General features: G+C 57.5%; 448 protein-coding genes, 6 tRNA genes and 2 pseudogenes (2 of these 456 only partly in view). 216 read left to right on the top strand and 240 right to left on the bottom strand.

Annotated elements, in window-relative coordinates:
- The 5 genes in view from ABLN94_RS02835 to ABLN94_RS02815 are tightly spaced (each overlapping or abutting the next) and all read left to right on the top strand, a layout consistent with a single transcriptional unit that may run on beyond the window.
- Positions 1–889, top strand: the 3' portion of a protein-coding gene (locus tag ABLN94_RS02835) for a DUF58 domain-containing protein (protein ID WP_352988891.1). It extends 59 nt beyond the left edge of the window; 889 of the gene's 948 nt are visible here — the last part of the coding sequence; its start codon lies beyond the left edge, outside the window; its stop codon occupies positions 887–889.
- The gene (locus ABLN94_RS02830) at positions 886–1,359 is read left to right on the top strand and encodes a DUF4381 domain-containing protein (protein ID WP_352988888.1); all 474 of its coding nucleotides are present in this window, start codon (positions 886–888) and stop codon (positions 1,357–1,359) included. The genes ABLN94_RS02835 and ABLN94_RS02830 overlap by 4 nt, the downstream gene beginning before the upstream one ends.
- Positions 1,359–2,342 carry a VWA domain-containing protein gene (locus tag ABLN94_RS02825; RefSeq protein ID WP_352988885.1) on the top strand — a complete coding sequence of 328 codons (984 nt, stop codon included), beginning with the start codon at positions 1,359–1,361 and terminating at the stop codon, positions 2,340–2,342. Before ABLN94_RS02830 ends, ABLN94_RS02825 begins: the two co-directional genes overlap by 1 nt.
- Positions 2,339–3,844 (top strand): VWA domain-containing protein, encoded by a 1,506-nt coding sequence (locus ABLN94_RS02820; RefSeq protein WP_352988883.1) that lies wholly within the window; start codon positions 2,339–2,341, stop codon positions 3,842–3,844. The genes ABLN94_RS02825 and ABLN94_RS02820 overlap by 4 nt, the downstream gene beginning before the upstream one ends.
- A complete protein-coding gene (locus tag ABLN94_RS02815) occupies positions 3,841–5,073 on the top strand; it encodes a hypothetical protein (RefSeq protein ID WP_352988882.1) in 1,233 nt (410 codons plus the stop codon). The genes ABLN94_RS02820 and ABLN94_RS02815 overlap by 4 nt, the downstream gene beginning before the upstream one ends.
- Before the next feature lie 3 nt (positions 5,074–5,076).
- Here the strand turns inward: ABLN94_RS02815 and ABLN94_RS02810 are convergent, their stop codons facing one another.
- Positions 5,077–5,757 carry a Crp/Fnr family transcriptional regulator gene (locus ABLN94_RS02810; RefSeq protein ID WP_352988880.1) on the bottom strand — a complete coding sequence of 227 codons (681 nt, stop codon included), beginning with the start codon at positions 5,755–5,757 and terminating at the stop codon, positions 5,077–5,079.
- 199 nt (positions 5,758–5,956) lie between these two features.
- Between ABLN94_RS02810 and ABLN94_RS02805 the strand changes: the two genes are divergently transcribed.
- From ABLN94_RS02805 to cls, 3 genes are all read left to right on the top strand, one after another.
- Complete coding sequence (locus ABLN94_RS02805; protein ID WP_352988878.1) at positions 5,957–7,567, top strand: arylsulfatase; 1,611 nt, start codon at positions 5,957–5,959, stop codon at positions 7,565–7,567.
- A gap of 69 nt (positions 7,568–7,636) precedes the next feature.
- The gene (locus ABLN94_RS02800) at positions 7,637–8,611 is read left to right on the top strand and encodes an HAD family hydrolase (RefSeq protein WP_352988876.1); all 975 of its coding nucleotides are present in this window, start codon (positions 7,637–7,639) and stop codon (positions 8,609–8,611) included.
- Between the two features lie 23 nt (positions 8,612–8,634).
- A complete protein-coding gene (gene cls, locus ABLN94_RS02795; RefSeq protein WP_352988874.1) occupies positions 8,635–10,047 on the top strand; it encodes a cardiolipin synthase in 1,413 nt (470 codons plus the stop codon).
- On the opposite strand, the gene ABLN94_RS02790 is transcribed toward cls, so the two are convergent.
- Positions 10,044–10,478: a two pore domain potassium channel family protein gene (locus ABLN94_RS02790; RefSeq protein ID WP_170493011.1), complete on the bottom strand. Its 435-nt coding sequence runs from the start codon at positions 10,476–10,478 to the stop codon at positions 10,044–10,046. The genes cls and ABLN94_RS02790 overlap by 4 nt on opposite strands.
- Before the next feature lie 158 nt (positions 10,479–10,636).
- Between ABLN94_RS02790 and ABLN94_RS02785 the strand changes: the two genes are divergently transcribed.
- From ABLN94_RS02785 to ABLN94_RS02775, 3 genes are read left to right on the top strand one after another with little or no spacing between them, the layout of a single operon-like run.
- Complete coding sequence (locus ABLN94_RS02785; RefSeq protein ID WP_352989002.1) at positions 10,637–11,284, top strand: ABC transporter ATP-binding protein; 648 nt, start codon at positions 10,637–10,639, stop codon at positions 11,282–11,284.
- Positions 11,281–13,695, top strand: a complete 2,415-nt coding sequence (locus ABLN94_RS02780) for an FtsX-like permease family protein (RefSeq protein ID WP_352988872.1) — start codon at positions 11,281–11,283, stop codon at positions 13,693–13,695. The genes ABLN94_RS02785 and ABLN94_RS02780 overlap by 4 nt, the downstream gene beginning before the upstream one ends.
- The gene (locus ABLN94_RS02775; protein ID WP_352988871.1) at positions 13,685–14,725 is read left to right on the top strand and encodes a lipocalin-like domain-containing protein; all 1,041 of its coding nucleotides are present in this window, start codon (positions 13,685–13,687) and stop codon (positions 14,723–14,725) included. Before ABLN94_RS02780 ends, ABLN94_RS02775 begins: the two co-directional genes overlap by 11 nt.
- A gap of 2 nt (positions 14,726–14,727) precedes the next feature.
- Here the strand turns inward: ABLN94_RS02775 and ABLN94_RS02770 are convergent, their stop codons facing one another.
- The 3 genes from ABLN94_RS02770 to ABLN94_RS02760 form a co-directional block, all read right to left on the bottom strand.
- Positions 14,728–15,159: a universal stress protein gene (locus ABLN94_RS02770; protein WP_170493023.1), complete on the bottom strand. Its 432-nt coding sequence runs from the start codon at positions 15,157–15,159 to the stop codon at positions 14,728–14,730.
- On the bottom strand, positions 15,156–17,765 hold the full coding sequence (locus ABLN94_RS02765) for a TRAP transporter permease (RefSeq protein WP_352988869.1): 2,610 nt from the start codon (positions 17,763–17,765) through the stop codon (positions 15,156–15,158). The genes ABLN94_RS02770 and ABLN94_RS02765 overlap by 4 nt, the downstream gene beginning before the upstream one ends.
- Positions 17,766–17,863: 98 nt before the next feature.
- Positions 17,864–18,832 carry a TAXI family TRAP transporter solute-binding subunit gene (locus ABLN94_RS02760; RefSeq protein WP_352988867.1) on the bottom strand — a complete coding sequence of 323 codons (969 nt, stop codon included), beginning with the start codon at positions 18,830–18,832 and terminating at the stop codon, positions 17,864–17,866.
- 378 nt (positions 18,833–19,210) lie between these two features.
- On the opposite strand from ABLN94_RS02760, the gene ABLN94_RS02755 reads away from it, so the two are divergent.
- A complete protein-coding gene (locus ABLN94_RS02755; RefSeq protein WP_352988865.1) occupies positions 19,211–20,704 on the top strand; it encodes a BCCT family transporter in 1,494 nt (497 codons plus the stop codon).
- A gap of 123 nt (positions 20,705–20,827) precedes the next feature.
- Here the strand turns inward: ABLN94_RS02755 and ABLN94_RS02750 are convergent.
- Positions 20,828–20,913, bottom strand: a tRNA-Leu gene (locus ABLN94_RS02750).
- Between the two features lie 145 nt (positions 20,914–21,058).
- Here ABLN94_RS02750 and ABLN94_RS02745 point away from each other — a divergent pair.
- Both ABLN94_RS02745 and ABLN94_RS02740 read left to right on the top strand, forming a co-directional pair.
- Positions 21,059–21,637, top strand: coding sequence for a YqaA family protein (locus tag ABLN94_RS02745; RefSeq protein ID WP_352988864.1), 579 nt, complete (start codon positions 21,059–21,061; stop codon positions 21,635–21,637).
- The gene (locus tag ABLN94_RS02740) at positions 21,634–22,101 is read left to right on the top strand and encodes a disulfide bond formation protein B (RefSeq protein WP_352988862.1); all 468 of its coding nucleotides are present in this window, start codon (positions 21,634–21,636) and stop codon (positions 22,099–22,101) included. Before ABLN94_RS02745 ends, ABLN94_RS02740 begins: the two co-directional genes overlap by 4 nt.
- On the opposite strand, the gene ABLN94_RS02735 is transcribed toward ABLN94_RS02740, so the two are convergent.
- Positions 22,098–22,685 (bottom strand): HNH endonuclease, encoded by a 588-nt coding sequence (locus tag ABLN94_RS02735; protein WP_352988860.1) that lies wholly within the window; start codon positions 22,683–22,685, stop codon positions 22,098–22,100. The genes ABLN94_RS02740 and ABLN94_RS02735 overlap by 4 nt on opposite strands.
- Before the next feature lie 213 nt (positions 22,686–22,898).
- Between ABLN94_RS02735 and ABLN94_RS02730 the strand changes: the two genes are divergently transcribed.
- Together ABLN94_RS02730 and ABLN94_RS02725 are read left to right on the top strand one after the other, a co-directional pair.
- Complete coding sequence (locus tag ABLN94_RS02730) at positions 22,899–23,504, top strand: pseudouridine synthase (protein ID WP_352988859.1); 606 nt, start codon at positions 22,899–22,901, stop codon at positions 23,502–23,504.
- A 31-nt stretch (positions 23,505–23,535) separates the two neighbouring features.
- Positions 23,536–23,961, top strand: coding sequence for a VOC family protein (locus ABLN94_RS02725; RefSeq protein WP_352988857.1), 426 nt, complete (start codon positions 23,536–23,538; stop codon positions 23,959–23,961).
- 5 nt (positions 23,962–23,966) lie between these two features.
- Here the strand turns inward: ABLN94_RS02725 and ABLN94_RS02720 are convergent, their stop codons facing one another.
- From ABLN94_RS02720 to ABLN94_RS02705, 4 genes are read right to left on the bottom strand one after another with little or no spacing between them, the layout of a single operon-like run.
- Entirely contained in the window at positions 23,967–24,269 is a 303-nt protein-coding gene (locus ABLN94_RS02720) for a putative quinol monooxygenase (protein WP_352988855.1), read from the bottom strand.
- Positions 24,263–24,748, bottom strand: a complete 486-nt coding sequence (locus tag ABLN94_RS02715; protein ID WP_352988853.1) for a GNAT family N-acetyltransferase — start codon at positions 24,746–24,748, stop codon at positions 24,263–24,265. Before ABLN94_RS02715 ends, ABLN94_RS02720 begins: the two co-directional genes overlap by 7 nt.
- Positions 24,749–24,768: 20 nt before the next feature.
- A complete protein-coding gene (locus ABLN94_RS02710; protein WP_352988851.1) occupies positions 24,769–25,434 on the bottom strand; it encodes an alpha/beta hydrolase in 666 nt (221 codons plus the stop codon).
- On the bottom strand, positions 25,431–26,063 hold the full coding sequence (locus ABLN94_RS02705; RefSeq protein ID WP_352988849.1) for a DNA-3-methyladenine glycosylase family protein: 633 nt from the start codon (positions 26,061–26,063) through the stop codon (positions 25,431–25,433). The genes ABLN94_RS02710 and ABLN94_RS02705 overlap by 4 nt, the downstream gene beginning before the upstream one ends.
- 98 nt (positions 26,064–26,161) lie before the next feature.
- Here ABLN94_RS02705 and ABLN94_RS02700 point away from each other — a divergent pair, with 98 nt between their 5' ends.
- Positions 26,162–27,391, top strand: a complete 1,230-nt coding sequence (locus ABLN94_RS02700; RefSeq protein ID WP_352988847.1) for an MFS transporter — start codon at positions 26,162–26,164, stop codon at positions 27,389–27,391.
- Positions 27,392–27,394: 3 nt separating this feature from the next.
- Here ABLN94_RS02700 and ABLN94_RS02695 read toward each other — a convergent pair whose 3' ends face one another.
- Genes ABLN94_RS02695 through cysS form a run of 3 tightly spaced genes read right to left on the bottom strand, consistent with a single transcriptional unit; the run spans position 27,395 to position 31,205 of the window.
- Positions 27,395–28,177 carry a squalene/phytoene synthase family protein gene (locus tag ABLN94_RS02695; protein WP_352988845.1) on the bottom strand — a complete coding sequence of 261 codons (783 nt, stop codon included), beginning with the start codon at positions 28,175–28,177 and terminating at the stop codon, positions 27,395–27,397.
- On the bottom strand, positions 28,174–29,808 hold the full coding sequence (gene cimA / locus ABLN94_RS02690) for a citramalate synthase (protein ID WP_352988844.1): 1,635 nt from the start codon (positions 29,806–29,808) through the stop codon (positions 28,174–28,176). Before cimA ends, ABLN94_RS02695 begins: the two co-directional genes overlap by 4 nt.
- The gene (cysS, locus tag ABLN94_RS02685) at positions 29,808–31,205 is read right to left on the bottom strand and encodes a cysteine--tRNA ligase (protein ID WP_352988842.1); all 1,398 of its coding nucleotides are present in this window, start codon (positions 31,203–31,205) and stop codon (positions 29,808–29,810) included. The genes cimA and cysS overlap by 1 nt, the downstream gene beginning before the upstream one ends.
- Positions 31,206–31,421: 216 nt before the next feature.
- Here cysS and ABLN94_RS02680 point away from each other — a divergent pair, with 216 nt between their 5' ends.
- Together ABLN94_RS02680 and ABLN94_RS02675 are read left to right on the top strand one after the other, a co-directional pair.
- The gene (locus tag ABLN94_RS02680) at positions 31,422–31,766 is read left to right on the top strand and encodes an MmcQ/YjbR family DNA-binding protein (protein WP_352988840.1); all 345 of its coding nucleotides are present in this window, start codon (positions 31,422–31,424) and stop codon (positions 31,764–31,766) included.
- A 59-nt stretch (positions 31,767–31,825) separates the two neighbouring features.
- Positions 31,826–33,016 carry a pyridoxal phosphate-dependent aminotransferase gene (locus ABLN94_RS02675; protein ID WP_352988838.1) on the top strand — a complete coding sequence of 397 codons (1,191 nt, stop codon included), beginning with the start codon at positions 31,826–31,828 and terminating at the stop codon, positions 33,014–33,016.
- 6 nt (positions 33,017–33,022) lie between these two features.
- Here ABLN94_RS02675 and ABLN94_RS02670 read toward each other — a convergent pair whose 3' ends face one another.
- Positions 33,023–33,541: an outer membrane protein gene (locus ABLN94_RS02670; protein ID WP_352988836.1), complete on the bottom strand. Its 519-nt coding sequence runs from the start codon at positions 33,539–33,541 to the stop codon at positions 33,023–33,025.
- Positions 33,542–33,961: 420 nt separating this feature from the next.
- Between ABLN94_RS02670 and ABLN94_RS02665 the strand changes: the two genes are divergently transcribed.
- Positions 33,962–35,506, top strand: coding sequence for a trimethylamine methyltransferase family protein (locus ABLN94_RS02665; RefSeq protein WP_352988834.1), 1,545 nt, complete (start codon positions 33,962–33,964; stop codon positions 35,504–35,506).
- A 48-nt stretch (positions 35,507–35,554) separates the two neighbouring features.
- Here ABLN94_RS02665 and ABLN94_RS02660 read toward each other — a convergent pair whose 3' ends face one another.
- Complete coding sequence (locus tag ABLN94_RS02660) at positions 35,555–35,800, bottom strand: hypothetical protein (RefSeq protein WP_170493118.1); 246 nt, start codon at positions 35,798–35,800, stop codon at positions 35,555–35,557.
- A 550-nt stretch (positions 35,801–36,350) separates the two neighbouring features.
- The gene (locus ABLN94_RS02655) at positions 36,351–39,971 is read right to left on the bottom strand and encodes a vitamin B12-dependent ribonucleotide reductase (protein WP_352988833.1); all 3,621 of its coding nucleotides are present in this window, start codon (positions 39,969–39,971) and stop codon (positions 36,351–36,353) included.
- A gap of 518 nt (positions 39,972–40,489) precedes the next feature.
- Here ABLN94_RS02655 and ABLN94_RS02650 point away from each other — a divergent pair.
- On the top strand, positions 40,490–40,927 hold the full coding sequence (locus ABLN94_RS02650; RefSeq protein WP_352988831.1) for a hypothetical protein: 438 nt from the start codon (positions 40,490–40,492) through the stop codon (positions 40,925–40,927).
- Positions 40,928–40,937: 10 nt separating this feature from the next.
- Here the strand turns inward: ABLN94_RS02650 and ABLN94_RS02645 are convergent.
- The 4 genes from ABLN94_RS02645 to pdxH form a co-directional block, all read right to left on the bottom strand.
- Positions 40,938–41,014 (bottom strand) — tRNA-Pro (locus tag ABLN94_RS02645).
- Between the two features lie 43 nt (positions 41,015–41,057).
- Positions 41,058–41,525, bottom strand: a complete 468-nt coding sequence (locus ABLN94_RS02640; RefSeq protein ID WP_352988829.1) for a DUF192 domain-containing protein — start codon at positions 41,523–41,525, stop codon at positions 41,058–41,060.
- A gap of 6 nt (positions 41,526–41,531) precedes the next feature.
- Positions 41,532–42,038, bottom strand: coding sequence for a cold-shock protein (locus tag ABLN94_RS02635; protein WP_417750498.1), 507 nt, complete (start codon positions 42,036–42,038; stop codon positions 41,532–41,534).
- Between the two features lie 142 nt (positions 42,039–42,180).
- Positions 42,181–42,786 carry a pyridoxamine 5'-phosphate oxidase gene (gene pdxH, locus ABLN94_RS02630; RefSeq protein WP_352988826.1) on the bottom strand — a complete coding sequence of 202 codons (606 nt, stop codon included), beginning with the start codon at positions 42,784–42,786 and terminating at the stop codon, positions 42,181–42,183.
- A gap of 135 nt (positions 42,787–42,921) precedes the next feature.
- Between pdxH and fabI the strand changes: the two genes are divergently transcribed.
- The 5 genes from fabI to trpE all read left to right on the top strand — a co-directional run bounded on the left by fabI (position 42,922) and on the right by trpE (position 48,890).
- Entirely contained in the window at positions 42,922–43,728 is an 807-nt protein-coding gene (gene fabI / locus ABLN94_RS02625) for an enoyl-ACP reductase FabI (protein ID WP_352988824.1), read from the top strand.
- Positions 43,729–43,733: 5 nt separating this feature from the next.
- Entirely contained in the window at positions 43,734–44,243 is a 510-nt protein-coding gene (gene gpt / locus ABLN94_RS02620) for a xanthine phosphoribosyltransferase (RefSeq protein WP_170493137.1), read from the top strand.
- 27 nt (positions 44,244–44,270) lie between these two features.
- Entirely contained in the window at positions 44,271–45,446 is a 1,176-nt protein-coding gene (locus tag ABLN94_RS02615) for an aminotransferase (protein WP_352988822.1), read from the top strand.
- 78 nt (positions 45,447–45,524) lie between these two features.
- A complete protein-coding gene (locus tag ABLN94_RS02610; RefSeq protein WP_352988820.1) occupies positions 45,525–47,366 on the top strand; it encodes a peptidyl-prolyl cis-trans isomerase in 1,842 nt (613 codons plus the stop codon).
- Positions 47,367–47,378: 12 nt separating this feature from the next.
- On the top strand, positions 47,379–48,890 hold the full coding sequence (trpE, locus tag ABLN94_RS02605; RefSeq protein WP_352988818.1) for an anthranilate synthase component I: 1,512 nt from the start codon (positions 47,379–47,381) through the stop codon (positions 48,888–48,890).
- A 45-nt stretch (positions 48,891–48,935) separates the two neighbouring features.
- Here the strand turns inward: trpE and ABLN94_RS02600 are convergent, their stop codons facing one another.
- Entirely contained in the window at positions 48,936–50,342 is a 1,407-nt protein-coding gene (locus tag ABLN94_RS02600) for a divergent polysaccharide deacetylase family protein (RefSeq protein WP_352988816.1), read from the bottom strand.
- A gap of 196 nt (positions 50,343–50,538) precedes the next feature.
- Here ABLN94_RS02600 and ABLN94_RS02595 point away from each other — a divergent pair, with 196 nt between their 5' ends.
- The 6 genes from ABLN94_RS02595 (at position 50,539) to lexA (ending at position 55,363) form a co-directional block, all read left to right on the top strand.
- The gene (locus ABLN94_RS02595; protein ID WP_352988814.1) at positions 50,539–51,120 is read left to right on the top strand and encodes an anthranilate synthase component II; all 582 of its coding nucleotides are present in this window, start codon (positions 50,539–50,541) and stop codon (positions 51,118–51,120) included.
- Positions 51,117–52,136, top strand: a complete 1,020-nt coding sequence (trpD, locus tag ABLN94_RS02590) for an anthranilate phosphoribosyltransferase (protein WP_352988812.1) — start codon at positions 51,117–51,119, stop codon at positions 52,134–52,136. Before ABLN94_RS02595 ends, trpD begins: the two co-directional genes overlap by 4 nt.
- Positions 52,133–52,945, top strand: coding sequence for an indole-3-glycerol phosphate synthase TrpC (trpC, locus tag ABLN94_RS02585; RefSeq protein WP_352988810.1), 813 nt, complete (start codon positions 52,133–52,135; stop codon positions 52,943–52,945). Before trpD ends, trpC begins: the two co-directional genes overlap by 4 nt.
- Positions 52,945–53,418 carry a cyclic pyranopterin monophosphate synthase MoaC gene (gene moaC, locus ABLN94_RS02580; protein WP_352988808.1) on the top strand — a complete coding sequence of 158 codons (474 nt, stop codon included), beginning with the start codon at positions 52,945–52,947 and terminating at the stop codon, positions 53,416–53,418. Before trpC ends, moaC begins: the two co-directional genes overlap by 1 nt.
- A complete protein-coding gene (glp, locus tag ABLN94_RS02575) occupies positions 53,415–54,587 on the top strand; it encodes a gephyrin-like molybdotransferase Glp (RefSeq protein ID WP_352988806.1) in 1,173 nt (390 codons plus the stop codon). Before moaC ends, glp begins: the two co-directional genes overlap by 4 nt.
- A gap of 77 nt (positions 54,588–54,664) precedes the next feature.
- The gene (gene lexA, locus ABLN94_RS02570; protein ID WP_352988804.1) at positions 54,665–55,363 is read left to right on the top strand and encodes a transcriptional repressor LexA; all 699 of its coding nucleotides are present in this window, start codon (positions 54,665–54,667) and stop codon (positions 55,361–55,363) included.
- A 6-nt stretch (positions 55,364–55,369) separates the two neighbouring features.
- Here lexA and ABLN94_RS02565 read toward each other — a convergent pair whose 3' ends face one another.
- Positions 55,370–57,406, bottom strand: coding sequence for a ComEC/Rec2 family competence protein (locus ABLN94_RS02565; protein ID WP_352988802.1), 2,037 nt, complete (start codon positions 57,404–57,406; stop codon positions 55,370–55,372).
- A 78-nt stretch (positions 57,407–57,484) separates the two neighbouring features.
- On the opposite strand from ABLN94_RS02565, the gene gltX reads away from it, so the two are divergent.
- Entirely contained in the window at positions 57,485–58,885 is a 1,401-nt protein-coding gene (gene gltX / locus ABLN94_RS02560) for a glutamate--tRNA ligase (protein ID WP_352988800.1), read from the top strand.
- 120 nt (positions 58,886–59,005) lie between these two features.
- Complete coding sequence (gene gltA / locus ABLN94_RS02555; RefSeq protein ID WP_352988798.1) at positions 59,006–60,301, top strand: citrate synthase; 1,296 nt, start codon at positions 59,006–59,008, stop codon at positions 60,299–60,301.
- A gap of 48 nt (positions 60,302–60,349) precedes the next feature.
- Here gltA and ABLN94_RS02550 read toward each other — a convergent pair whose 3' ends face one another.
- Positions 60,350–61,414, bottom strand: a complete 1,065-nt coding sequence (locus ABLN94_RS02550) for a PA0069 family radical SAM protein (protein ID WP_352988796.1) — start codon at positions 61,412–61,414, stop codon at positions 60,350–60,352.
- A gap of 297 nt (positions 61,415–61,711) precedes the next feature.
- On the opposite strand from ABLN94_RS02550, the gene ABLN94_RS02545 reads away from it, so the two are divergent.
- Both ABLN94_RS02545 and ABLN94_RS02540 read left to right on the top strand, forming a co-directional pair.
- Complete coding sequence (locus tag ABLN94_RS02545) at positions 61,712–62,410, top strand: corrinoid protein (protein ID WP_170493175.1); 699 nt, start codon at positions 61,712–61,714, stop codon at positions 62,408–62,410.
- A gap of 91 nt (positions 62,411–62,501) precedes the next feature.
- Positions 62,502–63,167, top strand: a complete 666-nt coding sequence (locus ABLN94_RS02540) for a DUF1638 domain-containing protein (protein ID WP_352988794.1) — start codon at positions 62,502–62,504, stop codon at positions 63,165–63,167.
- A 6-nt stretch (positions 63,168–63,173) separates the two neighbouring features.
- On the opposite strand, the gene ABLN94_RS02535 is transcribed toward ABLN94_RS02540, so the two are convergent.
- Entirely contained in the window at positions 63,174–63,584 is a 411-nt protein-coding gene (locus ABLN94_RS02535) for a SufE family protein (protein ID WP_352988792.1), read from the bottom strand.
- 140 nt (positions 63,585–63,724) lie between these two features.
- On the opposite strand from ABLN94_RS02535, the gene ABLN94_RS02530 reads away from it, so the two are divergent.
- Positions 63,725–64,249, top strand: a complete 525-nt coding sequence (locus ABLN94_RS02530; RefSeq protein WP_352988790.1) for a hypothetical protein — start codon at positions 63,725–63,727, stop codon at positions 64,247–64,249.
- A gap of 6 nt (positions 64,250–64,255) precedes the next feature.
- On the opposite strand, the gene rnd is transcribed toward ABLN94_RS02530, so the two are convergent.
- The 3 genes from rnd to purM all read right to left on the bottom strand — a co-directional run bounded on the left by rnd (position 64,256) and on the right by purM (position 67,164).
- The gene (rnd, locus tag ABLN94_RS02525) at positions 64,256–65,413 is read right to left on the bottom strand and encodes a ribonuclease D (protein WP_352988788.1); all 1,158 of its coding nucleotides are present in this window, start codon (positions 65,411–65,413) and stop codon (positions 64,256–64,258) included.
- A 111-nt stretch (positions 65,414–65,524) separates the two neighbouring features.
- The gene (gene purN, locus ABLN94_RS02520) at positions 65,525–66,121 is read right to left on the bottom strand and encodes a phosphoribosylglycinamide formyltransferase (RefSeq protein WP_352988786.1); all 597 of its coding nucleotides are present in this window, start codon (positions 66,119–66,121) and stop codon (positions 65,525–65,527) included.
- Positions 66,118–67,164, bottom strand: a complete 1,047-nt coding sequence (gene purM, locus ABLN94_RS02515; protein WP_352988784.1) for a phosphoribosylformylglycinamidine cyclo-ligase — start codon at positions 67,162–67,164, stop codon at positions 66,118–66,120. The genes purN and purM overlap by 4 nt, the downstream gene beginning before the upstream one ends.
- A 107-nt stretch (positions 67,165–67,271) precedes the next feature.
- Between purM and ABLN94_RS02510 the strand changes: the two genes are divergently transcribed.
- Positions 67,272–67,348: transfer RNA gene (locus tag ABLN94_RS02510), tRNA-Ile, on the top strand.
- Positions 67,349–67,451: 103 nt separating this feature from the next.
- Here ABLN94_RS02510 and ABLN94_RS02505 read toward each other — a convergent pair.
- The 6 genes from ABLN94_RS02505 to ABLN94_RS02480 form a co-directional block, all read right to left on the bottom strand.
- The gene (locus ABLN94_RS02505) at positions 67,452–67,745 is read right to left on the bottom strand and encodes a hypothetical protein (RefSeq protein ID WP_352988783.1); all 294 of its coding nucleotides are present in this window, start codon (positions 67,743–67,745) and stop codon (positions 67,452–67,454) included.
- 121 nt (positions 67,746–67,866) lie between these two features.
- Positions 67,867–68,589, bottom strand: a complete 723-nt coding sequence (locus tag ABLN94_RS02500) for a hypothetical protein (RefSeq protein ID WP_352988781.1) — start codon at positions 68,587–68,589, stop codon at positions 67,867–67,869.
- Positions 68,590–68,924: 335 nt separating this feature from the next.
- Positions 68,925–69,116, bottom strand: a complete 192-nt coding sequence (locus tag ABLN94_RS02495) for a hypothetical protein (protein WP_352988779.1) — start codon at positions 69,114–69,116, stop codon at positions 68,925–68,927.
- 956 nt (positions 69,117–70,072) lie between these two features.
- A complete protein-coding gene (locus ABLN94_RS02490) occupies positions 70,073–71,242 on the bottom strand; it encodes a hypothetical protein (RefSeq protein WP_352988778.1) in 1,170 nt (389 codons plus the stop codon).
- 502 nt (positions 71,243–71,744) lie between these two features.
- Entirely contained in the window at positions 71,745–72,308 is a 564-nt protein-coding gene (locus ABLN94_RS02485; RefSeq protein ID WP_352988776.1) for a hypothetical protein, read from the bottom strand.
- A 109-nt stretch (positions 72,309–72,417) separates the two neighbouring features.
- Entirely contained in the window at positions 72,418–73,665 is a 1,248-nt protein-coding gene (locus tag ABLN94_RS02480; RefSeq protein ID WP_352988774.1) for an MFS transporter, read from the bottom strand.
- 281 nt (positions 73,666–73,946) lie between these two features.
- Between ABLN94_RS02480 and ABLN94_RS02475 the strand changes: the two genes are divergently transcribed.
- The 10 genes from ABLN94_RS02475 (at position 73,947) to ABLN94_RS02430 (ending at position 83,578) form a co-directional block, all read left to right on the top strand.
- Positions 73,947–74,399 carry a hypothetical protein gene (locus ABLN94_RS02475; RefSeq protein ID WP_352988772.1) on the top strand — a complete coding sequence of 151 codons (453 nt, stop codon included), beginning with the start codon at positions 73,947–73,949 and terminating at the stop codon, positions 74,397–74,399.
- 150 nt (positions 74,400–74,549) lie between these two features.
- The gene (locus ABLN94_RS02470) at positions 74,550–75,566 is read left to right on the top strand and encodes a GlxA family transcriptional regulator (RefSeq protein WP_352988771.1); all 1,017 of its coding nucleotides are present in this window, start codon (positions 74,550–74,552) and stop codon (positions 75,564–75,566) included.
- 138 nt (positions 75,567–75,704) lie between these two features.
- Complete coding sequence (locus ABLN94_RS02465) at positions 75,705–76,844, top strand: aromatic ring-hydroxylating oxygenase subunit alpha (protein ID WP_352988769.1); 1,140 nt, start codon at positions 75,705–75,707, stop codon at positions 76,842–76,844.
- On the top strand, positions 76,841–78,376 hold the full coding sequence (gene betC, locus ABLN94_RS02460; protein ID WP_352988767.1) for a choline-sulfatase: 1,536 nt from the start codon (positions 76,841–76,843) through the stop codon (positions 78,374–78,376). Before ABLN94_RS02465 ends, betC begins: the two co-directional genes overlap by 4 nt.
- Positions 78,373–79,164 (top strand): SDR family NAD(P)-dependent oxidoreductase, encoded by a 792-nt coding sequence (locus ABLN94_RS02455; protein WP_352988765.1) that lies wholly within the window; start codon positions 78,373–78,375, stop codon positions 79,162–79,164. Before betC ends, ABLN94_RS02455 begins: the two co-directional genes overlap by 4 nt.
- Positions 79,161–79,553 (top strand): cupin domain-containing protein, encoded by a 393-nt coding sequence (locus ABLN94_RS02450; protein ID WP_352988764.1) that lies wholly within the window; start codon positions 79,161–79,163, stop codon positions 79,551–79,553. Before ABLN94_RS02455 ends, ABLN94_RS02450 begins: the two co-directional genes overlap by 4 nt.
- Positions 79,553–80,482, top strand: a complete 930-nt coding sequence (locus ABLN94_RS02445; protein WP_352988762.1) for a 3-keto-5-aminohexanoate cleavage protein — start codon at positions 79,553–79,555, stop codon at positions 80,480–80,482. The genes ABLN94_RS02450 and ABLN94_RS02445 overlap by 1 nt, the downstream gene beginning before the upstream one ends.
- Positions 80,483–80,493: 11 nt before the next feature.
- Positions 80,494–81,912, top strand: coding sequence for a gamma-aminobutyraldehyde dehydrogenase (locus ABLN94_RS02440; protein ID WP_352988760.1), 1,419 nt, complete (start codon positions 80,494–80,496; stop codon positions 81,910–81,912).
- The gene (locus ABLN94_RS02435) at positions 81,912–82,652 is read left to right on the top strand and encodes an SDR family NAD(P)-dependent oxidoreductase (protein WP_352988758.1); all 741 of its coding nucleotides are present in this window, start codon (positions 81,912–81,914) and stop codon (positions 82,650–82,652) included. Before ABLN94_RS02440 ends, ABLN94_RS02435 begins: the two co-directional genes overlap by 1 nt.
- Positions 82,652–83,578: a 3-hydroxyacyl-CoA dehydrogenase NAD-binding domain-containing protein gene (locus ABLN94_RS02430; protein WP_352988756.1), complete on the top strand. Its 927-nt coding sequence runs from the start codon at positions 82,652–82,654 to the stop codon at positions 83,576–83,578. Before ABLN94_RS02435 ends, ABLN94_RS02430 begins: the two co-directional genes overlap by 1 nt.
- Before the next feature lie 122 nt (positions 83,579–83,700).
- Here ABLN94_RS02430 and ABLN94_RS02425 read toward each other — a convergent pair whose 3' ends face one another.
- The gene (locus tag ABLN94_RS02425; RefSeq protein WP_352988754.1) at positions 83,701–85,020 is read right to left on the bottom strand and encodes an ATP-binding protein; all 1,320 of its coding nucleotides are present in this window, start codon (positions 85,018–85,020) and stop codon (positions 83,701–83,703) included.
- A 43-nt stretch (positions 85,021–85,063) separates the two neighbouring features.
- Between ABLN94_RS02425 and ABLN94_RS02420 the strand changes: the two genes are divergently transcribed.
- Both ABLN94_RS02420 and ABLN94_RS02415 read left to right on the top strand, forming a co-directional pair.
- Positions 85,064–85,978 carry an MBL fold metallo-hydrolase gene (locus ABLN94_RS02420; protein WP_352988752.1) on the top strand — a complete coding sequence of 305 codons (915 nt, stop codon included), beginning with the start codon at positions 85,064–85,066 and terminating at the stop codon, positions 85,976–85,978.
- A 77-nt stretch (positions 85,979–86,055) separates the two neighbouring features.
- Positions 86,056–86,130, top strand: a tRNA-Asn gene (locus ABLN94_RS02415).
- Between the two features lie 145 nt (positions 86,131–86,275).
- Here ABLN94_RS02415 and ABLN94_RS02410 read toward each other — a convergent pair.
- A complete protein-coding gene (locus tag ABLN94_RS02410; protein ID WP_352988750.1) occupies positions 86,276–87,214 on the bottom strand; it encodes a glycosyltransferase family A protein in 939 nt (312 codons plus the stop codon).
- Positions 87,215–87,477: 263 nt separating this feature from the next.
- Between ABLN94_RS02410 and ABLN94_RS02405 the strand changes: the two genes are divergently transcribed.
- A tRNA-Asn gene (locus tag ABLN94_RS02405) sits at positions 87,478–87,552 on the top strand.
- Positions 87,553–87,569: 17 nt separating this feature from the next.
- On the opposite strand, the gene ABLN94_RS02400 is transcribed toward ABLN94_RS02405, so the two are convergent.
- The 4 genes from ABLN94_RS02400 to zwf form a co-directional block, all read right to left on the bottom strand.
- Positions 87,570–89,189, bottom strand: a complete 1,620-nt coding sequence (locus ABLN94_RS02400; protein WP_352988748.1) for a long-chain-fatty-acid--CoA ligase — start codon at positions 89,187–89,189, stop codon at positions 87,570–87,572.
- Between the two features lie 160 nt (positions 89,190–89,349).
- Positions 89,350–90,960 (bottom strand): glucose-6-phosphate isomerase, encoded by a 1,611-nt coding sequence (pgi, locus tag ABLN94_RS02395; RefSeq protein WP_352988746.1) that lies wholly within the window; start codon positions 90,958–90,960, stop codon positions 89,350–89,352.
- A 5-nt stretch (positions 90,961–90,965) separates the two neighbouring features.
- The gene (gene pgl / locus ABLN94_RS02390) at positions 90,966–91,637 is read right to left on the bottom strand and encodes a 6-phosphogluconolactonase (protein ID WP_352988744.1); all 672 of its coding nucleotides are present in this window, start codon (positions 91,635–91,637) and stop codon (positions 90,966–90,968) included.
- Complete coding sequence (gene zwf / locus ABLN94_RS02385; protein ID WP_352988742.1) at positions 91,634–93,088, bottom strand: glucose-6-phosphate dehydrogenase; 1,455 nt, start codon at positions 93,086–93,088, stop codon at positions 91,634–91,636. The genes pgl and zwf overlap by 4 nt, the downstream gene beginning before the upstream one ends.
- Positions 93,089–93,251: 163 nt before the next feature.
- On the opposite strand from zwf, the gene ABLN94_RS02380 reads away from it, so the two are divergent.
- Complete coding sequence (locus ABLN94_RS02380; RefSeq protein WP_352988740.1) at positions 93,252–94,205, top strand: radical SAM protein; 954 nt, start codon at positions 93,252–93,254, stop codon at positions 94,203–94,205.
- On the opposite strand, the gene ABLN94_RS02375 is transcribed toward ABLN94_RS02380, so the two are convergent.
- A complete protein-coding gene (locus ABLN94_RS02375; RefSeq protein ID WP_352988738.1) occupies positions 94,206–94,901 on the bottom strand; it encodes a hypothetical protein in 696 nt (231 codons plus the stop codon).
- A gap of 105 nt (positions 94,902–95,006) precedes the next feature.
- Positions 95,007–95,276 carry an usg protein gene (locus ABLN94_RS02370; protein WP_170325099.1) on the bottom strand — a complete coding sequence of 90 codons (270 nt, stop codon included), beginning with the start codon at positions 95,274–95,276 and terminating at the stop codon, positions 95,007–95,009.
- A 194-nt stretch (positions 95,277–95,470) separates the two neighbouring features.
- On the opposite strand from ABLN94_RS02370, the gene gyrA reads away from it, so the two are divergent.
- Together gyrA and ABLN94_RS02360 are read left to right on the top strand one after the other, a co-directional pair.
- Positions 95,471–98,203: a DNA gyrase subunit A gene (gene gyrA / locus ABLN94_RS02365; RefSeq protein ID WP_352988736.1), complete on the top strand. Its 2,733-nt coding sequence runs from the start codon at positions 95,471–95,473 to the stop codon at positions 98,201–98,203.
- A gap of 54 nt (positions 98,204–98,257) precedes the next feature.
- Positions 98,258–98,614: a hypothetical protein gene (locus ABLN94_RS02360; RefSeq protein ID WP_352988734.1), complete on the top strand. Its 357-nt coding sequence runs from the start codon at positions 98,258–98,260 to the stop codon at positions 98,612–98,614.
- Between the two features lie 67 nt (positions 98,615–98,681).
- Here ABLN94_RS02360 and ABLN94_RS02355 read toward each other — a convergent pair whose 3' ends face one another.
- Genes ABLN94_RS02355 through ABLN94_RS02345 form a run of 3 tightly spaced genes read right to left on the bottom strand, consistent with a single transcriptional unit; the run spans position 98,682 to position 102,109 of the window.
- Complete coding sequence (locus ABLN94_RS02355; protein WP_352988732.1) at positions 98,682–100,154, bottom strand: carboxypeptidase M32; 1,473 nt, start codon at positions 100,152–100,154, stop codon at positions 98,682–98,684.
- A gap of 5 nt (positions 100,155–100,159) precedes the next feature.
- On the bottom strand, positions 100,160–101,305 hold the full coding sequence (gene ctaA / locus ABLN94_RS02350; protein ID WP_352988730.1) for a heme A synthase: 1,146 nt from the start codon (positions 101,303–101,305) through the stop codon (positions 100,160–100,162).
- Between the two features lie 60 nt (positions 101,306–101,365).
- Positions 101,366–102,109 carry an RNA methyltransferase gene (locus ABLN94_RS02345; RefSeq protein ID WP_170489077.1) on the bottom strand — a complete coding sequence of 248 codons (744 nt, stop codon included), beginning with the start codon at positions 102,107–102,109 and terminating at the stop codon, positions 101,366–101,368.
- 154 nt (positions 102,110–102,263) lie between these two features.
- Here ABLN94_RS02345 and ABLN94_RS02340 point away from each other — a divergent pair, with 154 nt between their 5' ends.
- The 4 genes from ABLN94_RS02340 to ABLN94_RS02325 all read left to right on the top strand — a co-directional run bounded on the left by ABLN94_RS02340 (position 102,264) and on the right by ABLN94_RS02325 (position 105,470).
- Positions 102,264–102,881, top strand: a complete 618-nt coding sequence (locus ABLN94_RS02340) for a thiamine phosphate synthase (protein ID WP_352988728.1) — start codon at positions 102,264–102,266, stop codon at positions 102,879–102,881.
- Between the two features lie 45 nt (positions 102,882–102,926).
- Positions 102,927–103,820 carry a PfkB family carbohydrate kinase gene (locus tag ABLN94_RS02335; RefSeq protein ID WP_352988726.1) on the top strand — a complete coding sequence of 298 codons (894 nt, stop codon included), beginning with the start codon at positions 102,927–102,929 and terminating at the stop codon, positions 103,818–103,820.
- Positions 103,817–104,728 carry a pseudouridine-5'-phosphate glycosidase gene (locus tag ABLN94_RS02330; RefSeq protein WP_352988724.1) on the top strand — a complete coding sequence of 304 codons (912 nt, stop codon included), beginning with the start codon at positions 103,817–103,819 and terminating at the stop codon, positions 104,726–104,728. Before ABLN94_RS02335 ends, ABLN94_RS02330 begins: the two co-directional genes overlap by 4 nt.
- Positions 104,729–104,792: 64 nt before the next feature.
- Positions 104,793–105,470: a DUF502 domain-containing protein gene (locus ABLN94_RS02325; protein WP_352988722.1), complete on the top strand. Its 678-nt coding sequence runs from the start codon at positions 104,793–104,795 to the stop codon at positions 105,468–105,470.
- Here ABLN94_RS02325 and ABLN94_RS02320 read toward each other — a convergent pair whose 3' ends face one another.
- Positions 105,471–106,496 (bottom strand): patatin-like phospholipase family protein, encoded by a 1,026-nt coding sequence (locus ABLN94_RS02320; RefSeq protein WP_352988720.1) that lies wholly within the window; start codon positions 106,494–106,496, stop codon positions 105,471–105,473.
- 14 nt (positions 106,497–106,510) lie between these two features.
- The gene (locus ABLN94_RS02315) at positions 106,511–107,284 is read right to left on the bottom strand and encodes a 3-hydroxybutyrate dehydrogenase (RefSeq protein WP_352988719.1); all 774 of its coding nucleotides are present in this window, start codon (positions 107,282–107,284) and stop codon (positions 106,511–106,513) included.
- A 294-nt stretch (positions 107,285–107,578) separates the two neighbouring features.
- Between ABLN94_RS02315 and ABLN94_RS02310 the strand changes: the two genes are divergently transcribed.
- Both ABLN94_RS02310 and ABLN94_RS02305 read left to right on the top strand, forming a co-directional pair.
- Positions 107,579–109,393, top strand: coding sequence for an extracellular solute-binding protein (locus ABLN94_RS02310; RefSeq protein WP_352988717.1), 1,815 nt, complete (start codon positions 107,579–107,581; stop codon positions 109,391–109,393).
- A 537-nt stretch (positions 109,394–109,930) separates the two neighbouring features.
- Positions 109,931–110,167 carry a hypothetical protein gene (locus ABLN94_RS02305; protein WP_170489100.1) on the top strand — a complete coding sequence of 79 codons (237 nt, stop codon included), beginning with the start codon at positions 109,931–109,933 and terminating at the stop codon, positions 110,165–110,167.
- Here the strand turns inward: ABLN94_RS02305 and ABLN94_RS02300 are convergent.
- Positions 110,156–110,779: a helix-turn-helix domain-containing protein gene (locus tag ABLN94_RS02300; RefSeq protein ID WP_170489103.1), complete on the bottom strand. Its 624-nt coding sequence runs from the start codon at positions 110,777–110,779 to the stop codon at positions 110,156–110,158. The two genes, ABLN94_RS02305 and ABLN94_RS02300, sit on opposite strands and share 12 nt — an antisense overlap.
- Before the next feature lie 65 nt (positions 110,780–110,844).
- On the opposite strand from ABLN94_RS02300, the gene ABLN94_RS02295 reads away from it, so the two are divergent.
- The 5 genes from ABLN94_RS02295 to ABLN94_RS02275 all read left to right on the top strand — a co-directional run bounded on the left by ABLN94_RS02295 (position 110,845) and on the right by ABLN94_RS02275 (position 116,696).
- Positions 110,845–112,362 (top strand): class I adenylate-forming enzyme family protein, encoded by a 1,518-nt coding sequence (locus ABLN94_RS02295; RefSeq protein ID WP_352988714.1) that lies wholly within the window; start codon positions 110,845–110,847, stop codon positions 112,360–112,362.
- Positions 112,359–113,018 carry a DsbA family oxidoreductase gene (locus ABLN94_RS02290; RefSeq protein WP_352988712.1) on the top strand — a complete coding sequence of 220 codons (660 nt, stop codon included), beginning with the start codon at positions 112,359–112,361 and terminating at the stop codon, positions 113,016–113,018. The genes ABLN94_RS02295 and ABLN94_RS02290 overlap by 4 nt, the downstream gene beginning before the upstream one ends.
- A gap of 76 nt (positions 113,019–113,094) precedes the next feature.
- Positions 113,095–114,303 carry a multidrug effflux MFS transporter gene (locus ABLN94_RS02285; RefSeq protein WP_352988710.1) on the top strand — a complete coding sequence of 403 codons (1,209 nt, stop codon included), beginning with the start codon at positions 113,095–113,097 and terminating at the stop codon, positions 114,301–114,303.
- 57 nt (positions 114,304–114,360) lie between these two features.
- Complete coding sequence (locus ABLN94_RS02280; RefSeq protein ID WP_352988708.1) at positions 114,361–116,025, top strand: tetratricopeptide repeat protein; 1,665 nt, start codon at positions 114,361–114,363, stop codon at positions 116,023–116,025.
- Entirely contained in the window at positions 116,022–116,696 is a 675-nt protein-coding gene (locus ABLN94_RS02275; RefSeq protein WP_352988706.1) for an SH3 domain-containing protein, read from the top strand. The genes ABLN94_RS02280 and ABLN94_RS02275 overlap by 4 nt, the downstream gene beginning before the upstream one ends.
- Here the strand turns inward: ABLN94_RS02275 and mfd are convergent.
- Together mfd and ABLN94_RS02265 are read right to left on the bottom strand one after the other, a co-directional pair.
- Positions 116,693–120,148 (bottom strand): transcription-repair coupling factor, encoded by a 3,456-nt coding sequence (mfd, locus tag ABLN94_RS02270; RefSeq protein ID WP_352988704.1) that lies wholly within the window; start codon positions 120,146–120,148, stop codon positions 116,693–116,695. The two genes, ABLN94_RS02275 and mfd, sit on opposite strands and share 4 nt — an antisense overlap.
- A 21-nt stretch (positions 120,149–120,169) precedes the next feature.
- Positions 120,170–120,694, bottom strand: a complete 525-nt coding sequence (locus tag ABLN94_RS02265; protein WP_352988702.1) for a component of SufBCD complex — start codon at positions 120,692–120,694, stop codon at positions 120,170–120,172.
- 119 nt (positions 120,695–120,813) lie between these two features.
- On the opposite strand from ABLN94_RS02265, the gene hemB reads away from it, so the two are divergent.
- From hemB to ABLN94_RS02245, 4 genes are all read left to right on the top strand, one after another.
- The gene (hemB, locus tag ABLN94_RS02260; protein WP_352988700.1) at positions 120,814–121,812 is read left to right on the top strand and encodes a porphobilinogen synthase; all 999 of its coding nucleotides are present in this window, start codon (positions 120,814–120,816) and stop codon (positions 121,810–121,812) included.
- Between the two features lie 140 nt (positions 121,813–121,952).
- Positions 121,953–122,528, top strand: coding sequence for a YSC84-related protein (locus tag ABLN94_RS02255; RefSeq protein ID WP_170489131.1), 576 nt, complete (start codon positions 121,953–121,955; stop codon positions 122,526–122,528).
- Between the two features lie 175 nt (positions 122,529–122,703).
- Positions 122,704–125,166 (top strand): penicillin acylase family protein, encoded by a 2,463-nt coding sequence (locus ABLN94_RS02250; protein ID WP_352988697.1) that lies wholly within the window; start codon positions 122,704–122,706, stop codon positions 125,164–125,166.
- Between the two features lie 107 nt (positions 125,167–125,273).
- On the top strand, positions 125,274–125,669 hold the full coding sequence (locus ABLN94_RS02245; RefSeq protein ID WP_352988695.1) for a nuclear transport factor 2 family protein: 396 nt from the start codon (positions 125,274–125,276) through the stop codon (positions 125,667–125,669).
- A 3-nt stretch (positions 125,670–125,672) separates the two neighbouring features.
- Here the strand turns inward: ABLN94_RS02245 and hflX are convergent, their stop codons facing one another.
- The 9 genes from hflX to dusB all read right to left on the bottom strand — a co-directional run bounded on the left by hflX (position 125,673) and on the right by dusB (position 138,061).
- A complete protein-coding gene (gene hflX, locus ABLN94_RS02240) occupies positions 125,673–126,944 on the bottom strand; it encodes a GTPase HflX (protein ID WP_352988693.1) in 1,272 nt (423 codons plus the stop codon).
- Complete coding sequence (hfq, locus tag ABLN94_RS02235; protein WP_010440340.1) at positions 126,944–127,183, bottom strand: RNA chaperone Hfq; 240 nt, start codon at positions 127,181–127,183, stop codon at positions 126,944–126,946. Before hfq ends, hflX begins: the two co-directional genes overlap by 1 nt.
- 125 nt (positions 127,184–127,308) lie before the next feature.
- Positions 127,309–128,847, bottom strand: coding sequence for a TrkH family potassium uptake protein (locus ABLN94_RS02230; RefSeq protein ID WP_352988691.1), 1,539 nt, complete (start codon positions 128,845–128,847; stop codon positions 127,309–127,311).
- Positions 128,847–130,223: a Trk system potassium transporter TrkA gene (gene trkA, locus ABLN94_RS02225; protein ID WP_170489144.1), complete on the bottom strand. Its 1,377-nt coding sequence runs from the start codon at positions 130,221–130,223 to the stop codon at positions 128,847–128,849. Before trkA ends, ABLN94_RS02230 begins: the two co-directional genes overlap by 1 nt.
- A gap of 591 nt (positions 130,224–130,814) precedes the next feature.
- Positions 130,815–132,224, bottom strand: a complete 1,410-nt coding sequence (locus ABLN94_RS02220) for a sigma-54-dependent transcriptional regulator (RefSeq protein WP_170489150.1) — start codon at positions 132,222–132,224, stop codon at positions 130,815–130,817.
- Positions 132,221–134,509 (bottom strand): sensor histidine kinase NtrY-like, encoded by a 2,289-nt coding sequence (locus tag ABLN94_RS02215; protein WP_352988688.1) that lies wholly within the window; start codon positions 134,507–134,509, stop codon positions 132,221–132,223. The genes ABLN94_RS02220 and ABLN94_RS02215 overlap by 4 nt, the downstream gene beginning before the upstream one ends.
- Positions 134,510–134,608: 99 nt before the next feature.
- The gene (locus ABLN94_RS02210) at positions 134,609–135,976 is read right to left on the bottom strand and encodes a response regulator (protein ID WP_352988686.1); all 1,368 of its coding nucleotides are present in this window, start codon (positions 135,974–135,976) and stop codon (positions 134,609–134,611) included.
- A 37-nt stretch (positions 135,977–136,013) separates the two neighbouring features.
- Positions 136,014–137,081, bottom strand: coding sequence for a two-component system sensor histidine kinase NtrB (locus tag ABLN94_RS02205; RefSeq protein WP_352988684.1), 1,068 nt, complete (start codon positions 137,079–137,081; stop codon positions 136,014–136,016).
- On the bottom strand, positions 137,078–138,061 hold the full coding sequence (gene dusB, locus ABLN94_RS02200) for a tRNA dihydrouridine synthase DusB (protein ID WP_352988682.1): 984 nt from the start codon (positions 138,059–138,061) through the stop codon (positions 137,078–137,080). Before dusB ends, ABLN94_RS02205 begins: the two co-directional genes overlap by 4 nt.
- 183 nt (positions 138,062–138,244) lie before the next feature.
- On the opposite strand from dusB, the gene ABLN94_RS02195 reads away from it, so the two are divergent.
- The 6 genes from ABLN94_RS02195 to ABLN94_RS02170 all read left to right on the top strand — a co-directional run bounded on the left by ABLN94_RS02195 (position 138,245) and on the right by ABLN94_RS02170 (position 144,191).
- Positions 138,245–139,375: a bifunctional 2-C-methyl-D-erythritol 4-phosphate cytidylyltransferase/2-C-methyl-D-erythritol 2,4-cyclodiphosphate synthase gene (locus ABLN94_RS02195; RefSeq protein ID WP_352988680.1), complete on the top strand. Its 1,131-nt coding sequence runs from the start codon at positions 138,245–138,247 to the stop codon at positions 139,373–139,375.
- Entirely contained in the window at positions 139,372–139,869 is a 498-nt protein-coding gene (locus tag ABLN94_RS02190) for a phosphatidylglycerophosphatase A family protein (RefSeq protein WP_352988678.1), read from the top strand. The genes ABLN94_RS02195 and ABLN94_RS02190 overlap by 4 nt, the downstream gene beginning before the upstream one ends.
- Positions 139,866–140,348 (top strand): CinA family protein, encoded by a 483-nt coding sequence (locus ABLN94_RS02185; RefSeq protein ID WP_352988676.1) that lies wholly within the window; start codon positions 139,866–139,868, stop codon positions 140,346–140,348. The genes ABLN94_RS02190 and ABLN94_RS02185 overlap by 4 nt, the downstream gene beginning before the upstream one ends.
- Positions 140,349–140,497: 149 nt before the next feature.
- Positions 140,498–141,679: an ammonium transporter gene (locus tag ABLN94_RS02180; RefSeq protein ID WP_352988674.1), complete on the top strand. Its 1,182-nt coding sequence runs from the start codon at positions 140,498–140,500 to the stop codon at positions 141,677–141,679.
- Between the two features lie 143 nt (positions 141,680–141,822).
- Positions 141,823–142,500, top strand: a complete 678-nt coding sequence (locus tag ABLN94_RS02175; protein ID WP_170489178.1) for an orotate phosphoribosyltransferase — start codon at positions 141,823–141,825, stop codon at positions 142,498–142,500.
- Positions 142,501–142,700: 200 nt separating this feature from the next.
- Positions 142,701–144,191, top strand: a complete 1,491-nt coding sequence (locus ABLN94_RS02170; protein ID WP_352988672.1) for a replicative DNA helicase — start codon at positions 142,701–142,703, stop codon at positions 144,189–144,191.
- A 1-nt stretch (position 144,192) separates the two neighbouring features.
- Here the strand turns inward: ABLN94_RS02170 and ABLN94_RS02165 are convergent, their stop codons facing one another.
- A complete protein-coding gene (locus ABLN94_RS02165) occupies positions 144,193–144,732 on the bottom strand; it encodes a GNAT family N-acetyltransferase (protein WP_352988670.1) in 540 nt (179 codons plus the stop codon).
- A 216-nt stretch (positions 144,733–144,948) separates the two neighbouring features.
- Here ABLN94_RS02165 and alr point away from each other — a divergent pair, with 216 nt between their 5' ends.
- The 11 genes from alr to ABLN94_RS02110 all read left to right on the top strand — a co-directional run bounded on the left by alr (position 144,949) and on the right by ABLN94_RS02110 (position 155,037).
- Complete coding sequence (gene alr / locus ABLN94_RS02160) at positions 144,949–145,983, top strand: alanine racemase (protein ID WP_352988668.1); 1,035 nt, start codon at positions 144,949–144,951, stop codon at positions 145,981–145,983.
- Positions 145,980–146,762, top strand: coding sequence for an MlaE family ABC transporter permease (locus ABLN94_RS02155; RefSeq protein WP_170489187.1), 783 nt, complete (start codon positions 145,980–145,982; stop codon positions 146,760–146,762). Before alr ends, ABLN94_RS02155 begins: the two co-directional genes overlap by 4 nt.
- On the top strand, positions 146,759–147,505 hold the full coding sequence (locus ABLN94_RS02150; protein ID WP_352988666.1) for an ABC transporter ATP-binding protein: 747 nt from the start codon (positions 146,759–146,761) through the stop codon (positions 147,503–147,505). Before ABLN94_RS02155 ends, ABLN94_RS02150 begins: the two co-directional genes overlap by 4 nt.
- A gap of 14 nt (positions 147,506–147,519) precedes the next feature.
- Positions 147,520–148,179 carry a hypothetical protein gene (locus ABLN94_RS02145; protein WP_352988664.1) on the top strand — a complete coding sequence of 220 codons (660 nt, stop codon included), beginning with the start codon at positions 147,520–147,522 and terminating at the stop codon, positions 148,177–148,179.
- Complete coding sequence (locus ABLN94_RS02140; RefSeq protein WP_352988662.1) at positions 148,176–148,628, top strand: paraquat-inducible protein A; 453 nt, start codon at positions 148,176–148,178, stop codon at positions 148,626–148,628. Before ABLN94_RS02145 ends, ABLN94_RS02140 begins: the two co-directional genes overlap by 4 nt.
- Positions 148,629–148,776: 148 nt before the next feature.
- The gene (locus tag ABLN94_RS02135; protein ID WP_352988660.1) at positions 148,777–149,562 is read left to right on the top strand and encodes a DNA repair protein; all 786 of its coding nucleotides are present in this window, start codon (positions 148,777–148,779) and stop codon (positions 149,560–149,562) included.
- A gap of 120 nt (positions 149,563–149,682) precedes the next feature.
- Positions 149,683–151,044: a DNA repair protein RadA gene (radA, locus tag ABLN94_RS02130; RefSeq protein WP_170489698.1), complete on the top strand. Its 1,362-nt coding sequence runs from the start codon at positions 149,683–149,685 to the stop codon at positions 151,042–151,044.
- A gap of 41 nt (positions 151,045–151,085) precedes the next feature.
- Positions 151,086–151,694, top strand: a complete 609-nt coding sequence (locus tag ABLN94_RS02125) for a CvpA family protein (RefSeq protein WP_352988658.1) — start codon at positions 151,086–151,088, stop codon at positions 151,692–151,694.
- Between the two features lie 622 nt (positions 151,695–152,316).
- Positions 152,317–153,840 carry an amidophosphoribosyltransferase gene (purF, locus tag ABLN94_RS02120; protein ID WP_352988656.1) on the top strand — a complete coding sequence of 508 codons (1,524 nt, stop codon included), beginning with the start codon at positions 152,317–152,319 and terminating at the stop codon, positions 153,838–153,840.
- A 261-nt stretch (positions 153,841–154,101) separates the two neighbouring features.
- Positions 154,102–154,350, top strand: coding sequence for a hypothetical protein (locus ABLN94_RS02115; protein WP_352988654.1), 249 nt, complete (start codon positions 154,102–154,104; stop codon positions 154,348–154,350).
- A gap of 42 nt (positions 154,351–154,392) precedes the next feature.
- The gene (locus tag ABLN94_RS02110; RefSeq protein ID WP_352988652.1) at positions 154,393–155,037 is read left to right on the top strand and encodes an SDR family NAD(P)-dependent oxidoreductase; all 645 of its coding nucleotides are present in this window, start codon (positions 154,393–154,395) and stop codon (positions 155,035–155,037) included.
- A gap of 60 nt (positions 155,038–155,097) precedes the next feature.
- Here the strand turns inward: ABLN94_RS02110 and ABLN94_RS02105 are convergent, their stop codons facing one another.
- The 4 genes from ABLN94_RS02105 to ABLN94_RS02090 all read right to left on the bottom strand — a co-directional run bounded on the left by ABLN94_RS02105 (position 155,098) and on the right by ABLN94_RS02090 (position 157,612).
- Positions 155,098–155,940, bottom strand: a complete 843-nt coding sequence (locus ABLN94_RS02105; RefSeq protein ID WP_352988650.1) for an ATP-binding protein — start codon at positions 155,938–155,940, stop codon at positions 155,098–155,100.
- Positions 155,941–156,059: 119 nt separating this feature from the next.
- On the bottom strand, positions 156,060–156,935 hold the full coding sequence (gene tatC, locus ABLN94_RS02100; protein WP_170489217.1) for a twin-arginine translocase subunit TatC: 876 nt from the start codon (positions 156,933–156,935) through the stop codon (positions 156,060–156,062).
- A complete protein-coding gene (gene tatB / locus ABLN94_RS02095) occupies positions 156,932–157,390 on the bottom strand; it encodes a Sec-independent protein translocase protein TatB (RefSeq protein WP_170489220.1) in 459 nt (152 codons plus the stop codon). The genes tatC and tatB overlap by 4 nt, the downstream gene beginning before the upstream one ends.
- A 6-nt stretch (positions 157,391–157,396) precedes the next feature.
- Positions 157,397–157,612 carry a twin-arginine translocase TatA/TatE family subunit gene (locus ABLN94_RS02090; RefSeq protein WP_170671759.1) on the bottom strand — a complete coding sequence of 72 codons (216 nt, stop codon included), beginning with the start codon at positions 157,610–157,612 and terminating at the stop codon, positions 157,397–157,399.
- 219 nt (positions 157,613–157,831) lie between these two features.
- Here ABLN94_RS02090 and ABLN94_RS02085 point away from each other — a divergent pair, with 219 nt between their 5' ends.
- Both ABLN94_RS02085 and ABLN94_RS02080 read left to right on the top strand, forming a co-directional pair.
- The gene (locus ABLN94_RS02085; RefSeq protein ID WP_352988647.1) at positions 157,832–158,137 is read left to right on the top strand and encodes a hypothetical protein; all 306 of its coding nucleotides are present in this window, start codon (positions 157,832–157,834) and stop codon (positions 158,135–158,137) included.
- A 21-nt stretch (positions 158,138–158,158) separates the two neighbouring features.
- Positions 158,159–158,830 (top strand): helix-turn-helix transcriptional regulator, encoded by a 672-nt coding sequence (locus ABLN94_RS02080; protein ID WP_352988645.1) that lies wholly within the window; start codon positions 158,159–158,161, stop codon positions 158,828–158,830.
- Between the two features lie 60 nt (positions 158,831–158,890).
- Here ABLN94_RS02080 and ABLN94_RS02075 read toward each other — a convergent pair whose 3' ends face one another.
- The 10 genes from ABLN94_RS02075 to ABLN94_RS02030 all read right to left on the bottom strand — a co-directional run bounded on the left by ABLN94_RS02075 (position 158,891) and on the right by ABLN94_RS02030 (position 167,809).
- Positions 158,891–160,057 carry a peptidoglycan DD-metalloendopeptidase family protein gene (locus ABLN94_RS02075; protein WP_352988643.1) on the bottom strand — a complete coding sequence of 389 codons (1,167 nt, stop codon included), beginning with the start codon at positions 160,055–160,057 and terminating at the stop codon, positions 158,891–158,893.
- Positions 160,058–160,120: 63 nt separating this feature from the next.
- On the bottom strand, positions 160,121–160,771 hold the full coding sequence (locus ABLN94_RS02070) for a protein-L-isoaspartate(D-aspartate) O-methyltransferase (protein ID WP_352988641.1): 651 nt from the start codon (positions 160,769–160,771) through the stop codon (positions 160,121–160,123).
- Positions 160,768–161,550 (bottom strand): 5'/3'-nucleotidase SurE, encoded by a 783-nt coding sequence (gene surE / locus ABLN94_RS02065; protein WP_352988639.1) that lies wholly within the window; start codon positions 161,548–161,550, stop codon positions 160,768–160,770. The genes ABLN94_RS02070 and surE overlap by 4 nt, the downstream gene beginning before the upstream one ends.
- A gap of 121 nt (positions 161,551–161,671) precedes the next feature.
- Complete coding sequence (locus ABLN94_RS02060) at positions 161,672–162,793, bottom strand: ABC transporter ATP-binding protein (protein ID WP_417750495.1); 1,122 nt, start codon at positions 162,791–162,793, stop codon at positions 161,672–161,674.
- Between the two features lie 45 nt (positions 162,794–162,838).
- On the bottom strand, positions 162,839–163,885 hold the full coding sequence (locus ABLN94_RS02055; protein WP_352988635.1) for a methyltransferase domain-containing protein: 1,047 nt from the start codon (positions 163,883–163,885) through the stop codon (positions 162,839–162,841).
- A 96-nt stretch (positions 163,886–163,981) separates the two neighbouring features.
- Positions 163,982–165,094: a hypothetical protein gene (locus tag ABLN94_RS02050; protein WP_352988633.1), complete on the bottom strand. Its 1,113-nt coding sequence runs from the start codon at positions 165,092–165,094 to the stop codon at positions 163,982–163,984.
- Between the two features lie 2 nt (positions 165,095–165,096).
- Positions 165,097–165,876 carry an SDR family oxidoreductase gene (locus tag ABLN94_RS02045; protein ID WP_352989000.1) on the bottom strand — a complete coding sequence of 260 codons (780 nt, stop codon included), beginning with the start codon at positions 165,874–165,876 and terminating at the stop codon, positions 165,097–165,099.
- Between the two features lie 73 nt (positions 165,877–165,949).
- On the bottom strand, positions 165,950–166,312 hold the full coding sequence (locus tag ABLN94_RS02040; protein ID WP_352988631.1) for a nuclear transport factor 2 family protein: 363 nt from the start codon (positions 166,310–166,312) through the stop codon (positions 165,950–165,952).
- A 97-nt stretch (positions 166,313–166,409) separates the two neighbouring features.
- A complete protein-coding gene (locus ABLN94_RS02035; protein ID WP_352988629.1) occupies positions 166,410–167,063 on the bottom strand; it encodes a hypothetical protein in 654 nt (217 codons plus the stop codon).
- Complete coding sequence (locus ABLN94_RS02030; protein WP_352988627.1) at positions 167,051–167,809, bottom strand: hypothetical protein; 759 nt, start codon at positions 167,807–167,809, stop codon at positions 167,051–167,053. The genes ABLN94_RS02035 and ABLN94_RS02030 overlap by 13 nt, the downstream gene beginning before the upstream one ends.
- Positions 167,810–168,227: 418 nt before the next feature.
- On the opposite strand from ABLN94_RS02030, the gene ABLN94_RS02025 reads away from it, so the two are divergent.
- From ABLN94_RS02025 to ABLN94_RS02015, 3 genes are all read left to right on the top strand, one after another.
- Positions 168,228–169,832, top strand: coding sequence for a peptide chain release factor 3 (locus ABLN94_RS02025; protein WP_352988625.1), 1,605 nt, complete (start codon positions 168,228–168,230; stop codon positions 169,830–169,832).
- An 18-nt stretch (positions 169,833–169,850) separates the two neighbouring features.
- Positions 169,851–170,789 (top strand): glycosyltransferase family 2 protein, encoded by a 939-nt coding sequence (locus tag ABLN94_RS02020; RefSeq protein WP_352988623.1) that lies wholly within the window; start codon positions 169,851–169,853, stop codon positions 170,787–170,789.
- Positions 170,790–170,975: 186 nt separating this feature from the next.
- Positions 170,976–172,319: a DEAD/DEAH box helicase gene (locus ABLN94_RS02015; RefSeq protein WP_352988621.1), complete on the top strand. Its 1,344-nt coding sequence runs from the start codon at positions 170,976–170,978 to the stop codon at positions 172,317–172,319.
- Here ABLN94_RS02015 and ABLN94_RS02010 read toward each other — a convergent pair.
- From ABLN94_RS02010 to ABLN94_RS02000, 3 genes are read right to left on the bottom strand one after another with little or no spacing between them, the layout of a single operon-like run.
- Positions 172,316–173,218, bottom strand: coding sequence for a DMT family transporter (locus ABLN94_RS02010; protein ID WP_352988620.1), 903 nt, complete (start codon positions 173,216–173,218; stop codon positions 172,316–172,318). The two genes, ABLN94_RS02015 and ABLN94_RS02010, sit on opposite strands and share 4 nt — an antisense overlap.
- Positions 173,219–173,239: 21 nt before the next feature.
- Positions 173,240–174,124 (bottom strand): fatty acid desaturase, encoded by an 885-nt coding sequence (locus tag ABLN94_RS02005; protein ID WP_352988618.1) that lies wholly within the window; start codon positions 174,122–174,124, stop codon positions 173,240–173,242.
- A complete protein-coding gene (locus ABLN94_RS02000) occupies positions 174,117–174,320 on the bottom strand; it encodes a DUF2061 domain-containing protein (protein WP_352988616.1) in 204 nt (67 codons plus the stop codon). Before ABLN94_RS02000 ends, ABLN94_RS02005 begins: the two co-directional genes overlap by 8 nt.
- Before the next feature lie 107 nt (positions 174,321–174,427).
- Here ABLN94_RS02000 and ABLN94_RS01995 point away from each other — a divergent pair, with 107 nt between their 5' ends.
- Complete coding sequence (locus tag ABLN94_RS01995; RefSeq protein WP_352988615.1) at positions 174,428–175,294, top strand: helix-turn-helix domain-containing protein; 867 nt, start codon at positions 174,428–174,430, stop codon at positions 175,292–175,294.
- 82 nt (positions 175,295–175,376) lie between these two features.
- Positions 175,377–175,559 (top strand): hypothetical protein, encoded by a 183-nt coding sequence (locus tag ABLN94_RS01990; protein WP_170489271.1) that lies wholly within the window; start codon positions 175,377–175,379, stop codon positions 175,557–175,559.
- A 6-nt stretch (positions 175,560–175,565) separates the two neighbouring features.
- Here ABLN94_RS01990 and ABLN94_RS01985 read toward each other — a convergent pair whose 3' ends face one another.
- From ABLN94_RS01985 to ABLN94_RS01975, 3 genes are all read right to left on the bottom strand, one after another.
- Positions 175,566–176,327: an SDR family oxidoreductase gene (locus ABLN94_RS01985; RefSeq protein WP_352988613.1), complete on the bottom strand. Its 762-nt coding sequence runs from the start codon at positions 176,325–176,327 to the stop codon at positions 175,566–175,568.
- Entirely contained in the window at positions 176,324–177,787 is a 1,464-nt protein-coding gene (locus tag ABLN94_RS01980; RefSeq protein ID WP_352988612.1) for a carnitine 3-dehydrogenase, read from the bottom strand. The genes ABLN94_RS01985 and ABLN94_RS01980 overlap by 4 nt, the downstream gene beginning before the upstream one ends.
- Positions 177,788–177,871: 84 nt before the next feature.
- Positions 177,872–178,789: a 3-keto-5-aminohexanoate cleavage protein gene (locus tag ABLN94_RS01975; protein WP_352988610.1), complete on the bottom strand. Its 918-nt coding sequence runs from the start codon at positions 178,787–178,789 to the stop codon at positions 177,872–177,874.
- A gap of 131 nt (positions 178,790–178,920) precedes the next feature.
- Between ABLN94_RS01975 and ABLN94_RS01970 the strand changes: the two genes are divergently transcribed.
- Entirely contained in the window at positions 178,921–179,907 is a 987-nt protein-coding gene (locus tag ABLN94_RS01970; protein ID WP_352988608.1) for a GlxA family transcriptional regulator, read from the top strand.
- Positions 179,908–179,983: 76 nt separating this feature from the next.
- Here the strand turns inward: ABLN94_RS01970 and ABLN94_RS01965 are convergent, their stop codons facing one another.
- The 3 genes from ABLN94_RS01965 to ABLN94_RS01955 are packed head-to-tail and all read right to left on the bottom strand — an operon-like array spanning position 179,984 to position 182,997.
- On the bottom strand, positions 179,984–181,030 hold the full coding sequence (locus tag ABLN94_RS01965; RefSeq protein ID WP_352988606.1) for an aldo/keto reductase: 1,047 nt from the start codon (positions 181,028–181,030) through the stop codon (positions 179,984–179,986).
- Between the two features lie 37 nt (positions 181,031–181,067).
- Positions 181,068–181,526, bottom strand: coding sequence for a DNA polymerase III subunit chi (locus ABLN94_RS01960; protein WP_352988604.1), 459 nt, complete (start codon positions 181,524–181,526; stop codon positions 181,068–181,070).
- A gap of 4 nt (positions 181,527–181,530) precedes the next feature.
- Entirely contained in the window at positions 181,531–182,997 is a 1,467-nt protein-coding gene (locus tag ABLN94_RS01955; RefSeq protein WP_352988602.1) for a leucyl aminopeptidase, read from the bottom strand.
- A 240-nt stretch (positions 182,998–183,237) separates the two neighbouring features.
- On the opposite strand from ABLN94_RS01955, the gene lptG reads away from it, so the two are divergent.
- The 5 genes from lptG to rsmA all read left to right on the top strand — a co-directional run bounded on the left by lptG (position 183,238) and on the right by rsmA (position 189,633).
- On the top strand, positions 183,238–184,338 hold the full coding sequence (lptG, locus tag ABLN94_RS01950) for an LPS export ABC transporter permease LptG (protein WP_352988601.1): 1,101 nt from the start codon (positions 183,238–183,240) through the stop codon (positions 184,336–184,338).
- The gene (locus ABLN94_RS01945; RefSeq protein WP_352988599.1) at positions 184,338–186,500 is read left to right on the top strand and encodes an LPS-assembly protein LptD; all 2,163 of its coding nucleotides are present in this window, start codon (positions 184,338–184,340) and stop codon (positions 186,498–186,500) included. The genes lptG and ABLN94_RS01945 overlap by 1 nt, the downstream gene beginning before the upstream one ends.
- Positions 186,491–187,744, top strand: coding sequence for a peptidylprolyl isomerase (locus ABLN94_RS01940; protein ID WP_352988597.1), 1,254 nt, complete (start codon positions 186,491–186,493; stop codon positions 187,742–187,744). The genes ABLN94_RS01945 and ABLN94_RS01940 overlap by 10 nt, the downstream gene beginning before the upstream one ends.
- Positions 187,741–188,706, top strand: coding sequence for a 4-hydroxythreonine-4-phosphate dehydrogenase PdxA (pdxA, locus tag ABLN94_RS01935; protein WP_352988595.1), 966 nt, complete (start codon positions 187,741–187,743; stop codon positions 188,704–188,706). The genes ABLN94_RS01940 and pdxA overlap by 4 nt, the downstream gene beginning before the upstream one ends.
- An 84-nt stretch (positions 188,707–188,790) precedes the next feature.
- Positions 188,791–189,633 (top strand): 16S rRNA (adenine(1518)-N(6)/adenine(1519)-N(6))-dimethyltransferase RsmA, encoded by an 843-nt coding sequence (gene rsmA, locus ABLN94_RS01930; protein ID WP_352988593.1) that lies wholly within the window; start codon positions 188,791–188,793, stop codon positions 189,631–189,633.
- Between the two features lie 52 nt (positions 189,634–189,685).
- On the opposite strand, the gene ABLN94_RS01925 is transcribed toward rsmA, so the two are convergent.
- The 3 genes from ABLN94_RS01925 to prfA all read right to left on the bottom strand — a co-directional run bounded on the left by ABLN94_RS01925 (position 189,686) and on the right by prfA (position 192,408).
- Positions 189,686–190,270, bottom strand: coding sequence for a DUF4167 domain-containing protein (locus tag ABLN94_RS01925; RefSeq protein ID WP_352988591.1), 585 nt, complete (start codon positions 190,268–190,270; stop codon positions 189,686–189,688).
- A gap of 240 nt (positions 190,271–190,510) precedes the next feature.
- A complete protein-coding gene (gene prmC / locus ABLN94_RS01920; protein ID WP_352988589.1) occupies positions 190,511–191,356 on the bottom strand; it encodes a peptide chain release factor N(5)-glutamine methyltransferase in 846 nt (281 codons plus the stop codon).
- On the bottom strand, positions 191,353–192,408 hold the full coding sequence (gene prfA / locus ABLN94_RS01915; protein ID WP_352988998.1) for a peptide chain release factor 1: 1,056 nt from the start codon (positions 192,406–192,408) through the stop codon (positions 191,353–191,355). The genes prmC and prfA overlap by 4 nt, the downstream gene beginning before the upstream one ends.
- Positions 192,409–192,470: 62 nt before the next feature.
- Between prfA and ABLN94_RS01910 the strand changes: the two genes are divergently transcribed.
- Positions 192,471–192,773 (top strand): hypothetical protein, encoded by a 303-nt coding sequence (locus ABLN94_RS01910; protein ID WP_352988587.1) that lies wholly within the window; start codon positions 192,471–192,473, stop codon positions 192,771–192,773.
- Here ABLN94_RS01910 and ABLN94_RS01905 read toward each other — a convergent pair.
- The 4 genes from ABLN94_RS01905 to ABLN94_RS01890 all read right to left on the bottom strand — a co-directional run bounded on the left by ABLN94_RS01905 (position 192,699) and on the right by ABLN94_RS01890 (position 196,321).
- Entirely contained in the window at positions 192,699–193,106 is a 408-nt protein-coding gene (locus ABLN94_RS01905) for a DUF1499 domain-containing protein (RefSeq protein ID WP_352988585.1), read from the bottom strand. The genes ABLN94_RS01910 and ABLN94_RS01905 overlap by 75 nt on opposite strands.
- Positions 193,107–193,168: 62 nt before the next feature.
- Positions 193,169–194,116 (bottom strand): agmatinase, encoded by a 948-nt coding sequence (gene speB / locus ABLN94_RS01900; protein WP_352988584.1) that lies wholly within the window; start codon positions 194,114–194,116, stop codon positions 193,169–193,171.
- 63 nt (positions 194,117–194,179) lie between these two features.
- The gene (speB, locus tag ABLN94_RS01895) at positions 194,180–195,145 is read right to left on the bottom strand and encodes an agmatinase (RefSeq protein WP_352988582.1); all 966 of its coding nucleotides are present in this window, start codon (positions 195,143–195,145) and stop codon (positions 194,180–194,182) included.
- Positions 195,146–195,157: 12 nt separating this feature from the next.
- Positions 195,158–196,321 carry a M20 aminoacylase family protein gene (locus ABLN94_RS01890; RefSeq protein WP_352988580.1) on the bottom strand — a complete coding sequence of 388 codons (1,164 nt, stop codon included), beginning with the start codon at positions 196,319–196,321 and terminating at the stop codon, positions 195,158–195,160.
- Between the two features lie 66 nt (positions 196,322–196,387).
- Between ABLN94_RS01890 and mazG the strand changes: the two genes are divergently transcribed.
- The 3 genes from mazG to ABLN94_RS01875 all read left to right on the top strand — a co-directional run bounded on the left by mazG (position 196,388) and on the right by ABLN94_RS01875 (position 198,696).
- Positions 196,388–197,245, top strand: a complete 858-nt coding sequence (gene mazG / locus ABLN94_RS01885) for a nucleoside triphosphate pyrophosphohydrolase (protein ID WP_352988995.1) — start codon at positions 196,388–196,390, stop codon at positions 197,243–197,245.
- A 63-nt stretch (positions 197,246–197,308) separates the two neighbouring features.
- Entirely contained in the window at positions 197,309–198,250 is a 942-nt protein-coding gene (locus tag ABLN94_RS01880; protein ID WP_352988579.1) for a nucleoside hydrolase, read from the top strand.
- Complete coding sequence (locus tag ABLN94_RS01875) at positions 198,247–198,696, top strand: GNAT family N-acetyltransferase (protein WP_352988577.1); 450 nt, start codon at positions 198,247–198,249, stop codon at positions 198,694–198,696. Before ABLN94_RS01880 ends, ABLN94_RS01875 begins: the two co-directional genes overlap by 4 nt.
- On the opposite strand, the gene ABLN94_RS01870 is transcribed toward ABLN94_RS01875, so the two are convergent.
- The 6 genes from ABLN94_RS01870 to ABLN94_RS01845 form a co-directional block, all read right to left on the bottom strand.
- Complete coding sequence (locus ABLN94_RS01870) at positions 198,693–198,860, bottom strand: hypothetical protein (RefSeq protein ID WP_352988576.1); 168 nt, start codon at positions 198,858–198,860, stop codon at positions 198,693–198,695. The two genes, ABLN94_RS01875 and ABLN94_RS01870, sit on opposite strands and share 4 nt — an antisense overlap.
- A 274-nt stretch (positions 198,861–199,134) precedes the next feature.
- Positions 199,135–199,788, bottom strand: coding sequence for an immunity protein Imm33 domain-containing protein (locus tag ABLN94_RS01865; RefSeq protein ID WP_352988574.1), 654 nt, complete (start codon positions 199,786–199,788; stop codon positions 199,135–199,137).
- 49 nt (positions 199,789–199,837) lie between these two features.
- Positions 199,838–201,112, bottom strand: a complete 1,275-nt coding sequence (eno, locus tag ABLN94_RS01860; RefSeq protein WP_352988572.1) for a phosphopyruvate hydratase — start codon at positions 201,110–201,112, stop codon at positions 199,838–199,840.
- 124 nt (positions 201,113–201,236) lie between these two features.
- The gene (locus tag ABLN94_RS01855) at positions 201,237–202,118 is read right to left on the bottom strand and encodes a DMT family transporter (protein ID WP_352988570.1); all 882 of its coding nucleotides are present in this window, start codon (positions 202,116–202,118) and stop codon (positions 201,237–201,239) included.
- 137 nt (positions 202,119–202,255) lie between these two features.
- Positions 202,256–202,669 (bottom strand): Fur family transcriptional regulator, encoded by a 414-nt coding sequence (locus ABLN94_RS01850; RefSeq protein WP_170489341.1) that lies wholly within the window; start codon positions 202,667–202,669, stop codon positions 202,256–202,258.
- 73 nt (positions 202,670–202,742) lie between these two features.
- A complete protein-coding gene (locus ABLN94_RS01845) occupies positions 202,743–203,447 on the bottom strand; it encodes an endonuclease/exonuclease/phosphatase family protein (RefSeq protein WP_352988568.1) in 705 nt (234 codons plus the stop codon).
- 218 nt (positions 203,448–203,665) lie between these two features.
- Here ABLN94_RS01845 and ABLN94_RS01840 point away from each other — a divergent pair, with 218 nt between their 5' ends.
- Positions 203,666–204,553, top strand: coding sequence for a DMT family transporter (locus ABLN94_RS01840; protein WP_352988567.1), 888 nt, complete (start codon positions 203,666–203,668; stop codon positions 204,551–204,553).
- Between the two features lie 18 nt (positions 204,554–204,571).
- On the opposite strand, the gene ABLN94_RS01835 is transcribed toward ABLN94_RS01840, so the two are convergent.
- Positions 204,572–205,990 carry a protein adenylyltransferase SelO gene (locus ABLN94_RS01835; protein ID WP_352988993.1) on the bottom strand — a complete coding sequence of 473 codons (1,419 nt, stop codon included), beginning with the start codon at positions 205,988–205,990 and terminating at the stop codon, positions 204,572–204,574.
- Positions 205,991–206,078: 88 nt separating this feature from the next.
- On the opposite strand from ABLN94_RS01835, the gene ABLN94_RS01830 reads away from it, so the two are divergent.
- The gene (locus tag ABLN94_RS01830; RefSeq protein WP_352988565.1) at positions 206,079–206,498 is read left to right on the top strand and encodes a cupin domain-containing protein; all 420 of its coding nucleotides are present in this window, start codon (positions 206,079–206,081) and stop codon (positions 206,496–206,498) included.
- 3 nt (positions 206,499–206,501) lie between these two features.
- Positions 206,502–207,386 (top strand): fatty acid desaturase, encoded by an 885-nt coding sequence (locus ABLN94_RS01825; RefSeq protein ID WP_352988563.1) that lies wholly within the window; start codon positions 206,502–206,504, stop codon positions 207,384–207,386.
- Between the two features lie 73 nt (positions 207,387–207,459).
- Here the strand turns inward: ABLN94_RS01825 and ABLN94_RS01820 are convergent, their stop codons facing one another.
- Positions 207,460–208,053, bottom strand: coding sequence for a dimethylsulfonioproprionate lyase family protein (locus ABLN94_RS01820; RefSeq protein WP_352988561.1), 594 nt, complete (start codon positions 208,051–208,053; stop codon positions 207,460–207,462).
- Positions 208,054–208,164: 111 nt separating this feature from the next.
- Positions 208,165–209,286, bottom strand: coding sequence for an anhydro-N-acetylmuramic acid kinase (locus ABLN94_RS01815; RefSeq protein ID WP_352988559.1), 1,122 nt, complete (start codon positions 209,284–209,286; stop codon positions 208,165–208,167).
- Positions 209,287–209,468: 182 nt separating this feature from the next.
- Between ABLN94_RS01815 and tyrS the strand changes: the two genes are divergently transcribed.
- A complete protein-coding gene (tyrS, locus tag ABLN94_RS01810; RefSeq protein ID WP_352988557.1) occupies positions 209,469–210,722 on the top strand; it encodes a tyrosine--tRNA ligase in 1,254 nt (417 codons plus the stop codon).
- 74 nt (positions 210,723–210,796) lie between these two features.
- Here the strand turns inward: tyrS and ABLN94_RS01805 are convergent, their stop codons facing one another.
- Positions 210,797–211,495: a hypothetical protein gene (locus tag ABLN94_RS01805; protein ID WP_352988555.1), complete on the bottom strand. Its 699-nt coding sequence runs from the start codon at positions 211,493–211,495 to the stop codon at positions 210,797–210,799.
- 209 nt (positions 211,496–211,704) lie between these two features.
- Here ABLN94_RS01805 and ABLN94_RS01800 point away from each other — a divergent pair, with 209 nt between their 5' ends.
- Positions 211,705–212,460: a 3-hydroxyacyl-CoA dehydrogenase gene (locus ABLN94_RS01800; protein WP_352988553.1), complete on the top strand. Its 756-nt coding sequence runs from the start codon at positions 211,705–211,707 to the stop codon at positions 212,458–212,460.
- Positions 212,461–212,469: 9 nt separating this feature from the next.
- On the top strand, positions 212,470–213,021 hold the full coding sequence (locus ABLN94_RS01795; RefSeq protein WP_352988551.1) for a sugar O-acetyltransferase: 552 nt from the start codon (positions 212,470–212,472) through the stop codon (positions 213,019–213,021).
- Here ABLN94_RS01795 and ABLN94_RS01790 read toward each other — a convergent pair.
- The 3 genes from ABLN94_RS01790 to ABLN94_RS01780 form a co-directional block, all read right to left on the bottom strand.
- Positions 213,018–214,826, bottom strand: a complete 1,809-nt coding sequence (locus tag ABLN94_RS01790) for an ABC-F family ATP-binding cassette domain-containing protein (RefSeq protein WP_352988550.1) — start codon at positions 214,824–214,826, stop codon at positions 213,018–213,020. The genes ABLN94_RS01795 and ABLN94_RS01790 overlap by 4 nt on opposite strands.
- Positions 214,827–214,867: 41 nt before the next feature.
- On the bottom strand, positions 214,868–215,602 hold the full coding sequence (locus tag ABLN94_RS01785) for a GNAT family N-acetyltransferase (RefSeq protein ID WP_352988548.1): 735 nt from the start codon (positions 215,600–215,602) through the stop codon (positions 214,868–214,870).
- Positions 215,603–215,712: 110 nt separating this feature from the next.
- Positions 215,713–216,189, bottom strand: coding sequence for an outer membrane protein assembly factor BamE (locus tag ABLN94_RS01780; RefSeq protein WP_352988546.1), 477 nt, complete (start codon positions 216,187–216,189; stop codon positions 215,713–215,715).
- An 84-nt stretch (positions 216,190–216,273) separates the two neighbouring features.
- Here ABLN94_RS01780 and ABLN94_RS01775 point away from each other — a divergent pair, with 84 nt between their 5' ends.
- The 8 genes from ABLN94_RS01775 (at position 216,274) to ABLN94_RS01740 (ending at position 221,654) form a co-directional block, all read left to right on the top strand.
- Complete coding sequence (locus tag ABLN94_RS01775; protein ID WP_352988544.1) at positions 216,274–216,810, top strand: YceD family protein; 537 nt, start codon at positions 216,274–216,276, stop codon at positions 216,808–216,810.
- 205 nt (positions 216,811–217,015) lie between these two features.
- On the top strand, positions 217,016–217,222 hold the full coding sequence (gene rpmF / locus ABLN94_RS01770) for a 50S ribosomal protein L32 (protein ID WP_008756996.1): 207 nt from the start codon (positions 217,016–217,018) through the stop codon (positions 217,220–217,222).
- 23 nt (positions 217,223–217,245) lie between these two features.
- Positions 217,246–218,334: a phosphate acyltransferase PlsX gene (plsX, locus tag ABLN94_RS01765; RefSeq protein ID WP_352988542.1), complete on the top strand. Its 1,089-nt coding sequence runs from the start codon at positions 217,246–217,248 to the stop codon at positions 218,332–218,334.
- 21 nt (positions 218,335–218,355) lie between these two features.
- Positions 218,356–219,327 (top strand): beta-ketoacyl-ACP synthase III, encoded by a 972-nt coding sequence (locus tag ABLN94_RS01760; protein ID WP_352988540.1) that lies wholly within the window; start codon positions 218,356–218,358, stop codon positions 219,325–219,327.
- 96 nt (positions 219,328–219,423) lie between these two features.
- Positions 219,424–219,726, top strand: coding sequence for an integration host factor subunit alpha (gene ihfA, locus ABLN94_RS01755; protein WP_008755922.1), 303 nt, complete (start codon positions 219,424–219,426; stop codon positions 219,724–219,726).
- 18 nt (positions 219,727–219,744) lie between these two features.
- Positions 219,745–220,374 carry a MerR family transcriptional regulator gene (locus tag ABLN94_RS01750; RefSeq protein ID WP_352988538.1) on the top strand — a complete coding sequence of 210 codons (630 nt, stop codon included), beginning with the start codon at positions 219,745–219,747 and terminating at the stop codon, positions 220,372–220,374.
- Between the two features lie 62 nt (positions 220,375–220,436).
- Positions 220,437–220,513 (top strand) — tRNA-Pro (locus ABLN94_RS01745).
- Between the two features lie 61 nt (positions 220,514–220,574).
- On the top strand, positions 220,575–221,654 hold the full coding sequence (locus tag ABLN94_RS01740; RefSeq protein WP_352988537.1) for a 2'-deoxycytidine 5'-triphosphate deaminase: 1,080 nt from the start codon (positions 220,575–220,577) through the stop codon (positions 221,652–221,654).
- On the opposite strand, the gene ABLN94_RS01735 is transcribed toward ABLN94_RS01740, so the two are convergent.
- The 6 genes from ABLN94_RS01735 to argS form a co-directional block, all read right to left on the bottom strand.
- Positions 221,655–221,867 (bottom strand): hypothetical protein, encoded by a 213-nt coding sequence (locus ABLN94_RS01735; protein WP_352988535.1) that lies wholly within the window; start codon positions 221,865–221,867, stop codon positions 221,655–221,657. It abuts the gene before it with no gap.
- A 64-nt stretch (positions 221,868–221,931) separates the two neighbouring features.
- A complete protein-coding gene (gene scpB, locus ABLN94_RS01730) occupies positions 221,932–222,588 on the bottom strand; it encodes an SMC-Scp complex subunit ScpB (RefSeq protein ID WP_352988533.1) in 657 nt (218 codons plus the stop codon).
- Entirely contained in the window at positions 222,581–223,375 is a 795-nt protein-coding gene (locus tag ABLN94_RS01725; RefSeq protein WP_239343554.1) for a segregation and condensation protein A, read from the bottom strand. The genes scpB and ABLN94_RS01725 overlap by 8 nt, the downstream gene beginning before the upstream one ends.
- Positions 223,365–224,372, bottom strand: coding sequence for a beta-N-acetylhexosaminidase (nagZ, locus tag ABLN94_RS01720; protein WP_352988531.1), 1,008 nt, complete (start codon positions 224,370–224,372; stop codon positions 223,365–223,367). The genes ABLN94_RS01725 and nagZ overlap by 11 nt, the downstream gene beginning before the upstream one ends.
- Positions 224,369–225,433: an SPOR domain-containing protein gene (locus tag ABLN94_RS01715; protein WP_352988529.1), complete on the bottom strand. Its 1,065-nt coding sequence runs from the start codon at positions 225,431–225,433 to the stop codon at positions 224,369–224,371. Before ABLN94_RS01715 ends, nagZ begins: the two co-directional genes overlap by 4 nt.
- A gap of 88 nt (positions 225,434–225,521) precedes the next feature.
- On the bottom strand, positions 225,522–227,267 hold the full coding sequence (argS, locus tag ABLN94_RS01710; protein ID WP_352988527.1) for an arginine--tRNA ligase: 1,746 nt from the start codon (positions 227,265–227,267) through the stop codon (positions 225,522–225,524).
- A gap of 133 nt (positions 227,268–227,400) precedes the next feature.
- On the opposite strand from argS, the gene ABLN94_RS01705 reads away from it, so the two are divergent.
- Positions 227,401–227,952: a hypothetical protein gene (locus tag ABLN94_RS01705; protein ID WP_352988525.1), complete on the top strand. Its 552-nt coding sequence runs from the start codon at positions 227,401–227,403 to the stop codon at positions 227,950–227,952.
- Here the strand turns inward: ABLN94_RS01705 and ABLN94_RS01700 are convergent, their stop codons facing one another.
- Positions 227,953–229,095, bottom strand: a complete 1,143-nt coding sequence (locus ABLN94_RS01700) for a deoxyguanosinetriphosphate triphosphohydrolase (protein ID WP_352988524.1) — start codon at positions 229,093–229,095, stop codon at positions 227,953–227,955. It lies immediately after the preceding gene.
- A 76-nt stretch (positions 229,096–229,171) separates the two neighbouring features.
- On the opposite strand from ABLN94_RS01700, the gene ABLN94_RS01695 reads away from it, so the two are divergent.
- Complete coding sequence (locus ABLN94_RS01695; RefSeq protein WP_352988522.1) at positions 229,172–229,495, top strand: HesB/IscA family protein; 324 nt, start codon at positions 229,172–229,174, stop codon at positions 229,493–229,495.
- Between the two features lie 282 nt (positions 229,496–229,777).
- On the top strand, positions 229,778–230,557 hold the full coding sequence (xth, locus tag ABLN94_RS01690; protein ID WP_352988520.1) for an exodeoxyribonuclease III: 780 nt from the start codon (positions 229,778–229,780) through the stop codon (positions 230,555–230,557).
- 4 nt (positions 230,558–230,561) lie between these two features.
- Here xth and ABLN94_RS01685 read toward each other — a convergent pair whose 3' ends face one another.
- Together ABLN94_RS01685 and dksA are read right to left on the bottom strand one after the other, a co-directional pair.
- Complete coding sequence (locus tag ABLN94_RS01685) at positions 230,562–231,713, bottom strand: FAD-dependent monooxygenase (protein WP_352988518.1); 1,152 nt, start codon at positions 231,711–231,713, stop codon at positions 230,562–230,564.
- A gap of 71 nt (positions 231,714–231,784) precedes the next feature.
- Entirely contained in the window at positions 231,785–232,207 is a 423-nt protein-coding gene (gene dksA / locus ABLN94_RS01680; RefSeq protein ID WP_039531267.1) for an RNA polymerase-binding protein DksA, read from the bottom strand.
- Positions 232,208–232,577: 370 nt separating this feature from the next.
- On the opposite strand from dksA, the gene ABLN94_RS01675 reads away from it, so the two are divergent.
- From ABLN94_RS01675 to ABLN94_RS01645, 7 genes are all read left to right on the top strand, one after another.
- Positions 232,578–233,423, top strand: coding sequence for an AAA family ATPase (locus tag ABLN94_RS01675; protein WP_352988516.1), 846 nt, complete (start codon positions 232,578–232,580; stop codon positions 233,421–233,423).
- A gap of 116 nt (positions 233,424–233,539) precedes the next feature.
- Positions 233,540–233,989, top strand: coding sequence for a GNAT family N-acetyltransferase (locus ABLN94_RS01670; protein ID WP_417750494.1), 450 nt, complete (start codon positions 233,540–233,542; stop codon positions 233,987–233,989).
- The gene (locus tag ABLN94_RS01665; RefSeq protein ID WP_352988515.1) at positions 233,986–235,353 is read left to right on the top strand and encodes a DUF2927 domain-containing protein; all 1,368 of its coding nucleotides are present in this window, start codon (positions 233,986–233,988) and stop codon (positions 235,351–235,353) included. Before ABLN94_RS01670 ends, ABLN94_RS01665 begins: the two co-directional genes overlap by 4 nt.
- Positions 235,354–235,356: 3 nt before the next feature.
- Positions 235,357–235,527: a hypothetical protein gene (locus tag ABLN94_RS01660; RefSeq protein ID WP_352988513.1), complete on the top strand. Its 171-nt coding sequence runs from the start codon at positions 235,357–235,359 to the stop codon at positions 235,525–235,527.
- Positions 235,528–235,530: 3 nt separating this feature from the next.
- Complete coding sequence (locus ABLN94_RS01655) at positions 235,531–236,715, top strand: vWA domain-containing protein (protein WP_352988511.1); 1,185 nt, start codon at positions 235,531–235,533, stop codon at positions 236,713–236,715.
- A gap of 166 nt (positions 236,716–236,881) precedes the next feature.
- Positions 236,882–238,273: a hypothetical protein gene (locus tag ABLN94_RS01650; protein ID WP_352988510.1), complete on the top strand. Its 1,392-nt coding sequence runs from the start codon at positions 236,882–236,884 to the stop codon at positions 238,271–238,273.
- Between the two features lie 153 nt (positions 238,274–238,426).
- Positions 238,427–239,116: a M48 family metallopeptidase gene (locus ABLN94_RS01645; RefSeq protein WP_352988508.1), complete on the top strand. Its 690-nt coding sequence runs from the start codon at positions 238,427–238,429 to the stop codon at positions 239,114–239,116.
- A gap of 71 nt (positions 239,117–239,187) precedes the next feature.
- On the opposite strand, the gene ABLN94_RS01640 is transcribed toward ABLN94_RS01645, so the two are convergent.
- The 5 genes from ABLN94_RS01640 to ABLN94_RS01620 are packed head-to-tail and all read right to left on the bottom strand — an operon-like array spanning position 239,188 to position 244,402.
- Positions 239,188–239,730 carry an RSP_2648 family PIN domain-containing protein gene (locus tag ABLN94_RS01640; RefSeq protein WP_352988507.1) on the bottom strand — a complete coding sequence of 181 codons (543 nt, stop codon included), beginning with the start codon at positions 239,728–239,730 and terminating at the stop codon, positions 239,188–239,190.
- Positions 239,727–240,929, bottom strand: coding sequence for an RSP_2647 family RNA methyltransferase (locus ABLN94_RS01635; protein ID WP_352988506.1), 1,203 nt, complete (start codon positions 240,927–240,929; stop codon positions 239,727–239,729). Before ABLN94_RS01635 ends, ABLN94_RS01640 begins: the two co-directional genes overlap by 4 nt.
- A 38-nt stretch (positions 240,930–240,967) precedes the next feature.
- Positions 240,968–241,240 carry a hypothetical protein gene (locus ABLN94_RS01630; RefSeq protein WP_170489435.1) on the bottom strand — a complete coding sequence of 91 codons (273 nt, stop codon included), beginning with the start codon at positions 241,238–241,240 and terminating at the stop codon, positions 240,968–240,970.
- Entirely contained in the window at positions 241,227–244,016 is a 2,790-nt protein-coding gene (locus ABLN94_RS01625) for a glutamine-synthetase adenylyltransferase (RefSeq protein ID WP_352988505.1), read from the bottom strand. The genes ABLN94_RS01630 and ABLN94_RS01625 overlap by 14 nt, the downstream gene beginning before the upstream one ends.
- Complete coding sequence (locus ABLN94_RS01620) at positions 244,013–244,402, bottom strand: nuclear transport factor 2 family protein (RefSeq protein WP_352988503.1); 390 nt, start codon at positions 244,400–244,402, stop codon at positions 244,013–244,015. The genes ABLN94_RS01625 and ABLN94_RS01620 overlap by 4 nt, the downstream gene beginning before the upstream one ends.
- Positions 244,403–244,554: 152 nt before the next feature.
- Between ABLN94_RS01620 and ABLN94_RS01615 the strand changes: the two genes are divergently transcribed.
- The 4 genes from ABLN94_RS01615 to ABLN94_RS01600 all read left to right on the top strand — a co-directional run bounded on the left by ABLN94_RS01615 (position 244,555) and on the right by ABLN94_RS01600 (position 246,775).
- On the top strand, positions 244,555–244,977 hold the full coding sequence (locus tag ABLN94_RS01615) for a DUF2852 domain-containing protein (RefSeq protein WP_170489443.1): 423 nt from the start codon (positions 244,555–244,557) through the stop codon (positions 244,975–244,977).
- Between the two features lie 67 nt (positions 244,978–245,044).
- Positions 245,045–245,476 carry an RDD family protein gene (locus tag ABLN94_RS01610; protein ID WP_352988502.1) on the top strand — a complete coding sequence of 144 codons (432 nt, stop codon included), beginning with the start codon at positions 245,045–245,047 and terminating at the stop codon, positions 245,474–245,476.
- A 78-nt stretch (positions 245,477–245,554) separates the two neighbouring features.
- Entirely contained in the window at positions 245,555–246,379 is an 825-nt protein-coding gene (locus ABLN94_RS01605; RefSeq protein ID WP_352988500.1) for an arginyltransferase, read from the top strand.
- A gap of 6 nt (positions 246,380–246,385) precedes the next feature.
- Positions 246,386–246,775: a VOC family protein gene (locus ABLN94_RS01600; RefSeq protein ID WP_352988499.1), complete on the top strand. Its 390-nt coding sequence runs from the start codon at positions 246,386–246,388 to the stop codon at positions 246,773–246,775.
- A 132-nt stretch (positions 246,776–246,907) separates the two neighbouring features.
- Here the strand turns inward: ABLN94_RS01600 and ABLN94_RS01595 are convergent, their stop codons facing one another.
- The 3 genes from ABLN94_RS01595 to ABLN94_RS01585 form a co-directional block, all read right to left on the bottom strand.
- Positions 246,908–249,262: a TRAP transporter large permease subunit gene (locus ABLN94_RS01595; RefSeq protein WP_352988497.1), complete on the bottom strand. Its 2,355-nt coding sequence runs from the start codon at positions 249,260–249,262 to the stop codon at positions 246,908–246,910.
- Positions 249,263–249,279: 17 nt separating this feature from the next.
- Positions 249,280–250,215, bottom strand: a complete 936-nt coding sequence (locus ABLN94_RS01590; RefSeq protein WP_170489453.1) for a TRAP transporter small permease subunit — start codon at positions 250,213–250,215, stop codon at positions 249,280–249,282.
- A gap of 122 nt (positions 250,216–250,337) precedes the next feature.
- Positions 250,338–251,423 carry a TRAP transporter substrate-binding protein gene (locus ABLN94_RS01585; RefSeq protein ID WP_352988495.1) on the bottom strand — a complete coding sequence of 362 codons (1,086 nt, stop codon included), beginning with the start codon at positions 251,421–251,423 and terminating at the stop codon, positions 250,338–250,340.
- 234 nt (positions 251,424–251,657) lie between these two features.
- On the opposite strand from ABLN94_RS01585, the gene ABLN94_RS01580 reads away from it, so the two are divergent.
- Both ABLN94_RS01580 and ABLN94_RS01575 read left to right on the top strand, forming a co-directional pair.
- The gene (locus tag ABLN94_RS01580; RefSeq protein ID WP_352988494.1) at positions 251,658–253,091 is read left to right on the top strand and encodes a cache domain-containing protein; all 1,434 of its coding nucleotides are present in this window, start codon (positions 251,658–251,660) and stop codon (positions 253,089–253,091) included.
- Positions 253,088–253,726, top strand: coding sequence for a response regulator transcription factor (locus tag ABLN94_RS01575; protein WP_352988492.1), 639 nt, complete (start codon positions 253,088–253,090; stop codon positions 253,724–253,726). Before ABLN94_RS01580 ends, ABLN94_RS01575 begins: the two co-directional genes overlap by 4 nt.
- A gap of 80 nt (positions 253,727–253,806) precedes the next feature.
- Here the strand turns inward: ABLN94_RS01575 and ABLN94_RS01570 are convergent, their stop codons facing one another.
- Positions 253,807–254,190 (bottom strand): bleomycin resistance protein, encoded by a 384-nt coding sequence (locus ABLN94_RS01570; RefSeq protein WP_352988490.1) that lies wholly within the window; start codon positions 254,188–254,190, stop codon positions 253,807–253,809.
- A gap of 46 nt (positions 254,191–254,236) precedes the next feature.
- Positions 254,237–255,082, bottom strand: a complete 846-nt coding sequence (locus tag ABLN94_RS01565; RefSeq protein ID WP_352988488.1) for a HalD/BesD family halogenase — start codon at positions 255,080–255,082, stop codon at positions 254,237–254,239.
- A 423-nt stretch (positions 255,083–255,505) separates the two neighbouring features.
- Between ABLN94_RS01565 and ABLN94_RS01560 the strand changes: the two genes are divergently transcribed.
- From ABLN94_RS01560 to ABLN94_RS01550, 3 genes are all read left to right on the top strand, one after another.
- Positions 255,506–257,257: an acetolactate synthase 3 large subunit gene (locus ABLN94_RS01560; protein ID WP_170489469.1), complete on the top strand. Its 1,752-nt coding sequence runs from the start codon at positions 255,506–255,508 to the stop codon at positions 257,255–257,257.
- A 66-nt stretch (positions 257,258–257,323) separates the two neighbouring features.
- On the top strand, positions 257,324–257,884 hold the full coding sequence (gene ilvN / locus ABLN94_RS01555; RefSeq protein WP_170489485.1) for an acetolactate synthase small subunit: 561 nt from the start codon (positions 257,324–257,326) through the stop codon (positions 257,882–257,884).
- A gap of 298 nt (positions 257,885–258,182) precedes the next feature.
- Positions 258,183–258,935 (top strand): helix-turn-helix domain-containing protein, encoded by a 753-nt coding sequence (locus tag ABLN94_RS01550; protein ID WP_352988485.1) that lies wholly within the window; start codon positions 258,183–258,185, stop codon positions 258,933–258,935.
- 2 nt (positions 258,936–258,937) lie between these two features.
- Here the strand turns inward: ABLN94_RS01550 and ABLN94_RS01545 are convergent, their stop codons facing one another.
- The 4 genes from ABLN94_RS01545 to prfB form a co-directional block, all read right to left on the bottom strand.
- On the bottom strand, positions 258,938–259,720 hold the full coding sequence (locus tag ABLN94_RS01545; RefSeq protein WP_352988483.1) for a DUF2189 domain-containing protein: 783 nt from the start codon (positions 259,718–259,720) through the stop codon (positions 258,938–258,940).
- 28 nt (positions 259,721–259,748) lie between these two features.
- Positions 259,749–261,143, bottom strand: coding sequence for an amidase (locus ABLN94_RS01540; RefSeq protein WP_352988482.1), 1,395 nt, complete (start codon positions 261,141–261,143; stop codon positions 259,749–259,751).
- A gap of 96 nt (positions 261,144–261,239) precedes the next feature.
- Entirely contained in the window at positions 261,240–261,923 is a 684-nt protein-coding gene (locus tag ABLN94_RS01535) for a M50 family metallopeptidase (protein WP_352988480.1), read from the bottom strand.
- 24 nt (positions 261,924–261,947) lie between these two features.
- Positions 261,948–263,075 carry a peptide chain release factor 2 gene (gene prfB, locus ABLN94_RS01530; protein WP_352988478.1) on the bottom strand — a complete coding sequence of 376 codons (1,128 nt, stop codon included), beginning with the start codon at positions 263,073–263,075 and terminating at the stop codon, positions 261,948–261,950.
- Positions 263,076–263,152: 77 nt separating this feature from the next.
- Between prfB and ABLN94_RS01525 the strand changes: the two genes are divergently transcribed.
- Positions 263,153–263,986: an aminoglycoside phosphotransferase family protein gene (locus ABLN94_RS01525; RefSeq protein ID WP_352988476.1), complete on the top strand. Its 834-nt coding sequence runs from the start codon at positions 263,153–263,155 to the stop codon at positions 263,984–263,986.
- On the opposite strand, the gene ABLN94_RS01520 is transcribed toward ABLN94_RS01525, so the two are convergent.
- The 3 genes from ABLN94_RS01520 to ABLN94_RS01510 all read right to left on the bottom strand — a co-directional run bounded on the left by ABLN94_RS01520 (position 263,980) and on the right by ABLN94_RS01510 (position 269,012).
- Complete coding sequence (locus ABLN94_RS01520) at positions 263,980–266,466, bottom strand: penicillin-binding protein 1A (protein ID WP_352988474.1); 2,487 nt, start codon at positions 266,464–266,466, stop codon at positions 263,980–263,982. The genes ABLN94_RS01525 and ABLN94_RS01520 overlap by 7 nt on opposite strands.
- A 95-nt stretch (positions 266,467–266,561) precedes the next feature.
- Positions 266,562–267,782, bottom strand: a complete 1,221-nt coding sequence (locus tag ABLN94_RS01515; RefSeq protein ID WP_352988472.1) for an N-acetylmuramoyl-L-alanine amidase — start codon at positions 267,780–267,782, stop codon at positions 266,562–266,564.
- A gap of 66 nt (positions 267,783–267,848) precedes the next feature.
- The gene (locus ABLN94_RS01510) at positions 267,849–269,012 is read right to left on the bottom strand and encodes a pyridoxal phosphate-dependent aminotransferase (protein ID WP_352988471.1); all 1,164 of its coding nucleotides are present in this window, start codon (positions 269,010–269,012) and stop codon (positions 267,849–267,851) included.
- On the opposite strand from ABLN94_RS01510, the gene ABLN94_RS01505 reads away from it, so the two are divergent.
- The 3 genes from ABLN94_RS01505 (at position 269,011) to ABLN94_RS01495 (ending at position 271,947) form a co-directional block, all read left to right on the top strand.
- Complete coding sequence (locus ABLN94_RS01505) at positions 269,011–270,393, top strand: M48 family metalloprotease (protein WP_352988469.1); 1,383 nt, start codon at positions 269,011–269,013, stop codon at positions 270,391–270,393. The genes ABLN94_RS01510 and ABLN94_RS01505 overlap by 2 nt on opposite strands.
- A complete protein-coding gene (locus ABLN94_RS01500; RefSeq protein ID WP_352988467.1) occupies positions 270,390–271,148 on the top strand; it encodes a DsbA family protein in 759 nt (252 codons plus the stop codon). The genes ABLN94_RS01505 and ABLN94_RS01500 overlap by 4 nt, the downstream gene beginning before the upstream one ends.
- Positions 271,149–271,371: 223 nt before the next feature.
- A complete protein-coding gene (locus ABLN94_RS01495) occupies positions 271,372–271,947 on the top strand; it encodes a ubiquinol cytochrome C oxidoreductase (RefSeq protein WP_352988466.1) in 576 nt (191 codons plus the stop codon).
- Positions 271,948–271,962: 15 nt separating this feature from the next.
- Here the strand turns inward: ABLN94_RS01495 and ispG are convergent, their stop codons facing one another.
- The 3 genes from ispG to hemA form a co-directional block, all read right to left on the bottom strand.
- Complete coding sequence (gene ispG, locus ABLN94_RS01490) at positions 271,963–273,084, bottom strand: flavodoxin-dependent (E)-4-hydroxy-3-methylbut-2-enyl-diphosphate synthase (protein ID WP_352988464.1); 1,122 nt, start codon at positions 273,082–273,084, stop codon at positions 271,963–271,965.
- 71 nt (positions 273,085–273,155) lie between these two features.
- Positions 273,156–274,367 (bottom strand): helix-turn-helix domain-containing protein, encoded by a 1,212-nt coding sequence (locus tag ABLN94_RS01485; RefSeq protein WP_352988462.1) that lies wholly within the window; start codon positions 274,365–274,367, stop codon positions 273,156–273,158.
- Between the two features lie 128 nt (positions 274,368–274,495).
- Entirely contained in the window at positions 274,496–275,719 is a 1,224-nt protein-coding gene (gene hemA / locus ABLN94_RS01480) for a 5-aminolevulinate synthase (protein WP_352988460.1), read from the bottom strand.
- A gap of 321 nt (positions 275,720–276,040) precedes the next feature.
- Between hemA and ABLN94_RS01475 the strand changes: the two genes are divergently transcribed.
- Positions 276,041–277,426: a M20/M25/M40 family metallo-hydrolase gene (locus tag ABLN94_RS01475; protein WP_352988458.1), complete on the top strand. Its 1,386-nt coding sequence runs from the start codon at positions 276,041–276,043 to the stop codon at positions 277,424–277,426.
- Positions 277,427–277,482: 56 nt separating this feature from the next.
- Here ABLN94_RS01475 and lpdA read toward each other — a convergent pair whose 3' ends face one another.
- Entirely contained in the window at positions 277,483–278,877 is a 1,395-nt protein-coding gene (lpdA, locus tag ABLN94_RS01470; protein WP_352988456.1) for a dihydrolipoyl dehydrogenase, read from the bottom strand.
- A gap of 216 nt (positions 278,878–279,093) precedes the next feature.
- Between lpdA and ABLN94_RS01465 the strand changes: the two genes are divergently transcribed.
- Positions 279,094–279,528 carry a hypothetical protein gene (locus tag ABLN94_RS01465; RefSeq protein ID WP_352988454.1) on the top strand — a complete coding sequence of 145 codons (435 nt, stop codon included), beginning with the start codon at positions 279,094–279,096 and terminating at the stop codon, positions 279,526–279,528.
- Here the strand turns inward: ABLN94_RS01465 and ABLN94_RS01460 are convergent.
- The 4 genes from ABLN94_RS01460 to ABLN94_RS01445 all read right to left on the bottom strand — a co-directional run bounded on the left by ABLN94_RS01460 (position 279,525) and on the right by ABLN94_RS01445 (position 286,038).
- Positions 279,525–280,103 (bottom strand): DUF924 family protein, encoded by a 579-nt coding sequence (locus ABLN94_RS01460; protein ID WP_352988453.1) that lies wholly within the window; start codon positions 280,101–280,103, stop codon positions 279,525–279,527. The genes ABLN94_RS01465 and ABLN94_RS01460 overlap by 4 nt on opposite strands.
- 110 nt (positions 280,104–280,213) lie before the next feature.
- Positions 280,214–281,485, bottom strand: a complete 1,272-nt coding sequence (locus ABLN94_RS01455) for an MFS transporter (RefSeq protein WP_352988451.1) — start codon at positions 281,483–281,485, stop codon at positions 280,214–280,216.
- A 112-nt stretch (positions 281,486–281,597) separates the two neighbouring features.
- Entirely contained in the window at positions 281,598–282,644 is a 1,047-nt protein-coding gene (gene queA, locus ABLN94_RS01450) for a tRNA preQ1(34) S-adenosylmethionine ribosyltransferase-isomerase QueA (RefSeq protein ID WP_352988449.1), read from the bottom strand.
- A 31-nt stretch (positions 282,645–282,675) separates the two neighbouring features.
- On the bottom strand, positions 282,676–286,038 hold the full coding sequence (locus tag ABLN94_RS01445) for a DUF3971 domain-containing protein (RefSeq protein ID WP_352988447.1): 3,363 nt from the start codon (positions 286,036–286,038) through the stop codon (positions 282,676–282,678).
- Positions 286,039–286,121: 83 nt separating this feature from the next.
- On the opposite strand from ABLN94_RS01445, the gene ABLN94_RS01440 reads away from it, so the two are divergent.
- The 6 genes from ABLN94_RS01440 (at position 286,122) to aqpZ (ending at position 291,161) form a co-directional block, all read left to right on the top strand.
- Positions 286,122–286,583 carry a peroxiredoxin gene (locus ABLN94_RS01440; RefSeq protein ID WP_352988446.1) on the top strand — a complete coding sequence of 154 codons (462 nt, stop codon included), beginning with the start codon at positions 286,122–286,124 and terminating at the stop codon, positions 286,581–286,583.
- 85 nt (positions 286,584–286,668) lie between these two features.
- Positions 286,669–287,484 (top strand): ferritin-like domain-containing protein, encoded by an 816-nt coding sequence (locus tag ABLN94_RS01435; protein ID WP_352988988.1) that lies wholly within the window; start codon positions 286,669–286,671, stop codon positions 287,482–287,484.
- 179 nt (positions 287,485–287,663) lie between these two features.
- Complete coding sequence (locus ABLN94_RS01430; RefSeq protein ID WP_352988444.1) at positions 287,664–288,989, top strand: M23 family metallopeptidase; 1,326 nt, start codon at positions 287,664–287,666, stop codon at positions 288,987–288,989.
- Entirely contained in the window at positions 288,979–289,479 is a 501-nt protein-coding gene (locus ABLN94_RS01425; protein ID WP_170489553.1) for a bactofilin family protein, read from the top strand. The genes ABLN94_RS01430 and ABLN94_RS01425 overlap by 11 nt, the downstream gene beginning before the upstream one ends.
- Before the next feature lie 95 nt (positions 289,480–289,574).
- A complete protein-coding gene (locus ABLN94_RS01420) occupies positions 289,575–290,384 on the top strand; it encodes a zinc-dependent peptidase (protein ID WP_352988443.1) in 810 nt (269 codons plus the stop codon).
- Positions 290,385–290,474: 90 nt separating this feature from the next.
- Positions 290,475–291,161, top strand: coding sequence for an aquaporin Z (gene aqpZ / locus ABLN94_RS01415; RefSeq protein ID WP_352988441.1), 687 nt, complete (start codon positions 290,475–290,477; stop codon positions 291,159–291,161).
- 44 nt (positions 291,162–291,205) lie between these two features.
- Here the strand turns inward: aqpZ and ABLN94_RS01410 are convergent, their stop codons facing one another.
- Both ABLN94_RS01410 and ABLN94_RS01405 read right to left on the bottom strand, forming a co-directional pair.
- Positions 291,206–291,754: a peptidylprolyl isomerase gene (locus ABLN94_RS01410; protein ID WP_352988439.1), complete on the bottom strand. Its 549-nt coding sequence runs from the start codon at positions 291,752–291,754 to the stop codon at positions 291,206–291,208.
- Positions 291,747–292,253 carry a peptidylprolyl isomerase gene (locus tag ABLN94_RS01405; RefSeq protein WP_352988437.1) on the bottom strand — a complete coding sequence of 169 codons (507 nt, stop codon included), beginning with the start codon at positions 292,251–292,253 and terminating at the stop codon, positions 291,747–291,749. The genes ABLN94_RS01410 and ABLN94_RS01405 overlap by 8 nt, the downstream gene beginning before the upstream one ends.
- Positions 292,254–292,387: 134 nt before the next feature.
- Between ABLN94_RS01405 and ABLN94_RS01400 the strand changes: the two genes are divergently transcribed.
- The 7 genes from ABLN94_RS01400 (at position 292,388) to ABLN94_RS01370 (ending at position 298,621) form a co-directional block, all read left to right on the top strand.
- A complete protein-coding gene (locus ABLN94_RS01400; RefSeq protein WP_352988986.1) occupies positions 292,388–293,578 on the top strand; it encodes a phosphoglycerate kinase in 1,191 nt (396 codons plus the stop codon).
- 69 nt (positions 293,579–293,647) lie between these two features.
- On the top strand, positions 293,648–293,992 hold the full coding sequence (locus tag ABLN94_RS01395; RefSeq protein WP_352988435.1) for a lysozyme inhibitor LprI family protein: 345 nt from the start codon (positions 293,648–293,650) through the stop codon (positions 293,990–293,992).
- Between the two features lie 131 nt (positions 293,993–294,123).
- Positions 294,124–294,423 carry an FtsB family cell division protein gene (locus ABLN94_RS01390; RefSeq protein ID WP_170489570.1) on the top strand — a complete coding sequence of 100 codons (300 nt, stop codon included), beginning with the start codon at positions 294,124–294,126 and terminating at the stop codon, positions 294,421–294,423.
- An 83-nt stretch (positions 294,424–294,506) separates the two neighbouring features.
- Positions 294,507–294,788: a DUF3144 domain-containing protein gene (locus ABLN94_RS01385; RefSeq protein WP_352988434.1), complete on the top strand. Its 282-nt coding sequence runs from the start codon at positions 294,507–294,509 to the stop codon at positions 294,786–294,788.
- Between the two features lie 141 nt (positions 294,789–294,929).
- A complete protein-coding gene (gene pdhA, locus ABLN94_RS01380) occupies positions 294,930–295,919 on the top strand; it encodes a pyruvate dehydrogenase (acetyl-transferring) E1 component subunit alpha (protein ID WP_352988432.1) in 990 nt (329 codons plus the stop codon).
- Between the two features lie 15 nt (positions 295,920–295,934).
- Positions 295,935–297,305 carry a pyruvate dehydrogenase complex E1 component subunit beta gene (locus ABLN94_RS01375; RefSeq protein WP_352988430.1) on the top strand — a complete coding sequence of 457 codons (1,371 nt, stop codon included), beginning with the start codon at positions 295,935–295,937 and terminating at the stop codon, positions 297,303–297,305.
- Between the two features lie 14 nt (positions 297,306–297,319).
- Positions 297,320–298,621, top strand: a complete 1,302-nt coding sequence (locus tag ABLN94_RS01370; RefSeq protein WP_352988428.1) for a pyruvate dehydrogenase complex dihydrolipoamide acetyltransferase — start codon at positions 297,320–297,322, stop codon at positions 298,619–298,621.
- Positions 298,622–299,017: 396 nt separating this feature from the next.
- On the opposite strand, the gene cysE is transcribed toward ABLN94_RS01370, so the two are convergent.
- Entirely contained in the window at positions 299,018–299,827 is an 810-nt protein-coding gene (cysE, locus tag ABLN94_RS01365; RefSeq protein ID WP_352988427.1) for a serine O-acetyltransferase, read from the bottom strand.
- Between the two features lie 84 nt (positions 299,828–299,911).
- Between cysE and ABLN94_RS01360 the strand changes: the two genes are divergently transcribed.
- Positions 299,912–300,250: a TraR/DksA family transcriptional regulator gene (locus ABLN94_RS01360; protein WP_352988425.1), complete on the top strand. Its 339-nt coding sequence runs from the start codon at positions 299,912–299,914 to the stop codon at positions 300,248–300,250.
- A gap of 285 nt (positions 300,251–300,535) precedes the next feature.
- On the opposite strand, the gene ABLN94_RS01355 is transcribed toward ABLN94_RS01360, so the two are convergent.
- The 15 genes from ABLN94_RS01355 to ABLN94_RS01285 form a co-directional block, all read right to left on the bottom strand.
- Positions 300,536–304,498 carry a baseplate multidomain protein megatron gene (locus ABLN94_RS01355; RefSeq protein ID WP_352988423.1) on the bottom strand — a complete coding sequence of 1,321 codons (3,963 nt, stop codon included), beginning with the start codon at positions 304,496–304,498 and terminating at the stop codon, positions 300,536–300,538.
- On the bottom strand, positions 304,499–304,945 hold the full coding sequence (locus ABLN94_RS01350) for an NlpC/P60 family protein (RefSeq protein WP_352988421.1): 447 nt from the start codon (positions 304,943–304,945) through the stop codon (positions 304,499–304,501).
- A complete protein-coding gene (locus tag ABLN94_RS01345; protein WP_352988419.1) occupies positions 304,942–305,829 on the bottom strand; it encodes a DUF2163 domain-containing protein in 888 nt (295 codons plus the stop codon). The genes ABLN94_RS01350 and ABLN94_RS01345 overlap by 4 nt, the downstream gene beginning before the upstream one ends.
- Entirely contained in the window at positions 305,829–306,461 is a 633-nt protein-coding gene (locus ABLN94_RS01340) for a DUF2460 domain-containing protein (protein ID WP_352988418.1), read from the bottom strand. Before ABLN94_RS01340 ends, ABLN94_RS01345 begins: the two co-directional genes overlap by 1 nt.
- Before the next feature lie 16 nt (positions 306,462–306,477).
- A complete protein-coding gene (locus ABLN94_RS01335; protein WP_352988416.1) occupies positions 306,478–307,140 on the bottom strand; it encodes a phage tail tape measure protein in 663 nt (220 codons plus the stop codon).
- On the bottom strand, positions 307,130–307,336 hold the full coding sequence (locus ABLN94_RS01330) for a rcc01693 family protein (RefSeq protein WP_352988414.1): 207 nt from the start codon (positions 307,334–307,336) through the stop codon (positions 307,130–307,132). The genes ABLN94_RS01335 and ABLN94_RS01330 overlap by 11 nt, the downstream gene beginning before the upstream one ends.
- Positions 307,333–307,653, bottom strand: a complete 321-nt coding sequence (locus ABLN94_RS01325; RefSeq protein WP_352988413.1) for a gene transfer agent family protein — start codon at positions 307,651–307,653, stop codon at positions 307,333–307,335. The genes ABLN94_RS01330 and ABLN94_RS01325 overlap by 4 nt, the downstream gene beginning before the upstream one ends.
- Positions 307,654–307,657: 4 nt before the next feature.
- Positions 307,658–308,071: a phage major tail protein, TP901-1 family gene (locus tag ABLN94_RS01320; RefSeq protein WP_352988411.1), complete on the bottom strand. Its 414-nt coding sequence runs from the start codon at positions 308,069–308,071 to the stop codon at positions 307,658–307,660.
- 20 nt (positions 308,072–308,091) lie between these two features.
- Positions 308,092–308,505: a DUF3168 domain-containing protein gene (locus tag ABLN94_RS01315; protein WP_352988409.1), complete on the bottom strand. Its 414-nt coding sequence runs from the start codon at positions 308,503–308,505 to the stop codon at positions 308,092–308,094.
- Entirely contained in the window at positions 308,502–308,840 is a 339-nt protein-coding gene (locus tag ABLN94_RS01310; protein WP_352988408.1) for a head-tail adaptor protein, read from the bottom strand. The genes ABLN94_RS01315 and ABLN94_RS01310 overlap by 4 nt, the downstream gene beginning before the upstream one ends.
- Positions 308,837–309,436, bottom strand: a complete 600-nt coding sequence (locus tag ABLN94_RS01305) for a head-tail connector protein (protein WP_352988406.1) — start codon at positions 309,434–309,436, stop codon at positions 308,837–308,839. Before ABLN94_RS01305 ends, ABLN94_RS01310 begins: the two co-directional genes overlap by 4 nt.
- Before the next feature lie 176 nt (positions 309,437–309,612).
- Entirely contained in the window at positions 309,613–310,791 is a 1,179-nt protein-coding gene (locus ABLN94_RS01300; protein ID WP_352988404.1) for a phage major capsid protein, read from the bottom strand.
- 34 nt (positions 310,792–310,825) lie between these two features.
- Complete coding sequence (locus ABLN94_RS01295) at positions 310,826–311,371, bottom strand: HK97 family phage prohead protease (protein ID WP_352988402.1); 546 nt, start codon at positions 311,369–311,371, stop codon at positions 310,826–310,828.
- 26 nt (positions 311,372–311,397) lie between these two features.
- A complete protein-coding gene (locus tag ABLN94_RS01290) occupies positions 311,398–311,616 on the bottom strand; it encodes a GTA head formation protein, RCAP_rcc01685 family (protein WP_170489631.1) in 219 nt (72 codons plus the stop codon).
- Entirely contained in the window at positions 311,609–312,769 is a 1,161-nt protein-coding gene (locus ABLN94_RS01285; RefSeq protein ID WP_352988400.1) for a phage portal protein, read from the bottom strand. Before ABLN94_RS01285 ends, ABLN94_RS01290 begins: the two co-directional genes overlap by 8 nt.
- Positions 312,770–313,008: 239 nt before the next feature.
- Here ABLN94_RS01285 and ABLN94_RS01280 point away from each other — a divergent pair, with 239 nt between their 5' ends.
- Positions 313,009–313,968 (top strand): cation transporter, encoded by a 960-nt coding sequence (locus tag ABLN94_RS01280; protein ID WP_352988398.1) that lies wholly within the window; start codon positions 313,009–313,011, stop codon positions 313,966–313,968.
- 64 nt (positions 313,969–314,032) lie between these two features.
- Here the strand turns inward: ABLN94_RS01280 and ABLN94_RS01275 are convergent, their stop codons facing one another.
- A complete protein-coding gene (locus ABLN94_RS01275; protein ID WP_352988984.1) occupies positions 314,033–315,259 on the bottom strand; it encodes a DNA-packaging protein in 1,227 nt (408 codons plus the stop codon).
- 630 nt (positions 315,260–315,889) lie between these two features.
- Positions 315,890–316,846 (bottom strand): oxidoreductase, encoded by a 957-nt coding sequence (locus ABLN94_RS01270; RefSeq protein WP_352988397.1) that lies wholly within the window; start codon positions 316,844–316,846, stop codon positions 315,890–315,892.
- Between the two features lie 70 nt (positions 316,847–316,916).
- Here ABLN94_RS01270 and ABLN94_RS01265 point away from each other — a divergent pair, with 70 nt between their 5' ends.
- Positions 316,917–317,471 carry a TetR/AcrR family transcriptional regulator gene (locus ABLN94_RS01265; protein ID WP_352988395.1) on the top strand — a complete coding sequence of 185 codons (555 nt, stop codon included), beginning with the start codon at positions 316,917–316,919 and terminating at the stop codon, positions 317,469–317,471.
- Between the two features lie 287 nt (positions 317,472–317,758).
- Positions 317,759–319,015 carry a DEAD/DEAH box helicase gene (locus ABLN94_RS01260; RefSeq protein ID WP_352988394.1) on the top strand — a complete coding sequence of 419 codons (1,257 nt, stop codon included), beginning with the start codon at positions 317,759–317,761 and terminating at the stop codon, positions 319,013–319,015.
- Between the two features lie 34 nt (positions 319,016–319,049).
- On the opposite strand, the gene mltG is transcribed toward ABLN94_RS01260, so the two are convergent.
- The 7 genes from mltG to fabD all read right to left on the bottom strand — a co-directional run bounded on the left by mltG (position 319,050) and on the right by fabD (position 325,380).
- Positions 319,050–320,210 (bottom strand): endolytic transglycosylase MltG, encoded by a 1,161-nt coding sequence (gene mltG / locus ABLN94_RS01255; RefSeq protein WP_352988392.1) that lies wholly within the window; start codon positions 320,208–320,210, stop codon positions 319,050–319,052.
- Positions 320,211–321,476, bottom strand: coding sequence for a beta-ketoacyl-ACP synthase II (fabF, locus tag ABLN94_RS01250; RefSeq protein ID WP_352988390.1), 1,266 nt, complete (start codon positions 321,474–321,476; stop codon positions 320,211–320,213).
- 204 nt (positions 321,477–321,680) lie between these two features.
- Positions 321,681–322,424: a 1-(5-phosphoribosyl)-5-[(5-phosphoribosylamino)methylideneamino] imidazole-4-carboxamide isomerase gene (locus tag ABLN94_RS01245; protein ID WP_352988389.1), complete on the bottom strand. Its 744-nt coding sequence runs from the start codon at positions 322,422–322,424 to the stop codon at positions 321,681–321,683.
- A gap of 118 nt (positions 322,425–322,542) precedes the next feature.
- Positions 322,543–323,082: a GNAT family N-acetyltransferase gene (locus ABLN94_RS01240; protein WP_352988387.1), complete on the bottom strand. Its 540-nt coding sequence runs from the start codon at positions 323,080–323,082 to the stop codon at positions 322,543–322,545.
- 137 nt (positions 323,083–323,219) lie between these two features.
- Positions 323,220–323,453 (bottom strand): acyl carrier protein, encoded by a 234-nt coding sequence (locus ABLN94_RS01235; protein ID WP_008756330.1) that lies wholly within the window; start codon positions 323,451–323,453, stop codon positions 323,220–323,222.
- 208 nt (positions 323,454–323,661) lie between these two features.
- Positions 323,662–324,399 (bottom strand): 3-oxoacyl-[acyl-carrier-protein] reductase, encoded by a 738-nt coding sequence (gene fabG / locus ABLN94_RS01230; RefSeq protein ID WP_352988385.1) that lies wholly within the window; start codon positions 324,397–324,399, stop codon positions 323,662–323,664.
- Positions 324,400–324,441: 42 nt separating this feature from the next.
- On the bottom strand, positions 324,442–325,380 hold the full coding sequence (fabD, locus tag ABLN94_RS01225; RefSeq protein ID WP_352988384.1) for an ACP S-malonyltransferase: 939 nt from the start codon (positions 325,378–325,380) through the stop codon (positions 324,442–324,444).
- Between the two features lie 170 nt (positions 325,381–325,550).
- Between fabD and ABLN94_RS01220 the strand changes: the two genes are divergently transcribed.
- Positions 325,551–326,777 carry a cytochrome b/b6 domain-containing protein gene (locus ABLN94_RS01220; RefSeq protein WP_352988382.1) on the top strand — a complete coding sequence of 409 codons (1,227 nt, stop codon included), beginning with the start codon at positions 325,551–325,553 and terminating at the stop codon, positions 326,775–326,777.
- Positions 326,778–326,833: 56 nt separating this feature from the next.
- On the opposite strand, the gene ABLN94_RS01215 is transcribed toward ABLN94_RS01220, so the two are convergent.
- Together ABLN94_RS01215 and ABLN94_RS01210 are read right to left on the bottom strand one after the other, a co-directional pair.
- A complete protein-coding gene (locus ABLN94_RS01215; protein WP_170489666.1) occupies positions 326,834–327,406 on the bottom strand; it encodes a YceI family protein in 573 nt (190 codons plus the stop codon).
- A 126-nt stretch (positions 327,407–327,532) separates the two neighbouring features.
- On the bottom strand, positions 327,533–328,051 hold the full coding sequence (locus ABLN94_RS01210; RefSeq protein WP_352988380.1) for a hypothetical protein: 519 nt from the start codon (positions 328,049–328,051) through the stop codon (positions 327,533–327,535).
- 293 nt (positions 328,052–328,344) lie between these two features.
- On the opposite strand from ABLN94_RS01210, the gene rpsF reads away from it, so the two are divergent.
- The 6 genes from rpsF to ABLN94_RS01180 all read left to right on the top strand — a co-directional run bounded on the left by rpsF (position 328,345) and on the right by ABLN94_RS01180 (position 332,096).
- Positions 328,345–328,698, top strand: a complete 354-nt coding sequence (gene rpsF, locus ABLN94_RS01205) for a 30S ribosomal protein S6 (RefSeq protein ID WP_155151103.1) — start codon at positions 328,345–328,347, stop codon at positions 328,696–328,698.
- 27 nt (positions 328,699–328,725) lie between these two features.
- On the top strand, positions 328,726–328,953 hold the full coding sequence (gene rpsR, locus ABLN94_RS01200) for a 30S ribosomal protein S18 (RefSeq protein ID WP_005608650.1): 228 nt from the start codon (positions 328,726–328,728) through the stop codon (positions 328,951–328,953).
- 12 nt (positions 328,954–328,965) lie between these two features.
- Positions 328,966–329,586, top strand: a complete 621-nt coding sequence (gene rplI / locus ABLN94_RS01195; protein WP_170443347.1) for a 50S ribosomal protein L9 — start codon at positions 328,966–328,968, stop codon at positions 329,584–329,586.
- Positions 329,587–329,736: 150 nt separating this feature from the next.
- On the top strand, positions 329,737–330,213 hold the full coding sequence (locus ABLN94_RS01190; protein WP_417750493.1) for a transglycosylase SLT domain-containing protein: 477 nt from the start codon (positions 329,737–329,739) through the stop codon (positions 330,211–330,213).
- 235 nt (positions 330,214–330,448) lie between these two features.
- On the top strand, positions 330,449–331,150 hold the full coding sequence (locus ABLN94_RS01185) for a helix-turn-helix transcriptional regulator (protein WP_170489675.1): 702 nt from the start codon (positions 330,449–330,451) through the stop codon (positions 331,148–331,150).
- A gap of 97 nt (positions 331,151–331,247) precedes the next feature.
- Positions 331,248–332,096 (top strand): acyl-homoserine-lactone synthase, encoded by an 849-nt coding sequence (locus ABLN94_RS01180; protein ID WP_352988376.1) that lies wholly within the window; start codon positions 331,248–331,250, stop codon positions 332,094–332,096.
- A 98-nt stretch (positions 332,097–332,194) separates the two neighbouring features.
- Here the strand turns inward: ABLN94_RS01180 and tig are convergent, their stop codons facing one another.
- From tig to ABLN94_RS01165, 3 genes are all read right to left on the bottom strand, one after another.
- A complete protein-coding gene (gene tig, locus ABLN94_RS01175; protein ID WP_352988374.1) occupies positions 332,195–333,526 on the bottom strand; it encodes a trigger factor in 1,332 nt (443 codons plus the stop codon).
- Between the two features lie 183 nt (positions 333,527–333,709).
- On the bottom strand, positions 333,710–334,834 hold the full coding sequence (locus ABLN94_RS01170; RefSeq protein ID WP_352988372.1) for a porin: 1,125 nt from the start codon (positions 334,832–334,834) through the stop codon (positions 333,710–333,712).
- A 303-nt stretch (positions 334,835–335,137) separates the two neighbouring features.
- A complete protein-coding gene (locus ABLN94_RS01165; RefSeq protein ID WP_352988370.1) occupies positions 335,138–336,826 on the bottom strand; it encodes an NAD(P)H-hydrate dehydratase in 1,689 nt (562 codons plus the stop codon).
- 170 nt (positions 336,827–336,996) lie between these two features.
- Here ABLN94_RS01165 and ABLN94_RS01160 point away from each other — a divergent pair, with 170 nt between their 5' ends.
- The 5 genes from ABLN94_RS01160 to ABLN94_RS01140 all read left to right on the top strand — a co-directional run bounded on the left by ABLN94_RS01160 (position 336,997) and on the right by ABLN94_RS01140 (position 341,489).
- The gene (locus ABLN94_RS01160; protein WP_170489690.1) at positions 336,997–337,335 is read left to right on the top strand and encodes a P-II family nitrogen regulator; all 339 of its coding nucleotides are present in this window, start codon (positions 336,997–336,999) and stop codon (positions 337,333–337,335) included.
- Positions 337,336–337,368: 33 nt separating this feature from the next.
- A complete protein-coding gene (gene glnA, locus ABLN94_RS01155; protein ID WP_352988368.1) occupies positions 337,369–338,775 on the top strand; it encodes a type I glutamate--ammonia ligase in 1,407 nt (468 codons plus the stop codon).
- A 100-nt stretch (positions 338,776–338,875) separates the two neighbouring features.
- Positions 338,876–339,520 (top strand): MSMEG_1061 family FMN-dependent PPOX-type flavoprotein, encoded by a 645-nt coding sequence (locus ABLN94_RS01150; protein WP_352988366.1) that lies wholly within the window; start codon positions 338,876–338,878, stop codon positions 339,518–339,520.
- Positions 339,521–339,586: 66 nt separating this feature from the next.
- Positions 339,587–340,375 carry a lytic murein transglycosylase gene (locus tag ABLN94_RS01145; protein WP_352988364.1) on the top strand — a complete coding sequence of 263 codons (789 nt, stop codon included), beginning with the start codon at positions 339,587–339,589 and terminating at the stop codon, positions 340,373–340,375.
- 199 nt (positions 340,376–340,574) lie between these two features.
- Positions 340,575–341,489, top strand: coding sequence for a hypothetical protein (locus ABLN94_RS01140; RefSeq protein WP_352988362.1), 915 nt, complete (start codon positions 340,575–340,577; stop codon positions 341,487–341,489).
- Positions 341,490–341,525: 36 nt separating this feature from the next.
- On the opposite strand, the gene ABLN94_RS01135 is transcribed toward ABLN94_RS01140, so the two are convergent.
- A complete protein-coding gene (locus ABLN94_RS01135) occupies positions 341,526–342,266 on the bottom strand; it encodes a heme-dependent oxidative N-demethylase family protein (RefSeq protein WP_352988361.1) in 741 nt (246 codons plus the stop codon).
- Between the two features lie 123 nt (positions 342,267–342,389).
- On the opposite strand from ABLN94_RS01135, the gene dddP reads away from it, so the two are divergent.
- Positions 342,390–343,733, top strand: coding sequence for a dimethylsulfonioproprionate lyase DddP (gene dddP / locus ABLN94_RS01130; protein ID WP_352988359.1), 1,344 nt, complete (start codon positions 342,390–342,392; stop codon positions 343,731–343,733).
- 4 nt (positions 343,734–343,737) lie between these two features.
- Here dddP and ABLN94_RS01125 read toward each other — a convergent pair whose 3' ends face one another.
- Positions 343,738–343,929, bottom strand: coding sequence for a hypothetical protein (locus ABLN94_RS01125; RefSeq protein WP_352988357.1), 192 nt, complete (start codon positions 343,927–343,929; stop codon positions 343,738–343,740).
- 233 nt (positions 343,930–344,162) lie between these two features.
- Between ABLN94_RS01125 and ABLN94_RS01120 the strand changes: the two genes are divergently transcribed.
- Positions 344,163–345,377, top strand: coding sequence for a bifunctional alpha/beta hydrolase/OsmC family protein (locus tag ABLN94_RS01120; RefSeq protein ID WP_352988356.1), 1,215 nt, complete (start codon positions 344,163–344,165; stop codon positions 345,375–345,377).
- A gap of 10 nt (positions 345,378–345,387) precedes the next feature.
- On the opposite strand, the gene ABLN94_RS01115 is transcribed toward ABLN94_RS01120, so the two are convergent.
- From ABLN94_RS01115 to ABLN94_RS01095, 5 genes are all read right to left on the bottom strand, one after another.
- Complete coding sequence (locus tag ABLN94_RS01115) at positions 345,388–345,723, bottom strand: hypothetical protein (RefSeq protein WP_352988354.1); 336 nt, start codon at positions 345,721–345,723, stop codon at positions 345,388–345,390.
- A gap of 12 nt (positions 345,724–345,735) precedes the next feature.
- Entirely contained in the window at positions 345,736–346,296 is a 561-nt protein-coding gene (locus ABLN94_RS01110) for a hypothetical protein (protein WP_352988352.1), read from the bottom strand.
- 137 nt (positions 346,297–346,433) lie between these two features.
- Positions 346,434–347,021 carry a biotin transporter BioY gene (locus tag ABLN94_RS01105; RefSeq protein ID WP_352988350.1) on the bottom strand — a complete coding sequence of 196 codons (588 nt, stop codon included), beginning with the start codon at positions 347,019–347,021 and terminating at the stop codon, positions 346,434–346,436.
- A gap of 76 nt (positions 347,022–347,097) precedes the next feature.
- Positions 347,098–347,520, bottom strand: a complete 423-nt coding sequence (locus ABLN94_RS01100; RefSeq protein ID WP_352988349.1) for a DUF6314 family protein — start codon at positions 347,518–347,520, stop codon at positions 347,098–347,100.
- Entirely contained in the window at positions 347,517–347,849 is a 333-nt protein-coding gene (locus tag ABLN94_RS01095) for a hypothetical protein (protein ID WP_352988347.1), read from the bottom strand. The genes ABLN94_RS01100 and ABLN94_RS01095 overlap by 4 nt, the downstream gene beginning before the upstream one ends.
- 88 nt (positions 347,850–347,937) lie before the next feature.
- On the opposite strand from ABLN94_RS01095, the gene purB reads away from it, so the two are divergent.
- From purB to ABLN94_RS01075, 4 genes are all read left to right on the top strand, one after another.
- Positions 347,938–349,242 (top strand): adenylosuccinate lyase, encoded by a 1,305-nt coding sequence (gene purB / locus ABLN94_RS01090; protein ID WP_352988345.1) that lies wholly within the window; start codon positions 347,938–347,940, stop codon positions 349,240–349,242.
- A gap of 379 nt (positions 349,243–349,621) precedes the next feature.
- Positions 349,622–350,164, top strand: coding sequence for a tetratricopeptide repeat protein (locus ABLN94_RS01085; protein WP_352988343.1), 543 nt, complete (start codon positions 349,622–349,624; stop codon positions 350,162–350,164).
- Between the two features lie 68 nt (positions 350,165–350,232).
- The gene (locus ABLN94_RS01080; protein WP_352988342.1) at positions 350,233–351,321 is read left to right on the top strand and encodes a flagellar motor switch protein FliG; all 1,089 of its coding nucleotides are present in this window, start codon (positions 350,233–350,235) and stop codon (positions 351,319–351,321) included.
- Between the two features lie 98 nt (positions 351,322–351,419).
- Positions 351,420–352,343, top strand: coding sequence for a lysophospholipid acyltransferase family protein (locus tag ABLN94_RS01075; RefSeq protein WP_352988341.1), 924 nt, complete (start codon positions 351,420–351,422; stop codon positions 352,341–352,343).
- On the opposite strand, the gene ABLN94_RS01070 is transcribed toward ABLN94_RS01075, so the two are convergent.
- Positions 352,344–353,045 (bottom strand): DUF1223 domain-containing protein, encoded by a 702-nt coding sequence (locus ABLN94_RS01070; protein ID WP_352988339.1) that lies wholly within the window; start codon positions 353,043–353,045, stop codon positions 352,344–352,346.
- Positions 353,046–353,266: 221 nt separating this feature from the next.
- Between ABLN94_RS01070 and acnA the strand changes: the two genes are divergently transcribed.
- Positions 353,267–355,957, top strand: coding sequence for an aconitate hydratase AcnA (acnA, locus tag ABLN94_RS01065; protein WP_352988337.1), 2,691 nt, complete (start codon positions 353,267–353,269; stop codon positions 355,955–355,957).
- A gap of 73 nt (positions 355,958–356,030) precedes the next feature.
- Here acnA and ABLN94_RS01060 read toward each other — a convergent pair whose 3' ends face one another.
- From ABLN94_RS01060 to yajC, 11 genes are all read right to left on the bottom strand, one after another.
- Positions 356,031–356,405 (bottom strand): group I truncated hemoglobin, encoded by a 375-nt coding sequence (locus ABLN94_RS01060; protein WP_352988336.1) that lies wholly within the window; start codon positions 356,403–356,405, stop codon positions 356,031–356,033.
- 185 nt (positions 356,406–356,590) lie between these two features.
- Positions 356,591–357,130, bottom strand: a complete 540-nt coding sequence (locus tag ABLN94_RS01055) for a DsbE family thiol:disulfide interchange protein (RefSeq protein WP_170490891.1) — start codon at positions 357,128–357,130, stop codon at positions 356,591–356,593.
- Positions 357,123–357,281, bottom strand: a complete 159-nt coding sequence (gene ccmD / locus ABLN94_RS01050) for a heme exporter protein CcmD (protein WP_352988334.1) — start codon at positions 357,279–357,281, stop codon at positions 357,123–357,125. Before ccmD ends, ABLN94_RS01055 begins: the two co-directional genes overlap by 8 nt.
- Complete coding sequence (locus ABLN94_RS01045) at positions 357,278–358,051, bottom strand: heme ABC transporter permease (RefSeq protein WP_170490885.1); 774 nt, start codon at positions 358,049–358,051, stop codon at positions 357,278–357,280. The genes ccmD and ABLN94_RS01045 overlap by 4 nt, the downstream gene beginning before the upstream one ends.
- A 61-nt stretch (positions 358,052–358,112) precedes the next feature.
- Positions 358,113–358,769 (bottom strand): heme exporter protein CcmB, encoded by a 657-nt coding sequence (ccmB, locus tag ABLN94_RS01040; protein WP_170382693.1) that lies wholly within the window; start codon positions 358,767–358,769, stop codon positions 358,113–358,115.
- Positions 358,766–359,380 carry a heme ABC exporter ATP-binding protein CcmA gene (gene ccmA / locus ABLN94_RS01035; protein WP_170490883.1) on the bottom strand — a complete coding sequence of 205 codons (615 nt, stop codon included), beginning with the start codon at positions 359,378–359,380 and terminating at the stop codon, positions 358,766–358,768. The genes ccmB and ccmA overlap by 4 nt, the downstream gene beginning before the upstream one ends.
- 67 nt (positions 359,381–359,447) lie before the next feature.
- Entirely contained in the window at positions 359,448–359,801 is a 354-nt protein-coding gene (locus ABLN94_RS01030) for an Mth938-like domain-containing protein (RefSeq protein WP_352988332.1), read from the bottom strand.
- Between the two features lie 8 nt (positions 359,802–359,809).
- The gene (locus ABLN94_RS01025) at positions 359,810–360,568 is read right to left on the bottom strand and encodes a sulfite exporter TauE/SafE family protein (protein WP_352988330.1); all 759 of its coding nucleotides are present in this window, start codon (positions 360,566–360,568) and stop codon (positions 359,810–359,812) included.
- The gene (gene secF / locus ABLN94_RS01020; protein WP_352988328.1) at positions 360,549–361,517 is read right to left on the bottom strand and encodes a protein translocase subunit SecF; all 969 of its coding nucleotides are present in this window, start codon (positions 361,515–361,517) and stop codon (positions 360,549–360,551) included. The genes ABLN94_RS01025 and secF overlap by 20 nt, the downstream gene beginning before the upstream one ends.
- Position 361,518: 1 nt before the next feature.
- Positions 361,519–363,180 carry a protein translocase subunit SecD gene (gene secD, locus ABLN94_RS01015; protein WP_352988326.1) on the bottom strand — a complete coding sequence of 554 codons (1,662 nt, stop codon included), beginning with the start codon at positions 363,178–363,180 and terminating at the stop codon, positions 361,519–361,521.
- Between the two features lie 33 nt (positions 363,181–363,213).
- The gene (gene yajC / locus ABLN94_RS01010) at positions 363,214–363,501 is read right to left on the bottom strand and encodes a preprotein translocase subunit YajC (protein WP_170399935.1); all 288 of its coding nucleotides are present in this window, start codon (positions 363,499–363,501) and stop codon (positions 363,214–363,216) included.
- A gap of 201 nt (positions 363,502–363,702) precedes the next feature.
- Here yajC and ABLN94_RS01005 point away from each other — a divergent pair, with 201 nt between their 5' ends.
- The gene (locus tag ABLN94_RS01005; protein WP_352988325.1) at positions 363,703–365,367 is read left to right on the top strand and encodes a mechanosensitive ion channel family protein; all 1,665 of its coding nucleotides are present in this window, start codon (positions 363,703–363,705) and stop codon (positions 365,365–365,367) included.
- Between the two features lie 71 nt (positions 365,368–365,438).
- A complete protein-coding gene (gene serS / locus ABLN94_RS01000) occupies positions 365,439–366,731 on the top strand; it encodes a serine--tRNA ligase (protein WP_352988323.1) in 1,293 nt (430 codons plus the stop codon).
- Between the two features lie 57 nt (positions 366,732–366,788).
- On the opposite strand, the gene ABLN94_RS00995 is transcribed toward serS, so the two are convergent.
- The 5 genes from ABLN94_RS00995 to ABLN94_RS00975 form a co-directional block, all read right to left on the bottom strand.
- A complete protein-coding gene (locus ABLN94_RS00995; RefSeq protein ID WP_352988322.1) occupies positions 366,789–367,463 on the bottom strand; it encodes a helix-hairpin-helix domain-containing protein in 675 nt (224 codons plus the stop codon).
- 95 nt (positions 367,464–367,558) lie between these two features.
- Positions 367,559–368,545: a fatty acid desaturase gene (locus tag ABLN94_RS00990; protein WP_352988320.1), complete on the bottom strand. Its 987-nt coding sequence runs from the start codon at positions 368,543–368,545 to the stop codon at positions 367,559–367,561.
- A 164-nt stretch (positions 368,546–368,709) separates the two neighbouring features.
- Entirely contained in the window at positions 368,710–370,173 is a 1,464-nt protein-coding gene (gene der / locus ABLN94_RS00985) for a ribosome biogenesis GTPase Der (protein WP_352988318.1), read from the bottom strand.
- 48 nt (positions 370,174–370,221) lie between these two features.
- On the bottom strand, positions 370,222–371,544 hold the full coding sequence (locus ABLN94_RS00980) for a PQQ-binding-like beta-propeller repeat protein (RefSeq protein ID WP_352988316.1): 1,323 nt from the start codon (positions 371,542–371,544) through the stop codon (positions 370,222–370,224).
- A gap of 39 nt (positions 371,545–371,583) precedes the next feature.
- Positions 371,584–372,255: a hypothetical protein gene (locus ABLN94_RS00975; protein ID WP_352988314.1), complete on the bottom strand. Its 672-nt coding sequence runs from the start codon at positions 372,253–372,255 to the stop codon at positions 371,584–371,586.
- A gap of 224 nt (positions 372,256–372,479) precedes the next feature.
- On the opposite strand from ABLN94_RS00975, the gene ABLN94_RS00970 reads away from it, so the two are divergent.
- Complete coding sequence (locus ABLN94_RS00970) at positions 372,480–373,712, top strand: efflux RND transporter periplasmic adaptor subunit (RefSeq protein ID WP_352988312.1); 1,233 nt, start codon at positions 372,480–372,482, stop codon at positions 373,710–373,712.
- Positions 373,709–377,521, top strand: coding sequence for an efflux RND transporter permease subunit (locus ABLN94_RS00965; protein WP_352988311.1), 3,813 nt, complete (start codon positions 373,709–373,711; stop codon positions 377,519–377,521). Before ABLN94_RS00970 ends, ABLN94_RS00965 begins: the two co-directional genes overlap by 4 nt.
- A gap of 45 nt (positions 377,522–377,566) precedes the next feature.
- Here ABLN94_RS00965 and ABLN94_RS00960 read toward each other — a convergent pair whose 3' ends face one another.
- The 4 genes from ABLN94_RS00960 to ABLN94_RS00945 form a co-directional block, all read right to left on the bottom strand.
- On the bottom strand, positions 377,567–377,890 hold the full coding sequence (locus ABLN94_RS00960) for a hypothetical protein (RefSeq protein WP_352988309.1): 324 nt from the start codon (positions 377,888–377,890) through the stop codon (positions 377,567–377,569).
- Positions 377,891–378,043: 153 nt separating this feature from the next.
- Positions 378,044–378,448: a DUF2147 domain-containing protein gene (locus ABLN94_RS00955; protein ID WP_352988308.1), complete on the bottom strand. Its 405-nt coding sequence runs from the start codon at positions 378,446–378,448 to the stop codon at positions 378,044–378,046.
- Positions 378,449–378,510: 62 nt separating this feature from the next.
- Positions 378,511–380,316, bottom strand: a complete 1,806-nt coding sequence (locus ABLN94_RS00950; RefSeq protein ID WP_417750497.1) for an ABCB family ABC transporter ATP-binding protein/permease — start codon at positions 380,314–380,316, stop codon at positions 378,511–378,513.
- Positions 380,317–380,394: 78 nt separating this feature from the next.
- The gene (locus tag ABLN94_RS00945) at positions 380,395–381,672 is read right to left on the bottom strand and encodes a LysM peptidoglycan-binding domain-containing protein (RefSeq protein WP_352988304.1); all 1,278 of its coding nucleotides are present in this window, start codon (positions 381,670–381,672) and stop codon (positions 380,395–380,397) included.
- A 126-nt stretch (positions 381,673–381,798) separates the two neighbouring features.
- Between ABLN94_RS00945 and ABLN94_RS00940 the strand changes: the two genes are divergently transcribed.
- Positions 381,799–382,350: a TIGR00730 family Rossman fold protein gene (locus tag ABLN94_RS00940; protein ID WP_352988302.1), complete on the top strand. Its 552-nt coding sequence runs from the start codon at positions 381,799–381,801 to the stop codon at positions 382,348–382,350.
- A gap of 33 nt (positions 382,351–382,383) precedes the next feature.
- Here the strand turns inward: ABLN94_RS00940 and ABLN94_RS00935 are convergent, their stop codons facing one another.
- The 3 genes from ABLN94_RS00935 to ABLN94_RS00925 form a co-directional block, all read right to left on the bottom strand.
- Positions 382,384–382,842 carry a host attachment family protein gene (locus tag ABLN94_RS00935; protein WP_352988300.1) on the bottom strand — a complete coding sequence of 153 codons (459 nt, stop codon included), beginning with the start codon at positions 382,840–382,842 and terminating at the stop codon, positions 382,384–382,386.
- Between the two features lie 209 nt (positions 382,843–383,051).
- Positions 383,052–383,933, bottom strand: a complete 882-nt coding sequence (locus tag ABLN94_RS00930; RefSeq protein ID WP_352988298.1) for a metallophosphoesterase — start codon at positions 383,931–383,933, stop codon at positions 383,052–383,054.
- Positions 383,934–383,937: 4 nt separating this feature from the next.
- Positions 383,938–384,537: a superoxide dismutase gene (locus ABLN94_RS00925; RefSeq protein ID WP_352988296.1), complete on the bottom strand. Its 600-nt coding sequence runs from the start codon at positions 384,535–384,537 to the stop codon at positions 383,938–383,940.
- Positions 384,538–384,637: 100 nt separating this feature from the next.
- On the opposite strand from ABLN94_RS00925, the gene ABLN94_RS00920 reads away from it, so the two are divergent.
- Both ABLN94_RS00920 and ABLN94_RS00915 read left to right on the top strand, forming a co-directional pair.
- Positions 384,638–385,399 (top strand): FkbM family methyltransferase, encoded by a 762-nt coding sequence (locus ABLN94_RS00920; protein WP_352988295.1) that lies wholly within the window; start codon positions 384,638–384,640, stop codon positions 385,397–385,399.
- Between the two features lie 100 nt (positions 385,400–385,499).
- A complete protein-coding gene (locus ABLN94_RS00915; protein ID WP_352988293.1) occupies positions 385,500–385,892 on the top strand; it encodes a hypothetical protein in 393 nt (130 codons plus the stop codon).
- A gap of 51 nt (positions 385,893–385,943) precedes the next feature.
- Here the strand turns inward: ABLN94_RS00915 and ABLN94_RS00910 are convergent, their stop codons facing one another.
- From ABLN94_RS00910 to ABLN94_RS00895, 4 genes are all read right to left on the bottom strand, one after another.
- A complete protein-coding gene (locus ABLN94_RS00910; RefSeq protein WP_352988291.1) occupies positions 385,944–386,510 on the bottom strand; it encodes a sarcosine oxidase subunit gamma in 567 nt (188 codons plus the stop codon).
- A complete protein-coding gene (locus ABLN94_RS00905) occupies positions 386,503–389,517 on the bottom strand; it encodes a sarcosine oxidase subunit alpha family protein (RefSeq protein WP_352988289.1) in 3,015 nt (1,004 codons plus the stop codon). The genes ABLN94_RS00910 and ABLN94_RS00905 overlap by 8 nt, the downstream gene beginning before the upstream one ends.
- Positions 389,518–389,560: 43 nt before the next feature.
- Positions 389,561–389,890, bottom strand: a complete 330-nt coding sequence (locus tag ABLN94_RS00900; RefSeq protein ID WP_352988287.1) for a sarcosine oxidase subunit delta — start codon at positions 389,888–389,890, stop codon at positions 389,561–389,563.
- Positions 389,891–389,966: 76 nt separating this feature from the next.
- Positions 389,967–391,211: a sarcosine oxidase subunit beta family protein gene (locus ABLN94_RS00895; RefSeq protein ID WP_352988285.1), complete on the bottom strand. Its 1,245-nt coding sequence runs from the start codon at positions 391,209–391,211 to the stop codon at positions 389,967–389,969.
- Between ABLN94_RS00895 and ABLN94_RS00890 the strand changes: the two genes are divergently transcribed.
- From ABLN94_RS00890 to ABLN94_RS00875, 4 genes are all read left to right on the top strand, one after another.
- Positions 391,210–391,332, top strand: coding sequence for a hypothetical protein (locus ABLN94_RS00890; protein ID WP_352988283.1), 123 nt, complete (start codon positions 391,210–391,212; stop codon positions 391,330–391,332). The two genes, ABLN94_RS00895 and ABLN94_RS00890, sit on opposite strands and share 2 nt — an antisense overlap.
- A gap of 74 nt (positions 391,333–391,406) precedes the next feature.
- Positions 391,407–392,627, top strand: a complete 1,221-nt coding sequence (gene ccmI / locus ABLN94_RS00885) for a c-type cytochrome biogenesis protein CcmI (RefSeq protein WP_352988281.1) — start codon at positions 391,407–391,409, stop codon at positions 392,625–392,627.
- Positions 392,624–393,088, top strand: a complete 465-nt coding sequence (gene ruvX / locus ABLN94_RS00880) for a Holliday junction resolvase RuvX (RefSeq protein WP_352988279.1) — start codon at positions 392,624–392,626, stop codon at positions 393,086–393,088. Before ccmI ends, ruvX begins: the two co-directional genes overlap by 4 nt.
- A 16-nt stretch (positions 393,089–393,104) precedes the next feature.
- Positions 393,105–393,338 carry a DUF1289 domain-containing protein gene (locus ABLN94_RS00875; protein ID WP_352988277.1) on the top strand — a complete coding sequence of 78 codons (234 nt, stop codon included), beginning with the start codon at positions 393,105–393,107 and terminating at the stop codon, positions 393,336–393,338.
- A gap of 250 nt (positions 393,339–393,588) precedes the next feature.
- Here the strand turns inward: ABLN94_RS00875 and ABLN94_RS00870 are convergent, their stop codons facing one another.
- Genes ABLN94_RS00870 through dusA form a run of 4 tightly spaced genes read right to left on the bottom strand, consistent with a single transcriptional unit; the run spans position 393,589 to position 396,991 of the window.
- On the bottom strand, positions 393,589–394,317 hold the full coding sequence (locus ABLN94_RS00870) for an STAS/SEC14 domain-containing protein (RefSeq protein WP_352988275.1): 729 nt from the start codon (positions 394,315–394,317) through the stop codon (positions 393,589–393,591).
- 35 nt (positions 394,318–394,352) lie between these two features.
- Positions 394,353–395,135: a hypothetical protein gene (locus ABLN94_RS00865; protein ID WP_352988273.1), complete on the bottom strand. Its 783-nt coding sequence runs from the start codon at positions 395,133–395,135 to the stop codon at positions 394,353–394,355.
- Positions 395,132–395,956, bottom strand: coding sequence for a sulfite exporter TauE/SafE family protein (locus tag ABLN94_RS00860; protein ID WP_352988271.1), 825 nt, complete (start codon positions 395,954–395,956; stop codon positions 395,132–395,134). The genes ABLN94_RS00865 and ABLN94_RS00860 overlap by 4 nt, the downstream gene beginning before the upstream one ends.
- A 39-nt stretch (positions 395,957–395,995) precedes the next feature.
- A complete protein-coding gene (gene dusA / locus ABLN94_RS00855; RefSeq protein WP_417750492.1) occupies positions 395,996–396,991 on the bottom strand; it encodes a tRNA dihydrouridine(20/20a) synthase DusA in 996 nt (331 codons plus the stop codon).
- Between the two features lie 471 nt (positions 396,992–397,462).
- Here dusA and ABLN94_RS00850 point away from each other — a divergent pair, with 471 nt between their 5' ends.
- The 5 genes from ABLN94_RS00850 to ABLN94_RS00830 all read left to right on the top strand — a co-directional run bounded on the left by ABLN94_RS00850 (position 397,463) and on the right by ABLN94_RS00830 (position 401,827).
- On the top strand, positions 397,463–398,566 hold the full coding sequence (locus ABLN94_RS00850) for an ABC transporter ATP-binding protein (RefSeq protein ID WP_352988269.1): 1,104 nt from the start codon (positions 397,463–397,465) through the stop codon (positions 398,564–398,566).
- A complete protein-coding gene (locus ABLN94_RS00845; RefSeq protein ID WP_170490779.1) occupies positions 398,566–399,495 on the top strand; it encodes an ABC transporter permease in 930 nt (309 codons plus the stop codon). The genes ABLN94_RS00850 and ABLN94_RS00845 overlap by 1 nt, the downstream gene beginning before the upstream one ends.
- Before the next feature lie 3 nt (positions 399,496–399,498).
- Positions 399,499–400,308 (top strand): ABC transporter permease, encoded by an 810-nt coding sequence (locus ABLN94_RS00840; RefSeq protein WP_170490775.1) that lies wholly within the window; start codon positions 399,499–399,501, stop codon positions 400,306–400,308.
- 19 nt (positions 400,309–400,327) lie between these two features.
- A complete protein-coding gene (locus ABLN94_RS00835; protein ID WP_352988266.1) occupies positions 400,328–401,365 on the top strand; it encodes an extracellular solute-binding protein in 1,038 nt (345 codons plus the stop codon).
- Positions 401,366–401,464: 99 nt separating this feature from the next.
- Positions 401,465–401,827 carry a cupin domain-containing protein gene (locus ABLN94_RS00830; RefSeq protein WP_170490769.1) on the top strand — a complete coding sequence of 121 codons (363 nt, stop codon included), beginning with the start codon at positions 401,465–401,467 and terminating at the stop codon, positions 401,825–401,827.
- A gap of 17 nt (positions 401,828–401,844) precedes the next feature.
- Here the strand turns inward: ABLN94_RS00830 and ABLN94_RS00825 are convergent, their stop codons facing one another.
- The 8 genes from ABLN94_RS00825 to ABLN94_RS00790 all read right to left on the bottom strand — a co-directional run bounded on the left by ABLN94_RS00825 (position 401,845) and on the right by ABLN94_RS00790 (position 409,315).
- Positions 401,845–402,105 carry a CBU_0592 family membrane protein gene (locus tag ABLN94_RS00825; RefSeq protein WP_352988264.1) on the bottom strand — a complete coding sequence of 87 codons (261 nt, stop codon included), beginning with the start codon at positions 402,103–402,105 and terminating at the stop codon, positions 401,845–401,847.
- Positions 402,106–402,113: 8 nt separating this feature from the next.
- Positions 402,114–403,262, bottom strand: coding sequence for an acetylornithine deacetylase (gene argE, locus ABLN94_RS00820; RefSeq protein ID WP_352988262.1), 1,149 nt, complete (start codon positions 403,260–403,262; stop codon positions 402,114–402,116).
- A gap of 125 nt (positions 403,263–403,387) precedes the next feature.
- On the bottom strand, positions 403,388–404,326 hold the full coding sequence (locus ABLN94_RS00815) for a LysR substrate-binding domain-containing protein (protein WP_352988260.1): 939 nt from the start codon (positions 404,324–404,326) through the stop codon (positions 403,388–403,390).
- A 25-nt stretch (positions 404,327–404,351) separates the two neighbouring features.
- Positions 404,352–405,848 carry an aldehyde dehydrogenase gene (locus ABLN94_RS00810; RefSeq protein ID WP_352988258.1) on the bottom strand — a complete coding sequence of 499 codons (1,497 nt, stop codon included), beginning with the start codon at positions 405,846–405,848 and terminating at the stop codon, positions 404,352–404,354.
- Between the two features lie 15 nt (positions 405,849–405,863).
- Positions 405,864–406,538 (bottom strand): DUF1028 domain-containing protein, encoded by a 675-nt coding sequence (locus ABLN94_RS00805; RefSeq protein WP_352988256.1) that lies wholly within the window; start codon positions 406,536–406,538, stop codon positions 405,864–405,866.
- 84 nt (positions 406,539–406,622) lie between these two features.
- Positions 406,623–407,039: a RidA family protein gene (locus ABLN94_RS00800; protein ID WP_352988254.1), complete on the bottom strand. Its 417-nt coding sequence runs from the start codon at positions 407,037–407,039 to the stop codon at positions 406,623–406,625.
- Between the two features lie 17 nt (positions 407,040–407,056).
- Positions 407,057–408,337, bottom strand: a complete 1,281-nt coding sequence (locus tag ABLN94_RS00795; RefSeq protein ID WP_352988252.1) for a flavin-containing monooxygenase — start codon at positions 408,335–408,337, stop codon at positions 407,057–407,059.
- Positions 408,338–408,511: 174 nt separating this feature from the next.
- The gene (locus ABLN94_RS00790; RefSeq protein ID WP_352988250.1) at positions 408,512–409,315 is read right to left on the bottom strand and encodes a helix-turn-helix transcriptional regulator; all 804 of its coding nucleotides are present in this window, start codon (positions 409,313–409,315) and stop codon (positions 408,512–408,514) included.
- Positions 409,316–409,472: 157 nt separating this feature from the next.
- Here ABLN94_RS00790 and ABLN94_RS00785 point away from each other — a divergent pair, with 157 nt between their 5' ends.
- The gene (locus tag ABLN94_RS00785) at positions 409,473–411,542 is read left to right on the top strand and encodes an FAD-dependent oxidoreductase (RefSeq protein WP_352988248.1); all 2,070 of its coding nucleotides are present in this window, start codon (positions 409,473–409,475) and stop codon (positions 411,540–411,542) included.
- A 150-nt stretch (positions 411,543–411,692) separates the two neighbouring features.
- Here ABLN94_RS00785 and ABLN94_RS00780 read toward each other — a convergent pair whose 3' ends face one another.
- Positions 411,693–412,610, bottom strand: coding sequence for a LysR family transcriptional regulator (locus ABLN94_RS00780; protein WP_352988246.1), 918 nt, complete (start codon positions 412,608–412,610; stop codon positions 411,693–411,695).
- A gap of 132 nt (positions 412,611–412,742) precedes the next feature.
- Here ABLN94_RS00780 and ABLN94_RS00775 point away from each other — a divergent pair, with 132 nt between their 5' ends.
- Together ABLN94_RS00775 and ABLN94_RS00770 are read left to right on the top strand one after the other, a co-directional pair.
- Positions 412,743–413,900 carry an aromatic ring-hydroxylating oxygenase subunit alpha gene (locus tag ABLN94_RS00775; protein ID WP_352988244.1) on the top strand — a complete coding sequence of 386 codons (1,158 nt, stop codon included), beginning with the start codon at positions 412,743–412,745 and terminating at the stop codon, positions 413,898–413,900.
- A complete protein-coding gene (locus ABLN94_RS00770) occupies positions 413,897–415,030 on the top strand; it encodes an aromatic ring-hydroxylating oxygenase subunit alpha (protein WP_352988242.1) in 1,134 nt (377 codons plus the stop codon). The genes ABLN94_RS00775 and ABLN94_RS00770 overlap by 4 nt, the downstream gene beginning before the upstream one ends.
- Before the next feature lie 90 nt (positions 415,031–415,120).
- Here ABLN94_RS00770 and ABLN94_RS00765 read toward each other — a convergent pair whose 3' ends face one another.
- The 5 genes from ABLN94_RS00765 to ABLN94_RS00745 are packed head-to-tail and all read right to left on the bottom strand — an operon-like array spanning position 415,121 to position 418,242.
- A complete protein-coding gene (locus ABLN94_RS00765; RefSeq protein ID WP_352988240.1) occupies positions 415,121–415,723 on the bottom strand; it encodes an NAD(P)H-dependent oxidoreductase in 603 nt (200 codons plus the stop codon).
- The gene (locus ABLN94_RS00760; protein WP_352988238.1) at positions 415,720–416,112 is read right to left on the bottom strand and encodes a nuclear transport factor 2 family protein; all 393 of its coding nucleotides are present in this window, start codon (positions 416,110–416,112) and stop codon (positions 415,720–415,722) included. The genes ABLN94_RS00765 and ABLN94_RS00760 overlap by 4 nt, the downstream gene beginning before the upstream one ends.
- A gap of 5 nt (positions 416,113–416,117) precedes the next feature.
- Positions 416,118–416,774 carry an SDR family NAD(P)-dependent oxidoreductase gene (locus ABLN94_RS00755; protein WP_352988236.1) on the bottom strand — a complete coding sequence of 219 codons (657 nt, stop codon included), beginning with the start codon at positions 416,772–416,774 and terminating at the stop codon, positions 416,118–416,120.
- 59 nt (positions 416,775–416,833) lie between these two features.
- A complete protein-coding gene (locus ABLN94_RS00750) occupies positions 416,834–417,325 on the bottom strand; it encodes a nuclear transport factor 2 family protein (protein ID WP_352988234.1) in 492 nt (163 codons plus the stop codon).
- An 11-nt stretch (positions 417,326–417,336) separates the two neighbouring features.
- A complete protein-coding gene (locus ABLN94_RS00745) occupies positions 417,337–418,242 on the bottom strand; it encodes an alpha/beta hydrolase (RefSeq protein WP_352988232.1) in 906 nt (301 codons plus the stop codon).
- A 131-nt stretch (positions 418,243–418,373) separates the two neighbouring features.
- Here ABLN94_RS00745 and ABLN94_RS00740 point away from each other — a divergent pair, with 131 nt between their 5' ends.
- Complete coding sequence (locus tag ABLN94_RS00740) at positions 418,374–419,267, top strand: LysR substrate-binding domain-containing protein (RefSeq protein ID WP_352988230.1); 894 nt, start codon at positions 418,374–418,376, stop codon at positions 419,265–419,267.
- Between the two features lie 34 nt (positions 419,268–419,301).
- Here the strand turns inward: ABLN94_RS00740 and ABLN94_RS00735 are convergent, their stop codons facing one another.
- From ABLN94_RS00735 to ABLN94_RS00720, 4 genes are all read right to left on the bottom strand, one after another.
- A complete protein-coding gene (locus ABLN94_RS00735; protein ID WP_352988228.1) occupies positions 419,302–419,808 on the bottom strand; it encodes a nuclear transport factor 2 family protein in 507 nt (168 codons plus the stop codon).
- A gap of 79 nt (positions 419,809–419,887) precedes the next feature.
- Positions 419,888–420,847 (bottom strand): alpha/beta hydrolase, encoded by a 960-nt coding sequence (locus ABLN94_RS00730; protein ID WP_352988226.1) that lies wholly within the window; start codon positions 420,845–420,847, stop codon positions 419,888–419,890.
- A gap of 129 nt (positions 420,848–420,976) precedes the next feature.
- Complete coding sequence (locus ABLN94_RS00725; RefSeq protein ID WP_352988224.1) at positions 420,977–421,864, bottom strand: helix-turn-helix transcriptional regulator; 888 nt, start codon at positions 421,862–421,864, stop codon at positions 420,977–420,979.
- 32 nt (positions 421,865–421,896) lie between these two features.
- The gene (locus ABLN94_RS00720) at positions 421,897–422,499 is read right to left on the bottom strand and encodes a TetR/AcrR family transcriptional regulator (protein ID WP_352988222.1); all 603 of its coding nucleotides are present in this window, start codon (positions 422,497–422,499) and stop codon (positions 421,897–421,899) included.
- 139 nt (positions 422,500–422,638) lie between these two features.
- On the opposite strand from ABLN94_RS00720, the gene ABLN94_RS00715 reads away from it, so the two are divergent.
- From ABLN94_RS00715 to ABLN94_RS00690, 6 genes and pseudogenes are all read left to right on the top strand, one after another.
- Positions 422,639–423,103, top strand: a complete 465-nt coding sequence (locus tag ABLN94_RS00715) for a (2Fe-2S)-binding protein (RefSeq protein WP_352988220.1) — start codon at positions 422,639–422,641, stop codon at positions 423,101–423,103.
- Between the two features lie 3 nt (positions 423,104–423,106).
- Positions 423,107–425,293: a xanthine dehydrogenase family protein molybdopterin-binding subunit gene (locus tag ABLN94_RS00710; protein WP_352988218.1), complete on the top strand. Its 2,187-nt coding sequence runs from the start codon at positions 423,107–423,109 to the stop codon at positions 425,291–425,293.
- A gap of 147 nt (positions 425,294–425,440) precedes the next feature.
- A complete protein-coding gene (locus ABLN94_RS00705) occupies positions 425,441–426,760 on the top strand; it encodes a glutamine synthetase family protein (RefSeq protein WP_352988216.1) in 1,320 nt (439 codons plus the stop codon).
- Positions 426,761–426,819: 59 nt separating this feature from the next.
- The gene (locus tag ABLN94_RS00700) at positions 426,820–427,500 is read left to right on the top strand and encodes a type 1 glutamine amidotransferase (RefSeq protein ID WP_352988215.1); all 681 of its coding nucleotides are present in this window, start codon (positions 426,820–426,822) and stop codon (positions 427,498–427,500) included.
- The gene (locus ABLN94_RS00695; RefSeq protein WP_352988213.1) at positions 427,500–428,858 is read left to right on the top strand and encodes a glutamine synthetase family protein; all 1,359 of its coding nucleotides are present in this window, start codon (positions 427,500–427,502) and stop codon (positions 428,856–428,858) included. Before ABLN94_RS00700 ends, ABLN94_RS00695 begins: the two co-directional genes overlap by 1 nt.
- Before the next feature lie 26 nt (positions 428,859–428,884).
- A pseudogene (locus ABLN94_RS00690) lies at positions 428,885–429,909 on the top strand (NAD(P)/FAD-dependent oxidoreductase); the annotation flags it as partial.
- A gap of 21 nt (positions 429,910–429,930) precedes the next feature.
- Here the strand turns inward: ABLN94_RS00690 and ABLN94_RS00685 are convergent.
- Positions 429,931–430,758: pseudogene (locus ABLN94_RS00685) on the bottom strand (formylglycine-generating enzyme family protein).
- A 365-nt stretch (positions 430,759–431,123) separates the two neighbouring features.
- Here ABLN94_RS00685 and ABLN94_RS00680 point away from each other — a divergent pair.
- Positions 431,124–432,338: a DegT/DnrJ/EryC1/StrS family aminotransferase gene (locus ABLN94_RS00680; protein ID WP_352988211.1), complete on the top strand. Its 1,215-nt coding sequence runs from the start codon at positions 431,124–431,126 to the stop codon at positions 432,336–432,338.
- Positions 432,339–432,341: 3 nt separating this feature from the next.
- Here the strand turns inward: ABLN94_RS00680 and ABLN94_RS00675 are convergent, their stop codons facing one another.
- The 4 genes from ABLN94_RS00675 to ABLN94_RS00660 form a co-directional block, all read right to left on the bottom strand.
- On the bottom strand, positions 432,342–433,103 hold the full coding sequence (locus ABLN94_RS00675) for a trypsin-like serine peptidase (protein WP_352988209.1): 762 nt from the start codon (positions 433,101–433,103) through the stop codon (positions 432,342–432,344).
- 11 nt (positions 433,104–433,114) lie between these two features.
- The gene (gene phaR / locus ABLN94_RS00670) at positions 433,115–433,666 is read right to left on the bottom strand and encodes a polyhydroxyalkanoate synthesis repressor PhaR (RefSeq protein WP_352988207.1); all 552 of its coding nucleotides are present in this window, start codon (positions 433,664–433,666) and stop codon (positions 433,115–433,117) included.
- Between the two features lie 133 nt (positions 433,667–433,799).
- Complete coding sequence (locus ABLN94_RS00665) at positions 433,800–434,246, bottom strand: phasin family protein (RefSeq protein WP_170329304.1); 447 nt, start codon at positions 434,244–434,246, stop codon at positions 433,800–433,802.
- 130 nt (positions 434,247–434,376) lie between these two features.
- Positions 434,377–436,179 (bottom strand): PHA/PHB synthase family protein, encoded by a 1,803-nt coding sequence (locus ABLN94_RS00660; protein WP_352988205.1) that lies wholly within the window; start codon positions 436,177–436,179, stop codon positions 434,377–434,379.
- A 113-nt stretch (positions 436,180–436,292) separates the two neighbouring features.
- Here ABLN94_RS00660 and phaZ point away from each other — a divergent pair, with 113 nt between their 5' ends.
- Both phaZ and ABLN94_RS00650 read left to right on the top strand, forming a co-directional pair.
- The gene (gene phaZ / locus ABLN94_RS00655) at positions 436,293–437,564 is read left to right on the top strand and encodes a polyhydroxyalkanoate depolymerase (RefSeq protein WP_352988204.1); all 1,272 of its coding nucleotides are present in this window, start codon (positions 436,293–436,295) and stop codon (positions 437,562–437,564) included.
- Between the two features lie 4 nt (positions 437,565–437,568).
- The gene (locus ABLN94_RS00650; RefSeq protein ID WP_352988202.1) at positions 437,569–438,153 is read left to right on the top strand and encodes a DUF6151 family protein; all 585 of its coding nucleotides are present in this window, start codon (positions 437,569–437,571) and stop codon (positions 438,151–438,153) included.
- Here ABLN94_RS00650 and ABLN94_RS00645 read toward each other — a convergent pair.
- From ABLN94_RS00645 to ABLN94_RS00630, 4 genes are all read right to left on the bottom strand, one after another.
- The gene (locus ABLN94_RS00645; RefSeq protein WP_352988201.1) at positions 438,144–438,860 is read right to left on the bottom strand and encodes an alpha/beta fold hydrolase; all 717 of its coding nucleotides are present in this window, start codon (positions 438,858–438,860) and stop codon (positions 438,144–438,146) included. The two genes, ABLN94_RS00650 and ABLN94_RS00645, sit on opposite strands and share 10 nt — an antisense overlap.
- Positions 438,861–438,945: 85 nt before the next feature.
- Positions 438,946–439,560 carry a hypothetical protein gene (locus tag ABLN94_RS00640; protein WP_352988976.1) on the bottom strand — a complete coding sequence of 205 codons (615 nt, stop codon included), beginning with the start codon at positions 439,558–439,560 and terminating at the stop codon, positions 438,946–438,948.
- A gap of 20 nt (positions 439,561–439,580) precedes the next feature.
- Positions 439,581–440,573 carry an alpha/beta hydrolase gene (locus ABLN94_RS00635; protein WP_352988199.1) on the bottom strand — a complete coding sequence of 331 codons (993 nt, stop codon included), beginning with the start codon at positions 440,571–440,573 and terminating at the stop codon, positions 439,581–439,583.
- Positions 440,573–441,322, bottom strand: coding sequence for an alpha/beta fold hydrolase (locus tag ABLN94_RS00630; protein WP_352988198.1), 750 nt, complete (start codon positions 441,320–441,322; stop codon positions 440,573–440,575). The genes ABLN94_RS00635 and ABLN94_RS00630 overlap by 1 nt, the downstream gene beginning before the upstream one ends.
- A 193-nt stretch (positions 441,323–441,515) precedes the next feature.
- On the opposite strand from ABLN94_RS00630, the gene thrS reads away from it, so the two are divergent.
- The 5 genes from thrS to ABLN94_RS00605 all read left to right on the top strand — a co-directional run bounded on the left by thrS (position 441,516) and on the right by ABLN94_RS00605 (position 446,195).
- A complete protein-coding gene (gene thrS, locus ABLN94_RS00625) occupies positions 441,516–443,474 on the top strand; it encodes a threonine--tRNA ligase (protein ID WP_352988196.1) in 1,959 nt (652 codons plus the stop codon).
- A gap of 222 nt (positions 443,475–443,696) precedes the next feature.
- On the top strand, positions 443,697–443,984 hold the full coding sequence (locus tag ABLN94_RS00620; RefSeq protein WP_170325388.1) for a DUF2282 domain-containing protein: 288 nt from the start codon (positions 443,697–443,699) through the stop codon (positions 443,982–443,984).
- Positions 443,985–444,055: 71 nt separating this feature from the next.
- Positions 444,056–444,913 carry a DUF692 domain-containing protein gene (locus ABLN94_RS00615; RefSeq protein ID WP_352988194.1) on the top strand — a complete coding sequence of 286 codons (858 nt, stop codon included), beginning with the start codon at positions 444,056–444,058 and terminating at the stop codon, positions 444,911–444,913.
- Positions 444,910–445,671, top strand: coding sequence for a DNA-binding domain-containing protein (locus ABLN94_RS00610; RefSeq protein WP_352988193.1), 762 nt, complete (start codon positions 444,910–444,912; stop codon positions 445,669–445,671). Before ABLN94_RS00615 ends, ABLN94_RS00610 begins: the two co-directional genes overlap by 4 nt.
- Positions 445,668–446,195, top strand: coding sequence for a DoxX family protein (locus ABLN94_RS00605; RefSeq protein WP_352988192.1), 528 nt, complete (start codon positions 445,668–445,670; stop codon positions 446,193–446,195). Before ABLN94_RS00610 ends, ABLN94_RS00605 begins: the two co-directional genes overlap by 4 nt.
- 1 nt (position 446,196) lies before the next feature.
- On the opposite strand, the gene ABLN94_RS00600 is transcribed toward ABLN94_RS00605, so the two are convergent.
- From ABLN94_RS00600 to ABLN94_RS00590, 3 genes are read right to left on the bottom strand one after another with little or no spacing between them, the layout of a single operon-like run.
- The gene (locus ABLN94_RS00600; protein ID WP_352988190.1) at positions 446,197–446,565 is read right to left on the bottom strand and encodes a hypothetical protein; all 369 of its coding nucleotides are present in this window, start codon (positions 446,563–446,565) and stop codon (positions 446,197–446,199) included.
- A 41-nt stretch (positions 446,566–446,606) separates the two neighbouring features.
- Positions 446,607–446,924, bottom strand: a complete 318-nt coding sequence (locus ABLN94_RS00595; RefSeq protein ID WP_352988189.1) for an ArsC/Spx/MgsR family protein — start codon at positions 446,922–446,924, stop codon at positions 446,607–446,609.
- Positions 446,925–446,948: 24 nt separating this feature from the next.
- Positions 446,949–447,089, bottom strand: coding sequence for a hypothetical protein (locus ABLN94_RS00590; RefSeq protein ID WP_352988187.1), 141 nt, complete (start codon positions 447,087–447,089; stop codon positions 446,949–446,951).
- Positions 447,090–447,140: 51 nt separating this feature from the next.
- Here ABLN94_RS00590 and ABLN94_RS00585 point away from each other — a divergent pair, with 51 nt between their 5' ends.
- A complete protein-coding gene (locus ABLN94_RS00585; RefSeq protein ID WP_138839651.1) occupies positions 447,141–447,347 on the top strand; it encodes a cold-shock protein in 207 nt (68 codons plus the stop codon).
- A gap of 83 nt (positions 447,348–447,430) precedes the next feature.
- On the opposite strand, the gene ABLN94_RS00580 is transcribed toward ABLN94_RS00585, so the two are convergent.
- Both ABLN94_RS00580 and thyX read right to left on the bottom strand, forming a co-directional pair.
- A complete protein-coding gene (locus tag ABLN94_RS00580; protein WP_352988185.1) occupies positions 447,431–447,631 on the bottom strand; it encodes a hypothetical protein in 201 nt (66 codons plus the stop codon).
- 161 nt (positions 447,632–447,792) lie between these two features.
- Positions 447,793–448,704: an FAD-dependent thymidylate synthase gene (gene thyX, locus ABLN94_RS00575; RefSeq protein WP_352988183.1), complete on the bottom strand. Its 912-nt coding sequence runs from the start codon at positions 448,702–448,704 to the stop codon at positions 447,793–447,795.
- A 176-nt stretch (positions 448,705–448,880) separates the two neighbouring features.
- Here thyX and ABLN94_RS00570 point away from each other — a divergent pair, with 176 nt between their 5' ends.
- The 3 genes in view from ABLN94_RS00570 to ABLN94_RS00560 are tightly spaced (each overlapping or abutting the next) and all read left to right on the top strand, a layout consistent with a single transcriptional unit that may run on beyond the window.
- Entirely contained in the window at positions 448,881–449,309 is a 429-nt protein-coding gene (locus ABLN94_RS00570; RefSeq protein ID WP_352988182.1) for a VOC family protein, read from the top strand.
- Positions 449,276–450,007, top strand: coding sequence for a DUF1194 domain-containing protein (locus tag ABLN94_RS00565; protein ID WP_352988180.1), 732 nt, complete (start codon positions 449,276–449,278; stop codon positions 450,005–450,007). Before ABLN94_RS00570 ends, ABLN94_RS00565 begins: the two co-directional genes overlap by 34 nt.
- Positions 450,004–450,272, top strand: partial view of a DUF1194 domain-containing protein gene (locus ABLN94_RS00560; RefSeq protein WP_352988178.1) — the beginning only. It continues 445 nt past the right edge of the window; 269 of the gene's 714 nt are visible here — the first part of the coding sequence; its start codon is at positions 450,004–450,006; the stop codon falls past the right edge of the window. The genes ABLN94_RS00565 and ABLN94_RS00560 overlap by 4 nt, the downstream gene beginning before the upstream one ends.

The following is a 450,272-nucleotide window of genomic DNA, read 5'->3' as shown; positions in this document are numbered from 1 at the left end:
CCTTCGGCTTGGTGCTAAATCGCGCGCTATCAGCCTTTTGCCCAGACAACCTGCACGCTCGATCCTGAACGGCCGCCATGCCTCGCGATTGCGCGGGCGCGGTCTAAACTTTGAAGAACTACGTAGTTATCTTCCGGGCGATGACACTCGGACTATTGACTGGAAAGTAACCGCACGCACCGGTGAACCCCATGTTAGGGTCTATACCGAGGAACGCGATCGCCCTGCCCTGTTATTGGTCGACCAGCGGGTATCGATGTTCTTCGGAACCGAAGTTTATATGAAGTCCGTCATCGCAGCCGAATCCGCCGCAATTGCGGCACATCGAATTTTAGCTCAAGGCGACCGTGTCGGCGGCATCGTTTTTGGTGACACGGATTTGGCCGAACACCGCCCCCAGCGCCGCCCTGCCGCCTTGACCCGTTTTCTGTCTTCCGTTGCAGCCTTGAACTGCAGTCTAAATGCCTCGCTTCGCGCAGAGCCATCAGTTGCGTTGAACGACATCCTGAAACAGGCAACTCGCATCGCGCACACCAACGCTCTGGTTTGTGTGTTTTCGGATTTCGACGGCGTTGATGAAGATTCCGAACGTATCCTGAGACGTTTGGCCCAATCTAATGATTTAATTTTGTTCAACATATTTGACCCTAGCTCGCGTCAACTTACCCCAGGTTTGAAAATGACTGTCTCAGATGGAAAACATCAAATCGAATTGGACAGCTCTGAACCGAGCTTGTCCGACCGCATCAAGGCATCAATGGACAAGCGGCTGGCGCAGTTGCAACAGTGGTCAAAACGCTATGGCTTTCCAATCGTCCCGATGACAACTGCGGAACCGGCTTTGGATCAATTGCTAAAGCAGTTCGGCCACCTCGGAGGACGACCGTGAGCGTCGAGACCGAGGGCAAATCCCTGGTTGAACTGCTGGACATGCTTGTGCCTGCGCCTGAGCCGCAGCCCATAGCCATGACACCACAGACCTGGGGTTGGCTGGTGCTGGCGGCAGTTCTTGCTGCGGCAATCGCTTGCGGAGTTTATCTGTATCTCAGGCACCGGCGCTCTAACGGGTATCGACGTGCCGCGCTGGCCGAACTTGACGCTGCAGGCAACGATACGGCCAAAGTTTCCGAGATTCTGCGGCGCACTGCACTTGCCGCTTATCCGCGCGCGCAAGTTGCCAGTCTTCACGGGCAAGAGTGGATCAGATTTCTACGACAATCATCTGATAATATGACGATTTCTGTTCACATGTCTCAGCTTCTTTCTGAAGCGCCGTACAAAAACACCCCGCCAAGTCCCGAAATGGCCCAAATGGCTCGGGTTTGGATCAACACCCATAAACCTTGTGGGAGGCTATGATGATCTCATTCGCCTTCCCTTGGGCTTTTCTTCTTCTCCCTTTACCGCTTCTGGTCTACTGGCTCGCACCTCCGCATCGAGAAAAAACAAGTTCCATCCGCATCCCTTTCTTCCGCCATGTTGCAAGAGCGGCGAGAGCTGAACCGAAGTCCGGATCGGTCATTTCTCAAAGGTCGATACTGCAGACCCTTGTCGTCATTCTGATCTGGCTACTGCAGGTAACCGCCCTGGCCCGTCCGGAGAAACTAGCGGACCCAATCATAGTAGAAAAATCCGCCCGGGACGTCGTACTGGCGCTTGATATCTCGGGTTCGATGGATCAACGCGACATTCAGTCGACAGATGGCACGCCCAAGCAACGGTTGGCTGCGGTCAAAGATGTCTTGCGCACCTTCATTGCCGAACGCCAGGGCGATCGCATGGCGTTGATCATTTTTGGCACACGAGCTTTCGTTCAGGCGCCGTTTACCGAAGATCTAAACAGTTTGAACGGGTTCTTGGATCAAACTAAAGTGGGAATGGCAGGCCCCAACACTGCTTTGGGCGATGCGATCGGACTTGGTATTCGCACTTTCGAATCCAGCGAAGTCGATCAACGCCTCATGATCCTGCTTAGCGACGGTGCGGATACGTCTAGCAGAATGACTCCAACCAATGCCGCAGCGATTGCCGCCGACAAAGGCGTTGTCATTTACACCATCGGTGTTGGTGATCCGGATGCTTCCGGCGAAGACCGGGTAGATCTGGAGGCATTGAAGGCCATCGCGGAACGTACCGGTGGCCAATACTTCTTTGCCAATGACGAAGCAGCGCTAACCGAGACCTACCAGCGTATCGATGAGCAAAACCCTAGAATTGTCGAAACTCAGAGTTATAGACCGCGTGAGAGTTTAACCCACTATCCACTTCTGATCGCGTTAGTATTGATTTTGGGCAGCTCACTGGGTTTTCATTTCGCACAGCACCGCAGGAGATCAGCATGATCGAGGCGCTGGCAGAGTTTCATTTTATTAGAACGGCTTATTTGCTGTTCTTAATACCCATCGCGGGTTTGTTGTGGTTGCTCCGCCCCAAACGCTCGGGAAAAACCAACGTACCTTCTGGTATCGCACCACATCTGGCGAAAGCTCTCATGCTCGGCGCGGATGACAAACGACGGTACTACCCCATTGATGTCGCTATGATTGCGGCAGCTTTGATTGCAATAGCCGCTGCCGGGCCTACGTGGTCGCGGAATCCCAACCCTTTGCTCGCCGATACGGCGCCCCTTGTGATCGCACTGAAGGTCACAGACAGCATGGAGGATACTGATCTGGCCCCGTCTCGGTTGGAGCGGGCAAAGTACAAGATCACGGACATTATCAACGCCAGAGCCGGGGCACGAACAGCATTGGTGGCGTATGCGGGTTCGCCCCACCGCGTTGCACCACTCACTGAAGATGCGAATATCCTACGGCCCCTGCTGGAAGGCCTGAACCCCGCCGTAATGCCGTCACCCGGCGATTCCGCAGCGGGCGCACTGACACTGGCACAAAGCATACTGGATGACAGCGAGACACCTGGGGCCGTTTTGTTTCTGCTGGACGACCTCGATCCCTCACAGATTCAGGAATTCGAGAACGCCTCCTCGAAGGTTTTCTTTCTGACAATGCTTCCGAACAAGCAGGAAATCGTTCAGTTGAACTCCCTGAGGAACGCAAGTGTCGTTGCGTTTTCCAATGACGACCAAGATATCACCCGGCTTTTGCGGCAAATCCAGACGAACTATGTAGACGCACTGGACGACGATGACCGGCTCGATTGGCAGGACAGAGGTTGGGTTCTGGCTTGGCCTGCGGCATTTCTGTCCCTGCTTTGGTTCAGACGGGGTTGGGTTATTCGGTGGGCTTTTCTGGGACTGTTCCTCATAAAACCCGCGAGCCCGGCCAAGGCGGAGGGGTGGCAGGATTGGTTTCTGACTCCAGATCAACTGGGTCAGATTGCCATGAACCAAAAACGATTTTCCGATGCTGCTGAACTGTTCGAAGACCCGTACCACGAAGGTTACGCCTGGCTTATGGTCGGCCAATACCCAGAGGCTGCGGCGATCTTTGCTGAACTTAATACTCCTGAAGCGGCATTTGCCGAAGGTATGGCGCGCGTCCGTAACCGAGAGTATCGACCCGCCATCAAGGCGTTTGAAACTGCTTTAGAACGTCACCCTAACTGGCCGGAAGCAAAACACAATCTAGAGGTAGCTATCGCCATCCTGGACTACGTTGAAACCACACGCGAACAGTCAGACACCGGCGAAGAGGCCGGGATCGGGGCGGATGACACGGTTTTCGACAATGAAGCAGGACGAGGTGAAAACACCACTATTCAGGCTCAAACCGAAGGCACCAAACCCCTGCCCGCAGATCAGTGGATCAGCGCCATCGACACCGACATGCAGGATTTTCTGCGCAACCGGTTCTTGCTGGAAAATCAGGAGAAAGAGCAATGAGGTACACTCTGCTTCTCCTGCTCTTATTGCTGCCCAGTGAAGTGTTTTCGCAGACTAGCGATACAATCCAACCACAAGTCACAGTGGAAGCGCCGTCCGAGGACGTGATCGTCGGGCAACCGACTACGGTGCTGATCAAGGTTCTGGTTCCAACTTTCATGCCGTCGCCACCCGGTTTTCCGTCTTTGGAACAGGAAAATCTACTGGTACGCCTTCCCGAACGCGCCTCCGGTCCTGTGAGTGAGAGCGTAAACGGCGAAACTTGGTCAGGGGTTCAGCGTCGCTATCGCATCTACCCGCTGGTCGCCGGGCCACTCGACCTCGGCACCACAGAGATGACGGTTACGTTTGCCGACCCCGACACGAATGCCCCGATAAAAGCATCGGTCCCACTTCCTCCGATCACGATCAACGCGGTAATACCTGACGCTGCAGATGATCTATACCCGCTCATCATCGGCACAGGCTTTGAGATAGAACAGGAAATTGAGGGTTCGACCGACATGCAGGCTGGCGACGCCATCACGCGGCGGATGACGGCACGAATTTCGGGTACCAGCTCAATTCTAATACCGCCACTAATCGCCGAAAATGAAGATCCTCTGTTGCGACCTTATCCCAAGGAACCCCGGTTGTCCGAGACAGAGGACAGAGGTGTCCTCTCCGGGCAGCGTGTGGACGAAACTGTTTATCTTGCGCAGGATGGAGGTCAAACGCAGTTGCCGGCGGTTTCCTTCCGTTGGTACAACCTGTCGACCAACTCGGTAGAAACCGTTGAGGTTGACGCCGTGGACTTGACCCTCGCTGCGCCCAAGTCTGGACCTCCGTCAACGGAAAAGCTGGTTGGTTACGTTCTGTGGGGCGGCCTATTGGTATTGGTCGGTTGGGCTTTTGTGCGAAGGGCCTTGCCACGCTATCAAGCCTGGAACAACGCCCGGCAAAAAGCCTATCAAGCGTCATGTGATTATGCCCTTGCGCAGATACACCGCGCGCTTAAGGCACAAGATCTTTCCGGTGCTTATTCTGCGCTCGAGTTGTGGAAGCAACGGAGCAGTGACCCGCAGGGTTACAGCGAGTTCGAGGCGCGTTTGGCTGAGATTGGCTCCGCACGATACGCGGCTGTTTCAGCTCAGAAATCACCCGACTGGTCCCGAGCGATTTCGGCTCTGGACGAACTGGAAAGTTCACCGGCAAAGCCAGCACACTCGCTTCCTCAATTGAACCCCTGACGGTCAGGTCTGGCAGTTGGCAATCAATGCCTGCCTGTCCATCAACCGCACACGTCCATACCCGAGTTCAATCAGACCTAAGTTCGCGAGACGGTGCAGACTACGATGCAGCGTGGGTTGAGACACAGCAATCATTTCAGACAGTTCCTCTTGGCTTACCACGATCCAGCCGTCGCGTTTTGACGTACCTTCGTCCAGATGTAGCAGCCGCAAAACAAGCCTCTTTTCGCTGCCGGTTACAGCTAGATTTGCCATAATGCGCAGGGCTGTTTGCATGTTCTCTTGGGTCAGGGCGTAAAAATCTCGGACATACAGAGGGTTTGCCTTTACCAATTTGGCAATCCGTGTGTTCGGGAAAAACAACGCTTGCGTCACTTGCGTCGTGACGACACTGACAAGGCGTGGGGCGTCGGCGAAAAGAGCCAAATCCCCGATCCAGAAACCCGCCCCTTCGCGATGTAGCACAAACTCTTGACCATCATCCGACGGAGCAGTGATCTGAACACCACCACTTAGTACAGCAAATATCCCATTCGCGGGATCTCCATGGTGATAAAGGGTTTCCCATGCGTCAAAAGTTTTTGCGACTGCACATTCCAGCAATTCACGCCGAAAAACTTCAGGGCGTTTGCTGAACCACCCGCTCTCTTGCAAGAGCTTAATATTATTCGCTTTGTCGAACATTACTATTTTTCAATATCATCAAATGATGAGTTTTCAATCCCCCTGATACCATAAGCTAAGCGTGTTCGATTCCCGGAATGGTGAAGCTTCGCCGTTCAGAATTCGACAGTTTTTAGGAAGCTTTATGGCTGATTTGCCAGCTACCAAACAAATACACACTTTCGGGTTTTGCGGACCCTTTTCAGATCAGGAGCACATCATGTCACCACCTCGTTCAATCGCAAACGGTTGGCGCACCACGTTGCGCCGCGCTGCTGTGGCAACTGTCGCCGTTGCATTGGCAGTTCCCGCTTGGGCACAAGAACAAAAACCCAATATCCTGGTCATCTGGGGTGATGATGTCGGGCAGTCCAATATCTCGGCCTATACCATGGGGTTGATGGGCTATCAGACGCCCAACATCGACCGCGTCGCAAACGAAGGCATGATTTTCACCGACTACTATGGCGAGCAATCCTGTACCGCTGGCCGATCATCCTACATCATGGGGCAGTCTGTTTTCCGGACTGGCCTGTCGAAGGTGGGTCTTCCCGGAGCCGATCTGGGTATGCAGGTTGAAGATCCGACTATTGCTGGCCTGCTGAAAGACCATGGCTATGTCACCGGTCAATTTGGCAAGAACCATCTGGGTGATAAGGATGAGCATCTTCCGACAAACCACGGATTTGATGAATTTTTCGGCAATTTATACCACCTGAACGCCGAGGAAGAACCGGAAAACGAAGATTATCCCGGAGACGCTGTTCTTGCTGATGGTCGCACCTTCCGCGAAACCTATGGTCCGCGCGGTGTGATCAAATCCAAGGCCGACGGTACAATTGAAGATACCGGCCCCCTGACCCGCAAACGCATGGAAACTGTAGACGAGGAAACGGTCGCCGCAGCGATCGACTTCATCCAACGTGCGCATGAGCAGGGCCAGCCCTTCTACGTGTGGTGGAACGGTACACGTATGCACTTCCGCACTCACGTCAAAGAAGAGATGCGCGCGAAGGCGAATGAAATCGTCGGCGGCGTCGCGGACGAGTACACCGCTGGCATGATCGAACATGACATGCATGTCGGGCAACTGCTAGACCTGCTGGATGAGCTTGGCATCGCCGATAACACCATCGTGCATTACTCGACTGACAACGGCCCACATTACAATACTTGGCCGGATGCAGCGGCAACGCCGTTCTGGGGTGAGAAGAACACCAACTGGGAAGGCGGGTGGCGCGTTCCGTCAATGGTTCGCTGGCCCGGTCAGATCGAAGCGGGCTCGGTCACCAATGAGATCGTCCACCATATGGACTGGCTGCCGACCTTCCTGGCAGCTGCCGGTGACCCCGACATCAAGGACAAGCTGAAGGCCGGTTACAACTCGTCCGGCATGGGCCGCGACTACAAGGTGCATCTGGATGGCTACAACATCCTGCCGATGCTAACCGGCGAAACAACAGAAAGCCCGCGGAGAGAAATCTTCTATTTCTCGGATGACGGTGACCTGACGGCCCTGCGCTATGACGATTGGAAACTGATCTTCCTGGAGCAGAAGGCGTGGGCAACACTGCGTGCGTGGATTGAACCTTGGACCGAACTGCGTGTCCCGCTGATTATCAACCTGCGTCGTGACCCGTACGAGCGCGCATATCGCACGTCCAACACCTACTATGATTGGTTGCTGGATCGGGCCTATTTCCTGGTTCCGGCTCAGCAATTCGTAGGCGAATTCCTGGCGACCTTTCAGGAATTCCCGCCTCGTCAAAAGGCGGCCAGCTTCAACCTGAACCAAGTGATGGAGAAACTGGCGACACCTACGAACAACTGATCGCCAAGAAAACGAAGGACCGCCGGTTAGACGGCGGTCCTTTGCAGATTGAAGAAGAGGGAATGTCTTATGAAGAGAGCTGTTCTGGCTGCCGCCGTGTTCATGGCTCCGCTTGTTGTATCCGCAGATCCATTGCCCAGTTGGGCGACATCGGATTCAAAAGACCAGATTATTGCCTTCGTTGACGCTGTTACCGACCCGCACAGCACTGAATACGTGACGCCGGCAGAACGGATCGCAGTATTCGACAATGACGGTACGCTCTGGGCCGAACAACCTGTCTACTTTCAGCTGACTTTTGCGATGGATCGCCTCGCCGAGATGGCAGAGGCTGACCCCTCGACCCTGTCCACCCCCACACTGAAGGCGGCTGCGCAAGGCGACTTGAATGCCATCGTCGAAGGCGGTCATGACGCCTTGATCGAGGTTCTGAACGCTTCACATTCCGGGCTAAGCGTAGAGGAGTTTCAAGCCTCGGTTTCCAAGTGGCTGGGCACGGCCCGACACCCCGACACCGGTCTGCCTTATGACCAGATGACCTATCAGCCGATGGTGGAATTGCTCCGCTATCTAAGGGATGAAGGTTTCCGAACCTACATCGTCTCGGGCGGCGGGCTTCATTTCATGCGGGTATTTGCCGAAGACGCCTATGGCATCCCACCCGAACAGGTTCTTGGAACCTATACCGGCACGACCTATGAGACATCGGATGGTAAACCCACGATCCTCAAGGCCCCCGGCATAGCCTTTGTGGACGACAAGGAAGGCAAACCCATCAACATTGAGCGTACAATCGGCAGACGTCCCATTCTCGCCGGAGGAAACTCGGACGGGGATTTCGCCATGCTTGAATGGACAACCGCCGGGCACGGACCCAGGCTGGCAATTCTGGTTCACCACACTGACGCCGAACGCGAATGGGCTTATGACCGCGAAAGCCCGATCGGAAAACTGGTTGATGGACTGGACAAAGGTCCCGATTTGGGATGGGTCATAGTTGATATGGCGCAAGACTGGGATCGCATCTACACTGGGGCGAACTGAGGCACACAGAGACCGATAACCCCATGTGGACATTGCTAGTTTCCGCGCTCGTCTTCTCTCTTTATGTGACGGCCGTGGTCTTCGCGATACGCGCAGCACAAACCGCTCGCACCCCTCAAGGAGCGGTTGGATGGGTGGTATTCCTGATCTCGGTCCCGGTGTTCGGCGTGCCAATGTACCTGTTTCTGGGGCACCACCGTTTTCGCGGCTATCGCATTGCGCGTAAGCACAGCGAACGCGTGGTTGAAGGGATCAAGAGCTTTGCAGACTTTTCAATGCCCGAACCCGGTTCGATGCCATTCAACCCTCGGCCCTTCGAAGTTCTGGCTCATTTACCGGTCTCACGCGGCAACGGAGCTAAATTGCTAATAGATGGGCAAGCCACATTTGACGCCATTTTCCGCGCCATTGATTCTGCGCAAAACTATGTCTTGATCCAGTTCTACATCGTGCGCGACGACACGCTGGGAAAGCAATTGAAAGACAAATTGATTGCCGTTGCCAAGCGTGGTGTTTCGGTCCGTTTCATGACGGATGCCGTAGGTAGCTATGGTCTTCCAACATCTTATTTGGACGACTTGCGCGCCGCTGGGATCGAGATTGCAAACCCTCGTGATCGCAGGGGTCCGCAGTATCGCTTTCAGCTTAATTATCGCAACCACCGCAAAACCGTCATCATCGACGGAGAGATCGGTTTCATCGGCGGGCATAACGTAGGCGTCGAGTATCTGGGACAAAATGAATATTTCGGCCATTGGCGGGACACACATATCGAAATGACCGGCCATGTGGTGCGGCAATTGCAGTTGATTTTCGTCGAGGACTGGAACTGGGCGCATGAAGATGACCTGATCGACAAGTTAGACTGGGCCGGATCGGTATCCGACCAGGATATGAACGCCTTACTTGTGGCAACAGGTCCGGGGGACGATACGGAAACTGGCGCAATGATGTTTTTCGCAGCCATCACCGAAGCGAAAGAAAGGGTATGGATCGCATCTCCATATTTTGTGCCGGACATCGACATCATTACGGCCCTGCAACACGCCGCCCTGCGGGGTGTCGACGTCCGCATTCTTGTACCTGAGGTGATCGACCATCGCTTGCCCTGGCTGGCTGGTTTTGCCTATTTCGACGAAATTCGGGACTGTGGTGCGCGGATTTTTCGTTATACTGAGGGCTTCATGCACCAGAAGGTTTTTGTGGTCGATGACACTCTGGCTGCTGTCGGCACGACGAACTTGGACAACCGCTCATTCCGACTGAATTTTGAAGCTATGGCGCTGTTTTTTGACTCACGTGCGGCTGAGGCAGTGGACAAAATGCTGAAAGCCGATTTCGAAAACAGCTATGAGCTGACCCGCAACCTATCCGAGCAACCGGCTTACATACGGTTCGGGTCGCCTCTGGCACGGCTGTTTGCGCCGATCCTTTAGGACATCAACTCTTCTTTGAAGACCTGAGTCATCAAGGCCACCATGAAGGCGGTAGACAGGCCAAAGGCCAGCAGCCCTGTGACCGAAGCGAACGCCCCGAAAATGCGCAACGGCTCGCCCAGCACAATGTCGCCATAACCAAGCGTGGTGAATGTCACCAACGAAAAATACAGCGCCGAGTTCCAGTCAGGCAGCACATCCCCAAGAACCCAGACGATCGCCCAGAGCCAGACCTGAAACGTGTGAATGGCGACGATAAACACAAGGGCGATGCAGATTGGCGCAGCGATCGAGAAGAACTTTTTGCTGTTTTCCAGACGCAACGCCATCACCCGAACAACCTGCGTGCACCACGTGAGCAGAATGATCTCGATAAGAAAGCACATGCCCAGATAGATACTGCCCCAAAGGATTTGCTGCGCTAAAGTCATCAAGCCATGTCTCGTGTATCTGCCCGGAGAAGTCCTGACACAATGGCGGCTTAGCTGGCAAAGGACAAGGCTGCGACGAATGGAAAAGATTGCGCCTCGGCGCTGGACTCTGCGGGATGGCGTTGCACATTGTTCTGGCACTGTCCATGGGGTTTTGCATGCTGCTGAATATCGAAAGGGTCCAGAAATCCTATCCAGGCGGACGGCCGGTTTTACGGGACGTATCGCTGACGCTTGATCAGGGGCAGACGCTGGCGCTGACCGGTGAGAGCGGCAGCGGGAAAAGCACGCTTCTGAACCTTGCCGCCGCGCTGGATGGTTTTGACGGAGGTGAAATAACGCTGGACGGCACAGCCTTGTCTGGTCTGGATGATCGCGGTCGCGCGGCCTTGCGCCGGCAGAGCGTGTCGCTGGTGTTTCAGCAATTCAATCTGATCCCTTCCCTGACCGTCGCGCAGAATCTTTCGTTTCACGCCCGGCTTGCAAATCGTGAAGACACCGATTGGACTACCCAATTGGCCGAAAGACTCGGTCTGCCCGATCTTCTGACACGATACCCCGAGAACCTGTCCGGCGGGCAACAACAGCGTGTTGCCATCGGGCGTGCCATGGCACCACGACCTAAACTCCTGCTCGCGGATGAGCCGACAGGGAATCTTGATGAGACTGCCAGCGCAACGGTTCTGGACCTGATGCTGTCACTGGTGTCGGACACCGGAGCCGCCCTGCTGTTGGTAACTCATTCACAGGATATTGCGGCACGGCTTGATCGGCAGGCGCATTTGTCTGGTGGCCACATCACATGAACAGAGCGATCATACAGGCCCTTATGTCACACTGGCTGCGACATAGGCTGCAGTTGGTCACTCTGTTGATCGGTATCGCCTTGGCAACAGGTTTGTGGTCCGCCGTGCAAGCCATCAACGCCGAGGCCCGTGCCAGCTATCAACGGGCCAATGATCAACTTGCGCTGGGTCTGTTTGACGAACTGCGAGACCCCTCCGGCCCGATCTCGCTTGAACGCTATGTTGTTCTGCGCCGTGCTGGGTGGCAGGTGGCGGCTGTTTTAGATGGGCCAATGCGGGTTGCGGGAAACACGGTACAGGTCATGGGCGTCGACATGGTCGCCTATCCGCCGCTGCCCGCCGTGACCCAGATCGAGCAAAGCGAAACACCCCCTGATCCGGCCGCCATGCTGACCGCGCCCGGTCGCCTTATAGCCGCCCCTGAGTTAGCACGCGTGTTGCAAGAGCAAGACGGCCTGCCCCCAGTTCTTTTATCCAATTCTCTCCCCCCCGATTTGATCCTGACGGATATCGGGGTGGCCGAGAACTTATTGGACAAGCCCGGCCAAATCTCTCGCCTGATGGTGTTGCCCACGCAACCTCGCGGCGTGCCACCGCTGTCCGATATCGCGCCCGAGCTGGAATTGATCCAAGCCTCGGATCAACTGGATACCACGCAGTTGACCGACAGTTTTCACTTGAACCTGACCGCTTTTGGTCTGCTGTCGTTTGCGGTCGGCTTGTTCATCGTTCATGGCACAGTGGGTCTGGCCTTTGCACAAAGGCGGGCCATGATCCGGACATTGCGGGCGTTGGGCGTTTCGATGCGGCGTCTGGTCTGGATTGTCACCATTGAACTGGCTGTTCTGGCCTTGATCGGCGGGGTTCTTGGATTGGTTCTTGGTTTCTTGCTGGCCGGTGTCCTTTTGCCCGACGTCGCCGCCACATTGCGTGGCCTGTACGGAGCACCTGTCGATGGCCAGCTATCGCTACAGCCACAATGGATTCTGGCCGGATTGGCGATGGCATTGGGCGGTACGCTCCTCGCCAGCGGTCACGCTCTGGTTCGACTGTCACGTATGCCCCTGCTGAGCGGGGCGGGATTGCAAGCGTGGCGCGGGTCAGGCAAAGGACAACGCTCATCTGGTCTTGTCGGGATTGCCTTGATCGCAAGCGGCTTAGGCATCGGCTTCGTATTTGAAGGGCTAGTCGCCGGATTTGCCATGGTCGGCGGGATACTGACCGGTGCGGCATTGGTACTGCCCTATCTGTTGTCCCTCGCCTTATCTGCCTTCCAAAAACGAGCTCAAGGACCAGTTGCCCAGTGGATATGGGCCGATATGCGCGCGCAGTTACCAGGGTTGTCCTTGGCCCTAATGGCACTGCTGCTCGCACTGGCTGCAAACATCGGTGTAGGCACAATGGTTTCTAGCTTCCGCCTCACCTTTGTTGGTTGGTTAGATCAACGCCTGACATCCGAACTTTATGTCACTGCAACCGATAACCAGCAGGGCCTAAAGGTCGCCCAATGGCTGAAACCCCAAGTGGACGCTGTTTTACCAATCCGCAGTGTTGAGCTGGCGCACGAGACTGGGCCTTTGTTTCTGTACGGGATTGTGGACCATCAGACCTACCGCGATCATTGGCCACTTATCACTTCCTCGAACGGGGTCTGGGACCGGGTTCTGGCAGGTGAGGCCGTGCTGATCAATGAACAGCTGGCCCGGCGGTCGAGCTTATGGCCGGGTGACAATCTAACTCTGAGTCCAGGACACATACTGCCTGTCGCAGGCGTTTATTCCGACTACGGCAATCCAACCGGTCAGGCCATTGTTTCGATGTCACAGCTGGACCAGATTGCTCCAGGGGCCGACACACGCAGATTTGGTATCCGTATCGCACCAGAGCGTGCGACCGAGATGGCACAAGCTCTGCGCGATCAGTTTGGCCTGCCCCGCCAATCCGTCGTGCAACAGGCTGCAATGAAGGCGCAGTCTCTGGCGATATTCGACAAGACCTTTGTCGTCACCTCGGCGCTGAACGTTTTAACGTTAGGAGTCGCCGGCTTCGCCATCCTGACCAGCTTACTGACCCTCTGGACTCAGCGCCTGCCCCAGATTGCTCCGGTCTGGGCGCTTGGGCTGACGCGGGCACAACTTGCACGGCTGGAACTGTTGCGCAGTGTGCTGTTGGCCGCGTTAACCGCGGCTCTGGCCCTGCCTCTCGGATTAGTTCTGGCCTGGGCGCTTCTAGCAGTGATCAACGTTCAGGCCTTTGGCTGGCGATTGCCGATGTTCCTGTTCCCTGCGGACTGGGCCTATTTATTCCTGCTGACCTTGCTGGCCGCCTTTGTCGCAGCCGCCTTGCCCGCGCTGCGCTTGTTGCGCCTGCCGCCCGCCGACTTGTTAAGAGTGTTTGCCAATGAGCGTTAAAGCCTGTCTCTGTGTTCTGCTCTTTTTGCTACCACCTGCCCTTCGCGCGCAGGGTTACGCAGATCTGGGTGGGCCGGCCGAAGGCTATGCAATCCCGCAATCGGGTTACCAGTTCGAATTTCCCAGAGATCATGGACCTCACCCAGAGTTTCGGATCGAATGGTGGTATCTGACGGCCAACCTGACTGGCGAAGATGGGCGCGATTACGGCATACAATGGACCCTATTCCGGTCCGCCCTGAGACCGACCGAGACCGAGGGGTGGCAAAGTCCTCAACTGTGGTTGGGCCACGCTGCAGTGACCACTCCTGAAGAACACTACTTTAGCGAGCGCCTCTCACGCGGCGGGATTGGTCAGGCGGGGGTCACAGCCGAGCCGTTCGAGGCCTGGATTGACGAGTGGTCTATGCGAGGGCCTGATCCCAGCGCATTGACATTGACAGCCAGCGGACCTGAGTTTGCCTACAATCTGTCGCTCAACGCCCAAGGGCCGATCGTGTTTCACGGCGACGCCGGGTACTCGGTCAAATCCGCAGATGGACAAGCCAGCTACTACTATTCTCAGCCGTTTTATACAGTCGAAGGCGTGATTCAACTGCCCGACGGCGATGTCAAAGTGACCGGTCAGGGTTGGCTGGACCGCGAGTGGTCCTCGCAACCCTTGGCGGAAGATCAGAGCGGGTGGGACTGGTTCTCACTCAGTTTTGACGACGGCGATAAATTGATGGCTTTTCGTCTACGCGGTGGGCTTGGAGATTTTACCGCAGCGACATGGATCACCCCGGACGGAACCGCCAGCCCCCTGCCTGATGGGTCTGCAACCTTCACTCCACTGGATACCGAACGGGTCGCCGGACGAGATCTTCCGGTGCATTGGCGTGTAACACTGCCCGACCGAGATTTGGATGTTGAGGTGTCAGCCATTACACCCAACGCGTGGATGGCCACTCGCTTCGAATACTGGGAAGGTCCGGTCAAGGTAACCGGCAGCCACACAGGCCGCGGATACCTTGAATTGACGGGTTACTAATTCTAGCGCACCACGTAGACCGAGACCGATGAGTGGCGGACGACCCGCGCGGCATTCGGGCCAAGCAGGTAATCTTTGAGATCGGGTTTATGCGCTCCGATCACAATCAGATCACTACTGGCGCTCTCCGCAGTTTTCAGAATTTCCTGATACGCGGTGCCAGTGGCCACGACGTGACGGATTTTCTCGTTCCGCTCCGCCCCTAGCACCGACACGCAGAGTTCAGACAGCTTGGACTGCGCCTCTTCCAACGCCTTGTCGTGAAAATCCGGTTGGAAAAAACCAGAGACCCAGCTTTCCCCGAAATCCGGCAGAACCGTCACCACATCCAGCTGCGCATTGTCTTGATCTGCCAACGCTGCCGCTGTTTTCAACACATTCATGTCCAGATCGCCGTTGCTGATATCGACGGCACAAAGAACTGAGTTTGTCATGCAGGCACCTCTTGTCTTGCGGCACGGCCGCGTTGGAGGAAGGCGATCAGACCCAACAGGATCAGTGCCGGGATATAGATCAGTTGCTTGGGCGGCTGGCTGGACGGCAGACTGACCGAAGTCAAACGAACAGCCTCATCCCCATAGTAGTCAAAATTCCCCAGCTTATCGGCCACAGGTGAGCCGAAGAGCGGTTCCTCCAGTTTGACCAAACCGTCTTCCTTAAACAGCATCAGGCCCATGGCATCGACCCGCGCCTCTCCGCCTTCTTCGTCGCCGACAGCCACAACTACAGTTGTATCGGTCATTGCCAGAGTGTCGAAATCTGGCCCGCTTACAACCAAGCGTACTGCAGTCCCTGGCGGTGTTTGACCCATTGTCTCAACAAAAGCCGAAGGTTCCACGGATGAAAATGGCGGAGCAACCCGGTCCATGAAATAGTCGGGCCTGAACAGCGCAAAGGCTACAAAGATTAGCGCGATGCTTTCATATATACGGCTATGGGTCAGAAAATATCCCATTGTTCCCGCCGTGAAGACAAGGATTGCTATTGTTGCGAATATCGCAACGATTATCCCTTCAACCCATGTCACGTCGATCAACAACAGGTCGGTGTTGAAGATAAACACAAACGGAAGTGCAACCGTCCGCAGGCTGTAGAAGAAGGCGGTGAAGCCTGTCTTGATTGCGTCGCCACCCGATACAGCCGCCGCAGCGAAACTTGCCAGACCCACAGGCGGCGTCACGTCCGCCATGATGCCAAAGTAGAAGACGAACAGGTGCACGGCGATCAGCGGCACGATCAAGCCACTCTGCGCCCCGAGTTCAACAACCACACCCGCCATAAGCGAGCTGACCACGATATAGTTCGCCGTGGTCGGCAGACCCATCCCAAGAATCAGGCTGAGGATACCGACCATAACAAGCATCAGGATCAGGTTGCCGCCGGACAGGAACTCGACCAGATCGGCCATCACCTGCCCAACGCCAGTCAGGGTCACAGTGCCCACGATCACGCCCGCGGTGGCCGTGGCCAGAGCGATCCCGATCATGTTTCGCGCACCGTCAATAAGGCCCTGCCAGAGATCGGCAATACCGTCGATGAAGTTGTCTTTCAGATTGCTCTGCCCGCGGAACAGTGCCTTCAGAGGTTTTTGTGTCAGCAAGATTACGAACAGCAGCGCGGTCGCCCAGAAAGCCGACAGGCCCGGTGACTTCTGCTCGATCATCAGGAAGTAGACCAGAACAATGATCGGAAGAAGATAGTGCAGCCCGGCTTTGTAGATCTCCGCGATAACCGGCAGTTCCACTTCCTTGGCGTTCGGATCATCGGGCTCCAGATCTGGAACCTGCGCAGCCAGGTACAGAAGGACCACATAGACGGCACAAACAATCAGGCTGAGGATCATCCCTGCTGACGAAGGAGCCCAGCTGGTGACCGCTTCCACCGGGAATTGTGAGCCATAGCAAAGGCCCGCAAAAACCAGGAAGAAGGACAACATTCCTACAACGGTGCGCGCCAGATGTACCTCGCGGTTGCCAAGCGTCGGCATGTTCCGCTTCACCGCTTCGAGATGCACGATATAGACCAGCGCGATGTAAGAAATTGCGGCAGGCAGGAAGGCGTGGGTAATGACTTCGACGTAGGAGATGCCGACATATTCAACCATCAAGAAGGCCGCTGCCCCCATCACCGGCGGCATGATCTGACCATTTACGGACGAAGCAACCTCAACAGAACCGGCCTGCTCACTGCTAAATCCTACGCGCTTCATTAGTGGAATGGTGAACGTGCCGGTGGTCACCACGTTGGCGATGGAGGAACCCGAGATCAGGCCAGTCGCCGCCGAACCCACAACAGCTGCCTTGGCGGGACCACCGCGCAGATGGCCCAGAGCGCCAAAGGCCATTTTGATAAAGTAGTTCCCTGCACCGGCTTTATCGAGCAAAGCCCCAAACAAAACGAACAGGAAGACGAATTTCGTGGAAACGCCCAAGGCGATACCGAATACGCCCTCAGACGTGATCCACATATGGCTCATCGCCTTTTTCAGGCTGGCACCCTTCCAGCGAATGACTTCCGGCACCCATTCCGAGGAACCGAAAAACACGTAGGCTAAAAAGATCGTCGCGATTATTGCCATTGCCGGGCCAAGCGCGCGGCGTGCGGCCTCGAACAGCAACAGCAGACCACCCAGCGCAACCCATTTATCAGTGTCGTCCGCCAGGCCGCCCGCGTTTACGATCTTGTCGTAGAAGAAATACCCATAAAGCGCCACAAATGCGCCGAGCGCACCCATGATCCAGTCTTGTACGGGAATGTAATCCCGCGGGCTGGATTTCAGCGCCGGATAGGCCGCAAAGGCCAGAAACATCGCAAATGCCAAGTGAAACTGCCGCGCGTTGTTCACCACGCTGCCGGGCAGCACATAGTTCGCCAGTGGTGAGGCCAGCACGACCTGAAAAATTGACCAGATTGCAGCCACAACAGCCAGAAAAATCCCGACATTACCGACCGGATTACGCCCACCTGCATCAGACGAGGCTACAAGCTCCTGTAGCTCTTCTTCGGATAGCGGACGATTGGATTGTGTGTCGGAACTCATAAAGTGTCTCCCCGTCGCGGCCATTTTGGCCTTCTGAAGCACCCGTTTGATACGGGTTTAGTGCAGGGTGCCCGTAGGCACCCTGCTTTAGGTCTGGCTTACTGGATCCAGCCTTTTTCTTTGTAGTACTTCTCGGCGCCCTGATGCAGCGGAGCCGACAGGCCGTCTGCAATCATTTCTTCGGGCTTGAGGTTGGCAAATGCCGGGTGCAGCTTTTTGAAGTCATCGAAGTTTTCGAAGACCGAGCTGACAACCGCGTAAACCGCATCTTCTGACACGTCAGCCGAAGTCACGAACGTCGCGCCGACACCGAAGGTTGCGGTGTCACCGTCCGAACCGCGATACATGCCACCGGGGATGGTCGCGGTGCGGTAGAACGAGTTGTCGTTGACCAGCTTGTCAACCGCGTCGCCGCTTACGTTCACCAGAACCGAGTCACAGGCGGTGGTGGCTTCCTGGATCGAGCCCGAGGGGTGACCTACGGTGTACACCATCGCATCGATCTGGTTGTCGCAAAGAGCAGCAGACTGTTCAGCCGCTTTCAACTCGGTCGCCAGTTCGAAATCGTCGGTGGACCAGCCCATTTCGCCCAGCAGGACCTCCATGGTACCGCGCTGACCGGAACCGGGGTTACCGATATTGACGCGCTTGCCTTTCAGATCCTCGAAATTGGTAATGCCGGAATCGGCACGAGCCACAACGGTGAACGGCTCCGGGTGTACCGAGAACACGGCGCGCAAGTTTTCAAACGGGCCATTTTCCTCGAATTTCGAGCTGCCGTTGTAGGCATGGTACTGCCAGTCGGATTGCGCAACGCCGAACTCCAGCTCGCCTTCGCGAATGGTGTTGATGTTGTAGACCGAACCACCGGTCGACTCGACCGAACAACGCACACCGTGTTCCTTGCGGCCTTTGTTGACCAGACGGCAGATCGCACCACCGGTCGGGTAGTACACACCGGTCACACCACCGGTGCCGATGGTAATAAATTCTTCTGCATACGCTGCTGGAGCCATAAGGGCTGCGGTTACGACCGCGCCGAGGCTGAGCTTGCTGCTATTTTTCATTTTTGAGAACTCCCACTTCTTTTTCGGATAGGAGACTGTTAGCGGTCCCATCCGGGACCCTGCCGGTACGCGAACTGCACACGTCTTGCAACAGGTACAAGCGCTTGAATTTCCAAAATCTCCCAACATATTCGACGTTTCATTCAGACACTCGACTTGTCAACCCCTGCGGACCGGCGAAGCGGCTACATCCGCAAATCTGAGGGGGTCTTTGGATTTTTCCCCCTGAAACGCGCCCAAATGGCCGAAAACCCGCTTTTCAACAAAGCTTTTGAAACTTAACTGCGCAATCACTAGTGTTATCACAAAACTTGAATATCTTGGGTAAGTGTCGAACACGAAAAGAAATGTTCCGCACTTTGGTAAAGGCCATCTGTGATGAAAAGCACCTCTCCCAGCCCCTTACTTGTGATTGCCCTAGTGTTCAGTGCCGCAATTGCGACCTGGGGTATAGCCGATCCGCAAGGGCTGGGCAGCCTGGCTTCTGCTGCGGTTGCGACCCAGTTCAATAGTCGCGGCTGGTTCATCATGCTTGAGGTCAGCGGCCTGTTGTTTGTGGCGTTGTTTCTGGCCTTTTCACGGTTCGGTAACATCCGCCTTGGGCCCGATGGTGCAAAACCCGAATTCTCTACTCCAGCCTGGATTGCCATGCTGTTCGCAGCCGGAATGGGAGTTGGCCTCCTGTTTTACGGCGCCGCAGAACCGCTGACCCATTTCGAGGTTTTGCGTCAATACAGCCCAGACCCCATGGCTGCCAGCCATGCCCTGTTTGTCACCTATCTGAACTGGGGATTCCACGCTTGGGCAATCTACGCCATCGTTGGGTTGGTGATCGCCTATTTTGCCTATCGTCGCCAACGCACATTGTTACTGAGCGCCCCTTTGACCGATGCACTAGGACAGGCGCGCTGGATCAAGGGGATGGGTTGGGTTTTCGATCTGCTCTCGATCGTTGCGATTGCCGTGGGTCTGGCCGGATCTATGGCGATGGGTGTTTTCCAGATACAAACCGGGCTGGCAGGATTGATTGGCGTCGATTCACCAGGTGTTCTGACCCTGCCGGTTTTTGCACTGCTATGCGTTGCCTACATCATTCCGCTGCGCCGTGATCTTGGCGAGGGGATGTCGCGACTGTCCAACATTGCCATGCTGATCGCGGTTGGGATGATGGTCTATCTGCTGATCCTTGGCCCCACGTCGTTCCTGATGGATGGAATCGTCTCGGGGTTCGGGCGTTATCTGTTCGGTGTCTTGCCTGCTGGGTTTTCAACGGCCGAGTTTTTCGATGACCTTTTGATCGATTGGTTTCACGGTTGGACGCTAAACTACATGATCTGGTGGTTGGCATGGTCACCGTTCGTTGGGATTTTCATTGCGCGAATCTCGCGCGGGAGGACGATCAGGGAATTCCTGTTCGGCGTTATCGTCGCCCCTACTCTATTCTCCATCCTGTGGTTCGGAATATTCGGCGGTCTTGGATTTTTTGACGCGCTGCGCCAGGAGGGCGCCCTGTCCGCCGTCAATGCCGAGAATCTGGACGCAACCACTTTTGCCCTGCTGGCGAAGTTCCCGCTGGGCGGCATCACGCAAACCGCAACGATTCTGGCTGCGTTTCTCTTTGTGGTGACCAGTGTTGTTAGCGCTGGCTTCACGCTTGCAATGATCGGCAGCGGTGGTGACGACAACCCATCGCCGCGCGTTCGAACCATCTGGGGCGTCATTCTTGGAGCCCTGGGTCTGGCGATGATCCTGGTCGGTGATATCTCATTGGTCAGATCGATCATCGCACTTTCGGCCATGGCGTTTGTCTTTATCGTACCTGTCCTCGTGGTATGCCTATTCAAAAGCCTGGCGCGAGAGGACCGGACATGAGCGGCCAATTCATCGACACGATGCTGAACCTCAGCGTTTTTGCCTATATCGGATTTTTGATCTGGCTGAGCCTGCGACGCGAACCATAACCTGCAGGTCGCGATGCGCCGAGGATGTCTGTGGTGGTGCCCAAGGAGAGACTCGAACTCTCACGATGTTACCATCGGGGGATTTTGAATCCCCTGCGTCTACCATTCCGCCACTTGGGCCACGAACACTGGATTAGCGTTCATAGCCAGGAAGGTCCAGAGGCAAAAACCAACCTAATTCCAGTTTGTTTTCGCCGCAGTGGTTGACGGCCTGTCAGACGCGTGGTTTGGCTTGCGCAACGTTAAAACAGGATTTTAGCACCGTATGTTGCGATCGCTTTATGACTGGACCATCCGTCTGGCCGAACATCCGCATGCTCTTTGGGCTCTTGCCATCGTGGCCTTCATTGAAAGCTCGTTCTTTCCGATTCCACCTGATGTGCTGATGATTCCCATGATCCTTGCGCGACCTTCACGGGCATGGCTGATCGCATCGGTTGCTCTGGTCGCCTCGGTTCTTGGCGGTTTGCTTGGTTATGCCATCGGCGCATTCTTTTATGAAAGTATCGGGCAGCCTATCCTGGAATCCATGGGCAAGGCGCATGCAATGGAAGAGTTCAACACCCGCTTCAACGATTTCGGTTTCTGGGCTGTTCTGGGTGCCGGTGTGACCCCCTTCCCCTACAAGGTCATCACCATCATGTCGGGCTGGACCGGTATGCCCTTGGGAACCTTCGTCGCCACGTCCATTCTGGCGCGCGCCCTTCGTTTTTTCCTTGTGGCTGGTCTGCTTTGGAAGTTTGGTGAGCCTATCCGTGACTTTATCGAAAAACGGTTGGGCCTGATGTTCACCTTGTTCATCATCCTGCTGTTTGGCGGTTTTCTTGTGGTGAAATACCTATGACACGAAAAAACACTCTGGTCTTGATTGCTGCGGTCGGTTCTACGGCCATGCTGCTTGGAGCGTGGGGTTTCCAATATCTCGGCGGTATGGCTCCTTGCAAAATGTGCATCTGGCAGCGTTATCCGCACGGCGCCGCCGTTGTAATCGGAGCCTTGGCGCTCGCTCTGCCGCGCGTGAACCTTTTGCCTTTGCTTGGTGCTCTGGCAGCGCTGACAACGGCAGCCATCGGCGTCTTCCACGCCGGGGTTGAGTTGAAATGGTGGGAAGGCCCCTCCAGCTGTACCTCGGGAGATATTGGCGGGCTGTCGACACAAGAATTGATGGATCAGATCATGTCTGCTCCACTTGTGCGCTGCGATGAAATCCCGTGGGAGATGTTTGGCCTGTCCATGGCCGGATGGAACGCAGTGATTTCCGGCGCTTTGGTGCTGATCTGGCTCGCCGCCTGGCGAGCTGGTCGTTAGAACTCGTCCAGTTCCGCATCCCAGTACAGGAAGTCGATCCAACTGTCGTGCAGGTGGTTCGGCGGGAACTTACGCCCAATATTTCGCAACGACTCAGCATCTGGTTGGCGCGGCGGCTTGCGCAATGTCATCCCTGCCTGCCGCAGCGATTTTGACCCTTTTTTCAGGTTACACGGGCTGCATGCCGCCACAACGTTCTGCCAACTGGTCACACCACCGGCAGCACGGGGAACCACATGGTCAAAGGTCAGGTCTCCGCGGCTGCCGCAATATTGGCAGCAGAATTCATCCCTCAAAAATAAATTAAAGCGCGTGAAGGCCACGCGCTTTCTGGGTTTTACATAGTCTTTCAGGACAACGACCGACGGTATTCGTATCTCGGTACTCGGGCTTCGGACGACCTCGTCGTATTCAGCCACAATGTCCACCCTGTCCAGCCAGGCTGCCTTTATCGCTTCTTGCCACGGCCACAGGGACAACGGGTAATAGGACAAGGGGCGATAATCAGCATTCAAAACCAATGCCGGATGGTGCTTGAGGGCACCAGGTTCCCTGACAAATTCGGTTCTGAAGTCTCCATCCATATCAGAATCGCTCCTCGCTCTGCTCTGCCCGTTTTTGACATCAGAGCGGGGAACACCCGCCCCGGCCTTATCTTAACTATATATCGTGTTAAAACTCTGACAAGTCCTGAGTTTCCACAATATCTCGGGGATTGGTTAATCCGAATCCGTAACAAAGAGGTGACAGTTATCCACAGGTTGCGCCAATGTGGTCTGCGAGCTATGGCGTTTGCCATGAGCTGGTTCATCCGATTCAACAAACCCTTCGACGTACTGCCGCAGTTTACTGACCGCGCCAACGCGGATTCGCCGCGTAATACCCTGTCGGACTACATAGACCTGCCCGGTGTCTATCCCGCCGGGCGGTTGGACCGGGATAGTGAGGGGCTGATGTTGCTCACCGATAACGGGCGGTTGCAGGCACAAATCTCGGACCCAAAGCACAAGATTGCCAAAACTTATTGGGTTCAGGTTGAAGGCCTGCCAGATGCAGCTGCCCTAAAAGCCCTGCGTGACGGGGTCGAGTTGAAGGACGGAAAAACACGCCCAGCCAAGGCCCGCCTAATGGACGAGCCAGAAGGGCTGTGGGCTCGCAATCCCCCGATCCGGGTACGCCAGACATTACCCGATTGTTGGATCGAACTGACGTTGCGCGAAGGGAAGAACCGCCAGGTGCGGCGGATGACGGCTGCCGTGGGACACCCGACCCTGCGCCTGATCCGCGCCCGAATTGGCGACTGGTCGTTAAAGGGGCTGGAACCCGGTCAATGGGACAGCCTGCCTGCACCAGCGTTGAACTCCACTCCTCAAAGAAAACGAGACCGCCGTCCACGCCGGTGACAAAAACCGCGTGTTGTGATAGGTTTAGGACATGAAGGTCACGCCAGATATCCCTGTACCGAACGGTATTCTCGAAGCCGCACTCTATGTTGATGACCTGGACACAGCTGAAAGGTTCTACGGTGAGATACTGGCGTTGAAGAAAATCCAACGCGTAGCTGACCGGCACGTGTTCTACCGGATCGGTGGCTCAGTCCTATTGCTGTTCAACGCAGATGAAACCGAGAAACCTCCGGGCAATCCCGACTTGCCCGTCCCGCCCCACGGTGCGCGCGGGCCAGGCCATGTCTGCTTGATCCTGACCCGCGCAGAAATCGACGTGATGCGCAAACATTTGCTGGACTGGAACATACCGATAGATGCCGAGTTCGACTGGCCCAACGGGGTGCGCTCTCTCTACGTACGAGACCCCACGGGCAACTCAGTCGAATTTGCAGAGGGCCATTTGTGGACCTGAGACTGTCAGCGAAGAGGCTGCTTTTCGCCACCGACGACGCGGTAGATATCGGCTGAAACAACACCAACCTCTGCCAGCATCGCCTGAAACGCCGCCATATGCGTGGCGTTGAAATGCGCCTCGAGTGCAGCCTGGTCCTGCCACTCCTCATAAACGCGAAACCGGTTGGGGTGGCCCAGTATCTGGCTGAACTCATAGACCAGACAACCCGGTTCCTTCACGGTCTCCGCCACCATCCGCTGTGCGGCTTTGGCTGCTTTTTCAACACCCTCCGGCGCGATTTCAACTGTTCCAGTTACGATCAGCATGCAGCGCCCGCTCTCAGATCAAACCGCTTGGAGATTCTGTCGACCGGAGTTCCATCTCGCAACGGCTTGCCATAAGCGACCGAGTAATCACGGAACCCCATCTTGTCATAGTAACTCAACCCCATCCAGTTATCGGCTCGAATTGTTGCGTTGATCTGAGCAAACCCAAGCGCCACCGCGTGTTTTGCGGTTTCCGCGAACACAGCCCGCCCGGCCCCTTTTAACATCGGCTGGCGTCGGGTGAAGGTGGCGATGTCGGCGCAGTCAGTAGGCAAATCTTCATGTGTTCCCAACCATTGGAAACCCGCCACCTCGCCCTGATCATCCAAGGCGACATGGCAGCAAATCTTGTCGATCCCGTCCAAATAACTTTGCGCAAACAACACCTCGGAGAACGGAATCTCCAGCGCGGTCGAGCCCCCAATTTCGATGATTTCGTTGAGGATGCGGCAGGCTGCGGCCACATCCTCTGTCATCATGGGACGGACCGCGATCATACCTACAGGCTCAGCTTGTCACGCATGAAGGCCAGCGCGACGCTTAGGCCGTCCGGGGCGATGCCGTGGCCGGTGCCTTTCATAACATGCGCGTAGACTTCTTTGAAATCAGCGGCTTGCAGCGCTTCCGCGGCTTCGGGCAACGATTGCGGCGGCACCACGTCGTCAACATCCCCATGCACCAGCAAGATTGGCATCCGACTGACCGTCTCATCCGGCAGCAGATCGGGTTCCAGCAACCGGCCCGAGAAGGCGATAATTCCGGCCACCGGGTCTTCGCGACGTGGAGCGACATGCAGGCTCATCATCGTTCCCTGAGAAAACCCGAACAGAACCACCTGCTCGGGCAGAACATCCTCATCCACCATCAATGCATCGAGGAAAGCATTGAAATCCTCAACCGCCATTTCCATTCCGCGTCGCGCTTCTTCCTCAGATGATCCGTCGATCCACGGGATCGGGAACCACTGGAAACCGTTTGGCATTCCGGGAATCTGCTCAGGCGCGTCGGGGGCGACAAACAGCGTATCCGGCAGGTGCTCGCCCAACGGATCGGCGAGCCCCAGAAGATCGGCACCATTGGCCCCATAGCCGTGCACGAACACCACGACCGAGCGTGTATCGCCCGAAACCGGCTCTTTTCGGAGCGCATTCAAAACCCGTGTCATCTGATCCCTTCTCGTTCTTTTGCCACCCGGTAATAGGCCCACAAAACTCGGGCCGCAACCGACCGCCAGGGCGACCACGCCTCGGCCATCTGTCGCAGTTCTTTGTCGGTGGGGCGTTTGGGCAGGTCATAGAGTATGCGCGCGGCCTCTTGCAGTGCCAGGTCGCCCGGTGCGATCACATCGGCGCGACCTAGAGAGAACATGGCGTAGATCTCGGCAGTCCAGACGCCAATGCCCGAAACTTCGGTTAATGTGGCAACAACTTCTGCATCAGGAACATCGCGTAATGCCTTGTAATCAATACGCGCCTCAGCCAAGGCACGGGCATAGCGTATCTTCTGACGACTGAGCCCCGCCGCCCGCAGATCATCATCCGTGGCCCACATAATCTTGCGCGGCCCGGTAAGTTTCGCGTCCTGCATCCGCTTCCAAATCGCGTTGGCCGACGCCACGCTGACCTGTTGGCTGACAATGGCGCTGAGAAGCTGGGCAAACCCGTCCGGACGACGACGCAACGGCAAAGGCCCGGTCTGTTCCATTGCCCAAGCCATGCGCGGACACGCCTCGGCCAACCAGTCGGCCCCTTCGGCCACACAATCAGGTGTCTTGATGATGCGTCCGACAGTCATGGGCTCTCCGGATAGTTTGGAATGCGCTCACGGTAGGTTGCTTTGTCGCAGATGCAACCCGCTTGTGTGACTGGCATTTCAAAGATACGCATGAGCCCATGACACTTGCCGCTGCCACTCCGCCCGACAACAGTCAGGCCAAGCGCAACGTCGCCGTTTTGGTGGCGGCTCAAGCTGTGCTGGGCGCGCAGATGCCGATGATCTTTATTGTCGGCGGGCTTGCGGGGCAATCACTGGCCTCTAACCCCTGTCTGGCCACGCTACCCATTTCGCTGATCGTTCTGGGGTCGATGTTAGCAGCCACACCTGTCTCGGCGATCATGCAGCGCTGGGGGCGTCGCGCAGGGTTTCTGATTGGTGCAACCGCCGGAGCTTGCGGCGGTGTGGTCGGTGCATATGGACTATACCTTGGCTCGTTCCCGATCTTCCTTCTCGGTAGTCTTCTGACTGGAATCTACATGAGCGCCCACGGGTTCTACCGTTTTGCAGCCGCGGATACGGCGTCAGACAACTTTAGGCCCAAGGCCATTTCCTATGTCATGGCAGGCGGGCTGGCAGCAGCTCTCATTGGCTCGCAACTCGTCAAGTTGACGGCAGAAGCCTATGTTATCCCATTCCTCGGCACTTATTTGGCTGTGATCGCGGTGAACATCTTCGGCTCGGCCCTGTTCTTTTTCCTCGACATCCCAACGCCCGAGAAACCGAAGGAAGATGCGCCCAAGGGCCGAACCCGTCTGGAAATGCTTAGGACCCCGCGCATCGCCGTGGCAATCATCTGCGCGATGGTCTCCTACGCGCTGATGAACCTTGTGATGACCTCGACCCCGCTGGCGGTTGTGGGTTGCGGCTTCTCCAACAACGACGCCGCAGATGTAGTAATGGCGCATGTTCTGGCCATGTATATCCCCAGCTTTTTCACCGGCCATTTGATCGCCCGCTTCGGCGTCGAAAAGATCGTGGCCATTGGTCTGGCCATTCTGGGCGCGGCGGGCGTTGTTGCCCTGCAAGGCGTCGAGCTGGGCAATTTCTTCGTCGCTCTGATCCTGCTGGGGCTCGGCTGGAACTTCGGCTTTATCGGGGCCACCACGATGCTTGCGGCCTCCCATGACGTGAGCGAACGCGGGCGGATGCAGGGGCTGAACGACCTGCTGGTGTTCGGAGGTGTGACGGTCGCTTCTCTGGCCTCGGGCGGGTTGATGAACTGCTCGGGCGGCTCTCCGGTCGAGGGCTGGACGGCGGTGAACCTCGCCATGATCCCGCTGCTGACACTGGCAGGCGGTGCACTGTTGTGGCTGGTCCTGAAACCGTCGGAGGCGGAAACGGTCTAGAACCTACCAACGCCCGCTGGCTACAGTCCACATGAGGGATAAGCGACGCCGAATTTCGCCCTGGGCCATATCACCGGTCGCGACACGATCCGGGCGCGCCACAGCCTGCCGAAGAACCCATTCCGCTTGCCACCCGACATAGAGCGCCGGCCGTGCTTCCGCGGAAACTCCCGACGCGTTTGATCGCGCGCTCTTCAGTCGATCAAGAGCCTTTTCCGCCAAAGCCCGGACACCTTCAGGCGTACCATTCAACAACGGAATTCTACCCCGCGCTTCAAGATCAGGAATGGCTCGAAACCAGTTCGCCACGCCGACCGCGTAACCGAAGTCGCGCAGAACGGTGTCGTCCGCAGACCCCAGAACCTGCGCCGCCGCAACCATCAAAGATCCAGCACTGTGGTTGATATAAGCTTCGAAATGCGCCTCATCCTCAAATGGATCCCTGTATATATCCCAACGCCTTACAGAGACATACTCATCTAGCATGGCTGCCAAATGCGGCGACAAGACCCGTGAGAGAGGTGTTACGACCTCGTGCCTCCGAACTGTCTGCCCCTCGGCAATCTCTTGCAATGCATCACGCCACCATTGCAGGCGCATTTCAGCGATCATCGCCTCTTGCGTAACCCACGGCGCGCGGGCGACCTCGACGTTCAACGCATAGAGCGGGAACAACATAGGTCGTACGGCAATTGGTGCCGCCATTACCGCCATGAATCGATCCGGGTCGGCACGATGCACCAAAGCCGCGCAGGCTTTGATGTCGTCATCGAATTCTACGGTCACTCCGCCACCGCGGCATGCGGCCCGCAATCGCGCACCAGTTTCCACTGAATCGCGTCCAAAAGCGCCTCGAACGAGGCATCGACTATGTTGGCACTGACGCCTACGGTCGACCAGCGCCGCCCCTGCCCGTCTTCGCTATCAATGATGACTCGCGTCACGGCTTCGGTGCCACCCTGGGTTATGCGCACCTTGAAGTCGACCAGCTTCATATCGGCCAGCACCTGTGAATACTGTCCGAGATCCTTTGCCAGCGCTTTCGCAAGCGCGTTCACCGGCCCCCGGTCGCTGCCGTTCTCGTCCATGGACTCACTGACCGACAGTTTCTTTTCTCCATCAACCTTCACAACAACAACGGCCTCTGACAGGCTGACCATTTTGTTATACTTGTTCTTGCGCCGCTCGACGGTGACCTTGTAGCGCTTGACCTCGAAGAACTCGGGCAGTTGCCCCAACTCGTCCCGCGCCAGCAGCTCAAAACTGGCCTGAGCGGTGTCATATGAATACCCCTCAGCCTCGCGCTGCTTGATCCGATCCAGAATACGCCCCAGCGCCGGGTCGCCCTTCTCCACGACCAGCCCGGCCTCGGTCAGACGCTTGCGGAGGTTCGATTGCCCCGCCTGGTTCGACATCGGTATGATCCGCGCATTTCCGACTGCGCCCGGGTCCACATGCTCATAAGTCGACGGGTCCTTGAGAATCGCGCTGGCATGAAGCCCCGCCTTATGCGCAAAAGCCGAAGCACCGACATAGGCTGATTGCTTACTGGGCACCCGGTTCAGGATATCGTCCAGCATCCGGCTGACACGTGTCAAACCAGCCAGAGCCTCCGCACTGACGCCGGTATCGAAACCCGACGCATAGGGTTCCTTCAACAGTAAAGTCGGGATTAGAGCGGTCAGGTTCGCATTGCCGCACCGCTCACCCAACCCGTTCAGAGTTCCCTGAATCTGCCGCGCTCCCGCGTCGACGGCAGCCAGCGAGCAGGCCACCGCATTTTCGGTGTCGTTATGCGTGTGAATGCCCAGCCGCTCACCCGGCAAACCGGCAGCGATGATCTCAGAGACAATCCGAGACACTTCCGCAGGAAGCGCCCCGCCATTGGTATCACACAGCACCACCCAGCGCGCACCGGCCTCCAGAGCGGCCCGACACACCTCAACCGCGTACGCGGGATTGTCCTTGTATCCATCAAAGAAATGCTCGGCATCGAACAAAGCCTCACGTCCCTGTGCCATGATATGTGCGACCGAGGCCCGGACGTTCTCGACATTCTCCTCCAGCGAAATTCCCAGCGCATGAGAGACGTGATAATCATGCGATTTGCCGACCAGACAGACAGCCTGCGTGCCTGCATTCATCACGGCCGCCAGAACATCATCATTCTCAGCCGACCGGCCGGCGCGCTTGGTCATCCCAAAGGCGGTCAATCGAGCCGTGGTCTTCGGCGCGACCTCGAAAAACGCGCTGTCCGTTGGGTTCGCACCGGGCCAACCGCCTTCGATATAGTCAACGCCCAGCTCGTCCAGAGCCTGCGCGATCTGCACCTTCTCGGCGGTCGAAAACTGAACTCCCTGTGTCTGCTGCCCATCCCTTAGGGTCGTGTCGTAGATGTATAAGCGTTCCTTTGACATCACACCCCCTCCAGCTTGGCGGCATCGAACCCGGCACCGGGTACAAGTTCAACGCCTTCCTTGCTCATCCGAACCTCCACCCCTGCAGCCAGATAGGCGGCTTTCAGTCGGTCCACTTCCGAAAAATCCTTGTTCTGCATTGCAACGGCCCGGGCATCCGCCAACCGGTCTGCATGTGCAGTCAAGTCCACCGAAGCGGTATCCGCCCAGGCTCCCATCTCGGGAACAAGTAATCCCAACAACTGCGCGCTCGCCAGAAGATCAGCCACGTCCCCATCGGCAGCCAGACGGTAGAGTTCCGCCAAAGCGCCCGCCGTGTTCAGGTCGTCACTCAGCGCAGCAATAACCGCGGGCGCCGCGCTGGCGGCGGGCTCGATGCCCGCTGTCAGCGCCCGCCATTTGCGCAGCGTTGTCTCGGCTTCACGCGCCTTCTTCTCAGTCCAGTCCATTGGTTTGCGGTAATGGGTTTGCAGGAACACAAAGCGGATCACCTCCCCCGGGACACCCTGTTCCAGCAGATCATGCACGGTGAAGAAATTGCCCAGCGATTTGGACATTTTCTTGCCTTCCACCTGCAGCATTTCATTGTGCAACCAGACGCGGGCGAAGTCCCCTTCCGGATGCGCGCAGCAGCTCTGGGCGATCTCGTTTTCGTGGTGCGGGAACATCAGGTCGTTGCCGCCGCCATGAATGTCGAAGCTGTCGCCCAGCAGTTCATAGCTCATGGCCGAGCATTCGATGTGCCAGCCCGGACGCCCCCGGCCCCAGGGGCTGTCCCAACCCGGCAACTCATCGGTTGAAGGCTTCCACAGCACGAAATCCATCGGATTTTTCTTGTAGGGCGCAACCTCGACCCGCGCGCCCGCGATCATGTCATCGACGGAGCGCCCGGACAAAGCACCGTATTTCTCTTTCCAGCTATCCACGGCAAACAGAACATGCCCCTCGGCTGCGTAGGCATGGCCCTTCTCGATCAGACCCTCGATCATCGCAATCATCTGGCCGATGTATTGCGTTGCGCGCGGCATCTCGTTTGGTTCTAACGCCCCCAGCGCGCCCATATCATGCAGATACCAGCCGATCGTCTCGTCCGAACGCTCCTGCACCAACTGCTCCAGCGTACCCGCGGCCCCGGCTTTCTGACGGGCCAGAGCGGTCGCGTTTATCTTGTCGTCCACGTCGGTGAAGTTGCGCACATAGGTCACATGATCCGCGCCGTAGGTGTACCGCAGCAGTCTGTAAAGTAAATCGAACACCACCACTGGACGCGCATTACCCAGATGAGCACGGTCGTAGACAGTAGGTCCACAGACATACATCCGCACATTGTCGGCGCTGATCGGCACGAAATCCTCTTTCGTCCGCGTCCGGGTGTTGTGCAGTTTGATCGTCGTCATCGGTCGGCTCCTAAAGACAGCATGTCGTGTCGCGTTGACGCGGGCTTAGCAACTTGTCTCAGGGATGAAAACGAAAGAAACCGGCCCGCTTGATAAATCAGCAGGTAATGCAGCAGATAATGATGCAGGTCATCGGGTTCATGGATTTCCTCTATCATGCAGATTGCCAGACGCCAAGCCTTGAGTTCCGTCGCTTCGCATCGCACGCTATTATGCATGAGGCGCGAGACAGTGAATGCCATTTGCCAAACCCTGCCTGGTGCCGAACTCTCCGACCCGTGGGGTGGAGGACATGACGCTTGGAAAATTGGAGGCAAGATGTTTGCCTGTATCGGAACGGCCAATGATGGCGTTTCCGTCAAAACCCCGGATATCGAAACCGCCCAGATGCTGATCGACGCCTGTGTCGGAGAAAACGCCCGGTATTTCCACCGTAGTTGGATTCGCCTGCCCTTCGACTGCGACAAAGACGAGTTGAACCACAGGTTGACCGCCTCGTATGAACTGGTCCGCGCCTCGCTTACTAAAAAGGCTCAGGCCACACTCCCCCCGCGAAGCTGATTGACAAACGGCTACTGCTCTGGCCCTGTCACCAAAAAACGACAGGACGGGAGCGGGCCATGAAGTTGTCGCAGCGTATCACTCACCTGACCGGAGGCGGCAGCGACGGATGGGATGTGTTCTACCGCGCCCGCCGAATGATCAGTGACGGCTATGCCGTAACCGAGCTTACCATTGGTGAGCACGACATCCGCACAGACCCGTCGATTCTCGAGGCCATGGACCTGTCGGCGCGACAAGGTCACACCGGATACGCCATGGTGCCGGGCACCGATTTGCTGCGTGATACCGTGGCCGCCAGGCTGCAAGCCCGTACAGGCGTACCCACCACCCGCAACAATGTGTTGATTACACCGGGTGGCCAGTCTGCCCTTTTCGCCGCTCATGTTGCGGTCTGTGATCCCGGGGATGTGGGCCTTTTTCTTGACCCCTACTATGCAACTTATCCCGGCACGATACGGGGTGCTGGTGCTGTGGCACGGGCAGTTCAGACCACAGCCGAAGACGCGTTCCAGCCGCGGGCTGAACAGATCGAAGCTGCCGTCGACGGTGCGGTCTCTCTGTTGATCAATACGCCGAACAACCCCACCGGGGTCGTGTATTCGCGCGAGACGCTAGACGATATCGCCACTGTCTGTCGCAACAATGACCTCTGGTTAATTTCGGATGAAGTTTATGACACACAGGTTTGGGATAGCAATCATATTTCGCCCCGGACCCTGCCCAATATGGCCGAGCGCACACTGGTTGTTGGCTCCATGTCAAAATCGCATGCCATGACAGGGTCTCGGTGCGGTTGGGTGGTCGGGCCGGAAGAGGTGATTGGCCATCTCATCAATCTCGCGACGCATACCACATATGGCGTGCCCGGGTTCATTCAGGACGCCGCCAGCTTTGCGCTGAATGCAGGTGCTGAGTTAGAAGAGCAGATTGCCGCCCCCTTCCGCAGGCGCCGTGCACTCGCGGTTGAAATTCTCGAAGCCCAAAACACCGTGGGTCTTATCCCGGCTCAGGGTGCGATGTATCTGATGTTGGATATCCGCGCGACCGGCCTCAGCGGTGAAGGATTCGCCAATGCTTTGCTGGATACTCACGCGATCGCCGTGATGCCCGGCGAAAGCTTCGGCTCTGCTGCTGCCGGTCATATACGTGTGGCGATGACCATTGACGATGATCGCTTCGCGACCGCCCTGAACACGATATGCGAATTTGCAGCCGATCTGGCCGAACAGCACGCGGTCACAGCTTAGCGGAATTTAGAACCGGAATGATGTACGCAGGTTGAATACGTTTGAATCCAACCCTCCATCTGTCCGCGTGACGTCGTCAAACTCCTGCCTCAACGCTTCGCCGCTGATGATAAAGCGGTCGTTGATGGGATAAGCCACTCCAATTCCATAAACGGCTGCAGTGTCATTATCCACGGACGCGTCCAGTCTGGCCGCGCCAACCACCACATATCCAAGGGCCGAACCAAAATCGTATCCGCCCCGCAGTTTCAGGCGGGTTATGCTGTCGAGGCTGCCTTCGCCTTCACTAAGATCAAATGACAGACGGTTGTACTCCAACTCTCCGCCCAACACAAAATTCCCGAAATCGCGATCATAGCCAATAAACGGTCCGAAAGTTGTATCATTACCGCTTGAACCGTTTGGGCCGTCCGCATCGGTGTAGCCAAAGCTGAAACCGGCATAAGGCCCTGTCCAATCCTCGGCCATTGACGGGGCTGCGATGCCAGCTGCCAACGTGAAACTGAGGGCCATAAGGGCTTTCATCAATCTCTCCTAAAAACCAAAAGCCAGAGCTTCGACCGCATAGGTTGTAGTAACTCAAAAACTTGGTCCGAGATCGTTAATATTCAATTGAGATCACGAACCACTCTTAAATAAGTGAAGGAACTATAACAGATTTTTACCCATGCCGGAGAAAAACTTGTGCAGACAAATGAACAGTGTGACATCTGCATATATACTTCGCTTTTAGGCACCCAAGTCGCAAACAGAACAGATTGGGACAGTGCACATCGGGATACTGCGTTTCACAAGGTGAGGACCTGAATGCAAAGCGATGTTTGGAAGATTCGGCTGGTCAGCCGCACCATTGGTGCGGACCGCGGTCGTGCGGCGCGTGGTCGACCATCAGGTGTGTGAACTCGGCCACCCTGATACGACCCCCAAAAAACCGGAATCCAAACCATGAACGATCAAACCCGCACCACATCCCGCAGCGGCGGGCGCGCCGCGCGTCGTGCCGCCCGTGCGACGTCCCTACCCGAACACCTGCGCCCAGTCCGCCCCGGCATGGAAGGCGGTGTCCTCAATGTCCTGACCCAAGCCCAAATCGAACGCATCCACGAAGCGGCGCTGACCGCATTGGAAACGATCGGTTTGGCGGACGCACCACAGAGCGGTATCGACTATCTGGTCGCCGCCGGATGCACTCTGGGCGATGACGGCCGCATTCGTTTTCCCCGCGCGTTGGTGGAAGACACAATCGCCAAGGCCAACCGCTCGGTCACGCTTTATAGTCGTGACGGAAAAACCGATCTAGAGCTATCGGGCACCAAGGTTCACTATGGCACTGCAGGTGCGGCGGTTAGCATGGTCGATGTCCATGGCAACGAATATCGCGACTCGACCGTTCAGGATCTGCACGATGCCGCGCGCATCTGCGAACAACTGGAAAACATTCATTTCGTACAACGCCCCATGGTTTGCCGCGATATCGCGGACAACCTAGAGATGGACCTGAACACGATCTACGCCGCGTGTTCAGGCACGTTCAAACACATCGGTACGTCTTTCACGGAACCCAGCCACGTCGCCCCCGCTATGGAGATGATCTACATGATCGCGGGCGGAGAGGATAAATATCGTGAGCGGCCATTCGTGTCGAACTCGAACTGCTTCGTCGTACCGCCGATGAAATTCGCAACAGAAAGCTGCGAAGTGATGGAGGAGTGCATCAAGGCCGGGATGCCCGTTCTGTTGTTGTCCGCCGGCATGGCTGGGGCCACCGCGCCTTCGACCATTGCGGGGGCGATCGCACAGGCAACGGCAGAATGCCTCGCTGGTTTGGTTTATGTAAACGCCGTAAGCCCCGGCGCTCCAGCGATTTTTGGCACTTGGCCCTTTGGCCTGGACCTGCGCACAGGTGCCATGTCCATAGGTTCGGGTGAGCAAGCCCTACTGACCGCAGGCTGTGCCCAGATGCACCGTTTCTACGACCTGCCGGGTGGTGCCGCCGCCGGCGCGTCGGATTCGAAACTGCCCGACATGCAGGCCGGCTGGGAGCAGATGTGTTCCAACGTCATGGCGGGCCTGTCTGGTCTGAACATGGTGTACGAAGCGGCAGGCATGCATGCCTCACTGCTGGGCTTCTGCCACGAAAGCCTAATCCTCAGCGATGATCTGATTGGTCAGGCCCAACGGTGCGTGCGCGGGATTGAAGTCACGGATGAAACGCTGGCATTGGATCAAATCGCCGAGGTCTGTATGGGTGGACCGGGTCACTATCTGGGCACCGACGCGACACTCAGCCGGATGCAGGCAGACTACGTTTATCCCACCTTCGGAGACCGCACCTCACCCAAGGAATGGGCGGAGCTTGGCAAACCCGACTTGATCCAAAAGGCGATCAAGCGGAAGGAGGAAATCCTTTCCACTCCGTCACCGGCCCGGTTCGATCCGTTGTTGGATGCAGAGCTTCGCGGAAAGTTCAACATTTACCTTCCCTTGTAAGTCTTTAAAAAAGCGGCCGGAAAAGCTCCGGCCGCTTTTCGCTTCCGATTAACCGTCGGTTGCCGGTAACAGGCCAGCTTCCTGCGCAACAGCGATCTCGGCCTCGTCCAAAGCACCGTCACCATTAGCGTCCATAGCCGAGAAAGTATCCGAGTCGACGTCAGGCAATACGGCCTGTACTTCTTCGATCGTTAGCACACCGTCCCCATTTGCATCTGCCGAGGACTGCGCGACGGCCAGCGCGGGCAATCCAAATGCAAGGGCGGCAAGAGCGGCCAAAGATTGCGGTTTCATTGTGATGCCTCCTGATAGAGTTTTTTGAGTGTTTGCGTCCGGACATGCACTAGAAACACCGCAACCCACCTGAGTGTCACCCGCATTGAGAGAAACCGGCACTTTCGCGCCAATCTCCGCGTGTTTGGTAGAGTCGCATTTGCGGCGAGCCGCCGGGCAAAATTCCCCCATAACGTCTCGGCGGGTCTTGCCCGATGAGAAATGCAAAATCCGGCAAATCCCTGCCTAACTTCCCACTTACCTCTGGAAAAAAGAAAGGGGGCCGAAGCCCCCTGTCAGTTTCGCCTTCCAGGCTCATTTCGTTGACCGCCCGGTGTTTTTTTGCCTGCGGCCTGGACTGCGCATGGGACGAGCGCACCCGCCCCTTGAAAGAGTGGGAGGGAGCAAATATTCCGCCCCACCCTGTTCCCGGCCAACACGGGCATGTCGGCCGAGTGAAGCAAGGCGCCTAGTGGTAAGTCTCAGGCTTTGCCTTGCCCCCTATTCGTCGGGACCGGAAGTCCGGGGGGGAATTCCAGGTCCCTACACCCCGCCTGGCGGGGCGTTTGCCTTAGCTACACCCGCTGGTCGCGCCGCAGGTGTTGCACTTCATGCAGGTGCCGTTGCGCACCAGCGTGTAGTTTCCGCATTCGCCGCAAGGGTCACCCTCATACCCCTGCATCTTGGCTTTGGTCCGAGCATCCATTCCGGTTGCGACAGCTGTTTCAGCAGCAGGCGTTTCGAAAGTGGGTGCGGTCTCGGCCATGCCGTTCACTTCAGCCTGACCGCCGTTAAACACCATCAGGTCCTGTGGCAGGCGCTTGCGCAGGTAACCCGTCGAGCTGATTTGCTTCAGCACTTCCAAAGACTTGGTTGCCGCGCTGTCGCTGATTTCCGAGACATTCGACAACCCGTCTTCCTCGCCCCTGCCCAGATCATCGAAGGTTGCGCCTTCGGGTTTCACGTGGGCCAGATCGGTGCGGTCCAGATAGGACACGGCCAATTCGCGGAAGATGTAATCCAGGATCGACGTGGCGTTCTTGATCGAATCGTTGCCCTGCACCATCCCCGCCGGTTCGAACTTGGTAAAGGTAAAGGCGTCGACGAACTCTTCCAGCGGCACGCCATATTGCAGGCCGACCGACACAGCGATGGCAAAGTTGTTCATCATCGCCCGGAAGCCAGCGCCTTCCTTGTGCATGTCGATGAAGATTTCGCCCAGCTTGCCGTCTTCGAACTCACCGGTCCGCAGATAGACCTTGTGGCCGCCCACGATCGCCTTTTGGGTATAGCCCTTGCGGCGATGCGGCAGTTTCTCGCGATGGCTGCGGATCATTTCCTTGACCACAACCTTCTCGATTACCTTCTCGGCCAGAACGACGGCTTTTTCCTGTGTCGATCCGCTTTCCAGCACTTCCGCCGCTTCGTCGTCATCTTCGACCAGCGCCGCTGCCAGAGGTTGCGACAGTTTCGAACCGTCACGGTACAATGCATTCGCCTTCACACCCAGCGACCACGACAGTTCATACGCCTTTTGGCAATCCTCGATGGTCGCATCATTCGGCATGTTGATCGTTTTGCTGATTGCACCCGAGATAAAGCTTTGCGCTGCCGCCATCATGGTGATGTGGCTATCAACCCCAAGAAAACGCTTGCCTTTCTTGCCGCACGGGTTGGCGCAGTCGAAGATCGAATAGTGCTCTTCCTTCAGATGCGGCGCGCCTTCCAGCGTCATGGTTCCGCAAACGTGGTCGTTCGCCGCGTCGATGTCTGCTTTGGTAAAGCCGAGATGGCGCAGCAGGTCGAAGGTCGGGTCATTCAGCTTGGTCGCCGGGATGCCCAACACGCCGGTGCAGAAATCCTCACCCAACGTCCACTGGTTGAAGACGAACCGGATGTCGAACGCGCTTTCCAGTGCCGCATCCACCTTGGCCAGTTCATTCGGGCCAAAGCCATGACCGGTCAGCGAGGTGTGGTTGATTCCCGGCGCGTTGCCGATGGTGCCGTGACCAACCGCATAGCCTACGATCTCTTCAATCTGAGACGAGGAATACCCCAGCTTTTCCAGCGCCGACGGCACAGAACGGTTGATGATCTTGAAATAACCGCCACCGGCCAGCTTCTTGAACTTGACCAGAGCAAAGTCCGGCTCGATCCCGGTGGTGTCGCAATCCATCACCAGACCGATGGTGCCGGTCGGCGCGATCACGGTGGCCTGCGCATTGCGGTAACCGTTCTTTTCGCCGAGGCTCAGCGCTTCGTCCCAAGCCGACATGGCCAGATCAACCAGACGCTTGTCCGGGCAGTTGTCGTGGTCCAGAGGCACCGGCTTAACGGCCAGTTTCTCATAGCCCTCGGTCACGCCCTGCGACGCGCGGCGGTGGTTGCGGATGACGCGCAGCATGTGATCCGCGTTCCGTTCGTACCCCTTGAACGGTCCCAGTTCACCGGCAATCTCAGCCGAGGTCGCATAGGCCACGCCTGTCATGATCGCGGTCAGCGCACCACAGATCGCCCGACCCTCAACCGAGTCGTAGCTGTAGCCCATGTTCATCAGCAGACCGCCGATATTGGCATAACCCAGACCCAAGGTGCGGAAATCATAGGACAACTGCGCGATTTCCTTCGACGGGAACTGCGCCATCGTCACCGAGATTTCCAGCGTCAGGGTCCACAGACGCGAGGCGTGCATGTAATCCGCCGCCTGAAACTCACCATCCTTGAGGAAGGTCAGCAGGTTCATCGACGCCAGGTTACAGGCCGTGTCATCGAGGAACATGTATTCCGAGCAAGGGTTCGAGCCGCGGATCTCACCATCTTCGGGGCAAGTGTGCCATTCATTGACCGTGTCGTGGAACTGGATGCCCGGATCGGCACAGGCCCATGCGGCGTGGCCGACCTTTTCCCACAGATCACGCGCCTTAACCGTGCGAGCGACTTTGCCATCGGTGCGGTTGATCAACTCCCAGTCGGCGTCTTTTTCAACAGCCGTCAGGAACGCGTTGGTCACGCGGATCGAGTTGTTCGAGTTCTGACCCGAAACCGAACTGTACGCTTCCGAATCCCAGTCCGTGTCGTAGGTTGGGAATTCGATGCTGTCGTGGCCCTGCTTGGCGTAGTCCAGAACGCGCTTGATGTAAGTCTCTGGGATCGCGACCTTTTTGGCTTCGCGAACCGCTTTCTTCAGGCTGTCATTCTTGTTGGGGTCATACGCGTCTTCCTGCGCGCCGTCCCAGCTGCGGATGGCCTCGAAAATGCCGTTCAGCATCTTCTCGTGCATCTTCGATCCGGCAACGATCGAGGCCACCTTCTGCTCTTCGATCACCTTCCATTCGATGAATTGCTCGATGTCCGGGTGATCTGCATCGACGATCACCATCTTTGCTGCTCGACGGGTTGTCCCGCCTGATTTGATCGCGCCAGCGGCGCGGTCGCCGATCTTGAGAAAGCCCATGAGGCCCGAGGACTTGCCGCCACCCGACAGCGCTTCGCCTTCTGCACGCAGATGGCTGAAATTGGTCCCGGTACCCGAGCCGTATTTGAACAGGCGCGCCTCGCGCACCCACAGATCCATGATGCCGCCTTCGTTCACCAGATCATCGTCGACAGACTGAATGAAGCACGCGTGCGGCTGCGGATGTTCGTAAGCGGATTTCGACTTGGTCAGCTTGCCAGTTTTGTAGTCGACATAGTGGTGCCCCTGCGCCGGGCCGTCGATTCCATAGGCCCAGTGAAGACCGGTGTTGAACCACTGAGGAGAGTTCGGTGCCGCGCGCTGGGTTGCCAGCATGTAACGCATCTCGTCGAAATAGGCGCGCGCATCTTCCTCGGTCGAGAAATAGCCGCCTTTCCATCCCCAATACGCCCACGCACCTGCCAAGCGGTCGAACACCTGCTTTGATGACGTTTCGCCACTAAACTCAGCGCCTTCAGCGGGAACGGAACGCCACAGGAATTCGGGAACGTCCTTTTCCTTCACCTTTTTGAGAGCGGTCGGAACGCCAGCCTTGCGGAAATACTTCTGCGCGATGACGTCACTAGCGACCTGGCTCCACTTTGCGGGGACTTCGATGTCATCCAGGCGGAAAACGATAGTTCCATCCGGATTTCGGATCTCGGATGTTGCGGACACGAAGTCCAGTTCTGCGTATGCGTCCTGCCCCGATTTGGTGAATTTCCTGTCAATCTTCATGTCCGCAGCCCTAGATTCAAACAACTTGTCCGTTAGCGTCAGGTACGTCTCAGCGACCTATCCGCCGTGCCAGAAAAATGGGCGCAAACGGCCGGGCGCTGCTTTTAACAGCGCGAAACCGACGTTACGGTTGCACGTTAAATTAATGTGCTTTCCAACCCTCGCCCTATGCCTTGCCCCGGTTATTCTACCAGATTTAGTGGCATCCCTTTCGGCTCATACAATTTGGCGTATTCACCCATAGATCGTCAACGCCATTTTTCAGTCATTTTTGAAATCTTTTTTGTTGACCGAATAGTTCCGGCCGGAAGAGTCCGATTCCTCCACAGATTCATCCACGACGCATCACGCGTGGTTTCATAATCGCTCAGAGGAATTAACTGTTTTTCTCAGCATAGTTACCGGCATTTGGTAATCCGAAGGTAAGGTGGCTAGGCTGTTTAAGAATCAAAACCCAGACGCACGGCAAGATAAATAGGTCGCACAATGTGCAAATCGGTTAAGAAAAGGACTCAGGCGTGCTGACAACGTTTCGCTTACTTCCCGTTCTCGGTCTTCTCGTTGCCTGTGCACCACAAGATGTGCCCCCACCTTCGCGCAGTGCGCAGTTCGACAGTTACCCTCAACGGCTGTTCGACACGTTTGAGATCGAATGCAACGGACCGGGCGAAGAGTTCAGGAAAACTGGCAGCCGAGTGTTTGAATGCGCCGAATTGCTGCCCCCCGAAACCACCGCCTATCTGATTCTCAATTACGACGGATATCCGCAGGACCTGCCCAAAAGTATATTGCGGATGGTCTCGACCAAAAACTCAACGGGCTACCGTGTAGACGCCGAGTTGTTTTTCAATGTGCCGCAACAGAAAGGCGCATCAGTTCAGGTTCCAGTGGAAAGTAAAGCACTGGATCAGGCGATTAGCGCTCTGTTCCAGTCTATGGGTGGATCACCAACATGAGTTGAAGAAGTGGTCGGGGCGGCAGGATTCGAACCTACGACCCCCTGTACCCAAAACAGGTGCGCTACCAGACTGCGCCACGCCCCGGACCGTGCGCCTTCCTAACGATGCCGTTCTGATTTGAAAAGCCCTAACAGGGCCAAATTGCAGGACCTTGCGAAAAAATTTCATGCTGCATCTGCGTTCCCGGCGTAATCAGGTAGCGCGACGCCAGCCCCGCGTTGATTTCAAGCACCGCAAAGACCGAATCCCCACCTTCGATCAGCGTCTCATCCTCAGGAATCGCATTTTCATGGACGTGGACAACCGTACCGGTGCGATCCAGAAAAATGATGTCTAAGGGAATCAGCGTGTTTTTCATCCAGAACGCTGTCCGTTGCGGCGGATCAAATACAAATAACATGCCCGAACGTTTCGGCATCGACTCGCGGAACATCAAGCCACGCGCTCTTTCCTGCCGGCTAATTGCGAGTTCTACGTTGAAATTGATCTGTGTCTTGTCGTTGCGCAGATTAACTCGGTCATTCTGGCACGCCGCCAACACCTCTCCGGTCCATAGCGTTGTTAAACCAGCAAGAACCGCGAGAGATTTCAACATGTTCGATCAGTCGTCCAGTGCCGCTTCCCAAGCCAAAACCTGGGCAGCCATACGCCCACGTTTACCATCGATCACGCGCATAGCCAGCGCTTCACCCGGCTGAAGATCAGCAAGCCCAGACCGGCGTAACACCTCGATATGCAGGAAAACGTCCTCGTCCCGACCAAAGACATTGGCAAAACCAAAGCCCTTGCCTTTGTCGAACCACTTCACTCGTGCCGCCTCAAGTGGTGCTTCTGCAATGACCGCAGGATCAAGCTCGGCAAAATCCGCCAACATCATTGAGTCGGTACGTGCAGGAGGATCGACACTGATAATCTCGACCGCCTGAACACCTCGATCAGTTCGGTGCGTCATGATCTCGATCCCGGCACCATCTGCGACCGAGCTTTGACCAAAGTTACGCAAGACGTTCACATGCAACAGAATATCCGGACCGCCCTCATCCGACACAACGAAGCCGTACCCCTTGGCAGGGTCGAACCATTTCACGTGTCCACGGACGCGGTACATATTATTCAGGTCTTCTGGCACGGTTTTCCCATCGCGAAAGTTAATGGTTCGTTAAGGGTCCGATGTGTATGGGATTGGTGCGCAAATTCAAGCTGAAAAAACCCTTTGGTTTCTTGTCGTTGCATTTCAAGATACGCGAACATCACGGATTCAACCTCTGCACTTCCCACGCCGAGCCCACTTGGTCGCGGCACCACTGAAACCTGTCGTGCAGCCTGAATGCACCATCGGCCCAAAACTCGATCTCGGTCGGTACTAACCTGTATCCACCCCAGAATGGCGGCCTTGGAGGATTCGGTCCCAGCTTCGCGGTCACCTTCGCAACCTCTGCCATTAAAGCAGTGCGGCTGCTCAGGGGGCGAGATTGCTTTGATGCCCAAGCCCCCAGACGGCTTTTCAACGAGCGAGACGCATAATATTCATCTGCCTGCGGTCCGCTTTCCCGAGTGATTGTACCACGAACACGGATTTGGCGCCGCAATGATTTCCAATGCATCACAAATGCCGCTTTGCCGGCGGAATCAAGTTCGATTGCCTTGGCGCTTTCATAATTGGTGTAGAACACAAAAGCATCGGATTCGATTTCCTTTAACAGCACCATGCGCACGTTGGGCATGCCTTCCGAATCCACGGTTGCCAACGCAATAGCGTTGGGATCGTTTGGCTCGCTGTCTTTGGCCTCGCCCAGCCACCGCGCCGCAATTTCAAACGGATCGGTGCCGGCGAATATGCCGTCGCGCTCAGTCATTTCCATCCCCCGGAAACTTTTGATCACTACCCTAGGGCGAGAACCCGCCACGGGCAAGAGTTCGCGGCCTTGATGCAGCGCATCCAATGGCATAAACCAACCCAACATGACGCGAAGACAGGCGGAGAACCGAACATGTCAAATCAGTTGATGGCCGGAAAGCGCGGCCTCATCATGGGACTGGCCAATGATAAATCTATCGCATGGGGAATCGCCCGCGCGTTATCCGAAGCCGGGGCCGAGCTGGCCTTTTCCTATCAAGGCGAAGCCTTGAAGAAACGGGTCGACCCGCTGGCGGCTCAACTGGGCAGCGAAATCGTTTTGCCTTGCGATGTCAGCGACGAGGAATCGATTGATGCCCTGTTTTCTTCGCTGGAAGGGAAATGGGGTAAGCTGGACTTTATCGTTCACGCCATCGGCTTTTCCGACAAGAACGAGTTGCGTGGCCGCTACGTCGACACCAGCCGAGCGAATTTCAAGCTGACCATGGACGTGTCGGTCTATTCCTTTACGGCTGTGATGCAGCGCGCCGAGAAGATTATGTCCGAAGGCGGCAGTGCCGTGACCCTAACCTACTATGGTGCGGAACAAGTAATGCCCCACTATAACGTGATGGGCGTCGCCAAAGCCGCGCTGGAGGCATCGGTGAAATATCTGGCCGAAGACTTGGGCAAGGATGGTATCCGCGTGAATTCGATCTCGGCCGGTCCGATTAAAACGCTGGCCGCCAGCGGCATCGGCGATTTCCGCTACATCATGAAGTGGAACGAGTACAACTCGCCCCTGCGCCGCAACGTAACCATCGACGACGTTGGCAAATCGGCTCTCTACCTGTTGTCCGACCTAAGCAGCGGAGTGACCGGAGAAAACCTGCACGTCGATTCGGGTTATCACATTGTCGGTATGAAAGCCGTCGACGCCCCCGACGTTGAAAAAGGTTAAAAAAAATGAGTGCCAAAGACCGCCTGCCCCACGAAAAAGGCTTTCACATTAGCTGGGACCAGATTCATCGCGACTCGCGTGCTTTGGCGTGGCGCCTGGATGGTCAGGGCCCTGATGAGGGCGCCTGGCGCGCCGTCGTTGCCATTACGCGCGGTGGCATGGCCCCGGCGATGATCGTTAGCCGAGAATTGGACATCCGCACTGTCGACACAATTAGCGTGCGCTCCTATCACCATCAGGAACAAGGCGAAGCTGAGGTCCTGAAGGCGCCGGATGCTGAACTGATGGGCGATGGTGAGGGCGTTCTGATCATCGACGACCTTGTCGACAGTGGCAAAACGCTGGAGCTGGTGCGCGCAATGTATCCCAAGGCCCATTTTGCGACCGTATACGCTAAACCCAAAGGCCGCCCGATGGTGGATACATTCATCACCGAGGTTAGCCAGGACACGTGGATCTTCTTCCCGTGGGATATGGCTCTGCAATATGTCGAGCCCTACCGTGGCACCGACTGATCTTTAGCCCAAAATCTAGGACCACGCATGACCCGGACCCGCACCGCCGCCACCTTCGCCCCTCCGGTGATGGAGGCGCGGCGCTGGCTTGAGGGCGTGGAGTTTCTCGAAGACCGCCCTCTAATCAATGTCAGCCAAGCGGCCCCGGTCGACCCGCCACCTCTGGCCCTGCGCCAGGCTATGGCCGAGTTTGCGGTGACGGAAGACCGAGCGCATCTTTATGGACCGGTTCTAGGAAATCCTGACCTGCGCACTGGACTGGCGGCACAGATCAGCCGACACTACGACGCCGACATCATGCCGGATCAAGTCGCGATCACCTCGGGCTGCAATCAGGCCTTTGCTGCCACAATCTCGGCCATCACTGATGAAGGGGATGAGGTCATCCTGCCAACCCCATGGTATTTCAATCACAAAATGTGGCTGGACATGGCTGGGGTGCGCGCCGTTGATCTGAAAACCGACAATAGCCTTCTGCCCGATGTGGACGCCGCCTGCGCGCTGATTACTGATAAGACCCGTGCCATTGCGCTGGTGACACCAAACAATCCCGGGGGCGTGGAATATCCTTCCGATTTGGTCCGTGCGTTTTATGATCTGGCACGCGAAACGGGACTACGTCTGTTGGTCGATGAAACCTATCGTGATTTCGACAGCCGCAGCGGTCCTCCGCATGAGCTTTTTCAACAGCCGGGATGGGACAATACGCTCGTCCATCTCTACTCCTTTTCCAAAGCCTATCGCCTGACGGGTCACCGCGTTGGCGCGATTGCAACCGGGGCCGACCTGCTATCCGAGGTCGAAAAGTTTCTCGATACGGTGGCAATCTGCCCCAGCCAGATCGGCCAGTTCTCGGCCCTTTGGGGTATGCAGAATCTCTCGCAATGGGTGGCCGGAGAACGCGACGAAATCCTCGACCGCCGCGCCGCGATTCAGGAGCAATTGCCTCGCCTGACCGACAAGGGCTGGCGCTTGCTGGGGTTGGGTGCCTATTTCGCCTATTTCGAGCATCCGTTCGACATTCCTTCGGACGAACTGGCGCGCCGTCTGGTGTCCGAGGCCGGTATCCTGCTGTTACCTGGCACGATGTTCATGCCCGACGATGACGTTGCCGGAAAACGTCAGGTTCGCATCGCCTTTGCAAATCTCGACCGCGCAGGAATCGCGCAATTGTTCAAACGGCTGGAAGCACTATCCTTCTGAGCTTGCCCCCCGGCGGTGCGCGTCGTATTCAGGGCCGCAACCGACAGGGCAGTTATTGCCACAGAATAAGAGGGCACCATGGCCGCAGGCATGAAAAACCTTTCGAAGACCTTTGTCTGGATCCTCATGGGCCTATTGATGCTGGGCCTTGCAGGCTTTGGAGCAACCAGCCTGACCGGCACCGTGCGCACCGTCGCGCAGGTTGGCAATGAAGAGGTTTCGATCAACGAGTATGTCCGCGAATTGCAGCGCGAGATCCGTGCAGTGGAGCAACAGACGGGCCAGCCTCTGCAAATCTCGCAAGCGCATGAGTTTGGGTTGGACCAACTGGCTCTGTCGCGCCTGACCGCTCTGGCCGCGTTGGACAATGAGGTCGGTGAACTGGGAATCTCCATCGGGGACGAGAACCTGCAAAAGGAAATCGTCGCCATTCCGGCCTTTCAGGGCGTCAACGGTACCTTTGACCGCGAAGCCTATCAATTCCAACTCGATCAGGTTGGCATGACGGATACCGAGTTCGAATCGGACCTGCGCAAGGAATCCTCCCGTACGATAGTGCAGAATGCCGTTGTCAGCGGAGTTGAAATGCCTTCGACTCTGACACAGGTGTTGACCGACTATGTGGGCGCACGCCGCAGCTTTACCGTCGCTACAATCGGACCAGATGCGCTTTCCTCGCCCATTGCTGAACCGACGGACGAACAGATTCAGGCCTATTATGATGAGAACGCCGATCAGTTCACCCTGCCCCGCACTAAACAGCTGACCTATGCGATTTTGTCACCTGATATGCTGCTCGACAGTGTCGAGGTCGATGAGGACTCGGTGCGCCGTCTCTATGATCAGCGCGCCTCGGAATTCTATCAACCCGAACGTCGTTTGGTTGAACGCCTGACCTACCCGAACCAAGAAGCAGCCGAGACAGCAAAAGCCCAACTAGAAACTGGCGGCGCCTCTTTCGAACAACTGGTGCGTGATCGTCAGCTTGAACTCAGCGATATCGATCTGGGCGACGTAACGCGTGAGGAACTGGGTGAGGCTGCGGACGCTGTTTTCGGCGCCGATCTGGACACCGTGGTTGGCCCGCTGCCTTCAACTTTCGGGCCTGCCTTGTTCCGCATCAACGGCTCGTTGGCGGAAAACAACACCCCGTTCGAAGACGCCGCCCCCGCCCTGCGCGAGGAACTGGCCGCGGACCGCGCCCGTCGTCAGATTGAAGCCCAGGCCGAAGACATCGACGACCTGCTGGCTGGCGGCGCAACGCTGGAAGAACTGACAGACGAGACCGAGATGGAACTGGGTCAAATTGACTGGACTCGTCAGAGCGACGACGGTGTTGCGGCCTATGACGGTTTCCGCACCGCCGCCGAAGCGGTAAACGAAGGCGATTTCCCCGAAGTTGGTTTTCTTGAGGATGGCTCGATCTTTGCTCTGCGCCTGAACGAAGTACTCCCCCAGCGCCCTGAACCTCTGGAAACCGCTCGTGATCGGGTGGCCGCTGCTTGGACGCAAGTGGAAACCAATAAGGCACTAGAGGAGCAAGCCAATTCGATTCTAGACCAGTTGAATTCGGATGGTGACTTCACAGCCACGGGACTGCCGTTCCGCGTCGAAAACGCCCTGACCCGCACTGCGTTCCTGGACGATGTGCCCACAGATTTCATGGTTCAGGTATTTGAAATGGAACCCGGCCAGTTGCGTGTTATCTCCGGTGCTGGTTCCGCTTTCATCGTGCGTTTGGAAGAACTGCTGCCGCCCGCCGAAACAGACGAGCTGCGTCAAGCTCAGACCGCGCTTGAGGCACAGCTTAATCAGGCGCTGGCACAGAACATCTTCGACGCCTATGTGCGCGATGCGCAAACCCGCGCGCGCCCCGTTATTGACCAACGCGCGCTGAACGCCGTGCAGTCGAGCTATTAAAAGAGACCGAATATGGCACTGACCCCTGAGTTCGACAGTTTCGCACGCGCATATGAGACCGGCGAAAACCAGGTCGTATATACCCGTCTGGCGGCGGATCTGGATACGCCTGTCTCGCTGATGCTCAAACTGACGGGCGCGCAGAAAGACGCCTTCATGTTGGAATCCGTGACCGGTGGCGAGGTACGCGGGCGTTACTCGATCATCGGGATGAAACCAGACCTAATCTGGCGTTGCCGAGGTGAGGCGTCCGAATTGAACCGCTCAGCCCGGTTCGATGCTGAGGCGTTTGAACCGCAGAATGGCAACCCGATGGATAACCTGCGCGACTTACTCGCTGAAAGCCGTATTGAGTTGCCGGACGACCTGCCTCAGGCCGCTGCTGGGCTGTTCGGTTATCTGGGATATGACATGGTGCGACTGGTAGAATATCTACCGGATGTGAACCCCGACCCTCTGGGCCTACCTGACGCCATCATGTTGCGCCCGTCGGTCATCGCAGTCTTGGACGGCGTAAAAGGCGAAGTAACAGTTGTTTCCCCCGCTTGGGTGGCCGAAGGGCAATCGGCCAAGGCCGCCTATGCCCAGGCAGCCGAGCGTGTGATGGACGCCGTGCGCGATCTGGAACGCGCCATGCCCGCAGAGACTCGCGATCTGGGTGACGCGTCCGAGGTTGCGCCTCCAGTGTCGAACTTCACCAAGTCCGGCTACATGGAAGCGGTTGAGAAGGCCAAGGAATACATCCGCGCGGGTGACATCTTTCAGGTCGTCCCCGCACAGCGCTGGACACAAGACTTCCCGCAGCCACCTTTTGCGCTCTATCGCTCATTACGTCGCACTAACCCGTCGCCCTTTATGTTCTATTTCAACTTCGGCGGCTTTCAGGTCGTAGGTGCCAGCCCCGAGATTTTGGTGCGCGTCTTTGGCGATGAAGTTACGATCCGGCCAATTGCAGGCACTCGCCCGCGTGGCGCTACCCCCGAAGAGGACAAGGCCAACGAAGTCGACCTGCTGGCTGACAAGAAGGAACTGGCCGAGCACCTGATGTTGCTGGATCTGGGTCGCAACGACACCGGCCGCGTGGCCAAGATCGGTACTGTTCGCCCTACCGAAGAGTTCATCATCGAGCGCTACAGCCACGTGATGCACATAGTGTCAAACGTGGTCGGAGAGCTGGCCGAAGACAAAGACGCGCTGGATGCGTTTTTTGCCGGGATGCCCGCAGGCACCGTCTCGGGAGCACCGAAGGTGCGCGCGATGGAGATCATCGACGAGTTGGAGCCAGAAAAGCGCGGCGTTTATGGCGGCGGTGTTGGGTATTTCAGTGCTGGCGGCGACATGGATATGTGTATCGCTCTGCGGACAGCCATCGTGAAGGACCAAAAGCTGTATATTCAAGCGGGTGGTGGTGTCGTGTACGACAGCGACCCCGAGGCGGAATATATGGAGACTGTCCATAAATCGAACGCCATCAGGCGTGCCGCTGCCGACGCAGCGCGGTTTACAGGTTCTGGTAACAGCTAAGCAATTCGGCTGCCCCATGTGGGCAGCCGTTTGAGTATTAAGGCTCTACTGGACTTCTTTCATCATCACTGCGGAAATCGGAGCCATTGCGACACGGTTGCCGCGATCTTCTAGCCCCCAGAGCAACAGGGCCGAAATTGTATCGGGCCGCAAACGACCCAGCATGACCACGGTGCCCTCCTGACCTGCGCGAAACGCGGCTTGGTCAAGAAAGCGGCGCATAATCTTGGGGTCCTGACGCGCGCCGTCGATGTCGCGGAAAATTACACCCGAGGGAACACCATTCCGTGCAGCCAGCTTTTGCACGGTGTTCAGGCCGTTATCCTGAGTAATCAGACCACGACCAGTGCCGGCGGCAATCGCGGCCACCTGATCGGCCAGTTTACGGTTCCCCTGAATGCCCGAGTCCACTCCCTCCAGAATACCCACCGTTTCGGGCAGAGTATTCAGCCAAACTTCCATAGACACCTCGGCATCCTGTGCGCTGGCAGCTTCGGGCAAATCAGCCAGTGCCAAAACTTCGAATCCAGCCTCACGGTGACGCGCCATCTTTTCGGCGGCCTCGGGGTCCGAAGGGCTGACGGCAAAGCTTAAAGGGTACGGAAAGTCGTGCAGCGCCTCGGCACCATAGGCCCCCTCATCATCGATCAGAATGATCGACATCAACGGCTTGGCGTCGGGGTTGTCGAAGTCGGCGGCGAAGGCTTCGATAGGTTTCCCGGGAATGATCACCTCTGTCGTTGCGTCACTCTCTTGGGCGCCCTCATTGCGCTCAGTCAACGGCACCACACGCTTACCAATGGTTGGAATTGCGGACGTTTCACCGTCGCCTCCGATCTGTGGCACGGAAGCGATCCGAGGCAGGTTGCGCGGAGCTGTATCCTCGTCCCCTTCAACAGCAATCGGACTGTCCTCAAAGGGGTTTGCCTCGGGCTCTTGGGTGCTGAGATCGGCCACTTCCGGTTCCGCCTTTGGGGCAACCTCAGCAATTTCAGGTTTGGGCTGAACAGCTGGCACCTCCAGCGATACATCTGGAAGAGATTCAGTATTGGGTGAGGTTTGCACCAGTGGCGGAGACTGCGGCGCAATCGGCGCCTCTGTCATCACACTAACCGGAGTCGAACTGGGCGCAACGGGCGCTTCAACCTTAACCGAGGCGTCCTTCACCTGAGGCTGCGCCTCGGGCTCGATCTCAACATCCGACAACTCGGCGAGCGTATCCATCTGATTGGCACTGGACTCTGGCGCGGCCGGAGGCAAATCAAGCACATCGCCATCGCCAATCGCCTCAGCAGCATCCGCCGCCACGTTGGGAACCTCGACAACCGCCGGTTCCGGAGCCGAGATCACCACGTCCGGTTTTTTCGTCAGGGGCGTGTTCAACGACATTACTGCCCCCAACACTAGGACAACGATCGTTCCCACGATCATTCCACTGACAAATCCGCCCATACCTTTTTGCCTCTCGTTCTGGCCCTGCTTCGATCACATGTCCGCCGTCTGCTGCGGCATTTGCTTACCAGAGCGCCAAGAACGGGATGTCCCCTTGACGCTGCCGTGCAAGCCTGAGCATGTATGTCCCGACATTATACCGTGGCTCGGGGCTGCATCGCCAGTCCGAAATGCCCAAGCCGAGACAAGTATCCAAATGCTGCTGCTGATCGACAACTACGACTCGTTTACTTACAATCTGGTACATTATTTAGGCGAACTGGGTGCCGAGATGGTCATTCGGCGGAATGATGCCTTGGATGTTCAGGAAGCCATGGCCATGAACCCCGCAGGTATTCTTCTTAGCCCAGGCCCCTGTGATCCAGACCAGGCCGGAATCTGCCTCGCCCTCACTGAGGCGGCCGCCGAGACGAAGACACCGCTGATGGGTGTGTGTTTAGGGCACCAGACGATTGGACAAGCTTTTGGTGGCGACGTGATCCGTTGCCACGAGATTGTTCACGGCAAAATGGGCACAATGCACCACACCGGCAAAGGCGTGTTCGCTGGGCTACCCTCACCGTTTGAGGCGACGCGTTATCACTCGCTGGTGGTCGATCCCAAAACCCTGCCCGACTGCCTTGAAATCACTGCCGAGTTGGAAGACGGCACCATCATGGGTCTTCAGCACAAAGAGTTGCCCATTCATGGTGTCCAGTTCCACCCGGAATCCATCGCCTCCGAGCACGGCCACGCCCTACTCAAGAATTTCCTGTCCGAGATGAAAGTCCCCGCATGAGCGACGCTCTGAAACCGCTGATCGGAGCCGCCGCCGACCGGCCCCTGACCCGCGCCGAGGCTGAACAGGCCTTTGGTATCCTGTTTGACGGCGAAGCCACGCCCAGCCAGATCGGCGGGCTGCTGATGGCGATGCGCACCCGTGGCGAAACGGTCGAAGAATACGCCGCCGCAGCCGCCGTCATGCGCGCAAAGTGCAATGCCGTGAATGCCCCCGCCGGTGCAATGGATATCGTTGGTACCGGCGGCGACGGCAAAGGCACGCTGAACATCTCAACGGCCACGGCCTTTGTTGTCGCCGGTGCCGGAGTCACCGTTGCCAAGCACGGCAACCGCAATCTCAGCTCGAAATCCGGGGCGGCAGACGCTCTGGGCCAGCTTGGGATCAACGTGATGGTCGGCCCAGAGGTCGTTGAAAAAGCTTTGAAAGAGGTCGGTATCGGGTTCATGATGGCCCCGATGCATCACCCGGCTATCGCCCATGTCATGCCATCACGGCAAGAGCTTGGGACGCGAACGATCTTCAACATTCTCGGCCCGCTCACCAACCCTGCCGGTGTCAAACGCCAACTGACTGGTGCCTTTAGCCGCGAGTTGATCCGCCCGATGGCCGAAACTCTGGGTCTGCTTGGGTCGGACCGCGCTTGGATCGTGCACGGCTCGGATGGCACAGATGAGCTGACGATCACCGGCATCAGCTGGGTCGCCGCGCTAGAGGATGGCATAGTCAAAGAGGTCGAGCTTCACCCCGAAGACGCAGGCCTGCCAGTTCATCCGTTCGAACACATCCTGGGCGGCACACCGGAAGAAAACGCTGTCGCCTTCCGCGTGCTGCTGGACGGTAAGCCCTCGGCCTATCGTGATGCCGTTTTGCTGAATTCGGCCGCCGCGCTGGTGGTTGCAGATGCTGCAACGGACCTGAAAGACGGGGTAGCCAAAGCCGTCGAAAGCATCGACAGTGGAAAAGCAAAAGAAAAAATCGCGGCACTGGCCCGAATGACTCAGGAGGCCGCATGACCGAGACGGTACTAGATAAGATCAAAGCCTATAAGCTGAAAGAAATTGCAGCAGATAAAGCTGAGAAATCTTTGGAAACGCTGGAATCTGAGGCCAGATTCGCTCCAGAGGTTCGCGGCTTTGCCCAAGCGCTGCAGAAGGCGTCGCGTCGCGGCTATGGCTTGATCGCCGAGGTCAAAAAGGCCAGCCCGTCCAAGGGCTTGATCCGCCCTGACTTCGATCCGCCCGCTCTCGCCAAAGCCTATGAAGACGGCGGTGCAGCCTGCCTGTCTGTGCTGACCGATACGCCCAGTTTTCAGGGCGCAAAGGAATATCTAACCGCGGCCCGTGCGGCGACCTCGCTGCCAGCCTTGCGCAAGGATTTCATGTACGACCCCTATCAGGTGGTCGAAGCGCGCGCTTTAGGCGCAGATTGCATCCTGATCATCATGGCCTCGGTCGAAGATGGTCAGGCAGCTGAACTGGAACAAACTGCTTTTGACTGGGGTATGGACGTTCTGATTGAGGTCCACGACGAGGCAGAGCTGCAACGCGCAACGCAATTGAAAAGCCCCCTAATCGGCATAAACAACCGCAATCTCAAAACCTTCGAGACTTCGCTAGATACCACACGCCGGCTGTCGAAGCTTGTACCGGGCGATCGGACCATTGTATGTGAAAGCGGTCTCAGCACACCTGAAGATTTGGCTGATATCGCACGCTATGGCGCGCGTTGTTTCCTGATTGGTGAAAGCCTGATGCGTCAGGACGACGTTGCCACCGCGACCCGGCAGTTGCTGTCAAACCCACTGATCCCCGGAGTGATGTGATGCCACTGACCCATTTTGATGCTCAAGGCCAAGCCCATATGGTTGATGTCTCGGATAAGGCTGTGACAGATCGGGTCGCAGTGGCGGCTGCTTACATCAAGATGGCACAGGAAGCCTTTGATTTGATTTCGGAAGGTCGCGCCAAGAAAGGTGATGTTCTAGGCGTTGCACGTCTTGCGGGCATAATGGGAGCAAAAAAAACGCCTGATCTGATCCCGCTGTGTCATCCACTGCCAGTCACAAAAGTTGCAGTCGAATTAACGTTGGATCCGGATCTGCCCGGTGTACGGATAGAAGCAACTGTTAAAACCTCGGGCCAGACTGGCGTAGAGATGGAAGCATTGACCGCTGCCTCGACCGCGGCACTGACCGTTTATGACATGACCAAGGCTGTCGATAAAACCATGGAGATCGGCGGCATCCGTGTTCTGTTAAAAGACGGCGGTAAATCAGGACGTTACGAAGCGAAATGATTACCGTCAAAGAGGCCCGGGCACTACTTTTTGATCTCGTTTCCCCGCTTGAGACCGAAATGGTACCGCTTGCCGAGGCCGCTGGACGCGTTCTGGCGGAAGATGTCAGCGCAACCCTCGACCAACCGCCGTTCGCGGCGTCTTCAATGGATGGCTACGCACTTAAATCGACCGAAGTCGAACTGCACGCGATGTTCAAGGTCATCGGTGAATCCGCAGCTGGTCATCGATTCGACGGCACCGTCGGTGCAGGGCAAGCGGTTCGTATCTTCACCGGCGCTCCGGTTCCTGAAGGCGCGGATTTCGTAGTAATTCAAGAGGATACGGAACAGCGCGGGGATCTCCTTACGATCACGGACGATCCCGGCCCGAAATCAAACATCCGTCCTGCGGGCTTCGATTTCACCTCTGGCGCGAAAATTACTGCACCGCGGATACTTCGGCCAGAAGACATCGCCCTGATGGCGGCAATGAACATCCCGGTTGTGCCCGTAAAGCGCAAACCCGTGGTCGCGTTGATTTCGACCGGGGATGAGTTGGTAATGCCCGGCGAGACCCCCGGTCCAGACCAGATTATCGCGTCAAACACCTTTGGGCTGAAAGCACTTCTGGAAGCCGTAGGCGCTCAGGTGCGTATCCTTCCGATCGCACGTGACACGCTCGCCTCGCTGGAAACAGCGTTTAAACTGGCTGAGGGCGCTGATCTGGTTGTCACCATTGGTGGCGCTTCGGTAGGAGAATATGACCTGGTCGCCGATGTCTCACAGGGGCTGGGAATGGAGCGGTCTTTCTACAAAATCCGCATGCGTCCCGGCAAACCTCTGATGGCCGGTCGTTTGGGCAACGCCGCGATGGTTGGCTTGCCAGGAAACCCTGTCAGCGCAATGGTTTGCGGTTATCTGTTCTTAGTGCCGATGCTGCGTCGTATGTTGGGCATCACACAAACGTTGCCTCCGTTCCAACGAGCCCTGTTAGCTGAGCCTATTGGTAAGAACGGCCCGCGCGAACATTACATGCGCGCGGTTGTCAGCGAGGACGGTATCCGGGCCTGCGGAGATCAGGACAGCTCACTGCTCAGTGTACTGGCGCAAGCCAACGCGCTACTGGTACGTGATCCGCATGATCCGGCGCGTTCTGCCGGGGATGAGGTGCTGTACCTCCCGATTTAGAAAGCTTCAATTTCATTGACACAAAACGTGAACATGCGTAGAACAAAAGAAAACGCATAACCGACGAGGTGTGAGCAATGCTGACCAAGAAACAGTTGGATTTGTTGGAATTCATCCACAAACGCGTTCAGGCGGACGGTGTTCCGCCTAGTTTCGACGAAATGAAGGCCGCGTTGGATTTGCGATCGAAATCCGGCATTCATCGCCTGATCACGGCACTGGAAGAGCGTGGCTTTATCCGTCGCCTTGCTCATCGCGCACGAGCGATTGAGATCGTGAAGCTGCCGGAAAGTCTTGGTGGCGAGCCAACGGCTGCTTTCAAGCCCCGTGTTATCGAGGGCGACAGGCCCGAAGGTCCACGCCCGGCCAATTTTGAACCCGTGACGGTGGATGCTCTGGAACTGCCCGTTATGGGGCGTATTGCAGCTGGTGTTCCAATCGAAGCCATCAGCCACGAATCTCACCGCGTTGCGGTGCCCGGCAGCATGGTTTCGGGCAAAGGCGATCACTACGCTTTGGAAGTACGCGGAGATTCGATGATCGAGGCGGGCATAAATGATGGCGACGTTGTCGTTATCCGAGAATCCAGAGTAGCGGATAATGGCGACATCGTTGTAGCACTGGTCGAAGATCAAGAAGCTACGTTGAAGCGCTTCTTCCGGCGCGGAAATGCCATCGCACTCGAAGCGGCAAACCCCGCCTACGAAACCCGCGTTCTGCCTGAAGACAAAGTCAAGGTTCAGGGACGATTGGTCGGGTTGATCCGAAGCTACTGAGCACTTTTAACGGTTGTTCCTGACCGTCTCCGGCGACCACAAGCGGTGGCCGATCAACTCTCGGCTGGTTGTTATTCGTCCGTTTGAAATAGCGAGGCTTCCGGTCTGCTTCAGTCGTTCTGGGTCAAAAAGGCCACAATCTCCTATGAGATCCAGATCAACTGAAGAGACGATGATCTGGTTCTTCCGACATTCCGTAAATCCTTGAGCGGCTCGTTTTCCGGTAATGTGAACCAGTTCTTTGCCCCGCCACACATAGCGCGGGGCCATGCCCTCAAGACCGGGCCAGCGCCCGGCAGCATTGATCTGATCCACGCCGTCCCCATCATTCTCCAACCAAACAGTAGCAATGAACCCGCTGCCCTTTTCCTTGCTAAGAGCCCTGCCATTTTCGGTCATAATCCCCACCAATCCCCCGGAATCCGCGATCAGAACCTCCGGCCGGTGTCCTTGCCCCCACAATAAAAAGGCCGCCGCGAGTGGTATAAGACCAGCCCATTTTGCCCGCCCGCGCCAAATGGCCAACCATAGGGCTCCGAGTGCAAACATTGGCAAGACATAGTGCGGCGGGCTGGCGACATATCCCTGCGCCCCATCCAGACCCGAAACCTTGTCCGAAACAATGAGAATCCACCGCAACCCCAACCCCATGGCGTGTAACGCAAATGCCTCCAGTCCGAACGGTGCCAGCAACGCGGCAACAAAGGCTGCCGGCACAACGATGGAGCCCATAACTGGCACTGAAAGCATGTTGGCCAGTAGCCCATAGTGAGACATGGTGTTGAAATGCGCTGCTCCGATTGGAGCGGTCGCCAACCCCGCGATGGTAGACGACATCAACAACCCGACCACCTGCTTCAGCCATTTTGGACCAGGCAGCGGGCGAAAGTCCCGCAGCGCTCCAAAGACCGCGACTAGCGCCGTCGTCGCTGCAAAGGACATCTGAAACCCCGGGCTCAGCAAGGATTCGGGACGCAACGTCAATACGATCAGTGCAGCCACAGCTACTGCGCGCAATGAAATGGCGCGGCGGTCAATCAGAATAGCGCCCAGCATAACACTGGCCATAACAAACGCCCGTTCCGTTGCGACGTTGCCGCCAGACAACAACAGGTAGATTACCGCTGCGACAAGCGCACTAGCTGCCGCCAACTTGCGCACTGGCAATCTTAGAGCAACGGTGGGAATGGCCGACAGTCCCAACCGACAGACAAGAAATACGAATCCGGTTAGCAACCCCATGTGAAGACCTGAAATTGCCAGAAGATGTGCCAGATTCGATGCGCGCAGAGATTTCAGCGTCCCCTGCGCCATGCCACTGCGATCTCCGGTGGTGACGGCAGCGGCGAAGCCACCAATCTCTCCGGGAAGGATTGCGCGCACCCGTTCCGAAATCGCCATGCGCCATGCCGTTACACGCACACCTTCAGTCGCGCTATTCGGCGGCGCAACAGTCATCACCGGAACCCGAGAATAGCCAACTGCACCCAAACGCTGAAACCATGCGTGGCGACGGAAATTAAACCCGCCGGGTTCAACCGGACCTTGCGGCGGAGACAGATGCCCGGTGGTCATGATCCTTTGGCCTGGCACCAGAGGTCCCACTCCGCCATGTAAAGAAAGTCGGACGCGCTGCGGTCGGCGGTCTACGGGCACATCCTCTATGCGTACCCGATCCAGCGTAACCCGCAGCGCATCCGACGCAGAGCGATCCATGGCTACGACCCTCCCCTCGATGGGGCCATAATAGCGCCATGACAGGACCGGCTCTGCGACCGAGTGGGCCCGCGCGCCGGCCAGAACAAAGCCAGCCGTGATCAGCGCGCCCCCAATTGCCAACGCAGCCCAGCCAGAACGCATCGTGCGACCGATCCAGGTCAGCACCACGACGACAAGCAAAAGCCACGCATAGACCTGAGATCCCGGTTCAAACCGAAGGCTGAAATACAGGCCAATGCCTACAGCCAGACAAATCGGAGACCACTGGAACAAGTACCCTGTTTGGTTCAGCAATGCGGCCTCGACCCGTGCCAGAACACGCATGGTTGCCCCCGTCCTTCCGGCTCGTTAGACAGACGCCAAACTATGCCCGACACGGTTACCAAAAGGTTAATCCATAAAATGTCCGATCAGGTCGTCACCCGTTTCGCCCCCTCACCTACTGGCTTTCTGCACATCGGCGGCGCTCGTACTGCGTTGTTCAACTGGCTCTATGCCCGGGGTCGTGGCGGCAAGTTCCTGCTGCGAATCGAGGACACGGACCGCGAACGTTCAACGCCTGAAGCAACGGCGGCGATTCTGCAGGGTATGGAGTGGCTTGGGCTGGATCACGATGGCGACGTGATTAGTCAATTCGAAGGCGCCGCGCGCCACGCAGAAATCGCACATCAACTACTCGCTGAAGGCAAGGCGTATAAGTGTTTCTCGACCCAGGACGAAATCGCAGCCTTCCGCGAACAAGCGCGCGCCGAGGGCAAATCGACCCTGTTCCGCAGCCCTTGGCGAGATGCAGATCCCGCCTCCTACCCTGAGGCACCTTATGTGATCCGCATTAAGGCCCCGCAGGACGGTGCGACCGTGATCCGCGATCAGGTGCAAGGTGATGTGACCATCCGCAACGATCAACTGGACGATATGATCCTGCTTCGGTCGGACGGTACTCCGGTCTATATGCTGGCCGTGGTGGTAGACGACCACGACATGGGTGTAACGCATGTGATCCGGGGCGACGACCACCTGAACAACGCCGCACGACAGATGATGATCTATGAGGCAATGGGCTGGGACGTTCCGGTCTGGGCGCATATTCCTCTGATTCATGGGCCTGACGGTAAGAAACTTTCGAAACGACACGGCGCATTGGGCGCACAGGAATATCAGGCGATGGGCTACCCGGCCGCGGGTATGCGCAACTATCTGGCGCGTCTCGGCTGGAGCCACGGAGACGATGAATTCTTTACAGACGATCAGGCCAAAGAGTGGTTCGATCTGGATGGAATCGGCAAAAGCCCGGCTCGGTTCGATTTGAAAAAGCTCGAGAATCTCTGTGGCCAGCATATCGCGATTGCGGATGACGCTGCGTTGCGGCAAGAAATTGAAGCTTATCTGGCTGCGGCAGAGCGTCCCGCTCTCACTCCGACACAATCCAGTGATCTGGAACGTGCGATGTATTGTCTTAAGGATCGCGCCCGCACCTTCCCGGAACTGCTTGAAAAAGCACATTTTTCACTTGTTTCACGCCCGATCGAAGCGGATGAGAAGGCTGCAAAGGCGCTACAATCTGTATCCGACGGTATACTGAAAGAATTGACGCCGCACGTGCAAAATGCTAGCTGGTCGCGGAACGAACTGGAGGAGGCCCTCAACGCCTTTGCAGATGCGAAGGGCATCAAGTTCAGCAAGCTGGCCGGCCCCTTGCGGGCAGCGCTGGCAGGCCGGGCCGTAACGCCTTCGGTGTTTGACATGATGCTTGTGCTGGGGCGCGACGAGACTCTGGCGCGGCTTTCCGACGCAGCAAACTAATCCTGGCTTCATAATCAGGTAACGCTGCTCCGCTACGACCCGGTTGGCACCTTGGTGCGTGACCGCAGCCCGCATGCTGAGTGCTCTCTCGGCATGCGCATGAACGAAGAAGGGACAACGATGACCGACAGCAATAAAACAGCCACTCTGACAGTCCATGGCGAAACTTACGAGTTGCCGGTTCATTCGCCAACTGCGGGACCTGACGTAATCGATATCCGCAAGCTCTATGGCGACGCTGGTGTCTTCACATATGACCCCGGCTTCACTTCAACCGCGAGTTGCGACAGCACCATCACATATATCGACGGTGAAAAGGGCGAGCTGCTGCACCGTGGCTATCCAATTGACCAGTTGGCTGAGAAATCGCATTTCCTCGAAGTCTGCTACCTGCTGCTGTACGGAGAGCTGCCCGTCGCCAAGGACCTCGAGACGTTCGAAACCACTATTACCCGCCACACCATGCTGCACGAGCAGATGCAGTATTTCTATCGTGGTTTCCGCCGGGACGCGCACCCGATGGCCATTATGGTTGGGGTTGTTGGGGCAATGTCGGCCTTCTACCACGACTCAACCGACATCACGGATCCGCACCAGCGTGAGGTCGCCTCGCACCGTTTGATCGCCAAGATGCCAACCATTGCGGCGTGGGCTTACAAGTACCACACCGGTCAGCCCTTCGTGTATCCGCGCAATGATCTGGACTATGCGTCGAATTTCTTGCGCATGTGTTTCAGCGTTCCAGCCGAGGAATACGAGGTTAACCCGATCCTCAGCCGCGCAATGGACCGCATCCTGACGCTGCACGCGGATCACGAGCAGAACGCGTCGACCTCAACTGTACGTCTAGCGTCGTCTTCAGGCGCGAATCCGTTTGCCTGTATCGCCGCTGGTATCGCCTGTCTGTGGGGGCCAGCTCATGGTGGTGCGAACCAGGCGTGCCTGGAGATGCTGGAAGAAATTGGTTCGGTGGATCGCATCCCCGAATACATCGCTCGCGCCAAAGACAAGAACGATCCGTTCCGTCTGATGGGCTTTGGCCACCGCGTTTACAAAAACTTCGACCCGCGCGCGAAAGTGATGAAGCAGTCGGCCGACGAAGTGCTGGACCTGTTGGGCATCGAAAACAACCCGAAACTGCAGGTTGCCAAAGAGCTGGAACGCGAAGCGCTGGAAGATCCGTATTTCGCTGAGAAGAAGCTGTTCCCGAACGTGGACTTCTACTCGGGCATCATCCTCGAGGCGATGGGCTTCCCCACCTCGATGTTTACCCCGATCTTCGCCCTGTCGCGTACCGTCGGCTGGGTCAGCCAGTGGAAAGAAATGATTGCCGATCCTCAGAACAAAATCGGTCGTCCGCGCCAGCTGTATCTGGGCGAGACCATGCGCGACTATGTGGATATCGAAAACCGTTAATCACGACGATTGTAAGCGAAAGCCCCGGACCAAGGTCTGGGGCTTTTTTTACAGAAGGCTCAGTTGATCGCCGACTTGGGCTGGCCTTTCGAACAGATCGCACCGCAAAGCCGATGTACGCGTCGCGAGGCCCAGACGTTTGACCGCCAGCGCAAACCGCTTGGCAATCAGCCCGGCATATTCACCTTCACCCCGCATACGATGCCCCCAGCGCGGATCATAGTCCCGCCCCCCGTGCATCTCGCGCAGCTTAGACATGATTTTCTCGGCCCTTGCCGGTTCATGATCCTGCAGCCACTCCCGCCATAGCGTGGAAACCTCGCGAGGAAGGCGCAGCATGATCCAACTGGCAGCATCCGCGCCAGCGTCACGGCCCGCCTCAAGCAAGTGTTCCAATTCATGATCCGTCAGGCCGGGCACCACGGGAGAGGTCATGACGCGCACGGGAACACCCGCCTGCGTCAAGCGGCGAATAATGGTCAGTCGCCGCTGAGGAGACGGAGCACGCGGCTCCATCCTGCGGGACAAGCCTGCATCCAGCGTGGTCAAAGAAATGCCAACCCGCGCCAACCCTTTCTCAGCCATGGGTGCCAGTATGTCTAAATCCCGCTCGATCAGTGCGCCCTTGGTAACGATCCCTATGGGATGGTTAAACTCTTGCAAAACCAACAGGCAATCGCGAGTGATCCCACGGGTTTTTTCGATCGGCTGATAAGGATCAGTGTTTGTCCCCAATGCGACCGGGGCCACCTTATACCCTTTGGCCGACAACTCTTTGCGCAGTATTTCAGCTGCATTCGGGCGCGCTATCAGGCGGGTTTCAAAGTCTAAACCGGCGGACAGTCCAAGATACGCATGCGTCGGGCGCGCGAAACAGTAAACACATCCATGCTCGCACCCCCGATACGGGTTGATGGAGCGATCAAACGGCAGGTCAGGCGAACGGTTGTAGGTGATCAGACTGCGCGCAATCTCTTCTCTCACCTCGGTCCGCAAAGGAGGCAGTTCTTCTTCGATCTCCCAGCCATCATCGCAAGGGACAGTATCGAAATGCTCGAACCGACCAACGGCGTTCGTGGCAACTCCGCGACCTCGGATATGTGAAACACCCATTTTGTTCCCCTTACGTTCCGCCTCTACGTATAATGGAGGCAGTTCCACCGGGCAAGCGACTACGAATTTTCCGAGGTTTGAGCACAGGTGTAGCGCAATAAGGCGAGACACGGGCTATTGAAAAGAATGCAGGATCATCATGCAGAAATTTCTGTCGAGTGAAGAAAAAATCTAACGTATAGGTCGGTCCCGAAACCACTGAGGTCGCAATCGTCACAGTCAAGCTGCGACGTTTTGGCCAAAACGGGGAAAAATGCCACCACGGGCCCATGGCCCGCACAGCTCAGGGAAATGCCCATGTCTGAAGAAGAAGACATCGTCCTGTCCGAACTTAACGACGACGAACTAGTCGAGCAAATGTTCGACGATCTTTATGACGGCCTGAAAGAAGAGATCGAAGAAGGTGTGAACATCCTGCTGGAACGCGGATGGACCCCTTACGACATTCTGACAAAGGCCCTGGTCGGTGGTATGACCGTTGTTGGCCACGACTTCCGCGACGGCATCCTCTTCGTTCCCGAAGTTTTGCTGGCGGCAAACGCGATGAAGGGCGGCATGTCGATCCTCAAGCCGTTGCTGGCCGAAACCGGTGCGCCGCGCGTTGGTAAAATGGTCATCGGCACCGTCAAAGGCGACATCCACGACATCGGCAAGAACCTTGTGTCGATGATGATGGAAGGTGCTGGCTTCGAGGTTGTCGATATCGGCATCAACAACCCGGTCGAGAACTATCTGGAAGCTCTGGAAACCGAACAGCCAGACATTTTGGGTATGTCCGCCCTGTTGACCACGACCATGCCCTATATGAAGGTTGTGATCGACACGCTGGTCGAACAAGGCCTGCGCGAAGACTATATCGTTCTGGTTGGCGGCGCGCCGCTGAACGAGGAATTCGGCAAAGCCATCGGCGCAGACGCCTATTGCCGTGACGCTGCTGTTGCAGTTGAAACCGCCAAGGACTTCGTCTCGCGCAAGCACAACCAACTGGCCGGCTGATCGGACACACAGGATTGTTCAAGGGCTGTCCGGTAATCGGGCGGCCCTTTTGTGTTTCTGCGGTCGTTGCACTCAATTTCAGAGGTGCTTAATGCAACCGGACAAACTGCCAGATGATGTCAGCCTTACGACAGAAGGCTACGATTCCAATGGGCAGGGCCGGATTCTACTGCTGGCCTGCGGTGCCTTAGCACGTGAGATTCTGGACCTGAAGCGTCGCAATGGCTGGGACCACATGTCCCTGACATGCCTACCCGCAATCTTGCATATCCATCCGGAGAAAATCACTGAGGCTGTTCAGGATGCGGTCGCAAAACACCGGGATCAGTATGATCAGATCTTTGTCGTATATGCGGATTGCGGCACTGGTGGGCTGTTAGAAAAAGCTTGCGCCGAGATGGGCGTCGAGATGGTCAAAGGCCCGCATTGCTATTCTTTCTTCGAAGGAAATCAGGCATTTGAGGCACATGGCGACGACGAGACAACCGCCTTTTACCTGACCGATTTTTTGGCGCGACAGTTCGATGCTTTTGTCTGGAAACCGCTGGGTTTGGACCGTCATCCAGAACTACGCGACATGTATTTCGGGAACTACACAAAATTGGTCTATCAGGCGCAGGTCGACGACCCGAACCTTACGGCCCGCGCCCGCGAATGTGCAGAACGTATGGGGCTGGAGTTCGAGCGCCGCTTTACAGGCTATGGCGATCTGGAAAACACACTTACGGATTGGGCAAACCGCAAGCCTTCGGCCTGACACGTTTCAGGCGTTTTCCTGAGCAACTTCCCTGATACGTTCGATCATCGACCGCAGCCCGTTTGAACGCTGCGCCGAAAGGTGATCGTTCAGACCCAGACGAGCAAGTTCCCCACCTGCATCGACCTTGGGAACTTCGCTAACCGGCAGTCCGTTATAAAGCGACCGCAGTACCGCGATCAGCCCGCGAACGATTAGTGCGTCGCTGTCACCGTCGAAACGGAACGCGCCATTTTCGATGATCGGGTGTAACCAGACCTGGCTGGCGCAGCCATGTACTTTGGTGGCCGGCACCTTGAGCGCATCGTCCAGCGGCTCCATCGCCTTGCCCTGATCGATGACATGGCGGTACCGGTCTTCCCAGTCCTCCAGAAACTCGAAATCCTCGACGATTTCCTCAAAGGCAGGCGTTGCCATGTTGCGGCGGTCCTTTTCATTGCGTTCACAATTGTGACCTATGCCGCCGGTCGGTGCCTGTCCACCCCCCTGCGCGGGTTTTCAATCAACGTATTTTGCGATAACTCATTGCTGGAATTACTGCTCTGGACGTTGGGACCATGCAAAAATCGTACGTTTTTCTTCTGGTCGCTACTCTGACCATACCTGCCTGCAACAGCTGGAGCGACTCGCGAGCGAACCCCTCCAACTGGTTTGGGTCAAGCCAACCTACGGCCCCGGTTGAGCCGGAAAGCTATGATGCCAATGCCTTGGTGCCTGAACAAAGGGAGGGCGGCCTATTTTCCGGTGCCGATCCCGAGGATACCAGCGTTCCGATCGCCAAAATTGATGAACTGCGGGTGGACCCGACACCGAACGGTGCGATCGTCTTCGCCTCTGGCACTGCGGTACGGCAAGGAGCGTACAATGCACGACTAGTACGAGTAGAGAGCGAAGAGAACCAAAAGAACGGCGTTCTGGAATTTACTTTTCGAGTAGAGTATCCCGAAGAACCGACCAATCAGGGAACCGAGCGGTCACGTATGGTCTCTGACGCCATCAATATCAGCAAAGAAGACCTACAGACGACACGCCTTGTGCGGGTTGTAGGACAGCAGAACGCGCTGGAATCGCGGCGCCGGTAACCAATGTTATAGCGACACGACCTTGACGCTCTGGCCCTTGGCAGCCAGGGCAATCTTGCCCTCACACAGTTTTAGGGCATCCTCGCCAAACACCTCAAATCTCCAGCCTGACATTGCGGGCAGTTCCCGCTCACCTGCAGCGATTTGGTCCAGTTCAGAACTGGTGGCGATCAGCTTGGCCGCCACACCCGAGCTTTCGGTTTTCGACTTCAACAGCACGCGCAGCAAATCCGCCAGTGCCGGGTTAACCTTCAACTTGTCCCGGCTATTGTCGACGCTCGGCAATTGATCAGCAGGGCAGTTCACGCCTTTCTTTACTGCTGCCAAAATCCCATCTGCGATCGCACCTTTGCGCGCCTCGCGCAGCAACAGGCGCGAGCCCCCCAGATCGGACGGCGACTTGGGCTTAGTAGAGGCCAGTTCGATCAGCGCGTCATCCTTGAAAACCCGGCTGCGCGGAACGTTGTTTTCCTGCGCATAGGCTTCGCGGAACTGCGCCAACTCGCGCACAACGGCGAGGAACTTGGCCGAATTTGTCCGAGTCTTCACGCGTTTCCATGCGTCTTCAGGACGAATGTCATAAGTTTCTGGTTGGGTCAGAGTTCGCAACTCCTCCGCCACCCAATGGCTGCGCTGCGTCTTCTTCAACTGCGCCGCCAGAAATTCGTAGATCTGGCGCAGGTGGGTGACATCGGCCAGAGCATAGGTCTTTTGTGCCTCTGACAGCGGCCGTCGCGACCAGTCGGTAAAACGTGAGGTCTTGTCGACCCCCTGCTTACAAACCTTGCGAACAAGTGTCTCATAGCCCACCTGCTCACCAAAGCCGCAAACCATCGCCGCGACCTGCGTATCAAACAGTGGCTTGGGGAATACTCCCGCCTCGACCCAGAATATCTCAAGGTCCTGTCGGGCGGCGTGGAAGACCTTGACAACATCCTCATTGCCAAACAGCTCGTAGAGCGGGTCCAGAGACAATCCATCGACCAGTGGGTCAACCAGCACGGCACTATCTTCATCCTCGGACGGGACAGCCAACTGAATTAGACAGAGTTTCGAATAGTAGGTGCGTTCGCGCAGAAACTCGGTATCTACGGTGACATAGTCATATTCCGCCGCGGCCTTGCAGAAATCGGCCAGCTCTTGCGTCGTTGTCAGGGTTTTCATGCGCGGTGCTGTTCTTGCTCTTGTTTTCTTCGGCTGATCATCTTGTCCGTACCCAGCCGTAGTGCAGACCATAGGCCGATTATGACACATGTGTAAATCACCCTGAGACGTTCAGGGCAGCAACACCCGAGTCCGGTCTCCACTGGCGTAACGGCGCAACACTGCGGGGTAGAGCTTGTGCTCCCACACCAGCACCCTGGCAGCCAAGTCTTCGGGCGTGTCGCCCTCTTCGATATTCACGCGCGCCTGCCCCAGGATCGGGCCATCATCCAGCGCGGCCGTGACCTCGTGAACCGAGCATCCATGCTCTGCATCCCCGGCCTCGATCGCGCGGGCATGGGTATTGAGCCCTTTGTATTTCGGCAGCAGCGAGGGGTGGATGTTCAGTATCCGCCCTTGAAAGCGTGAAACGAAATCGCCGGTCAGAACCCGCATGAACCCGGCGAGGCAAACGATATCGGGCTGCGCCTGTTCCAGCGGCTTCAGCAGTTCGGTCTCAAACGCGGCGCGGTCGCCCTTGAACGGACGGTGATCCACCGAGGCCGTTGGGATGCCGCGTTCTGCCGCCTTTTTCAGCCCACCTGCCTCGGCGTCATTCGACAACACCAGACAGGGCCGCGCCGGGTGGTCGCCAGTCATGCTGTCGACCAGCGACACCATGTTGGACCCACCCCCGGAAATCAGAATGGCGACGCGCTTGTGGCTCACAGCAGCTTGCCCGAATAGGCCATGCCGGGCGTGTCGGAGACAGTGCCAAGACGCGAAACCGTCTCACCCGCCTCGGTCAGCAAAGCGGCCAGTTCGTCGGCGCGGTCTTCTGTGCAGACGACGATCATGCCAATGCCGCAGTTGAAGGTCTTCAGCATCTCGGCCTCGGCGATACCTCCAGTTTCCGCCATCCAGCGGAAGACGGGCGGCAGGTCCCAGGCGTTCAGGTCGATCTCGGCGCCCAACCCCTCGGGCAGAACGCGCGGCAGGTTTTCGGTCAGACCACCGCCGGTGATATGCGCCAGCGCATGCACGCCCCCTGCCCGGATCGCCTGCAGTGCCTGTTTTACGTACAGACGCGTGGGCGTCAGCAGCGCCTCACCCAGAGTCCCCTCTCCAAACGGAGATGCCGCGTCCCAGCCCAGACCCGACATTTCAACCAGTTTGCGCACCAGCGAATAGCCGTTGGAATGCACCCCGTTCGAGGCTAGCCCCAGCAGAACGTCGCCTTGTTGAACGCCGGCAGGCAGATGCGCCCCACGCTCCATCGCGCCAACTGAGAACCCGGCCAGATCGAAATCGCCATCAGGATACATGCCCGGCATCTCGGCCGTCTCACCACCGATCAGGGCGCAGCCGGACTGTACGCAGCCCTCGGCGATACCTTCAATGATCCGCGCGGCGGTGTCGGTATCCAGCTTGCCAGTGGCGAAATAGTCCAGGAAGAAAAGCGGCTCGGCCCCCTGACAGATCAGGTCGTTGACGCACATTGCGACCAGATCGATGCCCACACCGTCCACCACACCTGTATCAATGGCGATCCGCAGTTTGGTACCGACACCGTCGGTCGCGCCCACAAGGATCGGATCCTGATACCCAGCGTCCTTCAGATCGAACAAAGCACCGAATCCGCCCAGCCCGCTCATCACGCCCGAACGATTGGTCCGCTTGGCCGCGGGCTTGATCCGGTCGACCAGAGCGTTCCCCGCATCAATATCAACGCCTGCATCGGCATAGGTGATTCCGTTCTTGCCCGTCGTCATGGCCAGCCCCTTATGAATGGTTCCCGCGCGGGTTATTCGATTGTGCGACATGTTGCAACGGTCAGGCTTGACGCGGACGTTCATCGTGGTACTCAAAGCCGCATGGCGGGCCTGTAGCTCAATTGGTTAGAGCAGAGCGCTCATAACGCTTTGGTTGCGGGTTCAAGTCCTGCCGGGCCTACCAAAAACCGCCTTTATTCTTTAAAATCAACGACAGGGTGTCCCACGAACTGGCCGATGTGGCTCATATGTTTTCAATGGGTTACAAAACGAGTGTCCCACGAAATTCAGTAATTTGCGACCGATTCCAGCTCAGGCGATCCCGGTAGTTTTTCGAGCGCTGGTACATCATTGCGCTCCAACCATTCCCTGATCACCGCCCAATGGTCCTGCGACCCAGCCGAGAAGCGATAAGAGTGCAGATCGGCTATCTTACGCTCGAGATCCGCCCACCACAGCAGCTTGAGTTTCAGCCCGTGGCTTTTCACCCAGACACACAACGCCGTCTGCCAGTCATCGACCCGGCGGGTCTCAAATTCTTTATGGAGATGAAACGGGATTCGGTCGGGCCATGTCGTCATGCCCCCGATATGAGGCAGGCAGGAGAAAGCGGCAAGCACTGGAACATGCAAGGTTAATAAAAACAGGAAGTGGGTAGAACGGAAATCGCAGAATCCTACTTTGCTCTAACCTTACAAAGGTCTAATGACACCGAGACTGTCTTTGAGTCTGTACCATGTCAGCTAGCTTTTGGTATAAATCCGCAGTTTGATAGATGAGACCCATTTGATACGCCGTTAAATCTGCTAACTCCACCCATGACTCTGTTGCTGTAGCCTTCATTTGAGCAACAGGTTCTTCCATTTGTTTTGCTGCCTGCGCATTCGTCAAAGCCAATGGACCATACTTTTCCGCGAGCCCATTACTTTCTTCACAAAATTGGCTATCGCCGGTCGCGCAAAGTTTGCAGGAAACGTCATCTAGAAGCACTGGCTGGCGTCCATTCCAATCAGCATTATGTACCCACTCTGAATGCTGGGGTTCGCGCAAGTAATTAAAGCTCTCGTATGCGGGCGTATTGTTATCAATATCCCACTGCGTCGTAATGAACGTTCCGACACGCGCACAGTAAGGCCTTGCAACACTAACTGTAATTATCAGCTCTGACCGTGCCTCCCCTGGAACAAGTTTTACGTCTGCCGAACAAGACCCTTTATCTATGTCGCAATCACATCCGCTGAACGACAGCAAACCACTTAATCTAGAATATAATTCCGAAGTGTCCTTTATTTCGCTCTCGAAACGGGAATTTGCCTTTTTCATCTCACCTACCGCCTGTGATAGGGCCTGTTCCACAGATTGAGATGAAACTTTGGAAACTTGGGAGAACGTAAGTGCGAAGACCAATAGAAACAAAACTCGCATAGTCAGTTCCTTTCTAAAGAAATAAATAAGTGACCTTGTGAAACACAAATATAGTAAGCTAAAAACAAGCAATCGTCACCGTCCCCTGACTGCAGAACTTGACTAAAAGAAAACGAAGACCCTCCCCTGCCTCCTTAAAAAAAGATGGCCGAAAACGGCCACAGCGAACACAGTGATACATTTTTCACGGACGTTTTGTCATCGAGAGGTTCCCGCCTGTGACGACAGATTGACCATCGAGTTGGCGACACTAGCCAGCTCTCTAATGTGAGGTCATTGAATATCACATCGCAACGACGTCATTCAGTAACCCCGACAAATAGTATCAAGCCGAGTTATTTGGCATTCGCTTTTGCTGGCAGTTGCAGAGCGTCGAGGTCGAAAACTTCGTACTGCCAATACTGCCGGGACAACCGCCACCACCTCGCCACTAGCAAGCCGTCCACAAAACCCCGGACATGGCATCTCTGACGGCGCGAGTGTGTCGGGTGAAGAAACGTATCGCCGATTTCAAATTGCTGTTCCATATCGGTCCCCTCTATCGTGATCTACAATAACCGGCCCGGTTTATCCATGAAGTGGCGGATGCGGTTTCCAAATGCCTGCACCGGTCACCAGAGGACCGGGCGTAGTCCAATGCATACCCTTCAGCGATTACCGCCCTAATGTCCTGCCCACCAGCATAGCACACCCCTACCCAGCGGTCATGGTGGCTCACCGTTCAAGTCACACGAAATCGACTTGCCGCGCAATAGTTCACCATCCAGCGCTTAGCGCTTTGCACTGATCACGTGCTGACTTCTGGGGCATCCATGCGGTTCAGGTGCACCGGAGTGCCATCCGCATAGGCCGCAGTGGCAAGGGCTAGGATAGAAGCTGTCTGGAGGTGTTTCATCCAGTTGTTACTCATGAAATAGAGGTGGGTTTGCCGCAATTTTGAAGCACCGGAAGCCCGTGGTATAATTTGAGTTTATTTTTGTTGCTTACGGAATTTGGAGGTTAAAAAATGTTAAAGTTTCGAATTGTCTGCATTTTTGTTGCCCTGTTCATTGGCGGTGGCGCATCCGCTCAGTCAAGCTGTGTGTATTCGTTCTACAATAACAGATCTCTGTACTTCCAAAACATGTGCGACGTTCCAATTATATTCTCTTGGCGTACTTCATACGGAAATTGCGCAAACGGTTGTGGTTCGGGGCGCTTTGCTCCCGGCGCGCGGATGAGCACCTCATCAAAAACCAATGATGGTGGCGTGAGGTACTGGGTCTGCTTCTACCAAGACTGGGTGAATGGCCAGTGTAGGGTGAATTGACAGCACCCGTAGGGGTTATTGGCGGATTTACTGCGTCGAAAGATTCTGAACCAGCGTAGCAAACCTTAATTTTTGCCCCTCGGCAGGGTCATATCGACTTGCCCTGATATGAGGCAGGTCGCAGATAGCGGTAGGCGTACTATTTGTGGTCTATATGTTTGCCGCGCGTGGCTGCTAGGCGCGCGCTTTGACTGGGATCGAGACGCCGGTAGTAAACGTATTTTTACTGTTCCTTGCCCCGAGCCCAGAATGTGCAAGCAGCTTGTCCCCGTCGACAATTGTTACACTACTCGTCCCATAGTTTGTAACGGCGATCTTGCCAGTTGGTGACACTCCTAGTCCGTGAGGAAAATCAAAGCTGTTGCCTTTACAGATAAACTCGACTTTCCCGGTTCTAGCATCAACAGCGAGAAGCCGGTTGCCAACCTGATCCGGAAGCCAGATTCGATCCCGCCACACACCCAAAGAGTCTGAGTGAACGTTTTTATACACGCCTATGCATTTCCAGCGATGACCAGCTTTGGCCTTGACCCAGAGACTTGATTTTACGCCGCCATAAGCCGTAAGTTTTGGATTCGCAGAAACGGCAATCGCAATGTACCTTTGCCGGTCTGGGTCATATATTACGTCCCTCACCCCCCAAGGAGTAGGAAGTTTGTAGGTCGTCTCGCCGATGTTGAACCGAGGGTTTTTCCCAGTTGAAAGGGTATAGCAAAGCTGCCCTTCATCATCGTAAGCTACACCATGAGCAAAATCTTTTGTCTCATGTGGCCGTGTGTCCAAATGGGTTGATTGATAGTTCCAAGGCACGGATCTGGATCTATTGATCCGATATCGGCCATAGATACTGGACCAACAACCGCTAACAGAAGCTTCCCATGTAGTTTCGTCGATCCGTTTTGCGGCGATGTCGTCTGTCGGATAATCAAGTTCGGCTTTCCAGACTGGCTGGGACGGATTGTTGACATGAAATATCGCCATACGCAGCCCGCTTCGGTGATTGGCTAAGAAAGACGTTTCGTCAAGCCACCAAACCCCAGTGATAGTCGAATACCTTTCGCCACTGCGACCAATGTGAAGAGTTGGCGTTTCGGCACGGTTTGGCTCTTCCCATACAATATAGGCGTCAACGTTATCGATAGGCATGTCGAAGGTCACAGCCTTGCCTTCAGATCGATGCTTTATGCCCGATATTAGAATATTGAGTCTGGCGGTCGTCGTCTCTTCACGCCGAACTCGCTTCTTTGCCCGTTTCTTTCGAGCCTTCTTCAGCAGCTTTCGAACTGACACCGCAAAGAAGAGGAAAACCAAGGTGAAGATTACGACGGATTTGAACGGTGGCACTTTATTCTTTGAATCTTTTAGAGAAATGACTGAAAAAGTTCTTCTTCAGCCACGACCGCAGGAAGGTTCCCTACTGTATTGTTCAACAGCTTAAGTCAATAAATCCTGCTTCAAATTGTCGAGATCAATTTTTATGCCGCTTCACTGATGAGTCAGCGGAAAACCCAGCCTTCGATATGTCACGCAATGAAGAGGTTGTTAGCGCCGAGCCTCTCTATGGCAATTCGATCAACAAAGTGGCGCAACCAAAGAAGCATTGCGCAAACATTGCCAATGAGTGCTCGACCACGACCTGAAAACTGGTTTTTCCATACGGAACGTTTTTCCGGTGTCTTGCCTGTACCTCTTAGAAGGGCACAGCATGACGGCATAAGTCAGAGCCACCCAAGCAAGCATATGCCCAATGGATGCTCGCCTGATATTGACAAAATGGCCGGAGCGACACTCACAGAATCCAATTGGCGAAACAGAACTCACAGCTTTCGAAACTAGCGATTGGCCTTCATTTCTTTGCCTCGAATTTGGCCGGAAGCGTATCGACTTTGGTCAAGGTCGTATTGATCGAACCTGCACGACCCTTCTCTAGGTTAAAGCTCGTGAACAATGCTGCGTCATCGCCGACTGTGCGCATGGTACCGTTTGCAGCACCGCCGACCACGTCAGGCGCGCCGGCTGCCTGGAATGATAGCCCGCCAACACCGTCAGGTACAAACAGCACGTACTGAGTTTCGCTTAGCTGCTCCTCCGGACTGATCCATCGAACCCGCGCAACCAGAACGCCGTGCTTTGTTTCCAGAAATTCAATGGCGAAATTTGCCCCTTCAAAAGACTCGATGGTGCCATCGGTTGTAACCGAAACGTAGGAATATCCGCTTTTGGTCACCCAGATTGTATTCACCAAATCCTCTGTCCCGGTCAGATCCTCAGCTTGCAGGCTACCGCTCAGGACACACAAGAAACCCATGGCGCAAACTGTTTTGGAAACAAAGCGAAGAAAAAAGGTCCGGATGTTCGAAACGGTCCAATATTGCCAATGCAATATTAGCGGCAAGGTGCGAATGTTCATCTCAAGGCTCCCAATGAATTGTAAGTAGAATGAACTGCAATCTCTTACGAGCCTACTGCGCGCGCGCTAAACCGCGCAACCCGACCGACTGCAACCATGACGCCAGAGATCACTTACCCTTTTTATCAAGCGCTTGGACACCCGGGTATTTAAACAATTTTGCCATCGCAACCAATGCCAAGATGCAACAAGCGATTGCGATAAGGAAAGGCATCCTCAGGTTGACGGCCATAAGAGAACCGCTCAAAGCCGTAATTGTTCCCGAGCCCAGTGCATAAATTGCCACCGTTACCCCCATCACCCACCCTTGTTCGGTAGGCCCCACACTTCCGGAAAACAGAGACAACATTGTCGGGTACATGATCGCAAATGCAATGGTTATGGGCACGATCAGAACATAAGAAAGATCGGCCACGGGATTCAGCATGAATGCCAATATCCCTACCCCCATCGCCGCGATGGAAACGTATAAAATGGGGAACTTTTTGTAGCGTTCATGCAGTGGCGCCGTCAGATAGGCACTACCAAAAGCCATTGATCCCCCAAACACGGCAAGTGCCATGCTGTTTTGAAGTGTGCCGAAATTGAACCTCGTCAAAAGATAGGTGTCGATGAAAAAGAAAAACGCATTCAGGCACATGAGCGAAAACAACATGACAACCGAAAGCCGCAGAACGACGGGGTGAGACCGGACTTTCCAAAGATTGGCAACCACATCCAAGGGGCCAAAATCGACCTTTTTCTTTTTAAAATCAAGCTCAAAGAAGAAAAAGACGATAAGTGCCATATTGATCAGGATAAGGCCGATCGCGACATAAAAAGGCAGTTCAAGCGATGCCGATGATCCCATCAAATTTTGGTCACTGAGAAGCCCGGAAATCAAAGGCCCCCCAAGTAGACCCAGAGCGGCGGCCGCAACGATCATCCCCAGGTTTTTTGATTTTTCCTGATCGTCATTACTGATGTCGATCAAAGCTGCCTGAGCGATGGGTTGATTTGCGGTCGTGAAGCCAGAAATTGCCCTGCCCAACAGCAATAGCCAATAGTTGGATGACATGATCGCGAGCACTGTAAGAAAATACCCGATCAACGCTCCGGTTAGACAAATCAATATGCCGCTTTTTCGTCCGATGTAGTCCGACAGCTTGGCGATAAAGGCAGCTCCGAAGAAGTAAAAAAGGAAGAAAACAACAATTAAGATCGTGTAGTCGAGCTGGCGAATGTTTGCGGGTGTTCCATGTGGTAGGAAGGGTTGTTGGGGGTTCAACAGAAGCGTGTTGAAAATTGGAACAATCAAGCCAAAACCCATCACATCAATAAACACCACCAGCAAAAGTGATAATCGTGACAGGTTCATAGCAACTACCTCAACAAAACAATCGCAGGATCCAATTTGAAAAAGTTACATACGGACAGCTAAATGCATCGAAAAAACGCAAAGAACGCTAAAAATATCCTATTGGCAAAAACCTACCGAGTCTAATTGGGCCAAGCCTACATTGTATCAGTCAGTCAGACTTTCGGATGCTAATTCCACGTCCAGCCCAACGCCCGCTTCCATCGCGCTAACATAAAGTTCGTTCCAAATTCCGGATCGTGGTATGATTTGAATACCCCGATTTTCTTGGGGGGCTGTCAATGCGTGCATCACACGTTGTATTGCTTGCAGCCATCAGCGCTGCTTCCGCCTCGGCGGGCGAGTTAGCATGGCCAGATGCAAACATTCCCGTCCCATCCAAGAGTGAGACCTTCATTCTATCTGAATGCACCAAGTACAAAGGCTCGACTGAAGAGAACGTTGAGGAATGCATCAATGGCGAGAGATACGGGTATCGAGCCGTTGTGATGATGCTGACTGATGAGGCCGCAGGAGAACGCGCCGCCGAACGATACAGGGCGTGTAGAGCGGGGCTGGGCGATAACGGAGGACGATTTCACCGTCGCCGCGCAGAATGCATCGGCCGTTCACTGGGAATTATTTGGAGGTTCGAGGTTACACAAAAGGCCTCTCTGCGCTCCCATCCGACACTAAGTGCATCCGTTTGGAACTATTTGACACCTTTGGTGCCGCCCGCTCGGCAACACGATTGATTTTTGTCGGGAAAATGCCGGCTCATGCTGCTGACCGCATTCGTTTGCCTGCCTACGCAGTTGGTCACAGACACGCTCTATCTGAACTTGCACGATCGTCACAAATTGCTTTCTGTTACCTTGAGAAGTTGCTAGCGAGTTCATCAGGACATGATTGAGACGATCCAGCCCACAACCCGCCTCATCATTATCGTCGCGCCCAGCTTCAACATGTCGGCCACGATGGGATTTATTGATCCGTTCCGTGCTGCCAATTACCTGGACGGCCGGACTTATTTCAAATGGCAGATCGCATCAGAATCCGGTGGGCTCTGTGTGTCCAGCAACGGGACTAGCGTTGACACACAGGGTTTGAGCGAACTTAGCGCGGAACAGCCGGGCATCGCCATTGTCTCGACCAGTTGGAACCCCGAAAAGCACATGACCGAACGGCTTGGCAGCGCATTGCGTAAATGGGCACGATCCGGTGCCACGCTAGGCGCGCTGGACACAGGGGCTTTCGTTCTGGCACAGGCCGGGCTGCTGAAAGGGCGGCGCGCGACTGTCCACTATGAGCATATCGACGCTTTTCAGGAGCTGTACCCCGACACTGAAGTCGTCGAGAACCTATACGCGCTGGACGGAAACCGGGTGACCTGCTGCGGCGGAGGGGCGGCGGTGGATTTCGCATTGCAGATCGTTCAGGGGATACATGGCAGCGCGCTAGCGAACGCGGCAGCACGCTACATTTTTCACGACCGGTTGCGCGGTCCTGCCGCCATGCAGCAGCCCGAAGGCAGCGAGCCGTTGGGGGCACTTGTCCCGGCCACTCTGAAAGCAGCCATTCAGGTGATGGAGACCCATCTGGAAGACCCCCTGCCGATTCCCGAAATCTGCAATATAGCCGGTATCTCGCACCGCCAGCTCGACCGGCTGTTTGCGACTTATATTAAGAAAACCCCTGCCCTCTATTATCGCGACATCCGGCTGGACAGGGCGCGCGGGCTGGTGACGCAGACCGAATTGCCGATTGCGCAGGTCGCGATGGCGTCAGGATTTGCCAGTCAGGTTCATTTCAGCAAGTCCTACAAAGACCGTTTCGGGTTACCGCCCAGTCAGGACCGGATCGAAGGTCGGGTTCCCTTCGAATACCGCGCCTGGCCCATGCACCGAAAACCCAAAGCGTAACCTTGCCGAGAGGCGATAAAAGCAAATTTGATGGCGCAAGAAGTTAAGCGTCGGGTCATTTTTCCGGGGAACATATACACATACGCAGCAAGTTAATCCTCCGGGCCAGTCCCGGGCGAGTTACGTGGAGCCCCCAGAATGACCGCGCTACCGTCCAAAGAGCAATTCGACCGAATCTCAGATGGGTTCAGCCCCGACCCGTTCAACACGCAATCCTTGAAGGCCGAGGCATATGTGGATCCGGCTTGGCATCAGGTCGACCTGAATGAAATCCTCGCCAAGACATGGCAATGGGTGTGCCACGTCGAAAAACTGCGCACGCCCGGATCTTATGTGACGGTCGAGATCGCCAACCGCCCCATCGCCGTAGTACGCGACCGCGAAGGCACGCTGCGCGCCTTCTATAACGTCTGCAAACACCGCGCCCATCATCTACTGTCTGGTGAAGGCGAAACAACCCGCATCATGTGCCCCTACCACGCCTGGGTCTACAAGCTGGACGGCCAGTTGGTCCGCGCGCCCGAAACCGAGAGCCTGACCGGGTTCGACACCAAAGACATCTGTCTGGATCAGGTGCAGGTCGAGGAGTTTGCGGGTTTCATCTATGTCAATCTCGACCCCGATGCGCTGTCTTTGCGCGAGGTCTCCGGCAATCTGGAAACCGAAATCCGCCATTGGGCACCGGATATCGAAAACCTGACCTTCGGTCACCGGCTGACCTATGACATCAAGTCGAACTGGAAGAATGTCGTCGACAATTTTCTGGAATGCTACCACTGCCCGACAGCGCACAAGGATTTCTGCGATCTGGTGGATATGGACACTTATAAGGTAACCACTTACGGCATCTACTCCAGCCACATGGCCGAGGCAGGCAAGGGAGCGAACACCGCTTATGACGTCTCGAACGCAACTGTGCGAACCCATGCGGTCTGGTGGCTGTGGCCCACGACCTGCCTGATGCGTTATCCGGGGCGGTCGTCGATGATTGTGCTGAATATCATCCCGATGGGGCCAGATCGCACACTGGAAACTTATGATTTCTTCCTTGAAACGCCCGAACCCGACGAGGCGGAGTTGGAAGCAATCCGCTATCTGGACGAGGTACTTCAACGCGAAGATATCGACATCGTCGAAAGCGTGCAGCGCGGAATGAGCACGCCCGCCTTCACCCAAGGGCGCATCGTGCATGACCCGAATGGCTCGGGCAAATCCGAGCATGCTGTTCACCACTTCCACGGGCTGGTTCTGGACGCCTACGCACAGGCCGCACCGTGAGGCGGCCCAATATCGTCGTGGTCATGGCCGACCAACTGGCGCCGCACTTCTGTGGCGCTTACGGCCATCCGACTGTGAAGACGCCTCATATGGATGCTCTGGCCGCGCGAGGCATGCGCTTTGATGCGGCCTATTGCAACTCTCCGCTTTGCGCCCCTTCGCGTTTTGCCTTCATGTCGGGGCAATTGATCAGCCGGATCGCGGCCTATGACAATGCCAGCGAGTTCCGCGCCTCGGTCCCCACCTTTGCGCATTATCTGCGGGCGTTGGGATATCGCACCTGCCTGTCCGGCAAGATGCACTTCGTCGGCCCTGACCAGAAACACGGGTTTCAGGACCGCGTGACCACCGACATCTACCCGTCGGACTTCGCCTGGACCCCGGATTGGGAGGCCCCGGACGAGCGCATCGACAAGTGGTACCACAACATGCAAACGGTCAAGGAAAGCGGCGAGGCCATCGCCACCTTTCAGACCGATTACGATGACGAGGTCGAATTCGCCGCCCGCCGCTGGCTGATCGACCGGGGGCGAGATCGGGCTGCCGGGGACGAGGCTCCGTTCTGTCTGGTGGCCAGTTTCATCCACCCGCACGATCCCTATGTGGCCAAGCCGGAATGGTGGAACCTCTACACGGACGATGACGTCCCCATGCCAGAATTCACCCTGACGCCCGAGGAACAGGACCCGTTCTCGCGCCGGGTAATGGACGGGATCGAGGCTAGTTATATCTCCCTAACCGAGGAAGAAGTCCGCCGTGCCCGCCGCGCCTATCTGGCCAATGTCAGCTATTTCGACAGCAAGCTGGGTGCGATGGTGAAGGCGCTCGACGAGATTGGCGAACTGGACAATACCATAGTTATCGTGACTGCCGATCACGGCGATATGCTGGGCGAGCGCGGCCTGTGGTACAAAATGAACTTCTTCGAATACTCTGCTCGCGTGCCACTAATCATGGCTGGCCCCGGAGTTTCGCGGGGCACGGCGTCGAACGCCTGTTCGCTGCTCGATCTGCTGCCCACCTTCATTGACATTGCCGGAGGCAGCGATGCTATGTTTGGTGAACCGGTAGACGGCCGCTCTCTTATGCCGCTGGCGCGCGGAGAAGCTGACTCGACCGACGAAGCTATCGGCGAATATTGCGCCGAGATGACGCCCTATCCGGTCTTCATGATCCGCAGTGGGCCGTTGAAATATATCCACTGCGACCCGGACCCTCCGCAGCTATACGATCTGGCAATCGACCCGCTGGAAAAGGTGAACCGCGCTGAGGACCCGGATTACGCCGACCAAGCCACGCAATTCGCGGCCCGCGTTTCTCAACGCTGGGACAGTGAAAAACTCCGCGCAGATGTCATTGCCACGCAAAAATCCCGCCGCGCCCTGCATGCCGCGATGGAGGCCAACCCGGTCGAGAGCTGGGACTACAACCCGCCGCGCGATGCTTCGCAAGACTACGTGCGCAACCACATGGATTGGACGGTTGCGGCGACACGCTATCGCTATCCGCCTTTGAAGGAGACTAACGAATGATGCTGGAAGGCAAAACCGCCCTTGTTACCGGCGGACGCGGTGGGATTGGCCGCGCCATCGTAGCGCGGTTCCTGCGCGAAGGCGCGCGAGTCTACGCTGCCGATCTGACGCCGCAGGGTTCTTTGGCCGCGCATGACGATGACGGAAGCATCTTTGTCAAACTGGACGTCACACAAGAAGCCGACGCAATCGAGGCGATGGAAAAAGTCGGCGCGGATGCAGGTCAGTTGGATATTCTGGTCAACGCCGCGGGGATCGAGATCGAGAAAACCATCGAAGAAACCACGCTGGAAGAATGGAATCTGTCCTTTGCTGTCAATGTAACCGGCACCTTCCTGACCTCGAAACACGCCCTGCCCCTGATGCGGAAGGCAGTCAAAGACGGCACCGCCTCGATCATCAATTTCGGCAGCTATGACGGGTTCATCGCTGACCCAGGCCTTGCTGCCTATTGCGCGACCAAGGGCGCTGTCCACGCGCTGACCAAAGCGATGGCCTGCGATCACGGCCCCGAGGGTATCCGCGTCAACGCCATCTGCCCCGGCTATGTGGACACCCCCATGTTGCAGAGCTTTTTCACTGGGGACGGTTCGGGCGGAGGTGGCAAGACCATAGACCAGTTGCAACAAGCCGTGCGCGACGTGCACCCGATGCGCACCTATGGCACGCCCGAGGATATCGCTAATCTGGTTAACTGGTTGGCCTCGGACGAAGCCCGCTATGCCAGCGGGCAACTCTGGGTTCTGGATGGAGGGCTGAGCGCGCAAGTTCAGCAGATGAAGCTATGAAAGTTATCAAATCGAGCCAAACCAACACCAAACCGGCAACCGGTGATTTATTCGTGGGCAACGAGATTACGTTTGCCCCTCTGGTCGGCCTCCCCGAGACCAAGGATGTCGAACTCTACATAGTCAACTTTGGCGCCGGTGAGCGAAACCGGGTGCATATCCACAAAGTTGATCAGGTTCTGATCGCAACTTTGGGGCGCGGCATCATCGCCGACGAAAATGGTGAACAGATCATGGAACCTGGTGACGTGGTGGCCATCCCCGCCGGTCACCCGCATTGGCACGGTGCCACGGCGGACAGCGCGTTTTCTCATATCACTGTCGCCCGCCCCGGCGATGTCATCGAGATCGTCGATCAGGACCCGCGTGGCGCGTGGGGAGCAATCTGATGAGCAAACCCGTCATCATCACTTGCGCCCCCACCGGAGGCATCCACACGCCGACTATGTCGGAATACCTGCCGATCACGCCGAACGAAATCACCGACGCCAGCATCGGTGCGGTCGAGGCCGGAGCGTCGATCATCCACCTGCACGCCCGCAACCCCGAGAACGGCAAGCCCGACCCAGATCCCGAGTTGTTCATGCAATTCCTGCCACGCATCAAACAGGCAACGGGCGCGGTGATGAACGTCTCGACCGGCGGCGGCTTGGGCATGACGCGCGAGGAACGGCTGCGCGCCGCCCTGCGAGCCAGTCCGGAGATGGCCAGCATGAACATGGGCTCGATGAATTTCGGCATCTTCCCGATGATGCAGAAATACGCGGGCTGGAAACATGACTGGGAGCCCGAGTTTCTGGACATGACCCGCGACTTCATCTTCCGCAACACTTTCGCCGATATCGAATATGCGATGAAGGAGTTGGGGGACGGCCACGGCACAAAGTTCGAATTCGAATGCTACGATCTGGGCCATCTTTATAACCTCGCCTGGGTGGTCGATCAGGGCTGGGTCAAACCGCCTTTCTTCATCCAGATGGTGTTCGGCATTCTGGGCGGAGTCGGTGCCGACCCGGACAACCTGATGCACATGCACACCATTGCTGAAAAGCTTTTTGGCGGCAGTTACGAGTGGTCGGTTCTGGCAGCCGGGCGCCACCAGATGGCGTTCACGACACAGGCTGCAATCCTTGGCGGCAATGTGCGGGTTGGGCTGGAGGACAGTCTTTATATCGGGCCGGGTCAGAAGGCGAAGTCCAACGCTGAACAGGTCCGCAAAATCCGCTCGATCATCGAAAATCTTGGTCTGACGGTAGCAACGCCAGACGAGGCCCGCCAACGGCTGGGCCTCAAAGGTGGCGACCAGACCGCTTTCTGATGGGGGAGAACATGCAGACAAAGATGCTGATCAACGGAGAGCTAATCGAAGGCGGCGGCGACGCCTTGCCCGTTCTGGACCCCGCGACCGGAGTACCCGTGGCGCATGTGCCCGAGGCCACGCCGGAACAGATCGAAGCCGCGACCCGAGCAGCGCACGAAGCTTTTGAAAGCTATCGCTTGGTGACACCTGCCGAACGTGCAGGATACCTGCATGCGATAGCGGATGTGATCGAAGCGAACATCGAAGAACTGGCCGAATTGGAAACGCTCGACGTTGGCAAACCCTGGCCCATGGCCCGCGATGAAGAAATGCCGCTGACCATCGACACCTTCCGTTTCATGGCTGGGGCATCGCGTACCATGAACGGGTCGGTGGCCGGAGAGTACGCAGCCGGTCATACCTCAATGATCCGCAAGGACCCAATTGGCCCAGTCGCTTCGATTGCACCGTGGAACTACCCTCTGATGATGGCCGCGTGGAAGATCGCCTCGCCGCTGGCTGCAGGCTGTACCATCGTCATGAAGCCGTCAGATATAACGCCACTGGCCACGCTGAGGCTGGCGGAGTTGCTGGAGGATGTGCTCCCGAAGGGCGTGTTGAACGTGGTGCATGGACGCGGAGCGTCGGTTGGCGACAGCCTGATCAACGATCCTCGGATCGAAGGAATTTCGGTCACCGGATCTCCTGCCACCGGCATGGCAGCGATGCGAGCCGCCTCTAACCAGATCCGCCATGTGCATCTGGAACTCGGCGGCAAGGCTCCGGTCATTGTCTTTGACGACGCCGATATCGATGCGGTGGCCGAGACGATCCGGTACGGTTCGTTCTTCAACGCCGGTCAGGATTGCGCCCAGCCCTGCCGGGTGATGGTGCAGGATACGGTCTACGATAAGGTGGTGGCCGCCGTGGCGGATCAGGTCAGCCAAATCCAGATCGGCGCCCCCAAGGGGGGCGGCACTGAGATGGGCCCTATCGTCTCCGCCGCTCAACGCGACCGTGTTGCAGGATTTGTCGACCGCGCCCGGTGCAGCGCCGAGATCGTAGTGGGCGGCAAGTTTGGGGATGGCTCGGGCTTCTTCTACCAGCCGACCGTCGTGTCCAATGTCGACAATGACGCCGAGATTGCCTGCAGCGAGGTTTTCGGGCCTGTCGTCACCCTCTCACGCTTCGCCGAGGCCGAAGACGCGCTACGCATCGCCAATGCCGGGCGGTATGGTCTAGCCTCTTCGGTTTGGACTAAGGACATCTCAACCGCGATGAAGATGACCGCGCAACTGCGCTACGGCATGACATGGGTAAACACCCACGGGATGCCCGCCGCCGAAATGCCCTGGGCCGCGATGAAGGGATCGGGTACCGGATGCGATATGTCCGTCTATGCCCTAGATGCTTATTCGTCAGTCCGGCACGTAATGGTGGCGCACTGATGCGGCTTGCAGGAAAAAGAGCGCTGGTCACCGGAGGTCGGCAAGGCATCGGTCGCGCAATTGTCGAGGCATTTGCCCGCGAAGGCGCAGCGGTCACCACCTGCGGCCGTGGTCCAAGGCTAGAGGGTTTGGATAAGAACATCAAATGGTATCCGCTGGACGTCACCGATGCGGCGGCTGTCGAAGACTTGGCCTACACAACAGACGGGACGGATATCCTCGTCAACAACGCAGGCGTTCAGGTTGAAAAGACTGTCACTGACAGCTCGGACGCGGATTGGGATGCGGTGATCGGAACCAATTGCAAGGGTGTGTTCAACCTGTGTCGCGCCTATATCCCCCGGATGCCCGAGGGTGGGTCGATCATCAATATCGGGTCGATTTCGGGTACTGTCGCGGACCCTTCGATGGCGCTCTACAATGCGTCAAAGGCGTTTGTGCACGGGTTGACCCGGTCAATCGCCGTCGATCATGGCCCCAAGATACGGTGCAACGCGATCTGCCCGGGCTGGATCGAAACGGGCATGTTGGACGCGGGCTTTGACCTTGCCGCAGACCCTAAGGCTGCGCGGCAGGATGCACTGGCACGCCACGCTATGCGCCGCTTTGGCAGGCCCGAGGATATCGCCAACATGGCCGTTTGGCTGGCTTCGGACGAGGCAGGTTTTGCCACCGGCCAACTGTTCACCGTGGACGGCGGCATGACCGCGGCCTCCCCTCTTAATCCAGGATTATTCTGATGGACTTTCAGCATACGGCCTGCCTGGGCGGCGGCGTAATCGGTGCCAGCTGGGCGGCCTTGTTTCTAGCCTCCGGGCGTTCAGTTTCCGTGTTCGACCCGGACCCCGAAGTGGAACGCAAGGTGCGCGACTACATCGGAACCGCATGGTCAGCGATGACCGATCTGGGGCTGACGCAGAACGGAACCCCAGACGCCATCACCTTCCACCCCAGCGCAGCCAAGGCAGTCGAAGGTGCCGCCTTTGTGCAGGAAAACGTGCCCGAACGGTTGCCTATCAAACACGCGACGTTTGCCGAGATTGAACCTGCTCTTGCACCCAATGCCATCGTCGCCAGTTCCGCCTCTGGCCTGACGCTCAGCCAGATGCAGACCGGATGGAAAGACCCATCGCGTTTCGTTTTGGGGCATCCATTCAATCCTCCGCACCTGATCCCTCTGGTTGAGGTTCTGGGCAACGAGGACACTGCAGACGGCGTTGTTGAAGACGCGCAACGGTTCTACGAAGCCGTTGGCAAGACCACGATCCGCCTACACAAAGAGGTGCCCGGTCACGTCGCCAACCGCCTTCAGGCCGCGATCTGGCGTGAGGCGATCAGCCTTGTGGTGTCAGGCGTTGCTTCGGTCGAGGATGTGGACAAGGCCGTTTGGGCTGGCCCTGGTCTGCGCTGGGCGGCGATGGGGCCGACCATGCTGTTCAACCTCGGGGCGGGTGAAGGTGGTTTAAAAGCCTTCTGCGACCATTTCACGGACACGTTTAACGGTTGGTGGGATGATCTTGGGCAGGTTCACTTGACCGAAGACGTGACCCGGACGCTGACGCAGGGAGTAGAAGCTGAAGCCGCCGGAAAGTCTCCGGCAGAACTATCCCAAAGGCGGGATGCGTTAATCGTAGCGATGCAGAAATCGGTCGTCGGTTTGCGCTAGCGACCCGACCAATCGGCGGTCGCATTTTTGGCGAGATACCACTTAGACATTGGACTGAATTGGAAGCACCTGGAAAACTGCGTCTTTGGGTTAACCATGTAGCACTTATGCAGCGTCGCTACTTAGCGACCGATGATGATATCGGCGCAGAGGCCGCCCAGTTGATCGCTGGTGCTCAGGCGCAGAACACCACCATGAGCGCGCGCAATATCGGACACAATCGCCAGTCCTAACCCCACGCCGCTGCCCTGATTCTGGTTGCGCGCCGGATCGAGACGCGAGAAAGGTTTAACCGCCTCAGATCGCTGCTCCGGTGGAATACCCGGCCCGTCATCTTCGACCCGGATACGAACGGACTTTGGCGTGACCGACAGGCTGACATCGGCGCGATTACCATAGCGAACCGCGTTTCCGATCAGGTTCTCAACCGCACGCCTTATGGCTGTGGGGCGCAGTGTCACCGTACCCTCTCCCTCGACTGAAACGAGATCGGCCTCATACCCAGCCCGCCGGGCATCTTTAACGATTTGCTCCAAGAATGCTTTAGGTTCAACAGTTTCCGGCGTTCCTTCGGATGCCCCGCGCGAGAACTCGAGGAAAGCGTCCAGCAACAACTGCATCTCATCAACATCCTGTTGCAAAGGGGCGGCCTCATCCTCGGGCAACATCGACAGACCAAGTTTTAGACGCGTAAGAGGGGTACGCAGATCATGACTGACACCAGACAACATCATGGTCCGCTGTTCCATCTGGCGTTCGATACGGGCTCGCATATCAAGAAACGCACTTCCCGCCGCGCGCACTTCGATCGCGCCGCCGGGCGAATACGGCACCACCCTGCCACGGCCAAAAGCCTGCGCTGCCTCGGCCAATCGGGTAATCGGGCGCAACTGATTGCGCATGTAAAGAAACGAAATCGACGTCATGATGACGGCAAAGAATACCATCGTCACGATCAATTGATGCGGAGCTGTCGGTGACAAGCGACGGCGATCAAATGTCAGTTGCAACACTCCAAGATGTGTCTGCATGTACACCCGTGCCTCATCCCCACTTGGAAGGGCAACAGCGACAAGATCGGGTAGCAAAGCTTGCAAGTCCGCTGTTACCCGCGGCGCAATGAAATCGTACCAGCGGCGATGACCAATCACCGGCTTTTCGTTCACACCCAGGAAATGAGCATTCATTTCCAGCGCTTGCAAATCGGGTCGGACGGCCGCAAGCGCCTGTTGTTGGGTTTCGGCCTTCTCCATAATCTCGACCACCAGCATCACCTCGCGCGACGCAGCGCGCGTCATTTGCGCCGTGACGTCTTCAAGGTGTTTTTGAAGAAACGCGACGCCAACCACTAACAGAAGAACAACCACCGGCAGAACCAGTATCAACGCAGCACGGACATACAGGCTGCGTGGCATATAGAGTTTGAGCAATTGCGCGGACATGCGCTAAACCTAACGGGCTGAACCGACAAGAGAAAGAGCCCGAATGCAGGCCCCTGATGATTTCAACCCGCCCGCTGGCCCGGCAGAAGATCTGCAAGTAGGATTGCGGCGTATTCTGGCCCCGAATCCATCCCCAATGACCTACCGCGGCACCAACACTTACCTGCTGGGCACAGGTGATCTTGCCGTGATCGACCCAGGCCCTCTCAATGAGGCACATCTGGACGCGATTCTGGACGCGGTGCAGCCCGGCCAGCGCATTAGCCATATCGTTGTCACGCACAGCCATCTGGATCACTCGCCCCTTGCCCGGTCGCTGGCCGAGCGCACCGGCGCTCCTGTTCTGGCTTTTGGCGGCCCCGAAACCGGTCGCAGCGCCGTAATGACCGAGTTGGCCCAGCAAGGGCTTGCAGGTGGTGGCGAAGGAATCGACACGTCTTTTCGTCCTGATTTCGAACTACCTGATTGCGCGACGATCTCTGGTGATGGCTGGCAGCTTGAAGTAATTCACACGCCAGGACATCTGGGCAACCACATCGCCTTGGGTTGGGGAGACGTCTGCTTTACCGGAGACCACGTCATGGGCTGGGCCAGTTCTCTGGTGTCCCCTCCGGACGGTGATCTGACAGATTTCATGGCAGCCTGCCATCGGCTGCGCACGCGCGACTGGTCGGTTTTTTACGCCGGGCATGGCGCCCCGATATCCGATCCCTCTGCGCGGCTGGATTGGTTGATAAATCACCGTCTGAAGCGCGAGACCCAAATTCTGGAGGCTCTAAAAGTACAACCCGGCACGGCCAGAGAGTTGGCGGAACGCATCTACCTGGACACACCGCCTGCTCTGCTGCCTGCTGCTGCAAGAAACGTATTCGCCCACCTTGTTGATCTGGCAGGGAAATCTCAGGTCGTATCAGAGGAAAGGCTGTCGGCCAATGCGCAGTTTCACATTCAGCCATGAGCCCTGAGAATTTTTTTGCGAAAACGTCACATTCCCCTCTGGACGGCGAAAATCCGGGTTGTTATACGCCCCTCAGTTCCGGCGTAGCTCAGCGGTAGAGCAGTTGACTGTTAATCAATTGGTCGTAGGTTCGATCCCTACCGCCGGAGCCAAAATCAATATCGAGATTGGTGAGCTTTCAAAGGCCTGTGCAAATTACGCACACTTAAGTCTGAACACTGCCCTTCCAACCAGATCTCGGCCTTTCCGAGTTTACGGCAGAACTGACCACAAAACGCTTCAGCATTGCTTTGAAAGTCACAACAAACCAAAGGTATGCAGGACTTTCTTTGCCTCGCGTTCTGGCAACCCAAACTCGTCAGCGTATTCCAGTTTTCGCTGCACGCCACCAACGAGTTCCTCAAGGTTTTCTCCATGACCAACAACATAAATCATAGCCTCAAAGCTGATTTTATGGAGGTTGACCAACCCTTCCTCGCTCGCAGGGCGAACGAATGAATGACTAAACTCCGGCACATCGGGGCTGTTCTCGCGATTGCCACCGCAGCGATAGCGCCAAGCCACACATGAACCGCACTTAGAATCAAACGAACGCATACGCGCCAAACGTGCTGGATACTCGATAGCCTCGCGACCAGTCAGTCGACGGCCAATGTTACGAAGCCTGATAAGCTGGCGCGTCCAACGGATCTTTTTTTTCTGTTTCTGCAGAACATCTGGAGTCGGTCGATAGAGAGGCGCAAGCTTACCTGCGACCGTGTCGTAAAGAAAACCTCGATCAACCAGATAGCCTGACGGATCGCGCGTATCCAAGATGTACTCCACCAGAGTTGGGTGGGCCAAATCATCAGCGTCTAAATAGAACAGGTATTTGTCGCCCGAAAAGGAATCTCGGCAAAACTCGAATATCGCTTTTCGTTTAGGGGCCTTATCGGTACGTTCAAGCATCCTTGTGAACGGCAGAAAAGTCACTTTATCGTCAAATTCGATCCCGTCTGGTTTGGACTGGCAACAGATAACCGCCTTCCAATTGGGACTTGTTTGACGGCGGAGGCTTTCAACGGTTTTTGTCAGATTGGAACAAACCTTCGACCAATTATTGGCCTTTTCTTTAGAAATCAAAGGTATCGAGAAGATCACTTCGGGAGCCTCATCAACGGGATCACGAGTCATCACATCGCGCCACGGCTCAATTTTTGATCTGCAGGTTTTTCGTTGCTCTTCAGTCAGAACCATATGCTAATTTCTTCCAAAGTTGAACGCCCTTAGAGCGCAGATGGCAAATCAACCTAACCCCCAGAGCAAAACCAATTTTTCTTAGAAAGCACAGCTATACGGGTCAAGCACAATCACCGAACAATAGAGCGAGGTTTTCGGCTCCAAACCTACCGGGACAACAATTTTCGAATGGTTCCAGTTCCCCATCAATTTCTTGCATGAAAAAACTGCAAACACCCTCTGGACGTCACGAAATCCGATTGCTATACGGCGCGGACCGTTCCGGCGTAGCTCAGCGGTAGAGCAGTTGACTGTTAATCAATTGGTCGTAGGTTCGATCCCTACCGCCGGAGCCATATCCCCTAATAGATGATCAGCCATTCAGGGTATTTTCAAAATCCGCCCTCAGCTTGCGTTTCATAATTTTGCCGGTGGCGTTCAGTGGTAAGGCTTCGACAAATACCACCTTGTCCGGCACCTGCCACTTGGCAATTTTACCATCGTAGAAAGACAGCAACTCTTCTTCGGTCGGGTTTTCGCCTTCCGCTTTGACCGCGACCAGCAACGGGCGTTCGTCCCATTTCGGATGCGGTACGCCGACCACTGCGGCGGTGGCCAGTTTGGGATGGGCGACGGCAATATTTTCCAACTCAACAGAACTGATCCACTCCCCGCCAGACTTGATGATGTCCTTGGAGCGGTCTCGGATCGTCATATATCCATCGGCGTCCAGTGTGGCCACGTCACCCGTGGCAAACCACCCATCCTGCAGCAAGTTTTCATCCTGCATCTGGAAGTAGCTGTCCAGAACCCAATAACCCCGGACCAAAAGATCACCCTGAGTCTCACCGTCGTGCGGCAGGTCATTTCCGTCATCGTCAACGATTTTAAGTTCGACGCCATAGCACGGTCGCCCCTGGCTTTCCCGTAGCTTGTGCTGCTCCTCCAACGGCAGATCCCGATGTTTGGCCAGAGGGTGGTTCGCGGTACCCAGAGGGCTCATCTCGCTCATGCCCCAGGCATGGATTGTGTCGACGCCAAAGGCCTCGCGGAAGATCTCAATCATTGACGGAGGGCATGCGGCACCTCCGATCACGGTCCGCTGTAGACTGGCCAATTTACTGCCAGATTGTTCCGCGTGGGCCAGTAGCCCCTGCCATATCGTAGGCACGCCCATGGCCAAAGTGACACCGTAGGTATCGATCAGATTGACCAGTGCCTCACCATGCAGACCCGGCCCCGGCAGCACCATGCGTGAGCCCGACATCGCGCAGGCATAAGGCGACCCCCAAGCGTTCACATGGAACATCGGAACCACCGGCATCACCACGTCCATCGCAGAAAACCCAATCACATCACGGGTATTCGAACCGAAACTGTGCAGCACCGTCGAGCGGTGCGAGTACAGCACACCCTTGGGATGCCCAGTTGTGCCAGACGTGTAGCATAGGCTTGAGGCGGTATTTTCATCGAAACTTGGCCACAGGAAACCCGCGTCACCGGTCTCGATAAACTCGTCATAGAATTTCACGCCCGGGATTTGGGCGATGACTTCCTCGTTCCGTGGCCCCATCAGCACAAAATGCTGTACGTCGGGTAGATGCTCCTGCAGGGCCGCGACCAAAGGTATGAAAGTCGCATCAAAGAACAGAACACGGTCTTGGGCGTGGTTGATGATATAGGTCAGCTGTTCAGGAAACAGGCGCGGGTTGACCGTATGGCAGACGAACCCCGCGCCTGAGGTCCCATAGTAAATTTCAAGATGCCGCCGGTTGTTCCAAGCCAGCGTGCCGATCCGGGCCTGCGGCTCCAAGCCCAGCTTAGTCAGTGCTGAAGCCAGCTTGCGCGCATTTTTTGCCACCTGCCCCCAACTGGTCTCAGTCACCGTGCCGTCGGTTTCAACCGAAAATATCTCGGTCTGACCATGATAGCGATCGGCGTGATTTATCAGCGACGAGATCAGCAGAGGCTGCGTCATCATCTGTCCCAGCATGGGCGTCCTCCCTTTGACGGCGCCATTTTACTCCTTTTGCAGACGTTAACCCGCAAAAGAAGTCATGGCTTTTCCTCCGGAAGAACCCTGCCAATCATTTAATTGTCTGACAATAAGAGAATGCAGCCTGTCGCTGCGACAGGCCACAAGTTAATCCGGCTTATTCCCGGTAGCGGAGGGCGTAAGCAACTAAAGCTGCGGTCGATCCGTCCTTGCCCTCCGCACTTTCATCGCCCTCCACAATGGGACCAAGCGAGGTCGCCAATTCCTTACCCAGTTCCACGCCCCATTGATCAAACGAGTTGATGCCCAGCAGAACCCCTTCGACAAACACACGGTGTTCATAGAGGGCGATGATCTGGCCCAGTACAAATGGCGTGAGCTTCGGATAAATCAGGGTCGAGGACGGACGATTGCCCGGGAACACTCGGTGGCGGGCCTGACGTTCCAACTCATCTCCGGTCAGCCCTTTGTCAGCCATGCGCTGCCGTGCTTCGTCCAGAGAGCGCCCTCGCATCAACGCCTCAGACTGGGCCAGACAATTGGCCAGCAGCAGACGGTGATGGTGGGTGAGTTCGGGTTCATGCCCTTCCGCGGCGACCATGAACTCGCAAGGTATCACGTCAGTGCCTTGGTGGATCAACTGGTAAAAGGCGTGCTGACCGTTCGTTCCAGGTTCGCCCCAAACCACGGGGCCAGAAGGCCCCTCCAGCGAACTGCCGTCCATTGCGACAGATTTGCCGTTCGACTCCATCTCTAACTGCTGAAAATATGCCGGCAACCGCAGAAGGCGCTGATCATACGGCAAAACCGCGCGGCTGGCGTGGCCCAGCACCTGACGATGCCACACTCCTACTAGAGCCAGCATTACCGGCATGTTCTCAGCCCAATCGGCGGCACGGAAATGCACGTCCATCGCCTGCCCACCACGCAGGAAGGCGTCAAAGGCGTTCGAGCCAACAGCAATCATCACCGGCAAGCCCACAGGCCCCCAGACCGAGTATCGCCCGCCGACCCAATCGGCAAAGCCAAACACACGATCTTCCGGGATGCCGAAAGCCTCGGTCTTGTCCACGGCACTGGACACGGCGGCAAATTGTTTCGTCGGATCGCCTCCGCCATCCACCATCCAGGCCCGCGCGGTACGGGCGTTGGTCATGGTTTCGATGGTGGTAAAAGTTTTCGAGGCAACGATAACGAGCGTCCGCGTCGGATCGAGCTGGCGCAGTGTATCCGCAATATGTGCGCCATCCACGTTGGACACGTAGTGCAGACGCGGCCCATCGTGGTAAGGGGCGAGCGCATGGGTCGCCATTACCGGCCCGAGATCCGATCCGCCAATGCCGATATTCACAACATCGGTAAAGCTGCCCCCTGCCCCGGAGATCGCCCCGCCGCGCACCTCCTCGGCAAAAACGCGCATCCGTTGCAGCGTGTCCAGGACGCCGGGCATCACATCCAGCCCGTCGACCTCAACCGGGCCGCCATCTAGGTTGCGTAGCGCCGTGTGCAGAACTGCGCGGCCCTCGGTTTCATTAATCTTCTCGCCCGAGAACATTGCCGCGCGGCGTTCCGCAAGATCTGCCTCTTTACACAGAGCGATCAGGGCATCCCGGATTTCTTCGTCAATCTGCGTTTTCGAATAGTCGAACAGCAGATCACCGGTAGATGCGGAAAACTTCTGTGCCCGGTTTGCATCCTCCGCGAAAAGGTCAAGGATAGTTCGGTCTTGCTGGTCTGCGGCTAGCGCAGCGAGTGTGTCCAGTTGCATAGCACTTACTCCGCCCAGTGTACGGTCATGCCACCCAACACCGCGGCGATGGGGGCTTCCTCGGGCGGCAAGGACATAGCGCGTTCCAACGCGTCCCGTTTCGCCGCCCCGAAGAAAATAAGATGTTTCGACAAAGCCCCGTCCAGCACAGGCGCAGTCAGAGAGATCCGCGCCTCTGGCTGCGCTTCAGATCGCGCAACGGCCAAAGGCGGAGCGTGGCTGTCCAGCGCGGCTTCCAACCCATCCATGCCCGGGAACAGTGATGCCGTGTGCATATCTTCACCCATCCCCAGAACAAGAACCGACAAAGGTCGGATTGGGGTAATCAGGCTCTCGATCTCGGGAAGTACCTCCTCTGGTTCCTTCCCTGGAACAAACAGAGGGATGTACTGCGCCACCGATGCCCGATTGGTCAACAAGCGCTCGCGGATCAGGCGTTCGTTCGAACGCTCATGATCGCTCGGGACACAGCGCTCATCCGTGGGCAACACCCACACCCTATCCCATTCCAGATCCGCCGCGCACAGCACATCAAAGATCGGCCCTGGCGTGGCGCCACCCGGAACAGCCAGCGAGACCATGTCGTGGTGCAGCAACGCAGATTCCAGATCGCCCGCCAGCACGTTTGCCACATCGATGGTCAGCATATCTCTGTCGGCGTATTCCTGTATTTTCATGGGTTTATCCCTTGCCAACGGCGACCGTCTCGTTTCATCAGCAGCTCGGCGTCGCCCGGGCCAGTGCTGCCAGTCTCATACGGTTTGGGGACATCCCCGCGCGCCTGCCAGCCCGCGATGATCGGATCGGTCCAGGCCCAGGCGGCCTCAACCTCATCCCCGCGCATGAACAGGGTCTGATTGCCGCGGATCACATCCATCACCAGCCGTTCATAAGCGTCCGGCGGGTCCTGGTTTTCCGGTCCCAGCGCCTCGGCAAAGCTCATGTCCAGCGGCACGTCGACCAGACGCATTCCACCCTGTCCAGGTTCCTTGATCGTCACCTTCAGCGTAATGCCTTCGTTGGGCTGCAAGCGAATCGACAACACGTTGGCATGCCGCCCGGCATCGGCCCCAAAGATCGAATGTGGCGCGTCCTTGAACATCACGTTGATCACCGAAGATCGCGCCACCAGCCGCTTGCCCGTGCGCAGATAGAACGGCGTGCCCGCCCACCGCCAATTGCTGACATGCGTCCGCAGGGCCACGTAGCTTTCCGTGGTCGAGCGGGGATTGCCTACGGTTTCCCGATAGCTGGGTCCATTAGGCCCGCCTTCGAACTGGCCTCTCACGATGTGGTGCGGTTCGACCGGGTCCAGCGCGCGGATAACTTTGAGCTTTTCGTCCCGCACCGCGTCCGGGTCGAACTTGGCCGGCGGCTCCATTGCGATCAGGCACAAGAGCTGCATCAGGTGGTTCTGCACCATATCACGCATCGCGCCAGCGCGCTCATAATATTCCTCGCGCCCGTCTATGCCGACGGATTCGGCCACTGTAATCTGGATATGATCGACATATTGGCTATTCCAAAGAGGCTCGAACAACATATTGCCAAAGCGGACAGCCATCAAATTCTGAACCGTTTCCTTACCAAGATAATGGTCGATTCGGTAAATTTGCCCTTCCGAGAAATGCGCGGCCAGAGTGGCATTTAGTACCCGCGCGCTTTCCAAATTATGACCAAATGGCTTTTCAACAACGATCCGCGTCTGCTCGGTCGCAAGATCATGGGCTTTGATCCGCTCGGCCAGCGGCCCGAACAAACGCGGCCCGACCGAGAAATAAAACGCCCGTACCCGATCCTTAGTGAGCTTCCCGGCAAGCCGATCCCACCCTTCCTCGGAAAGAGCGTCCAACGAAACATAGTCGACCCGCTGCAGAAAGGCCTCAAGCGCATTGGCGTCCTGACAGTGCCTTGGCGCATGAATTTGCAACGAATCGGTGACGACCTGGTGGAAAGCGTCCCGGTCGTATCCCGCTCGAGCGGCACCTATAATCTGCACGTCCTGCGGCCATTGCCCCGCGCAAAACCTCCGAAACAACGCGGGCAAAATCTTGCGCTGCGCAAGATCGCCGGTGCTGCCGAATATGACCAGATCGAAAGGGTCGACGGGTATGACACGAGAAACCATGTGTTTCCCCTACCTTACCCCTGTCGACATGTCTAATGTTAGCGCAATCATTTTTAAATTTTTTCCCATCATCAAAACTCTGTCAGGTCAGGCCCGATGCCCTTAACTAACCCGGTCCAAGTGGCTAAGTCAGCATTAAGACATCAAGGAACCGGATACCGGAATGAAAGACAACGCCCCTCAGAGCGCCAATATCGGCAAGTTTCAGGACAAATTGGTGACAGCTGACGGGCAAACGCGGGCTTCTGTGTCTCTCAGCAACCCCGAGACCCTTTGGTTCAACACCGGCACACTGTGCAATATCGAATGCATTAACTGCTATATTGAAAGCAGCCCCACCAACGATGCGCTGGTATACATTACCACCGCTGAGGTGCGGGACTATCTGGATCAGATTGAGGACCGAAACTGGCCGGTGCGCGAGATCGGTTTCACCGGTGGTGAACCCTTCATGAATCCGGAAATGATAGACATGACTCGCGCCGCTCTGGAGCGAGGCTATGAGGTTCTTATCCTAACCAACGCGATGCAACCAATGATGCGCCGCAAGATGCGCGAAGGACTGCTGGAACTCCAGCGCGACTATGGAACGAAGCTAAACCTGCGGATCTCGGTCGACCATTACCGCCCCGAACTGCATGACAAGGAACGCGGCGCTGGCAGTTTCGCCAGAACCCTGACCGGGATGAAATGGCTGCGCGATCACGGATTCAACATGGCCATTGCCGGACGCACCGTCTGGGGTGACAGCGATACAGAAAGCCGCGCTGGCTATGCGGCGTTTTTTGCCGAGTATGGATTTGATATAGACGCCCAGGACCCGGGCAAAACGGTACTATTCCCCGAGATGGACGAAACCGTTGAAGTACCTGAAATTACAACGGCTTGCTGGAGCATCCTGAACAAATCACCGAACGCAGTAATGTGCGCCAATGCCCGTATGGTAGTAAAACGCAAAGGAGCTAGTCGCCCCGCTGTTCTGGCTTGCACTCTGCTACCCTACGCTCCTGAATTTGAAATGGGTCATACTCTCGCTGAGGCCGAGGCAGATGTGCATCTGAATCATCCCCACTGTGCCAAGTTCTGCGTTCTGGGCGGAGCAAGTTGCTCGGGCTGATCAGTTCAATTCGGGGGACTTCCAGAACTTCGTGCCTGAGGCCCCAGCCGAAACGCGCCACCCCTTTTTGCCAAGAACAAAGAACGACCGGCCGTCGGTAAACCGAACGGTCTGCCCCGAGCTGTCGTCCCCATACATGGCTCCGGTTTCCGCCGTTGCGTCGTATCCGTTTTCGATGAACTTCTCCAGATCGGCTGATGTTTCGAACAGGATTACGAATTTGGTCTCGAATCCACCAATTCCCACGGCTGCGCCAACACCACCTGTCCCCATGTTCATATAAGTATGCTCGCCGGTGTCCTTCGAGACCGCTACCCCACGTCCATACCCAGCCGAGACCGGAAAGACCGAGATCTTACGCGAGTCGAACACCGCATACCCTGCACTGACACCGAAGAGTTCATCAGCATCTGGATCTTCCGACAGAAGTTGGGTCAGCACGTCACTAGCCATAAGGTCCAGTTTGGCACGCGTCTCTTCCGGCGTCGCCTCATTCGTCACAAGATCGGTGGTAGAATTAATCGTCTCATCAACAGCATTGGCGCCTTTTTCTACAGAGTTGCCAACCGCTTCGGCACCGCGCCCGATGGCGTCTGCGGTGCTCTCGGCGCCTTTCTTGATTTTATCCAGAACACCCTCGGCAGAGGCTGACCCACCCATGAGCAGCGCGGCCATAAGAAACAAAACTCGAGGCATAAAGCGATTCCGTATGTGACCAATGATTTGGCCGACACCTTAGCCGAAGCACCTTAAAATATAACTGGTCTTAATCGTTACTGGCCGAAAAATTCAGCCCAACACTCAGTTCACTCTGAATTCACCCACAACATTGCGCCATTCTCCGGGCGCGATCATCTTGCGATGCGTGAACCGGACCGAATGCAGCGGACCTTCGATCTCGCGTTGCCAGAACTCGACAAATTTAAAGAGCTTCGGATGATCCGGTGCCAGGTCATAATCCTGCCAAATGAACGTGTTCAGAACGTGGATATAGTCGGGCATGTGGTAGAAGAATTCCGCCGTCGTCAGCCCGTACCCCTTGAGCATCAATTCGGTTTCGCTTTGCTCCATGCAGACCTCCAATTTTGTTGCAAGGTCTCTTCAGGGTAACACGAAAACCCCCTAATCCTTAGTTAACAATTAGTTACTCTGGCGTTACAGGGGTTTTTCGCACGCAAAAACGTTGCTTGCTTGCACCTTATGTGCCGGGTCTGATAAGGTACATCCACAAGATATAGACCCTGCACAAAGAACGGGCAGTTTACGTGAGCGATACGCCAGAAACCCCAGAAAACATGGATGAAACCCCGCCGCAGCGCCCAGCCTATGACGGCCCGACGGTGTCCATCGAATCCGAGATGCGCACGTCCTATTTGGACTATGCCATGTCGGTCATCGTGTCCCGCGCGATCCCCGATCTGCGCGACGGGCTGAAGCCGGTGCACCGGCGTATCCTCTATGCGATGCACGAGACCGGGAACACGCACGACAAGGCCTACCGAAAGTCGGCGCGCCCAGTTGGCGATGTGATGGGTAAATACCACCCGCACGGCGACAGCGCGATCTATGACGCGCTAGTGCGAATGGCGCAGGATTTCTCGATGTCGCTGCCGTTGCTGGATGGTCAGGGAAACTTTGGCTCTATGGACGGCGATAACCCGGCGGCCATGCGGTACACCGAAGTGCGGATGGACAAACCCGCCGCCTCCCTGCTGGCCGATATCGAAAAAGAAACAGTCGATTTTCAGGACAACTACGACGGCAAGGACCGGGAACCGACCGTCCTGCCCGCGCGTTTCCCGAACATGCTGGTCAACGGTGCCGGTGGTATCGCCGTGGGTATGGCGACGAATATCCCGCCGCATAACCTTGGTGAAGTGGTAGACGCGACGCTGGCCCTGATCGACGACCCTGATCTGACGTCCGAGCAACTGATCGAATACGTCCCTGGCCCCGACTTTCCGACCGGCGGCGTGATGCTGGGCCGCTCTGGCGCGCGCAAGGCCTACCTTGAAGGGCGCGGCAGCGTGATTATCCGTTCCAAGACCCGCGTCGAGGAGATCCGCAAAGACCGTTACGCAATTGTGGTCGATGAAATTCCTTATCAAGTGAATAAGGCCGCGATGATCGAAAAGATTGCCGAGGCCGTTCGCGAAAAACGCATCGAAGGTGTCAGCCACGTTCAGGACGAATCCGACCGTAACGGCGTGCGGGTCGTGGTCGAGCTAAAGCGTGATGCGACGCCCGAAGTGGTGTTGAACCAGCTGTATCGTTTCTCACCAATGCAGACGTCGTTCGGCTGTAACATGCTGGCCCTGAACGGTGGTCGGCCTGAGCAGCTAACCCTGCGCCGGTTCCTGACTTCATTTATCGATTTCCGCGAAGATGTCGTTGCCCGCCGCACCGCGTATGACCTGCGCAAGGCGCGCGAGCGCAGCCACATCCTGTGCGGTCTGGCCGTGGCCGTTTCGAACGTGGACGAAGTCGTTGCCACGATCAGATCCTCAGCCGACGCAGCCGAGGCGCGTGAAAAGCTGATGACGCGCCGCTGGCCTGCAGCCGAGATCGAGGGCTATCTGCGCCTGATCGACGATCCTCTGTCCAAGATGAACGACGACGGCACCTATAACCTGACGGAAGTTCAAGCCCGTGCCATCCTCGACCTGCGTCTACAGCGCCTGACCCAACTGGGTGTCAAAGAGGTCACGGACGAGCTGGAAGAACTGGCTGCCAAGATCAAGGAATATCTGGATATTCTGTCATCGCGCGAACGCATCATGTCGATCATCGGCGATGAATTGCGCACCGTGCGCGAACAGTTCGCCGTTCCGCGCCGCACCGAGATCGTCGACTGGTCCGGTGACATGGAAGACGAGGACCTGATCGAGCGGGAAGACATGGTCGTGACCGTCACCTCGGGTGGCTATATCAAGCGTACTCCGCTGGCCGATTTCCGCGCCCAGAAGCGCGGCGGCAAGGGCCTGTCGGGTATGCAGACCAAGGAAGAGGATGTCGTCACCAACCTCTTCGTTGCAAACACGCATACCCAGCTGCTGTTCTTCACGACCGAAGGCATGGTCTACAAGCTCAAGACCTGGCGTCTGCCGCAGTCCAGTCGGACCGGTAAGGGCAAGGCGATCGTCAATATCCTGCCGATCCCGACCGGTGTTTCCATCGCGGCAATCATGCCTGTGGATGTGCCGGACGAAGAGTGGGAGAACTTGCAGATCGTCTTCGCCACCAGCGCCGGTGACGTGCGCCGCAACCGTCTGTCGGATTTCACCAATGTCCGCCGCAACGGCAAGATTGCGATGAAGCTGCCGGAAGACGTGGAACTGGTGAATGCCCGCATTTGTTCGGAAGACGAAGACGTGATGCTGGTTACCAATTCCGGCCGCGCGATCCGTTTCCGGACCACCGATGTACGCGTCTTCAACTCGCGTGAGTCTACCGGTGTGCGTGGCATCAAGCTGACCAATGGAGACCGTGTCGTGTCCATGTCCGTCATCCGCCACTTTGAGGCCGGGCCGGATGAACGCGCCGCGTATCTGAAAATGCGCCGTGCCGTAGCGGGTATCGCCGATGATGGCGAGACTGATGAGACTGATGAGGATGAAGCAACCCCCGGCACCATCACGCAGGAACGCTATGCCGAAATGTCGGCCGCCGAAAACCTGATCCTGACGATCACGACCGGCGGTTCAGGCAAACTCAGCTCCAGCCACGATTACCCCGTTCGCGGACGCGGTGGCATGGGTGTCGCGGCCATGGACAAGGCGATGCGCGGCGGTGAACTTGTGGCCTCATTCCCGGTTGAAATCGATGACCAGATTATGCTGGCCACCTCCAAAGGCCAGTCGATCCGGGTGCCAGTGGACGGCATTTCCTTCCGATCCCGCAGCGCGGGTGGCGTGAAGGTGTTCAACACCGGCAAGGGCGAAGAGGTCGTCAGCGTCGCCTGGATCGCCGATCAGGGGGACGAAGAGGCGGACGCCTAATGTTGACAACGATGAGCGGCGCAAAAGCCGCTCATTTTCTTTTCGGAAAGCAAAATGAAGCACCTCCTTCTTCCCATCACCGCTATTTCTGCCTTGGCCGCGCAACCTGTACACGCCGATGAGTTGCTCGGGTCTGCATTAATTGAAGAAATCAGTGGTCAGCATTTTGACTGCATGATGGGGGAGACGCCTCTGGAATGGATCGTTTCGGACGTGACGCTGGACGCCACGTCCATTCCTTATTCCGCTATCGTGCGGGGTAAGACAGTCGAGGCTGAATATAGCATAAGCATCGAAGGTCGCCTCACCTCGGACGGATATGGCGATGAACGCCGGGTCGAAAAAAATGCCGATGGATCGCTGAGCGTTGCGCGTTCCGACGGACGTGTCATGAAATGCACGGCACGCTAAAGCGCAGGGCGCGTTCAGCCGATACCGACTTGGCGATCACAAAGCGGGATCGGCGACGCCACCCAAGTCATTTCAGACCGTACAGGTCCGAGAATTTTGCTTCGAGGTAACTCAGCAGTGGCTCGGGTCCCGGCTTTTGACCGCTAGCGCGTTCGATGATCTCGCGCGGCGCGTAAAGCCCACCGTGGCGCTGTAGATTTTCCCTCAGCCAGCCAGTCGCGCCAGAGGTATCGCCCTCAGCCAATTGCGTATCCAGATCCGGCACCGCAGCGCGCAGTGCCTGATTAAGACACCCTGCGTAGACGTTGCCCAGAGAATAGGTTGGGAAGTACCCAAAAAGACCGACCGACCAATGCACGTCCTGCAAGCACCCGTTCGAGGGCTTGTCGACGGCATAGCCGAAATCGACCTTGAACCTGTCGTTCCAAGCGGCCTCCAGATCGCTGACCTGCAGATCTCCGGCCATCAGGGCGCGCTCCAGATCGAAACGCAGCATAATGTGGAGGTTGTATTGCACCTCATCCGCCTCCGTGCGGATATAGCCGTTATGGACGCCATTCACCGTGGCGTAGAAGGAATCTGCATCCGCGATCCCGAAGTCCCCAAATACCTCCACCATCTGATCATAGAGCCAGCCGGTGAAAGCGCGCGAGCGGCCCAGTTGGTTTTCGTAAATGCGGCTCTGGCTTTCGTGCACGCCCATCGACACACCCTGCCCCAGCGGGGACAACGCATAAGCTGGGTCGATACCCTGTTCATAGGCAGCATGGCCGACCTCGTGAATGGTCGAGTAGAAGCAGTTGAACGGGTCGGTCTCGCTGGTGCGGGTGGTTATTCGCACGTCCAGCCCGCTGCCAGAACTGAACGGATGCACTGCCTTGTCCACGCGCCCCGTATTCAGATCATAGCCGAAGGTGGTCGCCAGTTTCTGCGACAGGCGTATCTGCGCCAGCTCGTCGAATTTTCCAGTCAGGGCTTGCGGCGCAGGTTTGTCCAGAACAGCAGCGCGCAGAGCCACCAGACGCGGGCGCATCTGGTCAAAAATCTCGGCAATCTGTGCGCCTGTTGTGTAGGGTTCATAATCCTCGACCATAGCGTCGTAAACATCACCGCCTTGGGCCAGCGCTGCGCCCTCTTCGCGTTTCAGCGCGACGACTTCTTGCAGCACAGGCAGGAACGCCGCCACATCTTCGTCAGCGCGAGCCTTCGCCCATGTGCCTTGCGCGGCAGAGGTCACACGCGCGATGGCTTTCGCCAGATCGGCGGGCACTTTGACCGTGCGCTCGTATGATCGGCGGATGTCACGCAGTTGGGCGCGAGCTACATCGTCTTGCGGATCGGCCTGCTCCAGCCACTCGGCCACGCGCGGGTCCGAGCGGCGGGCGTGCAGCACTGCCTCGATCGCGGCCATCTCTTCGGCGCGCTGCGGGGCGGCGCCGCGCGGCATCACTGTTTCCTGATCCCAGCCCAACCGCCCGGCAATCTGCCCGAGGGCCGAGGTTTCGCGCTGAAAGGCCATCAAGTCGTCATAAGCGGTCATCGGGGTCAGGCTCCGCGGATTGAAGTGGCGATGGGGTAAGCGGTCAGGAACCGTGCGCGCAGGATCAGGGTCCAAACTACGACGGCCATGAACTGGTGGAAAATGGCAAGCTGCCACGGGGCAGCGTAGACCACGGTCAGGATGCCGATGACCACCTGCAGCGACAGCGCCGCGAAGGCCGCGTTGAAGGCAAACCGCGTCTGCGGGTGCGCACTGGTGCCGCCGCGTCGCCAGACAATGACGGCAAAGATGAACAGCAGGTAACCCGCGCAGCGGTGAATGAACTGCACCAAGCCGGGGCTTTCAAAGAAGTTGCGCCACATCGGTTCCAGCATCGCCGCATCCGGTGGCAACAACTGCCCGCCGATCAGCGGCCAATCGGTATAAGACCGACCCGCGTCGATCCCGGCGACCAACGCACCAATAAGGATTTGCAGGAACGCAAAGTGCATCAAGCCGGTGGACAGCGAGAACAATTTCGCCTCTTTCGCGCGGCGGGCCTGCATCAGGTCACGCTCTTCGCGGCCCAGTTCAAAGATGTACCAGGCAAGGAAGCCAAGGATCACGAATGCCAGCCCGAGATGCACCGCCAAGCGGTAGCTGGCGACGGCGATCATGCCCTCACCCTGTGTCACGCCCGAGGCGACCATCCACCAGCCGACAGCACCTTGGACGCCGCCCAGAAGGCCGGGGATCAGCAACTTGCCGGTCCATCCGGTTGGAATTTTACGCGCCACGAGGAAACCAAGGAAGCCAAGCGCCCAGACAAGGCCGATCACGCGGCCCAGTTGGCGGTGGCCCCATTCCCACCAGTAGATGAATTGGAAATCACTCAGCTCCATCCACTGGTTCTGAATGCGCCACTGGTCGATCTCTTTGTACTTGTCGAATTCGGCCTGCCAATCGGCCTCGGTCATCGGTGGGATGGCTCCGGTGATCGGGCGCCATTCGGTGATCGACAACCCGCTATCGGTCAGACGCGTGAGGCCACCAACGGCGATCATCACGACGACAAGCGCAAACAGGATCATCAGCCAAATCCGGATCGCACCGCGCGCACCGCCGCGGCCCCGGTCGATCATGCCGGGCTGCACCGCCTGTTGTTTCTCGGTGTCCGAGACCTCTTCGAAGATGCTGCGCTTACCGCTCATGCCGTCCTCATGTCCTGATTTTCGTCGCAAGCTAGGGCCTGAGTGGAGATAGGTCCAGCCTCAGCCCTTTTCCTTCCAGCGGACCATCTGCCGCATGATCCCGTGCAGCATCTGCACATCCGCCCGTGTCATCCGCATCCGCGACCACAGGTTGCGCAGGTTGGTCTTCATGCCGTCGGCTTTTTCCGGCGGATAAAAGAAGCCTGCCTCTTCCAGCCGGTCCTCGTAATGTTCGACCAGCTTTTCGACCTCAATCCCCGTGGCCCAGTCGCCCTTACCCAGATCGGTGGCCTCATGCACCACATCCCCGGTCTGGCGCATCCACTCATAAGCGGTGAGCAACACACATTGACCGAGGTTCAGAGAGGCGTATTCCGGATTCACCGGCACCGAGATAATGGCATTGGCCTTGGCGATATCTTCGTTCTCAAGCCCTGCCCGTTCAGGGCCAAACAATACGGCGACCTTCTCACCCAACGCGACCTTTTCGGCCGCAATCTGCATGGCGCGCTCGGGGCTGTAGACCGGCTTGGTCAGACCGCGCTGCCGTGCCGTGGTGGCAAAAACAAAAGTGCTGTCAGCCAGCGCGCCCGCCAGATCGTCAAACAGCTGCGCCTCATCCAGAAGCCGGCCCGCCCCGCTGGACATCGCCACCGCCTTGGGGTTCGGCCATCCGTCGCGCGGCGCCACGATCCGCATCCGGTCCAGCCCGAAATTCCACATTGCCCGCGCGGCGGCACCAATGTTTTCTCCCATCTGCGGGCGCACGAGCACAAAGGAGGGTTGAGATTTATCGCTGGGCATGGCTGTCTCCGCAAAACTGCGCCTGCTGTAATCGGCGCGCTGGCGCAGGGCAAGGCGTCGAGACAGTCAATTAAGCTATAAATCGGCATAAAAGTTTGCTTCCCCGGCGCAATCCGCTAAACCGCGCCAAAGACTGAAAGCGAAGGACGCGCCAATGGACACCCCCGAGCAGCCGCAGATTTACTTGATCACCCCGCCCACGATCACCTTGAGCACTTTTCCCGATCAGCTGGGTCGCGTGCTTGATAGCGCGGACATCGCCTGCATCCGGCTGGCACTGGCCGGGGCGGATGAGGACGCCATCGCCCGCGCAGCCGATGTCTGCCGCGAGGTCGCCCATACGCGTGATGTAGCGTTGGTGATCTCCAACCATGTCCTGCTGGCGCAGCGTCTAGGTCTGGACGGGGTGCATCTGGACGACGCGGCGCGCTCGGTCCGGGCTGCGCGAAAGGAACTGGGTGCAGATGCTATCGTCGGCAGTTTCTGCGGAGCCTCCAGCCATGACGGCATGACCGCTGGCGAAGCGGGATCGGATTATGTGGCGTTTGGTCCGGTCGGCGCGTCGGCTTTGGGCGACGGTACAACCGCAGAAAAAGACCTGTTCCAGTGGTGGTCCGAAATGATCGAGGTTCCCGTTGTGGCCGAAGGCGGCCTGACCCTTGACCTGATCCGCGATCTGGCCCCTCACACCGACTTCTTTGGCATCGGCGACGAGATCTGGTCGCAGGACAACCCGGTTGCCGCGCTAAAGACGCTCACCGACGCGATGTGAGCGTTAACCCTTGCGCACGCGCCGGGGCTGCGGCATGAGTTCGTCATGACTCAGAACAGCGAAATCCTGTGTATCGGCTCGGTCCTTTGGGACATAATTGGACGCTCTGCCAGCGCAATGCGGCAGGGCTCGGACGTGCCGGGCCGGATCACCCGCCTTCCCGGCGGCGTGGCAATGAATATTGCCATGACACTGGTCCGTTTCGGTATGACGCCGACCTTGCTGACCGCCATTGGCCGGGACCCCGAGGGAGACGAATTGGTCAACGCCTGCGCCCGGCTGGGGATGGTGACAGACCACATTTATCGCTCGCAGGATTTGCCGACCGACCGATATATGGCCGTCGAAGGAGCCAACGGCCTGATCGCTGCAATTGCCGACGCGCATTCGCTGGAGGCAGCCGGAGCTAAAATCCTGCGCCCCCTGATGCACGGACCGTTGGGCTACGAGAATATGCCGTTCGAAGGCCCAATTGCTCTGGATGGTAACCTGACATTGACCCTGCTGGAGGAAATCGCCCAAAGCCCCGCTTTTGCAAAAGCCGACTTGCGCGTGGCCCCAGCCTCGCCCGGAAAGGCCGAGCGGTTACTGCCCTTCCTGAAACACGCCCGCGCGACGCTCTATGTGAACCTGGAAGAGGCAGGCATTCTGTGTCAGCGCGAATTTACAGATTCCGAAAGCGCTGCTAAAGGCTTACTGGATCGTGGCGCGCTGCGGGTGCTGGTCACCGACGGCGGAAACTCAGCCACCATCGGCAGTGCTGACGAAATCCTGACCCAAACACCCCCGTCCGTTCTGGTCACCCGTGTGACCGGTGCAGGCGATACTTTCATGGCGGCTCATATCGCATCCGAGGCTAGTGGCGCTTCGAACGACGAAGCCCTGACTCGTGCACTGCACGCCGCCGCAACTTACGTTTCCGGAGAAACTCCACTGTGATCGACATCCAATATTCCGCCGAGGTTCGCGCAGCAAAAGACGCAAACCAGCCTATCGTCGCGCTGGAAAGCACCATCATCACGCACGGGATGCCCTACCCTCAGAACATCGAGGTGGCGGCACAAGTCGAGCAAGACATCCGCGACGCGGGAGCCGTGCCAGCCACGATCGCAGTGATTGATGGCAAGCTGCACGTAGGGCTTGAGGCAGACGAGCTCAAATCGCTGGGTCAGGCGCAGGGCGTGTCCAAACTGTCCCGCGCGGACATGGCCGCCTGCATGGCAACCGGCGGCACCGGAGCCACCACAGTTGCGGCAACAATGATCGCCGCCCATTACGCGGGTATCGAAGTTTTCGCCACCGGCGGTATCGGTGGCGTTCACCAAGGGGCCGAGACGTCGTTCGACATCTCAGCCGATTTACACGAACTGGCCCAAACTCCGGTTACCGTAGTGGCCGCCGGTGCGAAAGCGATCCTAGACCTGGCCAAAACGCTTGAGGTGCTGGAAACGCTGGGTGTTCCTGTCATCGCGCATGGTCAGGACGAATTCCCGGCCTTCTGGTCGGCCAAGTCGCCCTATGCCGCGCCGTTGCGAATGGACACTGCCGAGGATATCGCAAAGGCCCACGCCACCCGCCGCGCGCTCGGCCTGCCCGGAGGCCAGCTGATCGCCAACCCAATCCCAAGCGCGGATCAAATCCCGGCCGAAGAACTGGCCCCGATCATCGCCTCAGCCCAAGCGGATGCCGATACGCATCGGATCACCGGCAAAGGGGTCACGCCCTATCTTCTGCAACGAATCTATGAACAGACCGACGGTCGTTCGCTGACCGCCAATATTGCGCTGGTGCGCAACAACGCCCGCCTTGCTGCTGGTATAGCAATTGCTCTGACGAAAGCTGCGTAGAACAGCCCTATTGCACCAAGCGCCCGGACTGCTTACCTAAATCCGCAAATCACTCAGGATCGCAATGAACACACCGTTTGACGAAGAACCCCATCGCCGCCCCGGCCTGTTTTCCCGGCTGCGTGCGTCGTTCCTTACGGGCATCGTCGTCATTGCACCGGTCTGGCTGACGATCTGGCTGATCTGGTCCGTGGTGGGCTGGATCGACAGCGCCGTCCTGCCGCTGATCCCGCAACAGTTTCAACCCGAGCAATATGTGGGCATCAACCTGCGCGGCGTTGGTGTGGTCATTTTTTTGGTGTTCACTGTCCTCGTGGGGTGGATTGCCAAGGGCATTCTAGGCCGTTCGTTCATCTCATTCACCGAAAGCCTGGTCGACCGGATGCCAGTCGTCCGTTCGATCTATTCCGGCATTAAGCAAATCTCCGAGACAGTCTTCGCCCAGACCGAACGGTCTTTCGAAAAAGCCTGTCTGGTTCAGTACCCCCGCCGTGGCATCTGGGCCATCGGCTTTGTATCCACCACCGCCAAGGGTGAAGTGTCCGTGCGCGCCGAAACCGCAGGTGACTTGCTGAGCGTGTTCATCCCGACCACGCCCAACCCCACCTCGGGCTTTTTGCTGTTTTTTCCGGCCGAAGACGTGATCCTGCTGGACATGACTATCGAGGACGCGGCCAAGCTGGTGATTTCAGCCGGGCTGGTCTATCCGAACGGCAAAGATCCGACGCAACCGCCCGAGTGATCAGCTGAACATCTCGGGCAGGTTCACGGTGCTGGCTTCCCCCAGGTCCGCCTTGTGATCATTGAGGAAACGATGCGCCGCTGCGCGTCCGGCCTCTTTCAGTTTGTGTAGCACCACCGGGTTGGGCACCGTTTTGGTCGCTACCGACAGATTGTTCATAAGTTCGTCATCGGCGATCATGTGGACCAGAACCCGGCTCTTTTCTCCCGCTTTTAACTTACCCTCAGCCAACAAGCGTTGAACGAAGCTAATCGCACGCAATTCGCGGAACAGGGACGAGTTGAAGCTGATCTCGTTGATCCGATTTTGGATCTGCTGCGGCGTCTTGGGTATTTCATCCCGTTCCAGCGGGTTGATGTTCACAATCACTACATCATCGGGCAGGTCGTTGTTGAACAACGGGTAGAGCGCCGGGTTGCCGGTATAACCGCCATCCCAATAAGCCTCAGTCCGGCCGGACTTGGGGTCAAAAATCTCGACTGCCTGAAACAGGTTTGGCAGGCAAGCCGAGGCCAGAATTGCGTCGGTCGAAACCTCTTCGCCCGTGAACACGCGGATTTTGCCGCTGCGGACACAGGTCGCGCACACAAACAATTGCGGGCCCTCATCGGCACAGATCTCGTGGAAATTGAACCGATCCACAACCGGCTCCAGCGGGTTGCGATAGAACGGGCCGTACGCGTAAGGCGAGACCAGACGGGACCAGGCGTCGCCCACCGAAAACGGCAACGAGTATTCCATCGCTTGGGCAATCTGCGCAGGCTCGATCGCATGCATCCAATTGGCAAGGCGCATGTCACCAACGGCCCCCATACGCTCCCATAGCCCGTCCAGATTGGCCCGAGCGCCGTCTCGCCCGTTACGGACCATGCCTGACTTGAACGCAGCTCCATTCAGTGCGCCGGCCGACGTCCCAGTGATCGCAGCAACCTCGATATCCTCTTCGTCCAGCAGACGATCCAGAACACCCCAGGTAAACGCGCCATGCGCGCCACCACCCTGCAGAGCCAGGTTGATCCGTTTCATTGCGGCTTCCTCGATCAAAGAGCCGTCCAGCCCCCGTCCACCGAAATCGTGGTGCCGGTAATTTGTGCCGCTGCGTCCGAGCACAGGAAGATCGTCGTACCGCCCAGTTGCTCAACCGTTGCAAACTCTTTCGAAGGCTGACGTTCCAGCAGGATGTTTTTAACCACATCCTCGCGGCTCATGTTGTATTCCTTCATCGTGTTCGGAATCTGCGCCTCGACCAGAGGAGTCAGTACGTAGCCCGGACAGATGGCGTTGCAGGTGATCGGTTCCTGCGCGGTTTCCAGCGCCACGGTTTTCGTCATCCCAACCACGCCGTGCTTCGCCGCGATATAGGCCGCCTTGAACGGTGAAGCCGTCAAACCATGCGCCGAAGCGATGTTGACGATCCGACCCCAACCCGCCTTACGCATCATCGGAAGCGCCGCGGCCATAGTGTGATAGGCCGAGTTCATGTTAATCGCGATAATTGCGTCCCATTTGTCGACCGGGAACTGATCAATAGGAGCGACATGCTGAATACCGGCGTTGTTCACCAGGATGTCGCAGGCACCTGCTTTCTCAATCAGCGCACGGCATTCGCCGCCGTTGGACATGTCGGCTTTGATGTAACGTGCGTTGGTTCCGGTCTCTTGCGCGATCTCGGCCGCAAGCGCGTGATCCTCATCCCTATCCGTGAACGAGTTCAAAACCACGTCGGCTCCAGCTTTGGCCAATTCACGCGCGACCCCAAGTCCGATCCCCGAATTCGATCCTGTGATGATCGCTGTTTTTCCCGCCAGGCTCATGGGCTTTCTCCCTCAAAATCCGCTTTGGCGGCACAGTGCCATGCTGCACATGCAAAAGAAACGGGGAAACGTCCGGGTTCTGCATCCGGGCGGGAAATGCTTCAAAAAAAAACGCCCGCGCGAAGCGGGCGTTAAGTTATTGAGGCAGGTTTCATACAGGCAAGAAACCTATCGAGCAGTGCAACCTTTATACGCAATTCCCCGCCTTCGTCCAAGCTAAAAGTTTGATAATAAGAAAAATCATCGGTACGGTGAATCCCAACAAAATAAGGCCTGAGCAGGATTGTTTCCAAAATGCGCCCCAATTTTCTACGCCCCGTTCGTCCTCTGATCGCGGGAATCGCCTCTGTTTTTGCCGTCACAATCGCCCACGCAGAATCGGCCCATGGCATAGCTATGTACGGCGACCCTGCCTTACCACCGGATTTTGTGTCTCTGCCCTATGCCAACCCGGATGCGCCCAAAGGAGGGAAAGTTGTTTTCGGAAATACCGGCGGCTTTAACAGTCTGAACCCGTTTGTGCAGAAAGGGACCTCACCTTGGCAGCTTCGGTTCTGGACCCACGAGAGCCTGATGGGCCGGTCCTGGGACGAACCCTTCACTCTTTACGGGTTGTTAGCCGAATCAGTAGAGACTGCACCAGACCGGTCTTGGGTCGAATTTACTCTTCGCGAAAAAGCCCGATTCTCGGATGGTAGCCCGGTAACTGTCGACGATGTTATCTGGTCATATGAGACTTTGGGAACCGAAGGACATCTTCGGTACCGTGGGCTTTGGGGCAAAATCGACAGCATTGAACAAACCGGCCCGCGCACGGTGCGCATCACGTTTAATGAACCTGACCGGGAATTGGCATTGATCGCCGGATTACGGCCGATCTTGCAAAGAGCACAATGGGAGGGCAAGGATTTCGCCAATGCCTCACTGCATGACATTCCCGTCGGTTCAGGGCCTTATGTGATCGATAGCTATGAAGCCGGGCGGTTCGTTAACCTACGCCGCGATCCAGACTATTGGGGCGCGGATATCCCCTTCCGCCTCGGCACCATGAACCTTGATGAGATGCGGATCGAATTTTATGGCGACGGCACCGTACTGTTCGAGGCATTCAAGGCTGGGGAATTGACCGCGGTCCGTGAGTTCAACGCTGACAAATGGGATACCCAGTACAACTTCCCCGCAGTGGAACGTGGCGACGTAGTCAAGACCGAAATCCCACACGAAAAACCGTCTGGCATGACGGGTTTCGTCATGAACACACGCAATGCACCATTCGACGACTGGCGCGTGCGTGAGGCGTTACTGCTGGCCTTCAATTTCGAATACATCAACGACACGATTACAGGCGGCGCGCAGCCGCGGATCACCTCATATTTTTCCGGCTCTGATCTGGGCATGCAGTCTGGCCCTGCCACCGGAAAAGTTGCTGAGCTGTTGCAAACCTACAAGAGCGACCTGCCCCCTGGTGCGCTTGAGGGGTACGCCCTGCCTGTCGGGGACGGTTCGGCCCGCAACCGAGCCAACATCCGCGAGGCCAACAGACTTCTGTCCGAGGCGGGTTGGACCGTTCAGGATGGTGTTCTACGCAATCAGAACGGCGAAGACTTCACCATAACCGTTCTGCTGCAGCAAGGGGACAGCGAAAGCCAGACCGCCATCGAAATCTATACCCGAGCGCTGGAACGGCTCGGCATTCAGGTCACAGTCGAACAGGTAGACAGCGCTCAGTTCACCGGTCGAAATGCAGAACTGGATTTCGACATGACCTTCTTTCGGCGCGCTCTGTCCCTTTCACCCGGCAACGAACAGCGCCTGTATTGGGGCAGTGAAAACGCCGAAACGCCAGGCACGCGCAATCTAATGGGGGTGGCCTCTCCCGCCGTGGACGAGTTGATCGACACGATGCTGGCCTCGGAAAGTCACGAAGATTTTGTCTCCACGACCCGCGCGCTGGATCGTGTGCTGACTGCTGGTCGTTATGTGATTCCGATCTGGAATTTTGACGTCGGGCGTATCGCTCACGCCAAAGAGCTTAAACACCCCCGGACCCTACCGATCTATGGCGATGGGCCCGAGTATATGCCGCAGGTTTGGTGGTTCGAAGAGTGACCGGCTGAAGCGAATTGCAGGCAACAACGGCTTGGGAACCTGTGCCGCACGAAAATCTCACATCCACATTTTAATATGCGTTTACGGGTCTTGTCCGAGGGTGTCACTTTTCGGCGGATTTCGGCACACCTAACAAGAGCAACCAAATATGGCAGCAGCACGAGTCAGCTCTACCACATCTCGCAATTGGACCAAATTACAGGGAAAAGTCAAAAAACAACCACAAGGGGCTTTACTGATCGCCCTCTGACGATATAGCCTATCAATATTTAGACGCGCCGTATAAACGGATTATTTCTGAGATTTTCGTTAGATAGCTTTTTATTCGACGCGCAACACTTGGATTTCGCGGACCGGCCTCCACTCACTCAAACCTCAGGTCCGTAGGCCCGTTGTGCGTACTGCGCAACGGGTCTTTTTACCTTACGTAAGCTCAGCAAGGGTGCGACATTTTGTCATGCACCCGGTTTCCCGCCCCCTCCGTACCCTGAAATAAGGGCCGAGCAGCCGTGAAACCCGAACTACGGAAACTGACTGATGTTGAACTGGACCGACCTGACGCAAGACTGGGACGCTATGTATTCCCGTGCTAAACGGCGTTTTCCGAACCTGCGCGATCAGGACAAGGTGCGGCTGAGTAAAGATCGAAAAGGGTTTGAAGCGTATCTGGCCGAACGCCACCACCTGACCGTGAATGAAGCGCACGAAGAGCTTGAGGATTTTCTGTTTACCGAAGGCCTGAACCGCGAGTTCAGCAAAGCGTTAAGCAAGTGACGTTACCCATAGGATGGTGGCATCTTCGTCACTTATTGAAATGACATTGTGCCCCATACTCCCGTCGTAATAGGCGCTGTCTCCGCGGCGCATTTCGACGGGTTCATAGAACTCGGTATAAAGTTTCACAACCCCTGTCAGCACATACAGGAATTCTTCGCCGTCGTGGCGCACCCAGCCGTCGAATTCGTTCATTGAGCGCGCGCGCACGCGGGCACGGTAGGGCAGCATTTGCTTTTTCGTCAGGTTCTCGGCCAACAGCTCATGTTCATATGTCACTGTTGGGTGCTCTGCACCTTCCCCCATCCGGGTCACGGCCATGCGCCCGATCACTTGATCACGCTGAGGCGGGGTGAACAGTTGTGGCACCGAAATCTCCAGTCCGGTCGCCAGCTTTTTCAGCGCATCATAAGTGGGCGACATCTGCCCATTTTCGATTTTGCTAAGTGTCGAGCGCGCCAATCCGGCTTGAGTAGCCGCCTGCTCCAACGTCCAGTTCCGCGCCTTGCGCAACTGACGCACGCGCGCGCCCAGATCAAGCGGTTCAGGATCGGTATGATCACCCGAGTCGCGGGCGATGCGGATCAGTGATGGCTGTTCATTGGTACTCATGCGCCATTCTATAGGCCCAGCCCGCCGCGCTTGCAACGCGCCAAGCGGCACGATAGCCAGTTGCCATGCTTTCTATATTCGATCAGGGGCCACCCCCAACTTGCCCGGAACCATTTAACTTGGCTGCACATGTGTTGCGCCATGCAGATAGAAATTCGGACAAGATCGCATTATCGGTGCTGTCTAGCGGCGATACTGAAGACTGGACTTACGAAGCGCTAAAATCGGCAATTCTGGGCACCGGAACCGGTTTGCTGCAGGCTGGACTAAAACCCGGCGATATCGCGTTGATGCGGTTGGGAAATACCGTCGACTTTCCGATTGCCTATCTTGGAGCAATTTCGGTTGGAATAGTGCCTGTCCCGACCTCTTCACAACTGACCGAGCCAGAAACTGAGCGTATGATCGCTGAGCTCAAGCCCGCCGCCATTTTGCGAGACCCGACTGTCGCCTGCGCGACGCACCCCCTTCAGATAACTTTGAGCGATCTGACCCAGATGCGGGCCCTAACCCCGGCCATGTTTGAATTCGGTGACTCGGATCGGATGGCCTACATCGTCTATACGTCTGGCACATCCGGCAAGCCACGCGCCGTAGCGCACGCTCATCGCGCCATCTGGGCACGTCAGTTGATGGTCGATGGCTGGTACGGGCTGCAGAACTCGGACCGCCTGTGCCATGCCGGGGCGTTCAACTGGACATATACGCTGGGCACCGGGCTTATGGATCCTTGGACAATCGGTGCAACCGCGCTGATCCCTGAACCGGGCTCCGATCCTGATGCCCTGCCTGCGCTCTTGCGCAAGCATAGGGCTACGATGTTCGCAGCCGCACCAGGTGTATTTCGCAAACTGCTGAAAACGTCCGAAAACCTTAACCTGCCGGACCTCCGCCACGGCTTGTGCGCTGGCGAAAAGCTATCGCGACACCTGCACGCGCAATGGACAGAAACAACTGGGACCGAGTTGTACGAAGCTTACGGCATGTCGGAGTGCTCGACCTTTATATCTTCAAGCCCTGCCCACCCGGCACGCGGCGAAGCATTGGGTCAACCGCAACCGGGCCGCCGGGTGGCGATCCTTGGGCCGGACGGACCGGTGCCGCAGGGTCAGGAGGGCACCATCGCCATTCACCGCTCGGACCCTGGCTTGATGCTGACATATCTGAACGCACCGGATGAGGCCGAGGCCCGCATGCAGGGCGACTGGTTCCTGACCGGCGATCAGGGCGCGATGGCCGTGGATGGGCAAATCACTTACCTCGGCCGCGATGACGACATGATGAACGCAGGCGGCTATCGCGTCTCGCCGGTTGAGGTCGAGGCGGTGCTGTCCCGATACCCCGGTGTTGCGCAGGTGGGCGCAGCCGCTGTCGAAGTCAAACAGGACACATATGTGATCGCCGCTTTCTATACCGGGCCGGAAAAGCTGGACGAGGCCGACCTGCGCACCTATGTGGAGGCAAACCTTGCACGGTATAAGCAACCCCGCGCATTCATTCACCTGCCCGAGCTGCCAACAGGCGGCAATGGCAAACTTCTGCGCCGGGCGCTGCCGGCCTATTTCAAGGCGAATTCACCATGACCCAGACCGTCAAACTCGACATCATGTCCGACCCGATCTGCCCGTGGTGCTATATCGGCAAGACTCACCTGGACAAGGCTCTGACGGCTATTCCGGATCATCCCTTTGTTATCGAATGGCACCCGTTCCAACTAAACCCCGACATGCCAGATGAAGGCATGGACCGGCGAGAGTACCTGGAAGGTAAATTTGGTGGCAAAGACGGTGCGGTCCGGGCCTATGCACCCGTAGTGGAACACGCCGAGAAAGCCGGGTTGAACATCGACTTCGAAGGCATGAAACGCACCCCCAACACACTGGACGCCCACCGCCTGATCCATTGGGCCGGGATCGAAGGCAAGCAGAACGCCGTCGTGGATGCTTTGTTCGATGCCTATTTCGTGCAAGGTCGGGATATTGGAGACCATGAAGTTCTGGCCGACATCGCCGACAGCGTCGGCATGGACGCCGCCGTGGTGCTGAAACTTCTCAAGTCCGACGCCGACCGAGAAGATATCCGCACGCGTGACACGCATTCGCGTCAGATGGGAGTGAACTCGGTCCCGACATTCATTGTGGCGAACCAGCACGCGGTTCCCGGTGCGCAACCCCCTGAAATGTGGGAAAAAGTCATCGGAGAGATTATGTCTCAGCTTGAGGCTTCCTCTGCAAATTAGCACAGGACTCTGTGCGTTTTGATCCCTAGCGCCGCCTGCCGTGTCGTGATAGCGCGGACCGGTCAGGAGGCGCGCAATGGCAAATCGTATGTCTTTGGGAGAATTTATCGCACTCATCGCAATGATGTTTGCGACGATTGCGTTTTCCATCGACTCGATGCTGCCCGCTCTGCCCGAAATCGGCGCGCAGCTTAGCCCCAATGACATCAACCGGGCGCAACTGATCCTAACCTCTTTTGTGCTGGGCATGGGTATCGGAACATTCTTCGTAGGCCCAATCTCTGACGCGTTCGGGCGCAAACCGGTGATCTATGTTGGCTCGGCGCTCTATATCGTGTCTGCCGCCGTAGCTTGGGCCAGTTCCTCGCTGGAGCTGCTGCTGATCGCACGCGTAGTTCAGGGTGTCGGTTGCGCTGCGCCGCGCGTGGTTGCTATGGCCATTATCCGCGATTTGTACTCGGGGCGCGAAATGGCCCGGATCGTTTCCATCGCTATGATGATCTTTACTCTGGTGCCCGCCGTAGCACCGATGTTGGGTGCGGGCATGATCGCCGTCGCAGGCTGGCGCGGAATTTTTGTGTCATTTATCCTCTTCTCTGTCATCACCGTGATCTGGATGGGCTTGCGCTTACCGGAGTCTTTGAAGCCCGAGAACCGACGGCCGCTGCGTCTCCCCCTGATGGCCTCGGCCGCGCGCGAGATGTTCAACCATCCGACTGTGCGCGTATCCATCTTTGTGCAGACGCTGTGTCTGGGAATGCTGTTCACCACGTTGACCATGGTGCAGCCGGTCTATGATGTAATCCACGACAGCGCCGACAGCTTCCCTTTCTGGTTCGGCTTTGTGGCCCTGATGGCAGGGTCGGCCAGCCTGCTGAATGCAGCCCTGGTCATCCGCGTCGGCATGCGCCGGTTGGTGACATGGGCCTTGGGAGCGCAAATCGTCATCACCGCAGGTGTAATCGCCCTGAACATGGTGCCGTTGTCACCCAACCTGTCGTTCGCGGTTTTCGTTTTCTGGCAGACCTCGATCTTCTTTATGGCGGGTATGACGATGGGCAACCTGAACGCCATCGCGATGGAGCCGATGGGACACATTGCCGGTATGGCAGCGTCGGTCATCGGTGCATTCTCGACCGTACTGGCTGCCGCCATCGCAGCGCCTATCGGGCTATTGTTCGATGGTACTCTGACTCCTCTAACCACCGGCATACTAGTCATGAGCCTGACTGGATTCGGATTGATGCTTCATATGGGCCGGATCGAAAACAGAGTACCCGCCTGATCTGTGCAGCCTGCGAGAATCCCGCTAACCTCCCCTTGATCCTAGGGGAGATTTTCAATGAGCGATTATTACGATCTGGGCACGCATTCCTGTCCGGTCAGCACGTCCCTAGCCGAAGCACAACTTTGGTTCGATCGCGGTCTGGCCTGGACCTATGGCTATAACCATGACGAGGCCGTTGTCTGTTTCCAGCGCGCGGCCGAGCACGACCCGAACTGCGCCATGGCCTACTGGGGCATCGCTTATGCGGCCGGTCCGAATTACAATCTGCCCTGGGATTTGCGCGACGAGAACGGCCAGCAGAAAGCGCTTGCGCAGGCCTATGACGCGACCCAACATGCGCTGGCATTGCTGGACACATGCACTCCGGTCGAAAAGGCTCTGATCCGCGCCCTGCCCGCACGCTATCCTCAGCGCGACCCGATCCCGGAGATGCACAGTTGGGATCACGATTTCGCCGACGCCATGCGTGTCGCCTTTGCCGAGAATCCTGATCAATTGGACCTACGCACCATATATGTTGAGGCGCTGCTGAACCTTACCCCCTGGCAAATGTGGGACCTCAAAACCGGCAAGCCCGCAGAAGGTGCCGCCACGCTTGAGGCGCAGAATGTGCTAGAGGATGCGATGGCCAATGACCTGTCCGCCATGTCCCATCCCGGCCTGCTGCACCTTTACGTTCACCTGATGGAGATGTCGCCGACCCCGGAAAAGGCGCTGAAAGCCGGGGATGTGTTACGCACGTTGGTTCCCGATGCGGGTCATCTGGTGCATATGCCAACCCATATCGACGTTCTATGCGGCCACTTTCACAACGTCTTGTACTGGAACGAAAAAGCCACTGAGGCCGACCTGAAGTATTATGAGCGCGAAGGAGCGTTCAACATTTACACCGGCTATCGTCAGCACAATTACCATTTTGCCATCTACGGAGCGTTATTTTTGGGCCAGATGGAGCCTGCCCTACGCGCCAATCAGGGCCTGTGGGATACAACACCTGAAAAGATGCTGCGCATCGAAAGCCCGCCCATGGCGGATTACTTCGAAAGCTATATGTCCATGGGCCCACATATTCTCATTCGCTTTGGCCGGTGGGAGGAAGCCAAAGCGTTGGAATTGCCAACCGACCCCGACCTCTACCGCACGCTGACTGCAACCATCCACTACGCTCGCGCCATCGCCCATGCCGCGACCGGTCAGGTGGCCGAGGCGGAAGCCGAAGAGAAACTGTTCCTATCTGCCAAGGCCTGTGTCCCAGAAACCCGGCTGCTGCACAATAACCGCGTCGTAGATCTGCTTGAAATCGCTCGTGAAATGCTGCGTGGAGAGATCGAGTATCGCAAAGGCAACTATGACATCGCCTATGCCCACCTACGCCACTCAGTCGAACTGGACGACACTTTGCCCTATGACGAGCCTTGGGGTTGGATGCAACCTACCCGCCACGCGCTGGGGGCGTTGCTGTTCGAACAAGGGCACGCATCAGAAGCCGAAGCGGTCTACCGCGAGGATCTGGGGTTGGGTGGAAACCTCAGCCGCGCCTCGATCCACCCCGACAATGTCTGGAGTCTAAAAGGTCTGTATGACTGCCTGAATGCGCGCGAAGAATCTGTTGAAATCATTCAGATTAAACAACGCCTCGACTTGGCGCTTGCTCGTGCTGACCGGGCAGTTGGCGCCTCCTGTTTCTGCGCTCAAGCCGCGATGAGGGCCGCCGAATGAGATACGCCGTTCTTCTGGTCGCGCTTCTTTGCGGCCCTGCCTTTGCCGACCGCCAAACCTTTCCGCCAGTCGACGAGGCCGCCGATGATACGTCATTGGTGGCCTTTCGCGACACATTGCTGGCCCAAGTGGCCGCAAGGGACATTGAAGCCGTTGTCGCATCGGCCTGCCCCGATATTTACCTAAGTCACGGCGGAGAAGGCGGCCCCGCAGAGCTGCGAGCCAATCTGATCCTCGACCCCGAGACTTTGTCAGAAGAATATCGCGACGACGCGGATGCGACGCGGGAACAATACTGGACCGACCTTGAGAACACTCTGTCTCAGCCAGGTTATTTCGATGAGGAAGGCGAGTTCTGGATGCCGCATCAATGGCAGATCACTCTGCCCGCCTCACTGGATCCGAGCTTGGCTTACTTTGTGACAGGTCAGGATGTGTCTCTGCGCCAGCAACCAATTCGAGGCGCACCGATTCTGGGACTGATTAGCCACGAAGTCGTAATCATCCGTACGTTTCAGGACGCGGCCGAGTACCAGCGCGTGCTGCTGACCGACGGTACCCAGGGATACATGCACCGGGATTTCCTGTGGCCCATGACCGGCCATCGTGCCGCGATTGTGAAATCGGATGCGGGCAACTGGCAGCTATGCACATTTGTTAGCGGGGACTAAGCCTTTGCCTTTTTCTTCTCGGCCATCAGCTTCTCAGCAAGATCCCGGGCAATGGCAAAGGCCCCTTTGATCTTGTCGCTGTCCTTCTTCCAGTCGCGTCGAACGACGATCTTGTTGTCCTTGACCTTTGCCAATCCTCGCTGGTTCTGGATGAATTCAACCAACCCCTGAGGCGAGGCGAACTTGTCGTTGTGGAACTGGATCGTGGCGCCCTTCGGCCCGCCGTCCAGCTTGGCAATCCCCGCCCGTTTGCACATCGCCTTGATGCGCACAACCAGCATCAGCGTGTTCACCTCTTTCGGAAGTTTGCCGAAGCGGTCGATCAACTCGGCGGCAAAGCCTTCCAACTCAACTTTGGTTGAGAGTGAGGACAGTCGGCGGTAAAGGCCCAGACGCACATCCAGATCGGGTACGTAATCCTCGGGTATCAGAACCGGGACTCCCAGATTGATCTGCGGCGCCCATTGATCATCAGCATCCGAGAGACCCTCCATTTCCCCGGCTTTGATCTTGGCAATCGCCTCTTCCAGCATCGACTGATAGAGTTCATAGCCCACGTCGCGCATCTGTCCGGATTGTTCCTCACCCAGCAGATTGCCTGCGCCGCGAATATCCAAATCCTGAGACGCCAGAGTAAACCCGGCGCCGAGCGTATCCAGCGAGCCCAGAACCCGCAGGCGTTTCTCGGCCGTAGCGGTCAGTTTCTGGCGCGGTTTCGTCGTCAGGTAGGCATAGGCGCGGGTTTTCGAGCGTCCCACACGGCCGCGAATTTGATACAGCTGCGCCAATCCGAACATATCCGCCCGGTGCACAACCATCGTGTTTGCTGTCGGTATATCCAGTCCGCTTTCAACAATCGTCGTCGCCAGCAAAACATCGTATTTGCCGTCATAGAAAGCGTTCATCCGGTCGTCGAGTTCGCCCGCCGCCATCTGGCCATGCGCCACGACATAGGTGAGTTCCGGCAGTTGCTCTTTTAGGAACTCTTCGATTTCAGGCAGGTCCGAGATACGCGGCACCACATAGAAACTCTGCCCGCCACGGTAATGTTCGCGTAACAGTGCCTCGCGGATGGTCACCGCGTCGAACTCACTGACATAGGTGCGGATTGCCAAGCGGTCGATAGGGGGAGTGCCGATGATCGACAGATCACGCACACCAGTCAGAGACAATTGCAGCGTCCGCGGGATCGGAGTTGCGGTCAACGTCAAAACGTGGATGTCCGAGCGCAATTGTTTCAGACGTTCCTTGTGGCTAACGCCGAAATGCTGCTCCTCGTCGATGATCAGCAGACCTAGGTTATTAAATCGTATCCCCTTGGCCAGCAACGCATGGGTGCCGATCACGATGTCGACCGTTCCGCGTGCCAGACCGTCGCGAGTCTGTTGCGCCTCTTTCGCGGAGACAAAACGCGAAAGCTGCCGCACCTCCAGAGGGAAACCCCGGAAACGTTCCTTGAACGATGCGGCGTGTTGGCGGGCCAGCAAAGTGGTCGGTGCGACGACCGCCACCTGCACACCCGACATGGCGGCGACGAAGGCTGCGCGCATTGCAACCTCAGTCTTTCCGAAACCAACATCGCCGCAAATCAACCGGTCCATCGGCGCGCCAGAGTGCATGTCTTCCATGACTTCGGAAATGGCGCGCAATTGATCTTCTGTCTCCTGATACGGGAACCGAGCGCTGAATTCCTCCCAAGCGTGCGGCGGTGGATCCATGACCGGAGCCTTGCGCAACGCGCGTTCGGCGGCGATCCGGATCAGCCGGTCGGCCATCTCGCGGATACGCTCTTTCAGCTTGGCCTTCTTGGCCTGCCATGCGCCTCCGCCCAGGCGGTCCAGCAAACCTTCGTCATGACCGTACTTGGACAGGAGCTCGATGTTTTCGACAGGCAGGTACAACTTGGCCTTCTCGGCGTACTCCAACAGCAAGCATTCATGAGCCGCACCGGCGGCGGTGACCACTTCCATCCCCAGATAGCGGCCAATGCCATGATCAACATGCACCACCAGATCTCCGGGGCTGAGCGACTGTGTCTCGGTCAGGAAGTTCTCGGCCTTGCGACGTTTCTTTGGTTGGCGGATAAGCCGGTCGCCCAAAACGTCCTGTTCGGCAATGACAGTCAGATCGGGCGTTTCGAACCCGTGTTCCAGTGCCCACACGGCCAGATGCAAACCGCGCTTCCCAATACGGGTACCATGGGTAACAGTGATCGCCTCGGCCAGACCTTCGTCCTCGATCAACCCCGTCAGACGCTCGCGCGCACCTTCAGAATAAGAGGCGATCAGAACAGGCCCTTTGACCAGCTTGTCGGTGATATGGCTGGCGAGCGCGCCAAATAGGCTGATACTTTCCTGCTGGCGTTCTGGGGCAAAGTTCCGTCCTATCCGCCCGCCAGCGTCGATCACACCGGGGCCGCTCGCTTGCGGCAGAGGGCTGAACTGCATCACCCGTCGGTCGCCCACGGCCTGCTCCCAAGCGGTATCGTCTAGATACAACAGGCCTGGCGGCGTCGGCTTATAAACCGTATCCATTCGAGAACGGTTTTCCAGCGCCAACCGGCGGGTTTCATACTGATCCTCAATCGACTCCCATCGGGCCAGGCGCGCAGGTGTGACCTGATCGTCCAATGAAATCGTGGCCCCCGGCAAATAGTCGAACAGGGTTTCCAGTTCCTCGTGGAAGAACGGCAGCCAATGCTCGACCCCTTGGTGTTTGCGGCCCGCGCTGACCGCCTCGTAAAGGGGATCGTCCGTGCCCGCAGCACCGAATTCGATACGGTAGTTCTGGCGAAACCGGGTGATGGCGGCCTCGTCCAGAATGACCTCGGAGACAGGGGCCAGCTCAACCACCTCCAACTTCTCGGTTGTGCGTTGCGACACGGGATCGAAACGGCGAGCACCGTCCAATACGTCACCGAACAGGTCGAGCCGAACCGGGCCGGATTCACCCGGAGGAAAGATGTCGATGATACCGCCCCGGATGGCATAGTCTCCGGGTTCCATTACAGTGGGGCTTTGTGTGAACCCCATGCGCACAAGAAAATTCCGCAAGGCCGTTTCATCGACACGGTGATCAACGCGCGCCGTGAAGGCCGCCTCGCGCAGCACGTTGCGCGCAGGTACTCTCTGGGTCGCCGCGTTCAGCGTAGTCAGCAACACGAACCGTTCGGGCATCTGGTGTACCAGCGCGGCCAAGGTCGCCACTCGAGCGGCAGCGATATCGGCATTGGGCGACACCCGGTCGTAAGGCAGACAATCCCACCCCGGAAAGACAAACACCGGCATATCCGGCGCAAAGAAGGCAAGCGCAGCGCGCATCGCCTCCATCCGCTTGTCGTCCCGCGCGACGTGGCAGACCGGCCCGCCCGACCGAGCGATCTCGTTCAGGACAAGCTGCGCGTCAAACCCTTCGGGGGCGCCGCCAACTGTTACGTGGTTCGGAGCCGTCATTGTCCTGCCTTTCCGAATTTTCTAACCCAGAACACCGATTGAGAAGTTCTGATACATACCCCAAAGCGATGTGATCAGGATCGAGATCATGCCGATGATCTGTGTATAGATTCTGCACCTTGTCAGCGTCTTGCCAACGACCTCAAGAGTTCCCTCGCTGTTCTTCAACTTCCGCGCTGCTGATATGTTGATCAGCATCACCGGGCACAACGGAAACAGCAGCAGAAACAAAGCCTGCGCAAACTCGACTCCATAGTAGAACCCAAGCATCGCCAGACCGGAGAAGATAAAGCAGCACAGGCCAAGAATGACCAGCCCGGACACATCTACGATGTAGAGCATTCGATTGCCGTTGATCCGGACGATATCCAATAGGTCACGTTCGCTCTGCCCCCCGACCCGGCGCGCGCGCACCAAAAGATCGTAAGGAACACCCATCGCCCAGTGGCTAGCTGATGACCACAGAACGGCCAGCATGATCCAGTACCACAGATTCGAGAAGCTGCGCATGTCGATGATTTCGAATAGCGAAGAGTATAAGTCCAAGCGTCAGCCCTTTGTTCTCAGTCCTGTGGGGCTTTTTCGCACCGGCGCGTCCATCCTTACCCTTGAGACTACGAGGAATTCATGCCACCCAATGCGGAAATATTCAAGGAGAGCGCGACATGAAACCGACCATCGCCCCCTATCCCCTGACCCGTTTCCGTAGGGCGCGCCAATCGCAAGCCGTGCGAGGGCTTGTCCGGGAAAACACGCTCACCACAGACGATCTGATCTGGCCTATTTTTGTGCGTGATGGCGAAGGAATTGAAGAACCCGTGCCTTCGATGCCCGGCGTTGTTCGCCGTTCGGTCGACCTGATCGCCAAAGCGGCAGTTGAGGCGCAGGCCTTGGGAATTCCGGCAATTTGCATCTTTCCCTACACTGATCCCAGCCTGAAAACCGAAGATTGCGCCGAGGCGTGGAACCCTGACAATCTGTCGAACCGTGCCATTCGCGCGATCAAGGCTGCGGCTCCGGACATTGCGGTGATGACCGACGTGGCGTTGGACCCCTACAACATCAATGGTCATGACGGCTATGTCGTGGATGGCGAGATTGTGAACGACCAGACGGTAGAGGCACTGGTGAAAATGACGCTAGCGCAGGCCGATGCCGGAGCAGATATCATCGGACCCTCTGACATGATGGACGGTCGGATCGGAGAAATGCGCCGGGCGCTGGAATCGGCTGGCCATCAGAACGTAATGATCCTCAGCTATGCCGCAAAATACGCCAGCGCTTTTTACGGGCCGTTCCGCGATGCGGTGGGCGCTTCGGGCGCGCTGACAGGCGACAAGAAAACCTATCAGATGGATCCGGCCAATTCGAACGAGGCCTTGCGCCTTATCGAACGCGATCTGACTGAAGGCGCCGACATGGTCATGATCAAGCCAGGCATGCCCTATCTGGACATCTGTCGCCGAGTGAAAGACGCCTTTGGCGCGCCGACCTACGCCTATCAGGTCTCGGGTGAATACGCGATGATCCAGGCGGCGGCGCAAAACGGTTGGATTGACGGCGAGAAAGTGATGTTGGAAAGCCTGCTGGCCTTCAAGCGCGCAGGCTGTGACGGCATCTTGACCTACTTTGCCCCAGAGGTCGCGCGCACCCTTCAAGGCTAAAACCTCAAATTGTCGCGGTTTTTCGCCGATTGTGATGTGTGGCCCCACAGCTTTCCCGTGACACACAGACGCAATCGGCGTATTCTCGCACATAAGATCGGGAACACCCGGCAAATCAGGCAGTTATACAGAGAAAAAACATGAGCAGTTCCAATGCACCCCGACTGAGCCGTCGTGGCTTTGCCTTTGGCATGGCCGGATTGACCGTAACCGCAGCCTGCGGCAATGGTGTTGGCAGTTCCAATGCGGCCAAGATCGACGCCCGCGTTGATGCCACGCTGGCTGAAATGTATGCGAACTACCCCAACACGGTTGAGATCGCGAACAAGGCCAACGGCATGTTGGTCATGCCCCTGATCACCGACGCCGGATTAATCTTCTTTGGCGGCGCCTATGGCCAGGGCGCGCTGCGCATTCAGGGCGCAACGGTTGACTACTATTCCGCAATTTCCGGAACCGCCGGCCTGCAAATCGGTGCCCAGCAATATGCGCATGTGTTGTTCTTCATGACACAGGACGCGCTGAACGATTTTCGCCGATCCAGCGGATGGACCGCCGGTGCTGATATTGGCTATGTGGTTGATGCGACTGGAAATTCCTTGTCTACTGACACCACGACACTGCGCTCGCCAGTGCTGGCGGCAGTATTTGGACAAGCTGGTCTGAAATTCGGCGCCACGATCGAAGGCACTAAATACACGCGGATCATTCCTTAACTTCGGGCTACCACTCCCCCCCTCATTGGTCCCCGCCAGGCGTCCCCGCGCGTGGCGGGGTTTTTCTCATATAGCTCTGTAAACACGAATATTCCCGGGCTGTTCCTCTTTCAGTCCTCTCAGCCATCCAGTAATCTCGCCGCAATTCGAAATGGATCGGGATTGTGGGTCGCTGATGGGGTTTGTATTTCGCTGGCTGGTGCGTATTACGACGGGTCTTATTCTGCTGGCTCTAGCCGCTGTAGCACTGATCTATTTCCTCGCTAGCCAGTCCTTGCCGGACTATAATCAGTCGGTCGAAGTCAAGGGGCTGACCGCCCCGGTTGAGATCATCCGAGACACCGCGAATGTGCCTCACATCCTAGCCGAAAACGATCCAGACGTTTTCTTTGGACTGGGTTACGCCCATGCGCAGGACCGCTTGTGGCAGATGACCGTCATGCGCCGAACCGCACAGGGCCGCTTATCCGAGATCTTCGGCGCCCGCACCGTGCATATCGACAAGCTGTTACGGCGGCTGGACCTGTACGGGCTGGCACATCGTTCGGTTGAGGTACAGGACGACTACACCAAGACGGCGCTACGCTCCTATGCCGCCGGAGTGAACGCACGCTTGGATGAGATCAACGATGAAGCACTGGGTCGTGGCGCGCCCGAGATGTTCTTGTTCAACGCACCGGTTTCCCCATGGCAACCCGGCGACAGCATAGCGGTGATCAAGCTGATGGGCTTGCAATTATCAGGCCATTTACAGGACGAAGTGCTGCGTGCGCGAACCTCGTTGATATTGAACGATCCAGCACGGCTCGCCGACATCCTACCCAATGTTCCGGGCGCTGGTATCGCGGCACTGCCAGAATATGCGGCGCTATTTCCCGGACTGCCCCGCTATGCTCGGGGCACGCCGATGCCCGAGACACCATTGTCACCCTTCCCGAAACGAGGATTCGCCGGTGCGTCCAACGCCTGGACCGCCGCGCCCTCGCGTTCGGCCAGCGGCGGTACATTACTGGCCAACGACCCGCATCTGGGGTTCACAGCTCCAGGCGTCTGGTATCTGGCACGGCTTGAACTGGACAAAGGTGGTGTCATTGGCGCAACCATCCCCGGTGTTCCCGCCGTTATGACCGGGCGCAGCGACCGTCTGGGCTGGGGCCTGACCTCTTCCTATCTGGATGATCAGGACGTGCATATCGAACAACTTAACCCCGACAACCCCGAAGAGTACTTGTCCCCCGATGGGTTCAAAAAGTTCCGCACCCGTCCCTCGATCATCGAGATAAAAGACGAAGCCCCAATTACTCTGACCCTTCGCTGGACGGAAAACGGTCCAGTCCTACCTGGCAGTCACTACGATCTTGAAACAATCACACCGCCGGGTCATGTCGCCTCGCTTTCGTGGACAGCGCTCAGCCCGCGCGACACGTCGATGACGGCCTCAATGAAGTTGATGAACGCAGATTCTGTTCGAGAAGCCATTGATGTAGCTGAACTTTTCATATCACCCTCACAGAACTTGTCGCTGGTCGACAACGAGACGATTGGCATGAAGTTGATCGGAGCCATGCCAAAACGTGACCTGCGCAACCAAAGCCGAGGGCGCATCCCAACGCCCGGTTGGCTGGCTGAAAACCTTTGGCAGGGCCGCCTACCTTATGCCGACAACCCGGAATTTATCGCCCCAGCGGGTGGCATTCTGGGCAACACCAACAACAAGATTATTGACCGTCCTTTCCCAGAACATGTGTCCTATGAATGGGGCGACACCCAGCGCGTGCATCGCTGGGAACGCCTGATGCAATCGCGCGAGGTCCACACCCGCGACAGCTTTATCGAGGCGCAGCTGGATACCGTCAGCTTTACCGCCCGATCACTGCTACCGCTGATCGGCGCAGACCTGTGGTTCACCGGAGCCTCCGCCCCAGAGGGCACGCCTGAGCGCCAGCGCCAAATCGCCCTGTCGCTGCTGGCCGAGTGGAATGGTGAGATGAACGAGCACCTGCCCGAGCCGCTGATCTACGCAGCCTGGTTGCGGGCGCTACAAATCCGCCTGATCTCGGACGAGCTTGGACCGTTGGCCGCAGAGTACAAACATGTCGAGCCGCTGTTCATCGAACGGGTTTTCCGTGACATTGACGGTGCTTCGGTCTGGTGTGACGTTATCCAAAGCGCGCCGACCGAAACCTGCACCGATATGGCGCGTCTGGCGCTGGACGACGCAATCATCTGGATCTCAGAAAACTACGGCAGCGCGCTGGAATCTCTGCGTTGGGGCGATGCGCATCAGGCCACTCATGATCACCCCGTTCTGGGTGAAGTTCCCATTCTGCGTTTCTTTGTCAACATCCGCCAATCCACCAGCGGTGGCGACAACACTCTTCTCCGCGGTCGAACCTCGGGCGAAGGCAAGCACCCATTTCAGAACGTCCACGGCGCGGGGTATCGCGGGGTCTATGATTTCGCTGACCCCGACAGCTCGGTCTTCATCACGGCCACCGGTCAGTCCGGTCATTTCCTGTCACGCTACTACGATGACCAGGCTCAGCTGTGGCGGCGCGGAGAGTATATCCCTATGTCACTGGACCTTGATCTGGCACGTGCGGCAGCCGTTGGCGTGACGAACCTGATCCCGCGCTGATTTCGCCTGTTTCGGCAAGACCTTGCCCCTTTTTTGACCAGTCGTGGACGTCGACCCGCCTTTTCGCCTACGATCAGGCGCGTGACTATTTGGGACCGGGGGCACAAATGGCTAGTATTCGGGATAGGCTGAACAATCTCGCGCGCGACTATGCAATCGCCTGGAGTTCGGGCGATCCGAACGCGGTGGCCGAGTTTTTCACATCCGATGGGCAAATCTCGATAAACCGAGGTGAGCCAATTGTAGGCCGCGCCGCCGTCGCGGACATGGCGCGCGGGTTCCGCGAAGATTTCCCCGACCTTGAAGTCAGGTGCGATATGCTCCGATGGGCCGGATCACATGCGATCTTTGTCTGGACGCTTGAGGGCCATCACGCCCAAACCGGCAACCACGTCGTCACCCGTGGCTGGGAGGAATGGGAGCTGACTGCTGATCACAAAATCCAGTCGTCTCTTGGTTGGTTCGACGCCGAAGACTACCAGCGGCAGATTGACAATGCCTGACGCCTAAAGCACCCGAAATTGCGCCGCCTGCTTATCGGTCCAAAGCACGGTGATTTCAAAACCGTCATCCGTTTGATTTTCCGACCGAACCACGTCCTGCCGGAACAGCCACGCACGCTTGTTGCCTTCAGCGAACCCCAACGTCAGCGTCTCCTCATGCCGGGCGCCTTGCAACTGGGTCGCGATTTCAGCCAACAGGGGTTCAACGCCTTCTCCCGTCACGGCTGAGATTGCAAAAATCGACGAGTCTCGGTCCGCCCGCTTGAAGGCTGCCTCGCGTTCATCTGCGTTCAGCAGGTCGATCTTGTTCCACACCTCCAGACGGGGGCGTTCTTCATCGACACCCAACGAGGTCAGGATCGCCTCAACATCCTGCGCCTGTGCGTCTGTTTCCTCGTGGCTGATGTCGCGCACGTGGACAACGATATCGGCTCCCAGAACTTCTTCTAGCGTCGCCCGGAAGGCCGCAACCAGTTCGGTCGGCAGGTTCGAGATGAACCCCACAGTGTCCGACAGGATCACCTCGGGGCCATCAGGCAATTCGACCCGTCGCATGGTCGGATCCAACGTGGCGAACAACATGTCCTTGGCCATCACCTCGGCCCCGGTCAGGCGGTTGAACAGCGTGGATTTACCGGCGTTGGTATAGCCCACCAATGCCACAATCGGATACGGCACCTTCGCGCGGGCCGCACGGTGCAGCGTGCGGGTTTTGACCACCTTTTGCAGTTGTCGCCGCAGGCGCACCAGTTGTTCATCAATGGCACGGCGGTCGGCCTCGATTTGGGTTTCCCCGGGACCGCCGACAAATCCCAATCCGCCCCGCTGACGCTCAAGGTGGGTCCAGGCTCTCACAAGTCGGGTCCGCTGATAACTCAGCGCAGCCATCTCGACCTGCAGCACACCCTCGCGGGTACGTGCGCGGTCGCTGAAAATTTCTAGGATCAGGCCGGTGCGGTCGAGAATTTTGACCTTCCACGCCTTCTCAAGGTTGCGCTGCTGTACCGGTGTTACCGGTCCATCAATCAGCACCAGCTCGATTTCGTTTTCCTTGAAGCGTGCGCCAAGCTCTTCAATTTTGCCACTGCCGAACAAAAGGCCAGGCTGGGCCCGCTGAAGGCGCACAATCTCGGACCCGATCACATCAAGATCGGGCAAAGCGGCAGCCAGTGCCACCGCCTCTTCCAGCGCCGGTTCGGGGACACGGCGCTGTTCATCTGATTTGATTTCCGGATGCAGCACCCAGGCCCGGGTGCGCGTCCTGTCATGTTCCATCAAGAGGCGTCTTCGCCCTCATACAGGCTGATCGGCTGCGACGGCATGATCGTCGAAATCGCATGTTTGTAGACCAGCTGCGACTGTCCGTCGCGGCGCAACAATACGCAGAAATTGTCGAACCAGGTGATTACACCCTGCAATTTCACGCCGTTGATCAGGAATATTGTGACCGGGACCTTTGCTTTCCGTACATTGTTCAGGAACGCGTCCTGCAGATTCTGTCTGTCCGAAGCCATATTTTGTTATCTCGCCATTGTTCTTGCTACGCGCTGCGGACCAACGCGCTCCCTCTGGCTGAGTATGGAGTGGGATCAAGCGAGTTTCCAGATCAAAAAATCAGTCAATCGCTTTATGTTGAAACTCAGTCGCGCCAGAGGCTTGGCGTAATCAATGCAATGATCGCCAGCGTTTCCAGCCGTCCAATCACCATCGCCGCGCACATGGTCAGCTTGGCCCCACCGGACAAGTCCACGATCCGAATGGGTATATCCGTGGCCAGTTCTATCAACGGGCCCGTTGTGCTCAGAGACGCGACAGTCAAAACCATTGCCTGCTCGAAACCTGCCCCCATCATCGCCAAAAGCAGATTGAACAGCGCCGCAGTCAGCGCGAACATCATCAAAAAGATCCACGCGATAAAGGCCCCATCGCTTTGGATACGCCGATTGCCTCCGCCCACGCCACTTACCGACGAGGGGTAGATCAGACGATCAATCTCTCGCGCGCCGTTCAGATAGAGGGCAAACACCCGCAGCAGCTTTACCCCGCCCGCCGTTGTCGCAACACCGCCGCCGATCAGCGCCAACCCCATCAGTATTAGCCCCGGGGTCCCAAGACCCGACAGTTGCTGCGCATCATTCCAGTTGGCACTTTCAAAGCCAGCAGTGGTCAAGAAAGACATAACTGTGAACAGCATACCCCAGAACACGTTCACAGCCTCCATCGGTTGCACTGTTCCACCGATTTCATTGACCCCAGCTAGTACGCGAAAAAACAGCAGCACAGCCACGGCGAGTACGATCATCAGGCCGATCCGAAATTCCGGATCCTTGTCCAATCGGGAATATCCGGATGTTGCTGTATCGGTTGAAAAGGTAAGCCGGGACAGCGCGAAGAACAGGAACAGAAAGAGAATCGCCTCGCCAGTTATACCGGCCTGCGCGCCTTCTAGCCCTCCGACCGGAGAAATGCCCGAGGTAGCCATGGTGGACATCGCATGGCAGATGGCGGTCAGCCCCTGCTCGCCTGTTATCAGAAGCAGTAGCCAAATCACTGCGGTTAGACCTGCATACACAGGCGCCAGAGTACGTGTGACACGAATCAAACGCCCGCGCGGGTCGACCTTTTCACTTTGCGCTACGCCCGATACCGGACGACCGGGTTGCCCGCGCGCGGTAACTTCAAAACCGCCCAGAGACAACGGCGCCAGAATCGCGGCGGCCGAAATCCACATCAGCAAACCGCCCATCCAGCCCACCAAAGCGCGCCATAGGTGCAAGGGTGCCGACAAGCGGTCAGGATCGGGGAAAATGTCAGCACCCGTCGTCGTCATTGCGCTTACCATGTCGAAATATGCATTCAGAAACGTCGTGTTTCCCAACGCATCATGCAATGGAATAGCAAGGAACAAGGGCAGCACGGTAAAGCAACCCAGCAACACGGCCAGTTGCCCCAACGTGCCCCGCCGCGGAACCCGGTTGGACGAGGCAAGCGCGACGCTTGCCACCACGAACAGCCCCAGCAATCCGGAATAGAAAAAAGATCGAGAGGTTTCGTGATCATCCAGCGCCAACGCGTAGATCGCCGGTATCCACATCGACAGCGAAACAACACCCCAGATCAGCAGAAACAGCGGCAAGCGCCGCGCCAGTCTGATCTGTTGTGTCTGCGCGCGTATCATCAGAAGAAATCGATTGAGACCTGCATCAACCGCTCGACCTCAGGCACGTCTTTGGCCATTGCAAAGATCGCCACCACATCTTTTTCTTCAACCCGCAAACTTCCGGAGGGGCGCAAGACTTCATCCCCTTTGCGCACCGCGCCCACCAGAACACCTTCGGGGAAATCAATGTCGCGCAGTCTTTGTCCGGCCATAGGCGAGGTCGACAGAACCTCGGCCTCAATCACCTCGGCTTCGGCATCGCCGATGGAATAGACCTGCCGCACGCGCCCGTGGCGGATATGGCGCAGGATCGAACTGACCGTGGTGGCGCGCGGGTTGATATAGGCGTCGATGCCTAACGGGCCCATCAGCGCCACCATGCTGGGGTCATTGATCAGCGCAATCGCCAGTGCGCAGCCCTCGGCCTTCGCACGGACGGCGGCAAGCATGTTGGCTCGGTCGTCATCTGTAACCGCCAGCATCGCGTCGGCGCGCTCAATCCCCGCTTCGCGCAAGAGAGCGGCATCCAACCCGTCGCCATTCAGAACGATCGTCCGCTCCAACGCCTCAGCCGCCAGTTCTGCGCAATGTCGGTCACGCTCAATGATCTTGGCGCGCACCCGGCTTTCACGCTCTTCTAGCGTGCGCGCGACCTCAAGCCCAACGTTGCCGCCTCCGACGATAACAACGCGATCCTGCTTCTTCTGTGTCTTACCAAAGACCTCCATCGTTCGGTCTACGTCGTCGACATTGCTAAAGACGTAGCATTCGTCGCCCACGAATAACTGATCTTCAGATTCCGGAGCGAAAAGACTTCCCTCACGCCGAACACCCACAACAATCGAACTGAGTGTTGAAAACAGGTCTGTCAACTGCCGCAGCGGCGTGTTCACGACCGGGCAGTCTTCTTCGATACGAATGCCCAGCAACTGCGCTTTGCCGTCCATGAACATCTCGGTGTCAAACGCGGACGGCGCAGATAGTCGGCGCATGGCGGCCGCAGCGACTTCGCGCTCGGGGCTGATCACCACGTCGATGGGCAAGTGGTCACGTCGGAACAGGTCCGAATGGATCGCCTGCAGATAGGACTTGGAGCGCAAGCGGGCAATCTTGCGCTGAATCGAGAAAATCGAATGCGCCATCTGACAGGTGACCATGTTCACCTCGTCCGAATGGGTCGCGGCGATGATCATGTCGGCGTCCCTAGCCCCTGCCCGCTCCAGCACATCCGGATAGCTGGCGAAACCCGCAATCCCCTGCACGTCCAGCGTCTCGGTCGCACGGCGCACCAGATCGGGGTTGTTGTCCACCACCGTCACGTCATTAAGCTCGCCCGAAAGGTGCCGTGCAATCTGCCAGCCAACCTGACCGGCACCGCATATGATGACCTTCATGTTTTTGGCCCTTCTGCCTGAATTGCTTGAATGACAGATGCCCCCAAAGCGGTCAATTGATTTGTCATCTACGTGAGGCTAGGGCAAGATAAGTGCATGAAAACAGTGCTTCGCTTGCTACTTCCGGTAATGGCCTTGTCCGCGTGCGACAGTCCGCTTTCGTTGTATTATCGCGAGGGCGAGAGCGTGTCCCGCCTACAGACCGAAACAACGCAGTGTCAGCTTCAGGCCGTTCAAGACGTACCGGTGGCCACTCAGGTTCGCCAAAGCCCACCAACTTACTGGCCCGGGCGCACCTATTGTGATGGTCGGGGACATTGCTATCGTTCGGCCGGCTGGTGGCAGCCTGGACAGGTTTACACAGTGGACGTCAACCAAGGCCTACGCAATGAGGTCGAGGCGCAGTGTATGGCCCAAAAAGGGTTCCGTCCAATCAGCCTGCCCCCCTGCAAGCAAAGCGTTAGATCTAGTGCGCCGAACGTTCCGACAACGACCTTGCCGCCGCTGACCACTCAGTCGTGTTATGTGAAACTCGATAACGGGGCGTTCCAGATTCTCAACCCCGGTCAATCAGGGTGACGGTCCGGCGGATTACTCCGCCGGTTCCGGTTCATCCAATTGCGCCACCCGCGCGCCGGATTTGTTCGAGGTCACAACCCCCAGCGATTTTAACTTGCGATGCAGCGCGCTTCGCTCCATCCCGACAAAGCTGGCGGTGCGACTGATGTTTCCGCCAAAGCGGTTAATCTGCGTCAGCAAATACTCCCGCTCGAACGCCTCACGCGCTTCGCGCAATGGCAATGTGGCTAATGCACCAGACAGGACAACGCGGCCTGTATCGTCCGCTTTTTCCTCTTCCGCGGGTAGTTCCTTGGCTTCAATCGGCCCAGAACCATCCCCCAAGATCAGTACACGTTCGATCAGATTTTTGAGCTGACGTACGTTGCCCGGCCAAGTCATCGTCTGCAACAACGCCACTGCCTCTTCCGAGACTTCACGCATAGCAAGACCTTGAGATTCATTACACATTTCAATGAAGTGCTGTGCCAGAACCGGGATATCCTCGCGTCGTTCCTCCAGCGACGGAACCGCAATCGGAACCACGTTCAGGCGGTGGTAGAGCTCTTCGCGGAACCGGTCAGCCGCGATTTCCGCCTCTAGGTCTCGGTTGGTGGACGAGATCACCCGAAGATCGACCCGAACCTTGTCCGATCCACCAACGCGCTGGAATTGCTGATCGACGAGAACGCGCAAAATCTTGGACTGGGTGCCCAGAGGCATATCCGCGACCTCGTCGAAGTACACCACACCGCCATGCGCCTCTTCCAGAAGACCAGATTCAATCCCGCGTTCAGAGGACTCTCGCCCAAACAGAACTTCTTCAACGCGCTCAGGCTCGATCCCGGCACAGTTCACGGTCACAAAGGGCGCGTTGGCGCGATTGGAATGAGCGTGGATATACCGCGCGGCGATCTCCTTACCCGATCCGGCCGGGCCGCTCAGCATCACACGACCGTTGGACTTTGTAACCTTGTCCAACTGGCTCTGCATGGTGCGGAACGCCGCGGACTTGCCGATCATGTCCGAGCTGGTCACTTCCTTGCGTTTCAGCGAGGCGTTCTCGCGGCGCAGGCGAGAGGTCTCCATCGCGCGGCGGATCACAACCATCAGCTGGTCGATGTTGAACGGCTTTTCGATAAAGTCGTAAGCCCCCTGCTTGATCGCCGCTACCGCGATTTCGATGTTGCCGTGGCCGGAAATAATCACCACCGGCACGTCCGGGTTGTCACGCTTTACCGACTTCAGAATATCGATCCCATCCATCCGGCTGTCCTTCAGCCAGATATCGAGAATCAACAGCCCCGGCGGTTCCGAATTGATCTCGGCCATGCACTCATCCGAGTTGCCAGCCAGCCGGGTTGAATAGCCTTCGTCCTCCAGAATGTCGGACACCAGCTCGCGAATATCGCGTTCGTCATCTACGATCAGAATGTCACTCATCTTTGGCCTGCTTTCAGTTTGTTGGTTTTAATTGCCTGCTTTTGTGGCGCTGCGGTCGGGGATAAATTGGCCCCCGGCAAACGGATCACGGCCATTGCACCAAAATGGTCCTGCCCGTCAAAGACGGGCGCGTCTTCAAGCGTCAGCGCTCCGCCGTGTTCTTCGATAATCTTCTTGACAATGGGCAGGCCCAGTCCCGTGCCTTCGTCCCTTGTTGTCACATACGGCTCGAACAGGCGCGCCCGATCCTCGGGCAGTCCAATGCCATTGTCTGCGATGGTGATTTCCGTACCCGCATCATCGCTGGTCAACGCCACTTTGATCTGTGGCTTCAAGTTTTCAGGCGCGCCTTTTTGTTTCAACGTTTGAATGGCTTCACCGGCATTTTTAATGAGGTTTGTTAGCGCCTGATTCAGCATCGTCGCATCCACATCCGCCAGAATGGGTTGATTGGGCAGAGTTGCGTCAATCTGCACGCCCGGCTGCCCGGCCTGCTGCAACAAGACTGCCTCACGCACCAGTCCGACGACGTCCTCTTCGCGCCGGTCCGGCTCTGGCATTCGGGCAAATTTCGAAAACTCGTCCACGATCCGCCGCAAGTCATTGGTCTGGCGCACGATCACGTCGGTCATGGATTCGAGGCTAGCGCAATCCTCTTCATCCAACTTGCGTGAGAATTTACGCTTTATCCGTTCCGCGCTCAGTTGGATCGGCGTCAGCGGGTTCTTGATCTCATGCGCGATGCGCCGCGCAACATCGCCCCATGCGGCCATCCGCTGAGCACTGACCAGGTCGGTCACGTCATCAAAGGCAACCACATAGCCCTCAAGTCCGCCATCTTCGCCTCGGCGGGTGGCCATACGCACCAGCAGGTTTTCCAGCCGTCCCTTGCGGGTAACCTTGATTTCACCCTGCACGGCCTCCTGCCCACCTTCCTTGAGGCTTTCGAACAGAGGCAGAAACTCTGGCACCGCGATACCGATGGCCAGTTGATCTTCGACCTTCGTCCAGTCCAGCAACCGTTCGGCCGAGCGGTTCACGAATGTCACACAGCCATCCGGATCAACGCCAACCACACCAGATGTCACCGAACTGAGCACCGAATCAAACAAACGACGCCGACGTTCAATGTGGCGAGTGTTTTCCAAAAGAGTGTCGCGCTGCCCTTTAAGTTGGCGCGTCATCTGATTGAAATAACGACCTAACATGGCGATTTCATCATCGCTGGCTTCTTCGATGACCTGCACACTGAGGTCACCTGCACCAACCCTCTGCGCCGCCGTCGTCAACCGACCCACCGGACGCGAAAGACGTTCAGCGAACCACATTCCCAACGACATTGCCGCCAGAATAAGGATCACAGCGAAGCCCAGATACAGAAGACCGAATTCAAACAGCACCCGGCCTCGTTCGCTTTCAAGCTGTTGGTAGAACTGAGCCGTTTCCTTGGTGTCGTCCAACAGAGTCAAAAGCTGCCCGTCCACTTCCCGGCTGACATAGAGATACCGGTCCAGATAGGCCTGCAAAGGCACCAGCGCGCGGAACTCATTGTTTTGCCAGTCAGCAATAACCAGTAGCCCGGCATCCGACGCTTCGACGATCTGCTCTGGCGTCGGGGCTTCGTAATTGAAGAGGTAAGACCGGTCCCCACGAGAGCGGATTTCGCCACTACCATCAATGACATAGGCCTCTTTCAGCCCGCGCTGAATCTGCGACTGCCCTTGCGACAGAACCTCACGCAGTTCTGCGTCGGAAATGTAAAAGTCCAAGTTGCGGGCATTGTCCAGAAACCGGGCCAGAACGGCCGCATCCTGTGTCAGGCCCTGCCGGTGCTCAAGCTCGTAGGCTTCGGCGGCCGTCAGGGACGAACCAACCACTTGCCGTACGCGATCCGAAAACCACCCTTCGAGGCCAATATTCACCGTCAGCCCTGCGAAAATCGCAACAGTGACAGTCGGCACCAGAGCCAGAAGCGTAAATGCGCCGATCAATCTCAGGTGCAGTCGGGATCCTGCGGATTTGGCCCGGCGGGCAGCGATCAGACTAAAGACTTGCCCCAGAACCAGCGCTGCGACGACCAGCACATAGACTAGGTCCGCCAAAAGGATCAGACGCAAAGTGGGGGCAGTCGCCCCCAAGTCAAATGGACCAATAACAAGGTAGGTAGCCAGCGCCAAAGCAGGGCCTAGAAGAACCAGCCCCAACGTGCCGATATTGCGCAGTTTTCGAGATTTCCGCCACCGATTAATCGCTGGAATCGGCCCGCTCTGTGCTCGGGTTGCCACCGTCTGCCCTCATTCTGATGTGTCGCGTGCGCGACGTACCGCCATATGTCGTGGTCGTTGCCGGGAGCGAACCCAGATGCCACGATTTGTGTGGCGATATTACATCAGTTTGCGGCGTCGTGTCACCTGAATATCGAGGTCTGTAATTTTTTTGCGCAGCGTATTCCGATTAATCCCCAGCAGGTCCGCACATTTCGCCTGATTTCCGCCAGTTGCATCTAGCGCCAGTTCGATCAGGGGTGCTTCAACCTCGCGCAAGATGCGCTGATACAAGCCCGGAGGCGGTAAAAGATTGCCGTGAAGGTCGAAGTACCGACGCAGATGGCGCGCGACTGAGGCCGAGAGTTTTTCACGCTCTCCATCCCCCAAAACCGGCTCGGCTTCGGGCTGGCTGCCCAGCACCATTTCCACCTCGGCTTTCGAGATTTCATCAGCGCGACTGGTCAGGCTGAGCCGGCGAATGGCGTTTTCCAATTGCCGCACGTTGCCAGGCCAGGAATAGCGACGAACCAGTTCAACCGCATCTTCGCTGAGCCAGCGTTTCGCTCCATGCTCACGCTCCTCACGCGCAAGGAAATGATCAGCCAACAGCGTGATGTCGTCCACCCGTTCCCGCAGCGCTGGGACATGCAGCGTCGCACCGCACAATCGATAATAAAGGTCCTGACGAACCCGCCCGCTCTCCATTGCTTCGGTCAGATCGGACTGGCTAGTCGCCATAAACCGCGGAACGTGGTCGCCGGGGGTATCCATCATCCGCACGATACGGGCCTGCAACTCGTCCTCGATATCGGCGATTTCATCAATTAGCAGCGTTCCACCGCGCACACGCGCCATCACCCGCGCGGGGCCTTCCAGATCCCGCAGGTCCGCTGCAGTCGCCGTCACAAACGGCAAGGTTCGCCGATCTGAGAAATCGTGAATAGCGCGTGCAATCAATGATTTACCTGTGCCACTTTCACCAGAAATCATCACTGACAGATCGGTGTTCATCACCCGCGCCACCAATCGATAGAGCGCCTGCATTACCGGCGTGCGGCCGACCAAAGGGAGTTCCTCGGGGCGGTCCTCCGTAGTTTCGACCATTTCAGAATGCACGCGCTGTTTCTGTTCCAAGGCCCGCGCCGTGCGCTTCATCAAATCGGGTAAATCGAACGGCTTGGGCAGATAATCATAGGCATCCGCTTCGGCGGCCTGAATTGCCGTCATGATCGTGTTCTGTGCGGAAATCACGATAACCGGCAGACCAGGGCGATCCTGTGCGATCTTGGGCAACATCTCCAACCCGTTTCCATCCGGCATGACCACATCAGAGATCACCACGTCGCCCTTGCCCTCACCAACCCAACGCATCAGCGTCGTCAGCGAGGAAGTCGCGTGAACCTTGCACCCCGCCCGCGTCAGGGCCTGAGTCAGAACGGTGCGGATCGTGCGGTCGTCGTCTGCGACCAATACTGTGCCATCCATCGGGTGCTCTCCTTATTCTTTGCTCTTATCGGCTTTTTCAAGTTGCGTCTTTTGGTGCCCGCCTCAGCGAGATGCGGAACACAGTGCGTCCCGGAACCGAGTCAGCTGAAATCCAGCCGTCATGGTCCGAGATAATCTTGCTGACCAGCGCCAACCCAAGGCCGGTACCGTTTTCCTTACCCGACACGAACGGATCGAAAATATCGCTGCGGATTTTCTCGGGCAGGCCCGGCCCGTCATCAATGATCTCGATCTGCAATGGCAGAGAATGACCGGAACCGTCGCTGCGTCGCAGGCGGAAGGAATGCTCGAAATAAGTCCGCAGGCGAATGGTTCCACCTTTTGGGTCGGCTGCTTCCGAAGCGTTTTTGAGCAGATTCAGCACCACCTGCAGGAACTGATCCGGATCACCATAGGCCAACGGCAACGAGGGATCGTAATCCTCGATAATTTTCATATGCGCGCCAAACCCCAACAGCGCCGAGCGGCGCGCACGGTCCAGAACGTCGTGAATGTTGACCGGCTTGAAGTCAGGCTGAGAGAGGTTTCCGAACTGTTCCACCTGCTCCAACAGCTTCACGATACGTCGACTTTCGGCGACAATAAGATCTGTTAATTCAAGGTCCTGCTGTGAAATATTCATGCTCAGCAACTGCGCTGCACCAGTAATCCCGGCCAGAGGATTCTTGATCTCGTGCGCTAGCATCTCGGCCATGCCGATGGCGGATTGCGCAGCCGATTTCACCGTATTGCCCCGCGTCATCCGCCCCGCCAGTTCGCGCGGAGAGATGATCATGATCATCGAACCTGAATGCCCAACCAGCGGCGCGATCTGCAACGCGCATTGCAGCGGGGCACGGTTGCCCGAGCCTGCATCCACATCGTTCACGAACAGTGGAGTGCCCAACTCACGAGCCCGCGCAAACGCTTCCTCCAGAGGCGCGTCTACAGCGATCTGGTCCCAGACAGGATGACCGATCACGGATTTGCGCGAAGCATTCAGAAACCCTTCTCCAGCCGAGTTCACGTCTGCGATCCGTTCATCGGCGTCGATGATGAAGGCGGGCACGGGCAGCGAAGTCCAGATGCTTTGATCTGAGGTCATGCTGCTGCCTCCGCATCTGTGATTATCGCATCACACAGCAAGCGCAGCACCTCTGCTGGATCGCGCGAGGTCAAGACGGCGCGGCGCAGGGCTGCGGGGGTTCCGGCCTCATCCATGTACCAGCCCAAATGTTTGCGCGCGACGCGCAGGCCGAGATCAGTTCCATAGAATGTCAGCATCGCCTGATAATGCGCGCGAACCATCTCGATCAGATCATCACCAACGGGAATTTCCGGCGCCGCTGCGCCGTAGAGATCACGGCAGATCTGCGCCAGTAGCCACGGCTTTCCTTGCGCACCTCGGCCGACCATTACCCCATCCGCACCGGATTGAGACAGCGCGGTTTCCGCGGTCACCGAATCCAGGATATCTCCGTTCGCTATGACCGGTATCGAGACAGCTTCTTTCACGGCTCGGATGGCGTGCCAGTCGGCGCTGCCCTTGTAGAACTGGCACCGCGTCCGACCATGAATTGTCACCATGCAGATACCCGCATCCTGCGCGCGACGCGCCACGTCAGGCGCGTTCAGCAAGGCATCGTCCCAGCCGAGTCGCGTCTTCAGAGTCACAGGCACGTCAACGGCTTCAACCACCGCCTCGATCAAGGTCAGCGCATGATCCGGCGTTTTCAGCAGCGCGGACCCGGAATAGCCATTGGTCACCTTTTTTGCCGGGCAGCCCATATTAATGTCGATCACCCGCGCCCCGCGATCAGCCACTTGCCGCGCGGCCTCGGCCATCCAATGCGCCTCGCGTCCGGCCAGTTGCACGGCGGTGTTCTCCACATCCGCCGACAACTCGGCCCGCTCGCGTACACCGGGCTTGGCCTGCACCATCTCCTGGCTGGCGACCATCTCGCTCACGACCATTCCCGCGCCAAAGCGCGTCACCAGATCACGAAATGGACGGTCCGTAATTCCAGCCATGGGTGCCAGCATGACCGGCGGGTTCAGAGCTTTGTCAGCGAGCTGCAGTGTCAACGTGCTTAATCCTTGGGCAGTTGCGGCTTTGATATCGAATTGAGCGCATATGAACAACAAATCGGCGACCATCAAGCCCGCAAAATCATCACATGCCTAATTTTTAGGCAACATTGCGCGGGTGATTGCCTCTGCATTCACCGCACCCTAAACATTGCCCTCAAACCACCGGAGACCACATCCATGACCACCGCCGCCATCATCGTCGCCGCAGGACGCGGACAACGCGCCGGAGGCGGAGTTCCCAAGCAGTGGCGTCCGTTGGCCGGGCGGCGCGTAGCGGACTGGGCGATCGACAGATTCCGAGGTCAGGTAGATCATATCGTGATGGTGCTTTCCAAAGATGACACAGCCGCATGGGACGAATTCGAAGGCACCGACTTGATTCTCGCCCCGGGCGGCAACGATCGGTCGGGTTCTGTGCGCAATGGGCTAAATGCACTTATCAATCTTCCGGTCGAACGTGTCCTCATTCACGACGTTGCCCGCCCTTGCGTCAGCCTTCAAACGATTCAGCACGTCCTGGCCGCGCTAGAGACACATCAGGCGGCGGCCCCCGGGCTAGCGGTGACCGATGCGCTTTGGACCGGGAACGGAGCAGTCGTCACTGGAACGCAGGACCGCGCCGGGTTATTTGCCGCACAAACCCCGCAAGGTTTTCACTATGGCGCTATCGTCTCGGCTCATGCCGCCCATCCCGGAGGCGCCGCCGACGATGTAGAAGTTGCCCGCGCCGCAGGGCTAGAGGTGGCTATCGTGCCGGGCGATGCCAATAACATCAAAATCACACGGCCCGAGGATTTTGCCCGGGCGGAACGCATATTGGGAATGAACATGGATGTAAGGCTGGGCAACGGGTACGACGTGCATCGGTTTGGCGAAGGGGATCACGTGATCCTGTGTGGCGTGAAGGTGCCGCATGACCGTGGGCTGCAAGGGCACTCGGACGCGGATGTCGGCATGCATGCGGTCACTGACGCGATTTACGGCGCGCTGGCGCAGGGCGATATCGGCCAGCATTTCCCGCCATCGGACCCAAAGTGGAAGGGCGCCGCCAGCGAGATATTCCTGCGTCATGCGGTCGAGTTGGCCGAACAGATGGGTTATCGGATTTCGAATGTCGACTGCACACTGGTCTGCGAATACCCCAAGATCGGCCCCCACGCGCCTGCCATGCGGGATGAGATGGCGCGGATCATGAGCCTGAGCACCGATCAGGTTTCGGTCAAGGCAACCACGTCAGAGCGTCTTGGTTTTACTGGTCGTAGCGAAGGGATTGCCACGCTCGCCACTGCGTGTCTGGTGAAGTCATGAACGCCGCGCGCCTGATCGGAACCGTCTGTGGAGTTGGGTATATACGCCCTGCGCCCGGTACGTGGGGATCTCTGGCGGCCTTACCCTTGGCGTGGATTCTCCACACACTAGGCGGGTTCCCGTTGCTCGCAATTGCGACGGTCGCCGTGTTCTTCGGCGGTCTATGGGCCACCCGCGTTATGACGGCGGGTCAGGATAACCACGACCCATCCGAGATCGTCATTGATGAGGTCGCCGGGCAGTTCATCACGCTGTGGGCGATTTCCTATCCTTCTTGGGCACACGGAATTGAGATTACGGCGCTGTGGCCCGGCTGGATTGCCGGGTTTCTACTGTTCCGTCTGTTTGACATCACAAAGCCAGGCCCCGTCGGTTGGGCCGATCGACGCAATGACGCGATGGGAGTGATGCTGGATGACGTGATCGCCGGCATTCTCGCCGGGGTCGGCGTACTGATCCTTGCAGGTATTGCGCACGGAGTCATGGGCTTATGAATGTTGCCGACCTTCTCGAACGTGCCAAGGCGCAAGGTGTGATGATTGCTACCGCTGAAAGCTGCACCGGCGGCATGGTTGCGGCGGCGCTGACCGATATCCCAGGCAGCTCCGCCGTGGTCGAGCGCGGCTTTGTCACCTACACCAATACCGCCAAACAGCAGATGCTTGGGATTCACGCCGAAACTCTGGCGGCGCACGGGGCGGTCTCGGAACAGGTTGCGCACGAAATGGCCGAAGGCGCTCTCAGGAATTCGGACGCTCAGCTTACGGTCTCCGTGACAGGCATCGCGGGACCCGGAGGGTCGGAGTTCAAACCCGAAGGTCGGGTTTGCTTTGGTTTAGCCGCAGACGGAGTACCGACCCGCACGGAGACGGTCGATTTTGGCGCGCTTGGCCGCGACAAGGTTCGTGTTGCCGCGCGCGATCACGCGCTGGACCTGCTGTCTCAGGGGCTTTTCAGCCTTGCTCAAAAATAAGGCAAGTCTCCCCAACTGACGCCCATTTAGTCACCGATTGGCAAAAAGCCCTTAAAATAGGCGCTGAAATCCACCTCTGCCTCTTTTTTCCCCGCTGGCTCTCCGCTTCAACGCGCAACGCAAGTTGGAGACGAAGAGGAGACCGGCTGATGAATGGAGCCGATACCGCCTGGATCATAGTGGCAACCGCCCTGGTCCTGTTCATGACACTGCCGGGCCTGGCGCTGTTCTATGGCGGCCTTGTGCGCGCCCGCAACGTGCTGAGCGTATTCATGCACTGTTTCAGCATCGCCTGCCTGATGAGCATCCTGTGGCTGGTCGCGGGCTACTCGATTGCTTTCGGCGAGGGCGGCTCGGGCTTGTGGGGTGGTCTGGGCAAAGCCTTCCTGAACGGCGTTGACGCCGACAGCCTGTCAGGCACCCTGCCCGAGGTTCTGTTCTTTGCCTTCCAGATGACATTCGCCATCATCACCCCTGCCCTGATCGTCGGAGCCTATGTGGAACGCGTGGGTTTCGGCTTCGTGCTCACCTTCTCCGCACTGTGGATGCTGCTGTGCTACGCGCCAGTCGTTCACTGGATCTGGGGCGGCGGCATGCTGACCGATGGCGGCATTTTGGGTGAGATCGGCGTTCGTGACTTCGCGGGCGGCATCGTGGTTCACGAAACCGCTGGTCTGGCTGCGCTGATCATCGCCGTTGCTCTCGGCCCGCGCCGCAACCGCACGACGCCTCCGCACAATCCCGGCTTCGTCATGATTGGGGCCGCAATGCTGTGGGTCGGCTGGTTCGGCTTTAATGGTGGTTCGCAACTGGCGGCGGATGGCGGCGCTGCAATGGCGATGACCGTCACGCATATCTCGGCCGCAACCGCCTCGCTGACCTGGGCACTGTATGAACGCATCAAGTATGGCAAGGCCTCGATGGTGGGTCTGGTCACCGGCACGATTGCCGGTCTGGCGTCTATCACCCCGGCCTCGGGCTACGTCGATCCGGTTCAGGCGCTGATCATCGGTGCGGTGGCTGGCGTATTGTGTCAGGAAGCCGTGAACGTCATCCGCAACATGCTGAACATCGACGATACGCTGGACGTCTTCGCCGTGCACGGTGTCGGTGGCATCTTTGGCACCATCATGATCGCCGTATTCGGCTTGGGCGCGTGGACCGCGCAACTGGGCGGGCTGGTGATCGTGGGTGTCTTTACGTCAGTTGTCACATTTGTGTTGATCAAGGTGGTTGCACTCATCACCCCGCTTCGCGTAGACGCCGAAACCGAGACAAACGGGCTCGACCTGTCAGTACACGGCGAGCGGGCCTATGACATGAGCAGCTAAGCCCACCTTTGCTGCTATGCGCCCGCAAGGGCCAAAGCGGACCTCCTGACGGGGTCCGCTTTTCTTTTGCGCGCAAGCCTCTCGACTCTGGGCCGAGGGTCAGGCTATCAGCCCGCAACGTCATTTTGTCCCGAGGTTGCACCATGATCCCCAGCTCTTTCCCCGATAGCACCGAAATCGCCCGCCTGACCGCGCGGATGTTGCTGGAGATCAAGGCCGTCCACTTCAATTCGCGCGAGCCGTTCACGCTGGCCTCGGGCCTGCCCAGCCCGACCTATATCGACTGCCGCAAGCTGATCTCGTACCCGCGTATCCGCTCGACCCTGATGGACTTCCTGACGGTCACCGTAATGCGCGATGCAGGCTTTGAGGCATTCGACAACATCGCGGGAGGTGAGACCGCGGGCATCCCGTTCGCGGCAATGGTCGCCGAGCGCATGGCGCTGCCGATGACCTATGTGCGCAAAAAGCCCAAGGGCTACGGCCGCAACGCCCGGATCGAAGGTGCGATGAGCGAAGGTGAGCGCGTGTTGCTGGTCGAGGACCTGACCACTGACGGAGGTTCAAAACTGTCCTTTGTGGATGCGATCCGCGAAACCGGCGCGACTTGCGGGCATACAGCGGTGATTTTCTACTACGGCATCTTCCCCGAGACCGAAAAAACCCTCGGTGACCACGGCGTGCAGCTGCACCATCTGTGCACATGGTGGGATGTTCTGGCCGAAGCCAAGGCGCAAAAGGCCTTTGACGAAGAAACCCTTAGCGGCGTCGAGGCCTTCTTGAACGACCCGCGCGGCTGGCAGGAAGCTCACAAAAGCTGACGTTACGGCACCTGTTGAGCAAATTGGAATGCCGTCCGACAGGACGGTGAAAATCACACAATATGTTGACGGATCACCCCTTCATGCTCCAACATGATGGGGCCCGGAGATATGCACAGTCTATCCCCAGAAACATACAATTTGCCCCGACTCACGGGGCTCGGTTATGGACTGTGCCTTAAGGGATGGTGAGAGCAGCAATGAACGAGATAAGCAGCATCGAGCAGGCAGCGGCACAGATTCAGAATGCCGAAACCATGCCGCATTCCATTGAGGCAGAGCAGCAGCTTCTGGGCGCGATCCTGACCAATAACGACCTCTATGATCGGGTGGCCTCGATCATCGGGGCCGAGCATTTCTATGACCCGGTCCACGCCCGGATTTACGAGGTGGCAGCCAATCGCATCGCAAAGAATGCGTTGGCTTCGCCCGTGACACTGAAATCCTTCATGGCTGAAGATGAAGGCCTGAAGGAACTGGGCGGCCCCGCCTATCTGGTCAAACTGGCAGGTGCCTCGATCAGTGCCTTTGCCGTCCATGATTACGCCCAGATGATCTATGACCTCGCCATCCGGCGCGAGTTGATCCGGCTGGGTCGCGATATCTCGGACAAAGCAGCGCGGGTCGATGTATCCAGCGAACCCAAAGAACAAATCGTCGAGGCCGAGCAGCAACTCTATCAGCTTTCCGAGCAGGGCCAGACCGAACAGGGATTTCAATCCTTCCTCAAGGCGGTCACAGAAGCCGTCAACGTCACCAACGAAGCATATCAGCGTGGTGGCGGCATGGCAGGTATTTCCACCGGTCTGGCCGACTTGGACAAGCAATTGGGTGGTTTGCACCCATCCGACCTGATCATTCTGGCCGGGCGCCCGTCAATGGGGAAAACCTCATTGGCGACCAACGTGGCGTTCAACGTGGCCAAGGCATATAAGCGTGGTACCAAACCGGACGGTTCCGAGGGTGCGATTGATGGCGGCGTGGTTGGATTCTTCTCATTGGAGATGAGCGCCGAACAGCTGGCTGGCCGGGTTCTGGCCGAAGCCTCCGAGATTTCCTCGCACAAGATCCGTCAGGGTGACATGACCGAAGCCGAGTTCCGCCGCTTCGTCGATGCGGCCAAGGACCTTGAGGCTTGCCCGCTTTTCATTGACGACACCCCGGCCTTGCCCATTTCGCAGCTCGCCGCCCGCGCACGGCGGTTGAAGCGGACCCACGGGTTGGACCTGCTGGTGATCGACTATCTGCAACTGTGCCGCGGTATGGCCGATAATCGGGTGAACGAAATCGCCGAGATTTCGATGGGCATGAAAGCCATCGCCAAGGAATTGAACATCCCCGTCATCGCCCTGTCTCAGCTCAGCCGTCAGGTGGAAAGCCGAGACGACAAACGCCCGCAGCTCTCCGACCTGCGTGAATCGGGCTCGATCGAGCAGGACGCCGACGTGGTTATGTTCGTGTTCCGCGAGGAGTACTACAAGGAACGCGAAAAACCCGGCGACCACGAGCTGGAAAAGATGGAAGAGTGGAAGCAGGCGATGGAGCGCCTGCACGGCAAGGCCGAGGTCATCGTCGGCAAGCAACGTCACGGCCCCATCGGCACTGTCGAACTCTCATTCGAGGCACAGTTCACCCGCTTTGGGAATCTGGTCAAACCCTGGCAACAAGACGGCCAGATCGAGGGTTACTGATCTACCAAAGCGCGGGCTTATTGAATGCGTTGACGCAGTGTGACGGACCCTCAATCGGAGTCTCCGCTCCTGTCAAAGATTGGCCCAGCCATCCATGCGGCATACTCAACGGCATGGGCGGCTGCGCGAAGGTCTCGGTGATCTGCTGGAATCCGGTCTTTTCATAGTAAGCCGGATCACCGTAGGTCACTGCAAAATCTATCCCTTGCAGACGTAGCTCATCCAACCCAAAACCGATCAGTTTTTGACCAATGCCCGATTTCTGCCGGTCCGTACGCACGGCTACCGGAGACATCAGAAACACCTGACGCGGGTCCTGATCATAGCTCAGGCGCGAGAACAGAACACAGCCCGCCAGCGCACTCCCGTCCAGTGCCAAAACGCCCTGCAAATCGTCATCGGGTGTCGTTTTCAATAGATCTTGGACCAAAGTGCCAACCGTACTGCCCTCATCTTCACCCTCAGAGGCAGCGAAGACATCCCGAAACAATCCGGGCAATTCAGTTGATCGCGCTTTGAAATCTGCGGTCAAGTTCAGCAATGTTCGCCTCCTTCAGGTAGATCTACGATCCCACTTCAGAACTTTCAGTTGATCACAGCAAAAACACAATGGCGAGACCTGGGCTCGTTCCCAAAAGGCCTTTTTTTGCCAAGGCTTTGGAAGAAAGGCCAGAACCTGCGCAGGAACGCCACGATATCGGCAAGAATTGGCGCCTACCCCCTTGACCTGCCGCGATCCAATGTCATGAACAGCACCATGAGTACCGCACGTTTGACGATCAACCTTCAGGCGCTTGCCAGCAACTGGCGGGCGCTCAACGCAAAAACGGATGTCGAGACCGGCGCCGTGGTCAAAGCCGACGCCTATGGTCTTGGGGCCGGTCCGGTTTCTGCGACCCTGGCCGAGGAAGGCGTCCGCAAGTTTTTTGTTGCCGTTGCTGAGGAAGGCGTCGCTGTGCGCGAGGCTGTTGGCCCTGGCCCGATGATCGGTGTGTTCTCGGGTCATATGGAGGGCGACACCGATCTTTTACGTGATCATACCCTGACGCCTCTAATTAACTCGCCGGAGCAATTTCTGCGTCATCAACAGGCGCTGCCGGATCACTCCTTCGGCATTCAACTGGACAGCGGCATGAATCGTTTGGGGTTGGAACCCGCTGACTGGGCCGAGTTGCGCCCGAAAGCCGAAGCACTGAACCCGGCCGTCATCATGTCGCATCTGGCCTGCTCGGATGAACCTGATCACCCGATGAACCTGCAGCAGCTGAAAACCTTCCGCGAGATCACAGACGGTACCACCGCCCCACGGTCTCTGGCTGCAACCGGCGGCACGCTGCTGGGACCGGAATTCCACTTTGACTTCTGCCGCCCCGGCGTTGGCCTCTATGGCGGCATGCCCTTTGCCGATGCGAAACCTGTGGTGACAGTTGACCTGCCCGTTATCCAGGTCCGCGAAGTCAAAGTCGGAGAATCCGTCGGCTACGGCAACAGTTGGATCGCGCGACGCCCGTCGCGCATCGCGACGGTTCCCGCCGGGTATGCAGATGGCCTGCATCGGGCCATCGGTGGCGGCATCGACGTGTTTGCAGGTGGGAAACCCTGCCCCGTAGTCGGACGCATCTCAATGGACCTGATTACCGTCGACGTGACCGACCTGCCGCAAGACCCTGAGCGTCTGCGCATCCTGAATGGACACCAAACCATCGATGACCTGGCCGAGGCAGCAGGCACTATCGGGTACGAAATTCTCACATCGCTTGGCGCGCGTTACTCGCGGGGCTACGTGGAATGAATCCTTTGCATCTGCTGGGCGGGCTGGGCCGTGCGGTTCTGGCGCTGTTCGCCACCTTCGGCAAAGTCGCTCTGTTCTCGGTGGATGCGATTTCGCACATTTTCCGCCCACCCTATTACCCGCGTGAATTTGCCGTGGCGCTGATGAATATCGGCTGGCTGTCTTTGCCGGTTGTCGGCCTGACCGCCATCTTCACCGGCGGCGCGCTGGCGCTGCAGATCTACGCCGGCGGCGCGCGTTTCAATGCCGAGGCCGTTGTGCCCCAGATCGTCGCCATCGGCATGGTGCGCGAGCTTGGCCCCGTGCTGGTCGGTCTGATGATCGCCGCGCGTGTGACCTCGTCGATTGCAGCCGAGATCGCCACTATGAAAGTGACTGAGCAGATCGACGCGCTGGTCACCCTGTCCACCCATCCGATGAAATACCTGACCGCTCCGCGCGTGCTGGCTGCCCTGATCACCGTGCCTCTTCTGGTCGGGATCGGAGACATCATCGGCATCGCGGGCGGCTATGTGGTCGCGACCCAGAATCTGGGCTTCAATCCGGCAAACTACCTGTCGAACACGGTTAATTTCCTTGAAGCCCGCGACATCGTCTCGTCGCTTGTCAAAGGGGCCGCTTTCGGTCTGATCGCTGCGATCATGGGCTGCTACTACGGCATGGACTCGGGCCGCGGCGCACAGGGTGTGGGCCGCGCCACCAAATCCTCGGTCGAATCTGCCGCCATCATGATTCTGGCCGCCAACTTCATTCTGACGGGGGTGTTCTTCTCGCTATGATCCGAATGGAGAATGTACAAAAGGCATTTGGTGACAATCAGGTTCTGCAAGGCATGAACCTTGAGATCCCCAAGGGCACTTCGATGGTCATCATCGGCGGGTCGGGCACCGGAAAATCCGTGGCGCTGAAATGTATCCTCGGCCTGATCAAACCCGACAGCGGAATGATCTACGTCGATGGCAAAGATGCTACCAAGGGCGACCGGGATAAGTTTCTGGCCCGCTTCGGCATGCTATTTCAGGGTGCTGCGCTGTTTGACTCGCTACCGGTCTGGCAGAACGTGTCCTTCCGCCTGCTGCGCGGCCCACTGAAACGCCCACCGGAATACGCCCGCGAGATCGCCATCGAGAAACTGCGCCGCGTGGGTCTGAAATCCGACGTGGCCGACCGGTTTCCGTCCGAACTGTCAGGCGGCATGCAAAAACGCGTGGGCCTTGCCCGCGCCATTGCCGCCGAGCCTGAGATCATTTTCTTCGACGAGCCCACCACCGGCCTTGATCCGATCATGTCCGGCGTCATCAACGACCTGATCCGTGAAATCGTGACCGAGATGGGCGCCACCGCGATGACCATCACCCACGACATGAGCTCCGTCCGCGCGATTGCCGACAACGTCGCCATGCTGCACGGAGGCGTCATCCAATGGACCGGCCCGGTCAGCCAGATGGATGCGTCGGGTGATCCGTATGTCGAGCAGTTCATCAGTGGGAGTGCTGAGGGGCCGATTGAGGCGGTGCGGTAGAATTAGGGATTAAAATGACTGATTTGATTGATAGAGTTAAAGACCTGGTTCGAAGTTTCAATTTCGCCCAAGGTTATGACCAAGCTGACTTCGACGAGCTAGTTATGCTAACCAAAGCAAGCGAAGCCCAACTTCCTGCAAGATTTGTAGATCTTGTGAAGAATTCCGACCAGGATTTTCCCGGCGGAGACACACCTCTTGCTTATGAGAAGCGAGTGATTTTGGCCAAGCGTTTGTCAAAAATCTTAACTGTGTCCGATAATTTCGGACTAACTGAAGCCAAAAATCTAGAAGACTTCTCTGACGAGTTAGTGCCAACTTTTTCACTAGGAGCCGAGGATAAAGCGAGAGTCTTGGACCTGTGCAGTCAGATGCGGAAAATTGTCTTGGCAACAACGGATTTTGATCAACCACACAAGCGTCGCCTTCTCAATCGGATAGCGGGAATTGAAGCACAAGTTGAACAACCCAAGGGCATGTTGGATGTGGTCAGGGCGGGCGTATCAGACGTTGGAGAAACGCTGGGCAAATTTGGAAAAGATATTAAACCGCTAACGGACCGAATGAAAGAAGTTGCGCAGATCGCGAGATCCAATTCAAAAGAATACGATCAGATCCCGGCTCCAGAGGAAGTAAAACAGCTTCCAGCCCCTGAAGAAAATTCAGAGGGATGACCCTCCGCCTCGCCACCCTCTCCCTTCTGATCCTCTACCCCATCGCGTGGTTCGCCCCCCTGATGCGCGCGGGTCTCCTGCCGATCTTCGGCCTATCCGAGATCAGCGTCATCACCGGCCTGCAATCCCTGTGGAAGTCCGACGTCTTCCTGGCACTGATCGTCACCATCTTCGCCCTGTTTGCCCCTTACATCAAAACCATCGGCACCGCTCTGGTCCAATGGGATCTGCTGGACGCCCGCGTCCAACCCGCGCTGAACATCCTCGGCAAACTGGCCATGGCCGACATCTTCCTGATCGCGCTCTACATCACGCTGGCCAAGGGAATTTCCTACGCGACCATCGAAACCGCATGGGGCCTGTACCTGTTCACGGCCTGTATTTTGGCCTCGATCGCACTGGGCTATATTACCGAGATGTCACGCAGATCACGAAATAATCAGATGTAATTGATTGAAAACACTCATCTGAGTATCATCTTTATATTTCGAGCAGTGACAATTTGTAGTTTTCGGGTCCTTAGCGGATCAATCTGTGTGTTTTGGATGCTCCCGCTTGGGCCTGGTGTGTACCGGTTCTAGAAGGAGTTCGTCGATCATGACAACCCTCCATACAATGACATTGCAATTTCAGAATGCCTTTTTAAGACTGACCTTTTTCCTGATATGTGCATCGGCGCTGATCGCCGTTTCGACCACGATTTTATCCGCACTAGGTGTATTGCCCTGGCTCTCAATGCAGGCCGGATTCGGCGATGGCACAGTCGTAGACGCCGGCATGTTTATCCAGATCGGCCTGACCGCCTTGATTCTGATGCTGGCGTTCTATCTGCCTGCAAATGCGCGAATGATGGCGCTGGAAAATAACCATCGCAAGTTCACCCTAACTATGCACGATATCGCCGAGGCCTATCATATGGCTCATGCCGCCGACCGCGGAGGGCTGTTCATGATGTCGTCCGAATTTGACGGGGTGAAGGAACGCATGGCCTTCCTGCGCCAGCATCCAAATCTGCAGTCACTGGAGCCGGAGATACTCGAACTGGCCGCACAGATGAGCCAGATCAGCCAGGAACTTGCCGAGACCTATGGCGACGCCCGAGTGAGCCGAGCGCGAACCTTTTTGCAACAGCGTCAGGAAGAGATTGAGCTGTTCCAGAAACGGCTTGAAGAGGCTCAAGTGATCCAGAGTGAACTACGCCAATGGACGCGGGATGTAGAGCTTGAAGAGTCTATCGCCAAATCCCAGCTTAGCCGTCTGCGGGATGAACTGTTTGAATTGCTGCCCGAACTCTCGGCACAGCTGCAATCACCCCCCAAAGACAATGTGGCTAAAACGTCCAGCGTAGTTGCAATGTCGCCGCCGCCCCGCGCGGCGGAATAGGCGCGCCAGTGCCCGCCACGGGCGATGGCCCACCGGGCCTGAGGACGCGGCGCGCCCCCGGCGGTGATGAAAGCCCTGCAAGGGCTTGAAGAACCGCCCATCCTCGGGCACCAAGGCCACATGGCAAAGACGACTTTCTCCTGCTCGGCCTGTGGCGCATCCCATTCGCGCTGGTCCGGGCGCTGTGACGCATGCGGTGAATGGAACACGATCACGCAGGACGTTCCCCTTTCAGCTGGCCCCGCGAAGAAATCCTTGGGTGGTAAGCGCGGTCAGTCCATCGCCCTCACGGACTTATCCACCGAGGAAACACCTCCGCCCCGTACGCTTTGCGGGGTTGAGGAACTGGACCGCGTGTTGGGCGGCGGCCTTGTCCCCGCCTCGGCCCTACTGGTGGGTGGCGACCCCGGCATTGGCAAATCCACTCTTCTACTACAGGCAGCCGCGCGATTTTCCCGCGCGGGCGTCAAGACCATCTATGTCTCAGGCGAGGAGGCCAGCGCGCAGGTTCGCATGCGCGCGCGCCGCTTGGGGCTTGAGGATGCGCCGGTTCAATTGGCAGCCGAGACAAACTTGCGCAACATCCTGACAACGCTGGAAGCCGAAAAGCCCGGTCTGGCGATTATCGACTCAATCCAGACCATGTGGGCCGACAATGTGGACAGCGCACCCGGTTCGGTATCACAAGTCCGGGCCGCAGCGCATGAATTGACCACGTTTGCGAAACGACACGGTGTGTCAATCGTCATGGTCGGACACGTTACCAAGGAAGGCCAAATTGCAGGCCCTCGCGTCGTCGAACATATGGTCGATACCGTGCTCTATTTCGAAGGCGAACGCGGCCACCAGTTCCGCATCCTGCGCGCCGTCAAAAACCGCTTTGGCCCCGCGGATGAGATCGGCGTGTTCGAGATGACTGGTAAAGGTCTGGCGCAGGTCACCAACCCGTCGGCCCTGTTCTTGTCGGAACGTGGGACCCCCAGCCCCGGATCAGCCGTGTTCGCCGGGATCGAGGGAACGCGTCCAGTTTTGGTGGAATTGCAAGCACTTGTGGCCCCTTCGCCCCACTCCCAACCTCGCCGCACCGTCGTCGGATGGGATAGCGGTCGGCTTGCCATGATCCTCGCCGTTCTCGAAGCTCGCTGTGGCATCCCCTTCGCGGGGCTCGATGTCTACCTGAACGTAGCCGGCGGGCTAAAGGTGAGCGAACCCGCAGCCGACCTTGCCGTCGCCGCCGCGTTGCTCAGTGCACGTGAAGACACCGCTCTGCCAGCCGACACCGTGGTTTTCGGAGAAATCTCGTTGTCCGGGGCACTTAGACCGGCCCCGCAGACAGAAAACAGGTTGAAAGAAGCCCAAAAACTTGGTTTCACATCGGCAATCGCTCCGGCGGGCGGCAAAACCGGTACTGTGGCAGGTCTGTCACTCACCCGACCCTCTGATTTAGTGGGGTTTGTTGGCGAAACCTTCGGAGCAGGTTAAGGTAACGCCTTGAGGGGCAGATAAAATTACAGGCGAGGGCCATGGAAGGTTTTACATTAATCGACGGGGTGGTTGCCCTGATCATCGTCGTGTCGGGCCTATTGGCCTATTCGCGAGGCTTTTTGCGCGAGATTCTGGCCATTGCAGGCTGGGTTGCAGCTGCCATTCTGGCCTTCATCTTTGCGCCTCAAGCGGTTCCACTGGTGAAAGAGATTCCGGTGGTCGGAGATTTCCTGCGCGACAGCTGTGAGTTGTCTGTGATCACCGGCTTTGCGGCCGTGTTCGCGATTGCGCTGATCGTGGTCAGCATTTTCACACCGTTGTTCTCGTCGATCGTACAGCGTTCGGCCATTGGGGGGCTGGACCAAGCCCTTGGTTTCTTCTTTGGGATCGCACGCGGTATTCTGTTGGTTGCTATCGCCTTCTTTGTCTACGACACGGTCATGACCGGTCAGTCCTACACCATGGTGGATGAAAGCCGCTCGGCCAAGGTGTTCGAGCAGTTCAGCGATAAGATCGAGGAACAGAACCCCGAACAGGCTTTGGGTTGGGTAACTCAACAATACGAGGAACTAGTCGCCAGTTGCACCGAAGGTTCCGGAAGTTCGGCTCCGACGGAAGAACCGGCAGAAACGACCACCACGGAATAATAAAAGCCCGGTTCAAACCGGGCTTTTTTCTACCTGCTAAATATATTCAGTTAAAAAACCTTCTCCGCCACAAACCGTGCATCTGATGTTTTTCAGGCCAAAGCACCCCTCACAGCGGCCCACAATGGGCTTGCCGAGGATATCGCGGCTTTTGATCACCTCTCCTGCGCCATTACAAATCGGACATGGCGACCTGCCCATCCCACGGCAGCGATGGCACCGGCGCTTTACCGGATCTTCTTTCTTTTTTCCCTGCTTGTGTTCCCACATTGCTCAGTTCCACTCTTCACTCTGAAAAGGTAAAACCCCAATACCCTCACAATGACAGCACAAGCTCACGCACATGTCACCTTTTGAAACTGTGATCAGCAAAATCCACTTGCTTGAATACACAAATGTGATCCTTTGATGACACAGGCGGTATTAGGCATTATGTGGAGGCCGAACTGACATGGAATCGGAGCCGCCGATCTTGCTGTACCTGTTTTCCTTCGCGCTCGCCCTCGGGACGATGGCGCGTCTGCATCACCAACTGGTTTGGCAAATGTGCGCTATGGTTCTGCCATGCAGAAGTTCGGAACATCGCAACTAATCAAAACGTCATAGAAATTGGAGCCCGTACATGTGTGGGATTTTGGGGATCGCAAGCAGGACGCATGATGTCTTTGCGGAAATCTATGACGGGCTGCTGATGTTGCAGCACCGGGGTCAGGACGCCTCGGGCATCGTCACTTATAACGGTGAGTTCTTTCGTGAGAAAAAGGCCAATGGGCTGGTCAAAGATGTGTTTAATGCACAGGACGCCAAGACCCTTTTGGGCAAGATCGGCATGGGACATGTGCGTTATCCTACCGCCGGCTCGCTCAGCGCAGCTGAGGCGCAGCCATTTTTTGTGAACGCGCCTTACGGCATCTATCTTGTCCACAACGGCAACATCACCAACACCGCGGAGCAACGCGAGAAGGTAACAGCCAAATACAGCCGCCATTTGCGCACCACCTCGGACTCCGAAATTCTACTGAACGTGCTGGCCGACAAGGTCGCCGATGCGATCAAAGTGAATGGCAATGCCGAGCCCATCCGCAACCTCTTTGCCGGTGTGAAGATGACGATGGAGCGGGTTCAGGGCGCCTATTCGGTGATCTGTCTGGTTGCCGGTGTCGGAATGCTGGCCTTCCGCGACCCCTATGGCATTCGCCCGCTGTCCGTCGCCAAGCGCGAGGTGGATGGCGAAGGTGACGACTATGCCTTTGCTTCGGAGGATGTGGCCTTTGGCATCAACGGTTTTGACAAACTGCGCGACGTCAAACCCGGCGAAGCGATCCTTATCGATCTGGACGGCAACATGCACACGTTCCAGGCGGTCGAAGGGCAACTGACGCCCTGTATCTTTGAATATGTCTACCTGGCCCGTCCGGATTCGTTGTTGGACGGTGTCTCGGTCTACAAAACCCAGATGCGCATGGGCCAGACGCTGGCCCGCCAGATCGAGGCCGCCGGTCTAGATATTGACCGCATCATACCCGTACCCGACAGCGCCCGCCCCGTGGCGCTTGAAGTCGCCAAGGCGACCGGCATCCCTTACCGCGAGGGTCTGGTCAAAAACCGCTATGTCGGCCGAACCTTCATCATGCCCGGTCAGGAAGAGCGGCAGAAATCCGTTCGTCGCAAGCTGAACGCCGTTCCTCTGGAATTCAAAGACCACAACGTACTGTTGATCGACGACTCGATCGTGCGCGGCAATACGATCAAGAAGATCGTGCAGATGTGTCGCGAGGCCGGGGCTAAGAAAGTATACATTGCCAGCGCCTCACCGCCGGTCAAATTCCCCAATGTCTACGGCATCGACATGCCCACCAAGCATGAACTGATCGCCAACGGCAAAGAGATTGAAGAGATCCGGCAGGAACTGGGGGCGGACGCCCTGTTCTATCAAAACCTCGACGATCTGATCTGGTCCGCCAAGGAAGGTAACCCCGATATCGAGGCCTTTGATTGTTCCTGTTTTGACGGCAACTACATCACCGGCAGCGTCAGCGACGACTACCTGGATAGTCTGGAAAACAGCAGTCGGGTGAGCAAAAAGAAACAGGATATGCAGGTGCCCGGCGGATCGTGGAACGGCGCGAAACTGGCGTCGGGATAGTGCTAATACCGAATCAAACCTGATTGTGGCTCGCGTTGGGATAGCGATGCGGGCCTTTTTTTGCGTGCTTTCCAGCCGCATGAGTGTGTTTCCGCCCACAACCCTTCGATGAAGGAAATGTAATCGCAAGGGCTTCGTCGGATCAGAAGGCGCTGTGTGATCTCTGGTGACGGGTCAGGCTTTTCCTTGGGATGCCGCTTTGATACCTCCCGGCCAGCCACTCACAAAAGGGGTCGGGTCGCTGCGGCCGGATCGGTATTCATGTCGAACGCAACCGTCAAAAGCGCGGCCACTCAAAAGGGCGCGCTGAACAAAAGCACTATTTCCGTTCTTGGGGTTTTCGGTCCGAAATCGGAAATGCGCGCGTTGATGCGCCTATCTTCAGGCCGTGTGAAAGAGGTCGAATTGGGCAGTCGGGTGTCATCTGGAACCGTGGTTGCCATTGATGACGAAGGCGTCATGCTGCGACAAAGCGGCCGGACCAAGCGGATCACTATCCCCGGCAGCTAATCCTGTCTTGACGCCCTGCGCGCAGGGGTTCAAACCGCTGTCATGACCGATCAGACCAAAATTGCCCTTATCACCGGGGCCTCTCGCGGATTGGGCGCTGCCCTGGCCGAAGCGCTGGCACCCGAATACCACATCGTCGCCGTTGCCCGTACTACCGGCGGGCTGGAAGAGCTGGATGACCGCATTCAAGCCAAAGGTGGCGCGGCCACTTTGGCACCTATGGACATTGCCGACCCAAACGCTATGGCGACCCTGTGCCGGGGTATTCATGACCGCTGGGGCAAGGTGGATCTATGGCTGCACACGGCTGTTCACACATCGGCCTTGACGCCCACGCATTTCGTCGACCCAAAAGAATGGACCAAGGCCGTTAACACAAACGCCACGGCCACGTCGGTTCTGATCCCCTATATCGCTCCTCTGCTGGGTGAGACAGGCCATGCCGTTTTCTTTGACGACCCCAAGGCCGGTGAGAAGTTCTATGGGATCTACGGTGCGACCAAGGCTGCTCAGATAGCTCTGGCGCGCAGCTGGAAGCTTGAGACCGAACGTACTGGCCCCCGTGTATCGATTGTCGAGCCTGCGCCGATGCCAACCGCTGTACGTGCCCGGTTCCATCCCGGCGAAGATCGTGACGCGTTGACAAGCCCGGCAGATGAAGCTGCGCGGATCTTGGCGCTGCTTTAGGGAATGGCCCTTTGCGCCGTGCCTCCCGCAGGGATACTTTAGAAGGAAAGAGTGGGTGGATCAGGCGATATGAACGCCGTTGCGCCCGGCCAGATCGACAAAGAATTGCCATGCAACGCGGCCCGAACGTGCGCCGCGTGTAGCCTGCCATTCGACGGCTTCGGCGCGCAGGGTATCGGCGTCGACCGTAACGCCGTAGGCGGCGCAGTAACGGTCGATCATCGCCAGATACTCGTCCTGATCGCAAGGGTGGAAACCCAGCCAAAGGCCGAACCGATCGGACAGTGACACCTTTTCCTCGACCGCCTCAGACGGGTTGATGGCGCTGGAGCGTTCATTTTCGATCATGTCCCGCGGCATCAGGTGACGACGATTTGAGGTGGCGTAGAACACCACATTTTCAGGGCGGCCTTCGATGCCACCGTCCAGAACGGCCTTGAGCGACTTGTAATGCTGGTCGTCATGGCTGAAGGACAGGTCATCGCAGAACAGGATAAAACGATGCGGCGCAGCACGCAGGTGGTTCAGCAGGCGCGCGACCGAGCCCATATCCTCGCGCTGCAACTCCACCAGTTTGAGGTCCGGGTAATCCGTCTGTAGTGTGCCGTGAACGGCTTTGACGAGGCTGGATTTGCCCATCCCCCTCGCCCCCCAGAGCAGCGCATTGTTGGCTTTGTACCCTCCGGCAAAGCGGCGTGTGTTGTCCAACAGTGTATCGCGAGAGCGATTGATACCGACCAGCAGATCCAGATCGACACGGTTGACCTGAGTGACTGGCTCCAGCCGATCGGGTTCCACATGCCAGACGAAGGCAGGAGCAGCACCGAAGTCCGGCGCGGCCAAAGGTGCAGGCGCTATACGTTCCAGCGCGTCGGCAATGCGGTTCAGGGCTTGGTCGTCCATTGGGGCCTCCGGTCTTCTCTTGGCAGTTTTCAAACCATGTTCCGATCGACGCAACAAGGGCCAGAACCGAAAAAGGCGCGCCGGTTTTAGGCGCGCCTGATCCTTAGTTTAAGGCAGGATTACTTGCCGTCTTCTTCGCGAATGATCTCTTCATCCGCCTCTTCTTCATCGTCATAGTAGCCTTCAGCGCGCAGTTTCTCTTCACGCCTTTTCTCGACGCGGCCCACAAGGAAGATCGAAACTTCGTACAGCCCGTAGACCACAACAAAGAGGATGACCTGAGTGATCACGTCCGGAGGCGTCACCAGCGCGGCCAGCACCAGAATGGCGACCACGGCGTATTTGCGCACCGAGCCAAGCCCCTCGGCCGATACCAGCCCCGCCTTGCCCATAAGGGTCAACAGAACCGGCAATTGAAAGCACAGTCCAAACGCAACGATGAACTTGATGGTCAGGTTCAGGTATTCTTGCGCCGACCCCTGGAAAACTACGCTCAGCGGCGCTGCGGTTGCGCCTTCGGTCACGGCCTCACCCTCGGAACCGAACTGCTGGAACCCAAGGAAGAAGTCATAAGCAAGCGGTGTAACCACGTAGAACGCAAAGCTTGCGCCCAACAGGAACATGAAGGGTGAAGCCACCATGAAAGGCAGAAACGCGTTCTTTTCCGAACGGTAAAGCCCCGGCGCCACGAACCGCCACAGCTGCATCCCGATATACGGAAAGGCCAGAATGAAGCCCCCGAGTAGAGCAACCTTGATGGCGACAAAGAATCCTTCTTGCGGAGAGATGAAGATCAGGTCGCAATCCTGACCACGTTCAGCCAGAACATCACACAGTGGGTGCGTGAGGAAGTTGAAGATCGGCGTGGCCACCGAAAAGCAGATCACCATCCCGATCAGAAATGCCACGACGGAGTGGATCAACCGCGTGCGCAGTTCCGCCAGATGCTCGATCAATGGGGCCGAGCTGTCCTCGATCTCGTCGGTGTTGGTCATGTTTTGCTTTCACTCTTCAGCGCAGCCTCTGCCTCTTCAGCCTTGGCTAGCGCCTCTGCAGCTTCTTTCGCTTTCCGGTCGGCTGCCGCACGGGCGGTTGAGGCCTGAATCTTCTTTGCCTGCTCCGCCCGTTCAGCGGCCAACTTGCCGGTTTCGCTTTTGGGGTCGAACTTGGTCGGGTCCATGCTGCGCGCCATTTCCTGCGCGGCTTCCTTCACGCCATCCATGGCGGTGCCCACAGGGTTGGCGGCCGCATCAAGGCCTTTTTTGATCTCGCTCACCCCTGCCTGATCCGCCGCTTCGTTCATGGCGCTGCTGAACTCGCGCGCCATGCCGCGGGCCTTGCCGACAAAACGGCCGATATTGCGGAACAGAACCGGAAGGTCCTTTGGCCCTACAACGATCAGGGCAACGATGCCGATGACCAGAAGCTCGGTCCAACCCAGATCAAACATCTGCGCTTATGCCTTGTCTTTGTCAGTCTCGGGCGTGACGTCCTTGGCCACTTCGGCTGCGTCCTGCTCTAGCTCATCCGCGCCTTCACGAACGCCTTTTTTGAACGAGGTGATGCCCTTACCGACTTCACCCATCAACGAACTGATTTTACCGCGGCCAAACAGCACCAATACCACAACGGCGATAAGCAGCAGGCCGGGAAGACCGATATTGTTGAGCATGTCTCTTCTCCTTGTACGTCGGCGCGATGCGCCGGGAATGTAATCTGAGCTTGTGTCTACGCCTGCTGGTGCGTTTGCAAAAGCACCTCGGATCGATTCCGCGTTCAAAATTGATCGGATCACGCATTTTTTGCTGGCTGGCTTTTTCCAACTGACAGGTTTATGTCAGTTGTTAAGCGCTAGGAACAGGGCATCGAAACCTGATCAACGGAGATTCAAATGACCCATGTTGCTGAAATCGTCACCTTCACCCTCGCCAACGGCACCACGCCGGAAGAGTTCGTGAAACTCAGTCAAGCCTCCGAAGCGTTTGTTCGCTCAGCCTCCGGATTCGCCCACCGTCAACTGAGCCAGGGCGAGGATGGCCGTTGGACCGACTACGTCGTCTGGCAGGATATGAAAGCCGCTCAAGACGCAGCTGCTCAGTTCCCGCAACAGGACTTCGCCCCGGCCCTTATGGAGGCTATTCAGCCCGACAGCGTCCAAATGCGCCATGAGAATGTACTATGGAACATGACCGCCTAAGCGCGGTGCGGACGGCGTGTCATGCGCCGTACTGACCGTCTGTTTGATATCGTACAGATCCTGCGTGACGGAAAATTACACCGCGCGCAAGATATTGCGGACCGGCTCGAGGTGTCGGTCCGCACGATTTATCGCGACATGGACACGCTGGTCGCCTCAGGTATTCCGGTCGAGGGCGAACGCGGCGTGGGCTACATGGTGCGCGAGCAGATCACCCTGCCCCCCATGAACCTAACACCTGCTGAACTTGAGGCGCTGAATCTCGGGATGGCCATCGTGGCCGAGGCCGCCGACCCGGACCTGAAGGCAGCGGCAGAAACACTGGCTGAAAAGATCGATGCGGTGCTGCCCACTCAGGTCGTGGCCGAGGCAGATACGTGGAAATTTGCGGTCTACCCCTTTGCCGATGCGGCGCGCGGACTGGCGCATATGGGTCCAATTAGGGCCGCCATCAAATCACGCCAGAAACTACGCCTGACCTATCGCCGGATTGACGGTGTTCTAACCGAACGCACCATCCGCCCCCTGCACATGGAATACTGGGGGCGTGTCTGGACCCTGACCGCTTGGTGTGAACTGCGCGAAGGGTTCCGCGTTTTCCGCATTGACCTGATCGAGGCAGTCTCACCTCTGCCCGAAATTTTCGCCGACGAGCCTGGCAAAAGCCTGAGCGACTTCGACCCCCACGCCTGATCCGCCTTTTATTCGGCTAGCAACACCCCTGGAGGTATGGCCCGGAACGTGCCATTCCCCTCACTTCAGATAGGGCTCGGGATCTACTGACTCAAATCCCTTACGCACCTCGAAGTGGAGATAAGAGTTATCTCCGTCACGCAGGGACGCAATCTGCTGCCCACGGCGCACCCGGTCGCCTTTCTTGACCGCGGCTTTGTCAACATTCGCATAGACGGTCAGAAGGTCGCTGTTGTGCTTGATCACGATGATCGGCACCTGATCGGCATCCGCGGTAATGGCCGCAACTGTCCCCGCCTCGGCGGCTTTGACAGGCGAGCCGGGCGAGGCTGCAATGTCGATCCCCTCATTCTTGCCCTTGTCATAGGTCCGAATGATCGTTCCCGTAACCGGCAGGCCAAGGGCCGAGTTGCTTTGGGTTGTCGGCGGTTCGGCGGTCACGTCGGGTGCCGGAGTGGCCGGTGCAATCACTTCGTCCGGCAACGGTTGCGTCGCGCTCGGCGGTGTTGGGGTCGGCGAGCCCTGCCCCGGCTGCGTTACATTCGTGGCCGGTACAGCCGCCTGCTGTGGCGCGGGCTGGTTTTTGATCGGGATCAGCAGGAACTGATCCTCGCGCACGGTAAAGTCCGAATCCAGCCCGTTCCACTCGGCCAGCGCATTGATCGGAACATCATAGAGCCGCGAGATGGTAAAGGCTGTCTCACCCCTTTTAACCTTATGACGGATCGGTTCAGGCCCAGAAGCGACGGGCGGCGTTGGCGCAGGGGCCGCAGCAGGCTGTGCGGGTTCCAACGTCGATGTTCGGACTGAGCCATCCGCTGGAGCCTCGTCAATTGCTGTCCCGGCAATGGTGGCAATGTCCACCGTGCTGGCCGCAGCTACCTGGCGCGGCAAGGCGATCACTTCGCCGTCTCGCAGCTGGTCGGTGGGTTGCAACCCGTTAAAACGGGCCAGTTCAGCCACTGGCAAACCGACACGTGCAGCCACGTCAGTTACCGTATCTCCTCGGCGCGCAACGGCCACCTGATAGTTCGGATAGGTAATCACTCCGCGCGCGTCGGGCGTTGGGCGATTGGCGGTCACGCCCCGCGCGGCATCTGCGGTTGAAAATCCGCCGACCTCCCCGCGCAGATCATAATCGAACGGGCCTTCGCACCCGGCCAAGATCACCAAAGCCGCCATCCCGGTCGCACAGCGGTACATCGCTGATTTGGAAACTGCTCTCATTTTACTGTCCTCAACACCTGCCCCTGTTCTCCGGGGTTCCGGCGCTCATTGCACAATATTTCTTTACGCCCTGTCCTTGCCAAGCCCTTCTAGCAAGGGCACGAAACGAACGGGCAACAATTCATCATAGTCCAGACCGGTCTCGGTACGCTTGACCCGGATCAGGGTCTGAACCGCATCCGACTGTCCCACCGGCAACACCATGATACCGCCGATTTTGAGCTGCGCCAAGAGCGGCCCTGGAGGGTCTTCTGCGGCAGCGGTCACAATGATCCGATCAAACGGAGCCTGCTCCGATAATCCGAAAGACCCGTCCGACAGCATTGCCGTGACGTTGGTCAGCCCCAACTCGCGAAACAGCTGCCCGGTTTCACGCACCAAGCGCTTGTGGCGTTCTACCGTGTAGACCCTGCGCGCCAGCTTGGACAGGATCGCAGCCTGATAGCCCGAGCCGGTTCCGACCTCCAAAACCGTATCTCGGGGTCGCACATCCAGCGCCTGTGTCATCAACCCCACGACCGAAGGCTGGCTGATCGTTTGACCGCAGGCAATCGGCAACGGCGTGTCCTCATAGGCGCGCTCGGCGAACAAGCCTTTGACAAAGCGTCCACGGTCGATCTGTTCCATTGCGGCCAGTACGCGCGCATCGGTTACGCCGCGGGATCGCAGGGCAAACAGGAACTGCATCTTTGTTTCGGGATCAGGACCGGTCATTCGATTGTCTTCAGTGCCTCAAGCGTATCATGCGCTGTCAGATCGGCTCGCATCGGCGTAACCGAGATGTAGCCCGCCAGATTAACCGCTGCATCCGTGCCCGGCGCAGTCGGGTTATGCTGATAGCCGCCCTTGATCCACAGGAACCGCCGCCCCGACGGCGAACTGTGCGGCTCGACCGAGAAATGGGTGTCGCGGCGATAGCCCTGCGCGGCCACGCGAGTACCCAGCACCTCATCGGCCGGTACAGGCGGGAAATTCACGTTGTAGAACAGGCGGTAATCGCCCTGTTCTGCCGGGGTCGCGTCCAGAATTTTCCGCACCAAGTCGGCTCCGAACCGGGTTGCAGCCTCGAAAGGATCATCAAGGCCCAGATTGCGTGGACCAAAATACTGCGACAGCGCAATTGCCGGGATGCCCTGCAAAGCGGCCTCCATCGCGCCGCCAACCGTACCGGAGTAAAGCGTATTTTCTGCTGAGTTGTTGCCCCGGTTCACACCGGACAGCACCAGATCAGGCGGCGCATCCTTCATCATGTCATGCAATCCGGCCAAAACGCAATCGGCTGGTGAACCCTCGGCGGCAAAACGGCGATCGCCCAGTTTGGCGACCATCATCGGATGGGTGTAGCTGATGCAATGTCCGACGCCCGATTGCTCGAAGGCCGGCGCGACAACCCAGACCTCACCTTGAGGACCGGCCAGATCGGCGGCAACCGCCTCCAAAGCGATCAGACCCGGTGCATTGATACCGTCATCATTGGTCAGAAGAATACGCATATGCCCCATCCACCGCAGCGTTTTGACCTTGATAGACCCGCCCCCGCGCGGCGGCAAGCAAAGCAGGCACGCAATCTGAGGCTTTCGCGCACCACTTGACGCTAAACTGTGGCTTCAGCACCTAACGCGGAAAAACAAAACAGCGGTTTCGGCGCACTGTCAGCCACATGACCCGGCCCGGATTAGGCACGAAGACATTCGGAACCGTCGCTTTCAGCACTGATCCGTCATGGTCCATCCGAAATTCGACCAAGCTTTCATTGCCGAGAAACCTGGCGCGCTGCACTACACCGCGCGCTGCCACGCCGTCCGTTTGCGTCGGCAGAGGTCCTTTGCCGTTGCGATCGAAATCCAACTTCACATGCTGAGGTCGGAACACGATTTCAACATTCGTCCCGTCCGGGACGCCCGGCGCTAGAAATTGACCGAAGGGCGTATCGGCCAAAGCACCATTCACTTGAGCTTGCAACACATTGACATCACTAAAGAATGCCACAGCCGCCTTATCCGCAGGACGGGTATAGACGTTATACGGAGCACCCTGCTGCACGATCTTGCCACGCCGCATCAGGGCGATCTCATCTGCCATGCGCATGGCCTCTTCTGGCTCATGCGTCACCAATACGACAGCGGCATCTTCTTCCTTGAGGATCGCCAGTGTCTCATCCCGGATACCGTCACGCAGCCGGTTATCCAGACCCGAAAACGGCTCATCCATCAACATGATGCGCGGGCGTGGAGCCAGTGCGCGGGCCAGTGCGACGCGCTGTTGTTCTCCGCCAGACAAATGATGCGGAAACTTGTCCATGAAATGAATCAGGTCGACCTTACGCAGCAACTCATCAACACGTGCGCGTTTTTCCTCTTTGTGGCCTTTCAGGCCGAACGCCACGTTGTCGGCGACGCTCAGATGCGGGAACAGGGCAAAGTCCTGAAACATCAGGCCGATCTCTCGGCGTTCTGGAGGCACCCGAAACACCGTGTCGCAGATCAGCTTGCCGTCCACATAAATCTCACCGGATTCCTGCATCTCGACCCCGGCAATCATGCGCAGCGTGGTCGATTTTCCGCAGCCAGACGGACCCAGCAGACATGTCACCTGCCCCGCCTGCACGGTCAGCGAGACGTTGTCGACAACAACCCGCCCCTCATACCGGGCAATCATATTGCGGATTTCCAAACGAGGAGGAGCTGCGTCTACTGTCACCGATGGACCCCATTGCCTTTTCCCGATCAAATTCATCGGGCTTAGGCGGGGATAGCAACCCCGCCCGTCAGGCGCAAGTGATCAGCAGCACCCGCCCGAGGCAGCCTCACCAACGGCTTCAAACGGGCTTTCACCACCGCAGCCTTCGAAGATGCCGAAATGGGTCGAAAAATCACCTATGAACTCGAAGTGCCGCGCGAAACGAGTGTCCTTCAGCATCATCCAGGTGTTGCCACATACCGGAAAGACCTTACCGGTTTCAATTATGTGATGATCGTCCAGTTCGAACATATGCGGCGCAGTTGGGATGGTGCCTTTGTAGATCACCGCCTGACCGTAATCCTCGCAGGCAGGTTCCAGTTCAGGCAGTTTGAACAGACGATAGGTGGCGGATAGGAATTTCAGCGGCGCAACCCGTTCCTCCAGCGCCGGATTTTCGATGGTCAGAGGGCGATGCGTTACCCGGCGCGGATCCCCGAACCCTGCCTTGCGCGAGATCGACAGAAAATCGTTCCAATAGAGCGCACCCGACAGACACTCGCCATACAAAACCTCGTCCTCTGCCATTGCCTGCGGCACGCGTCGGTCGGCGTAGACGTCCGAGAAATACATCTCGCCGCCTTCCTTCAACAAACGATGCGCCCCGCGCAAAACGGCCTCTTTGTCAGTGGCCAGGTTGATCACACAGTTCGAAACGATGATGTCGAAGGAACCGGGTTCCAGATTCAACTCATCCAGCTTTTCAATATAGCCGTGGTGGAATTCCACATTGCTGGCCGCATAACCAAAAGCCTCTGCGTGGTAGTTCCGATGCGCGCGGGCTACGTCCAACTGTTCAGGCGTCATGTCGACCCCGACCACCCGGCCCTTTTCACCCACCATCGCGGACAAGGCGTAGACGTCACGACCAGCACCACATCCCAGATCAAGGATACTCATTCCTTCCAGATCCAGAGGCGCAATCAAACCGCAGCCATAATAACGCGTCAGCACGTCGTCATGCACCTTGGACAAGATGCGCTTCAGATGATCCGGCATGTCATCGGGTGTGCAACACGCGTTTGTCTGCAGATCCGAACTGCTCTGCAGTACTTCGCCATAGTAATTCTGCACAGATTCATGCTTCATCGCGGCAATCCTTTTCCCCTAGGCTTCAAGAGCAGCTAATACAGCGCCGCAATCTGCGCAATGCTGGCATCAGAAATCTGACAAAAGCGTGAGGGATTACGCCAAAAGGTCGAACTCCACACTTGCGCGGATAAGCCCGTTCACCTGAATTTCCAACCGGTGGGCTCCAGGGAACAGTTTAAACGTCGTCGCGTTGCCCTTAAGCTTGTGTTTCTTGGACAGGCTCAACACACCATCGCGCAAAGCGGTCTGCTTCAACTTGTGCACCTTCGCTGAGGTTTTTCCGCCAGCGCGTTGAAAATGAATGATATAATCGACCAGCACAGGTTGATCACCTTCACCGCTTAGGGTGACATCAAACTCCAGCGCCTCACCGATCCGGGCATCGCCATTCACCTGCACGGTGGTTGTTATCTCTGCCTCTGGATCAAATCCTAGCATTTTCATCGCCCCCGGATGCCCTGCCTTCACCAGCCCCCGCAAGGTATGAGAGGTCATCCAGCGCAGTTCATCCGTGTCCTGCTTCTCCGCCGAGGTCCATGTACGCAACCGACCCAGCACCAATTCTGGGTCTTTCTTGGTGACATCGTTCAAATGGTTTGCCACCGAACGCGTTACATAGCGTGTTGGATCGCTATGAAGTCGGTCCAACAACGGCAACGGATCGGTCAGTTCCAACCCCACCGCCTGCCCCCAGGGCAAACGCGGCCGTGTACCTTCGCTGACAAGGCGGCGCACGTGATAGCTGTCATGCGCGCACCATTGCTCCATTCGCTCCAACACCTGATCCGGATAGCGGTTCAGGAAGGGCCGGATTGCCCATTCCATCGAGAACCGCTGTGTCAGCTCTGCTAACACGTCCAGCGCTAGATCGGGATAGTCGATCCCAACGACCGCCACCCAATCGCCCAGAGGCGCAAAGATGAAATCACCGAAATCGTCATCCGTTTTGTCAGGGTCCAGCGGAGGTGGCAGCGCACGCAGTAGGATCGGAGCAACGTCCGGTAACTCTCCCGGCAAGGCCTGTTGCAGACATTCGGCAATCCAGGCCATGCGCTCCTTCAACTCAAGATCCAACAGGCGCGACATGACCTGCGCCTCAAACGACCCGGCATCAAAGGACGCCTCAGCCCCGGCAAAAAGGCCCGCGAGATAACGGGTCTTTTCAGCGTTGAACAACTGATCCTTCAGCGAAAACCCTTGCGACATGGCTACATCGTCATATTGCCGGCACCGCCATCCAGCAGAATGTTCTGCCCAACGATGAACCCGGCGTGTTGCGAGCAAAGAAACGCACAAGTTGCGCCGAATTCCTGCCGCGTCCCATAGCGGCGGGCGGGAATTGTCGCCGCACGTGCGGCGCGGGCATCATCCAACGAAATACCCTTCTGTTCCGACACACCACTATCCAGCGATAGAGCACGGTCCGTATCGTGAATACCGGGCAGCAAGTTGTTGATGTTCACACCAAATTGCGCCACCTGCCGCGAAGTACCCGCCACATATCCTGTCAGACCGGTCCGCGCGGCGTTCGACAGGCCCAAAGCCGCAATCGGCGCGCGCACAGATTGCGAGGTGATATTCACCACGCGACCCCAACCCTTGTCGATCATTCCAGGCAACAGTGCTTTCATAAAAGCAATCGGCGTCAGCATATTGGCATCCAATGCCTTGATGAAATCCTCACGGTCCCAATCCGACCACAGGCCGGGTGGAGGACCACCCGCATTTGTCACAAGGATATCAATGCCCTGCGCCGCGTCGATCAACTGTGCCTGATTTTGCGGTTCGGTCACGTCGCAGGCCAACGTCTGCACGTCCACACCGTATTCAGACCGCAGTCGGGCGGCCTCGGCCTCTAGCGCCTCGGCCCCGCGCGCGTTCATCAGCAGATCGACGCCCGCCTCGGCCAGCGCCTCGGCACAGCCCAAACCAAGGCCCTTGCTGCTGGCACAGACCAGCGCGCGTTTTCCCCGAATTCCCAGATCCATGCGATCCTCCCCATCTGTCATTTTCCGCATGTCTAGCACCCGCCAGACGAGGAAGACCAGAAATCAAAATGCGTTAGTAGAAGAACTCTTCCCGAACGATTTTGCCATTCGCCACGTAGTAAACGCCCACTTCGCGCATATCGAAGGCCTCACCGGTTTCCTTAACCTTGCCCTGCACTTCAAAGATCAGGGCAAAGCGGTCGTCGCCATGTGGGAACGGATCGCTGACCGACGCCCCCGTCACTTCATGCGCGCCTTCCCACCATTCATGCTTCCCACGGATGGCATCGATGCCGTGGGTTTCCCGGCCCATATCCATAAAGTCCTGCGCCTCGACCGAAACGGCATCCGGTGCGTACAGCTTTTCCAGATTCTCCTTGGCGCGATCCTCGCGACATCCGGCCACCAGTTCGTCTGCTATTTCTTTCAAATTCATTGATCTTCTCCATTATTTGTTCACTATATGTTCTCAATACCCCATCTCAACGATTCGAGCCAGCCCAACAAGAAAACTCACAGCTTGGTTAGTCTGATTACCGATGTTTTCTGCTACGCTTCCAATAGACGAAACGTTCTTTCATCGCAGATAGGCCCCTGCCTTCATGCCAATCTACAAGCTGCATGAGCTCACCGAAGAGGGCTATGTTATGGACCGGAATGGTATCGTTGGGCATCATGGTCATGTCACCCTCGCCACGTGCCTTAAATTTGCGGACCGCATCTTCGACATAGCTCTTGGGAATGACGCCACTTGGTATGCCATCAATCATGTCATCCAGATACTCTAAGAAATAGCTGTGAACATCTTGCAGGCTGGCTCCCGGTCCTTCTGGTTTCCCCGGCATGTCTGCCTGTGATATGTAGAAGCGCCCTCCGGTTGCTGGCGGCAAATCAACTCTGGTAAGATTGGCGCGGACCGCTGATGTTGGAGCTTTGCTTTCTACGTCGAAAGGAAGATCGATCAGATCCGAATGCAGATTGTACATGATGTCAAACTGCAACTGGCCTGCCCGAACTGCCTCTTTGTCCAAGGCCGCAGTACACTGAAAGGCGCTTTCTCCTGTCAGAGGCAGGACGGCAACCACGCTTCTGGGCCGGTTACCACCATGGCATCGTGAGCGATATTGGCGAATGTACCCCAACAGTGGATCTTGATAATATTCGGTACGCGCTTTCAATGCTTCCATCGTAGTTTGAACGGCTTTAGCCCAGCGGTTCCGATCGCCATACATATATGTTCCGTATCGCTTTTTCTGGTGTTTAAGGTATTCTTCGATGGAAGGTTGCTTATAGATTCCACGCAGGACTTCACCCGCTTCACCCCAAAACACAATTTTTGCGGATCGAGTATTCCGTCGGCAAAGCGCATAGTTGCGTATTGTCCAAGATTGCGGTCTCGCCAAGTATTGAACACTTGCTCCGCTGCATTTGAAAACCGACCAGCCGACCTCTTTAGACGGTTAAGCTTAAGACCCAGAGAGTCTGCGACAATTTGAGAAATCTCTTCGTCTTTCTCGAAGTTCAGGCCGCTGGTTGTTTTGTAATCAACCTTCGGGCTTTGCCCACGCAAGCTGTCTTCACCAGCAACTTTCAAGAATCCAACAACAGTTCTGGTATCCAGCCCTCCTGACACATCGGCACCCACCGAACAATTGTTTGACTGCAATATCGTCGCCGTTCGATCACGCCATCGCGTCAAATAAGAATTCAATGCGGTCGAGTATTTTTCCACGAGAGGTAACTGACGTGTGCACAATCCAAAGGAACGATTTGAGATGTTGATTTCCATGTCAGAAGGAAGAAACCGAATTTCTTTGATTACTGTCTCTTCGCACAGCAGCTGTTTAAAATTCCCGTTTCGGGTAAACCACGCCGCCAGATGCTCTTTCTGAATATGAAGGCGAACACCGTGTTCCTTCAGATGATGCGCCAATTGAATGAAGGAACTGGATACTGCCCAGTTTTCCCCATCCGAGAAATAAAAAAGCCGCGTGTGACCACAGAAGTCGCTGCCTATCGTGATCCGGTCACCTTGACGTTTAAACAGCAGGTAACATCCATCCTCACCGCTATTCAGCTGTCCACCATCTGCGATGAATCACTCCGCACCTCCGGGGCCAAACACAAAGTCGGTTCCAACAAAGCAATATCCGTGAAAATAAAGCTCCGGTAAGTCCTGCCAGCTAGAGAAAACACGGCAATCAGCGTTCATTGTATCTTCTCTCTTGAGCCTATCCGTGGGTTATTCCACGGCGTTCTGAATATGCAAATGCAGAATTACAGCCATTCCTCCAAGCAAGCACCCCCAAATTTTCTTGCGTCGTCGTACCAGCTTACCTATACGCGCGCTCATGCTTGATACCTCGAACCAACCCTCCTTGCCGGCCGAGATTGCCCGGCGCCGGACATTCGCCATCATCTCGCACCCGGATGCGGGCAAAACGACGCTGACGGAAAAGTTCCTGTTGTACGGGGGCGCGATCCAGATGGCCGGTCAGGTGCGTGCTAAGGGTGAGGCGCGGCGAACGCGCTCGGATTTTATGCAGATGGAGAAGGATCGGGGAATTTCGGTTTCCGCCTCGGCGATGTCGTTCGACTATGGGAATTTCCGGTTCAATCTGGTGGACACGCCCGGTCACAGCGACTTCTCGGAAGACACTTATCGCACACTGACCGCCGTAGATGCCGCCGTCATGGTGATTGACGGCGCGAAAGGTGTCGAAAGCCAGACGCAGAAACTGTTCGAGGTCTGCCGCCTGCGCGATCTGCCGATCCTGACCTTCTGTAACAAGATGGACCGCGAAAGCCGCGATACGTTCGAGATCATCGATGAAATCCAAGAGATGCTGGCCATCGACGTCACGCCCGCAGCGTGGCCCATCGGTGTAGGTCGGGATTTCATTGGCTGCTATGACATGCTGCGCGACCGGTTGGAACTGATGGATCGCGCCGACCGCAACAAGGTGGCCGAGAGCATCGAAATCAACGGTCTGGACGATCCCAAACTGGCCGAACATGTGCCAGAACATTTGCTGGACAAGCTGCTGGAAGAGGTCGAGATGGCGCGCGAACTGCTGCCCGCGCTGGACCCGCAGGCGGTGCTTGAGGGGCATATGACCCCGATCTGGTTCGGCTCGGCTATCAACTCCTTCGGTGTGAAGGAGTTGATGGAAGGTATCGGCGCTTACGGCCCTCAGCCTCAGGTTCAATCCGCCGAGCCTCGCCAGATCGCCCCCGATGAAAAGAAGGTTGCCGGTTTTGTCTTCAAGGTGCAGGCCAATATGGACCCCAAGCACCGCGACCGGGTAGCGTTTGTCCGCATGGCCTCGGGCCATTTTAAGCGCGGCATGAAGCTGACCCATGTGCGGTCGAAAAAGCCTATGGCGATCTCGAACCCCGTGCTGTTTCTGGCCTCGGACCGGGAACTGGCCGAGGAGGCCTGGGCCGGCGACATCATCGGCATCCCAAACCACGGACAACTTCGCATCGGTGACACGTTGACTGAGGGCGAAGCGCTGCGCGTGACCGGCATCCCTTCTTTTGCGCCGGAACTGCTGCAAGGCGTACGCGCGGGCGACCCGATGAAGGCCAAGCATCTGGAAAAGGCCCTGATGCAGTTCGCCGAAGAAGGCGCCGCGAAGGTGTTCAAGCCCTCAATTGGTTCGGGCTTTATCGTCGGTGTTGTCGGCGCGCTGCAATTCGAGGTGCTCGCCAGCCGGATCGAAATGGAATACGGCCTGCCTGTGCGGTTTGAGGCGTCTCAGTTTACCTCGGCCCGCTGGGTCAGCGGTGACAAGGCCGAGATCGATAAGTTCGTCAACGCGAACAAGCAGCATATCGCCCACGACCATGACGGCGACATTGTCTACTTGACGCGCCTGCAATGGGATATCGACCGCGTCGTGCGCGACTATCCCGAGTTGAGCCTGACGGCCACCAAGGAAATGATGACGTGATCGGCCCGAGGGCCGCATATGGACGGTAGCCCGACCTGGGGCATCGTTTCGACGGTCCGGGGGTCGGCCCCGGACATCCTGCGTTTTGTGGCCTATCACCTCGATCTAGGCGTCGACCGGATGTACATCTATCTGGACGAACCTAACCCCAAGGCGTTCAACGCGCTGAACCGGCACTCAAAAGTCGCAGTTCGCAATTGCAATGATGGGTTCTGGGCAAATCGCAAACGCGAGCGCCCTGAAAAACACCAGACCCGCCAAACCGCGAATGCCACCTTTACCTACCGCAAAGCCAGCGAGGACTGGCTCGCCCATATCGATGTGGATGAGTTTCTGTGGCCGGAACGCTCCATTGCGCAGCTTCTGGCCGAGGTTCCTGACGAAATCCCCGGCATGCGGGTCCGCCCGATTGAAGCGATCGCTGGTAGTAACGACTTGTACAAAGCCTATATCCCCACAGGTTCAAACCGCGACAGCATCGTACAGTCGCTTTACCCAAACTATGGGGCATTCGTGTTGGCTGGCTTCTTCAGCCATGTGCAAGGCAAGCTATTCGCGCGCACAGGCCTGCCCAAAATCAGTTTTCGAATCCACAACTTGTTTCAGAACGGCGATCCCCTGCCCTGCAAGGCCGAACTGCCCTCTGTTGACTTGTGCCATCGCCACGCCCCTGATTGGGAACACTGGCTAGCGCATTATCGGTTCAGACTTAAACACGGTTCGTATCAACCCGGCATGTCCCCTAATGTCGCGCGGGAACACGGCGGGATGAACAAGAATGAGCTTTTCAGCTGGATCGAAGCCGAAGAGGGCATGGACGGCATACGCGCCTTTTTTGACGAGATCAGCGGCGCGGACGCTGATGTACGTACGCGCCTTGAGCAGCAAGGGCTGATCCGGCATCGGCCACTGGATCTGGACCAAAAACTTCAGAAACACTTCCCCGGAAGTGTTTGAATTGTTGCGTGAAATCCGCACACTTTATGTACACTAGGACCTAAAAGGGTCTTCATTTGACCCTGATCAACGATTTTGTTATGTCCCCCTCCAAGCCGAAAATGCGCAATGCTGCGTATGGCCATCCGGGCCCGGCACACCTTTGACGCGCGGGCCAGGTCTAGTGTCCGCATGAACCGGACATACATGACAAAGTTTAACGAACTGAACCTGAACCCGAAGGTCCTCAAAGCCATTGAGGAAGCCGGATACGAAACTCCCACCCCGATCCAGGCTGGGGCGATCCCACCTGCGCTTGAAGGTAAGGACGTTCTGGGTATCGCTCAAACCGGCACTGGCAAAACCGCCAGTTTTACGCTGCCAATGATCACCTTGCTGGCGCGGGGCCGTGCGCGTGCGCGTATGCCGCGTTCGCTGGTGCTGTGTCCGACGCGGGAATTGGCCGCGCAGGTGGCTGAGAATTTTGATACTTACAGCAAGCATCTGAAATTGACCAAGGCGCTGCTGATCGGTGGCGTCAGTTTCAAGGAACAAGAGGCGCTAATCGACCGCGGAGTGGATGTTCTGATCGCCACCCCAGGCCGCTTGTTGGACCATTTCGAGCGCGGCAAGCTGCTGTTGACCGGCGTTCAGATCATGGTGGTGGATGAAGCCGATAGGATGCTGGATATGGGTTTCATTCCCGATATCGAGCGCATCTTCTCGCTTACGCCGTTCACCCGCCAGACGCTGTTCTTCTCGGCCACAATGGCATCCGAGATTGAGCGCATCACCGACACCTTCCTGTCCGCCCCGGCCCGGATTGAGGTCGCCCGTCAGGCCACCGCGTCCGAGACCATCGAACAGGGCGTGGTCATGTTCAAAGGCGGGCGCCGCGACCGCGAAGCCAGCGCCAAACGTAAAGTTCTGCGCGCGCTGATTGATGCCGAGGGTGAAAAGTGCACCAACGCGATCATCTTCTGCAACCGCAAGACGGACGTGGATATCTGCGCAAAATCGCTGAAGAAGTACGGCTATAACGCCGCCGCCATTCACGGTGATCTGGACCAATCTCAGCGGATGAAAACTCTGGACGGATTCCGCGATGGGTCGCTGCGCCTGCTGGTCGCCTCCGACGTGGCCGCGCGTGGTTTGGACATCCCGTCGGTCAGCCACGTGTTCAACTTCGACGTCCCTGGCCATGCCGAGGATTATGTCCACCGCATTGGTCGCACCGGTCGTGCCGGGCGCGAAGGCAAGGCGGTTACGATTTGCTCGGGCCGCGATGAAAAGGCCTTGGATGCGATCGAGAAGCTGATCCAGAAGGAAATCCCTCGGATCGACAACCCGGTTAAAGAAGAACCGAAAGCTGAAGCAGAAAAGCCCGAGAAGAAGAGCAGATCTTCGGACAGCAAGAAGGCTGATCGCAAAAAGGACAAGGAGTCCAAAGGTCGTGGCCGCCGCGACGACAGCGGTCCAGCGATTGTGGGCATGGGCGATCACTTGCCCAGCTTCATCGCCCTCAGCTTTGATGAGCGCCGCGCTGGTTAAATTGCGAGCACTAGCGCCAGAATAGAGGCGCCAAGCAAGGTCATCCCGGCGATTTCACGCCGGGTGATGGTTTCCCGAAAAAACAGAATCGACGCAAACAGGCTGAGCAGCAGTTCGATCTGCCCCAGCGCTTTGACATAGGCTGCGTTCTGCAAGGTGAACGCAAAGAACCAGCAAAACGATCCGCACAGGCTGGTCAAGCCGACAAAAATACCGGTGCGACGGGTGTTCCACACCGCGCGCAGTTCGGCCCGATCCCGCCACAGCAACCAAATCCCCATGCTTAGGAACTGAAACGTCACAACCACTGCCAACGTCACCAGAGCCCGGAACCACGCGTCGATATCGCCAAGCTCCAGCGATGCACCGCGATAGCTAACAGAAGAGAACGCGAACAGCACTCCTGACCCTAGCCCGAGGCGTGAGGCCCGATTGGTCAGATGCTTCCACCAGGGACCGTGGCCTTCGGGGGATTTCGACAGCAACAACACCGCCATCAGACCCAAGAAGATCGCCCCTAGCGCCCCAGAAGAAACCTGATCGCCCAATATCAGAAAGCCGACGATGGCGGTCTGAATAACCTCGGTCTTCTTGAAGGTAATCCCGACCGCAAAATTGCGCTGTTTGAACAAGGCAACCACGCAGATGGTCGCCAGAATCTGCGTGGTGCCGCCAATTACCGCAAACAGCCAGAACTTACCGGTCAACGGAGGCACACCGAGGCCGCTCACCTGCAGCGCCACGATCAGCCCCAACACCGCCAGAGGCATGGAATATGCAAACCGGGCAAAGGTCGCGCCAGCCGCACTCAGCTTTACGGTGCTGAGAGACTTTTGCAGCATGAACCGCACCGTCTGAAACGAAGCGGCGGCGATGGTGACGGGAATCCATAAACTCATGGATTCCCTTGTGTCGTTAAATCAACGCCTTGGCCAGAGAGGATGCGCCACCGGGTCTTTCGCTCGCCAGAAATACTGCCTGAACACATCGGTGTAAGAGCGGTAGACATAGGACTCATTGCTAGCCAGATACCGCTCCTTTTCGGCACGGTACAGGGCGGGCAACCGATACCAGGACGTGCCTGGATTCATGTGATGAACCACATGTAGGTTGTTGTTGAGAAACAGAAAAGCCAGAGGTCCACGATCTTCAATAATCACCGTTCGGGCACGGGCATTTTCATGTGCACGGTGCTCCAGAAAGGTGCGGATTTTGACCAAGCCAAGACTGAAATAGGCAGACAGCACATAGACCCAAATCGGCATCGCCGACTGCCCTACAACCCACATAACCGCCGCCACACCCGGCAAATGCAGCGCCCAAGCGAGAAGGATTTTCCTGTCGCCGCGTACAGCACCGTGCAGTTCGTTGCGCATAAACGTGAACTGACCGATTGCCGGACCTAACACGATCCGCCCGAGCAAAGTGTTGTTCGCGGCCAACAACCGCCTCTGCCACGTGCTAAGCGCGCCCCAGACCTTTGGGTCCAGATAGTTCGACTCCGGGTCGTCATAGGGATCGGTTAGCGTCTCGTCGCGGTGATGCGCCAGATGCAGGTCGCGAAACCTTTGGTACGGAATGAACAGCGTCAGAGGCAGTGCCATCAACAACTCATTCAGCCATTTTGTGCGAAACGGGTGACCGTGTAGCGCCTCATGCGTCAGTGAGGAATGCAGGGCCGCCACGAAGGCCATAGCCGGGATTGCCAACCAGAGAGGCAGCAGAAAAATCACGGCCAACCATGTCGCGTAACACGCTAAGATCAGCGCGAGAGTGCCCCACTCGGGTGCCCCGCGCCTAAACATTGCGACCCCATGAAATTCCTGCCCAGATACGCTCGTAAATAACGTACATCGTCAGTCCGATGGCCGTATTTACAATTGCAAGCGTCCCGCCCACAGCAGCTGACCCGGTGGCAACCAGCCCCACCAGCGTCATCACGAACAGCCCCATGATATTCCACAGCACTGCTTTCACGACAGATCTTCGTCGCGTTTCCATTCCGTCACCCATATTATTGTTATGTCATCAAAAATACAGGCTGCAGTATCCGATGAAAATTCCGAATATGATTAACAAAACTCATCATATGTGATATTTTCAAACATATGCAGGATAAAATCGACAAACGGGATCGTGCGGCCCAGTTCCGCGCTCGCCTCGCCCGCGCCATGGAAGAACGCCAGGTCAGCCAGAGTGCACTGGCCCGACATATCGGCGTCGACCGCTCGACTGTCTCGCAACTTTTAAGTGACGCTGGTGCGCGTCTACCCAACGCCCATGTGGTTGGCAGTTGCGCCTCGGCTCTTGGTGTGTCGGCAGACTGGCTGCTCAGCCTGTCGGACCGGCCGGAAAGCGCCGCGGAATTGCTGGCTAGCTCTCTGACCATGACCGAGGCACCTCGAGCGTTAGTAGATGAGCGTATCTTTGAGTGGCATCAGGAAGCTGCAGGCTACAAAATCCGTTATGTTCCAGCCACTTTGCCCGATATGCTGAAGACACGTGCGGTTTTGGAGTGGGAATACGCCCCGCATCTGGGGCGCACTGCAGATCAAGCCATCGGAGCCTCGGCGGACCGGCTGACTTGGATGCGCAGTGCACAATCTGACTATGAAATTGCCATGCCGCTTTTTGAAATCGACAGCTTTGCGCATGCCACCGGGTACTACGAGGGGCTATGCCCCAAAATCAGGCTGGAACAAATCGACCACCTGTTGGAAATTTGCGAGCAGCTTTACCCCCGTCTCCGCATTTATCTATTTGATGCCAAACGTCTTTATTCCGCACCAGTCACGATTTTCGGCCCTTTGCTCTGTGTATTCTATGCTGGCAGCCACTATATGGCCTTCCGCGACCGCGACCGGATTGAGACGTTCACTCGCCATTTCGACCGCCTTGTGCGCGAAGCAGATGTGACCGCCCGCGACTTTCCCGAGCGCCTGAAAGCGCTGCGCGCAACGATATCTGACAACTAAGTATGCACCAAAGGCTTTCTTGTGTTATCGTCGTTCGGCGCGAAACTTCGGGTATTCCGATCATTGACGGAGGACAACAGGAATGGACGCACTACAAACCGCTCAATACGCACGGGCTCTCTATACTGCTCACGGCGATCAGGCCGAAGCGGAAGCAGCACAGAAAATGCGCGAATGCGAAGCCGCAGGGAATGTGCAGGAAGCGAAGGACTGGCAAGCGGTTCGACAAACCATTCGCCAGATTCGCGGACCAAATCAGGGCTGAAACGGCTTAAATTTTCGGGTCGGGGTTCACCGTATGGCCATCCACGGCAATCACCTGGCCCGACACCAACCTCGCCGCATCCGAGGCGAGGAACACGGCCATATTGGCGATGTCGTGGCCCTCGACAAACCGCCCCATCGAGGTTCCCGAGGCATAGCCTGCATAAACTTGATCTCGGCTCATCCCTTTGGCTGCGGCTTCGCGGGCAAGGACGCCCTCCATCCGTGGGCCTTCAACCGCGCCGGGGCAGATGACGTTGCACCGTACACCGTACGAACCAAGCTCCATCGCCAGCGTCTTGCCCAGCCCGATCACCCCCCATTTCGCCGCCGCATAGGGTGCGCGGTTGGGATACCCGTATTGCCCGGCGGTGGATGACGTAATCACCACCGCTCCGCTACGCTGACGCTTCAGGATCGGTGCCGCGTATTTTGCGCACAAGAATGCGCCCTCAAGGTTAACAGCAAGGCAGAACCGCCAATCATCCAACGCCACGTCCTCGACCGAGGCTGTCGGCCCAGCGACACCTGCATTGGCGCAGAGTGTGTCCAAGCCGCCCCATTCAGACTCAATCTCTGCGAACAACGCGGCCACGGCAGTTTCGTCCGCCACATCTACGTCCGAGCGGTGCCAATACGCTGGACAATCGTCTAGCGCGGCCTTGTCCACATCCGCCACCCACACTTTTGCCCCAGCCGCATCGAAGGCTTGGGCCATGGCTCGGCCGACGCCTGAGGCACCGGCCGTGATCAAAACGCGTCCGCTCATGCCGGTTTCCGGATCGCGGCACCGGCCCCTTCCGGATAAGGCAAACCAGCCTGCGCTTCGGCGATGCGCGCCATTGCGGCCTCGATTGCGGCAGACGGAGCGCTAGGTCGACGGGTTTCAAGGCTGACATGCAGCAGGAAGCTCTCGCCGGTGGCCAGCAGCTTGTCTCCTTCATACATGCTATGGAAGACATGAAGTTTCTTGCCCTGCCCCAGCAACATCTGCGTGCGGATTTCAATCTTGGCACCCGCGTGAACCTCATCGATATAGCGGATGTGATTTTCGGCGGTGAAATAGCTGCCACCCGAGGCGATATAATCCGCGTCACAGCCAATGATCTCCATGAACCGGTCGGTTGCATCGGCAAAGGCCTCAAGATAACGCGCCTCGTTCATGTGGCCGTTATAGTCGGTCCAATCCAGCGGCACCGCACGTGATACCGTCAGGATCGGCCGGCTCAGATCGGCCTGTTCCATCGTTGGCAAAGCACCGGATTTCAGCGCCGCGTCGTGCTGGTTCAACACCGCACCCGCGCCCCAGTTTTGCGCCTTCAAGGCCCGCATCATGCCCACAAGGTTATTGTCGCGAATACGCTCCAATTCGCGGATCGAGTGCATCCCCGACTGCGCATCCGACTGATCGGCGATCATATCGACCAGTTCATCGGTGAACTCTGGTACATCCATCAGCTTGGTCCAGGGCCATTTCAACGCAGGCCCGAACTGCGCCATGAAGTGCCGCATCCCGGCCTCACCACCCGCCACGCGGTAAGTTTCAAACAATCCCATCTGCGCCCAGCGAATGCCAAAGCCCATGCGGATCGCCTCGTCGACCTCCTCGGTCGTGGCGATGCCGTCCTTGACCAGCCACAGCGCCTCACGCCAGACGGCTTCGAGGAACCGGTCGGCAATATGCGCGTCGATTTCCTTCTTGATGTGCAGAGGGAAGAAGCCAACCGATTTCAGCAGTTCCTGTGCCCGTTCCACCATCTCGGACGGGTTTTTGTCTGTTGGCACCAGTTCAATCAGCGGCAAAAGGTAGACCGGGTTGAACGGATGCGTCACTACAATCTGCTCGGGCCGTAACGCACCCTCTTGCAACTCGGAGGGTTTGAACCCGCTTGTCGAAGAGCCAATGATCGCGCTTGGATCACAAGCCTCTTGCAGCCCTTTGTAGACCTTCAACTTCAGGTCCAACCGTTCCGGCACGCTTTCCTGAATCCACGTGGCACCCTGCACAGCTTCGGCCAGATCCTCGTGGAACGTCAAAGCACCTTCGGGCGGCAACGGCACATCGCTCAGCCCTGGCAGCGAGCGCCGTGCGTTGTCCAGAACCTCACCAATCTTGCGTTCAGCCTCGGGGTCGGGGTCGAATACCCTGACGTCCCGACCGTTGAGAAGAAACCTAGCGGCCCAACCGCCGCCGATTACGCCGCCGCCAATGATAGCTGCTGTTTTCATGCCATCCCGCCTGTAAGAGAAACAGTCTTCATCGTTTCAGAAATACTCTGGAGGTTTTGGGGGCTGGCCCCCAAACCACTTCTGTCACTTCGCAACCGGCGCCCGCTTTGTCAGCCCCAGTTTCTCGCGCACGTCCTGCGGACCAATGACCCGAGCGCCCATGTTTTCAATGATGGTTCCGGCGCGTTCCACCAATTGCCAGTTCTCGGCCAGCACGCCTTTGTCCAGCCACAGGTTGTCCTCCAACCCGACACGAACATTACCGCCCGCCAGCACGGATGCCCCGACATAAGCCATCTGGTTCCGACCCAGCGCAAACGCGCTGAACGTCCAGTCATCGGGCACGTTGTTCACCATCGCCATGAAGGTGTTCAAATCGTCCGGTGCGCCCCACGGCACCCCCATGCACAGCTGCACCAGAGCGTTCGGTTCCAGAATCCCCTCTTTCACCAACTGCTTGGCAAACCACAGATGTCCGGTGTCAAAGGCCTCAATCTCGGGCTTCACGCCCAAATCGGTCATCACCTGTCCCATCGCCCGCAACGCGCCGGGCGTGTTGGTCATGACGTAATCGGCCTCGGCAAAGTTCATGGTGCCGCAGTCCAGGGTGCAGATTTCGGGCAAACATTCGGCAATATGCGCAACGCGTTCTGACGCCCCGATCATGTCGGTACCCGCTTCGTTCACCGGAAACGGGCTCTCAACCCCACCAAACACGATGTCGCCGCCCATGCCCGCGGTCAGGTTCAGCACCACGTCCACATCGGCATCGCGGATGCGGTCTGTCACCTCGCGATACAGATCCAGCCGACGACTGGGTGCGCCGGTTTCGGGGTCACGCACATGGCAATGCACCACCGCCGCTCCGGCCTTGGCCGCGGCAATCGCGCTGTCCGCAATTTGCTGCGGCGAACGCGGCACATGAGGGCTGCGATCCTGCGTTCCGCCCGAGCCGGTTACGGCGCAGGTGATGAAGACTTCGCGGTTCATTTCCAGAGGCATGGCGTTTTCCCCAAGTTATACCCGGTTTTGCCGTGAGTTTTCCCCAGGCTTCTCCCCGGATTCCGATTTGCGTTACCATCAACTCTGACGCAGCCTTGTGGAAACACTTGCCAGAATGCGAATCGAACTTGATGAAATCCGCAAAAAACATACTCCAACCCGAACATCGTGCCCTGAAAACGGCGGTGCTGGTGCTGGACGAATGCAACACACTCAGTTTCGCCTCGGCGGTTGATCCGATGCGCGCAGCCAACCGGCTGGCGGACCGTCCGGCGTTCGATTGGGATTATGTGACCGCGACAGCAGAACCAGCGATGCTGACCAGTGCGCTGAACGTGCCTGGCATCCCTCTGACCAGGTTGCAAAGTTGTGATCTGATGATCGTGGTGGCCGGATTCCAACTGGCGCGCCACGCCACCCCCAGCCTGTTGGCGGGGCTACGCCGCATCGCAGGCACCGGCGCAACTATGGCAGGCATCGACGGAGGGCCGTGGTTATTGGCCGAAGCCGGGCTGTTGGACGGTCACGCCGCGACGACGCACTGGGAAGACCTGGACAATTTTTCCTTACGCTTCCCCGAGGTCGATGTGCGCCCCGATCGGTTCACCGTATCCGGAAACCGCCTGACCTCGGGCGGCGCGATCCCGGCGGTCGAGATGATGCTACACATCATCGCCGCGCGCCACGGCGCAGGGTTTGCTGCGCGTGTTTCCGGCCTGTTTCTTTACGACGGCGCGCCTGAACCGACCAAACCGCAAAGCCGCACCGGTGCCCCACATCGCCACACGGCATTGACGGCCAAGGCCAATACGCTGATGGAGTCCTCCCTCGACGAGCCTCTGCCACTGGCAGACATAGCCGAAACACTAGGCACCAGCCCTCGAACCCTGCAGCAACAGTTCCGCCTGCGCCTGAACACGACGCCGCAAGACCATTACCTGCAACTGCGCCTGGCTGAGGCCCGACGACTGGTTACCGACACAGATATGTCCCTGATGGATGTAGCACTGGCTACCGGCTTCGCCTCACAATCCAGCTTCGCCCGCGCCTTCCGTACAGCCCATGGTCTGTCGGCCCGCGATTTGAGACAGGAACGCACCTACCCCACCCATCACTGACCGGATCCCTTTCATCTGGCTCAAACATCCTTGGAGAGATGCGCAAAAGCACAGCGTGGCGGGGGCAGCGCCCCCTCTAGAACGGCATCGGATGCGCGCGGTGCGCCTGACCTATTTCGGCCACGACCTCATCCGATAGCCGCAAATCTTTCCCTACAAGAATATGCTCTAACTGCGCTACCGAGGTCGCGCCGAAAATGGCCGACATCATGAACGGCCGTGTCCGGCACCAAGCCAACGCCATATGTACTGGATCAAGCCCGTGTCGTTCGGCAATTTCCAGATACGCTGCCACCGCCTGGAAGACGCGTGGGCCTTTGCGACCACCCATCTCAGCCACCAAGGACATGCGCGAACCTTCCGGCACCGCTCCGTCCTGATACTTGCCGGTCAGAAACCCGGCTCCCAGAGGCGAAAATGCAAGTAGGCCTACATCCTCATGCACGCTCAACTCAGCCATATCCGTATCGAAATGCCTGCATAGCAGCGAATACTCATTCTGCACCGACGCAACCCGTGGCGCGCCCATTTGCTCTGCGATCCGCAGCCATTGCGCTGTGCCCCAGGCGCTTTCGTTGGACAGACCGAAGGCGCGGATTTTGCCCTTGTCCACCTGCGCCTGCAAAACCTCGAGGCACTCCTGCATATTATCCAGAACTTCGTTGGTATTGTGCCCCGACGGCGCGTAGTTCCAGTTCTGCCGAAACATGTAGCTGCCGCGGTTTGGCCAATGGAACTGGTAAAGATCAATGCACTCAGTCCGCAACCGACGCAGCGAACCCTCAATGGCCTCAGGGATTGTTTGCGCAGAGATCGGAGCGCCGTCACGGGCATGAGCGAACCCCGCCCCGGAATGTTTGGTCGCCAGCACGTAGTCCTCACGCCGCGACGGGTTGGCAGAATTCCAATTGCCGAGAATCTCTTCGGTTCGTCCCACGGTTTCCTTGGAAATCGGGTTCACCGGGTACATCTCGGCCGCATCCACGAAATTGATCCCGGCGTTTAGCGCCATATCCATTTGGGTATGCGCGTCGGTCTCGGATGTCTGCGTGCCAAAGGTCATTGTCCCCAGACACAGGTCCGACACCATGATGCCAGTACGGCCCAAAGGCTTCATATCCATCTTTCAATCTCCCGAGAGTTTCTTTGCAGCCGCAGGATTATGCCTCGGCCTTTTTCTCCCACCGGCCCGATTCTTCGGACCAGTATTGCGCCGCGCAGCCTGCGCCGGTCAGGGCTTTCCATTGTCCCCGCGCGCGCTGAACAGCTTCGTCATCATTGCCGTCGAACAGGATACAGACCCGTTCCAACGCTGCCACTTCGTTCGGTTCTACCAGGGCCCCGTCTACGGCCATGACACAGGCCGGTTCATTGGCAGCCTCCGGCCCGGTTGTCAGCAAAATGGGCTGCGCGGCATCATGCGGGCCGCCTTCTCGGCCATGTGGCAGGAACCCGTCCTCAGGCCCCAACCACAACTTCTCATCCAGCCAGTCCATCCGCGCGGGATCAGTGCCCCGCACGGCAATCTTCCACCCGGCCTGCCTCGCCTTGTCCAGCAACACCGGCAAGGTGTATTCCAGAGGTTGGCGGGTCAAGTGATAGAAATAGACGGCACCCATAGGATTACTCGAAGTGATCCTGCACAAGGCGGCTAAGCGCGCGCACACCCCAGCCAGTCGCACCCTTCGGTGCATAAGGTGTTTCCGAGGACACCGAAGCCACACCCGCAATATCGAGATGAATCCACGGCGTTTCTTCCTTGACGAACCGCTGCAGGAATTGCGCGGCCGTGATCGAACCCGCTGGACGTCCACCAACGTTTTTCATATCCGCAATGCGCGATTTCAGCTGCTTGTCATAGGCCTCGCCCAACGGCATCCGCCATGCGCCCTCATCTTCAGCCTTCGCAGATTTCAGGAAAGCTTCGCAGAAGGTGTCGTTATTCGAGAAGACACCCGCGTTCTCATGCCCCAGACCGATGATGATCGCCCCCGTCAGGGTCGCCAGATCGACCATACCCACGGGTTTGAACCGTTCCTGCGCGTACCACATCACGTCACACAGCACCAAGCGGCCCTCGGCATCGGTGTTGATGATCTCGACCGTGTCGCCCTTCATCGACTTAACCACGTCGCCAGGACGGGTCGCGTTACCCGAAGGCATGTTCTCGACCAGTCCAACCAGACCGACCACATTCGCTTTGGCCTTGCGCTTGGCCAGCGCGCGCATGGTGCCTGCGACGACCCCCGCGCCGCCCATGTCCATGGTCATGTCTTCCATGCCACCTGCAGGCTTTAGCGAGATACCACCGGTATCGAACACGACACCCTTGCCGACCAAAGCCAGCGGAGCATCGTCCTTGTCGCCGCCATTCCAATGCATCACCACAACCTTGGAGGGGCTGACAGAACCTTGCCCGACGCTCAACAGCGTGCGCATGCCCAGTTCAGCCAGCTTGTCTTCTTCCAGCACCTCGACCTCAAGGCCCAGATCTTTCATCTCTGCCAGACGGTCAGCGAATTCGGTGGTGGTCAGAACGTTGGCCGGTTCATTGGTCAGGTCGCGCGTCATACGCACACCGTCGGCCACGGCATATTGCGGGCCGAAAGCTGCTTCGACTTCTTCCGCTTTCTGGTGGCTGATGGTGACGGTGCCGATCTCATCCGAGTCCTTGGTCTTGTGCGCATCAAAGTCATAGCTGCGCAGGGCGATGCCCATCGCGATATCGTCGGTCCGCACCTGATTGCCTGCCATCAGCAGCATATCCTTGCCGCTCGCCAGCTTAGCCAGCGCTGCACCAGCCTTGCGCGCCTCGGCTGCATCGGGACGACGGGGCAGGATCACGATGTCCAGCGCTTCAGCCGCCATGCCACTGGGCCAGGCTAGCGAGATCACGTCGCCTGTCTTGACCTTTTCGAACCGGGGGCTCTCGACCAGCCGCGCCACCGCGCCACGGGTCAGGCGGTTGGCACGGCGCACAGCCGGACTCATCTTGCCATCAGACGGGATGATTACTGCAACCCGCCCCTCGGCCTGCGCCATAGCGTCCACATCAAAAGGCTGAATCCGGATCGGTACAAGACTGCTCATTGCGAACTCCTCAAAATCTGTTCCCCAAGACCTAGCCCGCGCTGCGCGGCTTGACCAGATAGCAGTTTTCCCCGCGCGCCAATTGCATTACAGTCTCCGAAAAATTCCGGCTGGATCGGGGGAGAACGAATTGGCGAGACAGGGCAGGCATAAGCCTTTGCGCACCCGCGCATGCGCAGATGATTCTGGCGCTCTGACTCCGTGTTTCCCCCGCAGCGACGTTACGTCGGAGGCGCAGTCGTGATCCTCGACCGCTATTTTGCCCGCCGGTTCATGCAAAGCTTTCTGGTCATCGGCGGTATTTTTCTGGCTCTGCTGATTCTGATCGACTTGGTCGAGCAAGCCCGCCGGTTCGAGTCGGAAAACCTTTCGTTCAGTCGTCTGCTGCACCTGACACTGCTGAACACACCGGCGGCCATCAGCGAGATGCTGCCCCTGCTGGTCATCTTGTCCACAATTGCGCTGTTCATAGGACTGGCACGCAGTTCCGAATTGGTTGTCATACGCGCCATCGGGCGGTCGGGCATCCGAGCGCTGCTCGCGCCGGTTACGCTGGCTCTGTTGATCGGGGCGCTGGCAGTCGCTTTGCTGAACCCGATCTCGGCCGCAACGTCCGAGGAATACAAGCGATTGTCGGACACTTACAAAAACAACGGCAACTCCGCACTGTCGATTACCCGTGAAGGTTTGTGGCTACGCCAAGGGTCGGCAGAAGGGCAATCGGTTATCCACGCTCGCGGCACCACAAATGCCAACTCACTTGAACTGACTGGTGTTACGATTGTCACTTTCTCGCCGGACGGCAAACCGACGCAACAGATCGTGGCTGACCAGGCAAAACTCTCGAATGGGTCGTGGATTTTGCACAATGCAAAAATTTGGTCTCTGGCCGACGATGTGAACCCGGAAGCCACCTCCGAGTTACATCAGACTATAGAACTTCCGACCTCACTCACTCGGCAGCGCATTCTGGATACGCTCGGGCAGCAGGATTCGGTTTCGGTCTACGATCTGCCCCAGCTGATCCGCGACCTCCGCGAAGCCGGGTTTTCAACCAAGCAGTATGAAGTCTGGCTACAGGTGCAGTTGGCACGGCCTTTCTTTTTGATGGCTATGGTCATGATCGGCGCGGCCTTCACTATGCGCCATGTACGTTTTGGTGGTACGGGCATCGCGGTGTTGTCCGCTGTCCTGCTGGGTTTCGCCATCTACTTCGTTCGTAACTTTGCCCAAATACTCGGGGAAAACGGTCAATTGCCTATCTTCGTCGCGGCTTGGGCGCCGCCCTTTGCAGCCATTCTTCTGTCGCTCGGACTCTTGCTCCACGCGGAGGACGGCTAATGCGGGTCATATCCAGCCTTTTGCTGTCCGGCGCAGTTGCACTGGCGATGCCTACGGGTGCGGCGGCACAAAACCAGCCTGCACCTTCACAAGCACAAGACCCGCAACAAGAGGATCAACCCGCCCTGCTGGTGGCAGACCAAATTTTTATCACTCCAGAACGCGTCCTCGTGGCCGAGGGCAATGTTGAGGCCTTTCAAGGCGACATTAAACTGAGTGCGGACCGCATCACTTTTGACCGTGAATCCGGCGCACTGACGCTGGAGGGTCCGATCCGGATTGATCAGGCTGGCGATACCACAATCCTGGCGGATTCTGCCGAGTTGGACGACGGCATCCAGAACGGATTGCTGATCGGAGCACGGATGGTGTTCGAACAGCAGGTGCAAATCGCCTCGGTTCAAGCCACGCGTGCCGGTGGTAGATACACACAGTTTAGCAAGGTGTCGGCCACCTCATGCCATGTCTGCGCAAACGGCAAACCACCTCTCTGGCAAATCCGTGCCCGCAAGGTCACGCACGATCAACTGGAACGCCAACTGTATTTCGAAGGGGCGCAGTTCCGGGTCTTAGACGTGCCCGTTTTCTACCTGCCCTACCTACGGCTACCTGACCCGACGCTGGAGCGGGCCACTGGGTTTCTGGTTCCGTCCGTACGGACTACATCGCAACTGGGAACCGGCCTTCAGGTGCCGTATTTCATCAAGTTGGGCGATCACAAGGATCTGACGTTGACGCCCTATGTCTCATCCAAGACCAAAACCCTTGGACTGCGTTATCGTCAGGCTTTCAAGAACGGGCGTATCCAGCTGGAAGGCGCACATACAAGGGACGATCTGCAACCCGACGAAGACCGTGGATACCTCTTTGCAAACGGCTGGTTTAATCTCCAGAACGATTTTCGGTTCACATTCAACATCAGGACAACGTCCGACGACTCTTATCTGGCCGACTACGGTCTGCCGGACCTCGACCGGCTGCGCAGCGAAGTCGCCCTTGAACGGATCAAGCGGGATACGGCTTTCCGTACCAGCTTTATCCACTACAAAACCCTGAGGGACAGCGAAGATCAGGACGAAATCCCGTCGCGGGTGTTCGACCTGTTTTATCAAAAGCGCCTGTTCCCGACTTCGATCGGTGGCGAAGTCCGGCTGAGTTTTGATGCTCACGCACATGAACGCACCAGTGACGAGGACATCATTGGTCGCGACATCGCGCGCGCTACCATTGACGCTGTTTGGCTGCGCAACTGGACGTTCACGTCGGGTCTGCGGGCCGAAGTCCGAGCCGGCGCTTCCGTGGATACGTTTGACATTCGTAACGACAGCGAATTCCCCGAAGAGGTTACCCGAACAACACCCCGCGCAGCGTTGACGCTGCGTTATCCAATGAGCAAACGGGATGCATCCGGTGCTACCCAGATATTGGAACCGATCGCCCAGATTGGCTGGACCCACGTATCTGATGATGATGTTCCAAATGACGAAAGCACATTTCAGGAATTCGATCAGGGCAACTTGTTGTCCCTGTCCAGATTCCCCGCACCAGACCGGCGTGAGGACGGCTTGACGGGTGTTGTTGGGCTCAACTGGTCCCGCTACGCGGCCGGAGGATGGCGCGCCCTTGCAACCATTGGTCAGGTCTTTCGCTCGGAAGCGGATCAGGGCTTTAACCTTACCTCGGGCCTGCAAGGCACGGTTTCCGACCTACTGCTGGCCGGGCAGGTTCAGACCAACAATGGCTGGACAGTGGCGGGACGCGGTCTGTTGAATGGAGATTTCAGCTTTGCAAAGGCCGAGCTTCGGGCCAGCTGGCAACAAAAGACGGCTGGCGTTACAGGCAGCTATCTATGGCAAGAGCCCGACCCGGCCGAAAACCTGGATGACGAAATTTCAGAAATCCGGTTGACCGGGCGTTACAGAGTGGATCAGAACTGGAACACCCGGGCCCTTGCACGCTATGACCTAGCCGAGTCCGAGCCAATTCGATATGGCTTGGGTCTCACGTATCAGAATGAATGCGTACAGGTTAACATGAACGTCAGCAGGCGCTTTACCTCGTCATCTAGTATTGAGCCTTCGACAGAATTCGGCTTTACCGTAGCCCTGACGGGATACTCCGTTAAAAGTGACGGCCAACAGTACAAGAGAAGATGCAGTTGATTTCAGGTTTCGCCCGTTTCCTTCGCTCCGGTTGGCTTAAACCGGTCGCCCCCGTGCTGGTCGGGGCGATGTTGGCTGTTACGACGCCTCAGGCCGATGCCCAAAGCCTGTTTTCTCCGGCGATCAAAGTGAATCAGGACATCATTACCTGGTATGAGTTAAACCAACGCCAGCAGTTCCTGAGTGCTTTGGGTGCACCCGGCGCATCCGAAACCGAAGTGCGCAATGCCTTGATCGACGAGCGGCTACGCCGTCAGGCCATGCGTGAAGCCGGAATCGAGGCTGCCCCGGAGGATATTCAGGTCGGCATCGACGAGTTTGCAGCTCGGGGACAGCTGTCGAGTGATCAGTTCCTGCAATTGCTAGCGGATCAAGGGGTTGATCGCGAGACCGTCCGCGACTTCGTGGCCGACCAGGTTTCGTGGCGTGACTATATTAGCGCGCGGTACCTGTCACAGGCGCGCCCGACAGATGACGAAATTAACCGGGCTTTGGGACAATCGGGCGGAGGCGGCCTGCAAGTGCTGTTGTCCGAGATCATCATTCCAGTCAATCAGCAGACCATAGCGCAGGCCGAGCTTCTGGCGGAGGAAATCGCTCGGCTTGAAGGCTATGACGCTTTCGAAGCAGCAGCCATCCAGTATTCAGCGGCTGCCACACGTGAAAACGGCGGACGATTGGACTGGCTGAACCTGTCCAGCCTGCCTCCGGCGCTTCAACCTCTGATCCTTGGCCTGAAGAACGGCGATATCACGCAACCGCTCACCCTGCCCAATGCCATTGCGCTGTTCCAGATGCGCGGTCTTCGCGAAGTTGCAACCGGCGCCACCAACTATTCCGAGATTGACTACGCGATCTACAACATGCCGGGTGGTCGGAGTGCCGATACACTGGCCAATGCAGCCAAACTCAGAGAGCAGATTGACACCTGCGATGATTTGTACGGTATTGCCAAGGATCAACCGGCCGAAGTTCTACAGCGGATTCAGTCCAGCCCGTCTGAAATCCCACGCGATGTGGCGCTGGAATTAGCCAAGCTCGATATCAACGAAGTGTCTACGACCCTGACACGTAACAATGGGCAAACTCTGTTGTTCCTGATGCTGTGCACTCGTACCCGCGACCGCGGTGAGGAAACCTCGCGTACCGACGTGGCCAATGCACTTACCCAACAGCGCCTGACGGCATTTGCGGACAGCCTGCTGGCGCAGTTGCGTGCCGAAGCGACAATTGTAGAACAATGAACGCCCCGATCGCGCTTAGCTGTGGAGACCCGGCTGGAATAGGCCCGGAAATTGCGGCCAAGGCGTGGTCTGACCTGCGAGACAGCTGCCCGTTCTTCTATATCGGTGACGCAGCTCACCTGCCGCCCGAAACACCCGTCGAACACATCTCGCACCCATCCGAGGCCACTGACATCAGCGCTACCGCATTGCCGGTATTACAACTGGAGTTTCCGGCAACCAATATCCCGGGCCGGCCCGACCCGGCCAATGCGCCATCGGTCATTGCTGCGATTGAACAAGGCGTGACACTGGTGCAATCCGGCGCGGCTTCAGCACTCTGCACCGCACCTATCCACAAAAAAGCTCTGATCGACGGCGCCGGTTTCGCCTATCCAGGCCATACCGAGTTTCTGGCCGCCCTCGCAGGCCGAGACCGCGTGGTCATGATGCTGGCCAGCGATCAACTGCGCGTGGTGCCCGCAACCATTCACATCGCGCTGTCTGACGTACCCTCGGCTCTGACCCCGGACCTGCTGCTTGATACAATTGCCATTACTGTCGAAGGCCTGCGCCACCAATTCGGCATTGCCCATCCCCGTATCGCCATAGCCGGTCTCAACCCGCATGCGGGCGAAGGTGGCAAAATGGGTCGCGAAGAACTGGACTGGATCGCTGCGCTGGTCGGTGACCTGCCCGACGAAAGCTACACTGTTACTGGCCCACACCCGGCCGACACAATGTTCCACGCTGCCGCCCGCGCCCGCTATGACGCGGCGATAGCGATGTACCACGACCAAGCTCTGATCCCGATCAAGACGCTGGATTTCGACCGTGGCGTGAACGTGACGCTGGGCCTACCCTTCATTCGCACATCGCCAGACCACGGCACCGCGCTGGATATTGCAGGAAAAGGCATCGCCACCCCAACCAGCTTGATCGAGGCTCTGAAACTCGCCCAACGTATGGCCCAAAGCACTTGATCCTTCATCTGGCTGGAAATATCCCCGCCGGAGGCAAAAATTCACTGGCGCATTCCCCTCGCCCTGCGACACGGTAACCGGATCATGAGCGCAATCGACAATCTTCCCCCTCTGCGCGAAGTCATCGCGACGCACCAACTCTCGGCGCGCAAGTCGTTGGGCCAGAATTTCCTTCTGGACCTGAACCTAACCGCTAAGATCGCACGTCAGGCCGGAGACCTATCCGAATGTGACGTGCTTGAAATCGGCCCCGGCCCCGGAGGTTTGACCCGCGGATTGTTGTCTGAGGGCGCACGCAAAGTCGTAGCTGTCGAGAAAGACACTCGCTGCATTGCCGCCCTAAACGATATCGCTGCCGCCTACCCCAATCGGCTTGAGGTCATCAACGGTGATGCGCTGGAGATTAATCCACTTGAGCATCTGACACCGCCGATTCGCGTGGCTGCAAACCTGCCCTACAATGTCGGTACCGAACTTCTGGTCCGCTGGCTGACGCCGCCCGAATGGCCGCCCTTCTGGCAGAGCCTGACCCTAATGTTTCAGCGTGAGGTCGCCGAACGCATCGTCGCGCAACCTGGTAGCAAAGCCTATGGCCGCCTCGCCATCCTCGCCCAATGGCGGGCCGAGGCGCGCATCGCCATGTCTCTGCCGTCCGGAGCTTTCACCCCCCCCCCTAAAGTCTCCAGCGCCGTGGTCCATCTGACCGCCCTGCCCGGACCACGCTATCCGGCGGACGCCGCGGTCCTGTCTCGTGTGGTTGCTGCAGCCTTCAACCAACGCCGGAAAATGCTACGCGCCTCGCTGAAGGGCGTCGCCCCCAATATCGAAGATCGCCTTCTGGCTGCAGGTATCCAACCCACCGAACGGGCGGAACAGGTCCCGCTTGAGGCCTTCTGCGCCTTAGCTCGCGAGGTTCAAAGGACCTGAACGCAAAAAGCCCCGGCTAGTCCCGGGGCTTTCGCAAATTCAGTGTGAGCTTTTACTCAGCAGCTTCCGGCGCATCACCATCGGTTTTGGGCGCTTCCTCAGCCACCGGCGCGGCTTTGGGCTTCCGTGCCCGTGGTTTGCGCGCGGGCTTTTCTTTCTTCTCAGGCGTCTCAGCCGCCGGTGCAGAATCTTTACTTTCGGGCGTCTCGACCAATCCAGATTCGGGTGTGGAGGCTTCAGCTCCGAAGTCCATGACGTCCGGCTGCGGTGCCTCGGCCGGATCAGCCTGACGCGCCGCTTCACGTTCCTGACGCTCGACGCGTTCACGATCGCGTTCGGCCTGCCGTTCGCGGTTCTGGCGCTCCTGCTCTTCGCGACGTGCTTCGATTTCACGCTGCGCTTCGCTCAGCAGGCGCAGGTAATGCTCGGCGTGCTGCTGAAAGTTTTCGGCTGCCACACGGTCATTCGAAAGCTGGGCGTCACGTGCCAGCTGGTTGTATTTGTCAATGATCTGCTGGGGCGTACCGCGCACCTTGCCTTCGGGGCCCGAGCTGTCAAAAACCCGGTTTACGACGTTGCCGCCGGAAGGACGATTGCGGTTGTTCTTGGCCCGCGAGCGGGATTTGGAAGATCTCATCTTTCTTTACGTCAGCCTTGTCATTCGATGTCGATCACGTCGTGTCCTGCACTGCTCAATGGCTTTAGCCGTCACGCGATGTCGACTTTTTTGGGCTTGGCGTCAGGGGCCCGCTGAAACAGCGTCAACCTCTCCGACTGACTCTGAGTAAGCATGTCCAGAGCCCGCAGACAAGAGGGTTGTCTAAAAATTCGCAGATTTTTTACATTTATCGGCGCTTTTCAGCCTCAGTTCACGCCACTATTGTAGCATTCTGGCGACAACCACACGGTCACGACCGTCCAGATCAGGAATGATCCGTGTTTCGACGAGGCCCGCAGCTTGGAACAATGCTGCGACGCTTTTGCCTTGTGCTGGCCCGATTTCAACCAGGATTCGCCCTCCGGGCATCAGGAAATCGGGGGCCGAGGCCGCAATTCGGCGATAAGCCCCAAGCCCGTCACCTTCATCAGTCAAAGCCATACGCGGCTCATGCTCGCGTACTTCGGGGGAAAGCTCTTCCATCTCTGTCAGAGAGATATACGGAGGATTGGAAACAATCAGATCAAATTCACCATCAATGTCTTCAAACCAGTCCGAGCGTAAAATCTCGGCCCTGCCCTGAACATTGTGCTGCACCGCATTGGCGCTGGCCTGTAGGCACGCGATTTCGCTCAGGTCGACACCGACGCCCGAGGCGCTGCTACGTTCAGCCAACAATGTGATCAAGATGCAACCGGAGCCGACCCCGAGATCCAACACACGGTCAAACGGTTCGCTCAAGGCCGCCTCGATCAACGTCTCCGTCTCGGGGCGCGGGTCCAATACATCGCGGCTGACACGGAAACGACGGCCATAAAACTCGCGTTCACCCAGCAGGTGTGACACCGGCACGCGAATAGCCCGCAGCGAGATTAACTGGTCATAGCGTTCGGCGATCTCAGGCGACAATTCTTCGGGCGCGATCAGAGTGACCCGGCTGGCCTCAATCCGCGCAGCGTGGGCGAGCAGAACGCGGGCGTCGCGTGCCGGATCGGCCACTCCTGCCGCCCGCAAACGCGCGGTGGCGGCGACCATCGCCTGCGCTGCTGTCAACGCCGCAATCATTGCGCCATCTCGGCCAGAAGCCGCGCCTGATCATCGGCGGTCAATGCATCGATCACCTCATCCAGATCACCCTGCATCACCTGGTCCAGCTTATAGAGCGTCAGGTTGATGCGGTGGTCCGTCATGCGCCCCTGCGGGAAGTTATAGGTCCTGATCCGCTCTGACCGGTCGCCGGACCCTACCTGATTGGCGCGATCCGCCGAGCGTTCGCTGTCGATCCGCTGACGCTCCATGTCATACAGGCGCGTTTTCAACACCTGCATTGCGATCTCGCGGTTGCGGTGCTGGGACTTTTCCGAACTCGTCACCACGATACCACTTGGAAGGTGTGTGATCCGCACGGCCGAATCCGTGGTATTTACGTGCTGCCCCCCCGCGCCAGAACTGCGCATGGTGTCGATGCGAATGTCATTTGCGTCGATCTGGATGTCGACATCTTCAGCCTCGGGTAAAACCGCCACGGTCGCCGCCGAAGTGTGAATCCGCCCGCCGCTTTCGGTTTCAGGCACGCGCTGTACACGATGCACGCCGGACTCGTACTTCATACGCGCGAAGACATTGTCACCCTTGATGTGAGCCACCACCTCTTTGATCCCACCTAGGTCCGAGGCTTGTTCCTCGATGATTTCAAACTGCCAGCCTCGGCTTTCTGCATAACGCTGATACATGCGCAGCAGGTCACCCGCGAACAGAGCGGCTTCGTCGCCTCCGGTGCCGGGGCGGATTTCCAGCATCGCAGGACGCGCGTCGGCTTCATCCCTTGGCAGAAGTGCCAGTTGCAATGCGTGTTCAGCCTCGGGGATACGGATCTGAAGACCGGGAATCTCTTCCTCGGCCAATTCCTTCATGTCGGGATCGGCCAGCATCGCCTCGGCCTCGGCCAGATCAGCGACCAGTTGCCGCCACGCCATGATCTGATCGACCACCGGCTTGAGATCGGAATACTCCTTGGCAAGTGCGGCAATATCTCCGCCCGAGGCGCCATCGGCCATGGCGGCTTCGAGGTATTGGAATCTCTGAGTTATCTGTTCAAGGCGTTCTTCGGGGATCATCCGCGCGGTGTCTCTCAATCCGAGGCTTTGGTCAAGGCCCGTCGCTGTGCTAAGCTGACTCCATGACACGTTTAGCAGTTGTTTTTCTACTATGCACTGCGCCTGCCTTGGCCGATGTAGTTGGCCCCGGAGGCAAGGTTCAGGACTGCTATTGCACCGATAAATCCGGCACACGTGTCGAACTGGGTGAGATGATCTGCCTACAAGTCGATGGCCGCATGTTCACAGCGCAATGCCAGATGTCGCTGAACGTACCCATGTGGCGCGAAGTGCAGGAAGGGTGCCTGTCGTCAGGGCTGCAGTTCAGCCAGCCACCCATCGACCCGGGTTCTGTTCACCCCGAAGTCCCGCCGGCCAAATCTTAAACGTCCGTTGATGCGTAGGATGTCCCCATCCTGTTGTACCGTCGTGTAATCTGGAAAACCGACCACTTTGGTTCTGGTGATGTAGGTGACCATCCCATCCTCCACTGATCCGGCCAAAACCGAAGTGCGCGGCGCTGCGCGCGCAATGGCATCCAGACGAGCAAGACCATCCGGGCCGGTGTCAACCACCCTAAGAACACCACCTTGTAAATCGCGATCCGCCTCAGCCGCAGGTATCACGTGCCATCTTGCGGGATCAGAGGGAGCAATCCGAATGTAAACACCCACCGCCACGACCAAACCGATGACGAGCCAGAAAACCACTTTCTTCATCCCGTTCGTTCCTTTTGGCCAACAATATTCGGTTCAAACCACCGGACAAGCAGCCCAACCCCTTACCGTGACGTCACTCCGGGCAGAATGCACAACATCTCAAACAACAGGTTCGCTGCCGTCAGCGCCGTGTTACCCGAGGGATCATAGGGCGGCGACACCTCGACAAGGTCGCACCCCACCACATTCATGCCCGCCAATGCGTGGATCAGTTGCAGCGCCTGCGGTGTGGTGAGGCCGCCAATCTCGGGTGTGCCTGTACCGGGGGCAAAGGACGGATCCAGGCTGTCGATGTCATACGAGATGTAGACAGGATGATCCCCAACCGTTTTACGAATCTGCGAGCCGATCTCGGTCAAGTTCTGCTGCCATAATTCCCAGGCCGGGAACTGGCGGAAGCCCCAGCCTCTGGCTTCGGTAAAATCCGACGCCGCATAGCCCGAACCGCGAATGCCGATCTGGAATGTCTTGTCCGGGACGATCAGCCCTTCTTCATAGGCACGACGGAAGACGGTGCCGTGTGTTTCCTTCTCACCGAACATCTCATCATTCACATCCGCATGTGCATCCACATGGACCAGCGCAACTGGCCCGCGCTTGGCCGCTATCGCCCGCAGAATCGGCAGGGTAATCGAATGATCGCCCCCCATCGCGACCGGAATCACTCCCTGCGCCAAAATGGCGTCATAACTCTCCTTAATGATCTTCAGACTGTCGGCCAGCGAGAAGGTATTGATTGCCAGATCGCCGATATCCGCGATTTGCAGGCTGTCGAACGGGGTCGCAGAGTTTGCCATGTTGTAGGGCCGGATCATCGCACTTTCACTGCGGATTTGCTTTGGCCCGAACCGCGTTCCTGACCGCCATGACGTACCGATATCCATCGGAATGCCCAGCACCGCCACATCCAGCCCGGCCAGTGTGTCCGCCTGTGGGAGGCGCATGAACGTGTTCGGCCCCGAAAACCGCGCCAAATCATTGCCGCTGATGGGTTGGTTGAAGTCTGTCATGCCCGTTACTCTCCCGTCCGGTCTTTTGGTTAACCAAATACCGGAAAGATGGCTAACCAAAGGTTAAGGCTGCAGCTTGTTCCACCCCAGCAAGCAAATGATCTGCGTCGCCACATGCGCCCCGGCTATCGCGGTCGCTCCGGACGTGTCATAGGGCGGAGAGACCTCAACCACGTCGCCGCCCTTTATATTGATCCCGGCGATATCGCGTAGAATGATCTGGGCCTGAATGGAGCTCAGCCCACCCCAAACCGGTGTACCAGTACCGGGGGCGAATGCAGGGTCCAAACCATCGATATCGAAGCTCAGATACACGGGGCTGTCGCCAAGAATGCCTTTGATCTTCTGCGCCACGGCTGCGGGGCCGGATTCGTAGACTTCACGCGCGTCGATGATATTGACACCCAGCGTGTCCTCATTGGTGGTACGGATACCGACCTGAACCGAGCGTTTCGGGTCCACTATCCCCGACTTCACCGCCTTGTAGAACATCGTTCCGTGATCAACGCGCGTCATGTCGTCGTCGGCCCACGTGTCTGTGTGCGCATCAAATTGCAGCAGAGACATCGGCCCGTATTTTTCTGCATAGGCCTTGAGGATCGGGAAACTGATATAGTGATCGCCGCCCAGTGAAACTGAGGCCACGTCGGCGGCCAGAATAGTGCGGATATGGTCGGTCAGCGTGTCGGGAAAAGCCGGAATGTTGGCGTAGTCATACGCCACGTCGCCATAGTCGACAATCGCTAGCTCGCTTAGCGCGTCAAAGGGCCAGCCATAGGGCGCATCGGGCGACTGCAGCGCGCTGGCCTCTCGAATTGCGCGGGGTCCAAGACGGGTACCGGGGCGGTTGGTGACCGCCTGATCGAAGGGCACGCCGGTCACGGCAATATCAACGCCTTTCAACTCCTTGGTGTACAGCCGTCGTAAAAACGAGGTTGCTCCGCCGAACGTGTTCTCAAACGACAACCCCTTGAGATCCGGGTTGGTAAAGGCTTCGTCCACCTGATTTTTTGCGTCTTCCAGTGCCATATCTTCCCCCCATCAGCCCAACTGCTGCGCCTTTTCAACGATGCGCGCAAAGAAGGAGGCCCCCACCGGCGCGATCTCGTCGTTAAAGTTGTATTTCGGATGATGCAGCCCCGCACCCTCGCCCTGCCCAAGGAACAGGTAAGCGCCGGGTCTGGCTTGCAGCATATACGAGAAATCCTCAGCCCCCATTTCGCGCCCGGTATTGGCAGTCACGCGGTCAGCGCCTGAGATTTCGCGGGCTACGCTAGCGGCGAATCCGGCCTTTTCGACGTCGTTGATCGTTGCTGGGTAATTCACCTCGTAGTCCAGCCGAGCCTCAACCCCGTATGAGGCCGCTTGCCCTTGCACGATCTGCTCCATCCGCTCCATCACCATTTTCTGAACAGCCGGATCAAAGGTACGCACGGTACCGTTGATATAGGCTGTATCCGGGATCACGTTATTGACCGTACCTGTGTGGATTTGCGTAACCGAGACGACCAGATCTTCCAGCGCATAGTGGTTGCGGCTGACAATCGTCTGGATCGCCTGCGCAACACCACAGGCAGCCATCACAGGATCGCGGGTTTCATGCGGCATAGCCCCGTGCCCCCCTACACCCTGAATATAGACGTGAAACGTGTCCACTGCCGCCATAATTGGACCCGGCGTTGTGTAGAATGCCCCCTCGGCAAACCCCGGCGCGTTATGCAGCGCGTAGACCTGGGAAATATCGAACCGCTCCATGATCCCCTCTTCGACCATGACACCAGCGCCACCGCCCTCTTCCTCGGCAGGTTGGAAGATCAGCGCCACGCGGCCGCGGAAATTCCGTGTCTCGGCAAGGTAGCGCGCGGCCCCCAGCAACATCGTGGTGTGCCCGTCGTGACCGCATGCGTGCATCTTGCCGGGATTCGTCGAGGCATATTCAACGCCGGTCTCCTCAGGGATCGGCAAAGCATCCATGTCAGCCCGCAAACCAATGGTTGGCCCCTCGCCCTGCCCGTTGATGATCGCCACAAGGCCAGTCTTGGCGATACCCTCGTGCAACTCATCCACGCCAAACTCTCGTAGTCGGTCGATGACAAAGGCCGCAGTTTCATGGCATTCGAACGCAAGTTCAGGGATCGAATGCAGGTGCTGGCGCCATGCGATCATATCGGCAGAGAAATCGGCAATTCGGTTGACGACGGGCATCTGGGGTGGACTCCTGATCCTGACTGCGGAATGGATGCATCTGACACCGGAAAGAAAGGGTTCGCAATGGCCGAAAATCCTCTGATCCACGACAGCGACGCGGGGATTGAGCGTTTGCTGGAAATAATGCGCCGCCTGCGCGACCCGGAAACAGGCTGCCCGTGGGACATTGAACAGGATTTCGGCACCATCGCACCCTATACGATCGAAGAGGCCTATGAGGTCGCCGACGCTATCGAGCGTGAGGCCTATGATGAGTTGAAGGGCGAGCTGGGCGACCTGCTGTTCCAATCCGTTTTCCACGCGCAGATGGCCGAAGAAGCCGGGCATTTCACCTTTCAGGACGTGGTACGCACCATGTCAGACAAGATGGTCGCGCGACATCCGCATGTGTTTGGAGACGAATCTCGGGACAAATCGGCTGATCAACAGACCGTGGATTGGGAAACAATCAAAGCCGCCGAACGCGCCGGTAAGGAACAAAAAGGCGCTTTGGATGGCGTTGCGGCAAACCTTCCCGCCCTGCTGCGCGCGCACAAGCTGCAGAAACGTGCTGCGCGCGTCGGTTTCGACTGGCCCGATGCCAGCCACGTGCTGGCCAAGATCACCGAAGAAGCCGCCGAGTTGGAGGAGGCGCGCAACAGCATGGACGCGGACGCGCTCGAGGATGAATTCGGCGATCTGCTGTTCGTGATGGTCAATCTGGGTCGCCATCTGGGCATCGAACCCGAGGCCGCACTACGCCGCACCAATGCCAAGTTCACCCGTCGTTTTGAACAGGTTGAGGCTCGCTTGGCCTCCCGTGGCAAAACGCCGACGCAAAGCGATCTGGCAGAGATGGATGCGCTTTGGGACGAAGTCAAAACTGAAGAGCATCGCGCCAACGGCAAACTCCCGCCAGTGGATGCAGTTGCCGATACGTAAATCGGCTAGACAAGCGCGGTGACACTTGCGAGTGTCCGCGCTTCAAGACCCCGGAGGCGAAACATGGCACCGCGCAAAATCATCATCGACACCGACCCCGGTCAGGACGACGCCGTCGCCATTCTTCTGGCTTTGGCCAGCCCCGAAGAGATCGAAGTACTTGGTATCACCGCCGTTGCCGGAAACGTGCCGCTGGAACTGACCGCAAAGAACGCCCGCATTGTTTGCGAACTGGCCGGACACACACACATACCGGTTTATGCCGGGTGCGATACCCCAATGAAACGTCCTTTGGTTACGGCCGAACATGTGCACGGCAAAACCGGGCTGGACGGACCCCTCCTGCCCGACCCGGAAATGCCTCTGGCGGATGGGCACGCGGTGGACTTCATCATCGACACCCTGCGCGCGCATGAGCCCGGAACCGTAACGATTTGCCCGCTGGGACCTTTGACCAACATTGCCACGGCCTTTCAGAAAGCACCCGACATCATCGACAAGGTGCAGGAGGTCGTATTGATGGGTGGTGCCTATTTTGAGGTTGGCAACATCACACCCGCTGCCGAATTCAACATTTACGTCGACCCGGAAGCCGCTGAAATTGTGTTCAAATCTGGAGCTCATATCGTCGTCATGCCGTTGGACGTGACCCATGATGCACTGGTCACACCGCATCGAATCGATGCGTTCCGGGCACTGGATAGCAAAGTCGGTCATGCCGTGGCTGAGATGACCGACTTTTTCGAACGCTTCGACAAGGAAAAATACGGCTCGGAAGGGGCACCGCTGCACGATCCCTGCGTAACAGCCTATTTGATCCGGCCAGAGTTGTTCTCGGGCCGCCATATCAATGTTGAGATCGAAACGCAGTCCGAACTGACGCTGGGCATGACCGTGGCCGACTGGTGGCGTGTCACCGACCGCGCCCCGAACGCAATGTTCATGGGCGACGTCGACGCCGCCGGATTCTTCGACCTGCTAACAGAAAGGCTAGCCCGCCTATGAGCGCCGCACTAAAACTCGCCCGCCCTGAAGATCTGGATCGTCTTATGGGGCTGGTCACGGCTTTTCACGCCGAATCCGGGATCACTCAGGATGCCGACCAAACCCGCAACGCATTAGCCCCCTTGCTAGACGGCATCCCCCACGGTTGCGTCTATCTGATCGGTCCCGGTCGCGCGCCGCTGGGCTATATCGTGCTGACATTCGGCTGGTCGGTGGAATTCGGCGGAATGGACGGCTTTGTCGACGAGATATACATCCGCCCAGCAGTACGTGGGCGCGGGATCGCCACCGAAGTTCTCCTAGCTCTGCCGAAAGCTCTAGCAGGAGCGGGCCTGACAGCCTTGCATCTTGAAGTCGACCGCGCCAACGAAACCACACAAAATTTGTACCTGCGAACAGGTTTCAAACCGCGTGAACGGTATATGCTGATGAGCAAGCCGCTTTAGCGCGCCTCTACCCCCATATCCATGCCTGGTATGTCCATGCTCATGACAGGATCATTTGCCGAAACGGTCATACCGGTAACCGGATAGGTACCTGGGCCGGAACAAGCGGACAGTACCCCAATCGAGAGAATGGAAATCGTCAGAAGGAACTTTGAAACAGTCATCGTATTCTCCTCTCTGCAATAGAGAATGAATAGCAAGAACAGTTTACCATACGTTAGGAACTAGTTCACACATAAAGGCCATTAAACAGACTCTTCATGAGCATTGCGTTGTGAATCAACAGCTTGGAGGGCGAAATAAATTCCTCCAAAAGCTGACAATCTGATGATTTCAACCGGGGCTTGTTTTTCGGCAGACTTCGGGACAAGACATTCTACAAATCAACGGAAATTCGCCGAGAAACGAACCGCAACCCATTAATAATGTTAATTTTTTCTAATCATTATCTGCAATAAGCGCGCCTGTTTTTTCGTCGCGAACAAACCGGCTACCAGTCGGCGCCCCCAGAACAGATAAAATACTGTCATCCCTGTTTAATACCGAACCTATGGCAACGTATTCGGGAACAATCTCATCATAGGCTTCATATTCAGCGTCGGATAGCTCCATGACATCCGCCCGAATTCGCCAGCCTGTGTCGGGATATTTATCGCCCTCTTCATGCTCGGGATCTTCCCGATACAAGAACCCCACGCGAGCGCGCCCTTCTAGTACAGCAGGGTCTACGAAACACCGGGCAAACCAGTTGTCAAAATCGGATGAAAACCTGGCTTTTTGATCAGGATCTTCCCAGTAAACCGCGATGATGTGGTGTAGCTCAAACTCGACGGCGTCGCCGCAGGTCAACCCGGGGATGTCAGAGGGATCATTGTCAAGCGTACCTTTAAGCTGGTCGCCCTGCCGCTCGTTTACTTCAACCCACATACGCTCAGCGTCATACTTTTCCGAGGCAGGTATCGCGCTGAACATTAATTTGACAATCACGCCCGGTCTAACCTCGGCCAACTCCTCGGCGCTTGGCAGATAGAACGTATACGGGCTTTCCAGTTTTCTCGGACGCGGGTCCAGCAGTCTAAACGTGGGTTTCACCACAGCCCCCTCCCAAGAAAAACGGGGGCCGAAGCCCCCGACATTCGCGTCATTTCAGGATCGACGCCCCGGCGTATTCGGCGACCTCACCCAGAGATTCCTCGATACGGATCAGCTGGTTGTACTTGGCCAACCGGTCGGACCGCGCCAGCGAGCCGGTTTTGATCTGACCGCAGTTGGTCGCCACCGCCAGATCGGCAATGGTGGCATCCTCAGTCTCGCCCGAGCGGTGCGACATCACGTTGGTATAACGCGCGCGGTGGGCCATATCGACTGCGCGCAGGGTCTCGGTCAGCGAACCAATCTGGTTCACTTTGACCAGCATCGAGTTCGCACAACCGCGCTCGATCCCCTCGGCCAGTCGCGCGGGGTTGGTCACGAACAGGTCGTCACCAACCAGTTGCACCTTGTCGCCAATGGCATCAGTCAGGGATTTCCAGCCGTCCCAGTCATCCTCGGACATACCGTCTTCGATTGAGATGATCGGGTAGTCGTTGACCAGCGCCGCCAGATAGGCTGCATTTTCTTCCGAGGTCAGCGAGATGCCCTCACCTGCCAGCACGTATTTGCCGTCCTTGAAGTACTCAGTGGCGGCGCAATCCAGCGCCAGGTGGATTTCTTCGCCCGGTTTGTAACCCGCCTTTTCGATGGACTTCAGAATGAAATCCAGTGCCTCACGGGTGCTGGCGATGTTCGGGGCAAAGCCACCCTCGTCGCCGACACCAGTGGCCAAACCAGCGGCGGACAGTTCTTTTTTCAGCGTGTGAAACACTTCCGAGCCCATGCGCACCGCTTCGCGGATGTTCGCGGCGGCGGTCGGCATGATCATGAATTCCTGAATGTCGATCGGGTTGTCGGCGTGCTCGCCACCGTTGATGATATTCATCATCGGCACAGGCAACACGCGCGCCGAGGTGCCGCCCACATAGCGGAACAGAGGCTGCGTCGTGAAATCTGCGGCGGCTTTTGCAGTCGCCAGCGAGACACCCAGAATGGCGTTGGCACCCAGGCGACCCTTGTTCTCGGTTCCGTCCAATTCGATCATGGTTTGGTCGATGGCGACCTGCTCGGTCGCGTCAAAACCCACCAGTTCTTCGGCAATTTCACCGTTCACGGCAGCGACAGCTTCCAGTACGCCCTTGCCCATGTAGCGCGATTTGTCACCGTCCCGCTTTTCCACCGCCTCATAAGCACCGGTCGACGCACCCGAGGGCACAGCGGCGCGGCCCATGGTGCCGTCTTCCAGAATCACGTCCACTTCAACCGTCGGATTGCCCCGGCTGTCCAAAATTTCGCGTGCGTGGATGTCGATGATGGTGCTCATGAGGCCCGTCCCTGTGGCTGCAATCAGTTGCACGCCTCTTAGCATCACCGGGCAAAAAGTAAACCATTCACGTTAACGCTAACACGGCTGTAGGCAGATGTTTGCGCCAACCTGCGACGATCCGTCAGGCAGCGACCGCCATCTGCCGGGCCAGCCTACGTTCGCGGATGAATGTGTACATGCCCGACCCCATGATCAGCGTGGCCCCAACCAGCGTAATCGCATCGGGGCGTTCGCCGAACATCAGCATGCCTGCCGCAATCGAGAAGATCAGGCGGGTGTAACGGAATGGCGTCAGGGCCGAGGCCTCACCAATCCTCATCGCCGTGACGATGCCGTAGTACCCTATGACACCAAAACCGACAGCTCCGAGATACGGGCCGATTTGTGCGGCTTCCAGCGGAACAACAGGTTGAGCAAAGAAAACCATCAGAGCCATACCTGACAGGGCCACCGCCACATAGGCCTGCATCGCTACAACGGACGAAGCGACGCGAACGTCCAGTTGTCGAGTAATCAGATCGCGCGCGGCGATAGCGATCACGGTTGCCACAACAAACAGAGACTCGGGCTGGAATCCTGCAAATCCCGGGCGGATAATCATCAAAACGCCCATAAAACCGAAGCCAATCGCACTCCACCGGCGCCAGCCGACTTTTTCGCCCAGAAACAACGCAGCCCCCATTGTGACGGCCAGTGGCAGTGCCTGAAACACGGCAGCCACAGTGGACAGGTCGACCAGAGACAGCGCAGTGACAAAGGTCAGCGCCCCGACCGCCTCGGTGCCGGCCCGCGCCAAAGGTAAGGGTTTCCACGCCACGGGATCAAAGATGCGTTTGCGCGTCGCGAGGGACATCAGCACAAAGACAAGCCCACAGACCACACCAAGAACAACCATGATCTGGCCGGTCGATACGCTGACCGACAGGTGCTTGATGAACATATCCTCAAGCGCGAAAGCCGCCATCGCGACGACGACCAGCACTATGCCGTGTACGTTGTTCATAGTCATGTCCGTAGATACTTGCGCTCGCAAATTGCGCCACTTACCCCACGAAAAGCGCAAGACACCCGTTCAGGCAAGCATTATCCGCCCGGAAAACATGATTTCCCGTGCGCCCACCGTTCGCGTTTTGTGATGAGTCAGTCCTGTTCCAGCGGTACGCCGTACAATTCCAGCCGATGGCCCTTAAGCTTATATCCAAGCTTGGCCGCGATTTTTTCCTGTAGCGCCTCAATCTCGGGGTCGACGAATTCGATCACCTCACCCGATTGCATATCGATCAGGTGATCGTGGTGGTCACGCTCGGCATCTTCATAGCGCGCGCGCCCGTCGCCGAATTCCAGACGTTCAAGAATCCCCGCCTCTTCGAACAATTTCACGGTCCGATAGACGGTGGCGATGGAAATACCCGAATCTTCCTGAGAGGCACGGGAGTAGAGTTCCTCGACATCCGGATGATCTTCGCTTTGCTGCAGCACTCGCGCAATCGTACGGCGCTGTCCCGTCATGCGCAGGCCTTTGGCTTCGCAACGGGCGATGATCGTGTCGGACATGAGTGACCCTCAAAGTAGTTCGGTTCTCTGTCTTAAACCCTAAGCGCGGATCACGCCACAGGGTATTTGCACCCTAGGCTACACGCCGCAGGTCGGCCCAAACCGGCAAATGGTCCGAGGCGATATGCGCCGGACGCGCGCTGTGTACGCCATGCAGCACCGCCTCAAGCCCTTCGCCCAGCGCGATCCGGTCCAGCGCGCCCAGCGGCTGTGCGGCGGGAAAGCTTGGGACTGGTGGCAGGAACTGCATATCGGGGGCCAAATGGTCCAGCACCGGCTGGCGTGACCATTCGTTGAAATCTCCGGCCCAGACGGTGGGCATGTGGTTCAGTTCATTGTCGAAATGACGAATATGGGTGATCTGTTGGCGACGAGACGCCGACAAAAGGCCCAGATGCATTCCCATCACTCTCAGCGGCCCGATATGTGTATCAAACTCGACCCGCACCGCCCCCCGAGGCTCCAGCCCCGGAAGGTCGTGATGCCCGGTCTTCCGCACCCGGATTGCGTCGCCCCGCCAGATCACGGCGTTCCCATGCCAGCCCAGACTGCCGGCACCGCCCAGATCGACGATCTGCCATCCGCCTTCATCCAGCATGAAATGCGGTAGCGCCGCGGGGCGCGGCGGTAAACGTTTATCCGCCTCCTGCAATACCACTATATCGGCCTGCATGCTGTCGATTACCTGTAGGATACGCTGCGGCTGACGTCGGAGATCGAGTCCGACGCATTTCTGAATGTTGTAGCTGGCGATACGCAGGGTCGATTGAGGTTTCATGAGGCTCTGTTCATTCCAATGGAACCAGAGTGCCACGCTGCTCGCTGGGTGCAACCCCTTTAACAGCAGCAATACAGACTTAGCCCCGGCTCTACAGCGCGACAAAGACGTTTGCCTAAGAAACGACCAGCTAAAGCTGTTTTCCTTGATCCGTTACCCGCCAAGGCTCTATCCCGTCATAACGGCGGTGGCGCATTGCCAACCCATCGGAGGGATCAATGGTTTCAAGCAGTATCCAGTCGGGCAACACCACACGCGCCAGCCTCGTCCTGGTGATTGGCGGCATGATGTGGGGCCTCTATTGGATACCCGTTCGGTTCTTCTATGACCTCGGGCTGACTGGCCCATGGCCTGGCATCGCGATGTATAGCTCTGCGCTTCTTGTTCTGGTTCCCTTGGTCTGGCACAAGCGGCACACGCTGGCGGCGCAATGGTGGGATCTCATGATCAGCGGCATGTTCACAGGCGCAGCTTTCAGCTTGTATTCAATCAGCCTTGTTTACACCGAAGTCGTCCGCTCGATCCTGTTGTTTTACCTGACACCTATATGGGGCACGATACTGGGCGTCGTATTTCTTAAAGAACGCATTGGCATTGGGCGCATCATCGGCCTGCTTTGCGGGATCGGGGGGCTATTCGTTGTCCTTGGCGACGCAGGCGGCCTGCCCTGGCCCAAGAATTTAGGTGACTGGCTGGCCCTGGCCTCTGGCATGTGCTGGGCGCTGGGTACGCTCGGCCTGTATCGCACAAACAGTATTTCTTTGTCCGGACAGGTCCTGTCCTTTGTTCTAGGCGCGATGGTCCTGTCGCTGATTGGCCTCGTGTTTTTACCGGGCCCCATACGACCAGACATTGCAGGAACAGATACGCTCCGAATACTGGTCTTCGTTTTGCTCTCGGCCCTCTATGTCCTGCCGATGATTTTCATGACCATCTGGCCCGCGACAAAACTATCCCCGGCACGCGTCGGTATTTTACTGATGAGCGAAGTGGTGGTCGGGCTTGCCTCAGCCGCAGCCCTTTCCGGTGAGCCGTTCGGCCTGCGTGAACTGCTGGGCGCAACCCTGATCGTCAGCGCCGCCGCATTGGAAATTATCCGGGAATGAGGGCGCTTCCCAACCAAACTATGTCCCGCAAAACGTCGCGTGTACCACTTCCTTCTCGGTCGGAGGATGCGTCAGGTCACTCGCTTCAGGTTGGTCCTCGTAGGGATGTGCCAGTACCGCGTTCAGCCGATGGAACGGAGCATAGTCTCCCTGAACGGCTGCTTGTATCATCTGCTCAATCCGGTGGTTGCGCGGAATGAAAGCCGGGTTGACGGCTTTCATCACCGCCTGCGGGTCTTGTTCGCGCTCCTGCCGAGCGCGCCAGCCTTTGGCCCATTCATCATAGGCTTCAGGGTCAAGGAACTGATCGCGGGCATTGTCACCGCCCAGCGCCCGGAAGGTGTTGGTAAAATCCGCACTGTTATGCGCCATTCTGGTCAACAGGTCGGTAATCAGCGCCTCATCGCCCTTTTCTTCAGTGATCAGGCCGATCTTGGCGCGGAAGTGTTTCAGCCATTCCTGCTGGATCAGGCCAGGCATCGCATGCACGATCTCAGTGGCTTCTTGCACGGCACTTTCAGGATCATCCAACTGTTGGATCAGAGCCGTCGCCAGTTGCGCCAAATTCCACACTGCGATGTCCGGCTGGTTGGAGTAGGCATAACGCCCCATTCGGTCGATCGAGCTGTAGACCGTGTTCGGGTGATACCTGTCCATGAAGGCACAGGGGCCATAGTCGATCGTCTCGCCTGCTATCGAGGAATTGTCGGTATTCATCACCCCATGAATAAAGCCAACGCTCATCCATTGCGCAATCAGCCGCGCCTGCGCATCCCGCACTTCGCGCAACAGCCCCATTGGTCCATCGGCCTGCGGATAGTGTCGGTCGATCGCGTAGTCGGTGAGCCGCTTGAGGTTTGCGACCTGCCTACGCCCTGCGAACACCTGAAAAGTACCCACGCGCAAATGGCTTTTAGCGATACGGGTCAGGACCGCGCCGGGCATTGGGCCTTCGCGCAGCACGACCTCGCCAGTTTCGACAGCAGCCAGGGCGCGGGTCGTAGGGATACCAAGCGAATGCATCGCTTCGGAAACTACATATTCACGCAGCACCGGCCCCAGCCAAGCCCGGCCATCACCCCGGCGGCTGAAGGGCGTCTGCCCCGAACCTTTCAACTGAATGTCTCGTCGCACTCCATCAGTACCAACCGTTTCCCCCAACAAAACAGCGCGCCCGTCACCGAGTTGAGGGTTGTAGGTCCCGAATTGATGCCCTGAATAAAGCTGTGCAATTGGCTCGGCCCCTTCGGGCAGCGTGTTACCCGCAAAGGTCTCGGCCATCTCCTGCACATCTCCGGGCGAGATGCGCAGGATTTGCGCCAACCCTTCGTTGAAGGCTACCAAACGGGGAGCACGCACAGGCACAGGAGCCTGACGCGCAAAAAACCCGTCAGGGAGGCGGGCGTAACTGTTGTCGAACGGGATAGTCAGCGTCATGACGCAAACATATTGCTGAAATGCACAAATACCATAGCGGATCGCACGCCCGCGTGCATAATCGCCCCGAACTGAAAAAGAGATCATCATGACCGCGCTACAGATCATCAAGCACCTAGCCCTTCAGCGCCACCCAGAGGGCGGCTGGTTCCGCGAAACATGGCGCGCCGACAACGAAGGCCGCGCTTCTGGCACCTGTATCTATTTTCTACTGCAAGCGGGTGAACGCAGCCACTGGCACCGCGTCGACGCCACCGAGATCTGGCTGTACCACGCCGGCGCCCCATTGACCCTGTCGCTCAGCGCCACCGAAGACGGCCCCGCAACCAATCAACTGCTGACTCCGGACCTTACGAAAGGCGCTCCACAAGTGATCGTGCCGACGAACCATTGGCAATCGGCGCAGACGACCGGAGATTTTACTCTGGTCAGTTGCACAGTCTCACCCGGGTTCGAATTCGACGGGTTCGAGCTGGCCGCGCCTGGGTTCGATATCCCAAGCCGCTGAGACATGGACCATCGCGCCCTCATAGCGTCAATCCCGTCCGAGGCGAAGGAAAGCCTGCAAAAGCGGTCTGATGCGGCAGGGCTTCGGCATTTAGCGCTATATGGCGCACTGCTGGCAGCCACCTCCACCTGTATCGCATTCAGAGTTCCTCTTTGGCCTCTGTTTGTCTTACCTCAGGGTATCTTACTGGTCTTCCTGTTCACCCTCAGCCACGAATGCACGCACAAAACACCGTTTCGTAGCGGCTGGCTAAACGATGTCATCGGGCATCTGGTCTCAATTCCAATTGCCCTACCCTTTACTTGGTTTCGCTATTTCCACCTGGCCCATCACAAATGGACCAACCACCCAGAGAATGATCCGGAACTGAGCGGCAAACCCCGGCCCGGGAATTGGCGAGACCTGCTGATCTATCTCAGCGGTTGGACGTATTGGGCAGCGATGGCACAGGTTCTGATCCGAAACGCCATTAATCGGATTGACGCGCCCTACCTGCCTGCCCGACAGCACGGGGCTATGCGCCTTGAAGCACGGCTATTGCTGGGTCTGTACTTGGCGGCTGTTCTTAGCCTGTTCTATTCTATGACACTCTTCTGGCTATGGTTTCTGCCGGTGCTGATCGCGCAACCGTTCCTGCGCCTCTACCTGCTGGCCGAACACGGCATGTGCCCTCCGGTCGCCAATATGCTCGAGAATTCCCGCACCACATTCACCAATCGCATCGTCCGGTTTCTGGCGTGGAACATGCCCTATCACACCGAGCACCACGCCTTTCCCAACGTGCCTTTTCACCAATTGCCTGCCTTACACGGTTGGACCAAGGCGCACCTGAAGTCGACCTCGGATGGGTATTCTGAATTTGCGGTGGACTACGTGAAATCCCTGTAACTCTGTGCGTTCAACAGGTTGCAGCATCACCCCGACCGATATGTGTAGATCTCAGTCGACACGTAACTGGTGACTAAGTCGGAGTGGTCAACACCGGCGGCGTGTCGAAACCGTTTCGCCAAGCGACCATACATAAAACTGGATCTTCCAGCGTCTCCATCGCGTGAGGCTGATTGCTTTCATGAAACACTGTGCTGCCCTCGCCGAGCGTTTCATCCGGGCAACCCTTGCGCTTGAACACCGCGCTTCCAGATATCACCAGATACGTCTCTTCTGCCGGATGATGATGCCACGGATAGTACAGCCCGGGGGGCATGTAGACGACCCACATCCGAATCTGCCGCGATGAGAAAGGCCCCCCTTCACCAACGATAGAGTAACACCCAAAGTTGTTCAGGAACCGTTCCCCGATATTTGTGTGCTTGTAGGTTTCACGCCAGACGACGTACGGCGCCGCGTCTATAATTGCGTCTTTGAGTTCGGCATAGGTCTCAGAAACCAAACCCGTCTCCTGCCGCAGAACGTCACCGCACGGGCGATGGAAAGGCGTGATCGCCTGCCGCGCAACGTCGTCCGGATAGGGTGTGAAGGACATCAACTCGGAATGCCCGATGTAAGCATCGCGCGAAAGGCGAAGCAGCCTCTGGTAAATGTCGCTTTTGTTCATGTTGGCAGGAGATACCCGGAACTTTCATCCGAGCTAGCCTACACGCGACACTACTCAAAAAGTTTTACTGGGCTTTCTGGTTCTGCAAGCAAGAACCGCGTCGAACACCTTTCAGCCACCCGCGCGCAACGAAACCGCACTTACCACGCCTCCGCCGACCAACGCCTTCACGCCCGTCGTCCCCGGGCATGAGGTTGGTAAGCCCCGCGCAATGCGCACCGCGAGATAAGCAAAGGCTTGCGCTTCGAGCATATCTCCGTCCAGACCAACTGCCTCGACCGGTTCAACCGGGCAGTCCAGTGAGACGCGCAGCATCTCCATCAGCACCGGATTGCGCCGTCCACCGCCTGTCACCAACACGCGGGAGGGTGTCTTGGGACAATGCTCCATTCCCTGCAGCACTCCCGCCGCGCACATGCCGGTCAAGGTCGCCACGGCATCAGCGTCGGACAGCTCTTTCACCAGCCCGATCATCTCGGCAAAGTCGTTACGGTCCAGCGATTTCGGCGGCATGCGGGAAAAGAACGGCTCAGCCAGAAACAGCTCCAGCGCACCCATTTCAACCGTGCCGCCGCGGGCCACCTCGCCATCCCGGTCCATCGGCTGCCCAAGACGTGCCTGCATAAGATCGTCAACCGGTGCATTTGCAGGACCAGTGTCAAAGGCCAGCAAAGCCCCCGGCGTTTCCGGTCCATCAAAGCTGGGGTCGACATAGGTCAGATTCCCCACTCCGCCAAGATTCAGGAAACACAGCGGTTCCGTGGCTCCGATCCACTTGGTGCAGGCGAAGTGGAAGAAGGGTGCCAACGGGGCGCCTTCGCCTCCCATAGTCACGTCATCACTGCGGAAATCCCAGACGACCGGAACGCCCAACGCCTGCGCCAGCCCCTTTCCATCGCCCACCTGCAATGTCCCGCGCCCGCGTGGTTCGTGTGCAAGGGTCTGACCATGGAAACCGATCAGGTCGATCTCTTCGAATTCAGACAACGCCTCGGCATGGGCAATGGTTACCAACTCGGCAGCCGCATCCACGTTTGGCCCGTGCCATTGCCCAAGCGCTGATCGCAGGACTTCCCGCTCCTGATCAGAGTAAGCCCGGTATCCGCTTGGACCAAATCCTAGTATGCGCAGCCCGTCTGTCTCGACCACAGCGGCGTCCACGCCATCAAGTGATGTCCCGGACATTGCGCCCAACGCCCTGATTGCGCCTATTTTGCTGATCGCACGGCTCACGTTCGCCCTCTTATAGCCTGTCGCACCCGTTTCTCGGCGCGTTGCCCACAACCTGCACGGTAACGTAAAGCCAAGGCAAGCCACATCGTGTGGAGCTCGCGTTTTTCTTGGAAATGGTGCCTTTTCCTCGACCAACGCGCCGCCTATACAGTGCCCCGCAACATCAACCCAAAGGGCACGATATGACCTACCACCCCAAATCAGATTTCATCGCCACGATGATCGAGCGCGGCTTTCTCGCCGACTGCACTGATTATCAAGGCCTTGACGAAGCGCTGATCAGTGGGTGTAAACCGGCTTATATCGGCTTTGATGCCACGGCAAAGTCGTTGCATGTGGGCAGCCTGATCCAAATCATGATGCTTCGCTGGTTCCAAAAAACCGGCCACCAGCCGATCACCCTGATGGGCGGCGGCACCACCAAGGTGGGTGACCCGTCATTCCGTGCGGACGAACGCCCCCTTCTGGGCCCCGAACAGATCGACGAAAACATCTCCGGCATCAAAAAGGTGTTCTCGGCTTATATCGACTATGACACCGACGCCGAAAACAAGGCGCTGATGCTGAACAACGCCGAGTGGCTGGACGACCTGAACTACCTCGATTTCCTGCGGGACATCGGGCGGCACTTCTCGGTCAACCGAATGCTGAGCTTTGAATCGGTGAAATCACGGCTGGATCGTGAACAGTCGCTGAGCTTCCTCGAGTTCAACTACATGATCCTGCAGGCCTATGACTTTCTTGAGCTGAACCGTCGTTATGGCTGCGTTCTGCAGATGGGCGGCAGCGACCAGTGGGGCAATATCGTCAACGGGATCGACCTGACCCGCCGTGTGCTGGATCACGAGATTTATGGCCTGACCTCGCCCCTGTTGACCACCAGCGACGGCAAGAAGATGGGTAAATCTCAGGACGGAGCAGTCTGGCTGAACGCCGACATGCGCTCGCCCTACGAGTTCTGGCAGTTCTGGCGCAACACCACCGACGCGGATGTCGGGCGTTTCTTGAAACTCTACACTGAAATGCCGGTGGATGAGTGTGACCGTCTGGGTGCGCTGCAAGGATCCGAGATCAACGAGGCCAAGATCTGCCTCGCCAACGAAGTGACCACCCTTGCACACGGTGCCGAAGCTGCGGCGACCGCCGAGGCTACCGCCCGCGAGGTATTCGAAAGGGGCGGTGTGGGCGGAGACCTTCCCACCCTGACCCTCAGCGCGGCTGAGTTGGGCGACGGCATGTCCATCGTTCAGATCATCGTGAAGTCTGGCCTGGCGAAATCGGGCAAAGAGGCCAAACGCCTGATTGCCGAGAACGGAGCCAAACTGGACGACGCGCCGCTGACTGATGCGGGGCTCATGATTGACGCCGGTGCCTTGTCGTCTCCGATCAAGCTGAGCGCGGGCAAAAAGCGCCACGCCTTGGTCCAGCTGGGCTAATAAAAACCTAAATAAAAAAGCAGAACGGCCACCCGATTGGGTGGCCGTTTTCTTTTCCGAAGGTGTGGGGACGATTACCGTTTGCCGCCATTGCTGCCACCGTTGCCGTGACCGCCGCCGCCATGACCGGAACCATTGCCGTGGCCGTTGTTCCCGCCGCCGTTTCCGGTTCCGGGGCCAGAGCCACCATTATTGCCTCCGCCGTTACCGGAGTTCCCGTTGTTTCCGTTGCCATTGCCAGGGCCGCCATTGTTCCCGCCGTTGCCGCCACCATCACCCGGGTCGCTACCACCGTCACCGGGATCGCTACCACCGTCGCCGGGGTCGCTGCCACCATCACCGGGATCACTGCCGCCATCGCCAGGGTCACTCCCGCCGTCGCCGGGATTGCCGCCACCAGGGTTACCACCCCCTCCGCCTGTATTCGAACCCAGACCGGCAGACTGCTCGCCTCCGCGGTTTTCACCCGCGTTACCGGACGCGCCGATTGACCCTGTCGGCTGATCAGTCAGCAAAGCGGCTAGTCCCGGGCACTGCGCAGACGTATTGCGCAATGTGGTTGCGAAATCGGAACGCGACTGAAGGCGCTCCAAAAAGCTGGGAGTCACCTGCTGGCAGTCGCACATCGCCTGATAATCCCCCCGGTTTGCCGCATCCCGCGCGGTTTTCCAGTTGCAAACCTCGGGTGCCGCAGCCGCATTGCTCGCCGCCATAACGGTTAATAACGGTGCTGCCACAAGCGCAGGAATTCCTAATTTCAAACTCTTACCCATAACCTTTGTCTCCTTGCACGGCGTCTTTTCGACGCGTCATCTAGCTGGATATCGATGTGAGACTTGAGCATTAAGCTTGATTAAAGAGTGTCTGACAAAGGCTTGAGAAAAGGCTTAGACCGCAGGAAATCTGCGCCAAAATTATGGACAGGGCCTAAATCTTTGCATTAAATGAACATGCGTTCATATCTTTGAAGGAAGGAACCACAATGCATTTGGCCACCACATGTGCGATTATCACGGGCGGCGCATCAGGACTGGGCGAAGCAACCGCACGCCACTTCGCAGAACAAGGTGCGCAGGTCACCATTCTGGATCGAGATGCCACGCGTGGCGCGAATATCGCGGCCGAGATTGGCGGGCACTTTGCTGAGACAGACGTGACTGACGAAACCTCAGTCGCGGTCGCTATAGCTTACGCGAAAGGTAAGATGGGACGTATCACGGCCACCATAAACTGCGCCGGAATTGCCTATGGCATCAAGACAGTGGGAAAGGACGGCCCCCACCCTCTGGATGCGTTTCAACGCACTATCGACATCAATCTGGTTGGAACTTTCAACGTCTCGCGACTCGCCGCCACCGAGATGGCAAAGAACGAGCCTGAGCCGGACGGTGCTCGCGGGGTGATCATCAACACCGCATCGATTGCAGCGTTTGACGGGCAAAAAGGTCAGGCAGCTTATGCAGCCTCGAAAGGGGGGGTCGTTGGAATGACCCTACCAATGGCGCGAGACATGGCCTCGACCGGGATACGAGTAATGGCAATAGCCCCCGGCATCTTCATGACCCCGATGCTGGCTGGCCTGCCGGAAGAAGTACAACAGCAACTGGCCGCCGACGTTCCCAACCCGCCTCGCTTGGGCGACCCGCGTGAATACGGACGATTGGCCGGGTTTATTGTCGAGATGGGCTACCTGAACGGAGAAGTCATTCGCATCGACGGCGCCCTGCGTATGCGTTAGGCCTTGAATATGACTGAGCGGGAAAAAATGCAGGCCGGGCAATGGTATTGTTGCCTGGACCCGGCGCTGGAGGTGTTACGTGCTCAGGCCCGGCGCGCGGTTCACGCCCATAACACCTGCACGCCGGATGACCGTGGCGCAATAGCACCCGAACTTCGGGACCTTTTCGCCAGCGCTGGAAACAATTGTTTTATCGAGGCACCCTTCCATTGCGCCTATGGGATGAACGTTAGCTTGGGCAACCGAGTATACTTCAACGCAGGCTGCGTGGTTCTTGATACTGCGCCCGTCCGTGTAGGAGACGACACAATGTTCGGCCCCCATGTTCATATCTATTGCGCCCAGCATGCCAAGGACCCCGCTGAACGCGCTCGGGGCCTTGAAATCGGGCTGCCAGTGACAATTGGCCAGAATGTCTGGATTGGCGGAGGTGCCATCCTGATGCCCGGCATCACAATCGGCGACAACGCGACCGTCGGCGCGGGCGCCGTTGTAACGAAAGACGTCGCCGCGGGAGAAACGGTAATCGGAAACCCTGCCCGACCGCTGGATCGGCCCTAGGCGCCCTCAGCTTTTTCTTCGAGCGTCAGCCACTCATCCTCAGCCGCGGCCAGTTTTTCCTGCCGCTCAACCAGCGCCTCGGTCGCCTTCTGGAATTTGACCGGCTCGCGGGTAAATAGTTCGGGATCGGACATGAGCTCTTCCAGCTTGCCGATTTCGGCTTCAAGCCGGGCGATTTCGGCGGGCAATTTTTCAAGCCGGTGTTTCTCCGAGAAAGACAGACCGGATTTGGGCTGGTTTTCTTGCTTCACCTTTGGCTTGGAGGGTTTTGTTTTCTCGACCTTCTTTTCAAAAACGTCCCCACGCTGGGCGATATAGTCAGACCACCCGCCCGCATAGACTGTGGCACGACCATTACCCTCCATCGCGATGGTCGTAGTGGCCACACGGTCCAGAAAGTCCCGGTCATGGCTGACCAGCAGAACGGTGCCGTCATAGTCATCCAGCAGTTCCTGCAACAGGTCCAGCGTTTCCACATCCAGATCGTTGGTCGGTTCGTCCAGCACCAAAAGGTTCGAGGACTTGGCCATTAGTTTAGCCAGCAACAACCGCGCTTTTTCGCCGCCCGACAGGGACTTAACAGCCGCTCTTGCCTGCCGTTCATCGAACAGGAATTCCTTGAGGTAGCCGACCACATGTTTGGGCTGGCCGCCCACCATTACCTGATCGGCCTTGCCCGACACCCGCATCTCGGGGTCGCCGGTCAGGCTGTCCCACAGGCTCATTTCAGGGTCCAACTGCGCGCGGGTTTGGTCAAACACCGCAACTTCAAGATTAGTACCCAAGGTCACCGAGCCCTCATCCGGCTGCTCTTGGCCCAAGAGCATATTCAGAAGTGTCGTCTTGCCAACACCGTTGGGTCCGACAAAAGCCACCCGGTCGCCACGTTGCACCAACAGGTCAAAGTTCCGAACGATCTGCTTGTCGTCAAAGCCCTTGGCTAACCCTTTAGCTTCAATCACTTTTCGACCCGACTTCGGTCCAGCCTCCAGCGTCATCGCAGCCGACCCTTGCCGCTTGATCTGTGCAGCTTTTTCGGCCCGCAACGCCTGTAAAGCTCGTACTCGACCCTGATTGCGTTTGCGCCGAGCGCTAATGCCTTCAACGGCCCATTTGGCCTCGGACTTGATCAGACGGTTCAGCTTGTGGCGCTGTTGGTCTTCTTCTTCCCAGACCTTGTCACGCCAGGTTTCGAATGCTTCGAACCCCTGTTCCTGCCTCCGCACGGCACCGCGATCAATCCACAGGGTCGCGCGAGTTAGTGCACGCAGAAAGGCGCGGTCGTGTGAGATCAGCACGAACGCTGCGCGGGTCGATCCTAATTCACGCTCCAGCCACGCGATGGCTTCAATATCCAGATGGTTGGTCGGCTCGTCCAGCAGCATCAGGTCAGGCGCTTCAGCCATCAGCTTGGCCAATGCCGCTCGCCGACGCTCACCGCCCGACGCAGTTTCGACCGAACGGGACGGGTCGAATTTCAATCCCTCACCGGCGCGTTCAACCTTGTACAGTTCCCCCGGCTCCAACCCGCTGGAGGCATAGTCGCCAAGCGTGGCAAACCCTTCCATTCCGGGGTCTTGCTCCATGTAACCCACTGATTTCCCAGGAGGGACTACAATCTCACCCTGATCAGGTTCGACCAAACCGGCCATAACTTTCATCAGGGTGGATTTACCTGACCCGTTTCGCCCAACCAAGGCCACACAGTCGCCCGGCTGAACCACCAGATCAAGCTCGGAAAACACCGGATCACCCCCGAAAGTCAGGGAAATGCCGGACATCTGCAACAAAGGAATTCTCGCCATGCCCGCCAGCTAAACCGGCAGGGCCAAGGCGTCAACGGCGATTACCCGGCCACCGTCCGCAGCAGACGTTTTCGCGCCGGTGGAATCGCCCTGATTTCGAGCCCGGTGAAAACATGAAGCGTGTTCATGTGGCGATCGACCACCGCATGATCGCTTACCCAGCCCCCCATCATCAGGTAGGTGCGCAGCAAAGGCGGCATCCGCAGCATCGCTTTTCTTGCATCCGGCCTGCGGCGCAACCGCGTGGCAAATCTGAAAACATCCGGTGCCTTGACTCGCGGCAACCAGCGTTTCGGAGCCAGATGCCTGTGTTTCAACATCGCGAAGGCGTCCAGATACTCCTCGGTCTCCGTCCCTGCAAAAGAGGAACACCCAAACAGCATCTCCACGTTGTTCTGGTCAACATAGGCCGTCATCGCACCCCAAGCGACACGCAGAATGTCCGGGTCTGTCCACTCGGGATGAATGCAGAACCGCCCCATCTCGACCATCCGGCCTTCAAACCCTTCTAGGGCGGACAGATCATAGAATTGCGCAGAATAACTGCGTCCGATCTCGGTCCCGTCATCCATAGTCAGCAAGCGGAAGCAGCAGACCAGTTGTCCACCCTTTGACATGTCTTCAATTAGTATATGTGCGCAAAGCGGATCAAAACCGTCCTGACCGGCTTGCTCTGTTTCGAAGGCAAGCGTTCGAAGCAACTGCGCCGCCACAACATCCTGCGGCGACTGTGCCAAACGGGCGCGATACCGCCCCTTGCCAAGCAATAGTGCCATGGTCGCATACTCCACAGTTGCCGACCTATTTCTTCTTGCCGCGCCCTTAGCACACATTGTGTGACCGTCGTGTGACTACAGCAAGATGTGGCTCTTTATTACTATTACTATTACTGGGTGGCTCCCGGAATATTGGCCGGGTTGAAGTTGCCGATATTGCCCAGCAGCTGACGCAGGAAGCCCGAACTTTCAATCGACGATTCAGTCACGCGACGATCCAGCTGAACAACGATTCCGTCTTCCAGCCCAAATCGTTCGACATTGCGGACGACACCCCGATCATCGAAGCTGATTGCCACCAACTCGCGCGAGACCACTTCCGGTCTTTTCGGACCATAGTGGCGGACGCGCGACCGGACGTAATAAAATCCGGAGTCTCGAACCACACCGGACGAACTGGGCGCACCGACTGTCTCGATCACGCTGTCTCGGGTATCGACGCCCACCTTGATCTCGGCCAAGTCTTCCGGCGTCGGGATATATCCGTGATTCTTGAAGACGGGCGTGCATGCTCCGACAGCTGCCAGACAGGCCGCAAAGACAAGCGTTTTCGACGCCGGTTTCAACCTGTTCACAACCTTCAACATTTACACCCTCTTGCCTTGGCCCCGTGCGGACCCTATCCGATTACAGAAACCGCAGCCCCGGTTCAACACAGGAAAGGGTCACGAATGAGCAAGCAAACATCTCTGCGGGTGGCCGACCTGCCCCAAAACGCACCTACCCCATTTGAGCTACGCCCTGACTCCAAGGCGTTGGAGGCCATTAAGGGCGAGCTTGGCCTGTTGGGCCTGCGCAAGCTTAGCTTTGTGGGTGACGTAAGGGCACAAGGCAAACGCGACTGGGCTTTGAAGGGAAAACTGGGCGCTACGGTGATTCAGCCCTGTGTCGTAACGCTTGAGCCGGTCACCACCCGGATCGATATTCCGGTAACCCGGATTTATGTTGCCGACTGGGTCGACCCCGAAGAGCCGGAATTCGAAATCCCCGAAGGTGATGAGACCGAACAGCTTGGCGCTGAGATCGACCCCACCCTTGTTATGATCGAGGCCCTGTCGCTGGCCCTGCCCCAATATCCGCGCAAGGACGGTGCGGAACTGGGACAGGTCGACTTTACCGAGCCCGGCAAACAGGCGATGACCGATGAGGATGTCAAACCATTTGCCGGTCTGGCCGGTCTGCGCGACGCATTGAAAAAAGACGAGTGACATAGGTCTGTTTTCCTGTCATAGCAGGCGCTCAGAAAAATCGCTTGAACATGTCGAGAATCGCAGTATTTTCGCGCGCTCATCGGAATTTGGGTTGGACAACGTGGGGCTAGTCCCCTAAACGCGCGTCGAACCACGAGAAAACGAAGAATGAAACCCGGCCCACAGCGAATCTGTTGGCCCTTAGTAGACAAAGGTTGAGACCATGGCCGTCCAACAGAACAAAGTTTCCAAGTCGCGTCGCAACAACCGCCGCGCACACGACGCTCTGGTTGCTGCAAACCCGAACGAATGCCCGAACTGCGGCGAGCTGAAGCGCCCGCACCACGTCTGCGCATCCTGCGGCCACTACGATGACCGCGAAGTCGTCGCACAGGCCGACGAAATCGATCTGGACGAAGACGCGGCCTAAGCCTTTAAACGCGCAGGCAAGGCATGACTGAACAGCCCTCGCACACCGGACGGATTACCATCTCGGTTGACGCTATGGGCGGAGACTCGGGGCCCGCGACCGTGGTTGCGGGCATTGCCAAATCGGCAAATAAGAATCCCGATATTGCGTTCGTCCTGCATGGGCCTGAGCAAATGCTGCGCAAACTTGTCGCCAAACGGCGTGTCCTCCAGGGGCGCGTCGTTTTTCGTGATTGCTCCGATGTGGTCACGATGGAGGACAAGCCCAGTCAGGTTGTCCGTAACGGCAAGCAGACCTCGATGTGGTCGACGCTGGAATCGGTACGTCAGGGAGAAGCGCACGGCGCTGTGTCCTGCGGCAATACCGGCGCGCTGATGGCGTTGTCGATGATGCGGCTTCGCAAGTTGCCGGGCGTGAACCGTCCGGCGATTGCGATTCTGTGGCCCTCGCGCAACCCGCAGGGGTTCAACGTGATGCTTGACGTGGGCGCAGATGTGCGGGCCGACGCCAAGGATCTGCTGCAATACGCTTTGATGGGCGCGTCCTACGCTCGCAACGGATTGGCGTTGGAACGACCCCGGATCGGCCTGCTGAATGTCGGCACCGAAGAGCACAAGGGCCGCGCCGAGCTGAAAGAAGCGCACGGGATGATCGCGGATTTCTCAGAGCAGGCGAATTTCGAATTTGTCGGCTTTGTGGAAGGCAGCGACATTCCCGGTGACAAGGCGGATGTCATTGTCACCGATGGATTTACCGGCAACGTCGCGATCAAGACAGGCGAAGGCACGGCCAGCCTGATTGGCGACCTGCTGCGTCAGGCGTTCAAATATTCTCCGCTGTCGCGCTTGGCTTCTGTGCTGGCGATCACCTCACTAAATCGTCTAAAAAAGCGTATCGACCCACGCCGCGTGAATGGCGGGGTTTTCCTTGGCCTCAACGGAACTGTGGTCAAATCACATGGTGGCGCGGATGCCACCGGAGTCTCTGCGGCAGTCAAACTGGCCTTTACTCTGGCCCAGTCTGGTTTCGCCGAAAAATTGGCGGCACGGGTTGCATCGACAGCCGAGCTTGCACAAGATGCCGTCCACACGCCGTCAAAGGCCGGCGAATAACAAAAAAGGCAGTAACCCAATATGGCAGGCCGTTCAGTTGTCGTAGGAGTCGGACACTATTTGCCAGAGCGCATCGTTCCGAACTCCGAGTTTGAAAAGACGCTTGATACGTCGGATGAGTGGATCAGAACCCGCTCAGGGATCGAACGCCGCCACTTCGCCGCTGATGATGAGACCACATCTGATCTTGCCAGCAAAGCGGCCGAGGCCGCGTTGGCCGATGCCGGGCTGACCGCTGACGATATCGACGCGATTATTGTGGCGACCTCGACCGCCGACCTGACGTTCCCTTCTGCAGCGACGATGGTTCAGGCACGGCTGGGTATGACCAACGGGTTCGCCTTTGACGTTCAGGCCGTTTGTGCCGGATTCGTCTTTGCCCTGTGCAACGCCAACGCTCTGATCCTGTCGGGTCAGGCCAAGCGTGTGTTGGTCATCGGGGCCGAAACCTTCTCGCGAATCATGGATTGGTCAGATCGCTCCACTTGCGTTCTGTTCGGTGACGGCGCCGGTGCACTGGTGCTTGAGTTGCAAGAGGGCGAAGGAACTTCGGACGATCGGGGTATTCTGTCCACCGATCTGAACTCGGACGGTCGCTATAAGGACTTGCTCTACGTGGATGGGGGCGTATCAACCCAATCAACCGGTCACTTGCGCATGCAGGGCAACCAAGTCTTCCGCCATGCCGTTGAAAAACTTGCAAAAACAGCCAATACCGCTTTGGAAAGCGTGGGTCTTGCCAGTACGGATGTGGACTGGATCGTGCCGCATCAGGCCAATATCCGCATTATCCAAGGCACCGCCAAGAAAATGGGCCTGCCAATAGAAAACGTGGTGGTTACCGTACAAGATCACGGTAACACATCGGCAGCATCGATTCCCCTCGCCCTGTCTGTCGGCAAACAGCGCGGGCAGATCAAACAAGGTGATCTGATCGTGACTGAGGCCATCGGAGGTGGTCTGGCATGGGGTGCGGTTGTTCTGCGCTGGTAACCGGCGCAATTCGGCTTACACACAGGCCCGCAATTCATTGATATTGACAGTGAATTTCCCCCCGCCATATTCTATGGCATCAACAGGGGAAATGGTATGGGCGATAAAACACTGACCCGAATGGATCTGAGCGAGGCCGTCTTCCGCGAGGTCGGCCTGTCACGCAACGAAAGTGCGCAGCTGGTTGAAAGCGTTCTGAACCACATGTCCGACGCCTTGGTGCGCGGCGAGCAGGTGAAGATCTCGTCTTTTGGCACCTTCAGCGTTCGGGACAAGACCGCCCGCATCGGTCGCAACCCCAAAACCGGCGAAGAAGTTCCGATTCAGCCCCGCCGTGTTCTGACGTTCCGCCCGTCGCACCTTATGAAGGATCGCGTCGCCGCAGGGAACCGCAAGTAAGATCAGGACGGCACGGTCATGAGCAAGTCCCCCGACGCTTTTCGCACGATCAGTGAAGTTGCGGACTGGCTGGGCGTTCAGGCTCATGTACTGCGATTCTGGGAAAGCCGCTTTAATCAGGTCAAGCCGGTGAAACGTGCCGGGGGTCGGCGCTATTACCGACCCAACGACATGCGTCTTCTGGGCGGCATCAAGAAATTGCTGCACGAGGATGGGATCACCATCAAGGGCGTTCAGCGCATCCTGCGAGAACAGGGTGTGAACTACGTCGCGTCGTTGTCACAGGGGCTGGATGAGCCCGCTGAACCGGCAGCTTCGGCGAACGACAATGTTGTTGTTCCCTTTACATCCAAGCCAGCCCCGGCGAACGAACAGATCAAACTGGATCTTGGCGATTCTGCAGCTGCTAAGCCCAAACCAGAGACACCTGCTGCACCGCCGCAGGCGCAACCGTCCGTGCCCGTACCTGAAACAGCCTCAGAAAAGTCCGAACCAGAGTATCTGGATGAATCCCCTCTGTTGGGTGGAATCGCAACGCAGGCGTGGGAACGCACCGATTTTGACGATCAGTTATTGAAACAGATTGCACCGGTGGCAAAGGACTTGCGCGCCGTATTGGATCGCATTGAAAACCGAACGGCGGGATAAGAAAAAAAGGCGATGATTTCCTCTTGCCCCTGCCGGGAAAGTCTTTATGAACACCTCAACGTCGGGCTATGGCGCAGCCTGGTAGCGCGTCCGTCTGGGGGACGGAAGGTCGCAGGTTCGAGTCCTGCTAGCCCGACCAAATCACACCGACGTTTATGGCAAATAGGCCAGATCCCGCTCTGGCATCAGGGGGGATCGGAATGACAGGTGTATGCCCAAACCAACAGATCGAGGCGATGATCGAACGCGGTGAGATCACCGCAAACCCCGAGATCATTGCTGCCCAGGTACAGCCCGCCAGCCTGGATTTGCGCCTCGGAACAGTTGCTTACCGCGTGCGCGCGTCGTTTCTCGCGGGCGAAGGACGCTCGGTGGCGGATCGTTTGGCTGAGTTCGAGATGCATCGCATCGACATCTCGGACGGCGCAGTTCTTGAGAAAGGCTGCGTCTATCTGGTGCCACTAATGGAGTCGTTGGCCCTGCCCGATGGCGTCACTGCGGTGGCCAATGCCAAAAGCTCGACCGGGCGTCTGGATCTGCTAACGCGTACCATCACCGATGGCGGTACAGAATTCGACCGTGTTCACGCTGGTTACACCGGACCTCTCTACGCCGAAATCTGCCCCCGCTCATTCTCGGTGCTGGTGCGACCGGGCATGCGCCTGAACCAGATTCGGTTCCGTCAAGGTCAGGCCGTACTCAGCGATGCGGAACTGACCGCGCTGCATAGTGACTCACCTCTGGTGGATGGTCCTGCGGTGATTCAGGACGGCCTGGGGTTTTCGGTCGATCTACAACTGCCTGACACCGACCTGGTTGGCTATCGCGCCAAACCGCATACCGGAGTGATCGACCTGGACCGGATCGGCGAATACGATCCGCAGGAATATTGGGAAGAGGTGCGCACCACCGACGGCCGTATTATTCTCGACCCAGGCGCGTTTTACATCCTCGTCAGCCGCGAGGCGGTTCATATCCCGCCCCTGTATGCCGCTGAAATGGCGCCCTATTTAGCGATGGTAGGTGAATTCCGCGTTCACTACGCAGGTTTCTTTGACCCAGGTTTCGGCCACGCCGCAGCTGGTGGTGCGGGTTCGCGCGGCGTACTGGAAGTGCGCTGCCACGAGGCCCCATTTGTGCTGGAGCATGGTCAGGTCGTCGGACGGCTTGTCTATGAGAAAATGGCCGAGATGCCCACGCAGCTATACGGTGCAGGCATCGCGTCAAACTATCAGGGACAAGGCCTGAAATTATCCAAACATTTCAAGTCAGTTAGCTGATCAGAACTTTGTGAACCGCCGCATCTGGCGGGTGATCCGCTGCGCTTGTTTCAGGTTCTGCGACGGGCGTGGTCCGTTATTCCTCGCCCGCTTGGGGTCGTCTGGCTGGCCACCCATGCGGCTCGCCATGTCAAATCCCTTATCCACGCCTTTGTTTACTATGCGACGCATAACCGGACGTACGATCATGTCAATGATCCGGTTGGCGTTCACTGCTCAACTCCGTTTCCCGAGTTCCAACATAGGCGATCCAAGTAACAACAAAAGGGCTGTCTGTTCACTCTTCCTCAAACAGTTCAGTCTGATCTTCCTCTTGTTCGTCATCGCGCCCCTCTCCCAGCGGGATGGTGCCCGGGGGCGGCCGATTTTCCAGCAACCCGGCTGCGCGCAATTCTTTGAGCCCCGGCAGGTCGCGGGCGTTTTCCAACCCGAAATGGTCCAGGAATTGCGGCGTCACAACAAAGGTGACCGGACGACCCGGAGTCATACGGCGACGACCCAGCCTGATCCACTCCATTTCAAGCAATTGATCAATCGTCCCACGCGAGACCGAGACACCACGGATTTCTTCAATCTCAGCCCGTGTGCAAGGCTGGTGATAGGCGACAATGGCCAGCGTCTCAATCGCTGCACGGCTGAGCTTGCGGGTTTCGACCGTTTCCTTCTGCATCAGAAAACCCAGATCGGGTGCGGTACGGATTGCCCAGGCCTCACCCACACGGACCACACGGACACCGCGGCCTTCATAGCGTTTCTGAAGCATTTCAACCGCTTGCGCCGCATCGCTGCCATGAGGCATGCGCGCCTCCAAATCGGCAATCGTCACCGGCTCAGCACTCGCGAACAGTACGGCTTCGACCATGCGCTCTTGCTCTGCCATTGGTGGCGCTTCGAACAGGGTGCCGGTGCCTTCGTCTTCGGGGGCGTCAGTCACGTGTTTCAGTCCTCTTGCGCAGATGAATCGGGGCAAAGGTTTCGCTTTGCTTGATTTCCATATGTCCTTCTTTCACCAGCTCCAGCGAGGCCGCAAAAGTCGCAGCCGTGGCCGAGCGGCGGCGCACCGGATCTGCATCCCAACCGTCGGGCAGATAGGTCTCCATATCGGTCCATGTGCCCGCGAAGCCGATCAGCGGCCGCATCCGCTCCAACGCCTGCTCCATCGTGAACACGGCGTCGCGGTCCATGACAAAGGGGCGGAATTCGTCGCGGGTGCGGATACGGGCATAGCCCTGCATCAGGTCCAGCAGCGTGGCCGAATAGGTGACGGTCCGGATGCGGGTGATGTCCTCACCCTGCCCCCGTTTGAAGAAATCACGGCCCAGCTGATCCCGTGCCATCAGGCGGGCGGCAGAGTCACGCATGGCCTGCAAACGTTCCAGTTGGAACGCGAGGTGCGCGGCCAGTTCTTCGCCTGATGGTCCTTCGTCATCCGGGTCGGGCGGCAGCAGCAGGCGGGATTTCAAGAAAGCCAGCCACGCGGCCATAACCAGATAGTCGGCCGCCAGCTCGATCCGCAGTGCACGGGCCTTTTCTACAAAGGCCAGATATTGCTGTGCCAGCGCAAGAACCGAGATTTTTCGCAAATCTACCTTCTGCGTCCGCGACAGAGTCAGCAGCACGTCCAGCGGGCCTTCGAAACCGTCGACGTCGACGATCAGGGCCTCGGCGGCCAGTCGATCGGCAACCGAGACGGGGTCTTCGCTAAAAAGGTTATCGTTCATATACCTGCCCGCCCATTAGGGCAGATAGTTCCGCCTCGGCGGCAGGGATGTCAAGTTCCGCAGGCTTTTGACGCATCGCCAGCGCTTTTTCTGCGCGCTTCTGTGCCGGATCGGTCATCTCTCCGGCGGCTTCAAGTACATTGGTGCGGGCCTCGAACGTTCCGTTGCAATGCAGGATTACATCGCAGCCTGCGGCCAACGCTTGGCGCGTGACGTCCTCTGGCGCGCCGTTTAGGGCTTTCATCGAAATATCGTCGGTCATGATAAGGCCGTCAAAACCGATCTGTTCGCGGATTAGGCCGATCATCGTTGGTGAGATCGTTGCCGGTTTGGGATCAATACGGTCATAGACCAGGTGCGCAGTCATCCCCATCGGCAGGTCGTTGAGCGCACGAAACGGCGCAAAATCAGCCTGCTCCAGCGCGTCTTGCGACAGGTCGACGTGCGGCAGGTCGTGATGGCTGTCCAATGTCGACAAGCCATGGCCCGGCATGTGTTTGACAACAGGCAGCACACCCCCATCCAGATGCCCCTTGGCGACAGCCTTTCCGATTTCGGCAACGGTTTTGGGGTCGGAGCCATAGCAGCGGTTCTTCAGAAACGCGTGAGTGTCCTCACGTGCCAGATCGACCATGGGAGCACAGTTGCTGTCGATGCCAAGCTCAAAGAGCTCATTGGCGATCAGGCGATACCGCAGATACATGGCGCGTTCCGCCTGCTCTCCGGCTCGTTCAGCGTGATCCAGCGGCGGCATCCATTCCCGCGCTAGCGGGGCTCGCAAGCGCTGCACACGGCCGCCTTCCTGATCAATGGTGATCGGGCAATTACGCCCCACGGCCTCACGGAAATCATCGCACAGGGCACGGACCTGATCGGCCGTATCGACGTTGCGTGCAAATAAAATGAACCCAAACGGGTTCATTTCACGAAACAGTCTCTTTTCCTCGGGCGTCAGGCGCAGGCCTTCCGCATCGGTGATCGCTGCGCCGAAACTCACCGAGCAGCCACCGGGATGCAATCTGCACCCTGCGCCTGAAGTGCGGCACAGAACTGTCGCGAGTCGCTCAGATCGTTAAAACCCAGAACACGCAGGCGGTAGAAGGTGCGGCCACCACTTGAGGTTTTCTGTATAACACGCTGTTTTCCATTCATATATTCACCAAACCGCCCATTCAGACGGTTCCATTCCGCAAGAGCCACGTCCGAGCTTTCATACGCTCCCAACTGTGCCATGCGAGTGCCCCTGGATAGGGTGTTCGGGTCCACATCCAGACCAACGGCTGCTTTGACGGCTGCGTTGATTGCAGCCTCGGTGCTGCTGTTCGGGGTGACACCGCTGGGAGTGGCACGGGCCGGACGGGTGTTCGGGCGCAGAGACCGGCGGACACCCGGCTGTGCGGCCAGTTCTGGATCGGGCAGTTGCGCGGCCAGATCGGCGGGGTCGATCGCGGGTTCTTCCTCGGGTGTTACCAGAGAGGCCAGTTGCACACCCTGCTCTTCCGGTTGGTCAATCTTTGCCGCCTCGCCCGCCAGTTCGGCAACCAGAGCATCCACCGTTCCCTGACGCAGCTTTGCGGCTTCCTGATCGGAGATCTCCTCCTCGACCACGTGCACAGCGGGGGTTGCTTTCAGAGGTTCTACGGGTGTGTCTTCATCCGTCAGCGACACCGGGCGCGGGGCAAGGATCAGACGATCTGCCGGAGGTGCCGCGGTTCCAACAGCAGCTACCGCATTCACGGCCAAGCCCTGGTGATCTGCAGGTGTTCCGCCCGGGTTCTCGGGCTGAATGCGCATCGGCCCTTCGATCGCCCGTACAACCGGCACGCCGCTGACATCGCGCATCACCAGCTTATAGCCCCAAACGCCAATCCCGGCGACCAGCGCCAAAGACGCCACGGCCCCCATCGCATTTACGATACGGCTAAGGCCCGCAGCACGCGGTGCCTCCTCATACCCCTGCATGTCGTCGGAATAATCGTACCCATCCTGAGGATGCGGTTGATTCGTGTAATGCATCTGCTCGGGGCGCGCTTGCCCCGAGTAATCGTAACGTGCCATGTCCGCCTCACCGCCCGATTCACGCCTGAAAATAAGGCGCGCGGGTCATTTCTTGCCTACCTCGTACCGGCGCGTCGGGCGGAGTTTGTTACCGCATCTCCTGCGCTGGAGTAACGCCAAGAATACCCAAGCCCGCTGAAATCACAACAGAAACAGCCCGGGCCAATGCGATTTTCGACTGGCTTGTGGCAACATCGCCATCCTGGATGAAACGCAGCTGGGTTTCATCATTGCCCTTGTTCCAAAGCGCGTGGAAATCCCCGGCGAGTTCATACAGGTAGAACGCAACGCGGTGCGGTTCGTTGGTGCGCGCGGCGATTTCCACCAGACGCGGCCATTCGGCCAGCTTCTTGGCCACGGTCAGTTCCGAGGCGTGGTCGTTCTTGCTCAGATCCGCCCCGGCAAGCGTGCCGTCATCGGCGGCAATCCCGGCCTCTTTCGCGCGGCGCAGCACGCTGCACACACGAGCATGGGCGTATTGGACGTAGAACACGGGGTTCTCGCGGCTCTGCTCCAGCACCTTATCGAAGTCGAAATCGAGTGGTGCATCATTCTTGCGGGTCAGCATCACAAAACGGGTCACGTCCGGACCAACCTGATCCACCACATCGCGCAGAGTGACAAAGTTCCCCGCCCGTTTGGACATCTTGAACGGCTCGCCATTCTTCCACAGCTTCACCAACTGAGTCAGCTTAATATCCAGCGGCACCTTGCCGTCGGACAGCGCCGACACAGCCGCCTTCATCCGTTTGACATAACCGCCATGGTCGGCGCCAAACACGTCTATAAGCGCGTCAAAGCCACGGCTGACTTTGTCGTAGTGATAGGCAATATCCGGGGCAAAATAGGTCCACGAGCCGTCCGACTTCTTGACGGGGCGGTCGACGTCATCGCCATGTTCGGTCGATTTGAAAAGCGTCTGTTCGCGCGGCTCCCAATCTTCGGGCTTCTTGCCCTTGGGCGGCTCCAGCACGCCTTCGTAGATCAGGCCCTTCTCGGTCAGCGACTCCAGCGCCGCCTCGATCCGGCCGGTGCCATAGAGCGACTTCTCCGAGAAAAACACGTCCATCTCGACGCCCAGCGCCTTCAGGTCGGCGCGGATCAGGTCCATCATCGCGTCGGTGGCAAAGTTACGCAGATCCTCAAGCCATTCGCTTTCCGGCTTGTCGATCAGGCTGTCGCCGTATTTCTCTTTCAGCGCCTCGCCAATCGGGATCAGGTAGTCGCCCGGATACAGCCCTTCGGCAATCTCGGGGCTCAGGCCATTGGCCTCGCGATAGCGCTCATAGGCCGAGCGCGCCAGCACATCCACCTGCGCACCACCGTCATTGATGTAGTACTCACGGGTCACATCATGGCCGGAATAGGCCAGCAAGCTCGCCAGAGCATCGCCGAACACCGCGCCCCGCGTATGGCCCACATGCAGCGGACCGGTTGGGTTGGCCGAGACATATTCGACGTTGACCTTCTGCCCCTGCCCCATGGTCGAGCGGCCGTAGTCGGTGCCCTTCTCCAGCACCGCCGCCAGAACGCCCTGCCAAACGGAGGGCGCAAGACGCAGGTTCAGGAAACCCGGTCCGGCTACTTCGGCGCTGGTTATCCGCTCATCCGCCGCCAGCTTACCGGCCAGCACATCGGCAATGTCACGCGGCTTCATCTTGGCCGGTTTCGCCAGCACCATCGCCGCGTTGGTCGCCATATCCCCATGCGCCGCATCGCGCGGCGGTTCAACGGCCACGTTGTCAAAGCTCAGCCCTTCGGGCAGCGCGCCTTCGGACTGCATCTGCGCCAGCGCGTCCAGTACCAGGCCGCGGATCTCGGAAAACAGGTTCATTTCGGATGTCCTTTTGCTTGCCCGGCGGTTTACCATGCACTGCGGCAAGGTCAATGGACGCCTAAAGTTTGAGCTTGGTTTAACGCCAAAGCCCGCTAGTGTCGGCGTAAATCTGTTTTTCGGAGACCTGTCGATGCGCCTTGCCCTGCCCCTTAGTCTGCTGCTGACCACCGCCCTGCCGGTTTGGGCAGAGATGCCCGCGCCACAAGGCCACGTACTACTGACACTGGGCGGCGCCGTGACCGAAACCAACCTGCCCGCGCGTGGTGAAAACGACGGTGGACTATTGGGCTATCTCGAGGTCCAGCACGACGGAGCGGCTGGTTTCGATGCGGCAACGCTGGATGGGTTGGAGCAATTTGAAATTACAATCGCCTATGGTCCGGAAGGCAACCAGCGCGACATTGCCTTTTCAGGCCCACGCCTTTCAGAGGTGATGACCCTAGCCGGGGCGGAAGGGAAAACAGCGAAGCCTATGGCGATGGATGGCTATCAGTCCGAAATTCCATGGGACAGAATCGCGGAGAACCAACCTATCGTGGCAACTCACGCCGATGGCAGTCCGATGGGGATCGGAGGGTACGGCCCGACCATGATCGTCTTCCCGCCCACAGATGATGCCGATCTGGCACAGGAACAGGCCGGTCAGCAGGTCTGGGCACTGGCCTATATCGGAGTCGAGTAATCAGCGACCGGTCAGCCGGGCGTGGTCCTGAAGCGCAAACCGGTCGGTCATCCCGGCAATGTAGTCCGATACAATCCGAGCTAAGGCCGTTTCATTTGGAGCCGCCTCGATCTCGGAATGCCAATGCACGGGCATCTGTTTCGGGTCGTTCAGATAGAGGGGGAACAATTCCTCAACCACCGTACCGACCTCGGCCCGCACCTTCATGACACTCGGCGCGCGATACATCCGTGAAAACAGAAAACTCCGAATTTCCTTGAGTTGCGCCCAAAGCCCGCCTGAGAACTGGATCACCGGATAGCCCAGATGCCGAATTTCCTCGACCGCCTGTGCGCCGGAACCGGCGATCAAATCCCGCGAGGTATCGATGACATCCGAAACCATGACCCCGAAAACGCGTCGTAGTGCCTCGTGCCGGCGGCGATACGGGTCGATCCCCGGATACTTGCGATCTACCTCTGCATAGCAAGCACCTACGATGGGCAAGTCCCGAATTTCTTCATCCGTGAACAGGCCTGCGCGCAACCCATCCAGCAAGTCATGGTTGTTATAGGCGATATCATCGGACAAAGCCGCTACCTGAGCCTCTGCGCTGGCATGGGTGTGCAGTTCCAAGTCAAAGCCGTCATTGCATTCCGCCAGTGCCCATGGAAGCTCGCCCACAACCGGCCCGTTGTGTTTCGCAATCCCTTCCAGACATTCCCATGTCAGATTGCAGCCGTCGAATTCGGCGTAATGACGCTCCAACTTGGTCAGAACCCTTATTGCCTGCGCGTTGTGATCAAAGCCGCCATAGGGTGCCATTAGCGCGTGTAAGGCATCTTCACCCGTATGTCCGAAAGGGGTATGTCCCAAATCATGCGCCAATGCGACGGCCTCAGTCAGTTCCGGGTTCAGGCCAAGCGCGCCTGCGATAGTGCGCGCCACCTGAGCAACTTCAATGGAATGGGTCAGACGTGTGCGATAGCTGTCGCCCTCATGCTCCACAAACACTTGCGTCTTGTGCTTTAGTCGCCGAAAGGCGCTGGCGTGAATGATCCTGTCGCGATCACGCTGAAAGCATGACCGGAAACTGCTTTCTTCCTCCGGCACAAGCCGCCCCTTGGCGCGGCTTGGATCCGAGGCAAAACCCGCTCTGTCCAAAGGTCTTGTCCTTGTCGCCTGTCGTTAGGTTTCATATATTGTACCGTGCTGAAGAAATAAACCTTTGGAGACTGGCATGAATCTGCCCCCAACAGTCACAGAACGCGCCTTCGATCGGCTCGCCGAGATTGGCGCAGCAGATCAGGGACAGGCCCTGCGCGTCGCGGTGGAAGGCGGCGGATGCTCCGGTTTTCAATATGAGATCGCGCTGGATAAGCCTAAAGAGGATGACCTGATCCTCGAAGGCAAAGGTCAGAAAGTCATCGTGGACTCGGTTTCTCTGCCATTTCTCGAAAATGCGGTTATCGACTTTACGCAAGAGTTGATCGGTGCGCGTTTTGTAATCGAAAACCCGAACGCCACGTCCTCATGCGGCTGCGGCACCTCTTTTTCGATGTAATCGCCGGTGGGAGCTTAGCCCCCACACCTCAGAATATTTTCGCCAGATGAAGTAGGGTTCGCTCTCTGGCGATTATGCCGGACAGCTTCACTTGGCGCGCGATCATCCGCGTCCTCGCTTGTACCGCAAAGCTCTATTCGACCAGAATGGTTAAGGATCCGTTTCTTCATCTGGCTAAAAATATCCCGGAGCGCGAAACAGAGCCTCGCAATCCAGCCATCCACCTTGCCGTTAGCCAAGTTCTGGGCGATAGGTTGCCTGAAGCCAGCGGAGGGATCGCGTATGAAAATCGCCACGTTCAACATCAACGGCATTAAAGCGCGGGCTGAGGCTTTGCCCCGGTGGTTGGATGATGCGCAACCCGATGTAGTTCTGCTGCAGGAGATTAAGTCGGTCGACGAGAACTTCCCGCGCGAGATATTCGAGGAACGGGGATACAACGTCGAAACACACGGACAAAAAAGCTTTAACGGCGTCGCGATCCTGTCGAAGCTGCCTCTTGAAGATGTCTCCCGCGGACTGCCGGGCGATGATGAGGATGAACAGGCACGCTGGATCGAAGCCACGGTGATCGGCAAAAAGGCATTGCGGATATGCGGGTTGTATCTGCCCAACGGCAATCCGGTGCCTGGTCCGAAGTACGACTATAAGCTGGCGTGGATGGAGCGTTTGTATAACCGCGCCCGCGATCTGATGGCCAGCGAAGAGCCAGCCCTCATGGCAGGTGACTACAATATCATTCCACAGGCCGAAGATGCTGCCCGACCGGATGCCTGGCGCGAGGATGCCTTGTTTCGCCCTGAAAGCCGGGCCGCGTTTCGAAAAATTCTCAATCTGGGCTTCACCGAGGCGTTCCGAGCCCGCACTCAAGGTCCTGGCCACTATTCGTTTTGGGACTATCAGGCCGGCGCTTGGAACAAGAATGACGGCATCCGTATCGACCACTTCCTACTGACACCGCAAGCCGCCGATCTTATGCGCGATTGCCAGATTGATTCCACAGTGCGCGGGCAAGAAAAACCGTCGGATCACGTGCCGGTCTGGGTCGACCTAGACCTATAAAGTGTCAAACAGTCGCGTCGTAAGCATAGATCCACTCGTATTTCCGCGAAAGTCTGGGGCCAATGGCCAATAACGCCATCTGAGCCGCAAGTCGCATAGGGCCCCGCAAATGAAAGTTACGCGCGTTTGCCCCAGCGGCGTCTACAACCCGTTTTGCCCTCGGACGGCGGCGAGTCTCGTAGGCGGCAAGCGCTTGCGTAACACCCGACTGCTCATCGAAGGACCGAGCCAACACCCAGGCGTCTTCAAGCGCAAGGCAGGCCCCTTGCGCCATGAACGGCAGTGTTGGATGGGCCGCATCCCCCAAAAGGGCAACACGCCCGTTCTGCCAGTGCTCAGCCACGGGTCGCAGGAACAAGGCCCAGATGTGGGGTTCCTGAACCTGTCCAAGGATTTCCCCGACAAGCCCGCCGAAATCGAAAAATCGCGCTCGTAAGTCCTCTGGTTCACCGCGCAGACGCCAGCCTTCTTCTTTCCAGTCGGACCGCTCTTCAATCGCAACTATGTTCATCAGAGTGTGATCGCGAAGAGGGTAAGTTACGACATGCCGCCCCGGCCCCATGGTCAGAACAGCGCACGGTTTTTGATCGCGGCGCGCCCAGGGGATTGTGGCCCTCCAGGCCACTTGATGCGTAAATTCGGGCGCTTCGGGACCGTTCAGGCCGACACGGATTTCGCTTCGCCCACCATCAGCGGCAATGGCACAACCGACACGTAATCTGGTGCCGTCTCCCAGAACAACCTCGGCTTCGGACGGATGCTTGTGTACCCGAGAAACTCGTGCGCCCAATCGAAACTCGACCCCTTCCCGAAGCGCTTGTTTGTGCAGCAAACCCAGCAAATCAGCACGATGGTAGTAATAGGTCGGTCCAGCGGCAGGTGCCGGTATTTCACTGATAGACCGCCCTGCCCGATAATCGCGCAGCAGCGTTCCGTAGGAGCGGATGCCGGCCTCATGCGTTTCGCCCACAACGTTCAGGGCGCGCAGAACAACCATTCCGTTTTCGCTAATCTGCAAGCCAGCCCCGACTTCGGTAAGTTCAGCTGCCTGCTCGAAAACCGTAACCTGAGCCCCGCGTTGCCGCAGCGCCAGAGCTGCCGCGACACCACCAATGCCACCCCCGATGACGCCAAATTTCAGACCTTCGATATTCATGGCTACGGCTTAACGCAAAAACGCCGGAGCAACAGGCCCCGGCGTTGGTATTTTCCCGAATTTCACAGCGATCAATCGTCGCGGTGAACTTTCTCGCGGCGCTCGTGACGTTCCTGCGCTTCCAGCGTCATGGTCGCGATCGGACGCGCATCCAGACGTTTCAGCGAGATCGGATCGCCGGTCATCTCGCAATAGCCGTACTCACCCTCGTCGATGCGGCGCAAGGCCGAGTCGATCTTGGCCACCAGCTTGCGCTGACGGTCGCGGGTGCGCAGTTCCAGCGCGCGGTCGGTTTCCTCGCTCGCGCGGTCTGCAACGTCCGGAATGTTACGGGTGTTGTCCTGCAGCCCCTCAATCGTGTCGCGGCTGCCCGCCAAAAGTTCATTCTTCCAATCCAGCAGCTTGCGACGAAAATACTCAAGCTGTCGGTCATTCATGAAAGGCTCATCTTCGGCCGGGCGGTAGTCTTCCGGCAGAAAAACTTCCTGCTTCATTTTTGCTCCCTCGGTATGGCCAGAAACGTCGGTTGCTGTTGTTTCACCTGACATTTGGCACCCCCTTCTGCGGAGCGTGTAACCGACGCGCGTTGGAATGTCACTACACAAACGTCGAGTTGATACGTAACCGCTCCGACTTGTCTAAATATGAGACATATAACAACAAAACCTTGTTTTTCTGTGAAAAATGTCGGGCGAAACTTGGGCAACCCACAACCGACGCGACACCCAAAGTGGCGCGAATCACCCGAAAGAGACTGGAGTCGTTACGAAATTCGTATCGCACGACGCCGCGATCCGCTTGTCAAAATCATCGCCCCTCTGTAACCCGAACAGCACAGTTCGCGCGAAACCACACGAGGGGCCCATGACCGCACGTTTCCAAGGCACCGCAGAATATGTTGCCACCGACGACCTTACTATTGCGGTCAACGCTGCCGTAACTCTGGAACGCCCCTTGTTGGTTAAGGGAGAACCGGGCACCGGCAAGACCGAACTGGCCAAGCAGGTGGCCGGTGCGCTGGGGCTGAAGATGATCGAGTGGAACGTGAAGTCCACCACCCGTGCACAGCAGGGCCTGTATGAATATGACGCGGTCAGCCGTCTGCGCGACAGCCAGTTAGGCGACGAGCGCGTGCATGATGTTTCGAACTATATCCGCAAGGGCAAGTTGTGGCAGGCCTTCGAAGCCGACGAAAAGGTGGTTCTGCTGATCGACGAGATCGACAAGGCCGATATCGAATTCCCCAACGACCTGCTGCAAGAGCTTGATAAGATGGAATTCCATGTCTACGAGACGGGCGAAACCATCCGGGCCAAGCACCGCCCCATCGTCATCATCACTTCGAACAATGAAAAGGAACTCCCTGACGCGTTTCTGCGCCGTTGTTTCTTCCATTACATCCGCTTCCCGGATGAGACGACCATGCGCCGGATCGTCGAGGTCCATCACCCCGGCATCAAGGACGCGCTGCTGACCACAGCGCTGACCCAGTTCTATGAAATTCGCGAAACGCAGGGGTTGAAGAAAAAACCTTCGACCTCTGAGGTACTGGACTGGCTGAAACTGCTTTTGGCCGAGGACCTGACTGCCGAGGACCTAAAACGCGACGGCGCCAATGCCCTGCCCAAGCTACATGGGGCGTTGCTGAAGAACGAACAGGACGTGCATTTGTTCGAACGTTTGGCCTTTATGGCGCGCAGCAAACGCTGAGACGTTGAACATCTGGTGATCGCCGCTTGCCTTGAGTGGGGCCGGATGTCAGCATCAATGGGTGGCAGCCCGGGCCAACCGGGTTAGTTTCGACGTGAACGAACGGGACATTGTAATTGGCTGACACTTTGAAGATCCGAGCGCTGCGACCTGAAGATCGCGCAGAATGGTCCGACATGTGGCGGGACTATCTGGCCTTCTATGAAACCGAGGTGCCAGATGAGATTTACGACATCACTTTTGCACGCCTGCTGGGCAATGATGCTCATGAATTCTCTTGCTTTGTAGCCGAACAGAATGGACAGCTGGTTGGCCTGACCCACTATCTTTTTCACCGCCATGCATGGAAAGTGGAGCCCGTTTGCTACCTACAGGACCTCTTTGCCCGCCCTGAAGCGCGCGGCACTGGTGTCGGACGAGCCCTTATCCAAGCCGTGTATGACGAGGCCGACCGTCAAGGTGCCCCCTCCGTCTATTGGCTGACGCAAGACTTCAACCACACTGCCCGTAAGCTTTATGACCGCATCGGCAAGCAGACGCCGTTCATTAGGTATCAGCGCCCATGATGCGATGGAGCGCTCTCCTTGCAGCCGTGGCGCTTGCAGGCTGCGCGACGGTTGAACCGACCGAAGTGCCAACCCGCGTGAAGGCGATCGAAGAGACATTGCCTCCGGCCAAAGCCTTCACTCATGCCTCACCAACGCCTCCGGCCCGCTCGAATGCGAATATCGCGGCAGACTTTGTGTCACTGCATTTTGCGCTGGAGGGCGGCGCGCAACTCCCTGTGTTCACGCGGTTCGAAACGCCCATCACGGTAAAATTGACCGGCTCACCCACGCCCTCAATGCAGCGCGATCTCACCCAGTTGCTGAACCGTTTGCGCCGTGAGGCCAAAATCGACATTCGCCAGATTTCCGACAGTTCAGCCAATATTACGATCGAGGCTGTCAGTCAGGAGCAAATCCATGAAATCCTGCCGCAAGCGGCCTGCTTCGTGGTGCCCAACTCTTCAAGTTTCGAGGAGTACCGCCGCGACCGGCGCAAACAGAAAAGCAGCTGGAGCAGACTGCGCAGCCGAGAGCGTCTAGGTATATTCATTCCCTACGACGTCAGCCCGCAGGAAAAGCGGGACTGCTTGCATGAAGAAATCGCCCAAGCACTGGGGCCATTGAACGACCTGTACCACCTGCCGGATTCGGTGTTCAACGATGACAACATCCATACAGTACTGACCGGGTTCGACATGCTGATCCTGCGCACGGCCTATTCGCCCGAATTGCGCAGCGGCATGACACGCGAAGAGGTCGAGGCTGCCGTGCCCAGTGTACTCAGCCGCCTGAACCCCCGTGGAAACGGTCTGAAAGCACAAGCGGTCTCCGAGACTCCGCGGGATTGGATCAATGCGGTACAGAAATCTCTGCGCCCGCAACTAAGTTCGCAACGCCGTCAACGGGCTGCGCAAAGGGCTGCCCAGATCGGACAGGAACAAGGCTGGACCGACCATCGCCGCGCCTATCCCTACTACGTTCTGGGACGCATGGAGCAGTTCGACAATCCGCAAGAGGCGTTACGCAATTACCAGACCGCAATGCAGTTTCTGCGTACCACACCCGGCACCGAGGTCCATCAGGCTTATATCACCACCCAAACGGCCTCATATGCTTTGGCGCAGGGCAAAGGCCCGGACGTCTTGCCAGAATTGGACCGGGCCATAGATGTGATGATGAGAGCCGAAAATGCCGCGCAACTGGCAACCCTGCTACTGTTGAAATCAGAGGCGCTTAATCAAGCGGGGCGTACAGCTCAGGCACGTTCCGTCAGGCTGGACAGCCTGGGATGGGCGCGCTACGGGTTCGGCTCGGAAACGGTGGTGCGGTCACTGATGCAGGACGTTGCGGAGGCCCCCCGAAATAACAACAGAGGCGGATAACGCATGGTCGTAGTTGTGGGAATGGCAATCCTGGGCGCAATCCTGGGGGCACTGACGGCACGCAAACGCAACGGCACCGGCGCAGACATGGCGCAATACGCCGCCGGCTACGGCATTGCTTTTGGTTTGATCGGGCTGATTTTGTCCCTCATTCTAGTACGCTTCGTGGTCTGACCGATGTTCCTACCCTTTTTCGAGAACCTCAGAAAAGCCGGTATTCCCGTTTCCTTACGCGAATACTTGACCTTTCTAGAGGGCATGAAAAAGGGTTTGGCGACCTATGATGTCGAGGCGTTCTACTACCTTGCCCGTGTCTCGATGGTGAAGGACGAGCGTAACATCGACAAGTTCGACCGCGCCTTTGCTGCCAGTTTCGAAGGTCTGGACGAAATCAGCTTTGATCAGGTTCTTGAGGCCGTCGATATCCCTGCCGACTGGCTGGCCAAGATGGCCGAGAAACACCTAAGCGATGAAGAAAAGGCTGAGATCGAGGCGCTTGGCGGGTTCGACAAGCTGATGGAAACGCTGCGTGAGCGCCTCAAGGAACAGCAAGGCCGCCACCAAGGCGGTAATAAGTGGATCGGCACAGCCGGCACCTCTCCGTTCGGCGCTTATGGCTATAACCCTGAAGGCGTGCGTATTGGGCAGAAGGAAAGCCGTCACCAGCGCGCGGTCAAGGTCTGGGACAAGCGCGAATTCAAGAACTTGGACGATACAGTTGAACTTGGGACACGCAACATAAAGGTCGCCCTGAAACGCTTGCGCCGTTGGGCGCGCGAGGGGGCCGCCGACGAGTTGGATCTCGACGGCACCATCCGCGCCACCGCCGAGCACGGCTATCTGGACGTCAAAACCCGCCCCGAACGTCACAACGCGGTCAAAGTGCTGCTGTTTTTGGATGTCGGCGGCTCGATGGACCCGCATATCAAGGTGGTCGAGGAATTGTTCTCGGCCGCTCGGACCGAGTTTAAGCATCTAGAGTATTACTACTTCCACAACTGCTTGTATGAGGGCGTCTGGCGCGACAATCACCGCCGCTGGGACCAGCAAACCCCTACGCATGAGGTTCTGCGGACCTATGGTGCGGACTATAAATGCATCTTCGTCGGCGACGCCTCGATGAGCCCCTACGAGATCGCCTATCCCGGTGGTGCAAACGAACACTGGAACAAAGAAGCCGGTCAAGTTTGGTTACAGCGTGCCCGCGAACAATGGCCGTCAAACCTCTGGATCAACCCGGTGCCCGAAAAATACTGGGACTACACCCACTCCATCGGCATGATCCAAGAGATTTTCGAAAATCGAATGGTGCCGATGACCTTGGCGGGGCTGGAACAAGGCATGCGAGAGCTGACGCGCTAGAACTTCGTTGAAAGCTAATTCCTAGGCATTTCGCCAAGCTAGAAAAGGCTTAACTTTTCGGGTTGCCCCCTCATCCGATTGTCCAACCAAAGCAATTTATCGGAAAAAACCCACGCATCCGATTTTTGTGATATATTTGGCACTGGTTTTGGCTGGGGGGCCTAACATGACCAATTTTGATCTGCGTGGTTTTATAATTCCTATCGTAACGTCTGTGTCGCTTGTTACTTCATCCGTGGCAGTTGCCGCATTTGCTCTAACACCCGACACCGCGTTTGCGAAAAGTCACAAGGGCAATGGAAAAAACAAAAAAGGAAGAGTTCAGATGTTTTCGTTGTCCGAGTTCGGGCGCGAATTCAGGCGTGACGTCCAGCAATTATTCGGTACGCGATCACGGGCAAAGCCCAAACGGATTTCGACCAAAACCCCCAGAAAAACCTACACGAAAGCATCAATTGCACCGATCGAGGAAACCCCCTTTCCGATCACGCGAAGCATCAAGCGATACTCTTCTTACGAAAACGAGAAGCATCCAAAGCACTTTTCCCGTGATCCACTTGTGGCTGCGATTACCGATCCATATGGCTCGGACAGACTTCGACACTTGAAGGCCACAAACGCAGCAGCTCTGGCTTTCAGAAATGCGACCCCGATCAGCAACGTAGGCAAGATTTCAGCGTACCAAACGGAAGCAAAAGAATACTATGACCTGCGATCTGACCTGTACGATGCCCGGCGCGACCTGCATGACCTGAACGAACGCTACAACGGGCGTAGCAGCGATGAGATTGTCGAAGATATCGCCAAGCTTGAGCCGAGTGATCCAAATTATGACGACAAGCTCTATACCTTGAAAAAGGAACTTCGGTTGGCGGAAGGTCACGAAGAAGCCCGCGATGAAATACGCGCAAACGTTAAAGATCTACGGCTAGATACCATGGTTGCCCTGAAAGAGGCTGAACATGCCATTTTCGAAGCTTCAAGGGGCGCTGAACTGGCAAAGGATGTATTGCCTGATTTCCACGAAAACTTCGATTTTCCAGAGCCAGATGATCGCAATATGGACGAGGGTTTAACTCTGCTGCCATACGATCAGGATTTTCACCGCTATTCCGGCGCCCGTACCCTTACGGAAAAGGATTCGGCCTTTTTGCTGGATTTAGGAAGTGCCGATGACGAAACCGGTAAGCAGCTACAAAACAGCTATAGTGTTCCGTTCGCGGCGAAGACTTTAAACCCCGACGGTGCGCTTAAATTGGGCGAGCGGAACACCTCGCACGCTTCGACACCTCGCGACGCAGATCCCGAAGTCATACCGTCATTTCCAACCGTCGTGTCAGAGAATGATGAACCACGCGAGGAAGCCGACGTCGCAGTGCGTGAACCGAGTATCGACGTTGCTGTGCAAGAACCGAACTTATTGAATGACCGCAAAGATAGCCGAGTCAGCTCAGAAATTATCAATGACATTGCCGGGCTCGATCCCTCTGATCCTGACTTTTACGACAAACTTGACGCTTTGGGCTCTGAGTTGCGCAAAGCGGAAGAGAACGATTGAGCCTGTAGAGGCCGGCGCGGACAGGCCTCGGAAACAGACCGGACGCGGCCCAAAACGCGTGGAATCCGGGATGTGATCGCCTGCGTCAGAGAAAAGGTGAGCCGACAAAGTTGCGAGCTTGCCTTACCCGCATTCCTTGCCCATATCTGAAGTATGTTACGCCTCACTCCCATTCTATTGGCGATTGCATACGCCGTTGTCATGTACCGGATTTCGGTCTGGCGTACACATCGGGAACTGGACGCCAAGTCTACCGAATTGGCGGACCCGGCGCTCAAGCGTATGACCGATCGGCTGGCAGCCGCTCTCGAGATCGACCGGGTGCCGGTGTATATCTATGAGATTGACCCGGTGAACGGGTTGGCCGCACCAGATGGTCGCATTTTCATTACACGTGGTTTCTATCGCAAGTTCCGCAGCGGGGAGGTTTCCGCCGAGGAGATGGCCAGCGTTATCGCGCATGAGTTGGGGCATGTGGCCTTGGGGCATGCACGTCGTCGGATGATAGATTTTTCTGGCCAGAACGCGATGCGGGCGGCGTTGATGATGCTGCTGAATCGCTTCATTCCATTCATCGGCGCGTGGATTGCCAATATGTTGACCCATCTTCTTGCATCGCGGCTGTCGCGCGGGGATGAGTATGAGGCAGATGAGTATGCCGCAGCCCTGCTGACCAAGGCGGGTATTGGCATCGGTCCGCAGAAATCTCTGTTTCACAAGCTGGAAGACCTCACTCAACAGCGAGCGGGAGTTGTTCCTGCGTGGTTGATGAGCCACCCAAAGACAGATGACCGGATTGCTGCATTGGAGGCGCTTGAGCGGCGTTGGGCGACGGACGGATAGGTTTGGGCACCGAGGGGCCAGCCCCTCGTGCACCTCGGGATATTTTTCGCCAGACTAAGTTAGATCAGGGCTTAAGTGGTGAGCGCTTTGCCGAGGCGTGGCAAGCGGGCTTTTTTCATTAGGGCGCGGAGGGTCCATTGGTCTCCGGACAGACGATTAGCCTCTGCAAGGACGCGGTTGGCTGTATCGTTCATACCCTCGGGATCGGTCTGCCAAAAGCTGTGCAACAGGCTGTCGGGGTCGCGGCGGTCAAGCCCTTCTTCGGCAAGGATATTCTTGGGAAAATCCTTGGCATTGACGGTGACAATAACGTCGGCCGAAGCCGCTACGGCGGTCGCAAGAACGTGAATATCCGCACTGTCGGGCAGCCAGAGGCCCTGTTCGAGGCCCGCAGTGGCCGTGCGTTCGGCCTTGGGCCAATTTGACCGGGTCAGGGCGATTTCTGCGCGGGCTTGAGCCTCACCTTCCGGACCCAGCTTGCGGGCAGCCCGGGCCCATTCCTCGAGGATGCGAGTAGACCAGATGGGGGTGAAATGGCCGAGTTTGGCCGCGCCCAACAGCATCTCTCGCATCACCGTGGGGTAGATGACACAGGTATCCAGAACCGCCTTCACAGCCGGTAGAACACGGCTTTGAGGTATCCGCTTTCGGCCAGTTGCGGCAATTGCGGGTGGTCCGGTCCGGCGAACCCTGTGTGGATCAGTTGAGCTTGCCGCCCTGCCCGGCCGATGCCGCGCGACGACGCATCGCGGAAGCGCCCCAGATCGGCGGCGTGAGAGCAAGAGCACAGGCCCAAATAGCCGCCCGACTTTACTAAAGGAGCCGCCAACCGCGCGACACGTTCATAGGCGCGCAATCCCGCGTCTAACGCTTGTTTCGAAGGCGCAAAGGCTGGTGGGTCACAGACAACGACATCGAACTGAGCGCCTTCGTCACCCAGCTGGGTAAGCACATCGAACGCATCGCCCTGCCGGGTTTGGAACCTGTCGGCAAAGCCCGATGCCCGCGCGCCTTCACTGGCCAATTCCAGTGCAGCTGCCGAGCCATCGACAGACAACGCCTTTGTCGCGCCACCGGCCAGCATCGCCAGACCGAACCCACCTACATGGCTGAACACATCCAACACTTGCGCGTCCGGGTGGACGAGTCGCGCAGCAAAGGCGTGGTTTGGGCGTTGGTCGTAAAATAGGCCGGTTTTCTGGCCGCCGGTCAGGTCGGCCATATAGGTCGCGCCGTTCATCGGCACCGGCAATGGCGCGTCCGGAGCGGTGCCGCGGAGCGTCTGGTTCACGTCATCCAGCCCCTCCAACCCCCGTGTCCGGCCCGAGGCGTTTTTCAATATGTTTGTTACGCCAGTAACGGTGACCAAAGCGTCGGTTAATGTTTCCAGATGCGCCTCAGCCCAGGCGGCATTGGGCTGGATCACACAGGCGTCTCCGAACCGGTCGATGATCACGCCCGGAAAGCCATCAGCCTCGGCATGGATCAGGCGGTAGTAGGGCGCATCGAACAGACGCTCGCGCATCTCAAGCGCAGGGCGCAGGCGGGTTTCAAACCACCCGGCGTTCAGTTCCGCGTCAAGGTTTCGATCCAGCACACGGCACATGATCTTTGACTCGGGGTTTACCGCGACCAGAGCGATGGGCGCGCGTTTGTCGTCCTCAAGCACGGCCAGTGCGCCGGCCGGTATCTTTCGGGTGCGGCGGTCGGCGACGATGTCATTGGCGTAGACCCAAGGGAAGCCATGACGCAGGCCGCGCGCGTTGGCTTTGGGTTTCAGACGAATACGGGGACAGTCGGAGGCTTGGGTCATGACGCCCTCATAGTGGCGAACGCGCCGGGGGGAAAGCCCTAGCGGGGCCGAGAACGCCAGCCGCCGCGTCGTTTCGGCGCTTGGGCTGATTGCAACCCTTCGGCCAGCACTTGTGTCATCGGATGATCGGCATTCTGCACGACATATGAAGCATGCAAGTCCGTCAGGGCCTGCTTTTGATCCTGCTCCGCAGGCAGGCTGAGCGCCCAGTCTAAAAAGATGCTGCGGCATTCGGGCAGCGTAATGCCCTCGATCCGATAGGCCTCGCGGATCAAGCCCTTGTGATCGTTTGGGTCGTCATTGCGCGGCATCTTTCCCCTCCCCGATGACGCGACCGATGATGTCGGCAGCGGCGGTGTACTTTTCCTGCAATGCGGCCTGAAGTTGCTCGACCTGTTCGAACCCAGTCGCGCGGCATAGGAACGCCGCACCGCCTTCGCCGATCTTGTCGGCCTCGATGACCTTGCCGGATAGCAGCCGGGCCGCGCATTGCACGGACCAGCATAGATCGTAGCAGTCTTTCAACGTTTGCGCCTGAGCGACGTCCAGCAATTCGGCAGCGACAGCGCCGTCCAGCCCCGCTGATACATCGCGATGAGTGACACCGGATAGCAACGCCCCGGTTTCGGCCACCAACTCGATATCCATCATGCGACCGGCGCCGTTCTTGGCATCCCAAATCCCCGCCGGAGATTTCGCGGCCGCCAAACGGGCCCGCATTTCAGCCACCTCGCGCAGCACTTTCTGGCGGTCTTCTGGCTGAGACAGGAACTCGGCACGGAAGGTTTCGATATCCTGCGCCAGTTCTCCATTGCCTGCCACGACATGAGCGCGGGTCAGGGCCAGATGCTCCCACACCCAGGCTTCGTTTTGCTGGTAGTTGGTAAAGCTGGCCAAGCTGGTCGCCACCGGCCCCTGATTGCCCGAGGGGCGCAGACGCATGTCGACCTCGTAAAGCCGCCCCTGCGACATCGGCGCAGACAGAGCGGTAATCAGTGCCTGCGTAAACCGGGCGTAGTATGTGCGCGTGGCGAGTGGTCGCGGACCGTCGGACATGTCCTGATCCAGCGGATCATAGATCACGATCATATCCAGATCGGATTGCGAATTGATCTGCCCTGCCCCCAGTGAGCCCATGCCCAAAACCGCTGCGCCGCGACCTGGTGCAGGTCCGTGTTTCTTTGCAAATTGCTCGGTGACACGTGGCAGAATCGCAGCAATGACGGCATTGGCAAGTTCAGCGTATTGCCGCCCGGCCTGAAGTCCGTCGATTAAGCCACGCAAATGATGCACGCCGATCCGGAAATGCCATTCCTTGCACCAGCGGCGCGCAAAATCGAGCTGGGTTTCGTAATCCGCCTCTTGCCCGAGGGCTTGTTCCAGTTCGGTCTGCAAGGCGACCCGACCCGGCCAGTCGGTGAAAAAACTGCCACCGATCACCGCATCAAAGACACTGGCGTTGCGCGACAAATGCGCCGCCAGAGCGTGTGAGGTGCCTACTATATCTACCAGCAGGTCGATCAGATGTGGGTTGGCTTCGAACAGAGAAAACAGCTGCACTCCGGCGGGCAAGCCGGACAGGAACCCATCCAGCGCCAGCAACGCCTCATCCGGTTTCGCGGTTTTCGATAGGCGCGATAGAAGCTCTGGCTTGAGACGTTCGAATATCCGCGCGCCTCGTTGCGAACGCAGGGCCGGATAGGTCGGCCAGCGGGCCAGAACGCTTCGGTCGAAGTCGGCCTCTTTGGCTGGAATGGGGGTTGAAGAACCGGGGGCAAAGAACCCTTCGGTCAGTTCATGCACCTCAGTCAATCGTCGGGTCAGGTCGACGGTCAGTTCGGCGCTGTCGATCCCCACCAGACAGGCGACCCTTTCGATCCCGTCAGGCGATTGTGGCACCTTGTGAGTTTGCGAATCATGAACCATCTGAATGCGGTGTTCGACCTCACGGTGGGCACGGTAGTGGTCGGTCAATTTCTCTGCCACGTCTTGTGGTATCCAACCTTTTTTGGCGAGCGCAGACAGACCAGGCACAGTGCCCCGCACACGCAAATCAGGATCACGCCCACCCGCAATCAATTGGCGGGTTTGGGTGAAGAACTCGATCTCGCGAATACCACCCTGTCCCAACTTCATGTCATGGCCGGGAATGGTCAGCGCACCACCTGTGCCCTTATTTTCGCGGATGCGAAGGCGCATGTCATGGGCGTCCTGAATGGCGGCAAAATCCAGATGCCGACGCCAGACAAAGGGGCGTAGCGTATCCAGAAACCGCTGCCCCGCTTTCAAGTCGCCTGCACAGGGACGGGCCTTAATATAAGCTGCTCGTTCCCATGTACGGCCTAGGCTTTCATAATAGCGCTCGGCCGCCTCCGCGGCCATGCAGACCGGCGTCACCGCCGGGTCGGGTCGTAACCGCAGATCGGTGCGGAAGACATAGCCATCGGCGGTTTTGTCGCTGAGAGTGGCGCATAAATTGCGTGTTGCCCTCACCATGCCCTGGCGCGCGTCAAAAAAATCATCGGGGTCAAAGCGGGTTTCGTCGAACAGAACAATCAAGTCGATGTCCGAACTGTAGTTCAGTTCGTGCGCACCCATCTTGCCCATCGCCAGAATGATCATCCCGGCAGCGGTTTCCACGTCATTCTCAGTCATCCCCGGCAGCTTTCCACGCCGGATCAGCGCTGCAATCTCGGCCTTTGCCGCAACATCCGCAGCCAACGCACCAAAATCTGTCAGCGCGGCGGTCACCTTCTCTAAGGGCCACGCCCCAGCCAGATCAGCCAAAGCCGTCAGTAGCGCCATGCGCCGCTTGGCCTGCCGCAATCCAGGCTTTAGCTGGTCGGGTGACAATGCGCGTGCTTCGGCCATCACGTCGGCCAACGCCTGATCGGTCTGTTGCAGAGCCTGCGGCAACCACGCGCTTTCACGCTCGATCAGACCTTTCAGATAAGGGCTGGACCCCGCCGTACCGGCGATCAACTCCCTCTGATCGGCAGTCAGATCCGATACGCCATTCAACACTTCATCGCCTAGCGATTTATCAAAAGCGCGCGGAACGCGGTGGATGGCAAGCGGGTCGGTCATTGCGCCTCCAACGGGGTGTCCTGGCTGAAACTGTTGATCCAGACGTCGTGGCGTCGCTCCCACAGGGAAGATATCAGCATCGCTTCCCACGTCGCGCTTCCGGGCCGCTGATAGTCGGCACGATAGGACAGCAACACGATATCAGGGGTCAGAACGCGCAACTTCGTTTCGCTTAGCTCGTACCGGTCCATCGTCGGCGCATCCGCAAATTGCCCGACATGGTCATCTCGATTGGCAAAGCCGGTGGTGTAGACACCCAGAAAATCCGCGCTCAACAACGCCCGATCTGCTTGGGGATTACCTTCAACCAGCGCGGCCCAGACCTGCTTTTCCAAGTCCAGAATTTCGGCAAGTGACGGGGCGGTTTTTCGTTCTGTGACAGACATTTTTGCAAATTGCTTGGTTCACCGGGTGACGTCAACCAAAGTTGGGCGACGCCCTCAATGTAAATCTTTTTCACATCCTCCCCTTGCAACCGGTGGTACGCTCCCCATCTATTCAATGTGAAAACGATTTACATCAAACCCGGAGACCCTAAATGACTGCACTATCCGACACCGCTGTCCCTGAAAATCCGGGATGGCTGTACCGTATCGAGGCCTGGCTTGACGACAAAGGCAAAGGTGCCTGGATCGCTGTCATGGTCCTTGGTTTCATCTTCTTCTGGCCCGTGGGCCTGGCTCTTTTGGCCTACATGATCTGGAGCAAACGCATGTTCAGTAAATCCTGCAGCCGTCGCAAAACCTGGCACAGCCACATGAGCGCCATGAAGCCTTCGGGCAACAGCGCGTTCGACGCCTACAAGGCGGACACGCTGGCGCGGTTGGAACGCGAACAGCAGGACTTCGAGGCCTTCCTGCGCCGACTGCGCGAAGCCAAGGACAAGGCCGAATTCGACCAGTTCATGGACGAACGCGCCCGCGAAAACCGGGACGAGGCCGAAAACGGCGAACGCGCCTGATCCTGACTTGCCCTGTTCCGGTTTTCGGAACAGGGTGATTTCGCGAACAATATCCGGATATTACAACATGTCTCACCTGCCTGATCCAGACAGCCAGCCCGAGTTCTACCAGTCGGTGGCGACCAAACGCTTTGTCGCATGGCTCTTTGATGTCGCCTTTATCTCGCTTCTGTGCATCGTGCCGGTTTTCCTGACATTTGGCGCAGGGCTTTTCTTCCTACCGCTGATCTACGGGGTTATTAGTTTCATCTATCGTGTCGTCACAATTGCCAACGGGTCGGCGACCTTGGGCATGCGCTTCATGGGTATCGAACTGCGCGATGCCTTCGGCGCCCGACTAGATATGGGTAAGGCCGTGGCCCATACTGCCGGATATTTCATCAGCATGGCCTTCTTTGTGATCCAGATCATCTCGGCCATCATGATGTTGACCAGTTCTCGGTGCCAGGGTCTGACAGACTCGTTCCTTGGGACGGTGATGATCAACCAACGGGCGTGAAAAAAATCAACGTCGTGAATCACTTGGCGGCTTGGGGAACCGTTGTTATCATCCCGTCTCAGGAAACACGGGACCTTCATGCGACACACGCTGCCAATCGCGCCGCAATTCTATGTGACGGCACCCCAGCCCTGCCCTTACCTTGAGGGCAGGATGGAGCGTAAGTTGTTCACGGCCTTGCAGGGCGAAGGTGCAGATCAGCTGAACAATTCGCTGTCTCAACAAGGGTTTCGTCGGTCTCAAAACGTACTCTACCGCCCCTCATGCACCGATTGCGCTGCCTGTCTGTCGGCCCGCATAAACGTGTCGGCCTTTCGCCCCAGCAAAAGTCAGAAACGCGCCACCAAACGGAACGTATACCTTCAACGCCGGGCGAATTCGCCTTGGGCCACCGATGAGCAATACGAACTGTTCCGCCGTTATTTGGATACCCGCCACGCCGATGGCGGCATGGCCGACATGGACGTGTTCGAATTCGCTGCGATGATCGAGGAAACCCCGATCCGTAGCCGCGTGGTTGAATATATCGATCCCGAAACCGGTGAATTGATTGCCGTCAGCCTGACCGACGTTCTGGATGATGGGCTGAGCATGGTCTACTCGTTCTATGACCCGGAACAGCCGCAAAGTTCTCTGGGGACGTACATGATCCTCGACCACATCGATATAGCGCGTGAGGCTGGCCTGCCTTATGTCTATCTGGGGTACTGGGTGCCAGGCAGCCCCAAGATGGGCTACAAAGCGCGGTTCTCCGGCCTCGAAGCCTATATTCACGGTGCTTGGGAACGCATCAACGACCCGTCAGAGTTGACCGAAGGCAAACATCATCCCCTTTCTACGGCCCCGATTGCCGAACAGGTTGCCAGTATCCAGCTTCCAGATCGCCATCCGACCAAAGGCTAGCCGACAATGCGTCAAACCCTTCATGCGGTCACCCTTGTGGTGCCGGACTATGATGCCGCCATCGAATTTTATACCGAAACCCTCAACTTCACACTTACTCAGAACATAGATCTGGGCGAAGGCAAACGCTGGGTGCTGGTTACTCCTCCGGGATCCGAGAGCGGTTCGCTACTTCTGGCACAGGCTGACGGGCCGGATCAGATCACCGCTGTAGGCAACCAGACCGGAGGTCGCGTCGGTTTCTTCCTGCAAACCGATGACTTTGAACGCGATCACGCCGCTATGCTCTCCAATGGTGTTCACTTCGAAGAAGAGCCCAGACACGAAGACTATGGCTGGGTCGTCGTCTGGCGCGACCCGTTCGGTAATCGCTGGGACCTGATCCAGTTTATCTAATCCGATCTTCATCTGGCCCCAAATATCTCGGGGTTGAATTGGCCAATGCCAAGAAGGGGCTGGCCCCTTTCCCCAAACAAAAAAGCAAAGGGGGCCACGCGGCCCCCTTTTCCTTTGGATCATATCGAACGATCATTTCGGGATAAGGTCTGGAACGATGGTCACAATCGACGGGAAGGACCACAGGATAGCAATCCCCACCACTTGAATGATCACGAAGGGTATGATCCCGCGATAGATATGGCCAGTAGTCACCTCTTTCGGCGCAACGCCCCGCAAGTAGAATAGCGCAAAACCAAAAGGTGGTGTCAGGAACGAGGTCTGCAGATTCACCGCCACCATAATCGTCACCCATTTTGGATCGAACGACCCACCATAGATTACCGGGCCTACAATGGGGATCACGATGTAGATGATCTCGAGGAAATCCAACACGAAACCCAGAATGAACAGCACCAGCATCACGATCAGGAAAACCGTGAACTCGTTGTCGAAACTGCGCAGGAACTGCTGGATGTAATGTTCACCGCCGAACGAAATCACCACGAGGTTCAGCAACTGCGACCCGATCAGGATGGTGAACACCATCGAGGTCACCTTCGCCGTCTCTCGCACCACCGGGGTCAGAACACCGCTGGAGAACAAGACCCAGCAGGCATAGAACAGGCCGAACAGTGCATAGAGGTAAGCCGCATATGCAAAGATGAAGGCAATCCAGCTTTCAACCGAGACATCACCCTGATTGATACGCAGGTCGAAGTTGATCCCCATCAGCATGCAGATGATGATGGCAAAGGTCGACCAGATGATCACCTTGCCCGAGCGTCCCTGATCCTGCAGCTTTCGATAAGCCGCCAGCATGATCGCTCCGCCTGCCCCCAGCGCCGCCGCTGGTGTCGGGTTGGTGATACCGCCGAGAATAGATCCCAGTACCGCGATGATCAGAACCAACGGAGGGAATACCACACGGATCAGGTCGTTGGTGGCGCATCGTTCAGCCGCAAACTTGCAGCCATAGATCGCCAGTGCAAACGGTATCGCCATGATCAGGAAAGCCACCCCAGACGATGTCGTCGGCGCAATCAGCAGCACATCCACCAACACCATCAGCAAAAGGCCGATGGTTCCAACAATCAAGGGCTGCGTCGATTTTGATGGCGCTATGCCGCGACCGAACAGCAAGGTCAGACCCAGCAGAACAACGATGATTGCAACGCCTGTACCGATGGGCGCCGCGGCTGCGATCTTGGCTTCTTTGGCAGCGGCCAGTTCTTCCTCGGTCAAACGTTGCGCCTGCGTGACACCACCGGCTTCGTTCAGCGCCTGCTGCTCGGCTACCGCCTGATCCCAGGCGGATTGACCGTGCAGTTCGATCATCGAGGCCTTGCACTCTTCCGATACGTTTGTGCGCAGCGAGGCGCCTTCCCCGATATCAGAAAACGCCGAGACTGTGATGTTCTGGCTGCCAATCATACCTGCGCTACCCAGTAGAACCGCGCCGACGATCAGCGCAACCGGCGCGCCTAGCAGCCATGTCAGCCCTTCGCTGCGGGTGATCGGCTCACCACCGCCACCGCCCAGTTCCACGGCAGGAGCTTTCTCGGGGTTCATCAAGGCATAGCCAAAGGCGTAAAGCGCATAGAGCAAGGCCAGCATGATCCCCGGCAGCAGCGCCGCTTGGAACAGCGTACCAACCGAGACCACCGCAGGCTCACCCAGATAGGTCAGTGCATCTGTGCACCCTGCCTCAACCGCGCGCGTTTCCTGCGCGGTCGAATACAGGTCGCCGGCCAACGTGCCCAGCAGAACGATCACGATTGACGGCGGGATGATCTGCCCCAGCGTCCCCGAGGCCGCGATCACACCGGTCGCCAGTTCCGGCGAATAGTTGTTCCGCAGCATAGTCGGCAACGCCAGCAGACCCATGGTCACAACAGTCGCTCCCACGATCCCGGTCGAAGCCGCCAGAAACGCACCCACAACTACGATCGATACGGCCAGACCGCCCGGCAGCGGACCAAAAACGCGCGCCATCGTGGTCAGCAGATCGTTTGCGATCCTTGAGCGTTCCAGCGTGATCCCCATCAAGACAAACATCAGAACGGCCAGCAGAGTTTCGATGGATTGCCCGGCCAGAACCCGTTCATTGATACGGTTCACGATAAAGGACACGTTGCGATCCAACGCGGTTTCCCAGCCTGAGGGGAAGACCGGCTCGCCAAACGTTGGCAATTCCGGGTATCGGAACACGGATATCGTTTCCGGTTTGATGCCCGAGTTCACAAGATCCCGATAGGCTTGTGTGCCTGTATCAACCGCCTGATGGATCAGCAGTCCGGCGCTGTCCAATGCCGCGATGATCCCAAAAGAGATGATACCAGCCCCACCGATGGCGAAGGCCACCGGGAAACCGGACAGGATGCCTCCGAAAAGGCAGAAGAATACGATAATGAGGCCTATCTCGACGCCATCAAGTCCGAATAGCATTGTCTTGGTCTCCGTCCTTAATGTACGCCTTCGTAGGCTTCTTCGCCCTCACCAAGGCTGTCCTTGTCGAGGTATTTATCGGCACTTTCCGGCCCTTCCACGTATTCCAGATACGACCGGTACAGGAATGCAATCGCCTGCAAGAACACGAGCCCGGCAAAGGCTACCAGCATGATCTTGAACAGGAAGTACGCGGTGAAGCCGTTAGGGCTGAAGCCGATGGTCTCGACATTCCAGCGCATCGCTTTCGACTTCAGCAGCAGGCGCTCCAGAGTGTCACTGGCCGAGGGTTTCGGCACGATCAGGTGTCGCCACATGAAGTACCAGCCATACATCCAGACCATCACTGCCAGGGGCATCATGAAGAAAACCGAGCCCAGCATGTCGATCACTTTCTTGGTACGGAACCGTGCCGGGGCATAGAATAGGTCAACCCGAACATGTCCGCCCTGCACGAAGGTGTAACCCACGCAAAGAGACACCACCAAAGCATTGTAAAACTTCAACATTTCAGCATACCAGCTGATGTCATATTGAAGTGGGATACCAAAGGCGATCACAATGTCAGGGCGAGTGAAAATCCGCTGCATGATCACGATAATGATCTGCTGCAACACCATCAGTAGGCCCGCCCAGGCAAAGAAACGTCCCAAGGTATTGGTGAATCCTTCGAGACCCCGCACGCAGCCCCACATGAAGTTGGTGCGGACCATTCCGATGATCGTGATGACTAAGAAAATTGCAAAAACCGCAAAGAAGAACTCAACCGATCCGCCATAGTAGACGAAGCGCATGACAGCTTCTTTGTCGGACCAGTCCAGCCAGAGGCTGGGATGGGTCAGCGCGTAACCGATATTGTAGAAGGCTTGCGCCAGACTTTGCAGAACCCAGACAATCCCGCCGCCCACTGCGGCAAGAGCGTCGGTTAAACCAACCGAGCTGCTGTCGTCCATGATGTCCCTCACTCAGCTGAATATCTGTCAGTTCCACCTTAGCAGGGGCTGCAGGATTCAGAGAATATGTATTGAAAAAGAGGCCCCACATACGTGAGGCCTCAGAGGTTTCAGGGGCTTACTTAGCCACCCAGAACGCGGACGCGCTGCTGAACATAGTAGCCGTCCGACTTATTGATCCACGACGCCGATGTGGCCAGCGAGTCTTCGAACGAACCACGGATTTTGGCAAACAGCTCATCACCCATGTTCTCGTCCATGACCTCGGCCGAGGCTTTGCCGAATGCATCCCAGACATCGTCCGAGAATTGCAGCGTTTTAACGCCCTGCGACTGCAGACGCGCCAGCGCCGCACCATTGTTGGCCAGTGTTTCGGCAAGCTGATAATGGGTCGTTGCCATCGACGCATAACGCATGATCGCCTGCTGAGCCGGTGTCAGCTCGTTCCAAACATCCAGGTTGACCGACGCAGACAGACCCGAACCCGGTTCATGGAAGCCCGCGGTATAATAAACCTTGGCAACCTCTTGGAAACCGGCGCGTTCGTCGGCCATTGGGCCAACCCACTCCAGACCGTCTAGTGCGCCCGAAGACAGCGCCTGATACAGTTCGCCGCCCGGAATGTTCTGAACCGAGGCGCCCAGTTTACCCAGCACCTTGCCGCCCAGACCGGGCATACGGAACTTCAGACCGTTGAAGTCTGCGGCCGAGTTGATCTCATTCCGGAACCAGCCGCCAGACTGCGAGCCCGAGTTACCAGCCAGCAGGCCCTTGAGGTTGAAAATCTGGCCCAACTCATCATGCAGTTCTTCACCGCCGCCGTGATAGTACCAGTTGGTCAGTTCCTGCGCGGTGCCGCCAAATGGCACTGCGGTGAAATAGGCGTAGCCTGGGTGCTGACCGATGAAGTAATAGTCGGCCGAGTGATACATGTCGGCCTGACCCGACGACACGGCGTCGAATACTTCCAGCGCGCCCACCAACTCGCCCGGTGCTTTCTTTTCGATGGTCAGCTGACCGTCGGACATTTCGCCGACCATCTGCTCCATATAGCTGGCGGCGTCATCCAGAACGGCAAAGCCGCGCGGCCAGGATGTCACCATTGTCAGGGTCCGCTTACCCTGCGCGTAAGCCGGTGCGGCCAGAGCTGTAGCGGCAGCAGCGCCACTTCCCAGCGCCGTTTTTTTCAAAAATGAACGACGATCCATCAAGTCAGTCCTCCCAAAATCGTGATCTGCCTCTCGGGGCAGTTGATCGTTGTCGATGAGCGGGATCATATCCAAGCATTTGATGATTAAAATACCTACTACTACGTAGAAACGGTCATTCCTGTGGCCAAAACACTGATTTCACCACAAAATTTGTTGACTGCGTATTGCGAAATCCCTTGCGCAGCACGACGTGACTTTGCTTTTTGCTCAAATTTTGCCTATCGCAGAGATATGGGGAGATTCCGCAACGCCTTTCGACCAAACTACGCGCAGAAGTTGTCTCTGCTGGCAACGCTGCCACTGATCGTGGCCGTGGCGGCAATTGCAATCCTGGTCGCGCACCAGTCCCGCAAACTGGCCGAGCGTGAAATCGACCAACTCGAGGCGCAGTTGATCGAAGCTAAAAAGGCTGAGTTGCGCAACTACGTCACTCAGGCACGTAACGGGTTCTACTTCGTCTACGGCTCGGCGCAGCCCGACGATCAGGAAGCCAAGGATCAGGTCGCTCAAATCCTGTCGGCAATGATCTACGGCGATGACGGGTTCTTTTTCGTTTATGACTATGACGGCACTAATCTGGTCAGCCCGCGCCAGACTGAGTTCATCAACAAGAACTGGAGCGGCCTGAGCGACAGCGAAGGCACGCCGATCGTGGATGAGCTGATCCGTATCGCCCGGCAGGGCGCAGGGTATCACACCTATCTGTGGCCCAAACCTTCGACCGGGGAAGAGGCGCAGATGATCACTTATGTTACCAGTTTCCCAAGTTGGCAGTGGGCGGTCGGCACCGGTGTGTTCATCGACGATGTGGTCGCCTCGATCGCCGCTGCTCGGGCCGAAGTCCAGGCCCGCGTACGCCGAACATTTTACTATATCGGTGGCATCACCCTTGCGGCTGTTTTGGTTGTGTTTGCCTCGGGCATGTTTCTGAATTTTCGAGAGCGGCGGTTGGCGGATGCCAAACTGAAGGAACTGACCCAGCGCGTGCTCGACGCGCAGGAAGAAGAGCGTGGCCGCGTGGCCCGCGAGTTGCATGACGGGATCAGTCAGATCCTCGTTGGCGTGCGCTACGCGCTGGACAATGCGCGGCGGCGACTTGCGCGCGGCGATGACGATGGGGCCCGCGACCCTCTGGACAAGGGGATCGATAATCTGGGTACCGCCATTACTGAGGTTCGCCGCATCAGCCGCGATCTGCGACCTGGGGTGTTGGACGATCTGGGCCTCGGACCTGCGGTCAAAGCACTGACCGACGATTTCCGCGAGCGCACCGGGATCGAGACCGAGTTCACGACCGTCGTCTTTCGCAACCGACTGGATCAGGACGCTAAAATCGCACTCTACCGCATCGCGCAAGAAGCCCTGACGAATATTGAGCGCCATGCTGACGCGACCCGTGTTACAATCGACCTGCGCGGCCATAAAAAGGGCGCGACCATGCGTATCACCGACAACGGACGTGGCCTACCCCGCGAGACCGACGGCGTCAGCACAGGAATCGGGCTGCGTAACATGCAGGAACGGATAGAACAGCTTGACGGGAAGCTGCGTATTCTGTCATCACGCGGACCGCACGGCGGAACGGTAATCGAGGTCACCCTACCGCTGAGCCACCTGCTTCCACCGCAGGAGGACGCAACACAGAACCGAAAGGCCGGCACATGACCATCCGAGTTCTCATTGTCGACGACCACCCGATGGTGGCCGAGGGGATACAATCGATCCTTGAAAGCTATGATGAGATCGAAGTGGTGGGCACGCTCGGCACCGGGCAAGAGGCGGTTGATCAGGCCGCCGAACTGTCTCCGGACGTCATCCTGATGGATCTGAACATGCCCGGTCTGGGTGGGCTCAGTGCCACGGAAATCATTCTTGAACGCTTGGCCGACACCCGCATCCTCATCCTGTCGATGCATGACAGCCCCGAGTATATCTCAACCGCACTCAACCACGGCGCCAAGGGATACGTCCTCAAGGATGTCCCGACCGATGAGATCAAACAAGCCATCGACGCAGTGATGCGCGGCGAGCAATACCTCTGCACCGGGGCAAGCGGGTCTTTGCAGCCCAAGCAAGGTGGTGCCCGCGAGGCACTTACCGGGCGCGAGCAAACCATTCTATTGGAATTGGCTCAGGGCAAATCCAACAAAGAGGTCGCGCAGGCGTTGGAAATTTCGGTCCGCACCGTCGAGACCCATCGCAAGAACATCAAGCGCAAATTGGGTATTTCATCAACTGCAGGCCTGACCCGCTACGCGCTGGAACACGGTGTCCTGCAAGGCACTAGCCCCGGTTTCTGACAATTCCCCCGCAGCGCGCAGCGCTGCCTGGCCCAACAGGCGGAGATGCGCCGCAGGCTCATTGACAACGGGCGGGAGCCCTACCCTCTCGGTCGAATGTCCTGGCCAAATAACACCAGTGTCCCGTCTTCGTCGATTACGTGGAATTCACGCTGCAGGTAGGGCTGATCAAAGGGGGGACGAACGCGCCCCTCGGATAAATCTGCCAGACCACTGCGCAAGCTTTCGTACAAATCGTCTATCCCGTCCACGTCCACATAAAAAGACTGATCCTCTCCCAAGGGTCGACCATCATCCCGGGGCGGGCACTCCAGCAATCGGATCGCCACGGACCCAAGCGACAGAAACGCATAGTTGTCTTGTCGGAAGCCACAAGAAAATCCCAAGCGGTCACAGTAGAAATCAATCTGCTTTTGCAAAGAAGAACACAAAACAAATGGCGTAAGCTGCAAAATCTTGGGCACACGACCCTCCGGTTTTCAAAATGATCCGGTGTCACCCTAACACAGCTCAGTCCAGCAACTGATCCTTTCTCAGCCCTTCGCGCTCATGATGATGCGGTAACACGCGCCCATAAAGCTGCCGCGTGCGCTCGACGCCACCACACATTCCCTCAGCTTCGACAAACGAGAAGATCCCGACATACCGGCTGCGCGCGCCAGTCACCGGAGCAACCCGGTGCAGGGCATAGCGACCTTTGAAAATCTGTAAATCACCCGGCTGCAACTCCAGCTCTCGTACCCGCGCCCGGTTTCCATCCAGAACCGAGGCCACGGACCTAAAGTTTTCGTCCTCCGGCGTACGAAGGTTGGGCACATATTCAAATGTACCTCCCGCCTCTCCGTTCTGAATGGCCAAAGTGACGGTGTAATTGTTCGTGTCGAAATGCCAGGGAAAGCCCTGCCCCTCTTCGACCACGTTGATGATCACATCAGCCAACGGATCATCATAGCGAAAGAACCGGTCCTCTGGTTCGTCCAGCGCATCCCTTACAAAAGGCATAAACCACTCATACTCATAGATGCGGCGCAGTGGACCAGATGCAGGAAAGTTATCCGCCGGGACAAAGGCATTTGAACGGTCATAGAAGCGGCGGATCGGGTGACCAATTCCGAACCGCGGATCGTCTTTGGTAAAATAGGCGTTTGTTCTGTTGAAGGACCGGTGTGCATTCGGTGCGACCTCGTCCGCTTCGTTCACAAGCAGTTCCAATCCATCCGCGTGAACAAAGCCCGGCAGCACGGCGCACCCATCCTGATCCAGCTCTCGCCGCAAATCCGAAATCATCTGATCATAGGCCCGAGAATCCGGCCGATCGATCGGATACCGCCCCAGGTCAATCAAGTCCTGTAGCATATTCCGCCTCCCTCACCTGTTCATCTGAGATCAGCGTGACTCAGCGAAATGCACCTCTCATGTCAAAATTAGACATCGCTCTGACGCTTTCAGACCATCCGAAAAATGCTCCCTACGGCTCAATTCGGGCGCAATTTCGCGAAAATTCCCAACCTGCGTCAATCTGCGCAATAAAATGTCGCAAAATTCTCATCCTTGGTTACAAAATTGGTGCAATTGCCTGTTGACGCCCCTTCCCCTCGCTCATAATGTCCCTGCACGCAAAAAAGGAGCCTCTGGCGATGAAAGCGCTAGTCGTAATCGTAGGAACAACGCGCATGGGCCGGTAACGGTAAACCATAATCGAACCCATGCGCCTCCGAAAATCTCGGGGGCTTTTTTTTGGCAAAACGCAAGACACATGTCGCGAACGGAGCAAAGCAGATGACACGTGAGATGACCGGCGCAAAGATGGTGGTTCAGGCCCTCAAGGATCAGGGCGTGGACACGGTATTCGGGTACCCCGGTGGCGCCGTCCTACCGATCTATGATGAGATCTTTCTGCAAAACGATATCCGTCACGTCCTGGTGCGGCATGAACAGGGCGCGATCCACGCCGCTGAAGGGTATGCCCGCTCGACCGGCAAGCCCGGCGTTGCGCTGGTGACGTCCGGCCCCGGTGCCACCAACGCGGTGACTGGCCTGACGGATGCCTTGCTGGACTCTATTCCGATTGTGGTTCTGACCGGTCAGGTTCCGACCTTCATGATTGGCTCGGACGCATTCCAAGAGGCCGACACTGTCGGCATCACTCGCCCCTGCACCAAGCATAACTGGCTGGTGAAAGATACGGACTCGCTGGCCGAGACGATGCACGAGGCGTTCCACGTCGCCACTTCGGGCCGCCCTGGCCCAGTGCTGATCGACGTCCCCAAAGACGTTCAGTTTGCGTCCGGAGAATACAGCGCACCAAAACCGTCGACTTCGCACTACCAGCCCGTCCTGAAAGGTGATCTGGAAGAGATCACCGAATTGGTTGCGGCCATAGAGACTGCAAAGAAGCCCGTTTTCTACACCGGCGGCGGTGTGATCAACTCTGGCCCTGCCGCCAGCCAGTTGCTGCGCGAACTCGTGGACGCCACCGGTTTCCCCATTACTTCGACCTTGATGGGTCTGGGTGCCTATCCGGCCTCGGGTGAGAACTGGCTGGGTATGCTTGGTATGCACGGGCTGTATGAAGCCAATCTGGCGATGCATGACTGCGATCTGATGATCAACATCGGTGCGCGGTTCGACGACCGGATCACTGGACGTATCGACGCATTCTCTCCCAATTCGAAAAAGGCGCATATCGACATTGACCCCTCGTCGATCAACAAGGTGATCCGCGTGGACATCCCGATTGTCGGCGACGTTGCCCATGTGCTTGAAGACATTCTGAAGGTCTGGAAGGCGCGCGGTCGCAAGACAGACGCCGCAGCGGTCAAGCAGTGGCAGGCGCAGATCAACGACTGGCGCAAGGTCAACTGTCTGGCCTACACAAACAGCGAGAAGACCATCAAACCGCAATACGCGCTGCAACGTCTTGAAGAACTGACCAAAAAACACGACCGCTATATCACGACTGAGGTCGGGCAGCATCAGATGTGGGCTGCGCAATACCTTGGCTTTGAGGATCCAAACCGCTGGATGACCTCGGGCGGGCTGGGCACGATGGGTTACGGCTTCCCGGCCTCTGTAGGCGTGCAGATGGCACATCCGGATGCGCTGGTGATCAACGTGGCGGGTGAGGCCTCGTGGCTGATGAACATGCAGGAAATGGGCACCGCCGTTCAGTACCGCCTGCCGGTGAAACAGTTCATCCTGAACAACGAACGCCTCGGAATGGTCCGTCAGTGGCAGGAACTGCTGCATGGCGAGCGCTACTCGCATTCGTGGTCCGAGGCGCTGCCAGATTTCGTGAAGCTCGCGGAGGCATTTGGGGCCAAAGGCATTCTGTGTTCCGACCCCGCCGATCTGGACGATGCGATCATGGAGATGATCAACTATGACGGTCCGGTGATCTTCGACTGCCTGGTCGAAAAGCACGAGAACTGCTTCCCCATGATCCCGTCGGGCAAGGCCCATAACGAGATGCTGCTGGGTGAGGCCGAAACGCAGGGCGTGATCGACTCCAAAGGTTCGGTTCTGGTTTAAAATTCGACGGATTTTGTCGGGCGCGCCGCTGCGCTCGACAGCACATGGATGATGAAAGGGACATAAATGTCTGCCCTACATATCAAAAAAGGCGCCAGCCGCCATTCGGCTTATAACCTACGCCCCACCTTCTCGGACGTACAGGAACAGCACACGATTGCGGTTTTGGTCGAAAACGAACCCGGTGTTCTGGCCCGCGTGATCGGGTTGTTCTCGGGTCGTGGTTACAACATCGAAAGCCTGACCGTAGCCGAGGTCGATCATACCGGTCACCTCAGCCGCATCACCATCGTCACCACCGGCACGCCGCAGGTGATCGAGCAGATCAAGGCGCAACTGGGTCGCATCGTTACCGTTCACGACGTGCATGATTTGACCGTCGAAGGCGACGCAGTCGAACGCGAACTGGCCATCATCAAGGTTGTTGGCGCGGGCGACAAACGTGTCGAAGCATTGCGTCTGGCAGATATCTTTCGCGCCAATGTGGTCGACAGCACCCTGAACTCTTTCATCTTTGAAATCACCGGCGCGCCGGACAAGATCGATGCTTTTGCAGATCTGATGCGCCCATTGGGCCTTGTCGAAGTGGCGCGTACAGGCGTTGCGGCTCTGCTACGCGGAGAGTAGTTTACGCCCCCACTCTGTCCGGGCAACCGTTCAGGGTGGGGGAATCTCGACCGCTCGAATTCGACTTTCACGGCGAGTTTGGTCGATATGATCGACTTCGACGCAAGAATGCCGAAAAAGATCACGCAAAATAAGATAAAGCCTATTGCGTTTGTGTCATTGGACGTTAGCCTCAGGGATGTGACGTGGCGTTGGGATGCGCCCGTTTGTGCCATCTATACGTTTTATACGTTGTGTCGACCGAATGGTCGAATGTGATGTGTGTCAGAAAAACGAGTCGCTAGAACCTGGGACGCCAATGACCAAAGACATCCGTAACCCGGACGAATTGCGCAGGATGTTCGGAGCCAACCTCAGGCGCCTTGCCCAGCAATACACGTCTGTTTCGGAGCTTTGTCGGCAGTTGGGGATCAACCGGACGCAGTTCAACAGATATTTGGGTGGTGAAAGCTTTCCCCGCCCGGACGTGTTGGACCGGATATGCCGATTTTTCGAAGTCGATGCCCGTATTCTGCTGCGACCGCTAGACGAGATAGATCGACCGCCCACACACCCAGCAGCTTCGGCTCTGACTGATTTCCTGGGGTCGGGTCCCTCGACCCTGACCGAGAACCTTTTTCCGGCCGGTTTCTACTATGCCACCGAGACCGAATTGGACGAGACTCAACCGTCGCGGCATCGGTTATTTCATGCGCGCCGCCTGCCGCAATGCACGCTAGTGCGCGGATATGAGCCGCGTCCCGGTATGCCCGGCGCTGCCCCCACCGATCGCGAGGTTCAGGGCATCGCCGCCTGCGCGGGCCGCCAGATTTACATCCTGATGTCCAGCCGGGCGTCTCAAAACAGCCGGATTTATCTGGTGACGCGTGGGTCCGAAGACCATTCCGACCGCTGGCGTGGCGTTGCGATCTGCCTGTCGAAAACCACGGCAAGCGCGACAACGACCCGTCGGATATTGCTGCGACATCTGGGCGAAGACCCCTCAGCTATTCTGGCCGCTGCGCGTACCGCGCGCCGCTCTGAACGAACGGTACCACAACCTGTCGGCTAGCGCTAAACTGCGCTGTCGCTGGGTGCCTGAGTGATCAGGCGATACAGATGCCAACTTGCATGTCCAAGCAGAGGCAGCACAACCAGCAACCCCAGAAACCATGGGATCATGGCCACAAAGGTCAGGATTGCAATGAACGCACCCCATACCAACATGACGCCCAGATGGTCGCGAACATAGCCAAAGCTAGCGATCATGGCGGTTACGAAATCAAGTTCACGATCCAGAAGCATTGGGATCGACAGTACGGTAATCATGTATAGCACCGTCGCAAATACTGCCCCGACAGCAGTGCCTACTGCCAGCATCGCCAAGCCATTGGCGGTCATGTAAACATCCAAGGAAGTGGAAACATTGGTCATGGTAGACAGTCCCATGAACAAGGCAAAGATCATGTGGCCAAGAAAGAACCAGAACAGAAACATCACCACGATAATTGCGCAGATAGACGGCAACTGACGCCGCCCCTGCTGTACGACAACGCCAAAAATCGAGCTGAAGTCCAATGGCTTGCCCTGCTCAAGCCGATGTGACACTTCGTACAAGCCTACGGCAGCAAATGGACCCAACAAAGGGAAACCGATGGCCGCCAGCACCAGCCAGTAGGATGTCCCCGTCTGCACAGTCACCCAAGCAATGGCCCAACCAGCCAGTACATAAAACGCCGCAAACAACAGCCCATAGACAGGCACCCGGCGGTAGTCGGCCCAGGCCCGTCGCAGAGCCTCGCTTAGCATTCCCATGTTGACCGGCCCCATGTCCGGTACTCCAAACGGCTTGTCCATAGTGTCTCTCCTCCCTTGCCGGCCTTGTTTAAGCCGGTCGTTTTTGCGGCCATCTCGTGGCCAAGTGATAGGCCTCGCCAATCGACAGGATGTGAGCATCCGTTCCACGCGGACCAAAAAGCTGCATACCCATCGGCAGTCCGTTCGCTCCAAAGCCTACTGGGACCGACAAACAAGGCAAACCGATCAGGCTGACCGGCACCATCACCTCCATCCAGCGATGATAGGTATCCATCTTTTTTCCAGCAATTTCTTTTGGATACGGCGTTTCGATCTCAAATGGCCACACCTGTGCCGAAGGCAACACCAAAGCATCAAAGTCTCGCATCAATTCCGTCGCGCGACGGAACCACCCCGTCCGAATAACGCTGGCTCGATGCACTTGCATCGCGGTCATTGACAGCCCCCGGTCCAACTCCCATTGCGCGGTATCCTTCAATGTCGCGCGATGTTCGGTCAGCGGCGCCAGCCCCGCCGCGATGCTCCACGACCTTAAGGCGATCCAACTGTCCCACATTTGTTCGGCCTCAAAAGGTGCCGCTACGGGCACAACTTCTGCCCCCAATTGCGTGAACACGGACAATGCCTCGCGGCACAATTCACGGATGCCGCCCTCGAACGGATAGGCTCCACCCCAGTCATCCAGCCATCCGATCCGCACCCCACGCAGATCGGCCGCCTGCACCGGCGACACTGCAGGACCGTCATTGCCATTTGGCTGCCTTGGGTCCGGCCCTGAGATGACATCCAGCAAGAGGCCGAGATCTTCGGGGCTGCGTGCCATCGGCCCGAGCGTAGACAGTTGGTGCAGGTACCCGTCTCCTACAGGTTCCGAAGGCACACGTCCCCAACTTGGTCGGAACCCATAAACATTGTTCCAGGCTGCCGGGTTGCGCAGGCTGCCCATCATGTCGGACCCATCCGCCAAGGCAACCATTCCGGTTGCCAATGCCACTGCCGCACCGCCCGACGATCCCCCGCTTGTCCGCGACGGATCATAGGGATTGCCCGTCGCCCCGTAGACTGGGTTGAAAGTATGTGAGCCCAACCCAAACTCGGGCGTATTGGTCTTGCCAATCAGGATCGCGCCAGCGGCCCGCATTCGCGCAGCAATCAAATCGTCCCGCTTGGGCACATGGTTCTGAAAAATGGGCGACCCCTGTGAAGATACAATCCCCTCAACATTGGCCAGATCCTTGACCGCAATGGGCAACCCATGCAGCGCTCCCCTATTCGAACCAGCATCCAACGCACGTGCCTCGGTCAGCAAATCATCGGCATCACGCAGGGCCACGATCGCATTCGCCGCCCCGTTGACGGCCTCGATCCGATCCAATGTGTGCTGCATCAAAGTCTCGGCCGACAACATCCCAGCCGAGATCGCATTTACCAGATCACGCGCAGAAGTTTGGCTTAAATCCATCCTAGGCTCATCCCTCAATTAAGATCAGCCTAGCGGGGCCATCCCACCATTTAAACCCACTGTTTGAATACATCTTTTTGCGTTGGCCGCCCGGAGTTATCGGGCGTTCAGACCAAACCGTAAATTGCTGTCCTGTCCAAGAAAGTATTTTAGGCACAAAAAGATCGACAAGATGCTCAGCACCAACCAAGCGCTACCCCACAGCATCGTGGTGCCACCGAATTCCTCGGCCAGCATATAGGCGTCCGAACGCATGCCCGAACGTCGGATCGTGTCGTCAAAAATATCATAGGGAACATAGATCATGCTGGTCAGCCCGATGATGCGCAGAAACAAATCGCAAACCGGCCGGCTCAGAAACCATGCCATCGCAAGCATAGCGGTGCCCACGCCCACACAGAAAGCCATCGCAAAGGGATCGCGGACGTAGAGTACTGTCACCAACAGCATGAGGATACCGAAACCACCAAGCACCACTCGGTCCCAGTTCGTGCGCAAGGCGATGATCAACAGCCCAATTCCAATCACCAGAGATCCGAGATAACCAGCAGACAAGCTCAGAAACCGATTTCCACCACGACCCATGACCAGACCGCCCTGCTGCGGTGAGATGGTGAAACTCTCCACTGATCCTCCAGTGAAAATAATGGCCAATGCATGGGAAAGCTCATGCAGGAAAACAACCAGTATTTTTAAGGGAAGCACCACCGGCGTGGCCCAAAACACGAAAACCAGCGCGACTATTGCGATCAGTTGCCAATGGCCTTTGATCAGGGTCATCACGTGCACCGGGCAGAGCTACAATCAGCCCTCGCCCTGCGCCTCGGACCGGCTTTTGCCTGCCACGTTCAATGCCAGCGTCGCCGCCATGAACCCATCCAGATCCCCATCCAGAACACCCTTTGTATCCGAGGTCTCATGGTTGGTCCGCAGGTCCTTCACCATCTGATAGGGCTGCAACACGTAAGAACGAATCTGGTTGCCCCAGCCCGCATCTCCTTTGGCCTCATGCGCCGCGTTGATATCCGCGTTGCGGCGATCCAGCTCTTGCTGGTACAGGCGCGATTTCAGGGCCTTCATCGCGATATCGCGGTTCTGGTGCTGCGACTTCTCGGACGAGGTTACAACGATCCCAGTCGGGATGTGCGTGATCCGCACCGCCGAGTCGGTGGTGTTCACGTGCTGACCACCCGCGCCCGAGGATCGATAGGTGTCGATGCGGATATCCGAGGGGTTCACCTCGATCTCGATATTGTCGTCGACCACCGGATAGACCCAGACCGAGCTGAACGACGTGTGCCGCTTGGCCGCCGAGTCATAGGGTGAAATTCGCACCAACCGATGCACGCCGCTTTCCGATTTTAACCAGCCATAGGCATTGTGACCGGAAATCTTGTAAGCGGCGGATTTGATCCCCGCTTCTTCGCCCGCGGTCTCTGACTGCAGTTCGACCGTATAACCCTTCTTCTCGGCCCAACGGACATACATCCGCGCCAGCATCGACGCCCAGTCGCAGCTTTCCGTGCCGCCCGCACCCGAGTTGATCTCGAGGAAGGTGTCATTGCCATCGGCCTCACCATCCAGCAGCGCCTCAAGCTCTTTCTTGGCGGCCTTGGCTTTCAGTTTCTTGATCGCCTCTTCAGCGTCAGTGACGACCTCTTCATCCGCTTCCATCTCACCCAGTTCGATCAGTTCGATATTGTCGTTCAGATCGGTTTTGATGGATTCATAGGTCTCGATGGCGTCAACCAGCATCTGGCGCTCGCGCATCAGTTTCTGAGCATTCTCGGGGTTGTCCCACAAGTTGGGGTCCTCGACACGCGCGTTGAATTCCTCAAGACGATGGGGCGCGGTTTCATAGTCCATACGCTGCGCCAGCAGCTCCAGCGACTTTTCGATTTCCGCCACGGTATTCTGGGTTTCGGCGCGCATGGTCTTGTCCCAACTTGCTCAATCAGGCCTGCGTGATAGCAAGAGCTTGAGACCACCACAAGGCGGGTGAGCCGCGAATGACGGATGCACTACTCGACTTTCCCCGGAGTTGGGGGCTGACGATTATGGAACCGGTCGCAGACACCGGTTTGGCCAAGCTGTGGAAAGTTCGAACACCCGACGGCGCGTTCGCGGCTCTCAAGCTGTATCATAAATCTGATCGCGGCAACGAGGCCCCAGCGGCACAGCTTTTGTCGCGCTGGCAAGGTCGTGGAGTTGTTGAGGTTTTTGCCGAGGCAGGAAATGCCGTTCTGATGGAATGGCTCGATGGTCCGTCCCTGGGCGATGTCGCACGCGGTGGAGACGCAGACCGTGCGTGTAGCTCATTGGCGGAGGCAGCGCGGCGGCTACACGCAGAACCGAGAATAAACCCAACAGGGTTGAGAGATTTGCATGCGGTCTTTGCACCGATATTCCGGTGCGCCTTTTCATCGAACTGCCCAAAGTCTTTGAAAAATAACATGACGCGCGCGATAGGTTTGGCGCGATCACTTTTAGATTCTCAGGCAGTTCAGACCCCTCTGCATGGCGACCTGCATCACGACAATGTCATACAGACCCTACAGGGGTTAAAGGTCATCGATGCCAAAGGGTATGTGGGCGACCCGGCCTTTGAACTCGCCAATGCTTTACGTCACCCCAAGGGTTTACCGGACTATGTGCGCAAGCCGGAACAGATGGTTCGGTGTAATGCACTCTATGCCAAAGCGATGAAAGTGCCGCCCAAACGCCTGGCGCAATGGGCAGCAGCAAAATGTGCCTTGTCGATCTTCTGGCGTTCCGGCGGGACCATCACGAACGACGACGAGGCAGATTTGCTCGCGCTGTTCCTAAGAGCGGCAGATCAGTAAAGACCACCGCCCTGCAAGTCACCTTGGCTGGCATTCGGTCCCACGGTGATCGTGTTCCCGGTCGACGTAGTGACCTGACGACCCGAGCTGGCTTCCTCAAACAGCGGCAGGTCCGAACCCATCGCAAAGCCACCATCATAGACGCGGTCGATGAAACCGTCGACGCCGTCACGGAAATACTCGGCCACCACATAGTCTCCGGTCGCGTCTGCGGGCAGACGAGCACCACTGAAGCGATCGATCTTGATGAAGTGGCCACCCGGGGGCACTTCGAACGGACCGCCACCATATTTCTCGACCGCTTTCTCCATGAAACTCTGGAAGACCGGGCCACACATGGTGCCGCCGTAAGCTCCCCGTCCCATCGGGCGCGGACGGTCATAACCGATGTAGCAACCGGCCACGATGTTTGAGGTGAAGCCGATAAACCATGCATCTTTAGATTCGTTGGTGGTTCCGGTCTTTCCCGCTGTCGGCACTGGCAGGTTGACGACGCGCGATGCTGTGCCGCGATCCACAACGCCCTTCATCATCGACGTCAACTGATACGCGGTAATCGCGTCCATGACCTGCCAGCGATCGGTCACAATAGTGGGCGACTCGTCTGGCTCGAGCCAACTTGAATTGCAGTCCACGCACTGGCGGTCGTCGTGACGATAGATCGTTTTGCCGAACCGGTCCTGAATACGGTCAACCAATGTGGGCTCAACCCGTTCGCCACCATTTGCAAACATCGCATAGGCAGCAACCATTTTATAAAGCGTTGTTTCCTCTGACCCCAAAGAGTTCGCCAAAAACGAGCCCATCCGATCGTAGACGCCAAAACGTTCGGCGTAACCCGCAACAACCGGCATCGTAACCTCTTGTGCCAGTCGAATGGTCATCAGGTTCCGCGACTGTTCGATCCCGGTACGCAGCGGTGTCGGGCCATAGAACTTGTTCGTCGAGTTCTTGGGCCGCCATAGGCCTTGCGGCGTGTTCACCTCGATCGGCGCGTCTACGACGATGGTCGCCGGGCTATACCCGCTGTCCAACGCGGCGGCATATACGAAGGGCTTAAAACTCGAACCCGGCTGGCGCTGCGCCTGAGTGGCGCGGTTGAAGACCGAGTCCTGATACGAGAACCCGCCCTGCATCGCCAGAACACGCCCCGAGTTCACGTCCATTGCGACAAAGCCGCCCTGCACTTCGGGCACCTGACGGGCGGACCATTGGCCCTCTTCCCCGGCCATCACCAGAATAACATCGCCGCGTTTGAAGTTGTCGAAGAAATTACCCTGCATCCACTCGATGTCCGAGCGTGGGATGACACCATCCGCCGGACCATCCTCGATACCAACCGTCAGAGATTGCTCCGCCACGTTCAGCACGACTGCCGGATACCATTGCGTCGGCAATAGCACGTCGCGAGGGATCTCCATGATCGCCAGCGCTTCACGCCATTGGGTTTCATCACCCAGTTTCTCTTCGGGAATTACCTCGTCCGTACCGCGCCATTTACCACGCGAGCGGTCATATTTCTGCAGCGCAGTCCGCAACGCTTCGGCTGCCTCAACCTGCATTTCCTCATCGACCGAGGCACGAACGGTGAAGCCGCCGGTAAAGAACTCACCCTCGCCAAAATCCTCGCTCAGCTGGCGGCGGATTTCGTCGGTGAAATAATCACGCGGAGGTAGCGCGGTGCGGAAGCTTTCAAAGTCGCCGTTCTGGACCGAGCGCAGAGGCATCTCGACCTCGGCGTCATAGGTCGCCTGATCAATATAGCCGTTCTGCCGCATTTCCCGCAGCACATAGTTGCGGCGGTTCAGCAGGCGGTCCTTTTGTCGGACCGGGTGGTAATCCGAAGGTGCCTTGGGCATCGCGGCCAGCGTGGCAGCCTCATGCGGCGCTAGCTCCTGCAGCGTCTTGTTGAAGTAGGTCTGGGCAGCGGCGGTCACACCATAAGAGTTTTGGCCCAGAAAAATCTCGTTCATGTAAAGCTCGAGAATCTGTTCCTTGTCCAACGTATCCTCAAGCCGCGTGGCGAGGATGATCTCTTTGATCTTGCGTTCAGCGCGACGGTCGCCGGACAGCAGGAAGTTCTTCATCACCTGCTGCGTGATCGTGGACGCACCGCGGACGTTTTCCCCTTTGGACTTCACCGCCTCGACCCCGGCCGCGATGATCCCGCGCGGGTCATAGCCCTGATGGGTGTAGAAGTTCTTGTCCTCGGCAGAGATGAACGCCTGTTTCACCAAGTCGGGGATTTCCTCGGAGGGGGTGAACAGACGGCGTTCCTGTGCGAATTCGTCGATCAACTGGCCTTCGCCCGAGTAAATTCGGCTGATCGTCGGCGGCTTGTACTGCGCCAGTGATTCATGGCTGGGCAGGTCGCGCCCATACATCCAAAAGACCGCGCCAATCACCAACGCAGCCATAAAAATACCTAAGGTTACGAGGCTGAAGATCGCCCCGAAAAACGAAAGAATGAAACGGATCACGTTACTGCCTTTTACTCGCGGTGCCGCCTATATAGTGGTGCTCCGGCGCCGGGTCAAAACACGATGGCTAATAATAGCCGGTTTGTGCCGTGGGGTCACTGGCCAATTAGCGATCGTTTGACCAGATCTTCCTGTCGCCATTGCTCTAATCCGTTCAGGATGCCAAGCGCCATACCCTTACGCCATTCGGGGTTTTGGATGTTTTTTAGATCTCGGGGGCTGGACAGAAATCCAAGCTCAACCAGAACCGACGGGATATCCGCTGCCTTGAGCACCGAGAAAGAAGCCGTGCGGATCGGGCGGTTGTTCATAGGCCCGCCCTGCTGTGCCATCCCCTTGGCCAACGCCCGTGCCAAAGCATCGGTCCGAGGTCGGGTTTCCTGCCTGGCGATATCCAGCAGGACGTCCGCCACTTGATCGTCCGCACCGCTCAGGTCCACGCCCGAGATCAGATCGCCCCGATCATGCCGCTCGGCCAGTTTGTGACTGGCTACGTCAGAGGCATCGTCAGACAACGTATAGACAGCCGCCCCATGCGCCCTACCCTCGGACAGAATGTCTGCATGCAACGAGATGAACACATCCGCACCTGCCTGATGCGCCAGTGCAATGCGGCGCTCAAGGCTTACAAAATGATCGTCCACGCGAGTCAAAAACACCTGATAACCGCCAGCACGCAGCATTGCTTCGCGCAGTTCACGCGCAAAGGTCAGCATAAGGGTTTTCTCGTCCGTCCCTCCGGCCTCGGCCCCTGGGTCGATCCCGCCATGACCGGGATCCAGCATCACCAACAACGTGCGTGTCCCGTCCTGCCCCGGTATCACAGGCGTAACCGCCGGTTCGGGCAAATCCCACCCCGGTTGACGTGGTGCACCGGCGCTGGCTGTAAAGCTGTCGAAATCAGTGCCCATCAGGCTAAGCGACAGTTTTGCCGTTCCTGTGACCTGATCCACCTTCAGCTCGGACGTGTCGACGGCCAGAGGCGCACCAAGCTCAAGCACCATCCGCGACCATCCCGGCACATAAGCCCCGAACTGCACGTCGCTGATCCGATCTGTTTGCAAAAAGGTGTCGGCTTCCAATCCGGTCCAGTCGACCTCCTGAAAATCCAAAACCATGCGGTAAGGATCGCGCAGGGTGAACACGCGATACGGCACACCCTGACTAAGGCCAAGCTCAACACGCACTCCGGCGCGGCCGTCATCCGTGATGCGACTTTGGTCCGGCAGCACGCGCGCAAGCGCACTGAAATCATGCGCGAGTGCAGCACCGGTCAGCGCCCAGATCAGCGCGATGGCGTAGTAAATCCTGCTCATGGCCTCAAGTTTTCCCGAGATCGTTTGGCCAACACCCTAGCCGACTGGGTCGATTTTGTGAACGGGTCAGGCCGGAGTTGTGATCGCACCACGCTCGACCATGAAGCGCTGCAGGCGGAGAAGCCCTTCCTCGATATCCGCCGTCGATCGCGCGTAGGAGAACCGCAGCGTTTGGTGGCCACGTTCGGGGTCAAAATCCAGCCCTGGTGTGACGGCCACACCTGCCTTATCCAGAATTTCACCAGCAAAGGCGCGGCTGTCATCGGTCAGGTCGGATACGTCGGCATAAACGTAAAAGGCACCATCCGGCGGAGCGATATTGGTGAACCCTGCCTTGGGCAAACCCTCCAGCATCAAAGCGCGGTTCCGGCGGTAGACGTCCAGATTGGCCTGCAATTCGTCCTCGCAATCCATTGCGGCCAATGCAGCAACCTGACCGGCATGAGGCGCGCAGATGAACATGTTCTGGGCTATGCGCTCAACGACGCGAACCTGATCCTCAGGCACTACCATCCAACCAACACGCCAGCCGGTCATTGAGAAGTATTTCGAGAAAGAATTGATCACATAACATTCATCCGTCAGCTCCAGCGCAGTGACGGCTTTGGCCTCATATTCCAACCCATGGTAAATCTCGTCACTGATGAACGAGGCCCCCTGCCCGTGCGCCGCCTCGATCAGCGCACGCATTGCCGCATGGTCCAGCATGGTGCCGGTGGGATTGGCCGGAGACGCAACCATCAGACCCTGCAAGTCGAGCCCCGCGAAATCGGCGGGCACCGGTTGCAGGCGGTTTTCAGGCGCTGTCGGCAAATCAACAGGAATCAGGCCCAGGGCCTTCAGAATTTGACGGTAGGATGGGTAGCCAGGTGCGCCGATACCGACGCGATCACCACTATCGAACAGGGCCGTGAATGCCAGCAGAAACCCGCCCGAGGATCCCGGGGTGATCACCACCCGCTCGGGGTTCAGATCAACGTTGTACCACTCGCCGTACAGCCGTGCGATCCGTTGGCGCAACGCAGGTAGACCCAGGGCAACTGTATAGCCCAGCGGCGCTTGCTCCATAGCCGCGGCAAGTGCCTGAACGGCACCCTGGGGGGCCCCAGTACCCGGCTGACCAACCTCCATGTGAATAATATGGCGCCCGGCCTCTTCGGCTTTGCGCGCGGTCTCCATCACGTCCATCACAATAAACGGATCGACCCCGGACCGGGTTGAGTTTCTCATGCCCATCTCCCATGTTGCAGCCATGGCTTTTGAACGCTTATCCAAGGTGACGTCAATCCCAGCCCTGTTGCTGGTGACAGTGACATGGATGGCAAGCGGCGTTCCTGCGACTGCTCAAAGCCTGATCCGAGACCCCGATATCGAGCATGGGCTGCGTGAACTGGCCTTTCCTGTCCTGCGCGCGGCCGGGTTGAACACCAATCGGGTCAAGATAATCGTGGTCAATGACGGGACGTTTAACGCCTTTGTCATCGATTACAGTGCAATTTACCTGAATTATGGATTGATCCTCAGCGTTGAAAGCCCCGAGATGTTGCAGGCCGTCATCGCCCACGAGGCTGCCCACATTGCCAATGGCCACCTGGCTCGCCGAGTAGAAAATCTGCGAACTGCAAACCGCAATGCCGGCTATGGTACCGCGTTGGCACTGATCGCCGCGCTCGCTGGTGGCGGCGAAGCCGCAGCGGGCATCGCGGCGGGCACCCAAAGTGCGGCCCTGCGCAGCTTTCTGGGCCATACCCGTGCCGAGGAATCCTCGGCTGACCGCAGTGCGGCCAGCTATCTCAGATGGGCCGGAATCTCACCTGCCGGGATGGTCGCGCTACATCGCAAATTCGCGGGTCAGGAATTGCTGAGCACTATCAATCAGGATCCGTATATGCGCTCGCATCCGACCAGCCGAGAACGTTTGCGCGCGGCCGAAGCGTTTATGGAGCAATACGGCGACTGGTCGAAATCTGATCTGAATGCCGAATATTGGTTCGCGCGGGTCAAAGGCAAACTGTCTGCGTTCCTACGGTCGCCCACTTGGACTATGCGGCGCGCGAAAGAAGAAAGCGCGCAGGATGTCCGCCTGATGCGCGAAGCGTCAGCCTATCACCAGAACAGAGATCTGGCCAATGCGCGCGCTGCTATAAACGGCGCACTGGCCATTCGACCGGACGATCCGTTCTATTACGAACTCAAAGGTCAAATTCTGCTGGAGAACCGTCAGGTCCGAGAGGCTGTGACGGCCTATGAAAATGCGGTCGAGATGGCACCAAATGACTCATTGATCCTCGCGGGATACGGACGCGCTCTGCTGGCAAATGGCCAGACGAAGAACGCGTTGCAAGCGCTTGAAAAAGCGCGGCAGAGGGATTACCGAAATGCCCGCTTGATGCAGGACCTTGGCGTGGCCTATGCCAAGGTCGGGAATAATGGCATGGCCTCGGTCGTGACCGCAGAACGATATGCCTTGCAAGGCCGGTTGGACGACGCAGGCATTCATGCAAAACGAGCCGTCAGGCAACTGCCGGAAGGCTCACCGGGTTGGCAACGGGCGCAGGATGTGCTGATTGCCTCGGAACGCGCAATGAAAGCGAAAAGGAAACGGAAATGATCCTCAGACACGCAGCACCCGCCCTTCTGGGGCTTTCCCTGATGACAGGCCCTGTGCAAGCGCTGGATTTGAACGCGCTCAGCGCCTCGGAAAAGGAAGAGTTCGGCGCACAGGTGCGCGAATACCTGCTGGAAAACCCCGAGGTAATCATCGAGGCAATCAACGTCCTTGAGCAACGCAACGCGATTGCCGAAGCCGCAGCGGACAAAGAGTTGGTCGCGGCCAATGCCGACGAACTGTTCAACGATGGTTATAGCTGGGTTGGCGGCAATCCCGATGGTGACATCACGCTGGTTGAATTCATGGATTACCGCTGTGGCTATTGTCGCCGTGCAGTACCGGAAGTCGCCAGTCTGCTGGCCGCCGACGGCAATATTCGTCTGGTTGTCAAGGAGTTCCCGATCCTGGGTGAAGCTTCGGTCCTGTCCTCGCGTTTTGCCGTGGCCACCAAGAATGTGGCAGGTGACGATGCTTATAAACAAGTTCACGACGCTCTTCTGGAATTTAGCGGCGAACCGAACGAAGTGACGCTGCGCCGTATTTCTGACGGGCTGGGCCTGGACAGCGACGCGATCATCGCTGCGATGGACAGCGATGAGGTCAACGAAGAAATCGCCCGCACCCGCGCCTTGGCACAGCGGATGAAGATTGCTGGAACACCGTCTTTTGTTCTGGGCACCGAGTTGCTGCGTGGTTTCCTGCCCGCAGATCAGATGCAACAAATTGCCAACGGCGTGCGCGCCGAGCAAGGCTGAGCATTTGGGGCGGCCAAGCCGCCCCCACCGCACACTGGTTCACGATTATATCTACATGCCTTTTTAGGGCTTTCCCAAGGACGGCTAACCTCCAAAACTTGGGTACTTTATCTTGCTTACATAATTTGCTGGACAGGTCGAAACCCGCTTCCTTCCGGTAATGCCCTCCGGTAGACATTCAATCAATACGCGATTGATTGGGCCGATTTAGAGTAGCTACCACATGAAGAATAAGGGTGTTGTCCTCTATTACGTGGCGGCAGGCTGGGCCATTTTGACGGTCGCAACCGGGCTGTATTTTCTGATTTCCAGCGCGAAACCAACAGCGGACGTCGAAGCGTTTTACAAGAACAGACCAAGCACTTTCCAAGTAGGAAGCTGGGACCCCGGTGATGCGAGATTGCTCAGCATCAAAGGGAGGCCGGTCTTAGTATGGCGTCGCGATCTCGCTGAGATGGCGACGGCCATGGAGCAATTTGACCCCAGTATCCCTGCGGAAGATTGGTCTGAGGTTTTGAACAACGGCGCGCTTGAGCAAGAGCTTGGTCCTGAACGCTTTGCGCGCCTTGAGTGGTTCATCGTCAGCCCAATAAGCACTGCGGGACTTGGGTGTATTGTGCATACAAAGGCTGGAGACTTCGACGGATTCTTCGATCCGTGCAGAGGTGCGCATTTCGATTTGTGGGGCCGCCCGCGGAAAGGCCCAACCAACGAAAACCTGAAGGTGCCACCCCACAAGATCAACGAACAGGGGCAATTTGTTGTTATTGACGTATCAAGACTACCATCGCCGAGATAGGTGACCCAGCGCGCCTTACTCGGCGGCCTCAGCCGTTGCATCCAATTCAGCAGCCTTCTTCTCGACCTCTTCCACGATGTGGTCGATCATCTGGTCGTTTGACATCTTGTGGCTCGCCTTACCGGCTAGATAGACCATGCCTGACCCAGCGCCACCGCCGGTAAAACCAACGTCGGTCATCAGCGCCTCACCTGGGCCGTTTACGACGCAGCCGATGATGGAAAGGCTCATCGGGGTCTTGATGTGCTCCAACCGCTGCTCCAACGCCTCGACCGTCTTAATCACATCAAACCCCTGCCGGGCGCAGGATGGGCATGAAATGATGTTCACACCGCGATGGCGCAAGCCCAGAGATTTCAGGATCTCGTAGCCAACTTTGACTTCTTCAACCGGATCGGCAGACAGGCTGACACGGATCGTGTCACCGATACCCATCCATAGAAGGTTGCCCAGACCGATGGCCGATTTGATGGTGCCCGACACCAGACCTCCGGCCTCGGTGATACCCAGATGGATCGGTGCGTCGGTGGCTTCTGCTATGCCCTGATAGGCAGCAGCCGACAGGAACACGTCGCTTGCCTTCACGCTGATCTTGAATTCGTGGAAATCGTTGTCTTGTAGGATACGGATATGCTCTAGCCCGCTTTCGACCATCGCCTCGGGGCATGGCTCACCGTACTTCTCAAGCAAGTGCTTTTCCAGACTGCCCGCGTTCACACCGATGCGGATCGAACAATTGTGGTCACGCGCGGCCTTGATGACCTCTTTGACGCGCTTTTCGTCGCCGATATTACCTGGGTTGATCCGAAGACAAGCGGCACCGGCCTCGGCAGCTTCAATCCCCCGGCGATAGTGGAAATGGATGTCGGCCACGATCGGCACCGGGCTTTCCCGGACGATCTCTTTCAAGGCTTTCGATGACGCCTCATCCGGGACCGAGACCCGTACAATATCCGCACCCGCATCGGCCGCCGCCTGCACTTGCGCCACGGTTGCAGCAACATCTGTTGTCAGGGTGTTGGTCATGGTCTGCACCGCAATCGGTGCATCACCACCGACGGCTACGTCCCCTACCATGATCTGACGGGATTTGCGGCGGTAGATATTGCGCCACGGGCGAACGTGATTGAGCGACATGAGGACGGATCCAAGGCAACCTGAGTTGCGTCTTTAGATAGTCTGGCTAGAGGGCCATCGCAATGGCTAGATCACTCGGCGGGTTCTTCGGAAACCTGCGCCTGAAGTTCGGCCACCAACTGTTTGAGCGCGCTGTTCTGTTCGGCCTCAAGATCGGCAACAGCATACGCCTCAGCAACGGCATCCTTGGACAGAACCACGCCCTTTGCTACGGTCCCTGGCGCACCTACAGGCCCGAAGTGCTCGCCATTCATCGAGAAAAACACTGACCCTGCGGCACCAGCGCGCAGCTGCGGCGGTTCTTCGGTCAGCGGCACCTCAAAGACGCTGCCCTGCTCGACCGTGCCAAGCGTGCCTTCGAAAATCACACTGCCATCCGCGGCGGTAACCCGCATCCAGGCAGGATCAACCGCGACAATCTTGAGTGTCGTATCAATCTGCTCGACCACTTGCGGCAAAGCCGGGCGTTCAACTGTGTGAACCTCGGCCACTTCGATCTTGGGCGGTTCCTGCGGCAGGAAAGTGCCAACCTTGCGCGGGTCAAGCGTGGAAATCGGTGCGTCGCGGGCGACCAGAACCGGAACGTCCAGAGCCTGTGGACGATACAGCCGGTCCAGCGCCTCTGTGCTGGGTGTGTCCACAGTCGCAACCTCGGCCTCAACACTGGTGCGTGCAGCATCCAGCGGATCGAGGTCAGACAGAACGACTGGAGCTTGCTCGACCGGGCTGACTTGCACCTGCTGAATTTTGTTCAGCACCGACCAGCCGCCATAACCAATGCCACAAATCACCGCGACAAGAACCAACGAGGATCCAATGGCGCGCGGTTCAATTTGGCTGACGAGGGATTCCCGCCCCGGAAGGTAGGGCGTGTTAGGCGAAATGAATGGGTCACGCCCCATCGGACCTTTTGCAGCCACAGCCCCGCTCGGTTTGCGCACAACCGACGCCTCAGCCGACATGCCATGTGCGACCTCGAACCCGCTTTCCTTGCAGAATGCCGCAAAGGTGTCATCCGGGTTCATCCCCAAATAACGGGCATAAGAACGAACATACCCGGCGATGAAGCCGGGTGTGTCGAATGCCTCTGGATCGGCGTCTTCGATGGCAGCGATGTAGTTGGCTTTGATCCGCAGCTCGCGCTGAACGTCCAAAAGGGATTTGCCCATAGTTGCACGTTCGCCGCGCATCCTATCGCCAAGCCGAACCTCATAATCGTCAAAACCCTTTGGCCTGACGTCGGCTTCATCCTTGGAATCGCGCTGAGATCTGCGCCCAATCATCCCTGCTGCCCCATTCTGCCTGTGCGTGTTTCACGCTAACGGCGAATCATCCCATTAACGATTCGTCCGCTGATTTTGTTAGCTCAAGCGTAACACATAGCAAACACAATGCACACTTTGGCGTGAGGTTAACCCGCGAGTTCGGCGCGATTTAGCGCACAATGTGACCAAAGTTCGTCCATAGCCTGCACCAAACGGTTCATTTCGTCAGGTCCATGCACTGGTGACGGAGTAAACCGCAGACGCTCGGTTCCGCGCGGAACGGTCGGGAAATTGATTGGCTGAACGTAAATTCCGAAGTCTTCCAGCAGCCGGTCGCTGAGGATTTTCGTGTGCACAGGGTTACCAACGATCACGGGTACGATATGGCTGCCATGGTCGATCAGCGGCAGACCCAACCCTTTCAGACGCAGCTTGAGAATCTTGGCTTGGGTTTGGTGTTGCTCACGCAGTTCAGCCGCGGTTTTGAGGTGGGCAACCGATGCCGCAGCCCCTGCTGCAACAGCAGGCGGCAGCGAAGTCGTAAAGATGAAGCCCGGCGCATAAGAACGCACAGCATCACACATTTTCTCGCTGGCTGCGATGTAACCGCCCATCACGCCATAGGCTTTGGCCAGCGTGCCGTTGATGATGTCAATTCGATGCGCCAAACGATCACGCTCGGTGACACCACCGCCGCGCGGGCCATACATGCCAACCGCGTGGACTTCGTCGATATACGTCAGAGCGCCAAACTCGTCGGCGAGATCACAAATTGCTTCGATCGGTCCGAAATCACCGTCCATGGAATAAACGGACTCAAAAGCAATCAGTTTAGGGGCTTTGGGATCGTCGGCCTCAAGCAACTCACGCAGATGTTCAACGTCGTTGTGGCGGAAGATGCGCTTGGCCCCGCCGTTACGGCGTACGCCCTCGATCATCGAAGCGTGGTTCAGCTCATCCGAATAGATAATCAGGCCAGGGAACAGCTTGGGCAGTGTGCTGAGCGTTGCATCATTGGCGATATAAGCGCTGGTAAACAACAGCGCGGCCTCTTTGCCATGCAAATCGGCCAGTTCAGCCTCCAGCTGCTTATGGTAGACCGTAGTACCCGAGATGTTGCGCGTCCCGCCTGAGCCTGCGCCGGCTGCATCAACGGCATCGTGCATTGCGTTCAGAACAACCGGGTTCTGCCCCATGCCTAGGTAGTCATTGCCACACCAAACGGTGATGTTCTGCTGCGACCCGTCCGGGCGCGTCCACACTGCGTGCGGGAAATGGCCATTGCGGCGTTCGATATCAATGAAAGTGCGGTAGCGTCCTTCATCATGCAGCCTGGCAATCGCTGTATCGAGCTGAGCAGTATAGTCCACCGGTGTCTCCTTACCTGCCCGACTCATGGCTTTCTTGGCCGGACGATATTCCTGACGCCTTCACCGGACGAAGCCGGAGTTGCGCCAATGCGTTCCCTTGTGCCCATTACGTATAAACAACATTGGGACCACATATTTGATTTGCATCAAATATCCCCTCACACCGGTGTCGACAAGTAAAGTTACGGCCATCAGACGCGAGGAAACGACGCAGGCACCCGTGTGGTTTCCGATATTATACCATATTCCCGGAAAAGCGCACTGGACGGCGCCGATGGCGCTGATAGGGTTCCGGCCAAATCTCATTAGCAGGAGAACCCCATGTCGTTAGACGCTGTTCTGAACCGCATCGACGCTGATCTGCAAACCTCGATCGACCGCCTGATGGAACTGTTGCGCATTCCGTCCATCTCAACAGACCCGGCTTATGATGCACAAGTGGATCAGGCCGCCGACTGGCTGGTGGCTGATCTGCAAAGCATTGGCATCGCTGCAGAAAAACGTGAAACGACCGGCCATCCGATGGTCGTTGGCCATGTCGGAGACGACACCAACGCACCGCATGTTCTGTTCTATGGGCATTATGACGTGCAACCGGTCGACCCGTTGGACCTGTGGAAACGCGACCCGTTTGATCCGGCCATCGAAGACACCGACAACGGCCCCGTCATCCGTGGCCGAGGATCGTCGGACGATAAAGGCCAGTTGATGACTTTTGTCGAAGCATGCCGAGCGTGGAAAGCCGTCCACGGCTCCCTGCCCTGCCGCATCACTTTCTTCTTCGAAGGTGAAGAAGAATCAGGCTCTCCATCCCTGGTTCCGTTCCTGCGAGAAAACGCGGCCGAGTTGAAAGCCGATCTGGCTCTTGTCTGTGACACCTCGATGGTATCGCGCGGCGTGCCGTCGATTGCGTCACAACTGCGCGGCATGCTCAAGGATGAGTTCACCATCATCGGCCCCCGGATCGACCTGCACTCGGGCCATTATGGCGGCCCCGGTCTGAACCCGCTGCGGGAACTGTCGAAAATCGTGGCCTCTTTCTATGACGATGAAACTGGCCGGGTGGCAGTCGAAGGATTCTACGAAGGCGTCCACGAAGTGCCCTCTGACCAACTGCGCCAGTGGGAAGGCTGCGGGTTTAATGAAACCGAGTACCTGAACTCTGTCGGGTACACGCAACCCCATGGCGAAAAAGGCTATTCGACGCTGGAACAGCAGTGGGCGCGCCCAACGCTTGAGGTCAACGGCTTATGGGGCGGCTACAATGGTGCGGGTTCGAAAACGGTGATCCCATCGCAAGCCCAGTGCAAAATCACCTGCCGTCTGGTCGGCGACATGGACCCAGACGCACTGCGCACCAAGGTCCGCAAACACGTTGAGGATCGCCTGTCGCCCGACGCAAAAGTCGAATGGGACAATGACCTAGAGGGGGCTCCCGCCTCGGTCATGAATCTGGACCGGCCCGAATTCGAAGCCGCCCGAGGTGCCCTGTCCGATGAATGGGGCCGTGAGGCTGTTTTCACCGGGATGGGCGGATCAATTCCGGTTGTCGGCTATTTCAATAAGGAACTCGGTCTGGATTCGATGCTGGTCGGCTTTGCCAATGATGACGATGCTATCCACTCACCGAACGAAAAGTACGACGTGAAAAGCTTCCACAAGGGCATCCGGTCATGGGCCCGCATTTTGGACGCATTGACCAGATAAAGAAAAAGGCACCGCCAGATCGGCGGTGCCTTTGACATTGGGAGGTAGTCCCAAACTCACATATGGATGACCTTGCCATAAGCGTCCAAGACGCTTTCATGCATCATTTCTGACAGAGTCGGGTGCGGGAAGACCGTGTTCATCAGGTCCTCTTCCGTGGTTTCCAGCTGACGTCCTACGATATAGCCCTGAATCAGTTCGGTCACTTCCGCTCCAATCATGTGGGCGCCCAGAAGCTCTCCGGTCTTCGCGTCGAAAACTGTTTTGATAAGCCCTTCGGGCTCACCCAGCGCAATGGCCTTGCCGTTGCCGATGAAGGGAAAACGGCCCACCTTGATGTCATAGCCCAGTTCTTTGGCTTTGGCTTCGGTGTACCCGACCGACGCAACCTGCGGCTGGCAATAGGTGCAACCAGCGATACTTTCGGGTTTGACCGGGTGCGCATGTTTGCCGGCAATCAACTCGGCGACCATGACGCCTTCATGGCTGGCTTTGTGCGCCAACCACGGCGCGCCCGCGATATCGCCGATAGCATAAAGACCTTCGACACCGGTACGGCAAAACTCATCGGTGATGACGTGGGTGCGGTCGATTTTCACACCCAAAGCCTCAAGCCCCAGATTTTCGACATTTCCAACGATGCCCACGGCTGAGATCACGGTGTCGAAGTCGTGTTTTTCGACCTTGCCCTTGACTTCGATATGCGCGGTAACCTTGCCCTTGGCACGGTCCAACTGCTTGACCATCGCCTTTTCCATGATGGTCATGCCTTGCTTGGTAAAGGCTTTTTTGGCCAGTCCACTGATCTCGGCGTCTTCAACCGGAAGCACCCGATCCAAGACTTCGACCACGGTCGTGTCGGCACCCAACGTGTTATAGAAGCTGGCGAATTCGATGCCGATCGCACCCGAACCGATGACCAGAAGTTTCTTTGGCATCCGTGGCGGCTGCAGCGCGTGCTTATAGGTCCAGACCAGATCGCCATCAGCTTCCAAGCCCGGCAGCTCGCGTGCGCGGGCACCTGTAGCCAGGACAATGTTCTTCGCAGTCAGCTCTTCGGCACCCTTTTCGGTTTTGACCGAAACCTTGCCCTTGGCGGGGATCGTTGCCTCACCCATCACCACGGTCACTTTGTTTTTCTTCAACAGGTGACCGATGCCGCCCGAAAGCTGCGCAGCTACACCGCGCGAACGTTTTACGACAGCGTCCAGATCGTAACCAACCTTGTCAGCCTTGAGGCCAAAGTCCTTGGCGCGCTCCATCAGGTGGAACACTTCGGACGAGCGCAACAGAGCTTTCGTTGGGATACAACCCCAGTTCAGGCAGATGCCACCCAGGTGTTCACGTTCGACCACAGCGGTTTTCAGTCCCAGCTGTGCCGCGCGAATTGCAGCAACATACCCGCCCGGACCGGCGCCGATTACGATCAGATCAAAAGATTGTGCAGCCATGTTTCCCTCTCGGCGCAGGTCGATTGAAAAATTAGTTTACCATTAAACTAAATTGCACAACGCATCAACACACCTTTCCCGCGACAAATGCGACGCTGGGTCAACAGTATCAGTTTATGCGGTTTTCAGCCTATACCGGGCACGCTTCAATGGCTAGAACATAGGCACCGGGTTTACCCACTCTTTGCTAAACACAAGTCATTCGAAAGGCTTATCATGGCCAAGACACTCAAAGATCTGCTGCTTGCTCTTCTGAACGCCACCCTAATTCTGTTGGCGATCTGTTTGTTTCTTGGATGGAAGTTGGCATCGACTGTGGACGACATCACCACTGGCTTTTCGGAAAAAGTTCAGATCGTCGGGCCATTAAAGGACGAAATTCGAGGCGTTCGCGGAGAACTGACCGCACTGCGCAGTGATCTTGCTAGCATTCAGACGAATGATAGTGAGACCGACAGCGCTGTAGGGCAGCGGATATCCGCGGCGCTGACTACGCTCGATCAATTGGAGCAAAAGATGCAGGCATCTCAGGCCCGCATCGCCGAGATCACGGACTCTCCTGACGAGATGATAAACAGCGCCATAGAAAAAACGGCCGACGAGATTGCCGACCGCATTATAGCAATCAGAGGGTGCGAACCAGCGTCCTAACTGGCCGCCTGCAATTCGCGGACTGTGGCACCGTAACCACCCATGTCCACATAGGCCGCTTCATGCTCGGTCATTGGACGTTCAAGTGCTTCGTTCCGATAAGGGAAGCGGCCAAATTTTCGGATCACCTCGCGATGTGCACGCGCGTGCAACAGATTGCCTTGATCGCCGTCGGTCATGTTCTGACACATCAGGCGCACACAACGTTCCTGATCGCACAGGTTTTCCGAATGCATCATCGGCAAGTAGAAGAACTGCCGGGCGGGCTCATCAATTTTCAGATCCCAGCCCTTATCAACCGCACATTTCGCAGCCGACAACGCCGCCCGATCAGACGCAAAAGCCTTGGCGCTGCCCCGGAACATGTTACGTGGAAACTGATCCATCAGGATGATGTAGGCGAGTGCCCCGCTGGGGTAAGTCAGCCAAAGCGAAAACCTGCCTTCATTCGCGGCTTCCCAGGTGGTCAAAAACCGTTCGCGAATTTCAGCATCCAAGGCATCATCTTGTAGATACCAACCCTTGGGGCCAATCTCATCTAACCAAAAACTCAATACTTCTTCAGGACCTGCCATTGCCCTAAACTCCGTCGTGTTGTCCTCCCCAGGGACGTAAGGTTATTAAATGCTGTTTTACAGATTTGTTACAGTAAAAAATTGCAACACTTGCGACATAATCCTGTGTCTTAGGCAACATCTTGCGTCTCTTGCTCGGCTTCGGCGGCTTCGATGGCCACTTCCTGAGCAACTTCAAGCGCAACAGGTGACGCCGTTGGATAGAACGGCGACATCGTTCCGGTTTCATCAACCGGGATCGCTGCACGCTGAGTCGTGCGGTACAGGGCATAAACGGCCATTGTCGCCAGCAGCGCTGCAATGAATAGGAAAAACCCTTGCGGGCCGAAAACAGCGTCGCCCATCAGCCAACCGGTGATCAGCGGTCCTGCAATGGCACCCAAGCCGTTGATGAACAGCAACCCGCCCGAGGCGGCAGCCATATCTTCATGATCCAAGAAGTCGTTCGCGTGCGCTATCAGCAGAGAGTAGAGCGGGTTCGACATGCCGCCAATCACAAAGGCCGCAGCCAGAAGGATGGTGAAAGAGAATCCAAACATCATGCCTACGACGGCGGCGGCGGCCCCTACCCCTGCAACCAGCATGATAAGCGTGCGCCGGTCCATGCGATCCGACATCCAGCCCAACGGGTACTGCAACACCAAAGCGCCAACGTAGAACGCTGCAATAAAGGTCGAAATCTCAACAAGCGTCAGATCTGCCCGGGCGCCGTAAACCGACGCCATACCGAATTGCGCCGAGAACACACCGCCCAGCAGGAACATTCCAACACAGCCCAACGGCGAATACCCGAACAACTCGCGCAGTGTCATCGGCTTGGTCGTGTCGAACGCCGGAGTTGGCGAGATCGAAAGCAGAATTGGCGCAAACGAAATGGAAACCAGGATGGATGCGACAACGAAAGTGTCAAATCCGGCGGGATCACCCAATACCACCAACCCCTGAGCAGTGATGACCCCGGTCATCTGGAAAATCATATAGAGCGATAGAGCCTGACCGCGGTTCTCGTTACTGGCCGCATTGTTCAGCCAGCTTTCCGCTGTCACATACACGCCGGAAAAGCAGAACCCGATCACAACACGCCCCAAAACCCAGACAAACGGATTGGTCATCAACGGGTACAGGATCATGACGGCCGAAATGAATGAGGCCAGCGCCGCAAAAACCCGCACGTGCCCAACGCGTCGGATCATCTCGGGCGCCAGGCGTGATCCCCCTAAGAAACCCAGAAAGTAGGCCGACATCACGAATGACATTTCCAGAGTCGAAAAACCCTCGATTTCCCCCCGAACACCCAGAATCGTACCTTGCAGGCCGTTCCCGACCATCAGCAGGCCGATACCAAGAAGAAGCGCCCATGCGCTGGACAGGACCTGAAGCATTGGGGCCTCCTTAAAATGCCGACCGGGAATAAGGATTCGTTTTGATATGAAAAACTGCTCTGGTCGTGCTTGTCTACGACATTGACAAAGAACGATCCCGACAACGCGCCCTTTATGGGATCAAAAGCGACGCGTCCCCGTAAGAAAAGAACCGATATTTCTGTTCAACTGCATGCGCGTAGACGTCGCGCATTCGATCCTGCCCCATCAGTGCTGAGACCAGCATCAGCAATGTCGATTTCGGCAGGTGGAAATTGGTCATCAGTGCGTCGGTCACATGGAATTCAAATCCGGGGTAGATGAAGATATCCGTCTCCCCCTCCCACGGTTCGATCTGACCAGAGCGCGCCGCGCTTTCGATCAGGCGCAGGGCCGTTGTGCCCACAGGAATGACCCTTCCGCCCGCCGCTTTGGTCGCACGGATTTCCTCAACGGCTGTGGCGCTGACCCGACCCCATTCGGCATGCATCTTGTGCGTGGTCACATCTTCGACCTTAACCGGCAGAAAAGTACCAGCCCCCACATGCAGCGTGACATGGCTGAATGTAACACCGCGCTCGGCAAGCGCCTTCAGAAGCGCTTCGTCAAAATGCAATGAGGCTGTGGGCGCCGCAACCGCACCCGAGTTACGCGCCCAGATCGTCTGGTAATCGGTCTTGTCCTGCTCATCTGCCGGACGCTTGGCTGCGATGTAGGGCGGCAAAGGCATTGCCCCTGCCTGCTCCAGAGCGGCGTCGAAATCCTCACCGGAAAGATTGAACCGCAGATGGGCCTGCCCGCCGTCGACCCGATCCAGCGTTGCGCTGAGGTCGTCTGAGAACCGGATCTCCTCTCCCGGCTTTACCTTTTTCAGAGGCTTGATCAACGACGTCCAGGTGCCATCGGCCTGAGGCTCCAACAAAGTCGCCTCAATCGCGGCAGAGACCGGACCTTGCGCACTGTCACGGTGGCGACGACCGTTCAGGCGTGCGGGGATCACACGGGTGTCGTTCAGTACAAGCCGGTCGCCCGGTTGCAACCATTCGGGCAGATCATAGACATGCTCGTCCGACACCGCATCGCCATTGGCCACCAACAAACGCGCCGAGGACCGCGGGTTGGCGGGCCGCGTGGCAATCAGGTCTTCGGGCAATCGGAAATCAAAGTCTCTGAGTTTCATGGCCGCGCCATACAGCGCGTTGCCTCCCGTTTCAACGGTCTGATGCAGGTGCCCCGAAAGTTCGCTTTGGCTCGTCCGGTTTGACGGGCTGCGAATTTGGCCCGTCGGAAACCGTTGGCGCCGGTGCCCTCAGTAAGTTCCGCAGAAACAGCGGCGCCAAACCGGACAACGGGTTAACAGACACTTTTGGCTGCCGCAGTGGGCCGGTTAGGGTGTAGTTGAACCCAATGACGCCCTCGCCCTTTTTGGTGAATACACTGCCTATGGCATTCACCAAATAGATCGGAGAGATCGCACCGCGCAGGTTCAGCATCCCAGAAACCGTGTCGATTGTACCGTCAAATGACAGACCCATTGATGGTCCGATCGCACTGCCGCTGAGGACTTTGACCTGAGTTGGCGTTAGCCGCATCCGGCTTTCGATGGTAGAGAAAAAGATGCCCTGCCCGGCCATTTCGTCCAGCAGGCCAACCAGACTGATCGCGTTCAACAGCGCAGCCATCGCCGGAGCGTCCTTGATGCGAGTGTTGGTGATTTTCACGTTCACGTCGTAGTTTCCGGGCCCCGCCACCGGTTCCAGTTGCAGGTCCAAGGATCCGCCGCGCGCTTGGGTGATCATTCCCGCCGAACGCAAAACCGCGCCCGCATCACCAGATGTCAGCGTCACCGCGCTGCGCCCCAAACGCGGAGAGACCTGCCCGCGAACAGGAGCCCCCCCATTCACACTGGCGGTGAATGCGCCGTTGACACCTCCGGTGGTTTGAAATGCGCCTCTGAACCCAGTCAAAGCGATGGTCTCGGTAACTTGCAGGCGATCCAGCACCACGTCCAGTCGAGGTCCCACGCCAGAGCCGCCACCGCTGCCACTGCCGAAGGTTGCGCGCCCCAAATTCATGACGCCGCCAAGCACGCGAATATTGGGTACGGCGCCACCAGTGTTGACCAGTTCAGCAGGAACCGCCAACCAGTTCCCCAAATCGAACGAGCTGAACTGAACGCGGTCAAAATCCCCCTGATTGAAAGAAATTGACGCGGTGGTGCGCAACCCTGCCGCGTTCAGCTTGAGCTCGTCCACACGCAGGTTTTCTCCCAACGTCGCCGCGACGGTCATTGTGCCCTTTGTTCCCGCCCCCTTGCGCCAACCCAGTTCCGGGATTGCCAATGCGACCCCTGTCAGGTCAGACGAGGCCGTGAGTTTCGGCGGCTCCCCCGCGCCAATACCCAAAGCGATATCCGCAGTGCCCTGCCCGGTCAGCATCCTCTGCGGCAGGCCAGCCTTTAATTCGGTCATAAGACGGGGAGAAAGTTCGATTTGCCCGGTCACCTCACTGCGCTGTGGTTCGCTGCCGCCGATTGGTTGCCGCCACGTGGCCTCAATGGGGACATCCCCGAAAAGCCCATTGCCTGAGACCTCAACCTCTGTCTCGTCGCCCTCAAGGGCCAACCGGTCTGCAATTACCGAGAAGCCGGGAACCAGCCTGTCACTTTGAACGTTGTCGATTTCTCCGAGAAAGTGGAACTCCGTCTCTTCGAACTTCAACCCTTTCTTCATTGGCAGAGCCAATGTTCCGGCGAGGCTTACCTTTCCCTCAGCAAGATCAACCGGAAGATTGGCTTTGGTCAGCAATTGCAGCGGCGGCCGGTCGAGGAGCGACAAAGCCGCTGTAGTGCTGCCGCTGGCAGTGATCCGGGTAATAGACGGAGACACGCCCTTGATGCTGGTATCGGGAATAATGAACGAGGTGCCGGTTGCGTCAATCGCACCACCCTGATCCGCGAATACAACCCCCGCCTCGGCTGTTGCAGTGAAGCGGTTATTGATCAGACTAGCCTGCCCCTGCGCGTTCTCAAGCGGTGGCAACGTCTTGGCGAACCTGATCTTTGCTTTCTCGAACCCGAAATCCAGGTAAATGTCGGGCTTACTGCCAGGCCGCAGCCGCAAGGCAAAATCAACGTCCGAGAACTGGCCTTCATACAGGTTTTGCGCCACCCAGATCCGGGGTTTGGGTGCCAGCCTTTCCGGCCAGTAGTTTAGCAGTTCATCCGCATTCATGCTGTCCAAATGCGCATCCAGCTCTGCTGCCCAACCCTCGGGTTCACCGATCAGTTTGCCGAACCCCAGCAGGCGATAGTTGGCGTCTTCAACCATGATCTGCCCCAACCGCAGCTCGAATGGGGCAAGTTTCATCTGCATCTCCAGATCGGCCCGAGCCAGTTCCAGCGGTTCAGGGAAAAGACCGGCCGGGTTGATGTTGAGACTGCTGAGGCTCAGCTGCGAGGTCAGGCTGTCAAGCGCGCCGCTCTCAATACCGTTCAGAAACGATTTGCCTTCGGCCTGAAGGGACCCCCAGGCCGAGACGACCGACACTTCGTTGAAATCCAATTCCTGACGACTTGGGGTATAGGTGAAATAGGTGCTGGCCGACTCGAATGGAATCGGACGCGTTTCCTGCGTCGGTTGCACCGCCCCCGCCCCGAGGTTCAGCGTTGCAAAGACTGGGCCCAACGCCGCGTTGCTGTCGACGCTGCCGCGCAACGCACCTGAAATCGGTGCCTTGAGAACTTGCAACCACGATAGGGCAAGGCTCTGGCTGGCGATATCCTCGGCCGGAAGATCGGTGATCGCGATGCCGAACGCGGCTTGTGGAGTGCCCAAAACACTGGTGTAATTTGCCTCGATCGAACTGGCATAGTCGCGGCCGGTAAGTACTGAAAAGCCCGTGGCGAGATGCATCTCATCCCCGGTTCGGGTGGCGGTAATATGCCCACCGTCGAACACCCAGGCCCGACCAAGCCGCAGGTCTTGATAGTCCAAGGTCAAGGATTCCAGCTCGACCGAGCGCAGACCTGACAAAATGGGCGACAAGAACACATCGTCGGATTGTTCGATCAACTGCGCGAGATCCGGCGCCTGTTGAACTGGCGCACTGCCCGAACCAACGGTCAGTGATAGCGCGCCGTCCAACCCGCGGGTCAACGCAAATTGCGCATCGTGCAAGATAATACGGCGTGGGCGAATCTGCCCGCGCAGTAACCCGCGCATCGACAGGCGCGTCCGCAAATCCGACACCTGAGCAATTTGTTGTCCTGCTGCATCGCTTATAGTCACGTCAGTCAGTCGCAGCCGCGGTCGCCACTCTTCGTTTACGATGAAACTGGCATCCCCAAATCGGAATTGAAGCCCACCAAGGCTTTGCTCTAGCCGCTGCTCGACCTGTTTGCGCAGCCATTCAGGCGCGTGCAGGTTCTGACCAAACAGAAAGAGCCATGCCGCAAAAACCAGCAGGCCCAGTGTCAGGATAGTCCAACCGGAAAAATGCGCAGCTTTCCGACGGCGCGAGCGGTGGTGCCGGGGCTTCTCCGGCTGCGTCGCACTTTTTTCTTTGTGCTGCACCAATTTTCTATCCACGCCTTTTAACCCGCTCGTGCCGCCCTATGATGACGGGCAGCCCTTAAAAAACTTTAGCGGAGTTTCCAATGCCCGACGTTTCAGACATGGCCCCTGATTTCACCTTGCCCCGCGACGGGGGTGGCGAGGTTACCCTGTCCGCCCTGCGCGGTGGCATCGTGGTTTTGTTCTTCTACCCCCGTGATGATACGCCGGGTTGCACCAAGGAATCCATCGGTTTCTCGGAACAACTTCAAGACTTTGGTGACGCCGGCGCTCAAGTTTTCGGCATCTCGCGCGATAGCGTCGCCAAGCACGACAAATTCGTGGCCAAGCACAACCTAATAACTCCGCTGCTGTCCGACGAGGGCTCGACCGTTTGTGAGGACTATGGCGTGTGGGTCGAAAAGAACATGTATGGGCGCAAGTCCATGGGCATCGAACGCTCAACTTTCATCATCGACGCCGAGGGCAAGATCGCCAGGGTCTGGCGCAAGGTCAAAGTCCCCGGCCACGTGGATGAGGTACTGGAGGCTGTCCGCGCCCTGTGACCCCTCTCGACCACGGTCGCCATCCGGTCTAAGACCCGCGCAATTGAGCAAGCGGAGAAACCCGGTGTCGAAAACACTGACGCAGATGGCGACCGAAGTTCTGACCACGGCGGACGGGCGAGAGAAAAGCGCCCTATCCAAACGTCATGCGGCGGCATGGTTTGAGTCGCGCAAGGGTGAGGCCCCGGCGATCGAGATCGGCACCGCCGAGCCGCCCATGTCTCCGGCCCGCCCGGACAGGCCCGAACTGCTGTCTCCGCGCGAGGTGCCGAAGCGCAAACCCGGAACCGAAGCAGGCCGCATCGCCCTGCTGCACGCGGTTGCCCATATCGAGCTCAATGCGGTCGACCTGCACTGGGACATCATCGCCCGCTTTGGACACGTCCCCATGCCAATCGGGTTTTATGACGACTGGGTCAAATGCGCCGAAGAGGAATCGCGCCATTTCGAGATGGTCTGTGATTGTTTGGAAAGCATGGGCAGCCACTACGGTGCCCTGCCCGCTCATGCCGGTATGTGGCGCGCGGCCGAGGACACGGCCGAAGACCTGATGGGCCGTCTGGCCGTCGTACCAATGGTGCTTGAGGCGCGCGGGCTGGATGTGACGCCCGGCATGATCGACATTTTCCGCAAGGCCAAGGCCGAACAAGCCATCGCCGCGCTGGAAGTTATCTACGCCGAAGAGGTCGGCCACGTAGCCTATGGATCGAAATGGTTCCACTTCCTGTGCGGGCGTGAAAATGCCGACCCCAAGGACGTGTTTCACCAACTGGTGCGGCGGTACTTCCACGGGGTACTGAAACCTCCTTTCAACGAAGAAAAACGCGCCGAAGCGGGGCTGCCGCCCGATTTCTACTGGCCACTGACCGAAGATCTACCTCCACCGGGTGCCGCGCATTAAACGTGCTCAACTTGACGTTATCGGCAGATTCCCGCCGAGAATTGGCGGGAATAAGTAGGTTTCATGTGTGAACTGGTTAACAAACTTGCCCAAAAGGCACGCGCCCTCTATGCAGTGCGCCCAAGGGACGGCGATCACTCACGACCGATCCCGATCTTGGGGATATGAGGTATAGGCGCGTGCGAACCCGTCTGGCAATCAAACTACACTCACTGCTTGAACGGCATTTCCCGGAGCGCCGGGTCTTTCTGAAATCTGACAACGACACGCGCTTTATCCGGCTTAGCTCGGAAACGCAGGTGGCTGCTGTGGCTGGGGTTGCTGTGATTGTTGGCTGGACCGCGGTCGCGACGGCAATCCTGCTGATGGACAACATCGGATCAGGCAACTTCCGCGAGCAGGCCAAGCGAGATCAGGCGACCTATCAGGAGCGTCTGAACATCCTGTCCGCCGAACGCGATGCCCGCGCACAAGAGGCGCTGGCTGCACAGGACCGCTTTAACGCAGCGCTAGAACAAATTTCTGCGATGCAGTCCGAGCTTCTGACCTCGGAAAACCGCCGCCGCGAGTTGGAGACAGGGATCGAGGTCATCCAAACCACCCTGCGCACCACAATGAAGCAACGGGAAGAGGCTCGGACCGAGCTAGCGGAAATGCAGGTCGAAACCGGTGATGGCGACATGTACGTGACCGCCCTAGCCCACCCCGAGCAGATGAACTTCATGACCGAAGCGCTGGTCCGCACCGCAGCCGAACGGGACCAGATCGCGTCGGACGCTCAGGACGCATTCGATCAGCGCGAAGAACTAGAACTTGAAATCCAACTGATGCAGGAACGCAGCGACGAAATTTTCCGCCAGTTGGAAGAGGCGATGGTGATTTCGGTCGAGCCGCTGGACAAGATGTTCCGCGAGGCCGGAATGCCCACCGACCGTATTATCGAAGAAGTCCGCCGCGGCTATAGCGGTATGGGTGGCCCCCTCACCCCCATCTCTTTCAGCACGCGCGGAGAGGACCTGACCCCCGACGAAATCCGCGCAAACGTGTTGCTGCAACAGATGGATCAGTTGAACCTGTACCGCATAGCCGCCGAAAAAGCCCCCTTTGCAAGCCCGGTGCATGACGTTGTCCGCTATACCAGCGGTTTCGGTTTTCGTCGTGACCCCAAGACAGGCGGCCGTCGCATGCATAACGGGGCTGATTTCGCGGGCGCGCACGGCACCGACATCTTTGCCACCGCCGATGGCGTGGTAACTCATGCGGGCTGGCAATCGGGCTTTGGGCGGCTGGTCAAAATCAAGCACGCCTTCGGAATTGAGACACTTTACGCCCATAACACCAAGATCCGGGTGAAGGTTGGTCAAAGGGTCTCGCGTGGGGATCATATTGCTGATATGGGTAGCACTGGACGGTCTACCGGTACGCATCTGCACTATGAAGTACGCGCAAACGGAAAACCTGTTAACCCAATGACTTACATCAAGGCTGCGAGAAATGTTTTCTAAGAACAAAATCAACGAGCCCGCACCGAGCACCGCTGAGACGGCAAAGCCTGCCGCTCCGGCGACACCTGCGGCCCCTGCCCCTTCGGAAAGCAAGGCGACATCCGCGCCCAAGCCCAAACCTCCGGCATCGGTTCTGTCTTCGGACCTGCACATTACAGGCAACCTGAAGACAACGGGTGACATTCAGGTTGAAGGCACTGTCGAAGGCGACATCCGCGCGCACCTGCTGACCATCGGTGAAACCGCAACCATCAAAGGCGAAGTCACCGCCGATGACGTCGTGATCAACGGCCGCATCGTTGGCCGTGTACGTGGCCTGAAAGTGCGCCTGACCTCGACCGCCCGCGTCGAAGGCGACATCATCCATAAGACCATCGCCATCGAAAGCGGTGCGCATTTCGAAGGCTCTGTGCAGCGTCAGGACGATCCTCTGAACCCCGGCCGCAGCGCCAAATCCGGCGCCAACCCGGCGGCTGAGGTCAAACAGTAACGCTGACCCCATATCCGAATGATCAAACGCCGCAGGACACCCTGCGGCGTTTTCTTTTACCTTGCTGCCCGGCATTGTCAGTATAGGGTTCTGACATGTTGATCTTTTTCTCAATCCTGCTGCTCATCGTTGGCTTTTTCGTTTACCGTTACTGGTCCAAATCGCAGGCGCGTCAGGAACTGCTGGCCACACCTCTGACCAACCATCAGCGCAGTGTGATCGAACATCAGGTGCCGCTGATCCGCCGATTGCCCCCTGACCTGCGCGCTAAGCTGGACGGCAAGGTGAATCTGTTTCTGGATCAGGTGCAGTTCCACGGCTGCGACGGGTTGGAAGTTACTGAAGAGATGGAATTGGCCATCGCCGCCCAAGCCAGCCTGCTGCTGGTCAATAGCGACCTGTGGTACGACCATTTGACAACCATCTTGATCTACCCGAGCGCCTTCAAATCCCGTCAACGCAGGCAGGATGGATATGTTGTCAGCGAAAAGGAAATTGTCCGCACCGGAGAAAGCTGGGATCGCGGACCGGTCATCCTGTCCTGGTCGCACAGCAAACAGGGCGCGGCGAATGACCACGACGGGCAAAACGTCGTTCTGCACGAGTTTGCACACCAGGTTGATGACCTGTCGGGCGGCACCAACGGCGTTCCGATCCTGAGTGATGGGCAGAGCTTTGCGGAATGGGAGCGCGTATTTCTGACCGCCTATGACGCCCATGTCCACGCTGTCGAGCATCACCAGCATACTGTCATCGATCCCTATGGCGCTGTGGGGCATGAAGAGTTTTTCGCCGTCTCGGTCGAAGTGTTTTTTGAACAACCACGACAGCTGAAAGCTGCTGTTCCAGATGTGTACGAGCAACTCTCCAAACTGTTCCGGCTGGACCCCGCCACTTGGGATTAGGACCTGCCGAATATGTTCGGTGTTACGTCAGTTTCACAAAAATCGATTTTTGAATTACACTGAAACCCATTGTTTTCTGGAGGGCTTTTCATGTCATCAAAACTCATGGCCGAATTCTTCGGCACGTTCTGGCTGGTGCTGGGCGGCTGCGGTAGCGCTGTTCTGGCGGCAGGCGTTGCCGATGTGGGCATCGGTTGGCTGGGTGTTTCCTTTGCCTTCGGCCTGACGGTTCTGACCATGGCATACGCGGTCGGACATATCTCGGGTGGGCATTTCAACCCGGCGGTCAGCCTTGGCCTGATGATCGGCGGCAGGTTCCCGGCCCAGGAGTTGATCCCCTATTGGATCGCGCAGGTGATCGGCGCAATTGCCGCCGCAGCCGTCCTTTATCTGATTGTCAGCGGCGCACCAGGCTTTGAGGGAGTTGGCGGATTTGCCTCGAACGGCTATGGAGAGGCCTCGCCCGAGGGCTATTCGATGATGTCCGCTTTGGTGATTGAAATCGTGATGACCGCGTTCTTCATCATCGTCATTCTTGGCGCAACATCTAACTTTGCTCCCGACGGCTTTGCCCCGATCGCAATTGGTTTGTGCCTAACTCTGATTCACCTGATTTCGATCCCAGTGACCAACACATCGGTCAACCCGGCGCGGTCTACCGGTGTGGCGCTGTTTGCAGACGCTCCGGCGCTGGCACAGCTCTGGCTGTTCTGGGTCGCGCCTCTGATCGGCGCTGCCATCGGGGCGCTAATATGGCAGGTAATGGGAGACGATTGAGCCCAAGAAAGCCCCGATGATCATACACATCGGGGCTTTTCTATTTATTCGGTTACGGTGACTTTTTTCATCACGTCCGGCTGGCCGATCACAGTGCCGTTGGGGCCATCACCCCGCTTGATCGCATCCACCACATCCATACCGTCAGTGACCTGACCGACAACCGTATACTGGCCGTTCAGGAACGGTCCCGGTTCGAACATGATGAAAAACTGCGAATTCGCGCTGTTCGGATCCTGCGCCCGCGCCATACCCACGACACCGCGGTCATAGTTGTAGTCCGAGAACTCAGCCGGCAGGTCGGGACGATCCGATCCGCCCGTTCCGGCACGACGCATGTCGCCACCGATACGGCCAAATTCAACGTCTCCGGTCTGCGCCATGAACCCGTCGATCACGCGGTGGAACACCACCCCGTCATACTTGCCCTCAGCCGCCAGAGCGCTGATTTGCTCAACGTGTTGCGGCGCAAGGTCATCGAACAGGTCGACGGTGACGGTACCATTGGCGCCCTCACCTTCGATCTCGATCTGAAGCCCTGTGGCCAGCGCGGGGCTGGCCAACAAGGCGAAAGCGGCGGCCAGCTTATACATCAGCCGCCACCTTGACGCTGATCATGCGGTCGGGGCTCGCTGGCGGCTCACCGCGGGTGATGGCATCAACATGCTCCATGCCTTCAATGACGCGGCCGTAAACGGTGTACTGGCCGTTCAGGAAGTGGTTGTCCTTGAAGTTGATGAAAAACTGCGAGTTGGCCGAGTCCGGGTTCTGCGAACGTGCCGCACCCAGCGTGCCACGGTCGTGCGGCAGCTTGGAGAATTCGGCAGGAACATTCGGCAGCGACGAGCCGCCAGTGCCTGCCATACGCAGGTTGAATCCATCTTCCATGTCGCCATGCTGAACGTCGCCGGTCTGCGCCATGAAGCCGTCAATTACACGGTGGAAGGCCACGTTGTCATACTCGCCACCACGCGCCAGTTCCTTCATGCGGGCGCTGTGCTGAGGGGCCACGTCGGGTAGCAGCTCGATGACGACATTGCCGTCTTTCAGTTCGATGATGATCGTGTTTTCGGGATCCTTGATCTCGGCCATGAGGCCCTCCTGTCGTTTGTCTTGCGCAAATACCTATTCGCCATGCGCATGAATGCCAAGTGACGCATTGACCTGAGGGCAAAATGAAGGAAAAGAACCGCCTAAATCTGTTTCAATTTTCCGAGGATTGCACGATGGGCTGGAAAACTCTCGACGATATGGACCTGAACGGTAAACGCGTGCTGGTGCGCGTCGATATCAACGTGCCGGTGGTGGATGGGGTCGTGACCGACGCAACCCGCATTCAGCGCATTGTGCCGACGGTCAAAGATATTCTAGCCGCTGGCGGCAAGCCGATCCTGCTGGCGCATTTCGGGCGTCCCGGCGGTGAGCGGCGTGAGAACCTGTCCCTGAAACAGCTGATCCCAACACTTGAGACCGCTTTTGGCGCCACAGTCCTGTTCGCCGCAGATTGCGTTGGCACCGCGGCCGAACTGGCCGCCGATGCCCTGCAACCCGGTCAGGTCCTGCTGCTGGAGAATACCCGCTTTCACGCGGCTGAGACCAAGAATGACGCCAATCTGGCCGCAGGCATGGCCAAGCTGGGTGACGTCTATTGCAATGATGCTTTCTCGGCGGCCCACCGCGCGCACAGCTCGACCGAGGCTATCGCCCGCCTGCTACCCGCCTGTGCCGGACGCTTGATGCAGGCGGAACTGGAAGCGCTGGAAGGCGCGCTGGGTGCGCCCAAGCGCCCGGTGACCGCCGTGGTTGGCGGCGCGAAAGTTTCAACCAAGTTGGAATTGCTGGGTAACCTGATCAACAAGGTGGATTATCTGGTTATCGGCGGTGGCATGGCGAACACATTCCTCGTTGCCAAAGGACTGAACGTCGGTAAATCGCTGGCCGAAACCGCAATGAAAGACACCGCGGCCGAGATTCTGGCCAAGGCTGAAAACTCGGGCTGTACGATCGTCCTGCCCTCGGACGTGGTCGTCGCGGAAAAGTTCGAAGCGAACGCTCCTCATCAGGTGCTTCCCGCAGATCAATGCACCGATGACGGCATGATACTGGACGCCGGCCCTGAAAGCGTTGCAGCCATCACTGAAATTTTCGCCAAAAGCCAAACCCTCATCTGGAACGGCCCGCTCGGCGCGTTCGAGATCGAACCCTTCGACGCAGCCACCAATGCAGCCGCACTGAAAGCCGCAGCGCTGACCAGCTCGGGCCAATTGGTTTCAGTTGCAGGTGGTGGTGACACTGTCGCTGCGCTGAACGCATCAGGGGCGGCGAAGGATTTCTCGTATATTTCGACTGCGGGTGGCGCATTCCTTGAGTGGATGGAGGGCAAGACCCTACCCGGCGTAGCGGCGCTGGAAGCGTAACACCCACAGCGCGTTGGTCGCTTTTCGGAATTGATGGTAGAATCTTCCCTTTGAGGGGGAGATTTTGCCATGAGAGTTATTGCTTTCCTGATCGCAATTCTGCTTCCCTTGCCTGCCCTCGCACAATCCAGTTGCGGTGGACAAACGCAGATCGAAGCCAATTTCTGTGCGAAGGAAAAATGGGAAATCGCGGATCGCGAACTGAACCGGATTTGGAAAGAGGTCAAACCGCTGGCAGATGCGCGCGGAGATGGGCAATCCCTGCTGCAAGAGCAACGCGCTTGGCTTAAAGCCCGTGATGCCACCTGCGACCGGGAGTTGATGGGCGACGGCAGCGCCGCACCGATGTTCTATTGGGCCTGCATCGAAGAGCAGACCTTGTCCCGCAACCAAGCGCTGCAAGCCTGGCGTTGACTAGCAGTCATCAACAAATTGAAAAAAGTACAAGCCAAGGGATTCACAACCCGAATCACCTATGACATACTGATTTCAGATGTCCGAAAAGGGCACGTTTTTGAGGCAAACTTCATACGGCGGTAAACAGAGTGTCCCGTTCCCATCGGCCCGGTTTGGGCGCAGTCGTTTTCTTCATGGTGGCATTTATGCTGGGTGTGTATTTCACCTTTGCCGCCGTGCAGGGCGACTTTGGCCTGTTCCGACGGGTCGAGATTGCGGCGGAACGGGACGCCCTGTCACGCGACCTCACCAAGCTTGAAGCCGAGATCGCGGAGATGGAAAACCTGACTCGCCGCTTGTCAGATACCTACCTGGACCTCGATCTGCTGGATCAACAGGCGCGCTCGGTTCTGGGCATGATCCGCTCGGATGAAATTGTTATCCGCTAAATTCTTTACTTCAGTATCCTTTTTGGTTTGAATTTCGCCCTTTTATGGCGACTAGTGAAGCACAAACCGAGGGATCTTTTGTTATGAGCAACAAACTTGACGATCAGTTTTTCGACAGAGCTGATGCCGTAATCAACCTGGCAAACACATATCTGGAACAGGTGACACGCGGAAAGGTCAGCGCATCGCTCTTATACGCAGCGGCACGGTTCAATTCCTGGGTCAGCGCCTGTGGCTTCGAAAACCGAGACGATATGGAGGAGATGAAAGAAGAGACCATCGAGTACTTTGTTCAAGAGTATCGAAAAATGCTCGATGAAAACCTGACTGACTACATCGACAATTTTGACAAATACATGCGCTAAGCGCAGGTGTTTTGCCCATAGAAACACTGCTTTCCGCCGATTAGTTCCCCCGCGTCACATTTACACTCGCCAGAAAGCAGGAAATGCTTTATGAGATAGTTTAACGCTAAACTATCTGTCCGGAAGGGGGAGATCGCCACGATGGCTGCGCGAAAAACCACAAAGAAACCAAACGTTTCCGCGGAAGAGCTTAAAACCTACTACCGCGAAATGCTTCTGATCCGCCGATTCGAGGAAAAGGCGGGCCAGCTTTACGGCATGGGTCTGATCGGTGGGTTCTGCCACCTTTACATCGGACAGGAAGCCGTCGTTGTGGGCCTCGAGGCCGCAGCCAAAGAAGGCGACAAACGCATCACTTCATACCGCGACCACGGCCACATGCTGGCGTGCGGGATGGAGCCGGGCGGCGTGATGGCCGAATTGACCGGACGCATCGGCGGTCTGTCCAAAGGTAAGGGCGGCTCGATGCACATGTTCTCGAAAGAGAAGCATTTCTATGGCGGCCACGGCATCGTCGGCGCGCAGGTCCCGCTGGGCGCCGGTCTGGCCTTTGCAGACAAATACAAGGAAAACGGCGGCGTGACCTTCACCTATTTCGGTGACGGCGCGGCGAACCAGGGTCAAGTCTACGAAACCTTCAACATGGCCGCCCTTTGGGATCTGCCGGTGGTTTTCGTGATCGAGAACAACCAATACGCCATGGGCACCGCTCAGGCGCGCTCGACCTCGACAAAGGACATCTACCACCGCGGTGAGGCCTTCGGCATTCCCGGCGAGATCGTCAATGGCATGGACGTGTTGGCCGTCAAGGAAGCCGGTGAAAAAGCCGTCGCCCACTGCCGCGCGGGCAAAGGCCCTTACATTCTGGAAATCAAGACCTACCGCTATCGCGGCCACTCGATGTCCGACCCAGCAAAGTACCGCACCCGCGAAGAAGTTCAGAAGGTTCGCGAACAAAGCGACCCAATCGAACATGTACGCGAGCTGCTGCTAACCGGCAAACACGCGACCGAAGACGATCTGAAGGCGATCGACAAAGAAATCAAAGAGATCGTGAACCAAGCTGCCGAATTCTCGAAAGAAAGCCCCGAGCCTTCCGTCGAAGAGCTCTGGACCGACATTTACGCCTGAGAGGACGATTAAGACATGGCAACCGAAATTCTCATGCCCGCCCTTTCGCCCACGATGGAAGAGGGAACTCTGGCCAAATGGTTGGTCAAGGAAGGCGACACCGTATCTTCAGGCGACATCATGGCCGAGATCGAAACCGACAAGGCGACGATGGAGTTTGAGGCTGTCGATGAAGGCATCGTCGGTAAAATCCTGATCGACGAGGGCACAGAAGGGGTTAAAGTGAACACCCCCATCGCAATCCTGGTGGAAGAAGGTGAAGACGCCTCCGCCCTACCCGCGGCTGCGCCTGCAGCCGCAGCGGTAGCCGAGGCCGCCCCGGTGGCGGCGGAGGCGCCCGCTCCTGCCGCTGCTCCCGCCGCGCCAGTGGTCGACCTGTCGCCTGACTGGCCCGCAGACGCGCCAATGGCGCAACAAACCGTTCGTGAAGCCTTGCGCGACGCAATGGCTGAAGAAATGCGGGGTGACGAAGATGTTTACCTGATGGGCGAAGAAGTCGCCGAATATCAGGGCGCCTACAAAGTCTCCCAAGGCCTGCTGGATGAGTTCGGCGCCAAACGCGTCATCGACACTCCGATCACCGAACATGGTTTTGCTGGTATCGCAGTTGGGTCGGCCTTTGGCGGTTTGAAACCGATCGTCGAGTTCATGACCTTCAACTTCGCCATGCAGGCGATCGACCACATCATCAACTCGGCAGCCAAGACACTTTACATGTCTGGCGGTCAGATGGGCTGCCCCATCGTCTTCCGCGGCCCCAACGGAGCCGCTGCCCGCGTGGCCGCGCAGCACAGTCAGGACTACGCGGCTTGGTACATGCAGGTTCCCGGTCTGAAAGTCGTGATGCCCTACTCAGCCGCCGACGCCAAGGGCCTGTTGAAATCGGCCATTCGCGACCCCAACCCGGTGATCTTCTTGGAAAACGAAATCCTCTACGGTCGCTCCTCCGATGTGCCCCAGGTGGATGATCTGACCATCCCTCTGGGCAAAGCCCGCATCTGGCGTGAAGGCTCGGACGTGACCATCGTCAGCTTTGGCATCGGCATGCAGTTCGCACTCGAAGCCGCCGACAAACTGGCCGAGGAAGGCATCAACGCCGAGGTGATCGACCTGCGCACCATCCGCCCGATGGACACCGGCGCGATCATCAACTCGGTGATGAAAACCAACCGTCTGGTGACCGTCGAAGAAGGCTGGCCGCAAGGCTCGGTCGGCAGCTACATCTCCTCCGTGGTAATGCAGGAAGCGTTCGACTACCTAGACGCGCCGGTCATCAACTGCACCGGCAAGGACGTTCCGATGCCCTACGCTGCGAACCTCGAAAAGCTGGCCCTGATCACCACCGATGAGGTGATCTCCGCTGTCAAACAAGTGACCTACCGGTAAGGAGCGACAGACAGATGCCCACCGAAATTCTGATGCCCGCCCTTTCACCGACGATGGAGGAAGGAACGCTCGCCAAATGGCTGGTTAAGGAAGGCGACACAGTCTCCTCCGGCGACCTGCTGGCCGAGATCGAAACCGACAAGGCCACGATGGAGTTCGAGGCCGTCGACGAAGGTACCATCGGCAAGATCCTGATCCCCGAAGGCACCGAAGGGGTGAAGGTCAACACAGCCATCGCTGTTTTGCTGGAAGATGGTGAAAGCGCGGATGATATATCGGCTGCTCCTGCCGCAGCTCCCGCGGCTGCGCCAGCAGCCGCCGGGGGCAACGAGGCCGCCGCGCCAGCGGCATCCGAGACGCCCGCCCCTGCCCCAGCCGCACCGGTTAAGGCAGATGGCGGCCGTATCTTCGCCTCGCCACTGGCCCGCCGGATCGCAGCGCAGAAAGGTCTGGATCTGGCCCAGATCACTGGCACCGGTCCGCATGGCCGTATCGTCAAAGCCGATGTTGAAGGCGCGACAGCTACGGCTCCGGCGGGAGCCCCAGCACCTGCCGCCGCAGCCCCGGCCGCCCCAGCTCCGGCTGGACCCTCGGCAGATGCAGTGGCCCGCATGTACGAAGGGCGCGAATACGAAGAAATCAAGCTCGACGGGATGCGCAAGACCATCGCCGCGCGCCTGTCTGAGGCCAAGCAGACCATCCCGCACTTCTATCTGCGCCGCGACATCAAACTGGACGCGCTGCTCAAGTTCCGGAGCCAACTGAACAAACAGCTCGAAGGCCGTGGCGTGAAGCTTAGCGTCAACGACTTCATCATCAAAGCCGTCGCCAATGCGCTGCAACAGGTCCCGGCCTGTAACGCGGTCTGGGCAGGCGACCGGGTTCTGCAACTGAAACCTTCGGATGTTGCAGTTGCGGTTGCCATCGAAGGTGGTTTGTTCACGCCGGTCCTGCAGGACGCCGACACCAAGTCGCTGTCGGCGTTGTCGACCGAGATGAAAGATCTGGCTGCCCGCGCCCGCGAACGCAAGCTGGCACCGCATGAGTATCAGGGCGGCACCTTCGCGGTATCGAACCTCGGCATGTTCGGCATCGATAATTTCGACGCCATCGTGAACCCACCGCACGCTGGTATTCTAGCCGTTGGCTCGGGTGTCAAAAAGCCGGTCGTTGGCGATGACGGAGAACTTGCGGTTGCCACCGTCATGTCCGTTACCATGTCAGTCGATCACCGGGTCATCGACGGCGCGCTTGGAGCGGAGCTGCTGCAAGCCATCGTCGACAATCTGGAAAATCCGATGGTCATGCTGGCCTGATCCTGAACACGAACCGCGCAGGGTCATCCACCTTGCGCGGTCCTTTCATTCACCTTCGTAAAGTGAGCGAACGTGATTGCCCGGGCAATTGCCCAATCCCCGATACCGAAGCACCATGCTTGCACAGATGCCCCCGATGCACAGGTGCGCTATGGCTTTAAAAAATCCGACGAAAACTCTGCTCTTAGTAGCTTTGACGGCGATTGCACTGCCCATGACGGCAATCGCAAAACCCAACAGCTATCCGGGTGAGAACTCAAAGTTCAAGTCCCGCGACCCCGCCGTCATTGCACAGCAGAAAGCAGCGCAGCAACAGCGGATCAAAGAGCGGAAGAAACGGCGCGACCAGAGGCGGCTTGAGCGGTTAAATCGAAAGAAAAACCGCTCAAACTAGAGTTACTGATCTTTACCCAGCATGTGGTCCATCGAAATCGAGGGCTGATCGCACCCGGCCTCACCTACGATCTTGGCAGGTATACCGGCGACAGTCGTACAGGCCGGAACTTTCTGGAGAACCACCGAGCCCGCGGCAATGCGGCTGCAATGGCCGACCTCGATATTGCCCAGCACCTTGGCGCCGGCGCCGATTAGAACACCGTCACCAATCGTGGGATGGCGCTGTTCTTCTTCCTTGCCGGTGCCCCCCAGCGTCACCGAATGCAGCATCGACACATTGTCTCCGACAACAGCTGTCTCACCGATCACAATGGAATGGGCATGGTCGATCATGATCCCCTTGCCGATCTTCGCGGCTGGATGAATGTCGATCCCAAAAATCTCGGACGAGCGCATCTGGAAGAAGTATGCAAGATCGTGACGGCCCTTGTTCCACAGCCAATGAGCCACACGGTAAGCCTGCATCGCCTGATACCCTTTGAAATACAGAACCGGTTGCAACAGGCGGTGGCAGGCCGGATCACGCTCATAGACAGCCATCAAGTCCGCGCGTGCGGCCTCGATCAACGAGGAATCGCCAGCATAGGCTTCATCCACGATTTCTCGCAGCACCATCATCGACATTTCGTTCGAGCACAGCTTGGCCGCCACCCGATAAGACAGCGCCCGCTCCAGGCTGCGGTGGTGCAGAATACAGGCGTGAACCAGGCCACCCATCAACGGCTCACTCTCGACTGCTGCCTGAGCTTCGGTCGTGATACGGTTCCAGACTGGGTCAACCGGAGTTACCTGACTGCGCTTTTCCAACATGGCTTTCGATCCTTTTCTGAGCCTAGAATGCCATTTAGTTGTAAAAACGCCAAACGCAAACCCGTGATATGCAGGGTAACGAAATTGAATGAAACTGAACTAGCGGCATTTGAGGTAAGAATTCAGGAGCGATTAGCTGAACTTGCAGATCATTCGGCGTCGGAAAAAGATGCACAGGCAATTGTCGAACTGGATCAACAGGCCATTGGTCGTCTCAGCAGAATGGACGCTTTGCAGAATCAGGCAATGGCTAAGGCACAGCAGGCCAACCGAGATATTGAGGCGCGACGGTTGCAGGCCGCGCTAGTCCGGATTCAAGAAGGCGAATTTGGGTATTGTGAGGATTGCGGTGAAGAGATTCCCAAGGGGCGGCTAAACCTCGACTTCGCCGCCACAAAATGCGTCAGCTGTGCGTCTGGCTGATGTGAAACCGGATTAGATGGCGCATAACCATCTCAAAACATTGACAATACTGCAAATTGTCAAAGCCAGGCTCGTCCGCTAACCGCCTGTTTCGCGCCACTGCCATCAAAGAACCGTTACCAAACATGGGGTGAAGGCCCCCCGTCTGACCAACGTGCTTGTCGGCCAGATCGGCTTCAAAAATCATCCGAGAGCAGAGGCGCTCGCGATCCAACGCTGGCGCGGCCAACAAAGCCCGCGCCACGGCACTAACATCTCCGTGCAAGATGGGACGCATCGGCCAATCTACCCAATAGCCAGGTTGGCCGCCAACCCCGGCCCATAGCTGGCCGAGATTTGTGCCACCCTCACGTCGTAGGCTTCGTCTACGTTATCCGCCGTTTTCATTGCCTCCGTATAAACCCAACTCGGCTGGGTCACGATTTGCTCTCGCACCAATGAGCCGTTCGCGCGAATTTGAACCAGATAAGATTCGCTTTCTTCTTCCAGCGGCACGTCCAATCCAGCCCAGTCATCTCCATCCAGGCGAGTGCGACGTATCCAAGAGAACTGATCGCCTGCAGCCGAAACAACCGCCCTCAGATGCACTGGAGAGTATGGTCGCAATCCATTCCCGTCGAACGCCTCGACTAGGTGAACAAAAGACGGGTCGTCATAGCCCCGTGTCGCCGGACCGATACGATAGTGTTTGCTCACTCTCCGCTCGGATCGCAACAGGCTGGTTTGATAGACGCGCTGGTCCAAGAGCACAAACATCGACCCCTCGGGCCAAGTGTCTGGGATAAGAACATCTGTTCCCAACTGCCCACGCAGGCGCCCGGACAAGGTGTAGATGCCGCCGTCTTGCAACGCCGCATCGGCGAACTGGAAAAGCTCCCAATTGCCGGGCGTCCCATCGCCGATTGCGGCCAAGTTGGCACCGTTGAGCAGCGCCTCGCGCGGGCGGGATTCGAGCGCACCGTCGATCAGATTGACGCGTAGCGGCGCACCTTCGTCCCAAACACCGGCACTCGCCCGCATCAGCGGGGTCTCGGTGAAACCGATGACTGCCTGCCCCGAGATCACTTCTTGCAGGGCGTAGTCTTCATCATTGGCTGCAGAAAAGACTGCAACGCTGCCCGGCCACGGATTGGCCGACGTGGCAAGATACGGGGCATGCGGCTGCTCTGATCCGGTTATGAGTGGCAGGTCCATGAATACAGGCAAAACCGGAACCGGCGCGACAAAACGTGTGGCTGTCACGACGTCATCTGGCAGGTCGGAGGGCGTATAGACGCTTGGCTCGATCCGAACAGCCTCGACCAGTTGCAGGTCAGCCTGTTCCAGACGGTCGATGCGATACCGAGCCCCATCGCCTTCATTTTTCAAACTGATAACATCACCTGCCCCCAGATGCAGCATCGAAGGCGGCAACGCGAACCTGGCTGTCTCTCGCGAGACTCTCGCTTCGCTCAGCCAGCGTTCCGCGGTTTGTCGACCTTCGGCTCGCGTCATCGACAGAGGCATTTCGTTCACGGACACCGAATGCGTACGTTCATCTGGCAAAACGGCCTCTTCCGAGACAACATCATGGTCGGCATCTGATTGCACGAACCGCAGTCGCACGCGACCGGTCAACTCGGCTTCAGCTTCCCTGCGATACTCAACCTGTCCTTCGATATCAGAGCTGTCGGCAAGAATATCTGTGTCCAGTTCTATGATCTGACGACCATCACGCATCTGAAACAGCAGCACTCCGTCTCTCTCGATGGCGTCGAACCCATACCGCAGCATCAACGGCTGCAATGCAGCGCGCGGACTGCTCACGTCCTCAATCGCATAGCCCCGAACTACGCCATAAAGGCGCGAAACGTCGATATCCGTCACCCCGGCGCCGTGGCAGATTTCGGTAACCACCGAAGCCAGAGTACGCGTGCCAGATCGCCCATTCAGCCAGTGACCTCGGGAATAGTTTGCGCCATCGCTCCACTGACTGCGCAGGTTTGGGAATGTCGGATAAGGACGCGCGTCCCAAGCCCAGACAAAAGCGTTCTCCATATCAACCATCCGACCGGCATATTGATCTGAAACCGGATTGATCGCGGGATCGGACCAATAACCCAACACTGCCTTCAGGTATTGAACCTGCATAAAGTCGTCGCGCAGGCCATTGGAGTATCTCGGCAAGCTGGACTCCGAGGATTTGGGGTCCAGAAATTTGTTCGGCTGATTTGTGCCCTTGTCTACGGCAGCGCACCCCAGTTCCGTGAACCAGATCGGTTTCGAACCAGGAACCCATTCCGTAGGATCAACCTGACGTGTTCCGCCGATGCGCTCGTGATGTGGCTGCGACCACCAATTGCGCAAATCCTTGTATCGCCAGATCCAGGCCTCATCGTGCTCGCTGTCCGTGATTGGCGTCCGGATCTGGGCCTCGGCCTCTTCAGGCGAGGCATAGTACCAGTCATACCCCTCGCCGCCTTCAATATTGCCGCGCAGGTAGTCGAGGTTGTAGATCGAGTGCGCCCCAGATTGCGCGTCCAGATGATCCACGCCATCCCGCCAATCCGAGAGTGGCATGTAGTTGTCGATGCCCACGAAGTCGATATTGTCATCCGCCCATAGGGGGTCGAGGTGGAAGTATCGGTCCCAGGATCCATCATTGGGTTGATAGCCAAAATATTCGCTCCAATCCGCAGCGTAGCCTATCTTGGTGTCCGGCCCCAAAATCTTGCGAACTTCGGCGGCGAGATTGCGCAGTTGCTGGACGGCTGGAAAACCAGACAGCCCCCGGATTTGTGTCAAGCCACGCATCTCGGACCCTATGCAGAACGACTCCACTCCACCTGCGGCTTTACACAATGCCGCATAGTGCAAGATAAACCGGCGCATGCCCCATTCCTGCGGGCCAGCATAAGTCACTTCAACATCGCCTACACTAAAATCACTAGCGCGCGCATCACCGAAGAACGCCGCCACCTCGGCATCCGCCCCAGCCGTCTGATCCGGTGAGCTACCTCGCCCCGGTGCGACACTGAGCGTGATCCGACCGCGCCAGGGTAAATGCGGCTGATCATTTGCGTCCGACCACGGATCAGGCAGGCCATTGCCCTGTGCTTGATCCATCAGGATAAACGGATAGAACATCACGCGTTTACCGATGCTATTCATGTGCCGGATCGCTTGCACCACCGACTGGTCTGCGGGGGTCGCTCCGTAAACCGGACGGCCGTCCTCGTGTCGCACAACCTGGGCAGCGCTGCGGTTCACCCCTGATACGTGCCAAGGCATGTTTCCGCCTTCGTACTTCTTGTGCAGAACTTTGGGTTGAAGCTGGCACTGACCGCAACGCAGATCATCTCCGAACCACGACACGATCAGTGAGGCCGCATCGCAGGCCGGTAGTTCAGCTTGCAGCGCCCGGGTCGATGTCATCAAGTCTGGCTCACCAGAAGCAGAGTTTACATTCGCGGCCCAACTCTGCCCTCGCCCTTTGGTGTAGTTTACCTGCTTGCTGGCCAGCGCGTATTCTCCGGTCCCCGGCATCAACGCCACGCCCCGGATCGTTCTGGACAAAGCCTCGGGCGTATCCGGCAATCCGGACTGATCCTGCCGTACAACCTCGAACGAAAACTGCGGTACCCGGTTTCCGAACGATGCCAGTTGCAGATCTTCGATAACCACATAAGCAGTGCCGCGATAGGCGGGCACCTTACCTGTGCCCTCGATTGCCTCGATCAGGGAGTCTGGCAATTGATCCTCGGTCCCCTGGTAAACGCGCATGTTCAAACCGGCACGTTCCAGTTCTTCTCCATCTGCCCAAATCCGCGGGACATCTGAAATCTGGCCTGCACCAACAGCAATCGCGAGAGATATTGAGTAGCTATAACTGTGTGCGGTCGTTGTGACCTCAGGCGAACTCGGAGATCCCTTGCCGCCCCCGCCTAATTGTGTGGTCGTGCTTGTGCTTTTGGTTTCCAGGAAATCAGACGCCCAAATTACCTGACCACCCACCCGCATTCGTCCGAAAATCGTGGCAATCGGGGCACCTTCACCGGTTTCCGTCAGTCGGAAGCGGTCCAGACGTCCTGTCTCGACGACTTCGCTGCCACTTCCCATAACAGATTGATTCATCAATCGCTGGTCGATAACCCGGCCAAGGGTGGCCCCAACTGCGCGTCCAATAATTGCCGTCGACAACCCCGCAACCGTGCCGCCTATCGCGCCGCCGAGTGCTGCGCCCGCAGCAGACAGTACAATTGTAGCCATTCAAATATCCTCCAGCGGGAACTCAAAACAGGCGACCGCCCGGCGGCGCCAGGGGTCGCTCAGCGCGTTTTCGACAACGCCGTATCCGGAATAGGCATGGATAAAACGCGGTACAGGACCGGTTTGGCTGATGATGCCCAAATGCTTAGCAACCCTGCCATCACGCATGCGAAACAACAAAACATCGCCCGCAGACAAATCGTTTAGGTTTTTTTCAATCAGGTGTCGGCGCGCTGCGTCCCACAAGCGTTCCTCGCCCTGAGGCTCCGACCAGTCCATACTGTAAGTGGGAACAGCTTCGGGTTCGCACCCTGCCAACGCGCGCCACACCCCGCGCAACAAGCCCAGGCAATCAGTGCCAGCCCCCTTGACCGAAGCCTGATGCACATACGGGGTTCCCAACCAACTGCGCACCTCATCCAGAATGTCCTGTCTGCGTACAGTCATCGTCTGCTGCCCCCATTGTTTGAATTTCCTTGTTTGGGAACCGCCATTACCCAATCTTCACCCGGCAGATCAGGGAAGCCCTGAAAATTTATGAAATTATTGAATTTTTTCAGACAATTACTCATGCTCTTGTCGCAACCTGCCGTTAACCGCACCCGATCCCCGACAGCCAGGCCACCACCAATGTCAGACCAGAGCGATATGCAACGCCCGCCTGGGATGATCTCGTCCATTTTGATCGCAGCCCACAATCCTGTGGCGCGCCCCGAGACGACATCCAGCCTGCCTCGCTTAAACCACCCCGATACCGGAGACGTCGCACCTTTCAGTTGCAATATGCTGCCTGCAGTTAACTCGGTGACCTCTGCCTCAACCCAATAGCCCGGCGTACCGAGGCTAAACTTGCAGGAACCGTCTCCTAAAACAGCTGTGCAGGGTTTCTGGTATATCCGGCCCATCGGCTGGTTCAGCAAATCGGTCAAGCCTCGCAATTCTGCGTGAAACGCACCACCGGCACGCCTCATCTCGCCTATCGACCCCCTGAATTGCAGTATGCGCTGATCAGGTGCAGCCCAGTTAACTAGCCACGCGCGTACTTCCGCACCGTCGAAACGACCAGCCTCAATGTCGTTCTCCGTGACTGCAGCATCAGAAAGCGCGCCCATGGCCTCGGAATTGTCAATGGAAAGACCAGTGGCCTGCTCAATCGCGGTGGCCGTCAGGCCTGTACTGGCTTTGAAAGTGATCCCCTCAAAGCTCAATTCCATGTCATGATCGGTAAATCCGAATTCCTGCCCATCCGGGCGCCGGATTGCCCAGCATCGGCAAGTTGTAGTCAATCCGCGTTGCAGATGGTTGTGCAGCCCTTGTTTGTCGCCACTCATCAGACACGCACCTCGATGACCGGAACATTGGGCACATCGCCGGCTTGGAAACTGGCGACACTGGTCTGAATCTTGTCGGTGTCAAACCGAACCGGGACGTCAAATTCAAACCCAGCGGTAATTTCCACCCCTTCCGGTGGTGAGGCTGAAAACGTGACTAGCCCATTGGAGAGGTCTACCTCAAAGTCTACGCCTTCACGCATGAGATCTTGCTCCAAACCGATCATCACCGTCCCAAGAACAGGTTTCACAATCGGCCGGACATAGCTGAATCCGCCAGAGCTGTATGTCTTCGCTAATTGAAACTCGGTTTGAGTACCATTGCCCACCGCAATGACCTGATCACCGTGGCTTACATCAGCAGTGGCCGCACCAGATTTGTAATCCGACCAGTCTTTCCACCGAAAGCCGAACATCTGCCCCCGACGAGCCTCAAAAAATGAGACCAAAGTCTCGATATCGTTCAACGAGCGCATCCCAAACCCAGCATCATATCGGCGTCGGGAATGCGCCCAGGGCGTGTTGCGCTCTTCAAATCCGTTGGCCAGCGTCACAACATCTGTGCGTCGCTCCGGGCCGCCAACCGAGTCAAAACTGAGGCTGGCGGGAAATCTGACTTCGTGGAAATTCATGACCTGCTCCCTCGTGTTATCTGTTGCGATTGCCGCGGCCCAAGGCGCGGCTCATCTGGGCGGCGATCTGGCCCTGGCTGCGCCTGAACCCCTGCACGTCCGGAGTGGTGATATTCATCACCACATTCACAGCGCGGCCGCCGCCTGAGGTTCGCACACCAAGCTTGCCATCCGGACCGCGTGCCAATGGCATGATGGCTTCAGGCCCGGCTTCTCCCATGAGTCCTGTGCCACCGCGCATGGGAAAGGTCGTGGGCCCGCTGATCACACCGCCATTGGCAAAAGGCATAACGCGCCCCTGCGAGAAGCTACCACCGTCGGCAAAGGGCAAAATGCCCTGCACTAGACCGCCGACTGTGTTGGCAAGCATCCCTCCAAAATGATCCGTCACCGGCCGGATCGCGGCCGAATACGCCGTCCGGATCATTGAGTTCTTTAGAACATCCAATGCGTCCGACAGATTCATGCCGTCCAGAACCACGCCATCAAACGCCTTTCGCAAGCCGCCAGATATACCGCGCTCCAACGTCGCAACATCTTTACCCGTCTCCTCAAACGCGGCTCTGATCCGTTTCATCTGACCATCGAAAGCCGCCGCCATCGACGCCGCATCCCCCAGCGAGTCGCCCAGCGCCTCGCCCCTTTCCTGCAGGTCGTCGAACCCGTCACTATCTGTCATCACGCTCTCCTTGTTCTTTGTCCGGGAAAGCCGCCAGTAAGGCATCTAAGCCCGCCCGGTTCATCGCCAGTATCCCGGCACCCTGCCCCAGCATCAGCCGTAGCTCGGCCGGAGTCAGACGCCAGAACTGCTCGGGCGTCAGGCGCAGACCGACCAACCCGGCCCGCATCAGGTCGGACCAGTTGAAGCCGCTCATGATTGCCCTGGCGCCATGAAGGCCCGCGCCAGCAGCTCAGCCGCCACGCGCGCACCCGCCATCGGGCCACCATCAATCTCGGCATGCAGCAAGTCGGCGCGGGTCACATCGGCGCCACCACCGCGCAACCCCGCTACGATCAGCGCCAGCACGTCGGCGCTGGAAAAGGCTCCGCCTTCGAACCGCTGAACCAGTTCAACCAAAGACCCGGTGCCCAGTTCCTGTTCCAACTCCGCCAAAGCGCCCAACGTCAACTTGAGCACCCGCCGTTCACCATCGATGGTCAATTCCACCTCGCCCGTCCACGGATTAGCCATCGGATTACAGCGCCGTAAAAGTCAGCGCACCGGCGCTCGCCAGGCTCATCTCGTAGGTCGCCTCTCCATTATGCGAGCCTGCATATTCAATGCTCGTCACCTGAAACTGGCCTTCAACAATGCCGAAGTCGGGAATGATCACCTGAAAGCCCGGCGTTTCACCGTCGAAGAACAGCTGCCGTGCGCGCTCATCAGTACCTTCGTCCTTGAACACGCCCGAGCCCGAAATCGAGGCAGATTTAACCCCCGCTCCGGACAACAGCTCACGCCATCCGCCCTGACTCTCCAGGCTGGTGACATCCACACTTTCCGCGTTGAAACTGACCCGCGTGGCGCGCAACCCCGCGATAGTCTCGAACAGGCCCGAGCCGTTCATATCCACTTTGACCAACAGGTCTTTTCCGTTCTGGGCAGCCATGTGCTTTCTCCGTTGATTGCTTAGTCGTCTTCCACGCGGGCGCGGAATCTCAGATCGATCTGGCGGATTGCTCCACCGGTTCCCGTACGTCGGGCGGAAGCGCGTTCGAACCACAGGCCCACCAGATGACCACGGTTCAGCGTCAGCGCCGCGCCATCCAGCGCATCGCACACAGCCCCGGCCAACGTCTTGGCGGCACCAAAGCCCGCCGCCTCAGAGACAACCGAGACCACGAACCGGTGCACCGCGCCCCCGCCCGATCGGTCCGAGGCCTCCCGCACTTCTTCCGGGCCCAAAGTCACGTAGGTCTGAGGCAACACGCCCGAAGGCACCGCGTCATAGATCGCGCCGCTTGAAAGCGCGCCCACCTGTACATCCCCCGTTAACCGTTGAAACACCGCCGCCTGCAACGCGGCTGACACGCCATAGCTCATGCCGCCACCTCTTCATCTGCAAAACAGGTCAGGTACTGGGCACGCGGGTCTCGCTCGGCCACCGCGCGAATTACAAACCGGCGCGCGCCCTCGCGAAACCGGTGATCCGGCGCGGGTCGCATCGAAGACCCCTCGGGCGCCCCCCGCACCACGATGCGGTACCCGACACGCGACACCGAAGCGCCACCCACCGCGCGTTCCGCCCCGCTGCGCGCCGTGACCTCAGCCCAAAGCACGCCCAGCGCGGCCCATGTCTCGGTGTAGCCTCCCGCACCATCAGCCACACGCACAGCGGCCTCCAGCACCAGCTTGCGGTTCAATCGCGGCGCGCTCATTGCATCACCCCAGCGCCGAAGCGCACTGTGCGATAGCGCTGGATCAGGCTGGTCACACCAAAGGGCATGCACCCCGCGCCCAGCGCCGTCTCATCGCGATATTCGTAATAATGCGCCGCCAATAGCAGCACCGCTTGGCCCAGATCAGCGGGCAGCCCGCCCCAATCCGCAGCCATCCCGGCCGTGAAGGTGATCTTTACCGCGCCGCCGGTCTGCACCTTTGGCAAACAGGACTCCGCCGGACGCAACCGAGGGCGCTGCGTGTCACGCTCCAACCCGTAAGTCGCCGCGTCCACCTCAGTCTCGGCCCCAGCCGCATCCGTCAGCTTCACCGCAACAACCGCCCCGACCGGAGCCACCGGCAGAACTTCACCGGCAGGATCCCGCCAGCCATACAGACTCCATGAGAACTCTCGTTCTATCAGCACCTTGCCCGTTCGCGCCTCAATGGCTGCAATCGCGGCACGCAGAAAACCCTTCAGCACCTCGTCCTGCACGCTATCCTCGGCGAAACCAGTTCCCAGCCGCAGATGCGCCTTGAACTGATCCACCGGCAGCGCTGCATCCGCGATGGCCGTTTCTTCGATCGACATCATCCATTCACTCCGCAATCTCGGACCCCTCCGGGGCCGCATCCTTGGAAAAAGACGGGCACGCGCCGCCCCACGTTGCTCGGACGGAGGGGAGCAGCTAGACAACGCAGGGGATCTCACCCCGGCCCGTACCCGCCGCCCGAAGGGCCAGTTGCCCGGCCCCCCGGATCCGCCACCGCTTAGGCGGTGCCGAATTTCACCAGCTTGATCGCAGCAAAGTCGCTCACGTCGCCGCCAACGCGCTTGGTCGCGTAGAACAGGACATGCGGCTTGGCGCTGAACGGGTCGCGCAGGACGCGCAGGTCGGGACGTTCAGCGATGGTGTAACCGGCATGGAAATCACCGAAGGCAATCGAGAAGCTGTCGGAGGCCGCATCCGGCATGTCCTCGGCGATCAGCACCGGATAGCCCATCAGACGCGCAGGCTCACCCGCGGCCAGCCCGTCCGACCACAGGAAGCGGCCATCGCTGTCCTTCAGCTTACGGATCAGACCGGCGGTTTTCGAATTCATCACGAAAGTGCCGTTCACGCGGTACTGGGCGCCCAGCGCATAGACCACGTCGACAATCGCATCCGCCTCGACGCCGCCATCGATACCGGTGGGCACGTAGCCGATATTGCCCCAGGCCCAGACATCATTATCGACCTTGGTGTGGTCCAGAATGCCCTTCGGTTTGTCGGCGCCATCGCCCGAGATGAACGCAGCGGCCTCGGCGCGGGCGAACTTGTCGGCGATACGACCGGCCAGCCAGCCTTCGACGTCAAACGCGCTGTCATCCAGCAACCGCTGCGAGGCTTTGGGCAGCGCGCTGAGTTCGTGCAGCGCAATCGAAATGCGGTCGATCGAGGGGGTAGCGGTTTCGGTCGCGGCCGCAGTTTCATCAGCCCAGCCCGCACCTACGTCGGTATGGTCGATCAGCACGTCGAACGAGTTAGCCTCGACGTTCACCACCGACGCAATCGAGCGGATCGACGCGGTGGATTTCAGCACCGATTTGATGATCTCGGCCGTTTGCGGATCGACCAGATAACCGCCATCGCTGTTGACTGCGGTCGACAGCGACTTGGCCTCAATCTCCAGCCCGCGCAGCCCATCATCTTCGCCCGAACGCACATAGGCGTCGAATGCCTTTTGATGCGGGGCACCGTCCTCGATCGAGGCCGCAAGATGCGGGCGCGCCGCGATGGTTGATTTACGATCCAGCATGGTCAGTCGCTCTTCTGTCTGTTGCAGTTTGGTTTTAACTTCAGCCTTCAGGCCCCTGAATTCATTCACGAAGCCAGCCATCGCCTGCTTCACCTCCTGAACCAGGGGCGCACCCTCTCCGGTCAAGGCCGGGGTCTCGGTCTTGCTCATCAGCACTTCCTTTTTGGGTGGGGGTTGAGGCGCGCTAGGTCCGCGCCAGCTCCTGCCGGGCGTGATCAAACACCTCGGCAATACTGCGCCAAGTGTTCTCAGCGTCAGGCTCGGTGCCCTTCGCCGCCACCCGCGCACTGGGCAGCATCGGGAAGGTCACCAAGGACACTTCCCACAGCTCCAGTTCGGTCAGGACCCGCTGGCCCTTGTCATTCTTCACGGCCCGTTTGGTGCGATAGCCAATCGACAGGCCATCCATCGCGCCCGCCCGGATCAACTCCGCCGCCTCACGGCCCTTCTGCGTGCTTTCCAGCAGACGTCCTTTGACCCACAGGCCCTTGTCGTCTTCGCGCACCTCGTCCCAGACACCGATGGGCTGCGCCGGATCATGCTGCCACAGCATCTTGACCCGCTGACCAGCCTTGGCCAGCTCGTCAAGCGAGCTGCGATATGCCCCGCGCTGCACCACATCGCTGCCCTGATCGACCTGCCCAAACAGACTGGCATAGCCCTCAATCACCGCATCCTCGGATACCGAAAGGCCGTCTCCGAACCGAGCGAATTTATGCTCTAAATCCACGAATTTCTCCACGTAACCAATTGAAATTATGGCGTTACAACCAGAATGGACTGAAAGGCCTGCGCCAAGATCACCGCCACCACGCCGTAGACTGTCAGCCACAACCGCTTCTCCAATCGCTCCATCATCTCTTCGATCTGATCCAATCGTCTGCACAGGTGCGCATGCTGAATCTCGGCCACCCGCTCATGTGCGGCCAGACGCAGGCCCGGCGCGCACTCGAACGGAGGATACCCGTCAGACATCGGCACGCTCCGGCAGCCCCAGAAGCGCCCGCTTCTCGGCATCAGTCAGGAAATCGGCCCCATTGACCCGCGCCCACTGCGCATCGCGTTCCGCCGATAGCGCGGGCACCTGATCCAGATCGGGCTTCAGCACCAGATCTTCGTTGATGAAACCCGTCAGCCATTCCGACACCGCCGCCGCCACCCGCGTCACCAGGGGCAGCACGGTCAGGCGGTAAAACGCCCGGTTGGCCTCCTGATAGTTCGAATAGGTCGCGTCGCCTTGTATTCCCAGCAGCATCGGCGGGACCCCAAAGGCCAACGCGATCTCGCGGGCGGCGGCTTCCTTGGTCTTTTGAAACTCCATATCGGACGGAGAGAAACCCATCGGCTTCCAATCCAGCCCCCCTTCCAGAACCATCGGCCGTCCGGCGTTCCGCGCCCCACGATAATTCTGCTCAATCTCATCTGAGAGGCGTCGGAACTGATCTTCGGCCATCACCCCATGGCCGTCGCCCTTCCACACCAGCGCCCCCGACGGCCGCGCCGCATTGTCCAACAGCGATTTCGACCAGCGCGACGCGCTGTTATGCACATCAATCGCCATCGCCGCCGCCTGCATCGGTGAGAACCCATAATGATCATCCTGAGGGTGGAACGATTTAATATGGCAGATATTTTCCGCCGCGAACCGATGCTTCTTGCCGCCCACCGCGTAATCATACGCCTTGGGCCAGCCATCCGCACCCGGCACCACACTCATCCGGTCCGAACGCAGCACATGCAGCTCAACCGGCAACCCCTCTTCGGCCTGAACCGCCTCAACATAGGCATTCCCCGACAGCAGCAACTGCCCGAACAATGCCTCCATCAACTCCGCCCGCCCCTGCGCCGCATTCGGACGGCGCATGAGGCTCAGGATCGGATGCGCATCATAGCGCTGCGCCTGATCCTGCAGTACCAACGGCAGTGCCGCCGCCGCCTCGGCAATCAACTTGACCGAGCGAAACCCTACAGGGTTCCCCGAAAACCCCGTCCGCGTCAGCGACACTGCGTCCCGAGGGCTCCACGCTACGCGCCCACCGGTTTGCCATGCCACCACGGGCCCCGCCGCGCTCGCCTTCGCCTCGGGTGCTTCCTCAGCTGATCCACGACGCAAGAAATCGAAAACCATGTCCAGATGCTCCTTTCTGTCGCCGCTCTGCCCGGCTGGTTGAAAAGAGTTATGGCGGCTAGAAGTTTAATCCTCCGGAATAGGGCGTACTGGGATTTGGCAACACTCAACGCAGGTCGGAAAAACAGCTTCCGCACAACGAAAACCTTCTGGGTCCGTTGGCACAGCCTAAAGGGTGGCCATTTTCCGGCGAATGGCTATTGATGGACTTGTTTGCCATCACACCAGAGCCAAGCAGTATGACACCGCAATATCCCGAAGACAGAAAGCGCTTGGAAAGCCGATCTCTTGTGGTGGCCATGTGGGGCAACCTGTTCATGGCTGCGGCGGGTCTACTGGCAGGAATTCTATCCAATTCTAACGCGATCATGATGGATGGTCTGTTTTCCCTGATCGGTTTTGGTTCTGCCTTACTCGGGCGGCGCATCAGTCTTCGAATTGACGCGGGGCCTGACAAACTACGGCCCTTCGGTTACGCCGCTGACGAGGCCATCTTCGCAACGTTCCGGTCACTTTCCCTGCTTGGCCTGGTCTTGTTCGCCGTCGCGAACGCGCTCAAGAGTATTTACAGCTACCTCAATGGCATGGTGCCCGAACCACTGATCTTTGCGCCAATGATCACTTACTTTTCCGTCATCGGGGTCACTTGTGCAATTCTTTGGGGTTTTCACTATTTCACTTGGCGGCGAACCGGGCGAAACAGTTCGATCCTGCAGGTTGAGGCCAAGGCTGCTATGTTTGACGGGCTTGTCACAGCGGCAGCTGGCGTAGGCCTTGGCGCAATATACATGTTCAGGGACGGGCCCCTTGCATCCATTGCCCCGGTTGGGGACTCAGTGATCGTGATGCTGTTGTGTTTGCTGGCGATCGGTTCGTATGTCCGGGATTTCCGTGGCGGATTGGGCGAGTTGGCTGGCATCAGCGCAAGTCCGGCGAAGCTTGCTGCTGCCCGACGGTCGTTGCGCGCCGCAATCGCCGAAGATGGCGGGACGTTACTGGACATGTCGGTTACGAAGTTGGGAAGAACGTTTCTGGTATCCGTTTATTACGACCCTGATCGCGCGGTTTCAGCGATGGAGGTCGACCGCTTGAACCTGCGTATGATCCGGGATGCGCGTCAGGCTCTACCCGGTGCGGATGTCATGCTAATGATTACAGAGCATCCCCGGCGTTGGCCGGACGAAATGAACCCCAATTGATCTGCTCAAAAAGCTATCACATTGTTTGGGAAGGCTTACCCCCGACCGAGGTCTGACTCTCACCTCACAGAGACCGTACTCTTGGTCGCCGATACCCCGCCGCAGGCCCGACCATCAATTCATGTAGCGCCCAGACCAGCGCGTCGACCCGGTCGGGAGAGCCCTGCCCCTCGAACCCGCGCGCGGTCATCTGGCACATCTGTTCCTCCAGCGCGTCCAGCCCGGCCACGTGGCTAACCCGACCCTGCTCGTACAGTGCCGCCATAGGCTCCGCCCGTGCAACCTTGCCGCGTGACGCCCGCACAGCCCGGAACGGGACTAGAGGATCCACCTGCCGCACGACCTCTTCCACCAATTGACCGCCCTGATTGACCTCAGCCACCAGCCGTTCGGCCCCGAACTCATCCATCGCGTCAATCGCCGCCTGCGCCCAGCCCGCCGGACCAACGCCCTGCACCGTCCGGTCGGCCAGCACGAACGCCCGCCACGCCTCGGGCGGACCCTGTAGCTGAGCCCCCACGACCACGATCCCGCAAGCATCCGCACCTGACCCTGCCGTCACCGCCGGGTCCAGCGCCACCACGATCCGATCCAACGCGGGCACCTGCGAACAGCGCGCCGCCTCCAGCATCGAGCCCGTCCACAATGCCCCCTCGGCATCCGATAGCAGCACCCCGTCCAGTTCCTGTCGCCCCAGCCGCGTACCCGCATAGCGCGCCCGCACTTCGTCCAGAAACGAGTCCGCCAGATTGGCCCGGTTCGCCTCGGTCGGCGCGTGGGTCTGCACGGTTGACGGAGACGTCAGCAAATTCTTCAAAACCTTCACGTTGCGCGGAGTCGTGGTCACACAGACCCGAGGCCGCTCCCCCAACCGCAATGCAAACTGCAGCATGTCCCAAGTCTCGCCAGCCTTCTTCCACTTGGCCAGTTCATCCACCCAGGCTGCATCGAACTGAGGTCCCCTCAACCCCTCGGGATCATGCGCCGAGAACGCCTGCGCCTCGGCCCCATTTGGCCAGATAAGCTTACGCTCCGACGCTTTCCACTGCGGTCGCCGATCCGGCGGTGAACACTGCAATATTCCGCTATCTCCAAAGATCATCACATCCCGTACCTGATCGTAGGTTTCGCCCACCAATGCCACGCGGCTGGCCTCTCCGCGATCCAACGGTTTCGACCCTTCGACCATCGACCGCACCCATTCAGACCCCGCGCGCGTCTTACCCGCACCACGCCCGCCCATGATCACCCAGGACCGCCAGTCGCCCTCAGGCGGCAACTGGTGCGGCAAAGCCCAAAACTCGAACAGGAAAGGGAGGGCGCACAGCCCTCCCTCCCCGATCTCACTCAGAAATCTGTCCCGAACCGCAGCATCGGCGGAGGCGAGCCAACCTGCACCCGATTTCAAATCGAGCGCGCTCAAGGTCGAGCGCATACCCCCCTTGGGCAATTCCGGCTTGTCTGTGATGTTGTTCGACAAAGCTTGTCTCCACTTTCTGACAACTTCGGATCAGCCCCTCTAACTGACCGAGTTGCTTGGCTGTTCCAGCCAGGTCTGCATCCTCCCCGGTTCCGATTTGCCTGCGCAGTTCTTCCGCTGCCTGGCGCAAACCGCGAATGGATGTCTCAAGCGACAGCAATAGTTCCGCCGTCTGGGAAATCCGCTCTTCCGGGGTAATCAAAGTCATGTTTGCCTGTGACCTCATGCGTGAGTTTTTCCGCACGAGAGAAAAGAAAAACGGCCACCGGGTTTCCCCGGGGCCGTTGCCCACTTCTTCTAGCATGACACACTTGGTACGTGAAAAAGTGCGCAAAGTCAATGCTTTGCGCAACGGAGGCGCAACGGGCACCGTTCAGAATCTCCTATGAAATTCTTAACGGCACCACTGTCCTGACGGGCATCGCGCCTTTTAAACTGGGCTCAGGCCGCGTCAGAAATGGTCGGAAGACTCCATCGAAACCCCACCAATTCTTCGCTTCTGGTCCACAGTGCCGCTTGCTTTTTGCGATCCAGCGCATGATCCATGACCTTGGCATCGCTCACCGGACCGCGCGCCTCGCGCATCTTTTGCGGCCCGTAATAGGCGCCACGTTTGGCTTCCGTTCCTGCCGCCGCCAGAACCGTCGGGGTGGCTCCGGCCTCAGGACTTTGCGCCAACATTTTGTTGGTCAATGCCATGAGACCCTTCAGAACTCCCTTGGGTCCAGTGCTTTGCAGGTTTGTCTCGGTGTATCCCGGGTGGCAAGCGATACAGGATGCCTTGCTGCCCGAGGTCTTGAGGCGGCGATCTAACTCGAAAGCAAACATCAGGTTGGCCAGTTTACTCTGGGCATAGGCCTTGGTTGGCGAGTATTTCTGGTCCGACATAAGGTCATCCAGATCCAGCGGCCTGAATTTATGAGCCATGCTCGACAGGACTACAATCCGACCCTCAGCCACCTCAACCAAATCCAGTAAAAGTCCGGTCCACAGGAAATGACCCAAATGGTTGGCCCCCATTTGCAGGTCAAAGCCGTCTACTGTCTTTGTCTGCGGCGTCATCATGATGCCCGCGTTGTTGATCAGCGCGTCAATCTTGCTGTAGCGGCCGCGCAGCTCTTCGGCTGCACTACGAACTGAAGACAGATCAGATAGGTCCATCAAGATCAGATCCAATTTGCCTTTGACGCGGGCGGAAAGCTTGCGTTGCGCAGCTTCACCTTTTTCGCGCGACCGGCATACCATGACGATGTTTCCGCCCTTTTCGCCAAGCATCCGCGCAGCTTCAAATCCGATGCCGGAATTCGCCCCTGTAATCACGAAGGTTCTGCCGGTCAGATCGGGCAGTTGCGCGTGCGTCCAATTCGCAAATCCGGAATCGCTGATTTTCTGTTCCATAGTTCAATCCTGAGGTAAGGCTAGTTGGAGGCAACCCAGTCGTGTATCTTATTTACAATTTGGACCCAAAATGTCAAATACGAAAATGCCCAAAGATAGCAACGCCCTGAATGTTCTGACACTTTTTGCAAATTACGGGTTCCGCAAAGCGTCGATGAATGAAATCGCAACCGCTGCCGGACTGTCTCGACAGTCGATCTACAACCAGTTCGGCTCAAAGGAGGCTGTTCTGGATTGGGCGGTGACCAGTTTCCTGGACACGATTACCGACAGGGCACTCCACTGCCTTGGTACGGCAGACGCCCCAGCAACACAGACACTTGTTTCAGCATATCAGGCTTGGATCGGCGATCACCTTCCCCTGGTGCGCGGAACTCCGCATGGAGCCGAGCTTCTGGACCAGACAAAATCTGCGGCCGAAAGCTCCACGCGCGACTATGAAGGGGAGTTCACCCGAGCTATCGAGACGTTCCTTTTGACCCGGGGCATGGCACCGTCTGAAGAGGCGGCCAAGGACGCAGCCTATGTGCTCAACCTCGCCTCAAAGGGTTTGCTGCTTAAGGTCGGCACACCGGATGACTATGCTCGAAGTCTGGAACGCGTGATCAACGTTCTGTTCCGCTGAATACTTGACATTCCTCGGAACCCCTGCTTGACATTTGACGTCTAAACCTGCATCTGCCCCAAATTACAGCGCCACTGCGTGAGCTTTAGCGGACAAGACCGCCCCAACAGCGCGCTGAACATCTCCCAGTTCCCCTTCACGCAGGGTTCCTGAAGCGACGACCGGATGGTACAGGGTTCGCCTGTGCGTCCCGAGGTCTCGCCTAACCCTGCCGGTCTCGCAATTTGCGGGATCAAACGCTATTGTCCGTGGCTGTCCTTTCGCCATGGATTGCAAAGGAATGATACTTGTTCGACTTCGACATGCTGGGCCTTGCCCCGGCCCTGAATGAAGCGCTGGAACGCGCCAATTTCACCCAACCGACTCCAATCCAGAACCAAGCGATCCCGTTGGCCCTTCAAGGCCACGATATCCTCGGGCTGGCCCAAACTGGCACCGGAAAAACGCTGGCCTTTGGCCTGCCTCTGATCGATCACCTACTGGCACAACCTGGAAAACCTGCGCCGAAAACGGTCAAAGCCCTAATCTTGGCACCTACCCGTGAACTGGTGAACCAGATTGCGGAAAGCCTTCGCAACCTGACCAAGAAAACGAAACTGCGCGTGGCCACCGTGGTCGGCGGGCAATCCATCGGCAAGCAGATCTCTTTCCTGTCACGCGGGACCGATATTCTGGTCGCCACGCCGGGCCGCCTGATCGACCTAATGGAGCGCGGTGCCGTCGACCTCAGCTCGGTCCGCCATCTGGTTCTGGATGAGGCCGACCAGATGCTGGACATGGGCTTTATCCACGCCCTGCGCAAAATCGAGCCCGCACTGGGTACGCCGCGCCAGACCATGCTGTTCTCGGCCACGATGCCGAAACTGATGGAAGAACTCAGCCAATCCTACCTGAACAACCCACAGCGCGTACAAGTCTCGCCCCCGGGCAAGGCTGCGGACAAGATCACGCAATCCGTGCATTTTCTCGACAGGGCCGAAAAACCGCGGAAACTGCGCGAGATTCTGTCTGCAGACATGGACGCCCTGACTTTGGTCTTTGCCCGCACTAAGCACGGGGCAGAGAAATTGATGAAAGGTCTTGTGGCGGATGGCTTCAATGCCGCCTCGATCCACGGAAACAAAAGCCAAGGTCAGCGCGACCGCGCAATCAAGGCGTTCCGCGCCGGAGAGGTCAATGTGCTGGTCGCCACCGATGTCGCCGCGCGGGGGATTGATATTCCCGGCGTCGCTTACGTGATCAACTATGATCTGCCCGAGGTTCCCGACAACTACGTCCACCGGATCGGCCGTACCGCCCGCGCCGGACGTGAGGGTGAAGGCATCGCTTTCTGCGCGCCGGATGAACTGGACCAACTGCGCCAGATTCAGAAACTGATGAAAATCGAAATCCCAGTCGCCAGCGGCACAATGCCTGAGTTCGCCGAACCCAAGAAGCCCCGCAATCGCGGCGGGTTCCGAGGCCGAAAACCGCAGGGGGCCAATTCGGCGTCGAAACCCTCGTCATCCAAACGTCGTCGACCACGCAGACGCCCAGCCGCATAAAAAATGGCCGCGTTTTTAAACGCGGCCCTTTTTCTCAGTTGCTCGAACTGTTTCGTTCGGCCTCAATCTCGCGCCATTTGGCCACGTTGCGGTTGTGCTCGTCCAGAGTTTCCGCAAAGGCGTGCCCGCCTGTTCCATCCGCAACAAAGAAGACATAATCGGTGTCTTCCGGTGCTACGGCGGCTTCAAGACTTGCCAGACCGGGATTGGCAATCGGTGTCGGGGGTAAGCCGTCAATCACGTAGGTATTCCAAGGCGTTGCACGGCGCAGCTCGCTCCTCCGCAGGCCACGACCCAACACGCCCTGACCCTTGGTGACACCATAGATCACTGTCGGGTCTGTCTGCAGCTTCATGCCTTTCTCAAGGCGGTTCACGAAAACGCTGGCCACCTGCCCACGCTCATGCGGAACGCCAGTTTCTTTTTCGATGATCGAGGCCAGGATCAGCATTTCTTCAGGGTTGCTGATCGGCAAACCGTCCTGACGGTTTTCCCATACTGCATTAATCCGCAGCTGCTGCTTTTCCTGCATATCCTGCAGAATGGCCGTTCGGTCATCACCCGGTGACACCTCATAGCTATCCGGAGCCAACATCCCTTCAGCCGGAATTTCGGTCACATCGCCGGTCAGGGCGTCGATCCCCTTCAATGCTTCGGCAATCTGCCACGAGGTCACACCTTCAGCGACCGAAACACGATAGCGCGTATCAGCATCCTGACGCTTTTCGGCGTATTCCGCCGGAGCTTCCTCTTCCGCAGCCTCAAAATTGGCAACCTCAACGAATTCCAGCGTGGACGGATCCAACTCGCGCACACGTGTCTGAACGCGCGTTACGCCTATCCGGTATTCAATCTCAGATCCGCAAGTGCTGGCCCCGCTGCTCGTGATGTCGTCGATGATCTGTTCCATCGACGCACCTTCGCGGACCAGAAAGCTGCCGGCTTTCAGTTGCTGCGCCTTTTCAGTGTAATCCGCAGCCAGCCGGAAGATCAGGGCGTTGCTGATCGCGCCATCGTCCTCAAGCTGCTGGCTGACCGCGGTCATGTTCGAACCGCGCTTCACCTGCAGGCACATGGCGGTTTCCAGCGGGCCTTCGGACTTGTACTGCGACTGGCCCCACACGATCAGACCGCCAACCAAGAACAAGCCGACCACCAGGATGGTCAGCGCGTTCGATGCCAAAGCCCGCCACATTTAGCTGGCCTTTCCGAAGATCACGCTGGCATTGGTGCCACCAAACCCGAACGAGTTCGACAAGGCCACGTTGATCTCACGCTCACGCTTGGCGTTCGGCGCCAAGTCAATCGGTGTCTCAACCGCCGGGTTGTCCAGGTTGATCGTCGGCGGAGCCACCTGATCACGGATCGCGAGGATCGAGAAGATCGCCTCGATCGCGCCAGCAGCGCCCAGCAGGTGGCCAGTGGCCGATTTGGTCGAGGTCATTGTGGCGTTGCTGGCGTGCTCACCCAGCAGCCGCTCTACGGCACCCAGCTCAATCGTATCCGCCATGGTCGAGGTGCCATGCGCGTTGATGTAGTCCAGATCTTTCGGCTCTAGCCCGGCGCTGCGCAGTGCGGCTTTCATTGAACGTTCAGCCCCGTCGCCATCCTCAGACGGTGCTGTGATGTGATAAGCGTCGCCGGACATGCCATAGCCCAGCACCTCAGCATAAATCTTGGCGCCACGTGCCTTAGCGTGTTCGTATTCTTCCAGAATAACGATGCCTGCGCCCTCACCCATGACGAACCCATCACGGTCGATGTCATAGGGACGGCTGGCTTTCTTCGGATCGTCGGCATACTTGGTCGACAGCGCTTTGCACGCGTTGAAGCCGGCGATACCGATTTCGCAGATGCAGCCTTCGCCACCACCTGCAACCATCACGTCAGCGTCGCCTGCACGGATAATGCGGCTGGCATCACCAATCGCATGCGCACCCGTCGAACAGGCAGTCACGACAGAGTGGTTAGGCCCTTTGAACCCGTGACGGATCGACACTTGACCCGAGGCGAGGTTGATCAGAGCACCAGGGATAAAGAACGGTGACACCCGACGCGGACCTTTGTCGCGGATCAGGTTCGCGGTGTTTGCGATGGACCCCAGTCCACCGATGCCCGAGCCGATCAGGACGCCTGTGCGCAGACGCGCGTCTTCGTCTTCGGGCAGCCAATCGGCATCTTTGCAGGCCATTTCCGCAGCTGCGATGGAATAAAGGATGAAGTCCTCGATCTTGCGCTGCTCTTTCGGAGGCATCCAGTCGTCTGGGTTGAATGTTCCGTTGGTGCCGTCTCCGCGCGGCACTTCGCAGGCATAGGTCGTGGTGACCCCGCTTGCCTCAGCATCGAACTGAGTGATCGGACCCGCACCGGATTCTCCGTCCAGCAGCCGCGACCAAGTTTCCTCGACCCCGCTGGCCAACGGAGTGACCAATCCCAGACCGGTTACAACGACTCTGCGCATGAAATGCCTCTTGCCTGCTTCCTGTTTGAGAAACGCTCATACCCCGGCCCGGGGTCCGGGGGCAAGAGCAACGGTTTATTCCCTTCCGGCATCATCCCGCCAAAACCTAGAGAAAACTCATTCAACGTTTCTCAGAAGGTTCCGAAAGGAAAAAACCGCCCCCTGCCCATTCAGGCAGATGGCGGTTTTTCCCATAACTGTTTCTTACTGGAACTGTGCGACCGGCTCATGCGCGGTTTTGGCCACGTCCAGCGCTTCTTCCAGGCTCAACGACTTACGGAACAGCGCCCTCCCGACAATCGCACCCGAGATATTGTGGATATAAGCCAATCGCGAGATATCGTCTGCCGTCCGTACTACACCGCTGGCGATAACCGGCGTCCGGGATTTTTCTGCAATGCCCGAGATCAGACCCAGCTGCGCCTCGACATCTTCCATATCACTGTCGATATCCGTCACCACAATTGCGGCAAACGGAGTATCCGCAAAGGCTTCGATGAACGCTTCCGGCGTAAAGGCGCTCTGACTGCGCCAACCCTCAGTCATTACAAAGCCTTGCCAGACGTCCACCGCCAGAACGATCTGATCTGGATAAAGCTTAGCCAACTCTTTCACCAGAATGGGGTCTCGCGCGGCAAGCGTGCCGATCACGATCCGGCCTGCGCCTTTGTCGATCCAATGCTCGATCTGCTCGCGTGAGCGCATACCACCGGCAAGCTGCACCGGCATCTCGGCCGAGCGGATGATCTCTTCGACCAGTTCGGCGTTGGTATCGCGGCCCTCGATCGCGTCGAAATCCGTCAACTGCATCCATTCGGCCCCGGCGGTCGACCAGCTGCGCGCTGTTTCTACCGGGTCCACATGCCAGATCATGGCGTTGTCCAGACGGCCCTTGTCCAATGTCACACATCGGCCGTTCTGCAGTTCCATAGTGGGATAAATCCTCATGAGCCCGCTCCTCCGCTCACACGCATTGCAATCCAGTGTAGCATACACACCAGATCGCCCCCAGATTTTACTAGTTTCGGCAAACTGAGGACATTTTGCGGCATCGCAGCGGAGGGATTTACATGCGCTTCGGCGGCCCGTTTCGGCGCAGCAACACAACCTTGGTACCGTTGTATTCGGCCTCTCGCATTGGGATGTAACCCAGCTTGTCGGCCAGCTTTTGTGAGGCGGAATTCGCCGAATTTACCAATGCAACCAATGGTCCCGGCATAATGCGGTCAAACCAATCATGCGCCGCTTGGGCAGCCTCTATGCCCAAACCTTGACCCTGCGCCTCTGGAATCAGAATCCATCCGGCTTCGGGAAAACTATCAAAATCTTCCCCCAGCGCTCGGTTTCCATAGAAAAACCCAGCCTGGCCGATCATCTGGCGATTCGATTGCTGCAAAATAGCCCATTGCCCAAACCCGGCCATTTGCCAGTGCCCGGCGTTGCGAAGGAAGGAGTCCCAAGCTTCACCGCGCGAGCGTGGCTTGCCGCCAATGTGACGCACGATGCATGGGTTGCGCCATATCTCGGCGAACCGGTTAAAATCTTCTGGTCGCATGGCGCTTAGCATCAAGCGTGCCGTGTTTATCGTCGGGGTGGATCGTATCATGCCCTGCCCGCTCGGAAATTTGCCTCAGTTTAAACTGTGCTTATCGAAAAAGCGTCAAGCAAGGATGAATTTACGGCAGGCATGAAAAAACGGCGCCTCCGTTGCCCGGAAGCGCCGCTTTTAAGGGTTTGAAGCGATTAGGACGCTTCAGAGATGAATTTGACGGCGTCGCCAAAGGTCTGGATGGTTTCGGCTGCGTCATCCGGGATCTCAATGCCGAACTCTTCTTCGAAGGCCATAACCAGCTCAACGGTGTCCAGGCTGTCTGCGCCCAGATCGTCGATGAAGGAAGCGTTTTCAGCTACTTTGTCTTCTTCAACACCCAGGTGCTCAACAACGATCTTTTTAACGCGATCTGCGACGTCGCTCATGTCTATTCCTCATTCCGTTTCAGGGCGTAGTGCCCGGTTCAGCCCTTGCCCGCTCAGGCTGGCTTTGATTTGCCCGGTCCGGGCGGTTGGGTCCCGGAAGACCGGGAAAGTAGAAGGCCGACCAATCGGTCGACCCCTGCATAGATGCGCCGCCTATAGCACAGACAACGCCCGAGGCAAACGCTTTCGCGCCCGCCCCAGCATGCGATCACAACATGGCCATACCGCCATTCACATGCAAGGTTGTTCCTGTGATATATCCAGCTTCGGGGCTTGCAAGATACAGAACTGCTGCGGCAATTTCCGACGGTTCGCCCATACGGCCGGCCGGAACTTGGTTCAGAATGCCGGATTTTTGATCGTCGGTCAGCTTGTCGGTCATCGCCGTTGTGATGAAGCCCGGGGCAACAGCGTTGGCTGTGATTCCGCGGCTGGCGACCTCGTAGGCCAGCGACTTGGTCATACCGACCATACCCGCCTTGGACGCGGCGTAGTTTACCTGACCCGGATTGCCCGTCGCGCCGACCACGGACGAGATGTTGATGATCCGGCCCCAGCGCGCCTTCATCATGCCGCGCAGAACGCCTTTGCACAGCTTGGCGGTGGCGGTCAGGTTCACATCGATGACGCTCTGCCATTCCTCGTCCGACATGCGCATGAACAGGTTGTCCCGCGTGATGCCCGCGTTGTTGACCAGAATGTCGACCGAACCCATCGCTTCCGCTGCCTGCTTTGGCAGGGCTGCAACAGCCTCGGGATCGCTCAGGTTGCAGGGCAGCACATGGGCGCGTTCCCCCAGTTCATCCGCCAGCGCCTGCAGCGGCTCGACCCGCGTACCGGACAGCCCAACAGTAGCCCCCGCGCCGTGCAGAGCGCGCGCGATATCGCCCCCGATACCACCCGAAGCGCCAGTGATCAGCGCGTTCTTACCTGTCAAATCAAACATTCGATTTCCCTTTTGGTGCGTCCGTTGGGACTCTTATCTAACTTACGATTCGGCCTGCGTGACCTTTTGCACGTCGTCCGGCGTGCTGATGGCTTTGCCAGCGATGTCGCGGTTGATCTTGCGGATCATGCCCGACAGCGCCTTGCCCGCGCCGATCTCCCATGTCTCGGTCACGCCTTGCGCCGCCATGTACTGCACGCTTTCACGCCAGCGAACCGAGCCGGTAACCTGCTCGACCAGCAATTGACGGATCAGGTCAGGATCGGTGACCGCCTCGGCGCGCACATTGGCAACCAACGGCACAGTGGGAGCCTTGATCTCCACGGTGGCCAAAGCTTCGGCCATCACGTCAGCAGCGGGCTGCATCAGAGCACAATGGAACGGAGCGCTCACAGGCAGCATCACTGCCCGCTTGGCACCTTTTTCCTTGGCGATCTCTGCCGCGCGCTCAACAGCGGCTTTAGAGCCCGAGACCACAACCTGCGTGGGATCGTTGTCATTCGCGGCTTGACAGACCTCACCCTGCGCGGCCTCTTCAGCAACGGCACGGACGGCGTCCAGATCTAGGCCCAGAATGGCGGCCATCGCGCCCTCGCCAACCGGGACCGCGCTTTGCATCGCCTGACCACGCGTGCGCAGCAGGCGGGCAGCATCGGCTACTGCCAACGAGCCCGCAGCGGCCAGAGCCGAATATTCGCCCAGCGAATGACCAGCGACAAAAGCCGCATCGGTTACCGAAACACCCTCAGCCTCAAGCGCGCGTATCGCGGCGATCGAGGTCGCCATCAGCGCGGGTTGAGCGTTTTGCGTCAGCGTCAGGTCCGCAATGTCACCTTCCCAAATCAGGCTGCTCAGCTTTTCATCCAGCGCCTCGTCGACCTCGTCGAACACAGCCTGAGCTGCTGGGTATGCCTCGGCCAGAGCCTTGCCCATCCCAATGGTTTGGGCGCCCTGCCCCGGAAATACGAATGCGCGTGTCATTGCGACCTCTTGGATGACGTTAGGTTGCGGCGGGGTGTAAACCGTGTGACCGCGCGGCACAAGCATTGCCTGATCTCTGCACTTGGACACGCTTACTGTGCGCACCTCGCTATTGAGTCCTGATCCCATAGCTTTACGTTGGGCGCAACCACCTCACCCCGGAGCAAATTATGCCGTCGACGAACACCTTCTCTAGCTATGGCAGTGTCACCAAGACCTTTCATTGGCTGACCGCCCTGCTGATCTTCACGGCCTTGCCGTTGGGCTGGATCGCCAATGATCTGGCGCATGCAATTTACGATCCGTCGGTGCCAACCACCGAGGACGATATCGCGCAGGCCGCCCGCCTTTTCTCGCTACATAAAACCGTTGGCGTTACTGTTTTCTTTATCGCTCTTGCCCGCATCCTTTGGGCTGTCATACAGACAAAGCCCGGGCTGCTGAACGCAGACAACAAACCCGAAGCCTTTGCAGCCGAAACCGTTCACTGGATGCTCTATGCTTCTCTGGTTCTGGTGCCGGCGACTGGCTGGTTACACCACGCTGCAGCAGAAGGGTTCGCCCCGATCCTGTGGCCCTTTGGACAGAACCTGCCTTTCGTGCCTAAATCACCCGAACTTGCCGAGGTCACAGCTGGGTTGCACTGGATGTTCATCTGGGTTTTGGCGGGCTCGCTGGCGCTGCACATTGCCGGAGCCATCAAGCACCACGTGATCGACAAGGACAGCACCCTCCGCCGCATGTTGCCCGGCCAGTCCGATGCGCCCGAACCGCCTAAGCAGCACCATTCCTCCGTGCCTGCCGTCGCAGCTTTGGCGGTTTGGTTGGCCGTTCTGACCGGCGGATGGTTCATCGGCGTTTTCTCTGACCACTCGACCGCGACGACTGACACGGCAGAATTAACCGAGGTGCAATCGGACTGGCAGGTACGGGATGGCAACTTGTCCATCACCATCACCCAACTGGGCAGTCCGGTAACCGGCAGTTTCTCTGATTGGACGGCTGCAATTGCCTTTGAGGACCCGGCAGAACCGGGACTGGCCGGAACAGTGGACGTCACGATTGGCATTACGTCGCTGAGCCTTGGTACCGTCACAAGTCAGGCCATGGGTGCCGATTTCTTCAACAGCGAACAATTCCCGACTGCCCAGTTCAAAGCCGATATCTACAAAACGGATACCGGGTACGAGGCGCGTGGCCCACTGACAATTCGTGACAAGTCCATGGACGTTGTGTTGCCCTTTGCATTGGACCTACAGGACAATACCGCCACAGTATCTGGTCAACTGGAGTTGAACCGGATGGATTTCGATGTCGGCACATCCCAGCCGACCGAAGAATCGCTGGGTTTTGGCGTCGTCGTATCTGTCGATCTGACAGCTGAGCGTCAGGAATAAAAAAAACCGCCGGGGCAGCGCCCCCGGCGGTTTCACTTCAGATGATTGGAAGCGGCTTACTCAGCCTTCTGTGCCTCAATCGAAATCTTAACTTCAACCTCGTCACCGACGAACGGCGCGAATTGGCCCAGATCGAAATCGCTGCGCACCAGAGTAGTCGTCGCATCGAAACCAGCCCAAGGCTTGTTTGCCATCGGGTGATCTGCCACCTGGTTCAGCTTGGCGTCCAGAACCACCGATTTGGTGACACCGTTCATGGTCAGATCGCCGGTGATGTTGGCGGTGTTCTCACCAGTCACCTCAATTCCGGTTGAGGTGAAGGTCACAAGATCGCCTTCGGCTGCGCCAAAGAAATCTTCGGTCATAAAGTGATCTTCGCGTGGCTTCCAGCCGGTGAACATCTCAACTACGGGCATCGAAACGGTAACGCTGGACGCGGCAGGATCTTCTTGGTCGAACATGATCTCGCCCTCAAAGCCCGAGAACATGCCGGTTGTGGTAGAAAAGCCCAGATGATTGTAGCTGAAGACGACCTGGCTGTGGCTGGGGTCCAAAACGTATTTCTCGGCGCTGGCAAATGCCGACGTCGCCGAAACGGCCAGTGCAGCAGCAAGAAGGGTGGATTTCATGATAATCTCCGCAATTTTGTGGATGCAAACCGAATGGGTTGCTCGATAACGAAAATGTGCTGCCCAAGGGCAGCACACAAGGTATATTATCTCACATTTTCTGTTCCTAGATGAACAGAATAAAATTCAGGCGAAGATTGTTACACTTCCGCTCAGTTGCCCCTTGAGCGCCCGGCTGACATCCGCCGATTGAAGCGGCAGTTTCATCAGCAGGCTGCCATCCACATCGTAAAGTTCGACTTGATCATCCGCGAAGCGGGCGCCACCCAGCGTGTCGTAGCTACGGCGCAACACGGTTTGCGGGCGTCCGTTTTCGTTCTTTTGTAGTACCCGAACCTCTCGCCGGATCGGATCGAAATAGGCGTCCGGGCGGGCATCCAGCAGTTGGATGGTCAGGAGGCTGACACCGACCAGCAAAAACAACAGCGACGCGGCAAGTTTGATGGGCCATACTTCGGCCGCCATTGCAGAACCAGGCACAAGCCACATGGAAAATGCCATCACTACCAGAAAGGCCCCAACAAGGCGGGCCAGAACCATGCGAACCTTCCAGTTCGGAGCGAATGCAATAAGAACAGGTACTGATTTCTCATAGCGCCCGGCGTCTGCGGACTCTTGGAATGTATTCGTATTTATCGCACTCATATCTGTCACCCTGTTTTCAGGTTGCCGTTCTGGGCTCCGAATGCTCGGATAGTCCCCGGTATGCAAAACAACTTTGAGCCGAAAAGCGTCAGGAATTGGGCAGCGCAATGTTAATTGGGTGTTAATAGCAGGACACCACAAAGGCGAAGTTGCGGGCTTGCCCCCCACGCTGAAACGTGTATATCGGGCCATCCTTCGCAAATCACATGAATCGCGCAGCCTCTCGTGGCAGGGTCGCGAAGGTCCAAATGGCCCCGCCTATGAAATGCGCCTTGATAGAAACAGGAGTGCACATGCCACTGTATGAGCATGTAATGATCGCGCGTCAGGATTTGTCCAACGCGCAGGCAGAAAGCCTTGTCGAACACTTCGGCACCGTTCTGGCTGACAACGGCGGCAACGTCGTCGAAAGCGAGTACTGGGGTGTCAAGACAATGGCCTACAAGATCAACAAGAACCGCAAAGGCCACTATGCCTTCCTGAAGACCGACGCCCCTGCTGGCGCCGTTCAGGAAATGGAACGCCTGATGCGCCTGCATGATGACGTCATGCGCGTTCTGACCATCAAGGTCGACGAGCATGCCGAGGGCCCCTCGGTCCAGATGCAGAAGCGCGATGAGCGCGAAGGCCGCCGCGAGCGCCGCTGATCAACGCCTGACGAAAGGACATAAACCATGGCCGCAAAACCATTTTTCCGCCGCCGCAAGGTCTGCCCGTTCTCGGGTGAGAACGCGCCGAAAATCGACTACAAAGACACTCGTCTGCTGCAGCGCTACATCTCTGAGCGTGGCAAGATCGTACCTTCGCGCATCACCGCCGTTTCGGCGAAAAAGCAGCGTGAACTGGCCCGTGCTATCAAGCGCGCCCGCTTCCTCGCCCTGCTGCCCTACGCCGTGAAGTAAGGAGAGACTGACATGCAAGTTATCCTTCTGGAACGCGTCGCGAAACTGGGTCAGATGGGCGACGTCGTTGACGTCAAGCCCGGCTACGCCCGCAACTTCCTGCTGCCCCAAGGCAAAGCTCTGAGCGCATCGGACGCCAACATCGCGTCATTCGAAGCCCAGAAAGCGCAGCTTGAGGCCCGCAACCTGGAAACCAAGAAAGAAGCTGAAGCACTGGCTGAAAAGCTGGACGGTCAGCAGTTCATCGTGATTCGCTCGGCATCGGATGCCGGCGCTCTGTACGGCTCGGTCACTCCGCGTGACGCTGCAGACGCCGCGACCGAAGCTGGTTTCACCGTCGATAAGAAACAGATCGCCCTGATCGCACCGATCAAGGAACTGGGTCTGCACTCGCTGGCAGTCAAACTGCACCCCGAGGTCGAAGTTGAGATCAAGATGAACGTCGCTCGTTCGGAAGAAGAAGCCGAACTGCAGGCGTCGGGCAAGTCGATCCAGGAACTGGCTGCTGAAGAAGAAGCTGCTGCAGAATTCGAAATCGCCGAGCTGTTCGATGATATCGGTTCAGCCGCTTCGGACGATGAAGAGCTGGTAGCTGAAGAAGCACCTGCTGAAGAAGACGAAGCCAAAGCCTGATCTGGCATTGTAAATTTTGAGAAGGCCGCACAATTGTGCGGCCTTTTTTTGTGCCCGCACCAGGCGGCAAAATTCAGCCAGATTTTAGACCTACGGTTGCAGCTGGCGCGCTGTCTTCTATCATCGCGCATTGAAATTTGGAGTACACAGATGACATCTTATTTGCGCCGTGGCGTGCTGGCCATGTTGCTTACGATCCCCTTCGCCGCCTGCGGCGGACCGGAAACACCGACACAGGTTGCATTTGATCCTCCTCTGTATCCCAATGAAACTCCTGAACTGCGCGCCTCAATCAACAAGTGGGCAGATCACTACGAGTTGCCGCGAGAGCTTGTTCATAAACTGGCAGTCCGCGAAAGCACCCATCGCCCCTGGGCCGTGAACCGCCCCTACTACGGCCTGTTGCAAATCCTGCCAGCGACAGCACGCTCGATGGGGTATACAGGAAATGCTCAGGGCCTCCTGGATGCGGACACCAACCTTGAATTTGCTGGCAAGTACCTGCGCGGCGCTTGGTTGTTGTCGGACGGAGATCAGCAACGGGCAATATTTCTGTACGCAAAGGGATATTGGCCGGAAGCCAAAGCCAGAGGCATGCTGGTCGAAACCGGATTGGCGCCCCAATAAATCCATGCATATTCAGGAAAAACAATGGCAGTTAGACGCGAAACCGCGTCAAGATGAGAGGATTTTCGCCTAAACCAAGAAGATTTGCATGTTTCTGTTGCTTGAAGTACGCATTAAGCTTGTGCGATATGAACAATTCCCTTGCAGATACCCCCTAGGTTGACGCAACGTAGGCTAGAAGAAAGACAGACTAGGCGCTTAGGGGGATGAAAGCGTCGTTGTAAAGGTTGGACAGGTGAAACTCATAGACTTGGCCGCGATCGACCATGAGGAGAGGTCGGCTGCAGACATCATAAATTCCGTCTGTGAGGAATTGGGCTTTGATTATGCCTCCTATGCGACCATGAATCCGGTCAAAGGCGACGTGCAGGGCTATGCCAACTATCCAGACGAATGGAAGATTCACTATGGTAGTCATGGCTTCCATCACTTCGACCCAACCTTGTACAAATCCGCTCTCAGCATCGCACCAGTAGATTGGGCGCGGTTCGATCAAGATGAGAAGTTTAACTCTGTATTCCGGGATGCCCATGATTTTGGGATTACCTCGCGCGGGCTGACGGTGCCTGTTCGCGGCCCTTACGGGGAATGCGGGTTGCTGAATGTTACCCGGGATTGTTCTGATGCCGAATGGGAAAGTCTGAAGAAACGCGTCATGGGTGATCTTCAGATGGCCGCAGTTCAAGCACATGATACTGTCATGCAATCTGGTCTTCTCGCCAAAGCACTATACCTACCGGCCCTTTCGACGCGCGAAAAAGAGATCCTGCAATGGGTGGCCGAAGGTAAATCTCAGCAGGACATCGGTGATATCCTCTCAATTTCCCACCGCACCGTTGAAGTTCACATGCGGTCCGGACGCGAAAAACTGGGAGCATTGACCACGCCTCAAGCTATCGGACGGGCTATTGGTCTGGGCCTAATCGCCCCAGGATAAGCAAAAAAACCGCAAAAATACGGGAAACCCCCAATAGTTTCTGGTCACAACTTGGTTAACTCTGAGTTCACGGTAACCAGACTGTAGGGGGATGGAAATGATCATCGTAATTGATGGTATCAACCAACATTTGTTTAGTGATGTCCTGGACGAGATGTTCAAACTTCGGGCCCGCGTGTTCGGAGATCGGCTAGGCTGGGAAGTTAACATCAAGGACGGACGCGAACGCGATATGTTCGACGATCTAAGTCCGGCACATGTCGTTAGCATCGATGACGAGGGGGAAGTCGTCGGATGCATGCGTCTGTTGCAGACAACCGGTCCACACATGCTTGCCGACGTTTTCAACTCGATCCTGGACGGTGAACCGCCGCTTCGCAGTTCACAAGTGTGGGAAGCAACCCGGTTTTGCGTCGATACTAAAAAGCTCGGCCGCGGGCGAGGAAAGAATTCCGTCTCTTACGTCACCAGCGAAGTTATGATCGGCTCGTTCGAATACGCCAAGACGGCGGGTGTCCTAGACTCGATCGCCGTGATTGACCCTGTGATGAACCGCGTCCTACAGCGCTCAGGAAACGCGCCGTACGACTACCTTGGTACCGCCAAACCGATGGGCAAGGTGGTTGCGATGGCAGCGATGATGGATTGCTCGGATGAGCGGATTTCGGGCATACGCGAATATGCGGGCATCGAGCATGACGTCTTTATGACCGAGGAACAGGCGCTGGCACGTTTCGCCCTCAGCAAAACCGCAAAGCCTGCGAATGTCGATCACAAACCGCTGACCGAACTTGAGAAGTACTTTGTCGAACAAATGCATTCGGCGAGAACGAAAGACGAAGTCAGTGCTGTACTGAAGCTGATCGAAGCGCTTTCGGACCGATTTACGCCAGAGCAGAAAACCGCTCTGCTAAGTACCCCCCGTGCTTTTGCTCATGAGGCCTGACCCCCTCACCTCATAGTACAAAAGCCACCCACCGGAGCCGTCTGATTTACAGACGGCTCCGCTTTTTTTATGCCCATACAGGAATGGGCGGAAGAGGATTACTCCTCTTCCAGTGCCTCAACGGCTTTTTGCAGGTCGTCTTTGCTGACCTCTTTGTCGGCGACCTGAGCCAGTTCGAACACGTAATCGATGACCTTGTCTTCGAAGATCGGCGCGCGCAGCTGCTGCTGCATCTGAGCGTTCTGCTGAACGAACTCAAAGAACTGACGTTCCTGACCAGGATACTGGCGCGCCTGGTTCATGATTGCCTGAGTCATCTCGGCATCGGTCACTTCAACCTCGGCCTTCTGGCCCAGTTCGGCCAGCAACAGGCCCAGACGTACGCGGCGCTCGGCCAGCTTGTTGTGCTCGTCGGTGGGCTCGATCTCACCGTGGTCGTGGCCTTCCACGTCCGGGTTTTCCTCATGGAACAGCTGATGAGCGATCTGCTTGGCTTCGGCTTCAACCAGCGACGGCGGCAAATCGAACGAGACTTTGTCGTCCAGCGCGTCCAACAGGGCGCGCTTCATCACTGCGCGCGATGCACCGTTGTACTCGGCTTCCAGACGCTCGGCAATCTGACCTTTCAGACCCGCTAGATCTTCGGCACCGAATTTGGTGGCCAACTCGTCATTGATCTCGGCAGCGACGGGTTCTTTCACTTCTTTCACGGTACAGGTGAACACAGCGTCTTTACCGGCCAGATGCTCGGCACCGTATTCCTCGGGGAAGGTGACGTTGACGTCTTTTTCTTCATCAGCCTTCACACCAACCAACTGCTCTTCGAAGCCAGGGATGAAGCTGTTGGAACCCAGAACCAGCGGATAGTCTTCGGCCGAACCGCCTTCGAACTCTTCGCCATCTACTTTACCAACGAAGTCGATCACAACCTGATCGCCATCCTTAGCTTTGGAACCCTTGCGGCGCGCTTTGAAGTCCTGCGCGGTTTCCGCTAAGCTGTTCAACGCTTCTTCGATGGCTGCGTCGTCGGCTTTAACGACCAGTTTTTCCAACTCGACCGACTTCAGGTCTACCTCGGGGATTTCCGGCAGCGCCTCATAGGACATCTCGACTTGAACGTCGTCGCCCTCTTTCCAGTCTTCGTTGGTCATTTTGACCTGCGGCTGCAGAGCCGGACGGTCACCGCTGTCTTCGAAGTGCTTGTTCATGGCGCCGTCGATGCTTTCCTGCATCGCTTCGCCTAGCAGGCGCTGGCCAAACTGCTTTTTCAGCAGCGCCATCGGCACCTTGCCTTTGCGGAAGCCCTTCATCTCAATCTCAGGCTGCGCTTCGACCAGTTTCTCGTTTACTTTGTCGTCCAACTCAGCTGCGGATACGACGATGTTGTAACCGCGTTTCAGACCTTCGTTCAGCGTCTCGGTAACCTGCATTATGGTAGTCCCCATAGGATTCGGGGCGCGCAAAACGGCGCGCCGGGCAAATTTGACGCCTTCTATTTGCCCTGTCGCTCGCGTGCAAGAGGCAAACCCCGGATCAGCCTTGTTTTGCCGCAGATTTAAACAAAAAAACGCCCCGGAAAGAACCGGGGCGGTTTTTGGTCTAACGGGGTAAGATCAGAACTTCCACCTTGCGCCCAATACCCAGGCTTCGTTGTTGTCGAACGAGGTGCCGTCATCGAAGTCGTGGTTACGATACTTCAGATAGGCGTCCGTGTTAATCGCCTCTATTTTCTGCACCACGGCTATGCCCCATGCTTCGGTACTGGAACCGTCAGTGTCGAAATCCGAGCCATCGAAATAATCGATACCTACGCCAGTCTTACCCCAAGCGACCCAGTCACCTTCATAGGCAAGCTTTGCATACCAGTAGTTTGGATCACTGGCGTCTGTGGCGGTGTCATCGCGCGTACCCGCGGCGGCGGTAAAGCTGAACCCGCTGGGCAACAGAACCGAGGCTGACCCAATAGTGTCTTTCCGATCGCCCGAAATGTCATCATAATCGCGAACCGCATAGGCCACGCTTGCCGCAAATTCGACACCACCCGCAAAGGTATTTTTGTAGAAAACGCCGATGTCATAGTAAGTGTCGTCATCACTGCTGGACAGGATATTCTCACCATAGGCAAGCCCGGCCGAGAACCCATTGAAATCTGGCGTATCATAGCGAATACGACCACGGCGAGCCCCATCAAAGTTGCTGCTGGAGTCGCCTACAGTGATATCACTCAGGAGTCCATCTGTGCCCCGGTAAAAGAAGGCCGAGTTTTCGTCGTTCGTGAATGAATACAGTGCGGTACCAACATAAGAGAGATCGGTTTCAGCTGCACCATCAGACACCATACTACCCTGACCGGCCGAAAATTTACCATAGCTGCCCTTCAGTGCGAAATCGACATGGCGGATGTCCTCTCGTGTCCAGCCGCTGAAATCAGTGCCGTCCTGGTTCCATTCGGTCGAGTTCGGCAGACCCAACGCAGTTTCAAACCGGAACGTAAACTCGTTGGCCCCATAAGGTTGCATCAAACTCAGTCCGACACGGCTGTTCGACAGATCGTTGTCCAGCACGCGGGTATCCGTTTCCTCGCCGTCATCCACCGAGATCAGGGCGGGGTGCAATTGCCCGTACAACAGCACGTAACCCCCGCTGTTGTTTTCGTATTTCAGCTCTGCTGCGGCAGGAATTGCCGTCGTTGCGGCCAAAACCGCAGCTATTGAGGACAGTTTTAGCTTTTGTGTCATCTCACTCACCTTGAAAATTCCGGCTTCCGATATCTATCAATCGCCCACATACCGCTTGGGTTCCAGTGACCAGAGCCAATACTTTCCGTGTATTGCATGTTTACCACTCAGGCCCTAAAAGCCGAAAATAATCCCATTTTAATCAAAGATTTAACTGCAACACCACCGCGGTTGGAGCCCCAATCCAAGCGGATTCTGACGCTCAGCCATACACCTGGCAAACACTCACTTTGACGTCACAGCAACCCCGTCGGCTATTTGCCGCCGAAGATGCGATTGATCGGCCAATTCCCGCTCAAAAAGTCACATATTCAAATTTTTAAAAACTTTAGGCAATTGCTCGGGCAAATCCTCAGCAATCAGACCCGGCCCGAACGTCCGCGCGCATTCAACATGTAACCACGCCGCCACTTCCGCCGCCTGCATTGGTTCGAACTCGCGCGCCAGTAATCCCGCAATGAATCCTGCCAGAACGTCGCCAGAACCTGCCGTCGCCAACCACGGCGCGGCGCGTTCCTGCGTAGCCGCATTGACCGAACATCGTCCATCCGGCGCCGCGATCACGGTGCCCGGCCCTTTGAACAGAACAACGCAGCCGGCCCGTTTGGCAGCTTCTCGCGTCGCGTCTACCTTGGAAAAGGCGGGGCCTTTGGTAGGTATCGCCGTCAGTTTTTCGGAAATATCAGGGAATAACCGGGCTAACTCACCCCCATGCGGGGTCAGAACACAATTTTCGTGCAACTGCGCAAACAATGAAGCGGGATCATCCGCAAAAGCCGTCAGCGCATCGGCGTCCAAAACCGTCGCGCGCTTTGCGCCTAGAGCAATCGGCACCATTTCCCGTGCACGCTCCACTCCCATTCCGGGGCCAAGGCACAACGCATTCAGCCGTTCATCCGCCAACACATCAGAGAGGCCACTCCCGCCCTCAACCCGCTGCAACATGATGGCAGTTACATGCGCAGCAACCTCCATTTGGGCGGACGGCGGCACTCCCAGCGTCACCAATCCCGCCCCAATCCGCAGGGCCCCTCGCGCCGCAAGTCGCGCGGCTCCGGTTTTTCCTGCACCGCCCGAAAGTACCAAGGCGTGGCCGTAGCCGTACTTGTGCTGCCCTACTCCCGGTTTTTTGGCGAGATCGCACCAAGGCCAAACCTGTCCGGGCAGCCCCTTTGCCCCATCAAACTCCAAACCAACAACCGTATCCTTTGGCCTTTGAGATTTGAGATGACCGGGATGCCTATCCTCAGCCCCCAGCCCGATATCTACCACGTGCACCTTGCCGCATGAATCCGAGAGCGCATGGCCAACCTTCTTTCGATGAAAAACTGCTGTTAGGTCAGGCCGAAGTAGCCTTTCTGAAGCGTCTTTTTCCCACCAGTTCGAACGAGCCTCAATATCCCTTTGCTCGTCCCCTGTGTTTTCCGGAGGATCAGGGAAAAGGAACTTGCCGCTGTCTGTGTCGAACCCCGAAGGACAATCAACTGCAACACGATAAAATGGTGCGAGCCAGGGATGCCTTTCGTCCACATGACGCGCCGCGACCGAATGATAGGCTTGGGCCAATTCCAACGGGATCGACCGAGACAAGCCAGTGCCAAACATGGCGTCAACCAAAACGTCTGGTCGGCGGCCCTGTTCCACAGCTTTAGCGGTCAATTTTTCGGTCGGTCCGCGCGTGCTCCACCTCTCGTAATTCTTACGTGCGTCCGGTGGAAGTTTCTTTGGCTCTCCGAATAGAAAAACCTCGACCTCCCAACCCCAGTCTTTAAGCAGTCGGGCGATCACAAACCCATCGCCGCCATTGTTTCCCGGCCCGCACAAAACTACGGCTGTACCTTGGGTCTTCGCCAACTCCGGCCTTTCTTTGAAAATCGCTTCGACAACGCCCTGCCCGGCCCGCTCCATCAGCTCCAGTCCGGTCACCTCACCGGACTCAATCGCGGCCTGTTCGATGGCCCGCATCTGGGCGGCTGTCAGTAATTCCGTCATCTCAATTTCCCCCAGCGATTCAATTCTGATTACTTTTTGTGCAAGTCGATCAAAATTTCACCTGCCACCTAATTTCTCCGCACGCGAGCGTGGCCATTTTCGCAATCGGATTGCCGCCCGATCTTAGACGTGATCATTGCGGTCCTGACAAGTGTAATAGGGAGCCCGGGATGAGGAAGATCGAAGCGATCATCAAACCGTTCAAACTGGACGAAGTGAAAGAGGCGCTGCAGGACGTGGGTGTTCAAGGCCTCAGCGTGATCGAGGTAAAGGGTTTCGGTCGTCAGAAAGGCCATACCGAGCTCTATCGCGGTGCGGAATACGTTGTCGACTTTCTGCCAAAGGTGAAGGTCGAGGTCGTCTTGGACGATGATCAGGTTGACGCCGCAATCGAGGCCATCGTATCCGCCGCCAAGACCGACAAGATCGGTGACGGCAAGATCTTTGTCTCGCCCGTTGAACAAGCCATTCGCATCCGTACCGGCGAGACCGGCTCGGAAGCGCTGTAACAGACCACTCTTCAACTCAGAGGAATAGTAAGTATGAGCAAGGACGCAGTTCTTCAGCTGATCAAAGACGAAGGCGCAGAGTACGTCGACGTTCGTTTCACCGACCCGCGCGGCAAACTTCAGCACGTGACCCTGATGGCTGATCAGGTCGACGAAGATTTCCTGGAAGAAGGCTTCATGTTCGACGGTTCGTCCATCGCTGGCTGGAAGTCGATCGAAGCATCCGACATGAAGCTGATGGTCGACACCGAAAGCGCCTATGTCGATCCGTTCTACGCGGAAAAAACCATCTGTGTGCACTGCTCGGTTGTCGAACCTGACACCGGCGAAGCGTATGAGCGCGACCCGCGCGGCACCGCTCAGAAAGCAGAAGCGTACCTGAAAGCATCGGGTATCGGTGACGTCGCCTACATGGGCCCCGAAGCTGAATTCTTCCTGTTCGACGACGTTCGTTTCTCGAACAGCATCAACAAGGTATCCTACGAAGTTGATGCAACCGACGCATCGTGGAACACTGACACCGAGTACGAGATGGGCAACATGGGCCATCGTCCGGGCGTCAAAGGTGGCTACTTCCCGGTCAACCCGATCGACGAAGCACAGGATCTGCGTTCGGAAATGCTGTCGACCATGAAGCGTCTGGGCATGAAAGTGGACAAGCACCACCACGAGGTTGCGTCCTGTCAGCACGAACTGGGCCTGATCTTTGACAGCCTGACCAAGCAGGCCGACGAGCTGCAGAAGTACAAATACGTCATCCACAACGTTGCGCACGCCTACGGCAAATCGGCCACCTTCATGCCGAAGCCGATCGCAGGCGACAACGGCACCGGCATGCACGTGAACATGTCGATCTGGAAAGACGGTAAGCCGCTGTTTGCAGGCGACAAGTACGCCGACCTTTCGGACGAAGCGCTGTACTTTATCGGCGGTGTTCTGAAGCACGCCAAGACCCTGAACGCCTTCACCAACCCGTCGACCAACAGCTACAAGCGTCTGATCCCGGGTTTCGAAGCTCCTGTTCTGCGCGCCTACTCGGCCCGTAACCGTTCGGGTTGTGTCCGTATTCCGTGGACCGAAAGCCCGAAGGCCAAGCGTGTCGAGGCCCGCTTCCCCGATCCGGCCGCAAACCCCTACCTGGCGTTTGCTGCTCTGCTGATGGCCGGTCTGGACGGCATCAAGAACAAGATCGATCCGGGCGAAGCCATGGACAAGAACCTGTACGATCTGCCTGCCGAAGAACTGGCCGACATCCCGACCGTTTGCGGCTCGCTGCGTGAAGCTCTGGAAGCTCTGGCTTCGGATCACGACTTCCTGCTGCAGGGCGACGTGTTCACCAAAGACCAGATCGACGGCTACATCGCACTGAAGATGGAAGAGGTCGAAACCTACGAGCACACCCCACACCCGGTTGAATACGGCATGTACTACAGCTGCTGATCCGGTTGCAGACTTAACTTGGCAAGGGCGTCCATTCGGGCGCCCTTGTTTCGTTGGGCATGATCTTTCACACTCGACCCACCCGGTTAGGAGAGATTGCATGTCATCTGACGCCCCCTTCTCGCAATACACGGACTTCGTAACGTCGGCGGAAGAACTGGAACACATCACCGGCGCGCCCCTGCCCCAGATCTTGGCTAAGGAGCTTTCGGCTCTGGACCAGATGTGCCGCGACTTCATCGCCAAATCCACGTTCTGCCTGATCGCTTCGGCCAACCCTGATGGCTATCTGGACATCTCACCTCGCGGCGATCCAGAAGGGTTCGTGCAAGTGCTGTCGGACACTCTGATCGCAATTCCAGATCGCCCCGGCAACAAACGCGTAGACACGTTTCACAACGTTTTGCGGGACCCGCGCGTAAGCCTTATTTTCTTCGTGCCCGGCAAAATGGAAACGCTGCGCATACGTGGTTCGGCCCGCATCTGCAAAGATTCTGACTTGCTTGCAAGCATGGCAGTCAACGACCGCGCCCCAAAACTGACCCTGCTTGTCCATATCGAGACCGTTTTCGCGCATTGCCCCAAATGCGTCATTCGGTCGAACCTGTGGCAGCCAGAGGCTTGGCCGGACTCGTCTGACCTGCCGAACATGAACGCGATGATGGTCAAACATGCCAAGATCAACAAAACGCCGGAAGAGTGGTTCGAAAGCTTAAAGGCGACAGACGAACTGGACCTGTATTAACGCCTTTGCCGATGAGGAAATGCATCGTACCCTTTTCTTAGAATTTCATTTAACCGGGTTTTGCTGATGCTTCGATTTGCAATTATTCTCGCTTTGGTCCTGCCCTCTTTCGCGGCTGCGGCGCCCTGCGGCAACACCAGTAATGGCTTTGACGTCTGGAAACAGGATTTCGCGAAACAGGCCAAACGCGCAGGGGTCAAGAAGAAGGGATTACAGGCCCTGGCCCAAAGCCAATACGCGAACCGTACCATTGCAGCGGACCGCAATCAGAAAAGCTTCAAATACTCCCTGGACAAATTCATGCGAGTCCGCGGTGCCGACACCATCGTGGCCCAAGGACGCAAACGCAAGGCTCGCAACCCGCAGTTCTACGCAGCCCTTGAGCGCCAATATGGCGTGCCAAGTGGTGTGCTGATCGCGATACACGGAATGGAAACAGGGTTTGGGAATTTCATGGGAGACAGTCAGGTTGTTTCAGCAATCACAACGTTGGCCTATGATTGTCGCCGATCCGAGTTCTTTATCCCACATGCCATCGGCGCTCTGAAACTGGTCGATCAAGGCAGCATTACGACAGCTACCAAAGGCGCGAAGCATGGTGAATTGGGGCACACTCAGTTCTTACCGGGGAACGCGCTGACCTACGGTGTCGATGCCACGGGTGACGGTCGCGTCGATTTCTACAATATGACCGACGCACTGGCCTCAACCGCCAATTTTCTTCGGCAGAAAGGGTGGAAACCGGGTCGCGGCTATCAACCGGGGCAACCGAACTTTAGGGTGATCCAGCAATGGAACGCAGCCTCGGTCTATCAGCAGTCCATTGCGATCATGGCTGCCCGAATCGATGGCTGATCTTCGCCACAAAGATACGTGCCCCCTCCCCAATCCAGCCACATTGTTGCCACAGATATTAAGCAGCCCCCAAAATGCCTAGGTTTCCAAAGAGTAATCAATCCCACCGTTTTCTCATTTTTTTCCATTTTCGTCAAAATCTGCCCCATATCCCTTGTTAACCTGTTTCCCAAGACAAGATGCGACAAAGGAATGCGCAGTGGCACCGAAGCACAGCTATCATGGTGGTCTTCAATTCAACGGCGGGACCGATAATGCGATCGAGCGTTTCGGAGCGATCGTCGCGGCGACTTTGGAAGACTATGGCCACCTGGTCGAGCGCAAGAGCATCCTGAGCGAGTCCGAGGCCAGTATCGTATCCAGCCAATATCTGGTGCGTCTTACTCTGGACACGCAATTAGCCGACTCCGAAGACCGGTTCGAGCGGATGGATCGCGCGGCAGGGCTGAAAACCAGCCGTAGACCGATTGTGACTTTGCCGAATAACCGGTTGTCAATCACCATTTCGCCTGTGTCCGCCTTGCTGGATGATACCGAGATATCCGAGCTTATGCTGGTGGTTATGCTTTATCGGATGGTCGATATCTGCGCGACGCAGCGTGTCGAATGGCTGTCGCCGAATACCGTCCTGACCATCGAACAATTCATGAGTGCATTCGACACTTTGACACCTTCCAAACAACGAGACAGAAGACAGATTTTTGAGGCAGTAACAGGCCCGTTCGCGGGGCTGAACATTACTGATGAAGACCAACTGGATGAGCCACAAAAAGAGGCGCTGACGCCAGCAGCCCGGCCGATCCAGCTGTCGGATGAGCAGTTGCTCAGCATCGCTTTTCGGACAGAACCAATCGAGCAGCCCTCTGATGGGAACGAAGACACGGCCCCCCTCGACCACGACAAGCCCAGCGATATCCTGCGACTTTCAACGTGGGGATTGACTGGAGCCGTGGCTAGCGTGTCGGTTCCCATTGCGGCCTCCCTCGCCGCAGTGAACCTGATCAGGGGCGAAGATTTTCGCCTCAACACTCAGGTACTTGCCTACTCCGTCGCAATCTCCGCTCTCAGCACAAGCGGAGCACTCGCCGGTGTCGCCAACGCGCTAGGCATGTAACACCAGACCCGAAGACCCTCCTTGGAGGCCCCGCCATCAGGCGGGGTTTTCCATTTTGCGCAGTCGTTCGGCCTCAATCACGTAGGTATGAATCGAAAAGACTACGGCCCGCGTGTTTGGCAGCCGCAACAGCGTCTGTCGCTCGCTTCGCAAAAAAGGTGCTTTCACCGGATCCGTGATGTCACGCCGTTCGCTGGCGCGGCGAGGTTGGTACAGCTCGGCGTCGTCGTACCACAGCGCGTTGAACCGCCAAAGCGGTCGCCCCGTTTGTATCCCATCAAATAATCGTTGCACCCGCCGCGCGATGTCACCGTCATAGCTGGCCACCGGAACATGAATGTCGACCAAGGGGCGCATAAACTTTTCTGATAGGCTCCAACTGGCAGGAAAGCACAAAATGGCTCCAGTCAGAACATGTTCATCGCCGTGCTTTTGCAGGATACAGAAATCCTCCTGCGCCAACTGGCACAACGTCTCCAAGGGCCGGGTGCGATCGATTTCAACAACTTGGCCGTCAGGGCGTGTGGCGTGGTCTGAACACCCCGGATAAGCGTGTAGCAGGACCAAGTCCAAAAGCTCCTGCGCGGCCGGTTCTGCACCGGCGTCCAGCGCCAGAACATCCTCCCTTCGCTCCGCCAGCAGTGCTGTGCGTCGCTGCATCTGGGCGGCAAAAGCATCATCACGGAGCAACCATCCATCCATGCTGGTGGGCTGAATACCCGGTAAGGGCCGTGGCGTCAGTGGGTCATAGGGGATTGAGGTCTGCAAGATCGTCATATGTCGGACCTATCACCTGCTCGCCCGGTTGTCGGTCAAAAAGCGACCGACGCGCAGTCGCAAACTTTAAAGACGCGGCAGAATTGATTCTCCACGCTGCAAAACTAGGCAGGGAGACCCACCATGAACCAGCATTATCGAGACAACCGCAAGATCGACCCGACCAAAGGCGCGACCCTTGGCGACGGCACCCCCAACGAGAATGATCGGATCGAGATCGGCCCGACGCAGTTGGCCTTTTCCGAGTGGGAAGCGGCTGGTCTTGCTCTGCCCGACCTGGCGCGGATGCGGGAATATCGCTGGAAACGTCTGACCAAAGCCATCGTGGATCGCGGCTATGGTGGGTTGCTAATGTTTGACCCGCTGAACATCCGCTATGCAACCGACAGCACCAACATGCAGTTGTGGAACACCCATAACCCGTTCCGTGCGGTGTTGCTGTGTGCCGATGGCTACATGGTGATCTGGGACTATAAGAACTCGCCATTCCTGTCGAAATTCAACCCTCTGGTGCGGGAACAACGCTCGGGCGCGGACCTGTTCTATTTCGACCGGGGCGACAAGGTGGATGTTCAGGCCGATGTGTTCTCGAACGAAGTTCGGGTACTGATCGACGAGCATGGCGGCGGCAACAAACGCCTGGCAGTCGACAAGATCATGCTACACGGGTTGCGCGCGCTTGAGGCCCAAGGTTTCGAGATCATGGAAGGCGAAGAGGTCACAGAAAAGACCCGCGCTATCAAAGGCCCGGACGAGATCATGGCCATGCGCTGCGCCCACCATTCCTGCGAAACCGCGGTAGCCGAGATGGAGAAATTCGCCCGCGCCAATGTGGGCAACGGAAAGACTTCGGAAGATGACATCTGGGCTGTCCTGCACGTCGAAAACATCCGACGGGGAGGTGAATGGATCGAGACCCGCCTGCTGGCCTCGGGCCAGCGTACCAATCCATGGTTTCAGGAATGTGGGCCGCGGATCACGCAAAAGAACGAGATCATCGCCTTCGATACTGACCTGATCGGGTCTTATGGCATCTGCATCGACATCTCTCGTACATGGTGGATCGGCGATGAAAAGCCGCGCCCAGACATGGTTTACGCCATGCAGCATGCGCATGAGCACATCATGACCAATATGGAGATGCTCAAACCCGGCGTGATGATCCCTGAACTAACCGCCAATGCGCATAAGCTGGACGATAAGTTTCAGGCCCAGAAATATGGCTGCCTGATGCATGGCGTGGGTCTGTGCGATGAATGGCCTCTGGTTGCCTATCCGGACAAGGCGGTGGCGGGCTCTTACGACTATCCGCTTGAGCCCGGCATGGTTCTTTGCGTCGAAGCCGCCTGCGGCGAGGTCGGAGGCGACTTCTCGATCAAGCTGGAGGATCAAGTTCTGATCACCGAGGACGGGTATGAGAACCTCACCACCTACCCATTCGATCCGCAGTTGATGGGTCAGGCATAACGGCTCAGTCCGGCCAGGTAGAGCGCCGGACATTGCCGTGCCAGTCCTCGGACGGAATGGCGGCTTCGACGGAGGTTGGTGCCGCAACCGGCCAGTTCTGGCCCAGTGCGAAACCCAGAACTCCGGTCAGCGCGATGATTATCAAAAGATCGGAGCGAAAGCCAACGCCTCGTGGGGCGGATGCTGTATGTGCCATGTGTGCCTCCTTGGCTGATTGTGTGTGACAGCCGTAAGATGGGCGCAAACTTTAAATTATAAAAACGAATGTTTGACATGAATAACATCACAAAACGTGAACCGCAGAAGTGACTGACATAGGGATGAAGATATACCATTTACTCACCTTCCCGTGACGCTTCTTACAATGGGGTTGAGACACCAGACGGAAGCACACAGTATTGGTCCCATCCCGATATGTAAGGAATAGCCATGCCCACCGAACGCATTACTTTTGCCGGTCACGACGGCAACCAGTTGGCTGCGCGCCTTGATCTGCCGGATGGGCCGGTTCTGGCGACGGCACTGTTTGCGCATTGCTTTACCTGCTCCAAGGATATCCCGGCTGCCCGCCGCATAGCCGCCCGCTTGGCAGCAATGGGTATTGCCGTATTACGCTTTGATTTCACAGGCTTGGGCCATTCGGGGGGAGAGTTTGCCAACACCACTTTTACCTCGAATGTCGAAGACCTGATCGCCGCCGCGCATTACCTTGCCGGGCGCAACATGGCCCCAGCTCTTCTGATCGGGCATTCGCTGGGCGGAGCCGCGGTTCTGCGCGCGCGTGCGGGCATTCCCAGCGTCAAGGCGGTGGTCACGCTGGGTGCGCCCGCCGATCCGGGCCATGTCTCTCATCATTTCGCAGAAGCCCTGCCACAGATCGAACAGGACGGCTCGGCCGAAGTTATGCTGGGCGGGCGTCCGTTCCGCATCGGCAAGGCCTTCGTAGATGACATCTCGGAATCCGCCCTAGCCCCGGCAATTGCTGATCTGAAAGCTGCACTGTTGATCCTGCACGCCCCCCGCGATGAAACCGTCAGCATTGACAATGCCAGCACCATTTTTTTGGCCGCCAAGCACCCCAAAAGCTTTGTCACGTTGGACGATGCCGATCATCTGATCACGCGCGCCGCAGATGCCGAATATGCGGCCGACGTTATCGCGGCCTGGGTCAAGCGATACGTCACGCTTTGCCCACCCGCGCCACCTCCGGGCGCACCCGAAGGCGTGGTGCGTGTGACTGAGGTTGATCCCTCTGGCTTTCTGCAGGACATCCAGTCCGGTCCTCGGCATCACGCAGTGGCGGACGAACCCGAGTCCTACGGCGGTACTGACAAGGGCATGTCGCCCTACGGATTCGTGTCCTCGGGTCTTGGTGCATGCACGTCGATGACGATCCGCATGTACGCACGGCGCAAGCGGTGGCCGCTTACAGGCATCACCGTCGACGTCTGCCACAACAAGGTTCACGGACAAGATGCAGGTCTGGCCGGAGATGGTAAGATCGACCACTTCCGCCGTAAAATCCGCCTTGAGGGGCCGCTGGATCAGGAACAGCGCGCCCGCTTGCTGGAGATTGCCGACAAGTGCCCCGTTCACAGAACACTGGAAGCGTCGGCCCATATTACCACAGAGTTGCTGGCCTAACCCTTTAAGACTATCCGCGTGCTCGCGGAGCCGGGCGATGGATCGGTGGCCTTGCCGCAGGTGGTCGCGCCACCGGGGGCCGAGCAACTGGCGGACGCGCAGGCGGTTTGGCGATCGGCGGTGTCGGCCGCGGTGGAGGCTTGCCTTCGGGCGGTTTCGGGCGCGGTGGGCGGGGAGCACTTACCCCCCGTCGGTAATAGTCGTTCCACAGCATCGAGTCATAGAACGGGTCATAACCGTACCTGTAACCGACGCCGACCGAGACGCCATCACAGGCCGAAAGAGTGAAACTTGCCGCGCCAAGCCCCAGCGCAAGAATTGCACGCTTGATACGTTTGCTGATCATCTGCGCATCTCCTTACTGCAAGGCCCGGAACGACGCGAAAACGGCGTTCAGGTCATCGACATAGGCCGGGTCGGCACCATTGCGCAGGATCGCCACGGCAACCGCCACACGACCGTTCGGCAGGTCGATTACTGTGGCCGTGAAATTGATGCCGCGCCCATCACGGGTGCCGGCGCCCCGGATCACTCGCGCGGGTAATCCGCCAATACGGGTATCGGAGGTGCTGGAGATCGAAGGATCTTCGACGAGAAACTTGTCAATATCCTCAAGATACTGCAGCCCGCCTTCGATCGAGGTGACACCGGCCGGTGAGACAAACCCCATCCAGACATTGTCATCCGTCACAGGTCGTATCGCCATGACGCGCGCAACCGCTCTGAGATCGCCAAGTTCGGTGTCTTCAATTTCACGCGGACCACCGGTGCGCACCGCCCAAAAGTCGGGTACGGAAAAGCTGAACAATGCGCGCCCCGTGTCTGTATATGTAACCGGAGAGTCCGCCGACGCAGGAGCCAAAGCCCCCAGCCACAAGGCGGTGCAGGCGGCGACGGTTGAGCCAGATAAAAAACGCATATCTCAATAACCTGATGATTTCTTTGGCATCAGATTGAACTCTGAGGATCGGCTTTGTCCAGCATCTCTTTCACAAGAGTATAAAAAAACCGCCGCCGGATCGCTCCGGACGCGAGCCTGTAAGAGCTAAGTGGAAATCAGGTGCGGGCGTTGCCAACCAGTTTCCAAAGACCGGGGATCAGCAACGCGGCCAGTGCCAGCTTGATTGCATCACCCAGCAGGAACGGTGTCAGGCCCCACTCCAGGATCGGCTTGTCCCAGCCAAAGAGCTGACCCAGCCACAGCAGGCCAGGCACGTAGATTACAATGTTGGCCAGAACCAGTGCCAGCGCCAGCTTTCCGACCGAGCGATCCCAACCGCGCGCCGCCAGCGCACCCAACAATACGGTGGCCAGCAGATAACCGACCAGATAGCCTCCGGTGCCGCCCATCATGTAGGTCAGGCCAAATTTTTCAGCCGAGGACCCCGCGAAAACGTCAAAGCCCAGCGCGCCGACCAGCAGGTATCCCAGCATGGTGACCAGACCCAGACGCGCACCATAGGCGGTGCCGATGGTCAACACGGCAAAGGTGCCCATAGTGATCGGAACCGGCCACATCGGTACTTTGATCTTCGCGGCGATCGCCAAAGCCAGAATACCCAAAGCCACCAGCACAACCTGTTTCACGCGCAGTGCAGTGCCTTCGCGCGGACCAATTGCCTCAGCCAGAACAGTCATATTCATTCTCGTTTCTCCATGTTCGGATGGAAATTCAGACACATGAATGCCTGTTTCACATCGATACTTCAACATGATTGCGCTATCGATGGCGGTACTCGGTTTTCATTTCATAGGCTTTCCGTGGTCCCTTCACGGTCCAACTCACGGACCATATGGGCCAGCCGGAGAAATCATAAACCGCATCATAGCTGTCTGGCGGACAATCATGATGATCCCTAGACTGTGACTGACCAAGCTTCAATGCGTGAAAATACCGTTCGTCATCGAAATGGATCGCGATCCAATCGTCTGCATCCCGCCACAGATAACGCCGTGTCCCTTTCATCTCTGCCTGCCCCGGTATGTGCAGCGAGACCTCCTCGTCATAGATCAAACCATCATCAGACGGGTGCAAAACCGCATGACCTTCAGCCTGAGCGACATGCCCTGCCCGCGCATCGTGAATGGTACGGCTCAGGCTCCAATTGCCCTCGAAGTCGGAAAGACTGCTCGGCAGGGTCATTCGGCGAAGGTTCCGTCGGTGGTCTCACCGGACTCGTCCACAAACCGGATCACATCGCCGTTTTGCTGAACGTCATAACAAGCCCACAGGTCCGAAGGCGGCCAGAGGGAACAGTACTGATCCTCGCGGACCGCCCAACGGCCTGCGCTGGGACGATCCGCGACATACTGCGTTAGCATCGTCGCGTCGAAAGTCTGCCAGACGCCATCTCCGTAATCGAGTTTTTTGCCCGTCAGGGCCGCCAGAATCTCGTCTCCTGTGAGTGTTCGGAACTCTTCTGCGGCCAAAATGCCGGGCCAAAGGGCCAAAATCAGGGCAAACCGTCTCATACCTGTACTCGTGCCTTGTTCCCTCGGGGTTGCGGGTTTAAACCGCGCGCGAACGCCCTATCCCAACCACAAAAAGGTCTCGCCGCCAATGATTCCACGTTATTCCCGCCCCGATATGGTCGCCATTTGGTCGCCCGAGACCAAGTTCCGCATCTGGTATGAGATCGAAGCCCATGCCTGCGACGCCATGGCTGATCTGGGCGTGATCCCGCGTGAAAACGCCGAGGCCGTTTGGAAGGCCAAGGACGTAGAATTCGATGTGGCCCGCATTGACGAGATCGAGGCCGTCACCAAGCATGACGTCATCGCGTTCCTGACGCACTTAGCTGAACATGTTGGCAGCGAAGAGGCGCGGTTTGTGCATCAGGGCATGACAAGCTCAGACGTGCTGGACACCTGCTTGAACGTGCAACTGACCCGCGCCGCCGACCTGCTGATCGCCGATCTCGAAGATTTGCTGGCCGCCCTCAAGCGCCGCGCGATTGAACACAAGAACACTATCCGTATCGGCCGCAGCCACGGCATTCACGCCGAGCCCACCACAATGGGCCTGACCTTTGCCCGCTTCTACGCTGAGATGGACCGCAACCTGTCCCGGATGCGGGACGCGCGCGCCGAGATCGCAACGGGCGCGATCAGCGGTGCCGTCGGCACCTTCGCCAATATCGACCCGCGTGTGGAAGAGCACGTCTGCGACCAGCTGGGTCTGGTACCCGAGCCGATCAGCACGCAGGTCATCCCCCGCGACCGCCACGCCGCTTTTTTCGCAACGCTGGGCGTCATCGCCAGCAGCATCGAAAACATCGCCATCGAAATCCGCCACATGCAGCGGACTGAGGTTTTGGAAGGGGCCGAGTTCTTCTCGATGGGTCAGAAAGGCTCGTCGGCCATGCCGCACAAGAAAAACCCGGTCCTGACCGAGAACCTAACCGGTCTGGCGCGCATGGTGCGCGCGGCCGTGATCCCAGCGATGGAGAATGTGGCGCTTTGGCACGAGCGTGATATCTCGCATTCCTCGGTAGAACGCATGATCGGGCCGGATGCCACAATCACTTTGGACTTTGCGCTGGCCCGACTGACAGGCGTGATCGACAAGATGCTGATCTTCCCTGAGAACATGATCGAGAACATGAATAAGTTCCCGGGTCTGGTGATGAGCCAGCGGGTTCTGCTGGCGCTGACCCAAGCCGGTGTTAGCCGCGAAGATGCCTATGCCATGGTTCAGCGCAACGCGCTGAAGGTCTGGGAACACCGCACCGACTTCAAAGAGGAACTGCTGGCGGATCCCGATGTGACTGCTGCGCTGAGCCCGGAGGAGATCGAAGAGAAATTCGACCTCGGCTATCACACCAAGCACGTCGACACAATCTTCGCCCGCGTGTTCGGCGAATAAGACCAGACTGTTCAAATGGTTCAATGGGCCCGGTTCGCATTTCGCGATCCGGGCCTTGTTCTTTTGCAAGGCTTGGCGAATTCGGGTATGTTGTGAGTGAATTTCCTAATCGGAGAAACACCATGATCCGCACACTGATTTGCGCCTTTGCCCTCAGCTGTTCAGCATCCGTTGCACTGGCTTGCAGTGCTCACTCCAAGCAAACCCAGTCTTGCGCCGAAGGTACGTACTGGGATTCCGAAACCCAAACCTGCGCAAAAATCACCAACAGCTGAAGATTTTCTTTCCTACTTGTGAATAAAAGCGAGAGCGCGATTGTTAGCTTTTTATCAGATCGCGCTATGCTTGATCTGAGCAGCTTAGAGAATGGAGTAGGAAAATGCGTCTCGTATTGGTTTCAGCTATTGCCCTTCAGGCTTTTGCCTTTGCACCGGTCGTATGTGCAGCCGGTGGTGGCGGCAGCACCGCCCCCAAACCAACGAATACAACCAAAAAATGCCTGTTTGGTCGCGTATACGACAAAGACGCGGGCCGCTGTGTGAAGCCGAACAAGACCAACTTTACTCAGGATGAGCTGTATGACGCCGTGCGCGAACTGGCCTATGATGGGCAGTTTGAAAACGCGCAGAGCATTCTGCGCATCATGGATCAGGACGACGACCGTGTGCTGACCTACTGGGGCTTTACCTATCGGAAAATGGGCGAGCTTGAGTTGGCCAACCTATTCTACAACAACGCCATCGAAACCAATCCAGACAACATTTTGGCCCGCAGCTATATGGGTCAGGGCTTTGTTGCTGAAGGCAGAACCGATCTAGCAATCGAGCAATGGCGCGAGATCAAAGCGCGTGGCGGTGAAGGCACCTGGGCCGAGGCCTCCCTGCGTGAAGCGATCCGCACCGGGCTGACCTATAGCTACTAAGTTTCAGGGTTTCTTTACCCGACTCTTCCTACTCTGCCTGTGGAACGCAACTTTGACACCGCAGGCAGATGCAGGACACAAACACTTTGGTACAGGTGGCCCCGGGCGCGGCTCCGACGGTCGACCGGAATGACGATGCACCTCGCGTCGTCCCTCGTGCGCTCAGTACCCGGCAGAAGGCCGCAGTCGTAGTTCGACTATTGTTGAACGAGGGTGCCGACATACCTCTGGAAGAACTTCCCGACGAGTTGCAGGAAAAACTGACCCATCAGCTGGGGCAGATGGGTTTGGTGGACCGGGTTACGCTGGATGCCGTGGCGCACGAGTTTGCAGAGGCAGTTGAGGGTCTGGGCCTGTCTTTCCCTCATGGGCTGGCAGGTGCCTTGGATGCTGTTAATGGCAAGATCGCCCCGGCGACAGCGGCGCGTCTTCGCAAGGTTGCCGGAGTGCGCCAGATCGGCGATCCGTGGCAACGTCTGCGCGAAATCCCGACCGAGGATCTGGCCACGATGGCGCAGGCGGAGAGTACGGAGATTGCCGCCGTGATGCTATCGAAACTGGAAACGGCAAAGGCAGCACAACTGTTAGGGCACCTGCCCGGCCCGGTTGCGCGACGGATCACTTATGCGATTTCCAAAACCACCAATGTGACACCCGAAGCGGTCGACCGCATCGGCTGGTCGCTGGCGGCGCAGCTGGACCAGCGGCCATCCCAAGCTTTTGCCGATGGCCCCGGGGCGCGGGTGGGTGCGATTTTGAACCAATCGGCTGCCTCCACACGTGACGGTTTATTAACCGCCCTAGAGGAGGAGGATTCGGATTTTGCCAGCGTTGTGCGTCGTTCGATCTTTACCTTTGCGCATATTCCATCTCAGGTTTTGCCACGGGACGTTCCGGCAATTCTGCGCCGTGTAGACCAAGCCAATCTGATCACTGCGCTTGCCGGGTCCGCAGCAGATGATGATCAAGCTACGGCTGAATTCCTTCTCTGCAACATGTCTTCAAGAATGGCTGACAACCTGCGCGAAGAAATCGGTGATCGTGGTAAAGTCAAACGAGCTGAGGCCGAAGAGGCGATGACGCAGGTTGTTGGTGCCATTCGGAACCTCGTTGCTGAGGGAGCGATCACACTCATCGAAGAAGACAGCGAGGAGTAAATAACGCCTTTGCAACCAATAGATAGGAACGCTTGTGGTCAGAGCACGCGCCTTGTATGTCTGGCCCGGCAAATCGCAACAGCCGGTGAGACCAGATTATGCCCGTCGAAAAATCGGAACTCAGCCGCGCGGCTCTTCGGAAATATTATGTCAGCGGTCTGTTTCTGAAAGGCGTGATTTGGGCAATGCGCCTGCTGCCCTACGAGCGGCGCATCGCGACAATGGGAGCCATTGTACGCGGAGTCGCCCCTTTGGTCGGCTTCACGAAGCGCGTACAAAAAAACTTGAAACTGACCTGCCCCGACCTGCCCGACGCCGAGGTGAAACGCATCTGCCGCGCCGTTCCCGACAACGCAGGCCGCGCGATTATGGAGCATTTCTCGCCCGAAGGGTTCACCGCACGTCAGGCTACTGCAAAGGTCTCAGGCCCCGGTGTGGCCGCCTTTGATGCCGCCGTGGCCGAAGGGCGTCCGGTCATGATGATCACTGCGCATTTCGGTCATTACTTGGCGGCACGGATCGCCCTTCAAACCCGCAGCGGCCAGCCTATCGGATGCCTCTATCGCCGTATGGCGAACCCGTACTTCAACGATATGTACGTCGAGGCCTTCTACAAAACCGGTGCGCCCATGTTTGAACAAGGGCGCCGCGGGATGGTCGAGATGGTACGCTCACTCAAGAAAGGCGGCATTATCGCCATTGTCTCAGACCTGCATGCGCATGGCGGTGAGGAACTAACCTTTTTCGGCAAGCCCGCCGTAACATCGGTTCTAAACGCCGAATTGGCGATAAAATACAAAGCTGAACTCATCCCTTGCTACGCCATTCGCCAACCTAACGGGATTGATTTTGAAATCGTTCTGCACGATCCGGTTCCACACACCGATCCCTCAACCATGACTCAGTTCACCAATGATGATCTTGAGGCCGTGGTCCGAAAGCATATGGGCCAATGGTTCTGGATTCACCGGCGCTGGAAGGCATGGAAAGGTTTGGGGGTACAGCCCGAGGACATGCCCTGATCACTCAACTTTGGCGGCAGCTACGATCGGGCCGTGACCGACTCTTTGCACCAGAACCACAGCTGGAAGTTCTGTGGTCAACACCGTCGAAAACTCTTGCGGCGCAACCCCGTCCCACTGCCCGGCCAACTGCCAGGATTCCACAACATTTGCGTAGTCCAGTTCGTGACCCGCAAGTTCTCCGCGGCGTATCGAGGCATGACGCATCGGTGAATACTGCACCAGCCGAACATCATAAGTCTCACCTTCAGGCAGTTCGACGGGTGAAACAAAAACGGAGACTTCATTGCCCGTTCGGTCCGCTTTGACCTCGGCCTCGGGGGCAGCTTTGAGATGTGCATTAATCAACCGGTCCAACTCACGCGATTGCGCGCCAACCACGTCATGCTGCCCGTTTACTACCATCTGCGGCGTGTAGATCATCGACCGCCCACCCTGCCGCGCATAGGCGCGCTGACGATTGGTGTGATCGGGCTTGGCGTATTCGTCCTCCCACCCGATATAGTCCCAATAATCCACATGCAGGGCTAGTCCGATCACATCATCGCGCTGTGCCAGATCATGCATCAGCCGGTCAGCGGGCGGGCAAGACGAGCAACCTTGCGAAGTGAATAGCTCGACCACAACCGGGTCACTATCAGCCACAGCTGAGGTGGCAAAAAACAGGGAAAGGCAGACGGTCGCTGGAGCAATTCGAAACATATGAAAACTCGGGCTTCTGAGGGTGCTCAACCGGTTTAAACGGATCGGCGTTCAACCTCCAATCAATGTTTCTTGAGATTTTTGACCAAACAAACTTGATTTGTATACCTGTGCATACAAATTGTAATCTAGGTATCTATACCTTGAATGCAAAGCAATCATGTTAAAGAAAACAAACAGCGAATCCCAAAATCCAAGTTATTTGAGAGGGAGGCCAACATATGCCCATCAAAGTCGGTCAGGATACAGCCAAGACACGTCGGAAACTGAGCGTGAGTGGTAAATCCATTTCCTATTATTCCATCCCCGCCGCACAAGAAGCTGGCCTAGGCGATTTTTCAAAACTGCCCGCCGCGCTAAAAGTGGTGTTGGAGAACATGTTGCGGTTCGAGGATGACGGGTTTTCTGTCTCGGTCGACGACATCAGGGCCTTCGGGGAGTGGGCGGCCAACGGCGGTAAAAACCCACGCGAAATCGCATACCGCCCTGCTCGCGTTCTGATGCAGGACTTTACCGGTGTACCGGCTGTTGTGGACCTTGCTGCGATGCGGGACGGCATCAAAGGCCTTGGTGGTGACGCTCAAAAGATCAACCCGCTGAACCCTGTGGATTTGGTCATCGACCACTCGGTGATGATCGACGAATTCGGCAACCCACGCGCCTTCCAGATGAATGTGGACCGCGAATACGAACGGAACATGGAACGGTATCAGTTCCTGAAATGGGGCCAGTCGGCGTTCAACAACTTCCGTGTAGTCCCACCCGGCACCGGTATCTGCCACCAGGTGAACCTGGAATATCTGGCGCAGACCGTGTGGACTGACACCGACCAAAACGGTGATGAGGTCGCCTACCCCGACACGCTGGTAGGCACCGACAGCCACACCACGATGGTCAACGGCATGGCTGTTCTAGGATGGGGCGTCGGCGGGATCGAGGCCGAGGCCGCAATGCTGGGTCAGCCGATCTCGATGCTGATCCCCGAAGTTGTGGGATTTGAGTTGACCGGCGCGATGGTCGAAGGCACCACAGGCACTGATTTGGTGCTGAAGGTCGTCGAGATGCTGCGCGAAAAGGGCGTGGTCGGCAAGTTTGTCGAGTTCTATGGCGAAGGTCTGAACCGTCTGCCGCTGGCGGATCGCGCGACGATCGCCAACATGGCCCCCGAATATGGCGCCACCTGTGGTTTCTTCCCCATCGACGGTGAGACCCTGCGCTACATGCGCAACACCGGCCGGGATGAGGACCGTCTGGCGCTGGTCGAAGCCTATGCCAAGGAAAACGGTCTCTGGCGTGATGAGAACTACGCCCCGATCTATACCGACACGCTGACGCTGGACATGGGCACGATCGTTCCCGCGATCTCGGGTCCCAAACGCCCGCAGGACTATGTCGCCCTGACCGACGCCAAGACGGCCTTCACCAAAGAAATGGCCGAAACCTTCAAACGGCCGATGGGCAAACAGGTCGAAGTCAAAGGCGAAAACTACGGCATGGAATCGGGCAAGGTCGTGATTGCCTCGATTACCTCCTGCACCAACACTTCGAACCCTTACGTGATGATCGGCGCCGGTCTGGTGGCAAAAAAGGCGCATGAGCTGGGCCTGAACCGTCAGCCTTGGGTGAAGACTTCGCTGGCGCCGGGATCTCAGGTTGTGTCCGAATATCTTGAGGCCGCCGGTCTGCAAGAGCATCTGGACGCCATCGGGTTCAACCTTGTGGGCTATGGCTGCACCACCTGTATCGGCAACTCGGGTCCGATACAGAGGGAGATCAGCGAGGCTATTGCCGAGGGCGATCTGGTCGCTACATCGGTCCTGTCGGGCAACCGCAACTTCGAAGGGCGCATCTCACCCGATGTGCGCGCCAACTACCTGGCTTCGCCGCCACTAGTCGTCGTCTACGCACTGGCGGGTACCATGGATATCGACCTGACTTCGGAACCGATCGGCCAGGACAAAGATGGCAACGATGTATTCATGAAGGATATTTGGCCAACTCAAAGCGAAATAGCTGACCTGGTGCAGGCCACCGTGACCCGCGACGCATTCCAGTCGAAATACGCCGACGTGTTCAAGGGCGACGAAAAGTGGCAAAAGGTCGAGGTTCCGCAGCAAGAAACCTATGACTGGCCGCCGACCTCGACCTATATCCAGAACCCGCCCTATTTCCAGGGCATGGGGCCTGAGCCGGGCACGATCTCAAACATCGACGGTGCCAAGGTTCTGCTGATCCTGGGCGACATGATCACTACCGACCACATCTCACCCGCCGGTTCCTTCGCAACGACGACACCGGCCGGCAAGTATCTGACTGACCGTCAGGTACAACCGCGTGAGTTCAACTCGTATGGGTCTCGGCGTGGTAACCACGAGGTCATGATGCGCGGCACCTTCGCCAATATCCGTGTCAAGAACGAGATGCTGGACGGCGTCGAAGGCGGCTATACCAAAGGCCCCGACGGACAGCAGACCTCGGTCTATGAGGCTTCGATGGCCTATCAGGCGCAGGGCACCCCTCTGGTGGTGTTCGGTGGCGAGCAATACGGCGCGGGGTCCTCACGCGACTGGGCCGCCAAGGGTACGGCGTTGCTGGGTGTCAAGGCCGTGATCGCTGAGAGTTTTGAGCGCATCCACCGATCGAACCTGGTTGGAATGGGCGTGATCCCGTTCGAGTTCACCGGCGGCGACACCCGCAAAACGTTGGGGCTGAAGGGGGATGAGACCGTTTCGATCAACGGGTTGGAAACGGTTGAACCGCTGCAAGAGGTACCCTGTACCATTACCTACTGCGACGGCACCGAGAAAACCATCACCCTCAAGTGCCGCATCGATACCGCGCCCGAGATCGAATACATCGAGAACGGCGGTGTGCTGCAATACGTGCTAAGAAACTTGGCGAAAGCGAGCTAATAGCCTGTTTCAATACAAAATAAAGGCCACCAGCTATGCTGATGGCCTTTTTCGTTTGGGTTTAAGCAACCGTTCAAGCCTCGACGATGTCGTCTTTCAGGCTGGCGACAAATTCCGCGATCTCTCCCTGCATGTCGGCCGGGATCGACAAGGCGTTCATGCTATCCACGGCATGCCCCAAAAAACGGCCCCAATCATCCTCGCTGATTTTCATTCCCACGTGGGTAATCTTCATATCGCGCCCGGTATAGTGCAGCGCACCGCCGGTTTTGGCGACGAGATAGTCGACCAGTAACTGATGCTCGCGGGCGATCCCGTCTGCACCGCGATGGGCCCAGAACCGGCCCAAGACTTCATCAGCCATCATTTTAGGCATCAGAGTTTCGGCAAATGTCGCGATGGCATCATAGCCACCCAATCGGCCATAAAGGCTCGCTTGTTCAGTCATGGCGTTTCCGTCTGTCGGTTAGTGATTTGGAATGAATACCAAACCGCGTCAGGCGTTGATTGACATTGGTCAAATTAACTGCTCGGCGTTGGACGACCGAATTACCGGCGTAAGAGGTAAAGATCCGGCAGATCGCACACCCTCACCAGGAGGATTTTGGCAGTGATCAAAAAATGGGCTAACCCCTAGTGTCCCGCTGCTTCTTCCAAGGCCGGGCGGATGGTACTTTCGATCACGCGTTGAGTGACCGGCCCGGCAAAGCGCAGGATGATCTTGCCGTTGCCATCAACCACGTACGTTTCCGGTACGCCATATACGCCCCAGTCCAGCGCCATGCGCCCCTGCTCATCTCGTCCGATGCCCTTGTAGGGGTCACCCAGCTCGGCCAGGAACGCCTCGGCATTGCCCAACTGATCCTTGTAATTGATGCCGTAGACTGGAATGCCCTCCTTGGACAACGCCTCAAGGTTCGGGTGTTCGACGCGACAGGGTGCGCACCAGCTGGCCCAATAGTTGACCAGCTTGATCTCACCATCGCGCAGGGTCTCATCGTCGAACGCCGTCTTGCCCGGAAACTCGGTCAAAACCACTGGCGGCGCTGGCTGGCCCTGGCGGGCTGATGGCAACGCATCAGGATCATCGCGAAACATGCCTATGCCCGCCATCACGGCAAACGCGCCAAAGATCAGTGGAGGCGCAAGCATCATGGGCGAAATCTTAGCCATTGCGCGTCATCCTTTGTTCGACCTTCTCCATTTCCGAACGCACTTTGCGCCCGCGAGCTATGCTGAACACAATCAGCAACGCCAGCAGTACAATCGAGGCCGCATAGGACCAAAGAACCGTATCGGCATATTTTCCAAGATCAGGGATCATTCGCTTACCCTTTCCCGCGCCAGCAGCGCCTTGATCCGCCGCGCGCGAATTTCAGTGCCAGTACGATACAAGACAAGTGCGATGAACAGTAGCACGAACCCGATGATGCACAGCAGCAGCGGGTAGAAATAAATATTGCTGACCTTCTCCTCGGTGTCCGCCCCTGTCACGGCAGCGGCCCGCATCACGGATGCGCCCTGATGCAGCCCCTGATTCCAAAAATTCACGGCGTAGCGACTGAGGAGCGCAAAGACCGACCCCACCAGACATAGGACCGAGGTCAGATCGGCCGCCGTATCGGGATCTTCGATAGCCTCCCACAGGGCGACATAGCCCAGATAGAACAGGAAAAGGATCAGGAAGGAGGTCAGGCGCGGGTCCCAGGCCCACCAGGTGCCCCACATCGGTTGGCCCCAGATCGCTCCGGTCGCCAGTGCGATCAGCGTCATCACAATGCCTATAGGCGCCGCCGCACGGGCTGCCAGCGCGCTCACGTGATGACGTCGCACCAACCAGACCAGCGAGGTTGCCAACATCATCAGCCAGCAGTTGATGGCCATCAGCGCTGCCGGGACATGCAGGTAGATGATCTTGACGGTCGATCCCTGCTTGTAGTCGTCCGGCGTGAAGAAGAACCCCCACACCAAACCCACAACGATACAGGCAAGCGACGTTACCCAGAAAAACGGCATTACCCGCTCACTTGTCGCGAGGAACTTCCGCGGGTTGGCGTATTCCCAGAGGGCGTTGGCTTTGGCTGCGATAGACATGGGCCTTATCTAGTCCGAGTCGGGGCCGTTCTCAATTGACATTGGTCAAAGTTTGAACGCGTCACCGAAGGTTGATGCGCAGCACTGCGGCGCTGGCAAATGGTAGCAGGGCAATCGTGGCCGCCGTGATCCCTGCCAGCATCAGCAGCGGGGTTTGCGTTTCCATACCCGTGGCACCGCGGCGGGCCACTTCCGCCCCAAAGATCAGGGTTGGCACGTAGAGCGGCAGAACCAGAAGCGACAACAACAACCCTCCGCGTTTGAGGCCAACAGTCAGGGCGGCACCGAAGGTTCCGATGACACTCATCGCCGGAGTGCCAATCAGCAGCGAGATCACCAGCCAGAAAAACCCCGGCACTGGCAGGTTCAGCAGCACCCCCAGAAAAGGAGCTGCCAGAACCAGCGGCAGGCCGGTGGTCAGCCAATGAGCCAACGCCTTGATCGAAACCACCGACTCAAGAGGCAGAGGCGCGGTGGCCAGCAAGTCAAGCGAGCCGTCCTCCCAATCCAGCGCCAGCAGGCGGTCCAGCGACAACAGGCAAGCCAGTAGCGCGCCCAGCCATAGGACACCCGGTGCGATGGTTGAAAGCAGAGAGGATTGCGGGCCCACTGAAAAGGGTACCAGAACCGTCACGATCAGAAAGAAAGCCAGACCAAGGCCAAATCCTCCGCCAGCGCGGAAGGCCAGTTTCAGGTCTCGCAGCAACAGGGCGATCACAGGAAGCCTCCGTCGAAATCGTCGATGGGTTTGGGCTTGGCCTTGTTGGGACCTACGTCCAGAACTTCCCCGTCCAGGCCAAGGTCAATGTGGGTCGCGATCAGTGCGGACCCGCCCTGCCCTAGATGCGCGCGGACGGCATCGGCAAACATCTGTACTGCATTGCGATCCAACGAAACTGTTGGTTCATCCAGCATCCAGATCGGCCGCCCCGTCACCAGCATCCGTGCCAGACCCAAGCGCCGTTTCTGCCCCGCCGACAGGTTGCCCGCGTGCCGGTCAGCCAGTTCGTTCAGCGCAAATGCGTCAAGTGCGCCCTGAATGTCATGGGTGCCGAAGACCGAAGCCCAGAAGGTCAGGTTTTCGATAACTGTTAGGGTCGGCTTCAACCCGTCCGAATGCGAGGCATAGGCGATCTGATCCTCGGCCCCGTCTACCTGCCCGGCCAGCGGTGGCTGCAGTCCAGCCAGCGTCCGCAGCAATGTGGTCTTCCCGATCCCATTCGGCCCACGCAGAATCAGCGCTTTGCCCGGATGCAGTGCAAAACTCAGCCCCTCAAGCACGGGGACACCGCCACGGGCGATGGCTAGGTCGGTAACAGTCAATGTCATGAGCCCCGCTTATCTCATTGCCGTCAGGGGCAAAAGGCAAGATTTGACGCAGGGCTGTGGCGAATGGTCAGACTGGCATCAAAGCCAACGCTATGCGTCGCCCTTCGGACAACAGCACGTTGTAGGTACGGCAAGCCGCCGGGGAGCTCATGATCTCAACACCCATTCCGGCGCTTTCCAATGTCGCCCGTAAGTCCGAGGGGATATGGACAAGGTCCGCACCCGTGCCGATGAACAATACGTCCACGGTCTCGGAGAGAGCCAGCAGCGGTGCCTCGTCCTCGTACCCGCCCCAAGCGACAGTTCCAGCCGGCCCGGTCAGTACGGCACCTTGATAGACCTGCCCACCAATCCGAAAAAAACCGGGACCGTATCCATCGACCGGGGCGGAATTATTGTAGGTGATCTCATTCAGGCGCATGGCGTCTTCTAGCCCCAAAGCGGCAGGCCCGACAAGGCCGCGAGTGCTATCGCCAGATAAGCGGCAGCGCGATAGAGTTTCTCGCGGTCGGGGCGGAAGAGCCATCCGCCCAGCCAATTCCCGACAAGATTGGGCACCGCAAGCACAAATCCCAAGGCCGTCGCAGACCAGGTAATTCGCCCCATTCCGGTCAGGTAGCCCAAAAGGAGGAAGTCAAAGGCAAACAGAAACAACAGGATCGTAGCGCGGATCACCTCAACCGGCACAGGGCGCGACATGTAGAAAAGGATCACGGCCGGGCCTGGCAAACCAGCAACGCCCCCAAGAAATCCCGCCGCTGCACCGATACCAGCAACCATCCCCCGACCGACGTGGCCGTGATAACGCAAACCAAGGATCAGCACGGCCAGCATGAATAGTGCGAGCAGACTTACGGCATAACGAAAGACCTCGGGCTCGACTTTTGTCAGCACCCACAACCCGACGGGCAAGAGCAGCGCACACCCCGCCACCAACCGCATCAGATCCTTGCGATGCACATCGTGCCACGCGCGGCGCAGGTTCGGCAGCGGTCCGAAAATGTCCATGATAGTCAGACCGATCAGCGCACCGAACGGGCCGAGATAAGGGGTGGAAAGGGGCAGGAAAATCAGCGCGGTCCCGAACCCGGAAAACCCTCGGACGATGCCGCCAAGGAATGCGGCGAATAGAATAACGGCCAGCCCCGTTGGGGACTGGCCGAAAAACTCAGGCGTCGATGTTGGCAAACTGGTTACCAGCGGTGTTCGACGGCTTGGACCAGTCGCGCTTGACGCCAAGCCACAGCAGAATGGTCGAGGCCACGAAAACCGAAGAATAGGTCCCCACGATCACACCCCAGATCATTGCGAAGACAAAGCCGCGGATTACATCCCCGCCCAGAATATAGAGCGAGATTAGCGCCAGCAGCGTGGTGACCGAGGTCATCACTGTCCGGCTGAGGGTTTCGTTGATCGAGATGTTCAGAACCTCTTTCAGGTCTTTCTTCTTGTACTTCCGCAGGTTCTCACGCACCCGGTCAAACACGACCACGGTGTCGTTCAGCGAGTAACCGACGATGGTCAGCAACGCTGCAATGATGGCCAGATCGAAACGGATTTGCAGTTCCGAGAAGATACCGATGGTCAGGATCACATCATGCACCAGCGCGGCCACCGCCCCCAGCGCGAACTGCCATTCAAAGCGCAGCCAGATGTAGACAAGCACCGCACCGATGGCGAGGACCACTGCGATCACAGCGGTCTGGATCAACTCGCCCGAGACCTTAGGGCCAACGGATTCGACGGATACGAACTCGATATCCGGCGCAGCAACTTTCAGCGCCTCCTGCACCGCATTGACCGTGGCAGCCGAGACAGCCTCGGCATCCTCTTGGGCTTGAATACGGATCATTGCGACATTCTCATCCGGCCCAAAGGTGGGATCGAAAATCTCGGTAATCGTGACATCGCCCAACTCAAGCGGCGCGATGGCGTCACGATAAGCGCCGACGTCAATTACTTGCGCGCTTTCGGTCCGGATCGTGGTGCCGCCGCGGAAGTCGATGCCAAAGTTCAGCCCTTGCAGCATGAAAGACGTGAACGCCACGACCATCATCAGGGCCGAGATACCCAGCCATACTTTCCAGCGGCTGAAAAAGTCGAACGAGGTGTTCTGGGGTACGAGTTTCAGTCTCATGTCAAACCTCGATCATTTTTGGGCGGCGGCGTTCGAACCACATCACGATCATCAAGCGCGTCACAAAGATCGCGGTGAAGACCGAGGTCAGAATACCCAGCCCCAGTGTAATCGCGAAGCCGCGCACCGGGCCGCTGCCCATAGCGAACAGAATCGTTGCCGTGATGAATGTGGTGACGTTGGCATCCAGAATGGCCGACAGCGCCTTTTCATAGCCCAGTTCGATGGCACGTGCCGGGCCTTTGGCGGATTTCAGTTCTTCGCGGATACGTTCAAAGATCAGCACATTGGCGTCGACCGCCATACCAACTGTCAGAACGATTCCTGCAATACCCGGCAGGGTCAGGGTTGCCCCGATCAAGGACAGCAGGCCAAAGATCAGACCGACGTTGACGATCAGCGCGATATTGGCAAACACACCAAACAGGCCATAGCTGAGCGCCATGAAGGTCAGCACGGCGACAAAAGCCACGACTGTTGCAACCTTGCCCGCGTCGATGCTGTCCTGCCCCAGTTCAGGGCCGATGGTACGTTCTTCCAAGAACTCCATCCCGGCAGGCAACGCACCGGCGCGCAATAGGACGGCCAGATTGGTGCTTTCCTCGACGGTGAAGTTGCCGGTGATGATCCCAGACCCGCCTGGAATATGGCTTTGGATCACTGGCGCCGAAATCACTTCGTCATCCAGAACGATGGCAAAGGGCGCACCGATGTTTTCCAGTGTATAGTCGCCAAATTTACGTGCGCCAGAAGTGTTGAACCGGAAGCTGACCGCCGGGCGGCCATTCTGGTCGAACGAGGGTTGTGCGTCTACCAGTTCCTCGCCTGTCACAACGGGGGCAGCATCGAGCGTGTAAAACACACCGTCTTCGTCAATTGACGGCACGACCTTTTGACCGACGCCAGGAACCGCATCCGGGTCAGAGCCGCGTCCGGCCACTGGGTTGAAGGTGAGCTGTGCAGTGGTGCCGATGATCTCTTTCAGCTCGCCTGCACTGCCGATACCCGGCACCTGAATCAGGATGCGGTCCGCACCCTGTCGCTGAATCGTGGGTTCCCGCGTGCCGACCTCGTCAATTCGGCGACGAATGATTTCCAGAGCCTGACGCACCGTGCGGTCGTCGGAGGCCAGTTTCTCGGCCTCGGAAAGCTGCACGATGATGGTGTCACCTTCGGCACGAGCTTCGATGTCAGTTGCCCCCACCCCGGTCAGGGTCTGCACCTGACGAGCCAGACCGCGCACAACCTCCAACGCTCGGGACATGCCTTCGGGCTGGCTGATGCGGACGCGAATCTCATCTGGGGCCGACTCCTGTTTTCGGATCGTGCCAACGGTGCCACGCTCATCCCGCAGGGCATCACGGATTTCAGGCCACATCGCCTCCATCCGGGATTCGTAAACATCTTCGACCTTCACTTCGGCCAGCAGATGCGCACCGCCCCGCAGGTCAAGGCCCAAATTGACCAGCGAAGAAGGCAACCAATTAGGCCACTGCGCCGCCTCGGCCTGCATCTCGGGGGTGTCGATGCCAAGTTCGATCGCAGCTTTGGCATCGTTGGATTGCTCGACACGCGTATAGAACGCATTCGGCAGGGCCATGAGCAAGCCGATCACACAGACCGACCAGATCAGAACCCGCTTCCAGGTATCAATTTGCAGCATTACCCTGCCTTTTCAAGGAATTGTCGCGCGAAGTTACTTCGCTGGTTCGGTCTTGTTCAGAACCTGCGCAATAGTCGACTTAACCACGCGAACCTTGACGTTCTCGGCGAGCTCAACCTCGATCTCGTTCTCGCCTTCTTTGACCTTCGACACCTTGCCGATCAGACCACCCTGAGTGACAACCTGATCACCCCGGCGCACGGCCTCGACCATGGCCTGATGTTGCTTCATCTTCTTTTGCTGCGGACGGATCAGCAGGAAATACATGATCGCAAAGATAAGGATCAGCGGGAGAAACTGGGCGATTGCGCCACCTTCCATGGGATATTCCTTTGTATTGATGATGCGGATGGGCTCCGCAAATTTGGCGAGAACCTATGCTTTGAGTTGCACCTTTGCAAGCAAAGGCGGTGCTGCACCCCTACTGAACCTGATCCTATTACCAAAAGAACAGACAAAGCGTTGCAGATATGTCCTATGAACATCCCTCAAACTGGGTATAGTTCGGATATAGGGGGACATATGACACGGCATTTCAAGCCATTCCTTTTATTGCTTTATTTCGCAGTCCCACTGGCGCTGACTCCGTGGTTCACCAGCGTTGTTCTGGCGCAAGAGACACCCGCAGAAGATTCCACGCCCGAAGTCGCAGAATCCGATGCTTTCGTGGCCCCGGTTATCGTCGATGGGGACGTATTGTTTCAGGTTCGGGGCTCCAGCGCCCTGCCCGCGCCAGAGCGTGCTGAAACTGTACAAGACACAATAATTGAAATCGCCGAAGCTTCAGACGCGACCTCGGTTGAGATTACATTTGAAGAGACCCAATTCGGCATCTGGATTCTTGCCGACGGGGAAAGAGCCTCGATCGTCACGGTTGCCGATGCTGAATTAGAGCAGATGGAGCTGGACGTTCTCAGTGTGCTGCAAGGAGAAGCGATCAAGGAGGCCATCGAATCCTACCGCGCCAACCGGACCGAGGAAGCGCGCGTGTCCGGTGCCATCGAAGCCGCGGCATGGACGATTGGGTTTATGGCGTTCGTCGTGGCAATCCTTTGGCTACACCGCAGAATCAGGCGACGGACGTTGAAATTTGTCAAACTACATCTCAGGGATGTAGAAACCGCCACCGCCAAAAGTGTTCAGGCCGAGGCGATTGCTGCTCTGGTGCGGTACGGGCTGAATTTCGTGCTGCTGATCATCTTCTTCTTAGGATTCTACTACTACCTATCCTTCGTCCTGCTGGCCTTTGCCGAAACCCGCTATTTCGCTCAGCTACTGCTCACCTATCTGACCGAGCCGGTCCTTCTGATTTTCAAGGGCATACTCAGCTACATCCCCAACATGATCATGCTGGGCCTGATCACCTGGGTGACGATGTATATCATCAAGGGGATGCGGGTGTTTTTTGACGCGGTCGAGGCAGGATCATTCGATCTGGGCGATTTCGAAAAACACTGGGTCAGCCCAACTTTCAATATCGCCCGTGTTGTCGTCATCCTGATCGCGCTGGTCTTTGCGGTGCCTTACATTCCGGGCTCGGATTCGGCGGCCTTTCAGGGGCTGACGATTCTGGTCGGCGCAATGCTGTCTCTGGGTGCGAACTCGGTTGTTTCGAATATGCTGGCGGGGCTGTTCGTGATCTACCGCCGTTCGACCTCGATCGGAGACCGTATTCAGATCGGGGATCACATTGGTGACGTTGTTCAGATCAAGCTGATGGAGACGCATCTGAAATCTATCAAAAACGAGTTGATATCGATCCCCAACGCCCAGTTGATGAATTCGGATGTGGTGAATTTCTCAAAGAAAACAGATGGCAGCGGGCTGTTGCTGCACACAACGGTCGGTATCGGCTATGAGGAACCGCCCGAAAAGATCGAGGCCATGCTGATTGAAGCTGCAAAGCGCACCAAGGGCATCAAGGCGAAGCCCGAACCCTTTGTTTTGTGGACGGCTTTGGCGGACTACGCGATCAATTATCAGATCAACGGCTATACGACGCGGGGCAGCATCATTCCGAAAATCCGCTCGGACCTGCACCGCAATATCGTGGCCGTGTTCAACGAAAACAACGTCCAGATCATGACGCCCTCTTACATGGCGGATCCGCCCGAGCCGAAGATCCCGGCAGAGGAATGGGATGGTCATCTGGCGCATGAAACACACGAGGACCCGGATAAGTCGTAACCGGTGCTACACCCCGCCTTTCAGATGGTGCATAAGCGATCCTAGTGATTCACGCATTAAGGATCTGAACCATGCACGACATCCGCGCCATTCGCGAAAACCCTACCGCCTTCGACGCCGCCCTTGCGCGCCGTGGGGACGCGCCGGTGTCGTCAGACTTGCTAAGGCTGGACGAAAGCCGCCGGGCCAAGATTCTGGCCGCTGAAACCGCGCAGGCTGAGCAAAACAAAGCCTCCAAAGAGGTTGGTGCAGCCAAAGGGCGCGGCGATGAGGCCGAGTTCGAACGTCTGCGCGCACTTGTCGCTGAAAAAAAAGCCGAAGTCGCCCGAATGCAGGCTGAGGCCAAGGACCTAGACGCTCTGCTGACCGACCAGCTGATCCGCATCGCCAACCTGCCTGCCGAAGATGTCCCGGAAGGCGCGGATGAGGACGACAACGTCGAGATCAACCGCTGGGGCACACCGCGCACCTTGGACTTTGCGCCCAAAGAGCATTTCGAAATCGAAGCCGTCCAGAACGGCATGGACTTCGAAACGGCCGCCAAACTCTCCGGCTCGCGCTTTGTGCTACTGTCCGGCGGCGTCGCACGTATCCACCGCGCTCTGGCTCAGTTCATGCTGGACACGCATATTAACGAGAACGAACTGACCGAGGTGAACGGCCCCGTTTTGGTTCTGTCCGAAATGATGCAGGGGACCGGCCAGCTGCCGAAATTCGGCGAAGACAGCTATCAGACCCGCGAGGGCTGGTGGCTGATCCCGACCTCCGAGGTCTCGCTGACCAACATCGTCAACGACACAATGATCGAGGAAAGCTACCTGCCCTGCCGCTATACCGCGCATTCGCTGTGCTTCCGGTCCGAGGCAGGCAGCGCGGGTAAAGACACGCGCGGGATGCTGCGCCAGCATCAGTTCGAAAAGGTCGAGATGGTCTCGGTCACACACCCGGACAAATCTGACGAGGAACAGAAGCGCATGCTGCGCTGCGCCGAGGGCATTCTGGAAAAACTGGGCGTCCCCTACCGCACCGTGATCCTGTGCACAGGCGACATGGGTTTTGGTGCGCGCCGCACCTATGACATTGAGGCTTGGCTGCCCGGTCAGGACACCTATCGCGAGATCAGCTCGGTCTCGACCTGCGGTGATTTCCAAGCAAGGCGCATGAATGCGCGCTTCCGTCCCGAGGGCGGCGGTAAGCCGGAATATGTCCACACGCTGAACGGTTCGGGCTTGGCCGTTGGGCGCTGCCTGATTGCACTGCTAGAGAATGGCCAAAACGCCGACGGAACGGTGACTCTGCCCGAAGTGTTGGCTCCGTATCTTGGCGGCAAGCTGACCCTGCAACTGGACGGTACACTGACATAAAATAACCGGCAGCCGCGCCAAGCGGTGCCGGTCAGAAGAACAAAAGGCGGAGAACGATTACTTCTTCGCCTTTTTCTTATCCTTCTTTTTATCCTTCTTCTTGTCTTTCTTTTTGTCCTTCTTGGACTCGTCTTTTTTCTTTCCGTCCTTCTTGGACTTTTTGTCTTTCTTGGTCTTCGCCTTCACCTTGTCCTTGGCTTTCGAGAATGCAGCCTCCATTTCTTGCAGCTTCTTAGCGGCCTTCTCAGCCTTGGCCTTGGCTTTGGCCTTCTTGCGGGCCTTTGCTTCAGCAGCTTCGGCGGCGGCCTTTTCCTCGGCGGCTTTGCGAGCGGCCTCTTCAGCCCGTTTTTCGGCAGCAGCCGCCGCTACGGTTTTACGGGCCGCAGGCCTGCGTACCGCCGGCTTGCGCGCGGGTGCGCGGCGGGTGGCCGGTTTAGCCGCAGCTGGTTTTCGAATCGCGGATTTCGCAGCCGGTTTGGCTGCGGCCGGTTTCGCTGCGGCTGGTTTTCGGGCCGTAGATCTCGCAGCCGGTTTGGCCGTCGCAGGTTTGGCAGCAATCGCCTCCTTCGCCGCGGCGATCAGCACCGGTGCGCGGGCCGCGCCAATTCGAGGGACTTTGACCAGGTCCGCGGGGTTGGCTTTGGCGACGGCTTCGGCGGTTTTGAAGCCGTTGGCAATCAGCGCCTGTCCAAGCGCCTCACCTACACCCTTAACTTCGGTCAGTGCGGTCATTGCGAGTCCTTTCGTTTTATCCCTATTTCCTTGTCGTATATACACCGGATATACACACCGGCAAGTCGGTGGACCTTAGGCAAAACCCGCCAATTTCAATTGCTGTGGGCCAGCGTACCAGTCCTGTCATTTTTGGGGAATGGCACAAGGCGCTTGGCATCCTCGTCCCAGAGTTTCAGATTCAACGCCGCTACAGCCTCGGGGAACTTGATCCGACGCGGCGTGTATTCCAGCGGCAGGTTATAGTGGCAGGCCCGCAGCCGATACGATGGAATGCGCGCGTTGAAATGGTGGATGTCGTGCAGAGTGATACAAGCCACCGCATTATCGAACCACCAGCCGAAATCCAACGCGGATGACCCCTGTAGCGCCGCCAGTTGCGGGTCTAGGTCCGGTCGACGGTCCCAATAGGTGTCTTCAAAATTATGCTGCAGGTACACGAGGAAGACGCCCAGCATTCCCCCAAGCAGCGAAAACACCAGCCACACCAGAATGCCCGTGGTGCCTGCGATCAGATAGAGCAAGCCAAGGACAACCACGATCGATAGATTGTGCAGCAACACGCCCTTCACCCCAAACCGCACTGTGTTCTTGGGCCAGCGATAGCGGATGAAATAGGTGAACAGCGCCCCTACCGGAACCAGGATGAACGGGTTGCGATAAAGCCGATAAAACAAACGGGTTTTCCAATCTGCTGCATTCCATTCACGCAGCGTCATGGTGTGAATCTCGCCGGTCTCACGGTGCTCAAGATTACCGATGCCAGCGTGGTGCAGATTGTGGTTCTGCTTCATCACCTCAAACGGTGCAAAGGTGAATGGCGAAAGACCGTGCCCGGCCCATTCATTCTGCTCGCGTGTTTCAAACAGAGAATGGTGGCCGCAATCATGCTGAAGTACATAGAGGCGAACTGCCGAGAAGGCGAAAACAACCCCAGCGGGGATCATGATGTACCAGCGGTCAACATAAACGATCGCCAGCGCCAGCGATGCAAAATAAACAGCGAAGGTTCCAAAATAACTTAGCGCGGCCAGCCGATTATCCTGCACCGCATATTGTCGTGTGTATTCCCGCAAATTCATTCAGCCTGTCCCCACGTTTGGCGCAGTTAATGTTCGAGAGAAACTATTTGCGTTTTACTCATATACAATCAGCGCGCGCAAAAACAAATGCACGCAGGTGAATGCTAACCTGCGGCACCGGGGCTGTCACGCCCTTCAGCCGAAAATGCTGAAAATTGGCGCAGTTACGCGCGACCTTTGAGATGTTTGGCCAATGCGCCCGCGTTTTTCTTACGCCGTCCCTTATAGGGGTTCTTGTCGCCCTGCCCGCGTAAGGTCAGGCGGATAGGCGTGCCCGGCATATCGAAATCCTCGCGCAGACCGTTGACCAGATACCGCGTATAACTGGCGGGCATCTTGTCCGGGTGCGAGCACATCACGACAAACCCTGGCGGTCGTGTCTTGGCCTGTGTCATATAGCGCAACTTGATCCGGCGCCCCTGAGGTGCTGGCGGTGGGTGCTGTTCCAACATCGCAGTCAGCCACCGGTTCAGGGCAGCAGTCGGCACCCGGCGGTTCCAAACATCATGGGCGCGCAGGATGGCAGCACGCAGCCGCTCCAAACCTCGGCCCGTTTTCGCCGAAACGGTGATCAAAGGCGCGCCACGAAGTTGCGGCAGCAGGCGGTCAAAGGACTCCTTGAGCTCGCGCAGCTTTTCTTGCTTATTCTCTTCGACGTCCCATTTGTTGACAGCGACAACGACGGCACGGCCCTCGCGCTCGGCCAGATCGGCGATGCGCAGATCCTGTTGTTCAAACGGAATGGCTGCGTCCAGCAGCACAACAACCACTTCGGCAAATTTCACCGCGCGCAGGCCGTCCGAGACTGAAAGCTTCTCGAGCTTTTCCTGCACTTTGGCCTTTTTGCGCATCCCCGCCGTGTCGAAAATCCGCATCGGGGTGCCGTCTCCATCGGGGTCAGCCCAATCCACCCGCAAGCTGATCGCGTCACGCGTGATCCCGGCCTCGGGGCCGGTCAGCAAGCGATCTTCGCCGATGATCTTGTTGATCAGAGTGGATTTTCCGGCGTTCGGGCGCCCGACAACCGCCACTTGTAGCGGTTTGGCATCGGTGATCAGCGGAGTTTCACCCTCACCATCTTCGTCCAGTTCGATGTCAGTTTCCGGCGCGTCGTCCTCGGCCTTTTCCTCAGCCGCGTCAGCCAGCGGCATCAGCTGCGTGTAGAGGTCCGTCATTCCTTCGCCATGCTCGCCCGACATGCGCACCGGTTCACCCAAGCCCAGGTTATAAGCCTCAAGCACACCTGCATCCGCAGCTGACCCTTCGGCCTTGTTGGCCGCGAGAATGACGTGCTTGGAGCGTTTGCGCAGTATCTCGGCAAACATTTCATCGGTCGGTGTGATACCGACGCGTGCGTCAATCATGAACAAGCAGACATCTGCCATATCCACGGCACGCTCGGTTAAACGGCGCATGCGACCTTGCAGGCTGTCATCGGTTGCGTCCTCAAGACCAGCCGTATCGATCACGGTAAAGCGCAGATCGCCCAGACGCCCTTCGCCCTCGCGCAGGTCACGTGTCACGCCGGGCTGGTCGTCGACCAAAGCCAGACGTTTGCCCACAAGGCGGTTGAACAGGGTGGATTTGCCCACATTCGGGCGCCCCACGATGGCGAGGGTCAGCGACATGATACTCAACTTTCAAGACTCAGACGCGCCCTTTAACGCATCTTGCCGTCAACGGAAAGCGTGTAGATCACCTTTGGTCGACACGACATACAGCGTCTGTCCGGCGACAACGGGGGCTGTGGTCGCACCGCCGGGCACTTCGACGCGATTGACCAGCGTTCCGTCCACCGGACTATAGAACCGCAGGTAGCCGTCATTCGAGGCGATCACAATGCGCCCACCGGCTACGATTGGGCCATAATGGGCAACAATCGGACCGCGGCGCCCCGGTTTGTCTTTGACAAATCCCGGCAGGTCCTGCGCCCAAACAATGGATCCGTCAGCGCTGTTCAGTCGAACCAGCTGGCTGCGATCGCTGATCAGGAACAGGCTATTGCCCGCGGCCCAAACTGTGTCGACGGCCCCCTCATCAGCAGTCCAGATCCGCTCACCAGACCCAGCTTCGAATGCCACGGTGCGCCCCGAGTGATTGCCGATGTAGATCGTATCGCCCACGACCATAGGGCCGCCGGTTACGTCCACAACCTGCGCTGTCGCACGCCCCCGGCGTCCGCCTGCGACTGAAGAATTCCAACGCCGAATTCCTCCTTTACGGAAAGTTGCAGCGATATCACCCGAACCGAAGGCAAAAACAGCAAGGTCGGAAGCGATAACAGGGGCCGGAGCGCCAAGCACATTGCCCACACTCGGTGTTCCCTGAATCTGCCAAGCGATGCGGCCGTCTTTGGTGTTCACAACCCAGCCGGTTTCGTCACCCGCAACCAGATACAGCAGGCCGTCGTTTACCAGAGGCGCACCGTTGCCGGTCGCGTTCAGGCGCTTTTGCCATTTGATGGCACCGGTCTTCCCATCCAGCGCCGTGAGACGCCCAAACCCCGAAGACACGTAGAGAACGCCGTTGGCATACGCCAACCCGCCGCCAGTTGCGTCTCTATCGCCATCGTTTGAGGGGATCAGATTTGTGCTCCAGGCCACCTGCCCCTGTGGTGTAACAGCGGAAACAGTTGCGCCTGCATCCAGCGTATAGATCAGACCACCGGCAACGACCGGCTCGGCTGTGATGCGTCGCTTACGCGAATCCCCATCTCCGATCGACGTGGACCAGACACGTTGCGGCGTCGCCCGCAACGCAGCGTTTGTGGTGCGATAAGCTGGCGTTCCTGCACTCTGCGGCCAACTGGCGTTCGCCTTCTGCGCTGGTAGGCTGATCGGTTTTGAGCCGCGCGTTACCACCGTCACATTGTCCGAGGTTTCACGAATATCCTCACGCTCGCCAGGCAGTATGATCTCGGGCTCCTCACAGGCGGCAAGTACTGTCAGTGATAGTGCCGCAGCCGACACACCAATGCGGGAGATAAAACTTGTCACCATGAAGCTCCGAACTCGCCTGTCATTCTTTCTGCCGCCGGATCAGCCCTGTCGGGCTACAAGCGGTTCCGGTTCGCCGCCAAGAGCGACAATTAATTGTGCGGCGCGTTGCTGAAGATCAACGCCGATCTCCGCATCCTGACGCATTGCCTGCAGCCGTTCGAGCGCTGCATCGACATTCCCTTCGGATACGTCGATCAAGGCCAGCTGTTCTTCGGCCAGCAACCGCAGAGGCGCACCGGGTGCTGCCAACGCTTCGAATTGCTGGCGGCGCTCTGCCACCGGCATTGTATCAGTCTGCAACAACAGAGCCTTGAACGTGGCAATGGCGCGATAGATTTCCGGCAGTTCGCCCTGCACCGCGACAGCATTCAGACTTGCAACCGCCTCTTCTCGTGATCCGGCTTCGATCTGCGAAGACGCCAGCAGCATGTTCAGAACCGCATCCCCACCGGGTGTGACGGCATCAATTTCCGCAAGGCCAGCGACGCGATCAGCCGAGTCATTTTGCGACAACGCACTTAAAATCGAGTCGCCCAGATCCTGCGCCTGACCCGCGGTGCGAGCCTTGCGAATCTCGTTGAACGCAGCGCCCCCGACAATCAGGACAACGGCCAGAACGCCAACCCAGCCCCAACGGCGCAGCAGCAGAAACAGACGATCACGGCGTACCTCTTCGGTCACCTCATCAATAAAACTGTCGACGTCGCTCATCCCTGCTCCTCGGGCTGTGTGCTGTTGTATGGCGCCATGTCATACCCCGCTGTCCCTGCCAAGCCAAGGGCTCGAATTCGCACAATTTCGCGGCGTCACGCCGCCCTTGCGCAAAAAAGTGAACCGAACTATTCAGTTTAGTGTAGAAATAGTGCGTGCCCGCCCCCATTTTCAAACATGCACGCCGAAGGACAATCGGTGAAGAACTCTGGGAGAGTCCCCGTATGCGTTTGATTTCATTCGTGAATGCAATTTTGGTTGTTGCAGCTTTGTTCCTTTTGGTTTTCGAGAGGGACGCTTTGTTTGCTTTTGCCGGACGTGGCGACCCCGAGACAGATGCGACCGCGGAAGCAGAATCTGCGGTCGATACCCGCTTGGCCCAGGACGCTATTGGTGTGGTCGCGTTGCGCTCGGTTGCACGAGAAATTGACAGTGCTGTGTTGTTGCGGGGCCAGACACGGGCCAATCGCCAGGTCGAAGTTCTGGCCGAGACGACCTCGACCGTGATCTCCGAACCAATGCGCAAGGGCGCCTTTGTCGAAGCAGGCGATCTTCTGTGCGAGCTTGACCCAGGTACCCGCCCTGCCAGCCTTGCCGAGGCCACGGCCGCCAAGCTGGAAGCTGAAAGCCGCATCCCCGAGGCTGAAGCCCGCTTGGAAGAAGCTCATGCGCTGGTCGCCGAAGCGCAGATCAACCTGACAGCCGCGCAAAAGCTGTCTGAAACCGGGTTTGGGTCGGAAACCCGCCGGATTTCCAGTGAGGCCGCAATGCGTTCCGCCGAAGCCGGCGTAAAGACCGCCGAGGCTGGTCTGGAAGCCACCCGTGCCGGCATCGAAGCCGCCATCGCCGAGGTCGAAGCGGCCCAACGTGAAATCGATCGCCAGACCATTGAAGCCCCCTTCAAAGGGTTGCTTGAAAGTGACACCGCTGAACTGGGCAGCCTGATGCAGCCCGGATCGTTGTGCGCCACGGTCATTCAGCTGGACCCTATCAAACTGGTAGGCTTCGTGCCCGAGACGGATGTGAATAAGATCATTGTCGGAACCGAAGCTTCTGCCCGGTTGGTCACAGGTCTTGAGGTCGCAGGCCGAGTGACCTTCCTCAGCCGCTCAGCGGATGAAAACACCCGCACCTTCGAAGTTGAGATCACCGTTCCGAACTCTGACCTAACCATCCGCGATGGCCAGACCGCCGATATCCGCATCTCGGCCGCGGGGGCAAAAGCGCATTTGCTGCCGCAATCCTCGCTGACCCTGAACAATGACGGGCAAGTTGGCGTCCGCACTGTGGGCGCCGGAAACATGGTTGAGTTCATGCCAATCCGCCTGCTGCGTGACACAGCCGAAGGCGTATGGGTCGACGGATTACCGGAAACGGCGGACATCATCGTCGTCGGCCAGGAATTCGTGACGCAGGGCGTCATGGTCAAGCCTACCTATCGGGAAGCCGCACAATGACAGGTCTCGTCGCATGGGCCGCCAACCGGGCGCGCATGGTTCTGGCCTTTATCGCGATCTCGCTGATCGTTGGGGGGTTCGCCTATGTTGGCCTGCCCAAGGAAGGTGAGCCGGATATCGAGATTCCGGCCCTGTTCGTCTCGGTTCAATTTCCTGGCATCTCTGCCGAGGATTCGGAAAACCTGCTCATCAAGCCAATGGAAACCGAACTGGCGGATCTGGACGGTCTGAAAGAAATGACCGCCACCGCCGCGGAAGGGTATGCCGGGATCGCGCTGGAATTTGACTTCGGCTGGGATAAGACTGCGATCACCGCTGATGTGCGGGACGCGATGAATAGCGCCCAGGCCGATTTCCCTGAAGGGGCCGAGCAATACACGCTGACCGAGATCAACCTTTCTGAATTTCCTATCGTCATCGTCAACCTGACAGGTGATGTACCTGAACGCACAATGGCGCGTATCGCCAAGGACTTGCAGGACGAGCTTGAGGCGTTGGATTCAGTTCTCGAAGCCGGGATAGCAGGCAATCGGGATGAGTTGCTGGAGGTTATCATCGACCCCTTGCGGCTTGAGGCCTATAACGTCTCGGCAGACGAATTGATCAACGTTGTGCAGAACAACAACCAACTGATCGCCGCCGGTGAGGTCGAAACCGCGCAAGGCACCTTCTCAGTCAAGATCCCGTCTTCATTCAAAACCGCCGAGGATGTCTACAGCCTGCCTGTGAAGGTCAACGGCGACCGCGTGGTGACGATGGGTGAGTTGGCGCAGATCAACTACACGTTCGAAGACCGCGAAGGTACCGCCCGGTTCGACACCGAAGCCACCGTGGCTTTGCAAGTAGTCAAACGCAAAGGCTTCAACCTGATCGATACAGTGGCGCAGGTCAAAGAAACACTGGCCGCCGCACAGGAGAAGTGGCCCGCTGAACTGCGTGCCGCTGTGGACGTGGGCACGTCGAACGACCAGAGCCGCATTGTCGACTCGATGGTGCGTCAGCTTGAAGGCTCAGTCCTGACTGCGATTGCACTGGTTATGATCGTTGTACTGGCCTCGCTGGGTACGCGGGCCGCTTTGCTGGTGGGCTTCGCAATTCCCACCTCTTTCCTGCTGAGCTTCGCCTTTCTGGCGGTCATGGGCGTCAGCATTTCGAACATGGTTATGTTCGGCCTGATCCTTGCTGTGGGTATGCTGGTCGACGGGGCGATTGTGGTGGTGGAGTACGCCGACAAACGCATCAAAGAGGGCATCGGTCCAATGCACGCCTATGTCGAAGCGGCGCAGCGGATGTTCTGGCCCATCGTATCGTCGACCGCGACGACGCTTTGCGCCTTCCTGCCCATGCTGTTCTGGCCCGGCGTGCCGGGTGAGTTCATGAAGATGCTGCCGATCACGCTGATCTTCGTGCTGTCGTCGTCGCTGATCGTCGCGCTGATCTACCTGCCGGTCGTCGGCGGTGTGTCCGGGCGGATGAGCCGGACATTCGACCGCACCTCCAACTGGCTGCGCGGCGTGGCCCCGTGGTGGGTACGCGCGGCTTTGGTGCCGCCATCGCTGTACATGATTTTCCTCGGCGCGATGCAGTTGCTGAACCCCTTGTACCTGACATCAGGAGGTGGCTTCTGGGCTGTTGTCCTGGGGGCTGCGCTGTTTATCTGCGGCGGCTTTGCCGGATCCGTAACTCTGAGCGCAGCCAAGATCGAACGCCATAAGGAAGAGCGCGTTCACTCGGCGCGCGAGCACACTCCATTTGGCTACGTGGTCAAATTTCTGGTTGGCAATCCAATCATGCCCGTCGTCTCTATTGCCGTTGTCGCACTCTGCGTCATGACGGTGATGACATACTTTATGAACAACAACCGGGGCGTTGAATTCTTTGTCGAAACCGAGCCGGAACAGGCCACGGCCTATGTCCGGGCGCGGGGCAACCTGTCGCTGCATGAAAAGGACGCAATCGTGCTGGCCGCCGAAGAGGTCATCATTGCGCATCCGGCCGTGACCAACGTGTTTGCCTTTGCCGGTGAAGGAGGCTTGACCCAGAATGACGGCGGCGCATCCGCCCCCGCCGACACGGTGGGCCGGGTCCAGTTCGAAATCACCCCGTGGGAGGACCGGCCAAAACAGACCGAGCCCGCATTCTTCGGCCTGTTCGAGAGCGAAGTCATCATTCCGGAATATGACGGCGACGTCGTGCTGGAAGAGTTGAACGCAGAGTTGGCGAACCTGCCCGGCGTCATCGTTGAAATCGCTGCGCTGGAACAAGGCCCCGCCTCGGCCAAACCCGTGCATCTGCGCATTAAAGGCGACGGGTGGCCCGAACTGACGGCGGCCGCTGAAGCCGCGCGCGCTGTGTTTGACGAAACGCCCGGCCTGATCAAGATCGAAGACACCATGCCTCTGCCCGGCATCGACTGGCAGATCGATGTTGATGTCGCCAAGGCGGGCCGCTTTGGGGCTGATGTCGCCACTGTCGGCGCAATGGTGCAGCTTGTGACACGCGGCCTCCTGCTGGGTGAAATGCGCCCCGAAACCACCGACGAAGAGGTTGAGATTCGCGTTCGTCTGCCCGAGCAGGACCGCGTGCTGTCGACGCTGGATTCGCTCAAGGTCCGCACCCCAGACGGGCTGGTGCCGCTGTCCAACTTTGTCACCCGCCAGCCGGTGGCAAAACTGGCCGAAATCAACCGAATTGATCAGCAACGCTATTATGATGTGAAGGCGGATGTTGAACCGGGCCTGATCGACGTTGTTCTTCTAAGCGTTGATGATAGAGGTAAAGCAGCGAGCGATGACTTTATTGTAGAAGAAATACGGCTTGCCCTGGTTCGGGAAGTTGAGGAAGGCACAACCTCAAGCTTACCGACGATTTCGGACAAAAACGGAAAGATCTACGAGGTCGTCCAACTTACCGGTGCCGATAATCTTGAGGAGTTGCAGGAAGAAGCCTCATCAGCAAATTTCTGGCCAATCAATCCGAACGAACGCATCGCTCTTATAACTAAATGGCTGGAAACCAGTCCATTTGATCCTTCGATCAGCTGGGAATGGACCGGCGATCAGGAGGATCAGGCCGAATCCGGGGCCTTCCTGATGAACGCCTTCATGGGCGCGCTGGGGCTGATGTTCGTGATCCTGCTCGCGCAGTTCAACTCGTTCTACAACTCGGTACTGGTGCTGTTGGCGGTTGTGCTGTCGACCACCGGGGTGCTGATCGGGATGATCTTCATGCAGCAGCCCTTCTCAATCATCATGACCGGCACAGGCATCGTGGCGTTGGCAGGGATCGTGGTGAACAACAACATTGTTCTGATCGACACCTACCAGGAATACAGCCGCTACATGCCCCGGATCGAGGCGATCGTCCGCACGGCCGAGGCGCGTATCCGCCCTGTTCTACTGACTACTATGACCACGATGGCTGGCCTCACGCCGATGATGTTCGGCCTGTCTCTGGATTTCATCAATGGTGGTTATTCGATCAACAGCCCCACCGCGCTGTGGTGGAAACAACTGGCTACGGCTGTGGTGTTCGGACTGGGCATAGCGACGGTCCTGACATTGATCGTGACGCCTTCTCTGCTAGCACTGCGGGTTTGGATTTCGACCTATCTGGTTTGGTTTGGTCGGGTTCTGGCGCGCGCCTCGGCGGGACGATCCAGTCAGATCGCGCAGGACATGGCTATTGGCAAGGCTGCAAGGCAAGCACAGGCGACCGAGGTTGTATGGGGAGATGAACCAGAACCTGCATCCAAGGACACCCAATCACCAAAACGTCCGCCGGGGACTCCGTTGAAAGCCGCAGAATAATAAATGGCGAGCCCGACGGCTCGCCATTCTTCGTTTTAGACCGTATTAGTCGGTAAAAACGTATTCGCCCAAGTCGCATAGATCCAGGCCGAAATCTTCGGCAGAGGATCCATCGGAAAATCCGCCGCGAATGTCGTAAACGCAGGTATTCAGACCGTCAGCAATCAGCACGTCCGCCTCGTACCCTGGCGCAATGTAGTCGCCCCCGAGCAAGTTCGATTCCCAATTGTCTGCAGAGCTTGGAGAGACGTTAAATTCAACCAGATCGACGCTGCTTTCATTGGCCAGCAGAAATACAAGATCCTCGGCAGATGCGGTCGACGCAAAAAGCGACGCCACAACGATCAGCGCAGCAAGCAATTTCTTCATTAGGTGTTTCCCTGATTTTCTTTCAATACCAAACGGTTGGTGCTCTTGGTCATAAGGGGCGAACGCCGTTGATTAAACGACAATCGTCCACAATCAGGTTGGACGCCGAGAGAATGTACAATCGTGCAACAGCAGTCTTTCGCACAAGCTGACTTACTTGGACAAACGGGTCCAAGTTTGATGACCACAGATCGCATTCTCACAGCCACGCACGGTCAGCGAATTGCCACTCAGCGTCATTTGCGGCTCAACATCCACATTGACCACCGGGATCCAAAAATCTCCGCCGCCATATTTGCCGCCACCCTTGCTGGCCACCCCCCAGAACAACCTCTTACCGATATTGGGGGTATTTACCTCTTTTCCTGATTGGTCATAGGCCGACTGGATCTTGCCGCAGAACTTGTCCCCGCAAGCCGAAATTTTGATGTGCGAGGTCAGGTTCTTCCGGTCAGGTTCAGTTTTCCAGACGCCCACAATGGGATCGGCAACCGCAAAGGCGGGTATCAATAGAGTAAGTGCGGCTGATAAAATACTATTTCTAATGGCATTACGCATGAAATCACCTCCTGCTAACCGTGGCTATTATACCACAGGATCGGGCGCAGGCCGGTAACAGTTCAGGCAGCCTGCGCATCCGCTTGCTGCCGGCTCCACAACTGAGCGTATCTGCCGTCACGTTGCAGAAGTTCTTCATGGGTGCCTTGTTCAAGTATTTCGCCCTGTTCCAGCACCACGATACGATCCGCTTCGGCAATGGTGCTGAGGCGATGCGCGATAGTCAGCACAGTGCGCCCCTCCCCGGCCCGCGCCAAGGCGTCCTTGATGTCTTGCTCGGTATCTGTGTCCAACGCCGAGGTCGCCTCGTCGAGCAACAGGATCGGCGGGTTTTTCAGCAAAGTACGGGCAATACCGACCCGCTGTTTCTCCCCCCCCGACAGCTTCAGTCCACGCTCACCGACCTTGGTGTCATAGCCTTCGGGTAAGGTGACGATGAAATCGTGGATCTGCGCGGCCTTGGCGGCAGCCTCGACCTCTTCCTGCGTGGCGCCGTCGCGACCATAGGCAATGTTGTAGCGAATGGAGTCATTGAACAGCACGGTGTCCTGCGGCACCACGCCAATGGCGGCGTGCAGGCTGTTCAGGGTCACGTCACGCACATCTTGCCCGTCGATTTTTAGCGCTCCGCCCGTCACGTCATAGAACCGGAACAACAGCCGCCCGATGGTGGATTTTCCCGAGCCAGTGGCCCCGACGATCGCCACGGTCTGCCCCGCCGGAACAGTCAGTGAGACGCCCTTTAGGATTTCCCGATCCGCATCGTAACCAAAGTGCACATTGTCCAACGTCACTTCCCCACCGTTGACTACAAGAGCCGGCGCATCTGGCTTGTCGGTCACCTCCGCGGGCTGTTCCAACAGGTCGAACATCTGCCCCATATCCACCAACGACTGACGGATTTCCCGGTAAACCGTGCCCAGAAAGTTAAGCGGCACGGTAATCTGGATCATGTAGGCGTTGACCATGACGAAATCGCCAACGGTCAGAGTGCCGTTCTGCACTCCGATGGCGGCCAGAACCATCACTCCGATCAGGCCGCAGGTAATCAGGAAAGACTGGCCGAAATTCAAAAAGGCCAGCGAATAGGCCGTTTTCAGAGCCGCCCCCGCATAGGCTTTCATTGACACGTCATATCGTTCAGCTTCGCGCTGTTCAGCGTTGAAATATTTGACGGTTTCGAAATTCAACAGGCTGTCGATGGCGCGCTGGTTGGCCTCGGTATCCTGATCGTTCATCTCGCGCCGCAGCTTCACGCGCCACTCGGTCACCGCGAATGTGAACCAGATATAGAACGCAATGGTCACCGCCACGACAACCAGATACCAGACATCGAACAGCCACATCAGGATGATCGCAACCAGAAGCAGCTCGAGGATCAGAGGTCCGATAGAGAACAGCAGGAAACGCAGAAGGAATTCCACCCCCTTCACACCGCGCTCGATGATCCGGCTGAGGCCCCCGGTACGGCGCGTCACGTGATATCGCATCGAGAGCTGGTGAATGTGCTGAAACGTCTCCAAGGCCAGCGCTCGCAGCGCCCGCTGCCCCACCGGAGCAAAGGCTGCGTCGCGCAGCTGTTGGAACCCCACGGTCATCATACGCGCCACGCCATAGGCGACGGTCAGCCCAATGGCACCAAGCGCCAGTGGGGGCACGCCCTCACCCGCTAAGCTATCGACCGCGCCCTTGTAAAGGATCGGTGTGTAAACCGCGATCAGCTTGGCCAGCACCAACATCCCAAGCGCCAGCACAACGCGGCGCTTTACCCAAGGCTCATCCTCTGGCCACAGGTAAGGTGCAACCTTGCGGATCGTACGCCATCCAGAGCGGCGCTCGTCTGTCTTGGGTATGTCGTCCGAGTGCATCGGGGCCAATCGTCTCATCACGTACCTGCTCTGCGGTCAGAGATAACCCCGGCCCCGACAAGGGCCAGAGGCAATTTTTTATTCGGGGATTGTAAATATCTGACCGGGATAGATCAGGTCCGGATCGCGGATCGCATCCCGATTGGCTTCGAACAGTTTCACATACAGAATACCGTCACCGAACCGCTCACGCGAAATGGCCCAGAGCGTGTCGCCCTCCTGCACGGTTACCGACCGGATCGGCACATCATCTGGGTCCGCTCCCAGCTCATCCGGTGCTTCCGCGGCGCGCAGAACCTCAAGCGGTTCACGTTTGAACGGGGTTTCAAGACGGCTCACTACAGTGCCGTCTGATGCCACCTCATCCACGCGCAACGTGTAGACACCGGGCTCGACCCCTTCGATCTCACTGCGCCACTGGCCATCCTCGGCCGGGAAAAGATCATCCACCAGTTGATTGTCCAGATACAGGCGCACAGCCGACCCATCCGGCACACGGCCCGTCAGTTCAACTTCACCGGCGTCTGAATAGCCGATCGTGTCCAGAGCAACCTGTTCCGATTCCTGCGGCTGCGCGCTCGGCTTTTGCACAAGCTCAACCCCATCCTGACCGGATCGCAGGATGGCAACTTGCTGGTCTTGTGTTTCATCCTGTTGGTCTTGGGTATCAACCGGTGTGTCCGGGGTACCCTCGACCGCGTCACGTGCTGCGGTCTGAGCAGGCTCATCTGCCTGATCCCCGGTCTGATCCTGTTCTACCGCGGCCACTTCTGTCTCAGACACCGAGCCTTCGTCGGTATCGGCGGTGGGAAGCGCATCATCCGCGGGTTTCGGTTCAGGCAACGCCGCAATCACGTAGTCATCAGAACGTACCCGCTCATCGCCCTGCGTTTCCAGGGTCAGGCCCTGTGCATCGTCTGAAAACGGGATCGACAGAAATTCGGCAAACTGGCCACTGGGATCAACAGTAAAGCTGTGTACGGGCTCTCCGTCCAGCAGCACGCTTAGCTCTGTCCCCGGTTCGGCCGAGCCAGAGAGAACCGCGTCACCGTCCGGTTCGACAAAAATTTGATCCAAGGACGGTGCCATCGGCGTCGTAGGCGCTGCTGTCGCCGTATCGTCGCCCACAGATGCTTCGGGTTCAGCGGTAATCTCGGCGGGTTGTTCTGCCGGCTCAGGTGAGGTGTCGTCATCCTGAGTTTGAACCGCAACATCCGTCTGCGAAACTGGCTCTTCCTGAGAGGGCCCGATCATGCCAGACAGGTACAATCCACCCAACCCGGCCAAAACCACAATACCGGCGATCCCCCCCCAGAAGAATGTACCAGAGCTGCTGCTTCCCGACTCGGCGTTCATCTTTTTCCTTTCACTCCGCAGCGCAAGTGCTTTGAGTATAACACATTCCGCCTGACGGTTGAGCCAATCTATCAATCCCGCTATCAGGGGTCAAAACCCCTGGCACAACCCCGGAGAGCGCTTCCAATGACTCAGAAATCTGTTTGTGTGTATTGCGGGTCACGCAATGGCGCCAATTCCGGCTATTCTGAAGCCGCACGGACATTTGGAACGTTGTTGGCACAGGAAGGCTGGCGACTGGTCTACGGCGCCGGAGATGTGGGCCTGATGGGCGAAGTTGCGCGTGCCGCGCAATCCGCCGGTGGGGATACATTCGGCGTGATCCCTGTGCATCTGCTGCGGCGCGAGGTCGGCAAGACCGATCTGACACGCTTTGTGATCACCGAGACAATGCACGAGCGCAAGAAGGTCATGATCATGAATGCGGACGCGGTCGTTGTCCTACCAGGCGGCCCGGGGTCTCTGGACGAATTGTTCGAGGCCCTGACCTGGCGGCAGCTGGGCCTGCACGACAAACCAATTCTAGTGATGAATGTCGATGGCTATTGGGACGCGCTGCATGAGTTGTTGCAGCAGGTCATCGGCCAGGGGTTTGCCGATGGGTCACTGGCGGATTTCATTACTTGGGTGAAAGATCCGTCAGATGCAATGTCCACTCTGCGCGAGTTCCTGACTTAAAAAAGACAGGCGGCCTAAGGCCGCCCGCTATGGTTACACCGCCTGAGCAGTTGGGGTCTGACGACTGGTCAGCAGTTTCTCAACCTTGTGAAGCGGATGATTGGTCAGGGTTTTATCAACTTCGGCCACGACCTTGGCCAGAACCTCACTATGAAGTCGACGGCGTAGCAGCCCAAGGACATGGGGGCTGGCGACCAGCACAAGCCGATTGAATGCTCCTTTAAGCCCCTTGCGGTTCAACAGATTGGCAACATCCTGCACGAACAGGGATTTCGCGTGGGTTTTCCAGTTGGGCTCCTCGACAGCTGACTTCTGGTTTGGTCCGGTATCAAAACGCCGTCCGGCCCGGTCGTTTGGGCGGGCAAATGAATCCTGCTCTTCTACAGAAACAACGACCAGGTTGGGATCTTCGGCATCGGTGATGTTCTCAACAAACAACGCCTTTTCCCCGTCGGCAATGACAACCCATGTTCCCTGTTCAAGTGCAACCATCATGCTCTCCTATAATGGCTTCAGTAGCCATTCATTATTTATCAGGCGTAGGAGTACCCTGACGCGACCAGTGGTAACTGGCGCGTTGCCTGAGTGCGTTTCATTTGGTGTGCGGTTCTCTCCCTCCGCGACACCTAAGGTAAGCACTGCGGAACGGCGTACAATCCTATCTCAATATGAAACTTTATTAATCGGCGGGATCTCACCGGTCAGGCCGACAGTTCGATTACAGTGATTTCTGGCGTCACGCCGAACCGCACCGGCAGGATCGAACACCCAATCCCGCCAGAAACCACCAGATCGCGCCCGTCTTCGCGCACATGTCCATAGGCATAGCGGTTTCCGAACCGGGACGGCACCAGCGGAGACCAACCGAACAGCCGCACCTGCCCACCATGGGTGTGACCCGACAGGGTCAACGCCACCCGGTTCGGAACCTTGGGAAAGATGTCAGGCTCATGCGCCATCATCACCACCGGCGCGTCATCTGTGATCTGCGCCAGCGTACCAGGAAGGTCGTCCAGTCCGCGGAACCGCCCTCGACCATTGACTATGGCCAACTGATCCTCCAGCCCTGCCAGCCAGATACCGAGGCTCTCCAACTTAATGGCTTCATTCGACAACACCGAAATACCGTTCTGCCGCAACGCGTCGGCATAGAGGTTCGGACCGCCGCCCCGCCGTTGCGCGGTCAGGTCATCCCACCAATCATGATTGCCCAGCACAGCGTAAATACCATGTTTGCCCTGTAATTCAGCCAAAACCGGGGCCAATTCACTCATCTTCACGGGCTGGGTGGTAAATTTATGCCCTGCAGCAAAATCCCCCAACAACAGCACCAGATCCGGGGCCAGAGCATTCGTACGCCGCACAACCTGACGGATCCGGTCCAGCCCGACATGCGGTTCTCCGACATGCAGATCGGCCAGAACGGCGATCCGCAAAGGGGCAACAGTCCAATCTGCGCGCCTCAATCGCCACCGGCGCACGCGCAGCCGCAACGCAGGTTCGATGAAGAACCCGTATAGAGCAGCAAAAAGGCCTGCTAGCGTCACCGCCAGCAGGCCCTTGATGAACCCTCGTCGGGTCAATGGGTTACATCCGCGAAGCGACGTTTTCCCAGTTCACCAGATTGTCGAGGAAGTTCGACAGGTAAGCTGGACGCTTGTTGCGGAAGTCGATGTAGTAGCTGTGCTCCCACACGTCACAACCCAGCAGTGCGGTCTGACCAAAGCACAGCGGGTTCACGCCGTTCTCAGTCTTGGTGACAGCCAGCGAGCCGTCTGCGTTCTTGACCAGCCACGCCCAACCCGAGCCGAACTGACCAGCACCAGCAGCGCTGAACTGCGATTTGAATTCGTCAACCGAGCCAAAGCTTTCGGTCAAAGCCTTTTCCAGCTCACCGGGCATGGCGTTGCCGCCGGGGCCCATCATCTCCCAGAACTGGTTGTGGTTCCACAGCTGGCTGATGTTGTTGAAGATGCCGTTCTGCGCGACTGCGTTTGCGTCGTAGGTGCCAACGATGATCTCTTCCAGCGACTTGCAGTCCCACTCGGTACCAGCGATCAGCTTGTTGCCGTTGTCGACATAGGCTTTGTGGTGCAGGTCGTGGTGATATTCCAACGTTTCCGCGGACATACCCTTGGCTGCCAGCGCGTCATGTGCATAAGGAAGATCAGGAAGTTCAAAAGCCATGTCGGCCCCCTGTTAAAATGTAAGTTGCGGTTCCCAAGGTTAAATGCTTTGGCAGCCGCCGCAGGTCAAGGGCCGAGATAACAAAACCCGGAGGCAGCCGATGCTGACACAGGCGCGCAAGATGTTCTACCGCGCTCGCGGATACTATGCGGGCAACCTGAACGGCGAGCCTTTTCGGCTGGACCCCTATCATTCGAAATTCTGGCGCAAGGCGTCTGCGGGCGCGTGGGAGCCTGAAACCTTCGCCGTATTGGACAAATACCTATCGCCGGACAGAGATTACCTGGATATCGGTGCCTGGATCGGCCCCACTGTCCTCTATGCCGCGCGCCGCGCCCGCCATGTCTGGTGTTTCGAGCCTGATCCAACTGCTTTTAGGCATCTTGCCTGGAATTTGGACTTGAACAAAATCCGCAATGTCTCGGCCTTTGGAGTGGCGCTGTCGGATCAGTTCGGCGTGGCCCGCATGGCGTCGGTCCGCGGAGAACCGGGTGATTCCACCAGTTCTCTACTGCATGACGGAGCGCACGGCACCGATGCGTTGACTATTGCGTGGGACCAGTTTGAGGCCACTAATGACCTGTCCAAAGTATCGCTGGTCAAGATGGATATTGAAGGGGCGGAGTTTTTCGTTCTGCCAACGCTTTTAACGTGGCTGCGGGCTCACCAACCAACGCTGTTGCTATCACTTCACTCACCTCTGTTTTCAGTTCAGGAAAGGCATCAGCGGCTGAGCGACCTCTTGAACCAACTAGGATTCTATTCAAACATTTGCGACGACAATTTGCAGCCTATCAGGGCTGAGTCACTGCTGCACCCAGAGGCGTTAGCTAGCTTTCAAACAGTTCTTTTGCAAAAATAGAAAATTTTTTTTAAGTTCCCGCAAAACGTGTTTTGCTAATTGAAGTATTTGACGGACTCATTGCATAATCTTCGTTGAACTCAAAAAGAAACAAGATCAAATGAAACATCTTTTTTTGGCTATAGCGACCATATTTATTGCTCAAGATGCAGTTGCCGATTTTATCCAATACGAATGCATAATAGACAGGCGCACAAACTATGGATGGATTACGAAACAGTATTATGTTGCTGTTGATCCCGCGAATGGGCTCGCTGGAGTAAAGAACTACTTGATCGGAGAAGTGCCAGCGGACGTAAAGATCGACAAGAAACAAAGATATCAACTGTCGTGGGAAGCAGATACCGATACGGGCTATTATGGAGAATTGCGAGTGTATTATTCAGCGCGTCTAGATCCGAAAACTCTGAACTTTAAAGTCAGAGGACGGTTCTCGACCGTAAGCTTTTCCGATCGCCCCAAAGGGACGGGTAAATGCCATCTCAGAAACTAGAAAACGACCCCAGCACTCTGGGGTCGCTGCAATTTCACTTGCCTTCTGGCTTCAATACACACCAACCTCACTGCCCGGCTGCGCCGCAACCTTGAGGAGGTTAAAGACGTAATCCGCCGCCGATCGGAAGCAGACCACGCGCAAGGTTTCGGCGTCGTCCATCCAGAACGCGCCCGCAACTTGTGCCAAGCGCGAACGGCGGATTTGACCTGGTTGAAAGGCCTCTGCCGAAAGCTCTACCGGAGCCAGCTTACCCAGAACTTCCCGCGCGCTGGCGCCCGAGATGCGGAACACCGCCCGTGCGTCTGACACATTGACCGCCAGCGCATGAGTGCCACTGAGGGCGTTGGTCATCGCGGCCAGTTTGGCCTCGACCTCGGCGTAAGGAACAAGCACCAGCAGTTCGTCAGTTGACATCCAACAAACACCTGTATTGCCGTTTACCAGTGCCTCACGCTGTCCGGGTATTTTTTGCCCGGTCGCGTCTTTGACGGCCTTGGCCAGCACCTTGTCGGACAGATCACCGCGCAGGGTGATCATACCCTGCAGACCGCATTCCTCGACCTTGGCAATGCCTTCATAGCTGGCATGGTTCAGTGCGCTGATGGGTTCAGACATTCTGCTTCTCCCCGTCTTTGTCATAGAAGATCGGGTCCACGATCTTGGCTTTGTAGGTTTTACCGTTGGTTCCTGGGAACTCGACAATCTCGCCCATGCGATCGGGGCCGTGTTTGATCAGGCCCATGGCGATGCCTTTGCCCAGATTGGCCGAATAGTAGGTCGAGGTCACGCGCCCGATCATGTTGCGCTGGCCGTTGGCGTTGACGCCCTCGCCGACTGCGTAAGCTCCGTCGGGAATGACAGAACCATCCACAGTCTCGAGACCCACCAGTTTCCAGCGTTCAGGATCGGCCATGTGGGTACGCGAATGTGCGCGTTTGCCGAGGTAGTCCTCTTTCTTTTTCGAGAGCGCCCAGTGCAGCCCCAGATCCTGCGGGATCACGGTGCCGTCGGTTTCGTCCCCGATCATGATAAAGCCCTTTTCGGCCCGCAGGATGTGCAGACATTCGGTGCCGTATGGCATCACGCCGAACTCCTTGCCTGCTTCCATCAAAGCATCCCAGAATGCCTGACCCTGGCTGGCAGGAACAGCGATTTCATAAGACAGCTCACCCGAGAACGAGATACGGTATGCACGGCAATCGAACTCGCCGATCTTGCCGTCGCGCCATTCCATGAACGGCAGGGCCTCTTTACTGACATCCATGCCACCCAGCTTTTCCAACACCTTGCGGGCGTTGGGGCCGACCACGGCGACCTGAGCGTATTGCTCGGTCACGTTGGCGACGTAGACTTTCCAGTCCCACCACTCGGTCTGCAGCCACTCTTCCATATGAGCGTGGATACGTTCCGCTCCGCCGGTGGTTGTGTGGCAGAGCCAGGTATCCTCGTCGATCCGGGCGACAACGCCGTCGTCGATCAGGAAGCCGTTTTCTGAACACATCAGGCCATAGCGGCATTTGCCAACCTTCAGCGTGGACATCATGTTGGTGTACAGCATGTCCAGGAACTTACCGGCATCCGGGCCTTTAACGATCAGCTTGCCCAGCGTCGACGCGTCCAGCAGGCCTAGGTTTTCACGGGTGTTTTTCACCTCGCGGTTCACCGCGTCATGGACGGACTCACCGGGACGCACATAGGCATAGGTCCGGCGCCAGTGGCCGACCGGCTCCCAATCGGCGCCGTTCTTGTCATGCCAGTTGTGCATCGGTGTTTGACGGATCGGCTGGAACACCTCGCCACGCGCTTCACCACCAATCGAGGCCAGCGAGATCGGCGTATAAGGCGGACGGAAGGTGGTTGTGCCGACCTTGGGAATTTCAGCATCAAGCGCGTCAGCAAGAATCGCCAAACCGTTGATGTTGCTCAACTTACCCTGATCGGTCGCCATACCCAGCGTGGTGTAACGCTTGGTGTGCTCAACGCTCTCATAGCCTTCGCGCGCGGCCAACTGGACGTCAGAAACTTTGACGTCGTTCTGGAAGTCCAGCCAGGATTTCATGCGCAGCTGGACTTCGGCATTGGCGGGCATCAGCCAGACCGGCTCCATCGCTGCCTCTGCCGTGGTTTCACCCTGCGGCGCCTTGGTGTTCTTAGGTTTGAAACCCGCCGCCTTGGCCGCGGCTTTACCTGAGGCATGCGCGTCAGCTAGAACCTCACCCAAGTCCAGCGGACCATTCGAGCTGCCTGCGGCCAGAACGAACCCTTCTCCGTCAGCGCCCAGAGGTGGACGGGCGGGATCGGGACGGAAATGGGCATTTGCCTCATCCCAGATCAGCTTGCCGCCGCAATGGGACCACATGTGCACCACCGGCGACCAGCCACCCGACATGGCAACCGCGTCGCAATCAACCTCTTCGCGAGCGCCACCGACGCCTTCCTGATTGCAGATCGCAACCTTTTTGACGCGCTTTCCACCTTTGACCTTGGCAATGGCTTTGCCGGGGTCAACACGGATGCCAAGCTGACGTGCCTCTTCGGCCAGTGGGCCAGCAGCGGCACGCGCGTCAACCACGCGCAGAACGTCAACACCAGCCTGCTTCAGGGTAATCGCGGTGCGATAGGCGTCGTCGTTGTTGGTGGCAACGATCACGCGCTCGCCCGGGGTCACGCCCCAGTTCACCACGTAATCGCGCATGGCCGAGGCCAGCATCACGCCCGGCACATCGTTGCCCGCGAAGGACAGAGGACGCTCGATTGCACCAGTGGCTGTCACAACTTGCTTGGCGCGGATACGCCACAGGCGATGGCGTGGGCCTTGAGTGCCCGGTTTGTGGTCGGTCAGACGCTCATAGCCCAGCACATAACCGTGGTCATAGACGCCCGCCCCCATGCAGCGCGTGCGCATCGTGACATTGTCCATTGTCTCCAATTCGGAAACCAAATGTTCCACGAACTTATCCACAGGCTCATCGTTGATGGTGCCGCCATCAACTGGCGCACGGCCACCCCAGTGCGCGGTCTGCTCGATCAGCATGACCTTGGCACCGGATTGCGCTGCCGTTTTAGCAGCTTGCAGGCCTGCGACACCGCCGCCGATCACCAGCACATCGGTGAAGGCATAGAAGTGTTCGTAGGTATCTGCATCCCGGCTGTCCTTGTCGGGCGCTTTGCCCAGACCGGCGGACTGACGGATGAACGGCTCGTAGACGTGTTTCCAGAACGGCTTCGGGTGGATGAACGTCTTGTAGTAGAAACCGGCAGGCAGGAACCGCGCAAAGGCGGTGTTCACCGCACCGATGTCAAACTCCAGGTTCGGCCAGTGGTTCTGCGAGATCGCGGTCAGGCCGTTGAACAACTCGGTGGTGGTGGTGCGCTGGTTGGGCTCGAACCGGTTGCCCTGCCCCAGACCAACCAGAGCGTTCGGCTCTTCGGCGCCGCTGGCGACAACTCCGCGCGGACGGTGGTACTTGAACGAGCGGCCAACCATCATCTGATCATTGGCCAGCAAGGCCGAGGCGAGCGTGTCGCCCTCGTAGCCCTGCATCGAGGTGCCGTTGAAGGTAAAGGTGACCTGTTTCGACCGGTCAATCAGCCGGCCTTGTTTTGCGAGACGGGTGCTCATGTTGCGGACCTTTCGCAGGCGGGATTACAGATGGCGGCGCGGATCATTTGAACTCTCTCCACGTCCAGCCAGGGCGCTTTGCAGTGATCGCGTCCTTGATTTCTTGGGGCGGCTCGGTGGTCTGGGCGGAATAGGTTCCGAATACCTCAAGCGTCTGGGTGCAGCGCGCGGCGTGAAACCACTTGCCGCAGCCATTGCTGTGGCGCCAACGTTCGAAATGAACGCCTTTGGGGTTTTCGCGCATAAACAGATAGTCGTGGAATTCGTCATCCGACGATCCCGGGCCGAAACGCTTCAGATGCGCCTCGCCACCGGCCGACAGTTCAGTTTCCTCGGCATCGACGCCGCAATACGGGCAATTCAGGATCAGCATATGGTCATCCTTTTGGCGGTTGGTCGGCGCTTGGGCCGACCTGAATTCTGTTAGCTGGCCACCTCGGGCAGAGCCCTTAGTGAGCCACCCCGGCGGCGACACTTTCGTCGATAAAGCGGCCCTCTTTGAAGCGGTCCATCGAGAAGGCTTCGGTCAGCGGTGAATGACCTGTGGCCATCAACTGAGCCATGCCCCAACCGGAACCCGGGATCGCCTTGAAGCCACCGGTACCCCAGCCGCCGTTGATAAAGCAGCCCTGCAGCGGTGTTTTCGACAGAATGGGCGAGCGGTCGCCGGTCATATCCACGATCCCGCCCCACTGGCGCAGCATCTTCAGGCGCGAGATCATCGGGAAGGTCTCGACCAGCGCGCGGACGGTTTCCTCGATGTGATGGAAGCTGCCGCGCTGGGTGAAGTTATTGAAACCGTCGGTGCCGCCGCCAATCACCATCTCGCCCTTGTCGGACTGAGACATATATCCGTGTACGGTGTTGGCCATCACGACAACATCCATGCAAGGCTTGATCGGCTCGGATACCAGCGCCTGCAGCGCAATCGCCTCAAGCGGCAAGCGGAAGCCTGCCATCTCGGCCAACTGACCGGAATGGCCAGCAACCACGATGCCCAGCTTGTCGCAGTCGATGGCACCTTTGGTGGTGTCGACGCCAATCACACGGCCATTGTCGGACCGGACGCCGGTGACTTCGCATTGCTGGATGATGTCCATGCCCATCGCAGAACAGGCGCGGGCATAGCCCCAAGCCACCGCATCGTGACGCGCGGTGCCGCCCCGCTCCTGCCACAGCGCACCCAGAACTGGGTAGCGTGGTCCGTCCAGGTTGATGATCGGCACCAGCTCCTTGACACGCTCGGGCGTGATCCATTCGGTCTTCACGCCCTGCAGTGCGTTGGCGTGGGCGGTACGCTGATAGCCGCGAATTTCATGCTGGGTTTGCGCCAGCATCATGACGCCGCGCGGGCTGAACATGACGTTGTAGTTCAGGTCCTGGCTAAGATCTTCGTAGAGGCTTCGCGCTTTTTCGTAGATCGCCGCCGACGGATCCTGCAGATAGTTCGACCGGATGATGGTCGTGTTCCGGCCGGTGTTACCACCGCCCAGCCAGCCTTTTTCGATGACGGCAACATTCTGAATGCCGTAGTTCTTACCAAGATAATACGCAGTGGCCAGACCATGGCCACCGGCACCAACGATGATGACGTCGTATTTCTTCTTGGGTTCGGGTGAGCGCCACGCGCGCTCCCATCCGGTGTGATAGCGCAGGGCCTCCCGCGCGACAGCAAAGGCTGAGTAATGTTTCATGAGCGAATCCATCCGGTTCGGTGATTGGCGCAGGTATGCCGTGCAGGAACAGTTTAGCCCTGCCGGACAACGCCACAATATCGAACTATTGCGACATGGGGTCCATTATTGCGAGATGTGAAGCCCTCGCGGCCATTTGTCCCTTTTTTCGGCTCGCCGACAGGTCTAAGTCAGGGCAGCCATAGCGGAGATTCCATGTCGTTCCTGGTCGTAACACTTCTTAGCGCGCTGCTGATCGCAGCTATATTGGGCTTTTCCTTGCTGCGAGGACGCAAAACACGCGAGCCCGCGGCCGCCTATGACCTACGCGTTTATCGCGAACAATTGGCGGGCGTTGATCGGGATCTGGCCCGGGGTGTCATCGGCGAAGCCGACGCAGACCGGGTGCGTACAGAAATCTCACGTCGTATTCTGGCCGCTGATGCTCAGATGCAGGCCAGCACCAAACAAGCCGGACCTCCTCGCTGGGCCACCGTGGCCGCCTTTGCCGCCATTGCCCTCATCGTGGTAGGCGGCGCCGTTGGGTTGTATCGCCAGATGGGGGCCGCCGGATTGCCGGATCAGCCCCTGACCCAACGGTTGGAGCGCGCCGAGGCCCTGCGCGCGGAACGTCCAACCCAGGCCGAAGCCGAAGCAGCTGCTCCACCCACGCAATTGCCGGAGCTTGATGAGAGTTATGCCAATCTTCTGAATCAGTTGCGCGACACTGTTGCAGCGCGCCCAGACGATCTTCAGGGCCACATTCTTCTGGCGCAACACGAGGCAAACGCGGGCAATTACCCCGCCGCGTATCAAGCGCAACAGCGCGTCATCGAACTGTCTGGCGACGCCGCTCCGGCGGATGCCTATTCGCATCTGGCCGAGATGATGATCCTGTCCGTGGGCGGTTATGTCTCGCCCGAGGCGGAAGAGGCGCTGAGGCAGGCCTTGCGGCGCGATCCGCGCCATGGCCCGGCGCAATACTATCTGGGTCAGATGATGGTTCAGATCGGTCGTCCAGATGTTGGTTACCGAATCTGGGTCGATGCGCTGCGTGACGCTCCGGCTGGTGCGCCGTGGGGCGACGCCATTCGCGCGCAATTGGACGAATTGGCCTTCCGCGCTGGCGTGTTCAACGCGCCGAACATCCCGCCTGCCTCCGGCCCCAGTCAGGATGACGTAGATGCGGCCGCTGCGATGACCCCGGAAGAACGCCAAGAGATGATCAAAGGCATGGTCAACCAGTTGTCAGACCGATTGGCCTCCGAAGGCGGATCGCCCGAGGATTGGGCCCGCCTGATCGCTGCGCTCGGCGTTCTGGGCGAAGGCCAGCGTGCCATCGACGTCAAGAATGAGGCCATGGAAGTCTTTGCCGGAAATCCCGACGCGTTGGAGATGATCGACGCAGCCGCCTTGCAGGCCGGGATCGCACAATGATCCACGACGAGTTCGAAGACTTCGCGGCGGCGCTGCCACCTTTGACCGCTCTGATGGGGCTGGATCTGGGCGAGAAGACCATCGGCGTCGCGGTCTCGGACCTTATGCGCGGCGTGGCGAGTCCTCTGGAAACCGTGCGGCGTAAGAAATTTACCCTGGATTCCGCCCGCCTGCTTGAGATCATTGCCGACCGCGAGATCGGCGGCGTCATTTTGGGCCTGCCGAAAAACATGGACGGAACCGAAGGCCCTCGCTGTCAATCGACCCGTGCATTTGCCCGCAATTTGTCGCGCCTGACCGAAGTTTCCATTGGTTTCTGGGATGAACGCCTCAGCACGGTTGCGGCTGAAAAGGCGCTTCTTGAGGCGGATACGACACGAAAACGTCGCGGACAGGTTATCGATCACGTCGCCGCTGGCTATATTCTGCAGGGAGCGTTGGATAGGATGCGCTTCCTGTAACGGACGGAGTACGTCGATGACAAACATGGTTTGGAAAAGGAACGAGGTCGAAAGCCCGTGCGTCCAGATCTGTGTCGTGCATCCGACCGAACGCATCTGCACCGGCTGCTATCGCACGATCGACGAGATCACGCGGTGGTCCAAAATGGACAGCGGTGAACGGGCCGAGATCATGGAAAACCTGCCCTCGCGCGCACCACAACTGTCTAAACGACGGGGCGGACGCGCTGCACGCATGAACAAGTCCTAAAACTTTTTCTCAACGCTGTTCGGTCTAAACCTGCGCCGCTGCAGGTTGGTATGAACTTCGAGGGGGGAACAAGTTCGAACACTTGTGGTGAGTGAGTGGTAACCCACAGCGGCGCGCTTCAGCATCTTCATCTTCCGCAGTGGTTGGACGGAAGAACAATCAATGTGTAGGGCTTTTTTGACCACTCAATCAATAACAATTACCCTTGCCCTCAAGTAACCTTACGTAAACGGAAAGGTACGCACTCTTCTTAGCCGGCGGCGAGCCAGGACTTTGCGTTTTCGATCTCGTCTGAGGGAAAGAACTGGGTCCTAGTGCCCAGAATGTGACTGGCAGCCTTCCGTGCCATGTGTTGCCAAGCTTTGTTCCCCACGATGGCCGCACGATCCAGCAAACCGACATGTTTTCGGACCAGTTGGAAATGTGATGCCAAGGCCGTCAACCCTTGCCAGCCGTCAAACTCCCGCAGGTCGACCAATAGACGGAACCCGTCCTTGCCCACCAGCAAGTTGTCAAGGTCTACTTCGGCGTGACCGTATTCTTCAGGGTCCAGTTTTCCCAACAAGCTGACCTGAACGCAGGAACCGCCCAGATCAATTACGTGTATGGCGCCCAGCGACTCTCGAATCCAGCGACGGGCTGCTTCCAGTTCTGAAAGTTCAAAAACCTGCACGGGGCATGGCAGAATCGGAGCTGCCAGACGAATGCTGGTCTGCACCCAACCTTGATCCGCCGCGACTGCGATCCGGTCGAACCCGCGCCAATGGCTGAGGCCCAGTTTCGTATCTGCCCAAGCCGCCCCCAAATCGTATCCCTTGAACTCGGGTTGCACGACGGCCAGCAGACGCACCGTGTCATGGTCCGCAAGCGCGGCCTCAATTGCGGGGACAAGAGTTTCGCTGTAGTCACTGCTGGTCACCTCGCCGGATAATTCGACCTCGATCAGCGCACCGTCGGAATTTGTGTGAACCGTAATCATCCGAAATACCTCCAAATCTTAACAATGGCAGGAGGTTAGGCAGATTCGATCCATTCGGCTACTCCCCCTGCGCATTCAGGGCGGAAATAGGCAATCATTCGTCCATCCGGTCCGGCTGATGCTCCTTCGCCCCAAGGCGCAACCCCATGCAAGCAGTGGCGATGCAGCAGATAAGCCTCGCCGGGTTTGGCGGGTAATTCGATGCGTGGGCAGGTGTCGAACACCTCTCGGCGGGCAGCCTGATAGATATCCGTGATGTCGACCTGATGCAGGCTGTCGCGGGGATGGCCAAGAAGTGCGCCTTTGAAAGCGGTGCGCAGGATTTTGTGGCTGCCTTCCCAAAGCACCATCGGGGCGGCGTCTTCGCTGGCATCGTTCAATGGAACACCTAAAATCCATGCGTGGGGCTCATCCACTCGCCGTCGGCGATCCGGTCCTGTCGGTCGCAGCCCGTCTACATGGGCTGCATCTCTTTTTAACCGATACCGCCCAGCACTTTCGCTTTCGCCTTTTCGAGGGCGAGGATAGCCGGGATAGATCACCGAGACCTGCCCCTTGTGCAGTGGCAACTCTCCGTATTGTTCGGTGACGAAACGCATGGCCTGCCCGGACAACGCACCAGACTGCCCCACCCTGCCCTGAGAGTCATTGTCCAGCGCATCGACACCGATGAACCACGTTCCCTCGCAATCCAACCATTGGGCGTGGGCGGGATCAGTGACTGAGGCACGAGCCGCGGGCAGAGCATGTTCCACCCACTCTGCCAACACTGGATCGTAGGGAAATTTGATCCAGCCCTTATCGTGAAAGTCACTCACAGGCCCAGCGCCTTGCGTAGCATGTTCAGAGCCACCAGCGTCAGGAACACCGCAAAGACGCGCTTCAGAGGCTTGGGGTCCATTGCGTGGGCGAGTTTCACCCCCCACGGCGCTGTAATCATTGTCATGGCGACGACGATAGCAAACGCGACCAGATTGACCGCACCGATGGTCAGCGGAGGGCGGTGTTCCGGTGCAATATCCAAAAACAGAAAGCCCAGCACCGACGGCACCGCGATGATCACGCCAAACCCCGCAGCGGTGGCGACGGCGCGGTGAATGGGTGTGTTGAACAGGCTCATCAGCGGCACACCGAAACTGCCGCCTCCGATCCCCATGAGAACCGAGAGAAAGCCCACCGAGGGGGACAGCGCCGCCCGTCGGACGCCCTTTGGCATGGCATCGCCCAGTCGCCACTCGGATTTGCCCAGTCCAAGATAGGCCCCAATGACCATCCCCAGAATGCCAAACAACGCTTGCAAAGCCTCGGTCCGCAATGCCGAGGCCACCGTCACGCCGATAATCGCACCGATGGCGATCCCCGGCCCCCAGCCGCGCAGGATATCCCAATCCACCGCGCCTTTCTTGTTATGCGCCAGAACGGATCGCATCGAGGTCACGATGATCGTCGCCAATGAGGTTGCCAGACAGAGCTGCATCAGCTGTGGCCCCCCATAGCCGAGGGTCTGGAAGGTATAGAAAAACGCAGGCACCAGAACGATGCCCCCGCCAACCCCCAGCAATCCGGCCAAAACTCCGGCCAGCGCCCCGATTACAAGCAAAAGGCCCAGCATCTGGGCCAACAACATCGCCTCGGGCATCTTTCCCCCATACCGGCCCTTGGCCGTATTTTAGTTCCTTCAGACCTCGGCCAGAGGCGCAACTTTTTCCAGCGCCTGCAGCATCACTTCAGGGCCTGCTCCCTCATGCACCGCACCCTCGGACAAAGACCGCCGCCATGCTCTCGCACCAGGGCGTCCGGCGAAAAGGCCCAGCATATGACGGGTGATCTGGTGCAACCGCCCCCCACTAACAAGGTGACGTTCGACATAGGGCACCATTTTTTGAACAACTTCAATTGGGTCCGCGGCCTGCCCGGTTCCAAATATCAACGGATCGGCCCCAGCTAGAATGTCGGTCGGCTGGTGATAGGCTGCGCGCCCGATCATGACACCGTCCAGCCCAGCCTCAAGATGCGTGCGCGCCTGATCCAATGAAGTAATCCCACCGTTAATCGAGATATGCAGATCGCGAAACGCCGCTTTCATCCGGTGCACCAGATCGTAGTCCAAGGGTGGGATTTCCCGGTTCTCCTTGGGGCTGAGCCCTTGCAGCCACGCCTTACGCGCGTGGATCGTCACGCGTTCGCATCCAGCGGCGCGGATGTGTTCCAGAAACGCAGGCAGAACCTCTTCGGGCTCCTGTTCATCCACACCGATACGGCACTTCACAGTCACCTCGACGTCGGTCGCCTCACGCATCGCGGCCACGCATTCGGCGACCCGGGCCGGGTCTTTCATCAGTACCGCTCCGAACGTACCGGATTGCACACGATCTGAGGGGCAACCGCAGTTCAGGTTGATTTCATCATAGCCCGCATCCGCTCCGAACCGCGCCGCCCGCGCCAGTTCATGCGGATCCGACCCGCCGAGTTGCAGCGCAACCGGATGCTCTTCGGGGCTGTGGTCCAACAGATGCATCGCCCCACCACGCACCAACGCAGGGGCCGTCACCATCTCGGTGTAGAGTAACGTCTGACCACTCAGCAGCCGGTGCACGTACCGGCAGTGCCGATCCGTCCAGTCCATCATCGGTGCCACGCTTAAACGCGCTGCCAATTGTGCGTTATAGTTCAAAACGTTCGCTCCATACACCTGCAAGCAACCTGCAGCAAAATCCTGTGGAAAATTGTCTCATTTCCACGGATTTCGATTCGAATGTGCTCCGGTGTATCACATCCAGAGTGCACGAACAGCGGCTTGCATGAAGCGGTTTCCGACCCCCTGAAAACCTGTTTTCTGCCGTTATGCAAATTTCGGGAGTTTTCGACCAAACCCGCGTGGGGCACGCGCGCCCTCCGGCGAGAAACTCCTTTGGGATATGGATAAAGGCTTGGGGACCCCTTCAGGAAAAGACAGAACGACGTTAATTCAACATCTAAGATGTAGTATTTTCCTTCCCCCGTAAAACCAGGCCAATACGCGCCAATGCTTTGATTTTAATGTCTAAAATTAAATGATTAGGCTAATCCTAATGTTTGATGAGGAAGTCAATTCTTAAGAGGACCGCACGGCCCGTATATACCCGACAGTGACTTCGCGGTGAATATGGAGGCGAGTTTGACCGATACACAACAAATCGCGATTGACGTACGGGATGCGGTTAAACGCTATGGTGACTTCACCGCGCTAAAGAAGATCTCTCTGTCAATCATGGACAATGAGTTTTTTACGCTTCTAGGCCCATCCGGTTGCGGCAAGACAACTCTGTTACGCATGATCGCCGGGTTTGAGGATGTAACCGAAGGGGCGATTTTCCTCTTTGGCGATGAGATTGAAAACCTGCCGCCGAACAAGCGGCCGGTGAATACGGTTTTCCAGAACTATGCCCTGTTTCCTCACATGACTATTCTCGAAAATGTGGCGTTCGGGTTGGAAATGCGCGGAACATCGAAAGCCGAGGCGCTTAAAAAAGCGGGGGAGATGCTGGAACTGGTGCAACTCAGCCAGTTTTCTGCGCGCAAACCCAGCCAGCTTTCCGGGGGCCAGCAGCAGCGTGTCGCGTTGGCGCGTGCTTTGGCACCGCGGCCGAAGGTTCTGCTGTTGGACGAACCGTTGTCGGCGCTGGACCTCAAGTTACGGAAAGCGATGCAGTTGGAGTTGAAGCATCTGCAGCGCGAAACCGGGATCACCTTCATCTTCGTCACGCACGATCAGGAAGAAGCGTTGACCATGTCTGACCGCATCGCGGTGATGTCGGCGGGTGAGATGCAACAGCTTGGCACGCCGACCGATATTTATGAGCGCCCGCATAATATGTTCGTTGCCGACTTTATCGGCGAGACCAACCTTTTGGAAGTTTCAGTCGACGGGATCGAGAGTGGCCGCGCGACGTGCCATCTCGGGGGGGGACACGAGCTGACTTGCAACGCTGTCGAGGGGATTGGCGTTGGGTCTAAAGTCCACATGTCGATCCGTCCGGAACGGCTCTACATGTCTGACTCTCCCGTCGAAACCGAAAGCCTAAAAGGGCGGATCAAAGAGAACATTTTTGTCGGCACCGACATAACCACGATCGTAGACCTGCAGGACGGCCCAAACTTCGTCGTGCGCACGTCGAACTCGGATCGTGGTAATAAACGCATCTTCGAGCCAGGCACCGAGATGTTTGTCAACATGGAGCTGGGGGCCGCGCGCCTCCTGGCAGACTGATGGCGGCGGGTGCGGCAAGTGGCGGCAGCGCCACGACAGACACTTATAAAGAGGCCCGTACATGGCTGTTGCTACCGGCTTGGGTAACACTGACCATTCTGGTTCTGGCCCCGGTAATTATGATGCTGATCTACTCTTTCCTGACGAAAGAGTTTCGTGGCGGCGTGATCTGGGAATTCTCTCTGGCAGCCTACGATCAATTCTTCTTTGATCGTGGGTTGTTCGGGGACGATCCTCCAAAAATCGAGTGGACCTATATCACCATCTTCTGGCGGTCGATCTGGCAGGCGGGGGCGGCAACGCTTCTGAGCTTGTTGATCGGGTTCCCGACGGCGTATTTCATTGCAACCAGATCTGAGAATATGCGCCCGATCTGGGTGTTTCTGATCACCATTCCCTACTGGGTGAATCTGCTGATCCGGACCGTTTCGATGAAATTCTTGCTACGCGATCAAGGTCCGCTGAACGATTTTCTGATGAGTATCGGCCTGATCGACAGCCCTCTGCATATCGTGAACACCAACTTTGCCGTACAGCTTGGCCTGTTCTATTCCTACCTGCCCTTCATGGTCTTGCCGATCTATGCGGCTGTCGAACGCTATAACTTTGCCCTGTCTGAGGCAGCGGCCGATCTCTATGCAAGCAAGTGGACAACACTGCGTCGTGTCCTGTTGCCTGCCGTCAAACCGGGTGTGTTCGCAGGATGCATTCTGGTCTTTGTACCCTCGATGGGGTCATTCCTTGCACCTGACCTTCTGGGTGGCGCCAAGAATTTCATGATCGGGTCGCTTATCGAGGAACAATTCAAGGGCAACGCGGGTAACTGGCCATTTGGGGCGGCGGCCTCGATGATCCTGCTGACAATGGTTCTGATCATCCTGATGTTCTCGGCCCGGCAGCAGGCCAAAGCCGACAAGGCAGGAGGCTGACCGATGGCAAGCAAGCAATTCAACATCAAGTCCTACACTGGCTTCAAGGCCATCACCCTGCTCTGTCTGGTTGTGCTGTACGCGCCTCTGGTCGTCGTGACTATCTACAGCTTCAACGCTTCGCAATCCCTGACAAACTGGGAGGGGGTCTCGCTGCGCTGGTACGCAGACGTCTTCACCGGCCCCGAGAGCGGGAAGTTCAAGACGGCCGCCAAGAACAGCTTTTTCATCGCAATTGTTGCCGCAACCGTTGCAACGACGATCGCAACACTGGCGGCGACGGGCATGGTGCGCGGAGGCAGGTTCCGCTTTCGCACTGTTTCTTTCGGGCTAATCAGCCTGCCGCTTATGGTCCCGGAAATTGTCTTGGCTGTCGCAACCCTGATTTTTTTCAACTCGATCGGCTTTGAGCGCGGGCTTCTGACGATCTTGCTGGCCCATATCGCGTTTTGCATCCCCTTTGCTTACCTGCCGATATCGGCGCGGATGCAGGGCATCGAGGACAGTTACGAACAAGCCGCGCTGGATCTCTATGCGACCAAAAGGCAAGCGTTCACCAAGATCCTGCTGCCTTTGATGATGCCCGGTATCATCTCGGGCTTCCTCTTGGCTTTCATCGTCAGTCTGGATGATTTCATTATCACCAACTTCGTGAAAGGCGCAGGCGTCGAAACCCTGCCTACCGCGATCTTTGGCTCGGTCAAGCAGGGGATCAAGCCCAATATCATGGCGATTTCGACCATGTTGCTGAGCGTGTCCATCGTCATGGTCACGATCAGCTATTTTGTCAGCAAGTCTGACAACACCAAATAACCAACAGACGGAGAGACACATGAAACACTTGATGAAAAGCGGCGTTGCCGCCCTAGCACTGACCTTAGGAGCCAACGCAGCTGCAGCCGAGGGCGAATTGGTCATATACCACTGGTTTGAATACATTCCGCAGGAGTTGCTGGAAAAATTCACCGAAGAAACCAGCATCAACGTCACAATGGATACTTACGACTCCAACGAGGCGATGCTGGCGTCGCTAAAGGCAGGCGGCATCGGCACCTATGACGTTTCGGTGCCGGGCGACTACATGGTCGCCATCATGGCCGAGGAAGGCATGTTGGATACGATCACTGACGGCGAGCTGAAAAACAAAGGTAACATCGCGCCAGAATGGGCAGACCCCAATTTTGACCCGGGGCGGCAATCTTCGATCCCGTATCAGTGGGGATCAACCAGCTTTGCCGTGAGCCGTGATGCCTATGACGGTGACATTCAGACCACCGACATTCTGTTTAACCCTCCGGCTGAACTGCAGGGCCGCATCAACATGCTGGACAGCCAGGGTGAGGTGATGGCGATGGCCTCACTCCACATGGGCATCCCGCAATGTTCGACTGATCGTGAGCAGCTGAAGGCGCTGAACGCCATGCTGCAAGAGGCCAAACAGCATTGGGCGTCTTTCAACTCGGATACCGCAAAAGAAGTACTGGTGTCCGGTGATGCCGCCGTCGGTCAAATCTACGACGGGTTTGCAGCCAAGGCACGCGAAGAAGGCGCCAATGTGGAATATGCCTATCCGACGCAAGGTTATATCGCGTGGATGGACAATGTTGTTCTGCTGAAAGATGCACCTAACCGCGAAAATGCGCTGATCTTCATGGATTTCCTGCTGGAACCTGAAAACATCGCGGCCGTCACCAACTTTGCGCAATACAATGCAGGCGTGACCGGTACGGAAAGCTTCTTGGACCCGGCGCTGGCGGCCCAACCTGAAAAGAACCCCCACGCAGATGCGGGCCCGGGTGTCTTTATCGAGGTATGCAAGGAGGAAGTTCAGGCCGTCTACGACCAGATCTGGACCAACTTGAAGAAGTGATCCTGTTCTTCTGAATAGTGGCTCTCCGGTCCAGTTTCGGCTGCCCGGAGGGCTTTTTTCTTTCATGGCCACAGTGACCGCACAGAAGGAAACAGCAAGATGAAAAAACCACTTCACCTACTACCCGACGGGAACCCTGAAACCGGCTTTGTTCCGTCATCCCTGGTGGCGGAAAGTGATTTCACCACGGATGACAAGACCGAGACTATCAGCAGCTTTTTCGAGAGCACAGACGAGAAAATCTCGACCGGGGTCTGGGAATGCGCCCCTTGTCGCGAGGTCATCGAGGCCTATCCCGTCGACGAGATGATGACCGTGATCTCGGGGTCAGTTACCTTGACCGCTTCGGACGGATCGGCACAGACGTTTGGTGCCGGGGACACGTTTTTCATTCCCAAGGGCACACCATGCACCTGGGAAATCACGCAGACACTGCGCAAGTTTTATATGATTGCAGCATAACGGAGGCGCGGTGCGAGTTACTTTGCGCCGCGCAGATTACGGAGTACCGCCAGACAGGCGATGCCAAGGAACATGACCTCCATCACGATGGCGCCCGGATTGGGTCTGTAGATCAGAGAAAGCATAACCAATGATCCCCCCGCGATGTTCCACGCATTGAACGCGATTTTGTCGGCAGGAAGGATATTGCGGGTGGCCAGGTAGTAGACGCAGATGATGATCGCCGACCCCAGAATGCCGAGGCCATCAACGAAAGTGAGGTCTTGAAGCAAGGTCATGATCGGCTTCAGTTGCTGATGTCTTCGAGAATACGGTCCATCATAGCGTCGCAGGCGCTGAGTTCTCCGATCTCCAAGTATTCATCCGGCTTATGGCCCTGCCCCTCCATTGATCCCGGCCCGCAGACAACCGTGGGGATGCCCAATTCGCTAAAGAAACCGGCCTCAGTCCCAAAGGCAACCTTGGTGGTAGCGTTGCTCTGCGCCAGTTTCTGGGCATAGCCAATCACCGCGTCGGATTCAGCGACATCTAACCCGGGGTAAGCGTTATACTGTTCGACCTCGACACGGGCTTCCGTACAGATGTCATTGTACTTTGCGCCTACCCTGCCCGCCGCATCCTGTATCTGACGCAGGATGTCTTTACCGTGATCCGACGCAAGATGGCGGTATTCAAAGGTCAACTCGGCTCGATCCGGTACAATGTTCAACGCTTTGCCGCCCGACAACATTCCCACATGGAAGGTCGTATACGGCACTGAATAAGCCGGGTCGCTGTTTCCGCTGTCCGCATAGGTTTTCTGCAGGTGTCGCAGTTCCCCAACGAAATCAGTAGCCAAATGTAGCGCGTTGACGAATTTTGGAGCCAGAGCGGAGTGCCCGTTTTGCCCATGACACACGGCGCGCAACGCAGCCTTACCTTTGTGCCCGATAGCCACCCGCATTTCGGTAGGCTCGCCCACAAAACAGGCTCGAGGTTGGCCAAGCATCGGGGCCAATCGATCCAGCATGTGCTGAATTCCGACGCAGCCCACCTCTTCATCATAGGACAGTGCAATCTTGAGTGGTTCGCGCAAGCTCGCACCGGCAGCTCGATCAGCCAGCGCCATGACAGAGGCCACATACCCTTTCATATCCGTCGTACCGCGCCCGTAAACGCGGTTGCCTTCACGGGTTAGACGAAACGGGTCTTTAGTCCAGCTTTGCCCTTCAACGGGCACAACATCGGTGTGTGCGGACAGCAGCACCCCTTCGCCGTCAGGCCCCTTTTCCGCAAACAGTCCAGTCTTTTCCCCGCCGGGATCGGTGATGCGATGAACGGCAAAACCACGCGCTTCCAAAAACTCTTCTACATAAGCAGCGAGGTCCAGATTGGAGTTTTTGCTGACGGTATCGAAGCCAACCAGTTTTTCCAGAATATCAAGGGTTTCTGTCATTAGAGTAGAGCCTGCTTAACCGCTAAATCTCGTGCGCATCCATGCTTGGTGATCAGCCTACACCACGCACGAAAAACATAAATCCGAGAATAGCGAAGCACGGGTTAGGAGAAGCCGAAGCCGCTTTAAGCTTTCGTGCCAACATACAGTCCAGGCAGCGTGCCCGATTTCACCGCTTGTTCGCAGTGTTCGACAAAGGCTTTCTTTGTGTTCGTTTCATTTTCGCTCCGCGCGCTGAGCAGACCCAGGTTCATCGGTCTAAGATCGCCCGCCAACGGCACAAAGATCAGTTTCTTACCATCAGGCGAAAGTGCGTTGATGGGCCGTATATTTGCGATCGAAAACCCGAATCCATTGGCGACCAGAGAACGCATGACCGACATATCCGCCGTTCGTTCCGCGATGTTCGGCTTGATATTCGCTTCGCGGAAGAAGGACAGGAAATACTCGCCGCTGAAGGGTAGATCCAGCAGCACCATCGGATCATCCTGAAGGTCAGCGATTGCTAACTCGGACCGGTCGGCCAGTGGATGGTCCTTACCCAGAACTACATAGGGGGGCAGCGCGTGCAGAGCCCGAAATTCGAGGTCCGCAGGAATATCCAGGTCGTAGGTCAAGGCAATATCCAATTCAGCCCGGCGCAGCTGACTAAAGATTTCGGCCTGATTGAGTTCCCTTTGTTCAATACGGACTTCGGGATAGATATTCTCGAACTCCCGCCGCAGCCCCGGCAAGATGATCTGCGCAAAGGTCACCAAACATCCAACTGAAAGCACGCCCTGAACCTTGCCGGTGATTTCCCCTGCAAGCGTAGCCAGCAATTCGGCCTCTCGCAGCACGAACTCTGTGCGTTCCATGAATTTGTGCCCGGCTTTGGTCAGCGACAGACCGCGGGCATGTTCACGTACAAACAGGCTGACACCGAACTCGACCTCAAGCTGGGTAATCGCTGCCGAGATCGACGGCGATGACACGTTCAGCTTGTCGCTGGCGGCAGCGATGCTGCCTGCCTTTCCGACGGCCACAAAATATTCAAGCTGCCGCAGCGTGTATCTGAAAGGCAATGGCGCATCTCCGCTTGGTCGCGGATCAAGCCTTGTACTTGATCCACGTGGTCTTCAAAGCAGTATACTTTTCAAGCGAGTGCAATGACAAATCGCGCCCAAAGCCGGACTGTTTCATGCCGCCAAACGGTGTCTGGGCAGACAGGGCATCTACCGTATTCACAGATACGGTTCCGACCATCAGCTTGTCCGACACCCGGCAGGCGCGGGACAGGTTGTCAGTCCAGACCGACGCAGCGAGCCCGTAGATCGAGTCGTTCGCCATCCGCACCGCGTCCTCTTCGGTGTCGAAGGAGATAACCGAAAGAACGGGGCCAAATATCTCGTCCCGAGCCAGCGGGTTGTCATGTTTTACATCGTCGAAGATTGTCGGCTGAACAAAGCAACCTTTGCCATCAACCGTGACGCGCTCTCCACCAGTCACCAGATTTGCAGTTTTCTTGCCCTCTTCGACAAAGCGCATGATGCCCTGCGTTTGTTTCTCATCAACGATCGCGCCCATTTTTGATTTGGGATTTAGCGGGTCACCCGGTTGGGTCGCTTGCGCACGGGCGATCAGTTTTTCGACAAACGCATCCTTGATCGAACGCTCCACATACAGCCGCGAGTTTGCCGAGCAGACCTCGCCCTGATTGAAGAAGATTCCAAAGGCGGCCATGTCGGCGGCGGTATCCAATTTTTCGCAATCGGCAAAGACCAGATTGGGGCTTTTTCCTCCGGTTTCCGGCCAGACCTGTTTCAGGTTCGACTGCCCCGAATATTGCATGAACATCTTGCCGATGGCGGTCGAACCGGTGAAGGCCAGACAATCCACGTCCATGTGCAGCCCCAACGCCCGACCAGCGGTGACGCCGAAACCCGGCACAACGTTGAAAACCCCATCCGGGATACCAGCCTCAGCCGCCAGTTCCGCCAGTCGCAACGCAGACAAAGGCGACTGTTCGGCCGGCTTCAACACAACCGAGTTGCCAGCCGCCAACGCAGCGGCCGCTTTCCACGTGGCCATGTCCAGCGGGAAATTCCAGGGCGTCACCGCACCGACGACGCCCAAAGGAACGCGACTAACCAGCGCCAGATCACCGGGTCCGGTGGGAGCGACCTCGTCATACACCTTGTCGATCGCCTCGGCATACCATTGGAAGAAATGCGCCGAGCCGGGGGCGTCGATGGTAGCGGCATCCGTCACCAATTTGCCCATGTCGAGGCTGTCCAAAAGCGCCATCTCTTCAAGGTTTTCGCGGATCAGTTCTGCCAGTTTCAGCATCACCGCCTTTCGATCCCCCGGCGCCATACGCGACCAGCGTCCGTCTTCAAATGCGGCGCGGCCTGCGGACACGGCGCGGTTGATATCTTCCTCATCACATTCGGCAACCGGGGTCAAAACCGCTCCGGTGGCCGGGTTGATGCTGTCGAAGGTTTTACCTGACGCGGCATCGACAAACTTGCCGTTGATGAAAGCCTGCCCGCGAAATGACAAACCCGCAGCGCGGCTTTTCCAATCTTCGTGTGAATAGTCCAACATGGTGTCTCTCCCTGCTTATTCGTCGCCGGGTACGCCGTAAGAAGGCGCTTCGCGCGGGTCGAGCGCGCGCTGGATGTAAGCGTCCAACTGTGGCTTATAAATGTCCCAAGCGGTTGCGATGGCTTCAATCGGACAATCCTCGGTCCAGTCGCAACGCAGATCGGCTACCGGCCAACTGACCTTGTCGACAATTTTCATGCCCGCCGAATGCACCGGCCCTGCCTCGCCGCCTGCGGCCAGCCCAGCACGCATGGCCGCGATCAAGCGATCGCCGACATGGCCCGAGGCGGACAGGAAACCGTCAACTATAGCTTGCGGAATACCCTCGTTGGCCAGAAGATTGCCGCCCGAGGCGACATTCTCAGCCTGCGCCTGTGTCCAGATGCCCAAAGAGTTGGGGCCGGAATGGATTGCCGTACGCCCGGCGGTATCCACCGCCAGAACCTGACGGTATTCAATGAACTTCGCTCGAGCCTTCATCTCTTCAATGGCCTCAGGCGCGGCCTTACCCTGCTCCATCAGGTCCAGCGTCAGCGGTCCGAGGCTGGGATCTGTCACGTTCTGTGAAGCGACCGCCCCTACACCGGCGCGAGCAAACGAGCAGCGGGCTGCCACTGCCGGCGACGAAGACGAAATCGCCAGACCGAACATGCCTGTTTCGGCGCAGCGAGCAACCAAAGAAAATGTCATTCGGACCTCCTTAAAGACAAAGACCGGGTCGCGCGGGGTGAGAGCGTTTCAGCGCGACCCGGTTTCCAGAAATGATCGGCAAGATCAGTCGGGAATGACAGCAGTGCCATCGATTTCAACCAGCCATTCCGGTCGTGCCAACGCCTGAACGACCAACCCGGTCGAGACCGGATGCACACCTTTGATATACTCGCCCATGGTGCGGTAGACCGCCTCGCGATGGCGAACGTCGGTGATATAGACGACTACTTTTACCAGATGCTCCATCGAGCCGCCGCATTCTTCGATCAGCTGCTGGATATTCTGCATCACCTTGTGGGTTTGTTCGACCGGATCATGGCTGTTGATATTGACCGCATCGTCCAGGTTTTGAGGGCACTGGCCGCGCAGATAAACAGTCTTCCCCCCCTGAGTGACAACGGCCTGACACAAGTCGTTGTCGAGGTTTTGCTCGGGGTACGTCTCTTTGGTGTTGAACTTGCGGATGCGTGTATGCGCCATTTCGAGTTCCTGTTTGATTATTCTGCTGCGGCGGTGGAGACGATGGCAGCGGTGCCGTCATAATCGGCATAGGCGCGCTGAATCGCGATCTGATCGGCGATGTATTTCGCGTCGTGCCACACGCCCCAAAGGAAGGTCGAACCACGGCGTGACTGCCACGGAAGGCCAAGGAAATACACATCAGGTTCAACGGATACGCCGCGCTGATGGATCGGCGCGCCTTTTTCGTCGAACGCATCCGCCTTGATCCAGCTAAAGTCCTGACGGAAACCGGTCGCCCAGATGATCGTGGAGATACCTTCCTTGGCAAAATCAACCGAGGCCAGTGGGTTGGTCAGGCTCTCGGGGTCGGCAAACGCCTCGCGCGCTTCGGGTTCTTCCGGCAGTTCGATGCCCGTGCGTTGCACATAGGCGTCTGCCAAATCCAGCATCTCATGATAGTTGGCGTCGCCTGCCGCCACATTGCGCTGCAGATCATCAGCAAAACTGAGGACACCGTTGTCAAAGCTTTTGGTCATTCCGACAAGCGTGACACCCTCGTTCCCGATGCGGCGGAAGTCCATAGTGTGACCGCCATAGGCCCCGCTGACCGAGATAGTCACATGCTCGGTCCCCGGTTTCATCGCGGCCACGTCCCACAAGCCCAGAACACCCAGCCACCACACAAAATCACGGCCACGATAGCGGCGCGGTGGGCGGTCGTGCGGGCCAACGGACAGAAACACTTTGCGGCCTGCGCGGTTTAGTTCATCCGCGATTTGCGCACCGGATGACCCGGCGCCGACAACCATCACGGCCCCTTCGGCCAACTGATCGGGGTTCTTGTAGTAGAAGGAATGAATCTGATCGACACCCGCAGTTTCCGGCACGATCGGAGGAATGACCGGGTGCTGAAATGCGCCCGTGGCGGCCACGATGCGTTTGGCCTGGATTTCACCGGCTGTAGTTTGAACGAGGAAGCCGCCTTCGCCCGGCAGACGTTCGGCCTTGAGCGCCTCAACCCCTTCACGGATCGGGGCGTTCACCATCTCGGCGTATTCGACCAGATACTCGGCCACGCGGTCTTTCGATACGAATGCATCCGGGTCATCACCGTTGAACAGCAAGCTTGGGAACCGATCGTGCCAGGCCGGACCATTCGCGACCAAAGCGTCCCAGCGACCAGTTCGCCAAGCTTCGGCAGTCCGGTTCTTCTCAAGAATGATGTGAGGAACATCGTTGTTTCCCAAGTGTTCACTCAGCGCGATGCCGGCCTGTCCACCGCCAACAACAAGCGTGTCGGTTTTTTCAATGGGCATGTATCGGTTTCCTTTGTTGCGTCCTGATCCGACCTGAAAGGTCAAAGAATGCTGCGTCGTGCTGTTCCGCTCCAGCACGCCCCGCGTGTTTCACCAGCAAGTTCCCACAAGTTGAAATCCGACGAAATTATTGTCTGACTTACCCCTAATTAGGCTTTAGCTAATCTGTTTGGCTTAACCCTTTGTCTGCCCTTGCTCGGACAAATACGGCGCGATCAGATAATAGAGCTCACCCTGTGAGGAGATCCGGCATTTCTTGTAGAGCTGCTTGCGAATTACCTTCACGGTCTGAGAGCTGATCCCCAGCGTAAGACCAATGGAAACCGACGAATGGCCCTGCAAAATCAATATTGCGATCTCGGCCTGCCTGGCGCTCAGACCGATGCCCAGTTCCGAGGTCAGGCGTTGCCTTAACTGGTCAACGACGTCTTCCGACGCGTCTTGGCCGCGCGGACTGATCCCCGCCCAGTTCTGCCTTACTAGCGCATTCACGATTGGGACCACGTGTTTTGCCTGCTTCAGGTCACGCGACGAAAACTTTGATCCGGTCGTAGCGTCGCGCCCGATACAAACCGTCATCGAAACATCCTGCGAAGGCCACGAGAAAAATGCCACCTCGTCAGCCAGCGTGGTACGTTGGTAGTACGACTTATAGTATTCATTCCGCTGAAACTGATCCGGCGCGATATCAGTCAAACGGTACATCCCTTCTGCCACTCGGTTGGTGTGGAGGGCGTAAAAAGGATCCAGCAGATAAGCTCCGGTCACATAGTGGCTGTTCATACGTTCGAACACACGCCGCTCAACGGAGTGGGCCAAAAAGACTTCTGGCTGCTGTTTGTCGAAAAACGCGAGAATCGTCACATTGTCAAAGTGCAACGAGGCACTGAGCCATCGATGAAGCCGTTGCGCGAACTCAGAAGTCCCGATGGCCTCAATAGCATCTGCCAATAGGTTGGGTTCGGGAATCTGATTCATGCCCTCATACCTCCTTGGGGGTATATACCCCCCAATCAAGAGTGCCTACTAATTATGGGCAATATAGAGGGGTATATCTGATCTCAAAACCCCTCAGATCATCAGACGAGCGACCAGAAAAGGTCGAAACTGCCAGAGCCCCAAGGGAGATCCAGCAATGCGCGACCCACGCTATGACATTCTGTTCGAACCGATGAAAATCGGCCCTCACACCGCCAAAAACCGGTTTTATCAGGTGCCTCATTGCAATGGTGGCGGATATCGGGATCCTTCGGCAGCGGCCGCGATGCGGGGCATCAAGGCTGAAGGCGGATGGGGAGTTATCTTCACCGAGCAATGCGAGATGCACCACACGTCGGAAATCACACCCTTCATCGAACTGCGCCTGTGGGAAGACAAAGACATCCCGCAACTGCGTAAAATGTCTGAGCGGATGAAGACGCATGGCGCTTTGGCCGGAATTCAGTTGGCTTACTCCGGGATCAACGGTCCGAACCTGTACACAAAGGAAGTGCCGCTTGCCCCCTCGGCGCTGCCGATCCGGACCTTTACCAACGATCCTGTGCAGGCGCGGGCGCTGGACAAGCAGGATATCAAGGACCTGCGCCGTTGGTTCGTGAACGCTGCAAAACGGTCGAAAGAGGCCGGGTTTGATCTGATCTGCCTCTATGGAGCGCATGGGTTCGGCATTTTCCAGCACTTCCTCAGCCGCGCCACCAATCAGCGCAGCGACGAATATGGCGGTTCTCTGGAAAACCGCGCACGATTCAGCCAAGAAGTCATCGCCGACATGCGCGACGCTGTCGGGGATACGATGGCGATCACCCTACGGGTCAGCCTCGACGAAACGATCGGAGAGCTTGGTTTTTCGAACACAGAAGTACGCGACTACATTGAGATGAACAAAGATCTGCCCGATCTTTGGGACCTCGCGCAAGGGACGTGGGAGGATTGTTCAGGCCCCTCGCGTTTCAAGGAAGAGGCCGCGCAGGAACAGCTGGTGCGTGGCATCCACGAGTTGACCGACAAACCTATTGTCGGCGTTGGTCGGTTCACTTCGCCCGACGTTATGGCCAAAATGATCAAGTCGGGCACTTTGGATTTCATCGGTTGTGCCCGTCCGTCCATCGCTGACCCGTTCCTGCCGAAAAAGATCGAGGAAGGTCGAATCGAAGACATTCGCGAGTGCATCGGCTGCAACATCTGCATCACCGGCGACATGACAATGTCGATCAGTCGCTGTACGCAGAACCCGACCTTCATGGAAGAGTGGCGCAAAGGCTGGCATCCCGAGAAGATGAACCAGAAAGGCGGAAGCTCTAACGTGCTGATCGTCGGCTCCGGTCCGGCGGGACTTGAAGCGGCCTGGGCCTTGTGCCGCCGAGGCTATGACGTGGCAGTGGCCGAAGCGCGTGACGTGATCGGCGGGCGTGTTACCCGCGAGCGCCAACTGCCGGGCCTGTCGGCTTGGGGGCGTGTTGTGGACTACCGGGACTATCAGCTCAGCCAGCGTCCGAATGTCGAAATCTATCGCGAAAGCGAACTGGACGCCGATAGCATTCTTGAGTTTGGGTTTGAAAACGTCTGCATCGCCACAGGTGCAACCTGGCGCCGCGATGGTGTGGCCCGTCAGCACGTGGTTCCAATGCCCATCGCCGAGGGGGCCAAGGTCTATACCCCCGACGATCTGATGGATGGAACCATACCGACCGGGCGTGTCGTGGTGTATGATGACGATCACTATTACATGGGCGGCGTTGTGGCCGAGCTGCTAGCAAAAAACGGTGCGCAAGTGACGCTGGTGACGCCCTCGGCTTATGTCAGTGATTGGACGAACAACACGCTTGAACAGATCGCCATTCACCCACGTCTGGTGGACGCAGGGGTCGAGATCGTGCTCAATCAGGGTGTGACCGAGATTCATTCTGATCATGTGGTGTCGAACTGTGTCTATACTGACCGCACCTGGAAGATCGAGGCGGACGCGGTTGTGATGGTGGCATCACGGTTGGAAAACAACGCTGTGTTTAACGCTTTGAAGGCGAAAGAGGCGGAATGGGCCGATGCTGGTATCAAATCCGTTAAATTGATTGGGGACGCCAACGCACCCGGCCCTATAGCCTGGGCAACATACGCCGGTCATCGGTATGCGCGCGAGCTCGACGGCCCGGACATCGGCGACAGCCTGCCCTTCCGTCGGGAAATTACGGAACTGGCAATGGATTGAACCACTTAAATCGGTCAAAGGCGGTTGAGCTTGAACTCCACCGCCTTTGATATTCGGGCTACCTAAAACCTCTGCCGTAGTCGGTAGCCCGTTATTTGAATTTAAGACAGAGTGTGACCCGCACCGGAAGAATAAGGTCAAATTGACCGATCAGCCTGTTCTCTCCGACAACCTTTTAAAATGCGTCTGAGCAAGGCCTTGAAATCCGTTGATAAACTTGCCCTGACGATCTTCATGATAGGCCAGAACAACGTTCAACGGCCGGAGCGTCTCGACCAATTTGAGGGCTTTCACAGTACCGCCGCTATACGTCGCCGCCGCCTCAGGCACCATGATCAGAAAAGAAAAACCGAACCCTTCGGATACGGCGCTGCGCACTGTCTCAAGCGAGTTTGAGGTATAGGCTATCTCTGGATAGAGGGCGGTCTCGGCCAATAAGTCTTCGAAATAAACGCGGCTTCCGGGCCCGTCGAACATGACATAGGGGATATCCTGCAAATCGGACAATCGAACATATTCGCTCTGCGCCAGTGGGTGGTTCGACGAAATTATCACCTTTGGTTGCAGGGCAGTCAGGTCGACGACTTTCAGACCTTCCAATGACCACCCCCGGTCGTATGTCAGCGCCAGGTCGATTTCACCATTCCGCAGCGCGTCGCCGAGAGCGGCGAGCCCGTATTCTGTTTGATATATGCTGACACCCGGAAATGTATGCTGAAAGTCCCGAATGAGCGTCGGCAGAAAAAACGGCGCAAGGGTCTTGAACGCACCAAGACGCAGCTCACCTGCAGTTTCCGACACCAAAGCTTTGGCTTGAATATCGACATGCTCTGCCTGCGCTTCCAATTCCAGAACATGTTCTAAAAACAACCGCCCTTGAAGTGTAAGCGTCAATCCACGAGCATGGTGGCGGTCGAACAGGATCAGACCTGTTACGTCCTCAAGCTTTTGAATCGCCTGCGCCACGGATGGCTGCGAAATATTCAAGACCCGCGCGGCCTGAGCAATTCCACCGCACTCGGCGACGGTTCGAAAATAGGTGCATTGGCGCAAAGTGAAGCGAACCATACTTTACCTCTCTCGATGTAACATTTTTTAAGTTTTTATATTTCTCATTATAGGTGCAACTTAAAAATACCCGAGCGAGACAGGAGGAATCTGCCTGCTGGTCGGTGTCACCGCATGATTGAGGAGCTACCCATGTCGTTAGACCAGGCCGTTACCGAACTGCTAGATGCCGCGCATCGTCCGATAGAAAACGCGGTTGCCATGCCGCCTTCTGTCTACACGAGCGAGGATTTTCTGCGCAGCGAGTTGGACCATGTCTTTGGCAAAGACTGGGTCTGTGTCGGACGGTCCAGTCGTCTGGCGAATGTTGGCGATTACATCTCGCTGGAAATAGCGGGACAACCCATCGTCGTGCTACGGGACAGATCAGGTGAACTGCGAGCATTCTCGAACGTCTGCCTCCACCGCATGTCCACGATCGTGGAGGGTGAAGGAAACGCCCGCGTTCTGGTATGCCCCTATCACGCCTGGACCTACGATCTTGAGGGTAACCTGCGCGGCGCGCCGTTCATGAAAGAGACGACTGGGTTTTGCAAGGAAAGCTACAAGCTCCCGAAGATTCGCTGTGAGGAATGGTTGGGTTGGATCTATGTGACCCTGAACCCGGACTCCGCCCCTGTGACCCAGCAGTTTTCCGAACTGGAGAGCATGATCTCGCAATACGGCATGGAGACCTATGTGGAGTGCTTCCGCGAGACCCATGTCTGGGACACGAACTGGAAGGTTCTGGCAGAGAATTTTATGGAGAGCTACCATCTGCCAGTTTGCCATGCAGAGACGGTAGGCGGTCATTCCAAACTGGAAGAAATGGATTGCCCGCCCGGGCTCAGAAACTTCAACTATCACTGGATCACCAAAGAGGCGTCGCTGCCGATGGGCAACGCGCATCCGGACAACACACGGCTGGAAGGCGATTGGCGCAAAACCACCGCACTGCTGACGCTCTATCCAAGCCATCTGATCACGTTGACGCCCGGTTATTTCTGGTACCTGTCGTTGCACCCGAAAGGTACCGGGCAGGTTTCGATTATTTATGGCGGTGGCCTTTCACCCGAATTCATGGCCGACCCGAAGGCGGAGGAGTATGTCGCCACGCTGAAGAAGCTACTCGACGATGTGAACGTGGAAGATCGCGACTGCACCGAGAAGGTGTTCAAAGGTTTGAATTCGGGGGCCGCACGGCCCGGGCATCTGTCTTACCTTGAAAGACCGATTTATGATTTCACGCAGTATCTGGCCGAGAAAACAGCCGGTTTCAATCGCGTCTTCGAGCAGGAGGCAACGAGATGAAAATGCAACTGATCCAAAAGCAGCGGGTCGCCGAAATGGTCGAAACGCTCCATCAGGTCGCGGCCTTGCCCGAAGCTGAGGCTCAGTGTTTGCCTGGATGGTTTTATACGGACCCCGAGTTCTTCGATCTGGAAGTAAGAACATTTCTGAGCAAGGAATGGCATTGTCTGGGCCGCGCCGACGAGATTCCTCAGCCCGGTGACTATTTTACGGCTCAGCTATTTGATGAACCTTTGCTGGTGGTCCGCGGTGATGACGAACAGATCAGGGTTCTGTCGAACCTCTGCCGTCATAGGGGCATGCCGATTGCCGAAGGATCAGGATCAACGCGCAAGTTTGTTTGCAGTTACCATGCCTGGAGTTATGCCCGGGACGGAGAATTGCTGAACGCCCCACGCATGCGCGACAAGGGTGTAACGAAAGGCAGCTGCGCATTGCCGGAGTTCCGCTGTGAAGAGTGGAACGGGTTTATCTACGCCAATATCGACGATGACGCGGAACCGCTTGCGCCGCGCCTGGAGCAGCTCGAAGTACTGCTTGGCAATTACGAAACAGACAGGATGCGCCACGTCGCGACCTTTGAAGAAGACTGGCACACGAACTGGAAGTGTCTTGTCGAGAATTTCATGGAAGCGTACCACCTGTCGGTTGTACATCCGGAAACGCTGCATCACTATACGCCGACGGGCCTAAGCCGAAAGGCATTGTCTGACGATACATTCACCGCCTATTGCGCGAATTACCCGTCAAGCGCCGAAGCCAGAGGCGTGGGGGCACCCGGCCTGACCGAAGACGAACGACGTCGTTCCACTTTGTTCAACGTGTTCCCTGCTCAGGTGGCCAGCCAGGCCGCGACCCTGCTGGTTTCACTCTCGATCAAACCATTGTCAGTGGACTGCATCCGTGTGCGTTGGACTTTGTCTACGTATGAAAATGAGTTGACGCAGGACGAGTTGGAAGAACGCATCGCGCTATGGCACGAGGTGAACCGCGAAGACCGCGAGAAACTGGAAAAAATGCAATTGGCGCTCAGCTCCCGCCACGCGCCCTCCGGCCATCTCGCGCCGAGCGACTATGAAGGAACCATCTGGGATTTTTACCGCTACTTGTCGCGGCAGTATCCCGTTTGAAATAGTTGAGAAAGATCAGGCTGCAACCGGTTAGCAATGATCCGGTTGCAGTACAAATGGGTGTCAAAACGCCGGCACACCCGCTGCCAATCAGCTAACCGCGGCGGCCTTGGCTGGGTCGTTCTCCAACTCTTTCAGAAGTCGTGCCTGTTTGACCTTTGGGTCCAGCTCGGGGTCGGTCAGATGCGCAAGCATGTCCGGGATCGAAGCCTCGATCTGAGCTTCGGTCGCCACCGCCATGCCGTGGGCCACGTAGGGGCGCAGATAGGTCATGCCCGCAAGAAGCGCAGTCTGCTGATATGGCTTCAGGAATTCGGCCATCGAGAAGTTGTTGTACCCTCCGGCGTGATAGCTGTCAGCCGGGCCACCTGTTGAGACCAACAGCAGAAACTCACGACCCGCCAGTTTGTCGCCGCCCGGACCGTAGGCAAAGCCATAAGTCAGCACCTGGTCCATCCACGCCTTCAGCACCGGCGGCGCCGAGTACCAATAAAACGGGAACTGGAACACGATCCGGTCATGGGCCAGCAGCAACTCGTGCTCGGCCTGCACGTCGAACTGGAACGTTTCTCCGCCGATAGCCGTCAGATCCCGCGTGGTAACGGTCTCGGCATCGGACAGGGCGTCGAACCATGCGCGATTTATACGGGATTTGCCCAGATTTGGGTGGGCGGTCAGAACGAGGGTTTTCATACTTTTGCCTCTTCAAGGATTTCAGCGGAATAAGAAGTGATAAGCGGGTTTCCGTCCGTCCGAACGTCGAACCGCCAATGCTCGCGGACGCGGGCTTCGATTGTGTCGCCCGAAGTAGTCCGGGCGCGGAACAGCACCTCGAATGTCGCGGCAGCATCAGTGATTTGGACATTGCTGACATGGTGCTCAGTCGGTCGCTGGAGCGTCTCCAGAACGCCCGCGTACCAGTTGCGCACGCGGTCGTGACCGTGCAGCGAACGGTCAATATCGGGCATGTCCCAGTCCACCCCGGGGTGGAGGTCGGGTAAGAACATCTCGATCGGATCCAACCGATCAAACCGGGCGAACCAATCAACTATGAAATCATGAATTATACGGTGATCCGTCATGTTGTTTACCATTCGATAGGTTTGCGATCGCGAAAGAATCCACCGGTCGGGCCGTTGGTGTCGAGAGTGGCCAGCCAGATTGCGGTATCCGCACCCTCTTCGGGCGCGCGAGTGGCGCCTGCCCCGCCCATACGGGTGCGCACCCACCCGGGGCACATGGCATTGACCTTGACGCTATTGGGCAGGGTCCGGGCGGTTGCAGCGGTCAGAGCATTCAGCGCCGCTTTGGCCACGCCATACGCGGCAGGTCCCGCGACGCCGTCTGAAAACGCACCCCAACCGGAGGAGACATTGACCACGCGGCCATAGCTTTGCGCCACCATATGAGGCGTCAAATGGTGCATAAGCAGGTACGGTCCGTGCACCATAACGGCCATCGAGTCCGCAAAGTCTTGACGATCATCCAACAGGTTACCCGACCCCAGAATTCCGGCATTGTTGATCAGTACATCCACCGGCCCCGCTTGCTCTGCGGCCTGCGCGATACTGCTCGGGTCGGCAACGTCCAACTGAATTGCGGTTGCTCCGACCTTGTCCGCAGCCTTGCGGCCCGCATCCGGGTCGCGAGAGCCCATCAAGACCTCAAACCCTTGGTCCACAAGACCCTGAGCAATGGCCAGACCGATCCCGCGGTTGGCCCCAGTTACGAGTGCGCGTTTCATTTGCCTCTCCATAGATTGATCAGCTATGAGCCTGAGCGTGAATAGTTCGGGCGATCGTCTTATTCAGCCAGACGGTCAGGCACTGGGGCCAATTGGTATTGCGACCAGAAGAACGTATTCGCGGCGTCTTGATCAGCACTAAGGTTAGTCGCCTCGACGATCTTGCCGTCTTCGATCCGGTAGAGCAGCGCCCACATCGTATCGACATTGGGTTTGCCTTCAGCATTGGACCAGCCGCGGTGAATGTCGACCACATAGGTTTCATCCGCACCAAAATAGATCGGCTCGGCCTTAAACCCCGCCGCGCCGAGCTGAGCGAAGAAGGCCAACACCTCGTCACGGCCATCCTTGGTGCCCGATAGCGGGTGGCGACCCGGGATGTGCCATTGCACATTCTCGTCCATGACGGCAGCAATGCCATTTAGGTCATTCGCGCCATAGGCTGTGAAAAAGTCCTGTACGACCTTGATGTTGTCTTCGGGTGAGGCTGCAGAGGCAGCATGTCCGGTGACCAGCGTGGCAGCAATTGCCGCTTTGATTAGGGGATTCATCGGATATCCTTTCAGGCGTTAAGAAAATCGGCCACGGCGTCTGAGGCAGCCATAACCGCATCCTTGCGGTCGTAGAAATCGAACTGAGTAACGTCATCACCCAGCCAGAGCTTTTCCAGCGGCGCCTTGGTTCGGGCCTCATAGGCCTCGGCACCGGCAGGCAACGCGATCGAAGCCGATCCCACCATCAGTATCAGTTTGGTCAGACGATCCGCCGAGGCTTGCGCATCGTAGGTCAGCCACGGCTTCCACGAGGCGACCGAGAAATTGTTGTCATAGGCCGGGATCAGGCCACGATCTTCCTCGGTATAGTAAGGAGCCTGATACATGACCGCGCTTTCATCCGTGGTTGACGCACCCAGCAGCACGGTGTCGGCAGAGTTCGGCGCTTCGGACGCGGCGATCAGGTTGGCAGCCATCTCAGCGCCACCATAGATGTCCTCGGCCATTTTCGGATCATGCAACCACGGCGCAACCAGTGCGACCTTGTTCAGACGCTCATCATCCGCAACAGCGGTGGCCATGTACCCCGATGAAGCGCACACTCCGAGGCCCGAAATCCGCGCGCTGTCCACCTCAGGCAGCGATGCTAGGAATGCGGCAGCGGCGTGGATATCGGCGGTTTTCGTCAAGGGATCCTCGACATAGCGCGGCTTGCCTTCGCTTTCGCCCCAGCCGGTGAAATCAAACGCCAGCGTGGCAAATCCACGCGCAGCCAGTTCGCGAGCATATGTGCCCGGCATCTGCTCTTTCACGGTAGTCCATGCGCCGGTAACGATTACGGCGGGCAGCGGGCCGTCATACTCCTCCGGAGAATAGAGCCTGCCAACCAAGCTATTGCCGCCGCTATCGAAGCGGACGGTGCGAGACGTCACGCCTTTGCGTTCAGGTGTGTTCTGCAGAGTGATGCGAGTCATGGGATTGGTCCTCTACTGGTCAATCATCTGTCTGTTGGGGTTAATTTAGGGGGATACGTATTTTCGGATAATCCCCATCTTTTTCACTTCCTTCATGTATAGTATCTAATAATGAAATTGAGGTTCGTCTGATGCGCCTGCCCCTAGCCACGCTGGAAATCTTCACTGCCATCGCTCGGCATGGCAGCTTACGCGCTGCCGCCGAAGCGCTCGCGCTGAAACCGTCGACCGTTAGTCACCAGTTAAAATCGCTGGAAAAGCAATTGGGCACTGCTTTGTTCATCCGCACGACCCGCTCGATCAGTCTGACCGAGGCAGGCCGTGCGCTGATGCGTGGCGCCGGCCCCGCCTTCGACCAACTGAGCGAAGCCGTGGAAAGTGCCCGTACCAGCGGCCATGCGGCCCGCGGCACGCTGCGGCTGGCGATGCCTGAATTTGTTTATCACCTGTTCGTGGCACCCGTTCTGAACAGCTTTTGCGCAGCTTATCCCGACGTCGAGGTGGAATTGTCCCTGACCGACGCGCTGTCCGATATTCTTGGCGAGGAACTGCACGCCGGGTTCCGGCTGGGCGATAGGATCGCGCAGGACATGGTCGCCGTACGACTGACGCCTGCTCTCCCGCTGACGGTTGCAGCCAGCCCCGACTACCTGGCTCGCCACGGCACGCCACAAGCCCCTCGCGATCTACTGGAACATACATGTGTTCGCTACCGCTTTCAGTCTTCTGGTCATATCGCCCCCTGGTTGTTCAAGGCCAAGGACGGAGAGTTCACGGTCGAGGTGCAGGGCAATCTGATCACCAACACCCTGCCCGCCTCGGTCGACATGGCGAAACGCGGGTTGGGCCTGGTTTATACGTTCCGCGACTACATCGCTGATGAGGTCACGTCGGGGCTGCTCTCCCCCATCCTACAAAGGTACCTGCCTGACACACCGGGCATCTTCATTTATTTCCCGCGCGAGTACCGGTCGATGATGCCGCTTCGGCTGTTTATGGAACACCAGAAGCAGCAGCAGGCATAGGCGGGTTTGCGAACGCGCCGGATGCACGCAGTGATCAGTTCCCTGCGCTCGCCCGTTCAGCGGCTTGCCCGACCAGATCACGCGAGCCGGTTTCCCACAACGCAGTCATTGTCAGCGCCGACACCTTCCAGGCACCGTCCACATTGGCCAGCTTATAGTCGTATCGGCCGCCCAGCACCCACAACTCATCACCAATCCGGTGAGTTGCTGTAAAATCTGCCTGCGCAGTGGCTTGGTCGCCGTCGATGGACGTGATCGTTTCGTTTGTGACCATGTGGTGGGTTACATCGAAGCCCGGCAAAAACCCTGACCATTGGGCAATGACATCATCCGCCGCTGCTGTGGCCGGCTCGCCGCCCCAAAGGCTGGTGTAATCCAACATAACCTCGTCCGCGAAAGCATCTCGCACGCGGTCCCAGTCGTGTCGGTCGGCGCCCGCAGCGATACCAATGATCGCGGCATTGATCTGGGCGGCGTCATTCGCGAAGGCCGGTGATGTTGCAGCAATAGCCGCGGCTGTTACAGTCGACAAGAGTTTCATCGTTCTACTCCCATAAATCGAAAATGCTTGTTTGTGCGGCGCGTCACCATAAGGCGACGCGTTCAGATCAAACCCGGCCTCAACCGTCCTGCGCGGAACCGGCGGCGAAGTGTGCGGCGACCGTGTCCGCCGCACGGGTAACGTCTTCGGGGTTGTCGTAGAAGTCGAACTGAGTGACATCCTCGAGCATCTTCAGCGTTGCATCACCTGCAAGGCCTTCCAGGAAGGTGCGAACACCCTGCGGAATGGCGGCTGTTTCCGAATGCACAACGGCCAGAGGCTGCGTCAGACGACCGGGATTATCCGCCGGGTAGTAGGTCAGCCAACCCTCCCAGCCCGCATTATTCCACTGGTTGTCATATTCCGGGATCGCACCGCGTTCGGGCTCGTAGTAGTAGCCACCAATCGGCATCAGCACGCCTTCGGCGCCTTCAGGACCGGCTGCAGGGATGATCTGACCACCAGCGTCCTCGGCGGCGCGGCTGACTTCGATCAGCCCTGACACACCTTCCTCGCCGCCGTAAACTGCCTCGACGATCTCGGCATTCTGCAGCCACGGGGCGACAAGGCCAATCCGCTGAACCAGATCGTTGCCCGATACAGCGTCGACCATGTATCCGGCCGAAGCACAGATTCCCAGACCGTTGATATGCGCCACGTCGACCTCGGGCAGAGTGGCGACGAATTCAAACGCAGCGCGAATGTCGGACGTCTTCGCCTCGGGGCTTTCTACAAAACGGACATGCTGCGGCAGGTCGCCGGACTTGCCCCAACCGCGGAAATCAAATGTAAACGCCGCAAATCCACGTTCGACCATTTCCTCGGCATAGACGCGGGGCATCTGTTCCTGAACAGAGGTCCAGGCACCGGTGACCACCACTGCGGGCAGTTTCTCACCATCATATCCTTCGGGCAGATATAGCGTGCCGGACAGCGTGGCACCTTCGTTTTCAAATGTCACGGTACGCGTTTCGACCTGCGCCATTGCGGCAGTCGAGGCCATAAGCAGCGCGGCGGTTCCAAGGGCTGTTTTGTTCATTGCCGTATCTCCTGATCTCATGCGGTGAGAACCTCACCTGATGATCAGAAACTACCCAACTCCCGAAGGTTTTGATTGAACCATGCAACCTGAGTTTTGAAGGATCGCGCTTAGTTTGTTTGAACCGGCTCAAGGCGTATTCCCCGCACGAAACTCTTTTGGTGTCTGCCCGGTGACTTTCTTGAAACTGCGCGAGAAATGCGCCTGATCGGCAAAGCCACATGTGGCGGATATCTCGGCAAAGCTGCGGTTTGGCTCTGAGAGCATTCTGGTCGCCTGCTCGATCCGGTAGGCCATGACATATTGCATGGGTGTTGTACCCAGCGTCTCTTTGAAGACGCGGTTGAAATGAGACTTGCTCATCGCTGTTTCGGCCGCCAAGTCATCAACCGTTATCGTCTGGTCCAGCCTGGCGCGGATATAGGCCAGCACTTTGTTGTAGTGGGCCGAAGTGAACCGCGCACTCAACGCAACATCTTCAGGTCGACGGCGCCCGTATTTTTGTAAGAGCTTGACCAAAAACACGCGGCTCATTGCCTCGAACATCACGGCCGAAGACATATCGTCGTTTTCAAGCGCGTCCCGCAAAATCACGCCAGCGGCACACAAATCGGGATCGGAAAACTGAGGCAGATCCTCAAACTGGTTTGGTTCCAATAGCATTCCCAGTTCAGACTGCGCGAATTTTTCTACCTTTTTCGGGTCAAGCGTTATGACGATGACATTCGACTTTGCAAACCACCGCCAGCCGGACCGCGTGCCTGCGGGGGTGACAATGATGTCATGCAGGTGAAAGGTGAAATCTCTCAGCACACCATTGCGCATGTTCTGCACGCGATGCGGAATTGGCTGCAGATTCAGCAAAATGTGGTGCTCGTCAAAAACATCTTCCGGCATGCTGTCAGGCTCAGCCTGAAAATATCTCACGGACATCAACGCAGCCGCCGAGATGTGCGAGGTGCCTTCGCTGTTCAGCAAAGGAGCGGACGGGTAAATCTCGTTATAGAGCCGCGGCACGTGTTAGCGACCTTTGTTCATTCGGTTGGCCTTTAAACACCATACCGGCTGATCATCATTTCAACACTGCTGTCGATAGTTTCGGTCATCTCCGCCTCGCTCAGCACCGAGCCCGAAAACAATAGAGGCCAGAAAGCACGCGATTTGATCAGGCCGATGAATTCGCTGCCGGCTTGATTGGGGTCGTCAATTCTCAGCTGACCGTCATCTGCTGCATCGCGCAGCATGTCGACAAAGATCGGGGTCTTGTCCAATTTACCTTGCGCCGCGGCGGCAAGTTCGGGATTGCGCAATGTTTCGCTTATGATCATTCGCGCCATCGCCATTACATCGGGCTTCATCAGAATCCGCCCCTCGGCCCAGGCGAGTTCGGTCAGTTGCTCACGAATATCGCGACCTTTTTCATAGCGGCATTCGAACACGTCAGCAAAGCGATTGGACAGTTCGATCACAATAGACCGGAACAGGTTTTCCTTGCTTTCAAAGTACTTATATAGCGTCCGTTTGGACACCTCGGCCTGCGCTGAGATGCGATCCATACTGGCCGCGGCAAAGCCCTTTTCCTGGAACTCGGCCACGGCGGCTTCGATGATCTGAGCGTACTTGGACGCATTTGGAGCGCTGCATTCAGTCATGTCAGAGCTATAGACCTATTGACGTGGGGCGGTCAAATCCTAGGTAAACGCGAGAGTTTACAGAGGTAAAATTTTGTGCCACTAGTAAACGCGCCAGTTTACCGACTCAGGTAACCAGCCCAACACGGAGAGTCCCCTCATGGCACTGACTTTGAAATTGAATGGCGAGACCCACACGGTTGACGCCGAACCCGGCACGCCCCTGCTGTGGGTGATCCGGGATGAGCTGAAGCTCACCGGAACGAAATTCGGCTGCGGCGTTGCCTCCTGCGGCGCCTGCACCGTGCACCTGAACGGCGAGCCCGTGCGCTCGTGCCAGACTTATATCGAAGATGTCGAAGACGCCGAGATCACCACAATCGAAGCCGTTGGCGAGGACAAGATCGGAGCCGCTGTACAGCAGGCCTGGGTCGAACTGGACGTGGTCCAGTGCGGCTATTGCCAGTCGGGTCAGGTCATGTCTGCGGTTGGACTTCTGTCCGAAAACCCCAAGCCCAGCGTCGAAGAGATCGACGACTATATGTCCGGCAACGCCTGCCGTTGCGCCACCTATCAACGCATCCGCGCCGGTATCCAGCGCGCATCTGAAATTCTGGAGGCCTGATCCATGACCATCAACACCTCCCGCCGTGGATTTCTGAAAGGTGCCGCCGCTGCCGGTGCCGTCCTTCTGGTTGGCGCACGTCCTGATGGTGCGTTGGCCGTGGCCACGTCTGAGATCACTCAATTCAACCCGTTCGTGAAGATTGACGCTGACGGCACCGTGACCGCCATCGTCAAGCACTTTGAAAAAGGTCAGGGTCCGGCGACCGGTCTGCCGACACTGATCGCCGAGGAAATCGGCCTGACGATGGATCAGATCGAATACGAATTCGCCCCGTCCAACGCGCAGGTCTACAACAACCTGCTGTTTGGCCCCTTCCAAGGCACCGGCGGCTCGACCGCAATGGCAAACTCGTGGCTGCAATATCGCCAGGCCGGTGCCGCCGCGCGCGAAATGCTGATCAACGCCGCCGCCCAAAGCTGGGGCGTGGATGCGTCCGGCATCACCATCGAAGAGGGTATCGTCAAAGCGGGCGACAAGTCGGCTCCGATCGCGGAATTCGTTGCCGCAGCTTCGCAGCTGGAGGCTCCAGCCGAGCCACGCCTGAAGGACCCATCCGAGTTCCGCCTGATCGGCAATGAAGCCGTTCGCCGCAAGGACTCGGCGATCAAAGGCAAGGGTCAGGCAATGTATGCCATGGATGTACATCTGCCGAACCAAATGGTCGCCATGATCAAGCGCCCGGAATCAAAAGGTGGAATCGCCCTTGGTTTCGACGACAGCGCGTCGAAAGAGGTTAAAGGCTACATAAGCGCCGCCGTTCTACCCAATCAGGCGGGTGTCGCGGTCTATGCCGAAAACACCTGGGCTGCGATTCAGGCGCGGGATGCGCTTGAGGTCGAATGGGACGTGTCGGGCGCCGAAACGCGCGACTCGGACCAGATCAAGGCTGAGATCATGGCCGCACTGGACGCGGAACCCACTTACAACGTGAACAAAGCGGATGTCGCTGCGGTTTCGGCGGCCATCGACGGGGCGGAAAAGGTTGTTGAAAAGACCTTCTACTTCCCACTGCTGGCCCATGCACCGATGGAACCGCTGAACTGCACGATCGAGCAGACTACCGAAGGGGACATCGTTCTGCATGATGGCGCACAGATGCCCACTGGCCCGCATATGGCCTATCAGCAGATCTTCCAACTGCCACCCGAGAAAATCCATATCAAGACAATGCTGGCAGGTGGCTCGTTCGGTCGACGCGCGACCCCGGATGCCGATTATCAGGTCGAGGCCGCGCTGGCCTTTGTAGTCACCGATCGCTCTCGTCCGGTTAAACTGGTCTGGACGCGTGAGGATGATATCCGCAGCGGCTACTATCGCCCCGCATTCGGCCACAAGGTTCGCGTAGGTTTGGATATCGATGGAAACATTGTCGGTTGGCAGCATCAGGTCGCCGGGCAGTCGGTCATCAAGGGTACTCCGTTCGAAGCGGTGCTGGTCCATGACGGCATCGATCACAGCTCGATCGAAGGGATCGCCGATAGCCCCTATAACATCCCCGGCATGGCATTGGGCCTGACCGATACGCCCAAAGCTACGACCGTTCTATGGTGGCGCTCTGTGGGCCATACCCACACCGGCTATGTGATGGAAACCATGATGGACTTGGTCGCTGAAACGGCGGGCCGCGATCCAGTTGAGTTCCGTCTGGCACACCTGTCCGACACCAGCAACGCCGACCAGCAACGCAAAGCTGGCGTTCTGAAGTTGGCTATTGAAAAAGCCGACTGGGGCAACGTTCCCGCAGGTCGTGCACAGGGCATCGCGGTGCATAAGTCCTTTGGGTCCTATGCGGCTCAGGTAGTCGAAGTTTCAGGTGATCCGGAGAACGGCATCAAGATCGAAAAGGTCACCTGCGCCGTGGATTGCGGTATCGCCGTAAACCCAGACGTGGTGCGCGCGCAGATGGAGGGCGGTATCGGCTACGGTATCGGCCATGTCATGCGTGATCAGATCACGCTGACCGGCGGCGCTGTGGATCAATCCAACTTCCCGGATTACGAACCACTGCGCATCGGTGATATCGCAGAGGTCGAGGTTCATATCGTTCCCTCCGCCGAAGCACCAACCGGCGTTGGTGAACCCGGCACGCCTCCATCGGCGCCGGCACTGGCAAACGCCATCCGCGCACTGTCGGGTGTGAAAGTCACCAGCCTGCCGATGACGGATAATGGCATCAGCTTTGTCTGATTGCTCTGCCAAGCTATTTCTTGCCGCGCCGGTCCTTGGGATCGGCGCGTTTTTTGTGGTTAAGGCTAAGAAGAAATTTGATCATATTTCGTGACAAACCGCGAAGGTTCCAGTACATCTCGGGAAACGAGAGGAACGGAGCCCCAAATGGACCTGAGCGCCCTGCACAGTTTTCGCGTCGCTGCCTGTGACCTGAACGGCCAGATGCGCGGCAAACGCGTGCCGCCCTCGTATGCCGACAAGTTGACCAAGGGGACGGTACGGATGCCGTTTTCCGCGCTGAATGTCGACCTCTGGGGCGCGGATATCGACGGCAGCCCGCTGGTTTTCGAATCTGGCGATGCTGATGGAATGCTGTTGCCGACAGATCGCGGACCGGTACCGATGCCTTGGCTGGCAGCGGACACAGCATTGGTTCCAATGTGTTTGTACGACGATTCAGGAACGCCGTTTGCAGGTGACCCACGCCATGCGCTGGCCTCCGTTCTAAAGCGTTACGCCCAGCGCGGATGGTCCGTTGTAGCTGCGACCGAGTTGGAGTTCACATTATTGGACGCGTCGGGCGCACAGCCGCTGCCACCGTTCAATCCGGTAACTGGACGACGTTTGGCGTATGAGGCTGTGTTGTCGATGGCTGAGATGGATGCCTTCGACGCGTTTTTCACCGACCTTTACGACGGTTGCTCTGCGATGGGCATTCCAGCACAAACTGCTATATCCGAAAGCGGCATCGGTCAGTTCGAGATCAATCTGAACCATCAGCACGCCATGCGCTGTGCCGATGACACGTGGCTTTTCAAGACCTTGACGCGCGGCCTTGCACGCAAACACGGGTTTACGGCAACCTTCATGTCCAAACCCTATGCCGATGACGCCGGCAACGGGATGCACGTTCATTTCTCGGTCGTGGACGGCAAGGGCCGGAACGTCTTCGACAATGGAGGGCCTGAGGGTACAGATTTGCTGCGCTGGGCGGTCGCAGGATGCCTGGCTGCCATGCCCGGCTGCACGCTGATCTTTGCGCCACATGGCAACTCGTACACCCGCCTTATTCCCGGCGCGCACGCTCCCACCGGTGCAAGCTGGGCTTATGAGAACCGCACCTCTGCCCTGCGCATCCCGGGCGGCGCCCCGGCAGCGCGTCGGATTGAACACCGCGTGGCTGGCGGTGACATCAACCCCTATCTGATGCTGGCGGCCGTTTTGGGGGCCGCACTGAACGGGATCGAAGATCAGGCTGAACCACCCACCCCGATCTCAGGCAATGCCTACGAAATCGACGGCCTGCCACAACTGGCAAGCGATTGGCCCGCAGCCATTGCCGCGTTCGAAACCGACCCGCTGGTGGCGCGCATCTTCCCCGCCGACCTGATTCGCTTTTTCGCCATGACCAAACGACAAGAGATCCGGCGCTTTGCAGAACACCCCCCCGATGAGCACTGGCTCAGCTATCTCGAGGCGGTATGATCCCTCTTGCCTGCCTGGATTCGGCGGGCTAGAATAAATTTGATCAAATTTGGTGACCCATGAAAATCGGCATCCTACTGACCGGCCACCCCCCTGACGAACTGCAGGGCCAGTTCAGCGAATATGACGCGATGTTTGCAGCGCTGCTGGATGGCAACGGCTTTATCTACGAAACCTTCGCCGTCGTGGACGGCCAGTTCCCCAAAGATGAATATCACGCCGACGGCTGGATCATCACCGGCTCGCGCCACGGGGCGTATGAGGATCACCCATGGATTCCGCCGCTAGAGGACCTGATCCGCGCGATCCAAGCCAGCGGCCGTCCTTTGATCGGCGTCTGCTTTGGCCACCAGATCATCGCGCAGGCGCTGGGTGGCAAGGTCGAGAAATTCAATGGCGGCTGGGCCGTCGGGCGTACTGACTACGACTTTGAGGACCAAATCGTGACCCTGAACGCCTGGCACCAGGATCAGGTCGTCGCCCTGCCCGAAGGCGCAAAGGTGACGGGATCAAACGCCTTCTGCCGCAACGCCATGGTAACCTATGGGGACAACATCTGGACGGTGCAGGCCCATCCGGAATATGGCGATGCGTTTATTAAGGGCCTAATGGAAACACGCGGCAAAGGCGTGGTGCCCGAAGACTTGATGCAGGCAGCCGCCAATCGCCTACCCAGCCGCAATGACAACCCGAAGATCGGGCAGTACATGGCTGAATTTCTGAAGAAAGAGAGGGCCTGATGGCCGATTGGAAAGATCAACTGCCACAGGCAGCCCGGACCTATATCGAAGGCCAGAGACTGGACGAAGTTGAGTGCATCATCTCGGACCTGCCCGGTATCGCGCGGGGCAAGGCGGTGCCTGCATCGAAATTTGCCAAGCAGTCCTATTTCCACCTGCCCGACAGCATCTTTTACCAGACCATCACCGGTGACTGGGGTGAGGCTGCGGGCGAAGACGGGTTCATCGAACGGGACATGATCCTCAAGCCAGATTTCACCACCGCGTCAGCCGCGCCATGGACCGGAGACTGGACGCTGCAGGTGATCCACGACGCCTATGATCGCGACAACAACCCGATTCCGTACAGCCCCCGCAACGTGTTGAAACGTGTGGTGCAGCTGTATCACGATAAGGGCTGGAAGCCGGTTGTCGCGCCCGAAATGGAGTTCTTTCTGGTCGCCCCCAACGTCGACCCGGCACAGGGGATCACACCAATGATGGGCCGTTCGGGTCGTCCGGCAGCCGCGCGTCAGGCCTATTCGATGACGGCAGTGGACGAGTTCGGCCCGGTGATCGACGACATCTACGATTTCGCCGAGCATCAGGGGTTTGAGATCGACGGCATCACGCAAGAAGGCGGCGCGGGCCAGTTGGAGATCAACTTGCGCCACGGCAACCCGGTAAAACTGGCCGACGAAGTATTCTATTTCAAACGCCTGATCCGCGAAGCAGCCCTGCGGCACAACTGTTTTGCCACCTTCATGGCAAAGCCGATCGAGGACGAACCGGGTTCGGCCATGCACATCCACCACTCGATCATTGATATCGAGACGGGGCAGAACATCTTCTCTGGGCCACAAGGCGGTGAAACGGATGCGTTTTATCACTTCATTGCCGGACTGCAGAACCACCTCCCCGCCGGGTTGGCGGTGATGGCACCCTATGTGAATTCCTACCGGCGCTATGTGAAAGACCACGCAGCTCCTATCAATCTGGAATGGGCGCGCGACAACCGCACCACAGGCATCCGCGTACCGCTGTCCGGCCCCGAGGCGCGCCGTGTGGAAAATCGCATTGCTGGGATGGATTGCAACCCCTATCTGGGAATCGCCCTGTCACTGGCCTGCGGATATCTGGGCCTGATCCAACAGGAACGCCCACGCCGCCAGTTCTATGGCGACGCCTATGAAGGTGACGGAGATATCCCACAGGTCATGGGCAACGCGCTGGACCTGTTCGACGAAGCCACCGCCCTGCACGAAGTCCTTGGCCCCGAATTCGCGCGCGTCTATGGCATCGTCAAACGCGCCGAGTATGAAGAGTTCCTGCAGGTGATCTCGCCTTGGGAGCGGGAGCATCTTCTGCTGAACGTCTGAGGGCATAATGAATTCTGCTCTAGCTTAACGACCGCAAGGCCGAGCATCCGGCCAGTTTTTGCGCAGCTACGGCCATTTCGACAGATCGGTTTCCCGTCCTGCCGGGCGATACCAAGGCGATGTTAGCATCGTGGGGGGGGCAGACTATACCGGCCTGCCTGCTGCTCTACACTTAGCTGAAGCTGGCTTCGACGCTGTTCTGCCTGATGCGTATCGCGTGGGCTTCGGTGCCTCTGGCCGCAATGGCGGACAGTTGGGCAGTGCCCAACAGATGGATCAGGAGGACTTGGAGCATCAAGTTGGGGACGATGACGCAGCCAAGCTGCGGGATTTGGCCGAGGACGCAAAGTAACTGGTCAAGTCCCTCATCACGAAACATCAAATCGACTGCGATTTGAAGCTCGGTATCGCAGGGCTGGCTCTATCGGTCTCAGAACAAAAAGAGCTGCACGAGCACGCGGCCCATTTGTCGAACCGTTATGGCTATGATCAAGTCGAGCTATTGGATGAGGCAACCGGGCACGCCTTGTGCCCCTCGCCCGCCTAAAAAGGCGGATACCTGAATATGGACGCGGCCCCTCTGCACCCGCTTAATTTTGCTTGGGGGCTGGCACAGGCAGCAGCAAAAGCCGAAGTGCGCATCCATGAAAGCACCGAAGTCACAAGCTTCGACGAAAGCTATGGCAACCGTTTCCCTGCCGATATCGCCGCTAAAGTGCCAAAACCTATGTCAGAAATCTTCCCGCACCTTCGGGACGTGATGATCGACTATGCTTGGGGCGGTAGGCTCGCCATAGCTGCGCGGCGAATGCCTTATCTGGCACATGTTGCAGCGAAAATCCTGTCAACCTCAGGCTATTCCGGCTACGGCGTTGGGACAGTTACACATGCCGGGCAACTGATGACGTTGGCGATTCAATATCTGGCCGAAGGCTTTGGCACAATGGCCCGCGTCCCTGCTCTGCCCTTCCCCGGAGGCCCCGCCCTGCGCAGCCCCCTTCTGGTGCTGGCGATGACTAGGTTTGCGTTGCGGGATCGGTTGGGCCTCTGATTGCGAGAACTTTGGAGGAGGCTATTTCAACTCTCTCAAAACGCGAAATCCAGCAGTCGGCAAGCGAGCAGTTTCTCTAACGTTCCCCCTATTGGCCACTCGCGAAAAATCCATTGCAGCAGTGTAGGCACCACCACGCACCACTCTTCTTTCGCAAGATGTTCCAATTGCGTTTTCGAGGTAATTTGTAGATGTCTTCCAGCCCGATTATCTATCCGTCCAGCAGGACATTGTAATTTCAAGGACGTTGCCCGACATGTGACGCAAGCCCCAGGCGTTGGCAGCGTCCAGAGCATCCACAGGCACCGGTGTACCGCGTGACATGAGGTCCGGCCGTTTTTCACCCGATACTGTCTCGGTTACGCTCCCGAGGAAATTAACTTGATCAGTATTGACTTCTTCGCCTTGCGCAAAAGGCGTTTGCGTTCCTGCACGTGCAGCGTATTCCCATTCAGCTTCGGTTGGCAGGCGATAGACGTCCTTCCCCACGTTGCTGTTCAGCCAATCAGTATAGGAAACGGCGTCCAGGTAAGAAACCGTGATGACCGGATGGTTGCCAATTACCTTCGTGCGTGGACTGTTAGCATTCCTTACATAGTCCTGCGGCTCGTAACTTTCGCACCCGCCGTCATTCACACAGGCCATCCATTGAGCGTAAGTGATTTCGTTTCGACCCATCGGAACAGGTAGGTCTATGGTGACTTCGTGAACTGTCCCCTCATGAAACGCTATGTACAGATCTCCTGGCGTGACGGGGACCCACTTTCCAGCGTCATTGAACTTACAAGTCCGCTTTGGTTTACCCGGAGGTGCCCCCATCAGGAATTCTCCCAACAGTAAAGCAATCATCTCAGGGCAAACGTCGCATTCCTGAAACATCTCCAACGGCGCAACTTCCGTGCATTCCACAAGAACTTGGTCGGCCTGTACCGCCGAAGCGAATGCCGAAAACATCCAAAAGCACGCGAAACGTTTGACCATCAAAACAGCGACCCAATCCTACAAAAATAGCAACGTGATAATTGGGTAATTGCCACCTTACTTTGCCTAAAATTGCGAATTCAAAACAAACTTCTGAAGTTTGCAGCAAGCCAAACAGCGCCCCCCCTGATTGTGACGGATTGGTGAAATTTCGCCCACACAGCGATTGAGGGGTTGGATTACCTCACGAATAGCTTTACTTTTCCCAAAGTTAGAATTTGGGAAAATCAAATATGACGCTTCCTCCGAATGTTCATGACGCCGAACCTATCCCCGCAGCCGCCAAAGAAGCCATTGACGCCCTGATGCAGTCAGGCGACCTGTTTCGCTATACTGCGCCACAGGATGCTCCGGTGGCCCTGCTTGAGGCGGAATTCGCTGAATTGCTGGGTACGAAATACGCGTTGGCAGCCTCGTCCTGTTCAGCCGCTTTGTTCCTTTCGCTTAAGGCATTGGGCCTGCCTCGAGACGCGCGGGTTTTGATCCCGGGCTTTACCTTCGCCGCCGTGCCTTCTTCGGTCGTGCATGCGGATTGCATCCCGGCTCTGTGCGAAGTGGGTGAGAACTATCGCATTAATATGGAGGACTTCGCCACCAAGCTGGACGATGTGCAGGCGGTTATCATCAGCCATATGCGCGGCCACACATCTGACATGGACGCGATCATGGCCCTGTGCAACGAGCGCAACATCCCGGTGATCGAGGACGCGGCTCATTCGTTGGGCACGACTTGGCACGGTCAGAATATCGGCACTATCGGCAAGGTGGGTTGCTTCTCCTTCCAGTCCTACAAAATGATCAACGCGGGCGAAGGTGGTATTCTGATCACCGACGACGCCGATCTGGTGGCCCGCGCCGTAATTATGTCAGGCGCCTATGAGCACAACTGGAAAAAGCACAAAGGCCCTCACGGCGACAATTCTCCCGAACTGGAAGAGGCTTTTGCCCGCTGGCAGAACCAATTGCCGCTGTATAACTTGCGCATGAGCAACCTGAGTGCCGCCGTGATCCGCCCGCAAATCCCGGAACTGGCGCGTCGAGTGCGGGATGGCCTGTCGAACCATGACTATGTGGCCGAGCGGTTGAACAACTCGCCCAATATCGCAGTCCCGCCACCCTTGGCTCCCGAGCGGCGGGCACCAGACTCGATCCAGTTCAATCTGGTTGGGATGAACGAAGCCGAAATCCGCGCTTTTGCTGCCGCTTCAGAAGCGCGCGGCGTGAAGGTGCAGGTCTTTGGCCTCAGCGAGGACAATGCCCGCGCCTTCTGGAACTGGCAGTTCCTGCCCGAGAAGTTCGAGCTACCTCAAACGCGGGACATGTTGATGAAGGCGTGCGACGTCCGCCTGCCGGTTCGTCTGACGAAAGACGAGTTGGACGTGATCGCCGATATCCTGCTGGCCTCGGTGGGTGAAGTGACCGGCCCGGTTCCCGTCTACGGCACCTGAGTATCAGTCCAAGTTTAGATCAAACAGATCAGTTGAAAGAAACAGCGCTGTAATCCCCTCGGGGGTTGCAGCGACGCGGGACACGATTCCGACAACCTGCAAGCCGTTTGGCGTCTGCTCCAAAAGCGGCGCACCGGAATCCCCCATCATCAAAGGACAAATCGCTAGCAACATCCCGCCCTCCATTCGACGCGGGTCGCAGGTTGCAGTGCGGCTGAGAACATGCGGCCGAAGGCCGGGATACCCTGCAACAAAAGGTTCCGCCGGACCAGTATTCCCGACTGACAGAACGCCGACGTCCTGACCGAGAGGGTTTTCAAGCTCCAGTATCGCCCAATCCAAATCAACTCGGTTGTTGAAAACCCCAATTTTTCCCTGCTCGGGGTGCAACAAATATGCGGCGACGGTCGAGACCGCGGCAGCTTCTCCGCGCTGATATCCTGCGGCAAAACGGATACTGCTCGGGGGTATCCAGCTCTGTCGGGCAGTGTTGTATAAACAATGGGCGGCGGTCAGAACCTGCCGCTCCGACACCAGAACGCCGGTGCAATGGGAACGCTGATCACGACTAGCAAAATTGACCCGGCCAATCGCGCGCCAGGGAAGTTCGTCTGCATTCAGGATTTCCCGTGCGCGAATGTCATCACACCCGGCATCCGACTGACTGCCCAAAGAACAGATCGGTGACCATACTTGGGAAAAGCGCCCTTCGGACAGCGCCGGATGGGTCCACAACATTGTGACAATCAGGACCATCCAGCGCATCGCTGATACCGTCAGTTCAGCTTGGAGAGCTTCTTCTGCAACTCAGCCAGTTGCTTTTTGATGTCATCGAGATCTTCTTTGGATTCCGTCTTCTCTTCGTCTTTGTCCGGTCCGGACCATCCGCTGGACAAACCGCCAGTCATTGCCTTGAGGAACGCCTGCTGTTGCGCCTGCAGCGCCTCGAACCCCGGCATCTGAGACATCGGGTTCATGGCGTTCATGTTCTCCATCATCTTGTTCTGGCTTTCGCGCAGCATCTCGAACGAGCTTTGCAGGAATTGCGGCATCATCCCACCGCCAGGGATCATGTAACTGCGCACCAGATCGTTCAGCACATTTACTGGCAGCACATTCTCGCCCCGGCTTTCATGTTCGGCAATGATCTGAAGCAGATATTGACGTGTCAGATCGTCTCCGGTTTTCAGGTCGATGATCTGTACTTCACGCCCGTCGCGAATAAAGGCCGCGATGTCTTCGAGCGTGACATAGTCGCTTGTCTCGGTGTTATACAGCCGACGGCTGGCGTATCGTTTGATCAACAGCGGTTTTTCTTGTTCTGCCACCTGTTACCCTCCCCAGGATGATGCGTTGCAGCAGAGATTATGCGACTGCAGAACAAAAAGAAAGGGCAGGTCATTCGACCTGCCCAACGCGATTGCACCAGATGGGAGGAACGGGTGCGTGTCGCGGTCTTTCTTACTTGGCAGTTGCAGCTTTCTTGGCAGCAGCTGTCACGTCGTTGGTTGCTTTCTTGACGGCAGCAGTTGCGTCTTCAGCAGCTTCTTTGCCAGCAGCCATCAGCAGCTCGACAGTTTCGGTCTGCAGTTTCTTCGCGATTTCTGCGAAGGCAGCCATGTTTTCAGCAGCAACTTCGGCCGACGCGCTTGCGAAGTCGGTTGCGGCTTTTGCATAATCGGCCGGCTCGGCCTTTGCTTTCGACATCTCGGTCAGTTTGGCCAGGGTGTCCTTGGTCCATTTGTTCGAGATTTCAGCCGATTTTTCAGCTGCTTCCAGAGCAACGCCCGACAGCTTTTCGTTCAGCGAAGCAGTCGATTTGAAGGCACCTTCCAGAGCGGTGGTGTCAACGGGGAATGCGCCCATCATTTCTTTCAGGGTCGCGGTAAAGTCTTGAGTCTTTGCCATTGTCCTAATCCTTTTGCCGAACCGGGCCCACCCCGGCTTTCATCAGCTTGAGGACAATATGATTGCTGCGACGCAGCATTGCAAGTTTTTTCTCGCTGCGTCGCAGAAAAATTTTAGTTTCAAAATGAAATCAACCGTTTGGGTTGGCTACAACATAGGTGCCCGGGGCCGGCGTCAGTCGGGGGTGCTCCGAATCGCCGGTATCGCGGGCGGGAACCTGTTTGCCCGAGCGCTTCTTCAGCCAAGCCTCCCACAGGGGCCACCATGACCCTTCATGGAAATCGGCCTCTTTCAACCAGGTGTCGGCATCGGCTTTCAGATCGGGGTTGGTGTAGTGACCATATTTCTTCTTGCTGGGCGGATTGACGATGCCTGCAATATGGCCGGATTCCGAGACCACAAAAGTCTTGGACTTTGACCCCATCTTCTGCACGCCGCGATAGCAGTCTTTCCAGGCGGCGATATGATCAGTCTCACAGGTAATCGCCATCAGCGGCACATCCACATCGCTGAGCTTGAGCTTGTGGCCAAGCAACTCGAACCCGTCTGCTGCGAACTCATTGCGTTGGCAGAGACCGCGAAGGTACTGCACAGTCATCTTGGCCGGAAGGTTGGCGCCGTCGCCATTCCAGAACAGCAGATCAAAGGCGGGCGGCACCTCTCCCATCATATAGCTGCGAATGGCCGGACCGTAGACCAGATCGCGCGAGCGCAGGAAGGACATGGTACGCGCCATGATCCACGACCGCAGGATGCCCTCTTTGGTCACTTCTTCTTCGACCCCGTCGATGAAGTCGTTCTGTAGGAAGGGTGTGAACTCCCCCTGCTCCGAGAAGTCCGTCAGCGCGGTAAACAAGGTAGCCGACTTTATCGATTTGTCTCCGCGCTGCTTCATCAGAGCTAGTGTCAGGCTCAACGTTGTGCCCGCGATGCAATAGCCGATCGCGTTGACTTGCTTGACCTTGCAAATCTTCTTGGCCTCTTCGATCGCGGTCAGGAAACCGTCTTGGATATAATCCTCCATCCCGGTGTCGGCATAGCTTTCGTCCGGGTTAACCCAGCTAACGACAAACAGGGTATAGCCCTGCTCGGTGATCCATTTGATCAGGCTGTTCTGCGCCTTCAGATCGAGGATGTAGAACTTGTTGATCCAAGGCGGGAACAGGACAATGGGCGTCTCATGAACTGTCTCGGTCGCGGGCTTGTACTGGATCAGTTCCATCATCCGGTTACGGTATATTACATCGCCTGGCGACGTCGCCAGATTGCCGCCGACCTCGAACGCGCTCTCATCGGCCAACTTGACCACCAGTTCACCATCGTTGGCTTCAAGATCTGACACGAGGTTCTCAAGCCCTTGGATCAGCGACTGCCCCTCGGTCTCAACGGCCTTCTGCAGCGCGTCCGGATTGGTCGCCAGAAAGTTCGTCGGCGCCATCATGTCGACAATCTGCTGCGAGAAATACCGCAGACGGCGCTTGTCCTTGGCGTCCAAGTCATCGACCGAAGCAACAGCCTGAGCGATCGCGTCAGAGTTGGTTTGGTATTGCTGGCGGATCAGGCGAAAATAGGGGTTGGTTTCCCACAGGGGGTTGGAAAACCGCTTGTCGCGAGGTTTATGGTCTTCTTCCTCAACCTCGCCCGTCGTCATCGCCTGCTGGGCTTCGGCAAAGTTCAGAACGGATTTGCCCCAATATTCGATCTGCTGTTCAAGCAGCTTAGCGGGATTCTGCCATGCTTCGGACCAATATGCCGTTGCTGCTCGTGCGAAAAGCTCTTGATTCGGGGCGTCCAAAGCAGGGGTGTGCGACTTTTTCCCAGCCATAACCTCGACCAGCCGCTTCGAAAGCGCCTCGACCTTTTCCATATTTTCTTTAAGTCGTTCAATGTTTTCTTCGGTAGCTTCAGGCATCTGATCTTCACTTGTTGTCATTTTAACAATTCCCCCCTAACCTTTCTGCTATGCAGAATAACGTCGTGGGTGTCGGGGGGCAAAGCGGCGAATGGTCCGAACTCTCAGGCTGACACTTAGGAGGCCCCTTTTTCATGCGCTATATGCTCACCTACGACTTAATGGAAACAATGCGCAACACCAACCAATGGATGGGCGCAACGGCTAGCGCGGTCGCATCCTACCCGATCTTCTCGATGATACCGAACCCTGCCTTCAGCGCGATGGCCGCATGGGGCGAGGTGACCGAACGTACGTTTCAGCGCATGGTTGTCAAACCAGATTGGGGTATTCGTACCTTTACCTGCGAAGATGGCAAGGACCATTTGGTAGATATCACAACCGTGCTGGAACGCCCCTTTGGCGATCTGGTGCATTTCCGGGTCAATGGTCGGCAAGAACAACCGCGCAAGGTTTTGCTGGTGGCGCCGATGTCCGGTCACTATGCCACGCTGCTGCGGTCCACGGTCAAAAGCCTGCTGGTCAATTGTGAAGTCTACGTTACCGACTGGCATAATGCGCGCGATATTCCCGTGTCTGAAGGCAAGTTCGATGTCGAGGATTATACCCTCTATCTTGTCGATTTTATGAAAGAGCTTGGCCCCGACACTCATGTCGTGGCGGTTTGCCAGCCCGCACCGCTAACTCTGGCCGCCACCGCCTATCTGGCCGAGCTCGAGCCCAAGGCGCAGCCCAGCACCCTGACCCTGATTGGTGGCCCGGTTGACCCAGACGCCACCCCAACCGACGTGACTGATTTCGGCCGCCGTGTAACGATGGGGCAGCTGGAAGAAACCATGATCCAGCGTGTCGGCTTCAAATATAAAGGTGTGGGCCGCATGGTTTATCCCGGCCTGCTGCAACTGGCGTCGTTCATGTCGATGAACGCGGATCGCCACTCCAAGGCGTTCTCGGATCAGATTCACCGCGTCATGCGGGGTGAGGCCTCGGATCTGGATGCGCACAACCGGTTCTACGACGAATACCTGGCCGTCATGGACATGACCGCCGAGTTCTATCTTTCCACGGTCGAACGTGTGTTCAAGAACCGCGAGATCGCCCGGAATGAATTCGTGGTCGCGGGCCACAAGGTCGATATCGGCAAGATCACCGATGTGGCGGTCAAGACAGTCGAAGGCTCAAATGACGACATTTCAGCCCCCGGCCAGTGTATCGCGGCGCTTGATCTATGTACCGGTCTGCCAGACGCGAAAAAGGCCAGCCATGTTGAGCCGGGTGCCGGTCACTATGGTATCTTCGCCGGGCGCAGCTGGCGCGACAATATCCGGCCGCTGGTGATCGACTTCATGAACGCAAACTCACGAAAATCGCAGCGGCGGGCCGCCAACAACAACAAGGTCGCCTGACGCAATGGGCAGGAGAACGGCTCATGACACGCCCTTCTCCTGCAATTGCGGTACGTTACACGGACACATTACCGCTGCCGGAGTACATTCGGGCACCCATGTCGGTTGTTTCTGCCGCGACTGCCGTGCCGCTCAGCTTTACTTTGGGCAACCAGACCCAGCCCCCGGCCCCGTTGACATTCTGCAAATGAGCCCGGAAGAGATTCGCTTCGACGGTGGCGTAGAACAACTTGCGCTGATGCAGCTAAGCCCAAAAGGGATGCTGCGGTGGTACGCCAAGTGTTGCAATGCACCGCTGGCGACGACACCGCGGACGGCGAAGGTTCCGTTCGCCGGGTTCATCGTCAGACGTGTTGCCGACCCAAGCCAACTAGGCCCAATCACGACCCGAGGGTTCATTCCCCAACCGGACGGCAAGCAATCACACGAAAAAGTACGTTACGCAGCAGTTGGGCTTCTCAAGCGTCTTGTGAAATCGTGGCTGTCAGGCAGTTGGAGAAAAACGCCCTTCTTCGACGCGAGCAGCGGCGATCCCGTAGCGATACCCACGGTCCTCAGCAAGACTGAGCGCGCGACGTTTTACACATAAGCCATACGGGCAGGCGCACTTAGCCAATCTGTCAGGGCGTCAGTCACAAGTTGAGGTGTTTCAAGGGTTGGCAGATGACCGGCCTCTTCAACAACTTGAAGCTCTGCGCCCGGGATCAGGTCAGCCATAAAAGCATGTTTGCGGACCGGCGTCAGCGTGTCGTGCGCACCGCATAGGACCAGCGTTGGCACTTTGATGCGCCGCAACTCTCCTTGCTGATCCGGTCTCCGTTGCAGCGCACGAATCTGGCGCTCGAACACTTCCGGCCCCTGGTCCAATGCCATCTCAACTAGGTCATTCAATATCGGAATGCGCTTCGGCCCCGGTGCCAGCGCTTCCGACCCGACAATCCTGCGCATCACGTCATCCAGCCGCCCAGTTTTCGCGCCCACCAAATGTTCTTCACGCGCCGCCGCCAACTGCGGCGTATCGGCCTGCGCATCAGTTGCCATCAGGCACAGGCGTAACACTCGGTCGGGTGCCCGGCGAATGATCTCAAGCGCGACCACGCCCCCCATGCCCAGCCCGCCCAGCGCGAACCGATGCGGTAACTGATCCAGTAAGGCCGACGCAATCTCTTCAATGCGTTCACCCAACGACAGCGGCGCAACAGTGACCGCGCGTTGACGAGACAGACAACTGATTTGAGGCTCAAAAAGCCGTGCATCGCACATCATTTCAGGTAGTAAAACCAGCGGCTCGATCACGCGGGGCCTCGCAACACTTCAACTTTTAAATCGGTCGTTCTACCAAACAGGATGGGAGGTTTTACGAGCTCGGGCAAGTTAAACTTCAGGGATAATTTATGCCCAGGAAGGTCGGAAAATCAGCATACCTTGCACGGCGGGTATTGAGGTCTTCGGCCGGCTCGTCTCCAGCGCGCAACAAGCAGCCTCGCGGGGCTATGTAGCTATCGATCCGGCGATGGGGTATGGCTCGCCAGACCAGATTGAAGGCGCATAGCTTTGGGAAAAACCAGATTTCAGAATAGTCCAGGTGGTCGTGCATCCACCACGCAAGATCGCGCCAGTCCCGCCCGGACTGGTACTGATCGGCAAACCACGGAATGACAATCGATGCGCCTGCAATCCGCGCATCCCCTTCCGCTCGATCCCAGATGTGGCACTCCAACGGATTGTCATTCCGGGCACAATTCAGGCGGTTTTCATTCCCGAACTGGTTCAACGAAGGCGAGCGATACCCGGACCGAACAGCGACCCGCCCAAAGGTCTCCTCAAGTGGATCAAGCAGGGTCTGGCAAAATGCGCGGCCGGTTTCGATGGCAAGATCGGGATTGTCGGGAAGATTTTGTTTCTCATGGAAATTCCCGATTTCCGAATACAGGAAGTCTCGCATGAAGAAATGCCGGGACAGGCGCACGCGGCCAAGCGTTTCAAGGCTCCACATACTGCCCGGCTTGCGCATCGCTACTCCACTCCGTTCCCTTTGAGCCAGTCTAGAATACCTGTCACGGTTGCGTCGGTCTGCCCCGGAGACATCAAACGCCCCGCAATCACATGCGACATGGGATCATCGCCCGGCCCCATCGTCACCAGTTCTACCGTCGCAGGCCCGCCCCAGGCGTCGGCCACCTTGTGTGTCAGATCGGGCCGCACCACCTGATCGTCATCGGAAAACCAGAACAGTGCCGGTACCTGCGCACCCGAGAAATCCAGCGCATAAATGGTCTCGACCAGCACTGTCATCGACACCACGGCCTCCCACGGATAAACCGCCGACCAGTATTTGTTCAGTTCCGGGTCGGGACCAGAAACGTCGCGCTCCTCTCCCATCACAAGAGGCAGCCAGGTCCGCGCCCAGGGCAGACCGGGAATCCATGCGCCGGGTGTGTTCACTCCAAAGTTTGGAGAAACAAAGACTATCCCCGCAACATCCCAGCTCAGCTCTTCATCCAGCGCGGCAGCTGCGGCCAGCGTTCCGCCGGTCGAGGTTGAAATGACAACGACCTTGTCTCCAACCGCCCGCGCCGCCGCCAAGCCTTCGGCCATGTCCTGCATCCAACCCGATGCCGTCCCTTCGGCCATTGCGCTGCCTTCCCGCCCGTGCCCCTTCAGCCGCGTGTAGACCAGATTTGCCCCCAGCGCGTCGGCCACCATGTCGGGCACCGGACGGATTTCCTCGGACGAGGCCGAGAAGCCGTGGACATAAAGGACGGAAATCGGAGTGCGTTGTTCCTTGAACCCGTCCTGCCAGATCACCCGTTTTTCAACGCCCGATACGATATCGTCATAGGCGGACTCGGTACTTTCAAAATAAACTTGAACCCCCTCGCCGAATTTACGCGGATCAAAGCGCGGATGCAGGTTGACCTCTTCGCGTGGACCGAACCAATAGACCAGCCCGCCAATGACAATCAGCGCCAAAAGCAGGCGCCCCAGTACCCAGCCGAAGCGCCGCATTAGCTGCCCCCCACAACCTCAAGAACCGCGTTCTCGATCAGCCCCAGACAGGGACCGTCCGAGAAACGATGATCAGCGTCCTTGACCAATAACAGGCGCATATCCGGCCCGGTGGCGTGCTCCAGCAGACGCACGGCGGTTTCTGTCGATACGGCTGTGTCTGCTGTGCCTTGCAGGCTGCGAACCGGGAATGGCAGGTCCAGCGGGTCCCGCAGAACCAAACGCTGCCGTCCATCCTCGATCATCCGCTTCGTGATGACGTAAGGCTCCATATAATCCGAGGGCAGTTCTACGTGACCAACACTGTCTAATGCAGCCTTCTGTTCGTCGCTGAACGATGCCCAATAGCCATCCTCGGTAAAGTCCGGCGCGGCGGCGATGGTGACCATGCCCGCGATCCGTTCTGGCATCGCCTTGGCCAGCAGCAGAGCCTGCCACCCGCCCATGGACGAACCGACAACGATCAGAGGCCCCTCGGTCAGAGCTGTCATCGCAGCTACTGTATCCTCATGCCAATCCCCGATGCAGCCGTCGGTAAAGGCTTCGGAACTCTCTCCATGCCCGGAATAATCAAAGCGCAGGAACGCCTGCCCACGCGCCTGTGCCCAAGCCTCAAGGTGCACTGCCTTGGTGCCCTCCATATCCGATTTCAACCCGCCCAGAAAAACGATGGTTGGGCCCCTGCCCTCGCTCTTGTGATAGGCCAACCGTCGCCCCTGCGCCGTTTCAAGAAATTCCGTCGCTGCCATGAAACCCTCTTTCTGTTTGCGTAGCATCATGCACGGCAGAACAGTGGTCGCAATTCCCGAATTCCATCGTCCCGCTGCGTCAATGTCCCGCCGTTCCGCTCTTGACAGGCTATGCTGCACCTGCCAAATCAGCCGAACACCATAACCCGCAACCGGGCGTTCAGTGGGCGCCAAACCGACGAGGAGAGCCGATATGGCCTTGGATGCAAAATCCGTCTCACTCACCTTTCCCGATGGCAATGCACGTTCTTATGACGCAGGCGTAACGCCCGCGCAGGTGGCTGCCGATATCTCAACCTCGCTGGCGAAAAAAGCCATCTCGGCCACGGTAAACGGTCAGCATTGGGACCTTCAGTGGCCCATCGAAGCCGATTCCGACATCGCCATCCACACCATGAAGGATGAAGAGCAAGCCAATGAGCTGATCCGCCACGATCTGGCGCATATCATGGCGCGTGCGGTGCAGGAAATCTGGCCTGACACCAAAGTCACCATCGGACCCGTCATCGAAAACGGCTGGTACTATGACTTTGACCGGGCGGAACCGTTCACGCCCGAAGATCTCGGCCTGATCGAGAAAAAGATGAAGGAAATCATCAACAAGCGCGACACCGTGACCACCGAGGTCTGGGACCGACAGCGCGCGATTGATTTCTACACCCAGAACAACGAGCCCTATAAGGTCGAACTGATCGAAGCCATTCCCGGCGACGAGCCGCTGCGCATGTACTGGCACGGCGACTGGCAGGACCTGTGCCGCGGACCGCACCTGCAGCACACCGGTCAAGTTCCAGGTGACGCGTTCAAACTGATGTCCATCGCCGGCGCTTATTGGCGCGGCGACAGCGACCGCGCGATGCTGCAGCGTATCTACGGCGTGGCCTTTACCGGCAAGGAAAAGCTCAAAGCGCACCTGCACATGCTGGAAGAGGCCGCCAAGCGTGACCACCGCAAACTGGGCCGCGAAATGAACCTGTTCCACATGCAGGAAGAGGCTCCGGGTCAGATCTTCTGGCATCCGAACGGCTGGAAAATCTACACCACCCTGCAGGACTATATGCGCCGGATGCAGGAACGCGACGGCTATGTAGAGGTCAACACTCCGCAGGTCGTTGACCGTAAACTGTGGGAGGCCTCGGGCCACTGGGACAAGTACCAGGAGAATATGTTCATCGTCGAAGTGGACGAGGAACATGCCCGCGAAAAGGCGATCAACGCGCTGAAGCCGATGAACTGTCCCTGCCACGTGCAGGTGTTCAATCAAGGTTTGAAATCCTATCGCGACTTGCCGCTGCGAATGGCCGAGTTCGGATCCTGCGCACGCTACGAACCTTCGGGCGCGCTGCACGGGATCATGCGGGTGCGCGGCTTTACCCAAGACGATGGCCACATCTTCTGCGCCGAAGATCAGATCGAATCTGAAACCGCCAAGTTCATCGCCTTCCTGTCCAAAGTCTATGCCGACCTCGGATTCCACGACTGGACGATCAAGCTGTCCACCCGCCCGGAAAAGCGGATCGGGTCGGATGAAAGCTGGGATCTGGTCGAGAAGGCTCTGGGCGATGCCTGTAAGGCCGCCGGGTACGACTATGAAGTGCTCGAAGGCGAAGGTGCGTTCTACGGCCCCAAATTGGAGTTCACCCTGACCGACGCAATCGGTCGGACATGGCAATGCGGCACTCTGCAGGTTGACCCCAACCTGCCCGAGCGTCTGGACGCCAGCTTTATCGGTGCCGACGGTGCCAAGCACCGCCCGTTCATGCTGCATCGGGCGACGCTCGGTTCGTTCGAACGTTTCATCGGTATCCTGATCGAGGAACACGCTGGCAAACTGCCGTTCTGGCTGGCTCCGCGTCAGGTCGTTGTCGCCTCGATCACCTCTGAAGCTGATGACTACGTGAACGAAGTGGTCGAGACACTCAAGGCTGCTGGTGTCCGTGCCGAGGCCGACATCCGCAATGAGAAGATCAACTACAAAGTGCGCGAGCACTCGGTCGGCAAGGTGCCGGTCATTCTGGCTGTCGGCCACCGCGAGGTCGAGGAGCGCACCGTCAGTGTCCGGCGTCTGGGCGAAAAACAGACGCAGGTACAACCGCTTGACGTTGTAACAAAAGAGCTTTCGCAGGCGGCCACCCCGCCCGATCTGCTGTAACATTCGGCGCCAAATTGCCGGAAATCCGGCCCCAATTTTGGGGCCGGATTGAAACAATTTACCTTTTTCTTTTCAAAAACAATTTGTTACCCTTCAAGAGGGCATATCATGTCCTGACGGGGTTGTGAGACACGGGCTCGTGAATTCAAGTGCAGCCCCGCAAGTACTACCTTTGTCATTGTCACAAGAAGACATACGCAGTCATCAAAAGGGATTACCGAGATGTCGAACACCGCAAAAACACTGGTCATCGCAAGCGCAGTAGCAGCCGCCGTTTCAGGCGCAGCAACCACTGCCACCGCACAAGCCAAAGAGAAATGCTATGGCGTTTCGCTGGCCGGTCAGAACGACTGTGCCGCTGGCCCCGGTACTACCTGCGCGGGTACCTCGACCGTAGACTATCAGGGCAACGCCTGGACTCTGGTCGATGCCGGCACCTGCGCCGATATCGAACTGCCCGACAACCGCAAAGGCTCGCTGGAGCCACTGGACCGCGATCTGCCGGCATAAGCCCGAGCTTTCGAAAACTGAAGGGGCGGGCCATATCGCCCGCCTCTTCGTTGTGACTGGGGAGCACACACATGTTGGATAACACAACCAGACCGAACAAATTGCCAGCCGCACCGGGCGTCGGTTACAAACCCCAGCACTTTGCGCAGATTCTGGACAATGCGCACCCGGTTTCCTGGCTTGAGATCCACGCCGAGAACTACATGGGTGATGGCGGCCGTCCGTTGGCCCAGTTGCGCCATCTTTCAGAACAATTCCCGATCTCGGTCCACGGTGTTGGCCTGTCCATCGGCGGCGAAGGCCCACTGGACCCTGATCATCTTGCCCGGCTAAAACATCTGGTCGGCTGGCTGAACCCCGCCAGCTTTTCCGAGCATCTGGCGTGGTCGACCCATGACAGCCACTTCCTGAACGACCTGCTACCCCTGCCCTATACCGACAGCACACTGGCCCGCATTTGCGAGCATATTGATTTGCTGCAGGAAACCGTCGGGCGCGAAATGCTGCTGGAAAACCCCTCCAGCTATCTGGCGTTCGAAGAAAGCACGTGGTCCGAACCAGATTTCCTGCGTGAGATCGCGCGCCGGACAGGCTGCGGCCTGCTGCTGGATGTGAACAATGTATTTGTCTCGGCCACCAATCTGGATTTCTCACCACAGGGCTATATCGACGCTTATCCGTTGGGCGAGGTAGGCGAGATTCACCTTGGCGGCCATGACGAGGATGAAGATGACCACGGCCACCCGCTGCTGATCGACAGCCACGGACGTGAGGTGGTCGACCCGGTCTGGGCGCTGCTGGATTACGTGCTGGATAAAGCGGGACCGAAGCCGCTGCTAATTGAATGGGACACGGACGTGCCCGACTGGCCCATTTTGCGGGCCGAGGCCGACCGCGCACAAGCGGCTCTGGACCGCGTCCCGGCATGAGCGTTTCGCAAACCACCTTCCACACAGCTCTGCTGGACCCTACGGCAGATATCCCCGAGGGGTTGCTGGACGCAGACGCTCAGCCCGCCGGACGCCGGTTCAGCGTGTACCGCAACAACGTCGCAGTTTCCCTGACCGAAGCGATGCACCAGGCCTTTCCGGTCATCACCAAACTGCTTGGCACCCAAAACATGGATGGGCTGTCAGGGATTTTCTTGCGCAAGCATCCACCTTCATCACCACTGATGATGTTTTACGGCGAGGACTTCCCCGACTTTATCGCTGGGATGGAGCAGCTTTCCCATTTAGGATACCTGCCCGACGTCGCGCGGCTGGAACTGGCGCTGCGCCGCTCTTACCACGCCGCCGACAGTCAGGCCGCCCCGGCCGACGCGCTTGCCATTCCTCCCGAGGATATCATGCAGGCACGGCTGGGATTGGCCCCGTCGATGCAGATGTTGCAATCGGACTGGCCGATCTATTCCATCTGGAGATTCAACACCGAAGACGGCGCGCCCAAACCCACCGCCGGTGCCGAAGATGTTCTGATTACCCGACCAGATTATGATCCCGCACCGCAACTGCTGCCCACCGGCGGTGCACATTGGATCGCTGGCCTTCAGGCCGGGCAAACCATTGGCAGCGCGTTTGAAAAAACCGCAACTGAATTCCCCGAATTTGACCTTGGGGCCACTCTGGCGCTGCTTTTGCAGGGCGGCGCAATAACCTCTGTGACTATCGAAAGGCTGGCGACATGACTGCCCTGATCTCATTGCACAACAACACCCTGGGACGGCTGGAAATGACCTCCGGCTGGTTGACACCGACCCTGGCCCGGCTGGTCTTTGCGGCAACGTTGCTGGTGTATTACTGGAACTCGGCCAAGACCAAACTGGGTAGTGGGTTCTTTGGGTTCCTGTCCCCGTCCGATGGTGCCTATGTGCAAATTTTCCCTAAAGCGATGGAAGCCGTCAGCTATGACAGCTCGCAATTGGGTTTCATGTACTGGCTCATCGCCACGTTAGGCACATGGGCCGAGTTTCTGCTGCCCGCGATGATCGTTGTCGGGTTGCTGTCACGAGTAGCTGCCATGGGCATGGCCGTTTTTGTCTGGGTCCAGACGATCGTAGACGTTAATGGGCACGGCACTGAGCTAGGCAGCTACTTCACCAACGCCGTCAGCTTACTGGATGATCGGACGCTTTGGTGCTTCTTGTTTTTGGTTATCGTAATCAACGGCGCAGGCCCACTTTCGTTGGACCGCATCCTGCGCATCAAGTGAATTAGAAGTGCGCCTTGGGCTCGTCCGGTTTACCCGCGGCCAGCCCAAGGAGGCCTGCCACGGCCGCAAACGCTACCGGGAACATGGTAAATACGTTGAAGCCAAAGGCGTAATACATCCCGGCTGCTGAGACGAGCAGCAGCACTCCCCCGATCAATGCCCGCGCATGTGCCATCGCACCACCGGCAATCGCCAGCAGTGGCGCGATGATCGACGCGATTTGAATGACCTCAGCATTATCTACTTGCTCGGCCAGTCCTTCGATCTCGCCAAACCGGTCAATCAGCTCGACATAACCATAGCCGAAGAAACCCACGATCATGCCGATCAAACCGGCAATAACGCCCAAAATCATAGCTGCGTTGCGCATTCAAAACCCTCTAACTTGCGTCAATTGAGATAGTCACCCACTCACGTAACGCCAAGCCCTGCCTTCGTTTCGGCCGTCCAGCCCAGATACAGCGTGCCATTTTGGTCGATCAGAGGCCGCTTCATCAAAGTGGGGTGCTCTTTCAGCAACTCCAGCGCGGGTTTCGCGCGCTGCGCTTCGTCCAATCCACGCCAGGTTGTCGACCGAGTGTTAAGCAAAGCCCCGCCGAAAACCTCAAAAGCCTGTGACAACACAGAATCCGGCACGCCGTCGGCCCGGACATCGACAAATTCGGCATCCGTCAGTGTTTTCAAGGCCTTGCGACATGTATCACAGGCTTTCAAGCCATATAGACGCATTTACGGGGTACTCCTGTATCTGGTTCAATTTTTGGCAAATTTGCCTGTGTGTTCCGGTATTTCTTGATTTTTTACTTCACCGTGCAATGTTGAAAAAGACGAAACACGCAATTCGGGCTGTATCGTGTGGGCGATACGGTGATGCATTGCGGCGGCGTCAATCACTGCCCCCACCAATTTAGTGGGACAACGTGTAAGTAGAAGGAGACACGGGAAATGCCAACTGGCACCGTGAAATGGTTTAATACCACGAAAGGCTACGGGTTTATTGCCCCCGATGAAGGCGGCAAGGACGTATTTGTTCATATCTCGGCCGTTGAACGGTCCGGTCTGACCGGGCTCGCTGACAATCAGAAAGTCTCGTATGAGCTGCAAGACGGACGTGACGGCCGCCAAATGGCCTCTGATTTGAAGCCGCTGTAATACAGCCCCGCATTTAGCGGGATATCAAAACAGGCCAACGGCCAATTTCAGGCCGTTGACCGATTTCCAAAGGTTAGAAAACCTTACCCTCGCGCCGGGTCGTCCTTGGCATGAGTGAACCAGTCTTGGCCCATCGCAACAATACACGACGTGCCTGTGGCGTAGGTGACCACCATCGTCCAGTCGCCCGATTTGCTAGTCCAGACCTCCATCACCTGCTCTGGCCCGCGGATGCCGGTTGCCACACGCTCCGAGCCGAACTGCAGTTCAAGTTTTTGGTGCATGCGCGACGTCGGCTCGCAAATCACCTCAGCGATCGGAGACTTTGCGACCACTGGTGAAGTCAACGCCAAGCAAAGACAAAAAATTCGGGCAATCAAAGAAAATGTCATGAAGCAACTGTAACAGCTTCATGACACTCCGTATAGACAAGTGATATGCAAAATCAGCCTTCGCTAATGACGGCTTCAAACTCCCGCCATTCCCGCGCGGTCATGCCCGAGTTCTCCTGCGTCACGTTTTCACCCGCCAGCATACGACGCAGGCTATCAACCATTTGTGCCGACAGGTTCACGGCACCCAGACGATAGTCCTCGAACGCTCTATAGGCGAAGGGCACCCAATCGGCGACGATCTTGCACATGGTATCTGCGTAGACGCGGATTTCGTATTGGGCATGCGGATCGGCGCGCAAACGCAGGAAGTGGAACAGGTTGTGCAGGTCCACTTTCCAGTACCATTGTGTGTAGATATTCGCAGGCAGGTTCATCCGCGCCAGCTCCCGGGCCAGCCCCTGCTGACCGTCCTGGCTGATCATTGCTTCATAGTTGTCGTAGCAACGCGCGCTGTCGGCCTTGAGCATCTCCAGAACTCGGGCGGCTTCTTCACCTTGAAGAGCATCGCCCCGTCCCTGATTGTTGACCTCGGACTGAGCAGCCACGTGATCAGGCGCTGGGATATAAAACTCACGATCAAGAATCGAATAACGCGCTGAGTATTCGTTCACGTTCGCGGTGCGATGGCGAATCCATTGCCGAGCCACGAATACGGGCAGTTTGACGTGCAGCTTGATCTCGCACATCTCGAAAGGGGTCGAGTGCCAATGACGCATCAGATAGCGGATCAGACCTTCGTCATTCTGTACCGACTTGGTGCCTTTGCCGTAAGAGACCCGCGCCGCCTGGCAAATCGCAGCGTCATCGCCCATATAGTCGATCACGCGTACAAAACCGTGGTCCAGAACCTGATGAGCAGTGTACAGATGCTCTTCCATCCCCGCAGCCACAACGCGGCGTGTTGGATGCGATTGCGCCCGTTGCGCTTCGATCTCGGCCAGTTGGTCAGAGGACAGCGGCATGAAATTTCCTTTCCAGCAATGAGTCGCCCACCACTATATCTCGGCAATCCCCTGACCGGAACCGCGATATGTGCGCTCATTTCTTCTTATTCCAAAATGTGTCCCTGCTGCCCCCTCGACACGTAATGCCCGCGCGCTAAGGTGCTGAACATCACCTGAACAGAAAGGAAGCCACAATGGGGCTGAGATATCTTCACATCATGATCCGCGTGAAGGATCTGGAGAAGTCGATGGCGTTTTATGAGCTATTGGGCCTGAAGGAAACCCGCCGCTATGACAGTGAGGAAGGGCGTTTTTCGCTGATCTTCATGGCGCCTCCGGGGCAAGAGGATCGGCCGATCGAACTAACCCATAATTGGGACGGCGACGACGCCCTACCCAGCGACAGCCGTCATTTCGGGCATCTGGCCTACGGCGTCGACAATATCTACGAGACCTGCCAGCACCTTCAGGACAACGGGGTGGTGATCAACCGGCCGCCACGTGACGGCCGCATGGCATTTGTGCGCTCGCCGGACAATATCTCGGTCGAACTGCTGCAGAACGGGGACGCGCTGGCGCCTGCCGAACCATGGGCCAGCATGGAAAGCACTGGCCACTGGTGATCCGCTGGCTGACAGCATTGGGGTTGGCTGGGATGGCCAGCCCGCTACGGGCCGAAACCTGCCGCCTGGCTCTGGCACTGGCCATGGACATTTCAACCTCAGTGGACAGAACCGAGGACGCGTTGCAACGGCAAGGCCTGGCCGCTGCTCTGTCCGCACCCGAGGTGGTTCAAGCCTTCTTCTCTTCGCCCATGCCGGTGGCCCTGGCGGTGTATGAATGGAGCGGCCGCACCTCGCAGCGCATCATTCTGAACTGGACCATGATCCGCACTCAGTCCGATCTGATGGCGGCAGCGGCAACCGTACAAACCTCGGTTCGGTCCGACAAAGGATCCGCCACGGCTATGGGTCACGCGCTCGCCTTTGGCTCGACGCTGATGCAGCAGGCCCCACCGTGCCTGTTCCACACCATTGATCTGTCCGGGGATGGAACGAATAACGATGGGTACGGGCCTGAGAGCGCCTATCGGCACTTTCCTTTCCAGAACATCGTGGTCAACGGGCTGGTCATCAATGCCGCCGACTTCGAGGGTGAGCTGTACCTGATCCCCTTCTTCGAAAACAACGTGCTCCACGGTCCCGGCGCTTTTCTCGAGGTTGCGCAAGGGTTTAAGGATTTCGAACGTGCAATGCGACGCAAACTGGAACGAGAGCTGAACAGCTTGCAAATCGGCTCGATTCCGGAGTCCGTTCAGTGATTGTGCGACTTCTGGCGACCGTTCTCTCCTTGTTGGCCGGGTCGGTCGCGGCGGAGTGTCGACAGGCTCTGGCGCTGGGGTTGGATGTGTCCGGGTCCGTGGACAGCGGCGAATATCGCCTGCAACTGGACGGCCTGGCAGAGGCTTTGCAACAGCCCGAAGTCACTCAACTGATATTGTCCGACATCTCCGCGCCGATACGTCTGTCGATCTTTGAATGGAGCGAACCCGGCCATCAGCGCCTTTTGTTGGACTGGACGCCCAT

Source organism: Ruegeria sp. SCP11, assembly GCF_040329455.1.
Classification (GTDB): domain Bacteria; phylum Pseudomonadota; class Alphaproteobacteria; order Rhodobacterales; family Rhodobacteraceae; genus Ruegeria; species Ruegeria atlantica_E.
The sequence above is the reverse complement of the archived record's forward strand: the minus strand, read 5'-3'. Positions and strand labels throughout refer to the sequence as shown.

What these genes read in the sequence shown, in the direction of transcription:
- ABLN94_RS00925 (WP_352988296.1), bottom strand. Translation starts at nt 384,537, where the DNA reads ATGGCTTTTGAACTTCCTGATCTTCCTTATGCACATGACGCGCTGGCA.
- ABLN94_RS00750 (WP_352988234.1), bottom strand. Translation starts at nt 417,325, where the DNA reads ATGAATCCCCTAATCAAAGCGGCAATTGCTGCCACGCTGGTCACCGGA.
- ABLN94_RS00760 (WP_352988238.1), bottom strand. Translation starts at nt 416,112, where the DNA reads ATGACGGATCACCGTATAATTCATGATTTCATAGTTGATTGGTTCGCC.
- phaZ (WP_352988204.1), top strand. Translation starts at nt 436,293, where the DNA reads ATGCGCTATATGCTCACCTACGACTTAATGGAAACAATGCGCAACACC.
- trkA (WP_170489144.1), bottom strand. Translation starts at nt 130,223, where the DNA reads ATGAAGGTCATCATATGCGGTGCCGGTCAGGTTGGCTGGCAGATTGCA.
- tyrS (WP_352988557.1), top strand. Translation starts at nt 209,469, where the DNA reads ATGACCTACCACCCCAAATCAGATTTCATCGCCACGATGATCGAGCGC.
- ABLN94_RS01525 (WP_352988476.1), top strand. Translation starts at nt 263,153, where the DNA reads ATGACGGATGCACTACTCGACTTTCCCCGGAGTTGGGGGCTGACGATT.
- ABLN94_RS00640 (WP_352988976.1), bottom strand. Translation starts at nt 439,560, where the DNA reads ATGTGGAGCCTTGAAACGCTTGGCCGCGTGCGCCTGTCCCGGCATTTC.
- ABLN94_RS02300 (WP_170489103.1), bottom strand. Translation starts at nt 110,779, where the DNA reads ATGAGTACCAATGAACAGCCATCACTGATCCGCATCGCCCGCGACTCG.
- ABLN94_RS02485 (WP_352988776.1), bottom strand. Translation starts at nt 72,308, where the DNA reads ATGAACATTCGCACCTTGCCGCTAATATTGCATTGGCAATATTGGACC.
- ABLN94_RS00595 (WP_352988189.1), bottom strand. Translation starts at nt 446,924, where the DNA reads ATGCGTCTATATGGCTTGAAAGCCTGTGATACATGTCGCAAGGCCTTG.
- dksA (WP_039531267.1), bottom strand. Translation starts at nt 232,207, where the DNA reads ATGAAGCAGGAAGTTTTTCTGCCGGAAGACTACCGCCCGGCCGAAGAT.
- ABLN94_RS02470 (WP_352988771.1), top strand. Translation starts at nt 74,550, where the DNA reads ATGATTGAGACGATCCAGCCCACAACCCGCCTCATCATTATCGTCGCG.
- ABLN94_RS00585 (WP_138839651.1), top strand. Translation starts at nt 447,141, where the DNA reads ATGCCAACTGGCACCGTGAAATGGTTTAATACCACGAAAGGCTACGGG.
- ABLN94_RS01375 (WP_352988430.1), top strand. Translation starts at nt 295,935, where the DNA reads ATGGCAACCGAAATTCTCATGCCCGCCCTTTCGCCCACGATGGAAGAG.
- ABLN94_RS00680 (WP_352988211.1), top strand. Translation starts at nt 431,124, where the DNA reads ATGACGCTTCCTCCGAATGTTCATGACGCCGAACCTATCCCCGCAGCC.
- ABLN94_RS01565 (WP_352988488.1), bottom strand. Translation starts at nt 255,082, where the DNA reads ATGCTACAGGACTTGATTGACCTGGGGCGGTATCCGATCGATCGGCCG.
- ABLN94_RS01890 (WP_352988580.1), bottom strand. Translation starts at nt 196,321, where the DNA reads ATGCCCGTCGTCAACCGAATTGCCGATTTCTCTGCCGATATGATCGCA.
- ABLN94_RS00845 (WP_170490779.1), top strand. Translation starts at nt 398,566, where the DNA reads ATGGCGGCGGGTGCGGCAAGTGGCGGCAGCGCCACGACAGACACTTAT.
- ABLN94_RS01435 (WP_352988988.1), top strand. Translation starts at nt 286,669, where the DNA reads ATGGCGACCGAAGTTCTGACCACGGCGGACGGGCGAGAGAAAAGCGCC.
- ABLN94_RS01875 (WP_352988577.1), top strand. Translation starts at nt 198,247, where the DNA reads ATGAGCGCCGCACTAAAACTCGCCCGCCCTGAAGATCTGGATCGTCTT.
- ABLN94_RS01870 (WP_352988576.1), bottom strand. Translation starts at nt 198,860, where the DNA reads ATGACTGTTTCAAAGTTCCTTCTGACGATTTCCATTCTCTCGATTGGG.
- ABLN94_RS01325 (WP_352988413.1), bottom strand. Translation starts at nt 307,653, where the DNA reads ATGGCTAATCCGTGGACGGGCGAGGTGGAATTGACCATCGATGGTGAA.
- ABLN94_RS02820 (WP_352988883.1), top strand. Translation starts at nt 2,339, where the DNA reads ATGATCGAGGCGCTGGCAGAGTTTCATTTTATTAGAACGGCTTATTTG.
- ABLN94_RS01575 (WP_352988492.1), top strand. Translation starts at nt 253,088, where the DNA reads ATGACCATCCGAGTTCTCATTGTCGACGACCACCCGATGGTGGCCGAG.
- ABLN94_RS01615 (WP_170489443.1), top strand. Translation starts at nt 244,555, where the DNA reads ATGACTGCACTATCCGACACCGCTGTCCCTGAAAATCCGGGATGGCTG.
- argS (WP_352988527.1), bottom strand. Translation starts at nt 227,267, where the DNA reads ATGAACCTGTTTTCCGAGATCCGCGGCCTGGTACTGGACGCGCTGGCG.
- purB (WP_352988345.1), top strand. Translation starts at nt 347,938, where the DNA reads ATGATTCCACGTTATTCCCGCCCCGATATGGTCGCCATTTGGTCGCCC.
- trpD (WP_352988812.1), top strand. Translation starts at nt 51,117, where the DNA reads ATGAGCGACGCTCTGAAACCGCTGATCGGAGCCGCCGCCGACCGGCCC.
- ABLN94_RS00940 (WP_352988302.1), top strand. Translation starts at nt 381,799, where the DNA reads ATGACTCAGAAATCTGTTTGTGTGTATTGCGGGTCACGCAATGGCGCC.
- ABLN94_RS00950 (WP_417750497.1), bottom strand. Translation starts at nt 380,316, where the DNA reads ATGCACTCGGACGACATACCCAAGACAGACGAGCGCCGCTCTGGATGG.
- ABLN94_RS02465 (WP_352988769.1), top strand. Translation starts at nt 75,705, where the DNA reads ATGACCGCGCTACCGTCCAAAGAGCAATTCGACCGAATCTCAGATGGG.
- prfB (WP_352988478.1), bottom strand. Translation starts at nt 263,075, where the DNA reads ATGCGCGCCGAAACCCAGAATACCGTGGCGGAAATCGAAAAGTCGCTG.
- ABLN94_RS02600 (WP_352988816.1), bottom strand. Translation starts at nt 50,342, where the DNA reads ATGGGCGGATTTGTCAGTGGAATGATCGTGGGAACGATCGTTGTCCTA.
- ABLN94_RS01315 (WP_352988409.1), bottom strand. Translation starts at nt 308,505, where the DNA reads ATGAGCTATGGCGTGTCAGCCGCGTTGCAGGCGGCGGTGTTTCAACGG.
- ABLN94_RS01215 (WP_170489666.1), bottom strand. Translation starts at nt 327,406, where the DNA reads ATGAAATCCACCCTTCTTGCTGCTGCACTGGCCGTTTCGGCGACGTCG.
- cysS (WP_352988842.1), bottom strand. Translation starts at nt 31,205, where the DNA reads ATGACGACGATCAAACTGCACAACACCCGGACGCGGACGAAAGAGGAT.
- rpmF (WP_008756996.1), top strand. Translation starts at nt 217,016, where the DNA reads ATGGCCGTCCAACAGAACAAAGTTTCCAAGTCGCGTCGCAACAACCGC.
- ABLN94_RS00735 (WP_352988228.1), bottom strand. Translation starts at nt 419,808, where the DNA reads ATGAAACTCTTGTCGACTGTAACAGCCGCGGCTATTGCTGCAACATCA.
- ABLN94_RS02020 (WP_352988623.1), top strand. Translation starts at nt 169,851, where the DNA reads ATGGACGGTAGCCCGACCTGGGGCATCGTTTCGACGGTCCGGGGGTCG.
- ABLN94_RS02050 (WP_352988633.1), bottom strand. Translation starts at nt 165,094, where the DNA reads ATGTCGCAAGGGTTTTCGCTGAAGGATCAGTTGTTCAACGCTGAAAAG.
- ABLN94_RS02230 (WP_352988691.1), bottom strand. Translation starts at nt 128,847, where the DNA reads ATGATACGCGCGCAGACACAACAGATCAGACTGGCGCGGCGCTTGCCG.
- ABLN94_RS02360 (WP_352988734.1), top strand. Translation starts at nt 98,258, where the DNA reads ATGAAGCACCTCCTTCTTCCCATCACCGCTATTTCTGCCTTGGCCGCG.
- ABLN94_RS02565 (WP_352988802.1), bottom strand. Translation starts at nt 57,406, where the DNA reads ATGCGTGTTCTGGCACGGGTCGAGGCCGCATTGCTGAACCAAACAGGG.
- plsX (WP_352988542.1), top strand. Translation starts at nt 217,246, where the DNA reads ATGACTGAACAGCCCTCGCACACCGGACGGATTACCATCTCGGTTGAC.
- ABLN94_RS02055 (WP_352988635.1), bottom strand. Translation starts at nt 163,885, where the DNA reads ATGAAGCATGAATCTGTGCAGAATTACTATGGCGAAGTACTGCAGAGC.
- ABLN94_RS00825 (WP_352988264.1), bottom strand. Translation starts at nt 402,105, where the DNA reads ATGACCTTGCTTCAAGACCTCACTTTCGTTGATGGCCTCGGCATTCTG.
- ABLN94_RS02800 (WP_352988876.1), top strand. Translation starts at nt 7,637, where the DNA reads ATGAAGAGAGCTGTTCTGGCTGCCGCCGTGTTCATGGCTCCGCTTGTT.
- ABLN94_RS01475 (WP_352988458.1), top strand. Translation starts at nt 276,041, where the DNA reads ATGTCGTTAGACGCTGTTCTGAACCGCATCGACGCTGATCTGCAAACC.
- ABLN94_RS02185 (WP_352988676.1), top strand. Translation starts at nt 139,866, where the DNA reads ATGAATGTTGCCGACCTTCTCGAACGTGCCAAGGCGCAAGGTGTGATG.
- ABLN94_RS02815 (WP_352988882.1), top strand. Translation starts at nt 3,841, where the DNA reads ATGAGGTACACTCTGCTTCTCCTGCTCTTATTGCTGCCCAGTGAAGTG.
- ABLN94_RS02595 (WP_352988814.1), top strand. Translation starts at nt 50,539, where the DNA reads ATGCTGCTGCTGATCGACAACTACGACTCGTTTACTTACAATCTGGTA.
- ABLN94_RS02090 (WP_170671759.1), bottom strand. Translation starts at nt 157,612, where the DNA reads ATGCTCAACAATATCGGTCTTCCCGGCCTGCTGCTTATCGCCGTTGTG.
- ABLN94_RS02325 (WP_352988722.1), top strand. Translation starts at nt 104,793, where the DNA reads ATGAACACACCGTTTGACGAAGAACCCCATCGCCGCCCCGGCCTGTTT.
- ABLN94_RS02505 (WP_352988783.1), bottom strand. Translation starts at nt 67,745, where the DNA reads ATGACGACATGGCCCGACCGAATCCCGTTTCATCTCCATAAAGAATTT.
- ABLN94_RS02070 (WP_352988641.1), bottom strand. Translation starts at nt 160,771, where the DNA reads ATGACCGGTCCTGATCCCGAAACAAAGATGCAGTTCCTGTTTGCCCTG.
- ABLN94_RS01510 (WP_352988471.1), bottom strand. Translation starts at nt 269,012, where the DNA reads ATGAGAAACTCAACCCGGTCCGGGGTCGATCCGTTTATTGTGATGGAC.
- ABLN94_RS01165 (WP_352988370.1), bottom strand. Translation starts at nt 336,826, where the DNA reads ATGACGGAATTACTGACAGCCGCCCAGATGCGGGCCATCGAACAGGCC.
- ABLN94_RS01505 (WP_352988469.1), top strand. Translation starts at nt 269,011, where the DNA reads ATGCCCATCTCCCATGTTGCAGCCATGGCTTTTGAACGCTTATCCAAG.
- ABLN94_RS02155 (WP_170489187.1), top strand. Translation starts at nt 145,980, where the DNA reads ATGAATCCTTTGCATCTGCTGGGCGGGCTGGGCCGTGCGGTTCTGGCG.
- ABLN94_RS01550 (WP_352988485.1), top strand. Translation starts at nt 258,183, where the DNA reads ATGACCAAAGACATCCGTAACCCGGACGAATTGCGCAGGATGTTCGGA.
- ABLN94_RS00635 (WP_352988199.1), bottom strand. Translation starts at nt 440,573, where the DNA reads ATGCGGCGCTTCGGCTGGGTACTGGGGCGCCTGCTTTTGGCGCTGATT.
- ABLN94_RS00765 (WP_352988240.1), bottom strand. Translation starts at nt 415,723, where the DNA reads ATGAAAACCCTCGTTCTGACCGCCCACCCAAATCTGGGCAAATCCCGT.
- ABLN94_RS00785 (WP_352988248.1), top strand. Translation starts at nt 409,473, where the DNA reads ATGCGCGACCCACGCTATGACATTCTGTTCGAACCGATGAAAATCGGC.
- ABLN94_RS02785 (WP_352989002.1), top strand. Translation starts at nt 10,637, where the DNA reads ATGCTGCTGAATATCGAAAGGGTCCAGAAATCCTATCCAGGCGGACGG.
- ispG (WP_352988464.1), bottom strand. Translation starts at nt 273,084, where the DNA reads ATGTCGCTCAATCACGTTCGCCCGTGGCGCAATATCTACCGCCGCAAA.
- ABLN94_RS01400 (WP_352988986.1), top strand. Translation starts at nt 292,388, where the DNA reads ATGGGCTGGAAAACTCTCGACGATATGGACCTGAACGGTAAACGCGTG.
- ABLN94_RS01855 (WP_352988570.1), bottom strand. Translation starts at nt 202,118, where the DNA reads ATGAACAACGTACACGGCATAGTGCTGGTCGTCGTCGCGATGGCGGCT.
- ABLN94_RS01970 (WP_352988608.1), top strand. Translation starts at nt 178,921, where the DNA reads ATGAAATCCGCAAAAAACATACTCCAACCCGAACATCGTGCCCTGAAA.
- ABLN94_RS01080 (WP_352988342.1), top strand. Translation starts at nt 350,233, where the DNA reads ATGCAGGACACAAACACTTTGGTACAGGTGGCCCCGGGCGCGGCTCCG.
- ABLN94_RS01240 (WP_352988387.1), bottom strand. Translation starts at nt 323,082, where the DNA reads ATGATACGATCCACCCCGACGATAAACACGGCACGCTTGATGCTAAGC.
- ABLN94_RS00980 (WP_352988316.1), bottom strand. Translation starts at nt 371,544, where the DNA reads ATGGTGACAAGTTTTATCTCCCGCATTGGTGTGTCGGCTGCGGCACTA.
- glp (WP_352988806.1), top strand. Translation starts at nt 53,415, where the DNA reads ATGATTACCGTCAAAGAGGCCCGGGCACTACTTTTTGATCTCGTTTCC.
- eno (WP_352988572.1), bottom strand. Translation starts at nt 201,112, where the DNA reads ATGAGCACCATCATCGACATCCACGCACGCGAAATTTTGGACAGCCGG.
- ABLN94_RS02775 (WP_352988871.1), top strand. Translation starts at nt 13,685, where the DNA reads ATGAGCGTTAAAGCCTGTCTCTGTGTTCTGCTCTTTTTGCTACCACCT.
- ABLN94_RS02275 (WP_352988706.1), top strand. Translation starts at nt 116,022, where the DNA reads ATGAGATACGCCGTTCTTCTGGTCGCGCTTCTTTGCGGCCCTGCCTTT.
- ABLN94_RS02060 (WP_417750495.1), bottom strand. Translation starts at nt 162,793, where the DNA reads ATGAATTTGATCGGGAAAAGGCAATGGGGTCCATCGGTGACAGTAGAC.
- ABLN94_RS01715 (WP_352988529.1), bottom strand. Translation starts at nt 225,433, where the DNA reads ATGGCACGTTACGATTACTCGGGGCAAGCGCGCCCCGAGCAGATGCAT.
- ctaA (WP_352988730.1), bottom strand. Translation starts at nt 101,305, where the DNA reads ATGAGCGGTAAGCGCAGCATCTTCGAAGAGGTCTCGGACACCGAGAAA.
- ABLN94_RS01760 (WP_352988540.1), top strand. Translation starts at nt 218,356, where the DNA reads ATGGCAGGCCGTTCAGTTGTCGTAGGAGTCGGACACTATTTGCCAGAG.
- ABLN94_RS01830 (WP_352988565.1), top strand. Translation starts at nt 206,079, where the DNA reads ATGACCGCGCTACAGATCATCAAGCACCTAGCCCTTCAGCGCCACCCA.
- ruvX (WP_352988279.1), top strand. Translation starts at nt 392,624, where the DNA reads ATGATCCACGACGAGTTCGAAGACTTCGCGGCGGCGCTGCCACCTTTG.
- cls (WP_352988874.1), top strand. Translation starts at nt 8,635, where the DNA reads ATGTGGACATTGCTAGTTTCCGCGCTCGTCTTCTCTCTTTATGTGACG.
- tatB (WP_170489220.1), bottom strand. Translation starts at nt 157,390, where the DNA reads ATGTTTGATCTGGGTTGGACCGAGCTTCTGGTCATCGGCATCGTTGCC.
- ABLN94_RS00920 (WP_352988295.1), top strand. Translation starts at nt 384,638, where the DNA reads ATGCTGACACAGGCGCGCAAGATGTTCTACCGCGCTCGCGGATACTAT.
- ABLN94_RS01190 (WP_417750493.1), top strand. Translation starts at nt 329,737, where the DNA reads ATGACATCTTATTTGCGCCGTGGCGTGCTGGCCATGTTGCTTACGATC.
- ABLN94_RS00780 (WP_352988246.1), bottom strand. Translation starts at nt 412,610, where the DNA reads ATGGTTCGCTTCACTTTGCGCCAATGCACCTATTTTCGAACCGTCGCC.
- thyX (WP_352988183.1), bottom strand. Translation starts at nt 448,704, where the DNA reads ATGCCGCTGTCCTCTGACCAACTGGCCGAGATCGAAGCGCAACGGGCG.
- ABLN94_RS00960 (WP_352988309.1), bottom strand. Translation starts at nt 377,890, where the DNA reads ATGAAGAAATTGCTTGCTGCGCTGATCGTTGTGGCGTCGCTTTTTGCG.
- ABLN94_RS01170 (WP_352988372.1), bottom strand. Translation starts at nt 334,834, where the DNA reads ATGACACAAAAGCTAAAACTGTCCTCAATAGCTGCGGTTTTGGCCGCA.
- ABLN94_RS00710 (WP_352988218.1), top strand. Translation starts at nt 423,107, where the DNA reads ATGACCATCAACACCTCCCGCCGTGGATTTCTGAAAGGTGCCGCCGCT.
- ABLN94_RS02175 (WP_170489178.1), top strand. Translation starts at nt 141,823, where the DNA reads ATGATCCCCAGCTCTTTCCCCGATAGCACCGAAATCGCCCGCCTGACC.
- ABLN94_RS00850 (WP_352988269.1), top strand. Translation starts at nt 397,463, where the DNA reads ATGGAGGCGAGTTTGACCGATACACAACAAATCGCGATTGACGTACGG.
- ABLN94_RS00790 (WP_352988250.1), bottom strand. Translation starts at nt 409,315, where the DNA reads ATGAATCAGATTCCCGAACCCAACCTATTGGCAGATGCTATTGAGGCC.
- ABLN94_RS02025 (WP_352988625.1), top strand. Translation starts at nt 168,228, where the DNA reads ATGCTTGATACCTCGAACCAACCCTCCTTGCCGGCCGAGATTGCCCGG.
- ABLN94_RS01285 (WP_352988400.1), bottom strand. Translation starts at nt 312,769, where the DNA reads ATGGTTTTCGATTTCTTGCGTCGTGGATCAGCTGAGGAAGCACCCGAG.
- rnd (WP_352988788.1), bottom strand. Translation starts at nt 65,413, where the DNA reads ATGAAAACCCTGACAACGACGCAAGAGCTGGCCGATTTCTGCAAGGCC.
- trpC (WP_352988810.1), top strand. Translation starts at nt 52,133, where the DNA reads ATGACCGAGACGGTACTAGATAAGATCAAAGCCTATAAGCTGAAAGAA.
- ABLN94_RS01310 (WP_352988408.1), bottom strand. Translation starts at nt 308,840, where the DNA reads ATGAGCGCGCCGCGATTGAACCGCAAGCTGGTGCTGGAGGCCGCTGTG.
- ABLN94_RS02545 (WP_170493175.1), top strand. Translation starts at nt 61,712, where the DNA reads ATGTCTGAAGAAGAAGACATCGTCCTGTCCGAACTTAACGACGACGAA.
- ABLN94_RS00860 (WP_352988271.1), bottom strand. Translation starts at nt 395,956, where the DNA reads ATGCCCGAGGCGATGTTGTTGGCCCAGATGCTGGGCCTTTTGCTTGTA.
- ABLN94_RS02400 (WP_352988748.1), bottom strand. Translation starts at nt 89,189, where the DNA reads ATGCTGGGACAGATGATGACGCAGCCTCTGCTGATCTCGTCGCTGATA.
- ABLN94_RS02220 (WP_170489150.1), bottom strand. Translation starts at nt 132,224, where the DNA reads ATGAGTGACATTCTGATCGTAGATGACGAACGCGATATTCGCGAGCTG.
- ABLN94_RS02615 (WP_352988822.1), top strand. Translation starts at nt 44,271, where the DNA reads ATGACCCGGACCCGCACCGCCGCCACCTTCGCCCCTCCGGTGATGGAG.
- ABLN94_RS01940 (WP_352988597.1), top strand. Translation starts at nt 186,491, where the DNA reads ATGCAGTTGATTTCAGGTTTCGCCCGTTTCCTTCGCTCCGGTTGGCTT.
- ABLN94_RS00810 (WP_352988258.1), bottom strand. Translation starts at nt 405,848, where the DNA reads ATGTTGGACTATTCACACGAAGATTGGAAAAGCCGCGCTGCGGGTTTG.
- ABLN94_RS00730 (WP_352988226.1), bottom strand. Translation starts at nt 420,847, where the DNA reads ATGAACAAAACAGCCCTTGGAACCGCCGCGCTGCTTATGGCCTCGACT.
- ABLN94_RS02000 (WP_352988616.1), bottom strand. Translation starts at nt 174,320, where the DNA reads ATGGAAACGCGACGAAGATCTGTCGTGAAAGCAGTGCTGTGGAATATC.
- ABLN94_RS00800 (WP_352988254.1), bottom strand. Translation starts at nt 407,039, where the DNA reads ATGGCGCATACACGCATCCGCAAGTTCAACACCAAAGAGACGTACCCC.
- ABLN94_RS01060 (WP_352988336.1), bottom strand. Translation starts at nt 356,405, where the DNA reads ATGACTGAACAAGCGAGCCTTTATGGCCGATTGGGTGGCTATGATGCC.
- ABLN94_RS01980 (WP_352988612.1), bottom strand. Translation starts at nt 177,787, where the DNA reads ATGAAAACAGCAGCTATCATTGGCGGCGGCGTAATCGGCGGCGGTTGG.
- ABLN94_RS02475 (WP_352988772.1), top strand. Translation starts at nt 73,947, where the DNA reads ATGCGTGCATCACACGTTGTATTGCTTGCAGCCATCAGCGCTGCTTCC.
- ABLN94_RS02670 (WP_352988836.1), bottom strand. Translation starts at nt 33,541, where the DNA reads ATGAAAGCCCTTATGGCCCTCAGTTTCACGTTGGCAGCTGGCATCGCA.
- ABLN94_RS01780 (WP_352988546.1), bottom strand. Translation starts at nt 216,189, where the DNA reads ATGTTGAAGGTTGTGAACAGGTTGAAACCGGCGTCGAAAACGCTTGTC.
- alr (WP_352988668.1), top strand. Translation starts at nt 144,949, where the DNA reads ATGAGTACCGCACGTTTGACGATCAACCTTCAGGCGCTTGCCAGCAAC.
- ABLN94_RS00775 (WP_352988244.1), top strand. Translation starts at nt 412,743, where the DNA reads ATGTCGTTAGACCAGGCCGTTACCGAACTGCTAGATGCCGCGCATCGT.
- fabD (WP_352988384.1), bottom strand. Translation starts at nt 325,380, where the DNA reads ATGACACGCGCATTCGTATTTCCGGGGCAGGGCGCCCAAACCATTGGG.
- ABLN94_RS01075 (WP_352988341.1), top strand. Translation starts at nt 351,420, where the DNA reads ATGCCCGTCGAAAAATCGGAACTCAGCCGCGCGGCTCTTCGGAAATAT.
- ABLN94_RS00900 (WP_352988287.1), bottom strand. Translation starts at nt 389,890, where the DNA reads ATGCTGATCCTGAATTGCCCGTATTGCGGCGTCGATGCCGAGGAAACT.
- ABLN94_RS01180 (WP_352988376.1), top strand. Translation starts at nt 331,248, where the DNA reads ATGATCATCGTAATTGATGGTATCAACCAACATTTGTTTAGTGATGTC.
- ABLN94_RS02700 (WP_352988847.1), top strand. Translation starts at nt 26,162, where the DNA reads ATGACACTTGCCGCTGCCACTCCGCCCGACAACAGTCAGGCCAAGCGC.
- ABLN94_RS01945 (WP_352988599.1), top strand. Translation starts at nt 184,338, where the DNA reads ATGCGGGTCATATCCAGCCTTTTGCTGTCCGGCGCAGTTGCACTGGCG.
- ABLN94_RS01465 (WP_352988454.1), top strand. Translation starts at nt 279,094, where the DNA reads ATGGCCAAGACACTCAAAGATCTGCTGCTTGCTCTTCTGAACGCCACC.
- ABLN94_RS01650 (WP_352988510.1), top strand. Translation starts at nt 236,882, where the DNA reads ATGACCAATTTTGATCTGCGTGGTTTTATAATTCCTATCGTAACGTCT.
- ABLN94_RS02210 (WP_352988686.1), bottom strand. Translation starts at nt 135,976, where the DNA reads ATGGATGGCACAGTATTGGTCGCAGACGACGACCGCACGATCCGCACC.
- ABLN94_RS01960 (WP_352988604.1), bottom strand. Translation starts at nt 181,526, where the DNA reads ATGGGTGCCGTCTATTTCTATCACTTGACCCGCCAACCTCTGGAATAC.
- pgl (WP_352988744.1), bottom strand. Translation starts at nt 91,637, where the DNA reads ATGAAAATACAGGAATACGCCGACAGAGATATGCTGACCATCGATGTG.
- ABLN94_RS01540 (WP_352988482.1), bottom strand. Translation starts at nt 261,143, where the DNA reads ATGGATTTAAGCCAAACTTCTGCGCGTGATCTGGTAAATGCGATCTCG.
- gltX (WP_352988800.1), top strand. Translation starts at nt 57,485, where the DNA reads ATGTCCGATCAGGTCGTCACCCGTTTCGCCCCCTCACCTACTGGCTTT.
- ABLN94_RS01785 (WP_352988548.1), bottom strand. Translation starts at nt 215,602, where the DNA reads ATGGCACTATTGCTTGGCAAGGGGCGGTATCGCGCCCGTTTGGCACAG.
- ABLN94_RS01995 (WP_352988615.1), top strand. Translation starts at nt 174,428, where the DNA reads ATGCAGGATAAAATCGACAAACGGGATCGTGCGGCCCAGTTCCGCGCT.
- ABLN94_RS01055 (WP_170490891.1), bottom strand. Translation starts at nt 357,130, where the DNA reads ATGGCTAAGATTTCGCCCATGATGCTTGCGCCTCCACTGATCTTTGGC.
- der (WP_352988318.1), bottom strand. Translation starts at nt 370,173, where the DNA reads ATGTCGCTGACCCTCGCCATCGTGGGGCGCCCGAATGTGGGCAAATCC.
- ABLN94_RS02430 (WP_352988756.1), top strand. Translation starts at nt 82,652, where the DNA reads ATGGACTTTCAGCATACGGCCTGCCTGGGCGGCGGCGTAATCGGTGCC.
- ABLN94_RS00705 (WP_352988216.1), top strand. Translation starts at nt 425,441, where the DNA reads ATGGACCTGAGCGCCCTGCACAGTTTTCGCGTCGCTGCCTGTGACCTG.
- ABLN94_RS00890 (WP_352988283.1), top strand. Translation starts at nt 391,210, where the DNA reads ATGAGCGAATCCATCCGGTTCGGTGATTGGCGCAGGTATGCCGTGCAG.
- ABLN94_RS01800 (WP_352988553.1), top strand. Translation starts at nt 211,705, where the DNA reads ATGCATTTGGCCACCACATGTGCGATTATCACGGGCGGCGCATCAGGA.
- ABLN94_RS01685 (WP_352988518.1), bottom strand. Translation starts at nt 231,713, where the DNA reads ATGAATATCGAAGGTCTGAAATTTGGCGTCATCGGGGGTGGCATTGGT.
- ABLN94_RS02715 (WP_352988853.1), bottom strand. Translation starts at nt 24,748, where the DNA reads ATGATGACAGAGGATGTGGCCGCAGCCTGCCGCATCCTCAACGAAATC.
- ABLN94_RS01535 (WP_352988480.1), bottom strand. Translation starts at nt 261,923, where the DNA reads ATGACCCTGATCAAAGGCCATTGGCAACTGATCGCAATAGTCGCGCTG.
- ABLN94_RS01345 (WP_352988419.1), bottom strand. Translation starts at nt 305,829, where the DNA reads ATGAGTGGCGACAAACAAGGGCTGCACAACCATCTGCAACGCGGATTG.
- ABLN94_RS02310 (WP_352988717.1), top strand. Translation starts at nt 107,579, where the DNA reads ATGCGCCCCAATTTTCTACGCCCCGTTCGTCCTCTGATCGCGGGAATC.
- ABLN94_RS02205 (WP_352988684.1), bottom strand. Translation starts at nt 137,081, where the DNA reads ATGACCTCAGATCAAAGCATCTGGACTTCGCTGCCCGTGCCCGCCTTC.
- hflX (WP_352988693.1), bottom strand. Translation starts at nt 126,944, where the DNA reads ATGGAACATGACAGGACGCGCACCCGGGCCTGGGTGCTGCATCCGGAA.
- ABLN94_RS01265 (WP_352988395.1), top strand. Translation starts at nt 316,917, where the DNA reads ATGTCAAATACGAAAATGCCCAAAGATAGCAACGCCCTGAATGTTCTG.
- ABLN94_RS02010 (WP_352988620.1), bottom strand. Translation starts at nt 173,218, where the DNA reads ATGAGTTTATGGATTCCCGTCACCATCGCCGCCGCTTCGTTTCAGACG.
- ABLN94_RS02255 (WP_170489131.1), top strand. Translation starts at nt 121,953, where the DNA reads ATGAGCAGTTCCAATGCACCCCGACTGAGCCGTCGTGGCTTTGCCTTT.
- ABLN94_RS00970 (WP_352988312.1), top strand. Translation starts at nt 372,480, where the DNA reads ATGCGTTTGATTTCATTCGTGAATGCAATTTTGGTTGTTGCAGCTTTG.
- prfA (WP_352988998.1), bottom strand. Translation starts at nt 192,408, where the DNA reads ATGATCCCCGAAGAACGCCTTGAACAGATAACTCAGAGATTCCAATAC.
- ABLN94_RS02380 (WP_352988740.1), top strand. Translation starts at nt 93,252, where the DNA reads ATGAAAGACAACGCCCCTCAGAGCGCCAATATCGGCAAGTTTCAGGAC.
- ABLN94_RS01665 (WP_352988515.1), top strand. Translation starts at nt 233,986, where the DNA reads ATGATGCGATGGAGCGCTCTCCTTGCAGCCGTGGCGCTTGCAGGCTGC.
- ABLN94_RS01125 (WP_352988357.1), bottom strand. Translation starts at nt 343,929, where the DNA reads ATGGCACATACAGCATCCGCCCCACGAGGCGTTGGCTTTCGCTCCGAT.
- cimA (WP_352988844.1), bottom strand. Translation starts at nt 29,808, where the DNA reads ATGTCAAAGGAACGCTTATACATCTACGACACGACCCTAAGGGATGGG.
- ABLN94_RS01590 (WP_170489453.1), bottom strand. Translation starts at nt 250,215, where the DNA reads ATGGACGACAGCAGCTCGGTTGGTTTAACCGACGCTCTTGCCGCAGTG.
- ABLN94_RS02075 (WP_352988643.1), bottom strand. Translation starts at nt 160,057, where the DNA reads ATGAGAGCAGTTTCCAAATCAGCGATGTACCGCTGTGCGACCGGGATG.
- lpdA (WP_352988456.1), bottom strand. Translation starts at nt 278,877, where the DNA reads ATGGCTGCACAATCTTTTGATCTGATCGTAATCGGCGCCGGTCCGGGC.
- cysE (WP_352988427.1), bottom strand. Translation starts at nt 299,827, where the DNA reads ATGTTGGAAAAGCGCAGTCAGGTAACTCCGGTTGACCCAGTCTGGAAC.
- ABLN94_RS00580 (WP_352988185.1), bottom strand. Translation starts at nt 447,631, where the DNA reads ATGCACCAAAAACTTGAACTGCAGTTCGGCTCGGAGCGTGTGGCAACC.
- surE (WP_352988639.1), bottom strand. Translation starts at nt 161,550, where the DNA reads ATGCGTATTCTTCTGACCAATGATGACGGTATCAATGCACCGGGTCTG.
- ABLN94_RS01150 (WP_352988366.1), top strand. Translation starts at nt 338,876, where the DNA reads ATGTCATCTGACGCCCCCTTCTCGCAATACACGGACTTCGTAACGTCG.
- ABLN94_RS02425 (WP_352988754.1), bottom strand. Translation starts at nt 85,020, where the DNA reads ATGTCCGCGCAATTGCTCAAACTCTATATGCCACGCAGCCTGTATGTC.
- ABLN94_RS02170 (WP_352988672.1), top strand. Translation starts at nt 142,701, where the DNA reads ATGAACGAGATAAGCAGCATCGAGCAGGCAGCGGCACAGATTCAGAAT.
- ABLN94_RS02810 (WP_352988880.1), bottom strand. Translation starts at nt 5,757, where the DNA reads ATGTTCGACAAAGCGAATAATATTAAGCTCTTGCAAGAGAGCGGGTGG.
- glnA (WP_352988368.1), top strand. Translation starts at nt 337,369, where the DNA reads ATGAGCAAGGACGCAGTTCTTCAGCTGATCAAAGACGAAGGCGCAGAG.
- ABLN94_RS00740 (WP_352988230.1), top strand. Translation starts at nt 418,374, where the DNA reads ATGCGCCTGCCCCTAGCCACGCTGGAAATCTTCACTGCCATCGCTCGG.
- ABLN94_RS02250 (WP_352988697.1), top strand. Translation starts at nt 122,704, where the DNA reads ATGGGGTTTGTATTTCGCTGGCTGGTGCGTATTACGACGGGTCTTATT.
- ABLN94_RS02665 (WP_352988834.1), top strand. Translation starts at nt 33,962, where the DNA reads ATGAACGATCAAACCCGCACCACATCCCGCAGCGGCGGGCGCGCCGCG.
- dddP (WP_352988359.1), top strand. Translation starts at nt 342,390, where the DNA reads ATGAACCAGCATTATCGAGACAACCGCAAGATCGACCCGACCAAAGGC.
- ABLN94_RS01850 (WP_170489341.1), bottom strand. Translation starts at nt 202,669, where the DNA reads ATGTCCGACACGATCATCGCCCGTTGCGAAGCCAAAGGCCTGCGCATG.
- ABLN94_RS01420 (WP_352988443.1), top strand. Translation starts at nt 289,575, where the DNA reads ATGTTGATCTTTTTCTCAATCCTGCTGCTCATCGTTGGCTTTTTCGTT.
- ABLN94_RS02725 (WP_352988857.1), top strand. Translation starts at nt 23,536, where the DNA reads ATGAAGGTCACGCCAGATATCCCTGTACCGAACGGTATTCTCGAAGCC.
- ABLN94_RS02290 (WP_352988712.1), top strand. Translation starts at nt 112,359, where the DNA reads ATGACCCAGACCGTCAAACTCGACATCATGTCCGACCCGATCTGCCCG.
- tatC (WP_170489217.1), bottom strand. Translation starts at nt 156,935, where the DNA reads ATGACCAACACCGACGAGATCGAGGACAGCTCGGCCCCATTGATCGAG.
- rsmA (WP_352988593.1), top strand. Translation starts at nt 188,791, where the DNA reads ATGAGCGCAATCGACAATCTTCCCCCTCTGCGCGAAGTCATCGCGACG.
- argE (WP_352988262.1), bottom strand. Translation starts at nt 403,262, where the DNA reads ATGACAGAAACCCTTGATATTCTGGAAAAACTGGTTGGCTTCGATACC.
- ABLN94_RS02720 (WP_352988855.1), bottom strand. Translation starts at nt 24,269, where the DNA reads ATGCTGATCGTAACTGGAACAGTTGAAATCGCGCCGGAGGGTGTTGAA.
- ABLN94_RS01965 (WP_352988606.1), bottom strand. Translation starts at nt 181,030, where the DNA reads ATGGATATGAAGCCTTTGGGCCGTACTGGCATCATGGTGTCGGACCTG.
- ABLN94_RS00870 (WP_352988275.1), bottom strand. Translation starts at nt 394,317, where the DNA reads ATGATTACGGTTCACACAAATTCCGACGGTGCGCTGATCGAGGTCGAA.
- ABLN94_RS00665 (WP_170329304.1), bottom strand. Translation starts at nt 434,246, where the DNA reads ATGGCAAAGACTCAAGACTTTACCGCGACCCTGAAAGAAATGATGGGC.
- ABLN94_RS00715 (WP_352988220.1), top strand. Translation starts at nt 422,639, where the DNA reads ATGGCACTGACTTTGAAATTGAATGGCGAGACCCACACGGTTGACGCC.
- ABLN94_RS02675 (WP_352988838.1), top strand. Translation starts at nt 31,826, where the DNA reads ATGAAGTTGTCGCAGCGTATCACTCACCTGACCGGAGGCGGCAGCGAC.
- ABLN94_RS01880 (WP_352988579.1), top strand. Translation starts at nt 197,309, where the DNA reads ATGGCACCGCGCAAAATCATCATCGACACCGACCCCGGTCAGGACGAC.
- ABLN94_RS01305 (WP_352988406.1), bottom strand. Translation starts at nt 309,436, where the DNA reads ATGATGTCGATCGAAGAAACGGCCATCGCGGATGCAGCGCTGCCGGTG.
- ABLN94_RS02285 (WP_352988710.1), top strand. Translation starts at nt 113,095, where the DNA reads ATGGCAAATCGTATGTCTTTGGGAGAATTTATCGCACTCATCGCAATG.
- ABLN94_RS01990 (WP_170489271.1), top strand. Translation starts at nt 175,377, where the DNA reads ATGGACGCACTACAAACCGCTCAATACGCACGGGCTCTCTATACTGCT.
- ABLN94_RS01655 (WP_352988511.1), top strand. Translation starts at nt 235,531, where the DNA reads ATGTTCCTACCCTTTTTCGAGAACCTCAGAAAAGCCGGTATTCCCGTT.
- ABLN94_RS01495 (WP_352988466.1), top strand. Translation starts at nt 271,372, where the DNA reads ATGAAGAATAAGGGTGTTGTCCTCTATTACGTGGCGGCAGGCTGGGCC.
- ABLN94_RS00840 (WP_170490775.1), top strand. Translation starts at nt 399,499, where the DNA reads ATGGCAAGCAAGCAATTCAACATCAAGTCCTACACTGGCTTCAAGGCC.
- ABLN94_RS00770 (WP_352988242.1), top strand. Translation starts at nt 413,897, where the DNA reads ATGAAAATGCAACTGATCCAAAAGCAGCGGGTCGCCGAAATGGTCGAA.
- serS (WP_352988323.1), top strand. Translation starts at nt 365,439, where the DNA reads ATGCACGACATCCGCGCCATTCGCGAAAACCCTACCGCCTTCGACGCC.
- ABLN94_RS00700 (WP_352988215.1), top strand. Translation starts at nt 426,820, where the DNA reads ATGAAAATCGGCATCCTACTGACCGGCCACCCCCCTGACGAACTGCAG.
- ABLN94_RS02245 (WP_352988695.1), top strand. Translation starts at nt 125,274, where the DNA reads ATGGCTAGTATTCGGGATAGGCTGAACAATCTCGCGCGCGACTATGCA.
- ABLN94_RS01320 (WP_352988411.1), bottom strand. Translation starts at nt 308,071, where the DNA reads ATGGCTGCCCAGAACGGAAAAGACCTGTTGGTCAAAGTGGATATGAAC.
- pdxA (WP_352988595.1), top strand. Translation starts at nt 187,741, where the DNA reads ATGAACGCCCCGATCGCGCTTAGCTGTGGAGACCCGGCTGGAATAGGC.
- ABLN94_RS01635 (WP_352988506.1), bottom strand. Translation starts at nt 240,929, where the DNA reads ATGACCCAAGCCTCCGACTGTCCCCGTATTCGTCTGAAACCCAAAGCC.
- ABLN94_RS02280 (WP_352988708.1), top strand. Translation starts at nt 114,361, where the DNA reads ATGAGCGATTATTACGATCTGGGCACGCATTCCTGTCCGGTCAGCACG.
- ABLN94_RS00905 (WP_352988289.1), bottom strand. Translation starts at nt 389,517, where the DNA reads ATGAGCACCCGTCTCGCAAAACAAGGCCGGCTGATTGACCGGTCGAAA.
- ABLN94_RS01030 (WP_352988332.1), bottom strand. Translation starts at nt 359,801, where the DNA reads ATGCGCCTGAATGAGATCACCTACAATAATTCCGCCCCGGTCGATGGA.
- ABLN94_RS02295 (WP_352988714.1), top strand. Translation starts at nt 110,845, where the DNA reads ATGCTTTCTATATTCGATCAGGGGCCACCCCCAACTTGCCCGGAACCA.
- ABLN94_RS01110 (WP_352988352.1), bottom strand. Translation starts at nt 346,296, where the DNA reads ATGCGTTTTTTATCTGGCTCAACCGTCGCCGCCTGCACCGCCTTGTGG.
- ABLN94_RS00805 (WP_352988256.1), bottom strand. Translation starts at nt 406,538, where the DNA reads ATGACATTTTCTTTGGTTGCTCGCTGCGCCGAAACAGGCATGTTCGGT.
- ABLN94_RS00830 (WP_170490769.1), top strand. Translation starts at nt 401,465, where the DNA reads ATGAAAAAACCACTTCACCTACTACCCGACGGGAACCCTGAAACCGGC.
- ABLN94_RS01405 (WP_352988437.1), bottom strand. Translation starts at nt 292,253, where the DNA reads ATGGCCGAGATCAAGGATCCCGAAAACACGATCATCATCGAACTGAAA.
- ABLN94_RS02320 (WP_352988720.1), bottom strand. Translation starts at nt 106,496, where the DNA reads ATGAAACGGATCAACCTGGCTCTGCAGGGTGGTGGCGCGCATGGCGCG.
- ABLN94_RS00965 (WP_352988311.1), top strand. Translation starts at nt 373,709, where the DNA reads ATGACAGGTCTCGTCGCATGGGCCGCCAACCGGGCGCGCATGGTTCTG.
- acnA (WP_352988337.1), top strand. Translation starts at nt 353,267, where the DNA reads ATGCCCATCAAAGTCGGTCAGGATACAGCCAAGACACGTCGGAAACTG.
- ABLN94_RS00990 (WP_352988320.1), bottom strand. Translation starts at nt 368,545, where the DNA reads ATGAATTTGCGGGAATACACACGACAATATGCGGTGCAGGATAATCGG.
- ccmD (WP_352988334.1), bottom strand. Translation starts at nt 357,281, where the DNA reads ATGATCCCTGATCTTGGAAAATATGCCGATACGGTTCTTTGGTCCTAT.
- ABLN94_RS02480 (WP_352988774.1), bottom strand. Translation starts at nt 73,665, where the DNA reads ATGAACCTGTCACGATTATCACTTTTGCTGGTGGTGTTTATTGATGTG.
- fabF (WP_352988390.1), bottom strand. Translation starts at nt 321,476, where the DNA reads ATGCGCAGAGTCGTTGTAACCGGTCTGGGATTGGTCACTCCGTTGGCC.
- ABLN94_RS01500 (WP_352988467.1), top strand. Translation starts at nt 270,390, where the DNA reads ATGATCCTCAGACACGCAGCACCCGCCCTTCTGGGGCTTTCCCTGATG.
- ABLN94_RS02345 (WP_170489077.1), bottom strand. Translation starts at nt 102,109, where the DNA reads ATGCCCAGCGATAAATCTCAACCCTCCTTTGTGCTCGTGCGCCCGCAG.
- ABLN94_RS00755 (WP_352988236.1), bottom strand. Translation starts at nt 416,774, where the DNA reads ATGAAACGCGCACTCGTAACTGGGGCCAACCGCGGGATCGGTCTGGCC.
- ABLN94_RS01725 (WP_239343554.1), bottom strand. Translation starts at nt 223,375, where the DNA reads ATGAACGATAACCTTTTTAGCGAAGACCCCGTCTCGGTTGCCGATCGA.
- ABLN94_RS01115 (WP_352988354.1), bottom strand. Translation starts at nt 345,723, where the DNA reads ATGATCAGCAAACGTATCAAGCGTGCAATTCTTGCGCTGGGGCTTGGC.
- ABLN94_RS01330 (WP_352988414.1), bottom strand. Translation starts at nt 307,336, where the DNA reads ATGAGCGGCTTCAACTGGTCCGACCTGATGCGGGCCGGGTTGGTCGGT.
- ABLN94_RS02610 (WP_352988820.1), top strand. Translation starts at nt 45,525, where the DNA reads ATGGCCGCAGGCATGAAAAACCTTTCGAAGACCTTTGTCTGGATCCTC.
- mazG (WP_352988995.1), top strand. Translation starts at nt 196,388, where the DNA reads ATGGCCGAAAATCCTCTGATCCACGACAGCGACGCGGGGATTGAGCGT.
- pdhA (WP_352988432.1), top strand. Translation starts at nt 294,930, where the DNA reads ATGGCTGCGCGAAAAACCACAAAGAAACCAAACGTTTCCGCGGAAGAG.
- ABLN94_RS00745 (WP_352988232.1), bottom strand. Translation starts at nt 418,242, where the DNA reads ATGACTCGCATCACTCTGCAGAACACACCTGAACGCAAAGGCGTGACG.
- ABLN94_RS02530 (WP_352988790.1), top strand. Translation starts at nt 63,725, where the DNA reads ATGCAAAAATCGTACGTTTTTCTTCTGGTCGCTACTCTGACCATACCT.
- ABLN94_RS01845 (WP_352988568.1), bottom strand. Translation starts at nt 203,447, where the DNA reads ATGAAACCTCAATCGACCCTGCGTATCGCCAGCTACAACATTCAGAAA.
- ABLN94_RS01585 (WP_352988495.1), bottom strand. Translation starts at nt 251,423, where the DNA reads ATGGATCGTCGTTCATTTTTGAAAAAAACGGCGCTGGGAAGTGGCGCT.
- ABLN94_RS01105 (WP_352988350.1), bottom strand. Translation starts at nt 347,021, where the DNA reads ATGAATATGACTGTTCTGGCTGAGGCAATTGGTCCGCGCGAAGGCACT.
- secD (WP_352988326.1), bottom strand. Translation starts at nt 363,180, where the DNA reads ATGCTGCAAATTGATACCTGGAAGCGGGTTCTGATCTGGTCGGTCTGT.
- ABLN94_RS01045 (WP_170490885.1), bottom strand. Translation starts at nt 358,051, where the DNA reads ATGTCTATCGCAGCCAAAGCCAACGCCCTCTGGGAATACGCCAACCCG.
- ABLN94_RS01580 (WP_352988494.1), top strand. Translation starts at nt 251,658, where the DNA reads ATGGGGAGATTCCGCAACGCCTTTCGACCAAACTACGCGCAGAAGTTG.
- ABLN94_RS02450 (WP_352988764.1), top strand. Translation starts at nt 79,161, where the DNA reads ATGAAAGTTATCAAATCGAGCCAAACCAACACCAAACCGGCAACCGGT.
- ccmI (WP_352988281.1), top strand. Translation starts at nt 391,407, where the DNA reads ATGTCGTTCCTGGTCGTAACACTTCTTAGCGCGCTGCTGATCGCAGCT.
- ABLN94_RS02145 (WP_352988664.1), top strand. Translation starts at nt 147,520, where the DNA reads ATGACTGATTTGATTGATAGAGTTAAAGACCTGGTTCGAAGTTTCAAT.
- ABLN94_RS01610 (WP_352988502.1), top strand. Translation starts at nt 245,045, where the DNA reads ATGTCTCACCTGCCTGATCCAGACAGCCAGCCCGAGTTCTACCAGTCG.
- ABLN94_RS02045 (WP_352989000.1), bottom strand. Translation starts at nt 165,876, where the DNA reads ATGGATCTGGGAATTCGGGGAAAACGCGCGCTGGTCTGTGCCAGCAGC.
- ABLN94_RS02140 (WP_352988662.1), top strand. Translation starts at nt 148,176, where the DNA reads ATGACCCTCCGCCTCGCCACCCTCTCCCTTCTGATCCTCTACCCCATC.
- ABLN94_RS01545 (WP_352988483.1), bottom strand. Translation starts at nt 259,720, where the DNA reads ATGGACAAGCCGTTTGGAGTACCGGACATGGGGCCGGTCAACATGGGA.
- ABLN94_RS01955 (WP_352988602.1), bottom strand. Translation starts at nt 182,997, where the DNA reads ATGAGCAGTCTTGTACCGATCCGGATTCAGCCTTTTGATGTGGACGCT.
- ABLN94_RS00915 (WP_352988293.1), top strand. Translation starts at nt 385,500, where the DNA reads ATGAAACATCTTTTTTTGGCTATAGCGACCATATTTATTGCTCAAGAT.
- ABLN94_RS00695 (WP_352988213.1), top strand. Translation starts at nt 427,500, where the DNA reads ATGGCCGATTGGAAAGATCAACTGCCACAGGCAGCCCGGACCTATATC.
- ABLN94_RS02635 (WP_417750498.1), bottom strand. Translation starts at nt 42,038, where the DNA reads ATGTACCGCGTCCGTGGACACGTGAAATGGTTCGACCCTGCCAAGGGG.
- ABLN94_RS01825 (WP_352988563.1), top strand. Translation starts at nt 206,502, where the DNA reads ATGGACCATCGCGCCCTCATAGCGTCAATCCCGTCCGAGGCGAAGGAA.
- ABLN94_RS02745 (WP_352988864.1), top strand. Translation starts at nt 21,059, where the DNA reads ATGTTGCGATCGCTTTATGACTGGACCATCCGTCTGGCCGAACATCCG.
- ABLN94_RS01660 (WP_352988513.1), top strand. Translation starts at nt 235,357, where the DNA reads ATGGTCGTAGTTGTGGGAATGGCAATCCTGGGCGCAATCCTGGGGGCA.
- ABLN94_RS02410 (WP_352988750.1), bottom strand. Translation starts at nt 87,214, where the DNA reads ATGGTTCTGACTGAAGAGCAACGAAAAACCTGCAGATCAAAAATTGAG.
- ABLN94_RS01645 (WP_352988508.1), top strand. Translation starts at nt 238,427, where the DNA reads ATGTTACGCCTCACTCCCATTCTATTGGCGATTGCATACGCCGTTGTC.
- ABLN94_RS02760 (WP_352988867.1), bottom strand. Translation starts at nt 18,832, where the DNA reads ATGAAAAATAGCAGCAAGCTCAGCCTCGGCGCGGTCGTAACCGCAGCC.
- ABLN94_RS01350 (WP_352988421.1), bottom strand. Translation starts at nt 304,945, where the DNA reads ATGACTGTACGCAGACAGGACATTCTGGATGAGGTGCGCAGTTGGTTG.
- ABLN94_RS01280 (WP_352988398.1), top strand. Translation starts at nt 313,009, where the DNA reads ATGACACCGCAATATCCCGAAGACAGAAAGCGCTTGGAAAGCCGATCT.
- ABLN94_RS01070 (WP_352988339.1), bottom strand. Translation starts at nt 353,045, where the DNA reads ATGTTTCGAATTGCTCCAGCGACCGTCTGCCTTTCCCTGTTTTTTGCC.
- ABLN94_RS00570 (WP_352988182.1), top strand. Translation starts at nt 448,881, where the DNA reads ATGGGGCTGAGATATCTTCACATCATGATCCGCGTGAAGGATCTGGAG.
- ABLN94_RS02335 (WP_352988726.1), top strand. Translation starts at nt 102,927, where the DNA reads ATGACTCAGAACAGCGAAATCCTGTGTATCGGCTCGGTCCTTTGGGAC.
- ABLN94_RS02710 (WP_352988851.1), bottom strand. Translation starts at nt 25,434, where the DNA reads ATGACACGGGTTTTGAATGCGCTCCGAAAAGAGCCGGTTTCGGGCGAT.
- ABLN94_RS01220 (WP_352988382.1), top strand. Translation starts at nt 325,551, where the DNA reads ATGCCGTCGACGAACACCTTCTCTAGCTATGGCAGTGTCACCAAGACC.
- ABLN94_RS01625 (WP_352988505.1), bottom strand. Translation starts at nt 244,016, where the DNA reads ATGACCGACCCGCTTGCCATCCACCGCGTTCCGCGCGCTTTTGATAAA.
- ABLN94_RS02780 (WP_352988872.1), top strand. Translation starts at nt 11,281, where the DNA reads ATGAACAGAGCGATCATACAGGCCCTTATGTCACACTGGCTGCGACAT.
- ABLN94_RS02730 (WP_352988859.1), top strand. Translation starts at nt 22,899, where the DNA reads ATGAGCTGGTTCATCCGATTCAACAAACCCTTCGACGTACTGCCGCAG.
- prmC (WP_352988589.1), bottom strand. Translation starts at nt 191,356, where the DNA reads ATGATTGCGGCGTTGACAGCAGCGCAGGCGATGGTCGCCGCCACCGCG.
- ABLN94_RS01290 (WP_170489631.1), bottom strand. Translation starts at nt 311,616, where the DNA reads ATGTCTGACGGGTATCCTCCGTTCGAGTGCGCGCCGGGCCTGCGTCTG.
- ABLN94_RS02355 (WP_352988732.1), bottom strand. Translation starts at nt 100,154, where the DNA reads ATGACCGCTTATGACGACTTGATGGCCTTTCAGCGCGAAACCTCGGCC.
- ABLN94_RS00795 (WP_352988252.1), bottom strand. Translation starts at nt 408,337, where the DNA reads ATGCCCATTGAAAAAACCGACACGCTTGTTGTTGGCGGTGGACAGGCC.
- ABLN94_RS01095 (WP_352988347.1), bottom strand. Translation starts at nt 347,849, where the DNA reads ATGAGACGGTTTGCCCTGATTTTGGCCCTTTGGCCCGGCATTTTGGCC.
- ABLN94_RS01395 (WP_352988435.1), top strand. Translation starts at nt 293,648, where the DNA reads ATGAGAGTTATTGCTTTCCTGATCGCAATTCTGCTTCCCTTGCCTGCC.
- ABLN94_RS01925 (WP_352988591.1), bottom strand. Translation starts at nt 190,270, where the DNA reads ATGAGATCTTCCAAATCCCGCTCGCGGGCCAAGAACAACCGCAATCGT.
- ABLN94_RS00935 (WP_352988300.1), bottom strand. Translation starts at nt 382,842, where the DNA reads ATGGTTGCACTTGAACAGGGAACATGGGTTGTCATTGCCGACGGGGAA.
- ABLN94_RS02680 (WP_352988840.1), top strand. Translation starts at nt 31,422, where the DNA reads ATGAGGCGCGAGACAGTGAATGCCATTTGCCAAACCCTGCCTGGTGCC.
- zwf (WP_352988742.1), bottom strand. Translation starts at nt 93,088, where the DNA reads ATGGTTTCTCGTGTCATACCCGTCGACCCTTTCGATCTGGTCATATTC.
- ABLN94_RS02375 (WP_352988738.1), bottom strand. Translation starts at nt 94,901, where the DNA reads ATGCCTCGAGTTTTGTTTCTTATGGCCGCGCTGCTCATGGGTGGGTCA.
- ABLN94_RS01910 (WP_352988587.1), top strand. Translation starts at nt 192,471, where the DNA reads ATGACACGTTTAGCAGTTGTTTTTCTACTATGCACTGCGCCTGCCTTG.
- ABLN94_RS01300 (WP_352988404.1), bottom strand. Translation starts at nt 310,791, where the DNA reads ATGAGCAAGACCGAGACCCCGGCCTTGACCGGAGAGGGTGCGCCCCTG.
- ABLN94_RS02440 (WP_352988760.1), top strand. Translation starts at nt 80,494, where the DNA reads ATGCAGACAAAGATGCTGATCAACGGAGAGCTAATCGAAGGCGGCGGC.
- ABLN94_RS00895 (WP_352988285.1), bottom strand. Translation starts at nt 391,211, where the DNA reads ATGAAACATTACTCAGCCTTTGCTGTCGCGCGGGAGGCCCTGCGCTAT.
- ABLN94_RS02705 (WP_352988849.1), bottom strand. Translation starts at nt 26,063, where the DNA reads ATGACTGTCGGACGCATCATCAAGACACCTGATTGTGTGGCCGAAGGG.
- tig (WP_352988374.1), bottom strand. Translation starts at nt 333,526, where the DNA reads ATGCAGGTTACCGAGACGCTGAACGAAGGTCTGAAACGCGGTTACAAC.
- ABLN94_RS01005 (WP_352988325.1), top strand. Translation starts at nt 363,703, where the DNA reads ATGACACGGCATTTCAAGCCATTCCTTTTATTGCTTTATTTCGCAGTC.
- ABLN94_RS01145 (WP_352988364.1), top strand. Translation starts at nt 339,587, where the DNA reads ATGCTTCGATTTGCAATTATTCTCGCTTTGGTCCTGCCCTCTTTCGCG.
- ilvN (WP_170489485.1), top strand. Translation starts at nt 257,324, where the DNA reads ATGTCTGCCCTACATATCAAAAAAGGCGCCAGCCGCCATTCGGCTTAT.
- ABLN94_RS00615 (WP_352988194.1), top strand. Translation starts at nt 444,056, where the DNA reads ATGTTGGATAACACAACCAGACCGAACAAATTGCCAGCCGCACCGGGC.
- ABLN94_RS02180 (WP_352988674.1), top strand. Translation starts at nt 140,498, where the DNA reads ATGAATGGAGCCGATACCGCCTGGATCATAGTGGCAACCGCCCTGGTC.
- purF (WP_352988656.1), top strand. Translation starts at nt 152,317, where the DNA reads ATGTGTGGGATTTTGGGGATCGCAAGCAGGACGCATGATGTCTTTGCG.
- ABLN94_RS01085 (WP_352988343.1), top strand. Translation starts at nt 349,622, where the DNA reads ATGCGTCTCGTATTGGTTTCAGCTATTGCCCTTCAGGCTTTTGCCTTT.
- ABLN94_RS02315 (WP_352988719.1), bottom strand. Translation starts at nt 107,284, where the DNA reads ATGAGCCTGGCGGGAAAAACAGCGATCATCACAGGATCGAATTCGGGG.
- ABLN94_RS01790 (WP_352988550.1), bottom strand. Translation starts at nt 214,826, where the DNA reads ATGGCGAGAATTCCTTTGTTGCAGATGTCCGGCATTTCCCTGACTTTC.
- ABLN94_RS01705 (WP_352988525.1), top strand. Translation starts at nt 227,401, where the DNA reads ATGCGCCTTGCCCTGCCCCTTAGTCTGCTGCTGACCACCGCCCTGCCG.
- ABLN94_RS02110 (WP_352988652.1), top strand. Translation starts at nt 154,393, where the DNA reads ATGACCGATCAGACCAAAATTGCCCTTATCACCGGGGCCTCTCGCGGA.
- ABLN94_RS00630 (WP_352988198.1), bottom strand. Translation starts at nt 441,322, where the DNA reads ATGGCAGCGACGGAATTTCTTGAAACGGCGCAGGGGCGACGGTTGGCC.
- ccmA (WP_170490883.1), bottom strand. Translation starts at nt 359,380, where the DNA reads ATGACATTGACTGTTACCGACCTAGCCATCGCCCGTGGCGGTGTCCCC.
- gltA (WP_352988798.1), top strand. Translation starts at nt 59,006, where the DNA reads ATGACCGACAGCAATAAAACAGCCACTCTGACAGTCCATGGCGAAACT.
- ABLN94_RS01385 (WP_352988434.1), top strand. Translation starts at nt 294,507, where the DNA reads ATGAGCAACAAACTTGACGATCAGTTTTTCGACAGAGCTGATGCCGTA.
- ABLN94_RS02080 (WP_352988645.1), top strand. Translation starts at nt 158,159, where the DNA reads ATGCGCCGTACTGACCGTCTGTTTGATATCGTACAGATCCTGCGTGAC.
- ABLN94_RS02455 (WP_352988765.1), top strand. Translation starts at nt 78,373, where the DNA reads ATGATGCTGGAAGGCAAAACCGCCCTTGTTACCGGCGGACGCGGTGGG.
- ihfA (WP_008755922.1), top strand. Translation starts at nt 219,424, where the DNA reads ATGGGCGATAAAACACTGACCCGAATGGATCTGAGCGAGGCCGTCTTC.
- ABLN94_RS02660 (WP_170493118.1), bottom strand. Translation starts at nt 35,800, where the DNA reads ATGAAACCGCAATCTTTGGCCGCTCTTGCCGCCCTTGCATTTGGATTG.
- ABLN94_RS02085 (WP_352988647.1), top strand. Translation starts at nt 157,832, where the DNA reads ATGACCCATGTTGCTGAAATCGTCACCTTCACCCTCGCCAACGGCACC.
- ABLN94_RS02125 (WP_352988658.1), top strand. Translation starts at nt 151,086, where the DNA reads ATGGAAGGTTTTACATTAATCGACGGGGTGGTTGCCCTGATCATCGTC.
- ABLN94_RS02790 (WP_170493011.1), bottom strand. Translation starts at nt 10,478, where the DNA reads ATGACTTTAGCGCAGCAAATCCTTTGGGGCAGTATCTATCTGGGCATG.
- ABLN94_RS00995 (WP_352988322.1), bottom strand. Translation starts at nt 367,463, where the DNA reads ATGACCGCACTGACCGAAGTTAAGGGTGTAGGTGAGGCGCTTGGACAG.
- fabI (WP_352988824.1), top strand. Translation starts at nt 42,922, where the DNA reads ATGTCAAATCAGTTGATGGCCGGAAAGCGCGGCCTCATCATGGGACTG.
- ABLN94_RS01515 (WP_352988472.1), bottom strand. Translation starts at nt 267,782, where the DNA reads ATGAGCAGGATTTACTACGCCATCGCGCTGATCTGGGCGCTGACCGGT.
- pdxH (WP_352988826.1), bottom strand. Translation starts at nt 42,786, where the DNA reads ATGACTGAGCGCGACGGCATATTCGCCGGCACCGATCCGTTTGAAATT.
- ABLN94_RS02435 (WP_352988758.1), top strand. Translation starts at nt 81,912, where the DNA reads ATGCGGCTTGCAGGAAAAAGAGCGCTGGTCACCGGAGGTCGGCAAGGC.
- ABLN94_RS00565 (WP_352988180.1), top strand. Translation starts at nt 449,276, where the DNA reads ATGGGCCAGCATGGAAAGCACTGGCCACTGGTGATCCGCTGGCTGACA.
- ABLN94_RS00910 (WP_352988291.1), bottom strand. Translation starts at nt 386,510, where the DNA reads ATGTCTGAACCCATCAGCGCACTGAACCATGCCAGCTATGAAGGCATT.
- ABLN94_RS02115 (WP_352988654.1), top strand. Translation starts at nt 154,102, where the DNA reads ATGTCGAACGCAACCGTCAAAAGCGCGGCCACTCAAAAGGGCGCGCTG.
- ABLN94_RS01905 (WP_352988585.1), bottom strand. Translation starts at nt 193,106, where the DNA reads ATGAAGAAAGTGGTTTTCTGGCTCGTCATCGGTTTGGTCGTGGCGGTG.
- ABLN94_RS01210 (WP_352988380.1), bottom strand. Translation starts at nt 328,051, where the DNA reads ATGAGTGCGATAAATACGAATACATTCCAAGAGTCCGCAGACGCCGGG.
- ABLN94_RS02825 (WP_352988885.1), top strand. Translation starts at nt 1,359, where the DNA reads ATGATCTCATTCGCCTTCCCTTGGGCTTTTCTTCTTCTCCCTTTACCG.
- ABLN94_RS02015 (WP_352988621.1), top strand. Translation starts at nt 170,976, where the DNA reads ATGACAAAGTTTAACGAACTGAACCTGAACCCGAAGGTCCTCAAAGCC.
- ABLN94_RS02550 (WP_352988796.1), bottom strand. Translation starts at nt 61,414, where the DNA reads ATGGGTGTTTCACATATCCGAGGTCGCGGAGTTGCCACGAACGCCGTT.
- rpsR (WP_005608650.1), top strand. Translation starts at nt 328,726, where the DNA reads ATGGCCGCAAAACCATTTTTCCGCCGCCGCAAGGTCTGCCCGTTCTCG.
- ABLN94_RS02770 (WP_170493023.1), bottom strand. Translation starts at nt 15,159, where the DNA reads ATGACAAACTCAGTTCTTTGTGCCGTCGATATCAGCAACGGCGATCTG.
- ABLN94_RS02445 (WP_352988762.1), top strand. Translation starts at nt 79,553, where the DNA reads ATGAGCAAACCCGTCATCATCACTTGCGCCCCCACCGGAGGCATCCAC.
- ABLN94_RS01270 (WP_352988397.1), bottom strand. Translation starts at nt 316,846, where the DNA reads ATGGAACAGAAAATCAGCGATTCCGGATTTGCGAATTGGACGCACGCG.
- ABLN94_RS02195 (WP_352988680.1), top strand. Translation starts at nt 138,245, where the DNA reads ATGACCACCGCCGCCATCATCGTCGCCGCAGGACGCGGACAACGCGCC.
- ABLN94_RS02150 (WP_352988666.1), top strand. Translation starts at nt 146,759, where the DNA reads ATGATCCGAATGGAGAATGTACAAAAGGCATTTGGTGACAATCAGGTT.
- ABLN94_RS02740 (WP_352988862.1), top strand. Translation starts at nt 21,634, where the DNA reads ATGACACGAAAAAACACTCTGGTCTTGATTGCTGCGGTCGGTTCTACG.
- ABLN94_RS00650 (WP_352988202.1), top strand. Translation starts at nt 437,569, where the DNA reads ATGGGCAGGAGAACGGCTCATGACACGCCCTTCTCCTGCAATTGCGGT.
- ABLN94_RS00600 (WP_352988190.1), bottom strand. Translation starts at nt 446,565, where the DNA reads ATGCGCAACGCAGCTATGATTTTGGGCGTTATTGCCGGTTTGATCGGC.
- ABLN94_RS01630 (WP_170489435.1), bottom strand. Translation starts at nt 241,240, where the DNA reads ATGCCGCGCAATGACGACCCAAACGATCACAAGGGCTTGATCCGCGAG.
- ABLN94_RS02420 (WP_352988752.1), top strand. Translation starts at nt 85,064, where the DNA reads ATGCAGGCCCCTGATGATTTCAACCCGCCCGCTGGCCCGGCAGAAGAT.
- ABLN94_RS02340 (WP_352988728.1), top strand. Translation starts at nt 102,264, where the DNA reads ATGGACACCCCCGAGCAGCCGCAGATTTACTTGATCACCCCGCCCACG.
- ABLN94_RS01605 (WP_352988500.1), top strand. Translation starts at nt 245,555, where the DNA reads ATGCGACACACGCTGCCAATCGCGCCGCAATTCTATGTGACGGCACCC.
- ABLN94_RS01595 (WP_352988497.1), bottom strand. Translation starts at nt 249,262, where the DNA reads ATGCTATTCGGACTTGATGGCGTCGAGATAGGCCTCATTATCGTATTC.
- ABLN94_RS01820 (WP_352988561.1), bottom strand. Translation starts at nt 208,053, where the DNA reads ATGAACAAAAGCGACATTTACCAGAGGCTGCTTCGCCTTTCGCGCGAT.
- ABLN94_RS01370 (WP_352988428.1), top strand. Translation starts at nt 297,320, where the DNA reads ATGCCCACCGAAATTCTGATGCCCGCCCTTTCACCGACGATGGAGGAA.
- ABLN94_RS01740 (WP_352988537.1), top strand. Translation starts at nt 220,575, where the DNA reads ATGACAGGTGTATGCCCAAACCAACAGATCGAGGCGATGATCGAACGC.
- ABLN94_RS02040 (WP_352988631.1), bottom strand. Translation starts at nt 166,312, where the DNA reads ATGAATTTGAAAGAAATAGCAGACGAACTGGTGGCCGGATGTCGCGAG.
- speB (WP_352988582.1), bottom strand. Translation starts at nt 195,145, where the DNA reads ATGGCACTGGAAGACGCAAAAAATCAGGTGGACGAAGCCTTTACCAAC.
- ABLN94_RS01560 (WP_170489469.1), top strand. Translation starts at nt 255,506, where the DNA reads ATGACACGTGAGATGACCGGCGCAAAGATGGTGGTTCAGGCCCTCAAG.
- ABLN94_RS01425 (WP_170489553.1), top strand. Translation starts at nt 288,979, where the DNA reads ATGTTTTCTAAGAACAAAATCAACGAGCCCGCACCGAGCACCGCTGAG.
- ABLN94_RS01245 (WP_352988389.1), bottom strand. Translation starts at nt 322,424, where the DNA reads ATGAGGATTTATCCCACTATGGAACTGCAGAACGGCCGATGTGTGACA.
- ABLN94_RS01835 (WP_352988993.1), bottom strand. Translation starts at nt 205,990, where the DNA reads ATGACGCTGACTATCCCGTTCGACAACAGTTACGCCCGCCTCCCTGAC.
- ABLN94_RS01985 (WP_352988613.1), bottom strand. Translation starts at nt 176,327, where the DNA reads ATGAGCGGACGCGTTTTGATCACGGCCGGTGCCTCAGGCGTCGGCCGA.
- rpsF (WP_155151103.1), top strand. Translation starts at nt 328,345, where the DNA reads ATGCCACTGTATGAGCATGTAATGATCGCGCGTCAGGATTTGTCCAAC.
- radA (WP_170489698.1), top strand. Translation starts at nt 149,683, where the DNA reads ATGGCAAAGACGACTTTCTCCTGCTCGGCCTGTGGCGCATCCCATTCG.
- ABLN94_RS01620 (WP_352988503.1), bottom strand. Translation starts at nt 244,402, where the DNA reads ATGTCTGTCACAGAACGAAAAACCGCCCCGTCACTTGCCGAAATTCTG.
- moaC (WP_352988808.1), top strand. Translation starts at nt 52,945, where the DNA reads ATGCCACTGACCCATTTTGATGCTCAAGGCCAAGCCCATATGGTTGAT.
- ABLN94_RS00675 (WP_352988209.1), bottom strand. Translation starts at nt 433,103, where the DNA reads ATGCGCTGGATGGTCCTGATTGTCACAATGTTGTGGACCCATCCGGCG.
- ABLN94_RS01135 (WP_352988361.1), bottom strand. Translation starts at nt 342,266, where the DNA reads ATGACGATCTTGCAGACCTCAATCCCCTATGACCCACTGACGCCACGG.
- ABLN94_RS01775 (WP_352988544.1), top strand. Translation starts at nt 216,274, where the DNA reads ATGAGCAAGCAAACATCTCTGCGGGTGGCCGACCTGCCCCAAAACGCA.
- ABLN94_RS02805 (WP_352988878.1), top strand. Translation starts at nt 5,957, where the DNA reads ATGTCACCACCTCGTTCAATCGCAAACGGTTGGCGCACCACGTTGCGC.
- ABLN94_RS02135 (WP_352988660.1), top strand. Translation starts at nt 148,777, where the DNA reads ATGACAACCCTCCATACAATGACATTGCAATTTCAGAATGCCTTTTTA.
- ABLN94_RS02305 (WP_170489100.1), top strand. Translation starts at nt 109,931, where the DNA reads ATGTTGAACTGGACCGACCTGACGCAAGACTGGGACGCTATGTATTCC.
- ABLN94_RS01160 (WP_170489690.1), top strand. Translation starts at nt 336,997, where the DNA reads ATGAGGAAGATCGAAGCGATCATCAAACCGTTCAAACTGGACGAAGTG.
- trpE (WP_352988818.1), top strand. Translation starts at nt 47,379, where the DNA reads ATGGCACTGACCCCTGAGTTCGACAGTTTCGCACGCGCATATGAGACC.
- yajC (WP_170399935.1), bottom strand. Translation starts at nt 363,501, where the DNA reads ATGGAAGGTGGCGCAATCGCCCAGTTTCTCCCGCTGATCCTTATCTTT.
- ABLN94_RS02370 (WP_170325099.1), bottom strand. Translation starts at nt 95,276, where the DNA reads ATGGAGCAAAGCGAAACCGAATTGATGCTCAAGGGGTACGGGCTGACG.
- ABLN94_RS02105 (WP_352988650.1), bottom strand. Translation starts at nt 155,940, where the DNA reads ATGGACGACCAAGCCCTGAACCGCATTGCCGACGCGCTGGAACGTATA.
- ABLN94_RS02035 (WP_352988629.1), bottom strand. Translation starts at nt 167,063, where the DNA reads ATGGAAGCATTGAAAGCGCGTACCGAATATTATCAAGATCCACTGTTG.
- ABLN94_RS00975 (WP_352988314.1), bottom strand. Translation starts at nt 372,255, where the DNA reads ATGAGCGACGTCGACAGTTTTATTGATGAGGTGACCGAAGAGGTACGC.
- ABLN94_RS01840 (WP_352988567.1), top strand. Translation starts at nt 203,666, where the DNA reads ATGGTTTCAAGCAGTATCCAGTCGGGCAACACCACACGCGCCAGCCTC.
- ABLN94_RS00620 (WP_170325388.1), top strand. Translation starts at nt 443,697, where the DNA reads ATGTCGAACACCGCAAAAACACTGGTCATCGCAAGCGCAGTAGCAGCC.
- thrS (WP_352988196.1), top strand. Translation starts at nt 441,516, where the DNA reads ATGGCCTTGGATGCAAAATCCGTCTCACTCACCTTTCCCGATGGCAAT.
- fabG (WP_352988385.1), bottom strand. Translation starts at nt 324,399, where the DNA reads ATGTTTGATTTGACAGGTAAGAACGCGCTGATCACTGGCGCTTCGGGT.
- mfd (WP_352988704.1), bottom strand. Translation starts at nt 120,148, where the DNA reads ATGACGGCTCCGAACCACGTAACAGTTGGCGGCGCCCCCGAAGGGTTT.
- ABLN94_RS01805 (WP_352988555.1), bottom strand. Translation starts at nt 211,495, where the DNA reads ATGGGTAAGAGTTTGAAATTAGGAATTCCTGCGCTTGTGGCAGCACCG.
- ABLN94_RS01335 (WP_352988416.1), bottom strand. Translation starts at nt 307,140, where the DNA reads ATGACAGATAGTGACGGGTTCGACGACCTGCAGGAAAGGGGCGAGGCG.
- ABLN94_RS01750 (WP_352988538.1), top strand. Translation starts at nt 219,745, where the DNA reads ATGAGCAAGTCCCCCGACGCTTTTCGCACGATCAGTGAAGTTGCGGAC.
- ABLN94_RS01120 (WP_352988356.1), top strand. Translation starts at nt 344,163, where the DNA reads ATGCCCACCGAACGCATTACTTTTGCCGGTCACGACGGCAACCAGTTG.
- ABLN94_RS00955 (WP_352988308.1), bottom strand. Translation starts at nt 378,448, where the DNA reads ATGCGTAATGCCATTAGAAATAGTATTTTATCAGCCGCACTTACTCTA.
- ABLN94_RS02655 (WP_352988833.1), bottom strand. Translation starts at nt 39,971, where the DNA reads ATGAAGATTGACAGGAAATTCACCAAATCGGGGCAGGACGCATACGCA.
- ABLN94_RS02005 (WP_352988618.1), bottom strand. Translation starts at nt 174,124, where the DNA reads ATGTTTAGGCGCGGGGCACCCGAGTGGGGCACTCTCGCGCTGATCTTA.
- ABLN94_RS01600 (WP_352988499.1), top strand. Translation starts at nt 246,386, where the DNA reads ATGCGTCAAACCCTTCATGCGGTCACCCTTGTGGTGCCGGACTATGAT.
- hemB (WP_352988700.1), top strand. Translation starts at nt 120,814, where the DNA reads ATGAAACCGACCATCGCCCCCTATCCCCTGACCCGTTTCCGTAGGGCG.
- ABLN94_RS02535 (WP_352988792.1), bottom strand. Translation starts at nt 63,584, where the DNA reads ATGGCAACGCCTGCCTTTGAGGAAATCGTCGAGGATTTCGAGTTTCTG.
- ABLN94_RS01455 (WP_352988451.1), bottom strand. Translation starts at nt 281,485, where the DNA reads ATGCTTCAGGTCCTGTCCAGCGCATGGGCGCTTCTTCTTGGTATCGGC.
- ABLN94_RS01100 (WP_352988349.1), bottom strand. Translation starts at nt 347,520, where the DNA reads ATGACCCTGCCGAGCAGTCTTTCCGACTTCGAGGGCAATTGGAGCCTG.
- ABLN94_RS01795 (WP_352988551.1), top strand. Translation starts at nt 212,470, where the DNA reads ATGACTGAGCGGGAAAAAATGCAGGCCGGGCAATGGTATTGTTGCCTG.
- lexA (WP_352988804.1), top strand. Translation starts at nt 54,665, where the DNA reads ATGCTGACCAAGAAACAGTTGGATTTGTTGGAATTCATCCACAAACGC.
- ABLN94_RS00720 (WP_352988222.1), bottom strand. Translation starts at nt 422,499, where the DNA reads ATGACTGAATGCAGCGCTCCAAATGCGTCCAAGTACGCTCAGATCATC.
- rplI (WP_170443347.1), top strand. Translation starts at nt 328,966, where the DNA reads ATGCAAGTTATCCTTCTGGAACGCGTCGCGAAACTGGGTCAGATGGGC.
- ABLN94_RS01460 (WP_352988453.1), bottom strand. Translation starts at nt 280,103, where the DNA reads ATGGCAGGTCCTGAAGAAGTATTGAGTTTTTGGTTAGATGAGATTGGC.
- ABLN94_RS02755 (WP_352988865.1), top strand. Translation starts at nt 19,211, where the DNA reads ATGAAAAGCACCTCTCCCAGCCCCTTACTTGTGATTGCCCTAGTGTTC.
- ABLN94_RS00610 (WP_352988193.1), top strand. Translation starts at nt 444,910, where the DNA reads ATGAGCGTTTCGCAAACCACCTTCCACACAGCTCTGCTGGACCCTACG.
- ABLN94_RS02190 (WP_352988678.1), top strand. Translation starts at nt 139,372, where the DNA reads ATGAACGCCGCGCGCCTGATCGGAACCGTCTGTGGAGTTGGGTATATA.
- ABLN94_RS01410 (WP_352988439.1), bottom strand. Translation starts at nt 291,754, where the DNA reads ATGTATAAGCTGGCCGCCGCTTTCGCCTTGTTGGCCAGCCCCGCGCTG.
- ABLN94_RS01235 (WP_008756330.1), bottom strand. Translation starts at nt 323,453, where the DNA reads ATGAGCGACGTCGCAGATCGCGTTAAAAAGATCGTTGTTGAGCACCTG.
- secF (WP_352988328.1), bottom strand. Translation starts at nt 361,517, where the DNA reads ATGAGACTGAAACTCGTACCCCAGAACACCTCGTTCGACTTTTTCAGC.
- ABLN94_RS00660 (WP_352988205.1), bottom strand. Translation starts at nt 436,179, where the DNA reads ATGACAACAAGTGAAGATCAGATGCCTGAAGCTACCGAAGAAAACATT.
- ABLN94_RS00945 (WP_352988304.1), bottom strand. Translation starts at nt 381,672, where the DNA reads ATGAACGCCGAGTCGGGAAGCAGCAGCTCTGGTACATTCTTCTGGGGG.
- gpt (WP_170493137.1), top strand. Translation starts at nt 43,734, where the DNA reads ATGAGTGCCAAAGACCGCCTGCCCCACGAAAAAGGCTTTCACATTAGC.
- ABLN94_RS01695 (WP_352988522.1), top strand. Translation starts at nt 229,172, where the DNA reads ATGAATCTGCCCCCAACAGTCACAGAACGCGCCTTCGATCGGCTCGCC.
- ABLN94_RS01440 (WP_352988446.1), top strand. Translation starts at nt 286,122, where the DNA reads ATGCCCGACGTTTCAGACATGGCCCCTGATTTCACCTTGCCCCGCGAC.
- ABLN94_RS02765 (WP_352988869.1), bottom strand. Translation starts at nt 17,765, where the DNA reads ATGAGTTCCGACACACAATCCAATCGTCCGCTATCCGAAGAAGAGCTA.
- ABLN94_RS00835 (WP_352988266.1), top strand. Translation starts at nt 400,328, where the DNA reads ATGAAACACTTGATGAAAAGCGGCGTTGCCGCCCTAGCACTGACCTTA.
- queA (WP_352988449.1), bottom strand. Translation starts at nt 282,644, where the DNA reads ATGAAACTCAGAGACTTTGATTTCCGATTGCCCGAAGACCTGATTGCC.
- ABLN94_RS01485 (WP_352988462.1), bottom strand. Translation starts at nt 274,367, where the DNA reads ATGATTGGGCGCAGATCTCAGCGCGATTCCAAGGATGAAGCCGACGTC.
- ABLN94_RS01975 (WP_352988610.1), bottom strand. Translation starts at nt 178,789, where the DNA reads ATGCCTCTGGAAATGAACCGCGAAGTCTTCATCACCTGCGCCGTAACC.
- xth (WP_352988520.1), top strand. Translation starts at nt 229,778, where the DNA reads ATGAAAATCGCCACGTTCAACATCAACGGCATTAAAGCGCGGGCTGAG.
- speB (WP_352988584.1), bottom strand. Translation starts at nt 194,116, where the DNA reads ATGACAGACTTCAACCAACCCATCAGCGGCAATGATTTGGCGCGGTTT.
- purM (WP_352988784.1), bottom strand. Translation starts at nt 67,164, where the DNA reads ATGACGACGGGCAAGAACGGAATCACCTATGCCGATGCAGGCGTTGAT.
- ABLN94_RS02500 (WP_352988781.1), bottom strand. Translation starts at nt 68,589, where the DNA reads ATGCGAGTTTTGTTTCTATTGGTCTTCGCACTTACGTTCTCCCAAGTT.
- ABLN94_RS01355 (WP_352988423.1), bottom strand. Translation starts at nt 304,498, where the DNA reads ATGGCTACAATTGTACTGTCTGCTGCGGGCGCAGCACTCGGCGGCGCG.
- ABLN94_RS02495 (WP_352988779.1), bottom strand. Translation starts at nt 69,116, where the DNA reads ATGGAACAGCAATTTGAAATCGGCGATACGTTTCTTCACCCGACACAC.
- pgi (WP_352988746.1), bottom strand. Translation starts at nt 90,960, where the DNA reads ATGCAACTGGACACACTCGCTGCGCTAGCCGCAGACCAGCAAGACCGA.
- ABLN94_RS00875 (WP_352988277.1), top strand. Translation starts at nt 393,105, where the DNA reads ATGACAAACATGGTTTGGAAAAGGAACGAGGTCGAAAGCCCGTGCGTC.
- ABLN94_RS02640 (WP_352988829.1), bottom strand. Translation starts at nt 41,525, where the DNA reads ATGTTGAAATCTCTCGCGGTTCTTGCTGGTTTAACAACGCTATGGACC.
- ABLN94_RS02540 (WP_352988794.1), top strand. Translation starts at nt 62,502, where the DNA reads ATGCAACCGGACAAACTGCCAGATGATGTCAGCCTTACGACAGAAGGC.
- mltG (WP_352988392.1), bottom strand. Translation starts at nt 320,210, where the DNA reads ATGTGGCGGGCTTTGGCATCGAACGCGCTGACCATCCTGGTGGTCGGC.
- aqpZ (WP_352988441.1), top strand. Translation starts at nt 290,475, where the DNA reads ATGTCATCAAAACTCATGGCCGAATTCTTCGGCACGTTCTGGCTGGTG.
- hfq (WP_010440340.1), bottom strand. Translation starts at nt 127,183, where the DNA reads ATGGCTTCGGACAGACAGAATCTGCAGGACGCGTTCCTGAACAATGTA.
- ABLN94_RS02735 (WP_352988860.1), bottom strand. Translation starts at nt 22,685, where the DNA reads ATGGATGGAGACTTCAGAACCGAATTTGTCAGGGAACCTGGTGCCCTC.
- ABLN94_RS00605 (WP_352988192.1), top strand. Translation starts at nt 445,668, where the DNA reads ATGACTGCCCTGATCTCATTGCACAACAACACCCTGGGACGGCTGGAA.
- ABLN94_RS01340 (WP_352988418.1), bottom strand. Translation starts at nt 306,461, where the DNA reads ATGAATTTCCACGAAGTCAGATTTCCCGCCAGCCTCAGTTTTGACTCG.
- ABLN94_RS01675 (WP_352988516.1), top strand. Translation starts at nt 232,578, where the DNA reads ATGACCGCACGTTTCCAAGGCACCGCAGAATATGTTGCCACCGACGAC.